The 461,373-nt window shown below is 45.7% G+C and carries 426 protein-coding genes and 4 pseudogenes (2 of these 430 only partly in view); 57 read left to right on the forward strand and 373 right to left on the reverse strand.

Translation table 11 applies throughout. The features are described 5' to 3' along the window. Positions 1 to 23, reverse strand: the start of a protein-coding gene (locus DC345_RS06430) for a LysR family transcriptional regulator (protein ID WP_113052398.1). Its footprint begins 874 nt before the window's first position; 23 of the gene's 897 nt are visible here — the first part of the coding sequence; its start codon is at positions 21 to 23; its stop codon lies off the left edge, out of view. A gap of 138 nt (positions 24 to 161) precedes the next feature. On the opposite strand from DC345_RS06430, the gene DC345_RS06435 reads away from it, so the two are divergent. The 3 genes from DC345_RS06435 (at position 162) to DC345_RS06445 (ending at position 3,551) form a co-directional block, all read left to right on the forward strand. Beyond that, positions 162 to 866: an O-methyltransferase gene (locus DC345_RS06435; RefSeq protein WP_113052399.1), complete on the forward strand. Its 705-nt coding sequence runs from the start codon at positions 162 to 164 to the stop codon at positions 864 to 866. 77 nt (positions 867 to 943) lie between these two features. Next, entirely contained in the window at positions 944 to 2,275 is a 1,332-nt protein-coding gene (locus tag DC345_RS06440; protein WP_113052400.1) for an MFS transporter, read from the forward strand. A 154-nt stretch (positions 2,276 to 2,429) separates the two neighbouring features. Beyond that, positions 2,430 to 3,551 (forward strand): AbrB family transcriptional regulator, encoded by a 1,122-nt coding sequence (locus DC345_RS06445; protein ID WP_258530576.1) that lies wholly within the window; start codon positions 2,430 to 2,432, stop codon positions 3,549 to 3,551. Between the two features lie 96 nt (positions 3,552 to 3,647). On the opposite strand, the gene DC345_RS06450 is transcribed toward DC345_RS06445, so the two are convergent. The 8 genes from DC345_RS06450 to DC345_RS06485 form a co-directional block, all read right to left on the reverse strand. Further along, on the reverse strand, positions 3,648 to 3,911 hold the full coding sequence (locus DC345_RS06450; protein ID WP_113052401.1) for a YkgJ family cysteine cluster protein: 264 nt from the start codon (positions 3,909 to 3,911) through the stop codon (positions 3,648 to 3,650). Between the two features lie 29 nt (positions 3,912 to 3,940). After that, positions 3,941 to 4,795 carry a chemotaxis protein gene (locus DC345_RS06455; RefSeq protein WP_113052402.1) on the reverse strand — a complete coding sequence of 285 codons (855 nt, stop codon included), beginning with the start codon at positions 4,793 to 4,795 and terminating at the stop codon, positions 3,941 to 3,943. A 270-nt stretch (positions 4,796 to 5,065) separates the two neighbouring features. Beyond that, on the reverse strand, positions 5,066 to 7,078 hold the full coding sequence (treP, locus tag DC345_RS06460; RefSeq protein WP_113052403.1) for a PTS system trehalose-specific EIIBC component: 2,013 nt from the start codon (positions 7,076 to 7,078) through the stop codon (positions 5,066 to 5,068). Positions 7,079 to 7,107: 29 nt separating this feature from the next. After that, positions 7,108 to 8,829, reverse strand: coding sequence for an alpha,alpha-phosphotrehalase (treC, locus tag DC345_RS06465; protein WP_113052404.1), 1,722 nt, complete (start codon positions 8,827 to 8,829; stop codon positions 7,108 to 7,110). A 310-nt stretch (positions 8,830 to 9,139) separates the two neighbouring features. After that, the gene (dctA, locus tag DC345_RS06470; RefSeq protein WP_113052405.1) at positions 9,140 to 10,492 is read right to left on the reverse strand and encodes a C4-dicarboxylate transporter DctA; all 1,353 of its coding nucleotides are present in this window, start codon (positions 10,490 to 10,492) and stop codon (positions 9,140 to 9,142) included. A 240-nt stretch (positions 10,493 to 10,732) separates the two neighbouring features. Beyond that, a complete protein-coding gene (locus DC345_RS06475) occupies positions 10,733 to 11,425 on the reverse strand; it encodes a metal-dependent hydrolase (RefSeq protein ID WP_113052406.1) in 693 nt (230 codons plus the stop codon). 88 nt (positions 11,426 to 11,513) lie between these two features. After that, on the reverse strand, positions 11,514 to 13,205 hold the full coding sequence (locus DC345_RS06480) for a glycoside hydrolase family 13 protein (protein WP_113052407.1): 1,692 nt from the start codon (positions 13,203 to 13,205) through the stop codon (positions 11,514 to 11,516). Between the two features lie 120 nt (positions 13,206 to 13,325). Further along, entirely contained in the window at positions 13,326 to 13,793 is a 468-nt protein-coding gene (locus DC345_RS06485; RefSeq protein WP_309304316.1) for a VanZ family protein, read from the reverse strand. A 538-nt stretch (positions 13,794 to 14,331) separates the two neighbouring features. Between DC345_RS06485 and DC345_RS06490 the strand changes: the two genes are divergently transcribed. Next, a complete protein-coding gene (locus DC345_RS06490) occupies positions 14,332 to 15,141 on the forward strand; it encodes a CPBP family intramembrane glutamic endopeptidase (protein ID WP_113052409.1) in 810 nt (269 codons plus the stop codon). A 110-nt stretch (positions 15,142 to 15,251) separates the two neighbouring features. On the opposite strand, the gene DC345_RS06495 is transcribed toward DC345_RS06490, so the two are convergent. The 15 genes from DC345_RS06495 to DC345_RS06560 all read right to left on the reverse strand — a co-directional run bounded on the left by DC345_RS06495 (position 15,252) and on the right by DC345_RS06560 (position 33,414). Further along, positions 15,252 to 17,684 carry a glycogen/starch/alpha-glucan phosphorylase gene (locus DC345_RS06495; protein WP_113052410.1) on the reverse strand — a complete coding sequence of 811 codons (2,433 nt, stop codon included), beginning with the start codon at positions 17,682 to 17,684 and terminating at the stop codon, positions 15,252 to 15,254. Positions 17,685 to 17,847: 163 nt separating this feature from the next. Then, positions 17,848 to 17,976, reverse strand: coding sequence for a hypothetical protein (locus DC345_RS32100; RefSeq protein WP_258530577.1), 129 nt, complete (start codon positions 17,974 to 17,976; stop codon positions 17,848 to 17,850). A 71-nt stretch (positions 17,977 to 18,047) separates the two neighbouring features. Then, a complete protein-coding gene (gene glgD, locus DC345_RS06500) occupies positions 18,048 to 19,151 on the reverse strand; it encodes a glucose-1-phosphate adenylyltransferase subunit GlgD (protein ID WP_024631848.1) in 1,104 nt (367 codons plus the stop codon). A 27-nt stretch (positions 19,152 to 19,178) separates the two neighbouring features. Beyond that, positions 19,179 to 20,348 (reverse strand): glucose-1-phosphate adenylyltransferase, encoded by a 1,170-nt coding sequence (locus DC345_RS06505; protein WP_113052411.1) that lies wholly within the window; start codon positions 20,346 to 20,348, stop codon positions 19,179 to 19,181. Positions 20,349 to 20,855: 507 nt separating this feature from the next. Beyond that, positions 20,856 to 21,998: an amidohydrolase family protein gene (locus DC345_RS06510; protein ID WP_113052412.1), complete on the reverse strand. Its 1,143-nt coding sequence runs from the start codon at positions 21,996 to 21,998 to the stop codon at positions 20,856 to 20,858. A 2-nt stretch (positions 21,999 to 22,000) separates the two neighbouring features. Further along, the gene (locus DC345_RS06515) at positions 22,001 to 23,059 is read right to left on the reverse strand and encodes a pyridoxal-phosphate-dependent aminotransferase family protein (protein ID WP_113052413.1); all 1,059 of its coding nucleotides are present in this window, start codon (positions 23,057 to 23,059) and stop codon (positions 22,001 to 22,003) included. A gap of 1 nt (position 23,060) precedes the next feature. Beyond that, complete coding sequence (locus DC345_RS06520) at positions 23,061 to 23,828, reverse strand: ABC transporter ATP-binding protein (protein WP_113052414.1); 768 nt, start codon at positions 23,826 to 23,828, stop codon at positions 23,061 to 23,063. Positions 23,829 to 23,830: 2 nt separating this feature from the next. Further along, positions 23,831 to 24,583 carry an ABC transporter ATP-binding protein gene (locus DC345_RS06525; protein ID WP_113052415.1) on the reverse strand — a complete coding sequence of 251 codons (753 nt, stop codon included), beginning with the start codon at positions 24,581 to 24,583 and terminating at the stop codon, positions 23,831 to 23,833. Continuing rightward, positions 24,583 to 25,449: an ABC transporter permease gene (locus DC345_RS06530; RefSeq protein ID WP_113052416.1), complete on the reverse strand. Its 867-nt coding sequence runs from the start codon at positions 25,447 to 25,449 to the stop codon at positions 24,583 to 24,585. Before DC345_RS06530 ends, DC345_RS06525 begins: the two co-directional genes overlap by 1 nt. Beyond that, positions 25,446 to 26,390, reverse strand: coding sequence for an ABC transporter permease (locus tag DC345_RS06535; RefSeq protein ID WP_220095235.1), 945 nt, complete (start codon positions 26,388 to 26,390; stop codon positions 25,446 to 25,448). The genes DC345_RS06530 and DC345_RS06535 overlap by 4 nt, the downstream gene beginning before the upstream one ends. Then, the gene (locus DC345_RS06540) at positions 26,387 to 28,006 is read right to left on the reverse strand and encodes an ABC transporter substrate-binding protein (protein ID WP_113052417.1); all 1,620 of its coding nucleotides are present in this window, start codon (positions 28,004 to 28,006) and stop codon (positions 26,387 to 26,389) included. Before DC345_RS06540 ends, DC345_RS06535 begins: the two co-directional genes overlap by 4 nt. Positions 28,007 to 28,238: 232 nt before the next feature. Further along, positions 28,239 to 29,390, reverse strand: coding sequence for an iron-containing alcohol dehydrogenase (locus tag DC345_RS06545; RefSeq protein WP_113052418.1), 1,152 nt, complete (start codon positions 29,388 to 29,390; stop codon positions 28,239 to 28,241). Positions 29,391 to 29,661: 271 nt separating this feature from the next. Then, entirely contained in the window at positions 29,662 to 30,519 is an 858-nt protein-coding gene (locus DC345_RS06550) for a GNAT family N-acetyltransferase (RefSeq protein WP_181586508.1), read from the reverse strand. A 132-nt stretch (positions 30,520 to 30,651) separates the two neighbouring features. Next, positions 30,652 to 32,346, reverse strand: a complete 1,695-nt coding sequence (locus DC345_RS06555) for a M3 family oligoendopeptidase (RefSeq protein WP_113052420.1) — start codon at positions 32,344 to 32,346, stop codon at positions 30,652 to 30,654. A gap of 261 nt (positions 32,347 to 32,607) precedes the next feature. Next, positions 32,608 to 33,414 carry a glycoside hydrolase family 12 protein gene (locus tag DC345_RS06560; RefSeq protein WP_254790073.1) on the reverse strand — a complete coding sequence of 269 codons (807 nt, stop codon included), beginning with the start codon at positions 33,412 to 33,414 and terminating at the stop codon, positions 32,608 to 32,610. Between the two features lie 745 nt (positions 33,415 to 34,159). On the opposite strand from DC345_RS06560, the gene DC345_RS06565 reads away from it, so the two are divergent. Further along, a complete protein-coding gene (locus DC345_RS06565; RefSeq protein ID WP_113052421.1) occupies positions 34,160 to 34,900 on the forward strand; it encodes a hypothetical protein in 741 nt (246 codons plus the stop codon). Between the two features lie 142 nt (positions 34,901 to 35,042). Next, on the forward strand, positions 35,043 to 35,255 hold the full coding sequence (locus DC345_RS06570; RefSeq protein ID WP_053779896.1) for a cation:proton antiporter regulatory subunit: 213 nt from the start codon (positions 35,043 to 35,045) through the stop codon (positions 35,253 to 35,255). Positions 35,256 to 35,351: 96 nt separating this feature from the next. Here the strand turns inward: DC345_RS06570 and DC345_RS06575 are convergent, their stop codons facing one another. Next, positions 35,352 to 38,099 carry a PAS domain-containing hybrid sensor histidine kinase/response regulator gene (locus DC345_RS06575; RefSeq protein ID WP_181586509.1) on the reverse strand — a complete coding sequence of 916 codons (2,748 nt, stop codon included), beginning with the start codon at positions 38,097 to 38,099 and terminating at the stop codon, positions 35,352 to 35,354. Between the two features lie 235 nt (positions 38,100 to 38,334). Here DC345_RS06575 and DC345_RS06580 point away from each other — a divergent pair, with 235 nt between their 5' ends. Further along, a complete protein-coding gene (locus DC345_RS06580; RefSeq protein WP_113052423.1) occupies positions 38,335 to 39,162 on the forward strand; it encodes a protein-glutamine gamma-glutamyltransferase in 828 nt (275 codons plus the stop codon). A gap of 187 nt (positions 39,163 to 39,349) precedes the next feature. Here DC345_RS06580 and infC read toward each other — a convergent pair whose 3' ends face one another. From infC to DC345_RS06610, 6 genes are all read right to left on the reverse strand, one after another. Then, on the reverse strand, positions 39,350 to 39,841 hold the full coding sequence (infC, locus tag DC345_RS06585; protein ID WP_113052424.1) for a translation initiation factor IF-3: 492 nt from the start codon (positions 39,839 to 39,841) through the stop codon (positions 39,350 to 39,352). 125 nt (positions 39,842 to 39,966) lie between these two features. Beyond that, a complete protein-coding gene (locus DC345_RS06590; protein ID WP_090896715.1) occupies positions 39,967 to 40,899 on the reverse strand; it encodes a manganese-dependent inorganic pyrophosphatase in 933 nt (310 codons plus the stop codon). 306 nt (positions 40,900 to 41,205) lie between these two features. After that, a complete protein-coding gene (locus DC345_RS06595; RefSeq protein WP_309304320.1) occupies positions 41,206 to 41,958 on the reverse strand; it encodes a metallophosphoesterase family protein in 753 nt (250 codons plus the stop codon). 93 nt (positions 41,959 to 42,051) lie between these two features. Further along, on the reverse strand, positions 42,052 to 43,059 hold the full coding sequence (locus DC345_RS06600; RefSeq protein WP_113052426.1) for an LLM class flavin-dependent oxidoreductase: 1,008 nt from the start codon (positions 43,057 to 43,059) through the stop codon (positions 42,052 to 42,054). Between the two features lie 193 nt (positions 43,060 to 43,252). Next, entirely contained in the window at positions 43,253 to 45,190 is a 1,938-nt protein-coding gene (locus DC345_RS06605; protein WP_113052427.1) for an LTA synthase family protein, read from the reverse strand. Positions 45,191 to 45,294: 104 nt separating this feature from the next. After that, a complete protein-coding gene (locus DC345_RS06610) occupies positions 45,295 to 47,565 on the reverse strand; it encodes a putative PEP-binding protein (protein ID WP_181586510.1) in 2,271 nt (756 codons plus the stop codon). A 251-nt stretch (positions 47,566 to 47,816) separates the two neighbouring features. Between DC345_RS06610 and DC345_RS06615 the strand changes: the two genes are divergently transcribed. Further along, positions 47,817 to 48,194, forward strand: coding sequence for a VOC family protein (locus DC345_RS06615; RefSeq protein ID WP_024631833.1), 378 nt, complete (start codon positions 47,817 to 47,819; stop codon positions 48,192 to 48,194). Positions 48,195 to 48,449: 255 nt separating this feature from the next. Then, positions 48,450 to 49,118 (forward strand): SOS response-associated peptidase, encoded by a 669-nt coding sequence (locus DC345_RS06620; protein ID WP_113052429.1) that lies wholly within the window; start codon positions 48,450 to 48,452, stop codon positions 49,116 to 49,118. 100 nt (positions 49,119 to 49,218) lie between these two features. Here the strand turns inward: DC345_RS06620 and DC345_RS06625 are convergent, their stop codons facing one another. From DC345_RS06625 to sbnA, 16 genes are all read right to left on the reverse strand, one after another. Next, positions 49,219 to 50,817, reverse strand: a complete 1,599-nt coding sequence (locus DC345_RS06625; RefSeq protein ID WP_258530578.1) for an AraC family transcriptional regulator — start codon at positions 50,815 to 50,817, stop codon at positions 49,219 to 49,221. 162 nt (positions 50,818 to 50,979) lie between these two features. Continuing rightward, positions 50,980 to 51,978: an ABC transporter substrate-binding protein gene (locus DC345_RS06630; RefSeq protein WP_113052430.1), complete on the reverse strand. Its 999-nt coding sequence runs from the start codon at positions 51,976 to 51,978 to the stop codon at positions 50,980 to 50,982. 180 nt (positions 51,979 to 52,158) lie between these two features. After that, positions 52,159 to 52,533, reverse strand: a complete 375-nt coding sequence (locus DC345_RS06635) for a hypothetical protein (protein WP_113052431.1) — start codon at positions 52,531 to 52,533, stop codon at positions 52,159 to 52,161. A 90-nt stretch (positions 52,534 to 52,623) separates the two neighbouring features. Next, positions 52,624 to 53,577, reverse strand: a complete 954-nt coding sequence (locus DC345_RS06640) for a class I SAM-dependent methyltransferase (protein WP_113052432.1) — start codon at positions 53,575 to 53,577, stop codon at positions 52,624 to 52,626. A gap of 38 nt (positions 53,578 to 53,615) precedes the next feature. Continuing rightward, positions 53,616 to 54,203, reverse strand: coding sequence for a histidine phosphatase family protein (locus tag DC345_RS06645; RefSeq protein WP_113052433.1), 588 nt, complete (start codon positions 54,201 to 54,203; stop codon positions 53,616 to 53,618). Continuing rightward, complete coding sequence (locus DC345_RS06650) at positions 54,200 to 56,509, reverse strand: class I SAM-dependent methyltransferase (protein ID WP_113052434.1); 2,310 nt, start codon at positions 56,507 to 56,509, stop codon at positions 54,200 to 54,202. Before DC345_RS06650 ends, DC345_RS06645 begins: the two co-directional genes overlap by 4 nt. A 43-nt stretch (positions 56,510 to 56,552) precedes the next feature. Further along, complete coding sequence (locus tag DC345_RS06655; RefSeq protein WP_113052435.1) at positions 56,553 to 57,365, reverse strand: phosphotransferase family protein; 813 nt, start codon at positions 57,363 to 57,365, stop codon at positions 56,553 to 56,555. Positions 57,366 to 57,441: 76 nt separating this feature from the next. Beyond that, a complete protein-coding gene (locus DC345_RS06660; RefSeq protein WP_181586511.1) occupies positions 57,442 to 59,040 on the reverse strand; it encodes a helix-turn-helix domain-containing protein in 1,599 nt (532 codons plus the stop codon). Positions 59,041 to 59,085: 45 nt separating this feature from the next. Further along, a complete protein-coding gene (locus DC345_RS06665) occupies positions 59,086 to 60,093 on the reverse strand; it encodes a FecCD family ABC transporter permease (protein WP_113052437.1) in 1,008 nt (335 codons plus the stop codon). Further along, positions 60,090 to 61,091, reverse strand: coding sequence for a FecCD family ABC transporter permease (locus DC345_RS06670; protein ID WP_113052438.1), 1,002 nt, complete (start codon positions 61,089 to 61,091; stop codon positions 60,090 to 60,092). The genes DC345_RS06665 and DC345_RS06670 overlap by 4 nt, the downstream gene beginning before the upstream one ends. A 288-nt stretch (positions 61,092 to 61,379) precedes the next feature. Beyond that, a complete protein-coding gene (locus DC345_RS06675) occupies positions 61,380 to 62,351 on the reverse strand; it encodes an ABC transporter substrate-binding protein (protein WP_181586512.1) in 972 nt (323 codons plus the stop codon). Between the two features lie 146 nt (positions 62,352 to 62,497). Then, positions 62,498 to 64,567, reverse strand: coding sequence for an IucA/IucC family protein (locus DC345_RS06680; RefSeq protein ID WP_258530579.1), 2,070 nt, complete (start codon positions 64,565 to 64,567; stop codon positions 62,498 to 62,500). Between the two features lie 24 nt (positions 64,568 to 64,591). Next, positions 64,592 to 66,484, reverse strand: a complete 1,893-nt coding sequence (locus DC345_RS06685; protein WP_113052440.1) for an IucA/IucC family protein — start codon at positions 66,482 to 66,484, stop codon at positions 64,592 to 64,594. A gap of 42 nt (positions 66,485 to 66,526) precedes the next feature. Then, positions 66,527 to 67,750, reverse strand: a complete 1,224-nt coding sequence (locus tag DC345_RS06690; RefSeq protein WP_181586513.1) for a type III PLP-dependent enzyme — start codon at positions 67,748 to 67,750, stop codon at positions 66,527 to 66,529. Further along, positions 67,741 to 68,760, reverse strand: coding sequence for a 2,3-diaminopropionate biosynthesis protein SbnB (gene sbnB / locus DC345_RS06695; protein WP_113052441.1), 1,020 nt, complete (start codon positions 68,758 to 68,760; stop codon positions 67,741 to 67,743). The genes DC345_RS06690 and sbnB overlap by 10 nt, the downstream gene beginning before the upstream one ends. 27 nt (positions 68,761 to 68,787) lie before the next feature. Beyond that, on the reverse strand, positions 68,788 to 69,795 hold the full coding sequence (gene sbnA / locus DC345_RS06700; RefSeq protein ID WP_113052442.1) for a 2,3-diaminopropionate biosynthesis protein SbnA: 1,008 nt from the start codon (positions 69,793 to 69,795) through the stop codon (positions 68,788 to 68,790). 244 nt (positions 69,796 to 70,039) lie between these two features. Here sbnA and DC345_RS06705 point away from each other — a divergent pair, with 244 nt between their 5' ends. Then, the gene (locus DC345_RS06705) at positions 70,040 to 71,326 is read left to right on the forward strand and encodes an MFS transporter (protein WP_181586514.1); all 1,287 of its coding nucleotides are present in this window, start codon (positions 70,040 to 70,042) and stop codon (positions 71,324 to 71,326) included. Positions 71,327 to 71,350: 24 nt separating this feature from the next. Then, the gene (locus DC345_RS06710; protein ID WP_113052444.1) at positions 71,351 to 73,195 is read left to right on the forward strand and encodes an IucA/IucC family protein; all 1,845 of its coding nucleotides are present in this window, start codon (positions 71,351 to 71,353) and stop codon (positions 73,193 to 73,195) included. Positions 73,196 to 73,373: 178 nt separating this feature from the next. Here DC345_RS06710 and DC345_RS06715 read toward each other — a convergent pair whose 3' ends face one another. After that, positions 73,374 to 73,964, reverse strand: coding sequence for a GNAT family N-acetyltransferase (locus tag DC345_RS06715; RefSeq protein ID WP_397333637.1), 591 nt, complete (start codon positions 73,962 to 73,964; stop codon positions 73,374 to 73,376). Between the two features lie 5 nt (positions 73,965 to 73,969). Further along, positions 73,970 to 74,416, reverse strand: a complete 447-nt coding sequence (locus DC345_RS06720; RefSeq protein WP_113052445.1) for a RidA family protein — start codon at positions 74,414 to 74,416, stop codon at positions 73,970 to 73,972. A gap of 400 nt (positions 74,417 to 74,816) precedes the next feature. On the opposite strand from DC345_RS06720, the gene DC345_RS06725 reads away from it, so the two are divergent. Both DC345_RS06725 and DC345_RS06730 read left to right on the forward strand, forming a co-directional pair. Continuing rightward, on the forward strand, positions 74,817 to 75,761 hold the full coding sequence (locus DC345_RS06725) for a glycoside hydrolase family protein (protein WP_113052446.1): 945 nt from the start codon (positions 74,817 to 74,819) through the stop codon (positions 75,759 to 75,761). Positions 75,762 to 76,003: 242 nt separating this feature from the next. Continuing rightward, the gene (locus tag DC345_RS06730; RefSeq protein ID WP_113052447.1) at positions 76,004 to 76,438 is read left to right on the forward strand and encodes a hypothetical protein; all 435 of its coding nucleotides are present in this window, start codon (positions 76,004 to 76,006) and stop codon (positions 76,436 to 76,438) included. Between the two features lie 7 nt (positions 76,439 to 76,445). Here the strand turns inward: DC345_RS06730 and DC345_RS06735 are convergent, their stop codons facing one another. After that, positions 76,446 to 77,330, reverse strand: a complete 885-nt coding sequence (locus DC345_RS06735) for an AraC family transcriptional regulator (protein ID WP_113052448.1) — start codon at positions 77,328 to 77,330, stop codon at positions 76,446 to 76,448. A 125-nt stretch (positions 77,331 to 77,455) separates the two neighbouring features. Between DC345_RS06735 and DC345_RS06740 the strand changes: the two genes are divergently transcribed. From DC345_RS06740 to DC345_RS06770, 7 genes are all read left to right on the forward strand, one after another. Beyond that, complete coding sequence (locus DC345_RS06740; protein WP_113052449.1) at positions 77,456 to 78,745, forward strand: Gfo/Idh/MocA family oxidoreductase; 1,290 nt, start codon at positions 77,456 to 77,458, stop codon at positions 78,743 to 78,745. A 108-nt stretch (positions 78,746 to 78,853) separates the two neighbouring features. After that, positions 78,854 to 80,671: a cache domain-containing sensor histidine kinase gene (locus tag DC345_RS06745; protein WP_113052450.1), complete on the forward strand. Its 1,818-nt coding sequence runs from the start codon at positions 78,854 to 78,856 to the stop codon at positions 80,669 to 80,671. Then, complete coding sequence (locus DC345_RS06750) at positions 80,646 to 82,208, forward strand: response regulator (protein ID WP_113052451.1); 1,563 nt, start codon at positions 80,646 to 80,648, stop codon at positions 82,206 to 82,208. The genes DC345_RS06745 and DC345_RS06750 overlap by 26 nt, the downstream gene beginning before the upstream one ends. Before the next feature lie 123 nt (positions 82,209 to 82,331). Continuing rightward, complete coding sequence (locus DC345_RS06755; RefSeq protein ID WP_113052452.1) at positions 82,332 to 83,246, forward strand: carbohydrate ABC transporter permease; 915 nt, start codon at positions 82,332 to 82,334, stop codon at positions 83,244 to 83,246. Between the two features lie 5 nt (positions 83,247 to 83,251). Further along, complete coding sequence (locus DC345_RS06760) at positions 83,252 to 84,091, forward strand: carbohydrate ABC transporter permease (protein ID WP_113052453.1); 840 nt, start codon at positions 83,252 to 83,254, stop codon at positions 84,089 to 84,091. An 80-nt stretch (positions 84,092 to 84,171) separates the two neighbouring features. After that, a complete protein-coding gene (locus tag DC345_RS06765; RefSeq protein ID WP_113052454.1) occupies positions 84,172 to 85,488 on the forward strand; it encodes an ABC transporter substrate-binding protein in 1,317 nt (438 codons plus the stop codon). Positions 85,489 to 85,515: 27 nt separating this feature from the next. Then, the gene (locus DC345_RS06770; protein ID WP_113052455.1) at positions 85,516 to 87,162 is read left to right on the forward strand and encodes an MGH1-like glycoside hydrolase domain-containing protein; all 1,647 of its coding nucleotides are present in this window, start codon (positions 85,516 to 85,518) and stop codon (positions 87,160 to 87,162) included. A 162-nt stretch (positions 87,163 to 87,324) separates the two neighbouring features. On the opposite strand, the gene DC345_RS06775 is transcribed toward DC345_RS06770, so the two are convergent. Beyond that, a complete protein-coding gene (locus tag DC345_RS06775; RefSeq protein WP_113052456.1) occupies positions 87,325 to 87,669 on the reverse strand; it encodes a hypothetical protein in 345 nt (114 codons plus the stop codon). Between the two features lie 120 nt (positions 87,670 to 87,789). On the opposite strand from DC345_RS06775, the gene DC345_RS06780 reads away from it, so the two are divergent. After that, positions 87,790 to 88,188 (forward strand): hypothetical protein, encoded by a 399-nt coding sequence (locus DC345_RS06780; protein ID WP_113052457.1) that lies wholly within the window; start codon positions 87,790 to 87,792, stop codon positions 88,186 to 88,188. A 239-nt stretch (positions 88,189 to 88,427) separates the two neighbouring features. Here DC345_RS06780 and DC345_RS06785 read toward each other — a convergent pair whose 3' ends face one another. The 13 genes from DC345_RS06785 to DC345_RS06845 all read right to left on the reverse strand — a co-directional run bounded on the left by DC345_RS06785 (position 88,428) and on the right by DC345_RS06845 (position 104,797). Further along, a complete protein-coding gene (locus DC345_RS06785) occupies positions 88,428 to 91,601 on the reverse strand; it encodes a bifunctional cytochrome P450/NADPH--P450 reductase (RefSeq protein WP_113052458.1) in 3,174 nt (1,057 codons plus the stop codon). 381 nt (positions 91,602 to 91,982) lie between these two features. Further along, positions 91,983 to 92,537, reverse strand: coding sequence for a glutathione peroxidase (locus tag DC345_RS06790; protein WP_113052459.1), 555 nt, complete (start codon positions 92,535 to 92,537; stop codon positions 91,983 to 91,985). 256 nt (positions 92,538 to 92,793) lie between these two features. Next, positions 92,794 to 93,519 carry a LutC/YkgG family protein gene (locus tag DC345_RS06795; RefSeq protein ID WP_113052460.1) on the reverse strand — a complete coding sequence of 242 codons (726 nt, stop codon included), beginning with the start codon at positions 93,517 to 93,519 and terminating at the stop codon, positions 92,794 to 92,796. Continuing rightward, positions 93,509 to 95,026 carry a LutB/LldF family L-lactate oxidation iron-sulfur protein gene (locus DC345_RS06800; RefSeq protein WP_113052461.1) on the reverse strand — a complete coding sequence of 506 codons (1,518 nt, stop codon included), beginning with the start codon at positions 95,024 to 95,026 and terminating at the stop codon, positions 93,509 to 93,511. Before DC345_RS06800 ends, DC345_RS06795 begins: the two co-directional genes overlap by 11 nt. Further along, positions 95,023 to 95,751: a (Fe-S)-binding protein gene (locus DC345_RS06805; protein WP_113052462.1), complete on the reverse strand. Its 729-nt coding sequence runs from the start codon at positions 95,749 to 95,751 to the stop codon at positions 95,023 to 95,025. Before DC345_RS06805 ends, DC345_RS06800 begins: the two co-directional genes overlap by 4 nt. A 67-nt stretch (positions 95,752 to 95,818) precedes the next feature. Beyond that, on the reverse strand, positions 95,819 to 96,580 hold the full coding sequence (locus tag DC345_RS06810; RefSeq protein ID WP_113052463.1) for a DeoR/GlpR family DNA-binding transcription regulator: 762 nt from the start codon (positions 96,578 to 96,580) through the stop codon (positions 95,819 to 95,821). 1 nt (position 96,581) lies between these two features. Continuing rightward, positions 96,582 to 98,075 carry a rhamnulokinase gene (locus DC345_RS06815; RefSeq protein ID WP_113052464.1) on the reverse strand — a complete coding sequence of 498 codons (1,494 nt, stop codon included), beginning with the start codon at positions 98,073 to 98,075 and terminating at the stop codon, positions 96,582 to 96,584. A gap of 240 nt (positions 98,076 to 98,315) precedes the next feature. Further along, positions 98,316 to 98,822 carry a DUF2500 domain-containing protein gene (locus tag DC345_RS06820; RefSeq protein ID WP_258530580.1) on the reverse strand — a complete coding sequence of 169 codons (507 nt, stop codon included), beginning with the start codon at positions 98,820 to 98,822 and terminating at the stop codon, positions 98,316 to 98,318. 117 nt (positions 98,823 to 98,939) lie between these two features. Then, positions 98,940 to 100,742: an oligoendopeptidase F gene (gene pepF / locus DC345_RS06825; protein ID WP_113052465.1), complete on the reverse strand. Its 1,803-nt coding sequence runs from the start codon at positions 100,740 to 100,742 to the stop codon at positions 98,940 to 98,942. Positions 100,743 to 101,238: 496 nt separating this feature from the next. Beyond that, the gene (locus tag DC345_RS06830) at positions 101,239 to 101,598 is read right to left on the reverse strand and encodes a winged helix-turn-helix transcriptional regulator (RefSeq protein WP_076289676.1); all 360 of its coding nucleotides are present in this window, start codon (positions 101,596 to 101,598) and stop codon (positions 101,239 to 101,241) included. A 513-nt stretch (positions 101,599 to 102,111) separates the two neighbouring features. Then, positions 102,112 to 102,675 (reverse strand): 6-phospho-3-hexuloisomerase, encoded by a 564-nt coding sequence (gene hxlB, locus DC345_RS06835; RefSeq protein ID WP_113052466.1) that lies wholly within the window; start codon positions 102,673 to 102,675, stop codon positions 102,112 to 102,114. Positions 102,676 to 102,680: 5 nt separating this feature from the next. Further along, positions 102,681 to 103,313 carry a 3-hexulose-6-phosphate synthase gene (hxlA, locus tag DC345_RS06840; RefSeq protein WP_063563327.1) on the reverse strand — a complete coding sequence of 211 codons (633 nt, stop codon included), beginning with the start codon at positions 103,311 to 103,313 and terminating at the stop codon, positions 102,681 to 102,683. A 401-nt stretch (positions 103,314 to 103,714) separates the two neighbouring features. Further along, positions 103,715 to 104,797: a lactonase family protein gene (locus DC345_RS06845; RefSeq protein ID WP_113052467.1), complete on the reverse strand. Its 1,083-nt coding sequence runs from the start codon at positions 104,795 to 104,797 to the stop codon at positions 103,715 to 103,717. 214 nt (positions 104,798 to 105,011) lie between these two features. On the opposite strand from DC345_RS06845, the gene DC345_RS06850 reads away from it, so the two are divergent. After that, the gene (locus DC345_RS06850; RefSeq protein WP_113052468.1) at positions 105,012 to 105,941 is read left to right on the forward strand and encodes an AEC family transporter; all 930 of its coding nucleotides are present in this window, start codon (positions 105,012 to 105,014) and stop codon (positions 105,939 to 105,941) included. Here the strand turns inward: DC345_RS06850 and DC345_RS06855 are convergent. The 6 genes from DC345_RS06855 to DC345_RS06880 all read right to left on the reverse strand — a co-directional run bounded on the left by DC345_RS06855 (position 105,919) and on the right by DC345_RS06880 (position 110,972). Beyond that, the gene (locus DC345_RS06855; RefSeq protein ID WP_113052469.1) at positions 105,919 to 106,509 is read right to left on the reverse strand and encodes a DUF2062 domain-containing protein; all 591 of its coding nucleotides are present in this window, start codon (positions 106,507 to 106,509) and stop codon (positions 105,919 to 105,921) included. The genes DC345_RS06850 and DC345_RS06855 overlap by 23 nt on opposite strands. Positions 106,510 to 106,567: 58 nt before the next feature. Next, on the reverse strand, positions 106,568 to 107,026 hold the full coding sequence (locus DC345_RS06860; RefSeq protein ID WP_113052470.1) for an OsmC family protein: 459 nt from the start codon (positions 107,024 to 107,026) through the stop codon (positions 106,568 to 106,570). Between the two features lie 19 nt (positions 107,027 to 107,045). Then, complete coding sequence (locus DC345_RS06865) at positions 107,046 to 107,813, reverse strand: DeoR/GlpR family DNA-binding transcription regulator (RefSeq protein ID WP_113052471.1); 768 nt, start codon at positions 107,811 to 107,813, stop codon at positions 107,046 to 107,048. A gap of 150 nt (positions 107,814 to 107,963) precedes the next feature. Continuing rightward, a complete protein-coding gene (locus DC345_RS06870) occupies positions 107,964 to 109,094 on the reverse strand; it encodes an NADH-dependent flavin oxidoreductase (protein ID WP_113052472.1) in 1,131 nt (376 codons plus the stop codon). A 251-nt stretch (positions 109,095 to 109,345) separates the two neighbouring features. Then, on the reverse strand, positions 109,346 to 110,023 hold the full coding sequence (locus tag DC345_RS06875; RefSeq protein WP_024632055.1) for an SOS response-associated peptidase: 678 nt from the start codon (positions 110,021 to 110,023) through the stop codon (positions 109,346 to 109,348). A 109-nt stretch (positions 110,024 to 110,132) separates the two neighbouring features. Next, complete coding sequence (locus DC345_RS06880; RefSeq protein WP_181586516.1) at positions 110,133 to 110,972, reverse strand: AraC family transcriptional regulator; 840 nt, start codon at positions 110,970 to 110,972, stop codon at positions 110,133 to 110,135. Between the two features lie 192 nt (positions 110,973 to 111,164). Here DC345_RS06880 and DC345_RS06885 point away from each other — a divergent pair, with 192 nt between their 5' ends. Then, positions 111,165 to 113,159, forward strand: coding sequence for a beta-galactosidase (locus tag DC345_RS06885; RefSeq protein ID WP_113052474.1), 1,995 nt, complete (start codon positions 111,165 to 111,167; stop codon positions 113,157 to 113,159). A 92-nt stretch (positions 113,160 to 113,251) separates the two neighbouring features. Here DC345_RS06885 and DC345_RS06890 read toward each other — a convergent pair whose 3' ends face one another. The 4 genes from DC345_RS06890 to DC345_RS06905 form a co-directional block, all read right to left on the reverse strand. Then, positions 113,252 to 115,162 (reverse strand): AraC family transcriptional regulator, encoded by a 1,911-nt coding sequence (locus DC345_RS06890; protein WP_113052475.1) that lies wholly within the window; start codon positions 115,160 to 115,162, stop codon positions 113,252 to 113,254. Positions 115,163 to 115,368: 206 nt separating this feature from the next. Next, complete coding sequence (locus DC345_RS06895) at positions 115,369 to 117,918, reverse strand: beta-mannosidase (protein ID WP_113052476.1); 2,550 nt, start codon at positions 117,916 to 117,918, stop codon at positions 115,369 to 115,371. 255 nt (positions 117,919 to 118,173) lie between these two features. Next, complete coding sequence (locus tag DC345_RS06900) at positions 118,174 to 119,199, reverse strand: LacI family DNA-binding transcriptional regulator (RefSeq protein WP_113052477.1); 1,026 nt, start codon at positions 119,197 to 119,199, stop codon at positions 118,174 to 118,176. 201 nt (positions 119,200 to 119,400) lie between these two features. Beyond that, positions 119,401 to 120,348 (reverse strand): DMT family transporter, encoded by a 948-nt coding sequence (locus DC345_RS06905; RefSeq protein ID WP_113052478.1) that lies wholly within the window; start codon positions 120,346 to 120,348, stop codon positions 119,401 to 119,403. A gap of 165 nt (positions 120,349 to 120,513) precedes the next feature. Here DC345_RS06905 and DC345_RS06910 point away from each other — a divergent pair, with 165 nt between their 5' ends. After that, a complete protein-coding gene (locus tag DC345_RS06910) occupies positions 120,514 to 121,389 on the forward strand; it encodes a LysR family transcriptional regulator (protein ID WP_113052479.1) in 876 nt (291 codons plus the stop codon). A gap of 21 nt (positions 121,390 to 121,410) precedes the next feature. Here DC345_RS06910 and DC345_RS06915 read toward each other — a convergent pair whose 3' ends face one another. The 6 genes from DC345_RS06915 to DC345_RS06940 all read right to left on the reverse strand — a co-directional run bounded on the left by DC345_RS06915 (position 121,411) and on the right by DC345_RS06940 (position 126,344). After that, positions 121,411 to 121,893, reverse strand: a complete 483-nt coding sequence (locus DC345_RS06915) for a tetratricopeptide repeat protein (RefSeq protein WP_113052480.1) — start codon at positions 121,891 to 121,893, stop codon at positions 121,411 to 121,413. 185 nt (positions 121,894 to 122,078) lie between these two features. Then, positions 122,079 to 122,936 (reverse strand): heme o synthase, encoded by an 858-nt coding sequence (gene cyoE, locus DC345_RS06920; RefSeq protein WP_113052481.1) that lies wholly within the window; start codon positions 122,934 to 122,936, stop codon positions 122,079 to 122,081. A 158-nt stretch (positions 122,937 to 123,094) separates the two neighbouring features. After that, positions 123,095 to 123,661: a hypothetical protein gene (locus DC345_RS06925; RefSeq protein WP_113052482.1), complete on the reverse strand. Its 567-nt coding sequence runs from the start codon at positions 123,659 to 123,661 to the stop codon at positions 123,095 to 123,097. A gap of 235 nt (positions 123,662 to 123,896) precedes the next feature. Then, positions 123,897 to 124,250 carry a DUF3243 domain-containing protein gene (locus tag DC345_RS06930; protein WP_113052483.1) on the reverse strand — a complete coding sequence of 118 codons (354 nt, stop codon included), beginning with the start codon at positions 124,248 to 124,250 and terminating at the stop codon, positions 123,897 to 123,899. A gap of 115 nt (positions 124,251 to 124,365) precedes the next feature. Continuing rightward, entirely contained in the window at positions 124,366 to 124,920 is a 555-nt protein-coding gene (locus DC345_RS06935; protein ID WP_113052484.1) for an MFS transporter, read from the reverse strand. Further along, entirely contained in the window at positions 124,917 to 126,344 is a 1,428-nt protein-coding gene (locus DC345_RS06940; RefSeq protein ID WP_113052485.1) for an FAD-binding oxidoreductase, read from the reverse strand. Before DC345_RS06940 ends, DC345_RS06935 begins: the two co-directional genes overlap by 4 nt. 147 nt (positions 126,345 to 126,491) lie before the next feature. Between DC345_RS06940 and DC345_RS06945 the strand changes: the two genes are divergently transcribed. Further along, entirely contained in the window at positions 126,492 to 126,680 is a 189-nt protein-coding gene (locus tag DC345_RS06945; RefSeq protein ID WP_099852957.1) for a hypothetical protein, read from the forward strand. A 160-nt stretch (positions 126,681 to 126,840) separates the two neighbouring features. Here the strand turns inward: DC345_RS06945 and DC345_RS06950 are convergent, their stop codons facing one another. The 21 genes from DC345_RS06950 to DC345_RS07050 form a co-directional block, all read right to left on the reverse strand. Next, entirely contained in the window at positions 126,841 to 127,770 is a 930-nt protein-coding gene (locus tag DC345_RS06950) for an NAD(P)/FAD-dependent oxidoreductase (protein ID WP_113052486.1), read from the reverse strand. A 197-nt stretch (positions 127,771 to 127,967) separates the two neighbouring features. Next, a complete protein-coding gene (locus tag DC345_RS06955) occupies positions 127,968 to 129,599 on the reverse strand; it encodes an S-layer homology domain-containing protein (protein WP_258530581.1) in 1,632 nt (543 codons plus the stop codon). 151 nt (positions 129,600 to 129,750) lie between these two features. Continuing rightward, positions 129,751 to 130,353 (reverse strand): nitroreductase family protein, encoded by a 603-nt coding sequence (locus DC345_RS06960; protein ID WP_113052487.1) that lies wholly within the window; start codon positions 130,351 to 130,353, stop codon positions 129,751 to 129,753. 140 nt (positions 130,354 to 130,493) lie between these two features. After that, on the reverse strand, positions 130,494 to 130,739 hold the full coding sequence (locus DC345_RS06965; RefSeq protein WP_113052488.1) for a hypothetical protein: 246 nt from the start codon (positions 130,737 to 130,739) through the stop codon (positions 130,494 to 130,496). A gap of 172 nt (positions 130,740 to 130,911) precedes the next feature. Next, positions 130,912 to 131,682: an acyl-[acyl-carrier-protein] thioesterase gene (locus tag DC345_RS06970; RefSeq protein ID WP_113052489.1), complete on the reverse strand. Its 771-nt coding sequence runs from the start codon at positions 131,680 to 131,682 to the stop codon at positions 130,912 to 130,914. Positions 131,683 to 131,736: 54 nt separating this feature from the next. Beyond that, the gene (locus DC345_RS06975) at positions 131,737 to 132,597 is read right to left on the reverse strand and encodes an AraC family transcriptional regulator (RefSeq protein ID WP_113052490.1); all 861 of its coding nucleotides are present in this window, start codon (positions 132,595 to 132,597) and stop codon (positions 131,737 to 131,739) included. Positions 132,598 to 132,757: 160 nt separating this feature from the next. Further along, positions 132,758 to 133,306 carry a glutathione peroxidase gene (locus DC345_RS06980; protein ID WP_109999975.1) on the reverse strand — a complete coding sequence of 183 codons (549 nt, stop codon included), beginning with the start codon at positions 133,304 to 133,306 and terminating at the stop codon, positions 132,758 to 132,760. 172 nt (positions 133,307 to 133,478) lie between these two features. Continuing rightward, complete coding sequence (locus DC345_RS06985) at positions 133,479 to 134,240, reverse strand: HAD family hydrolase (protein WP_181586517.1); 762 nt, start codon at positions 134,238 to 134,240, stop codon at positions 133,479 to 133,481. Positions 134,241 to 134,289: 49 nt separating this feature from the next. Continuing rightward, positions 134,290 to 134,802 carry a DUF6886 family protein gene (locus tag DC345_RS06990; protein WP_113052492.1) on the reverse strand — a complete coding sequence of 171 codons (513 nt, stop codon included), beginning with the start codon at positions 134,800 to 134,802 and terminating at the stop codon, positions 134,290 to 134,292. 50 nt (positions 134,803 to 134,852) lie between these two features. Next, entirely contained in the window at positions 134,853 to 135,353 is a 501-nt protein-coding gene (locus tag DC345_RS06995; RefSeq protein WP_113052493.1) for a GNAT family N-acetyltransferase, read from the reverse strand. A 38-nt stretch (positions 135,354 to 135,391) separates the two neighbouring features. After that, positions 135,392 to 136,027: a hypothetical protein gene (locus DC345_RS07000; RefSeq protein ID WP_113052494.1), complete on the reverse strand. Its 636-nt coding sequence runs from the start codon at positions 136,025 to 136,027 to the stop codon at positions 135,392 to 135,394. A 53-nt stretch (positions 136,028 to 136,080) separates the two neighbouring features. Next, positions 136,081 to 136,524 (reverse strand): GNAT family N-acetyltransferase, encoded by a 444-nt coding sequence (locus DC345_RS07005; RefSeq protein WP_113052495.1) that lies wholly within the window; start codon positions 136,522 to 136,524, stop codon positions 136,081 to 136,083. A 153-nt stretch (positions 136,525 to 136,677) separates the two neighbouring features. Beyond that, on the reverse strand, positions 136,678 to 137,319 hold the full coding sequence (locus tag DC345_RS07010) for a FusB/FusC family EF-G-binding protein (protein WP_113052496.1): 642 nt from the start codon (positions 137,317 to 137,319) through the stop codon (positions 136,678 to 136,680). A gap of 266 nt (positions 137,320 to 137,585) precedes the next feature. After that, entirely contained in the window at positions 137,586 to 138,443 is an 858-nt protein-coding gene (locus tag DC345_RS07015) for an MBL fold metallo-hydrolase (RefSeq protein ID WP_113052497.1), read from the reverse strand. 167 nt (positions 138,444 to 138,610) lie between these two features. Then, positions 138,611 to 140,077, reverse strand: coding sequence for an amidase family protein (locus DC345_RS07020; protein WP_113052498.1), 1,467 nt, complete (start codon positions 140,075 to 140,077; stop codon positions 138,611 to 138,613). A gap of 57 nt (positions 140,078 to 140,134) precedes the next feature. Next, positions 140,135 to 140,656 carry a DinB family protein gene (locus tag DC345_RS07025; protein WP_113052499.1) on the reverse strand — a complete coding sequence of 174 codons (522 nt, stop codon included), beginning with the start codon at positions 140,654 to 140,656 and terminating at the stop codon, positions 140,135 to 140,137. Positions 140,657 to 140,939: 283 nt separating this feature from the next. Then, entirely contained in the window at positions 140,940 to 141,878 is a 939-nt protein-coding gene (locus tag DC345_RS07030; RefSeq protein WP_113052500.1) for a GNAT family N-acetyltransferase, read from the reverse strand. Positions 141,879 to 141,957: 79 nt separating this feature from the next. Further along, on the reverse strand, positions 141,958 to 143,046 hold the full coding sequence (locus DC345_RS07035; RefSeq protein ID WP_113052501.1) for an alpha/beta hydrolase: 1,089 nt from the start codon (positions 143,044 to 143,046) through the stop codon (positions 141,958 to 141,960). Between the two features lie 34 nt (positions 143,047 to 143,080). Then, entirely contained in the window at positions 143,081 to 143,635 is a 555-nt protein-coding gene (locus DC345_RS07040; protein WP_113052502.1) for a GNAT family N-acetyltransferase, read from the reverse strand. 217 nt (positions 143,636 to 143,852) lie between these two features. Next, a complete protein-coding gene (locus DC345_RS07045; protein WP_113052503.1) occupies positions 143,853 to 144,389 on the reverse strand; it encodes a GNAT family N-acetyltransferase in 537 nt (178 codons plus the stop codon). A 257-nt stretch (positions 144,390 to 144,646) separates the two neighbouring features. Further along, positions 144,647 to 145,306: a DUF4367 domain-containing protein gene (locus DC345_RS07050; protein WP_181586518.1), complete on the reverse strand. Its 660-nt coding sequence runs from the start codon at positions 145,304 to 145,306 to the stop codon at positions 144,647 to 144,649. A gap of 209 nt (positions 145,307 to 145,515) precedes the next feature. Here DC345_RS07050 and DC345_RS07055 point away from each other — a divergent pair, with 209 nt between their 5' ends. Further along, positions 145,516 to 145,863 carry a hypothetical protein gene (locus DC345_RS07055; RefSeq protein WP_113052505.1) on the forward strand — a complete coding sequence of 116 codons (348 nt, stop codon included), beginning with the start codon at positions 145,516 to 145,518 and terminating at the stop codon, positions 145,861 to 145,863. A gap of 43 nt (positions 145,864 to 145,906) precedes the next feature. Here the strand turns inward: DC345_RS07055 and DC345_RS07060 are convergent, their stop codons facing one another. The 49 genes and pseudogenes from DC345_RS07060 to DC345_RS07305 form a co-directional block, all read right to left on the reverse strand. After that, complete coding sequence (locus DC345_RS07060) at positions 145,907 to 146,365, reverse strand: GNAT family N-acetyltransferase (RefSeq protein WP_309304317.1); 459 nt, start codon at positions 146,363 to 146,365, stop codon at positions 145,907 to 145,909. 38 nt (positions 146,366 to 146,403) lie between these two features. Next, on the reverse strand, positions 146,404 to 147,201 hold the full coding sequence (locus DC345_RS07065) for an aminoglycoside phosphotransferase family protein (RefSeq protein WP_113052507.1): 798 nt from the start codon (positions 147,199 to 147,201) through the stop codon (positions 146,404 to 146,406). Positions 147,202 to 147,213: 12 nt separating this feature from the next. Next, complete coding sequence (locus DC345_RS07070) at positions 147,214 to 147,492, reverse strand: hypothetical protein (protein ID WP_113052508.1); 279 nt, start codon at positions 147,490 to 147,492, stop codon at positions 147,214 to 147,216. Between the two features lie 27 nt (positions 147,493 to 147,519). Further along, entirely contained in the window at positions 147,520 to 148,326 is an 807-nt protein-coding gene (locus DC345_RS07075) for a GNAT family N-acetyltransferase (protein ID WP_113052509.1), read from the reverse strand. Positions 148,327 to 148,371: 45 nt separating this feature from the next. After that, positions 148,372 to 149,256, reverse strand: coding sequence for a hypothetical protein (locus DC345_RS07080; RefSeq protein WP_113052510.1), 885 nt, complete (start codon positions 149,254 to 149,256; stop codon positions 148,372 to 148,374). Between the two features lie 29 nt (positions 149,257 to 149,285). Further along, positions 149,286 to 149,840 carry a GNAT family N-acetyltransferase gene (locus DC345_RS07085; protein ID WP_113052511.1) on the reverse strand — a complete coding sequence of 185 codons (555 nt, stop codon included), beginning with the start codon at positions 149,838 to 149,840 and terminating at the stop codon, positions 149,286 to 149,288. 60 nt (positions 149,841 to 149,900) lie between these two features. Beyond that, positions 149,901 to 150,206 carry a GNAT family N-acetyltransferase gene (locus DC345_RS07090; RefSeq protein ID WP_113052512.1) on the reverse strand — a complete coding sequence of 102 codons (306 nt, stop codon included), beginning with the start codon at positions 150,204 to 150,206 and terminating at the stop codon, positions 149,901 to 149,903. A gap of 49 nt (positions 150,207 to 150,255) precedes the next feature. Next, the gene (locus tag DC345_RS07095) at positions 150,256 to 150,693 is read right to left on the reverse strand and encodes an NUDIX hydrolase (protein WP_113052513.1); all 438 of its coding nucleotides are present in this window, start codon (positions 150,691 to 150,693) and stop codon (positions 150,256 to 150,258) included. Then, positions 150,693 to 150,899 (reverse strand): annotated as a pseudogene (locus tag DC345_RS07100) (NUDIX hydrolase); the annotation flags it as partial. The pseudogene DC345_RS07100 and the gene DC345_RS07095, both read right to left, overlap by 1 nt. A 93-nt stretch (positions 150,900 to 150,992) precedes the next feature. Then, positions 150,993 to 151,424 (reverse strand): GNAT family N-acetyltransferase, encoded by a 432-nt coding sequence (locus DC345_RS07105; protein ID WP_113052515.1) that lies wholly within the window; start codon positions 151,422 to 151,424, stop codon positions 150,993 to 150,995. A gap of 33 nt (positions 151,425 to 151,457) precedes the next feature. Then, on the reverse strand, positions 151,458 to 151,880 hold the full coding sequence (locus DC345_RS07110; protein WP_113052516.1) for a DUF1801 domain-containing protein: 423 nt from the start codon (positions 151,878 to 151,880) through the stop codon (positions 151,458 to 151,460). 244 nt (positions 151,881 to 152,124) lie between these two features. Continuing rightward, positions 152,125 to 152,547 carry a GNAT family N-acetyltransferase gene (locus tag DC345_RS07120; RefSeq protein ID WP_113052518.1) on the reverse strand — a complete coding sequence of 141 codons (423 nt, stop codon included), beginning with the start codon at positions 152,545 to 152,547 and terminating at the stop codon, positions 152,125 to 152,127. Between the two features lie 14 nt (positions 152,548 to 152,561). Next, entirely contained in the window at positions 152,562 to 153,047 is a 486-nt protein-coding gene (locus DC345_RS07125) for an NUDIX hydrolase (RefSeq protein WP_113052519.1), read from the reverse strand. 109 nt (positions 153,048 to 153,156) lie between these two features. Next, the gene (locus DC345_RS07130; protein ID WP_113052520.1) at positions 153,157 to 153,630 is read right to left on the reverse strand and encodes a GNAT family N-acetyltransferase; all 474 of its coding nucleotides are present in this window, start codon (positions 153,628 to 153,630) and stop codon (positions 153,157 to 153,159) included. Positions 153,631 to 153,886: 256 nt separating this feature from the next. Further along, positions 153,887 to 154,294 carry an NUDIX hydrolase gene (locus DC345_RS07135; protein ID WP_113052521.1) on the reverse strand — a complete coding sequence of 136 codons (408 nt, stop codon included), beginning with the start codon at positions 154,292 to 154,294 and terminating at the stop codon, positions 153,887 to 153,889. A gap of 104 nt (positions 154,295 to 154,398) precedes the next feature. Further along, entirely contained in the window at positions 154,399 to 155,238 is an 840-nt protein-coding gene (locus DC345_RS07140; protein WP_113052522.1) for an aminoglycoside phosphotransferase family protein, read from the reverse strand. A 122-nt stretch (positions 155,239 to 155,360) separates the two neighbouring features. Then, positions 155,361 to 155,870: a P-loop nucleotide/nucleoside kinase family protein gene (locus DC345_RS07145; protein ID WP_113052523.1), complete on the reverse strand. Its 510-nt coding sequence runs from the start codon at positions 155,868 to 155,870 to the stop codon at positions 155,361 to 155,363. Further along, entirely contained in the window at positions 155,871 to 156,389 is a 519-nt protein-coding gene (locus DC345_RS07150) for a GNAT family N-acetyltransferase (RefSeq protein ID WP_113052524.1), read from the reverse strand. It lies immediately after the preceding gene. A 25-nt stretch (positions 156,390 to 156,414) separates the two neighbouring features. Continuing rightward, positions 156,415 to 156,963: a GNAT family N-acetyltransferase gene (locus DC345_RS07155; RefSeq protein ID WP_113052525.1), complete on the reverse strand. Its 549-nt coding sequence runs from the start codon at positions 156,961 to 156,963 to the stop codon at positions 156,415 to 156,417. 241 nt (positions 156,964 to 157,204) lie between these two features. Beyond that, a complete protein-coding gene (locus DC345_RS07160; RefSeq protein ID WP_113052526.1) occupies positions 157,205 to 157,729 on the reverse strand; it encodes a GNAT family N-acetyltransferase in 525 nt (174 codons plus the stop codon). A 132-nt stretch (positions 157,730 to 157,861) separates the two neighbouring features. Beyond that, positions 157,862 to 158,857, reverse strand: coding sequence for a serine hydrolase domain-containing protein (locus DC345_RS07165; protein ID WP_113052527.1), 996 nt, complete (start codon positions 158,855 to 158,857; stop codon positions 157,862 to 157,864). A gap of 160 nt (positions 158,858 to 159,017) precedes the next feature. Beyond that, entirely contained in the window at positions 159,018 to 159,545 is a 528-nt protein-coding gene (locus DC345_RS07170) for an AAA family ATPase (RefSeq protein ID WP_113052528.1), read from the reverse strand. A gap of 21 nt (positions 159,546 to 159,566) precedes the next feature. Further along, positions 159,567 to 160,139, reverse strand: coding sequence for a hypothetical protein (locus tag DC345_RS07175; RefSeq protein WP_146752112.1), 573 nt, complete (start codon positions 160,137 to 160,139; stop codon positions 159,567 to 159,569). 169 nt (positions 160,140 to 160,308) lie between these two features. Beyond that, positions 160,309 to 160,863, reverse strand: a complete 555-nt coding sequence (locus tag DC345_RS07180) for a GNAT family N-acetyltransferase (RefSeq protein ID WP_113052530.1) — start codon at positions 160,861 to 160,863, stop codon at positions 160,309 to 160,311. 14 nt (positions 160,864 to 160,877) lie between these two features. Next, positions 160,878 to 161,265, reverse strand: a pseudogene (locus DC345_RS07185) (GNAT family N-acetyltransferase). Between the two features lie 44 nt (positions 161,266 to 161,309). Next, positions 161,310 to 161,774, reverse strand: a pseudogene (locus DC345_RS07190) (methyltransferase domain-containing protein); the annotation flags it as partial. A 100-nt stretch (positions 161,775 to 161,874) separates the two neighbouring features. Continuing rightward, positions 161,875 to 162,672: a phosphotransferase family protein gene (locus DC345_RS07195; RefSeq protein WP_113052531.1), complete on the reverse strand. Its 798-nt coding sequence runs from the start codon at positions 162,670 to 162,672 to the stop codon at positions 161,875 to 161,877. Between the two features lie 54 nt (positions 162,673 to 162,726). Further along, positions 162,727 to 163,608: a GNAT family N-acetyltransferase gene (locus tag DC345_RS07200; protein ID WP_113052532.1), complete on the reverse strand. Its 882-nt coding sequence runs from the start codon at positions 163,606 to 163,608 to the stop codon at positions 162,727 to 162,729. A 138-nt stretch (positions 163,609 to 163,746) separates the two neighbouring features. Continuing rightward, entirely contained in the window at positions 163,747 to 164,226 is a 480-nt protein-coding gene (locus DC345_RS07205; protein WP_113052533.1) for a hypothetical protein, read from the reverse strand. Between the two features lie 312 nt (positions 164,227 to 164,538). Then, complete coding sequence (locus tag DC345_RS07210; RefSeq protein WP_113052534.1) at positions 164,539 to 165,180, reverse strand: DEAD/DEAH box helicase family protein; 642 nt, start codon at positions 165,178 to 165,180, stop codon at positions 164,539 to 164,541. Between the two features lie 304 nt (positions 165,181 to 165,484). After that, positions 165,485 to 166,105: a zinc dependent phospholipase C family protein gene (locus DC345_RS07215; RefSeq protein ID WP_113052535.1), complete on the reverse strand. Its 621-nt coding sequence runs from the start codon at positions 166,103 to 166,105 to the stop codon at positions 165,485 to 165,487. Between the two features lie 83 nt (positions 166,106 to 166,188). Then, positions 166,189 to 166,704 carry a phosphotransferase-like protein gene (locus tag DC345_RS07220; protein ID WP_113052536.1) on the reverse strand — a complete coding sequence of 172 codons (516 nt, stop codon included), beginning with the start codon at positions 166,702 to 166,704 and terminating at the stop codon, positions 166,189 to 166,191. A 65-nt stretch (positions 166,705 to 166,769) separates the two neighbouring features. After that, positions 166,770 to 167,252 (reverse strand): annotated as a pseudogene (locus tag DC345_RS07225) (DUF3626 domain-containing protein); the annotation flags it as partial. Between the two features lie 72 nt (positions 167,253 to 167,324). Next, positions 167,325 to 167,714 (reverse strand): hypothetical protein, encoded by a 390-nt coding sequence (locus DC345_RS07230; protein ID WP_113052538.1) that lies wholly within the window; start codon positions 167,712 to 167,714, stop codon positions 167,325 to 167,327. A 137-nt stretch (positions 167,715 to 167,851) separates the two neighbouring features. Next, positions 167,852 to 168,418 (reverse strand): histidine phosphatase family protein, encoded by a 567-nt coding sequence (locus DC345_RS07235; protein ID WP_113052539.1) that lies wholly within the window; start codon positions 168,416 to 168,418, stop codon positions 167,852 to 167,854. 182 nt (positions 168,419 to 168,600) lie between these two features. After that, the gene (locus DC345_RS07240; protein WP_113052540.1) at positions 168,601 to 169,536 is read right to left on the reverse strand and encodes an acetamidase/formamidase family protein; all 936 of its coding nucleotides are present in this window, start codon (positions 169,534 to 169,536) and stop codon (positions 168,601 to 168,603) included. Between the two features lie 133 nt (positions 169,537 to 169,669). After that, on the reverse strand, positions 169,670 to 170,473 hold the full coding sequence (locus DC345_RS07245) for a hypothetical protein (protein WP_113052541.1): 804 nt from the start codon (positions 170,471 to 170,473) through the stop codon (positions 169,670 to 169,672). Between the two features lie 246 nt (positions 170,474 to 170,719). Next, complete coding sequence (locus tag DC345_RS07250; RefSeq protein ID WP_113052542.1) at positions 170,720 to 171,373, reverse strand: lysozyme inhibitor LprI family protein; 654 nt, start codon at positions 171,371 to 171,373, stop codon at positions 170,720 to 170,722. A gap of 327 nt (positions 171,374 to 171,700) precedes the next feature. Then, complete coding sequence (locus DC345_RS07255; RefSeq protein ID WP_113052543.1) at positions 171,701 to 172,483, reverse strand: nucleoside phosphorylase; 783 nt, start codon at positions 172,481 to 172,483, stop codon at positions 171,701 to 171,703. Between the two features lie 91 nt (positions 172,484 to 172,574). Beyond that, a complete protein-coding gene (locus DC345_RS07260; protein WP_113052544.1) occupies positions 172,575 to 172,961 on the reverse strand; it encodes a hypothetical protein in 387 nt (128 codons plus the stop codon). A 224-nt stretch (positions 172,962 to 173,185) separates the two neighbouring features. Then, complete coding sequence (locus DC345_RS07265; RefSeq protein WP_113052545.1) at positions 173,186 to 173,677, reverse strand: NUDIX domain-containing protein; 492 nt, start codon at positions 173,675 to 173,677, stop codon at positions 173,186 to 173,188. A 131-nt stretch (positions 173,678 to 173,808) separates the two neighbouring features. Then, a complete protein-coding gene (locus DC345_RS07270; RefSeq protein WP_113052546.1) occupies positions 173,809 to 174,432 on the reverse strand; it encodes a DUF3885 domain-containing protein in 624 nt (207 codons plus the stop codon). A gap of 224 nt (positions 174,433 to 174,656) precedes the next feature. Then, positions 174,657 to 175,028 (reverse strand): hypothetical protein, encoded by a 372-nt coding sequence (locus DC345_RS07275; RefSeq protein ID WP_113052547.1) that lies wholly within the window; start codon positions 175,026 to 175,028, stop codon positions 174,657 to 174,659. Between the two features lie 218 nt (positions 175,029 to 175,246). After that, the gene (locus tag DC345_RS07280; RefSeq protein WP_113052548.1) at positions 175,247 to 176,344 is read right to left on the reverse strand and encodes a Gfo/Idh/MocA family protein; all 1,098 of its coding nucleotides are present in this window, start codon (positions 176,342 to 176,344) and stop codon (positions 175,247 to 175,249) included. 54 nt (positions 176,345 to 176,398) lie between these two features. Then, a complete protein-coding gene (locus DC345_RS07285) occupies positions 176,399 to 177,571 on the reverse strand; it encodes a Gfo/Idh/MocA family protein (protein WP_113052549.1) in 1,173 nt (390 codons plus the stop codon). Beyond that, positions 177,568 to 178,482: a sugar phosphate isomerase/epimerase family protein gene (locus DC345_RS07290; RefSeq protein WP_113052550.1), complete on the reverse strand. Its 915-nt coding sequence runs from the start codon at positions 178,480 to 178,482 to the stop codon at positions 177,568 to 177,570. Before DC345_RS07290 ends, DC345_RS07285 begins: the two co-directional genes overlap by 4 nt. Positions 178,483 to 178,712: 230 nt before the next feature. Continuing rightward, on the reverse strand, positions 178,713 to 179,210 hold the full coding sequence (locus tag DC345_RS07295; RefSeq protein WP_113052551.1) for a metallophosphoesterase family protein: 498 nt from the start codon (positions 179,208 to 179,210) through the stop codon (positions 178,713 to 178,715). A gap of 42 nt (positions 179,211 to 179,252) precedes the next feature. Continuing rightward, complete coding sequence (locus tag DC345_RS07300; protein ID WP_113052552.1) at positions 179,253 to 179,687, reverse strand: Rrf2 family transcriptional regulator; 435 nt, start codon at positions 179,685 to 179,687, stop codon at positions 179,253 to 179,255. A gap of 62 nt (positions 179,688 to 179,749) precedes the next feature. Further along, on the reverse strand, positions 179,750 to 180,127 hold the full coding sequence (locus DC345_RS07305; protein ID WP_024630343.1) for a DivIVA domain-containing protein: 378 nt from the start codon (positions 180,125 to 180,127) through the stop codon (positions 179,750 to 179,752). A 205-nt stretch (positions 180,128 to 180,332) separates the two neighbouring features. Between DC345_RS07305 and DC345_RS07310 the strand changes: the two genes are divergently transcribed. After that, positions 180,333 to 180,899 (forward strand): TraR/DksA C4-type zinc finger protein, encoded by a 567-nt coding sequence (locus DC345_RS07310; RefSeq protein ID WP_113052553.1) that lies wholly within the window; start codon positions 180,333 to 180,335, stop codon positions 180,897 to 180,899. Positions 180,900 to 181,057: 158 nt separating this feature from the next. Here the strand turns inward: DC345_RS07310 and DC345_RS07315 are convergent, their stop codons facing one another. From DC345_RS07315 to DC345_RS07345, 7 genes are all read right to left on the reverse strand, one after another. After that, entirely contained in the window at positions 181,058 to 181,780 is a 723-nt protein-coding gene (locus DC345_RS07315) for an ArsR/SmtB family transcription factor (protein ID WP_258530582.1), read from the reverse strand. A 71-nt stretch (positions 181,781 to 181,851) separates the two neighbouring features. After that, positions 181,852 to 183,138, reverse strand: a complete 1,287-nt coding sequence (locus DC345_RS07320) for an MFS transporter (protein ID WP_113052555.1) — start codon at positions 183,136 to 183,138, stop codon at positions 181,852 to 181,854. A 236-nt stretch (positions 183,139 to 183,374) separates the two neighbouring features. Continuing rightward, positions 183,375 to 183,650 (reverse strand): barstar family protein, encoded by a 276-nt coding sequence (locus DC345_RS07325; RefSeq protein WP_113052556.1) that lies wholly within the window; start codon positions 183,648 to 183,650, stop codon positions 183,375 to 183,377. Positions 183,651 to 183,667: 17 nt separating this feature from the next. Beyond that, positions 183,668 to 184,108 (reverse strand): ribonuclease, encoded by a 441-nt coding sequence (locus tag DC345_RS07330; protein WP_113052557.1) that lies wholly within the window; start codon positions 184,106 to 184,108, stop codon positions 183,668 to 183,670. Positions 184,109 to 184,383: 275 nt separating this feature from the next. Next, positions 184,384 to 185,403, reverse strand: a complete 1,020-nt coding sequence (locus tag DC345_RS07335; protein WP_113052558.1) for a Gfo/Idh/MocA family protein — start codon at positions 185,401 to 185,403, stop codon at positions 184,384 to 184,386. 2 nt (positions 185,404 to 185,405) lie between these two features. Beyond that, positions 185,406 to 185,780 (reverse strand): replication termination protein, encoded by a 375-nt coding sequence (locus tag DC345_RS07340; protein WP_063563231.1) that lies wholly within the window; start codon positions 185,778 to 185,780, stop codon positions 185,406 to 185,408. A 323-nt stretch (positions 185,781 to 186,103) separates the two neighbouring features. Then, positions 186,104 to 187,249 (reverse strand): acyltransferase, encoded by a 1,146-nt coding sequence (locus DC345_RS07345; RefSeq protein WP_113052559.1) that lies wholly within the window; start codon positions 187,247 to 187,249, stop codon positions 186,104 to 186,106. Between the two features lie 61 nt (positions 187,250 to 187,310). Between DC345_RS07345 and DC345_RS07350 the strand changes: the two genes are divergently transcribed. Beyond that, entirely contained in the window at positions 187,311 to 187,721 is a 411-nt protein-coding gene (locus tag DC345_RS07350) for a YidH family protein (protein ID WP_113052560.1), read from the forward strand. A 137-nt stretch (positions 187,722 to 187,858) separates the two neighbouring features. Here DC345_RS07350 and DC345_RS07355 read toward each other — a convergent pair whose 3' ends face one another. The 11 genes from DC345_RS07355 to DC345_RS07405 form a co-directional block, all read right to left on the reverse strand. Next, the gene (locus DC345_RS07355; RefSeq protein ID WP_063563227.1) at positions 187,859 to 188,461 is read right to left on the reverse strand and encodes a general stress protein; all 603 of its coding nucleotides are present in this window, start codon (positions 188,459 to 188,461) and stop codon (positions 187,859 to 187,861) included. 189 nt (positions 188,462 to 188,650) lie between these two features. Next, a complete protein-coding gene (gene hrpB / locus DC345_RS07360; RefSeq protein WP_113052561.1) occupies positions 188,651 to 191,167 on the reverse strand; it encodes an ATP-dependent helicase HrpB in 2,517 nt (838 codons plus the stop codon). A 178-nt stretch (positions 191,168 to 191,345) separates the two neighbouring features. Next, entirely contained in the window at positions 191,346 to 192,152 is an 807-nt protein-coding gene (locus DC345_RS07365; protein WP_113052562.1) for an SDR family oxidoreductase, read from the reverse strand. A 189-nt stretch (positions 192,153 to 192,341) separates the two neighbouring features. Beyond that, a complete protein-coding gene (locus DC345_RS07370) occupies positions 192,342 to 193,184 on the reverse strand; it encodes a protein phosphatase 2C domain-containing protein (protein WP_113052563.1) in 843 nt (280 codons plus the stop codon). A gap of 10 nt (positions 193,185 to 193,194) precedes the next feature. Continuing rightward, positions 193,195 to 193,947, reverse strand: coding sequence for a vWA domain-containing protein (locus DC345_RS07375; RefSeq protein WP_064639011.1), 753 nt, complete (start codon positions 193,945 to 193,947; stop codon positions 193,195 to 193,197). A gap of 33 nt (positions 193,948 to 193,980) precedes the next feature. Then, the gene (locus DC345_RS07380) at positions 193,981 to 196,074 is read right to left on the reverse strand and encodes a protein kinase family protein (protein ID WP_113052564.1); all 2,094 of its coding nucleotides are present in this window, start codon (positions 196,072 to 196,074) and stop codon (positions 193,981 to 193,983) included. 157 nt (positions 196,075 to 196,231) lie between these two features. Continuing rightward, entirely contained in the window at positions 196,232 to 196,507 is a 276-nt protein-coding gene (locus tag DC345_RS07385) for a WXG100 family type VII secretion target (protein WP_017689071.1), read from the reverse strand. 194 nt (positions 196,508 to 196,701) lie between these two features. After that, positions 196,702 to 197,250: a WXG100 family type VII secretion target gene (locus tag DC345_RS07390; RefSeq protein WP_113052565.1), complete on the reverse strand. Its 549-nt coding sequence runs from the start codon at positions 197,248 to 197,250 to the stop codon at positions 196,702 to 196,704. Between the two features lie 6 nt (positions 197,251 to 197,256). Beyond that, positions 197,257 to 198,087, reverse strand: a complete 831-nt coding sequence (locus DC345_RS07395; protein WP_113052566.1) for a hypothetical protein — start codon at positions 198,085 to 198,087, stop codon at positions 197,257 to 197,259. Positions 198,088 to 198,103: 16 nt separating this feature from the next. Further along, a complete protein-coding gene (gene essC, locus DC345_RS07400; protein ID WP_113052567.1) occupies positions 198,104 to 202,108 on the reverse strand; it encodes a type VII secretion protein EssC in 4,005 nt (1,334 codons plus the stop codon). Between the two features lie 56 nt (positions 202,109 to 202,164). Next, a complete protein-coding gene (locus DC345_RS07405; RefSeq protein WP_113052568.1) occupies positions 202,165 to 202,485 on the reverse strand; it encodes a hypothetical protein in 321 nt (106 codons plus the stop codon). A gap of 423 nt (positions 202,486 to 202,908) precedes the next feature. Here DC345_RS07405 and DC345_RS07410 point away from each other — a divergent pair, with 423 nt between their 5' ends. Beyond that, a complete protein-coding gene (locus tag DC345_RS07410) occupies positions 202,909 to 203,148 on the forward strand; it encodes a hypothetical protein (RefSeq protein ID WP_024630323.1) in 240 nt (79 codons plus the stop codon). A gap of 126 nt (positions 203,149 to 203,274) precedes the next feature. On the opposite strand, the gene DC345_RS31680 is transcribed toward DC345_RS07410, so the two are convergent. From DC345_RS31680 to DC345_RS07435, 6 genes are all read right to left on the reverse strand, one after another. Next, positions 203,275 to 203,427 carry a hypothetical protein gene (locus DC345_RS31680; protein ID WP_162842451.1) on the reverse strand — a complete coding sequence of 51 codons (153 nt, stop codon included), beginning with the start codon at positions 203,425 to 203,427 and terminating at the stop codon, positions 203,275 to 203,277. Positions 203,428 to 203,675: 248 nt separating this feature from the next. After that, positions 203,676 to 205,151 (reverse strand): aldehyde dehydrogenase family protein, encoded by a 1,476-nt coding sequence (locus tag DC345_RS07415; RefSeq protein ID WP_113052569.1) that lies wholly within the window; start codon positions 205,149 to 205,151, stop codon positions 203,676 to 203,678. A 167-nt stretch (positions 205,152 to 205,318) separates the two neighbouring features. Continuing rightward, positions 205,319 to 205,858, reverse strand: a complete 540-nt coding sequence (locus DC345_RS07420) for a GNAT family N-acetyltransferase (protein ID WP_113052570.1) — start codon at positions 205,856 to 205,858, stop codon at positions 205,319 to 205,321. 66 nt (positions 205,859 to 205,924) lie between these two features. Further along, positions 205,925 to 206,263 (reverse strand): L,D-transpeptidase, encoded by a 339-nt coding sequence (locus tag DC345_RS07425; protein ID WP_079346840.1) that lies wholly within the window; start codon positions 206,261 to 206,263, stop codon positions 205,925 to 205,927. A gap of 56 nt (positions 206,264 to 206,319) precedes the next feature. Then, a complete protein-coding gene (gene rsgA / locus DC345_RS07430) occupies positions 206,320 to 207,411 on the reverse strand; it encodes a ribosome small subunit-dependent GTPase A (protein WP_258530583.1) in 1,092 nt (363 codons plus the stop codon). Between the two features lie 483 nt (positions 207,412 to 207,894). Further along, positions 207,895 to 208,488: a DUF2087 domain-containing protein gene (locus tag DC345_RS07435; protein WP_113052571.1), complete on the reverse strand. Its 594-nt coding sequence runs from the start codon at positions 208,486 to 208,488 to the stop codon at positions 207,895 to 207,897. Positions 208,489 to 208,663: 175 nt separating this feature from the next. Between DC345_RS07435 and DC345_RS07440 the strand changes: the two genes are divergently transcribed. From DC345_RS07440 to DC345_RS07450, 3 genes are all read left to right on the forward strand, one after another. After that, positions 208,664 to 209,662: a YpdA family putative bacillithiol disulfide reductase gene (locus DC345_RS07440; protein ID WP_113052572.1), complete on the forward strand. Its 999-nt coding sequence runs from the start codon at positions 208,664 to 208,666 to the stop codon at positions 209,660 to 209,662. A gap of 5 nt (positions 209,663 to 209,667) precedes the next feature. Then, positions 209,668 to 210,111 carry a DUF441 domain-containing protein gene (locus DC345_RS07445; RefSeq protein WP_076289566.1) on the forward strand — a complete coding sequence of 148 codons (444 nt, stop codon included), beginning with the start codon at positions 209,668 to 209,670 and terminating at the stop codon, positions 210,109 to 210,111. Positions 210,112 to 210,296: 185 nt separating this feature from the next. Further along, on the forward strand, positions 210,297 to 210,812 hold the full coding sequence (locus DC345_RS07450; RefSeq protein WP_063566333.1) for a hypothetical protein: 516 nt from the start codon (positions 210,297 to 210,299) through the stop codon (positions 210,810 to 210,812). A 125-nt stretch (positions 210,813 to 210,937) separates the two neighbouring features. On the opposite strand, the gene DC345_RS07455 is transcribed toward DC345_RS07450, so the two are convergent. Then, positions 210,938 to 211,387 (reverse strand): NUDIX domain-containing protein, encoded by a 450-nt coding sequence (locus tag DC345_RS07455; protein ID WP_181586519.1) that lies wholly within the window; start codon positions 211,385 to 211,387, stop codon positions 210,938 to 210,940. Positions 211,388 to 211,458: 71 nt separating this feature from the next. Continuing rightward, a complete protein-coding gene (locus tag DC345_RS07460) occupies positions 211,459 to 211,755 on the reverse strand; it encodes a HesB/YadR/YfhF family protein (RefSeq protein ID WP_024630313.1) in 297 nt (98 codons plus the stop codon). 531 nt (positions 211,756 to 212,286) lie between these two features. Here DC345_RS07460 and DC345_RS07465 point away from each other — a divergent pair. The 5 genes from DC345_RS07465 (at position 212,287) to DC345_RS31685 (ending at position 218,006) form a co-directional block, all read left to right on the forward strand. Then, the gene (locus DC345_RS07465; protein ID WP_113052574.1) at positions 212,287 to 214,032 is read left to right on the forward strand and encodes an ABC transporter ATP-binding protein; all 1,746 of its coding nucleotides are present in this window, start codon (positions 212,287 to 212,289) and stop codon (positions 214,030 to 214,032) included. 12 nt (positions 214,033 to 214,044) lie between these two features. Further along, complete coding sequence (locus tag DC345_RS07470; RefSeq protein WP_113052575.1) at positions 214,045 to 216,135, forward strand: ABC transporter ATP-binding protein; 2,091 nt, start codon at positions 214,045 to 214,047, stop codon at positions 216,133 to 216,135. 200 nt (positions 216,136 to 216,335) lie between these two features. Further along, complete coding sequence (locus DC345_RS07475) at positions 216,336 to 217,019, forward strand: TetR/AcrR family transcriptional regulator (RefSeq protein ID WP_113052576.1); 684 nt, start codon at positions 216,336 to 216,338, stop codon at positions 217,017 to 217,019. A 23-nt stretch (positions 217,020 to 217,042) separates the two neighbouring features. Continuing rightward, complete coding sequence (locus tag DC345_RS07480; protein ID WP_146752113.1) at positions 217,043 to 217,807, forward strand: DUF4097 family beta strand repeat-containing protein; 765 nt, start codon at positions 217,043 to 217,045, stop codon at positions 217,805 to 217,807. Between the two features lie 25 nt (positions 217,808 to 217,832). Further along, positions 217,833 to 218,006 carry a hypothetical protein gene (locus tag DC345_RS31685; protein WP_181586520.1) on the forward strand — a complete coding sequence of 58 codons (174 nt, stop codon included), beginning with the start codon at positions 217,833 to 217,835 and terminating at the stop codon, positions 218,004 to 218,006. A gap of 74 nt (positions 218,007 to 218,080) precedes the next feature. Here DC345_RS31685 and DC345_RS07485 read toward each other — a convergent pair whose 3' ends face one another. From DC345_RS07485 to DC345_RS07515, 7 genes are all read right to left on the reverse strand, one after another. Beyond that, positions 218,081 to 218,710 carry a YdcF family protein gene (locus DC345_RS07485; RefSeq protein WP_113052578.1) on the reverse strand — a complete coding sequence of 210 codons (630 nt, stop codon included), beginning with the start codon at positions 218,708 to 218,710 and terminating at the stop codon, positions 218,081 to 218,083. Then, complete coding sequence (locus tag DC345_RS07490; RefSeq protein WP_063566340.1) at positions 218,710 to 219,261, reverse strand: hypothetical protein; 552 nt, start codon at positions 219,259 to 219,261, stop codon at positions 218,710 to 218,712. Before DC345_RS07490 ends, DC345_RS07485 begins: the two co-directional genes overlap by 1 nt. Positions 219,262 to 219,360: 99 nt before the next feature. Beyond that, positions 219,361 to 219,987 carry a hypothetical protein gene (locus tag DC345_RS07495; protein WP_113052579.1) on the reverse strand — a complete coding sequence of 209 codons (627 nt, stop codon included), beginning with the start codon at positions 219,985 to 219,987 and terminating at the stop codon, positions 219,361 to 219,363. A 79-nt stretch (positions 219,988 to 220,066) separates the two neighbouring features. Beyond that, positions 220,067 to 221,110, reverse strand: a complete 1,044-nt coding sequence (locus tag DC345_RS07500) for an ATP-binding cassette domain-containing protein (protein ID WP_113052580.1) — start codon at positions 221,108 to 221,110, stop codon at positions 220,067 to 220,069. A 4-nt stretch (positions 221,111 to 221,114) separates the two neighbouring features. Further along, positions 221,115 to 222,860: an arginine--tRNA ligase gene (gene argS, locus DC345_RS07505; RefSeq protein WP_113052581.1), complete on the reverse strand. Its 1,746-nt coding sequence runs from the start codon at positions 222,858 to 222,860 to the stop codon at positions 221,115 to 221,117. A gap of 636 nt (positions 222,861 to 223,496) precedes the next feature. After that, the gene (locus tag DC345_RS07510) at positions 223,497 to 223,832 is read right to left on the reverse strand and encodes a four-helix bundle copper-binding protein (RefSeq protein ID WP_090896129.1); all 336 of its coding nucleotides are present in this window, start codon (positions 223,830 to 223,832) and stop codon (positions 223,497 to 223,499) included. 66 nt (positions 223,833 to 223,898) lie between these two features. Further along, positions 223,899 to 225,038 (reverse strand): CobW family GTP-binding protein, encoded by a 1,140-nt coding sequence (locus tag DC345_RS07515; protein ID WP_113052582.1) that lies wholly within the window; start codon positions 225,036 to 225,038, stop codon positions 223,899 to 223,901. Positions 225,039 to 225,204: 166 nt separating this feature from the next. On the opposite strand from DC345_RS07515, the gene DC345_RS07520 reads away from it, so the two are divergent. Beyond that, the gene (locus DC345_RS07520; RefSeq protein ID WP_113052861.1) at positions 225,205 to 225,726 is read left to right on the forward strand and encodes a MogA/MoaB family molybdenum cofactor biosynthesis protein; all 522 of its coding nucleotides are present in this window, start codon (positions 225,205 to 225,207) and stop codon (positions 225,724 to 225,726) included. Positions 225,727 to 225,766: 40 nt separating this feature from the next. On the opposite strand, the gene DC345_RS07525 is transcribed toward DC345_RS07520, so the two are convergent. The 104 genes from DC345_RS07525 to DC345_RS08035 form a co-directional block, all read right to left on the reverse strand. Beyond that, on the reverse strand, positions 225,767 to 226,300 hold the full coding sequence (locus DC345_RS07525; RefSeq protein ID WP_146752115.1) for a hypothetical protein: 534 nt from the start codon (positions 226,298 to 226,300) through the stop codon (positions 225,767 to 225,769). Between the two features lie 95 nt (positions 226,301 to 226,395). Next, on the reverse strand, positions 226,396 to 227,415 hold the full coding sequence (locus DC345_RS07530; RefSeq protein ID WP_113052584.1) for an acrylyl-CoA reductase family protein: 1,020 nt from the start codon (positions 227,413 to 227,415) through the stop codon (positions 226,396 to 226,398). A gap of 101 nt (positions 227,416 to 227,516) precedes the next feature. Then, on the reverse strand, positions 227,517 to 228,164 hold the full coding sequence (locus DC345_RS07535; RefSeq protein WP_113052585.1) for a hypothetical protein: 648 nt from the start codon (positions 228,162 to 228,164) through the stop codon (positions 227,517 to 227,519). 309 nt (positions 228,165 to 228,473) lie between these two features. Beyond that, positions 228,474 to 229,928, reverse strand: a complete 1,455-nt coding sequence (locus DC345_RS07540) for a nicotinate phosphoribosyltransferase (protein ID WP_063566350.1) — start codon at positions 229,926 to 229,928, stop codon at positions 228,474 to 228,476. 201 nt (positions 229,929 to 230,129) lie between these two features. Continuing rightward, entirely contained in the window at positions 230,130 to 230,699 is a 570-nt protein-coding gene (locus DC345_RS07545) for a cysteine hydrolase family protein (RefSeq protein ID WP_113052586.1), read from the reverse strand. Between the two features lie 64 nt (positions 230,700 to 230,763). Then, positions 230,764 to 231,567: an NUDIX hydrolase gene (locus DC345_RS07550; protein ID WP_113052587.1), complete on the reverse strand. Its 804-nt coding sequence runs from the start codon at positions 231,565 to 231,567 to the stop codon at positions 230,764 to 230,766. A 67-nt stretch (positions 231,568 to 231,634) separates the two neighbouring features. Beyond that, complete coding sequence (locus DC345_RS07555) at positions 231,635 to 232,051, reverse strand: PaaI family thioesterase (protein ID WP_113052588.1); 417 nt, start codon at positions 232,049 to 232,051, stop codon at positions 231,635 to 231,637. Positions 232,052 to 232,300: 249 nt separating this feature from the next. After that, the gene (locus DC345_RS07560) at positions 232,301 to 232,765 is read right to left on the reverse strand and encodes a YlbF/YmcA family competence regulator (protein WP_397333639.1); all 465 of its coding nucleotides are present in this window, start codon (positions 232,763 to 232,765) and stop codon (positions 232,301 to 232,303) included. A 264-nt stretch (positions 232,766 to 233,029) separates the two neighbouring features. Beyond that, on the reverse strand, positions 233,030 to 234,586 hold the full coding sequence (gene miaB, locus DC345_RS07565) for a tRNA (N6-isopentenyl adenosine(37)-C2)-methylthiotransferase MiaB (RefSeq protein ID WP_099853235.1): 1,557 nt from the start codon (positions 234,584 to 234,586) through the stop codon (positions 233,030 to 233,032). A 307-nt stretch (positions 234,587 to 234,893) separates the two neighbouring features. Further along, positions 234,894 to 235,466 carry a phosphate propanoyltransferase gene (gene pduL / locus DC345_RS07570; protein ID WP_053783855.1) on the reverse strand — a complete coding sequence of 191 codons (573 nt, stop codon included), beginning with the start codon at positions 235,464 to 235,466 and terminating at the stop codon, positions 234,894 to 234,896. A 212-nt stretch (positions 235,467 to 235,678) separates the two neighbouring features. After that, the gene (locus tag DC345_RS07575) at positions 235,679 to 236,665 is read right to left on the reverse strand and encodes a dipeptidase (RefSeq protein WP_113052590.1); all 987 of its coding nucleotides are present in this window, start codon (positions 236,663 to 236,665) and stop codon (positions 235,679 to 235,681) included. 92 nt (positions 236,666 to 236,757) lie between these two features. Then, a complete protein-coding gene (locus tag DC345_RS07580) occupies positions 236,758 to 237,018 on the reverse strand; it encodes a stage V sporulation protein S (RefSeq protein ID WP_019005392.1) in 261 nt (86 codons plus the stop codon). Between the two features lie 117 nt (positions 237,019 to 237,135). Next, positions 237,136 to 237,930, reverse strand: a complete 795-nt coding sequence (locus DC345_RS07585) for a TIGR00282 family metallophosphoesterase (RefSeq protein ID WP_024630289.1) — start codon at positions 237,928 to 237,930, stop codon at positions 237,136 to 237,138. 162 nt (positions 237,931 to 238,092) lie between these two features. After that, on the reverse strand, positions 238,093 to 239,634 hold the full coding sequence (gene rny / locus DC345_RS07590; RefSeq protein WP_053783853.1) for a ribonuclease Y: 1,542 nt from the start codon (positions 239,632 to 239,634) through the stop codon (positions 238,093 to 238,095). A gap of 310 nt (positions 239,635 to 239,944) precedes the next feature. Then, the gene (locus DC345_RS07595) at positions 239,945 to 240,682 is read right to left on the reverse strand and encodes a regulatory protein RecX (protein ID WP_113052591.1); all 738 of its coding nucleotides are present in this window, start codon (positions 240,680 to 240,682) and stop codon (positions 239,945 to 239,947) included. A gap of 329 nt (positions 240,683 to 241,011) precedes the next feature. Then, positions 241,012 to 242,076, reverse strand: coding sequence for a recombinase RecA (recA, locus tag DC345_RS07600; protein WP_113052592.1), 1,065 nt, complete (start codon positions 242,074 to 242,076; stop codon positions 241,012 to 241,014). Between the two features lie 239 nt (positions 242,077 to 242,315). Then, a complete protein-coding gene (locus tag DC345_RS07605) occupies positions 242,316 to 243,572 on the reverse strand; it encodes a competence/damage-inducible protein A (RefSeq protein WP_113052593.1) in 1,257 nt (418 codons plus the stop codon). Positions 243,573 to 243,678: 106 nt separating this feature from the next. Continuing rightward, positions 243,679 to 244,266, reverse strand: coding sequence for a CDP-diacylglycerol--glycerol-3-phosphate 3-phosphatidyltransferase (pgsA, locus tag DC345_RS07610; protein ID WP_063566359.1), 588 nt, complete (start codon positions 244,264 to 244,266; stop codon positions 243,679 to 243,681). Between the two features lie 322 nt (positions 244,267 to 244,588). Further along, on the reverse strand, positions 244,589 to 245,080 hold the full coding sequence (locus DC345_RS07615) for a YajQ family cyclic di-GMP-binding protein (protein ID WP_113052594.1): 492 nt from the start codon (positions 245,078 to 245,080) through the stop codon (positions 244,589 to 244,591). 153 nt (positions 245,081 to 245,233) lie between these two features. Further along, on the reverse strand, positions 245,234 to 245,434 hold the full coding sequence (locus DC345_RS31465) for a hypothetical protein (RefSeq protein WP_143764708.1): 201 nt from the start codon (positions 245,432 to 245,434) through the stop codon (positions 245,234 to 245,236). A gap of 38 nt (positions 245,435 to 245,472) precedes the next feature. Continuing rightward, positions 245,473 to 246,510: a helix-turn-helix domain-containing protein gene (locus DC345_RS07620; RefSeq protein ID WP_113052595.1), complete on the reverse strand. Its 1,038-nt coding sequence runs from the start codon at positions 246,508 to 246,510 to the stop codon at positions 245,473 to 245,475. A 66-nt stretch (positions 246,511 to 246,576) separates the two neighbouring features. After that, positions 246,577 to 247,344, reverse strand: coding sequence for a DUF3388 domain-containing protein (locus DC345_RS07625; protein ID WP_024630282.1), 768 nt, complete (start codon positions 247,342 to 247,344; stop codon positions 246,577 to 246,579). Positions 247,345 to 247,541: 197 nt separating this feature from the next. Further along, complete coding sequence (locus DC345_RS07630) at positions 247,542 to 247,805, reverse strand: DUF3243 domain-containing protein (protein WP_062833846.1); 264 nt, start codon at positions 247,803 to 247,805, stop codon at positions 247,542 to 247,544. Between the two features lie 174 nt (positions 247,806 to 247,979). Then, the gene (gene ymfI, locus DC345_RS07635) at positions 247,980 to 248,750 is read right to left on the reverse strand and encodes an elongation factor P 5-aminopentanone reductase (RefSeq protein WP_113052596.1); all 771 of its coding nucleotides are present in this window, start codon (positions 248,748 to 248,750) and stop codon (positions 247,980 to 247,982) included. 1 nt (position 248,751) lies between these two features. Next, complete coding sequence (gene yfmH / locus DC345_RS07640; RefSeq protein WP_113052597.1) at positions 248,752 to 250,032, reverse strand: EF-P 5-aminopentanol modification-associated protein YfmH; 1,281 nt, start codon at positions 250,030 to 250,032, stop codon at positions 248,752 to 248,754. Positions 250,033 to 250,035: 3 nt separating this feature from the next. Next, entirely contained in the window at positions 250,036 to 251,316 is a 1,281-nt protein-coding gene (gene yfmF, locus DC345_RS07645) for an EF-P 5-aminopentanol modification-associated protein YfmF (RefSeq protein ID WP_063566364.1), read from the reverse strand. Between the two features lie 126 nt (positions 251,317 to 251,442). Continuing rightward, positions 251,443 to 252,273: a spore cortex-lytic enzyme gene (gene sleB / locus DC345_RS07650; RefSeq protein ID WP_113052598.1), complete on the reverse strand. Its 831-nt coding sequence runs from the start codon at positions 252,271 to 252,273 to the stop codon at positions 251,443 to 251,445. A gap of 187 nt (positions 252,274 to 252,460) precedes the next feature. Further along, positions 252,461 to 255,202, reverse strand: coding sequence for an FtsK/SpoIIIE family DNA translocase (locus tag DC345_RS07655; protein ID WP_113052599.1), 2,742 nt, complete (start codon positions 255,200 to 255,202; stop codon positions 252,461 to 252,463). Between the two features lie 90 nt (positions 255,203 to 255,292). Further along, entirely contained in the window at positions 255,293 to 255,523 is a 231-nt protein-coding gene (locus DC345_RS07660) for a YlzJ-like family protein (protein WP_063566367.1), read from the reverse strand. Continuing rightward, positions 255,520 to 256,281, reverse strand: a complete 762-nt coding sequence (locus tag DC345_RS07665; protein ID WP_113052862.1) for a ClpP family protease — start codon at positions 256,279 to 256,281, stop codon at positions 255,520 to 255,522. The genes DC345_RS07660 and DC345_RS07665 overlap by 4 nt, the downstream gene beginning before the upstream one ends. A gap of 227 nt (positions 256,282 to 256,508) precedes the next feature. After that, the gene (locus DC345_RS07670) at positions 256,509 to 258,188 is read right to left on the reverse strand and encodes a ribonuclease J (RefSeq protein ID WP_053783840.1); all 1,680 of its coding nucleotides are present in this window, start codon (positions 258,186 to 258,188) and stop codon (positions 256,509 to 256,511) included. Positions 258,189 to 258,664: 476 nt separating this feature from the next. Then, entirely contained in the window at positions 258,665 to 259,540 is an 876-nt protein-coding gene (dapA, locus tag DC345_RS07675; RefSeq protein WP_113052600.1) for a 4-hydroxy-tetrahydrodipicolinate synthase, read from the reverse strand. Between the two features lie 47 nt (positions 259,541 to 259,587). After that, positions 259,588 to 260,805 (reverse strand): aspartate kinase, encoded by a 1,218-nt coding sequence (gene dapG / locus DC345_RS07680; RefSeq protein ID WP_113052601.1) that lies wholly within the window; start codon positions 260,803 to 260,805, stop codon positions 259,588 to 259,590. A 422-nt stretch (positions 260,806 to 261,227) separates the two neighbouring features. After that, positions 261,228 to 261,824 (reverse strand): dipicolinate synthase subunit B, encoded by a 597-nt coding sequence (locus DC345_RS07685; protein WP_113052602.1) that lies wholly within the window; start codon positions 261,822 to 261,824, stop codon positions 261,228 to 261,230. Further along, positions 261,821 to 262,720 carry a dipicolinate synthase subunit DpsA gene (gene dpsA, locus DC345_RS07690; RefSeq protein ID WP_113052603.1) on the reverse strand — a complete coding sequence of 300 codons (900 nt, stop codon included), beginning with the start codon at positions 262,718 to 262,720 and terminating at the stop codon, positions 261,821 to 261,823. Before dpsA ends, DC345_RS07685 begins: the two co-directional genes overlap by 4 nt. A gap of 232 nt (positions 262,721 to 262,952) precedes the next feature. Further along, complete coding sequence (dut, locus tag DC345_RS07695) at positions 262,953 to 263,399, reverse strand: dUTP diphosphatase (protein ID WP_170867769.1); 447 nt, start codon at positions 263,397 to 263,399, stop codon at positions 262,953 to 262,955. Then, the gene (locus tag DC345_RS07700) at positions 263,359 to 264,642 is read right to left on the reverse strand and encodes a M16 family metallopeptidase (protein ID WP_113052604.1); all 1,284 of its coding nucleotides are present in this window, start codon (positions 264,640 to 264,642) and stop codon (positions 263,359 to 263,361) included. The genes dut and DC345_RS07700 overlap by 41 nt, the downstream gene beginning before the upstream one ends. Before the next feature lie 98 nt (positions 264,643 to 264,740). Continuing rightward, positions 264,741 to 265,694: a polysaccharide deacetylase family protein gene (locus tag DC345_RS07705; protein WP_113052863.1), complete on the reverse strand. Its 954-nt coding sequence runs from the start codon at positions 265,692 to 265,694 to the stop codon at positions 264,741 to 264,743. Positions 265,695 to 265,957: 263 nt separating this feature from the next. Beyond that, positions 265,958 to 268,060 (reverse strand): polyribonucleotide nucleotidyltransferase, encoded by a 2,103-nt coding sequence (pnp, locus tag DC345_RS07710; protein ID WP_113052605.1) that lies wholly within the window; start codon positions 268,058 to 268,060, stop codon positions 265,958 to 265,960. Between the two features lie 253 nt (positions 268,061 to 268,313). Further along, positions 268,314 to 268,583: a 30S ribosomal protein S15 gene (rpsO, locus tag DC345_RS07715; RefSeq protein WP_056700672.1), complete on the reverse strand. Its 270-nt coding sequence runs from the start codon at positions 268,581 to 268,583 to the stop codon at positions 268,314 to 268,316. Positions 268,584 to 268,742: 159 nt separating this feature from the next. Next, a complete protein-coding gene (locus DC345_RS07720; protein WP_063566432.1) occupies positions 268,743 to 269,681 on the reverse strand; it encodes a bifunctional riboflavin kinase/FAD synthetase in 939 nt (312 codons plus the stop codon). A gap of 66 nt (positions 269,682 to 269,747) precedes the next feature. Continuing rightward, positions 269,748 to 270,671, reverse strand: coding sequence for a tRNA pseudouridine(55) synthase TruB (gene truB, locus DC345_RS07725; protein WP_113052606.1), 924 nt, complete (start codon positions 270,669 to 270,671; stop codon positions 269,748 to 269,750). After that, positions 270,665 to 271,642, reverse strand: coding sequence for a DHH family phosphoesterase (locus DC345_RS07730; RefSeq protein WP_113052607.1), 978 nt, complete (start codon positions 271,640 to 271,642; stop codon positions 270,665 to 270,667). Before DC345_RS07730 ends, truB begins: the two co-directional genes overlap by 7 nt. Positions 271,643 to 271,661: 19 nt before the next feature. Continuing rightward, entirely contained in the window at positions 271,662 to 272,021 is a 360-nt protein-coding gene (gene rbfA, locus DC345_RS07735; RefSeq protein ID WP_062326091.1) for a 30S ribosome-binding factor RbfA, read from the reverse strand. A 25-nt stretch (positions 272,022 to 272,046) separates the two neighbouring features. Then, positions 272,047 to 274,629 (reverse strand): translation initiation factor IF-2, encoded by a 2,583-nt coding sequence (gene infB / locus DC345_RS07740; RefSeq protein WP_113052608.1) that lies wholly within the window; start codon positions 274,627 to 274,629, stop codon positions 272,047 to 272,049. Further along, a complete protein-coding gene (locus DC345_RS07745; RefSeq protein ID WP_029880929.1) occupies positions 274,622 to 274,951 on the reverse strand; it encodes a YlxQ family RNA-binding protein in 330 nt (109 codons plus the stop codon). The genes infB and DC345_RS07745 overlap by 8 nt, the downstream gene beginning before the upstream one ends. Further along, positions 274,941 to 275,249: an RNase P modulator RnpM gene (rnpM, locus tag DC345_RS07750; protein ID WP_053783828.1), complete on the reverse strand. Its 309-nt coding sequence runs from the start codon at positions 275,247 to 275,249 to the stop codon at positions 274,941 to 274,943. The genes DC345_RS07745 and rnpM overlap by 11 nt, the downstream gene beginning before the upstream one ends. Before the next feature lie 25 nt (positions 275,250 to 275,274). Further along, the gene (gene nusA, locus DC345_RS07755) at positions 275,275 to 276,372 is read right to left on the reverse strand and encodes a transcription termination factor NusA (protein ID WP_062326087.1); all 1,098 of its coding nucleotides are present in this window, start codon (positions 276,370 to 276,372) and stop codon (positions 275,275 to 275,277) included. Between the two features lie 123 nt (positions 276,373 to 276,495). Further along, positions 276,496 to 276,957, reverse strand: a complete 462-nt coding sequence (rimP, locus tag DC345_RS07760; RefSeq protein ID WP_062326086.1) for a ribosome maturation factor RimP — start codon at positions 276,955 to 276,957, stop codon at positions 276,496 to 276,498. A gap of 259 nt (positions 276,958 to 277,216) precedes the next feature. Further along, the gene (locus tag DC345_RS07765; RefSeq protein ID WP_113052609.1) at positions 277,217 to 281,536 is read right to left on the reverse strand and encodes a PolC-type DNA polymerase III; all 4,320 of its coding nucleotides are present in this window, start codon (positions 281,534 to 281,536) and stop codon (positions 277,217 to 277,219) included. A gap of 152 nt (positions 281,537 to 281,688) precedes the next feature. Continuing rightward, positions 281,689 to 283,143: a proline--tRNA ligase gene (proS, locus tag DC345_RS07770; RefSeq protein WP_113052610.1), complete on the reverse strand. Its 1,455-nt coding sequence runs from the start codon at positions 283,141 to 283,143 to the stop codon at positions 281,689 to 281,691. 62 nt (positions 283,144 to 283,205) lie between these two features. Continuing rightward, positions 283,206 to 284,477, reverse strand: a complete 1,272-nt coding sequence (gene rseP, locus DC345_RS07775) for an RIP metalloprotease RseP (RefSeq protein WP_076289526.1) — start codon at positions 284,475 to 284,477, stop codon at positions 283,206 to 283,208. 113 nt (positions 284,478 to 284,590) lie between these two features. Then, positions 284,591 to 285,730, reverse strand: coding sequence for a 1-deoxy-D-xylulose-5-phosphate reductoisomerase (locus DC345_RS07780; RefSeq protein ID WP_113052611.1), 1,140 nt, complete (start codon positions 285,728 to 285,730; stop codon positions 284,591 to 284,593). Positions 285,731 to 285,797: 67 nt separating this feature from the next. Beyond that, complete coding sequence (locus tag DC345_RS07785) at positions 285,798 to 286,592, reverse strand: phosphatidate cytidylyltransferase (protein ID WP_113052612.1); 795 nt, start codon at positions 286,590 to 286,592, stop codon at positions 285,798 to 285,800. A gap of 16 nt (positions 286,593 to 286,608) precedes the next feature. Beyond that, complete coding sequence (locus DC345_RS07790) at positions 286,609 to 287,376, reverse strand: isoprenyl transferase (RefSeq protein WP_063566384.1); 768 nt, start codon at positions 287,374 to 287,376, stop codon at positions 286,609 to 286,611. An 89-nt stretch (positions 287,377 to 287,465) separates the two neighbouring features. Further along, positions 287,466 to 288,020: a ribosome recycling factor gene (frr, locus tag DC345_RS07795; RefSeq protein WP_024630246.1), complete on the reverse strand. Its 555-nt coding sequence runs from the start codon at positions 288,018 to 288,020 to the stop codon at positions 287,466 to 287,468. Continuing rightward, entirely contained in the window at positions 288,020 to 288,748 is a 729-nt protein-coding gene (pyrH, locus tag DC345_RS07800; RefSeq protein ID WP_024630245.1) for a UMP kinase, read from the reverse strand. The genes frr and pyrH overlap by 1 nt, the downstream gene beginning before the upstream one ends. A 229-nt stretch (positions 288,749 to 288,977) precedes the next feature. Further along, the gene (gene tsf / locus DC345_RS07805) at positions 288,978 to 289,628 is read right to left on the reverse strand and encodes a translation elongation factor Ts (protein ID WP_062326078.1); all 651 of its coding nucleotides are present in this window, start codon (positions 289,626 to 289,628) and stop codon (positions 288,978 to 288,980) included. Between the two features lie 116 nt (positions 289,629 to 289,744). Then, the gene (gene rpsB / locus DC345_RS07810; protein WP_024630243.1) at positions 289,745 to 290,443 is read right to left on the reverse strand and encodes a 30S ribosomal protein S2; all 699 of its coding nucleotides are present in this window, start codon (positions 290,441 to 290,443) and stop codon (positions 289,745 to 289,747) included. 240 nt (positions 290,444 to 290,683) lie between these two features. After that, positions 290,684 to 291,316 (reverse strand): endolytic transglycosylase MltG, encoded by a 633-nt coding sequence (locus tag DC345_RS07815; RefSeq protein WP_113052613.1) that lies wholly within the window; start codon positions 291,314 to 291,316, stop codon positions 290,684 to 290,686. 3 nt (positions 291,317 to 291,319) lie between these two features. Then, complete coding sequence (locus tag DC345_RS07820) at positions 291,320 to 291,892, reverse strand: DUF6115 domain-containing protein (protein ID WP_113052614.1); 573 nt, start codon at positions 291,890 to 291,892, stop codon at positions 291,320 to 291,322. Between the two features lie 66 nt (positions 291,893 to 291,958). Beyond that, positions 291,959 to 292,273: a hypothetical protein gene (locus tag DC345_RS07825; RefSeq protein WP_113052615.1), complete on the reverse strand. Its 315-nt coding sequence runs from the start codon at positions 292,271 to 292,273 to the stop codon at positions 291,959 to 291,961. A 52-nt stretch (positions 292,274 to 292,325) separates the two neighbouring features. Next, positions 292,326 to 293,735, reverse strand: coding sequence for a DUF342 domain-containing protein (locus tag DC345_RS07830; RefSeq protein WP_113052616.1), 1,410 nt, complete (start codon positions 293,733 to 293,735; stop codon positions 292,326 to 292,328). Positions 293,736 to 293,810: 75 nt separating this feature from the next. Beyond that, on the reverse strand, positions 293,811 to 294,599 hold the full coding sequence (locus DC345_RS07835) for a FliA/WhiG family RNA polymerase sigma factor (RefSeq protein WP_072732409.1): 789 nt from the start codon (positions 294,597 to 294,599) through the stop codon (positions 293,811 to 293,813). Between the two features lie 15 nt (positions 294,600 to 294,614). Then, positions 294,615 to 295,058 (reverse strand): hypothetical protein, encoded by a 444-nt coding sequence (locus DC345_RS07840; RefSeq protein ID WP_113052617.1) that lies wholly within the window; start codon positions 295,056 to 295,058, stop codon positions 294,615 to 294,617. Between the two features lie 3 nt (positions 295,059 to 295,061). After that, on the reverse strand, positions 295,062 to 295,559 hold the full coding sequence (locus DC345_RS07845) for a chemotaxis protein CheD (RefSeq protein ID WP_063566391.1): 498 nt from the start codon (positions 295,557 to 295,559) through the stop codon (positions 295,062 to 295,064). Next, the gene (locus DC345_RS07850; RefSeq protein WP_113052864.1) at positions 295,552 to 296,145 is read right to left on the reverse strand and encodes a chemotaxis protein CheC; all 594 of its coding nucleotides are present in this window, start codon (positions 296,143 to 296,145) and stop codon (positions 295,552 to 295,554) included. The genes DC345_RS07845 and DC345_RS07850 overlap by 8 nt, the downstream gene beginning before the upstream one ends. A gap of 37 nt (positions 296,146 to 296,182) precedes the next feature. Further along, on the reverse strand, positions 296,183 to 296,644 hold the full coding sequence (locus tag DC345_RS07855) for a chemotaxis protein CheW (RefSeq protein WP_063566392.1): 462 nt from the start codon (positions 296,642 to 296,644) through the stop codon (positions 296,183 to 296,185). 42 nt (positions 296,645 to 296,686) lie between these two features. Continuing rightward, positions 296,687 to 298,762 carry a chemotaxis protein CheA gene (locus DC345_RS07860; protein ID WP_113052618.1) on the reverse strand — a complete coding sequence of 692 codons (2,076 nt, stop codon included), beginning with the start codon at positions 298,760 to 298,762 and terminating at the stop codon, positions 296,687 to 296,689. Positions 298,763 to 298,794: 32 nt separating this feature from the next. After that, complete coding sequence (locus tag DC345_RS07865) at positions 298,795 to 300,231, reverse strand: protein-glutamate methylesterase/protein-glutamine glutaminase (RefSeq protein ID WP_113052619.1); 1,437 nt, start codon at positions 300,229 to 300,231, stop codon at positions 298,795 to 298,797. A gap of 33 nt (positions 300,232 to 300,264) precedes the next feature. Beyond that, the gene (locus DC345_RS07870) at positions 300,265 to 301,152 is read right to left on the reverse strand and encodes a MinD/ParA family protein (RefSeq protein WP_113052620.1); all 888 of its coding nucleotides are present in this window, start codon (positions 301,150 to 301,152) and stop codon (positions 300,265 to 300,267) included. Then, complete coding sequence (gene flhF, locus DC345_RS07875; protein ID WP_113052621.1) at positions 301,149 to 302,504, reverse strand: flagellar biosynthesis GTPase FlhF; 1,356 nt, start codon at positions 302,502 to 302,504, stop codon at positions 301,149 to 301,151. The genes DC345_RS07870 and flhF overlap by 4 nt, the downstream gene beginning before the upstream one ends. Continuing rightward, a complete protein-coding gene (flhA, locus tag DC345_RS07880; RefSeq protein WP_076289514.1) occupies positions 302,501 to 304,534 on the reverse strand; it encodes a flagellar biosynthesis protein FlhA in 2,034 nt (677 codons plus the stop codon). The genes flhF and flhA overlap by 4 nt, the downstream gene beginning before the upstream one ends. A 25-nt stretch (positions 304,535 to 304,559) precedes the next feature. Then, positions 304,560 to 305,642 (reverse strand): flagellar biosynthesis protein FlhB, encoded by a 1,083-nt coding sequence (gene flhB / locus DC345_RS07885; protein ID WP_113052622.1) that lies wholly within the window; start codon positions 305,640 to 305,642, stop codon positions 304,560 to 304,562. Between the two features lie 23 nt (positions 305,643 to 305,665). Next, positions 305,666 to 306,454, reverse strand: a complete 789-nt coding sequence (gene fliR / locus DC345_RS07890) for a flagellar biosynthetic protein FliR (protein ID WP_113052623.1) — start codon at positions 306,452 to 306,454, stop codon at positions 305,666 to 305,668. Between the two features lie 10 nt (positions 306,455 to 306,464). Next, positions 306,465 to 306,734 (reverse strand): flagellar biosynthesis protein FliQ, encoded by a 270-nt coding sequence (gene fliQ, locus DC345_RS07895; RefSeq protein ID WP_024630226.1) that lies wholly within the window; start codon positions 306,732 to 306,734, stop codon positions 306,465 to 306,467. A 25-nt stretch (positions 306,735 to 306,759) separates the two neighbouring features. Continuing rightward, complete coding sequence (gene fliP, locus DC345_RS07900; RefSeq protein WP_113052624.1) at positions 306,760 to 307,515, reverse strand: flagellar type III secretion system pore protein FliP; 756 nt, start codon at positions 307,513 to 307,515, stop codon at positions 306,760 to 306,762. After that, on the reverse strand, positions 307,512 to 308,051 hold the full coding sequence (locus tag DC345_RS07905; protein WP_371121409.1) for a flagellar biosynthetic protein FliO: 540 nt from the start codon (positions 308,049 to 308,051) through the stop codon (positions 307,512 to 307,514). Before DC345_RS07905 ends, fliP begins: the two co-directional genes overlap by 4 nt. Before the next feature lie 8 nt (positions 308,052 to 308,059). Beyond that, on the reverse strand, positions 308,060 to 308,425 hold the full coding sequence (locus DC345_RS07910; RefSeq protein WP_017689175.1) for a response regulator: 366 nt from the start codon (positions 308,423 to 308,425) through the stop codon (positions 308,060 to 308,062). Positions 308,426 to 308,453: 28 nt separating this feature from the next. After that, complete coding sequence (gene fliY / locus DC345_RS07915; protein ID WP_113052625.1) at positions 308,454 to 309,716, reverse strand: flagellar motor switch phosphatase FliY; 1,263 nt, start codon at positions 309,714 to 309,716, stop codon at positions 308,454 to 308,456. Further along, positions 309,706 to 310,704 carry a flagellar motor switch protein FliM gene (fliM, locus tag DC345_RS07920; RefSeq protein WP_024630222.1) on the reverse strand — a complete coding sequence of 333 codons (999 nt, stop codon included), beginning with the start codon at positions 310,702 to 310,704 and terminating at the stop codon, positions 309,706 to 309,708. The genes fliY and fliM overlap by 11 nt, the downstream gene beginning before the upstream one ends. Positions 310,705 to 310,743: 39 nt before the next feature. Further along, entirely contained in the window at positions 310,744 to 311,202 is a 459-nt protein-coding gene (locus DC345_RS07925) for a flagellar basal body-associated FliL family protein (protein ID WP_113052626.1), read from the reverse strand. Further along, the gene (locus tag DC345_RS07930) at positions 311,202 to 311,423 is read right to left on the reverse strand and encodes a flagellar FlbD family protein (RefSeq protein ID WP_024630220.1); all 222 of its coding nucleotides are present in this window, start codon (positions 311,421 to 311,423) and stop codon (positions 311,202 to 311,204) included. The genes DC345_RS07925 and DC345_RS07930 overlap by 1 nt, the downstream gene beginning before the upstream one ends. A 65-nt stretch (positions 311,424 to 311,488) precedes the next feature. Then, positions 311,489 to 312,307, reverse strand: coding sequence for a flagellar basal body rod protein FlgG (gene flgG / locus DC345_RS07935; RefSeq protein WP_090895977.1), 819 nt, complete (start codon positions 312,305 to 312,307; stop codon positions 311,489 to 311,491). Positions 312,308 to 312,389: 82 nt separating this feature from the next. Beyond that, positions 312,390 to 312,773 (reverse strand): TIGR02530 family flagellar biosynthesis protein, encoded by a 384-nt coding sequence (locus DC345_RS07940; protein ID WP_113052627.1) that lies wholly within the window; start codon positions 312,771 to 312,773, stop codon positions 312,390 to 312,392. Next, the gene (locus tag DC345_RS07945; protein ID WP_113052628.1) at positions 312,770 to 313,315 is read right to left on the reverse strand and encodes a flagellar hook capping FlgD N-terminal domain-containing protein; all 546 of its coding nucleotides are present in this window, start codon (positions 313,313 to 313,315) and stop codon (positions 312,770 to 312,772) included. Before DC345_RS07945 ends, DC345_RS07940 begins: the two co-directional genes overlap by 4 nt. A gap of 19 nt (positions 313,316 to 313,334) precedes the next feature. Beyond that, on the reverse strand, positions 313,335 to 314,711 hold the full coding sequence (locus DC345_RS07950; RefSeq protein WP_113052629.1) for a flagellar hook-length control protein FliK: 1,377 nt from the start codon (positions 314,709 to 314,711) through the stop codon (positions 313,335 to 313,337). A gap of 42 nt (positions 314,712 to 314,753) precedes the next feature. Beyond that, complete coding sequence (locus DC345_RS07955; protein ID WP_113052630.1) at positions 314,754 to 315,689, reverse strand: MotE family protein; 936 nt, start codon at positions 315,687 to 315,689, stop codon at positions 314,754 to 314,756. Between the two features lie 42 nt (positions 315,690 to 315,731). Continuing rightward, on the reverse strand, positions 315,732 to 316,184 hold the full coding sequence (fliJ, locus tag DC345_RS07960; RefSeq protein WP_072732398.1) for a flagellar export protein FliJ: 453 nt from the start codon (positions 316,182 to 316,184) through the stop codon (positions 315,732 to 315,734). An 11-nt stretch (positions 316,185 to 316,195) separates the two neighbouring features. Beyond that, complete coding sequence (fliI, locus tag DC345_RS07965) at positions 316,196 to 317,515, reverse strand: flagellar protein export ATPase FliI (RefSeq protein ID WP_113052631.1); 1,320 nt, start codon at positions 317,513 to 317,515, stop codon at positions 316,196 to 316,198. Then, positions 317,502 to 318,362 carry a FliH/SctL family protein gene (locus tag DC345_RS07970; RefSeq protein ID WP_113052632.1) on the reverse strand — a complete coding sequence of 287 codons (861 nt, stop codon included), beginning with the start codon at positions 318,360 to 318,362 and terminating at the stop codon, positions 317,502 to 317,504. The genes fliI and DC345_RS07970 overlap by 14 nt, the downstream gene beginning before the upstream one ends. Beyond that, positions 318,355 to 319,371: a flagellar motor switch protein FliG gene (gene fliG, locus DC345_RS07975; RefSeq protein ID WP_113052633.1), complete on the reverse strand. Its 1,017-nt coding sequence runs from the start codon at positions 319,369 to 319,371 to the stop codon at positions 318,355 to 318,357. The genes DC345_RS07970 and fliG overlap by 8 nt, the downstream gene beginning before the upstream one ends. 11 nt (positions 319,372 to 319,382) lie before the next feature. After that, the gene (gene fliF, locus DC345_RS07980) at positions 319,383 to 320,966 is read right to left on the reverse strand and encodes a flagellar basal-body MS-ring/collar protein FliF (protein WP_113052634.1); all 1,584 of its coding nucleotides are present in this window, start codon (positions 320,964 to 320,966) and stop codon (positions 319,383 to 319,385) included. Between the two features lie 137 nt (positions 320,967 to 321,103). Next, on the reverse strand, positions 321,104 to 321,415 hold the full coding sequence (fliE, locus tag DC345_RS07985) for a flagellar hook-basal body complex protein FliE (RefSeq protein WP_113052635.1): 312 nt from the start codon (positions 321,413 to 321,415) through the stop codon (positions 321,104 to 321,106). Positions 321,416 to 321,479: 64 nt separating this feature from the next. After that, on the reverse strand, positions 321,480 to 321,932 hold the full coding sequence (gene flgC / locus DC345_RS07990; protein WP_113052636.1) for a flagellar basal body rod protein FlgC: 453 nt from the start codon (positions 321,930 to 321,932) through the stop codon (positions 321,480 to 321,482). Between the two features lie 5 nt (positions 321,933 to 321,937). After that, the gene (gene flgB, locus DC345_RS07995; RefSeq protein ID WP_113052637.1) at positions 321,938 to 322,345 is read right to left on the reverse strand and encodes a flagellar basal body rod protein FlgB; all 408 of its coding nucleotides are present in this window, start codon (positions 322,343 to 322,345) and stop codon (positions 321,938 to 321,940) included. Between the two features lie 990 nt (positions 322,346 to 323,335). Then, positions 323,336 to 324,736 (reverse strand): ATP-dependent protease ATPase subunit HslU, encoded by a 1,401-nt coding sequence (hslU, locus tag DC345_RS08000; RefSeq protein WP_113052638.1) that lies wholly within the window; start codon positions 324,734 to 324,736, stop codon positions 323,336 to 323,338. Positions 324,737 to 324,879: 143 nt separating this feature from the next. Continuing rightward, the gene (gene hslV, locus DC345_RS08005; protein WP_024630205.1) at positions 324,880 to 325,422 is read right to left on the reverse strand and encodes an ATP-dependent protease subunit HslV; all 543 of its coding nucleotides are present in this window, start codon (positions 325,420 to 325,422) and stop codon (positions 324,880 to 324,882) included. Positions 325,423 to 325,448: 26 nt separating this feature from the next. Further along, entirely contained in the window at positions 325,449 to 326,786 is a 1,338-nt protein-coding gene (gene trmFO / locus DC345_RS08010; protein WP_113052639.1) for an FADH(2)-oxidizing methylenetetrahydrofolate--tRNA-(uracil(54)-C(5))-methyltransferase TrmFO, read from the reverse strand. A gap of 29 nt (positions 326,787 to 326,815) precedes the next feature. Next, on the reverse strand, positions 326,816 to 328,906 hold the full coding sequence (gene topA, locus DC345_RS08015) for a type I DNA topoisomerase (protein ID WP_090895940.1): 2,091 nt from the start codon (positions 328,904 to 328,906) through the stop codon (positions 326,816 to 326,818). A gap of 120 nt (positions 328,907 to 329,026) precedes the next feature. Then, positions 329,027 to 330,157 (reverse strand): DNA-processing protein DprA, encoded by a 1,131-nt coding sequence (gene dprA, locus DC345_RS08020; protein ID WP_113052640.1) that lies wholly within the window; start codon positions 330,155 to 330,157, stop codon positions 329,027 to 329,029. Positions 330,158 to 330,405: 248 nt separating this feature from the next. Then, positions 330,406 to 331,335 (reverse strand): succinate--CoA ligase subunit alpha, encoded by a 930-nt coding sequence (gene sucD, locus DC345_RS08025; protein WP_113052641.1) that lies wholly within the window; start codon positions 331,333 to 331,335, stop codon positions 330,406 to 330,408. A 79-nt stretch (positions 331,336 to 331,414) separates the two neighbouring features. Then, on the reverse strand, positions 331,415 to 332,575 hold the full coding sequence (gene sucC, locus DC345_RS08030; RefSeq protein WP_024630201.1) for an ADP-forming succinate--CoA ligase subunit beta: 1,161 nt from the start codon (positions 332,573 to 332,575) through the stop codon (positions 331,415 to 331,417). A 250-nt stretch (positions 332,576 to 332,825) separates the two neighbouring features. Next, a complete protein-coding gene (locus DC345_RS08035; protein ID WP_076289496.1) occupies positions 332,826 to 333,281 on the reverse strand; it encodes a MarR family winged helix-turn-helix transcriptional regulator in 456 nt (151 codons plus the stop codon). Between the two features lie 522 nt (positions 333,282 to 333,803). Here DC345_RS08035 and DC345_RS08040 point away from each other — a divergent pair. Beyond that, the gene (locus DC345_RS08040; protein ID WP_113052642.1) at positions 333,804 to 335,408 is read left to right on the forward strand and encodes a YifB family Mg chelatase-like AAA ATPase; all 1,605 of its coding nucleotides are present in this window, start codon (positions 333,804 to 333,806) and stop codon (positions 335,406 to 335,408) included. A 234-nt stretch (positions 335,409 to 335,642) separates the two neighbouring features. On the opposite strand, the gene DC345_RS08045 is transcribed toward DC345_RS08040, so the two are convergent. From DC345_RS08045 to rplS, 10 genes are all read right to left on the reverse strand, one after another. Continuing rightward, complete coding sequence (locus tag DC345_RS08045) at positions 335,643 to 336,194, reverse strand: nitroreductase family protein (protein ID WP_113052643.1); 552 nt, start codon at positions 336,192 to 336,194, stop codon at positions 335,643 to 335,645. A gap of 266 nt (positions 336,195 to 336,460) precedes the next feature. Then, positions 336,461 to 337,681 carry a carboxypeptidase-like regulatory domain-containing protein gene (locus tag DC345_RS08050; protein ID WP_113052644.1) on the reverse strand — a complete coding sequence of 407 codons (1,221 nt, stop codon included), beginning with the start codon at positions 337,679 to 337,681 and terminating at the stop codon, positions 336,461 to 336,463. 67 nt (positions 337,682 to 337,748) lie between these two features. After that, the gene (locus tag DC345_RS32415; protein ID WP_397333641.1) at positions 337,749 to 337,868 is read right to left on the reverse strand and encodes a paeninodin family lasso peptide; all 120 of its coding nucleotides are present in this window, start codon (positions 337,866 to 337,868) and stop codon (positions 337,749 to 337,751) included. 479 nt (positions 337,869 to 338,347) lie between these two features. Beyond that, positions 338,348 to 338,746 carry a YraN family protein gene (locus DC345_RS08060; protein WP_113052646.1) on the reverse strand — a complete coding sequence of 133 codons (399 nt, stop codon included), beginning with the start codon at positions 338,744 to 338,746 and terminating at the stop codon, positions 338,348 to 338,350. Next, positions 338,740 to 339,048, reverse strand: a complete 309-nt coding sequence (locus DC345_RS08065) for an EscU/YscU/HrcU family type III secretion system export apparatus switch protein (protein ID WP_113052647.1) — start codon at positions 339,046 to 339,048, stop codon at positions 338,740 to 338,742. The genes DC345_RS08060 and DC345_RS08065 overlap by 7 nt, the downstream gene beginning before the upstream one ends. Further along, the gene (locus DC345_RS08070) at positions 339,045 to 341,093 is read right to left on the reverse strand and encodes a DNA ligase (RefSeq protein WP_113052648.1); all 2,049 of its coding nucleotides are present in this window, start codon (positions 341,091 to 341,093) and stop codon (positions 339,045 to 339,047) included. The genes DC345_RS08065 and DC345_RS08070 overlap by 4 nt, the downstream gene beginning before the upstream one ends. A gap of 31 nt (positions 341,094 to 341,124) precedes the next feature. Continuing rightward, positions 341,125 to 341,829 (reverse strand): ribonuclease HII, encoded by a 705-nt coding sequence (locus tag DC345_RS08075; protein ID WP_397333642.1) that lies wholly within the window; start codon positions 341,827 to 341,829, stop codon positions 341,125 to 341,127. A gap of 401 nt (positions 341,830 to 342,230) precedes the next feature. Beyond that, positions 342,231 to 343,094 carry a ribosome biogenesis GTPase YlqF gene (gene ylqF / locus DC345_RS08080; RefSeq protein WP_063564655.1) on the reverse strand — a complete coding sequence of 288 codons (864 nt, stop codon included), beginning with the start codon at positions 343,092 to 343,094 and terminating at the stop codon, positions 342,231 to 342,233. A gap of 167 nt (positions 343,095 to 343,261) precedes the next feature. After that, positions 343,262 to 343,882, reverse strand: coding sequence for a signal peptidase I (gene lepB / locus DC345_RS08085; protein WP_113052649.1), 621 nt, complete (start codon positions 343,880 to 343,882; stop codon positions 343,262 to 343,264). A 256-nt stretch (positions 343,883 to 344,138) separates the two neighbouring features. Continuing rightward, positions 344,139 to 344,480, reverse strand: a complete 342-nt coding sequence (gene rplS, locus DC345_RS08090; RefSeq protein ID WP_024630190.1) for a 50S ribosomal protein L19 — start codon at positions 344,478 to 344,480, stop codon at positions 344,139 to 344,141. Positions 344,481 to 344,988: 508 nt separating this feature from the next. On the opposite strand from rplS, the gene DC345_RS08095 reads away from it, so the two are divergent. Further along, positions 344,989 to 345,954, forward strand: a complete 966-nt coding sequence (locus tag DC345_RS08095; protein ID WP_113052650.1) for a polysaccharide deacetylase family protein — start codon at positions 344,989 to 344,991, stop codon at positions 345,952 to 345,954. Here DC345_RS08095 and DC345_RS08100 read toward each other — a convergent pair. The 21 genes from DC345_RS08100 to DC345_RS08200 form a co-directional block, all read right to left on the reverse strand. Continuing rightward, positions 345,951 to 347,213 (reverse strand): hypothetical protein, encoded by a 1,263-nt coding sequence (locus DC345_RS08100; RefSeq protein WP_113052651.1) that lies wholly within the window; start codon positions 347,211 to 347,213, stop codon positions 345,951 to 345,953. The two genes, DC345_RS08095 and DC345_RS08100, sit on opposite strands and share 4 nt — an antisense overlap. A 147-nt stretch (positions 347,214 to 347,360) precedes the next feature. Next, complete coding sequence (locus DC345_RS08105; protein WP_113052652.1) at positions 347,361 to 347,741, reverse strand: VOC family protein; 381 nt, start codon at positions 347,739 to 347,741, stop codon at positions 347,361 to 347,363. Between the two features lie 191 nt (positions 347,742 to 347,932). Continuing rightward, the gene (gene trmD, locus DC345_RS08110; protein ID WP_113052653.1) at positions 347,933 to 348,700 is read right to left on the reverse strand and encodes a tRNA (guanosine(37)-N1)-methyltransferase TrmD; all 768 of its coding nucleotides are present in this window, start codon (positions 348,698 to 348,700) and stop codon (positions 347,933 to 347,935) included. Between the two features lies 1 nt (position 348,701). Further along, positions 348,702 to 349,214, reverse strand: coding sequence for a ribosome maturation factor RimM (gene rimM, locus DC345_RS08115; RefSeq protein ID WP_113052654.1), 513 nt, complete (start codon positions 349,212 to 349,214; stop codon positions 348,702 to 348,704). Between the two features lie 221 nt (positions 349,215 to 349,435). Continuing rightward, positions 349,436 to 349,666 (reverse strand): KH domain-containing protein, encoded by a 231-nt coding sequence (locus tag DC345_RS08120; RefSeq protein WP_024630185.1) that lies wholly within the window; start codon positions 349,664 to 349,666, stop codon positions 349,436 to 349,438. Between the two features lie 23 nt (positions 349,667 to 349,689). After that, complete coding sequence (gene rpsP / locus DC345_RS08125; protein ID WP_024630184.1) at positions 349,690 to 349,962, reverse strand: 30S ribosomal protein S16; 273 nt, start codon at positions 349,960 to 349,962, stop codon at positions 349,690 to 349,692. A 54-nt stretch (positions 349,963 to 350,016) separates the two neighbouring features. After that, positions 350,017 to 351,393 carry a signal recognition particle protein gene (gene ffh / locus DC345_RS08130; protein ID WP_024630183.1) on the reverse strand — a complete coding sequence of 459 codons (1,377 nt, stop codon included), beginning with the start codon at positions 351,391 to 351,393 and terminating at the stop codon, positions 350,017 to 350,019. A 65-nt stretch (positions 351,394 to 351,458) separates the two neighbouring features. Further along, the gene (locus tag DC345_RS08135; RefSeq protein WP_113052655.1) at positions 351,459 to 351,809 is read right to left on the reverse strand and encodes a putative DNA-binding protein; all 351 of its coding nucleotides are present in this window, start codon (positions 351,807 to 351,809) and stop codon (positions 351,459 to 351,461) included. A gap of 260 nt (positions 351,810 to 352,069) precedes the next feature. Next, positions 352,070 to 352,717: a PAQR family membrane homeostasis protein TrhA gene (gene trhA, locus DC345_RS08140; RefSeq protein ID WP_113052656.1), complete on the reverse strand. Its 648-nt coding sequence runs from the start codon at positions 352,715 to 352,717 to the stop codon at positions 352,070 to 352,072. Between the two features lie 144 nt (positions 352,718 to 352,861). Beyond that, the gene (gene ftsY, locus DC345_RS08145) at positions 352,862 to 353,875 is read right to left on the reverse strand and encodes a signal recognition particle-docking protein FtsY (protein WP_063564665.1); all 1,014 of its coding nucleotides are present in this window, start codon (positions 353,873 to 353,875) and stop codon (positions 352,862 to 352,864) included. A gap of 75 nt (positions 353,876 to 353,950) precedes the next feature. Continuing rightward, complete coding sequence (gene smc, locus DC345_RS08150; protein WP_113052657.1) at positions 353,951 to 357,520, reverse strand: chromosome segregation protein SMC; 3,570 nt, start codon at positions 357,518 to 357,520, stop codon at positions 353,951 to 353,953. Between the two features lie 189 nt (positions 357,521 to 357,709). After that, positions 357,710 to 358,408, reverse strand: coding sequence for a ribonuclease III (gene rnc, locus DC345_RS08155; RefSeq protein WP_024630178.1), 699 nt, complete (start codon positions 358,406 to 358,408; stop codon positions 357,710 to 357,712). A gap of 13 nt (positions 358,409 to 358,421) precedes the next feature. After that, a complete protein-coding gene (gene fabF / locus DC345_RS08160; protein WP_024630177.1) occupies positions 358,422 to 359,660 on the reverse strand; it encodes a beta-ketoacyl-ACP synthase II in 1,239 nt (412 codons plus the stop codon). A gap of 180 nt (positions 359,661 to 359,840) precedes the next feature. Continuing rightward, positions 359,841 to 360,074 carry an acyl carrier protein gene (acpP, locus tag DC345_RS08165; RefSeq protein ID WP_024630176.1) on the reverse strand — a complete coding sequence of 78 codons (234 nt, stop codon included), beginning with the start codon at positions 360,072 to 360,074 and terminating at the stop codon, positions 359,841 to 359,843. Between the two features lie 151 nt (positions 360,075 to 360,225). Then, entirely contained in the window at positions 360,226 to 360,975 is a 750-nt protein-coding gene (fabG, locus tag DC345_RS08170; RefSeq protein ID WP_063564667.1) for a 3-oxoacyl-[acyl-carrier-protein] reductase, read from the reverse strand. A gap of 37 nt (positions 360,976 to 361,012) precedes the next feature. Further along, positions 361,013 to 361,945 (reverse strand): ACP S-malonyltransferase, encoded by a 933-nt coding sequence (fabD, locus tag DC345_RS08175; protein ID WP_113052658.1) that lies wholly within the window; start codon positions 361,943 to 361,945, stop codon positions 361,013 to 361,015. Positions 361,946 to 361,972: 27 nt separating this feature from the next. After that, positions 361,973 to 362,962, reverse strand: coding sequence for a beta-ketoacyl-ACP synthase III (locus DC345_RS08180; RefSeq protein ID WP_063564927.1), 990 nt, complete (start codon positions 362,960 to 362,962; stop codon positions 361,973 to 361,975). A gap of 8 nt (positions 362,963 to 362,970) precedes the next feature. After that, positions 362,971 to 363,966 (reverse strand): phosphate acyltransferase PlsX, encoded by a 996-nt coding sequence (gene plsX / locus DC345_RS08185; protein ID WP_064639094.1) that lies wholly within the window; start codon positions 363,964 to 363,966, stop codon positions 362,971 to 362,973. Further along, positions 363,963 to 364,511: a transcription factor FapR gene (fapR, locus tag DC345_RS08190; protein WP_205525006.1), complete on the reverse strand. Its 549-nt coding sequence runs from the start codon at positions 364,509 to 364,511 to the stop codon at positions 363,963 to 363,965. The genes plsX and fapR overlap by 4 nt, the downstream gene beginning before the upstream one ends. 449 nt (positions 364,512 to 364,960) lie before the next feature. Beyond that, positions 364,961 to 365,134 carry a 50S ribosomal protein L32 gene (gene rpmF, locus DC345_RS08195; protein ID WP_017689233.1) on the reverse strand — a complete coding sequence of 58 codons (174 nt, stop codon included), beginning with the start codon at positions 365,132 to 365,134 and terminating at the stop codon, positions 364,961 to 364,963. 68 nt (positions 365,135 to 365,202) lie between these two features. After that, positions 365,203 to 365,709, reverse strand: a complete 507-nt coding sequence (locus tag DC345_RS08200) for a YceD family protein (RefSeq protein WP_113052659.1) — start codon at positions 365,707 to 365,709, stop codon at positions 365,203 to 365,205. Positions 365,710 to 366,194: 485 nt separating this feature from the next. Here DC345_RS08200 and DC345_RS08205 point away from each other — a divergent pair, with 485 nt between their 5' ends. Beyond that, positions 366,195 to 367,427, forward strand: coding sequence for a nucleotidyltransferase (locus DC345_RS08205; RefSeq protein ID WP_113052866.1), 1,233 nt, complete (start codon positions 366,195 to 366,197; stop codon positions 367,425 to 367,427). 281 nt (positions 367,428 to 367,708) lie between these two features. Here DC345_RS08205 and DC345_RS08210 read toward each other — a convergent pair whose 3' ends face one another. Further along, entirely contained in the window at positions 367,709 to 368,749 is a 1,041-nt protein-coding gene (locus DC345_RS08210; RefSeq protein WP_113052660.1) for a SepM family pheromone-processing serine protease, read from the reverse strand. Positions 368,750 to 368,952: 203 nt separating this feature from the next. Here DC345_RS08210 and DC345_RS08215 point away from each other — a divergent pair, with 203 nt between their 5' ends. Next, positions 368,953 to 370,209 (forward strand): nucleoside recognition domain-containing protein, encoded by a 1,257-nt coding sequence (locus tag DC345_RS08215; RefSeq protein WP_113052661.1) that lies wholly within the window; start codon positions 368,953 to 368,955, stop codon positions 370,207 to 370,209. Here the strand turns inward: DC345_RS08215 and coaD are convergent. The 16 genes from coaD to DC345_RS08300 all read right to left on the reverse strand — a co-directional run bounded on the left by coaD (position 370,187) and on the right by DC345_RS08300 (position 390,370). After that, a complete protein-coding gene (coaD, locus tag DC345_RS08220; RefSeq protein WP_090807427.1) occupies positions 370,187 to 370,693 on the reverse strand; it encodes a pantetheine-phosphate adenylyltransferase in 507 nt (168 codons plus the stop codon). The genes DC345_RS08215 and coaD overlap by 23 nt on opposite strands. A 1-nt stretch (position 370,694) precedes the next feature. Next, positions 370,695 to 371,306, reverse strand: coding sequence for a 16S rRNA (guanine(966)-N(2))-methyltransferase RsmD (gene rsmD, locus DC345_RS08225; protein ID WP_113052662.1), 612 nt, complete (start codon positions 371,304 to 371,306; stop codon positions 370,695 to 370,697). A 348-nt stretch (positions 371,307 to 371,654) separates the two neighbouring features. Next, the gene (locus DC345_RS08235; RefSeq protein ID WP_113052664.1) at positions 371,655 to 372,074 is read right to left on the reverse strand and encodes a hypothetical protein; all 420 of its coding nucleotides are present in this window, start codon (positions 372,072 to 372,074) and stop codon (positions 371,655 to 371,657) included. 1 nt (position 372,075) lies between these two features. Continuing rightward, complete coding sequence (locus tag DC345_RS08240) at positions 372,076 to 372,375, reverse strand: hypothetical protein (protein WP_113052665.1); 300 nt, start codon at positions 372,373 to 372,375, stop codon at positions 372,076 to 372,078. A gap of 110 nt (positions 372,376 to 372,485) precedes the next feature. Further along, complete coding sequence (locus DC345_RS08245; protein WP_113052666.1) at positions 372,486 to 372,791, reverse strand: hypothetical protein; 306 nt, start codon at positions 372,789 to 372,791, stop codon at positions 372,486 to 372,488. Between the two features lie 148 nt (positions 372,792 to 372,939). Continuing rightward, entirely contained in the window at positions 372,940 to 375,990 is a 3,051-nt protein-coding gene (gene lacZ, locus DC345_RS08250) for a beta-galactosidase, LacZ type (protein WP_113052667.1), read from the reverse strand. A gap of 174 nt (positions 375,991 to 376,164) precedes the next feature. Next, positions 376,165 to 376,995 (reverse strand): carbohydrate ABC transporter permease, encoded by an 831-nt coding sequence (locus DC345_RS08255; protein WP_113052668.1) that lies wholly within the window; start codon positions 376,993 to 376,995, stop codon positions 376,165 to 376,167. Beyond that, a complete protein-coding gene (locus DC345_RS08260; protein WP_072733438.1) occupies positions 376,988 to 377,875 on the reverse strand; it encodes a carbohydrate ABC transporter permease in 888 nt (295 codons plus the stop codon). Before DC345_RS08260 ends, DC345_RS08255 begins: the two co-directional genes overlap by 8 nt. Positions 377,876 to 378,028: 153 nt before the next feature. Beyond that, positions 378,029 to 379,312 (reverse strand): ABC transporter substrate-binding protein, encoded by a 1,284-nt coding sequence (locus DC345_RS08265; RefSeq protein WP_397333652.1) that lies wholly within the window; start codon positions 379,310 to 379,312, stop codon positions 378,029 to 378,031. Positions 379,313 to 379,687: 375 nt separating this feature from the next. Then, complete coding sequence (locus DC345_RS08270) at positions 379,688 to 381,454, reverse strand: cache domain-containing sensor histidine kinase (RefSeq protein WP_113052669.1); 1,767 nt, start codon at positions 381,452 to 381,454, stop codon at positions 379,688 to 379,690. 19 nt (positions 381,455 to 381,473) lie between these two features. Continuing rightward, positions 381,474 to 383,021, reverse strand: coding sequence for a response regulator transcription factor (locus DC345_RS08275; RefSeq protein ID WP_113052670.1), 1,548 nt, complete (start codon positions 383,019 to 383,021; stop codon positions 381,474 to 381,476). A gap of 406 nt (positions 383,022 to 383,427) precedes the next feature. Then, entirely contained in the window at positions 383,428 to 386,511 is a 3,084-nt protein-coding gene (locus DC345_RS08280) for a X2-like carbohydrate binding domain-containing protein (RefSeq protein ID WP_113052671.1), read from the reverse strand. Positions 386,512 to 386,873: 362 nt separating this feature from the next. Next, positions 386,874 to 387,770: an SMP-30/gluconolactonase/LRE family protein gene (locus tag DC345_RS08285; protein WP_113052672.1), complete on the reverse strand. Its 897-nt coding sequence runs from the start codon at positions 387,768 to 387,770 to the stop codon at positions 386,874 to 386,876. A 15-nt stretch (positions 387,771 to 387,785) separates the two neighbouring features. Next, a complete protein-coding gene (locus DC345_RS08290) occupies positions 387,786 to 388,448 on the reverse strand; it encodes an SGNH/GDSL hydrolase family protein (RefSeq protein ID WP_113052673.1) in 663 nt (220 codons plus the stop codon). Between the two features lie 99 nt (positions 388,449 to 388,547). Further along, complete coding sequence (locus DC345_RS08295; protein ID WP_113052674.1) at positions 388,548 to 389,336, reverse strand: alpha/beta hydrolase; 789 nt, start codon at positions 389,334 to 389,336, stop codon at positions 388,548 to 388,550. Between the two features lie 200 nt (positions 389,337 to 389,536). Continuing rightward, the gene (locus DC345_RS08300; RefSeq protein WP_113052675.1) at positions 389,537 to 390,370 is read right to left on the reverse strand and encodes an AraC family transcriptional regulator; all 834 of its coding nucleotides are present in this window, start codon (positions 390,368 to 390,370) and stop codon (positions 389,537 to 389,539) included. Between the two features lie 132 nt (positions 390,371 to 390,502). Between DC345_RS08300 and DC345_RS08305 the strand changes: the two genes are divergently transcribed. The 3 genes from DC345_RS08305 (at position 390,503) to DC345_RS08315 (ending at position 394,621) form a co-directional block, all read left to right on the forward strand. Then, positions 390,503 to 392,533 carry a beta-galactosidase gene (locus tag DC345_RS08305; RefSeq protein WP_113052676.1) on the forward strand — a complete coding sequence of 677 codons (2,031 nt, stop codon included), beginning with the start codon at positions 390,503 to 390,505 and terminating at the stop codon, positions 392,531 to 392,533. A 410-nt stretch (positions 392,534 to 392,943) separates the two neighbouring features. Then, a complete protein-coding gene (locus DC345_RS08310) occupies positions 392,944 to 393,915 on the forward strand; it encodes a helix-turn-helix transcriptional regulator (RefSeq protein WP_113052677.1) in 972 nt (323 codons plus the stop codon). A gap of 19 nt (positions 393,916 to 393,934) precedes the next feature. Beyond that, positions 393,935 to 394,621, forward strand: a complete 687-nt coding sequence (locus tag DC345_RS08315; protein WP_258530586.1) for an AlkZ-related protein — start codon at positions 393,935 to 393,937, stop codon at positions 394,619 to 394,621. Between the two features lie 108 nt (positions 394,622 to 394,729). Here DC345_RS08315 and DC345_RS08320 read toward each other — a convergent pair whose 3' ends face one another. Then, positions 394,730 to 396,244 (reverse strand): UxaA family hydrolase, encoded by a 1,515-nt coding sequence (locus DC345_RS08320; protein ID WP_113052678.1) that lies wholly within the window; start codon positions 396,242 to 396,244, stop codon positions 394,730 to 394,732. Beyond that, positions 396,244 to 397,758, reverse strand: a complete 1,515-nt coding sequence (locus tag DC345_RS08325) for a tagaturonate reductase (protein WP_113052679.1) — start codon at positions 397,756 to 397,758, stop codon at positions 396,244 to 396,246. The genes DC345_RS08320 and DC345_RS08325 overlap by 1 nt, the downstream gene beginning before the upstream one ends. 203 nt (positions 397,759 to 397,961) lie before the next feature. Here DC345_RS08325 and DC345_RS08330 point away from each other — a divergent pair, with 203 nt between their 5' ends. The 3 genes from DC345_RS08330 (at position 397,962) to DC345_RS08340 (ending at position 401,663) form a co-directional block, all read left to right on the forward strand. Beyond that, positions 397,962 to 398,843: an AraC family transcriptional regulator gene (locus DC345_RS08330; RefSeq protein WP_113052680.1), complete on the forward strand. Its 882-nt coding sequence runs from the start codon at positions 397,962 to 397,964 to the stop codon at positions 398,841 to 398,843. 136 nt (positions 398,844 to 398,979) lie between these two features. Then, positions 398,980 to 400,968: a GTP-binding protein gene (locus DC345_RS08335; protein WP_113052681.1), complete on the forward strand. Its 1,989-nt coding sequence runs from the start codon at positions 398,980 to 398,982 to the stop codon at positions 400,966 to 400,968. A 17-nt stretch (positions 400,969 to 400,985) separates the two neighbouring features. Further along, positions 400,986 to 401,663 (forward strand): tetratricopeptide repeat protein, encoded by a 678-nt coding sequence (locus DC345_RS08340; RefSeq protein WP_064639115.1) that lies wholly within the window; start codon positions 400,986 to 400,988, stop codon positions 401,661 to 401,663. A 170-nt stretch (positions 401,664 to 401,833) separates the two neighbouring features. Here the strand turns inward: DC345_RS08340 and DC345_RS08345 are convergent, their stop codons facing one another. The 14 genes from DC345_RS08345 to rpiA all read right to left on the reverse strand — a co-directional run bounded on the left by DC345_RS08345 (position 401,834) and on the right by rpiA (position 416,406). Next, on the reverse strand, positions 401,834 to 402,889 hold the full coding sequence (locus DC345_RS08345) for a phosphotransferase (protein WP_113052682.1): 1,056 nt from the start codon (positions 402,887 to 402,889) through the stop codon (positions 401,834 to 401,836). A 121-nt stretch (positions 402,890 to 403,010) separates the two neighbouring features. After that, positions 403,011 to 403,637, reverse strand: coding sequence for a GDSL-type esterase/lipase family protein (locus DC345_RS08350; RefSeq protein ID WP_113052683.1), 627 nt, complete (start codon positions 403,635 to 403,637; stop codon positions 403,011 to 403,013). A gap of 193 nt (positions 403,638 to 403,830) precedes the next feature. Continuing rightward, positions 403,831 to 406,998, reverse strand: a complete 3,168-nt coding sequence (locus DC345_RS08355; protein WP_113052684.1) for an MMPL family transporter — start codon at positions 406,996 to 406,998, stop codon at positions 403,831 to 403,833. Beyond that, on the reverse strand, positions 406,995 to 407,453 hold the full coding sequence (locus tag DC345_RS08360) for a MarR family winged helix-turn-helix transcriptional regulator (RefSeq protein ID WP_113052685.1): 459 nt from the start codon (positions 407,451 to 407,453) through the stop codon (positions 406,995 to 406,997). Before DC345_RS08360 ends, DC345_RS08355 begins: the two co-directional genes overlap by 4 nt. Positions 407,454 to 407,668: 215 nt before the next feature. Beyond that, a complete protein-coding gene (locus tag DC345_RS08365; protein WP_113052686.1) occupies positions 407,669 to 408,106 on the reverse strand; it encodes a GNAT family N-acetyltransferase in 438 nt (145 codons plus the stop codon). 63 nt (positions 408,107 to 408,169) lie between these two features. Continuing rightward, positions 408,170 to 409,156 (reverse strand): N-acetylglucosamine kinase, encoded by a 987-nt coding sequence (locus tag DC345_RS08370; protein WP_113052687.1) that lies wholly within the window; start codon positions 409,154 to 409,156, stop codon positions 408,170 to 408,172. Positions 409,157 to 409,278: 122 nt separating this feature from the next. Continuing rightward, positions 409,279 to 409,992, reverse strand: a complete 714-nt coding sequence (locus DC345_RS08375; protein ID WP_113052688.1) for a class I SAM-dependent methyltransferase — start codon at positions 409,990 to 409,992, stop codon at positions 409,279 to 409,281. 17 nt (positions 409,993 to 410,009) lie between these two features. After that, positions 410,010 to 410,318, reverse strand: a complete 309-nt coding sequence (locus DC345_RS08380; RefSeq protein ID WP_146752117.1) for a hypothetical protein — start codon at positions 410,316 to 410,318, stop codon at positions 410,010 to 410,012. Between the two features lie 98 nt (positions 410,319 to 410,416). Then, a complete protein-coding gene (locus DC345_RS08385) occupies positions 410,417 to 411,388 on the reverse strand; it encodes an alpha/beta hydrolase (protein WP_113052690.1) in 972 nt (323 codons plus the stop codon). Positions 411,389 to 411,572: 184 nt separating this feature from the next. Next, a complete protein-coding gene (locus DC345_RS08390; RefSeq protein ID WP_113052691.1) occupies positions 411,573 to 413,279 on the reverse strand; it encodes an ATP-binding protein in 1,707 nt (568 codons plus the stop codon). Positions 413,280 to 413,294: 15 nt separating this feature from the next. Continuing rightward, entirely contained in the window at positions 413,295 to 414,383 is a 1,089-nt protein-coding gene (locus tag DC345_RS08395; protein ID WP_113052692.1) for a cobalamin B12-binding domain-containing protein, read from the reverse strand. Between the two features lie 254 nt (positions 414,384 to 414,637). Beyond that, positions 414,638 to 415,096 carry a MarR family winged helix-turn-helix transcriptional regulator gene (locus tag DC345_RS08400; protein ID WP_024630132.1) on the reverse strand — a complete coding sequence of 153 codons (459 nt, stop codon included), beginning with the start codon at positions 415,094 to 415,096 and terminating at the stop codon, positions 414,638 to 414,640. Between the two features lie 14 nt (positions 415,097 to 415,110). Then, on the reverse strand, positions 415,111 to 415,710 hold the full coding sequence (locus DC345_RS08405) for a GNAT family N-acetyltransferase (RefSeq protein ID WP_113052693.1): 600 nt from the start codon (positions 415,708 to 415,710) through the stop codon (positions 415,111 to 415,113). A 24-nt stretch (positions 415,711 to 415,734) separates the two neighbouring features. Beyond that, positions 415,735 to 416,406, reverse strand: coding sequence for a ribose-5-phosphate isomerase RpiA (gene rpiA / locus DC345_RS08410; RefSeq protein ID WP_113052694.1), 672 nt, complete (start codon positions 416,404 to 416,406; stop codon positions 415,735 to 415,737). Between the two features lie 607 nt (positions 416,407 to 417,013). Here rpiA and DC345_RS08415 point away from each other — a divergent pair. Together DC345_RS08415 and DC345_RS08420 are read left to right on the forward strand one after the other, a co-directional pair. Continuing rightward, positions 417,014 to 418,780, forward strand: coding sequence for a methyl-accepting chemotaxis protein (locus tag DC345_RS08415; RefSeq protein ID WP_113052868.1), 1,767 nt, complete (start codon positions 417,014 to 417,016; stop codon positions 418,778 to 418,780). A gap of 46 nt (positions 418,781 to 418,826) precedes the next feature. After that, positions 418,827 to 422,534 carry a non-ribosomal peptide synthetase family protein gene (locus DC345_RS08420; RefSeq protein ID WP_113052695.1) on the forward strand — a complete coding sequence of 1,236 codons (3,708 nt, stop codon included), beginning with the start codon at positions 418,827 to 418,829 and terminating at the stop codon, positions 422,532 to 422,534. 106 nt (positions 422,535 to 422,640) lie between these two features. Here DC345_RS08420 and DC345_RS08425 read toward each other — a convergent pair whose 3' ends face one another. After that, positions 422,641 to 423,261: a conjugal transfer protein TraX gene (locus DC345_RS08425; RefSeq protein WP_258530587.1), complete on the reverse strand. Its 621-nt coding sequence runs from the start codon at positions 423,259 to 423,261 to the stop codon at positions 422,641 to 422,643. Between the two features lie 53 nt (positions 423,262 to 423,314). Next, positions 423,315 to 423,812 carry a GNAT family N-acetyltransferase gene (locus tag DC345_RS08430; protein WP_113052696.1) on the reverse strand — a complete coding sequence of 166 codons (498 nt, stop codon included), beginning with the start codon at positions 423,810 to 423,812 and terminating at the stop codon, positions 423,315 to 423,317. Between the two features lie 210 nt (positions 423,813 to 424,022). Between DC345_RS08430 and DC345_RS08435 the strand changes: the two genes are divergently transcribed. From DC345_RS08435 to DC345_RS08450, 4 genes are read left to right on the forward strand one after another with little or no spacing between them, the layout of a single operon-like run. Beyond that, positions 424,023 to 425,468 carry a spore germination protein gene (locus DC345_RS08435; protein WP_113052697.1) on the forward strand — a complete coding sequence of 482 codons (1,446 nt, stop codon included), beginning with the start codon at positions 424,023 to 424,025 and terminating at the stop codon, positions 425,466 to 425,468. After that, positions 425,465 to 426,616, forward strand: a complete 1,152-nt coding sequence (locus DC345_RS08440) for a Ger(x)C family spore germination protein (protein WP_113052698.1) — start codon at positions 425,465 to 425,467, stop codon at positions 426,614 to 426,616. Before DC345_RS08435 ends, DC345_RS08440 begins: the two co-directional genes overlap by 4 nt. 43 nt (positions 426,617 to 426,659) lie before the next feature. After that, positions 426,660 to 426,866 carry a hypothetical protein gene (locus DC345_RS08445; protein ID WP_113052699.1) on the forward strand — a complete coding sequence of 69 codons (207 nt, stop codon included), beginning with the start codon at positions 426,660 to 426,662 and terminating at the stop codon, positions 426,864 to 426,866. A gap of 13 nt (positions 426,867 to 426,879) precedes the next feature. Continuing rightward, positions 426,880 to 427,998: a GerAB/ArcD/ProY family transporter gene (locus DC345_RS08450; RefSeq protein WP_113052700.1), complete on the forward strand. Its 1,119-nt coding sequence runs from the start codon at positions 426,880 to 426,882 to the stop codon at positions 427,996 to 427,998. A gap of 8 nt (positions 427,999 to 428,006) precedes the next feature. Here DC345_RS08450 and DC345_RS08455 read toward each other — a convergent pair whose 3' ends face one another. Continuing rightward, complete coding sequence (locus tag DC345_RS08455; protein ID WP_113052701.1) at positions 428,007 to 428,480, reverse strand: RbsD/FucU family protein; 474 nt, start codon at positions 428,478 to 428,480, stop codon at positions 428,007 to 428,009. Positions 428,481 to 428,777: 297 nt separating this feature from the next. On the opposite strand from DC345_RS08455, the gene DC345_RS08460 reads away from it, so the two are divergent. Beyond that, positions 428,778 to 429,206 carry a MarR family winged helix-turn-helix transcriptional regulator gene (locus tag DC345_RS08460; RefSeq protein WP_024630121.1) on the forward strand — a complete coding sequence of 143 codons (429 nt, stop codon included), beginning with the start codon at positions 428,778 to 428,780 and terminating at the stop codon, positions 429,204 to 429,206. Positions 429,207 to 429,237: 31 nt separating this feature from the next. Next, entirely contained in the window at positions 429,238 to 430,560 is a 1,323-nt protein-coding gene (locus DC345_RS08465; RefSeq protein WP_113052702.1) for an MFS transporter, read from the forward strand. A 103-nt stretch (positions 430,561 to 430,663) separates the two neighbouring features. On the opposite strand, the gene DC345_RS08470 is transcribed toward DC345_RS08465, so the two are convergent. The 4 genes from DC345_RS08470 to yicI all read right to left on the reverse strand — a co-directional run bounded on the left by DC345_RS08470 (position 430,664) and on the right by yicI (position 438,630). Continuing rightward, positions 430,664 to 431,965, reverse strand: a complete 1,302-nt coding sequence (locus DC345_RS08470) for a bacillibactin exporter BcbE (RefSeq protein WP_113052703.1) — start codon at positions 431,963 to 431,965, stop codon at positions 430,664 to 430,666. Positions 431,966 to 432,143: 178 nt separating this feature from the next. Continuing rightward, positions 432,144 to 435,056 carry a glycoside hydrolase family 3 protein gene (locus DC345_RS08475; protein WP_113052704.1) on the reverse strand — a complete coding sequence of 971 codons (2,913 nt, stop codon included), beginning with the start codon at positions 435,054 to 435,056 and terminating at the stop codon, positions 432,144 to 432,146. Between the two features lie 15 nt (positions 435,057 to 435,071). After that, positions 435,072 to 436,088, reverse strand: a complete 1,017-nt coding sequence (locus DC345_RS08480; RefSeq protein WP_113052705.1) for an aminoglycoside phosphotransferase family protein — start codon at positions 436,086 to 436,088, stop codon at positions 435,072 to 435,074. 223 nt (positions 436,089 to 436,311) lie between these two features. Next, positions 436,312 to 438,630: an alpha-xylosidase gene (yicI, locus tag DC345_RS08485; protein WP_113052706.1), complete on the reverse strand. Its 2,319-nt coding sequence runs from the start codon at positions 438,628 to 438,630 to the stop codon at positions 436,312 to 436,314. 172 nt (positions 438,631 to 438,802) lie between these two features. On the opposite strand from yicI, the gene DC345_RS08490 reads away from it, so the two are divergent. Further along, the gene (locus DC345_RS08490) at positions 438,803 to 439,717 is read left to right on the forward strand and encodes a helix-turn-helix transcriptional regulator (RefSeq protein ID WP_113052707.1); all 915 of its coding nucleotides are present in this window, start codon (positions 438,803 to 438,805) and stop codon (positions 439,715 to 439,717) included. Positions 439,718 to 439,876: 159 nt separating this feature from the next. Here DC345_RS08490 and DC345_RS08495 read toward each other — a convergent pair whose 3' ends face one another. The 15 genes from DC345_RS08495 to DC345_RS08565 form a co-directional block, all read right to left on the reverse strand. Then, positions 439,877 to 440,797: a hypothetical protein gene (locus DC345_RS08495; protein ID WP_113052708.1), complete on the reverse strand. Its 921-nt coding sequence runs from the start codon at positions 440,795 to 440,797 to the stop codon at positions 439,877 to 439,879. Positions 440,798 to 441,184: 387 nt separating this feature from the next. After that, positions 441,185 to 443,041: an adenine deaminase gene (gene ade, locus DC345_RS08500; protein ID WP_113052709.1), complete on the reverse strand. Its 1,857-nt coding sequence runs from the start codon at positions 443,039 to 443,041 to the stop codon at positions 441,185 to 441,187. Between the two features lie 329 nt (positions 443,042 to 443,370). Then, the gene (gene helD, locus DC345_RS08505) at positions 443,371 to 445,746 is read right to left on the reverse strand and encodes an RNA polymerase recycling motor HelD (RefSeq protein WP_113052710.1); all 2,376 of its coding nucleotides are present in this window, start codon (positions 445,744 to 445,746) and stop codon (positions 443,371 to 443,373) included. 240 nt (positions 445,747 to 445,986) lie between these two features. Then, positions 445,987 to 446,448, reverse strand: a complete 462-nt coding sequence (locus DC345_RS08510; RefSeq protein WP_113052711.1) for a pyridoxamine 5'-phosphate oxidase family protein — start codon at positions 446,446 to 446,448, stop codon at positions 445,987 to 445,989. A 140-nt stretch (positions 446,449 to 446,588) separates the two neighbouring features. Next, the gene (locus tag DC345_RS08515; RefSeq protein ID WP_113052712.1) at positions 446,589 to 447,656 is read right to left on the reverse strand and encodes an FUSC family protein; all 1,068 of its coding nucleotides are present in this window, start codon (positions 447,654 to 447,656) and stop codon (positions 446,589 to 446,591) included. A gap of 252 nt (positions 447,657 to 447,908) precedes the next feature. After that, the gene (locus DC345_RS08520; RefSeq protein WP_113052713.1) at positions 447,909 to 448,634 is read right to left on the reverse strand and encodes an HD domain-containing protein; all 726 of its coding nucleotides are present in this window, start codon (positions 448,632 to 448,634) and stop codon (positions 447,909 to 447,911) included. A 1-nt stretch (position 448,635) separates the two neighbouring features. Further along, positions 448,636 to 450,075 (reverse strand): NAD-dependent malic enzyme, encoded by a 1,440-nt coding sequence (locus DC345_RS08525; RefSeq protein WP_113052714.1) that lies wholly within the window; start codon positions 450,073 to 450,075, stop codon positions 448,636 to 448,638. A 196-nt stretch (positions 450,076 to 450,271) separates the two neighbouring features. Then, positions 450,272 to 452,344, reverse strand: a complete 2,073-nt coding sequence (locus DC345_RS08530; RefSeq protein WP_113052715.1) for a beta-galactosidase — start codon at positions 452,342 to 452,344, stop codon at positions 450,272 to 450,274. Positions 452,345 to 452,378: 34 nt separating this feature from the next. Next, positions 452,379 to 453,488, reverse strand: a complete 1,110-nt coding sequence (locus DC345_RS08535) for a glycoside hydrolase family 53 protein (RefSeq protein WP_113052716.1) — start codon at positions 453,486 to 453,488, stop codon at positions 452,379 to 452,381. Between the two features lie 32 nt (positions 453,489 to 453,520). Then, on the reverse strand, positions 453,521 to 454,399 hold the full coding sequence (locus DC345_RS08540; RefSeq protein ID WP_062321957.1) for a carbohydrate ABC transporter permease: 879 nt from the start codon (positions 454,397 to 454,399) through the stop codon (positions 453,521 to 453,523). A 29-nt stretch (positions 454,400 to 454,428) separates the two neighbouring features. Beyond that, positions 454,429 to 455,319, reverse strand: a complete 891-nt coding sequence (locus DC345_RS08545) for an ABC transporter permease (RefSeq protein WP_062321959.1) — start codon at positions 455,317 to 455,319, stop codon at positions 454,429 to 454,431. 249 nt (positions 455,320 to 455,568) lie between these two features. Next, the gene (locus tag DC345_RS08550; RefSeq protein WP_113052870.1) at positions 455,569 to 457,254 is read right to left on the reverse strand and encodes a type 2 periplasmic-binding domain-containing protein; all 1,686 of its coding nucleotides are present in this window, start codon (positions 457,252 to 457,254) and stop codon (positions 455,569 to 455,571) included. A gap of 124 nt (positions 457,255 to 457,378) precedes the next feature. Continuing rightward, positions 457,379 to 459,001 (reverse strand): response regulator, encoded by a 1,623-nt coding sequence (locus DC345_RS08555; RefSeq protein ID WP_113052717.1) that lies wholly within the window; start codon positions 458,999 to 459,001, stop codon positions 457,379 to 457,381. A gap of 85 nt (positions 459,002 to 459,086) precedes the next feature. After that, the gene (locus tag DC345_RS08560; RefSeq protein ID WP_113052718.1) at positions 459,087 to 460,832 is read right to left on the reverse strand and encodes a sensor histidine kinase; all 1,746 of its coding nucleotides are present in this window, start codon (positions 460,830 to 460,832) and stop codon (positions 459,087 to 459,089) included. A gap of 331 nt (positions 460,833 to 461,163) precedes the next feature. Beyond that, positions 461,164 to 461,373 carry the final stretch of a hypothetical protein gene (locus DC345_RS08565; protein ID WP_113052719.1) on the reverse strand. It continues 489 nt past the right edge of the window, so the window shows 210 of its 699 coding nt (coding positions 490–699); the start codon falls outside the window, past its right edge; its stop codon occupies positions 461,164 to 461,166.

Consider the following 461,373-nt stretch of genomic DNA (forward strand, 5'->3'; position numbering starts at 1 on the left):
AATCGTAATCCGTGCAAATTCAACCGCTACACCTTCTTCACTTGAAGTATATAATCTAAAGTTATATTAACATACATTATATATATTTTATTTATATATCTATTCGCTTTATAGTTGAAGTATGAAATCCAATACATGCAATCGGAAAGGAACGTATAACGATGAACAATGTAAATGGTTCTGTTCAACAGAAAACCTGGAGTCAAGTCGACGATTATTTAAACGCTTTATTAATCCCCTCGGATTCCCTGCTGGAGCAGGCTCTACGTACCAATGCGGAAGCCGGCATGCCCGCTCATGACGTAGCACCGAATCAAGGGAAGTTGCTTCAGCTCCTGCTTCAAATACAAGGCGCAACTCGTGTGTTGGAAATCGGGACGCTTGGCGGATACAGTACGATCTGGATGGCAAGAGCCCTTCCCGAATACGGACGTATCGTCACACTGGAAGCAGATCCACGCCATGCAGAGATGGCACGAACCAACATCGCGCGTGCAGGACTTATGCATAAGGTTGATCTTCGAGTAGGTCCTGCCCTTACTACTCTTCCCGACGTTCAGGAAGAGTACAGAGAACCTTTTGATTTCATCTTCATCGATGCTGACAAACCGAGTAATCCAGACTATTTGCGATGGGCGCTGCGTCTGGCTCGTCCGGGAAGTCTGATTATTGGTGACAACATCGTCAGGGACGGTGAAGTTATCAATGCAAACAGCACGGACAACAGAGTTCATGGCGTTCAGTCATTCCTGAAATTAATTGCAGATAATCCGCGTCTTGAAGCTACTGCACTGCAAACTGTAGGCCTTAAAGGCTACGATGGATTCGTGATTGCCCGGGTGCTGGGATTCCCTTCTGCAAAATAAACAGTGGTCAATTCTTCCGCAAATCCCCCTTTCCTGTTAAACTAAAATCACTGCACAGGCAGACTGGGGGAAACCACTTGAGACTTCTACAACAGATTCATGCTGAAATTCGGGGCTGGTCCCGCAATATTCAATTGTTTTTTCTGGCAAGCATCTTGTATCAGATCGGAAATGGCATGTTCTCTGTCTTGTACAATTTGTACATTCAGGGTCTGGGCTACAATGATACAATGAACGGCCAGATTGTAAGTATTCAATCACTTGCGACAGCGATAATGTTTGTTCCTATCGGACTATGCGGCGATTTCTTTAGCCGTAAGCGGCTGCTGATTACCGGCGCCTTGTTCAGCGGAATCTTTCTGATTGGCCGTTCCTTCGATTATTCTGCCAGCGGACTGATCTGGTTTGCTGTATTTTCCGGACTTTTCGCTGGTGTATTTCAGGTACTGGCCATTCCCTTCCTCGCTGAGAATGTGAAGAAAAGTCAACGACTGAAGATGTTCAGCTATTACTCCTCCCTCGTACTCGCTTCTCAGGTACTCGGCAGCTTGGGTGGTGGCGTTTTTGCAGACCTGCTTCATACGGCTGGCCTCGCCAAAGTCACGGGTTTGCAAACGGTATTGTTCGTGGGTGGGGCAGCTACATTGGTTGCGTTTATTCCGATGTTGTTTGTATCCGAGGATAAGAAGGCTCCGCAAACGGATACTCCGGCGCAACCTGTCATTGAATCTGCATCATCTGCAACGGATGGTAAACAGGATGTCGTTCATTCCGCAGAACAAGCCAGCAATAACGACACTCTTAGCCAAAAGAAAGATTCCCGTTTGATCGGTCAATTTGTCATAACCCAATTATTAATTGGGTTTGGCTCAGGACTGGTTGTGCCCTATTTAAATCTGTATTTCACCAACCGTTTTTCGGTGTCCTTAAGTGCCATGAGTCTGCTCATTTCGTTGGGTCAGATCATGACCATTGTATCCATGCTGATTGGACCTACACTGGCGGCCAAGGTGGGAAGTGTTCGAGCTGTCGTCATCTTCCAGGTCATGTCACTGCCTTTCCTGCTGCTGACCGGCTTTACGAATATGCTGCTGATCGCTTCGGTGAGTTTCTTATTCAGACAAGCGCTGATGAATGCAGCCAATCCGATTCAATCCGCCATTCTGGTGGACAGAGTATCGGACAAACGCCGAGGAATCGCCAATTCACTGATGCAGACCGCCTTTATGATTGGATGGGCCACCATGGGACCCGTGCAATCCTACCTCGTGACCACTTATGGCACGTATTGGGGATACGCGATCACGTTCAGCATTACAGGCAGTTTATACGTGATTTCATCGCTGATGTACTATATGATGTTCAAAGAACCGAAGCCTTCTGCCCGTGTCCTCGTGGCGAACAGATAAATGATAACCATTTAGCAGGACAGTGGATGAATTATCTTCCTGTCCTGCTTCGTAATGAGGCAATCACCGTCCAAGGATCAATCATTGTATCTTATCATCAGGAGTGATCTTACATGTACTACAATCTACCTCATGCAGCCGAAAGACGACGCGGATGGAACTGATGCACAAGCTCGGTTCCCACGTTGTCTTTCGGTTTTTTCTAAGTTTGACTGTCTCTGTTCTTGGCGGGTTAGTATTTACAGCAATCCACACTCCCATTCCTTGGCTTCTTGGCCCGATGATTTTTATGCTGGTTGGTTCACAGATTGTCAAGCTGCCGCTCATGTGGCCCGCTTCCGTTCGGGACTACGGTATTCTAATCGTGGGTTACTCCATCGGATTAACACTGACGGGAGAAGCACTGCAAGGCATTCTGCACCAGCTGCCTATGATGCTGCTCATGACCCTTCTCTTAATCGGATTATGTACATTGACCGCCTATGTTGCTTCAAAGCTGACAGACTTTGACTTTCCCTCCCTGCTGGTTGGCAGCATTCCTGGTGGACTGTCCCAGATGGTCTCCCTTGCCGATGAGATGAAATCCATCAATCTGACGCTCGTTACTTTTTTGCAGGTCACGCGGCTGATCATGATTGTTTTCTGTGTTCCGTTCCTGCTGTTCAGTCCATGGATCGGGGGAACAACAAGTGGCGGCACGGATCAGCCAGTGATCGAGACAGCAACTTGGGCAGCACTCTTTCCCGAAATTTTGCTCTATGCCCCGCTCTGTGTCGCTGGTGCATGGATTGCACGCAAGCTTCGGTTTCCGACAGCGTTTATGCTTGGACCCATGATCGTCATGTGTGTTATTCAATTAAGTACAACGATGCACACACCCAATCTGCCGTCCTCCCTGCTTAATATTTCGCAATTGATGATTGGCAGCCATGTGGGTCTGATGCTTCGTCCTCAGCAGCTGCAACGCAAAATACAGATCTTTACACTCGCAATCACGAGCAGTGTTCTCCTCATTGCAGGTTCGCTTGGCTTGAGCTACATATTAATAAAGATGTTCTCCCTCTCGGCGGCTACATCATTGCTGAGCATGGCACCTGGGGGAATGGATCAGATGAGCATCATGGCCCATGAAGTCAATGCCAACCTTTCCGTGGTATCCGGATACCAGTTGTTTCGCATCTTATTTATATTCTTTATCGTCTCTTCGCTCCTTAAGATAATTCTCATGCATATGTTGAGGAAAAAAGAAGCGAGCACCCGCCCTAACGTCACGTAAATAGTAAGTGGACATACCAAAGAGAGTATCCGACTGTTTCCAGCCTGAGGATACTCTCTTTATGCGTTTTGCTTTAGTTATGAATAAACCCGGTTGTCACGCTGAATTCGGTGCAGTTTCCTGCTCCAGCCAGCTCAAACGTTCAAACGCCTCCTGATCCGTGCTGCCACACATCTCTTCCGAAGCTTGTAATCCGCTGCATACCGCGGGGCGCTCTTTCTGGCCAAAGATTCCGCAACGATTGTCCTCCGTCAGCTGTACACAACGCACACCTGCGGGCTTGCCGTCAGCCATTCCGGGTATCGGCGATGAGATGGAAATTGCGATACAACATGCGGCACAGCCTGTCCTGCATTCCATAATTATTTTCCTCCCTCCATATCTGGCATTTAATCTGATCCACGATTCACCCACGTCCACGTTCGCGCCAAGCCTTGTGCAATTCTCCGATTCATGGCTCCATTCGAGAAATATCCACCATGACTGAGCGGATTCCAGCTCCCGATTAAACCGCCAGAGTTAATTTCCACGTCTTCGTTGACCGCTGCCTCATAGGCCGGATCAATAGGGCGCAGCGGGTAACCCAGAATATCATCCCGATCATAAAAGTTAATCCATTCCCCTTCCAGCCCAGTAAAGTACTGCCCCGCCAGTGGAGAAGGTACCTGAATCGGCCGGCTAAAATCATGATACCTTAAGCTCCATAATGGCAATGTCGTTCCAAAAGAATAAAAGTTCGTTAAGGTATCTCCCCGTTCCAATGCGGAAGTAACATCCACGATGGAAGGCGTGCGACTAGACGGGTATTGAAGATCATAGAAAAAATTACTGGCAATCACCGCGCCCAAACTATGTGCAATGATACAGAGTGGAGCTTCTGGCCCATTCCGCTGTGCAAGTGCGTGCATCGCCCGATTTAGCGTACAATGTACCGCATCATAGTTATGCCCTTGATTTTCCACAGGTTGATACGCGACGGCATCAGCCAGATAATGTATAACAAATCGACGCAGCACTTGATAGTTCAATCCTTGAGAGCTGACAAGCTGCTGAAACAGCGCCTCTTCCCGATCCTCAAATACGTCAGCCCAAAATACGGGCTCAATATCCAGCATCTGTTTGGCTGCTCCCGGCAACACCATAACCTGATCAAATTCCTTATGCAAACGCGAAATCAGTGTATCCGCATAATTTTCCTTTTGCATACCCAGACCATGAATGACCATTACCGCAACACGAGTCATGGCTCTCCTCCTCCGTCCATTGACTAGGCACTCTCTTTGAACCATATGAATTTCTCAACGTGAACATGCATCGTCCTGATGAACATGCTTTCCGATCGCTGTGAACATGAGATTTTTCCACATGTATCCTAGATACAGTTTACCACGTTACTAATAAAAAAAACGAACTGCATCAAGGTCACCTACACAAATTGGCATGCGTTCAGTTTTGTTTCTATCAGAATGAAAAAAGAAGCTGCGAATATCGCAGCTCCCCATTTGTTCGTATACTTAACCTTTCAAATGTACCTTAAGCACACCATTCTGATTGGATGTAACATCACCTGTAGTGACCTCCACCCGATCAACCATGTCCTGACCATCCGGAATAATAATTGGCGTAATGAGCGGGTATCCCGCAGCTTCAATCACTTTACGGTCGAATTCAAGCAACGTTTGCCCGGCTCTTACCTTCTCTCCAGTTTCAACATGCATGTTAAACCCTTCGCCTTTGAGCGATACCGTATTGATCCCGACATGAATCAGAATTTGCAAGCCACTCGCGTGCTCAAGAATGACAGCATGTTTGCTCTTGATGACATGGGCAACCTGAGCATCAAACGGGGCAACGACCTGATTGCCAGAAGGTTCAATCGCAACCCCTTCACCCATTTGTTTCTCTGCAAATGCCGGATCAGGTACTTGTTCAAGCGGAACGGCTGTACCTGTTAACGGTGCCATAATTTCCAGCGTATTCACAGGCTCATCCGCCACCTGAGCAGCACTGCGTGTGCGTTGTTCTGTACCTGTATTTGCCACAGCTGTGCGAGAAGAAGATTCAGCTGTTGACGTTTGACCGCTTGCTACAGTAGCACGATCTTCATTTCGGTCTTCTTTTCTCAACTTCGCTCTTCCAAAAAGAACTGTCAGTACGAACGGAACAACCAGTACAATTGCCATACCGATGAAGAATACTCCCCATTTATTCGGGAAAATGGACAGGAATCCAGGGACCCCACCTACACCGATAGAGGTGGCTTGAACATTATTCATCGTAAGCAGTACACCGCCGATCGCAGAACCGACCATACCGAAGATAAACGGATAACGATAGCGGATATTCACTCCGAAAATCGCCGGCTCGGTTACCCCGAGGAAGGCCGAGACGGATGAAGTTGCCGCAAGTCCTCTCATTTTCTTCTCACGAAGCACAAGCATCATGGCAAGTGCGGCAGAACCTTGCGCGATATTGGACAGCGCCAGCATTGGCCACAGGAACGTTCCGCCCTGGCTACCAATCAGCTGTACGTCGACCGCCAGGAACGTATGGTGCATTCCTGTAATAACAAGCAATGCGTACAATCCACCGTAGATCAGACCGCCGAGAGCCGCGTATGAATCGTAGATATAGATCAAACCGGATGTAATTCCATTCGCAATGGCAAATGTAACTGGACCAATAATTGTAAACGCCAGGAACCCGGTAATCAATAAAGTGACAGGTGCCACGACGAGCAGTTTGATCGAATCATGCACCCTTTTGTTCAGGAAAATCTCCAGCTTGGCAAGCAGATAAGCGGATACCAATACCGGGAGAACCTGCCCCTGATAACCGATCTTCTCAATATGCCAGCCGAACAGATTCCACGTAGGCACGGTGCCTTCGTTGACTGCATTGGCGTAACCATAAGCACTCAGCAGATCGGGATGAACCAGGATCAGACCCAGTACAATCCCGAGCAACGGACTGCCGCCGAACCTTGTTACAGCGGACCAACCAATTAATGCTGGCAGGAAGGTAAAGGCTGTGCTCGCGATGGTATTAATAATAGATGCGAGATCCTTCCATGCTGGATATACGTCCACCAGTGATTTTCCATCGAAGAATATGCCTGGTCCTGTCAGAATGTTATTAATACCGAGCAAGAGACCGGCCGTGATGATCGCTGGCAGGATCGGGATGAAGATGTCCGATAACGTTTTGATCGCACGCTGGATCGGGTTTTGCTTTTTACCCGCAACAGCCTTTACGTCATCCTTGGAAGCGCGTTCGCCCCCGGTAATCTGAATCATTTCGTCATACACTTTATCCACAAGGCCAGGACCAATGACTACCTGAAATTGTCCTTGAGAGGAGAACTGGCCTTTGACCAGATCGTTCTGTTCCAGACTTTCCGTATCTACTTTACTTTCGTCGTACAGGGCGAACCGGAGGCGTGTGACACAATGCGTTGCAGCTTCGATATTTTCTTTGCCGCCGACCGCGCGTACGATCTCCTCAACCTGTTTTTTATCAATTGCCATATTGTCACTTCCCATTTATATAATGTGAATTAGTCCTCTTGCGGTACAAGCCACATATAGGATGAATACGGGCTCAGGGAGATTTCTTGCTCGAGTGCAGGCGATACCTCCGTGTTTCCAATCAGCAGTTCTGCTGATTTACCCGCAATGTGGTCATTCCAGACGGCTTCAGAGAAAGCAAATTTTACGTCCCGCTTGCTGAAGTTCGATACCACTAGCAGCGTTTTGCTTCCATTCGTCCGCGCGTATGCGAATACATCCGGATGTGCATCGTCCAAACGTTCATACAGACCATCGGTCAGCACACCAACCTGTTTGCGAAGAGCAATCAGCTTGCGATAGTGATAATAGATTGAATTCGGGTCAGCCATCTGCTGCGCCACATGAATCGACGGATATCGTTCATCCACTTTGATCCACGGTGTACCCGTTGTAAATCCGGCATTGTCGCTTCCATCCCATTGCATCGGTGTTCGGGAATTGTCCCGGGAACGCTCTTTCACAATTAGGAATGCTTCCTCGGCGGATTTGCCCCGTTCTTCCTGAAGCAGTCGGTACATATTGGTTGATTCAATATCACGGAACTCGCTGACATCGTTCCAGACCGGATTCGGCATCCCAATCTCTTCGCCTTGGTATACGTAAGGTGTTCCCTGCATGCCATGAATGGTCGTAGCAAGCATTTTGGCACTCTCCGCACGATAATCGCCATCATCAGCAAAACGGGACAACGCCCGCGGTTGATCATGGTTGTTCAGGAACAAAGCATTCCATCCCCCACCTGCCTGCATACCTGTCTGCCACTCACTAAACAGTTGTTTCATCGCTTCAAAATCGTAAGGCATCAGTTCCCACTTCTGTCCATTCGGATAATCCACTTTCAGATGGTGAAAGTTAAACGTCATGGAGAATTCCCTGGAAGCAGGGTTTGAATATTTGATACAGTGCTCCAGCGTAGTCGAGGACATCTCCCCAACCGTTACCATATTGTGTGGTCCAAACACCTCTTCATACATCTCTGTAATGTACTCATGCACACGTGGTCCATCGGTGTAGAACTTACGTCCGTCGCCTGGGGAAACGCTACCATCATCGTCGGGGAAACGCTGGTCCTTGGAGATCAGATTGATGACGTCCATACGGAAACCATCTACGCCCTTCTCCGCCCAGAACTTGATCATGTCCCGTACTGCCTTACGTACTTTCTCGTTCTCCCAGTTCAAATCAGCCTGTGTTTTGTCAAACAGCGTCAGGAAATATTGTCCTGTCTGCTCATCAAACTGCCATGCAGGTCCGCCGAACTTGGATTGCCAGTTATTCGGCACACCACCATCTGGAGCAGGGTCTTTCCAAATATAATAATCGCGGTACGGGTTATCCTTGGAAGAACGCGATTGCCGGAACCACTCATGATCCGTAGAAGAGTGATTCACCACAATATCGATCATCAGCTTCATGTCACGTGCCTTCAGACCTTTAAGCAGTTCGTCAAAATCCTCCATCGTACCAAAATCAGGATTAATCCGATAATAGTCCGCTACGTCATAACCGTTATCATGCTGTGGAGAGACATATACGGGCTGCAGCCACACGATATCAATACCGAGATGCTGCAAGTAATCCAGCTTTTCGGTCAATCCCCGAATATCTCCGGTACCCGATCCAGTTGTATCGTTGAAACTCTTGGGATATACCTGATACACCGTGGAAGTTTTCCACCACGATGATGAAGTTGTGTTGGTTGAACTCATGTTAACGCCTCCAATAAATTGTATTGCTTATGTGAATCTCTTGGCCTAACTTCATTTATATATTACATAACTAAACATGTATATACAAGTTGAAACTTCAATATGCTATCTTTTTCCTCTTCTACACATTCCCCATTAATGATTCCTCTGTAACAATTATTTTGCTGCATGCGTTCGAGAACTCCATGATATCTGTATCTGAAACGAAAAAAACCGTCTGTTACCCCATGATTTCATGCGGGTAATAGTCGGTTCAAATTTAAAGAAGGATGAGTTAAAAATTCATACGAAGCCCATTCACTTCTGCTTCTTACAACATGTCCGTCGAAACCATACCCTTTCCCTGTTCCATTTTGTTCAACTTCACTGAGGATATCGACTCCAGTTCTTCTCTCTCGAGCTCTTCGGTGCTGATCTCCCCAGACAGCACAGCCCGCATGCGTTTTTGGTCCAACAGTCCTTCCCATTTCGCCACTACAAATGCCGCAACACAGTTGCCCATCAGATTCGTGAATACTCGCATGGTGTCCATGAAACGATCCGCACCGAGCAGTAAGGCAACAGCAGCTACCGGGAATGCATTCAGGGCTGCTGCTGTAGCAGATAAAGCGAGAAATGCGGAGCCGGGTACACCGGCCATACCTTTGGAGCTAAGCATTAACACTAGTAAAATCGTAATCTCTTGTCCCAGTGTCAGATCAATGCCAACCGCCTGGGCCAGAAAAACCGTCGCCAGCGACAGGTAGATCGAGGCTCCGTCCAGATTGAACGAGTACCCTGTTGGAACCACAAGGCCGACGACAGCACGATCACAGCCTGCTTTGGTCAGCTTGTCCATCATGCGAGGCATAACAACTTCCGAGGAACCTGTGCCAATCGCCAGCATCACTTCGGAACGTGTATATTTTACAAATTGCAGAAAGTTCAGTCCCGTAATCCACCAGGCAGACAGTGCAAGCATCACCAGGAACAATAACGCTGCTCCGTAACAGGCAATAATCAGCAAACCGAAGGAGGACAGCGTGGATGCTCCATATGCTCCAACAGTGTATGCCATGGCTCCGAATGCTCCAATCGGTGCCAGTTTCATAATGTATCCAATAATGCGGAACAAGATACCCAACACATTTTCAATCAGCGTCAGCACATTCTCCTTTGCCTTGCTTTCCGTTGCTGCCAGGGCTACCCCGAACAAACAGGCAACGAGCAGCACTTGCAGCAATGCATTTTGTGCAAAAGCATCTACAACACTTGTTGGAATAATATTCATGATAAAGTCGACGACATGCGGCAGTTCAGAGCCATTGGTTTTGGCTTCGATGCCACTTGCATCAAGCGTCGATGGGTCCACGTTCATACTTGCACCCGGACGAAGTAGATTAGCTGTGCCGAGTCCAAGGATCAGAGCGACAGTCGTAGCGATTTCGAACCACAGGATGGCTTTGAATCCAATCCGTCCAACTGATTTCAGATCACCGATTTTGGCAATGCCTGTCACGATCACCATAAAGATTAATGGAGCAATGATCATTTTGATCAACTTGATGAAACCTGTTCCGAGCGGCTGCAGCAGACTGCCCAGATCAGGCCACAGAATTCCTACACCAATTCCGATGATAACCGCTACAATAATTTGAAAAAACAATGATTTCACAAATGACATGAACGCTCCCCCAGTTTTTCGGTCAATTCGGATTTCCGTTTGGTTTCCGTGTAATTTTTTATAACATTACAGCTTGAACCTCAACAATGGGGTTTCGAGATTTTTGTCATTCAGACTAACTGCGGCGTGCTAAATTGAACTTAAAACCGAAAAAAGACGAATATCACGTCAGTTATCTTGACGTGATATTCGTCTTTAGCTTCGTATATCTTTTATGATTAAACAGTGATTAAAAGAGCATTACAGGGTAAGGGATTGTCCCGGAGCCAGCACACGGCCTTCAAGACCTTTGGAAGCAAGCTGCTCCACAAATTTCTCCGCATCCTGACGAATCACCGGGAACGTATCATAATGCACCGGAATCGTCAGTTTGGCATTAAACCATTCAGCGGCCTGCAAAGCATCCTCCGGTCCCATGGTGAAATGCCCACCAATAGGCAATAGTGCTACGTCGATATCATGGCGGTCACCAATCATTTTCATATCACCGAACAGACTGGTATCACCGGCATGCAAAATGGTTTTGCCACCAATATTAATAATGTATCCTGCAGGCACCCCTGCGTACATGATCCGTTGTTCCTCTTCCAGCACGATTCCGGATGTATGGAAAGCCTGAATCATTTTGGCTTGCGCAAAACCAAGATCCACCGTTCCGCCCATGTTCATGCCAAGGGTGTCCAGACCTTTCCATGACATATATGTAGCTAGTTCCACAATCGCAACCACCTTGGCATTATTAGCCTTGGCGATCGGTTCAGCATCCAAAATGTGATCCATATGTGCATGTGTCAGTAAAACGGCATCGGTCTTGATGTCTTCCGGCTTGGTGACAGCAAGTTCATTGCCTCGCAGGAAAGGATCAATGATTAACGACTTCTCTTCTGTGCCCAGCTGTACACTGGAGTGTCCGTGGTAAGTAATATTCAGCAACTTGGTATCCTCCTGACATATGCGTTCGTTAGTTTGATTTTCAACCTATATTATAATTCAAAACTCTTCGCCAAAGCAAAATGACGCCTCATCGCTGCATTCGATAAACCCGTGCTTCATAAGGCTGAAGAAGAATCTCGCCCTTATCGGTGGAATATCGTTTACTGACATTGCTGATGACAGTCTTGGCATTTTCATCGTTCCACCCCTCAGGCCATTGCATCTCAGGCTCATGTTCGCGGAAATTCAGAATAACCAGCATCTGCTCATCATCCAGCGTCCGGGTATAGGCATAAATATCGGGATCATCCGGCAAAAGCAGCTCATACTCACCATAGATGAGTACTTTATGTTGTTTGCGAAGAGCGATGAGTTTACGGTAATAATGCAAAATGGACTGGGGATCACGTTCAGCATCTGCCACATTAATCTCAGGATAATTAGCATTCACCTGAATCCATGGCTCACCAACGGTAAATCCCGCGTGTTTCGTATCATCCCACTGCATCGGTGTACGTGCATTATCACGACTCTTACGCCAGATTGCTTGCATGACTTCATGTTTCGCTCGCCCCTGACCAATATGCTGCCGATAATAATTCATCGTTTCAATATCTCGATAATCCTCGATATCAGGGAACGCAACATTGGTCATGCCAATCTCTTCCCCTTGATAAATGTATGGCGTACCTTCCAGGGTGAGCATCCATGTGGCCAGCATTTGGGCAGAGCGCACCCTGTACTTTCCATCATCACCGAAACGGGATACTGGACGCGGCTGGTCATGATTGCCCATGTAATTGGCATTCCAGCCTCTGTCATGCAGGACGGTTTGCCAGCGGCTCATAATTTCTTTCAACTCGGGCAGCTTCCACTTCCGATAGTTCCATTTGCCGATTCCGGATGATTGAGCGTCCACAAACATATGCTCAAACTGGAACACCATATTGAGCTCATTCCGATCTGTCCCAACATAGGCCAGCGCCTGTTCCGGTCCTAGCCCGGAAGTCTCCCCAACAGTCATTGGACCATAAGGCTTCAGGATCATGTCGTTAAGTTTATTCAGAATCGAATGTACCTGCTCGAGGTTGGAAAAAAGCTGATACGCAGGAACGACCGGCAGATTATCCGGATTATGCGCGCTGGGTAACCCCTCTGCCTTGGCGATATGCGCCACCGCATCGAAACGGAAACCATCCACACCCTTTTGCAACCACCAATGCACCATCTCATACATCTCTTCTGCCATCTTTGGATTATTCCAATTCAGATCAGGCTGATGTTCAGTATAGAGATGCAAATAATATTCATTCGTCTCCGGATCATGCTTCCACACAGAACCCCCAAAGTAGGACTCCCAGTTGTTTGGAACCTGACCATTTTTGCCTGAACGCCAAATATAATAATCCCGTTTCGGGTTCACTTTCGATGAACGTGACTCGGCAAACCACGCATGTTCATCCGACGTATGATTCAGCACCAGATCCATCATGATTTTGAGACCACGCTTGTGCGCCTCAGCCAGCAAACGGTCAAAATCCTCCATCGTGCCATACTTACGTAAAATGGAGTAATAATCACGGATATCGTATCCGTTATCATGACCAGGCGAATCGTAAATAGGACAGATCCAGATTACATCCACGCCCAGATCAGTCAAATAATCGAGCTTGTCATATATCCCCTGCAAGTCACCCTGGCCGTCCCCATCGGAATCCTTGAAGCTGTTGGGGTAGACTTGGTACACCACACTCTCTTTCCACCAAACGATATAGACCACCTCGCTTTCATTACTCTTTACTATATAACCCGTTAGTATGTTTTATCCGAAATGCTCCTCTTATAAACAGAAAAGCTCCATGAACACAAAAAGACCCGATCATTGACCGCTATTCGCAGTTCATTTTCGAGGCTTTCTCTGTGAGTATATGAATAAGGCAAACCCAATGTATCCAATCCAGGCACCCAATGTATTCAAAATAATGTCATCGACATCAAACGAACCAACGCGGGTAATCAATTGCGCAATCTCAACAGCAAACAAAAGTAAAACGACCCTACCTGTAAATGGTAAAATCTTTCGGCACCTGCGGAATAACCAGGGAATCCATATCCCAAGCGGGATGAACAAAACAATGTTCCCGAACAGATTCTTCACCCAGGTTTCCGTATGGTATCTGTTCTTTTCAAAAAGTAGGGGCTTAATTGTCTCTAATGGTACCAGATTATATTGATAGTTCACGCCAGGCGTTCTCCCGCTGACAAAGAGTAAGTTACCCATAATCAACACATATAACAATGCCATACATGCGACGATTGAGAGCATCCACCTGGTGTGAAGCCACGAACGTTCGTTCATCAATTTCATACCTCCGACCTTTCTGTAGAGCGCGTTAAGGTCTATTTTAAATGGATATAGCTCTTCATGTCCAGCTGCTCAGGCTTGGACTTCCATACCTCCGTCACCTCAAAATGCGGCCCTTCCCTTCGTTCATAGTAAGACTATGGCAGCCAGCGGCCATAATCATTTTGCGAATATCTTGTCCCGACCTTCAAGCTGTTGATGAGCAAGCTCTTCAAGTCTGCCTCATCCTTTCTAACCCATCGTTACCTAAACAGAACCTAAACTAAAGCAGTGAAAATTTAGCTGGTTTTTATCCATTTGGTTAGCTTCTATTTAACTTGGGCTACTAGAATTGTATATGAGGTAGCAACCCAAATATGTTCCTCTTCATCGTAGCTTCGGTTGGATTTCTGGACCATTCAAAGAATTAGCACAGAGAAAACAAAATTTGCGAGAAGGAGGATACGGATACAAGATCCTACTATATCTTGACTTAATCGAAGTTAAAATCATAAGAAAAATGAGCAAATAAAAATATTAATGGATAGTGGGAGTGTTTATCATGTCAATTAATAGGGACAAGCTGCAAGAAACTTTGGATCTTGCCTTTCGGGTTCGTCCCCGCGTAGGATGGGGTGTTCTCACATATTTCCTATACAGCGCAGTCTTCTATGCGATCTTCTTGCTTAACGGCATCGACTACACGCGAGTGGGTGAGAGTGAGCGGACCCTTCTTCTCTGGTACATAGCACCGCTGTCCGGCGGTGCCGTGCTGACCATCACAATGGTCACAATCTACGGATGGTGGCGTCCTAGCCTGGTTGAAAGGCGGCGTCTTTCTCGATGGACAATGACTCTTCCGATCATCATGATGGTCATCGCGATCGTGAACATGCTGACCGGCGATTTCACCCGTGTCACCCCCCTCATGTGGCTGTATCTCATTTTCGGCAGTATCATGGTGGGCTTCAATGAGGAGATGATCAATCGAGGTCAGTTAATGGTTGCTCTGCGCAGCCGATTTGGCGAAACCGGGGTCTGGCTGCTCTCAACAGCGATGTTCGCAGTCTTCCACCTACCGAACATGTTCTTGGGCATCGGAGCGGGTGCCTTGTTCCAGGTAATGATCGCTTTCGGCCTCGGTTCGATCTTCTACCTCGCCCGACGGTCTACCGGATCGCTCGTGGCCTCCATATTCCTGCACGGGTTCTGGGACATGAGCGTCTTCTCAGCGAATGGCGCAACGGCGTTACCCATCGCTGGCTTACTAGCTCCGTTGTTGGTGATCGCTGCAGTGATCACGGTTCCGATCATTCTTCGTCGTGAAAAGCGGCGCGATATCGCCCAAAGTGTGTCCCGACCAGTCGGCTGATTCATACAAAAATCCCCTTGTGCAACAAGGAGGATCTCTGATAAAGGTTTATGAACCCATCAGAGATCAACCTAGTGTACAAGGGGATTTTATTTTAAATCAATCCTTATTTAACCTTTCCAGTGTCCCGACACCGGATGAATGCCCCAGATATCAGTCGCATACTCACTGATGGTGCGATCACTAGAGAAAATGCCGGAATGAGCTGTATTCAGCACTGCCTTGCGTGTCCAGCCCGATACATCGCGGTATGCCGAATCAATGGAAGCATGTGCATCGGCATAGGCAGCAAAATCACGCAACACAAAGTACTCGTCACCATGGGCCAGCAATGAATCATAGATATCCCAGAATTCACCATCACGCTCACAGAACGCTCCCGGATGTACCAGCTGCTCCACGACCTCACGAATTCGCTCATCTTGCTGTACAATCTCATTCGGCCGATAACTGCCGGAGCGGTAATATTCAAGCACCTCGTCTGCACTCAGACCAAAGATAAACATATTGTCTTGACCAACCTGCTCTGCCATCTCGACATTAGCACCGTCCATGGTACCAATGGTTAACGCACCGTTCATCATAAATTTCATGTTCCCCGTACCGGAGGCTTCCTTGCCTGCGGTTGAAATTTGTTCGCTGACGTCCGCGGCAGGAATGATTTTCTCCGCAAGAGAGACCGAGTAGTTCTCCAGGAAAAATACCTGCAGACGATCTTTCACGGCCGCATCACGATTGACCGTATCTGCTACCGTGTTAATCAATTTGATAATTTTCTTGGCAAAATAATAACTCGGCGCTGCCTTTGCTCCAAAAATGAACGTGCGTGGCACGATATCAAACGAAGCATCGCTCTTGAGACGGTTATACAAATGCATAACATGCAGAATGTTCAGTAACTGCCGTTTGTACCCATGCAGTCTTTTCACCTGTACATCAAAGATGGAATCCGGATTGACAGTCTTTCCGGTATGATCCAGGATGTACGCGGCCAGTCGCTCCTTATTATCACGTTTAATGGAATGGAACTGCTGCTGGAATGAAGCATCATCAGAAACGCGTACCAGCTCATTCAGTCTGCCCGGCTCCCTGACCCACTCACTTCCAATCGTATCTGTAATCAGATTCGACAGCTTCGGATTGGCGTGCATCAGCCAGCGGCGATGGGTAATACCATTGGTTTTATTATTAAAGCGCTCGGGATAGAGTGCATAGAACGGAGCCATTTCCCGTTCCTTTAATATTTCGGTATGCAATGCCGCAACACCGTTAACGCTATGGCTGCCCACAATCGCCAGATGTGCCATCCGCACCTGATCATTGGCAACAATCGCCATATGCTGAATACGATCCTGGTCTCCGGGATAACGTTCGAGCAGCATGCCGCAGAAACGTTTGTTGATCTCTTCAATAATCATGTAAATGCGTGGCAGCAGCTTGCTGATCATGGCTACAGGCCACTTTTCAAGCGCCTCACTTAGCGTTGTATGGTTTGTATACGATACGGTGCGAGTCGTAATATCCCACGCTTCATCCCATCCATAACCTTTAACATCAATCAGAATCCGCATCAGTTCGGGAATTACGAGGGTTGGATGCGTATCGTTGATATGGAACGCCACTTTATCCGGCAATCGATCATACGAAAGCTCAAGCTTGTTAAATGTACGCAAAGCACTCTGTACGCCTGCCGAACACATGAAATATTGCTGTTTCAGACGGAGCAGCTTGCCCTCGTATTGGGAATCATCCGGATACAAAAACTCTGAAATTGATTCTACCGAACGGCTGTAATCCAGATATCCGTAATAGTTCGAAGGGGTATCGAGTGAAGTTTCCCGCTTGGGCTCCGCACTCCATAATCGCAAGGTGTTTACATGGGGCTGGCCATAACCGATTACAGGCACATCATATGGTACAGCTACAACTGATTCGGCATCTTTGGTGACAAATTGGTAATGCCCATCCTGTTCATAAGCCTCCACACGGCCCCAGAACTGCACTTCCACCTTTTTGTCCGGACGGCGCACTTCCCATTCATTGCCCTTCTCGAGCCAATTATCGGGTAGTTCCACCTGATTGCCGTTAATAATTTTTTGCTCAAACAAGCCATATTTATATCGGATTCCGCATCCATGTCCTGCATAGCCGAGGGAAGCCAGTGAATCCAGAAAACAGGCTGCGAGTCTTCCCAGACCTCCGTTGCCTAGCCCTGCATCCGCCTCCTGTTCTTCCACTTCTTCCAAAGAAAAACCCAGTTCAGCCAGGCTGTCACGAACGAGTTCCAATTCATTCACATTTAACAGGTTGTTGCCGAGCAGACGTCCAATCAGGAATTCCAGCGAGAAGTAATAGACCTGTTTATCCTGGCGCTGCTTAAACCCCTGATTCGACGCCGCCCAATCCTGACCCGCATATTCACGGATCATGCTTCCAAGTACGTGATAGACATCCTCCTTTGTTGCTTCTGCTAATGGTTTGCCCAATTTGCTGACCAGATTGCGTCTAAAAATACTCTTGAACGTTTCCTTGTTGTCAAACAAAAGAAGGTTCCTCCCGGTGAAATCCTGTAGGATGGTGGCGGTTCATACTTGTTTCTTACACATGAGTGCTACACCTTTCAAAGCTGCACTTCCGGCTAAGAGCCCGTTCCGGTTACGAATCGTTCTTCCGATCGCTGTTGTCTCTCAAATTTCTTGATGAACATTATAAAAGGTTGAAATTTGGAGACAAAGGCGAACGCTGACGCTTCTTCAGAATCGATTTCGTCACCTCCACTGCTTTAGCACGTATAACCGTAGCTTCAGCTGTGGCACCCGTGCTTTGAAGCAGCATGAACCTTAAATCCATCCTACAGGATTTTTATTTTATATATATTTATAGATGATATCGGTTACGTGTCGGTATTAAATAATAGTACTCTTCGCCAGAATATACGGGTTCGACGGGTCGCCGATCAGCGTCTGGCCGCCGCTTAACTTTACATCTTTGTCGAGAATGACGTTCTCCAGAACGGCACCTTCTCCGATGTAGCATTTTTGCATAATAATGGAGCCTTTAATTTTGGCACCTTTCGCCACATGCACCCCACGGAACAGGATGCTGTCTTCCACTTCCCCACCTACAATACAGCCGTTCGCGAGCAATGAATGTTTCACCTCAGCGGTGTCCAAGTACTTGGCCGGAGCCTCGTATTTAATCTTGGTTTGAACAGGCTGTTCCTTGAACAACTGCTCATACAGTCCGCTATTCAAGAGTTCCAGACTGTTGCGATAATAGCTGTCAATCGAATTGATCACGGCATGATATCCATCATAGGCATACGCCGCAATGTTCAAGCCATCCGGGTTTTTCTGAATCACATCACGGAAGAAATGGCTTTCGCCATGAGCGATGCAGCGCTGTACCTGTCGCAGGAACAGTTCTTTTTCCATAATGAAAATTTCTGTATATATATTCGGGTGATCGGCGCTTTGGTGAATGTCCACCACATTACCGTTCCCGTCATCTTCAACTTTGACACAAGCGTCATGCTCAGGAAGCAGTTGATCTACTTTTTTGCAGACCAGCGTTACATCCGCGCCCTTGCTTATATGGTACCTGTACACATCCTGCAGATCTGCTTTGGTCACGTGCCGACTACCTGCATGGACTACATATTGTCCTGAACCCCGCCGGAAGAAATCGAGATTATTGTGAAAATGCTGCAAATCCCCTTGTGACGTATCGGTTGGATCGTTCCAGTCCGGTGGCAGAATAAACATACCGCCATGCTTGCGATCCAGATCCCAAGGCTTACCGTCTCCCAAATGATCCATTAGTGAACGGTACTTGCGACGCACAAATACACCGATACTCTCAATGCCAGCATTCATCATATTGGATAATACAAAATCAATCAGACGGTAACGCCCGGCATAAGGCACCGCGGCTCCGCAGCGAAAGTACGTCAATTCCTTCAATTCCTCAAGCTCATGGTCAAGGTTAATAACTCCGATCAATGGTTTCATCGCATGCACCGTCCTTTGGGGTTTAGATTAGGCTTTGCTTGTCATTCCCTCGAGAAGCTGACGTTCCAGTTCTTCCTGATCGACCAGTAATATATCACTCTCATCTTCAGGGGCGGGTGACAGATGTACTCCATCCGGGATCACCAATCCTTCGGCAATAATAGCTTTGTGAATGCGTACATTTTGACCGATCTTCACTTTTGGCATGATCACTGAATCGGTTACGGAACTGTTCTCTCCCACCTCAATTCCGTAGAACAACACCGAGTGTTTAACCTCACCATATACCACACTGCCTTCACTGATGATGCAATTCCGCACCTTCGCCGATGGTGAAATATATTGAGCAGGCTGATTCGGATTACGAGTATAGATACGCCAGTCCGGGTCGTTCAGATTAAACGGCGTTTCCTCATCCAGCAGGTCCATATTGGATTCCCATAGACTGTGAATTGTACCGACGTCTTTCCAATACCCTTCAAATGGATAAGCGTATAGTGATTTTTCATTTTCAAGCAACAAGGGAATGATATCTTTGCCAAAATCATAGGAGGTGGATGCCTGCTGTTCGTCCTGGATCAGGAAGCGTTTCAGCACATCCCACTTGAAGAGATAGATACCCATGGAAGCAAGCGTGCTCTTGGGTTCAGGAGGTTTTTCTTCGAATTCATATATGCGATAATCATCGTGGGTGTTGAGCAACCCGAACCTGCTGGCTTCTTCCAACGGAACGTCAATGACCGATATGGTGCAATCTGCATCCTTTTCTTTATGGTATTGAAGCATTTTCTCGTAATCCATTTTATAGATATGATCCCCTGACAAGATGAGCACATGCTCAGGATCGAATTGTTCGATAAAATTCAGGTTACGGTAAATCGCATCCGCCGTACCGCGGTACCAGTTACTACCGTCTTCACGTTCATGAGGAGGTAGAACATATACCCCACCATTTTTGCGATCCAGATCCCAATCACTGCCAATGCCGATATAGGAGTGTAGAACTAGAGGTTCGTATTGGGTTAATACACCGACCGTGTCGATGCCAGAGTTGGAGCAATTACTTAGAGGAAAATCAATGATGCGGTAGGTTCCGCCAAAATAAACAGCAGGCTTGGCCAGTGATTTGGTCAGTCCCTTTAATCTTTTGCCTTGCCCTCCAGCGAGCAGCATCGCTACAACTTCTTTTTTTGCCATCATTACAGCCTCCTCCATGTGCATTCGTTCTAAATCATTTCAGAGCCCATAATCCGATATGCTGTTGTGTGGACACTTTTGTCATGATTAGGAGCATGCTGTACAGACTATGTTGCATTAGAATTGCAGCCAAACATTGTTCTTTGTGATGTCTGAAAGTAGATGATACATGCAGATTTGCCTGTACTTGCTGTGTAGAGGTGATAGGTGGATGTAAAAATTAAGGTGTACCCCGTGTAAAATGCAATACACTTCTCCTATATAACATTAAACACGAAACGGGCTGAGGAATCTTGCTGGAAAACTTCGACAAAAGTTTAAGTGGATATCACTCCTTCCTTTATGCCGCTGTTATTAAATATTGTATTCGCTGATGGGTCTGCAAAATCCTTTTGGAAAAGTTTTGGGGATTTAATTATCGCTTAATATTCGCCCGACAACCTGATCCTTCGAAGCAACATAGCCCTCACTGCACTCACGTGTAAAGAAAAAAACGCAGAAACCAAGTTATGGTTTCTGCGATCCAATAATTACGGACACGATGCTCTCTCGCAGCTGATCTGCATCTTTCGTTTGATACGGATCAGCATTGAAAATAATGGCGTCCGCAATATAACCTTCTGCAATCTGTCCCAATTCGTCGCCACGACCCAGAATCTCAGCAGCATGGGTCGTCGCAGATTGCCACGCCTCTGCCCGGGTCAAGCCATAATCAATCAGCGTATCCAACTCTTGCAGATTATAGCCATGCAGTGAAGGTGTGGCGTAATCCGTACCGAAGCCGAAACGGACTCCTGCTCTTTTTGCATATCCGATGGCTGTAGAATGAGCTTCAGCAGCGCGCGCTGCACGATCACTGATAATAGTAGGCAACGCAAGCACGCCTTTCGGATCTGCGGCAATCCGATATATTGATGTGGTTGGCACAAAGGCCGTTCGGGACTGCGCAAGTCTGCCGGCCTGATCCTCCGATAAGAACATGCCATGCTCCACGGATTCCACCCCGGCCTGGATAGACCAGTCTATCGTCACACCACCCCAGGTATGAACCAACACCTTTTTATGGTGAGCATGGGCATGGCGAACGATGAACGCGAACTCTTCCTCCGAAAATACAGGATCGAGCACTTGTTCCGTAGGGGCTCCCAGTCCACCTGTCGCCATGATTTTAACCCAGCCCGCGCCTGTATCAAAAATTCCGTTCAACCGTTTTTCCAGATACTCTACACCTCTGGCATCTGCCGCACCCAGCATTTCACTGCTGGTTTCAACCCTTAAGGGATGTTGATAGTGCTGAGCGAGATGCCGAGCGGTGCTTGGTAACAATCCGCCTGCATCGCGAGCAGTAGTTACTCCCGTCCGGAGGGTAGCTGCAAAAGCTTGCGCCTGCATCACTTCAACCTCGTGACTGTCACGTTTCAATTGATCCGCATGGTCAAAGTCCGTCCAGGCCAGATGTGTATGAAGATCAATAAGTCCGGGACTTATCCATAAATCTGTACCTGGAAGCGATGGGTTATCATTCTGCGGCACGGATTCTGTAACAGATGCAAACCGTCCATTCTGGATCGAGATATCGAACCGTTTTCCTACAATGCCTGCTATAAAGATATGTTTGAAACTTTGCTCCTCCGATTTTACCTGGGTCATATTCATTTCCCCCAAACGAGGCGAACAGCCTGGACTGCTTGCTCATGGTCCTCATTCAATAATGCCGCAATGGTCGCAACAGCTTCCTCCACACCTGCCAGGGACGCATTAACTCCAAAATGATTAATTCGCAAGAGTTGACCAAAAAGTTCTCCATCCCCAGGAGCAACGATGCCGATCGGCTGATCAATATACAACTTCTCCTCACCTGCAATTCGGACCGTCGTCGTGAGTGTCGAAAATGTTCTGTTATCTTTTTGCCAAGGCTCCAGACCCAAGGCCTGAATTCCTGCTATAGCAGATAACGCCGCCTGTTCATGACGCTTGATCACCTGCTCCAATCCTTCAGACTCAATGGCTGTCAAAGCCAAAATCAGTGCTCTGGCTTCCAGCGTTGGAATGTTGGGAGGAACCCTTACAGGTACAGCTCCTTCCTCGGATGGCTTCAAATCAAGCAAAGACAGGATGGAGTTGCGCGGTGCATGCGCATTGGATTCGAGAAATTCCCATCCACGTGGTGAAATGCTTACTGCGCTGATGCCGTTAGGGCCGGCCAAGGCTTTTTGTGCACCCACAGCTACAAAATCAACGCCCCATTCATCGACCAGCAGAGGCTCTCCCCCAATTGCTGAGACAGAGTCGCTCACCGTAATCAGGTTATGGGCACGCGCAATCTTTATAATTTCTTCTGCGGGATTCGACCCGCCTGTAACCACCTCTGCTTGAACAAAGGATAGTGCGGACGGTTGATACTTTTCAATCGCGGCAGCTACCTTCTCCACAGGTACAACTTCATCAAAAGGAACTTTGACTTCAATAACCGTTGCCCCTCCACGTTCAAGCCACTGACCAAACAAACTGCCATAAGGCCCTGTTACGACATTGACAATCGTACGACCCGGTGCAGATATTCCAGCTGCCACGGCCTCTATGCCCAAGATAGCCTCACCTGGGATGATCACCGGAGGATACTTTGTATTCAAAAGGTTGGAGAGCAATTGTGTAAGTGTATCGTATTCCGACAGGGTGAGGGGAATGTTTCCTTTATATTGTTGGCTCATATTAACCTCCTAAAGAACTTGATTTCGGCATCTTTGGAACTGCGGATAATAGCTCTCGGCTATATGCCGTTTCAGGTCGAGTGAAGAATTGATCTTTGGGGCTAATCTCCACAAGCTGACCCTGCCGCATGACTGCTACCGTATCACTAATCGCATGGATAACTCCAAGATCATGAGAAATGAACAGTAGCGTAAGATTAAGTTCCCTCTTAAGTGAATTGAACAGATCGAGCACACTCCGCTGCACGGAAACATCCAGTGCACTTGTCGGCTCATCCGCAATTAGCAGACTCGGCTCTACGCTTAATGCACGTGCAATGGCGATCCGTTGGCGCTGACCGCCGGAGAATTCATGGGGATACTTGTCCAGTGCCCTGCTTTCCAACTGAACACGGGCCAGGATCTCTCTCGATCTTTTCTCCACCTGTGCATGGTCTACAATGCGATGAAACAACAGCGCTTCAGCAAGAATCTGCCGAATGGAATGTTTGGGATTCAGTGAAGCATCCGGATTTTGGAAGATCATCTGTATGCTTTTATACTGCTCACGACTTCTCTTCTTCTTTAATTGCTGATCCCCCAGCGAAATCTGCCCTTCATCCGGCGTAATTAACCCGGCAATGACTCTTGCAAGGGTAGATTTGCCCGAACCGGACTCACCGACAAGACCAAGCGTGGTATGTTTCTGAAGATTCAGTGTGATGTTGTCCAGCGCAGTAAAATCACCATATTGAACCGTTACATTCTGGACTTGCAGAGAAAGTTCCATCATTATTCGCTCCCTTCAAGCTTTGGTAAAGGAAGTACCGAGTTAATAAGCATTTGGGTGTAAGGATCTTGCGGGTTTTGCAAAAGGTCAAGCGAATCCCCGTGCTCCACAATCCGCCCCTGCTTCATCACGCACAGCTTCGAGCACAGCGCCGCTGCAATCGCCAGATTATGTGTTACAAAGATCATGGCGAATCCCAGTTCACGCTGCAAACGTTGGATCGTCTCCATAATTTGACGCTGCACAGTAACGTCCAGCGCCGTTGTTGGCTCATCACAGAGCAGAATGCCCGGCTTGCACGCCAGGGCCAGTGCTATGACTACCCGCTGACACTGCCCACCTGACAGCTGGCTAGGATATCGATCCACACGCTTAAACGAGTCGGGAAGACCCAACAGTTCAAGCAATTCCAGCGCTGCTACCCTGGAGGCCTTCCTGCTTAACTTTTGCCTGTAATAGACAACTTCCGTCAGCTGTTTGACAACGGGGCAGAGTGGATCGAGCGCACCTCTCGGGTCTTGAAATACCATTGCGCTGTTCACGTCACTTCGAATGGTTCCGCCCGTCTGCTCTACACCGCTTGGCAACAGTCCCAGAATCGAACGAAGAGTTAGTGATTTACCAGAGCCGGATTCACCTACTAATCCCAGGCTCTCCCCTCTGCCAAGCGAGAAATGAACATCTTGAACTAATTTTTGATTTGACTTGGTTGACAGAGACAGTGCCTTGACTTCAAGAATCGGATCTGTGGACATTATTTTTTCCTCCATACATCGGCCAATCCATCACCGACAAGCGACAAAGCAATTCCCGTGTAAACGACTGCAAATCCCGGAACTGCCGAGAGCCACCAGGCTGTCGTGATAAAGGATTGTCCATCCGAGATCATCGTGCCCCAATCCGGGGTCGGTGGTGCGATGCCAATGCCCAGGTATCCAAGCGTAACAATCGCCACCAGCAGCCCCACCATATCCGTCATGAGGACAACGATCGCCTGAGGCAATACATTGGGCAGGAGATGACGAAGGATGATCCGTATTCCCGGTAAGCCTAACGTCTGTGCGGATGCGATCCATTCCTGCTTGCGGTACGATGCACTCAGCCCCCTGACGACACGGGCAAAGACAATCCAGCCAACGAGCATAAACGTAATATAAATCCCCCGCTCACCCGCTCCGCTGGCAAAAGCCACGATAATGACAATGAGATAAAAAGGGAAAGCGATAAGTGTATCGGTAACTAACGATATGACCTTATCAATCCATTTTCCGTAATACCCTGCGAGCATCCCCAGAAATACGCCCATGCAAAAGGGTACAATTTCCGCCAGCACCATAATGCTCAAATCGGTTCGCGCGGCATAAATCAGTCTAGTAAACAAATCACGTCCCAGTTGGTCTGTGCCCAACCAATGTTCAGCAGACGGAGGCTGCAAAAAGGCACTCAAATTTTGCTCCGAAGGGTCATAAGGACTAACCCACGGTATGATTACAGCCAAGATGATCAGCACAGCAAACATCACACTTCCCACAAGCAGGGTAGGAGTTTTCAATATGCGATTCAAGAGACTGGTGTTTTGGCTGTCTTCATATAACAGAGGTTCAATTCGTATCGTTTTCATGGTTTTCCTTTCGTTCTGGGATCAAGCCATCTGGACAGAAGTTCTATCAGGAGACTGATGATCACGACAGATACAGCACAGTAAAGGGCTATGCCTTGAATGACCGGGAAATCCCGTTTGGAAATGGAACTAAACAAAAGACTGCCAATTCCTTTAATACCAAATACCTGTTCCACGACCAATGTGCCGCCAATGAGATAAGAGATATTAACGCCAAGAAGGATCAGTGTCGGAAGCGCCGCATTACGCAGGACATGTTTGAATAGAATGACCCGGCTCGGTAATCTCGCAGCTTTCAATGTAACTACAAAATCAGATTCCAGTACTTCAAGCATCTGGGCTCTTAATGAACGAACCAAAGTTGGAATCTGTGAAAAAGCTACGGTAATGGCGGGAAGTGTCAAACTGTATAAGGTGCCCCACCACCCTTCACCGACTCCACCAACCGGAAACCAGTGAAGATGAACACTCAGCAGCAGAATCAAAAGGATGCCAACCCAGAAGATTGGCATACCTAGCGTTACCGTAGGAAAAATACGTATCAAATGATCCAGCAGCTTATCCTTGTGTGTAGCGGCCAGTGTAGCAAGCACAAGTGCTATGACAATTGCCAGTGCACACGCCATGCCAATAAGCAGCAAGGTAACGGGTGCCCGATCAGCAATCAATTCTCTAGTCGAGGTTCCGTTAATAATGGAGTTGCCGGTATCCCCCTGAGTGAAAAGTGTCTTCACAAACCGTATGAATTGTTCCCCCAGCGGCAGATTCAGCCCGAGAGCATGGTGTATGCTCTCAACGGCCTCGGGGGTGCTGTACTCGCCAAGAATCATTTTGGCAGGATCGCCTGGTACCATTCTGATGAGAAAAAAGACTGCTGTCATCACACAAAGGATCACTGCCAACGCTCTTCCCACAGTACTGATCAACCAGAACTTCTTCATTTCTGAATACGAACGTCTTCAAAACGCACACTGCCGTTAGGCAAAACAACAATGCCATCTACTGAAGAACGAACGCCAATCAGAATATCCGGATAATAAAGCGGAATGTAAGGCACTTCATCAGCAAGCGTTTGAAGCAATTTGGAGTATATTTCGGCACGGCCATCGCCGTCCGGTGTTTGTTGGCCTTTATAGAGAAGCTTGGTTACTTCATCATTGGTGTAATGCGTCCAGTAAGATTTGCTGAAACCATCAGGGTCGGTCTGGAACGCAATGATCGAGTTCGCTTCCGGAGAATCGGCTTGCCCGCTGTTCAGCATCGCGGCGAAATCATAAGCAAAGAATCGTTCACGGAAGGTAGCGAGTTCAATCGATTCAATCTCGATGTTAATGCCAATTTGTTTTCCCGCTGCCTGAATGATTTGCGCTTCTTGCGCTCTGGTGCTGTTGCCTGAAGCTACAAGCAGTTTTGTAGTAAATCCATCAGGGAAGGCCGATTTGGCCAGTTCCGCTTTGGCTGCATTTACATCAAAATTCAGTGCCTTGAGTGTATCATTCGAGTTGTAAGGAATCGTTGTCGGCAGCAATGAATTAGCGGTCTGTGCATAACCAAAGGTAAGCGCCTTGGTCAGACCATCACGATCAAGTGCCAGAGCCAATGCCCGACGAACATGCACATCCGAAAAATGCTTATCCAGCGTATTAAAGAACAATTGCTCTGTCACCCAGCTGCCGTTGGTTACAACCGTTGTATCCGCGCCATTCTTTATTTCATCGGCATTTTGCAGAGCAAGCGACTCAATTGCGTCCACTTCTCCTGCTTTCAATTGATTGATAGCTTGGCTGTCATCTTCTATCAGCTTGTAAACAAGCTTATCAACCGATGGCTTTCCTTCTTGCCAGTAGTGAGTGTTCTTCGTAAAGGTGACATCGCCTGCAGGGTCCCACTGTTCAACCACGAAAGGACCTGTACCCACTGGATTCTTAAAAAATTCTTCCTCGGTAACTCCGCCAAAATTATTCGGAATAATACCGTTCGAGAAGTTGGACAGCTCCGAAATAAACGGCGTATACGGCTCTTTAAGCGTGATCACCAGTGTATGGCTATCCGTTGCTTTGACAGTGTCTACCTTGGCCGATATTGCCAATGGGCCACCAACCTTCAAGTGCCGCTCCAGCGAGAATACGGCATCCTCAGCCGTAACATCTGTGCCGTTGGAGAACTTTAAGCCATCACGCAGCACAAAGGTATACGTCAGACCGTCATCACTGATGTTATGCGACTTGGCAAGCCAATCCACAATCTCGCCTTTGCTATCAAAAGCAACCAGAGATTCAAATACTTTATCAATGGCAAAAGCGTTGTTCGATGTGATCTGATTATGCAAATCAAACGAGGTTACAGAAGCCGGCCGACCATATACAAAGGTCCCTCCCGTTGCAGTCTCGTCCGTCTTTGAATTTTCATCCGTACCCTGGCTCGTGCCTGGCTGGGCTGCTGCATTGGGAGCGGGATCATTGTTCGATCCGGAGCAACCGCTAACGATTACCAATAACAGAACGGCTAACACTCCTACCCATAATGAGTTTCTCGTTGATGATTTAAACTGTGACATGACTGACTCTCCCCTTCCAATAAAACTTATGTGTTTAGTATGGATTGATTATGGATTAAAGCACACCCTCTGTCAAACAAAAAATAATGATCATTACGAGATAAAACTATTTTATCCAATGAAGGAAATGAATCCGTATTCACAAGGCTCAGAAGTTCGCACAACACAAAAAAGCCTGAATATAATCTGGCATATATTCAGGCCCTCTTTGTACTAACCATATTGTAATACTCTATATAATTTTGCGGAACAGCTCCATGACTTCATCCCTGGAAGGTTGATACGGATTACCAGGTGCACAAGCATCTTTCATCGCGTTATCTGCCAGCAACTCAACATCTGGGTCTTTCACACCCAATTCAGACAGTTTCTCAGGAATGCCAACATCCTTGGAAAGCTGACGAATGGCTTGGATTACATACTCCGAGCACTCCTCATCTCGTTTTCCTTTTACATCCATACCGATTGCTTTGGCTATATGACGGAATTTACCTGGCACATGCTTTGCATTCAATTCTTCTACATAAGGGAGCAACATCGCGTTACATACCCCATGCGGCAGATCATAGACTCCACCAAGTTGATGGGCCATCGCATGAACATAACCCAAGCCTGCATTGTTAAAAGCAATCCCGCCAAGAAAACACGCATACGTCATATGCTCTCTTGCTTCCAGATCACTGCCGTCCCTGACGGCTCTTGGTAAATATTCAAAGATTAGCTCAACGGCAGCCGCCGCTGTAGCACTCGTCACTGTAAACCCTCCAGGCGTCACCATGGCTTCCACCGCATGGGTCAATGCATCCATGCCCGTGGCGGCAGTAAGACTGGCCGGTTTGCTCAGCATCAGTTCCGGATCATTCACCGACAGGTCGACGAGACTGTTTCGATCCACCATCACCATTTTCACCTTGCGTTCCTCATCTGTAATCACGTAGTTCATGGTCACCTCACTGGACGTGCCAGCCGTTGTGTTAATGGCAACAAGCGGCACGGACTTGTGTTTCGATTGATGCAAACCTTCATAATCGCGGATATGCCCACCGTTGGTTGCGACAATGCCAATGGCTTTGGTTGCATCCTGAGGTGAACCTCCGCCTATCGATATAATGGCGTCACAGCCATGATCCTGAAATACGTGAAGTCCATCATGTACATTCTGACAGGTTGGATTGGGCTGAACCCCATCATATACAACATAGTCTAACCCTGATTTTCTTAGTATAGACAGCACTTGTTGAGCAACGCCGGAAGAAATTAATCGACGATCACTTACGACAAGCGCTTTGCGAATACCCATGTTCTCAATCATTTTTCCTGCTTCGTGTAAACATCCTCTACCCATCAAGTTCACGGGCGGAACATAATAAGCGTGTGTTGCCATCTGAACCAGCCTCCTGTTACCCCTGATTTACTGTCTTTATTGTAACTGAATCCGTTTTCAGATATAGTGAAATAAATCACAACCAAGTTGATAAATGTTTCATTTGCACGGAATTATCCAATAATTATGACTGTTCTTCAGTAACTGGCTTATGTGTGCGTGAATTGAAAAGGGCTAGTTGATCTTGGATTCACAGGCTTCACAAATCGAATCAAAAAACAGGGACTGTCCCTGGTCATTTTCATGACTTGGGTACAGTCCCTGCAGATGGTCAGCAATTTAGAAGCTCCTGAATCGGCATGTAATAGACGGGATAGGCTCTGCTTTGTTCAAAACCAAGCTTACCCGCTATTGCAATGGAATCATGACGAAAATCCTCTGTCGTCCAGTGTGGAACACACCCCTGTTCCAAAACGGATTGAACATAAGCGCTTGCCATGGCCGTAGCCAGACCCTTGCCACGGTGTATCGGATCGTAGGTGTTGATGCCTGTTTCATGGTGGATGCCACTGACAAACACTGAGATACATGTACCTACAACCTTCCCTTGATAAACCGTGCATGTTCCTGCTCCGTATTGGAAAAAGTCCTCCACCGAATGCCAGAATTTCAAAATTTCATGCTCGATGATACAGTTTTTGTCCTCTAGCATTACAGCTTGATCGATAACTTGAATCTCATATCGGGGAGAAACGAACTTGAAGTTGGAACTTCGTTCAAGCCACTTTTCATACTTCGCAAGATTGAATTGAAAAGGAACTCGTAATCCTTCTCGCAAACGTCCAATGAACATGTGATGCAGTACTGGAGACCAATCCGAGCCGGGCTCGGGGTACACTTCAAGATTCAGCATGTCTTCGCCAGCATCTAACGCTTCAGGCAGTAGCTCCTGAACGAGTACCTCTCTGACAAGACTATTGAACTGTTCATTATCCGATCTTCCGATCAAATAAAACATTTCGTTTTCGGCCCAAATCAGGGCACTTTTTGGAACATGAAGCTGATCTGCATAGACACGCCCGCGTTGAAGTCCTGCAAGTACTCCACCCATAACCACATGCCCGTTCGTTCCCGAGATGAAGGGCGCCAATTGATTCCTTTGGGACGGTTGATCCAGTATAACCAACATGGTATAACCTCGCATTCTTTGTATAGAGTAGGGAAATGAATTCATTCAAATCCGCCCTGCCTCAGAATGCTGTAACGTCAGGTTTATTCCTCGTTCCCTTTCACCTCTTCGACCTTTATTTTTATTTCTCGCTTACAGCGCTTTATCGTCTACTGCATCCAACCATGCTTCGATATCGCCGATAACGGAGGATACGCAGCCGTCTTCAAACGGAGAATTCAAACCTGCCAGTTCTACCAATCCTGTGAAGGACAGGCTTCCTCCGGCTTTACACAAAGTCAAATAGTCAGCCCATGCGGACTTCATATCCTGGTTACTGCGTTTCCAGAACTGGAATGCACAGATTTGTGCCAGGGTGTAGTCGATGTAATAGAACGGCGACGAGAAGATATGACCCTGCTTGTGCCAGAATCCGCCTTGTTCCAAATAAGCGTTATCCTTGTAATTGATGTGCGGCAGATAAGTCTTCTCAATATTGCGCCAAGCCTGCTTGCGCTCCGCTGGTGTTGCATCCGGATTTGCATAAACGTAATGCTGGAATTCATCGACTGCCACGCCGTAAGGAATGAAGAGTAGTCCAGAAGACAGGTGATCAAACTTGTATTTATCCGTATCTTCCTTGAAGAACAATTCCATCCACGGCCAAGTGAAGAATTCCATGCTCATGGAATGGATCTCTGCGGATTCATACGTTGGCCAGTTGTACTCAGGTACTTCGAAGTGACGGCTCTCATAGACCTGGAACGCGTGACCCGCTTCATGTGTCAATACGTCGATATCACCCGATGTACCGTTAAAGTTAGAGAAAATAAAAGGCACTTTGTAATCGTTCAGGAAGGTACAATAGCCCCCACCCTGCTTGCCTTTTTTGCTCACCAGATCCATCAATTCATTGTCCGTCATCATCTGGAAAAACGTATCCGTCTCCGGTGATAATTCAGCGTACATTTTCTTACCATTGTCAATGATCCAGTCGGCATCTCCTTTAGGTGTCGGGTTACCCGTCTTAAAGCTGAAGCCTTGATCGTAAAAATAGAGGGTATCCACATCAATCCGGCTGCGTTGACGCTCTCTGAGCTTCGTCGCTACAGGCACGATATAATCACGAACTTGTGCTCTGAAATTGGACACCATCTCCGCGTTGTAATCCGTACGGTTCATACGGTCATAGCCGAGTTCCACATAAGATGGATATCCCAGCTTCTTCGCGATCTGTGTACGCACTTTCACCAATTCGTCGTAAATGCGATCGAATTCAGCCTCATGCTCAGCCATGAACGTATATCTTGCTTCCGATGCGCGTTCCCGCATGGAGCGATCCGTGGACAACTCAAAAGGATGCAGCTGCGGCAATGTGCGCTCTTCACCTTCAAACGGAATTTTGGCCGAAGCAATCAGCTGGTTGTATTCCGTAGAGAGTTTGTTCTCTTTCTGAAGGTCCTCGATAATTTCCGGGCTGAACGTTTTCAGAGACTGATCCGCCAGCTGGAACAGCTGTGAACCCCATTTTTGTTCCAGTTCAGCACGGAATTTGGAATTTACCAATGCCCGATAATAATCGGTGATGTATTCTTGAATGATCGGAGAGCTTTCATCCAGAAACTCATTCTCTTCTTTGTAAAATGTATCATTGGTATCAATGGAATGACGGATGTAGACCAATTGTGCCTGAGTCTCAAAGTCACTGCGCAAAGCATTAATCTTGTCCATATATCCACTCTGCTCTTCAACCGTAGTCGCGGCTTCAAAACCACTCAGAAGCTCACGGAATGACGTTTTGATTTGTTCCAGATCGGGACGCGTATACGTATACTCACTAAATTTCATTTATGTACACCCTTTCCTGTTAGGCATATTTCGGGATTCCCCGAGTTGAACTAAACCCTATTATACAAAAGAGCAGCCTAAAAATCCCAACTTTACGAAAAATATTTGTCCATCGGTCAAATGGAGCTACATCACTCGTTACATATGTTACGCATGAATGTTAAGTACAATACAAAAGTAAAAGATGCTGCATCAGCAGGAAATGGGTTTTCCTTCGAGCAGCATCTCATTAAATCAGGAAAAGGCGTGATAAACAGACCGTTACTGAACGTTCACGTACCAATTGGAGTAATTGATCTGGCCGCTGCCTTTCGTAATTTCGGTTCCATATTCAACACTGCTGACATACTTGCTGTTGGTAAAATAACTTTTGGAGATCAGATAATCGGTGAAGTTTTTGACGTTGATGCTAAAGTTGTTGGGGGATTTCGACTTTTTCAGGAACGAGTATACCCACCATTGATGCACTCCATTATCGGTAATCTCACCGCGATACAGATCATAGGTTTGTCCACCAATGGACACATCCGAGAACACTTTGGAACCAATAGGTCCTACACCGGAAGTCCAATCGTTCCAGATCATAATCTCCTCGGTGGGTGTGCTTGACCAGGTCGCATTGCCGATGTCGTGCAGCCAGATATCATACGCATTGTTATACTCCCCAGTGGTGTTGGAAGCCTTAGAATAGCTTACGCCGGTATTAATACTTTTGTTCGCAGATAATCGCGTTGGCAGCCCACTGCCTGGTGTGTAGCCTTCTGTCCAGTGCCAGCCGCTGACAAGAGAAGGATAAGCTTTGACTCCACCCGCAGTCGTTGGCCAGTTCCAAACGTAACCCAGATCAGTATTGCTGTTCACATACACGGACTGGGACCAGCCACTGACACTTGAGCTTCCCCAGCTATTATTGAAAATATAATACTTGTTGTTGCTGAAATTAAGTTTGGCATACGCTGTGGAATCCGATGCTGCGCTTGCTGTAATTGGAACGGCCGCAATCAGTAAAGACATAACCAGCAGCATCCATGCTTTCTTGCCTGACCTTTTCTTCATCTTCAAACCCATAATTTTAGCCTCCCATAAATTTAAATGTAAACGCTTACAGTTTTAAGTGTAAAACATTTCCATTTGGAAGCATACCACTTAAATCCGACATGATTTCATGCTATATTTAGACTTTTGGGTATTATATACAAATAAGCCCGCCTCGCATCCATTGCGAAGCCAGCTTATAGGCTTGTCTTTTCAAGTTTTTTTTCAATATACCCTAGTGTTGATCGTTGTCCATAATCTTGTAGAACCAGCCCATTCCGACCATTCCCACAACCATAATGATTGCCATAATAATGATATATGTCATGAATGTAACCCCCCTGCTCCGTATTTCTTCACACTACTACCAGTTTACACGGTGAAACCCATTTTGAATTGACTGAACATTGACAAAAATACGAAATCTTCATTTTATCTCAACATATTATGTCCTTTTTCATTGTAATTTCAACCGGTATGTCATTCATTCGATTATTCCACATCTACCTTATCTGCATCCAAATGTTCAAAACACAGATTCACGGTTCAAACGTTCACCCTTAAGCACAATAAACAACTCGTCTGACTTGTTATCATTATCGAATCACTCCTTTATTGCTTCGCACCTCTTTTTTCATATTAATTCTATAGATATATCCTCTCAAAACATACATTCACCAGGCTCTAATAGTGAACAAAGTTTCATCCGCCATCCTTACGGTGTATACTATACTTCTATGAATTGGAATTGGATTATACGCAGAAAGGTTTGAACTGAATGTCGACTCGCACACCCTATTTTCGTCAGCTATTATTCGCTTCTCTACTAACTCTTATGCTGTTTATACTATCCGCTTGTGCTGATGGTGAAGCTCATGTCACGGTTAATATGGACGGTTCATCCGATCTGGATCTGAATCTCAGCGTAACCGACTCAGCTTTGGGAATGATGGGACAAGAAAATCTCATGACAATGCTCGCAAATACGTTGAAACAGAATAATTTCCAGGCCGAAGTTTCGGACCAGGGAGATCGGACACAGCTCAAAGCGACAACCCATTATGAGAAAAGTAATACCGTCTCTACCTTCAGCATGTCGGATCTGCCTGATGGAATCAAGGTGGAGCAATCCACTACACCCGGCTTTTTCACTTCCAAATTGCATATTGCTGCTGAAGCTGACCTGTTGCAGACAATACCTGATGGAGAAGTCAAAGACCAAATCACCAAGGTCCCCGGATTCCTCAAAAACTTGCTGTTGAAAGATGTCAATTTTGATTTCAAGCTGACACTGCCAATTAAGGCCCAGGATTCCAATGCAGATCTGGTCGAAGATCATGGAAAGACCCTTATTTGGCACGTCTCCCCACTGAATACGAATAAGCTGGATTTGACCGTAAAGGTCCCGAATATTCGGAATATTATTATTACGGGGGGCATTGCCTTGGTGCTGATCATTGCATTACTTATCTGGTTTATGGTCCGTCGTAGACGAACCAGACAGGCTCGAAAAGTATAACTAACCACAGTTCAGGAAACTTGGATGAGATCACCACTAATTCATTTCCGACTTGCCAAACGGTGTTATGGATAGTAGAATACATCCGTACTGTGTGAACGGTTAACTTAACTATGGAAAAGCTAAAGAGGTGACAGGTTTCATGAATATCCGGGAATGCCCATTGCCTGGTATCGGAGTGAAGTACCAGTTTGATACAAAAAGCGGTAATAAGTTGGTTATTATTGTCCATGAAGACGGACGCCGTGAATTGTTCTCGGTGGACCCCAATGACAACGAAGAACTTACCCTAATTGCAGAACTGGAAGATGACGAGTGTGTAACCCTTTCGGGGTTAATTGGAGGATGGTCCTGATATTTGTCAGGGCAATACCAACGATATGCAAAATAACCTGCTCCCTTATTAGGGCAGGTTATTTTCTTATCTCTGTATTCTTAGTGCTACTGACCATCAGCGCTCTTGCCGGGACCGAATATACGGAACCCATGTGTTTAGTACACGACTTATTTCCGTAGAGCTGAACGGTTTGCTGATAAAGTCCTGCATGCCGCATTGTAAACACGCTTCCCGGTCGTTCGCTCCTGCAAATGCCGTGATGGCTGCAATGACGGGAGTTTCAGGATGGCTTTGTCTAATTCGACAGGTCGCTTCAATTCCATCCATAACAGGCATTTGGATGTCCATAAAAATAAGGTCATACGTTTCCCTTTCTAATGCTTTCACCGCTTCAGCACCGTTCTCCACGATATCACATACACCGCCGAGCTTACGAAGCATTTCCTCCAGCAAATGACTGTTCAATGACTGATCCTCAGCTATAAGAATTTTGATCCCTGCTGCCAGACTTGTTCGATTCAGCTTCAGGTCGTTATCAGCCACCTCTTCAATCCGATCCGTGTACTCGTCTTGCCAACGTTCAAGTAACAGGGTGAATTGGAAATTGGCTCCCTCACCTGTCTCACTTTGTACACCAATGGCGCCGCCCATGAGTTCCACAAGCTTTTTACTGATAGCCAATCCCAGACCTGTACCTCCATATTTCCGATTAATAGCCGGATCGAGCTGCGAGAAGGACTGGAAAAGTTGATGCTGCTTATTGAACGGAATGCCAATCCCCGTATCTTTGACTGAAACTAACAAGATAAGGTGATTCTCATTGTAAAATTCCGCTGGCTTAACGTTCACATGAACCTGAATGCTTCCCTTCTCCGTGAATTTGACGGCATTGCCTACCAGATTTATTAGAATCTGACGAATTCGTGTTTCATCGCCTCGTACGCGTTCAGGAATCTGATCTGACATCTCACAGTATAGTTCAATATTCTTTTCGGAAGCTCTAAGCGCAAATAGTTCCATAACCCCGCCAAGAACGGCTTTGAGATCCACTGGCTGTCGTTCGAGATCCATTTTGCCTGCTTCAATCTTGCTGAAATCCAAGATTTCATTCAGAATATGCAGCAGTGATTCACCACTGTCGATGATGATATCAGCGAAGCCGTTCTGCTCCTCATCCAGCTCTGTTTCTTTTAGAAGGTGAGCCATGCCCATAATTCCATTCAGAGGTGTACGAAGCTCATGACTCATAATTGCCAGGAACTCGGATTTGGCTCGATCCGCATGTTCTGCCACTTCTTTGGCACGAATGATTTCCTTCACCGATGTCATATCGCGGAAAACCAGAACTGCCCCACGATTGTCCCCTTGCTCCATAATCGGTTTCAATTGGAATTCTGCCAAGAAGCTGGAGCCATCCTGCTTCCAAAATACAGACTCAGATCGCGGCAGACTTCGCCCTTCTCGTACAGCTTGAAGAATTGGAGTTCCATTGGACGGATAAGGGATACCCTCGCTTTGCATTTGTAACATAATCTCTTCAAGTGGCTTGCCATTCATCTCAGACGGACAGAAATCCATCATCTCTGTTGCAATCGGGTTGGCAAATATAAGGTTTCCATTCTGATCCAGGCCAATGACTCCCTCAGACATGGCATTAAGAATCAACGCCCTCTCATAACTGAGATTTTCAATTTCCTCTACATACCTTTTGGACTCCGTAATATCGCTGGTTATTCCATAGACGCCTACGACCCGATCCTCGAGCAAAATCGGAACATTAATCACACTCGTTTCAATACGCTGTCCGTCTTTGTGAATCAGCCCTACTTCATAGCTCTGTACGGTTCCTTTTGCGGTCTCTTCAAAGTGATGCCTTGCCTTATCCAGGTCCGCCGGGTCAATGAGATGATCAAAAGATGAACTAAGAAGTTCCTCCTTGGTATGGCCTGTCAATTGCTCCTGACCCGCGTTGGCCTTCAGCAAGTTTCCGTCCAAATCCAATGAAGCAACTCCAAGTGGATTACTGTCGAACAAAGATTGGTATTCTTGAAGACTTAACTGCTGCTGCTTGCTTGCTGTAATATCACGGGTCACCGCGATCATTTCCTGCAGATTCCCCTGTTTGTCATATAGATAATGAGTGATGGTATCTGCCCATACAACAGAACCATCTTTATGCAGGAGCCGATAGATCATTCGATCAGGAGCAAGGCCTTGAATTTGACCCGCTACGTAAGCTTCCACAAGAGGTACATCGCTGGGGTGGATGCAGAACAGGCCAGATTGACCAACCACTTCTTCTGGATCATATCCCAACATGTTTTGGCTGGCTGGAGATACGTACTTGAACGTCCGTTCCGGATCAGCATGATGAATGGCAATCAGGTCAAGCGAGGATTCAACCAGCAATCTTGAGATACGACTACTCTCTTCCAACTGCTTGCGCTGTATAATGAGTCGACTCTCCGCATCCTTTTGCTTCGAAATATCCGCTGCCTGCACAAGCAAATAAAGCGGCTCGCCACTCGTTTCATCCCTGACGATGCAGGCTCTTACCGTCGCCCACAGAAGAGAATCATCCTTGCGCTTAAGCCGCAACTCTGTTTCATACATCAGACTTGATCCATTGGTCATACCCCAGAAATGGGATCTAAACTCCTCCATCTCTATGTCTTCCTCATAGATCATATGTACAATCGGGGAGCCAATCAATTCATCTTCACTGCACCCCAGCATTTCACAAAATGCCGGATTGAGCTGAAGCCAACGTCCGTTCACATGCGAAGCAACAGCAATGCCGATCGGTGCATGTTTGTATAACTGCTCGAACAGAGAACGATTCTCTGCAATTGGATTCGACACCACATATCCTCCTTTATGGGGAATCTGAATATATTCCGTATGAACAGATCGACCTGAACATAACTTCATCTATAAGAGTAGTACCCCAAATGTCATGATTTATAAACGAGATCAACAAAATTCAAGCAATTATCGACATTCTTATCGTGTGTTCATGGTGTCATATACTACAGAATACGCGTGCATACCCGTTTGTACAAGGCTGAACATTCAAATGATACTGGAGGTAATGATTATGATCACTGTTGCGAATCAACCGGTTGAGCTGGTGCGTTCGGATTGGTCTGCTTTTGCATGGCATTGGTTGCAACAACTACAGAATAGTACATCCGTATACACATATCAATCCATGGATCATCTTCACTTTGAATGGACGTTGCGCGAGTCTCTGGTGGATGCAGCGGAAGCGCTCGATCGAAGCGGGGTCAGCTTTGCCTCATTCGAGAAATCGAGGTGTAACCCGGCATATTGGAATCGAAATGCTGAAGGTGGCTTTGAGCTAAGGTCTGAGGTAACGCCTGCTGAGGGAATCCGGGACATATGGAAGAATGGTCATCTGTATGCCTTTGAATGTGCAACAGCGACTGTAATTGTTCTATATGGCGGAGTATTAAACAGCATTCGGGAAGATGATTTCAATTCATTGTTTCGCGATCTGCTGCTCTATGATTGGCACTATGACAGCGATCTGCGATTAACAGAGAAGAACGGAAGCGATTCTGCGCTTCCTGGAGATGTATTGTACTTCAAAAATCCGGATGTTTCCCCTGAAACACCAGAATGGCAGGGAGAGAATACCATTATGCTGCGTGAAGACTTATATTATGGTCATGGAATCGGGATTGCAAGCGGGGAAGAAATCATCCGTTCATTGAATCAAAACCGCATTCCTGGAAGTACAGTATCAGCCTATTTAATGGATACGGTTATTTATCCTGACTTTCTATATCTGTCCCGCTATGCCAAGAACAATAACGTGAATTCACAGACAGCCTCATCTACCCCGGTCTTGCCAGGACAGTTGTACGTACGCATTGGCGGCAGCCGTTACTTGCGAGTCTAAACAGCTTGAGGCATGGTTGTTATTAGGAATGTAGAATAGCTTGACGATATTTTATGCTGAAAACCCCTTAGAGCAGCAGGTTAGCTGTTGCTCTAAGGGGTTTTTGAGATCAGTTGGGAGATCCGCGAAATACGACCGGATTGTCTCCCACAGCTCCTTTTTATTCAGCTGAATTCGTTCATTGTTATTATCCAATGGGGTCCAATTGTACAACGACCTGCTTGCCACTTACCTGGATACCCGTCGTTTTGCTGCCATACTCGGCCAAAGATTTGCACAGCTGTTCTGCCCATTCCTTGCCCGCAGTTCCTTCCTTGGCTCCATGCACCTGGATGACAAGCTTCACCGAGTCACCTTTCGTCAGGATACGCTCTGCCTGAGATTGCTTGGTCTCCCGATCGTGGTCTTCCATCTGCAGGTTCAGTCGGATCTCCTTCACTTTACGTTTATCCGGTGATTTTGCAGCCTCCTTCTTCTCTTGTTGTTTTTCCTGTTTCGCTGCTCCAGCACCCATTAATTTGCATGGCGGCGGGCTGGTCATTAGGGACATACAGATCAGATCCACCTTGTGCTGCTTCGCAAGTGCAAGTGCTTCACGCGTAGACATGATGCCGAGATCTTCACCGTTCAAGCCGGTCAGCTGCACTTCAGTCGCTTTAATCTTTTCATTTTTGATCATGGTACACCCTCCTCTACAACAAAAGCCTGTCCTGACCTATGACAGATCAAGAGCAGGCTTGGATGTTGTAACTGAATATTCATCGTATATCTGGACGTAATGGTTATACGTCGGTTTTGTACATATTACAACGAGTTGAACGCTTCGGTCAGAACTGGAACAATTTGCGATTTGCGGGATACTACGCCTTTGAGCAGCGCTCTGCTATCCGACAATGTTACATTGTACGCTTTTTCTACAGCTTTGGTGGAAGCACCATAAGCCAATGCAACCGAATCGTTGTTCAGGATGTCGGTTACGACAAATACGAACAGGTCAAGACCTTTGCTGGAAATAATCGCTTCAATCGCTGCTTCGAGCTCAGGTTGCTTCACAAGCACATCATTCACGTCAACCGCGTTCACTTGTGCAATCTCCACTTTTGCTTGACCCATTGCGAATTCTTTGGCATCCAGGGAGATCAGTTCAGCAATCGTTTTCTGGCTCAGATCCGCACCCGCTTTCAGCATATCCAGACCATAGCTGTCTGCATCCACACCAGCAATGGCAGCCAGCTCACGTGCTGCTGCTACATCCTGCTCTGTGCACGTTGGGGATTTGAACAACAGGGAGTCGGAAATAATCGCGGACAGCATCAGACCAGCAATCGGTGCGCTGATTTCCACGCCGTTTTCTTTGTACAATTTATTCAAAATGGTTGCTGTACAACCTACAGGTTCTGCACGGAAATACAAAGGCTGGCTTGTCTCAAAGTTCGCGATCCGGTGATGGTCGATAACTTCAACAACAGTCACTTCCTCAATATCGCTAACACTTTGTTGGCGCTCATTGTGGTCAACCAGGATGACCTTGTTCACTTCGTTAGCTGCCGTTTTGATCAGACGTGGCGCTGCCACTTTGAATTGATCCAGTGCAAATTGAGTTTCGCCGTTTACTTCGCCGAGACGAACAGCTTCAACGTCCTGACCCAATTTTGTTTTCAAGTCTGCATAGGCAATGGCCGAGCAGATCGTATCCGTATCGGGATTTTTGTGACCGAAGATTAATGCTTTTTCCATATTAATAGCCCTCCGTCAATTCTGATTTAGATGAATAAAATGTAATATTTCAATCATACCCTTACTGATTATAGCGTTAATAAGGCTTAATTCCAATCCCTTTACAGCGAATTAATTACAAAATCATGTCAGGCTCTTGCCTTTATACTCCGTAAACGAATGCACAACTCTGCCGTTCCACCAGCTTCAATCCATTGTCGATATGTATACCAATCCACATTCTCAAGAAAGGAAAAGGTTAGGGCTTCAACGGGATTTAATTTATACTTTTGTTTAAAGAGATTTATTTGAATTTCGCCGTGTGGATTAAACCTCGGGACCCTGACGGGTCTCTCCTCTTTTCACAAAAAGAGTCTCTAGACTTCCATCTTCGCCGATCTCCAGCAAGTTTAATTGAGCACCATAAGCACATCCGCCATCAATGCCAATCTTGTCCCCATTCGGATCAAACCATACACCTGGCTCCTTATGCAAGTTTTTGACTGGCGTATGACCGAATACCACCGTCTCCTCAAGCGAGGTTGGTCTTGAATAGAATGGCTCCCGAATCCAAATGAAGTCACGCTCTGACTGGGTCCGCCAATCCTCCACATCCGGATTAATCCCGGCATGTACAAAGATATAACCAGGAATTTCGTATACAAGGGGAAGCTGTTCCAAAAAACGAAGATGATGCTCATAGTGTGTACGGACCCACTGTTTGGCTTCAGTATACACATCCCAGTCCAACTGCTCATCATTCAAAGAAACCTCGACATAGCTGGCCAGCGTCTGTAGACCTCCATTGCGAATCCAGTGTTTGTCATATTCCTCGACATTATGGTTCAGCGCCTTGACCATCATCGCATCATGATTTCCTTTGATCGCAATAATGTTGTACTGCTCGTGCATCTGCATAATCTGCTCCACGACCTCTTTGCTCTTCGGTCCGCGATCGACATAATCACCTAGCAAAATCAGCTCGTCCTGCTCAGGATCGTATGCTGCCAGCTCAAGCAGAGCATTGAATTCGTCGTAACAGCCATGAATATCACTAATGACACATCTGCGAATGTGAATCTCTCCTCTCCCTGATCACGCAAGAGTATAACCGGAACCTTGCAAAGACAAGGCTCCAGCCATTTCAGAATACTAATTCCCTTTCAGTACCGATTAATCCTGCTTTATATTAAAGGCTTCCGCTATCAAGCTGAATGAACGTAAACGATCTTGGAATGAGTGAATCGCGGATGCAATAATAACTTCATCTGCTTCATAGCGTTCAGCCATTGCTGTAATTTTGTCCTTCACTTGATCCGGTGTACCGACGATAGAAAAAGAACGGCGTTGACGGATCTGTTCCATCTCCATGGCCGTAAATGGATAGTTGTTCACCGTTTCCAGGGATGGGAATGAGTTCTGCTCCAGCCCCCGGCCAAGCCGCAGGAAGAATAACTCATTACTTCGAGCCAGTTCAGCGGCTGCTTCTTCGGTCTCTGCACAGAATGCCGACACCGCAATCATGGAATGTGGTTTGTCATTCAGGATAGAAGGCTTGAAGTGTCTGCGATAATGCTTCATCGCTTCCTCTCCACCCGGCGTTCCGAAAAATTGGGCAAACGCGTAAGCGGTCCCTTGTGCTGCAGCAATTCGCGCACCTTCGGAACTGGAGCCGAGCAACCATACTTCCGGAACAGTTGGTACGGATGGCCCAGCAACTAGGGAAGCAAAACGATGATCCTCCGGCAGCTGTTCATGAAAGTATCCACCCAGATCGGCAATCTGCTGTGGGAAAAATTGCACATTCGATGACTTTCCTTCATTCAAAGCTCTGCTGGCAATCGGCATGCCACCCGGGGCTCTGCCAATGCCAAGATCGATTCGGCCAGGGTGTAGAGCTTCCAGTAAACGGAAGTTCTCAGCAACTTTATATGCACTGTAATGAGGCAGCATGACGCCGCCTGAACCTACACGAATTCGATCTGTATGTGCTGCGACATGTGCAATCATAACTTCCGGACTGGAAAATGACAGTGCTCCGCTGCCATGATGCTCCGACATCCAGAAGCGGGAGAAGCCCAGTTCATCTGCATGTTTGGCAAGAGTTACAGTCTCCTGAAGGGTATCCTGTACCGTCCGTCCCTCATTAATATGTCCATGTTCAAGTACACTAAGTTTCATCTATATTCATTCCTTTCGTCATCTGCGTTAGTGGCTCCATCTCCCATTGTAACATTATTGATTACAGTTTCAAAGGATATCTGCTTCTCAGTTACACGTTCATTACACGAAGAAATGTACGATGAATAAACAAATAACGCCACCAGCTCGTGAGCCAGTGACGTTATAGTATTTCATACATATAAGAATTCAATTACGGTGCACGTTTGGGCAACAGCTTCACATACTCGTCAGACAGCTTCATCAAATTGAGCACATGCTCATAATCGGAACGGTACGGCTCCAAATCCGTGACGGGTTCATACGTTTTTAACGAGTAGGCTGTTCCATCATCAAAGCCCGCACCCGGAATAAACATAATATCATTATTCACAAAAGAACCTGTCGGCAAATAATACCGGATACCGAACGCATTATGGTCCATGTTAAGTAGATCGTGTCCAAATGCTGTGAATTTCTCTTCCTTCAAAGAAACCCCCATGAGGTTCATCACCGTTGGCAGTATATCCAATTGACCGCCAGGCTGTTCTATGACTTGACCTTTCGCCTGTTTCGGCGTGTGGATCAAGAGCGGGATATTGAAGCGGCTAACTTTACCATCATAGGGCACACCAAGATTGGTCTGAATCTGCTGAGTTATCTCATCATTTGCCGGAAGACCGAAATGGTCGCCATATATAACGAGTGTTGTGTTATCCCATAGCCCGTTTGCCTTGAGTTCATTGATCAGCTGACCTACCGCATAATCCGTATAATTGATCGCTTGCAGGTAATCATGCAGCAACGTATTGGTGATTGTGGCCGGGATGGTAATTCTCGCTCGGTCCGCAGGAACCGTAAACGGTGAGTGGCTGGATGCTGTAATGAACTGAGCATAGAACGGCTGATTAGCAGCCTGATGCGCAGCCATTTTTTCCACACCTACACGATATAATTCCTCATCCGATGGTCCAAAATCATTAAATTTATCATTCTTGAAGCTAGGCTTGTCGAAGTAACGATTGAATCCAAGCGCCGGATACATTTTGTTCCGGTTCCAGAAAGTGACGTCATTGACATGGAACGTTTCTGACTCATATCCTTCTTTGCCTAGCAGTTTTGGAAGACTTGGCAGATCACGGTCACTATACCCTGCTGACATGGGTACAACTCCAGTTGGATAGATGGATGTGTTCGACATGAACTCAGCATCCGATGTATTTCCCTGTCCGATCTGTTGGAAAAAATGAGAGAAATAATAGCTTTCTTTTGCCAGATCATTCAGAACGGGGGTTAACACCTGACCGTCGAGAGAAGCATTAATCGGGAAGTTTTGAAATGACTCCAGTTGGAGGACAATCAGGTTGCTTCCTTTAGCCTGACCATAATATTTGGTTTTGATAGCCGTGCCTTGACTAAACTTATCCTGATACGGAAACTTGCTAACCAGTTGATTAATCTTGTCGATGGTTTCGTTAATGTTGCCATTCGCAATGGCTTCATTCTCTTTGCTCGTCAGAATCGCAGATGACACCTGATAATTCAGGAAACCGAGATTTTCGGCACGAACCAGCTCATTATCAATTGTTTCCCCTTTGACAATGAAGCTGCCTGACAGCACGATGCAAAAAGCAGCTGTAAGAGCTACACCCAACTTGCCCCAATACCGTCTCCGGCTTCTGCCGAAATGGAGTCCACTGTCGCGGTAGCTGCTGTTACGAGATGAAGCACGACGACTGCGCAAGATAAACCATACGGGCAGTGCCAGTACGATATCCACAAAAAATAGGAAGTGCTCTGGTCTTACCAAAGGCCCGATACTGCCCCTCACTTGGGCGACTTGGCCCAGTTCGCTGAGTGCCGTATATGTGGGAACCGAACTGAAATGTACGTTATAGAGTGTCGCCGCGAACAATACAAGCGAGAACAACACATTAAAACCTGCGTACACTGAACGCTTCCAGGTTTTTGGCACGATCAGATCGAGGATACATACCACGGTCAGGGCCCCCAATGCGTCAGTAACGAAACCGATGCCAGACAGACCCTGGAAAAAGAAATACCGCAAAAGCGACAGCTTCAGCAGCATAAGAATGAATAACACGGCAAACAAGGTCCGTGATGAGGTCCGCTCATTTTTGGAATTAAACATGGTCGCTTTCAACCCTTATCTGAAATTTTTACGTTCCTTTTACAAAACGCATATTTCAGTATAACAGTTTTAGGGTTGCTATTCCATGAGGGGATATGGAAATGTTATGCAATCGTCGATATATCGCCGTCCTGCCTGTTCTCATTTGGGTCCTGCTTCTGAGCAAGGAGTGCCGCCTGTGCAGCAGCAATACGAGCTAGCGGTACCTGTTCTGGCAGACAGCTTACATAGTCCAGACCAATACGGTGGCAAAAAGCAATGGAAGCCGGATCGGCTGCATTCTCGCCACAGATGCCTGCTTTTAAATAAGGTTTCCGAATTCGGCCCTGAACGAGAGCCATCTCCACCAACTGCCCCACTCCGTCGATATCCAGTACCTGAAATGGATTACTGGGCAATGAGTGTTGTTGCTCAACAAAATGAAGGAAGGGCTTCTCCATATTGTGACGGCTGTAACCAAATGTCATCTGTGTCAGCTCATCAGTGCCAAACGAGAAGAAGTCCGCATGACGCGCGACAGGAGCTGCAGTCAGTGCCGCTCGAGGAACTTCAATCCGTGCTCCCACTTTGTAAAGACAGTGACGTTTCTCCTCTCCAAGCACCTGGTCCGCTACATGATCCACCAGATCTCTCATGACCTGAAGTTCATTGGCATGAGCTATCAAAGGAATCATAATCTCCGGCCGTACCCATAAACCTTGGCGGATGCCCTTCACCGCTGCACGAAAAATGGCTTCAAGCTGCATATCGTAGATTTCCGGGAAAACGGTTCCCAGTCGACAGTCCTGCTGTCCTAGCAGTGGATATTGTCCCTGCAATTCCAGCACCCTGCGGATAACACGCTCAAGCTCCTGCAGTTCGGTATTGTCCTCCTCCAATGCCTTGAGAGCCAACTGCTCTTGTCGTTCTTTTAACGTTTCAATATCAGGCAGCAGCTCATGCAGCGGTGGATCAAGCAATCGAATGGTTACCGGATAACCATCCATCGCTTCGAAGAGTTGTTCAAAATCAGCCTGCTGCATCGGCAATAGACGTTCCAGTCCACGTTTGCGCTCAGCTTCACTGTCAGCCAGAATCATTTTCTGTACAAAAGGAAATCTCGAAGCAGACAACAACAGTTGTTCTGTTCGACACAATCCAATGCCCTCAGCGCCTAACGCGCGGGCCTTCATGGCGTCCTTGGGATGATCCACATTCGAAAGTATTGTAAGCCCCTTCATTTCATCTGCCCATTCCAGTAGAAGCTGCAGCTCTGGTGATAAAGTTGAAGATGCTTTAAGCAATTCCGTCACATGCCAAGGCTGGATACGTAATATTGCATTCTCTTTGGTGATTACCCCTTCATCCACAAAGTCTACAGTACTCCTCAGCGTCGCCTGTGAGGTTAACCTCGCCTCACTGATTTCCACCAGATACAGGCTCCCTGAATCCACGACAAATTGGATCTCCTGTACCTCTCTCGTGTGGGATTCCAGATAACTGCAAGCATCCTGCAAAAAATCATACACTCCCGGCTCTTCACTTCGTAGTTGTTCCAATCCTTCATTCGAACGCCAGGAAGCAGCAGATGAAACGTAATCACCTGTCATGCCCCGTTCCCCGGTACCCGGATGACGAGAATATACCGTTCCGTTTCCGCTTCGATCACCACACTCGCCATTGACCATCACCTGTATAAGAACAGCTGCTCCATGAGTTTCATCGGAGAAAGGAGAAGGATTACGAAGAAGTTCTTGTTGGGAGCTGGGCCTTATGACACGTTGTGAATCAGAAACTGCACGCATCACTTCTTTTAATTGTAACTGCACATCCTGAGGGAAAGGATGACGTCCTTTCTCTTCTATTAAGCGTTTATATTCTGCGATGGCGAATTCTAGCTTCGCTTCATCGAGTATCGAGATGTCTCCCCATTTTTCTTCAAATAGGGTATACGGAATGTCGTGCACCAGTTGACCATAATCCTGCAATAAAATCCGATAACAATTAAGGGCATACTGACGATCATTCGTTTGCCTCGCGAAACCCTCCACCGTCACATCATTCAGTCCTACATAAAGCAAAGCATGGGATGCCGTATTACGGGAACACGTTTCACTTGACCGGACGGCAAGCAGCAGCGGTGCTAAAGAATCACCGAAGAATTTGCCGGTTTGCTTCTCTAGATGCTGAATTGCGCTGCCAATCTCCTGGGCTCCTTCAGCTGAAAGATGTGCAAGACGGGTACAGAACGTGCGACAGCCTTCCCTTGTTACAATGAATCCGGCCGGAACGGGCCAACCTGCCTGGAGCAACGCCGCAAGTCCAGCCCCTTTACTACCCATCAGCCCTTTCATCTCTGCCGTACCTTCTTCCAATAGAACTACCCGTTTCGTCATTACAGCGCTCCCATCTGCCATTACATGGCTGTGCTTAAAAGGCAATTCGGTCGCTCGAATTGTCCTTTATCTAATGGTATGTCGCAATGCGGCAGTCAAGGACATTTGCTTCCTCTTTTTGTGCTTGAATTGAAGTTGTATGTTGGGCGCTCGTATATGGTAATATAAAGCTTGACTCAATCTAAATAGCTACATCCAAACGCATACATGCTTCAACCATGATCAACTACGTATATAAGGAGTGTAAATCAATGTTTACTCAAGTCGGACAAATTATGTTGTATGTAAACGATCAGGACAAGGCTCTTCAATTTTGGACAGAAAAAGCAGGTTTCCATGTCGTTAACGAAGTCAATGGGAATGGCATGCGCTGGATTGAGATTGCTCCTGTGAAGGATGCCCAAACCACCATTATCCTGCACGATAAAGAATTCGTTGCCAAAATGTCCCCTGAATTAAACCTTGGCACACCATCTCTTATGCTTTTCACAGATAACCTGGATCAACTTTACACTCACTTATCCAATAAACAAGTTACGGTTGGCGAGATTGTAACGATGCCTGGCGGAAGAGTATTCAACTTTGCAGATGACGAAAACAATTACTTTGCTGTTATGGAGAAAAACTAAATCTCCTGACTTAACTGAAGCAAGACGACACACTAAAAAGCCCGTTCATTAGTGAACAGGCTTTTTCTATATATTTTGCTCAAATCCAAACCTGCCTGCATACATCGCTGTTTTCCCATGTTGTTTCGCAGAAATTCCACGTGATTTATTGCATATTTTTTTTCAATTGGATACGCGACACCACATATTACCCGTTTCTAACGTTAAAGATTTGAGTTAAATTACATACTATAGCGTTTTAAAGGAGGCTTCGATATGTGCGGAAGATTCACGATTACAGATCCAATCGAAGAAATTATGGACAGGTACTATGCTTCTATTGCTGAGGGATTTGAGTACAAACCTAATTACAACGCTGCGCCTATGCAATTCATCCCTACAATTATCGGCAGTAAGGACGGTAATCGATTGGGGTCGCTCCGATGGGGTCTGGTTCCTAATTGGGCCAAGGATGAAAAAATAGGCAATAAGATGATAAACGCCCGTGCAGAGACACTCACAGAGAAACCAGCCTTTAAACGCCTGATCAGTTCCAAGCGTTGTATTATCCCATGCTCGGGATTTTATGAATGGAAAAAGGACGGATCCATAAAGCAACCAATGCGGATTTTAATGAAAGATGACTCCATCTTCTCACTTGCTGGCCTATACGATACTTGGATTGATCCAGAAGGCAACAAGCTTTCAACTTGCACCATCATTACTACTGAACCTAACCGTCTTATGACTGACATCCACGATCGTATGCCAGTCATTCTCCGGCCGCAAGATGAAGCGGATTGGCTAAACAAGGAATCGGACAAGGAAAGCGTTCTGAGGCTTCTCAGCCCGTATGAGGCCGATGAAATGATAGCATACAAGGTGGATTCTGCAGTAGGTAATGTGCGAAATAATCACGAGGAATTGATCAAAGAGGTCAGTTAAGAATAAAAAGGAGCAGCAAGCTTATCGCCGCTGTTCCTTTCAGGTGACCACGCCTTTAATTTGATTTTTGAGTTAATTTAGTCTTCACGTGTTGTCTAATTCAGCCCAAATACCGTAGTATATCATCGATCTTCTTCCCATGGGAGATGACACCGTAATTCATCCAGGTCATAAAATCCACCTCATATACGTGACCGCTTTTTACGGCAGGCAGCCGTTTCCACTCATCTCTTTCCAGGAGCTTCCGTTCCTCTCCGGGATAGGCAGAATTCATATTATCAAATGTGATAAAGAGGTGATCTGCTTCAAGCTGACATAGCTGCTCCAGCCCAATACCGACTCTTCGATTTTGGCTTGCCCATTGCTGTACACGGAAATGCGGAGTTAATCCTAAATCTTGATACAATACAGGACCTACGTAACCATAATGGTTCCCATAGAGTGTAATTTCCGATGTAGAAATACGCAAAAAAGCGACGGTTTTTCCACGCATATATCGTTTCAAAAGTTTCTTGGCTGCCTGCGCCTTTTCCTCATAATCACCTATGACATCCTGCACCCGGCTTACCTTTCCCAGCACATCCGCGGTGGATTTCAAAATGGAACGCCAATCCTCTCCCTGATGACCCACGTAAAATGTCGGGGCTACTTGATCAAACCGCTCCAGATTCCAGCGTTGGTATCCGTTGTTCAGCATTATAAATTCAGGTACATTCGTCTCAATAAACCCTATGTCCAGCTGAGAAACATCAAATTCAGGAACATCTTCCAACCCCAAATATTGCTGTCTTCCCCAAGAACGATGGGAAGTTTGCAGTATCGGTTTTATTCCAAGTGCCAGTACAAAATCCTCCAGATACGGTGCAAACACACGTACTTCTTGACGGTAATGACGCCGATATACCCCTGGAGAAACACCTGCATATTGCTTGAATCGGCGACCGAAATAATATTCGTTATTAAATCCGACATTCTGTGCAATTTCATGCAAGCGATCATCGGTCATCTGTAACAGCAGTTTGGAATGCTCCAATCGTACAGCATTTATATAATCAAGCGGAAGCTTGCCTGTGATCTCCTTGAATTGTCGGGTATAACTGGATCTGGTAAGCCGGATCTCTGCTGCCAGATCGTCAACCGTTATGGGCTGATCATAGTGTTCGCGAATATAACGAATCGAGCTTTGAAGCCGGGCACGGTCATCCGGCGATTCAATCTCGGGATCATTTTGCCGAAGCAGCACTCGAAACCACTCCTGAAAACGCAGTTGTATCTCCCATTGGTCCAACCAATTATGAGCAGTCTGCCCACGGGATATCTGTTCCAACGATTTCAGACAGGAACTCCATGGGCTATAATTCAGCTCAATAAGAGGCAACCGATCTAGATCTGATATAAAGGCCGGCGGCTCTTGTTGCACCACTTCATCTGTTATACTCAACTTACTGGCCTTATCTTCTTTCACCTCAGCTACCATCAGCTCAAGTCTATAATATTGCAACTCACTGGAGCCTTCAATCACAATGGTACGTCCAGCTGGAACAAACATAATCATCCCTTTTTCCAAACGAGTGTCCCTATTGTCCAAAGAATCTATTGAGCCATGCCCACCCGTCACTACGAAAAGAGCATGTGATGATGTCTTGTTATATGTCCGCCTGTTGGCGATATCGACTTGGCTATAATCTAAGTATTTCATATGTTGAAGCAAGCATAACCAGGGCTTGGGAATCCATTGCATTATTGTGGGGCACATGTTCATTTCATCTTCCTTAACTGAGAATTATTATCATTTAAAACAGTGTATACGAAAAAAGAAAGCTCTTCAACCCTACTGAAGAACTTTCTTATGGGAGTATGCTTATTGAATCATTTTTTGCAGAAGATCATCAATCTTCATTGAATTGGCTATGACTGCTCCTGATTGCCAGTGCGATCTTTCCATCATGTACACATGTTTGTTTTTAACGGCCGGAAGGGACTGCCACAACTTCCCGTCCAATACTTTGATGGCCGCCTGGTTCTCTTTGGAAGACCAATTCCCATTGGAAGGGAACACAATAATGTGGTCTGCATCCAGCTCCGGAATCGCCTCTTCTGACAGTAACTCCTGATATTCCTTCATGTTAGCTGCCAACGGATGCGGTGTTAATCCAACATCTGAATAGATAAATCCTGCAAGACGATTCTTTACGCCAAACAAAGCTAACGTCTTCTCAGTCACGTTAAGGCGTACAACGGCTACTGTCTCATTTCCAATCGCTTCTTGCAGCTTTGACTTGGCGTCTGCAATTTTGGCTTCAAATTCAGCCGCAACTTCTGCACCCTTTTCCGGTTTACCGACAACATCGGCAATGGTGGTCAAGATCTGATTGGAATCCTGCAAAATGTCCTCAGGCAAACGATACGTCGGTGCTACCTTGGAGTACATTTCATATGTTGCTGCATCCACTCCATCCACAATGATTAGATCCGGATCATATTGAAGTAACGCTTCAATACTCCCAGTCAAATCGAACCGTGGCACATCCAGATCCAGATATTCCTGCACACCCCACATCGGATTATACCACTGTACGACAGGTGTGATATCGAGAGCCTTGAGATAATCTTCCACATAGATACCAGCAATCCGCTGCGGATGCACCGGGATCGTCACATCACCAAATCCATCCTGTACGACACGCGTCTCTGCTTCTTTTTCTGTTGTTTCAGAAGTACTGCCATCCGAAACTGTGGTCTCAGATACAGGAGCCTGTTCTGCTTTTGACTCAGAATTTGCACTACAGCCCGATATAACTACAACCATAAGTAGCAGTATGATCGTCCAACCTTTAAACCCTTTATTGAACCTTACCATGATTCCCTTCACCCCTATGTAATCTGTTGTTGTATTGGTGAGAATATGTTTTATGAATAATGATTATCATTCTCACTCAATGCTTAGATGAATTGTACCTTATGCTGTGCAGAACTCACAATACACATTCGAAGCTATTTTTTTATACAAACGAAAAGAATATACAACCGTCACTCCCGCTTAACGCAGGGGCAATGTACTTTGTTGATAACGTTCAAGTAATTGCATAACAAATGAGTCCTGCATTTCGTCCTGTAACAGGGCCGCGCCAATCAATCCAATATCATCACTGACATATCCGGCTAATTCAGGATCGCCTACAAGAGCAATCGTTCGTTTGAAAGCCCGTTCCCTGCATGCACGCAGCACTTCTCCTTCCACGACGTCTGTCTTCTGAGCAAACCGTTCAAATGCTTGCATCCACTCATCGGCAAATTCGGAAGCATCCCGTTGATTCAGATAGGCTTCCACATTCAGTCCTTCGAATGTTTGCTGACTAAGAATTCGCCCTTCATTCAAATCGGCCAGCAATTTATCCGCATCCACTCTGCTCATCTGGCTTCCCTCCTCCAATCGGTGCTGTCAAATACATTTCGGGAATCACAAAACGCTTCATCTCATTTCACGCCGTGTCCCCTTTTTTATCTAGTCCAGTCGCGTAATTCGCGTCATTTGCTGTGTGGGTGTTATCCAGGTTCGACATACAAAGTACTGTGGCAGTTGATCTACGAATGACTCTATGAAAGGAACACTCGGCGCATAGAAGAAGGAACCTCCTGGTTTTAGCGCTCTTAAAAGTTCCATATATTTCTGAGCGTATACTTCTGGTTCGCCGTCTGCCTTGAGATGATGATGTGTGAAATGGTTGGAGAATGCCAAATGGGAAATTATTGTCCCCCACTGTTCTTGTTCAAATGAAGTTTCCATCCAGCCCATACGTCGCAAAAACGGCAGATCTTCCAATTCATCCACTTGTCTGTCCATCCCATAAGCTTCAATTTTTTTACTACGTAAATAATGGACCAAATTGGCCTGCGGACCGCAGCCAAGATCAAGCACCGGCGGATGCAGGTGCTCTATATCCAAGCCGAGCCAAGATACCTGCAGATCCGCCGAATACTCCTCACACGGCACCCAGAACAGATGTGGATCCATTGTGTATTTTTTAAACAAGTCCTCGCCGTTAGTCTGTATTAGAAATGTTTTTAACTGTTGATAATGCTTCTGGAAAAATTGCTGTAATACCTCTTCCTCTGCCCTCTCATTCTGCAAAAGAGACCAGATCCGCATAAATTGATCTTTATATAATTCTGCCAATTGCAACTTGTCTTTGCTCGTAAACTGCATAAACTGGTTCACATGGATAAAATGGCGGATTCCTTGATCTGCTAGTTTAATTGTAAAATGACTCAATAATCCATCTGCAAAAATACGTTCTAATGCTTTTGCCACTTCAGCGCGATATTCCAAAAGCCAGGACAACGTTCGTGGAGATGGCCCTAATGCAGACTTGCCTCCATTATAAAATAAACTTTTATTGTCATTAAAACGGATTTGTTGCTCCATAAAGGACTCTATCAACTTGAGGTTCAGTATCATCGCCTCCTAACGTCGTTAGAACGTGTTACCTAAAGAAACTAAATCTGATCATCCCACAATCGTGTTACCTGAACCAGTCTGCCATCACGATCGAACTCAAGCTTGTAGATGTCCGGCATCGTTGTATTTGCCCAGAAGTCATAACCGTAGGACGGATCATAATAATTGAAAATCAACGTCATGATATCCCCATGGGTGCCAATCACTATTTTTTGTCCCGGATGCCTATCCAGAATTCGCTGTATAACAGCAATTGCCCGCGCCCCAGCGACTTCGCCGGATTCTCCACCTGAATAAGCAAATGCAGGATTGTTATAGAGCCTTTGTTTGGCTTCACGAAAATGTTCATGCTTCACTTCAGGACCGGACAGCTCACGCTCACGCAAATCCTCTTCCGTGACCACAATGCCATCTGACACTTCGGCCAACCCCTGAATCGTATCCACGGCCCGTCTATACGGACTGGAATAAAACAACCGGATCTGCTCCCGATGGAGCAAACCCGCAACGCTAGCCGCGTCTCTCTTCCCTTGTTCCGTCAGACTTCGCTCGCGTTCCTGCCCTTCGATATATTCAGATTCCGCGTGCCTTACAAAATATAAAGCCGTGTTGGCTTCATTTGTCATCTGTCCGCCATTCCTTTCTTCTTTTCAATCACGATCAGGCAGGTGCTGTCAGGCAAAGGTGCAGGTTGACCCTGTTCATCCATAAATATAATTCGTTCTCCAAGCGCCTCCGTATATCCTTCCTGAAGAAAGTGCCGGAATGTAATAATCTCGGCTTGCTCCCCCAGTGCTTCATGAATACAGTGCTCATATGCCGATGGGGTAAATATGCCGAATTGTTCCTGAATCTCATGGACATATGCTTCTTCACCCCATGTATAGGTGTACAGAAATTCCATCGCATCGTTGATATCCAACAGCGCCTCGTCCTCAGAGATTCGCTCAAATTCAATGCTGCGTCCCTGGAAATCCTGTGCGTACCGCTCTAGCCATCGCATCCCATCCGGTTCGAGGAAACGAATTCGACGTTTCTGTGCTTCGGGTTCAGTCATGATGCCATCCCTGATCAGAATTCGGCCCCCAGGGGACAACACGTTAAACGAACTTCTTAACGCAGCAACGACCGTGTCCCTGTTGAATCTGCGTCCGTCACGCTCAATATACGAATACAGTTCATGCAGAATGGATGAAAAAATAACCGTATCCACCGTGCCTGACTGCACGTATTGATCCAGTTGAAGAGCATCCCCCTTCAATACTTGCCAGCGATGTGCCTCCCGCTGCTTTTTGCGCTCCAACGCCTCAATGACATTCGCTGAAATATCAATGCCGATTGGTTCCATCTCAGGTCTTTCCTGTTCTATCAGATCGAGCAATATTCCACCGCCGGGACCGATATCGAGCACACGTTTGCCAACCATGTAATCCAGCAGTACTTTCTTGTAATCACCTGAGCTGTTCATGTCGGCCAGATACGTCTCTTCATTATGGAACCGATCATACGCATCCCGACGCAATCCGAATAGGTCAAATAACAGCAGCACAGCCTTTTCGTATAACGGAGACTTTTCTGCCTCAATACAGAATGCAATCAGTTTCTCCGCCGCTGGAGAAAATTCAAATGTCACAAATACCGTATCCCGCAAATCCCTGTGCCGTTCAATCCGATGTGTCAGATGGGGGTAAGTGATCGTCTCACCGGCTTCAATTTGCTCCCACGAATATTGCTCCAAATACTTTTCAATCATTCGTTTCTTGTAAATATTCAGTTTCTTGACACCTTTATAATCATAATACATCGTGTTCATTAATGGTTCGAAGCTGATATGCCTCACTACATCCAATTGTTGCTCCTGCGAAGTCGAGTTCAAGCCCACTCCTTCTTCTTCGGTTACTCTGCCTATGCCTGTGCTGTTCATCGTCAAATCATCTACAGATAGCAACATAGCTTCACTGTGTAGCGTCAAAAGGAAGATCTTAACCATCTCCTGCAACGAAAAATCATGCATCGCTGACTCCACATACCATAAGGTCCGATGAGCCAGAGGAGCGAGAATTCTCTCTATCTCAAGCCGGGCTTGAAGTTTGGCATATGCTTCATCCATCGCTTCTCCCTGAAGTATAGACGAACTCCGTAAGCGTGAAAGCCGCTCCTTCACATTCCAGTCCGTATGATCCGGCTCTGTAATGATCCAACCTACGATACGCTGCACTTCAGCCTGCACTTGATTCCACAACGCTCTCTCAACGCCAGCAATGATGCATTCATTTAATGCGATCAGGATGGCCTGCAATTCATCTGCGGTCAGCCACCCTTGCGGTATGAACGAGTGAAGCGGGGCATTTTCGGCAAATGGGATTTCTCCCCTGATGTACTGACCAATAAGTCCGTGTGTGGCAATAAGAGTATGAATGATCTCATGCCGAGGTGTGGGTGAACCATATGCGGTTTGCACAATTTGTGCACTACCACTTGGATCATCATTTGATAAATCACGCGAGGATTCTGATCGAGATGAATGTTCCTTCTCACGATGGCCTTGCTTGTCATGCAAATTTCCAACACTTCCATACATGTCATATAGCTGTGCTGAACCGACATTGTGCACGAACAGGTTAACCCCCTGTTTCTGCCAATTTCGCCGCTGTTTCGGTGATCCTGCCTTTGCCGTTTCCGACCAGACCAGCACATCCTCCAGAATTTCTCGCATCCAAAAAGAAACTTGAAGCTGCTCCAGCACCTGGAGTGTGCGTTCTACATAATCCAGTACCGGATTCGTGCCTTCCAGGTCAGCTATGGAATGAATGCGTTCCAGGTTAATATTCGGCTGCTCTGCCGCTGCCAGCAGCTGCAACCACGTTGGCTGCTCTTCCTCCGGGAGATGGCCTGACTTGTAAGATTGTATGGCCTTTAATGCGTTCAGCATGGATTTCTTCACCTCGTTATCCTTGTTAGTTAAGCTATATATATCAATTCAGTAGACGAATACGATCCTGCACAAGCTTGATCAACTGATTCTCTTCCACTGCAGGTAATCTCTCGTCTAAACGTGCAGCCGCGACAGGCAGAATCCAGGCATCCAACTCCTGGCGGGATATCCCGGAGATCTGGATGTAATGTTGGATATAATGTTCCAGCATTACATTGCGAGCCAATTCAAAACCTTTTTGAACAGCCGGGTCCGTATCCTCCGGCAACGTTCCGCTCATTAATATTACCCAGCTTCGTGCCACATCACCCGCTGGATCACCCGACATGCCTGTCATCCAGTCTATAACCCAATATTGATCTCTCATTTCATTTAACATGACATTATCGGGATGAAAGTCGCCATGACAAATTTGCTTTCGCTCTGGAAGAGACGACAAATAAGCAATTACCTGCGTCTTATCCTCTTCCGACAATAGAGAGGTATTTTGAATGGCCCCAGTAAGAATCTGCTTTTGTGTAGGGAATACTCCTTCATCATCCTGTTGGGCGTGAAGGCTATGATGACAGGCTGCCATTTGACGCGATAGTTCTTTGATCAACACGGGCTCCTGGATCATAAGGGATAACATCGTGCTGCCTTCAATCCGTTCAAATATAATCCCTTTGCGCGCTACATCATCCATATACAACCTTGCTTGTGGAACAGGTATGCCCTTTTGGAATACTGCCTCGGTAATTCGAAACTCATTCTGGACAGCTTCGGTTGGAAAATCTGCATGATATAATTTCATAATCTGATTGGATGGGTACGAATAGATCTCAGCCGTTCTTCCTTGCCCAATTCGTCTCATTCTTCACTCTCCCTGATATGAGTAGATTGCCTATTGCAGTACGATCCCTGTTGAAACGCCACCAGTTCAGCACTGTTTATCGCTGTTGATGTTCACCCACGGCTGCCATTAATTCATTCATGATTCGTTGTCTACCCAACGGAGTCCAACTCATTACAAACCAATTGGGAATGCGCTTAACTTTTCCATCCTTCACCGCCAGAATCTGGGGCCATGCTTCCGTTCTGGTCAACTCGTCATACATTTTATCACTACCAGCGAGAATATGATGATGATGAATGAACAGATGCTCTGTCTCCAATACAGGCATAGCTTCCGGCTGCAGCTCCATTCGCCACAGTTCTGCCGGTGCCTGATTGCCCGGACGCAGACCTAGCTCACCGTATATCAATTCATTGAGCGGATGATTCACCCTGCCCTGAACGCCAATCGTCCGGTGACTCACTTGCATGATGGTGATCCGTTCAAGGCCCAGCATCCGGCGCAATGTCTGGCCCGTTGTCTCAATCTGCACATCCAGACGTGTCAGCATTTCCGATGCCTCGCGTTCCCGGTTCACCAACTCGGCAATTTTCTCAAAGTTTCCTTTCCAGTCCCACACAGAGAAATCCAGAAATACAGGCGCAGCCGTTTGTTTGAACTGCTCTCTGAACTCCGTATGATAATGATCGGCGATGATCATGTCCGGATTGGACTGCTTCAATTCCTGCAGTTGTCTGTGCAATTGTTCCGCATACTGCTCATTACTCTGACCTGGATACTGGAATAAATCCACCACACAGACCGGCTCGATTCCAACTGATTTTAGATGGTCGTCGAAACCGAGCGAGGATGCTACAGCCACCTTTAACTTGCCCCGCTTCATATATAATGTAGGCGATACGCCCACCATGCGCTGAAACATGCGACTAAAGTAAAATTCACTTCGAAAACCAACCGCAGCTGCGACTTCTTTAACTCGACTATTCTTCGTATTCAGCATCTGCTTGGCCCGGGTCATGCGTACATTGCTCAGGTACTCGACTGGCGGCAAACCTGTTTCACTTCGGAACAAACGTGAATAAGCAACCGGCGGCATGCCACCTGCTGCTTCAGCCAGCTGTTCAATGCTTACTTTGTCCGTGTAGTGCTGCTCCATATAAAGGATGCTCCGTTCAACCCGTTCATCCATTACGGTACTCTGCTGTTCCGGTTCATTTTTCATAATATTCTGGATCAATTGCTCTAACTGAATTCTCAGATTCAATGAATCCCGATTTCGTTTCTGCCCACTCTGGTGATACAACTGCACAATCTGTTGGAGGATTTGTTGAGGATGATGCACGGTAATATGGCCTGGCGAGAGTGCACCGGATAAGGACAAGGAAGGCAATGCTTCATATCTACCTCTGGTCTTGGTTAGCCTGATCGGTTCAAACCATACTCCATAATATTCGAACGTACTACCTTGTTCCGGGAACTCCACAATCATGCCAGGTACAAGCAAATATAACTGGAGAGGACGAACCTTCTGGAGCGCACCATCCAGTACAACAACCCCTTCGCCCTCTGTAATAAAGCATAATATGTATACAGGAACCCGAACATGTTTGGCTTGTCGGGTCATGGGAAACTTTCGTTTACGTACTGAAGATAAAAGATAGATTAGATTGGCTTCGTTCACATATGATGACATCAAAAAATGCACCAGCCTTTCTTGCATTCTGAATCCTTTTCTTCATTATATCCCTCTGCGTCGTAACAGCAAATACATCATATATGGAGCCCCGATAATCGCCGTAATTAATCCGGCTGGAATCTCATACGGAGTGAACCATATCCGTCCGGCGAGATCTGCGAGCATGACGATTAGTCCTCCAAGCAACGCCGCAATCGGCAAGCGAACCAGACTCCGACTGCCTGCCAAATGTTTTGCCATGTGAGGGGCCATTAAGCCAACAAAACCAATCGTTCCTGCCATAGACACCGCGGACCCGGCGAACCCCACGCTCATCAGAAGGAACAACACCCGCATGGTCTCTACCCGCAGACCCAACCCAGCGGCCGACAGGACATCCAGCAGAAACATATCCAGCCATCTGGACATCCATATTAATAGAAGAAACAGGGTCAGCATCCACGGCAATAAAGGCCAAAAGTGTTCCCACGTTCGTCCGTATAGACTGCCTGCCATCCACACGGAAGCCTGGGAGACCCGGAATATTTTGCCCACCGTCAGCAAATATGTGATTAAAGCACCTGCCATTGCAGATATGCCCACACCAATCAGCAGCATACGAACCGTGGAACTCGCCTCTCCTTTTCTCCATGACAATCCATAGATTACCGCGGCCGCGAGAAAGGCTCCAATGAATGCAATCCACGGCATATGCCGCATTGGAAAAGTAGGAACCAGCACCATAACGGCAACCACCGCCGCAGCCGCACCCGAATTCAGCCCAATCACACCAGGTGATGCCAGAGGATTCCTCGTAATGACCTGTAGGATTGTACCCGCTAATGCCAGACCGCACCCAACCAGAAAACCGGTCAGTACCCGGGGCAGCCTCAACTGATGAATGGTAAAGTAATATTCCTGATCTCCCCTGCCCATCAGACTGCACAATACTTCTCCCGGAGGGATGGAGCGATCTCCCAACATCACATTAAGCACAAGCGCCCCTACATTTAACAGTAAAAGAATCAAAATAATGGCGAATGCGCGTCTCTTTATAATAGAAGAAATCATATCGACCTCTCCTTTCTTTGAGCCAGATAGATGAGGAAAGGAGCACCGAAGAAGGCTGTAACTACCCCAACAGGAATTTCCTGCCCCGGCAATACAAATCTCGCCCCAATATCTGCTGTGAGCAGCAGTAGTGCCCCTAGAACAGCAGAGTATGGAACTACCCAGCGATAATCACTGCCTGTTATCGATCTTGCAATATGCGGAACGGCCAACCCGATAAACCCGATGGGTCCGGCAAGTGCCACGGCACTGCCAGCCAGCAGAACAATCGCTATAATACAGATGATCCTAATCCTCTTCATGCGCTGTCCTAATCCTTGAGCCACTTCATCTCCTAAGCCAAAAATGTTCAATTGACTACTTAATGCAAAAGCACAGATGGTGCCAATGATCAGATAGGGCAGAATTTGAATAAACAGATCGAGATCCCTGCCTGTTAATGAACCCGCCAACCAGAAGCGCATCGTATCCAGGGACTGCTCATTCAGAATGAGAATGCCTTGTGTCAATGAAGCAAATAATAAATTTAATGTAGAGCCTGCCAGAACTAGTTTGACTGAAGATAAGGGCTGTCTGTCCGTGGAACTGAGAAGGAACACGAGCATGCCTGCTACCGCCGCCCCCAACAGCGCAGACCATGCAAATAATTGTAGAGACGTCGTTCCCAACCAAAAGGAAGCAAGCACCGCGGTAAGTGCCGCGCCATAGTTAATACCGAACAGTTCAGGACCTGCTAGGGCATTGCGGCTAATCGCCTGCATCAGGCACCCGGCCACAGCCAGTGAGCTGCCAACCACTGCGGCAATAACCGCTCTTGGCAGCCTGACGGTTTGAATGATCAAGTGTTCACGCGATCCGTCAAAGGCATAGAACGTATCCACAACGGAACGCAATGGAATCTGTACGATGCCATACATGATGCTGAATAGAAACGCGAGAAGTGTCAACACAATAATGGTTGCTAAACCAGTGATTTTAAACCTGATGTTTGTGTTCATTTTTACGCCTCCGACCTGCATGCTGCTTGATTTATGTACTTCAATATGTTGTATAAATCAGTTGAAAAAACGGACTGTAAAAATTTTTCCTTCTATTATATAGGAACAAATATAGAGCACGAATATAACGTGCATTAGCCATGTGCAGAAAAATCAGAAAAATTGGATCGTCACATTCGACGACCCAATTTTACAGTTTAGCTATGACCACTTGGAAGCATAATTGCAAATGATAAAGTGCTGATTTCCCAATCCTTGTCTCTGGAAAAGGTACAGCATGTTTTGCATTTAGTTGGCTACATAGGTGTTCAAGTCATCCACGACCTTGTTTACAGCCTGAATGCCCAAGCCACTCATCCAGTACTCCCAGTCAACCGGGTGAACAGCTTGGTTTTGGACTCCTTTCAACGTCGCCCACAATTTACTTTTCTCCAGCTTGGCGAACGCATCCGGTTCACGATTAAACCAGAAGATTACGTCCCCATCGAGATCAGCAATCTGTTCTTCCGTAATGTCCTTGGAGAAGCCTGCATCCTGCTGTGCTGCGGGACGAACAATTCCGGCATCTTCCATAATCGTACCTGCAAAGGTTTCTTTCAGATAGACCTGAATTTTGTCTTCGCGGGGACGGAACAGCGATACTTCCTTGGCATCCTTGCCTGCAAGCGTGGATTTCAATTCCTCAATGCGCTGCTGATATGTATCCAACAGCTTCTTGCCTTCTTCCAGCTTGTTTACAGCATCGGCATGAAGCTGCAGATTTTCTTTCCAGGTTACCCCGAGTGTTTCTACAAACACCGTAGGCGCGATTTGTTTTAACTGATCATGGATGGCATCATGTGTATCTTTATTACCAATGATCAAATCCGGCTTCAGTGCATCGATGGCCTCCAGGCTTGGTTCATTCACCGAACCGATATTCTCAATGCCTTCTGTACCTTTCAGATAAGCCGGGTAAGGATCGCCTGCTGCCAGGATGGAAGGTGCACCTACAGGTGTAATGCCCATTTCCAACAGATTATCCAGTGCCCCAATGTCCAGCACTACAATTCGACTCGCATTTGCCGGAACCTGAACCTCACCATATGCATCTTTGACGGTACGTGTATCTCCAGTATTGGCTACGGTTTCTTCCTGTTTTGGTTCCGTTGGTGCTGTTTCCGCTGCTAAACCACTCGCGGCACCCGATCCCGAATTCCCACAACCCGCGAGCACCAACATCAGTACCGCCAGCATAACAAAATGTACCCATGGTTTCATTCCAATCCTCTTTCTCTCTACTTGCATTCCATCCAACCCCCTGATCCTATTTAATAACCTATTTAATAACCTAATCAATAATGATTATCATTATTAAAACAATATCCCACAATTCCAGTTTCTGTCCATGCAATATTCTTGTGATCTCATATACTATTTTTTAATTCATCTTCATTCGACCCATATTTATCCATAATCTGGTGCGCCAGTGGATTCGGAACCTGATGAATGCGCAATTCATCATCTGGAAACAAGCGACGCTTCGTCAATTGCTCTACTCCGATTTCAGAGTCAAACAAGGAATACTGTTCGTAACGTTCATGAAATTCAGGGAAACGCTGTTGATAGTCGGTAATGATTTTACGTACTTGGTTCCAGAAGGTCTGCTCTCTGATCTGGTAATACTCCTGCATGAACAAAGCCAGCTCCCCAAGATTGATAAAGAAAAAGGCATCATGGATGAAATCCCGCACTTCTGCGGGTGCGTCCGTCTCCAGAAATGAATTTCGGTTCACACGGCGATGATATTCCGGCACCTCAACAAGCGCTGGACAGAGCTTGGGATCGGCAAGTACCTCTCTTGTAAATCGAATTCCGTCGTGAAAATCCTTCAGGGCAATGCGCGAGGGCCGGCCTTCCCGGTGAATCAGCAGCATATTCTGTGCATGAGACTCCAGCGCTATCCCATGACAGAATAACCAGTGAATGAGTGGTCGTACCGAAGTCAGCAGCAGCTCGGACAACCATTCATCAGCACCCAGCTTTTTTACCCAAGGATCAATCACCGGCCGCCCTTCATAGTCCAGTGTAGCCAATGCATTAAACGGAATCGCTGATTCACCTGGTTCCAGCCGGGAATGTACACTTTCCCTCCAAATGCAGGAGAGCACACCATACGAGAGGGGCTTCAAAGCCTCCGGTATCTGAGGATTGTCGTATGTAACACCAGCAATCTCTCCCAAAAGAATGACTCGTAGCTCATCCCTCAAGTAGGGATCTTGCTTGCTAATTCCCTGCAGCCAGTCGGTAATGCGAGGTGCATTCTCCACCGTATGTGGGGCGATCACCCTGCCTGTAGACGTATTGATCATACTGAGCGACAGCTTCAAGTACGGTGAACTGGGACGTGATCGGTTAGCTAGCGTGCGGATCGACTGTTGAGCCGTATAGCGGTCTTCGCTGCTGCCAAGCGGTACGATGCTTCCGTTACGAATGTCTTCTGCAAGAACAGTACTGATCGTTGTTCGCCATTGCCACGGATGGACTGGCATCAGCACATATTCGGCCGGATCAGCACCCATTTCCTGTAGTGCCGTGAGGAAGCGTTCCAACACTTGTTCGCCAAGTTGATCCTTTAGCCACTCCCTTGTAGTTGGTCCATATTCATTCGCGCCATGACTTATCCGTGCCTTTTGCTTATGAATTCCGATCCATATCGGTTTAATGCATCTGCCGAACTCGGGTCCATATTCAAGCTGATCTTCGATTCGGAAGCCGATACGGGATTTATAACTTGGATGGTATGGATGACCCTCGATAATTCCACTTTCCCAGTCTTCATCGGGAAGAGCATGTAAATCGGTCTGCCGCTCAGCTCGTACATATCGCGCCAGTGTATCATTGATCAGCGTCTGCTCCAGTTCTTTAACAAAATGCAGCAGCTTCCCTTCATCCGCGCTTATAGCTGGTCCGACTTCCAGCAAAAATAAAGAAATCGACTCCGCTTCTTGACCAACTGTAGTTCCAGGCTGAATACGTTGTTGTCTTCGAACCCCACTGCTTTCTTCCAAAGCTGGAATCTCATCCACACAGACACGTCTTGTAATCGGTTCATGGTTCAGCCGTAAACGACCAAAGGTGAGATGCCTTGTTCCCTTGCATGCGTAGATAACCCGTTCGCCGTTCAAACCAAGACCTTCCATTTCCCAAACGTTGAACCCCTGCTCCTCCCGTGAGCTATATGCAATAACACCTTCGTACATCAAGGATTCAACCAACTGCCTGAATATGCGTCTGCGTGCATCGGTATAGTGCTGTGAATTAAGGGCTGCGGTGTAAAGCTCTCTTTGCTGCTCTTGCCAATGCTCCTTCTCCACTGCAAGTCTAGAACTTGCAGCACCATTTCCTGAGTGGCTAGATGATTCCTCCATGCAAAAAGGTTGCCAATACGGATCCTCGTCATGACTCTGATATTCAGTTATTCTCGTATTTTCCATGCGCGTGCACTCCTCCCCTCCTGATTAATTCTGTCGCACTGGCCTGTAGACATGCAGTGGATTACTTACCCGATGCACACAATCCCCCGGCCCTTCATGAATTCTCCGTCTGGTCAGTTGTTCCACTTCAATCTCGGGTGCAAAAACGTCAAACTGTTCAAATCGCGCCTGTAACTCAGGGAACCGCTCCTGGTAATCCAAAATGACTTCGGCAGCCATGCGCCACCATTGCTTTTCGCTCAGGCCAAAATGCTTCTCCAGGAAAAATGCGACTTCGGTCAGATTGATAAAAAGCAACGCGTCCAACATAAAGTCCTTCACCTCGGAAGGATCCTCCTTCTCCACAAATGAGTTACGATTCACCCGCTGATGATTGGCAGGCGGATATTCAATATCCGGGTATCCAAAAGGGTGAGGAATGGATGGACAGTAACGGACACCGTCATGGAAATCCTTAAGCGCAATCCGGCTGGGCCATCCCTGATTCAGCACGATGATCATATTCTGCGCATGTGATTCCAGCGCAGCTCCATGTGCGTACAGCAGATGTATCAGCGGTACTACCGCAACATTCACCAATTGCCGGGCCCAGCGATCTAGGCCATATTCGTCTGTCCACGGTTTAATGACGGGCGTGCCCTGCTGGTCGAGATGACACAAAGCATTGAATGGCAAAGCATCTTCTCCTGCCATCAAGCGTGGATGCAGACTTTCACGCCAGATCGCTCCAAGTGATCCGTATATTTTTTGCTCCAGCATATTAGGCAGCTTCTGGTGGCGGTACGATACCCCTGCAATCTCCTTCAGCACGATCAGCCCAAGCTCATCCCCAAAAAATGAATCTTCTGCCGCCACACGACCAAGCCAGTCCGAAATACGAGCCGCATTCATAATCGTATGCTGTGCCAGAATTCGTCCAGATGACGTATTCACCATATTCAGCGGCAGTTTGACATACGGTTTATCTCGATGACTCACATTCGTCAATGTGCGAATGGATTGTTGAGGACGGTAGGTGTCACCTGCTTGACCCAGATACACCATTTCCCCTGTTCGGAGCTGCTCCGCACACGCCACCGATATTATTCGCTCCCACTGCCAGGGGTGCACAGGCACAAACACATATTGATCGGCAATTGCTTCCCTATCCCCATCCGTATTCTCCTTCACCCCGGAAACGACATTGGCATTGGAACTGGAGACCAATTTCAACTTCTCACTCGATATAGCTTCCTGCAAAATCAACTTGAATGTCTGTAGTTCCTCTCCTAGCTCGTTATGAATAAACGCAGCATACGTGTCCAGTGAGGACGAAATGGATATTTGGGCTGCATCCTGTTTAATCGCAATCCAGACCAGCTTGAATTCGGGTCCGAACTCCGGTCCGTAGGCTTCATTGTCAGAGAGTGTGAAACCAACTCTGGATTTGTAACAAGGATGATACGGATGCCCTTCAATCAGGGCGGATTCCCACTCGTCATATTCAGATATCCGAGGTTCGGGCTGATTAGAACACCATCGCACGGACAGTGTGTCCTTCAGATGGGTTTGCTGAAGCTCATCCATGAATTGGGCCAGCTGAGCTTCGGATGTGGGAATATGCGCAGCCATTTCCAGCAGGAAACGGGGAATGGAATCAGCTTCCGCTCGTTCTTCCGTTGTTATTCGCATGATTGGTTTATCTGACAATCGAATGCGGCCAAAGCTCTCTTTTCGTACAGCCCAAAAGGTGTATTCCACCTGCTCTCCTGCCTCCGTCTCCCCTCGCAGTGTATACTCTGCCTCCACATGAGGCCCGATCACCGGTTCACTCCATATTTGCTCATACAGAAATGACTCCACCAATTGCCTGAAAATACGTCGCCGCACTCGTATCCACTCTTCGGACCTGACCAACGCTGCTGTTAGACCGTTCATATGACACCTCCCATGATTGTACTGCCTTCAACCGTTTATGTGTTACTGCAAATAAATATGCTGCGGGTGTGGGTGACTCAAAAAGTCATGATGCGAGATCGCCCAGCCATAAGCGCCCGCATATTGGAACAGCAAAATATCTCCTGCCCGAACCCTGTCTGACGTAATATCACTTGCCAAAATATCTTTCGGAGTACATAGCTGGCCTGCCACAGTAAAAGCGGCTTCCTTCACCTCAGGTCTGTCATACGGATGCGTCCAGTTCTCCACCTCAATCACCTCAAATGGATGACTGTGCTGCCAAGAAACGGGCAGGCGGAAATGATGCGTACCGCCGCGAACGATGACATAGGTTTTGCCGTGGTTGGCTTTAACGTCAAGCACCTCTGTTGCATAATAACCACTCGATGCCGTGAGGTAACGCCCACATTCGAACAACAAAGTCGTTTCCGAAGGCAGTTCCTGTTGCAGCACCGGTGCGATACCATTCACAAATGTGTTCCAGTCGAACTGTTGCTCCAGATCGGCATAGTTCACACCGATTCCACCCCCGGCATTCAAATACCGCAATGTGAATCCATATTGCCTCGCCCAATCCCGCGCGATCATGCAATAATACTCAACCAGTTTTACATGCTGCTCCGCATCCAGATTGTTGGAGAGGGAGTGAAAATGAAACCCTTCGACCTGAATATGTGGCAGATTCCTTAGCTGGTCCATGACTTGTGGCAGCACAACCTCGTCGATCCCGAACTGGGTCGGACGACCGCCCATTGCCAATGTCGCCTGCGGCAGTGGACCTTTCAGGTTAATCCGCAGCAATACGGATACCCGAACGTCATTTTGACTCGCAATCTCGTTCAGCTTGTTCAGCTCGTGTATACTCTCCACATGAATAAGCTGCACGTTATGCTCTATCGCTCCCCGCAGCTCGGCTTCCGTCTTGCCAGGTCCACCAAACAGAATCGGAATATCCGCAGAGACTTGTCTCACCTTCATGATCTCGCCCAAAGATGCCACTTCGAAACCATGCACTACAGGGGCCAGCGCTTGAAGCACCGCTTCTTCCGAATTGGCTTTGATGGCATAGAACAGCTGACTGGATTCCGGCATGGATTGTACACGTTGATGCACATGAGCGACGAGGGCTGTTACATCCCGGATGTAGGCACATACCGGTTCAGTCTGTTGTTCTTTCAGTGCCAATAAATGCTCACGGACTCTTGCAACCTGAGGCATACGCCCTGTATTCAGCTCTATAACCATAAACGTGTGCCCTTTCCTTGTTCAACCGCTCTTGCGTACATCTCTGCCGCACTGGAAATATCCTCAATCGCCATCCCCATCGGGTTCAGCACAATAATCTCATCCTCATGTTCGCGCCCTGGCTTTTCCCCAATCAGGATCTCACCTAGTTCAGCGTGAAGCTGCTCTCGGGAAAACTTACCTTCAAGCACCAGCTGATTAATAATCTTTTTCTCGCGGTTGGATTGATCCCAATCGTCCACGACCACTTTGTCTGCCTGCGTAAATACATCCTTGTGCAAATCCATAATCGAGATGTTGCTGACAAATGTACCTTTGGCAATCCATTCATACGGAATATGCGGCGATGAGGCCACCGTAGCTGTTACGAGTACTTCCGCTTGTCGTACCGCTTGTTCTGACGAATCTTCCACCAGCACTTCAACCTGATCAAAGCGCGAACCAATTTCATTGGCGAGCTGCCGTGCCGTATCGGCATTCAGATCATACAGATGGATAGTTCGAATGGAGTCAAATTGTTCAAGCAGCGAGGTGATCTGCATTCTGGCGATCACCCCGCAGCCGATCACGCTCACCGTACGAAATCCTTTTCTCGCTAAATACTTTGCCCCGATAGCTGTAACTGCAGCTGTGCGCATCCCGCTGATGACGCTACCTTCCATTACCGCCACCGGATAATTGCTTTCCGGATCATTGAGGATAATAAGAGCGCTTGCACGTTCCTTATGACGCTTGGCCGGGTTATCATGCTTGCTCCCGATCCACTTGAGACCACTGATTGCAACATCGCCACCCACATACGCAGGCATCGCAATAATGCGATCGGCAATATGGCCGCTCTCCTCGTTAACCCGCAGATAAGGCTTCAACGGCTGCACGATATCCCGCTTGGCATGAAGCTCCAGTGCACGGGTTACTGCTTTGACATATGGCTCTGAATACAGCCCTCCCAGGTCTATAATATCCTGTTTACTCATATACAAAAGGCTATGATCCTGAACGGTACTCATATCTGATCTCTCCTCCGAGATAAATTTTTATATACTCTTGATCGCTTGGCTTGGCGGTAATTGATTAACCCATTGCTCGTCATACACACTGTCCAGATAACGTTCTCCACGGTCTGCGAAAACAGTAACCACCTTGGCTGAAGGCCGCAAGGTTGGAACCAGTTTTTCCAGTGCAGCAACCAGTGATCCGGACGACCCCCCTGCAAAAATACCTTCCCGTTCCAGAAGCTTCTGGCAGCCCAGTACGGATTCCCGATCATCCACATGAATAACTTGGTCAATCTCGTTTGGGCTAAATAATTCAGGGACCCGGTTGGCGCCAATACCCGGCAATTCACGCTGACGGGAAGGTGTGCCAAAAATAATCGAACCGACTGCATCAACAGCTACGATTCGCGCATGCGGATTTGCCTCTTTCACGCGGCGGGATATGCCCAGAATGCTTCCAGTCGTACTCACTGCACACACCAGTACGTCGATCTGTCCATCCATTTGCTCCACAATCTCCTGACCTGCACCATGATAGTGAGCTTGCCAGTTCAACGGGTTGGCATACTGGTTGATCCAGTAACCTGCCGGGTCTTGACTGGCTAATTCCTTGACCCTGCGAATGCGGGATTGCAAATAACTTCCGTGTTCGTCCGGTTCAGTCACCATGTCAACCTGCGCCCCGAGGTAGGTTATCATTCTCAGGTTGGTCGATGTGATTTTCGGATCAACCACACAGGTGAATTTCAGTCCATATCGTTTGGCGGTTAATGCAAGACCAATTCCCAGATTTCCTGAAGTGCTCTCGATGAGATGCGTATCCGGTTTGATCGTTCCGTCCCGCAGACCCTGCTCGATAATGTACCGTGCAGGTCGGTCTTTCATACTTCCGCCGGGGTTCATCATTTCCAGCTTGGCATACACCGACGCTCCTGAAGATCCAAACAGGGAATTCAAGCGAACCAGTGGTGTTTGACCGATGCAATCGATAATGGAATCCGCAACTTTATGCGAGCGATCTTTGATTTGCAGCGTACTTTGTTCCATGTGTTTACACCAGCTTTCTGGGTATATTGTTGTCCAAAATCGCTTTATTGATAATGATTATCATTTTCAAAATTGGACACAGGGCCTATTATGCATATCCTTTTTTTTCCTGTCAACACTAAAATTTTTGGAAAGTTTTTGAAAAAATTAAGATTGACATTGAGAATCATTCTTGATAATCTGATCAGCAATTGGTTTCAAATTGCCAAAATCAAGGTGGTGAAGTGGACACATGATGTCTCAAATGGCATGGAAACAGAGCGTCCGCATTTTGTGGGGTGGACGCTTTCTTTCCAGTGCCGGGCTGACTGGAATCAGCCCTTTTATACCGTACTACATGGAGCATCTGAACGCGGGAACGCCGGAAGAAGTGCTGATGTGGACAGGTCTGTCCGTATCTGCGCCTGCTTTGTCCTACGCACTTCTAACCCCTTTTTGGGGTAAGATCGGAGATCGTTGGAGTCGAAAATGGATGGTTGTCAGAGCGCTGGTCGGACTGGCTCTTAGTATGTTTCTGATGGGCATTGCCCAGACGCCTTTTCAATTCTTTTTGTTCCGTCTCTGCCAGGGGGCTTTCGGTGGCATATCCGATGCGAGCAGTGCGTTTGTGGGAACCCATGCCCCTGACCAAAAGCAGGGTTCTGCGCTTGGACAGTTGGAGCGGGCATCAGCAGCAGGCCTGCTCGTTGGACCACTGCTAGGGAGCATATGTGTAAACACGTGGGGAAGTCGTCCGCTATTGTTCATTACGGCCTCGTTGACATTGAGCTTTGCTGTGCTTGCCGCAATCGTATTAACGGGGGCGACAACGCATCGGACTCGTACGGTCAAGAACAATACTCAAGTATCTCCCGTGGAACAGCACCCGCCTTCGGTCACTATGTTAAGCAACCACAAAAACAGGAACAAAAGTGGAATTATCCATGCCTTCGTTTCGCTGATTACACATCCTATTGCCCGAAGACTCGTTATCGCAGGCATCATCTTCAAGCTCGCAGATTTTGCAACGTTTACGATGTTTACTCCGTTTATTCGTGAAATCATCCCTTCCTCAGGTGCAGCTGCGCTTACCGTCGGGGTTCTGCTCGCGATGTCTTCGGTTGGTGAATTGGTTGGCGCATCGTGGTGGGGTAAGCGAAACGATCAGTACTTACCCGAACGCAATCTCCGGCTGGCTGGTTTGTTATGCGGCTTGTGCCTGCTTGCACATACACTTCCACTCGGGGTGGCCTGGCTGCTGGTTGTACGTTTTCTGCAAGGATTCTTCTACAGCGCCCTATTGCAGACGGTCATGCTCAACGTGCTGAAATCCTCCACCGATCAGGATCGGGGCGTGCGCATCGGAGCTACCAACAGCATGTTAATGGCTGGTCAGATTGCCGGTCCATCCATTGGGGTTCTAATCGGAGGTATCTGGGGAATTCCAGCTGTATTTCTCGTCATGGGGACAGTCATGCTCGTCGCTTCGCTTGCTGTACGCCGCCCAGCGGTTCATGAGCCAAAAGCTCCCGTACAACTGCCACTCCAATAATTTGTGAAAGGATGATACTGAATCATGACCAAGAATAACGTCACCATCGATCCATTCCAGCAGACTGTTCATCCCTCTTTAGTATCGCCGAGCGGAATTGCCCGTCAGGAGATGCTAAGCCGTATATTGAACACCTATCTTCGAGAAACCGAACAGCATGATCCTTATGTTCGAATTGCCACGCGGCCTGATATTTCGCTGGTTATTGAGCTTCCGCGTACAGATCAGAGGATATATGGACATCTGCTTCATCGTTCCGCCGCTGGACATCATGTTTATAGCAACAAGTTTCACATTGCAGAATCAGAAGAGGCACAGCCCGATGGTTGGAGAGAGGTATCTTTTGAACAAATAACGACACTGTTACTCGATGAAATATCATCCGTAGAACCCCATCCTGATGACCGAATGTTGAAACGAGCAGAGCTGGAGCAGATGGTTTACAACAGTTTGGAGCATATGACCTCCTATCTGGAGCATGCGAAGAATGCACCATTTCCTGTAACATTGGATTTTCGCTATCTGGAACAGGTACTGCTATGTGGTCATCCATTTCATCCAACGCCGAAAAGTCTGGAGGGCTTCAGTTCTTCGGATTCGCATGCCTATTCGCCAGAATATGGCGTTAGCTTTCCTCTCAGTTGTTTTGCCGCAGCACCTGAACTTGTGTTCGAGGATTGGCTGGATACCGCGGATTATGGCAGCGAAGCACCCTGGGTTCCTGCGGAAATGGCAGAGGCCGCTTGTAAGCACCTCCCTTTGAACAACAAAAATTATGTTCTCCTCCCTTGTCATCCTTGGCAGGCTGCCTATTTGCGGACACTTGAACCTGTAAAGTCCTTATTACAACAAGGCACTTTGATTGATCTGGGCTCTACCGGACCCTACGTATACCCAACCTCCTCGGTGCGCACGGTCTGGAATCCAAAGGAAAGTTGTTTCTATAAGCTGTCTCTTCATATTCGAATTACAAACTTTATTCGCGAGAACAATGAAGAGCAGTTGCTGCGCACGCTGGATGCATCCAGGATTGTACAGCAGATTCAGGATCGCTGGACATCAGAGAAATTTCAAATTTTGCTGGAAAAAGGTTACCGTAGCTTAAAGGTACCAGAGATTCCTTCGTCCACTCAAGATGCGCTGATCTCGGGATTCTCCATGATCCTGCGTGAAGCACCGGAATCTTGCAGCTCTGCTACAGGGGCGCCTTATGTCGTGGCCTCACTTATGGAGGTGCTTCCCGGAGAAACTGAACCATTGTTGTTCCAAGCTGTTCGGGAAAGTCTTCAATCATCTTCTTCGCCGGACTGTGTACTTGATGTAAGGGTGCAGACAGACTGGTATGAATGGCTTCGTCGATATCTGGAGTTGTCCATGGTTCCACTTGTGGAACTGTATGCCGAGACAGGCATTAGTCTGGAAGCTCATGTACAGAATTCCATGTTGCGTCTTGAAGATGGAATGCCTGTCGCTTTTGTGGTTAGGGATCTGGAGGGCATCAGTGTCAATCGAGGCTTAGCGGAACAGCAAGGTTGGATCGATCAGGTAGTCAATGCCAACAGTCCTGTCTTGTATACCGAAGAAGAATCACGTCATCGTTTGAAATATTATTTCTTCGTCAATCATCTAAGTCATTTGGTGCAGCGTCTGGCATACTATACGGGTCAACTGGAGCAGCCATACTGGAAGGTGGTGAGAAATACGTTGGAGGAGCTTCGAAAAAAGACAACCGAATCTTCGCACATCAACGACGTCATTCGTGATCTGTTGACCACCGAGACCTTGCCGGCCAAAGCCAATCTGCTCAGTCGGTTCCATCAGCGTGGTGAAACGCCGTTATACGTCAATATTCCCAATCCAATGAGGTAAGGAGATTCCTCTTATTTGCTCCCGTTCATTCAGGTGTTCATTCAGCATCAATACACCCAACCTCCAATATTGCATACTAAAAAACGGCCCTGGAGAACAACACAACGTGTTCTTCCAGGAGCCGTTTCTTTCTTTCAAATCATTTCCCGATTCATTTCTTATCTTATTTCAAACGATTCTATTCGAACTCATCGCCTCTTACCTTGGCGAACACCATCATATCCACGAGTGTACCTGTACTGTCACGCCGCATCTTGCGCAGTACACCTTCAAGCGTATAGCCAGCGCGCTCAGCCACTTTGGCACTTCGCACATTGCGGGCATCACATCGAATTTCCAGTCGATTGGCCTCCAGATAGGTTATTGCGAACTGCTCAATACCTCTGACCGCTTCTGTCACGAGACCCTCACCAGCACGCGAAGTTCTGATCCAATAACCGATCTCGAAACAGCGTGCATTCCAGTCGATTCGATGCAGTCCGCTGCTGCCTACGAAATCATCCGTAAATCTGTCACGTAAATGAAGCATCATGTCGGTACGCTCCAGAAATTGCAGCCTGGCTTTGCGGGCATTCGCTTCCGATTCCTCCAGTGAAGGTATGTTCTCGGCAAAAGGCAGCCACAAACGCAATTGCTCCGCACTTTCACGAATTGCCTCATTCACTGCCGCTCCATCTCCCCACCTCGGGGCACGAATAGTCAATCGTTGTGTATCGAAACTTTCGGGAAAAGACAGCATTAACGGATTCATTGAAGCGGAATTGGTCATGAACTCTACTCCTCCACCTGGAATATCGAGTCAATGATCAGCGGCAAATTATCCCTCACAGATACAGCACCAAATACGGAACGGGCATGCACACCCTGTTCTCCGAACACATCCAGCATCAGATCCGAGAACCCGTTTAGCACTTTATGATGTTCCTCGTACGAGGCGGTGGCATTGATGAAACCCTGCACTTTAACCACCCGCTTCACCCGATCCAGCGAACCAAGCACATCCTGAACAACAGCCAATACTTCAATAGCGGCATTTTGGGCAAATTCATATCCCTGCTCCGTCGTAAACTGCTCCCCGAGTTTGCCACGCTCTAGCGTATCTGGCCCTTTACCTGACACATACATGATTCCATTTACAATCACTGCATTGGTATACTTTGCTGCCGGCGTACTTGCTTGGGGCAATACAATGCCCAATTCGTCCAGTCTGGTCTGTATCATTCGGTTTCCCCCTTATGTAGAAAATATCCTTACTAGCCATCAATCTATCAAACTTTCAACTTTTCAAGCTATCAATCTTTCAATTTATTCCTAATTTAGTTAAATCTCAATATACGCCGGTTGCTCTTGAACTGCAAGATGTAAATAGGTTGAAGGGATATTTTTCTTCTATATAAGTCATTAATTACATTTCAAATGTCGATCAGCATTCAATGCTCCAAACTAGAATACAGGATGCAGTATACGATGATTGATTTAATGGATAGATAGATTAGATGAATTAATAAATATATAATTCCTTAAATATTGAAAACGTTATATTGTAATTTCAAATCATTTCTTTTACGATAGAAGCAATAACTCTCAAAATCAATGGAATTGAATGGAAGGAGGAATTATCATGAGTGCACCATTGTTTCGTGATCCCATCTTTGATGGAGCTGCTGATCCGGTTGTTGTGTGGAATCGTTCTGAGCAAACCTGGTGGATGATCTATACGAATCGCAGAGCCACAGCCGGAGGGCCAAAGTTCGCCTGGGTGCATGGCACGGATTTGGGCGTAGCTTCTTCATCTGACGGTGGACAGACATGGACATATCGCGGTACGTTAACCGGATTGGAGCATGAATGGGGACATAATACATTCTGGGCTCCCGAAATTTTCTGGCATGAGGGCACGTATCATATGTATCTCAGTTACATTCAAGGGGTCCCCCATGACTGGGCGGGCCATGATCGGCACATTTTGCATTACACCAGTACGGATCTGCTATCTTGGACATTCCACGGCAAACTGGAGCTTAGCTCGGACCGTGTGATTGATGCGTGTATTTACCCGCTGCCGAACGGAAAATTCCGGATGTGGTACAAGGATGAGGCTAATTCATCCCATACGTATGCAGCAGATAGCCCGGATCTCTATCAATGGGATGTGATCGGACCGGTTATTACAGGACGAGCGCATGAAGGACCTAACGTATTTCGTTTCCGTGATTCGTATTGGATGATTGTTGACGAATGGAGAGGACAGGCCGTTTACAAATCGGATGACCTGGAGAATTGGGAATGGAACAGTCTGATTCTCGATCAACCGGGAAATCGTGAGGATGATGGTGTAATCGGTTTGCATGCAGATGTCGTCGTACAGGATGATGAAGCCTATATCTTTTATTTCACCCACCCGGACCGGATCGAAGGTATCGATCATGCCAGTGAACCGGCACGTCGTTCCTCTATACAGGCCGCACGTCTCGATGTCATTGGTGGTGTGATGGTCTGTCCACGGGATGAAGAGTTACAGATGAAATTGCGACCGGAGAAGGATACAAGTCAAATTTCGGTTTGAGCAGCGTTGTCCATGATTTGAAATTCAAACTCAATTTTACAACGTCATAATAAAGGACCTGAACCAATGTCTGCGCACGCAGGATTGTTCAGGTTCTTTTTACATGTTCTCCTTCGGATCGCGAAATCGTCAAGAATTCCCTTCCTGTATTTACCTATAGGTTTAAGTGTCGTTACATGTTAATATGTAGAACTCCATTTTCAAAATGGGAAAATACTAAATACATAAACAAGGACGTATTTATGAGTACAAAAACACGACATATTATTTTGATTTTATTCACTATCATTCTGATTATTGCATCCATCTTTTTTCATAAGTATCGTGAACTCAAACATCGTATCGAGTCTTCTGCCGACTCAGCTTACCGCAGTGTTATTTTGGAAAGTATACATTATAAAAAAGAGCTGGATCGATACATCAAAAGCAACAAAACAACAGATGAAACAAACCTGAGCATCTATCCGAACAATATTAAGAACGCTTTCGAATATTATGGGCTCATTACTAATATGGTCGATGGAACAACCCAAAGGTTATATACTGAACGAAGTGATCTTTTCCATCAGTACTGGCACGTGATCCCTCCAGCCTATGCGAAGCTTTCATTGAAAGAACTACAAAAGGTAAGTGATAAAACAAACATCATTATTAAGGGACTCCAACGTTTGAAATAAACCCACCCTATTTCAGCACTCTCATCGAACCTGCTTCACTAAACTGCTGCCGATATGTCCTCGGTGACACCTGAACCGTCCGTTTGAACATCTTCCCGAAATGAGAAAAATTGCTGAATCCCGCTCGCAGAGCGATCTCCGTTATCGAATCCTCGCTTTCACGCAGCAAGCGCTGCGCCTCCTTCACGCGAAGCAGATTGAGATAATCGCTGAACGTGAAACCTGTGGTCTGTTTGAACAGGCGGCTGAGATAATGGGGACTAATTCGAAATAATGCAGCAACCTCAGGCAGCGCTAAATCCTGCTGATAGTTATCGTTGAGATAACGCACCACTGCCTGTGCCTTGGGATGTAGAACCGGCTCACTATCGGCCGAGTGCACGGTACCCAGATGTTTGTTACGGTATGCGAACAACAGCAGTTCAACGGAACGGTGACGCAGCAGCAGACTGCTTCCAGCTCTGGTATGGACCATCTCATCAATCATTTCACTGACCATTCGGTCCGCTGTTTCACTTACCTGTGAAGGAAGGCTCAGAATGGGAATATCCCAACTGAATGGCTCTTTTAGTCCCTCAGCCAACTCAGGTAAAATGGCCAATGCGGTGAACAGCTCTGGCTTGATATACAGAACAATCCGATCATGGTCCGGTCTTCCACTCTCCATCGTTTTATGTACGGTATTCCGGTTGATGAATACGAAGTCTCCGGCTTTAACCCGATAAGTTCGATCCTTGATGAAGTATATACGCTCACCCGATAGCAGATAGTACAGCTCATAATGGTCATGCAGATGGTCATCCGTCATGGAGAAATATCCAATGCGGCGATCATATTCGATATTCAAATATCCGGTAGGATCATTATATTCCGCTCGAAGTGTCCGTATCATGCAGCTGCCCCCTTTAGTTGAATTATAGCAAAATAAGCGGCATTTGAAAGCGATTACGCACAAAAAGCGGCGAAAGAAGTGCTTCCTTGTTATAGTCTAGAGCTATATTCAAGGAGGCGATAGACATGAGTAACAAAAAACGCTACGTATTGGTCGGAACAGGCGGCCGTGCTGAATTTTTCTATGGAGCATTAGCCCAACATTTCAGGGAAACATCCGAACTTGCAGCTTTTTGCGATATTAACCAGACACGCATGAATTACGCCAATCAGCTGCTGAGGGAAAAATATAAATACAATGAGGTGCCAACCTATACTGCCGATCAGTTCGATCAGATGATTGAGAATGAGAAGCCGGACTTCGTCATTGTAACCAGCATCGACCGCACCCACCACAAATACATCATTCGCGCAATGGAGCTTGGCTGTGATGTTGTGACCGAGAAGCCCATGACGGTCGATGAGCACAAATGTCAGGATATCCTTGATGCCGTCAAGCGGACTGGACAAAATATACGCGTAACCTTTAACTACCGTTATGCACCGCACCATACCAAGATACGAGAACTGATTCAGAATGACACGATCGGGAAAGTGACTTCGGTTCACTTCGAATGGCTGCTTAATACGCGCCATGGCGCAGATTACTTCCGCCGCTGGCACCGGGACAAGCGTAATAGTGGCGGACTGCTCGTGCACAAATCCACGCATCACTTCGACCTGGTCAATTTCTGGATCGGTTCGCAGCCTGAGACCGTTTTCGCATTTGGCGATCTCATGTTCTATGGTAGAGAGAACGCTGAGGAACGAGGTGTGACCCAGTTTTACACTCGTGCAACAGGCAACCCAATTGCGCAAGAAGATCCTTTTGCCCTGCACCTGGATTCGGATGCACATCTCAAAGCCATGTATCTGGATGCTGAGCCGGAAGACGGTTACCAGCGGGATCAAAGCGTATTCGGAGATGGCATCAACATTGAGGATACGATGGGCGTACTTGTCCAGTATCAAAATAAAGCCATTTTGACCTACTCACTGGTAGCATACCAGCCGTGGGAAGGCTATCGCATCGCCATTAACGGTACCAAAGGCCGGATCGAGATGAACATTGTGGAACAATCCTACGTTAACTCGCTGGGAGACAAAAATCTCGAAGGTGCATTGATTGGGAAAACGCTGCGGGTCCTTCCGATGTTCGATGCGCCGTACGAGGTTCAGGTCGAGGAGAAAGAAGGCGGCCATGGCGGAGGCGACCCAGTTCTTCTGAACGATCTGTTTGGAGAGCCGACGGAAGATCCATATCACCGCGCTGCCAACCAATTCGATGGCGCGAGATCTATCCTCACCGGAATTGCAGCCAATCGCGCCATCGCAACCGGTTTGCCTGTTCGCATCAACAATCTGGTTCGTTTCTAGGAACGCTAGGCCGCTCCAACCCCATTTCCTTCAAAGGCTGCGTATATTACGCAGTCTTTTTCCCCATTTTGACGACAAATTGATGTCTATTCGTTTAGGGAGGTATCCATGTTTTTCTCATTAAAAAGCCGCCTGATTGCCTTTATCGTTGTGCTCTTCGTTCTCTGTTTTGGCACACTATCCTTCCTGCTCTTTAAGGAGTCACGTACCGTGATCCGCTCTTACATTGAATCCTCTGCTCTTGAGAAGATGGAGGAATACGGCTCCTATGTCGATATGGTTCAAATGCAGATCTATGATGTAGCCTCTCTTGTCTTCAATAGCGACACCGCCAAGAACTGGGATAACGCGATAAGTGACCCCAACCTTCCTGAAGGGGAAAAGATGCTTGTCAATCTGGCGATGAGCCGTTTTCTGACCCAGGCTACGAACAGTTACACCAGTATCTCCGATGTATCCATCTATCGACGAAACGGGCTGAGGATTGGCAATGAAAATCAAGTAACGACCGACCCTCTCTTCTTGCAAGAATCATGGTACAAAAATTTCTTTATCTCAGGGAATCACTGGCTGCCTGCACATACCGATCAACATGAAAACATAATGGATCACGGCAACCAGGTAGTTAGTCTGCTGATGCCCATTGGGACCTTTCACCATGCTACAGCCCAAAATGTGATGAAAATTAATGTCAGCGAATCATACTTTCTGGAACCGCTTAATCGAATTCATCTGGCCGAGAGCAGCACTATTTTTCTGCTGGGTGAACAAGGAAGCCCTATTCTTTCCCAACAGGCCAATCAGCTTGGTGCCGAAGCTTTAGCAGAAATCGATCAGATTCGGAACAACTCGCTTAAATCGGGTGTGGTATACCTGAAAAATGATGAAGGACAGCGTGACATTCTGGTATACAAAAAGCTGGGGCGTACGGGCTGGATGCTGGCTGGTCTGGCACCGGAAAAAGAGCTGTATTCTTCTCTTCACAAACTTCAGAGTACCATTCTGGTGGTCACCATTGTTCTCATTCTCGTCTCTTTGTTTGCCGCTGCCTGGCTCTCTTATGGCGTCACCAAACCTTTAACGCGACTGGTACTGGCTATGAGACAGGTACAGCGCGGCGCATTCGATCAGGCAGAGTCCCTTCTGCCTCCGGACAAAAATGTTAAAAGCGAAGTCAGTTATGTCATCTCCACTTTCCGCTACATGATCAGCCGATTGCGACAGCACATTCAGAATGAATTCGAGCTGAAGCTGCTCCGCCAGCAAGCAGAGTATAAAGCACTGCTCATGCAGATTAACCCCCATTTTATGTTTAACACGCTGGAACTGGTGAGCAGTCTCGCCATGCAGCACCGAACAGATGATACCGTTCAGGTCATTGAGGATCTGGGCAAAATGATGCGATTCTCCATGAATACAAGTGACGACAGGGTACAGCTTGCAGAGGAATTGGCTTATATCCGCCATTATATCTCCATTCTGCAAACCCGTTTCGGTCATAAGCTGGACATTACTCTGACACAGGAAGGCAGGCTGGATTCCCTGGTCATCATCAAATTTATTCTTCAGCCGCTGATTGAGAATGCCGTCAAATACAGCTTCCAGCATCAGACGACGGCAGAAGTACACATCCGGATCTCCAGACGGAATAACCGCCTGCATTTCAACATTTCAGACAATGGGCCGGGGATTCCAGCTGAGATCATCCAGAAACTCCATGATCCTATTGAAACTTCTCAGCTGGAGCCCCTATTGCGAAGCCAAAGCTGGCACATTGGACTCGGTAATGTGGTTGCACGCTGTCGCTTGCATTACGGAAGTCTGTTTGCCATTCAGATCGAGAACGGAGAACGTAACGGCACGTCTATTGAACTGATTCTACCTGCACAGGAGGAATATGATGTACAACGTATTGATCGCAGATGACGAGATCGAGGTTCGCGAAGGACTAAAATTAAAAGTGAACTGGCAAGACATGGGCTTCGTCATTTCAGGTGAAGCTGCAAACGGCATCGAAGCGGAAGAGCTTCTGAAAGCTGAACATTTTGACTTGTTAATTACAGACATGAACATGCCTGTCATGGATGGCGTGCAATTGCTGGACATTTGCCGAAGCCTCAATCCTTCCATTCAGATTATGATCATCACTGGATATGAAGATTTCCACTATGCCAGAGCAGGTGTGCGCAGCCAGGCCATGGACTATTTACTGAAGCCTGTAACCCGGGACGAACTGAAAACCACTTTAAATAAAATCAAAGAGGAGTTGGATAAAAAGAAAAAGCTGCACGGTGATTCCGAAATGATGCAATGGCGTCTCTCCCAGTATTACAAGGAAATGAAGCAACGTTTCCTGCTTGATCTGGTTAGGGGACAACGCCTCCCACCTTCTTCACTGCCAGAGCGAATGCGGCTGTTTCATCTGGAATCCTGGCAGGATCACAGCGTCTGTTTCATCACGGCTGGTATGCGAGACTCCGTTATACAGACTGTTTCAGTGGGTCATGTTTCCGAAACGCTTCATCTTCCCTTTGAGCTGCTTTGTCACGAAATGGCCCAGTCTTATCCAGATAACGTGCAAGTGTTCCATGACGGAGCCCACCCTGGAATTATGCATTTCATAACTTTGGAAGGTATTCAGCACGAATTTGCTCAGCAGATCACAGCACAGACCCGCTCTATCTTAAAGATAGATGTACAAGTTGGATTGGGGTTGTCCGTATCTGGGCTTGAGCGCTGGAAAGAAGGTTATATTCACTCCCTATTGGCATGGAACTCTGCTGGACGCAAAGGTGCACAGGACCGTGTGCCCGTTGTAGATCATATTCCATTACTGCCAGAGGAAACCAACCGCATGCTGCATCGTTGCCTCATTCGTGGAGAGTTGGATTCCTTCCGCAGCGTGATTCGAAAGGAGCTTGCTGACTCATTTCAAATATCCACTTCCCATATGATTCGAAGCCTTTTTCAAATTTCATTATTGTTCGAACAGGAATCCTCGTGGATTTCCCCGGAATGGGTGCTCTGGCTAATGACTCCAGGCCAGGCAGAAAAGCTGCTGATACATTGGGCGGAAGATTTCGTGAAGCAACAGCAGCCATCCGAGGTTGGAGAAGATACGGTCATTGAATCAGCCAAACGATATATCGAGGAAAATTACATGCTGGAACTGACATTAACTTCGTTAGCTGAGCAATATAACTACAACCCTACCTATTTTTCAGAGATATTCAAAGAAGCTGCCGGCATCTCTTTTATTCAATATGTAACCGAGGTTCGCATGAAACATGCCATACGTTTACTGAAGGAAACCCAATTAACCGTCTGGGATGTAACCGAGCTGACAGGCTTCCGTTCTCCAAGCTATTTCAGTTCCAAATTCAAAAAAATGTTCAATCTGAGTCCTTCGGATTATCGTTTGCTGCATTCCGAAAAAATTGATAATCATGATCCGAAGAAATGAGATTCCGGCTTCTCCCCTTCCCCGGTATGATGACTTTACCAAGAGAATCGCCGCAAATATTGTAAGCGGATTCAATATTGCGGTGATCACGAATTCACATCCAATCCTGAAGGGAGGCCTATGATGAGAAAGCTGTCCAAGCCGTTATACGGCCAGCAGAATATGACAGCCTATTTGTTTCTGCTGCCCTGGCTCATCGGACTTTTCTGTCTGACACTCGGACCGATGGTTGCATCGCTCTACCTGTCCTTGACGAAATTCAATTTGTTATCATCACCAACGTGGACGGGGCTCAGCAACTATGTCCAGATTTTTACCGAAGACGATACCTTTCGCAGATCTTTGGGACTAACGTTTTATTATGTATTTCTATCCGTTCCGTTAAGGCTTGCCTTCGCCCTACTTATAGCGATGGCGCTGAACAAAGGGATTCGGGGCCTTGGCTTATACCGGACCGTGTATTACATCCCTTCCCTATTGGGAGGCAGCGTCGCTATTGCGATCGTCTGGCGTCAGATTTTCGAGGGAAGTGGTTTGGTCAACCAGTTTCTGAGCTGGTTCGGAATCACCGGACCCGCCTGGATTGCCCATCCCGATTATGTGGTCTACACGATCATCACGCTCTCTGTATGGCAATTTGGTTCGGCCATGGTTATCTTCCTGGCTGGCCTAAAGCAAATCCCAGCCGATTTATATGAAGCTTCGGACGTCGACGGTGCCGGAAAGGTGCGCCAATTCTTCGGCATTACACTCCCGATGCTCTCGCCTGTTATTTTTTTCAACCTGATCATGAGCATGATCAATTCGTTTCAAGCCTTTACACCCGCTTATGTGATCGGGGATGGACGCGGAGGCCCGCTCGACGCCACAATGTTCTATACCTTGTACCTGTACCTGAAAGGCTTCTCGTTCTTTGATATGGGTTATGCTTCCGCTCTGGCGTGGATCATGCTGGTCATTATCGGGGTATTCACCGCAATCGTCTTTCTCACCTCGAAATTCTGGGTGTTCTACGGCGACAATCAGGAAGGGAGATAGTGCACATGTCATTAAAGCGACGTTTGGTTCAAACCGGGAGGCATGCCGCCATTATCCTCTTCGGTCTGTTGATGTTGTATCCGGTACTATGGTTAATTCTCAGTTCATTTAAACCGAATCATCTCATCTTCACGAGTAGCAGCCTGATTCCAACCAGCTTCACCCTCGATCATTTTGTGAATGGCTGGAAAGGATTGCAAGGTGTATCGTTTGGCCGTTTCTTCGGCAACTCGACGCTGATCTCAGTCCTGAGTGTGTTGGGAAATGTGATTTCCTGCTCCCTTGCAGCCTACGCCTTTTCCAGGTTGAAGTTCAAGTTCAAAGGCCTATGGTTCAGCATAATGCTGGTCACCATCATGCTTCCTTACCATGTAACCCTGGTACCTCAGTACATTCTGTATAACGAGCTGCATTGGATTAATACGTATTTCCCGCTCATTCTGCCCAAGTGGCTGGCACAGGATTCCTTCTTCATTCTGCTCATGGTTCAATTCATCCGTGGTATCCCACGGGAGCTGGACGAGAGCGCAACCATTGACGGTTGCGGGCAATCGCAGATTTTTTTCAGAATCGTGGTGCCTCTTCTCGTTCCTGCCCTGATCACAACAGCGATCTTCACCTTTATCTGGAGCTGGGATGACTTCTTTAGCCAGATGATCTACTTGAGCAAAATTGATTTGTTTACCGTACAGCTTGGGATTCGGTCGTTGTTCGATCCATCGGGACAATCGGATTGGGGCGCACTGCTCGCCATGTCCACGCTGTCTCTGCTGCCTGTGACCATTATCTTTCTTGTATTTCAGCGTTATTTTCTAGAGGGAATTGCAACGACCGGGCTGAAGTGATTACGAAAACACCTGTCCAGACGCAATAAGTGTACAACAGATATTATGTTTTTCATTATCCATCGTCAGGGGGATTTCTCATGTTCAAACGATTAATGATTACTGTGATAGCTTCACTCCTGTTATTGGTAACTGCCTGCTCTGGAACGGATCATACCGGCGCTGATGAGCAGACAGGAACGAAGACCGCTGAAAGCGGGCAAGTCGAACTGCGCATGATGTGGTGGGGCGACCAAAAACGGGCAGATATTACGAATGAAGCCCTGAAGGTTTTTCAGGAGAAACATCCGAATATTAAAATTGTAGGTGAGTTTGCGCCTTCCTCCGGATATTTCGACAAGTTGAATACACAGTTGGCATCAGGCACAGCACCGGATATTTTCTTCCTTGGAGGTAATGTGGTTGACTATGCCAAGAAGGATGTGCTTTTGGACCTGGACCCTTATGTCGGTAGTGAACTGAATCTGGATGGCATGGATGCCACTATGGTTGAGTATGGGCGTCTTGATGGAAAGCTGCAGCATATTTCCGCGGGTGCGAATGCACGGGGCATTGTCGTTAATCAGGCGCTGTTCGATCAAGCGGGAATCCCTCTGCCAGCTTCGGATTGGACTTGGGAAGATTATGCTGCAATCAGCAAAGAACTGTCCGACAAGCTCGGCAAGGGCTATTATGGAACCTATAATTTCACGGTTGACGGTATGGACATCTTTTTGAAACAACGTGGCAAACAGCTATATGATATGAAGAACGGCACGCTCGGATTTGCAAAAGAAGACATTTTGGAATGGTTCACTTACTGGGAGCAGGCTTCCAATTCCGGAGGTGTGGTCACGCCTGAATTGCAGGTTTCCAATCCACCGGATGATACGAGTAAATCCTTGCTTATTACGGGCAAGGCCGCTATGAGCCTGCTTCCTTCGAATCAACTGGCTGCTTTCCAGAGTCTCACGGAAGATAAGTTCATTCTTTTGCCTGTACCAAGGGGTCCAAAGGGAACTGGGGTTGTATTTGAATCCAGTCAGGGGTTATCCGGTTATGCGAATACCAAACATGCAAAAGAAGTCGCGATCCTGATGGATTTCTGGATTAATGATCCGGACGCAGCCCAAATTCTCGGCAACGACCGCGGTGTGCCCGTTACGGAAGCCAACCGCAATCTGCTTCAGCAAGAAGCGGGACCTGTTGAAGAGATCGTATATAATTACACCAGCTTTGTATCTGAAGCTACGAAAACGGAGCCTTTTGACGTGAGCTATAATCCTCCGGGATTCGCTGAATTCTCCAAGCTGGCCCAGACAACCAACCAGGAAATCGGCTTTGGCCGAAAAAGTGTGGAGCAAGCTGTGACGGACTTCTATAATGGCACCGTACGAATCTTTGAATCCAACCAATAAATAACCGCTAGCTACAAGGAGGTCGACATGACAGAAGCCCTGCTGAACAAGCTGCGGCAGATCTCGATCCACGATCATGTGCAGCCAGGTAAACCGGAAGATCAAAAGTTAATACAGGAATGGCAGGCGTCGGGTGTTCGGTTCGCGGCATCCGGCGGACGATTGGAAGCGACTTATTATTCCGCATTGGAGAAGTTACTGACTTGCATTGTGCCCCTGAACGGCAGTGAACCCATTCTTCAGGAAGGTGGCATCTATCTGGGCTGCTGGCTGGAGAGTACGGGCACCATTAATGCGGAGCTGCTGTCACGTCTGATTCCTTCCGTATCGGAAACGACCTATCTTGCTTTTGCCCGACACCAAAGAGAAGATGGATTGCTGCCTTATAAGCTAACGGAGAACGGTCCATCCTTTCGCCAGATTCAGCTCGTTACACCCTTGGCACGAAGCGTATGGAACCACTACCAGCTTCATGGAAAGAACCGTTCCTTCCTGAAGTCCATGTACAAGGCCATGGTACAATACGACGAATGGATTGCAACGTATCGCAATACCCGAGGGACCGGCTGTGTGGAGGCATTCAGCACCTTTGATACCGGGCATGATCTGTCCCCCCGGTTCTGGCATGTCCCGGATACACCATATATGAATGATGCAGCGTCCTACCATCCGGACTCTCCAGTCCTGCCCTTGTTGGCACCAGACTTAACCGCCAATATATATTGCCAGCGCATGTATTTATCCCGAATGGCTGAGGAACTTGGGGAGTCAGGTAGTGAGTGGATAGCGAAAGCTGAAGCCAGTAACGAAAGTCTCTTACGCTACTGTTATGACGAAGAGGATATGTTCTTCTACGACCGGGATCGCAATGACGAATTGGTCAAAGTACAGTCCGATGTGCTGCTGCGCGTGATGGCCTGCGAGGTGGGCGACCGTGAATTGTTTGATAACATGCTGCGCCGGTATTTGCTGAACACAAGCAAGTTTTTTGCCAAATACCCGTTCACCTCCATGTCGATGGATGATCCACGATTCGATCCGTTCTCCTCTTATAACAGCTGGGGTGGAGCATCCAACTTCCTGAGTCTGATCCGTGCACCGCATGCTTTTGAATATCACCATCGCTATGTGGAATTGACCTGGGTGCTGCAACCCATCTTGTCGTCCCTCTCCAAAGCAAAGCGCTTTGCGCAGGCTTTAAGCCCATGGACCGGGGAGGAGGGTTTTACCGAAACCTATTCCCCCTCCATTCTTTGCCTGCTTGATTATGTGGAACGGTTATGCGGCATTATGCCGGTTGGATCGGACCAACTGTGGTTTACCGGCCTTCTCCCCATCGACATGGATCATGGCGAAGAAGTTGCTGGTCATACGGCGTACAGCCGCACGATGAATGGCCTGCATTTTGAATTGGTGAACACGCCAGAACGGGTAACGGTATATCAGGATGGTAAGGTTCTTATGGAAGGACCAGCAGGAATTCGATTCATTACGGATCGGAGTGGACAGTTGGAAGGTGTCATCGGAATGAGCGTGCGCACAATTGAGGGTGAACTGACCTATCGAGGAAAATCCATTCCGTTTCGAATCAAAGGAAATGAACTCCAGCGGTATATAGAGGGAAGCTTGAAAACAGAACGGGATATCGGCATCATCTATCCTTCCTATCGCTAGTGCGATGAAGTAAGTAGTGTGCTCTCTACAGGAACATTAACAAGGCCATTCCGAATGAATAGTGGCAGCATGAAAAGCGCAAGCGGCAGGGATAACTCCCCTGTACTTGCGCTTTTACGATTTACTATCCTAATGGACTATCCACGAATATGAGTTTTTCGCTTATGCTTTCCGCTCCCACGCAGGGTGGCGATAGAACTCAATCGTATCAATATAGTTCACCGTGTACTTCTGTTCAACTTCCGACAGCTCCAGCAGCTTTCTGTCCATTTGTTTCAAACCCATGACCACATCATGCCGGAGAAGGTCCATTGCGATTTTGCCTACAAAACCGCCTTCCATCTCTTTATGTTTATTCCGAAATTCTTCATTATAGATCAGTTCCGGTGTAAACGATGCTTCAACAAATGCGTTGACGAGCGTAAGTTCATTACCTTCCATCTGTACCGCGATATAATAGTTGCCACGTTCATCGCGAATGAGGTCTTTATACATTTCCACGTTCATTTGAATCACTCCCTATATCTTAAGTTGTACCTTATCATGAGTAACATGGGCGCCATTTCGCTCACCTCTTGCCCTCGCCCATTCATATAGTAGGTATAAATGGCGAACGGAGGATTGCTTATGAATTGGCACCAATTTCATACAGGAAAAACACTTCAGCAGCGTCTGGCCGAGTTCCAAGGACATCTGGCAGAACTGAATGCTCCATTGTCCGGTCTGGAACCTGGAATCATTAGAAAAGTATTTCCGCGCAATTTCATCAAAGTCAATCGGCAGTTATTTATTCCACTCAGCTTGTTTTCCATTCGTGTATTTGATGTACCACGAGCACGGCGAGGCATACGGGTAGGCATCCGTACGGTATTCCCATCCGGAAATGCATTTAACAATATTCGACTTGTTGGAGTTGGACTAGATTACATTGAACTGCAGGGAAAAGGTAAATTCTCCTCACGTATTCTCTTTCCGATAACCCAAGTCGAATCGATCTATCGTCCAACAACTAAAAAGAAGAAATAACGAGACCAGACATCGCTGAATTCATATCTGTCTGTGCCTGCAATCTTGATGATTAGAGGAACGATCCATACTTTGGATCTATCCCATGTCATAATATGCATAGTTCTCTTCCCTAGTATAACTCATAGGTGCATTGGTCTGCTCGGATATTGTGCCATAGCAAAAAGCGGTGAGCACAGAACCCTTCTGTGTCTCACCGCGCAGATGCCTATCAATTATTCAAATCAGGAACGTATCACTCAGATACCTGTCCACACATCCTTGGCATAACGACCTTCCTGCTGCAAACGTTCTAACCACGCATCGGCTTGCTCCGTGGAGTTGCCGCTGACATCAGCGTACGCTTTCTTGAGGGTAGCTTCAACATCAGGTGCCATCTTGCTGCCATCGCCGCAAACATACAGATGTCCACCCTGTTCAAGCAGAGGAATCAATTTTTGGGCATCATCTCTCATTAGATGCTGTACGTAACATTTCTCTTCCCCGTCCACACGGGAGAATGCGGTATGAAGCTGGACAAGACCCTCTTGCTCGGCCGTTTCGAGTTCATTTTTATACAAATAATCATGTTCAGGGTTGCGACATCCAAAATACAGATGGGCCTCGCCGACCTGCTGACCCTGTTCTTTCATTACATGTCTTGCCTGCAGGAAACCACGGAATGGAGCCACACCTGTTCCCGGACCAACCATAATGATCGGAGCCTCTGCATTTTCGGGCAGTTTGAACCCGGACTCAGGCGTCCGTATGAACATGACAACCTCTTCACCAGACTTCAGGTTTGCCAGATAGTTGGACGCTATACCTTTATATTCTCCCTGACCACTCCAAGCTGGAGCACGCACTACGCTGACGGTTATGCTGGCCTGCTCAGGCTGCACTCGTGGTGAGCTGGAGATCGAATAATATCGGGCTTTGAGGGAAGGAAGCAGTTCCAAAAACCGTTCGAAAGGTAGCTCACATGCTTCGTATTTCAACAAATAATCCAGCATGGATATACGTTTCTTGCGTACCTCTTCCATGTATACAGACTCATCAAGAAGCGCTTCGAGCTCCTTCTTATGCGGTGGGCATACCGTGTACGCCGCGAGTTCTCGCAGTTGGGCTCGAGTTGCCGCTTCCTGAAGTTCCACACTGTGACTGAGCAGATCGACCAGATTAACCGGTTGGTGCAATGGCAGATGAGCGGCGCTGCGACCTGATGCATCCAGAACCAAATGTTCCGTACCTGTGAATCCATATCGTTTCAATACTCGTTCTACGAGCTCAGACGGGTTCTGCGGTAAAATGCCCAGGTGATCGCCTTCCTTGTACGTTGCACCTTCAGATAGTTTGATCTCCAAATGACGTGTGCTTCGTTCACTGCCCGCATCATGAAGTTCCCGATTCTCAAGTACTTCAGCAACATGTGCATCATACGTATCCGCGAGCGGCGTTACCGCCAGTCCACTGACAAACTGTACTGACAAGGAACTGCGCTCACTACCTGAGCTTGTGTTCAACTTGAGGCCCAAAGTTCGTGCCAGATCCGGCCATAGTTGCTCGGTCCAGTCTCCAACCTGTTTCTCAAAGTCCCCGCTGGCATCACTTTCTCCGATGGGTGATAACCGTTCTGCTCCTTTGGAAGATAACTGCTCATCAATCAAACGCGGGATTCGCTGGTACGTGCTGGCCCAGTTGTGATCCCCACATCCGAGAACAGAGAATCGCACACCTTGGAATTCCCCTGCATCCGCATGTTCAATCCATTCGACGAAATCCTTGGCATTGCTTGGTGGCTGACCATTGTAGGATGCACTCACAATGATGACGACGCCTTCCTTCGGAAGTTTGCCTACACGATCATCCAGGGTAGCCACCTCGCTGCGGAAGCCCTGATATCTTGCGGTATCTGCGATTTCACGCGCAATGCCTTCCGCAGTCCCGAGATTGGATCCATACAGGACGAGCATCGGGGTGTGATGGGCATTTGCTGTATCCGGCTCTTGTCGTTTAGCAACCGGAGTCGGTTCCTCCACCGCAACACCCGGCACAGCCATCACCGGTTGACCCCCGCGTGCACGAACACGGATCGTGAAGTTATCGGGCTTGAGCGTCAACGTTTCTTTCACTTTTAACTGATAGTCCGCATGATCGATGAATTCAAAATGCTTCAGGACCATACCCAGCACAAGTGTTGCTTCCTGAAGGGCGAACTGCTGGCCAATGCAGGCCCGCTGACCATTACCAAACGGTTTATAGGCGTCATGTGGCACCTTGCTCGGATCTTCGAAACGTTCCGGACGGAATGCCTCGACGTCATCGCCCCATGCATCACGGTCCCGGTGCAGCTTGGGAATAAGCACACTGACACTATCCCCTTCTTGCAAAGGATATTTCCCATCCAGAACAAGGTCTTTCTTCGCGTATAAGGAGAACGCCGGAGCCGTAGGCCATAACCGCAACGCCTCGTTCAGAACCATGCGAACATATTTAAGATTACGGACCTGATTGTATGTTGGAACCGGATCTTTCAGAATCTGATCTGCTTCAGCTTGAGCCTTGGCGAGTGTCTCCGGATTTTTCATTAAATAATAGATGGCAAAGGACAATAAACCACTCGTCGTCTCATGTCCAGCAATCAGGAAGGTGATGATCTGGTAACGGATATTTTCATCGTCCAGCGTTTCCCCGGTTTCCGGATCCATGCCACTAAGCATGTGGGACAACAGATCGTCCGCCCCTTCCTGGGGCTGCTCCTTACGCTCCGCAATAATATGATCGACTAGTGAGTACATCGAACGGATATCCTGCTCAAACTGTTTCTTTTTGGTGATCATCAGCTTGTCTTGCAGACGCAAACGCTGTAACGAACTCATCGATTCGTCCAACGCCCGAACCATGCTGGTAATGAAGGGATGCGGTTCTTCCCGGTAAAAGCTGTTAAATCGGTAGTTAAATCCACACAATCCAATCGTATCCAGGGTGAGACGAGTCATATCATCAGGTACGTTAACTGTCTCATCCGGGTTTAATCTGGACCACTTCTGTACGAGCTGTACAGCGAGGTCAATCATTTTGTTGTGATATCCCTGCATCGCACGCTGGCTGAAGCTGGGCAGCAACACATTGTGAGCTTTTTTCCAATTCGGTTCTTGAGTCCAACTCGTAAACAGGCCATCTCCGGCAAATGCACGTACCTTCTCGAGCGGTGCCCATACACGTTTATCGAATTTGGATTCGTCGGTGACCTCAGCTACCAGTTTATGACCTGAAATATATAATTCACTTCGCCCAGGATAATCCATTCGAAAAATGGGGCCATACTCTTCAGCGAGTTTCACCAGGGATTGTACAGGCTCATCGGTATTTAACTGTGGTAAGTTTCCTAAAGGTCCAAAAGTTTTGGGTTGGGGAACTGAAATTTGCGCCATCATACTCACTCCTCTTCCAAGTAATACGTTCGACTAAAAAATAATACCTGCATTCAATTACGACTCAGATCAACAGACATGACTACATTTTCTGCAAATTTTCATATTTCATCCAGATAACCTGAAAATCACACCGGAACCAATTGACCAAAATGGTATATTGGTCAATTTAGAGTAAAAAAAATGGGCTCCTTCGTTATCTTTCTTTTACCCTAACATTTCCAGTCCTAATCTTCAACAGTCTCAAAGTCGTAGGACCAATGGGTATCCATCCGAATTGGCATGAGTAAAATTCCCCTTTGGTCCATCAATATAGAGAGAATATTTTGCTCTGAAACGAACACTAGAATTTTGAAGATACACAGTCCACTCAAACTCAAACTAGGCCTGTTTCAGCAAATCCCGAATCGTAGACTCTATCTCTATCGGTGCAACCGTAGTCTCATAGCGGCCACTCACTTCCCCGGTTCGATCAATCAGAAACTTGGTGAAATTCCATTTGATCCCGTCTCCCCGGTATAATTCGGGATGTTTCTCCTTGAGGAATTGATCCATCCACCGACCTTCTTCCGATTCCAGATCATAACCCTCAAATGGGACCGTTTCGACCAGATAGCGAAACAAAGGATGTATGAATGGTCCGGTCACCTCGATCTTCTCCAAAATCGGAAAGAATATATGAAAATGATTTCTGCAATACTGAGCTATCTCATCATTGCTGCCCGGCTCCTTGTGATTAAATTGATCACAGGGAAACGCCAGAATCTCCAGCCCGTGATCACGATACTGCTCATACAGGTGCTGAAGCTCCGTAAATTGTCGAGAGTAGCTGCACTTGCTGGCTGTATTCACAATAAGCAGTACCTTCCCCTCAAAAACAGATAAATCACCCGTGTGTCCATCCATGAACGGGACCTGATAAGAAAATATACTCATTCATAACGCCTCCTGGTCGGTTCTCACTTAAACCCTCTTGAAACGGATTATACGCTGCTTCTCTTGATAGGTTAAATATATAATAATTATGATATTAATAGTTTCCACCTATAAATTGTCTTGTCTGCTGCCGTATGATTATATGGCACATTATCCTTTCCATATTGGCCAAACTAAACATAGAAAAAACTGCCCTTCGCAGACAAAACTCTGCTTTTGGACAGTCATTCACGATGTTATGCATTTCGAAATGGTGTTACCCCATAATAAGACCATATACAATCCCCGGTCCATGTACCCCAATCGTCAAATCATTTTCAATATCAGAAGAACGACTAGGACCGGAAATAAAATGAATGCCTGCCGGAAGATTCTCTCTTCCCTCTTCATCGAAGCGATCAAGCGTTTCACCAAGTCTGGTGTAGAGCCGTTCAATGGGAATAATAATGATGAGTACGGTAGGTAATAGACTCACTGAGCGTCCCTTTTCTGGCGAAGAAAGCACCGTGACGGAACCCGTATATGCAGTGGCAAAATCCGCCATCACTACACCGATATCTGCCTCGGCTGCCCGTGCCTTCCAGTTCTCCTCTGCTTGGCTGTTCCATACAGAAATCTGCACATCGGGAAGTTGCTCTTCCAATCCAAGATCCGCCAGCGCCTGTTCATTCTGACGTATGATATACTTCGCGCTTAATTCATGAGATTTGTTAGCTATGAAGTCCGAGGCTTCACCAAGGTCTCTTACCCGCGCAATATGAGCACCTACACTCACAAAATTATCGGTGAATGCCTGTATGCGCTTATCTATGTCCCAATCCAAATCCGTCCAGAATGCGGGTGCACCGCGAAAAGGTTGAGTCGGAGCATGTGTCTGACGTGGTCTTCTCAACTTGGACGCAATGTCATTCATAAAGTGTTCCTGCTTCGCACGGGACTTCTTCTCCAACTGCTCCAGCCATTCCTGATGTTCAGTGTTCATGTTGACCACCGCCCCCCTCACGCTCACGAAGAATCTGTTCCATTCGGTTCCGAACGGAAGAATCCATCTCTTTCTTCTCCTGGTTCAGCTCCTGATCCAACTTGTTCCATTGCTGCCGAAAGGAACGCTTCGCGAGGCTTGGCGCAACCCGATAGCTGTTCCAGCCCTTAAGAGGCCCAAGTTTAAGTGAAATTCCGTTATTCCGTACTACGGCTTTCTGACCAATCTGTCCGAGACGTATAGCCGCTCCGAAGCGTTTAGAATTGGAGACAACCGCTGCAAAACCTCTCATGCCAGCGCTCTCAAGCTTATTGCCATGGCCCTCTTCCACCTTGCGTCTGCGTAAATATACGAGCATATCATGCAGCGGAATTTTGACCGGACAGGCTTCATAACAGGCTCCGCACAGGCTGGAAGCACCCGCAATGTCGTTCCATTCATCAATATTGCCATTCAATGCTGGTGTAAGTACCGCTCCGATCGGTCCGCTGTAGGTTCCACCATAAGCATGCCCGCCGATATGACGATACACTGGACAAGCGTTCAGACATGCGCCGCAGCGAATACAATTCAAAAGCTCCTGAAATTCGGGATCACCCAACTGAAGTGAACGTCCATTATCCACAATAATAATGTGCATTTCATCTGGCCCGTCCCCGTCTTCTGTTCGGCGTGGACCCGTTATGCCGGACATATACATCGTCAATTTTTGACCCGTCGCGGAGCGTGGCAGCAGGGTTGCCATCACCTCGAGATCTGTCCAGGATGGAATGATACGCTCCATGCCCATTAAGGTAATCTGTGTTTTTGGCACGGTGGATACCATACGGGCATTGCCTTCATTTTCAAATAGAACCATGGAACCGGTCTCCGCAATCGCAAAATTGCAACCAGTCATGCCAATATCGGCTTCAAGAAACTTCTCACGCAGCTTTTTGCGTACAAATCCGGCAAGTACGGTGGTGTCCGGTTCCAGAATTTCTCCCGCTTCCTTGGATAACAGGTCCGCAATCTGGTAACGGTTCTTGTGAATAGCCGGAATGACAATATGAGATGGAGCTTCACCCGCTAATTGAATGATGTATTCGCCCAGATCGGTCTCTATCGCTTCAATGCCTGCGGATTCCAATACATGGTTGAGATGTACTTCTTCGGACACCATCGACTTGGATTTCACCACGGTGGAAGCCTGCTTGTGAGCCGCAATATCAAGCGCAATCGCCGCTGCCTCTACCGAAGTATCGGCAAAATGAATATGAACCCCATTGGCACGTGCATTATTGACAAATTCATTCAGGTAATAATCCAGATGTGCGATCGTATGCAGACGAATCTGACGTCCACGTTCGCGCCATTCTTCCCAGTTGCCATGTTCTTCGGATGCGGACTTCTTGCCATTACGCAATCGCTCTGTTGTAAATTTGACGGCTTTCCGCAAGAAATCATCATTCAAAGCCAATTCTGCACGTTCTTTGACGGTAACATCCATCACACCGGGTTGACTCATCCTGTTTGCACCCCCTCATACAGCAGTTCAGCCAAATGCATCACACGCACTGGTTCGTTCCGATACCGCAGGTTACCTGCGATATTCATTAGACAGGCCATATCCAGTCCTACTAATACTTCAGCTTCCGTCTCTTTGATATGATCTACCTTTTCTGTGACCATGGCCCCAGATATATCCGGCATTTTGATGGCAAAGGTACCCCCAAATCCGCAGCAGTCCTCTCCGTAAGGAAGGGGAACAAATTCCAAACCTTTTACTGCCGAAAGTAATGCCATAGGCTCATCCTTTACGCCTAACAAACGGCTGCCATGACACGAGGGATGGTATGTAACCTTATGCGGAAAATGTGCACCCAGATCCGTGATGCCAAGCACCTGAACGAGAAACTGAGTGAATTCGTAGGCTTTGGCTTCCAAACGTTTAGCCTTCTCCAGCCATACAGGTTCATCGACAAACAGCTCGGGATAATGATGAATCATGTACGTACAGGAGCCCGAGGGACAGACGACAAAATCGCTGTCATCAAAGGCTTCCAGAATCGTTTTGGCTGCTACCCGTGTCTCATCCCAATACCCGCTGTTGTAGGAAGGCTGACCGCAGCAGGTCTGCACGGGCGGGAATTCCAACCGAACGCCATGAGCGGCGAGCAATCTCACCATCGCCTCCCCCACACGGGGATATATGGCATCGCTGAGGCAGGTAATGAATAAGGAGACTTTCATGATTACACGCTCCTATAACTGAAGAATTGTTGTTATAACGCATATAAGTGTCGAATACCGTAATGTTTTATACCCTTGTGATTGAGATATCATATCTGTTCAGACGTTCTATCAAATCATCATTAAGCGACTGATCCGTGATCACCGCATGAACGGCATTTAACCCGGTTACCCGGGCAAATGCACGAACCCCAAACTTGCTTCGATCTGCAAGCAAAATGACCTGGTCGGATATACCGACCATTTTCTGCTTCAACCGGGCCTGAAGCTCATTGGATTCACTTATTCCGCCACCTTCCAGATGCACACCTTTACAAGACAGGAACAATTTATCGACATGATATGTCTCCAGAGAACGTTCGGCGAGCGGTCCAACAAAAGACAGAGATCGTTGGGCCAGCTGCCCTCCAGTTGAGATGACCTCAATCTTATCCCTGCTGCTCAGTTCAGTAGCTACCTGTATCGAGTTGGTCAATACAGTCAGTGGCATATCCGGCATATTGGCCGCCATATACCCTGCTGTCGTGCTGGCATCCAGCAGAATTCGATCACCCGGCTGAATCATGGATAGAGCCGATAAGGCAATTCTTTTCTTTTCCTCCGCATGGGTTGTTTCCCTTACCCGGTAAGGGATCTCCGGCTGCTCTTCCTTCACGCTGACAGCGCCGCCATGGGAACGGCGCAGTCGCCCTGCTTGCTCCAGCCGGTCGAGATCACGACGAATGGTCTCCTCTGTTACCCGGCAGTGCTCACTAAGCTCGGATACACGCATGCTGCCCTTAACATTAACCATCTCCACAATCCGGTCATAGCGCTCTGCTGCCAGCATGTTACACCTCGCTTCCGGCTTGTGATTTGGGCGAAGCCGTCAACTTTAGGAATCTACCATAGGCCTCTTCCCAGATCGGTCTGTCCTTTGGTTCATAATCGGTAACTGGGAATGAATCACGAATGACCCTGCGCGCTTCCCATATATCCTTAAAGGCTCCACTTGCCATCCACTGTACAGCCATGTTCCCGATCGCACTACCTTCTGCCGGCCCTGCCCATACCGGTTTGCCAATGGAATTGGCAGTCCACTGACATAACAGACGATTCTGAATGCCACCACCGACCATGTGCAATCCACTAAAAGACTGTCTGGACAGTTGTTCTGTCCATTCCAGCACTCGCCGATACTTCAGTGCAAGACTCTCCAGAATGGAACGGGCAATGGCTCCCTGGTCTTGCGGCTCAGCCTGCCCTGTAGCACGGCAATATTGTTGTATGCGAGAGGTCATATCCCCTGCTGGCATAAACCGGTCATCATCGGGATCAAACAAGCTTGAAAATGCAGGAGCAAGTTCCGCCCTGCTTAGTAACTCCGCATAGCTGATTCCCTGTCCCTTCCGTTCCCATTCACGCATGCATTCCTGCAAAATCCACAGGCCCATGATGTTCTTAAGCAAACGGAACGTGCCTCCTGCCCCGCCCTCATTCGTAAAATTGAGCGCCAAACTCTCGGAACTGATGGCGGGGTGATCAATCTCCGTGCCCATTAGTGACCAGGTTCCACAGCTTAGGTAGGCAAATGAACGCTCTGTTGCAGGAACAGCTACGACTGCTGATCCTGTGTCATGCTCTGCAACCGCAATAACCGGAATGGCAGATAGGCCAAGATCACTGCAAATGCTGCTGCGCAATTGTCCCACTCGAGTACCTGGCATGACTGCTTCTCCAAACAGCGTCTCCGAAATGCCGATATGTGCAAGTAGTTCACCGTCCCAATGCCCTGTAGTCGGATTGTACAGCTGCGTTGTGGTGGCGTTGGTAAACTCATTCACCGCTTCACCGGTTAGAAAGTAACGAAGCAGATCGGGGATCATAAGGAATCGCTCCGCTTCGTTAAGCAGTGGGGAGCCACTTCGCTTAAGCGTTGCCAACTGATACAATGTGTTAAAGCTAAGAAACTGGATGCCTGTGCGTTCGAAAATTCGCTGAGAGGTCAATTCCTTGCGCACCTGATCCATCATGCCGTTAAACTGTGCATCACGATAATGATATGGATTGCCCAACAATTCACCATGACTCCCAAGCAGTCCAAAATCAACTGCCCAGGAATCAATCCCCAGACTTTCAGGCTGCTCTCCCTTTTGTTTAACAAGATTTAGCCCTTCCAGCAATTCATGGTGCAGCCTCAATATATCCCAGTGCAGCCGCTCCCCCGCTTTTACCGGCTCATTCTTGAACCGATGGATCTCCAACGTTTCCATTCCCCGATCATTCAGATGACCCAGCAGTGCTCTCCCGCTTCCAGCACCCAAATCATACGCCAGCACACTCACCGCTTTTCACCAGCCCTTCATCCCAAACTATATTTCGCCCTTGAACATTTCTTGATTTCATCCATGACTACTCTGTACTTTATTCTTTATTTTTTTGTTTGTTTATTTTTGTTTTATACTGTTTTGCTTTATTTTACGAGTATATCATCAATGTAAGCGTTTGAATACCCTGTGATTGGTTTCATTTACCCATACCAAAAACGACTCTCTCCACTGGGGAGGAGCCGCCTTCCTGTTAACTCACGTATAAAAGCTGTTTTTGCTAACACCGGACTGAGGCTGCACATCTCTTTCAAAATGCTTAAACCTTGTCCCCTGATACGTCAGCATGCCTCGGTCATTTTCCACAAACATTCCGTAATTACTGCCGCCAACATTTAATTCCACACGGTCTCCATTATCAAATTCAAACGTGGCATAATACCAGGTAGACGCACTGCTGTCCCCGCTCCCACCTGTGACTTCTGTTCGCTTTGCCACAATCGTTGAATGCAAGGTTAACAGCGCTGATGCATTATTCGATGACCATGTGCGTACCCCTGAAATAATGGCATAAACAATGACACCGGCAATGATGAGAAAGACGCCACCGATAAAAATGGATCCAAATGCACTCATTGCACCAAACTCATTGAATCCAGCAAAAAAACCACTCTGATTGCCCTCAAATCCCGGAACATCATTCATGTCATCAAAAATACCGAAGCCATCCATGCTTAACCAGCCCAGTGATGAAGATATGCTCAATGACGTCATTCATCATCGTTCCCTTCTTCCTGCAAATTAAGATGCACCGCCCCCTGCCAAGGAGACGGTGCACGCAGACAACCCTACAAGCCTTGTCCGTATACTATATGAATCTGATTACGAATACAGACGTTCAAGTTCATCGACCAGACTACCAACATAGGCAACAGCAGCACGAATCGGCTCAGGTCCAGACATGTCCACACCCGCAAGCTTCATCAGCTCTTGCGGATCAAGACTTCCTCCCGCTTTCAATGCGTCAAGCCAGCGATCCACGGCAGGCTGCCCTTCTTCCCGAATCAGCTGTGCAGCAGCGGTAGATGCCGTCAGACCTGCTGCATAGGTATATGGATACAATCCCATATAATAATGAGGCTGTCTCATCCAGGTCAGTTTGGCCCCCTCATCAATCACCAGATCAGGACCCCAGAACTCGGAGAGGATGTTGCCTTTCAGCTGACTTAACGTCTTCGCTGTGATAGGTTCATCCTTGGTTGCAAGTGCGTACACCTGACGCTGCAATTCACCTTCAAGCAGATGCGTAACAAAGTTATGGTAGTACGTATTGAGCAATTGCAAAATGACCCAACGACGCATTCTCGGATTATCAGAACGTTTCAACAAATGATCTGCCAGCAGCATTTCATTCATCGTTGAAGGTGCCTCTATGAAATAGAGCGATGGTCGTGTATTCGTAAGACGTTGGTAATGCCCGGCAAGCATGAAATGTCCGGCATGTCCGACTTCATGGGCAAGTGTAAACGCTCCGCGCATATTATTTGCCCATGAGATGAGGATATAGGAATGAGAACCATATATGGACGAACAAAAAGCCCCTGTCGATTTGCCCGCATTATCAGCGTAATCTACCCACCGCTCACTAAATGCACGTTCCACAATGTCGCCATATTCCGGTCCCATCACGGCAAGCGCTTCACGAATGAGCGTGCATGCTTCCTCATATGTAATGGCAGGGCTGAATTCAGGGTCCAGTGGTGCTTTCAGATCACAGAACATCAGCTTGTCCAGACCTAACTCACGTTTCTTGAGAGCTGCCAGTCTGCGCATATGAGGCGCAAGTTCCTTCTGGATGATATCCAGGACATTGTTGTACATGTCTTTGCTTACCTGCTGCGGACTGAGAAGCATATCCGTAACATCATCATATCCACGCAGCCTGGACATAACGACCTGTTTCTTCACTTCGGTGGCGTAACCTTCAGCGAACGTATTTTTGTAATCGTTCAGCTTGGAGCTGAACGCGGCATAAGCAGAGCGGCGCAGCTTCGTATCCGATGACATTTCATAATTGTTCTCATAAAATGACCAGGACAGCGGGCGATTATTGTCATCGCCGTCAAGTGCATCGTCAAACGTCATGTCTGCCAGTTTACCGCGCAGATAGATCCGGTATGGCGAGTCCAGCACTTCCCCAAGGGAAGCGAGTACCTTCTCCGTTTCGGGCGAGAGACGATGTGCTTTTTCCTGGATTAGACGATCCAGACTGCGAGCATACGGCTGCAAACCCGGAAGTTCTTCAATATAACGTTGAACCGTTCCATCGGGAAGATTCACGATCTCGGAATTCACAAAAGACAAGGACGACGACAAATTCGATAAAATATCTCCTGCCTTGGCTGAATTCTCAATATTTGCGGGATTGGTACTGTCCTCCGACTGTTTAAGTCGGGCATATGAAGCTGTTTTTCCAATCCGTTCATGAAGTGCTTCACGGGCATCCAGACAGGCCAGCAGCTGCTCAGCGCCGTCGCCCAGATGTCCTTTGAATGTTTCGATATGAGCAGCAGCTTCAGTCAATGATCTAAGCTCCTGCTCCCACTCTTCGTCAGTCCCAAACAAGTCTCGCAAGTCCCAGGTAGTCTCTTGGCTTACTTCATCGCGTGTACGTATTTTTTCCATCGTTATATGTCATCCTCCTTGCATTTCCAATATCTCTCATCGTATCATATTCAGAGCATTTATGCCTTACATATCCTAAAATGAGCCTTTTGGTTCAAGGGATTATAGATTGAACTAAACAATATTCACACTTACCACTCCGATGACAGAACAACCTTCCGATCGCTGTTATCCCCAGATTTTTTGATTCAATTCTACAAAGGTGAAAATCTGGTGATAAAGGCGAACGCTCTGCTTCTTCAGGTTCTTTCTGTCCTCTACGTTTCTCGTGTGAACGTTAGTTCAATAAAAGTAAACAGGGGGAATCTAGGGATAAATGCGATGCGCATGCTTCTGATGTAACTTCTTTCAGAAAGCTTCTAGATCTACTTCTTCAAGCTAATTCTGCCCACTGCGTTTGGAGTAAACTGTTGATCCACTGACCAAAATTTAAAAATATAAAAACCGCCGGGTGATGGAAGTATCCATTTACCCGGCGGTTCGTTCTGACTATAATTTATTCTGATTTCCAAATTACATTTTCACCATAGTTTTTACCCCAGTTATACATCGCATGCAGCACGGGCATCAGGCTCTGTCCGTGATCCGTCAACGTATATTCCACACGAGGAGGTACTTCTGCATACACCTTGCGCTCAATTAGCTTGTCTTCCTCCAGCTCACGCAACTGGTTGGTCAGCATCTTTTGAGTAATATGAGGAATCAATCGCTTCAATTCACTGAAACGTTTGGTGCCTTCAAGACCCAGATGCCATAAAATAATCAGTTTCCATTTGCCGCCAATCACAGCAAGGGTCAATTCTTTCTCACAGTTGATCTCTTTCAAATTGATGCGTTCCTTGACTTCGGCTGCCATGGCTCCGAGCCCCCTTTTCTTTCGCTTAATCTTATATCGCTAAAATGCATTTCGCATATCACAAGAACACTCCGCAACAGGAGAACTTGCCGCTCCCTTGTATCATATAACGGGTTCATTGGTTCGATACAGCTTGTATATATTCTACTACAGCACGACCCTGATGTTAAGCAAACCCAGAATTAGACTACAGGCAACGATCGCAGAAAAGACCGGAACTCCCACTTGTTTTAGGGAATTCCGGTCATCCAGCTATAAGTTGAACTAATGAATATTTACACTGGCCACTCCGATGACAGAACAATCTTCCGATCGCTGTTATGCCCAGATTTTTTATCCTCTTTATCAAAAGTGAAAATTTGGTCATAAAGGCGAACGCGTATGCTTCCGATGTAGCTTTCTTTCAGAAAGCTTTTAGCTCCGCTTCTCCAGCTTATTTCTGTCCTCTACGTTGTTGTGTAAATGTTTAGTTCAACTTATATATTCTACTTCTTCAAGTTAATGACATATGGTCTATTCCAGGTTGGCATGACGTCCAAACATGTCTGCTCCAGTCATACTTTTCATTTCCATCATGGTCAGCACCAGTGCATCCATGCTCAGCAGCAGCCCCTGTTCAAACAGGGAGCCCATCGGCTGAATGGTCACTTCGGCTCCGGAGGTCGCTGTATCCTCTTTGGCAGAGGCCGGAAGACGAACCACGGTATCTGCCAGCTGTCCAATGGTGGACTCTGGTTTAATTGTGATCAGACCCACAGGAGCTCCTGCTTTACTGGCCTTCTGAGCCATTGCTGCCAGACTGCCTGTCTCCCCTGAGCCTGAGCATAACAAGAGGAAGTCTTTCGGACTGATCCCTGGTGTAACGGTCTCCCCAACTACATATACCCGAAGACCCATCTGCATCAATCTCATGGCAAAAGCCTTGCCCATCAGACCGGACCGGCCTGCGCCTGCCACAAAAACCTGTTCGGCAGCCAGAATATGTTCCGCCATGGCCTGCATCTCCGAGTCGTCGATCTGGCTTAGGGTACGTTCCAGCTCCTTCAAGATGTCCACTGCGTATTGCACTGTGCTCATATGTCTTACCCTTGTTGAACCAGACGCTGCATCTCAGCTGCTACTTTGGCTTTGTCTGCTTGGCCCGTAATACCGCCACCCACAATCACCAGATCCGGTTGTGCTTTGATCACTTCAGGCAATGTTTCCAGCTTGATGCCACCAGCTACAGCTGTTTTTGCGTTTTTCACGGCTTGTTTGATCGTTTGCAGATCTTCGAACGGGCTTTGTCCTTCAGCTTGCAGGTCATAACCTGTGTGTACACAGATGTAATCTACGCCAAGCGAATCAACTTCACGAGCACGCTGTTCAAGGTTAGGCACGTTGATCATGTCCACAAGAACTTGTTTGTTTTGTTTCTTCGCTTCTGCTACTGCACCTTTGATCGTACTATCATTGGTTGCCCCAAGCACAGTGATCAGATCCGCACCAGCTTCAGCTGCTTTCATGATTTCATAACCACCAGCATCCATAATTTTAAGGTCTGCAAGAACTTGCAGATTAGGGAATGCTTCTTTCATCGCTTTTACCGCGTGCAAACCTTCATTAATAACGATTGGCGTACCAATCTCAACGATATCAATATATTGTTCAACCTCTTTAACCAGTGCGATACCTTCAGGGATGTTTACCAAGTCGAGTGCCAATTGCAATTTCATCATTTATGTCTCCTTTGTTGTTTGAGTATGAGTATATCCTGTAAAGGATGTTAAAATATTTAGCCTGCACCGTTCAGCCAGTTCAGATGCATGCAATGTTTGTCGTGGCTACTCATTCATTGTAGAACCTGACTATCCGTTCAGGAAGTACGCACTTTGAAGTCAGGTAGTTACCTGCACGATACTATTGATTTAATTACATTGTTATACGAACCGAAATCTTGGAAATAAGTTTTATTCACAATCCACACATGAGGATACCAGCCAATTCCTGTGCTCTTCTCATCAAAAAAGACCCCGCCACAAGGACAGGGTCTTTCCAAAGGTTCAGGTCAACAATATTATACATATTGATCCCGTAACTAATTCAAACCTCTCGGTTAATGCTTCAAATCCTGGATTTACAGATAAACAGGTTTCACACATACCGGCTTGGATACACCTGTGCTGTGACCTGTGTATTTCAGACGTCCGCTCTCCTGATCCACTGTAAAGGAAACGATATTGTTGGTATCGCGGTTAGCTGCAATCAGCATTTTGCCATTCGGCGTCAAAGCAAAGTGACGTGGGTGTTCACCTTCAGCAGATACATGCTCAACCAGTTTCAGATGTCCTGTTTCAGCGTCTACTGCAAATACCACGATGCTGTCATGCCCGCGGTTCGAACCGTATACGAAACGTCCATCGTTGGATACGGCGATTTCAGCTGTTGTGTTTTCACTGCCGTCATAGCCGTCAGGCAATGTGGATACGGTAGAAACCTCTGTCAATGTACCCGCTGCTGCATCATAACGGAAAGTTGTAATGGAAGAATCTACTTCGTTAATAACATAGGCAAATTGACCATTCGGGTGGAATGCCAGGTGGCGAGGTCCTGCACCCGGATGTGTTTTGGTTTCACTGTGCAGTACGAGTTCATTCTTGTCTGCATCAATGGAGTAGATTGCGATTTTGTCCGCACCCAGATCCTGTACCATCATGTATTTGCCATCCGGGCTGAAGAATGCAGAATGGACGTGTGGCTTGTCCTGACGCTCAGGATGCGCACCTTTGCCTTCATGTTTCTTCTCATCCAGAAGCACGCCAACTTCACCGTTATCCGTCAGGGCTTGCAGACCCACCAGACCACCGTGGTAGCTGGACAGAATCAAGTAACGTCCCGAAGGATCACGTTGGATATGACATGGTGGAGCCGAAATGGAGTCATGACGATTCAGCAATGATAATTTTCCTGTAGAAGGATCAATGCTCAGAGCTACAGCTTCAGACATTTTATTGCCTTCGGCAGACGCCGTCTCACCGATCGCATACAGTTTGTTACCTTCAGTATCCACGTTTACAAACGTTGGATTTTTCACGCCGGAGATGCCATCAAGCTTGGAGAGGTTACCTGTATCCTCATTCAATTCATATGCGTAAATGCCCTCATTTTCCGCTTCGGCATAAGAGCCGACCAATACGAGCAAGCGTTTTGATTCACTCATTACAGTTTCCTCCTCTATGTGTATGTAATCTGGTTGCACCTCTTCTATAATAAATCTGCCATATCAAAATAGCAATCCACCGCCCCTGCGCATCCATCAAAAGAAGTGGTAGTCACATCGCTCATGACGTAAGACAACACCAATATCCATTCCGACAAAGGTCAACTTCTGCTATGATAAAATAGGTTTTTCATCCAGAAAGGACTGAATTCGGTTGTTTAATTCATTTCTGCTTACGTTATATCATGTATTTCTGCCCATATCACTTCCCGTGATCGGAGGCATATTGTTAAAACGGTTCAAAAATTGGGATACTCGGCCGCTGTCGACCTTTTCCCTCTATATTTTGAGCCCTGCGCTTATCTTTGATACACTGCTGCATGCCGATATTACATGGACAGACGTAACCGGCACGTTCTGGTTCTCCATCATCAATCTAATTGCCCTGTGGGCACTGGCTGAACTGCTGAGCCGAGTATTCCATCTTGGGGCAAGCGAAAAAGCGGGACTCACCCTTGTCTCCACGTTTACGAACTGCGTGAATTATGGGCTCCCGCTTGTGTTGCTTGCCTTTGGACAGCTTGGATTGGATAAAGCTTCGGTATATGTCATCGGACAGATGATCATTGTAAACACAGTAGGAATCTTTTTCGCTGCCAGATCTGAATTCACGGTCAAAAATGCGATTCTGTCCGTCTTCCGTATGCCTTCCATCTATACTGCTGCGATAGCTATCATCCTGCGTGCATCCAATCTGAGCTTGCCAGTGGCACTGGATGGAGGTATCTCCATGCTCGCAGCCGGTTACTCCCCTGTCGTACTGGCCATTCTCGGTGCACAGATGCTCAGACCACGTGGTTCGGTCGAACCTTGGAAACCTAACGTTCGCAAAGCGTTCTGGACTGGACTTGTAGTACGGCTTGCCGCAGCACCAGTACTCTCGTATCTGATCCTAACCGCACTTCAGATAGAAGGAACGTTATTCAGTGTGCTGCTGATCTTGGCGTCCATGCCAACCGCAGTGAACGCAGTCATTTTAGCCGAGCAATTCAATGCCTCTCCGCAGTTTGTTTCCCGCTGTATTCTATGGACAACCGCTGCTTCCATGGTCATTCTGCCAATTATGATTGTGATGTCTTCCTGATCAGCACGGAAGCCGAAGTTGGAGACATCGCTGCCTGCTTGCGTTTCTCCAATCGGCGTTCAAAGCGACGGTTGAGTGCTCTGACATAGAAGAACTTGACGACAAAGTAAGAAATCACACCCAGGATGACTCCAAAGACGGACATGCCTGCCAAAATATCCAGACCACCCAGCAAAAGTTCACTTAGCGCGGACCAGTTGCCACGAAACAGCTCCATAAAGGCACTCTCATGAACAAGCCCTTGCCCCATGCTGTGCGCCGGCAATATCCAGGAACCAATTTGCTTGGCAAGTGGCATCAATATGATGGGCAGGAACGTTAGCTTGCCGACCACGTTGCCCACAATAGCCGCTGGCAGTGAGCCACCGGACAAACGTACAATCGGATAGAACACGAGATATACCAGTGATGCTGTGGAAATAACAATCAGTTCCAACCCAAAACCCAAAGCAAATCCGGTAGATACTTTATGTGCCCCGCCGGGAGCACGTAACAATTTGAGAAAATTTAGCTTCAAAGCACGTGTTAAACGTGCAAAACGTGAGTTTTTGCTTTTCCGTAGGTTCATACCGAACTTCCCCTTATCTTACACAAATGACGGCTCAAACCGCCTATTCTTCAGTATATCATACCGCGTTAACGTCTGCTGTTATAATCACTGGATGTGTCTCGATGGCGACGTTTCCTGCTACCGCTCTGGAGATCATGCAGGACTCTTCTGCTTTATGTGCCAGGCGCTCTGCCTTCGTAATATCAGCACCAGATGCATTCGCTTTGAGTACAATGCGAGGTCTGTGAATGATCCGTTCGTACGTAAATACGTTATTGGTAACATCCACCGTCGCTTCCGACTCCAGCGTCAGCGCATCAAGTGTAATATCCGATCGCTCCAGCATTGCTGCCAGCGTAATCAGATAACAGGTAGATGCTGCACCCAGCAGCATTTCATCCGGATTGGTTCCAGTACCCGGGCCACCCATCTCCTGCGGAATCGAAATGACTGTTTTTAACCCGCCTGCATCAATATGCCCTTCGCTGTTACGTCCACCATTCCAAGTAGCTTTCAGATGAAAAGGATGTTTCATTATATTCACTCCTTTCTAATTAGACACGGACACATGTTATGGACTGTTCATTCAGTACACTAACCTGTTCTTCAGCTAAGCCTAGATCAGTTATTACTTTTGCCACACTGCTGAGTTCCGCCACTCTTGTAAAAGCCTGCACACCAAACTTGCTCGAATCCGCCAGCAATATAACTTCATCCGCTATGCTGATCATCTTCTGTTTCACCAGCGCCTGCAATTCATTCGACTCACTGATGCCCTTGGTCAGATGTACTCCTTTGCAGGATAAGAAAACTTTATCCACATGATAAGCATCAAGCGACCGTTCAGCTAGCGGCCCTACAAACGATAGGGACTTCGAAGCAAGCTGCCCACCTGTCGCAATTACACGGATCTGTTCCTTGTTACTTAACTCCGCTGCGACCTTAATGGAGTTGGTCAACACGGTGAGTGGTATGTTTGGCAGTCCTGCCGCCATATACCACGCCGTTGTACTGGCATCCAGCGCTATCCGGTCACCAGGCTCTACCATTTTCACCGCTTCGTCCGCAATTCTGCGTTTCTCTTCCGCATGAGTTACAGCCCGCTCCGGATAAGGGATTTCCGACTGCCCCTCTTCTTTATATTTTACGCTGACAGCCCCGCCATGGGAACGTCTGAGCCTTCCCGCTTGCTCCAGCTTGTCCAGATCACGACGGATCGTCTCTTCCGTCACACCGCAGCGCTCACTAAGCTCGGTTACGCGCATGCTTCCCTGCGCATCTACCCATTCCACAATTTTCTCATAACGTTCAGCCACGAGCATCTTCATTCACTCCAAACTGTTGATTATCCAAGATGAATCCTGTTCATCCCATCATACCACAGTGCCTCCGGAAGGAGAATTTCATCGAGAGCGCAGAGGGTGCAAAAAAGAGGGAGCTTACGCTCCCTCCATTTCGAATGAAATTGTGTCTTATTTATCGTCAGCCATAGGGAACCAGCCCGGTGTGTGAATGATTGCATTCCACAGACCGTCAGGGATAACCAGACGTTCTTGATCCGATTTGGTGAGAATCGTCTCGATATCTTCCTCACGTCCACTTTCGATTTTCTCAACCCAATCAGGTTCGATAATCAGCTCACGGCCAAGCGCAAGCAGTGGCACACCACTTTGAAGAGCTTCGGCTGCCTCGTCTGCGGTATGGATGGCACCTACGCCAATCACAGGCAGTTTACCATTCACGCGGTCAAGGATGAATTCAATTCTGGAGCGAGTATCTGCTTCACCTCGTCTTGGTTTGGACCAGAAATCATTGAGGGATACATGCAGGTAATCCAGATTTTTATCTTTCAGCGCATCCACCAGTGCATATGTCTCTTCCATGGTCAATCCCGGTGTTTCCGGCTCTTCTGGTGAGAAACGGTATCCAACGATAAACGGCATTTTCGTATGTGTAGCTACAGCCTTCCGGACTTCATCCACTACAGCCAGTGGGAATGTGAGACGTTTCTCGATGCTTCCACCCCAACGATCCTCACGTCGGTTGGAATGCGGAGAGAAGAACTGTTGAATCAGATAACCGTTTGCACCATGAATCTCAACACCGTCGAAGCCAGCTTCAATGGCACGACGGGTTGCTTCCCCAAAGTCCTTGATGATGGACGTAATTTCGTCATCAGACAACTCTCTTGGTACAGGAGATCCCGGACGCTCACTGGCAACAGCGCTTGGCGCAGCGACTTGACCCGCTGGTACCGCTTGTTCTGGTGTCAGACGACCTGCATGGAAAATTTGCAGTACGGCTTTGGAACCTTGCTGCTTAATCGTATCGGCCAGACGTTTCAGACCGGGAATAAAGCTATCGTCATAACTGCCAAATTGAGCCGGAAAACCAATTCCATTCGGAGTTACATGAGTTACTGCTGTAACAGACATACCCGCACCGCCGGTACGACGTGCATAATAAGCAAGTTCAGCTTCTGAGACAGTACCATCTGGATTCGAGGACATATGAGTCATTGGAGCGAGCACGATCCGGTTTTTCAGCGTAATTCCGCTTGGCAATGAAACTTGTTCAAACATTGGGCTATACTTTGGATTCATTCGTGGTTCCCTCCTGTTTAAATATCTCTTTTAATAGATATATGAATATATGCGTTTACTTACTGTAATGATTATAGTTACGTTTCACTCACATTGCAACTTTTCATTTTTCACCCCTATCCATGCCATGCTTAAAGGCTCGATGCTCCATTCACTTTCCGCCTTTTGTCCATTACACTTGTTTTTTCGGTCTCAATCCAAAAAGGCGGAGTGTCCTACGACTCTCCGCCTCATAAAACTGGTTGCTTAGCTTAGAAACTGCGTACATATGCCAGCTTCTGGTCCATTTCTTCCACGCATTCATAGCAGTCATGCTCATCATTGGCTACCATCGGAGTAACTGGATACAGATTCATCTCTGTACTGTTGTAGGATTTCAACAACGGCAGCAGCTGTGTCACGCGTGTGTTCGCTGGATCCAGCCAGGTATTAATCTCTTCTTCCGACAAAATCGCCGGCATTTTGCTGCCAAACTCCCGTGTAACCATGTTCGCCCCCGCCATCAGCATCGTACAGGTACGCAGTGGCTGTTTGCGGGTATCTTTCCAGACCTCGTATAATCCGGCAATGCCAAATAATCCGCGATCCGGCATAACCACTCGCACTGCATAGCTTTTCTTGCCTTCCTGACGCCAGTAATACAAACCATTGCACGGGATAACACAACGCTTCGTCTCTACCAGCTTGTAATAGGCTGGATTCTCATGTACCGTCATAAGGTTGGCGTTGACTGCATCGCGTCCCCAGAACGGAATGAATCCCCATCGGAATTCGTCCAATACCCGCTCACCATCCTGATGCAAAATAATCGGTGTGTGCTGGGTTGGGCTGATATTGTAACGGTTTTTGTAATAATACATCACCCGTTCAATCTTAAAATGATCCCTGACCTCATCCAAATCGGCTGCCAATGAAAAACGGTTACACATGCTCAGGCACTTCCTTTCCCTGCTTGAAATGATTTGATTGTATTGTTTGTAATAGCAGGGAAATTATGCATGCTTGCATAGAAAGCATCAGTAACCGTGTGAAATCTTCCTATTTCCCACTGCCTGAGCTATAGAGAAGCCTGAATTGCTGCGGGGTCATCCCGATATTCGTTCGAAACATGCGAATAAAATAACTGCTGTGTGTAAATCCGCACTGGGAAGCAATTTGTTTTACGGATAGTTCCGAGTTTACGAGCATTCTCTTCGATACCAGAATGCGGCATTCCAGCAGATACCTGCCGGGCGGAACACCCATGATACTTTTGAACATGCGATTAAAATAATACACGCTGTACCCTGCTGTATCCGCCATTTCAGCAAGACTTAGCGGTTGTGTGCAGTGACGACGAATATAATCGGCTGTTGAGCGGATTGTATCCTGATGGTTCAGTAATGACGTCCCTTCAATTGACTCCGAATTCCGTGCCAGTTCAACTAGCAACTCATACAGTACCGCCGACAACTTCGGTTCATGTACACTCTCATAACCTTCACCGAGCTGGCATAATTGTTCATGCAGCTCCTCGAAACGGTCCTCTCCAGAGAATGAAAAGAGCCACACTTTATCCGGATTCCGCAAGCCCAGCAGCCGCTTCAGATCGTGGGCTTGCAGATGAATCCATCTGATATCCCATGGATCAGATGGGTCGGCATAATACTGCTGTGCTTGTCCTGGCGCATATAGAAAACCTTGTCCAGCCGTTAATCGGACGTTGCCCTGCTCGGTTCTCACTTCACCCTGTCCGTTAAAAACCAGATGCAAATTATACTCCCGTATTCCGTTTGGACGATATTCCCTGTGCTCTGGATCGAGATATCTTCCGTAGGCTACCGGATAACATGTATACCCTGCATACCCGGGCTCCGGCATAAACCAATGGTTTCGCATGTGTTCTTCCTCCAAAAATAGCAAGATCATGATACCCTATCGCAACATGTTATTATATTCCCCTATCATTATCCATTATAAAATGAAATAGACTCGATGCTCATCCACAAGATGATGATAGTGGAGTCATTAAGCACTGGCTTGAGCGTGCATGAAAATCATTTTGTTCCAGACCAAAGGAGAGTAACATACATGAACCAAAACCGACCTATTCAAATGGGTGTTGATTATTATCCTGAACATTGGGACCCTAATCTGTGGGAGCAGGATGCCCGATTAATGGCCGATAGTGGTGTACGTATTGTACGAGTGGGTGAATTTGCCTGGAGCCGAATGGAGCCTGCCGATGGACAATTCGATTGGACATGGCTTGATCAGGCGCTCGATATCCTTCATCGCAATGGGCTTCAGGTGGTGATCGGTACACCAACGATGACACCACCACGCTGGCTCACTGAAAAGTGTCCTGATATTCTGCCAGTCTTGGCAAGTGGACAGTTATACCATGAAGGAGTCCGCGGCCACCGGTGTTATAACAGTCCGAGCATGCGAACGTACAGTGCACGAATTGTTCAGAAGCTCAGCGAGCGATATGCAGGACATCCGGCTGTGATTGGATGGCAGACTGATAATGAATTCAGTTTCACGGATTGCCAGTGTAATGCTTGTTCAGAGGCTTTTCGCGAGTGGGTTCGTGCCCGTTACATTACACTAGGGCAGCTCAACCAGGCTTGGGGTACTGTTGTCTGGAGTGGAGAATACAGCGATTGGGAACAGGTGACGCCACCCTATGGCGGCTCTCCATTTCAGAATCCTTCGTTCCTGCTGGACTATTCCCGTTTTCAGTCGGATTCCATTGTGGCTTTTCAAAGCATCCAAATCGAGATCATTCGGCATAACTGTCCCGATCATTTTGTCACTCATAATTTTCACAGTTATCCGCAAAAGGCAGATCAATATAAAATCGGTCAGGATCTGGATTTCGCTTCTTTTGATTACTATCCCAACCCTTCACCTAACAAAACGGACACCGCACCTTATAGTGGCGCTTTGTCATTAGATCTGACACGAGGCATCAAACGCCGCAATTTCTGGATTATGGAGCAGCTTAGCGGACCTCCGGGTTGCTGGTTTCCAATGTGGCGTACACCCCAGCCCGGCTTCTTGCGTGCTTACTCATGGCAGACTATTGCCCGTGGAGCGGATGCTGTCGTGCATTTCCGCTGGCGCAGTGCCACTATAGGAGCAGAACAGTTCTGGCATGGACTGATTGATCACAGCAATGTTCCAGGGCGACGGTTCAAGGAGTTTCAGCAACTGTGTACCGAAGTGAACCGCCTGAGTGAACGCCTGCAAGGCTCTACATTGCAGAACGAAGTCGCCATCCTGCATTCACACGATCAGCTAAACGCTCTACGAATTCAGCCACAGGCGAAAGGACTGGAGTACTACGAAAATATAAAAGTATGGCATCGTGCCCTGACCAAATGGGGAATCAGTACTGATGTTATCCATTCCTCGGAAGCGCTCGATGGCTACAAAATCATCATCGCTCCGCACTTGTATCTGCTGGACGAGAACACCGCGGAACGCCTGCAAGCTTTTGCAGCGGATGGTGGCATATTGGTCTTAACGCATCGCACCGGTGTCAAAAACGATAACAACGTCTGTGTCATGGCGCCACTTCCAGGTATGTTATCTGCTTGCTCTGGCGTACGTGTAACCGAATATGATCCCGTCGGTGATGACCAAATTCAGATTCGGGATGAAAAGGGCAACACATATGCTGCCTCACTATGGGCTGATGTGTTGGAGCTGGACACGGCACAGCCGATTGCGGTTTATGCGGATCAATTTTATGCCGAAAGTGCGGCTGTCACCCAAAACAACTGGGGTAAAGGTACTGTCTATTATGTGGCGACCCAACCGGATGAAGCTTATCTGAGCCAGTTATTGCGAACCATCGCTGAACAATGCGGCCTGACCGGGATTCAATCCCTGCCAGACGGTGTCCAGGTGACAACCCGCTCAGGACCGAATGGAACGTTTCGTTTTATCCTGAACTTAAGTCCTGAATCTGTCTCCATTCCGTTACAATCCTCATATAAGAGTGCACTGGACGGAAATATTAAAGGCACTCATTTGGAACTTGGCCCCTATGATATCGAGATCTTGGAGATACAATAACAAGTAGCTTCTATGCAGCTAAAAAAATGAAAAGGCCCGGGTATGCACATTAAGTGCCCCGGGCTTTAGGTTAATTATCAGAAACAGCTAACTCATTGTGTTTGCTTATTCATTTTGATAATCCATTCAGCCAGATCCTGTGTCTGTTTCAGGAGAGCAATCGGGTCACGGAACCAGGACTGCTCTTCCGTCCATATGTATACTCTTCCATTTTTGACAGCAGGTAATGAACCCCAGACAGGGTCTGCTTGTAAATCTTTAAGCTTTGATTTACTGGTCAGTACAATATAATCCCCAGCGTATTTGGAAAGCAGCTCAATTGAGAATTCATGATACGCCCCTTGCATTAACTCGGCAGGTATGGCTGCAGGTGCTTGCAGACCAAGCAACTCGTAGATGTTACGCCCGCCACGACCCGATTGATTACCAAATATAAATACTTGGCGATCATACTCTTGCATCACGGAGAATGTAGTATCTGCCGGAACGACATCTTTCACTTCCTGTTTTATTTTAGCAATCTCTTGATCGAATTCCGCCAGCCATTGCTTCGCCTCAGCTTCTTTGTCAAGTACTTCACCAAAATAGTTGACCTCATCCTTCAACGTTGGGAATGTAATGGATGCGACAGAGACGGTAGGTGCAATCTTGCTGTATTTTTCAAAAGCCCCCTTGTCCGGATTCAATGTAATAATAAGATCTGGTTCCAGCTCCATCAGCTGTTCAATGGAATCACCGATCGTTTCAAGTCCATCCAGATGCCCTTCCAGATAAGGGCTATTCATGAGAAATTGTCCTCCAGCAATGGGTTTGACACCAAGGGCAAGGACTGTTCCCAAATAATCAATTGCAGCGACTCGCTCTGGATGTGCAGGAATCTCTACCTCTCCAAAGGTGGTATTTACGGTTTTCGTTTCCGCAATTGCAGGTTGTTCGGTTTCAGTTGATGGTTCCGGCGATCCTGTCCCTTGTCCGGTTGTTCCACAAGCACTTAATGTAAGTACAAACACAAGTGACATGATGGCTGATCTTAATTGGTTAAACATGTTGATTTCCTCATCTCCATTATATTGATAATGATTATCATCATCAATTAAAGGATAACGTTCTGTTTCTTCCGATACAATGGATTCATTTGTTGCATTTACTGTACTTTTTGAAACTCTATTCATGTCTTCTCGCTGCTTCAAACGATACTGTCCTGGTGTAATTCCCATCTCTTTCTTGAACATGCGATTAAAATAAAAGGGGTCCGGATAACCCACATACGTTGCAATCTCTTGTAATGAAGCCTCCGTAGCAGAGAGTAGAGCCCTTGCTTCTCCAATCCTTAACCGGATCAAATATTCGGTCGGCGTAGCACCAATCTGTTCTTTGAACTTGCGCGACACATATTGCGGGCTGTAATTCAAAGACTGAGCGAGTGAATCAAGCGAGATCGATTCACGAAAATGCGTTGTGATATAGCGTAAAACCTGATCCGTTAACGAGAGCTGCTCACCTTCATTTTGCATCCGAATCTGCTGATTCAATACAAGCTGTATCAGTTGAAAGAAGTACCCTTTCACCTGAATTTTGCCCAGTTGATCCTGTCCATTCCAGCAATCATGTATATTCTGAACAAGTTCATGCAACTGTAGTGTATTATCTGGCTCTATTCCCCACGATCGCTCGAAGGGATTGTTCTGTAACAGCATCATTCGGTAGTCCAGAAGAACGTTCGAGGGCAGTGTTGATTTATAGAAAATCAGATATGCCTCAATAACTCCGGTTGCTTCAAGCGCCATCCGCCTTCCTTTGCCTCCGTGCACTAACAGAAATCTGCCTGTAGACCATACTTCGTTATCTAACCAGATCTGTCCCCTGCCATTCACATACACAAACGCACTGGTTGGTAAGATATAATTTTGAAAATTTTCGTTTGTTGTTAATGATATAAGACGGACATCAAGCACGCGTACCTGAACCTGATCCCACAGCTTGATATCCTCCTGAATCCCCATATAGACTCCCTTTCCTAAGCGATGGAACACGCCCAATGGTCAACAATTGTGACAAAGAACCCACCTATAATTGATAATGATTATCAATTATAGCAATGTTGGTTATAACTTTGAAGTCCGTTTTCATTTTGGAGCTTATAAAAAAACAAAAAACCGTCGAAATCCCCCTATGGGAGATCTCAACGATTTTGCTGCTTCGTCTATAATTACAATTTGATAAAATCAGCCATGGAACGAACCTGGATGACCCCCGCCTTGGAGACAGCACCATCAGACACTTGCATATCCTCTCTAGATGTAAACTTGACCTTCACCGGAATGCCAGGAATGAGGTCGAAGAAATTGTCCGAGAACACCCCTTCTGCCTCAGTAGAAATCCATACTTGTTTTGCAAGCACATCACTTTCCAGAACCAGATGCACGCCATCATTCTCGGTAACTTCGGTTACTTTAATTTGTGCGGGTTGCAGTGCAATGTCCTTGGATGGTGCAAAATAATGCTCCTGTGCGATGTCGGCTGCTCCATCCTGCTTCAGATCAATACGCAGCAATGTTGTTGCAGCATCGCGGCCTTCCAGCCATTCCGCCTGGCTCAATGACAGCACCTGTTGACCAGAGTTGGATGCCAGAGCGACTTCATGCTCTTCCTCACGATATACTGTGCCATCAAAGCCAATCAGGCGTACCTTGAGTTTGCCTTTCACAGGTTCAAGCTGATCCGAGATTAGATAAATATCCGTCACATCTTCCTTGGTACCATCTACCGATACCAAGATATCGCTGAAGCTGCGTTTCGCGTAATATTGCAATGCTTTCCAGCGTCCAAAGTAATCCATCCCCGCCCATGAAGCCACCGGCCAGCAGTCGTTCATCTGCCAGTAGAGCGTTCCCATACAGAACGGTTTGCGACGACGGTGGGCCTCAATGGCTGTTTTCATCGCCTCAGCCTGAAGCACTTGGCTCATATAGAGGAAGGATGGGAAATCCTTCGGTTCATGCATGTACATATCCATGTATTGTTTGATCAGACGATTACCTGCTCCGTTCTTCTGATGCGCCAGCATGACTTCAGACTCCAATGCCAGATCCTTTTCCTCCGCATACTTGCGAACCGAATCATACTCAGGGAAGGACTGGAAGCCATACTCACTCATGAAGCGTCCAACATGAACGTTGTAGTTCTCAAAGGGCTCCACATTATGCCACACACCCCAATAGTGGATATCCCCTTCTGATGTGGATGGGTGAGCATGCTGTTTCTCGTCTCCCGACAGTGATACCAGTGGTGAAGAAGGCCAATAATCCACACCAGGAGCATAGGCTTCAACCACTTCCGGCAAAAGATCATGGAAAATAGCTTCGTAATCCGCCCAAATGCGTTCTTTTTGCTCCGCGTTGTAATCTTTTTTCCAGCCCCAGCCGCCATCCTCAATGTAATGTGCCCACGCTGAATCAATCTCGTTATTACCACACCACAGCACGATGCTTGGATGATTACGCAGACGTTTCACATTATCGATCGCCTCATGCTTCACACTGTTCAGGAAAGCCTCGTCTCCAGGATACATGCTGCAAGCAAACATAAAGTCCTGCCATACGAGCAAACCATATTCGTCACACAACTCGTAGAATACGTCTTCTTCATAGAAGCCACCACCCCATACACGGAGCATATTCATGTTCGACTCGGCAGCAGATACAATCTCATGCAGATAGCGCTCACGTGTCACTTCTGTTATGAAACTGTCGTTGGGAATGTGGTTGGCCCCTTTGGCAAAAACAGCAACTCCGTTTAACTCAAAATAAAAGGATGCTCCCGCTTCATCTTTGTCCCGAACCAGACGAATGGAACGAATACCCGTTTTGACTGTGGACTCGGCCACAGCCTGTTCGCCCTGAATCACATCCGTATGGAAAGAATACATATGCGGGTCACCCAATCCACGGCTCCACCATAGCTTCGGCTCAACAATAGAGATTGGAACTTCCACAGTCTGTACGCCTGGTTTCAGAGTTACTGCCTGCTCCCAGCTCTGTTCATCCGTTCCGATTCGAATGATTGCTTCTATGGATTGCGAAGTCTCTACTTCCACGATTGCTGTGAGGGAAGCGGAAGAAGCGGTTACTTCATTTTGTTGAATGAATACATCATTAATTCGTACGTCCGTCCAGCCTTCAAGGCGTGCTTCACGCCAGATTCCGCTGGTTACAAAACGTGGACCCCAGTCCCAACCATAGTGATACGGGGCTTTCCGTGCAAAAATACTCACTCTTTTGTCCCCTAGTCCCCCCACGTCAGATTGATCATTCGATGCAGGCAGAGCATATCCGAGCTTCTCCAACTTCGGCAGATCTTCATTGATCGGCGAACGAAAACGTATTCGGAGAACGTTGCCACTTGCCTTTACAACAGATTTCACATCGACTGTCCACACCCGGAACATATTGTCTGCCGACAACACATGTTGTTCATTCACGTAAACATCGGCATATGTATCCAGACCATCAAAGACCAGCTCCAGATGCTGCTGGGACAGCAATGCTTCATTCACATCAAATTCCGTGCGATACTCCCAGTCTTTCTTATCGACCCATTGAATTTCCTTTTCGTTAGTTCCATAGAAAGGGTCCGGTATTTTACCCAGTTTCAGCAAATCCGTATGCACACAGCCGGGTACGTGAGCCGGCATCCATTCCTGTTCCTCACAAGCCTTGAACGTCCAATTCTGAAAAGTCTGCGTTTGTATTTTGCTCATGACAGCCTCCGTTATCATTGAAGTAGTTTTAGAAAAACACTTTGTTAGGCTTTGTTATCATAAAAATAAATAACTTACAAAACAAAATTAACACGTTATACTCAATTCAGTCAATCTGTTTTGTGGATTATTTAAAAAAACATATCAGATAACAAAAAAAGACATGAAGCCCGATCTCTCCATGTCTTTTCACCCCAAGTTTATAGTGTAATGACGGGGTTATTATTAACATTTCTAAATTCACGTTCATTAGCTTCACGTTAAAATAGCGTTGAACTCATCACGAATAATTAATTCCGAATAGATCAGCTTTCTTTCAAAAGGCCCGTCCGGATGTTCCATACGCCACAATAACTGGTCCACCGCACGTCTGCCCATATTCTCCTTATCGATATGCACCGTAGCAAGAATAGGCTCTTCTGTACGGGTATTATCGAATCCGGTTACTGCACAGCGCTCCGGCACCTCAATGCCCCTGCTTTGGAGTGCACCAATCACAACAGCCGCCATGTGGTCGTTGGCACATACCATCACTTCTGGGATATCCTCCATCTTCATGGCGACAATCGATTCTCGAATGTGATCCAGATCAGGACCCAGCAATTCTGCCTGCTGCGAAACTTGCAGCTGCATCTCTTCCAATACCGAACGATAACCGAGCCATCGCTCTCTGAAACTGGCTGCATCAGGCAATTCACCAGCAAACTGTAGCCGTCTGTAGCCCTTTCCAACGAGCATCAGCACCAGTTCCTGCATGCATTTCATATTATCTGTAAATATCGTGTCTCCATGAATTGCCGGGTCTTCATGATCAACCATCACAAGTGGAATGTGCAGTCGATAAATCTCAAGCAATACGGATGTGGAGATGGAACCTACGGTAATAATTCCGCTGATGGCTTCGGGATTCAACACCGAAAACATACGATCCGAGGAAGGTTCCGTCAAGGTTAGGATATCCATGCCCTTCTCATTCAAGCGTGCAGATATTCCGTCAAAGATAGGACCCCAGTACAGGGAGGAACGATTCTGCGAACGAATGTTAGGAAACAAGATCAGAATAGTCCCCTGTCTATCTATCTTCATCTCCTGTTCAGCAGGGTTTTCCACCAGATATCGTTTCGGTTCAGCTTTGAAATATCCGAGCTGTCCTGCCGTCCTGACAATCATCTCCCGGGTATGTTCACTGACACCAGGTTTACCGGTCAACGCACGAGAGACTGCGAATTTGGATACCCCCGCAGCATCGGCAATTTGCTGCATGGTTACTCTTTTGGCCATCCTTCTCACCCGTTTTTCCTTTATTTTTCATTTAGTGTAGCATAAAAAGAGAGATTCAACAAAACAAGTTATGAAAATTTTCGTTTTGTTAGGTTGAGGATTTGTTATGGATTCTGAAACTTCCCCGGATAAATAATAAAAAAAGTTCCGCCACCAGCTTCACAATGAAGTTAATGGAAGAACTCTTGCTTTATTTCCAAATTATACGCCCGGTGCTCCCTGATCTCCCAGTTCGGTCTGTATTGCCGTCCGCTTTCTTCGCCAGAATACCGGATAAGGGATTCTGATCTCTGTAATCAGAACACCAATGAGCATCAGTGCTGCCCCCGCATACCCTTGCAATGTAAGGGACTCTCCTTGAAAGGTAAACGCAAATGCTGCTGCAAACAGTGGTTCAAGCGAAAAGATCAGACTTGTTCGCGTTGGTGAAGCATGCCGCTGGGCCAGAGTCTGCAAAATGTAACCAATGCCGCTGCACAGTACTCCCAGACCCAGAATGGCCGCCCAGGATTGAGGTGTGTCAGGTAAACGTGGCGTCTCCAGAAGAAATGTAGCAGCCAGCCCCCACAGGGCTGCAACGCCCAGTTGAACCGTCCCCAAGGTTAGCGGATCATGTTTCGGCGTATACTTGCCAGCAATCATAATGTAGATCGCGTACATTAATGCTGCGAGAATGCAAAGGATATCCCCCATATGCAGACTAAGCTCATGTTGAAGTGTCAACAACGCGAGCCCAATTACCGCCACAAGAATACTTATCGTTAACCGCAAGTCTGGCATTCGCCGATGCAGAATTGTCGTCAGGATGGGCACAAAGATCACTGCCAAACTGATCAAAAATCCTGCCTGGGAAGCCGTTGTGCGCTGTACTCCATAAGTGATAAATACAAAGGCTGCGAATAACGCCGTTCCCATAATAACCCCTGCTGCAAGCGTTCCTCGATCCATTCTGAACAGTCGCCGATGGAAAAGGACAGCTGCCGCGATAAAGGCAATTCCAAACCGGAAAGCGACCAGATTCAATTCCTGCATGGACTCCAGTCCTGATTTCATAAACAGATAGGATGATCCCCATATTACCGTTGCAAGCAGCATCTGCAAATCTGCTCTTCTTGATGCCTGACCTTGTGGTGCACGTACTCCGTTCATCTTGCTTCTACCTTCATTCTATGTATTTTAATCTATCCAAGGCTCTGTCGAACTAACTCGCCTTGGCAAGTATAAACGATCTCTTTGCATTATAAAAATGAATATTTATAATAGAACATATGAAATAAACTCATGTATTAAATGAAGAGAGGAACGAAATCTTTCATGTCATTGGTCAAATACGAAATTTTGAATGCCGTAGTGGAATACGGCAGCCTCACCAAAGCAGCAGAAGCATTGAATATTACCCAATCAGCGGTCAGTCATGCCATCGCCAGTCTGGAGACCGAGTGTGGTTTTTCGCTGCTGAATCGCGGCCGCTCCGGTGTACGACTTACTGCCGAAGGGGAACGGATTCTGGGCTATACTCGTGAAATTCTGCGTTGGACCGAACTGATGAACCAGGAGATTTCATTGATTCGCGGCGCCGAGATTGGAACCGTTCGTATTGGCACATTCGCCAGTGTATCCACGCAGTGGCTGCCTGGCATCCTGAAGCAATTTCGCCTCGGTCATCCCGGAATCGAAATTAAGCTGTGGGAAGGGGACTACGCAGAAATTGAAGGCTGGCTGGCTGGAGGTGCCATCGATCTTGGCTTTCTGTCCCTTGGCGACTCTTCGCCTTTTGAGACGATTCCATTACAAAAAGACAGGATGATGTGCATCCTGCCTCTGGAACATCCGCTCGCTACGGAGAAGTCTGTCTCATTTGATGTACTGCTGGAACAGCCCTTTATTTTGCCTAAATGGGGCGGTGATAACGAAATCGAACGGTTAATTCGGCAGCATGCAGCCAAATTGAATGTCGTCTATGAAGTCGCCGAAGATCAGGCCATCATGGCAATGGTTCGAAACGGTCTTGGTATCAGTCTTTTACCTGCAATGGTTCTTCAACACCATACGAATGAGCTCGCTCTTGTTCCACTCACAGGAGATCCTTATCGTACCATTGGCATCGCTTGCCCATCTCTCACCAATCTGTCCCCCGCTTCCCGTCGGTTCATTGAAGCGGTACAGGAATGGCTAACCCCATCGTTGTAATTGGTCCTCCGTTGACTCAAGCTATTCCCATACTCGATCCAGTTGATCTGCATAGAAACGGATGGCTCTGCTGTAGTCGTTTATTCCCTTATCCTTTGATGTATCGGCCAGTTGTACAAGCAGCCGTCTCATAGCCTCCGCATGCTCGCCCAGATTGTAGAGCACCATAGCAAGAAAAACTTCAAATTCCCGGTTCTCCGGGAATTCACTTAACCCCTTTTCAAACCAGGCCTTCGCCTGCTCGTACTGCCCCAGAGTCCGATACGTGCTGCCAAGTCCAAGTATGGCACCTGTCCTGTCCTCAACCGGAAGCCCAAGACCTAGAGCCTTCTCATAATGGGGTACCGCTTCAAGCTCCAGTCCAAGTGAATCATAAGCCCAAGCGAGCTGGTACCAAACCTGCGCATTGTCCGGTTCCTGTAATGCCAATTCCTGCAGCAGCTCTATCGCCTCCTGCATTTTCCCCTCCGTCCTCAAGAGGATAGCCTGCTGTAAATCATTCATCTACTCCACTTCCCATTCTTCCAAAATCATTTTCCATAGTATAATTATAGCAAAAAAGCACCCCTAGAAGTATGGCCGGAACAACCAGAGGTTGTCCAAGTCTATTCTACAGCGTGCTTTTTTCATAAGATGTCTGCTACTTTGGCATCTTCATGTTCGAACATTTCACAAAAATGATGAAACGCTTAGGACCAGGTTGTGTTTACCACCATTACAATGAATACAACCATGAGATAATTGACAGAGATCAGAAAGTTAACTTTTGCCCATTTCTCATTATCCTGAGTTTTCAATCCGCTTAGTGTATGAACCAACCAGATCAGACCACCAATGGCGGATACGAGCAGAAACACAAGTCCAACGTAGTTGTAGTAATACAACAGAAATACAGCAGGAAGCAACAGAAACACGTAAGGAATCATCTGCACCTTTGTACGCTTCACACCTTTGACTACCGGCAACAGTGGGAAACCGGCTGCACGATATTCTTCCACTCTGCGAATCCCGAGTGACCAGAAGTGAGGTGGCTGCCACAGGAATAACAGCGCAAACAGCAACCAGGCACCTGCATCAATCTGATTGGTTACCGCACAATAACCGATTACAGGCGGCATCGCCCCCGCAATTCCACCCAATGACGTACTCCAGGTCGAGCTGCGTTTCAGCCACATCGTGTAGATCACGATATAAGCAAACCATCCAAGGAGTGCCATCCAACCGGATAACGGATTGACCAGGAAGTACAGCAGCACAAAACCAACCACACCAAGAACAATTCCATACCCCAATACAAACTTGGGTTTAAGATGATTGATGTAATCAATCCGTTTTTTGGTACGCTCCATCTTCTGATCCAATTCACGATCCCAGTAGTTGTTAATGACACAAGCCGAAGCGATGACCAAGGTTGATCCAATCAACACCATGAGCAGAGATATCCACGAGATATCCCATTTTGAAGCGACCCAGAACCCTACCGCTACCGCAAACACATTCAGCCGCAAAAGTCCGGGTTTCGTTAACGCAATCATGTCTTTAAGCATGAGAAGCCTCCTGAACTATGTAAAAACACCATTCCTATAATGATACATGTACATACCATGAATTACAATCTCCTTCATGAATTTGTCATAACCAAAAAGCATCCCTGCCGGTTCAATGGAACCGGAGGAATGCTTAACCGTTGCATTCTGATCTAATTTTATGGAATGTACTGCTGTACAATTTTGGTCACTTTGCCGTCCTGCACAGTGAGGTGATACGGGAATACGGACAGATCGATAATATTGGTATTCTCATACAAGGATTCGAACTTGCTGAGCGCCACTGATTCATTCCATTGAATGTTGGTACCCGACACTGTACCATCACGATCATACAACTGCATCAACACTTCAGCATCAGCACTTACTTCTACCTTTTCCTGCTCTTTGCTATCATTAACAATATAATAACCATCAGGAGCACCATCTATACCGGAGTCCGGATTGCGTTGTTCAAAAACTTTATCAGCCTCAGCACCTTGGTACCAGCCAATCTTGTCTACAATCAAGTACAATTTACCATCCTCATGCTGTATGTCTTCCACATACGCTGTAAACATCTCAGAGTTTGCAGCCTGCGCTTCTTTGGCAGAAGCCTGTACAGAGTCCCTGCTCCCCTCAGCGTTCGCTGGTGTAAGCAAATATGTAGCAAGTACAATCATGCCAAGCAATGCAACAGCCGCACCCAGCATTCGTAATTTCCATTGTTTCGCCGCGTTCTTCATAGGCAGCATCTCTCCTTATTATGAACGTTACTATTCCTTAACCGGAAGGCTTTCTCTTCAAACGCTCATCTGAATATTTAATCTTTCTTTCTACTATCCCTATCATACTGGGTGTACACGCTGCAAAAGTATCAGCCAGATGAAAAATAGTTACAATAGGTGTCATCAAAAAGAGACCCCGAATGCAATGGCATCCAGAGTCTCTGTTGGCTTAGCTTTTAGTTTCAGCTCGATCTTAATGATTCGGGGTTGAACCTTGTGCCAGACGCACTAGCATATGAGCCAGCATATGGCGCTCTTCCTCTTTCCCGACATTCCACAGTTCTTGCAGCAACTTCTCCTCACGGTTACGCGGCTCTTCCCGGGCAGCCAAATAGTCCGCTACTTTCTCAGCAATTTTGGCCATCTGCTCCTCACCCAGTCCAATCGATTCTCCCATTGCAATTCGTTTGCCCAGATATTCTTTGAAGGCATCAAAATTCTGTAAAATCTGTTCCCGTTCCTCCGGTGCAATCTTATCAATCGCATTGTCTACTTTGTCCGTTGAAACTTGGCCATCTTTATGGATAACATGATTTTGTTCGTTCATCTGAAAAACCTCCTTGAGAATACTCGCTATGTGGAATGTAAGCAAAATGCTTAATCATACCAGGTTATCTATAATATAAACTTCTCACCGGAGATTAATCAGACATTTCTATCCTTTATCCATCTACTGCTTCCTCAGAAATGCTTCGTAATCGCCATACTGCCAGAGCTCCCCACATATACAGTATGGCACTCAGATAAAATAATACATCGATCGTCAGCCAATCAATCAGCACACCGCCAATAATAACCGCAAATCCTGACGCGGCGGATGTCCAGAAATGATAGTTGCCTACAGCTGATCCCCGTTGCCCAGCAACCGTATAATCGGCGAGCAGCACCCGTTCACTCATCCGCTGCATCGCATTGCATATGCCCATCATCATTTGCAGCAGCAGCACCCAGATGTAGGATATGACCCAAGGGAATGCAATCATGGCCGCGGCCATCCCTACCGAACTTACAATGAGCCACTTCTTGGCGTGTCGATCCATCCGGGAAGCGAGCCATTGTGAAGCAGCAGCCGAGCTGATTGTAAATACGGCAAAGGCAAGCCCATATTTGGAGAAGCTGTTACCCAGATTTTTGAGAAACAAAAGATAATACGGATAAATCATGCCCGAAGCGAGCGTAACAATACTTTGAGATCGAACAAGCCACTTGATATTCATGGATGATTTCCTCCATACTGCTCCATAAAATAGTTCATAAAAAGATGATTGGGGTCAACCTTTTCTTTGGCTGCAAAAAACTCACTCTTTCGTGGATAAGCCTGTTCGAATTGCTCTGAAGTTGCATAACCTGCATAGGGCAGATAATATGTTCCGTTATATCGAAGGACGGCATCTATCAGCTGCTGCATACTGTCTTTGAACTTCCCTTGTTCTTCCTCGGACAATGAAGCGTGAAATAAACAGACAAGACCGAACATATCCTGTGTTGCATAGGAAAGTACAGCTTCTTCATCATGCTTCACATACCTGACTGTAATGTTAAGCAGATCCAATTGCTCCTGGGATACAATCTCACCCATCTCCTGAACAAATGCGGGAAAGGCATCAACCGGAATAAAATATTCCTGCAGCAAATCATTTTCACCGGGCTGATGATACTCCATGAAGGCAGACGCAGAAGCCATCGCATTGTTGCGGCTAATCATCTTGCCATCCTGTGACTCGAAGTACCGCTGTTGAAGCGGCCAAAACCAGGCCCGCCCCCATTCGAATTCACGGTTCAGATTGAACAGGAGTTTGCTGGGAAGCACGCCACTTTCACGTTCATCCAGATGATTATAATCTTCCAGTGAAGCCGTTGGATCAGAGGCATAATTCAATGCGTACATCTCGTGAAAGTAGCCTTCACCGGGCTGAATTGAAATTCGGGCCAGATGCATTCGCATCATCGGGTCTCCCAGGATATTCTTTTGAAAATAAGACGGGTAGTCCTCAACCTGCACCTGCTCAGTTGTGAGACGATAGACTTCGTCATCCGTTAACTTCAACGTAACGTCCAGAATCACGCCAAACAGTCCGTAACCCCCGAGTACAAGCGGGAAAAGCTCTGTATTCTCGCTGCGACTTACTTGCCTAATCTGACCATCTGCCGTCAAGAGATGAAAGGAATCGACACTTTCAATTAAGGAACCTTGATGAAGCTCTCGACCGTGCGCATTCACACTGATAGATCCGCCTACAGTGAAAATATTTTGGGACTGCATATTTTTGACCGCCAGTCCATATGGGTTAATGGCTCGCTGTACGTCAGACCAGGTCGCCCCAGCCTGCACACGTACCTTTTTGGCATCGGTATTAACTTCCAGCACTTTGTTATACGAAGTCATGTCTATGACAATGCCATCTTTATAGTAGGTGTGCCCTCCCTGACTATGACGCTGCCCGGCAATCGAGATCGTTAGATTTCGCTCTCGAGCGTCCTGAAGCAATTCAACGAGCTGCTGTTCTTCATGACCTTCGACCACACGTTCAACCTTTACCGGATGAAGGCGGCTGTAGTCGGTAATCAGATATGGATTCTGATCATCGCTATCCGTTCTCCAATATGTCCACACACATAAAGCAAGAAGTAACAGGAGCATGCTCGTTTTTTTGAACAGATGAACTCCTCCTCCCCTAACACATAGCGTTTCAATTTGATTCAATTGGTTAATCGTTTACATATAGATTACAAGGATTGGATATGTTAAGGAACACCTTAAACATACCTGAATAAGGAGGGATTTTCCATGAATGAATATAAAAAAGAGCGAAAAAACAAAGATCTTGAGCCAGGTGTTAATACAATTCTACACCCAGATCCGGACAATCCCGGCCCAACCGACATGATTGAAGAAGCCGTAGGAGAAATCGTAGACAATATTACCCATCCTCACAAAGGCAAAACGGCCGAGACCCGCGATACAAACAGCAAATAAATTAATTCAGTCCATCCTTATAGAAGCGGTTTACATGTAACGCAAAAAGTCCTCCAACCTTAGTCATAACGGTCGGGGGACTTTAAATTTTTTTCTATCGAGAGGAGCTTTTCACCATCTGCATTTGAATATGCATCTTAATCTGCTTATTAATTTGTGTTTAAATCTGATTCACCTTGTTTTCCTTTTTCATCTGTTGCAATGCCTTGTGAATCCAGATCGCAGCAATCGAACCTTCGCCCATGGCAACCGTAGCTTGTTCCGCATGCAGACCCAGATCCCCGGCAATCCATACATTAGGCGCGGCCAGCATACTACGCGGGTTGGCTTCCACGTGTTTATTATCCGCAATGACGGCTCCAAGCTGCTCTGCCAGTTCATAATGTACACGATTGCCTCCAAACGCAATGAATCCACGCTCTGACTCATAAATCTGTCCATCTTCCGTCAGTACACCCGTAATATGACCATCTTCCATCTGTTGCACTTCTTGGACGGCGGCCTCAAGGTAACGAACTCCTGCCTCTTTCATGCTTCGATGAAGTTCAGCGGAGATTGGCGACTGCTCATGGTTGATATACAATAACTCATTGGTACGTTGAATCAAAACCATAGCCATGTTTGCACCGGCTTCGCCTGCACCCAGCAATATCGTGCGATGATCCTGAATCTCATATCCATCGCAATCCGGGCACACATATACTGTTCGTCCCAACGTAGGCCTCAATCCCGGAATGGCCGGTATCCTGTCCGTTAGTCCAGTTGCCAGTAAGACTGTTTTTGCCATATATTCAGAGCCGGAAGAGCCGAACAATTGAATCTGTTCTCCCCGGCGTCCTGCCTTAATGATACGGTCTTTCTCAAAAGACACTCCAGTCCGTTCTGCCTGCATTCTGCCTTTGGAGCGCAGCTCTTCACCAGATACTCCTTCAGGAAAACCAAGAATATTATGATAGGTTCGGCATAACGTTGACCTGCCTTCTCCTGCGTCCACTACCAATACCCGATGGGAAGAATAACGACCCATCTGAATAGCTGCCTGAAGTCCTGCGAGTCCTCCACCTACTATGATGCAATCATACTCTCGCATGCTCCATCTCCCTCCTATGCTTCTATCTCTTCTATGTTATTGGACAGTTCACTATCCTTCTATCCATTTACACCGTTCAACCAAAATCAAACGTGATCCATTACAACTTAGCTTTTACCAAAATAAAACAACCCAAACCATCCGTCTGAATAACGGTACGTTTGGGTCGGTTTTAGGAAGGATTATAATACCGGAATTTAGAAAATGTATGATTCAAATCGTGAAGCATTCGAAATGGCATTCCATACATCTGCCGTCTCTCCGCCCATATACCAGTATGCCAATCCCGCAATGTTACGTTCTCCGCTCATCATTACTTTCGCGGATAATGAACGACTGTCCTCTGCCCATATATATCTCGGTGTCCCATTACTGTTGTAGCCGATGATATATTGGACCAGATCTGCATCCCATCGTCTCACGGAACCTGAAGCTCGCGCACGAGTTCCCTGTTCTGCCAAAGTGATGTCCCATGAACTGGCTGCCGGATTAACAGAAGACCAATCCCGTGTATATAAAGGCAGGGCGAGAATTGTTTTGGCGCGAACTACCTCAGCGAGCATCGTATCCAGAGCCCTTTCAACCCAAGGAAGAGATGCCACAGACCCTGCTTGCGGATCGCCGTTCCAGTGCTCTTCATATCCCATCAGTACCATGTAATCCGATACGGCGCCCAATTGCGCATAATCAAATGCATCGGTCCAGTCTGTCCCCAGGTCGGGTGATACATCCACGGATACAACAGCGCCCAGTGCGTGCAAAGCCGTTGTCAGGGAAGTAATAAATGCAGTCATTCCTTCACGATCAGCTGGCAGTACGTTTTCGAAATCCACGTTAATGCCATCCAGTTTATATGTTTTCACAAAAGAGGTGACCTGTGAGATCACTGAAGCCCGGTTGGCTGAGCTCGATAACATCTGGTGAGTAAGGTCCGGGTTCGAACGATTGCCTAGCAATGGCCATATCTGTCGGTCTGTAGCAGCTGCCCAGGATAATAGCGACGTGTCCGTAAGATCTGTGACTTTCATGCTGCTATTCAGGAAAAACCAACGGGGAACTAGTGTATTTGCTTCCGATTGTTCAATCTGTTTCTTGAACTCAGCTGTAGAGGCGTTATATTGCCATCCTAGCTGAATACCAAGCTGATCCTCGCTTTTCAGCTGATCTGACCAGGTTTTCTTTTGCAAAATGGCATCCAGCATCACTGCTGCCTCTTCTCTGGTCACTTGGTCATGCGGGCGAAACTTGCCATCACTGCCACGCATCAAACCAAGCTGATATACAGTCTGCACATAAGGACGCGCCCATTCGGATATCTTAGCTGCATCGTCATACGTGGATGACAGGAGATTCGTTGATTTGGAGGATTGTTTCAGCATCCTCACCAGCAGTGCAGCCGCTTCTTCCCGCGTAATGGAGGCGTTTGGCTGGAACACGCCCTGACTCTTGCCCTCAAGTATGGAAAGATTGGTCATGGCTGCAACGTTACCGTAGTACCAAGCGCTCATGCTAACATCGTTATAAGGATTAATATTGTTTTTAACAGGTTTCAAACCTAGCAGTCTCACAGCAAATGTTGCAAATTCAGCACGAGTGACTGCCTTTTTGGGTTCAAACGTATTCTCGGAGGTTCCAGCAGCAATTCCTGCCTTGACGAGATGTGCAATCGCATCCTTGGCATAACTGGAGGTTGTATCCTTGAACCCCTGCTGTGTCGCTGCTGCCTGAGCTGTGGATTCACCGATGGAGATTGATCCTATCACTAGTACACCGCACAAAATAGCATTCCATAGCTTTCGCCGGGTACGTTTGTTTATTCTATTATTCACATCAAAAAGCCTCGCTTCATTGGAGTACGATCTACATCATCGTATCAAATTGAAGCGAGGCCGTATGTGGTTAAATATTGGGAAATTCGATGAACCAGTGCTCCTCAATTTTTTTATGAATCGAGGTCACATTTGGCTTCAAGCGAAAGTCTTACTTGTGTACTTTTACACGTTGTTCAATCGGTTGGAATTCTTTCTCGCCTGGAGTTGATGTTGGTTTGCCGAATGGCATTTGAGCGATCAGTCTCCAGTTCTCTGGAATGTTCCATTCTTGTTTGACCTTCTCATCAATCAACGGGTTATAGTGCTGCAGGGAAGCGCCCAGACCTTCTTGTTCCAAAGCAGTCCAGATCACCAGTTGCAACATACCGTTAGATTGGTTCGCCCAGATCGGGAAGTTATCCGCATAAGCTGCAAAATTTTGTTGAAGCTGTGCAATGACATTGTTGTCTTCGAAGAAGAGTACTGTACCGTATCCACTACGGAATCCGGCCATTTTTTCAGCTGTGGATTTGAAGGCTTCTTCATTTCCTACCACTTCACGCAAAATTTCTTCCGTGTGATTCCACAGTTTGTCGTGTTGTTCACCGAGCAATACTACGGCACGAGATGTTTGTGAGTTGAATGAAGTCGGAGTGTATTTTACCGCTTCTTCCACGATTTCCTGAATTTTAGCATCCGAGATTGTGGATTCCTTACTGATTCCATAATAAGATCTTCTGTTTTTCAACGCTTCAAAGAAAGATTTAGACACAAATATTCGCCTCCCAAAATGGTATTTCCTAAGTTGCCAACATAGTAACTATAATATAGTAACATACATTAGTCAACAAACTATTTTATACTCACTTAGTGTACATTTATTCGTTTCACATAGCTATTGCATGATTCTGATCACTTGGACTCGCGGTAATCTGCTCGATATTTCTCTTCCGATGACGAATTGCTCTTGGTTTGATCCTTATTCTTCTCTTCCTGCTTTTCCATATTCAGATCTTCCATCGGAATGGGGTCCACCGTCTGCTCTTCTTCATGCCGGTCAAGCAAACTTTCCTGCTCTGTTGGATACTGCTCTGGATTATCATGGGAACGATCCTTATGTGTTTCCTTGTTATTTTGATCCGGTGTGCGCTCTTTCATTCGTGATTCCTCCTCCGTTTTCATTTACCCTTCTTTTACCTTTTCTGTCTGACTTCTAAACACGGAGCAAATATGAGATGAACGTGACAGGGGCATCTATGTCTGAGTCAAATAGAAAAAAAGCCAACCAGAACGGACGGGTTGACTTCATCTACTTGTATTCAGTTCCATTTTATTGATCACCGGGCGAAGCAATGAAATCTCCGAGAGTCAATTTGGCTTCAAAAATGATACTCTCATTCTCTTCATCCAATCTTCCTCGGACCCACACAGCCCCCTCAGTAACCTCTGAACGCTCAACAATCATTTGCTCCTGCATACGAATCTCACGATGATATGAAATTTGCAGACGGATCATACCTGAAGCCAGTTCATCCAGTGTTAATGCATCACAACATATGTCTGCATACCGGGCGTTGTTCATATGACCATTACTATCTGTGCTGCTGTATTGTACAGTTAGACGATATTTTTCCTGCAAGCTGAGTTCAGAGGGGACCGTCACTTTAGCAGGGGCTTCACCTAAGGATAAATCGGGATGCGATTTCACTTCAAAAGGCAAAGCTGATGGTCTGACGACTCTGCGTCTCTTTAGATCGACCAACGCCCAAGCTGTGCGAGCCTCAGACAGATGTGTCCCCTCTCGATCTGTGAGGATATAATCCCTTAACCATGTCACACCTTTATTTTCTTTATGCCATGTCTGCAAGGATACCTCTTCTTCCAATCGGGCTGGGCGTATGATCGTGACATCTGTCGTTAATAGCATCCAGCCCAATCCCTGATCCAGCATCTGCGATACGGTAACTCCCATGCCTGCTAAATCGCGGTCTGCTGCCAGCTGCATATGTTCCAGTAAAGCAGATGCACGACATTGTGATCTGTAATCGGCATCGGCTGATCCAATTTGGTAATCAAGCTTGAATGGTTGTTCAGATTGCATTCAGTAACCTCCTCAGGCTGTGTAGCATGTAAAATCTTGATCCGCAACACTACATTAATCAAACGATCGATGTAATCGACTGCGGTACAAATCAGGTGCACACCCTACACTTTGTTTGAACATTCGACTGAAATGGGATAAACGTTTGAACCCGGCCAGTCGGCTGGCCTCTGTCACACTGATATCCGGCTGGAACTGAAATAGCAGTTTAGCCTGATTAATGCGGCGGTCATACACATATTTAAATATGGTACTGCCCGTCATTTCTTTAAACAATCCTGCCAAGTAAGGCTTGGACAGATGAAGCTCACTTGCCAGATCATCCAGACCAATGTCCTCCATATAATGGGTTTCGACATAACCAATGATATGCTGTACATGCCGCTCCTTCTCGGAAGAGGGAAGGTGGTCCTCGACCCTCCCTCGGCAGATTCCAGCTATAACATACAGCAGGTCACATAAACGAACGTTCATGCGTTCCTCTTTGAAATCCCCCGGATTCACCGTAAGCTGATGCAGACTCAACAGCAAAGCTTCGAATTCGGAGCGAATACTGCCTGTCAGATTGATCCGGCAGTTTCTTAGTTCTTCGAACGGCTTTAGGACTTCGCTCACCCGATCCGGGTGCAGACTGCTGCGGATGGCCGAGGGATCGAAGTGCAGCGTCGTTCGCACATACGGTCTGCCTGGCATGGGATGTGGCCGATGAAGGGTCATGCCATGCATCAGGACCAGATCACCCGGTTCAAGGTTATAGACTCGATCCCCAATCAGATAGGTGCATTCGCCATCATGAAAATAGTACACCTCATATTGCGGATGCGAATGAAATCCGTCCGATGCTCCAGGGTCGTACGTGCTGGTGGAGCGATAGCTATATTCCAGTGGGCCACTAAATTGCATTACACTTGGCACGTTCAAGTACCTCCTGTTCTGGAGAGGGTTTCTTACCATTTTACCCGTTTCACATCATGTCGGATAGTATTGGACGGACTTTTGAAATATAGAAGGCCATGCACATATCCGTTTGTTTGCACGGTAAGTGTCATGGCCTTTTGGGATTGTGAAAGATAACTTACAGTAGCTGTTCAATACTCGCCTGGATCTCGTCAATCGAGTCAACAGGTTCAAAACGTTTAACCACATGCCCTTCGGCATCAATCAGAAACTTCGTGAAGTTCCATTTAATTGCATCCCCATGCAACCATTCCGGTGCTTTGTCCGCAACCATCAGCTTCAGCAGTTTCGCTTGCACATCTGACTCATCAAAACCTGCAAACGGTCCCGATTTTTTCAAAAAGTCATACAGTGGATGCGCTGCTTCTCCATTGACATCCATCTTGGAGAACATGGGGAATTTCACGCCATAGTTAATCTGACAAAAGGACTCCGCTTCTTCACTGCTTCCCGGCTCTTGCTCTGCAAACTGATTACAAGGAAAACCAATGATCTGAAGTCCTTGCTCTTTATATCGGTCATAAAGCTTCTGCATGTCGTCGAACTGATGCGTGTACTTACACTTGCTCGCTGTATTCACGATCAGTACAGGTTTTCCTTCGTATTGATAGAGCGGGAAACGTTCTCCACTCGTTTTGGTTACGCTAAAATCATAGATGGTTGGCATGATATGGGTGCACCTCGCGATGTTATGTAGTTATACAGACTCATATGAATTTCTATTATATACGAAATAGAAGATTCTGTATCGTAAAAAAGAGCCTATAACTACCATAGCGTTACAAGTACATCCATCTCGTTATCGAATTGATATCGTTCATCCCAAATTTTAAAATTAATCAACTCAACATCCGTTCCAACACTTTCGCAACTCCGTCAGAATCATTCGTATCAGTGATCTCTTTCGAGAGAATCTTCAACTCTTCAATTGCATTACCCATGGCTACCGACCAGCCACATATTTCAAATAGCCCGATATCATTAAAATCATCACCAAAAACCATTACATCTTCAACTTTTATTTTCATTGCCTTACATAAAATTCTCAATGCATTTTCTTTGGAGGCTTTGATTGATGAGATTTGAACAAGATTACCATCGTCTGTAACCAAAACATTTAATCTGGATGCAAACTTCTCTTTGAGAAAATCTATATCCTTGAATCCCGTAAAAAGTACTTTTGTTGCAGCAATACCTTTGAGCTCTTCTAATGATTTTATCGTTGGGTTTTCTTTAACTCTCATAAGCGTTTTATAATCATATTCTTTTAAACTAATCCATTGATCCTCCACTTCAAGGCTTAAACCCAGTTCATTGTTAATTTCCATGCCATAATTTATTAATTCAGCAGTGATTGCAGGATTTATGTGTTCATATTGTTGAATACCAGTGTAATTGCAGTGGATATAGGCTCCATTGTAATATATAAAAGAACCGCTATGAAGCAGCTCCTCAGGTAAAAGCAACCTTACTGCTCTTGGTGGACGTGCTGTAGCATAGATAAATCTGATCCCTTGTTTAGAGCATGTCACCATTGCCTCATAATTCCGTTTCGAAATTTGTTTATCTGTGTTGAGTAATGTTCCATCCAAATCTAACACTACTATTGGATATTGTATAGAAATCCCCCCTATGCTACTCAAGTTCACTCTAAACTTTCGTTGCATTATTGAATCGATGTATTCCAAATTCTTTGAAATCCGATGTAAGTATCGCCTCTCTCAGTGGGTACAGATTTGGAGTAAATCTGAGTTCAATTCCTTTCTTAAATAATCTCTCCATTAAACCATCCATGCGGTCTATATGTAGAGGCTTATTAACCTGATAAGAAATGTAGTATCCCGCCGTTGGATCAAAAAGTTCAAAAGTCGTGTCATCGAATTGGTACCTGTACAGGGTCTGATTCATAATACTCGGATACCATGAACTTTCAACCGTAACGATGATATCAGCATCAGAATGCTTGAAAAACTTCTCCCTATTCTCATCACTTAAAGTGTCAGTCTTTTTACAGATGATTCTAGGGCAATCTCTTGGAAAGTAATATGAATATTCATGCTCTTCATCAATAGCCCACACCACTGCTGGAAATTCAGCTCTGTTTTGTTGCTCTCTTGGAATAAAAACATGGATATCTGAAACCTCGCTAAAATGATAAAGCATTCAAGCACCTCACATCATTTAGTGATTCTTAAGCCTCGGAAAAAATGCTTTTACATTCCAACAGCGCTCCACTTCCCGTCACATAAAACGACAGAGGTTTCAATTTGTCTTTCAGGAACGTTCCAGTATCGAGTTAATAACTGCTTCTTCTCATCCGAAGAAACTAGTGTAAAACCATTTTTTAAATAGAATTTTATAGCCCATTCTGCTGAATCCCAGGTTCCTATTAATATCGGTTTGTCGGTTGATGCCACCAGATGAGCCAACAGTTTTGTGCCTATCCCGCTCCCTCGTTGGTGAGTTCTTACATATGCGTGCCTGATTAAAGCAACATCACCTTTATCCTGAATTCCCATAACGCCCCATAATCTATTATTTTCTTCAAAGCCCCAGAATACGACGCCATCACGGATTTCCTGATTCAATTCTTGCAATGGCATATAGGGTTCATGATAGCGATCCTCTGGAATTACACCCTGGTATGCCTTTGCTGCATCATTAATGATCTCAACCATTGCATCTGCGTCCACGCTGTTGCACAATCTGATCATGGCATAAGCCTCCTGAAGGTTATAGTCTATTCATTGAACTATCTTAATGGATATACCAATTCAATAGGTTCATTGATCAATTCCTCTTTGAAAATATAATTATGATCTGCTCCCACAACACATAGAATTTTCTTTCCCGGATTCGAATGATACGTGTTCTTCACACGTTGAATCATGATCTGATTTCGTACAATCCATCTAAAGTTATTTGCTTTTGGATTAATCTGATCCAACCATTCATATTTTTGTTTGGTCATGTTATCAAACGCATCCGAGTTAAAGGGAATCGATCCAACGTCATGTGTATTCATTTGTTTAGCAAACCATTCATCATCGATCTTCTCGAATGCTTTACGCTGTTCTTCTGAGAAGCCATTAAATGGATCAAAATCATTCCAGACATCTAACTCAAACCAGTCAATAGGCACAAACTCTATATTCCGTTCTTCACATAATGGAAAGATAAGCTCCCAATACTCACTAGCTGGCTCCCCCCAATATCCCTTATCCTGTTTATCCTTGATATACTTCTTCCAACTTAGGGGATGCACTTCACCGCAGATGATATCCGGGTTGAATTCTGTAATCAAATCCTCATACAGGGTAAGTGAACTATTATATTTGTCTCTTAATTCTTGGTTATGAATTGTCCCCAAGATTCCAACGACCGTCATTTCATTTCTCCTTTGTAGATGTTATATAATGATTTTGAAATTCCTATGTAAGTCTATAATCTTTTCTTCAAGAAATACTGAATAATTCCTTCCGGGTATTCATCTATCATTCCAAACACTTCATAACCCATCTTCTTGTAAAAATCAGGAGACTGATAAGAAAATGTACTTGTATGTGAAAGTTTGCAGCCCTCACTAACAGCAATACGCTCTGCTTGCATGATTAATGATTTCCCATACCCATTTTCTCTGTATTCTTCATCAATCCAAAAGTTATCAATATATAAAGTATAGCAATACGTAGCACAGAAGATCCCACCAACTGCTTTGCCTGTCTTATCCCTTAGAAACAAATTGATGCTTTTGCCAGGTTTCTTTAACAGACCATTTGTTTCTCTTAGATTGTATTGATAAAGATTACTACAGACAGCATGGTAATCCTCCTCATGATCTTCAAATACAATTTTCAATTCATCGTTAACAGTAGGGTTATTCATTTTATAGATCCTCACGATTTCATAGTATTTGTCTATGATTACATGTTAACAATGTTCAACCTCTTTTTCCAATGATTTCTGAATACCCTTGAGGAATGAAAGCTCAAGCAAAAAAAGGCCGCCTTTGCAGGCAGCCCTTTACTTAATATAAGCTTATTTACGAACGGAGAGAATGAACTTCTCCAGCGATTCTGTATTGGTAATGCTATGATTACATCCTTGGTTCTCCATGCATACGTATTGACCAATGGCAGAATAATTATCCGGCAAAGCGTTCTTGGTCTTGACCGTGAAGAATGCAAGCTCTTGATGCCGATTACAGAATAGGCAGTATCCCTTCTTGTGTGTCGGCGTTATTCTTCCCTCAATACCGATAAACTGTCCTTCGAACGGATACACAACGAATAATTTGTTCGTTGCAATATCTACCCAGCTCAGATACGTTACATATCGAAAATCAATGGATTGTAGATCAGGCATTTTCATCTTTTTGTTTTTCGGAAATAACTTCTGAATTTGTTTCAACGTAATCGGTGGATACAACTCCAGGTATGGTTCTAGTGCTTTCATATACCGTTGAAAATCGTCTGTTGTCTCCAGCGACGAGATTTGCTCCAGCATTTGCTGCTGATCCTCTGTCAGATCCGTAAATGCATCAATGATGTTTGTTGCAGCACTGTATCTAACAGTCTCCAAGACCCTGCGATCCGCGGCGGATTGCACGGTTTTGCGAACAAATTCCGCTTGTCTTTTAATCAAATTATATTGGTGGTTTCTAATAAATGGTGTACTCATAGCTTTCAGCTCCTTATTTTTCGTAGAAAAAAATCAATAAGGGCAAAGCCTGTTATTAGAAACGATAATATTAAGTATGGGCGAAAGAATCTAAGCTATCGCGCCCCACGCAAAGTATCGCCCCCGATCAGGCTTTGCATGAGTTATTTCTAGCTAACGAGCAATTCAGCATTGCCATCTGAGTAACCCCCAATCAAATATCATGCAAAAAGTATATCAGAGAACTTCACATGTATCAATTGAAAAGGGTTTACATGGATGTTCTTTTAATCCGTTGCTTTTGATTGTAATATCTGATCATTCACGAATCCTTGTAAGAAGAAAAGTTCATTGTCATTTGCTGTTCGATCGTTGGCTGCTTCAAATCGCTTGATTGCTTCCTCTAAGGATGTGGATTTCACAGCATAATTGGCCGAGATGAGCTCTCTCCAATACGTATCCATCTCCTCCAAGTCACAGATCGACTCATGGCCAAGCAAAAAATGAACGGCATCATATTGCTGAATGTCCTTAATCATAGGCAATAACTTGTCTTGCTTAATATGATATAGCGAATTTGTAGTTGTATTGTAAGCACTGTCGCCCAGAAAAATGACCTTTTCATCCGGAATATATACAATGGTTGAATCATCTGTATGCGTACTTCGAATGGTTCCAAGTACACAAACTTTATTGCCCAAGTCCAGATGGAGTGACTTTTCAAAAATGATATCCGGGGGACATAACTGAAATGTGTCTCTCTCTGGTATTTCATTTTGTATCGTTTCCATGCAATGTGAAGTCATCTTTTTGGAATCCACATACTCCTGAAGAGAGCGGTCATCATAAGAATAGTTCCGCCAATCATTCATCTTTTGGCTAGTTAGACTATTCATAATAATCGTAGCACCATATTCATTCATTCCTAAAAAATGATCCCAATGGGCATGAGTGATGACCACATATTTAACGGGCGGAACGTTTAACTTCTCTATCTCATGTAAGAAATCCCTGGCATGTTGAACCGAATTTCCAGCGTCAACGACAAGGCTGTAATTATCACCGCAAACTAACCCCAATGTCGGTCTTTCTTTATCATTTTGGTTAGATAGATAATAGATGGTTTCGCTTAATTGATTTAGCATGTTCATTCTCCTCTATAATAAATTCTTGATCCATAAGAGAGAAAATCTGCATGCTTATTTAAATCAACATTTAGATTTTCTCATTTTAATTGTTTACCAATGGAATCACCTCCTTTGTTTTTCATATGAACTAAATGTTCCTCATCTCACCAGGTGCTCTTTTGATTTTATAAGTTCGGCTTTTTTCTATGAGCTGTTAGCTGTTCAAAGGCAAATGCAATACGAATCAACACTGATTCACTAAAGGCTTTACCTGCAAATGTGATTCCAAATGGCCTACCACTTTCCTTATATCCCGCAGGTACAGCGATCGATGGATACCCGGCTCTTGCACAAAGATCAGCACCAACATAAGAGGGAAAAACAATGGCGTCCAGTCCAAATTTATGTAAAGCATAATCTATGCCATTATTTTGCGAATGATATAAATCTGTTATTAACTCTAAGATGTAATTCGAATTATTCAATGGATTACTCAACTGTTCTCTATATTCAAGATGGTTTTGCCCATATTTTAATGCCCTTTCTGCATTTTGCTTGTTCCATTCGATTAATTCACTGAGGGTATGCACAGGTAAATGCGATGGAAGACTCTGCAGATAATGTTCAACGTTATACTTAAATTCATTATTCAACTTGTTCCACTCCCACTTCCGGTCAAACGATGGGATGTCTATATCTTCAATAATATTAGCCCCAGCTTCTTTGATCTGAATTACAGCGTTCTCAAATAGAACTTCATCATATTCTTCGTTATCACGATATCGTGTAAGGGGGGCTTTTCTGAAGATGCCTATGTTTGCATTTTTCAACCCATTAAGGTCTAAACATGTTATATAGTCTATTGTAGAATAGGGATTTTTCCAGGTAGCCGGGTCATCCTCGTCTTTTCCTGAAAGTATCCCTAGCAGAATTGCTGCATCTGTTACAGTCCTCGCCATTGGACCAGCAGTATCTTGCGAGTGTGAGAACGGTATTATTCCACCACGACTTGTTAAACCCACAGTTGGCTTGATACCAACAATAGAGTTCTGAATGGATGGACTTAATATGGAACCAGATGTTTCCGTTCCTACGGAAACCATCGTAAAGTTAGCTGCAACTGCAGCAGCGGAACCCGTGCTTGAACCCCCTGGGAAAAAATCGCCATAAGGATTCAAAACTTGTCCACCTCTAGCGCTGTATCCTGCCCACATATCCGAAGACATGCCATTTGCCCATTCTGTCATATTAGTTTTCCCAAGTATAATTGCCCCAGCTTCCCTCAGTTTGCTAACAAGAAAAGAATCCTTAGAACTAATATGGGTTTCCAAAGCCAGTGCTCCAGCAGTTGTATGCATTCTGTCGTTGGTTTCTATGTTATCTTTCAACAGAACCGGAATCCCGTGTAGAAGTCCTCTGGGTCCCACTGATTTCCTTTCAGCATCCAAGGCCTCTGCAATAAAAATCGCATCCGGGTTGATTTCCAGCACGGAATTGATCTTTGGCCCATTTTGGTCATATTGTGCAATACGATATAAGTAATACAGAACCAGGTCTCTTGAGCAAAGCTCTCCCTTTTCCAGGGCAGCCTGTATTTCAAAAATCGTGTTTTCTTCAACATTAACATGGCTCAGTTCAGATAAATTCCCCATACCCTCACCTCTTCTTTGTGCCTCAACTTATCATCACAACCGCTTTTTCATCGCTATTCAGTAGGCTTCACGATACCATTTTCGCAGTTGATTAATGTGGGCTTGATGATAACGACTATGGTCAGCGATATGCCATATGCCCCAGCGTATGGTCGCTTGCTTCTCATTCTCATGTCCAAAAGTGACAATCCTCGTTAGATCATCATCCGTTAATTGTGTACACGCGTCCTTCAACATGGTTAGGACACCTTCATATGTCGACATAAGTGTATTCAAAGATATTCCTTGAACCATCGGAAGTCTGCCATTTTCATCAATCATAGGGCCATGTTGCTCTCTTAAAATTTGAGGAAGTGGTAGTCCCTTTATTCGATAAGCCCAATTCAGATCGACGTAGGTGATATGTTTTATTAATTGAGCGGCACTATTGAAGTTGTTATTAGGTCCTTTATAATCTATTTCTTCCTGCGACATACCGTCTGTAATTCGTTGGAGTCGTTGGCTGTTTTCTGTAACCGCAGAATATAACAACCCAACAACAGGAGACATATTGGCTTCGCCTTTTAAATCATAAAGCACCCTAAAACCTCCTCGATGTTGTCTTCATTGTTCTTCCCTTAGAATCTCCTTGATTTCTCTTAATTCTTGCAATATTTCTTTGGTGTACTGATTACTCTTGGAATTATCCATTCCAATTTTCACAACAAAGATTCCAAGAAACAAAGACACTACCAACATTAATATAGTCTCCAATAATAAACTTCCTTTCTTCAAGAAACAAAAACCCGAGAGATTAAGAACCAGCGATGCTGCCCGATTCAAAAGATCCACTCGGGTTGGTAGTTGATTAATTTAACCGTGACTACTCATGTTCAGGTACATACATCGTTTGTATCTCTTGAACGCCAGGAACAAATCCAAGATTAAAATAAACTGATTCGGCATCATTGCCTTCCATAACATATAACCTTAGAACTGTATACTTGTCTTTAAGTTCAGTCAGGGCTCTTTGCAGCATGAGTGTAGCAAGTCCTTTTCCTCTGTAAGCGGGGTTGACTCCGATGCTATATACTGCTGCTTGATTATCCTGCAAACATAGGCGACAGTTGGCTACGAGCTGTCCAGTAACCTTATCATATACAAGTGTAGAAGCTTGAGTTAGGTTCTCATTGGTAAAATAGATTTCTTCGTTCGGGATAAAGTCTTCAAGGGATGTTTTCTTTCTGCGTAAGGCTTCAAAACCTCCTACAAAGCTGTCAAAGTCACACTGAGCGATTTCATCTTCATTAATGTATTGCTTAGCACCAATTTCATTCTCGATAATTTCGGGGCTCTTAACTATAAAATCATGATCCCAACGCACATTGAAATGATCTGTCGGTCGCTGCATCCAGCGACATCTGAACTCATCTGGCCAGAATCCAGCCCTCGTAAATAACTGTACTTGATCGGGGAGAATTTCATATATCTTGATACGTTGAGTTGGATCTGACCATTTTATAAGTATTCTTTTAAGAAGCTTTAGTACCTCAAATGAATCATTGAATGGGGGAATAAAGAATAGATGATATAACGAATTGGGTGCCATCCTTACCCCACCGATTTTTGATTCTCCTTTATAAATCCAAAAAGAGTTATTCCGTGAAACATTGAAACCTTCTTCTCTGAAAAATCCAATATAGGCCATATTATAATAGACAGAACAATACAGTCCCCATTCTTCGGGCTCAGCCTTTTGAATGGAATATTCATTTGATAAATTATAAGAATGAAGTTCCTCAGACCAATTATTTAATTCCATGCGTCATTCCTCCTCATCAATGCTTACTACCTCTAAAATATTTAAGGTGTGTGTTATCTAAACATTTCTAGTCCTCTCCTTAAATAACATGTCCTTTACTATTTACTTGATCAATTCCATCATTAATCTTATTTTTCAGCAGCTTATGAAATTTATTTTTTTCCTTCTTTAAATGCTCCTCTAGGAAAGCAGAGATGTACTTATTTATTGTGGAATGCTTGTGTTGTATCCCATCTTCGTTGTAATGTATCGGGATATCGCTAAAAGTCATATGATGAGTACCGTTTAATTTAATAAATGAACTATTCAGATCACTCGAGTTAAATAAAGACTCATACCCACTCAGTAACAAAGGTAATAAGTCTGGAGAGATTTCATTTTCCAGTTCTTCAAACGAGCATTTCTCTTGCCGAGCTACCAATAACGGAACAGATACCTCCTCTTCCATACTCGTCGTCATTAAATGGAAACTAGGATCTAATAGAATACTAGCCTTAATTCTCTTTTCTCTTTTTAGCAATTCATAAGCAGCAGCCCCACCTAGTGAATGACCAATGATCCCCATTTCATTCACATCGACTATGCCCCTAAGATCCTTATCTGAATCCAAGACCTCAGCTACATTTTCCAAAACCCAACTGATATCTTCAACTCTAAGCTTCAATAATTGTTTCCAAGAATGAATATCTAAACTTTCTATTTCGGATACCTCATTAGATTGCTTGACAAAACGACCGTCAGGAAAAATTGAAAATATAGATTCATGAGTGGCTCCTATAGTAATAACAACAAATCCGCACTCCACTAAATGTTCTACACAAAAGGAATACATATCTCTAACTACACCAAAAGCCGGAGCTACAAAAATAATGGGACAGGTTTTAGCAGTAATATCAACACTCTCATCATTATGTATTTTTGAGTCCAGATTACATATATAATCCTTATCCACTCCCATACTAGAGAGCATTTCAACAGCGGAAGAGATATTAGGTTCAAATAACGAAATATACTTCGACTCATGCTCCACTGGATTGGAAGGATAGTATATACTAATGAGCACTTCTCTGAGTTCTTTACTTATGGGATCAATACGAGATTCATCCTTTAAAACACAAACTTTTCTTCCAACAGTCATTGCATTCACCCTTATATATTTTTTTCTCATTACAACGGGGCTTGTTGAGAAATTCCGATTACTCTTATTGGATCTTCTTTCTCATATACAAAGCTATTTCTTCGTTTTGGCTATGATTATTTGAATATAGTGATACATCAATTCCTTCAATTTGATAACCACATTGCTTGTAAAAATGAATGGCTGGAACGTTCGTATTCTGGGTTTCTAACGTGATCGCTCTGAAGCCTTGTTCGTGGGCAATCTCATTCACTTTATTGATCAACAGTTTTCCATATCCTTTTCTTTTGTATTTTTCATTCACCTGAAGATGCCATATCATCAACGTATTATTCCAAGTTTGTGGTTCAGAAATTGCGAGCGCTATGATTTCCCCACCTATATATATTCCATATGAAAATCCCAGTCGTGTGATTTCTTCATATCGTTCCAAATCATCTGTACTGTTCATTTCTTCTTTTTCGTAGATGTCATCCAAATTTATTAACGTTAAATGCATACTAAAGGAACCTTGTGTCTCCTTTTTGGTAAGCTCATATTTTTGAGTGGATTTATAACCAAAGTTTCCAAGTTGAAGCCAATCTTCATTGGATAGATTCTCTATTTTTTTGATCTCCATTACATCACCCCAGCATTAAAATACTTTGCGACTTACTTATAACGTAGTTTCATTCTTGCTATTATCTCTTCTTTCGACCTTAATTTCCATATTCCTGCATCCTTACTTATTGTTTCCTATCTACTACATCATGCACTGTCAAAGAAATAATAATAATCCCGACAGGATAACCTGGCGGGATTTCGTTTGAGTAGATATCGAAAGACATTTTTAGTTGTTACGTGGCAACCACTTGGTTCATCTCTTCACTTGCCATAAAATCAGAACGACTCACGTAATACAAATCATAGATTTGTTCCGTATTGTTTATCAACTTATACACTTCGTGGTGAATATCAATGGCTAATTTGACATAAGGCAATTTTCCAACCGCTTTCTTGGATCGAATGTTTTGTTTTCGAATTTTAAGAAAGACTGTTTCAATTTCATGTTGAAGAAACAACTCAGCGAAAAAGGCTTCCTTTGCTCGTTGATTGTAACCTTTTCCGAAAAAAGGGGCTCCAATCCATGTTGCAAGAAAACCTGTCTTATGTTCCATGTGATATAAATCAATGGTTCCGATAGGATGTCCCAGCTCATTAAGGATCGTTCTGGAAATACATGTGTTTTGCTCTTCTTCATCGATCACCTGTTTGGTTGCAAATAAGTATTCTTCATAAGATCGGCACTTATGACGAACGTATGGAAAAACAGCGGGGTCCATCATCAAATCATGCAGTGAGTGGCATTCGTGTAAGTCTCGTTTTTTCAACATTTAAACAACCACCTAGTCCTTTTAGTTCGCTGAGTCAAACAAACTAAGTATATAAAAGGACGTGTGGAATTTAATGAATTCTGCATCGCTTTTATGTAAAATTCGTCATAGAAATGTTTTCCAGATTACATGCATAAACATATCTTTTTTTTTGCCATATAGCTTAAAGAAATTAACATGCCAACTAAGGACAGAATCCGCTTGCTGCTTGATCGTTTCAGGTTTTACATTCAAATCCATCTACCCAACTGAATTTGTCATTCGATCATGGATTCAGCGATATTCAGTACCCATTCTTGCGACATATCGCTTCCTACGATCTCATATTGCAATGCCTTACCACCCGCATCTTCTTCGATCCAGATCAATTGTCTGTTCTCAGCATTCGAAATATAATACGCCTCATGGCCACACACATCCAGTTTCTCGATTTTGAATGATTCCGTATCCGGTACATTAATTCGGCTCTTGGTAGTGCCAAAAACGTGAAGCATAAACACTCCCCGATCCGATTGATATGTGATATTGATGCCTGTAATAACATGATTAGGCTTTAAATCTCTTATCACGACATTGCTTCCGGTCCTTTCGCTTTCTTCAATCATTTCATTTATTTCTTGGTCGGACAGGTTATCGAAGCCGTGAAATACTTTAATATCTTGCACAACCGAGCACGTTGGAAAACGGGGTTGCCAAGGGTGTAGCTTTTCTCTCAAGGCGCCAAAATCCCCCTCCCAATCTCTGGCTGCATAACTCGTTTGTTGAGAAAATTTGTTGTCCTCGGCGTTAGAGATATAAATGCCTTTTCCATCACCTGGCTTCAGATCCATAATAATTTGATGTACCATGCCCTCATCTTCACTAGTCTGAAACTGAATTTTCCCAATTACATCTCCACTCTTGTTTTTAATATCCATGCCTTCAACTCCTCTTTTCAAAGTGTTTTTTGCAAGGAACTTGGTCATACCACTCAGTACGATGCTTGTTTCATTCATTTATTCTCGATTACCAGGCCAACTCCTTTCGTTGATCAAAAACAAATTCGCTAACAGCATTTCATGCCCATGGATAAAATTCTTGGTTCGAGGAAACATTAATCATACTACTTATCCTTGGGAGTGATGTTATGCTGTATTTTATCAGCTTTGTGCTCATGTTTGCTGGCTTAGCCTGTATCAACGTTATTTTTTCATATCAAAGCAAGCATATCGACCCTCAATTCTGGTCTACGTTTAAATTCCATCTTTGGATGCTGCCTTTATTTCTCGCTGCTAATCTGAGTGTGGGATACGGGATCAAGTTTGGTATGAAAGCAGTCAGCCAACTGGGCTATGTTCTGGTCATTGCCAAATGCATAGAAGTGCTCATCTCAATATGGATGGGATATTGGTTTATGAAGGAAGTACCTTCTTGGAAAACGTGGATTGGTCTTGTGGTCATCATCATCGGTGTTGTAATGGTTAAGCAGAAGTAGGAGTCTTCCTCCGATATATCATCACTGCACCTCTCTCGTTAAATTAAAAAACGAACCGATATACAATTTCATCATCATATACGTCTCCGGTCTCTGAAAAACCCATTTTTTGATAAAGTTTTCTGGCAACTTCATTCTCTGCACATACAGTTAAATTCAAACACTTGCTATGGACATAGTTCTCTTTTATATATCTAATTACCGAATCTATCGTTGCTTTCCCATATCCCCTACCTTGATAAATTGCATCGATCATAAAACCATTCAACCAATAGGACCAAGCTGTTGTTTCATCGACTGTGATCATGACAAAACCCACTAAGCTATCCTCTGCATTATATATGCAAAACGGCAGATACTTGTACTCATCCCCATCTGGACGAATGTGAACCTTCGCTAGGGACACAGCTACTGATGGAACATAATGATTCTGATTGGCTTGAACTTGTAAGTTTAATGCATCTTTCCAGTTCTCTCTTGTAGTAGGTATTAATCTGATCACAATAATATCACTCGTTCCGTTTCACTTTTTTATTTTAATTAACTCCAGTCACCGAAATGTTTCTCAAGGAACCTTACTTCTTTCTCATAATGAGCCAAATGACCCTCTTCAACCATTTTGATAAAAGCTGTTTCTCCAGACGCTGCCCGATCAGATAGTGTGGTACACATGAAATGAATTCGAGAAATCACCCATTCCTTCAGATCTGTCGGCACATCCATACCATAAGCGTTAAAAAATAACGCTATACGTCTTTTTCGCTCAGATGCATGATCCTGTTTATTATATGGAACGACTTCTCTTTCATCTTTCCCCGGTGAAAAACCTGCTAATGGGACAGAGGTATACAAGCTGTAAACGATATCCCATAGACGCGGACCAGGCCCTGCCATATCAAAATCAATGATTCCTACAGGAAACCGATCTTTAAAAACAACGTTATACAATGCAAAATCGTTATGGCAGACTACTTCTTCCTTTGTAGATACCTTTGGGCAGTTATTTAAAGAAACCGTAGTTGTAACAAATTCCACTGTAGCATCATGATAGCTCTTTAAAAGTTTCGCTACTTTGTGTAAGGTCTCATCAGACCACATATAACTTTCAATCTCAGGATAGTCATTTCCCGGGACCACACCATCCAGGTAAGAAAGGATTTCTCTGCCCTGCTCATCTACTCCTAAATATCTAGGGGAATGTGCATAGCCCACCTTTTCAAGGTGCTTAAGCAACTCATATATATATGGATTCGGTATAGCGTCACGCCGAACTGTGCTACCTACTTTTACAACCTTATTCACATTGCCTCCGTTTAGGGCTTCTTCGTACTCAGGCAAAAGGAACCCCTCCTAAGATCGGTTTTGTGTGTACCTATTTGTTTTATCCTTTCTGGAATTCCCCGGGAAACCAGCAACCAATAACACAAATCCGACGAAAAATAAGAAATATACGAGAAAACCCGTGAAACCATTATCACTTGCTGGGATTATCTCGCGTGTTTTCCCACCTGAAGCGTATCCCGCTTCCACTATGGCTATGGATATTCTCACGGAAATTCTATCTAAGGTTGAAATAAAAATACTGCTTATCATGAGAACCGCACCAAGGATTTTATTTGTATTGTTCATGAGCCACCTCCTATTTCAATCTGGTTCTTATCTTTCAGTCCATGCTGTTCGGATATATCCCAATTTCATGCCAACATGCTCCATATTTCGATGGCTTTGAGATAAAAATGAACATTGCCCTACCACCACATTACATTCCTTATTCATGGCTTCCGTTATTCTTTTATTCAAAAGCTGCTGATGTACACCCTGATTTCTAAACTCAGGTAACGTTGCTGCAAAGGTTAAGGATGCCTTTTGATTTTTAAAAAACAGAACACTTACCGCAGCAGGGATGGCATTGACATATGCGATGTAAAATTTCCAACCTGGACGATGATAAAGAACCTGATTATTCCGGGCGACATAAGGGATACCGTCATCCGACAAACCGGTTCCCCTGCAATGAATGGTCGCGTATAGCTCGAATTGATCCTCTTCAAGTTCTTGAATTTGGATATGATCTGAGTGATTCTTTTTTTCTTCCGGTTTGATGATAAGCGATGAATGAAATCCCGATGCATACATGCCTATGTCTGTTAAACGTTTCAAGAAGTTCTGATCCACCACAGATGGTATGACTTCGAACTGAATCTTCCGATCTCGCTGTCTATAAAAATCAATGATAGCATCCAGGTGTTCCAGATCATTATTCGTTAAACCCTTCACCGTATTAAACGTGGGCCATGGCATGGTCTTACTGTAGAAACAGATGGCATTTCCAAATTGTTGAATCTCAATTCCTTCCGGATTAGAGTCCCGACCCTGTATAGCAAGCATCCGATCTGTCATATAATCGATTTCCGAGATTTCAATTTCTTTAATCAAATCTAAGGATGGAATCAGTGTATTCATATTATCCCCTCCAATAAAAGTACGGGAACTTCGTTTTAATTCCCATCAAAATACTTCATTACATGGCCTATACTTTACAATGGTTAGATGCTCCCACTCGTTATACAGCTGCTCTTTAGTGAGTATCTTCCACGGGTTGAACATCGTTTGCCCATCTTTATTGAAATATAGTTCTTCTCCCAGATGATATGCTGCATGTTGAATGATCCCATTCTCATCTGTCCATATAACAATGTCCTCTTGATGTAGTTCGTCAGTTAATAACTCCTCATAATGATACTGTTTTAATTTCTCAAGAAACGTTTTTTGATGTACCCATTCATAGATAAACCATTTCTGTTTCCCTTTGGAGATTGCAAACAAAACTGCTGCGAGGCAATTTGCTCCTTGGGAAGTAGCAAACGAATTGGCATATGGTTTTAGAAAACCAGGTAGCGACTCCGGTTGCTTCTCACATTCCCCTTTATCCCACCATTCATAAACCAATGTCGTAAGTATCTGTTCTTTACATGATTTGTTCAGCTTTTCCCACATGAAGCGCTGAAGGATAACGTGCCCATCCATCAAATAGCTTGCAGGTATTTCTGCCAAATCATCTACAAATGAAACAGGGAAAACAAGCCCTCTTCCACTTTGCACTTGTGCTTTTAATAAAAATCGTTTCTGTTCCTCAGGAATGGTTTCTATCCATTCTTTTTCAGCAATGATTACATAATCAACGTTCTTTATATTCCAATACTCATAACCATTCACATAATTCACTTGCCTATAAGTGCTGTGGTTATAGAACTCCTCTTTTGGCATTAAGAGTACATCGGTAAAGTCAAATTCATAATCAAGATGTTCTTTTGATAGGAAAAACAAATCTTTTTCCGGTACATAACAATCCATCCACGAAAGTAAAACTTTTTTACCCGGTTTAATTTTCAATATGTATTCCTCCACGTCGGGTTTGAAATTTATTCTTTCACCTTATTTCTCACTACTCCGTAGTAAATCAGATCTTCATACCGGTCTTCTTTCTTGACATGATCCATCAGTACTCCTTCTTGTATCATGCCAATTTTCTGTATAACTTGTCCGGACGCCGGGTTAGAAGCAAAGTGTCGCGCGTATACCTTATGATACTTTTTTACATCAAAAGCGAAGTCTAACATGGCTTTAGCTGCTTCCGTTGCATAACCTTTTCCCCAAAACGGCTGACCTATCCAATAAGATAACTCACCGTTATCGTAACGTTGTTGATTAGATAATGCTATTGCCCCGTATAAATCACCTGTTTCCCTATCACAAATAGCAAATTCATATAATTTATCTGCATTGAAATTTTCCTTATGGTGCTCTATCCAAGACACTGCACATTCTAATGTATATGGGTAAGGTAATGTGAGTGTGCTCTTATAAATGTAGTAGTCATTACATAGTCTGGTAACGGTTTCAGCATCTGCTTCCGTAAATAATCTTAACAGCAACCTCTCTGTGGTCATCGTTTTATTGCGATCGTCGTACACCATGCTATCCCCACCTTTTTTATTAAAATGGATCATTGCACCTTCAAAATGACAGATTTCTACTTATTTCAATTTCATTTTATATATTACTTCACCATCCTGATTTCCCATTTTCTGATTAATAAATCCGATCTTCTCATATAATATTCTTGCAAGAGCATTATTTTTTTCTACGGTTAGTGAGATGATTTGGCATTGTGGATGTTTGTTCTGGATACAATCAAGTATCGTATAAAGTGACTGACTCCCTAATCCTTTTCCTTGATAGTCCTTATCTATTTGAAATCCTCCAATCCAATAATTATCCGTACTTGCTGGTGTGTAGGATAAATAGAAAAAATTGGTTCTATAGTAATTGGGTTCATTCAAATATCCCTTTCGTTTGCCGAATTATATTTCGTTGGAGTAGATTAATGAGTTACTTGAGATCATATTGTTCAGCTATGATTTCAACGGTATCGATTACGTTATATTTTTTAAAATCATTTAAAATAGTCTGTGGTAAATAGTCATATAACTCTGATCGGGTTGCCCACATATATTCGCTATGTTCTTCTGAAAGTATCACTTGATCATCTATTGCTCTGCACAAATATGTCAGTAATACGATCTGTCTATGCGGATCCGTAAAAAAAGTAGTAGCAAATAGTAACTTCTCAACACTCACATTAATTCCTGCTTCTTCTTTCACTTCACGAGCCAAAGCTTCCTCTAATTCTTCTCCAAAATCGATCTTTCCACCAACGGTTTCCCAGCTTCCCGCCGAAACTTCATCTGCACCAGAACGTTTTAATATCAGTACCCTACCTTTATTTTCAATGACTCCCTTAACCACAACAACAATGTTGTTTTTCAAGATACTTTCACCCATATGCCACAAAACTTAATAAGTTCAATATCAATGCCAGTTTCTTCCCTCACCTCTCGAATAGCAGCTTGTGTGATGGTCTCGCCTTCTTCCACACAGCCTTGAGGCATTTCCCAGCCTCTTCGTCCCTTCATAAGTAAGATTTCATCGTTCTCATTAAGGACAATCACACTTGCAGACACAATAAATTTCATTTTAAGTCCTCCTTCTCAAGATTTAGATTTCATCGCCCCATATCTAATCCATATTTAAATTCCCTCTAGATCATCATCCAATATCTTTGTGTTTTATAGTTTCTTTTGTAGCAACACTTCTTCCGTTCTTGTATAGTTTGATTTTTCGTATGTCTTTATAGCCATTTCATTTCTTTGGCCTGTCAGGATCTTTATACTGGTAACACTTCTTTCTCTAAGTTCCTCCTCTATAAAAGCAATTAGCAACGTAGCTAATCCTCTTCTCCGGGCAACTTCGGTAATGTACATTTCTGAGATTTCTCCCTGGAGTCCACGATAACAAAAAGATTTAAAATATTGAGCACAAGCAAATCCAACTGCCTGATCCTCAATCACAGCTAGAGCAATCAACTCATTAGATAACGCAAGGCTCTCTTTTACGTCTTCCATGGTTGTACCTACTCCATTAAAAGCATCATTGAGCTTTAGTAGCTCCTCTGCATCATTTTCGTTCGCCCATCGTACATAAATGTTTTCTTCTTTCATCACGTGACCTCCAATAATAACAGTGAACAGGAATTAATGATTCGGATAGGTTTCTTTCAAAAACCTGATAGATTGGTTGATCAACGCTTGTAAAACATCTAAATTGATATCTGCAACTTTATTGACGTATACACATGCTTTTCCTGTCGTATGTTTTCCAAAGTCTTTTAATAGATTCTCTCGCTCGGCATCACCTGTCGCAAAATACAAACTGATTTTTGCTTTTCGAGGAGAAAAGCCCACCAGGGGTGCATCACCTTCATGACCAGATTCATATTTATAATGATAGGAGCCGAATCCAATAATACTGGGTCCCCACATCTTTGCTTTATACCCTGTTGTTTCAGTGAAAATATCCAATAGTTGGTACGCGTCTTCACGTTTTTTTGGACTATCAACACTTTCAATAAATTCAATGACGCTGTTGTCTGTTTCTTTTGTTTTAAGTTTGTACATTGATGAATCCTCCTTCATATCTTTCGTAGTTGTAACACGTTAAACAGACTTAATATCAGACCAACTATCAGAAACAATATCCATTGTTCGTAACTAGTGATTAGAATCAGTTCCCAAAAGCTTGCAGGCCCGGAGTTTGGTTCATCACTGTAGGGATAGTCAAAAATAGCTGGTATTACTCCAAGGGCTATAAAAATTATTCCGATGATCAAAGAAAGAAAATTAACAGCTCTCTTCAAAGTCATCACGCCCTCAAATAATCAGGAAGTCTTATCATGAAGCGTTCACTATTTCTATTAAATTGATATTGTTCATATAATTCATGTGCATCTAATGTTCCGAGTAACCCCATTAAATCTTTAAAGCGCTCCGATTGTGTAATCACTTCAATCAGTTTCTTACCAAGTCCCTGGCCCCTATATTCCTCATGAATAAAAACATCACAAAGCCAATACATTGTCGCATCATCTGTGACAATCCTTGCAAAACCAACTTGAATTTCTTCTTTATAAATCCCAAAACATATTGAAGAATGGATAGACTTTTCAATTTTTTCATCGGATCTCTTATTGGCCCAATAGCTTCTATATAAAAAACCCTTTACCGCATGGATGTCCATAAGTTCTTTGTTATCACTGATAAGGTATTCTCCATATATAAAATCCATCAATCCAGCTCCTCTCAAAATCCTTGATGATTCAGGTAATACTTAATTCCAGCACGATCAACATCGGAAAAATCTAATGGGCTCTCCATAAATAATTTATTTAATTTCTTAATATTAATCCATTGAATATCTACTGTTTCGTCACCTGCTTCTAACAAATCTCCAGTTGCCATACATCTAAAATAATATCCAACAGAATCAATTGGTCCCTTAATAGTTTGATAAGCAGCGAATGGTTTAAGACACTCCACTTCAAATTCAGGATTTATTCCAGTTGTATCAACTCTTGTTTCAGTTCCTTCAATTTCATAAACATCTAACCCAGTTTCTTCTTTAACCTCTCGTACCAGAGCTTGGAGCAACGATTCAAAGGGTTCAATTCTACCTCCAGGAAGTTCAAACTGAAAAGAAGAGTCCATCTTTGTTCTTTTTTGTATGACAATCTCCGTTGCTTCGTTACCAGATCTTTCAATGATAGCTCTTGAATTAACATAGAACATGCGACCAGTCCTTTATTAGTTTCAAATTTTCTTTATAACTCAAGGGACGTCCTCAGCTGTTCATCGGTTTTAATTTTTTAACCTAGAGTGTTTGAACTTTTTTAATTACCTAAATCATGCGTTTTTCATAAATCACAATTGTCATTTTGTCGTTAATTTGTTTCGTATCCCCCTTCTGCCTATATCCTAATTTTTCATAAAGGTAACAATTCCGCTGCTCTTCTGAGATTGTAGCCAACTCCCATATTGTTGCATCGCTATATCTAGCTTCAATCATTGAAAATACTTTTTGTGCAATCCCTCTCCCTTGGTAATCGGGTAAAATAAATACGGGGCTTACTCGATAGATTTTATTCTCCTTTTTTACTATTCGAATGGCTCCCACAGGAATATTTGTTTCTCTTATTAGGTAATAATCTGTATAGCTTTGATTTATTCGATCTTCTATTTGTTCTACCGTTTGATTTGCTGGGCTTGTTTCATAGTCTTTATATTTATTTAATAGAGGCATGAATGCTTTTATTTGCATTTCGTGAATGATTGAAGCTTCTTTAAGACCTGCTTTGGATAATGAGATTTCCATTTCATATCATCCTCCGTTATTAAAGCTAATTTAATGTTTTGCTTCTATGTTAGTTCCCAACATTACACGTATAATATGCGATTTCGTTCTTCTTGAATGCATTCTAAATCTCTAACTTCATTTGTATAGTTATTATTTTTTGTTCATCTAAATTCGTTCTTTGACTGAGGAAAAGAACTTATACTTTTTAAGTCTTCATTCATTAGAGATCTATAAGAATAGATAGGTGCCATCTCCTTTTTTTGGGTTAGACGGTTTAGAATTCAATATAAAATGGTTGCAAATCTGGCCTTAAACAATATTCAATTCGCTGTTTAAAATTCTTCCAAGTCACCTTATTTAATGCTTCTTCTATTGGAAAATACCCTGTTTCTAGGCTTTCACTAGTTACTAGGGGTTCTCCCCCAATCGGTCTTGCTAAAAATAATGTATTCACGATTGAACCCTTCACATTCTGGAATATTCCACAAAATCGAATAATCTCTATATCAATCCCCGATTCTTCTTTTGTCTCCCTGACTGCCGCATCTTGTATGGATTCTCCTTCTTCCACTTGCCCTCCAGGCATTTCCCATCCTCTTCTAGGTCCCCGAATTAGCAAAATTTCATTGTTTTCATTCATCACAATCGCTGCCGCTGAAACGATATGCTTAGGTGGATTCATAGATATATCTAGTCCTCTCTTGGGATATTAGTTTTAAAATAATTTTAAATCGTCCTGCACAAGTGTAAAAACGATGTTATGTAAAGGGGTGCCTCATCCACGAATCATCCTACAAAGTTGGTTTCCAATGTCCATTCCAATCTTTTTAGCCATTCATTTTTCACTTCTTCATTTGTGTACTTTATCCGATCTAAAACATTAATTACTCTTGAAACTGAGTATACCTTCACTAATTCATTTGTAATCTTAAGATCTGAAAATTTACTATACGCATTAATAAAAATCTCAGACAACTCACGAGAGAAGTTTGGATAATGTAAATGTACAAACCATATTACCCATGCGACATCTTGCATTGGATTCCCCCAGCCTGCCCACTCCCAATCAATAATAGATATTAATTTATTAGATAAAATTGCATTATGCGGTCCATAATCTCCATGGATTAAGGTTTTTTCCCCTATAACTGATCCATTAAGTATCTGTTTTACTTGTTCCTTTTGATTATTCGGTACATAGTTAAGATCATCAATATCAATATTTATTAGTTCTATGATTGGCAGGTCAGGGTCACCATCTCTCCATTTTAATGAGTGAATATCTTTTGCAAGATGAATTCCAAGCAACTCGTAGATTTCCTTAGCTCTATGAATGTCTCCATCATCAAGAAATCTCTGGCTGTTAATTCCGTGCACATAGTCCATAATAATGTACTGTGAACCGTTATCTTCAAAAAAATCATGAATCTTTGGAGACACACCTGAATTATTCAATAGGGTTAAACAGTTAATTTCTGTTATCGCATCACGATTACGAGCATTGAAAATCTTTGCTACGACCAGGGGATCTGATCCCTCAAGTAAAATACTGCTGTTGGTGTAACCTCCGGTAAGCTCAGTCAGTGTACTATATTGAAATTTATGTAATAAGATGTCATGCACCATCAAATTCAGCCTACTTTCTTTATTCTTAGAATAACGACTGTCGGGAAATGTTTTAAAGCGTTTGCATTTTTCTCATTGGATCTTCGATTTCACAACACTTTACTTATTCTTCATCAATATAATTAATTTAAAACATTATTTAAATATTTCTCTATAGGTTGTGACGAATCAATACGCAAACATTGAATATCATTAGGTCTCTTACTTTCATTAACATTATTTTCAAACTCTTCTTCAGATGTGCCCGAAATCTGACTTATCATCCGTTCTCGATTTTGTAATCTTTTACTTATTTCCTGATAGTCATTTAGGTAACATTCAACGTACTTATATTTAGCATTATACTTCTTACTTAATGATGAACCTCTTTCAATCATCTCGGAATAAAAGCATGGACTGTCGAATATTACGTCATAACTTTGGGAGAGATAAAACTCTATCAGCGCCCAATCAATATTATATGAAGTCATACCTAGAACTTTTAATTCTAAATTACTATCCCCAATAGATTTTAATATGGAAGACTTGGAGATATCATGATCAATAATTATGGCACTCGTTATTTTAGCTATCCGTCTTGAAAGAGTCGACTTACCGGAACCAGGAAATCCCGACATTTGAAGAAAAAACATTTATGAAACCACCTTTCCCTTGGAGATTTCCAATTCATATTTAACTTGCGTTTTGCTGTGCCCTTCTATGGTTTCGATCATCTCTTCTATTTCTTTAAAACCACTTTTCTCATAAAATGCCCTTCCTATATGATTCTCTTTTCCTACCCAGGCAAACAGTTTATTTATTGGCTTTAAAATTTGAGTGAATCTCTGAATAAACTCTTTACCTATTCCCATTTTGTGATATTCTGGCCGTATATAGATTCTTAGTAATTCATATTCTTCTTCTTTGACTTGTCTTGTTTGAGCATAGCCAACGATTCTGCCATTAAATTCTGCTATTAAAAAACTCCGTTTGGCACTTTGAAGATCTCTAGCGACAGATCGACTTAAATTCTCATCTGAATATGCTCTACTTAGAAAATTTTGTATGTAGCCTTCGGAGTATATGTCTTTATAAGTATAATTCCATGTTTCTTGAGCTATAGATTGAATATGTGGGATATCCTCATTTGAAACAAATCTGATTGTAATCATCTGGTTATCCTTCTTTCGTTAGCTATTAATGAACTTTATAATCACTCTTGAGAAATGCATAAATGGCATTATCAACAAATCGATTCTTCCAATAATAATTCCCCTTCAATATGCCTTCTTCTCTGAAGCCGATTTTCTCAAGAACCTTTCTTGATCCCACATTTTCCGGTTCTACAAATGCTTCAATTCGGTTTAAGCCAAGCGTATTAAAGCCATATTCAATTACCTTTTCAACAACCTCGGTCATAAAACCTTGATGCCAATATTCTGGTGTTAGTTCATATCCAAAGACAGCTTTATAATGATTTTTCATCCAGCCATGAAAGCCACATGTTCCGATTACTTTGTTTTCAGACTTCAAAGTGATTCCCCAACGAATGGCTTGACCTGTTTCAAATCTTTCACTCCATCTTTGAATTAATTCCTCTGCTTGTTTAATGGTTGTAAAACTCTCCACATCATAATACTTCGTAACGTCATCCAATGAAAAAAATTGAAATAGTTCTGTGGAATCATTCTCTGTTAATTCTCTTAATACAAGTCTTTTTGTTTCTAACTTGGGAAACTGAAACATTTTAGTTCTCCTTAATGGTTTAAGTAGTTTCACTCAGCGTCTCTTGGATTCAAATAAAAATAAATCCATAGAAACCAGGCACCTATCCTGTCCTTATCAGGAAATTATATTCACTATGTGCTAACCATATTATTACATATATGAAGTAAATCAAGCAAAAAAAAGCAGATGTTCTCTCATCTGCCCTGAAATATGGAGAAAGCCGTGCAAATGATATAAAATTTCCTCCATGCACTTGATCTTAATTTTCCTCGACTGCCAATCTCCAGTCGTTACATCGTATGGTAGTTCCAATAGGGTATTCAAAATCACACTCACCAATATACGAAAAGCCCAGTTTGCGACAAATGGCATTCGAAGCGGGATTCTTGGTTTTAGGAAAAGCGTGAATGAATTTAGGTGTCTTCTTTTCAGAACGGATAGAAGCTATGGCCTTCGCTGTTGCTTCTGTCGCTATTCCTCTACCTTGATATTCCGATAAAACACTCCAACCTATCTCGTAAATAGATTCTTCTTTCCACGTCTGATCCCAATATCCTACACTACCCACGACTTCAAGATGCGGAAGCAAGAGAATCTTAAACATTTTCCCTGTTCCATTTTGTGCGATTTCATAATAGCGCTTATGGCGAGCTAGGATTTTCTCCTCAGTCTCTGGTCCTCCGAAGTGTACTGTCATCTCAGGCGAATTTAATCGGCGAAGCAAATCTAGATCTCCTTCATCCCATAGTTCAATTCTTAGCTCTGGCGCATTCCTTTGTTCCATCTCACTCACCTCACTGTTTTTATTTGTAACCAAAATTAGAGGAAGAGATTTACTATTCTCAATTCAATTATATCAGAACATACATTCTTATCCAGTAAAATTTATCAATATCATTTAAGCCAAGTTCACGGTTTATATATCTTCTATGTACTTACAGACCAAATCCCCAAATGTTTTGATATCCTCAAGATAGTCGTACCCTAATGGGTTTTGTCCAATCTGATTATACATTCTTACCGCTACAGTTTTACACTTAGGAATGACAAGACAGGCACATCCAGTGGCGCCAAGAGACTGAAAAGAACCGTGTGGAAGTTTATCACCTAATTCTGTATTAGAGCGCGGTTCATCTTGCACAAACCAAAAAAAACCGTTTCTCGGCAATTGTTGTTCCAGATCAGGAGGACTAATAATAGTGGTTGTTTGCTCAAATATTTCTTTAGGAAGTATCTGCTTCCCGTTTATAGCTCCCTTATTCAAATGCAGATAACCCCAATATGCCAATTCCTTTGTGCTCATAAATAAGTTGGCTTGGTTACCTTGATCATCCTTATATAGTTCATTAATCCACACTAATTTTTCATTATTTTCCTTCCTCCATCCTGTTTGACTAAAGCCACTAGGTGAGAATAAACGCTCTTCGAGTAATTGTGATAAAGGCATTTTATAAACTTTCCGAATAATCTCAATTAGCAGATTAACACCAATATTATTGTACTTCCAGTCAGTTCCTTGAAGAAATAATCTATTATGCAGATTACCTAAACCATGAGTGTGGGTTAACAAATGTCGTATGGTTATATGGCTTAATGCTTCCCTATCTAACTCATTCAAGTAGTCCACAACAAGATCATCTATACTTCTGACTTTACCTTCATATAATGCAAGACTAATAGCAAATCCTAAGAATGTTTTTCGAACTGAAGCAACATTAAATTGTGATTCCTCATCAACGAATCGACTATGTTTAGAATTGCCATGTACTCCTGAGTACCATTCATTCACGATACGATCATTATGAATAATATATGTGGCAGCAGCAGTAGCAGATATTTTATTCTTTACCTGTGAGACATAATCATTTAGTTCAAAGAATGCTTTATTATTTGATATTTTTAGGTTAAGCAATGAAAGGTGCACCTTCTTCACTATGGTTTATTTAGAATACGTTCTCGTATAAATGAAGTCCATCACCAATTGAAGATTCGAAAGAAAGAGCTCGTTGCGGTTATCAGGTGCGAATGTATCCTAAGCTGCCTCGTCTAATTCACTTCTTAACTTCTTCAAATTAGCTTATCAAAAATCTAGTATTGTTTAATATCTCTTCAATTACTTCGTCTACCTGATCAACAGAATATTCTTGGGTATTTAATATATGTCTCTCTTCTTTTAATACTTCTCTAAATTCATTCAATAGGATCACGCTTCGTTCTCCCATTTGTATCGATGGTTCTCTTAACTGATCTCTTCTTATAATTGTTTCTTGATCGACCATAAATACAACATAAATGATCCTTACATTCATACTCTCCAGTTCACTAGCTAACCAGTAAGCTTCCGACGGAAACGTCACATAATCTATAACAACATCGTAATTAAATTCTAGTAGATTCTTCACTAAACTTAATATATTTATCCAAGTCAGCTTATGAGTTTCTCGACAGATCCAAGGCTTTTCCCTCCCGTTTACAGGTAGATGACTAATATCATCACCAGATATATATGAACTGCGATCCAAATGTTCAACAAGTTTCTTTGATGTAGTAGATTTCCCTACACCGGCGGGACCCGAAATGATATAAACCGATCTTGACATACTGTACCCTCCTCGAATTACTCAATAATAGTCTTTAAATCTCTCTATCCACCAATCTTTCTTCCATAAATACTCAAGTTTAATTGGCATGACTATAAATTGTTCATTTACTTCAATAGGTGCTTTTAAACCTGTATATACTAAATCAACATCTAACCTAAATGGATTTATTTTTCTTCCGACTTGACTTTCGAATTCTTGTACAAAAGCTAAAAGATCGGGTTGAGCTTCCCAATAATGCATTGCAATTTGACCGCCAGCAGGCATATTCCACCATTTAATGAATGACGGCCACATATTAATCAGGACGGCCTTTAAGTCTCCCTCTCTAATCATTGAAAAATCAGGAGGATCGATAATTAAATTTTGGTGTTTTCCTTTTCTCCGCTCCCCCTTTTTATAGATGCTCTCATTCCATAGCTCCTTCCATTGCTCTTTAAATTTTTCATTACTTTGCTCAACATTTAAAGATTTACTATTAGGCCAGGCTGCGTCATCGAATCCATCTGTTAATAATCCATGTGCACTAGCCACATACATTATAAAATTCAAGTCATATTCTCCTGAAATACAAATAGTCCAAGAATTGTTCATTTTAATTCAATCCTTTCAAGCAGAATTAAAACTCACTATTTAAACACATCCGTACTGGCTTAAGGCAGTTCTGAGTCGTCAGAGTCAACTTCCCTTATTGTTAATTGAATGACAAGGGGCATAAGCACCGCTGTAAAAAGTTTAATCTCAGATATGTCATATGCCTTCTCTAAAAAGTACTTAACGTTCTCCATTCATTGGCTTTCAATCCATAGATTATTCTATCTAGAAACCTTCCATTGATATACTCGTAATCTCTGAGTTCACCTTCACGTTTAAACCCTAATTTCTCAGGAATTGCACGGCTCTTTATATTGATTGTAGCTGCTCCTATTTCAATTTTATTTAATTTCAGTTCGTCAAAAGCATGATTTATTAGTACTTTAATAGATTTAGTAATTAATCCCTTACCCTCATATTCTTTACCTAGCCAATATCCGATTTCAGTTTTTTTGTTCTCTTGATCTAGATATAAGTAACCTATAGAACCCACAAGTTTGTCCTCACTCCATATTCCTAACCAGTAACCCTCTTCCTTGGCATATCTTATCCGTGTTCTTTCTATAAAGGTTTTTGAATCATCCGCTTCTACAGTAATACTAGGAAACTTCAGCCACTCACCTATATGATCCCTATTACTGTTAATCAAATTATATAATTGTTCTGCATCTTTAATTTCCAATAGCGATAAATAAGAAGAATCATCCATTTCGTATTTAAACATTGTCGCATTCTCCTTTAATTCTTATAATGCATTACAATTTGCTTTGTCCGTTTAAATCCTGACAATTCGTAAAAACCATCCAAATCCTCTGTACAAAACAAACTAATAACATCAATATCTTTCAGTTCATCTAAAAGTCTTTTGACCATTAGTTCTCCTATTCCTTTATTTCTGTACGTACTTAATACAACAACATCTTCTACATAAGCCCGATATATTCCGTCTGAAATAGACCTACAGAATTAATATATCATCTTTCCAAGCTCCTACTGCAACACCGCTAACAAGTAGCTGTAATATTCCATTCTCATCTCGGTTAGGCCACCAACCAGCATCTTGATAAAGACCCATTAGTTCAGATTGTAGAATCGGTTTCTCTGTATGTAATTTTAACGTTACCATGAATACCTCCATAGATAATATTTTTTTTGGATCTATTAGTAATTTCAAAGTTTTCTTGCTTTGATAACGAAGGTTACAGGAAACATTTTCGCTCTTTCTACAAGATCATTATGTTCATCATGCAGTTGGATTATTTCCTGATCGGTTTCTTCAATCATTTGTTCAATAACAAACCCTGCTTTAGCTAACGCATTTATATAGGTTGATAGTTTACGATCAGACAAAGTTAGCTCGCCTTGAACAAAATCAGGAGCGACCGAATACCAAGATTCATCAAAATAAGACTTGTTAAAAACCAATCTATTATTTTCATCAACAACACATTTGTGAATTGGATGAGACCAACTGAAAATAAATATGCCATCTTTTTTTAAATATGAAGCGATCCGACAAAAGGTACCTTCAAGATCGGTTGTCCAGCCTATGGCGTAAACCGAATAAACAAAATCAAAATAATCTACGGGGAGGTCACATTCTTCTTCCATGGGAGAACAGATCAATCTTGCTGATCCCAATCATTCACTGTATTTTATGAACCTTCACCGACTTAAAGGCCAAATGGCTCGATGCCTCAACATGGTATTATCTGATAAGACGTTGCGAAGGGAACTAAAAGAAGCTATATAATCCATCTTCAAAGTAGTTATACTCTTCATCCGTTATTTTTAACTTGCCATATGCGTTAAAAAATATTTCTTTATCTCTATCATTATCGAAAGCATTATATTTTGGTCTAATTGCCAATGCTACATCATATCTTGGATCCCCGTATGTAGCTCCTGACCAATCGATAACTCCAACTATATTGCCTTCATTAACTAATACATTATCTATTGTAAAATCTCCATGAATCAAACTGTTATCTATTGGTTTAGGTCTTACTTCTTTCAATCGTTTAAGTAATTCTTCTGTTCCGTCTACTGCAAAGTGAGTCAGATTAAATTCTGCTTTATTTAGCATTGTATCTAACCAAGGTTTATCATTCGTCAATAATTCAACAGGGCAAGAACATTCATGTATTTTCTTTAAACAAAGTCCAAAGTTAAAAATAGCTTTTTCTTTATTTTTGTGATTGGGCTCTTTAGATAGAAATTCTCTCAAACTTATTCCATCAATATAATCCATTAAAAGCCATCTCGCTTTATTCTCTACATGATATGAATATGCTCGCGGAACTGGTAGTCCCGTATGATAAAGATATTGAAGCACCTTGTATTCTTCTGACAACCATTCATTATAGAGATCGTTTTCTGTCTTTTTAATCACGTACTTTTTATCGGGCGTATCCAAAATAGCCACGATAGAAGTATGACCTTGCCTGGGAAAAGTAATTTTCTGAACTTTTCCGATTTGTTCTATTATTTCAATTGGGAGGTCCTGAATATTCATACGTTCATCCTTTCTCACAATTCTGTCTCTTTAGATAACGTTCCCTACGAACCCGAGAGGCTCAAGAAAGTATCAAATGTTATGCCAATAGAAAGTATAATGAGAGTGCTGTTGAAAACCTAATGACTTGTAGAAAGAACTATCCGAAATAACATATGCTTTTTCAGCACCTAAGGAGCGACCTCTTTTCAAGGCTTCTAATACCACTGCTTTTCCAAGCCCCTTCTGCCGATACTCCGGAATTGTACATACAGGTTCAACATAAACATAATCCGTTTTTTGACTGTACCATAAGCCACAATAAGCAACATATTCCCCGTCTTCATTTTCAGCAACAATATGTAGGAATGAATTCATATTTCTTGCTGACAACATTCTTTTTTGCTTACTTATAGCAGCTTCATCCCTAGGTACAGATCCTTCATTTTCAAATGCCTTCCATAACAAATGATGAAGCTTATATAAGTCATTTTCTATATCTATATTTTTTAGTATTACACCTTCAGAAATTACATAATCAAGCCTAACATTCTCTAGTGTAAGTTCAAGTATGTTTTCAGACAGATCATTCTCCACAAACTTCTTACTGCGCAATAAATCTAGAGTATGAGTATCTTTGTCATTCACCGCAATCCCAAGGCCATTTTCATTACTGAAAGTAGTAGTGGTATATTCTAATATATCTTCTTCTATTTCTTCAAACCCTTGTTTAGTAGCAAAAAATGCTTCACCAAAATAGTGGTCATACGTTGCTATCCCTACTAACTCGTCATTACAGTACCATAAGCCAATCTTATCCATTAAGTCTCGATTGAAATCAGGATGATAAAACATCCACTCCCACCTTGCCCAGTTCCAATTGATATGCCTACGGTCATCTTTTGATAATTCAATCAAAAAATCGCACACTTGTTCATAATAAGAATCATCGAAATTCTTGAAAATAATCTTCACTATAATCACCCATATAAAATAATTTTTTTACGTCTTCTTAATAAAACACTATGCGCCTTAATACTTTAAATAAACAATATTTCTTACTCCCAAAGTTCGGTGTTAAAGATCAATTCGTAACTGAAGGGGCTATTCCGTTTACTTTTTGTAAAGTTCTTTACCCTCATTGTCGAATATTACTAAGTTCTCTACTTCACTAATTTGAGTATTAGGAATCAAATAACCCTTCTTTTCCGTAATCCCTCTTGAATAGGACTTACCATCAGTATAGGTAATTAAAATACGATCAGCTCCAGAGCTTAGCATTTTGTTATTAACTATGACTGCTATATATGGGTTTCCGTTTCCTACAAACACAGGATTTGAATAATTTATTCCCCACGATAATTTTTGGTCGTATACCTTCCCATGTTGATCTGTATAAAGGGTTATTAATGAATTTTCGAGCAAAATGATTGCTGACTCCTTAATCCATATACTATCTTGTAAATCTAAACGATGACTATTTACATAATCAGTGATTTGTTCATTGGTTGGGGCGTTATATATTAGCTCGTTCTTGTTACACCCCATTAATAAGGTTGAAATGAATAATAAAAACACTATACTTTTTTTCATTTTTCGCTCCTTGTATATTTTGGGTATTTCACATAACGCTCCTGCATTAAAGATGTTCGACGAAATCGAATCTTTTTCTGTGCAAGCTTCCCTGAAATTCATTCCGCAGACCAAGGTTCCGTAAGAAGCCGCTGCGTAAACATATTGTTATCTGCTTTCGGCTCATATCCATGACTAAAGACAGGACGTCAGGAGGTGCATGATTTTTATAATTCACTATGACCAAACTATCATGTCCCGTTATTTAAACAGGCTACCTTATATCGGTAGCCTGACCCGTATTACATATAAAATTAACAAAAGATGCTCATATCATAATTCAAAATGCTCACAAACTAATCTGAATTGTTCTTCTATACCTAAGTCAGGTGTTCTTTCAAGTGTTTTGATATTGTTATTAACGCAGGCATTTCTAATTTCATGGGAGAATTTCACCATAGTTTTGTTGCTATGTTTAATCGTTTCCGCTGGATTTGATGTAAGGTTAATAACGTCCAAAATCATCTTGTGATCTTCTCTAAAGTAATATAGCCTTTCTATTTCTTCATCAGATGTATAAAGACACATCATTCTTTCTTTAGGAATAAAGGGTAGGATATGTTCAGGCAATATTCCTAAATCGATAATGATTGGTTTATCCGTCGGCATCTTCAATAAATCAATAACGAAAAATCCCATCATCTCTACAACGATTTCACAAAGCCACCGAAATACCACATCAGTTGGCCTATTAAACCACTCCTCCCAGTTTAAACCGGGATGGGGATATTGAAGAGCAGGATATTCAGTCGGATTAGTGAATGGTCTATACTTCAAGACATCATCGCTCAATGTTTGAAATCCTAACTCTGCAACAAATTTCTGTGTCATCGTTGTCTTTCCCGCGCAACAACCACCATTTAACCAATACACATGCTTTAATTGTTCTTTTAAATAATTGTTATTTATTCTCATTTTAATCCTCCTCAATTTTTAATATTGAGGGAGATTACGGATTCTTATCGGTTTTTTATACACACAACAAAACCACATAATATAATCCTCCTTTACTTATTTATACCTAAATAGTATTCGGCGAATTATAGTTTACTCCTTCATTTACTATTAATCTGTCCGTTAGATTAATTATTATATTTACAACTTCGAGCCACATGACATTTCGGTGTACTTTCTCTCATGACTATAGACCGAGCAGCTATCAGGCGGTTACGATACGTGGATGTATTGTTATGGGATGCTTCAGAATTCATGAAATTACTTACAAATTATACTTTATCTTTAAATACTTCATATTCAATAATCCCATATCGACTGATGTCTCTAAGTATCCAATGATCTGCTCAAAAGTAAAAACATTAAGGGCTTCTATCAAAATTTCTTTGTCATAATCCAAATCATTAAATACATATGGCACAAACTTCTCGACATCTGTAGATTTAACTTCTTCTAAATCCGGTATTGTTGGAATGTAATTGAGCCTGTTTCTTAATTCCTCTTCATATCCATAATGTTCAAGCAACTTCCCATTCAATAATTTAAAGTCGTTATGATACTGTTTATATAACCCCTCATTAGCTTCCATTCTGTTTTTTAACCAAGGTAAATTAAAACCTTTCAACCATATATCATCGGCAATTAAATGTGTGAAATAACCCAGAACATAAAGGTCCTCTGCCTGTGATCGATACTTATGTAAAAATCCTTTATAGTCTACGTTTCTTGAATAATCCTGAATTTCACCAGCAAAAAAATGTGATGAATCTTTTGTTGTAACAGCATCCGGTGCAATATTTCCAAGTAAAAAAGGTGTTTTATCTACTATAGATAAGGAATCTGCAATTCTATTCGCCACAATCAGATGCATTATTCTTGAACCCATGCTTCTTCCTCCCCCTCAACTGAAAGTTTGAAGTGTGTTTTCCTGATTCTGCTTCCTTGAACTGATATTTTCAATCAATTAAATTATTTTTTGAATACTGATTTGATAATTATTTCTGCACATTCTTCCGGCGTATTCAAACTCGTATCGACTGAAAAGCTATAGTGAATGTGTTGCGACATTATTTTAGTTTGCTCATCGGATTGATCTTCTCTTCTGTCACCACGTTCTATATTTCGCTTACGACAAAGATCTAATGGGCAGTACACCTCAACGATATCCAAAGGATATCCATCAAATATATCTTGAACTTTATCATAGTGCGGCTTTAATTCCGGTCTTTCAACAAGTATCCCATCGATTAAAACATTCTTTCCATGATCGGAAAATAACTTTGCTGTATGATACATTAGAATGATGGCTTCACTTAAATACTTCCAGTAGTCTTTTTGCAAATGTTTATCACCAATCGTATTTTCAAAAAGATCATTGGCCACAACATAAAAAAAAGGTTCAGAGTAATTTTGCATCGCTTCTACGATTGAAGTTTTACCTGAACTGGTTACGCCATTCAGAAATATAATTTTCCCTTTATCCATTTTCTCATCTTCCTTTGCATGGGTTATGTTTGAGTGTCTATGATTCTTATGATCTCCAGTAAAAATCAATTACTCTGATCAGCAATCGATTTGCCATATCGAACGAGTATATGCCACATGGATTTTAATTCCTGAAGCACTTCTTCGTAATTACCTCTGTCAGACCAGAGACCAGGATTGCATTTCAAATCGTTGACAGCACTCCCGATTACACTTGCGTCAATGTTACCGTTGCTTGCGATTCGCTTCGCTAATGAGGGCATGCTTGGACCTCTAAAATCAGAGGGCACTTCCTCTGCACGCATCTCAAATCCCATATGCCAAAATAGTTCAATGGAATAGTTGATGCAGATTTGCTCTAAGTAATTTCCTATTTCTGTTCCTTTGAACGATGGGTCAGCTACTAAAATTTCCACATCATCATCAAGAACTATATCTCCATGAACTTGGGTTTCTAATTCCTCATATGTCCCCATTTCCTTCGGAGCATCTTGAGAGCCACCATAAGTGAACGTACAGCGATGTAAAGCATTCGGTTTTAAAAGAAAACTGATACGTTGAATTCGACAATATTTGATGTCACTCACTTCTTCGAGTTACATCAAAATAATTATTATTCTTTATTCTTGTTTCCATATATGTGCTTCGAGTATTTTTCCAGTTTCATAAAAATACTTTATTACTTCAAGCATGGGAATTAATTCTATACAAATGTTGTCGCAATAATTGCCTAACTGACCACCAGCAACCAGAGAAATTTCACTGTTGCCCAGTTTATCGTTCATAAGAGTATATATAGTATCATCAATTGTAATAGACACAATGAAATATTCAGGTCCGCCCCCAACTAATGCTGAATCTGTGTCTGATACCTCAAAAAATACTAATGTAAATTTATCTCCATCGAGTTTTCTTAAAAAACTTAAAGTGTCCGTCCATGTAGGATTCACAACGATTTCTTCCTTAAATGTGGCCCCAATCGATTCATCAATACTAATAGATTTTATCATTTTATCTTTTCATCCTTCTAAGATGTTTTAATTATTTGGATGTTTTCATATAACGTTTCTGTATTCACGACGCCGAGCTCGCAGCGTGAATACTCTGTCATGTAATGTCACAGTTTTCTTTATATTCCTTAGGAAATCTAATCATTCCACATTCTTGTTACTTCTTCTAATTCTAAGTCCTCGAATTGCATTTTATAAATATCTGGTTTCTTTAATTGATTCAAAAACTCCAAACCAAAAGCTGAATCAAAATGATTCATCATCAAAGTCATCACAAGACCATGAGTCCCGATGGCTATTTTCTTCCCTCTGTTCTCTTTTAGGAGGGGATTTATAACTGAGAGTGCTCTTTTCTGACAATCAGCATTGGACTCTCCACCCGGCAAGGTATAATCAAAATCATTAAAACTCTCTCTGATACTAGACATTAACTCTGCATTTTCAATATTATAAGATGCAAAATGTCGTTCTCTAAGATCTTCAAATACTTTAATATCTAACTTTAAGTGCTCGGCCAATCCCTCAACACTCAGAATTGCTCGAGTATAAGGACTTGATATAATCATATCTATTCCTTCACCTATAAGTAATTTCGTTACTTTTTCAATATCGACCTTTCCTTTTGGGGTAAGCCCTCTTGTTCTTTCATTTCCTTCGTTGTATGGTGATTCTCCATGCCTAACCATATAGATAATTGTCTTCATACAAGCCTCCTTTAGATGCTTTCATTAAATGTCGCACTATGATTTCACATAAAGTTGATATATTCGCAACGTCCATTCCCTTATGTTTTACTACCCAGCGTATGCTCCGACTCCTGTCGGATCCAGAGCGAATACCCGCAGCGTGAATACGATATTGGCGTCCTCTTCGACTTACGTTCGAATCACTTCAAAATTCCATGTGGTAGACAGGCATGTACCCCTTTAACCCCATTCACAATTTGCGTTATACGTAGATCAACAACAGAACTCCCTAAAGCAATAGCTTCAACACGATTTAAAGCATACAACTCACCCATCAAGTTAAGCATTCCATCTAAAGCTTGAACGGTTGCTTCATTAAGATCTTCATGAAACCCAAAAGTAATCCAACCTGCAGGAGTATTAGCTCGGGGGTTTAACAAATCTATGCCTTCAATCAAATTTACAGTTATATCTACAACTTCCATCGGACATTCAATAGCTTGGCAACTGATTTCTCCATCCCCTTGCAAAGTATGACCATCACCAATAGCAAGGTAACCCCCATCGACAGAAATAGGAAGATACAATTTGCTTCCTTTCACAAGCTCTTTACAATCAATATTCCCACCACAATAACGTGGTGGCCAAGTAGAGTGAATTCCTATGTCATCTGGAGGCATTCCAATAACGCCCATGAAAGGTCGTAATGAAATTGAGAAGGAATTGCCATTGATTTCACATACTCCCATCATAGATTTATTATCGAGTTTCCAATCAAGGCTAATTTCCTCATATTCGGTCAAATGTAACTTCTGATTTTGCCAATTAGGATATTGACCTGCAGCAGTAAAACCATATTGCCCAGGTATAATATCATTAAACTCAATCTCTAAAGTCATCCCTTTCTTAGCACCTTCAATATAAATAGGTCCCACCAAGGCGTGACCGCCATCACCTTTTTCTTTTCTTGAAAATGGTTTCTTTCTTTCACTATTACTTTTCCCAGTCCCCCAACCAGCATCTAATGTTTCAAAACGTATGGAATCACCAGATGACACCGAAAGGATAGGAGCCACTTCTTTAGTAAATGAACCAATTAGTGTTTCTTGGGATAATTCAATTTTGTGTTCTACCATGGTATCGCCTCCAATGGGCTTATTATCTTTATGCCAATTTCGGATAACGAGGCCCTACGCGTGAATATAATGTTATGTGATGCTTCGGACATTGAATAACTCTCGAAATCCTATTCCTATATCTGTACAGTCATTACCAATCTTCAAGTTCAGAAAGTAGTACACCTTTTTTGGTAAATTTAAGACTCTTATTGCATGTAAAACCTTCAATACTCTGAATTTGCTTATTGATAAATGAGAATTCAAATATCTTTGTAAAATCTCCATTCAAAGTAAAATGAACTTTACTTTCTTCTGGAACAAATATAATTGAAAATTGGGTTGGATAATCCCCACTTTGCTGAGCAGTATCCTTGAGTAAGTTAAGGCCTGTTGCAATATTAAATGTTTCTTTGTTATTTGTAATGACTTCATAGGCCTTTATATATCTATCCTTTCCTGATCCTTCAACCTTCTTATATTCATTATCGAAATTATCCGATACAGGAAAATTAGTCAGTACCATGAAGTCCCTATCAGAAGAATTAATATCGATGTTCTTTCTTCCAGGCTCAACAATATATGTCTTCCTATTTCTCCCTGCTATCAAACTGTGGACACTATGACTCGGGACATTAACAATTATGTTATTGGTTAAATATTCACTTAATTGAGATAACTCGATACGTCCAGAAAGAATTTCATCAAACAATTTCATAATATGTACGCAATTCTTTCCACGTCTATATTTGCCTTCTTCAATTGGATCGACCATTAGTAAATTCATAAATGTACCACTACTATTCAAACCGAATGCTGGATAAAATTGTCCATCATCCTTCTGAAGAACTAAAAGTTGATCTTCACCAATCAAAACAATTTTGATGGCTCTTCGAGAAATATCGAAGTTCATACCAATAAATGTCTTGTCTAAATGAACAGCAAAACTAGTACACATTGAGTTAATCTCCTTTATTTGTTTTTTTGTCGTCGTTCCAAAGTTTCATGTAACGTTCTTGTATTCACGAAACGAGCCAGCCTTAGATAGATCTTATCTTAAGCTGGCTCGTTTGTTGTCTGAGTGTTCTTCCATGATTATACATCTGACAACCAAGGTGTGATAGCCCCACAACATGAATACATTGTTATGCGACGTTACTGTCTTCGAAGCATCACCTAGAAACCTGTGATCAAGATTCCAACTCTATTTTTTACTTTGGTATAAAAACTCAACTTTGCCATCTAGCAAATATCGATATTCAAATAATTGCATTGTTCTTTCCCTAATTCTCTCCCGTATAACCGTGCCTAGGCTTACCGATCCTTTTGATCCAAGGTAACCATTGTTAATAAATGTCTCCTCTACAAATTTTGTTTCCCTTAAGTGATACTTTAACCATTCTTTCTGAGATTCGATTAGTGCATCTCTTGGTTCTCTATCCAACTTAGAAAGAAGCTTTTTATATATTTGATTCAACTCTTTATCCCAAATCTCTGTATATTTGCCTTCCAGCGCCCCCCATCCCATTGTTGTAATAATCTCTTTGGAATTTTGTAATTCATTAAATTCTACTTCATAATCATGATCTATAGGATTTCGAAGCATTTCATCATAAAATTCTCCTTTCAAATCGTAGTTCCCTATTCTCATGGATAACACTTCATTGTTAGAAGGCTCTGATCGACCTTCAGTTACTTCTTTCGATTCGGTTCCATTACCTGTACTCTCTACATCAGGAGGCAGTTCAGAATTCATTATTGATTTAGTTTCGCTATTCAAAATAGTCGATTGACTAATATTTTGACAAGATGAAAACATTATCGTAATAAAAAATAAGAAGAGTACCTTACCTTTCATAAATTATCTCCTTAAATATTATCTTTAATATTTATCGGTATTGGCGTATAACGATGTTGTATTCACGAACCCCAGAGGCTTAAGGTCCGCTAAGACCGGGTGGCTTCGCAGGGTTGACTGCTGAATCCACTTTTCCGAAATGCCCCTTGCAGACCAAGGCCCCATCAGGGGACGCAGCGTGAATACGGTGTTATATATGTTGTAACTGCCTTCTTCGATTTCGCATATTTTATTTATGTTGTCATATTTACATTTAACTTCTGCTTGTCTATTTAGCATTTCCCTTTTAATAAATACACTAATAAATGGATACTATAGCTATTCCTTTTATAAAGAACTGCATATCCGCAATGATATTTCAACAAGGTTTATTCTTATTTCTGATCTGCTATTCCAACTTCGACTATCCCATTCGACACCACTTAAATCATCACCGCCATACAAGATAATACCTAATTTTACATTTCTAAATTGCGAAACAGCCATAAATGCTGCTGCTTCCATTTCTACGGTTACACACCCTTCTGCTTTCCGCAACTCAACCTTTTCTTTAGTCTCTCTATAAAATGAATCTGTCGTCCAGGTTTTGGCCTTTATATAACTGACATTATGTATATTAAAATCGTCCTCTATGATTTTTAATACCTCTAGATTACATTCAATTTCTCTTGATGGCTTAATGTAATGGTATGATACTCCTTCATCTCTCACTGCCGAAACTGGTACTATTACATGTCCAACAGCAATGTCTTTTTTTAATACACCTGCACCACCACAAACTATAAATTTCTGAAAACCATAGGCTATCAGTTCTTCTAAGAATCCAGCTGAACCCGCAGCACCTAAATACCCCAAAGTAATATGTACTTTTTTTCCTTCATAATATGTTTCATATATTGGCAAATCTACAGTCTCACAATGTAGAGATGCAACTTCTTTCAACTTTCCCTCCGTTTTCATTTTTTCAATTACATCTCGAAAGAATGTTATTACACAATATTCAAATTCTTCTTTTGGCTTGATAAAATTAGACGCCTCTATTATTGCAACTCGAGATTCATCAAATTCCAATATCGGGAATTCATTACTATCGATTTTTTTGCTCTCCATCTCGACATACCTCCAAAGTAATTTAAAATTTTTTATTATTTCTTTGCTGTTATTACATATAACGTGATATCACCTTTTTGAGCTACATTCACTATCTTTCACTTATCAACCAAGTCTTTGCTTCCTCCGGATCTGAGAAATATGAAACAGGATATTCTAGTTTTAAATTCTTTATTTTGCGCTTTAACTTCCATTTACTTGTACTTGAAAGTCCAACAAATGAGATTTTCTTTACATAGCCATTCAAGTTATTTAGATTGTTCACAAGTTCTTGAAGAACCATTTCTGTTATAGATGTTTCGTACAGATCAATCCATATCTTCAGTTTTTTATTCGCTTTAAAAATAAATTCTTCTTCCATTCTCATTAATTCAAAAAGTTCATCATATTTTCTATACTTACTTCCATATTTAAGACAATGGATTTCTCCACCCTTATAATAATATGGAAAAATTGAACCTCCAGGCGACTTTATCATTCAGGTCACTCCTTTAGTTAGTTTTGAATGTTGTTCCGATGATTTCGTATAACGTTCCTGTATTCACGAACCTAACCGGCTCAAGCGCGGGTCCGACGGACATAGCCAGTGCAGGGTTGTCGCCTGATTCAGCTTCCCCGAAATCCCTCCTTGGCGACCGAAGGCGAATGCCCGATGGGTGAATATGTTGTTATGGGAGATGATGATGTTTTCTATGGATTACTTTAAAATATTACGCTAGAATATGGTTTTATTACTTGATCCGAAAAATATTCTTTGAAGAATTCATTAGTTGTTCCAGGAAATTTACAATGTTCTAAAGATTCTTCTAGCCTATACACTGTCCTCTTAATTTCATTAATGGGTAACCATTCAATCCCAACCTGTCCAACATCTGCTTGTAGGCTTCTTAATTCATTATTTAGGAAATGAGTGCTGCACTCATAAATAAAATCAATAGAATGAACTTTCTTCATTATGAAAGAGTATTCATGATTGCGCGATATGTATTCTCTTACACAAACTAACCTACTACTCAATATTTCGATACCCAGTTCTTCCATACACTCGCGACTTAAAGCCTGTTCCAATGTTTCATTCTCTTCTTGAGCTCCTCCAGGTAGTACATAATAAATACCTATATTTGCTCTCTTTTTCTTTATTAATAAAAGATTGTCTTTCTGAATAATCAATGCTCTTACTGTATTTCGAATCATCTAGAATAATCCCCCTCTACATCACTTTCTCATAACGTTCCTGTATCCACGACCTAGCGAATGCTAGGTGTCCGGTGTATGCCGTACCAAGGGCGTATGCCCGCAGCATGAATATTATGTTAGACGATTGATCACTCTTCCTTGAACAATCCGTCAAAATACTCTCTCCAATAATCCACTATCCAATCATTATATTTTACATACAGGGGTCTTAATTTTCCTTTCGATTTTGCATGAATGATACAGCCTCTATCATCATACATGTGAAATATAATGTCCTTATTCTTACTGATGAAAAAGACATCTTGACCTATCGCTGGCTTTCTTCCCTGTTCGTAATGACTAATCCCTTCAAGGATTTTGCTATACGGAAATGAAGAAACAAGTCCATTTAAGATTTTAATTTGATATTCATTCTTTATTTCAATGGTATTTCCTTCTTTGTCATCATCTTCATCTAATTCAAATCCGACTTCATCTTCTATGACTTTTCCATGGAGTAGCTCGTAGAGATATTTGGGCGTTGTATTCCCAAACATAAGATCTTCCCTATTCTCCCAGTCTTTGATATATACAAATATAAAATCATCTTGGTCAAAAATCTCTTCGAATATAGTTACCACTCTTTTATTCACTTGTTTGATTCTTCGGTTTGATCCATTTCGAAAAGGTTCTCCAAGTTCAAATCTAATATGTATTTCACCACTCAAGTTCGGAAAATTACTATTCAGATACTCTATAATCTCTTTTTTCATTTGATCTCGATCTCCTATGACTTATATTTTTTTAGTGATCTTTCGTCTGACGTTTAACCGGCTTAAGTGACCGAAGGGGACGGGTCGTCAGACTTAGCCGGTTGAATGTGTCGCCTGAATTCACTGCTTCGAAATCCCTCTTGGCGACCGAGGAGCGAACGCGACGATGTAGGAATGTTTTGTTAGACGATGCCGCCATGAATTACTCATAATATGCTTTATTATTACTTCCCTCCGTATTTTCCTTTGTCTTCAGCTTTTAGATATATTCCTTCTTCAATTTGTATAGCGATATATTCAGAGGTTTTCACTTTTTTTATCTTGAATAACTTTGTTCCTACAGGATATTTATTTGAAAAACCATCTCCATAAGTCCCTTCAAAGTCAGAATTTTTCCTGACTTCACCTATTTCTTTATCAATTTCTTCCGATTTAATTTCTTCATTTAATATTTCATAAATGTCATCATTCCAAACGACAAAGTTATAAGCCCAATCAGTACTTGAATTTGATCCTGGACTGCTTACTTTAGTGCCACAACCAGAGATTAATATTATTGAGAGTACTGTGCATAAGAAAATTGAAAATCCCTTCAATTCGTCATCTTCTTTCCTATGGTTTTACATCTTTGGCGGTTTCGTCTAACATCTAAATTTATGTACTTCGTAAATACCACACATTCAACTCGATTTCTGAACTATATACATATTAAACCATATTGTTCCATTTGCGAAGGTACTACAACAAACAAAAGAGCAGCCTTCACCAGCTGCTCTCCCATTACATAATCTATTACTTTTCCAAATGAAACCATTTACTTCTCACCACTACTCCATACCACTCTCTCACTCATTGCCTTATGCTGTGCAATCAAGCAAAGTTCTGCCGCTTTGAACGCATGCTCCTGTGACATCGCGATTTCTGTTCGATCCAGACAGTCTCGGATTAGTTCACCGAAGAACGGATAACCGACCTGTCCTTTGACGCTATAACGGTATTCCCCTTCATGGTTAACCAGGTATACCTGATCGCCTTCAGGCTCTCTCGCCACATCGATATACTTACGCAGTTCAATGTATCCGTCCGTTCCCAAAATAACCGTTCGCCCATCGCCCCATGTACCCAGGCCATCCGGTGTAAACCAGTCTACGCGGAAGTAACCGGAAGCACCGTTGTTACCGATCAGTGATGCTTCGCCAAAGTCCTCCAGTTCCGGGAATTGTGGATGATTGAAATTGTTCACCCGACTGAACGCCACTTCTGCATCCGTACATGAAGCAAAGGTCAGAAACTGCTCGATCTGATGACTTCCAATATCACAGAGGATGCCGCCATACTTTTCATGCTGGAAGAACCATTCAGGCCGACCTCCCGCGTTTAATCGATGTGGCCCCGTCCCCATAACCTGTACAACCTTGCCGATGGCTCCCTGTTCGATCAGTTGTCCGGCGTAGATCGCACTTTCCACGTGCAGACGCTCACTATAATAGACCATATACTTCTTCCCAGTGCGTTTAACCTCTTCACGCGCAAGGGACAGTTGATCCAGTGTGGTAAAGGGGGCTTTGTCCGTAAAATAATCTTTGCCTGCGGCCATAACTCTCATGCCGAGTGGCGCACGTTCCGATGTAATGGCTGCTCCAGCTACGAGCTGCACTTCATCGTCAGCAAGTACATCCGCTTCAGATGCGGCGACCTGTGCCTGTGGGAACTGTTTCCGAAAAGCCTCGACCTTGGCCGGATCAGGATCATATACCCATTTGAGCGTTGCCCCAGCTTCCACCAGCCCGCCAACCATGCCGTAGATATGTCCATGGTCCAACGCTACAGCAGCAATGGTAAACTCACCTGGACCACATACGACCTCTTTTTTCAGACTCTTTGGAGCATAGAACATTCCGTCTTTTGCCATGTCTTCTCCGTCCTTCCGTCTGGGATTCGTGAATAAACCAGCTACACAATTACCTTACTTAAACGTCTGTGACAGATCGGCAGGCTGACTGCCGCTCCCTGCCTTGTCTTTCTTTGTATTTGAACTGGCAATCCGCTGCTGCAAATGTTCATAGAACAAATCTTCATCGATCGGCAGATCCACCCAGTTATCCGTCCAGGTTGACAAAAGCATGGCATTGGACAATGTTAAACCATGGATCCCCTCTTCTCCCGGAGCAATGAGCGGAGTCCCTTTCAGGATGGCATCGATCCAATTACGAATCAGCCCAGGATGTCCGGTTTCCACACCGGTAATCGGCACCTCGCATTTCCAGCATTCAGGCTGTCCAAATCCTCCGGTAAATCTCTGATTGAATTCGGGCTCGGGTTCACGAAGACGCCAGAAGGTCAACTGACCATCTTCAATGACAATTTTTCCACGATCCCCGTTGACCTCGAATCGGTTGGTACCTGGTGCTTCTCCCGTCGTAGTCACGAATACACCTGTTGCTCCATTTTCATACTCGACATATGCCGTTACATCATCTTCCACTTCAATGTTCCGGTATTTGCCGAATGAACAGAAGGCACGCATACGAACAGGCATCATGCCGATGGTCCATTGCCATAGGTCCAGTTGATGAGGGTCCTGGTTGATCAGGACACCGCCCCCTTCACCAGCCCACGTAGCGCGCCAGCCGCCTGAATCATAATAACTCTGGGAGCGATACCAGTTCGTTATAATCCAGTTGGTGCGACGTACCTCGCCCAGTTCTCCCGATGCAATCAGATCTTTTAGTTTGATATATAAAGGGTTGGTTCGCTGGTTATACATCATGGAAAACACTTTGCCGCTGGCAGCAGCCGCTTCATTCATCTTGCGTACCTGTTTGGTGTATACTCCGGCAGGTTTCTCGATCATGACATGCAGGCCATACTGAAAAGCCTGAATGGCTTTTTCGGGATGGTCATAATGCGGGGTTGCTATAATGACCGCATCAATTGTCCCTGATGACATCATCTGCTCCGCATCCTGCCAATAGGTGACTGAAGCCGGAAGGTTGCTGGATACCCAGCTCTCCATTTCTTGTCTCACATCACACACAGCCACCAGTTCTGCACCCGGTACTTCTCCTGCTACCAACGTTCTGGCATGTGCTGCACCCATATTTCCAATGCCAATGACGGCTACTCGAACCAAACTCATACCTGTACCTCCTCGTCCACACGACGTTCAATTTCGGCAAAAACATCTGCAAAATGCTGTAACATCGCCTTCGATTCCAAGACTCCGCTAAAATCCTCAATCCCGTAATATCCATCATATCCAACCGATTTGAGGTCACGGAATACTTGCAACCAATTCACCACGCCTTCGGTCAAGGGGGCCCACTGACAATGCCAGTTTGATGTTAGCGATATTTCTGTATTTTGTTCATTCACACTGGAATTCGAATTCATGTTTGATGCATCCTTGAACCAAGCCGCATTCTTCACATGCACATGTGCCAGATAAGGCCCCAGTAATTCCAATCCCATACGATGGTTCTCATATCCTTCATGGACCATGTTACCTGGATCGTACAATACCCCTACATGCTGGGAATCCAGCGATTGCACGAGCCGATAAGCCAGCGATGCAGTGGGAGCAATCGTTTGATGATGGATTTCTACTACAGCTTTTACCTTATACTGTTGGGCCATCTCTTGAACCTCATTCAGATAATGCACAGCTTGTTTGTATAACTCAGGATAGCTGGTTTTCCGATCATAACCGGGAACTCCAACACGCATCATGGATGCCCCTAAGGCTTGTGCAGTTTGAAATGCTTGCTCCGTGGCAAGCAGATCTCCACAGCTCAGATATGGCACCAATGCAATCGACTGTCTGCCATGCTTTTTTGCCGCATCACGAAATAGAGGTACCTGTCCCTCCCACTGGTCCGGATCTATCGAGCAACGATTATGTCTCCAATAAGAAGGTTCTTCGGATAAAGCATCCGCCGGGATTCCGCGATATCTCCATTCGATCCCTTCAATGCCGGCTGCAGCTGCAGCAGAAGCCAACTCATCTGCCGTCAAGTCTGGAGTGGCAACAGTGAATACAGACAATTTCATGACATTCATCTCCTTATGTAAACGTATTCAATTTATTGTTGTAAACGCATTGTATCATTCATACAAATGCCTCCATAGGGGGTAACGAGAAGAGATGAATGACAGATAAACAGCAGACCATATTCCCCATTCAGAGATAACTTGCAAGTTCCCTTTTGAATGCATACATAGCAAAAAGCACCCCGATTAACAGAAGAGCCTTCTGATTCGAGATGCCTGATTTTCAACTTTTATTTTTCATCGAAAAAAACATGTTCCGCCTGCAATTCCCCTAAATGTGTCGTCATGATACCAAAAGAATACTGGGGCTGACGCCGCCGATCCGTAGGAGAACCCGGATTAAATATCAGCACATCATTGACCGTATGCATCACCGGAATGTGCGAGTGTCCAAAAATCACAGCATCCACCTGCTGTCCTGCAAAGGTGTGGATCGCATTCTGCTCTGTAGACTTCGATCCCAGATGACCATGTACAAGACCAAGACGCAAACCGTCCGCCTCAACGATGCGGGAGAACCCGAGTTTTTGACCTATTTCAGGCGGGTCCGTATTACCTGCAACACCTTCAACGGGTGCATAAGCGCTAAGCAGCTTGTATACACTCCAGTCCGACCAGTCCCCCGCGTGGAGAATCAGATCAGCATCTGTAAGCGCCTCAACCAAGGGATCGGGCAACTTCCGTGCTCTTCGAGGTAAATGAGTGTCCGAAATGACAATAATTTTCATAGTACAGCACACCTTCCCTTTCCCTTTCCCTTATATGACGCTTTATTCGGCATGTGATGGAAGAACTTCAAGCTGGGAACAGGAGCGCTCCATATCTTCAAGGGTAATGGATGCAAAGAATTGTTCCACCTTTGCTTCGGCAACCTGATACAGATTGGTCAGCAGGCTATCAATACGAAGGCCAACATCACAATTTGGATTACAGTTACCATGAATCGGAAACAATGGTCCTTCATCCTTGGCAGCCTGATAGATCATGGCTAATGTGATTTCACTTGAGGGCTTGGCGAGGTAAAATCCTCTTGTTCCCGGTGAGGAGTCCACAAGCCCTGCCTTTTTCAACCCGCCCAGAATACGTCTGACCACGACAGGGTTGGTATTCACACTACCTGCAATCAGTGCCGAAGTGATTCGTTCAGGCGCGCTGAAAGACAACAACAACAAACAATGCACACTGACCGAAAAATGAGTACTCATGATTAACCACCTTTTATTTGAGCATTATTATGCTGATTTTATATCATCCCAGATGTGTAGGCTTACTCAGAAAACAGGTCCTGTTCAGGGCGCGCCCGGATTTTTAACTGCCGAACGCTGTATTCCAGTTGTTTCACAATATCGTCCAGTTGTTTGCGATCAATCTTCGTTGGATCTTCCACTGGTTTCGCCGATGACTTCAGATCCCGAATCGTTAACTGCTGTTCTTGCCACTTGTCCATCAGATCCGCTATATTGGCGTAGAAACGTTCGTAATCTTTAATAACCAAATCAAGATAGGCATCCACCTCATCCGGATCATAACCACGAAGTTTATAGTTGAATTGTTTTTCATGAATTGATAAAGCGTCGAGCTGTACGCCCAATTGCTTGAACAATTGTCTTTGTTTGTCCAATCTTCGTTTCATATGCTCATCCATATTGACAACCCTCCATTATCAAACGCGCCGCGGTAAGCACAAGAAGATCTTCGATACCGCCGCATTTTCTCTCTATATTTTTTATAACACATTATCCGTCAGATATAAAATCGAACGCCCCTCTTTACACACGAAACTGATTGCTTCTTATGAAATTCGGGTAAGGACTGACTACAACCCCAATGCGGGAAAGGAGCATGTCCTTATGAGTACATTAACCAAAGATCAACTTCAAGAGCTCAAAAACGCTCTTTTGGAGCAACGTGAAAACCTACAGCGTCATTTTGAATCCAGCATGGAAGACGGTGCTCCAGCCGAGTCCCTGAAAGATTCAACTGGTGAGCTGTCATCATACGATAATCACCCTGCAGATGCCGGTACGGAGACGTTTGAGCGAAGCCGTGACCTGGCGATAGATGATACGTTAACCGACGAGTTCAACCAAGTGAATGAAGCGCTGGGGCGAATCGAACAAGGAACGTATGGCTCCTGTGTGACCTGTGGTAAGGATATTCCCTTTGAACGACTCGAAGTGATCCCTTACACGGCCTACTGTATCGATGATACGCCTAACCGCGAGTTAAGCAACGAACGGCCCGTTGAAGAGGAAGTCATGACGATGCCGCCTAGCGGTGCCGGTGAAGTAAGACAGCGCAATGCTGGCAAGTTCGATAACGCTGACGCCTGGGAAACCGTCGAGGAATATGGCACATCGAACTCCCCCGCAACCGCAGCCAAACGTGACGTGAAAGATTATGATGAAAACATGTAGTTTATGAACGAATTAAGGTCGTTTACGCTTAAATAGGTACATTTCTCCCATCATGCCAAATTACGCATGAAAAAGCCGCCAACGGCGGCTTTTTTCTTGGTCCAGCATATCATCTTTACACAGACGGAACTTCAATCAATCCGATGAATATGCTTCGGTTACTCCTCCGCCTGACCACCAGACGAGGATTCCTTCTGCTTTTTAGCAGGTCTTGACGTTTTGGCAGCGGGCTTGCCCTTATCGGGTGAAGCCTTCTTTTTCAATTTCCCAGCGGTTTCCATAGCGGGCTTATTCACTGTATCTTTGGATAGGGAACTGAATAAATGAAAGACCTCTTGGTCCGCATCATGCCTGTCTTTCGTTAAGTAGGGTTCACACATCTTCGTAATGTTGTTGTACAACTGCTCTACTTCTTCCCGGCTAGCATACAACGTCATATCCGAGATAAACATGCGGTCTCCGTTTTCCGCCTGATTCATGAATCGCCGACGGCTCTGCTCAAACATTTCATTTAACAATTTGAAGGTTTCGGAACGAAATACCTCCTTCAAAGGTGAATTCTCTTCATCTTCGTTACGGAGCTGGATTTCCCCCTTGAAGGGATCGTAATATTTGGCAATAATTCCATTAATTTCACGAGTGGATACGATGGTCAGCAGACCGATTTTCTCCAGTTTTTTCACATGATAATGTACCTTGGCTGGCACTTCGCCCATCTGGTCTGCGATCTCTTTAACCGTAGAAGGTCTGCCCTGTTTATTAAACATATTCATAATCTGTATCCGATACGGATCGGAGTAGACCTTGATTTCTTCAATCGTTGAAAGTACTTTGCGCTGCATACCTGTATCCTCATTTCCGGGGTACCTGTTGCCCATCATGTGTATATTATACCGTCCGAACAGGGTTTCGGTCAAAACAGGCTGAAGATAACAGGCTTTAGGAAGTTCTATTATAGAACAGTGCGGAAAGTCTTGCTCAGAAGCACTAGAGCAGCTGACATGGCAAGCAAAACACCAAACACGATAAATAGAATCGGCAATGCCACCCAATCGGCAAGGGCTCCAGAAAGCAAGCTTCCTAATGGAGCAACACTCACGACGAGCATACTTTGAAGGGCGTACACTCTGCCAAGCATCTCGGAAGGTGTAACTTCCATGAGATAGGATGCAAGGGGTGTTGTAGCGAGTGGAATCCCCATGCCCATCATCAGACAAAAGACAGCAGCAACAGGCAGCTGGTAGGACGTCATGTAAGACGGGAGAGCGGTCATGGCATAACTGAGCCCCAACATGACAATGCCTACGATGACCAGCACACTTTTACGGTAATTCGATCCTTGGTGGGACAGCCACAAGCCGCTCAGTACCATGCCTGCCACAATCAGCCCACTGAGTAGGCTTAATCCTCCTGCTCCGGCATGCAACGTTTCAATGACATATGGCGTGCGAAGGACATTGAATGGCATCAGACAAAAGTTAACAAAGGCAAACAGAATCGAAACGATCAGTAACAACACATGTTTACGCATAAAATGAAAGGCTTCTGTCATTTCAGAGAATATACTTTTTCTTGCTGAAGGAGAATTAGATGAATACAATGGTGTATTATCACTGTTAGATGATGTTGAGGTTTTCGGGTACCCCACACGGCTCATCAGAAGTGCACTTAAAGCAAACAAGCCCGCATCGATCAATATCGTCCACGTGATCCCTGCTGTTGCAATTAACGTTCCCGCCACTGCAAGTCCTGCGAGTTCTGCAACCCGGGTTGCAGATGAGGCCATGGCATTACCAGACAGCAGCATCGATTTGGGAAGTAATCGCGGTACAGTGGACACCTCTGCAGGTGACGCAAAACATTCCAGAAGAGAATTCAGAATGGTGATAACGAACAGATGCCAGACTTGCAGCTCACCCAGACCAAACAAAAGTGCTGTAATGCCCACAAATAAACCTCGGCCGGTATTTGTGAGCACAATCACCTTTTTGGGCGACATGCGATCCACCAAAGCTCCGACAAACAGCCCCAGAAAGATACTCGGCAAAAAGTTAACAGCCAGCAGTGTTCCCATCAGCAGCTTTGAACCTGTCAAAATGTACACCATCCAGCTATAAGCAATGGAATCAATCGAATCGCCAAATCTGGATACAACCTTGCTCACCATAAACTGCACATAAGGTTTAACCCGAATTAATTCTCCGATCCCTTGTTTGTGTGCGACTGCACCTTCGCTCATTTTTATTCCGCCTCTCAACGTGAAAATATTTTTAATGTTAATTTTATTTTAACGTATGATATGCGAAAATCAACCCTTTCGTGAAAATATTTTTAACGTTGTATTTATTCCATTCTTTTCTTGATGATTTTTAATGGGCCCTCTCCATAAAAACACAAAAAAACAGACCGAAGGGTCTGTTCGTCTGTTCTCCAAACACTAATATTTATTTGCTGCTATGATTCGTAGTTCATGTACTAATGCTCAGTCTTGAATTGAAATCCAATACTCTCTTCTCTCGCCTCCAGCATCAACTGGTATACCTTCTCTGCCTCGCTACCCAGCCGCTCCTTGCTGATCTGGTAGTTCGTCCAGGTTAATTCAAGTGGCAGCTCGATCATGCCTGTAAAGCAGTCCCACAAGGCGTCCAGATTTGCACCGTAAAAGTCTGGCAGCTCAAGCTTTTGCTTCAATAGCTCATGTAGCTCTGTCGTGCTGGAAAAGTCCTCACCGTTAAGTACTATCCTCTTCATGTCTGTCCTGTCCTTCCTTATTTCAAGCGAGTAAAGGATGCATAGTGATCTGTCGTTTTGTAAATCAAGCCGTCATTGGAGTACAGGATTCGGTCAGAATTACGGAAACCGGAAGTGTAGTTGATATCCGCTTCACGCCAAGTACGGCCACTCGCTGCTGGAAGCAAGCCTTCCCGGTTGCTAAACACGTCTCCACCGATACTTTTGCCCGGAGCAACCGTAGCAAGGTTGCCTTGGGAAGATACCCAGCCAAGTGCCGTTGCCTGTGCTTTGGTAATGTAGTTACATGGCAGATTCCCGTTGGCGCTGAGATAGTTGGCCACACCAGTAAACGTATTGATGATGGTACACGTTGCAGCTGAAGCCTTCTGCTGTCCAACCGGAGCGATCTGAGAACCTGTGAAGAAAACAATCGTTAACATAACCGCTAGCAGAGCTGTAGACAAGAACTTTTTCATAAATCCAGCCTCCCAATGACTTAAAATGGATGAACGTTGCCACTATGTAAGTGATATGAGATGTGAATTCTGCCTGGATGTACGTTCTGCTAGATTATAGTGAACAAGCCATCTATTTACTATTTATATCACATCATTTTGGAGGAAATATCAAATTTAACTGTTATTATTGTAAAAATATATAAATATAACATTTAAATATAACAAAAGACTCACATCCCGGCGGATGGAGTCTACCATTTCGAACATTTCTTTTCATCTATCATGTTAGCATGTTAGCTCCTGTTTTGATCCACTAATTGCACCCGTTGACGGGTTCGCGCCGATTCCAAACATGCATCAATAACACGCATATTCTGAATGGTATTTTGCGGACTGAACGGTAGCGCTTCTCCTTCAAGCACTGCGGCTGCAAAAGTCTCTACCTGCAAAACATAGGAGTTCGATACCGATACACGTTCCTCACGGCTGACGGAATCGGTGTGCACGATAATCTGTGGTGGAATATCACTGTTCTCCCAACCGAACACCTTGGGCAGTTCAATCCGACCATCGGTACCGAGAATCTCCATCTCGGCTCGTCCAGAAGCCCACATGCCGCAGTCAAACGTTAACGCTACTGAATTGGGAAACTCCACAAGTCCTGAAGCCATCATATCGACGCCATCATGCTCTTCTGAAAATAGAGCATGTACCGTAACGGCTTCCGGTTCCTGCCCCAGATACATGCGTGCTGCCGAGATAGGATATACGCCAAGATCAAATAATGATCCTCCGCCCATCTCCTTTTTGAACCTTACATTGTCCTTATCGTCAGCGGTATTGCAAGTGAAATTGCCGTGGAGGGCTCTGACCGTACCAATCTCCCCACTGGCTATGATCTCTTGTACACGTCTATGCTTGGGATGGTATCGATACATGATGGCTTCTGCAAACAATACGCCGTGCTGTTGACATACCTCAATCATTTCCGCCGCTTCATCTGAATTCAGAGCAGCCGGCTTCTCACATAATACATGTTTTCCAGCCTGAGCAGTCTTAATTGTCCACTCCTTATGCATGTGGTTCGGCAGAGGAATATACACAGCTTCAATATCCGGGTCCGCAATGAGTTCATCATAACTGCCATACGCTCTGGCAATGTCGAGTTCATTTGCAAGAGCTTCCGCCTTCTCCTTGCTGCGGCTGGCTATTGCCAAGACTTCACCACGTTCGGATTGTTGAATCGCAGGAATGACTGCATTTTTCGCAATTGTAGATGTACCAAGTACACCCCACTGTAAGTGTCTGTCCATGCTTATCTTCCTTTCACTCCGTAATTGTCCTCTTCTGCCTTGTGTAACATGCCGAGACAACGATCAAGATCAGCCTTAACCTGTTTTTTATATAATTCGGCTTTCTCCGCACCATCATCCGTGAAGTGATATAAAACGATTTCCTGAAAATCGACTTTGGGATCACTGCCCTTCAGCTTCTTTGTACGATAAAAGACACCCTGTTGAACCAATTCATGCAGCGCCCGGTATATCTCGCTCTGGGGTGGTACATAACCGTAGGCTTTGAATTCCTGCTTCATGGCCTCCAGCATCTCATAACCATATCCCCTATGCTGTTCAACCATCGTAATCAGATACAGCTTAATAAATGCCCGCTGCGCAATCATAAAAGCCACGTTCATTCCCCTCCTGTCAGCTCTATATATCTAGTATTATAAAACTTATGTTCCCCTTCTGCCATCTTTATCCGTCTTTCTCCCTTTAATCGATGGGCGTTGGAATGCAAGAAGGAGAACTGATAAAGAGGCAGGAACGTAAGGTAGAGCGAGAATTTGGGCTTTCTATTATGAATTTTTCATGTAATGAAATTTTAAAAAAATTATTTCAAAAAAGGTTCGTCATAGTAATGGCATCACTTTTTTCAGGTTGTTGCTTCCATTTTCATCGGACTTCTACTCACTGTTATTCTGAATTTTTCATATAATGATGTATTCACCCGTTAATCAGGTTTGGACTTCGGTACAGTTCCCACAACCCACTTGCCCCAGCTTGCGCGAGAGATGAGCCACGTAAGTACGCAGGATAACGTAAGCGCCAGCAGCCAAGTGATGATCATGCGAATTACGGGGTTTAAACCCAGTGCCACAAAAAACTGCTCATCCGGAATGTAGCTGTAGCGCAACATCAGCATGTGCATCAGGTAACCCCCGTATGAAACCCCGCCAATCCACGCCAGCACTCGCGTTACTCTGATATTGTGGAGCTTGCCAGCCAGCTGGTACATCACCATGATGGAAGCAATGAGAAATAAGATCATATCCGGTCGAATAAGACTGACGGTATAGAATGTAATCTGTATACCCTCCGGCTTCTGGAACTCCAGCATTAACTTATATATAAACCGAAGACCAAGGACAATAAACACGGTCCAATATCCCCAGCGCAAACGTTGAATCCACTCATTCCAATGTTGAACCGATAGCCCGGCTGCCGCACCAAGCACAAAATAAAAAAAGAAATACAGGAAATTTCGATCCGCATAGGTTGTAAAGGCATCGGTCAGCACCGGGACACTCAACCATTCCATAAACCTGGCGATATTTCGCAATTGATCCGCGAGCACGAGGTACACCACACCGGAGATCAGAAGAGCTATTGTGCGCCCTTTCGCCTCATATCGGTTATAGACGTAACGGATGGCTCGCAAAAACAGGGGAAACAACAGATAAAACTGAATAAGCATAATAATGTACCAAAAATGCGAGGTCGTTTTGCCTGTGATTAATTTTAAACCAAGGTCAGGGATATCCTGCCAACCAAATCCGTTCCATCCGCGAGGTGCGAGTGTGAAATAGATCAGTGACCAAATCATATAGGGGACGATTACATCGGTTAATCGCTTTTGCATAAAACGTCCATAATGCAACTTGTCTCCTGTATTATAGAAAAGCACCATACCTGTAATAAAAATAAACAGGGGTACAGCAAATTTGGACAGCATTAATAAGATTGCGAGCAATACACCGTCTTCCAGCCCCGCTTCCGGGACCAGGGAATAATGTGCAATGGAGTGCTGAAGGACGACTGCTGCAAAAGCAATCCCCCTCAGACTTTCAATTTCTGTAATTCGTTCTTTACGAGGCATAACAGAAAGCCTCCTTTCTTGGTTTTGCCATGAAAACGACGTACAATAAAGCCATATATTGATGAACGGGGTGATTTACATCTCAGGTATAGACCAAGACATAACCACCATTGACTCCAAATATGTACAACAGCATCTCGCTAACGAACGAACCTTTCTGGCCTGGGTACGTACCGGCATTGCCATGGTCGGGATTGGTTTTCTTGCAGCAGGCTTCGGATTCAGTTCAACGGCATATGATCGGATGGCCCATATCGCGGCAATCATCATTGGTATTACTTCCTTGGTCAGTGGTATTCTGATCATCCTGTGCTCTGCTTCCGCTTATCACCGAAAACGCAATCAGATTAATTCACAAACATTCCAGGCATCCACGAAATTGATTCGGTTCCTGACGCTGATGCTACTGGTAATTGGACTGGCCCTGGCCGTATTGCTGTATGTATTGTTATTCCCTGCCTGGCAGGTTTAACACCTGTACCTTGCAACAGCAGGAAGTTAAAACAGGGACAAAAGCCGGCTTCCTCTAAAGGAAACCGGCTGATGACCACCTGGTGGCTCACTTATGTCATTCCAGTTGAAGATTCCTGTCTTTACTGAACCGATTTATTATAGAAAAGTATTGTTGCCAAGTCGAGCGGCCTTATCCCGAGCTTCCAATCTTTGATTTTCCATATCGAGATCCGTGCGCTCAACCGTAACATCATCCCGATTGACATCAATTCTGTCCCGGTTCACATAACTGTTACTGCTAAACACGTCATAAACATCCGTGTCCCGATCCGTAGAGTCCACGAGTAGCAGGATTTTACCACTTTGCACGTATTCCTCATACTGTCTTGCGTCCTCTTCCGGAATGCCCAGACCCACAAGTCCACCTACAAGTCCGCCTGCTCCTGCACCTACAGCTGCACCCGTAAATGCTGCAGCAATCGGGCCAGCGGCCAGAATAGGACCTATGCCCGGAATCGCCAATGCGCCAATGCCAGCGAGCAATCCAGCGACTCCGCCGAGCACCCCGCCTGTTGCTGCACCTGCAGCTACACCTTCGGGTGCTTTTGTACCCGTCTCTTCGCGAATAGCTTTCAGTTCATCCCGATCTTGTGTAACGACCGAGATTTCATCTGAAGTGAACCCTTGCGCTTTCAGTCCCTCGATTGCGGATGATGCCTCACGCTCTGTATTAAACACACCTACGATTTTCTTCTGCATAGTGAATCCCTCCTCATCTAATTGAGTGGTTCGCTATGTTATTACCCGCCTTGTTTTCTTTCAAACGCTTCCACCTCAACATCATATCCTTGAAGGCCTAGGAGAATGACCAACCATTGATATGCAAAGAGCCACCGCCTTAGGGTCTGCACGTGGTGAGATACGAAGTTGAACTCATGCAAGCAACCGCTAAACTCTCGGTTTAGCTCGGTTAGTGGCTATCGCTTCGAGCGGATCATCCGGCCAATAATGTTTGGGATAACGGCCTTTCAAGTCTTTCTTTACCTCAAAATAAGTCTCCCGCCAAAAGTTCTCCAAGTCTCGTGTGACCTGTACAGGCCGCTGCGCCGGGGAAAGCAAATGTATGGTCAGTGGTACTCGACCACCACCAATACGCGGGGTCTCCTGCTGGCCAAACATCTCCTGCAGTCTCACCGCGAGCGTTGGATCTTCAGGTCGGCTATAATCCACAGAAATACGCGAACCACTAGGCACCTGAATATGTGTAGGCGCTTCACGATCCAATTGCTGTCGCTGTTCCCAGCTTAGTCCGCCGAGCAGCACATCCTGCATCGACAATCTCTTGAGATCCGCAGCAGATCGCATGCCTGTCAGAAAAGGGTTAAGATGTTCTGCCAGTTCTTCGGTCAGATGATCTTCGATGAGATCAGGCCATTCCGGCAAATGATGATGCAAAAAGCGCAGCCTGTCCGCCAGCTGCCGTGATGATTTTGTCCAGGGCAGACAATCCAGCCCCTCGATACGTATTCCTGAGAGTAATGCTTCGAGCACCTGATCTTCGGGTGGCTGTGCAATGCTGCTCTCTTTCAACGTAATGGCTCCAATTTGCAGCCTTTTATGCGCCCGCACACTGCGGGTGTTTCGGTCCCAGGCCACCTGTACTTCTTCATGCAGCAGATGTGGACCAAGCTCCAGCAGTCTCTTCTCCTGCAATGGCGCAGCCAGCAGGATGCGCGCATCCGCGCCCTGGTCGTCGGCTTCGGCTGCGACCAGATAGGCTGAACGGCTCAGCGATTCTGTCGCTGTGAGCCGTACCCCACGGCCGCTGCTCAGCAGATAGCGGCCGTCCTCCCGGCGCTGCCCGATCCGGTCCGGATAAGCGAAGGACAGCAGCCATCCGCAGCTGTCCTCATCCGGCCGTACCGGATCGGCCGCCGGGCCGAGCGCCGAGCGCAGCTGGCGGCTCTCCTGGAGCATGCGCCGCAAGGCAGCGACGTCTGCGACAGACGCTGCCGCTTGCGGCATGCCGCTGCTGTCCGCAGTCAGCAGCGCTTCCACGCGCGGGCGCAGATCGGTGCCCGCGCCTGCACTGCCACTGCTGCGGAGGCCGGCAGGCTCCTGCAGCAGTGCCGCCAGCATGCTGGCGTAGCTGGCCAGCCCAAGCTCCGCCGCGCGGAGCAGCATGCTGGCCAGTCGCGGATGCACGCCAAGCGTGTTCATCCGCCGCCCGAAGGGCGTGATGCGGCCTGCGTCATCCAGGCCGCCCAGCTGGCGCAGCAGCGCCTGTGCCTGGCCGTAGGCTGCGGCAGGCGGGGTGTCCAGCCACTGCAGCTCTGCAGGGGACTGGACACCCCAGACGGCAAGCTCCAGCGCCAGCGGCGCAAGGTCCGCGGAGGCAATCTCCGGCTTTGCTGCCTCAGGCAGCACGCCATGGGCCTCTTCGCTCCATAGCCGGTAACACACGCCCGGTGCAATCCGCCCCGCGCGACCCCGCCGCTGATCGGCTGACGCCTTGGACACCGGCAGGGTGACTAGCCGACTCATGCCGGTCCGTGCCGAGAATACGGAGGCACGACTCAGCCCCGCATCCACCACGACTTTGACTCCAGCTAAGGTAAGACTGGATTCGGCAATGGACGTGGACAACACAACCTTCCGTTGACCTTCATCTGCGGGTCGCACGGCTTCATCCTGCCGTTCTACAGACATGCTGCCATATAAAGTATGTACCTGAACGTGGGCAGGAAGCATACGGTCGGACAGCTCTCGCTCTGTGCGATGGATTTCTTTTGCACCCGGTAGGAAAACCAGAACATCCCCTTCCTGTTCTGCCAGCGCCTTAACGACGGCCTGAGCTGTAAAAGTCTCGATCTGTTCGGATGCCGGTTTGGATACATATCGGGTTTCCACCGGAAACGTTCGTCCAGGACAGTTAATCCATTTGGTCCCCTCACCAAGCAGTGCACAGACAGGAACAGGGTCCAGCGTGGCGGACATCACCAACAGTTTCAGATCCGGACGCAGCATGGCCCTGGATTCAAGCGCAAGCGCTAAACCAAGGTCACCATGCAAATGCCGCTCATGAAATTCATCAAAAATAATCATCGCCGTATCTTCCAGCCCCTGGTCCTGTTGAAGCATCCGGGTCAATACACCCTCCGTCACCACTTCAATGCGAGTGGATTGACTAACACGCGTATCCATACGCACCCGATATCCTACGGTCTGTCCCACTTTTTCACCAAGTGAAGCCGCCATTCGTGCAGCTGCTGAGCGAGCGGCGAGTCTGCGAGGCTCCAGCATCATGATTTTCCGTCCAGCAACCCATGGCTCCTCCAGCAGTGCCAGCGGTACTACGGTCGTTTTACCCGCACCCGGCTCGGCAATTAACACACCTGTATCCTTCTCTTGAAATAACTGCCTCAGCTCAGGAATAATCTGTTGTATCGGTAAATCCGTCTTCATTTCATCTCTCCTAATTGATGTTCCACGTGTCTATTCGAATGTTAGCATTATAACAAAAAAAGCCGTTCCAGAGGAACGACTTCATAGATACATTCATTACAACATTTTACATCCTTCCATTTAACTCGCTCACGACGCTGATTGAAAGTCGCTCTATGGATGGATACAAAATGATCATTTAGCTCAGCAGCGACTCTGCACCGTCAATGACAATTTCCGCACCTGTAATGTGTCTGGACTCCGCAGAAGCCAGGAAAGCTACCAGATCAGCGACATGCTCTGGCTGACCCGGACCATCCGCAAGCGGTTGCTGGCCTTCCGGGAATTCCATCGGGATGACGATTTGATCCAACTCATCCGTTTTGACCGTACTTTGGTCAATATTCGTTGCAATCGCTCCGGGACAGATGACATTGACACGAATCTTGAACTTCGCCAATTCTAGCGCAGCCATCTTGGCAAAAGCAACCTGCCCCGCCTTAGATGTACTGTACGCCGACATGCCGAAGCTAGAGAAGCGCTGATTACCATTAATAGAGCTTGTGATAATGATACTGCCGCCACCACGTTTCTTCATATGAGGCAGTGCATACTTGATCGTAAAAAAAGTCCCGTTCAGATTCGTCGTAATAATCTGCTGCCAATCCTCAACCTGAATTTCTTCAATCGGTGCCGATACACCATTAATACCTGCATTGGCAAAAACGATATCCAGACCGCCGAATAATTCGATGGTCTCCAGAACTGCTTTTTCCACCCGGGCAGGATCGGAAATATCTACATCGAATGCTCTTGCCGCACCTTCACGCAGCTTATTAATTTCGGCTTCCGTCTCCGAAATCCGATCATTAACCAGATCGAGCAGTGCAACATGTGCTCCCTCACTCGCCAGTTTGAGTGCTGCCGCTTTGCCAATCCCCGAACCAGCACCTGTAATGATGGCGACTTTACCTTCGAACCTTGGCTTGCCGTTATGTTGTGTCATAATCCATTCCACTCCTTCTCGCTCAGTAATTATGTAAGAATGTACGTTCATGCAATTTCTGTAAGTAGATTCTTCACAAGATTACCCAAAAAGAGTGTCTTTTAAATCAACATGGACAAGTTTTTTCGTAGTTAAGGCTCACCACTTTTAGCAGCATGATCAGAGTTGTCATAGAATCCTCACTTGACCTCACCATTCCAGCTCAATGAAAGCGGCATCATCTTCAAGCCCGCCCGTATGTCTGGCATCCAGCAGTACCTGGATGTGCTCATCCGGAATATAAGCCTGAATAGCATCCAGATCATTCAGGCCATCCGTGTACATTTGCAGACGAATTGCTTCATTCGCAGACATTTTCGCCTCATAGATATGCGGTTGGCCACCCACTGGACCTTCCAATGTAGACCAACGTTCATTCGTACGGCAGTTCATCTGAAATGCTGCCGATTGCTCCTGACCGTTACGCCAGAGACGGATACGGGAATCCCCTTGCCAGGCTAGCCACACTTTGCTTTTTCGATTGCCTGCCGAGAGCTCGATGCGTCCACATACGTACATGGCCTGACTTCCCTTGCTCCGCTTCTCCATCAGCACTTCCCGCAGCAGTACAGGCGAGTTTTCCAAAGGCTGCAACTTCTCCAGCTGTTCGGATGCCGAACTGGTCAAATCATGAAGCAGACGTTCCATAACATCCAAAGAAGGATGCGGAGTCGTTTCCAGCCACTCCAGCAAGGCGTTCCCCAGAAAGCGTGCGGCAAAATCCCCAAGGTAACTCATGCCTACCCCATCACATAATACGAAAGTACACACATTACCATTCATGCGAACAGCAGCAAAATCCTGTCCGGTGTCTCCCTGATTAACGGTCTCCGCCGCTCTTCCATAGCCATACCTGCATTTGAATGTACCTTGATAACGGGTCAACGGCTGTTCCCCTGTCTGGACACTCACATAGCGAAAGTTACCCTGATAGTGGTCCGCACGGCTCCCCTTATCTCCAGCAGACAATGTTGCCAAACGCATCGCTCTCATGATTCCCCTCCTATCTCACAGGCGTAGCAGCGGACATCTGAAATCCGATGGATACCAGTTCTGCACAAGTACCGGGAAGCATCATCAGTGCACCAGGTGAAAGCAAATAATCCGCCTCAACCAGCATTTCACGATAACTTTCCGGCAGAACCGAGGACATATTGCGCAGCTTCTCCCCATGTTCATCCTGAAGGACCGTCTCCTGGGATATTCCCTTCCATCTTCGCGGCTCTGGAATAGGGCCCTCCAGCAGATGATCGGATATAAAAATATTCTCGACGAGTACATTGCCATCAGGCACGCTCATACCCATTATTCTTTTGGCAATGGGCTCCGGATCTTCGCCTGTAGCTACCCCATCGGTCATATGACATACAAGCGGTGCAGGGCAATCCTGCATATTTGGAATTTCAGCCTGCAGAATTTTCTCGGCCTGCAGGAAAGCTTTCGCTGAATCCGAGAATCTTTTCGGCGTTAAGTCGGGTAAGGAACCTACAGCAGCGATTTCGTCGATTCCTTTTATCCCGTTCAACAGGTCGTACACATCGTCGCTGTATGCCAGAATCGCGATCCTGTAACGGGGTGTCAGTCGGTTGCCCTTGGTCGAACGAAACACCATTTGGCGAATAGCCAGAGATAAGGCATCATAGACGACATCAATCCGCCGACGGTTGTCCAGAACCATATTCATAGAGGCGCTAATATCAATTAAATAGATAATCAGTGCGGGTGTGCGCTGGGATGCTTGAATTGTGTAGTTCATCTGGGATGTGTCACCTCCGTCGTTCACGTTATTTTACAAGTTGGGTAATGTATAATCCGTATTGCTCAGGAATTTATTGATCGCACTCATTCGTGCTGCCACTTTACCGACACCTTTGAAATAGGTCGCATCAGTGTTGTACAGATTTTTGAAATCACGCGCGTATGATTCGGCATTCTCAATTTTTCTGCCTTTTTGCGCATTATACGTTTTATTGTAATGCGCTATCAGCGTGACAACATTCTGGGCACGCTTTTTCTTGAGCGCAGCTTTCTGGGCTGCCTCCTGTATGCGCTGAGCCTCAGCTGCTGCCTTACGTTCGGCTTCCTGCTTCGCAATCTTAGCGTCATTTTCTTTTTTCCAGACTAGGTAAGCTTCATATTTCGCCTGTTTGTCGTACTTTTCCTGTTCAGCCTTCTTGGCTGCTTCCAGCTTCTGTTGTTTCTGCTTGGCAAGATACGCCTCATATTTCGCTTGCTTATCGTACTTAGCCTGGAGCGCTTTGCGCTCTTCTTCTTTCTTCTTGGCCTCTGCCTGCTTTTTCTCCGCTTCAGCCAGCTTTTTCTTTTCCTCTGCATCCAGTTTCGCTGCATCTGCTTCTTTTTGTTTCTTTTCTTCTTCCTGCTGCTTCAGAGCAGTCAGCCTCGCAGCTTCGGCCTCTTCCGCAGCCTTTTGTTCGGCCTGTTGGGCAGCCGCCTCCTGCTCCTTCTGTTTTACCTCCGCCTGATCGGCCAGTATTTTTACCGTCGGCACGCTTCCAGCCAGCAGAACAATCAACACCGCCGAAGAAATCATAAACTTTTTGGATCGGTAAAAAGGAACCTTGAATGGCTGAGCTGTATCATCAGGCTTGGGATTTAGCTTCGCGTCCAGCTCTTGAATCGCAGCCTCAACTTCCATCTGCATCGCACTGTTATCCGGAATGAAATGATGTAGTGAACGGTACACTTCGAGCGCCGCAGCCGGTTTGCCTTCATCCTCCAGTGCTCTCGCCTGAAGGAAGAGACGGTTTACTACCGCTTCCTGACCAGGAGAGGGTTCCACGGCTGGCACATTCTGACCCGTATTTCCCAGCTTATCCGATATACCGCTTGTTGCTTCTGTCCCTTTAATCTGCTTAGTCTCCACTGCATTTGACTGGTCTGAAGTCTTGACTTCAGACTCTTCTTCAACAGATGCTGCACTTGCCAGACGGATGTCCACAGCAGCCAGTGCCACAAACCATTCGCCAAACGTAGGGCAGCTGCTGAGATCATGACTCTCCCAGGCACGAATAAACAGATCGGACACCTTGGAGCCCCAGCGCTTCTGGAGCGATTCTCTCATGGCATAATAACGTTCATTTACCGTCTGCATTTCGTGCTGGTCAAAATAACTTTCTCCCCATGCTTTCTCCACAATCGCTGCATCAGACCAACTTAACATCTCCGCAATGATAACTGCTCCCGCAAAACGATCGGCATACGCACTCCACAAACCGCTATGCACTGTCCGATGGGCCGCATACCCCGGTGAACCGGCAAGCAAAGCATCTGGACGATCCATTCTGGAACCGTACATCTGCTCAACGTCTACCAGTTCAACTGCTGAAATCCCACTCAGGTTCTCCACTTCGGAAAAAAACGGAATCATCACATTGGGTGCGGACAAATCACAATGAGCCAGTCCACGCTGTTCCATAGCCGAACCGGTCCCAGCCAGAGCTCTCGCCAGCTTCAGACTTTCCTCTGCTGTCAGCTGCTTTTGATCGCTGATTACATCGAACCAGGTCAGACCATGCACCCACGGCATCAATACCGCATACAACAGATCAGGATGTTCTCCAATGAGCGCTCCGTTTCTTTCCGGAGTGAGCACATCACGCTTGCATACCTGCAAACCTGGCAGTTCACTATAAGACTCCATATGCTCAGACTGATACACCATAGCCGGGATACGGAATTTAGGAAAAAATACTTTTAGTGCTTTGGCCCCACTTATGGAACCGTTACGGGGTAACAACTGATAGACGATACCCTGCCTTCCAGCTTGGGCGTAAGCCAGACCGGGCGCAGCCGGATGCTGCCCAATGATATAGGCAATGTCGTTAATCACCACTTCATCCCCGGGATTTGGTTGAAAAGACATGCTCATCCCTCTCTCTGTCATTCTGTCATAGTGCAGCAAAAACCGGGTGTTGTGAAAACGCCCGGTTTTTGCTGTAGTTATACATCCTCAGCTTGCTTCCCGCATATGATTCTGGGCAACCTCGGTAATGAAACCTGCCCGAACTATGTATCGCAGATTAGCGAGCTTGGTCAGCCGTACGGAATTTGTTGGCAATAGCCGTCAGTTCCGCGCTGATGCTATTCAGCGTCTGAACGAAAGATTGCATTTGTTTGCTGGCTTCCTGGAATTCCTGGAAGAAGCGTTGTTTCGTCATACCTTCCCATTGCCCCTCCATGCTTGTGATGGATTGAGTCAATGTAGAAACGATTTGCTGACTTTGCTCACCGCTTTGTTTAAATTGGTTGGAAACCTGATCAAGCTGTTCTGGGGTAACTAAAATCCGTCCTGCCATTTGTAAATTCCTCCTTGGTTTGTGCAATTAAGTTCACTTGTTCAAATTGTACTATACAAGGATCGATCGGACAAAAGCCGAAGGACCTAATCCTATTTACCCCATTTTTGGCATTCGAAACTTCACCTAACAGACTATTTATAAAAAAATTCACTTTCTGCTGTCTTGCTTATTCAGCCTTGTCCTCCGTGAGCTCAGGAAACCACAGGTTCGGTTTCTCTTCTCCCACGAAAGGAGGGATCTGTGAATCTCCACGCCACAGGTTCAGGCTGCATGGCCTGAATCAGGGTCGCCGGCGAGCCATCAGGCGGTGCGGCATCCTGTACACGGTACACTGCCGCTACCGCGGAAAATGGATCGGATACAACAGCAGCAGTTGCCGAATGCGCAGGCATAATCTCTCCTGCACGCTCCGTCTGAAGAACATTCAACATATTGACCGCATTGCCATAGGCTGTGTTCACATGACTCAACACTGTACGATACTCCATGTCCACCTGCTGGAATAACAAGGCCTTGCGTCCCAGCTGTACGCTCAAGTCCATAAAACGACGTACTGCTGCTTCGCAGAGTCGCTTGCTGTGATTCCATTCATTCATGATCGCGGCGCGGGCTTCAAGATCCCACTCCAACGAATGAATGGCCTGATCCAATACTGTCATCTTTTGCTGTATTTGCTCCGCCGCATACTGAATCTGCCTGCTCAGTGCCCGAAGCACATCCGGTTCCACACGAATGCGCATTTACCATCACCTTTCCTCTTCCCCTGCAGGCTGTTTAAGCCAGTCCAGCAGCATCTCGTGAAACTGTTCTCTCGTCGTCAGTGCTGCAACAAGCCAATCATCCGAAGCCGCAGTACTCATGCGAAACAGCCAGTTGGATACCGTACTTGCAGCGAAAGCCGCAGACTGTGATTTCCATCCTTCTCCGTTCCATACAAGCAACCGCAGTTCCCCTTCTGATTCCTTGTTCACCAGACAGCGCGCAAGCGCAAGTGACCCCTCGGGATCGCTTGTCTCTTGTACCAACTCATCAGCCACTGCCTGTAATTCTTTGTTCTTCAGATCATTCATCACATCATAGAATTTATTCTTGGAGCACATCAGTGCCGGCTTTTCCGCCGGAGAATGACCACTCCAATTCATTCTTTGAATCAGAAAATCAATCGCTTCACGAACATTTCCCAGGTCACTCAGCCGGAACGAATCCGGTTCGTCTGCAACACGGGATACTTCAACGACACGTTCATCCGTGCAGTGCACATAACTTTCATACGACTTGCCGCTGTGCGTGTAGCGAATCCAGCAAGCCCTGTCGGACAGTCCCGCAATGGCTACCCTGGAGAAAACGGTCGGTGTCATGATCAGCTCACTGCTGTCCTGATCCTGAATCAGATATCCTTTGTCGAGCAGGGATGTTTTTACACGCTCCCACTCCAAAGCAATGTCTTCCGCCATATACCCGCGGAACGGATCTTCCACGCCAAGCAATCGGTCTGAACCGAGAATCCCGGCCAGGAAAAAAAGCTCTTTTATTTGCAAAGTGACTACCTTTTGCTTGGAATCATGAACCGTCAACATTATGAGCCACCTCCCCTCAAACTACAACATGCCATCGGTCACGAATTTCAGATATCCAATCGGTCATTTTCCAGGTGCCATCACATGGAATTGCACCTTTAACCCTGGAATATTTACGTTTTACATAATAACCCTGACCCGGAGGCAGTACCTTCAGCCCATTTGAATTCCCTCCGGACTCCGAATAAGGTATACGGAAGAACGAGAGATCATTAGGGTCTAAAGTCCCGAACAACAATCCGCTCTGGGAAGCCTTCACATCGTTCACCCAGTCAGAACCAAAGGTTGGAAAGTCTGCAGGAACTCCTGACAGAATCACATGTATTCCTCGGTCCCTGCCTTGACGAACGATCGCTCCCAATTGATCCTTCACATTAAAATCATTTAATTGCTTGGATAACGTATCCGCATCGTCGATAACGAGAACGATCTCTGGTCCACCGGTTAACTCGCCTCTTTTTAGAACTTCATCGTACAACTGTTGGATCACAGGTGCAAGCTGTTCTTCACGGGATACGTGTCCACGGACATGGGGCAAACTATTGATTTCCCCCAGTCCTCCGGAACCATACCGCATATCTACCGTGTATATTTGCACGTCTTCAGGAGACGCATGATAGGCAAGGGATAACATCCAGGTCAGCAAAAATGTCGTTTTGCCACCTTCCATCGGACTCGTAACCATGAAATGCGGTCCTTCACGCAAATTCAGCAGGAAGGGTTCCAAATCATCGGTCAGCAGACCTACGGGTACTGTTAAGGAAGAACCGTCTAAGACTTGCCCGAAGGTTCCTGTACGGATAAGTACATCTTTGAGCTTAACCTCTTCCGGGAGCGGCGCAATCTGCGGCGCATCTTCTCCGTTCCAGTTTTCTCTGATCTCTGCAATCATGCTGCGCAGAGCGGAAGAACGCTTGCCTTCATCTGCTCCGGATGATGGCAAAGCCGCCTGGAACATCAATGGAGGTACCTGTCCTTTGACCAGTCCTCTTCCAGGTGGAAGCTGGCTAGGCGCCTTGGACGGCCGTCCCACTGCGTAATAATAGTCGCTTGGATCAGACAATTCAAACGAAACCGCATTGGGAATATTGCTTCTGAATTTCTCAAATACATCCGTAACACGGTTGGCCGTAAGGATAAATGTGATTCCCAAACTGCCACCTTCACGAAGGATCGTTTCCAGAAGTTCATTCTCCTCGGGATAAGCATTTCGGAAAGAAAGATAACCATCGATAACAACTACAATCTGTGGCACGGCTGCATGAGCTGCGCGACGGTAGGCTGATATTGTCTTAACCCCGGCTTCCGAGATCATGTCCTTGCGTTGTGCCGACAGTTTCAGGATGTATCGGAATAAGCGCTTGATCCGATCTTCCTCTTCAGACATCATTACCGCACCGATCTGAGGCAAGCCTGCGAAATCCTTCATCATCCGGCCCATATCAATAATGTAGCCATGCCAAGGTTCAGTCCGCTTAGAACGGGCCAGTGACATCAGCAAGGTTTGCACAAACGTCGTTTTTCCCAGACCAGGCATACCGTATACAACCAGATGTCCCTGATCCACCGGAAGTGCGAGCGGCTGCTGTCGTTGATTAGGCAGATCATCCAGCAGGCCAACTACAGGTTTCAGGCCAGCGGCTCCGCCGTCAAGCAATACTTCACGATTCCCTTCTTCCCGCCAGTCGTTGAGGCTTTCCCATTCCAGTGTCTCAGGCAAGGGTGGCAACCAAGGCCCTGGTAATCGGGTGATCCCCGCCTCTGCTGCCGCTTCTGCCACATAATCAATAAATACCTGAAGTTGCTTGGGCACATCCTCACCTTTGAGCACAGCTCTGCGCTCTCCAGTCAAGAGTGGTTCCCGTTTGCCATTCAAGCGAACTTCCATAACAGGCAATACTGTCGTTGTATCTTCCTGCTGATTATACGGCGCACCACTCCAGGCGAATTGCATTTCCTCAAACACTTCATCACTGCCTACCTGGAAGTATCCACGGCCTGGCTTGGTGATCCAGGCCGCATTCGGAATTTTGATCATATCCCGACTATCCCCTTCACTTTGAACGCGAAGACAGATACGGAAACGCGAATTGCTCCAGATTTTATCATCGACCACACCTGCAGGCTTCTGAGTTGCCAGTATAAGATGTACACCTAGTGTCCGGCCGATGGCCGCTATGCTGATTAATTCATCCATGAACTCCGGCTGATCCCGCTTTAATTGCGCGAACTCATCAATGATGATAACCAAATGCGGCAACGGTTGTTCATGTCTGGAACGCAGAATTTTGTAATACTCATCAATGTGCTGGAGATTTCCTGCATCATTTAATATTTTCTGCCTTCTGACCAGTTCGGCCCGCAGTGAGATATTGGCTCGTTCAATCAAATTTCCATCCAGATTGGTGATCGTGCCGACGACGTGAGGCAAGCCCACAAATGTATTCGACATCCCGCCGCCCTTATAGTCAATCAACATAAAGGCCAGATCATGTGGATGGAACTCGGCAGCCAGAGAGGCCACAATTGACTGGATAACCTCACTCTTGCCTGAGCCCGTTGTCCCTGCGATCAGACCATGCGGGCCATGACCCTGACGTTCGATTTTATCATGTAAGTTAATTGCAATTTTCTTGCCGCCGGCTCGCACGCCCATAGGCACGGGAAGTGTGTCCGGGTATCGTGTCTGGCTCCAGCGTGTGACCACATCCAGATCTTCTACTCGAGATGTACTTAACATGTCGAACAACGGAAGCACCTGGGGTATATCTGAAGCGGATGAGCGTTTCAGACGAATCGGTGACATATACCGCGAGAGTGCATCTGCGGACTCTCTGGTGATCACATCTGGCGTGTACATTTGCCTGATCACGTCGGCATCCTCAGTTTTTTTGATATAAAGCCCTTTTCCTTTGGAAGCCTCCATAATTAACTGACAATGCATAGGTAGGGATTCCTTGCGGTTTGCCAGAATGATGGTACATACATCGATCTCCTGCGCCGATTCCAACAGCAAGGGAAGCAGCGGCTCTTCTTCTATTAATTGAGTATCCGAGAGAACCACCACATAACATGGCGTTTGCACGGTTTTCTTATATCGATCTTCCTTATTATTGCGCCGTCGGTTCAACACGGAAAACAAGCTGTCCGCCAATTGATGCGCACCGCTGTGCCTGTCGGCCATATAGCGTTGTCCCTGATCTTCATCCCAAATGTGGGGCAACCAGCGCAGCCAATCCCATTCCTTTGATTCCTTTTCTTCATAAAAGGCAGCAATCTTTAATTCATCCGGTGAATGACGGACGGTCAGTTGTGAAATAATTACACGCAATGAAGCGAGTACTTCCTCACGATTGCCGACCAACCCCATCACTTTCGACTGAAATAAAGGCAGTGTAATCGATGCTTCGGGTACTGTCTCGAACTCAGCTGCCAATTCATGAGCCGCTTCAATTAACTCATCCTTTTCATAACCGTCCACACGAGGAACCTGGAGTTTGATCCGGAACGGAATTTCGCCTGTGCCGATTCGTACCTGCAGGAAGTCATCATCTTCCGGGGACCGTTCCCATAACGAACTGTTGCGATTCTTCACCAACTGAAGACATACATTGGGATCCCCATGAATTTCATACAGACTCTTCACTTGCTCCGCTTGAGCTGCCTTCAACTCTTCACGATGCTTCTCCAATTGTGCACGATACATGGTAGTACGCTCTTCCAGCTTTTTACGATAGGACTTCTTGTTGCTCAGATATACAAAAAACGGAATCGTGTATGAAGTAAGCATCATCATAACCGTCATCATCTGAAACATCATATAATTGGGATTGCCCATTTTGCCCGTCATGTTGATATATACGTAGAATCCGATACTGACCATCGTCATCATGATCGGTATTATAATAGAAATCATTGAAAATGTAGGTTTGTTTGGTTCTGCCGGAGGCCTCAGAATCTCCAGCCTTTCTTCCTTAAGAACCGGTGTCATTCTTGGAGAACGTTGATATAACACATTCACGAAGAGAAGACCTCCTTATATTTCATTGCCGTAATCAATATATACGCCCAGATCGTTCATTCGTTGCTGTCCTGCTGAAACAATGAACGTCTTCCATACACTGGAGCTTCTTCAGAAGTAGTGGAGAACGCCCGTTGGACCCGTACACAGCTTCCTTGACGCAGCCCTGTTTCCATTAACTGTTGTGTGTTCTGTGGCGAGAACCACAATCCTTCCGGAAATTTGGCTTCAAGGATGTACTGAATCCCTTCTCCCGGTGCCTGCCCGAAAATGCGGACTCCCAGCAATGTCTTCAGATGTTCGATAGTACATTCATCCGGGATCTCGATGTCGAACCACTCGCCTTCCTCCCGGCCGGAATACACGGTAAGAATCAAAATAATCCCTCCCATGGTCTCATATGTAAATTGTCCTAGTGTCAAATTAAATCAAAATAATGCAGATGAAACGCTATTCCATCCCTATTTTCTTACATAAACACCCTGTTTGCAATGTGCAACCTGTAATTTCGTTACATATGACCCACGTATATATTAAAATATCGTCCATTCGACTCAGAACTTTCGAGGCAGTAGTCACGTTAATTATTGCAAGGATGCGAAACTACACATCTTTCTTCCATATAAATGGTAGCTGGCAATTGATTTTTCGGGACTTTTTAATGCTTCGCCCACAATTGAATTGTGAACACTTTTCAAACATTGCCCACCTTTATGTTTTCATAAGCTGATTTTAAGGTAATTTTAAGCATTGGAATTTAATATAACCAGTAAGAAATAACTCTCGTGAGGTGATTTCTAGTGAGAACACTAATAACTTTTCAAAACAAATCAATCCCTGTATATTTTAATCAAGAAAACAAACAACCTGTGCAAAAGACACTACGATTGCTCAGCAGTGCCCTTGAGCATAAGATTAGCAATGGTAAACGTGCTTTACAGAAATGTCTGCAATCATTGATTAGTATTGAGATTGTCGGTGGTGAAGCCATTCTTCACAGCCGTAGCGAAAATGACTCCCTCGCCTTATCGCTTTATTAAGATGAGTCAGTTGTTTAATTCAACATGGAAACTGCGAATTCATTCATTCGCGAACATAAGGAAAAGGAAGCTTGCCGCTAAGGACAAGCTTCCTTTTTTTGTGTACCAAATCTCTTATATCTATTTCTAATGCACTCGGCTGACGACATAGGCATTTTCGTGTTCTTCTTCCATCTCGGCCTTTTGGATTCGAATGACAAACAACCGAACCAGATTATCACGCGTATTTTCTTCCTGACAAGTATTCAGCTTTCTCAGAATGAAACGGTCAATGGACATGAAGTTCAGGCCCCTTTACCTATTGGATTTACGGATCTGTTCTGCCCGTGTATCCATAAATAACCAGATTACAGGTATACCAAACAGCTTGTTCACACTATTTCCTCGCCTGTTTTTCAAACGTGTAAAAACATGCAAAAGACCGCCACATCAAGCTTGAGGCGGACTCTGCGCAATTTTTGTCACTCTTTCTCGAACCCTAGCTGATTATAAAACAAAGTATTATCCAATCCATGTTCTCTGTCGAATTATTGAACTCCAGGATATTCCCGATATTGATGCTGAATACTGATCCAGCGAGTCCGTGTGAACTTCTCAATCGCCCAATCGCCGCCGAAACGGCCAATTCCCGATGATTTCTCACCACCAAACATCACATGCGCCTCATCGTTCACAGATTGATCATTTACATGCACCATGCCTGATTCAATCTGTTGGGCAACTTGATACCCTCTCTCGAGATTTCCGGTGAATACGGAGCCGCTCAATCCATAAGGCGTATCGTTCGCCAAACGCACGGCCTCCTGCTCATCCTGTGCTTTCATTAACATCGCGACAGGTCCAAACAGTTCCTGTTGCACAATATGCTGCTCCGGTTTCACGTCTGCGAGTACGGTGGGCTCCAGCACACTGCCTTTGCTCGTTCCACCCAGCAGCAATCTTGCTCCTTCCGCCTTGGCTCCCTTAATCAAGTCCATCAGGCGCTCCACTTCCTTCTCACGAATGAGCGGACCTACCAGCGTTTGGGAATCCGAAGGATCACCAGCTTGAATTTTTTTCGTTTTGGCGACAAAGGACTCCACAAACTTATCGTAAATATCAGCATGCACAATAATACGATTAAGTGCCATACAGATCTGCCCCTGATGCAGAAATTTACCGAACACCGCAGATTCTGCAGCACGTTCAATATCCGCATCTTCCAGGACAACCATCGCATTGTTGCCACCAAGTTCAAGCGCAGTTTCTTTCAGATGCTCACCCGCCAGTTTGCCGATGCCCCGCCCCACCTCTGTGGAGCCTGTAAAGGAAATGATTTTGGGAACCGGATGCGCTACAAAATAATCCCCAATCTCACTCCCGCTCCCAGCTACCACATTCAGTACACCTTCAGGCAATCCAGCCTGCTCGAACAAATCCGCAATAAGCCAGCCTGCTGTAATCGGTGTGTCAGAAGCAGGCTTAATAACGACTCCATTACCCAAAGCAATAGCCGGAGCTACGGAACGCAGACACAGGTGTAACGGAAAATTCCAAGGGCCAATAACGCCGATAACTCCTTTGGGCTCCCGCACAACACGATTTTCTTTCCCTTGTGTATTTGAAGGCAGAATCTCCCCCTTCATCCGATAAGGGAACGAAGCAGCTTCATCCACAATCCGTTTCGCAGAAGCAAACTCTGCCTCGGCCTTGATGCGAGTGCTCCCGGATTCTGTAATCAGCAGTTTTACAATTTCCTCTTTGCGCTCTACCATTAGAACCGAAACTTTGCGGAGTACACCTTCTTTTACCCCTGGCAAGGATTGTTTCCATTCCATTGAACTCTTTTGAGCCGCCTCATATGCTCGATCTATATCTTCCTTGTTCGAGGATCGCCAGGTTGCGATGACCTCTCCCGTGTACGGATTTTTATTTTCGACTATCTTCTCGCCGGAGCCTTCTACCCATTCGCCATTAATAAATTGTTTCGTCCATGTTGTAAGTTCTGTCTCCATTAAAGTCATCTGAATAACGCCTCCCAAACAAGATTGAATATCTCACCTCAATACAGTGTAGTAGTTCATTAACCTTGTTAAGAATTGCGCAAACGTGAAGAACAGCTGAATCCTTTCATCCTCAGATGAGAAAATGCTCCTCGATGCCTAACACATTCAGCCAAATTTGCATTTATTCAACTATCGGGAACTGTCTTTTCTCCAAAAAGAGTCAAGTCCTCCCAACCATAAGCAACCTCTAATAGATCTTGACCGCCTATACGGATATACTGTGTTTGGACAGGGATCCCGCCCATTTTTTCATAGAAACGACAGGCTGAATTTTGCTCCAGTGCCCAGATCAACAAGTTCCTCATGTCCAGGGATTGGAGATAACGAACGACGTGTTTCACCAGCTGCTGGCCAATACCCGTTTGTTGCACTTCTTTCAGTAAATAAATAGCATACAACTCAGCATCGTAAGGCAACTTGCCTTCACGTTCCTTTCCACCGCAGGCAAATCCGACAATTTCCCCATCTTCCTGCTCAGCCACCACCAGAATCTGATCCTTTTCGCCAGAACGGATATTTCGTTCCCATTGGGACAATCTTGATTCCGTAGTCAGATTGTCCAAAAAATCATCCGGCACGATCCCTCGATATGTTGTCTTCCAACTCTCTGTATGTACATGAGCTACGGCTTCCGCATCCCCTTCACGCGCTGGTCTGATTTGCATGTTATTACTCCCTTTCTCTCGGCCACGCCGTGACTTTACAATCCCCTTCTTCAGATAAATCCGGCCCTAGGGCCGGATCGTTACTTGTGTGCCCACTGACACTTTGGATGACAGGTCCAGCACATCCGAGTTATACATGCGTATGCATCCATGAGAAACGGACTTGCCAATGGATGAAGGATCATTGGTTCCATGGATCCCATAATGCGGCGCCGATAACCCCATCCAAAGAACACCAAATGGCCCTCCAGGATTCTCTTGTTTGTTAATAATCGTAAACACGCCGTTAGGCGTCTGCGTGAGCATCTTGCCTATAGCGACAGGATAGCCTTTAACCACTTGTGAGCCATCCAAAAGATATAACATATGATCGGACAGGTCTACGATGATGCTGTAATCTGGCATGATGACATCCCTCCTGACCTATCCTATGCATGATATAGAGGGATGCCCACCTGGTCTCAGGCTTCATCCCAGTCTTTTGTACTGCGGACATGTTTCGGTTTGCGGGAACTGACGGGTTTACTTGAAGCGGTCCGTCGTTTGGATGCGGTCTCTTCCTTGCGCTGCTGAAATTTCAGTTCCTTTTGCATTTTCAAGTAGTTGCCCAGCCTTTTTTCATCCAACGAACCTTCCTGAATAGCCTCCTTCACGGCGCAACCGGCTTCCCGGGTATGCGTGCAATCCTGAAACCTGCATTCCATTGCAAGCTGCTCAATTTCACCAAAGGCATGTGACAAACCATCCTGACCTTCATCCCACAGATTGAGTTCACGCATTCCGGGCGTGTCAATTAATACCGCTCCCTGCGGCAGTACAAATATTTCCCGATGAGTGGTCGTATGTCGTCCACGGCTGTCGTCCTCCCGAACGGCCTGCGTGAGCTGTACACTCTCGCCCATCATCCAGTTGACGAGGGTAGACTTGCCACTACCAGAAGAACCCGTCAAGGCAACCGTTGTGCCTGGAGACAGAAATTTTTCAAGTAAAGATTTGCCCTGATCCTGAACAGCCGAAATTGCCAACACTTCAATCCCAGGGGCGATACCTTCCACCAGCGAAATTTGTTCTTCCACATTCTCGCTCAGATCACTTTTGCTTAGAATGATGACAGGTCTGACTCCACCATTCCAGGCCATCATAATGTATCTTTCAAGCCGTCTCAGATTAAAATCATGATTAAGAGCGGCAACAATCAGCAATGTATCCACATTCGCCGCAATCAATTGCTCTTTGGTCACTGGACCAGCGGCTTGTCTGGATACCCTGCTCTGACGTGGCACAATGCTGTGAATGATGGCTTCTTCTCCAGCTTGCCCAGTAACGGCCACCCAATCCCCAACGGCTGGTACAATGCCCGTCTCCTCATTATCATGACGCATCCGTCCGGATACCCGCCCCCAGCATTCTCCCTCAGCCGTAATCAGGCGAAGCAATTGCCCGTGATCTGCAATAATTCTTGCTGGTTTTCTTAATTGTTCTTCCATACCCATCTGCTGCCACAACTCCTGCCATTTTGCAGACCAGCCGTACTTCTCCATCGTGTTATTCAAAATAAAAATTCCTCCCGATAAATGGTTTGTTATCCTTCATTGACATTGACAACAATCAACAACGAACGCTCCGTTCCGGCATCAAAACCAAATAAACCACGAGCAGCACTGCACCCGCGGCAATAAGAAGTTAGCCGAATGGACAATTGTTTTTATGGCATTCATATCAGACGCATCATTACGACAATCCGATACTCGTTATCCAGAAACAACCCATTTTCGACATACAAAAAGCCACGGGTACGTCACCCGTGGCTTCATCTGTGCATGTTATTCGATGTTACGTACATATGGACATTATTGCGAACAATACTGCCCAACTGCCGTAAAATTACATGCCTTGATCCGTTCCGGAGACGCTGTTCATATTCAAATTAACGTATACTGCCATTAGATTTGTCATTTAACATCGCCTCCCTTGTAGAATTATCCATCATGTTACACAGCTTCAACCGCTTTTGTCAAGTCTAATTATTTTTTCACTTACTTTACTTGATCCCAGCGTGTCCACATCTCCTTCGGATTCAGTTCATAGATCCCATCTTCCCGGTACATGAACTGGTGCATAATAAACTCCCGACGAATGGTGGCAAAATCCTCATGATAGTTTTGAATAAATGTATTGATCTCTTTCTCCGTATATTTCCGTCCAAATTCAAGCTGCTCTACCAAATAACCCAGTACAATCAGCTTTTTCTTATATTGAGCCGGGATCTGACGCAATCGTCCATCCTTTGAGAAGAAATTCCGCATTACGGATGCCTTCAGCGTTTCATTCACATCACTCATATCGGCAACCTCCTCTTGTCTAAAAATAAAATCAACTGAAGCTTGCGCGTGCTCCCTGATAAAATAGGGATTGAGCGAGAAAAACACTGTATTTTTCTCTCTGCGTTCCTTGATTAGCGCCGCTTCTCTTAGTTTGGATGCATGATGTGTAACGGTTGGCTGAGACAAGTTAAGTTTCTCGGCAAGCGCTTGACCATGAAGTTCTCCCTGAGATAACAGCAACAGCATCCGAAGCCGGGTTGGATCAGCCAGGGCTTTATGGTAAGCCACGATCTTCTCCAGTTGCATTTCGCTCAACTCACTTTCGTTTAGATAATCATCTAATTTGATATTAGTCTTTTCCCTCTTCTAAGTCAATTCCCCAGTTCAGGATCATTTCTTTACGTTCTTCTCCTTCCTGAACTGGCATTAAACCCATATTTACGGTAGGATTATAGTGTTTGAAATAAGGAGGATTAAGAACATGGAAGATGTCATTATTATCGGCGGAGGCCCATGCGGTCTATCTGCTGCCATTGAATGTGAGCGGCTGGGACTGTCCGCTGTAATTGTTGAGAAGTACAATATCGTCCAATCTATTTATCTGTATCCAACCCATATGCAGTTTTTTAGTACAGCGGAATTACTTGAAATTGGGAATGTTCCGTTCAGCACTCCGAACGACAAACCTTTTCGTTACGAGGCACTCGCCTATTATCGCAAGGTAGCCGAACATTTCGGCCTGCGTGTTCATAACTATGAGGAAGCCCAAGAAATCAAACGCAAAGACGATGGCACGTTCGAGGTACATACGGTCAATCGGCGTGGGCAGGAAATCGTTCATGAAGGACGAAATGTCGTTGTTGCTACAGGTTATTTTGACCACCCTAACTATCTTGGCATTCCCGGAGAAGACAAAGATAAAGTCACTCATTATTTCCGTGAAGCTCATCCTTACACACGCACACGTGTGGCCATTATTGGAGGCAGTAATTCAGCTGTCGATGCTGCGATGGAACTGGTTCGTGTCGGTGCTCATATTGACATGGTTTATCGTGGGAGTGGTGTTTCGGAACATATTAAACCATGGGTTCGGCCATTGTTCGAAAGCATGGTGCAAAAAGGCAAAATTTCACTTCACCTTGGCTCATGTGTAAATGAAATTTTGGACGATTCCATTCGTTTGCTGCATTCTGATGGATCCACAAGTGAACTCGACAATGACTTTGTGCTGGCCTTGACTGGTTTCCGTCCTGACCGCAAACTGCTTTCTTCCGTAGGTGTGGAGATGTCTGAGGATATGGATAAACCGGTATATGACCCACAGACAATGGAGAGCAGCGTACCAGGCATCTACGTTGGTGGAGTAATCGCTTCAGGCCGCAATGCCAATGAAGTGTTTATTGAATCCGGGCGCTGGCATGGAAGATATATTGCAGAACATATCGTTGGTCGGCATAGCGGGCAGACCGAAGGGGAATGAAATCGATGGATATGACCTCACTGCTGTTGCTCGTGTTTGCCGCGCTAGGTATTATCAGCAGTAATACACCCGTAACCGTAGCCATGGTATTTCTGTTGTTGCTGCGGGTGCTGAACCTTAATCAGGCTTTTCCGTGGCTGGAAAAGTACGGACTTACGATCGGTATCATCGTCCTTACCATTGGTGTTATGGCACCTCTCGCCAGCGGCAAGATCAGTTTGCAGACGATTGGAGAGTCTTTTCTGCACTGGAAATCGCTGCTCGCCATTGGTGTGGGATTACTTGTCGCCCACCTGGGAGGCCGAGGAGCTACGCTGATGAGTACACAGCCTACCGTCGTTGCCGGGCTGCTTATTGGAACTGTGCTTGGGGTTGCCTTGTTCAAGGGTGTTCCGGTTGGTCCCCTGATTGCAGCAGGAATTTTATCCTTACTGCTTGGAAAATCATGATCAAAGTTGGGACTTGACATCCTTCAGCGGACTGGCTGTTTTTCCCACCGTTGTATGATATACTTCTATTCATGCAACTCAAGCACCCAAGTCCATAGCAGAGAAATCAATTTGATGATCCATCATACAAAAGAAAATTGATTCACCTCGCAACTATTAATGGCCGCAGGAGGATTCAGGAACCCATGTCACGTCAGTTTGTTACAGAAGCCGTGATGGTGGCAATTTACGGTCAATTACTCGCGCCGCCGGCGCCTGTTGAATATATTGTTCCTTACACCACCATCCTGGAATTATATGAATTTCAGACCAGCCCTGACCCTTTGATGGATAATCCGGCGGATGACCAGCATGTGAAATCCAAGATTAATGAAATGATTTCTTATTTTGAAGAACCGTTGAATAAGAAAAAAATAGAGCGCGCCCTAGCTGTTCCCTGGGCCAAAAGTCCATCCATTTTGTTTGGTGACCAGGTCTCCATCGCCATTATTAATGCAGTTGATACCGCACAATATGGTGAATATTTTGATCCCATTGAGACCGAACTGCTTCTAACTTCACAGCGCCTGGATACCCCCATACTTACCGATCAGGTCGAATTGATCGCTCGCATTATTGAATCGGCATCACCTGTGCAGGTCTTCGATATTGACGATTTTGATTTTGCGATGGATGATGAAGAACCGCTTGATCAAGTCTAGGTATGTCGGGAGCCAGCTGATACACAAGAATGATCATCGTACTCATGGATATTAGTCCATAGATTACGGATTGCCACAACAAAGAAGAAGCCTTCCCAGCGGGAAAGGCTTCTTCTTTGTTCCGTTTATTCTATTTCGGAAGACCTCAACAGCAAGCGGCTCAAATCATTGAGCCTGGGCAATGATTTGAGATCAAAAAACTTCAGCCCGGCTTCGCTATTTACTCGTGATTCTACGAGCGTATCCTGAACAATTTGTGTCCTGAACATGGCAATGACAAAATATTCTTCATCCCCACTGGCATGCAAATGTCTCAGATTCGGACCGGAATGCAAACCTTCAAGTATCATATGATTGGTGGTCCACCCCGTCTCTTCCCACAGTTCCCTGTGCGCGGTGTCCTCAATGGCTTCTCCCGGGCGCATCTGTCCCGCAGGAATACGCCAATGTCCGTGTTCAGCATGCTGGATCAGCAATAATTCACCTTGTTCATTCTCGGCCCGAACCGCCGCCTTAACAACAATATGAGAGCGATTCGCGATATACTGGGCCAAATCTCGGGCTGGCGGATTCATGCCGTATCTCCTCCTGTTCGAAAATCGGTGCGACCGGTGATGAGCCATTCTATATGCGCAGAGATATTACGTTAAATCTCGGTGTAGCGATATTCGATATCCTGTCCTTCTTCAACAACATCTACATGAAGTTGATGACCTTTCAGATACCAGTAATCATGATCTTCCATAAAAAATTGAATACCCGATACCTTCGTTTGATCAGCAGGATGTCTCGGTTCCTCCACGGCGATTCCGAGGGAGAAGCCAGGATGAAGACCTCCGCCGGAGCTATAACGGGCGAAGAATCGAATGCTGTCTCCTTCGTTCAAATTCAGTTCTTCCTTATACCAGCGAGCAGCGCGGTCAGATACATGTATGGTACTCATTTGGTGTCAGCTCCTTCTCTATATATATGTTCCATCATATCGCTACAATGGCCTGATTACAAACCTCAACCACCCCAAATGCGCAAAAAAAGTTCATTCTCTTGTCATAATTCCATCACACTGCGCTGCATCTTCTGTTTTGGAAAAACGTTTGACAGATTATAAAAGTCGGTGTTAAGATGCAAACATACGAGATCCACATGCAATTTATTACCAAAAAAGAAAGGGTGGTTACGGTGTTTAACAATGACGATCTACATCAATTCAGCATACAACTAAATACCGGAGCACCCATGAAATCGTTATTCCGTTCATAAGACCGCATCACAGAAGCCTCTAAACAGGTTTGCTGTTTTGTACTCTCACAATTGAACTTTATCTACGGTGGTGGCTCTGCTCTCGGAGCCATGCTGCCGTATGAATGATACCCAAGACATACCGCCTGCGTGCGGTATGTCTTTTTTTGTGGGCTCAAATGGCAAAACATGAACGGAACATGTATTTCACGAACTTGAAAGGAAGGGATACCACTTGTTCTCTGTACTTAAAAATCTGGCCTGGTTTTTCCGGCTGGAACGCAAACGATACCTCATTGGTGTCACCTTGCTTATTATGGTAGGCATCATTGAACTGCTGCCACCTCGTCTTCTGGGCAATGCCATTGACGAGATTGTACGCGGTTCCATCACCGGCGCCTCACTTACACGTTACATTTTACTTATTCTAGGATCGGTCATCATTATCTACCTGACAACGTACATATGGATGCACAAACTGTTTGGCGGTGCCAATCTGGTTGAACGCTTGCTGCGGTCACGCTTTATGGACCATTTGCTGCGGATGACCCCGCCCTTTTTTGAGAAAAACAGAACCGGCGATCTGATGGCACGGGCCACGAATGATCTTCGTTCCATTGCCACCACAGCAGGCTTCGGCATGCTTACGTTAACCGACTCCACTGCTTTTTTGGCAACCGTATTATTCGCCATGGGTTTTCTGGTTAGCTGGAAACTGACCCTGGCCGCAATTCTGCCACTGCCTTTTATCGCCATCGCCATGATGATCTATGGTAAAGCCGTCCATCAACGATACACATTGGCACAGGATGCATTCGGGGATATGAACGACCAGGTGCTTGAGTCTATTGCCGGCATTCGAGTCGTGCGTGCCTATGTTCAGGAACGTCTGGACGAGAAAAGGTTCGCCGATGTCACCGAAGATGTGTACCGCAAAAATCTGGCCGTTGCCAAGATGGATGCACTGTTCGAACCTACCATCCGGTTATGTGTCGGACTCAGTTATGTGATTGCACTTGCCTACGGCATTTATCTTGTTTTTCATAATGAAATTACCCTAGGTGATCTCGTATCGTTCAATATGTACCTGGGGATGATGATCTGGCCAATGTTCGCGATTGGTGAATTGATTAACCTGATGCAGCGTGGTAGTGCCTCACTCGATCGTGTTAACGAGACGCTATCTGTAGAACCTGCCGTGAAAGATGTTGAACAGCCTGCTCATATTACTAATCCGGAAGAGATCGCCATGCAGGATGTTACCTTCCGTTATCCTAGTTCTACTATAGACAATCTTAGTCATGTCAGCTTTTCACTTCGACGCGGGCAGACACTGGGTATCGTGGGACGTACAGGTAGCGGCAAGTCCACCCTGCTCAAACAATTGCTTCATGAATACCCGGCTGGATCGGGTAAGTTAAGCATCTCGGGTCATCCGATTCAGGATATCGCCAAAGATGACCTGCACAGCTGGATTGGATATGTTCCACAGGAACAGGTGCTGTTCTCCAAATCAGTCCGTCAGAACATTCAATTCGGTAAGCCGGGTGCTGATGATAATGTAATTATGGAAGCGATTCGCACCGCAGCCTTTGACGGAGATCTGGGCACTTTATCCGATGGTCTGGACACACTCGTTGGTGAAAAAGGAATTGCGCTGTCCGGTGGACAGAAACAGCGTGTATCGCTGGCGCGTGCCTTTATCGCCGATCCGGACATTTTGATTTTGGATGATGCTTTATCCGCCGTCGATGCAAGAACCGAAGCCAAAATTATCGAAAATATACGCAACAAGCGCTCAGGGAAAACAACGCTGATCTCGACTCACCGTCTGTCCGCTATTGAACACGCTGACCGAATCATCGTACTGGAGCACGGGAAAATAACGGAAGAAGGAACCCATCAGGAACTGCTTGCTATGAACGGCTGGTACCGTGAACAGTATGAACGGCAGCAGGTGGAGTCTAATTTGTCCACGTAGGAGGTCAACGCTTTGAAGTCTAATACAGGCAAACGGCTGCTTCAATACGCCCTAAAAGCCAAAGGTACGTTTATTGCCGCTTTAATTATGCTTACGATTGGAGTTGCGGCCGAGCTTGCCGGCCCTTTCATCGCTAAGTCCATGATCGACAATCATTTGCTCGCCATTGAGCAGCCTTTCTATGAGACTACTGCTTCTAGCGAAGCGGCGGTCTATAATGGAAAGAACTACAAACGTGACGGCCGGTTTGAACCGGATGAAACGAAAGGTACCGAGGTACGCATACTGCAAGCCGGGAAAAGTTTTTATTTTGTGAATGAACCTGTTAGTGCCCCCGATGGGGATCGAACCTATGCGGACGGAACACTGACGGTTACACGCGCTGGTGAAGTAACGGGTCAATATGCGGCGGTGCCTTTATCCGCTGGTGAACTCTTTGCCTTCTACAAACCGGAAATGCCAAGCATCTATCAACTGATTGTGTATTACATGATCTTCCTTGTCATCTCAGTCATTATGGAGTTTGGCAAAACATACTGGCTGCAATCATCTGCCAACAAAGTCATCCAAAAACTTCGTAACGATGTGTATGCACACATCCAGCGATTGCCCGTACACTTTTTCGACAACCTGCCCGCAGGGAAAGTGGTCTCTCGGGTCACCAACGATACCGAAGCCGTCAAGGATCTGTTCGTTGCGGTTCTGTCGAACTTTTTCTCAGGCATCATTACGATCACGGGAGTGTACGTTGCGCTCTTCCTGCTGGATTTCCGCCTCGGATTGATCTCGCTGTTCGTTGTACCGATGCTGGTTCTGTGGATTGTGCTTTATCGTAAAATCGCTACTCGTTACAATACAATTATACGTTCACGCCTGAGCGAGATTAATGCGATAATTAACGAGTCCATTCAGGGGATGTCCATTATCCGGGTATTCCGTCATCAGAAGCAGACCAAGCAGGAATTCGAGGATCTGAATGATGATTATATGAAACACCAGAACAAAATGCTCAATCTGAACGCTTTCACCTCACACAATCTGGTTAACGTCCTGCGGAATATGGCTTTTGCGGTCGTCCTGTGGTACTTCGGCTCTAGTGTGCTGGACGGCACGAGTATCATCTCGCTGGGTGTACTGTATGCATTCGTTGACGTTCTCGGACGTTTGTTCCAGCCAATTACAGGTATGGTGAATCAACTCGCGAACCTGGACTCCTCTATGGTATCTGCGGGACGTGTCTTTGAACTGATGGATGAAAAAGGTGAACCGGTAACCGATGGCTCGATGCCGAGGTACAAAGGAAATGTCGTGTTTGACGATGTATCTTTTGCCTATAAAAAAGATTATGTGCTAAACAACATCTCGTTCAAAGCCTCGCAAGGTCAAACGGTTGCCTTGGTGGGCCATACCGGTTCCGGTAAAAGCTCGATCATCAACCTGCTGTTCCGGTTCTATGATCCACAGAAAGGCAAGATCACGATTGACGGTCAGAACGTGAAGGATCTGCCTAAACAGTGGATTCGCGAACATATGGGCATTGTACTGCAAGATCCGTACCTATTCACGGGTACCGTTGCTTCCAATGTGAGTCTCGGGGATGAGCAGATTACTCGTGCACAGATTGAACAGGCGCTGCGCGATGTAGGTGCTGAGCGAATTCTCGCGCATCTACCGCAAGGATTCGACGAGCCGGTTATCGAAAAAGGAAGCACATTATCTGCCGGACAACGGCAATTGATCTCCTTTGCTCGTGCACTGGCATTCGATCCAGCCATTCTGATTCTCGATGAAGCTACGGCGAATATTGATACCGAAACGGAAGCATTAATTCAAAATGCTCTCGAAGTCCTCAAAAAAGGACGGACCACTTTCATCATCGCCCACCGTCTGTCCACCATTCGTTCAGCCGACCAGATTCTGGTCCTGCATCGCGGACGGATCGTTGAACAAGGTGCACATGATGAATTGATGGAACTTAAAGGTCGCTATTATCAGATGTATCAGCTACAGCAAGGTGCTCAAACAGCACCGGATACGAATGGAAACAACCCACTGGGCGAGGCGATTCGAACCACTTCCTCCTTTGCTGGAGGCGGTGTGTAAGTAGAACGGGAATAAATGCAAATATACTTCAACAACCAACCGATATGCCGGCTGACCTCTTGGTCTGTGGCATATCGGTTTTATTATTTTTAGACTTCTTTCGTGTATTCACTCCTTTTGATCCTCTCTTATTGACAATGGAAACATCTTCCTGTATTATACATACCAACGGTCGGTATCTAAGGAATAAGGAGGTTATTATGGCTAGAAATAAGCATCCTGAACAGACGTTACAGCAGATTCTGAACGTCGCTGCGCAGTTATTCACAGAAAAAGGATTTGAAAAAACGAGTATCCAGGACATCATTGTTGCCCTCGGCATGTCCAAGGGAGCTGTGTATCATCACTTTAGATCCAAAGAGGAAATACTGGACGCAGTCATGGAACAACAGTTCAACTATTCCGCTCAGATGATGGATCAATTAGTTACAAATACAACGACCACACCAGCACGAGAGAAATTAGTTCGGATTTTGGAGTATGTCGTTTCTGATCAACAGGCCCATTCCCTGGATCACGTACTTCGAACCCAGATCAAAAATCCAGTGTTCATTGTACGAGGGATTCAACAGGCTGTGCGGATTGATGCCCCGGTGATTTCAGCGATTTTGCGTGAAGGCATTACAGATGGATCTATTCATACCGAAGATCCCGAAGCTTGTGCAGAAGTATTCATGATGCTGGTCAATATATGGATTAATCCAACACTATTCGGCCGCAATTCGAGCCAAACAAAGCAACGTCTTTATTTTTTACAGCGGTTGATGAACATGCTTGGTGCCAATATTGTGAGTGAATCACTAATTGAACGTATTCTAGACCAACATGCTGCGATGGATGCTTATCCTATTCTGGATGAAGACGATGACAGAAATGAGGGATAACCATTTTGAAGCCTAATGGACATATGATTTGCAAAGAATGGTTGTCCGAAGAACCCCTTCTCGCCCTTTCTCTGGAATGGATGCAAGGCGAAGTGCATATTAGCCAGGGCACAGAAGCGGTTATCCGTGTTATTCAATGGGGCTCCGCTCGTTTTCCAACAACTAGATGTTTTGAAGCTAACGTCAGCCAAGGTTTATTACGTCTGATCGATGGACGAAAACAAGCTTTTCCGCTGGGCATTAACTTCCATCGCACATCGCTCCACATTATACTGCCGCCTGCGGTCTTGAAAAGGCTGTCGATCAACGGAGTTGGTTCCCACTTTCTTGTAGATAACGTTTCTTCGGAACAATGGGATTGTGACTGTACATCCGGCAAGCTCACCTTAACTGGCCATGCCCAGCATATCCGTCTACGATCAGTGGGCAGTCGGGTTACAGCAACAGACCTCCATGCAGAACATATGCAACTGCAAGCCACTTCTTCACCTGTTCAGTTATCCGGTCAGTTCACCCATATTCAATCTAAAGTGACAGGCAGCCCACTCACCGTTCACTCCTCAACGATGCTTCAATCTCTGGATAGTCGCTCCACAGGTTGTAACGTTGAAGTGCGAATCCCAGCAGATAACGATGGATTTAAGTTAGACTTCAAACAGGCCGGAGGCCGATTCAACAGTGATTTCCCGCTTCAATCCAATCATAATCAACATACGTATCGTAACGGTACTTATCCATTTCAAGCAGAGGTCAGAGGTGGGAAGCTCTCCATAGGGAGCTTTTCTTAACATTCCATATAGAGGAGGTAAACATATGAGCATTGGCTGGATCGTTGGCAGCAGCTTGGCTACCGTGGTATTACTTGCGGGGATCATCAGTTTGTTCATCGGTATACGCAAAAGCAATAATCGGCGCTGCCCTTGGTGGTTCATCGGTTTTGGAGTGGCCGCACTAGTTAGTGCAGCGATTAATTATCCCGGAACATAAGAAACGCCGCATCAACATGCGTAAAAAAAAGACAACCGCGCAGACCAGTCACTTTCCGTGCTGCTGCGGATTGTCTATCCATCTATCCATCCTTTGACCATATATCCCATATATAATATCGTTTCTCTTGCCAGAAAAGGAATTTGGCTGCGCCAGGTCTGGTAAGCCGTCGTTCGTGTTGGGGACGGAACAGCATCCATGCCGAGTCCGCTAGCGAGCTTCATCGCCCGTTTCATGTGCAGCGGGTCACTTACAATGGTGTAGGTGTGAAACCCTGCCTGTTTCCCAACGGTACGCGAGTTCACCAGATTCTCCTCCGTTATTCTCGACTCCGTCTCCATTTGAATATCTGCCGGATCTACACCGTGTGCAACAGCATAATCTCGTCCTACTTCAGCTTCGGCTCGCTCACCTGCACTGCCAGACCCACCAGTAAAGAGCAAATGGCTGATCGTCCCCTGGCGATATAATAAAATGGCGTGCTCAATACGTTCGCGAAATACGGGTGAAGGGTTGTCCCCTTCTACGGCTGCACCGAGGATAATCGCCGCATCACTCTGTCTGGATGATTCCTCATCGGTGTAGGCCCAGATTAGCAAGGCTGTAGTTATCGTCCATATAACTCCAATCAGTACTAGCGATGCAATGGAGATTACAAGCCAGTGTTTGCTTTTTATTTTACGTTTCGTGAACTTGCCTTCCATCACAATGATTCATCCTCTTCCAGTGCCCGGGCGTGCATGCTCTCTGCATGCATACGTTCGAGTGTCTGCAGCGCCGCCGCGGACTCAGCATCCAGCCCAAGCTCTGCAATCCAGGCACCTGTGTACTGCTGAAGACTAATCTCCAGTTCCTGTGCACGGTCTTTGAAATCTTCCAGCTCCTTGATCATGCGTGATCGTCCTTCAGGACTGAATGTCTCATGAATACGTTCCTTAAAATAGTGATGTACAATGCTATTACGCTGCTTCCATAGTTCATTCAACTGACGAGTCTCTTCCTCTGAAAAAGTAAAATGATGACGTACCTCATGAATGAGTTGTCCGAGTGAACTGCTCATCTTCCGCTCATACAGATCTTCCAGATCTTCTTCGGAAACAACTTTTCCCTGAGACATTTTCATTAATAAAATCAGATTGACCAGTTGCTGTTCAAGCGCCTGTCCATAATATACAGCCAATCCGTAATATGCAAACAATTCTCTGGAGTGTTCGCTGTCCAGCATGTCACCATGCTGCATGTCTGTCTTTTGCATAAGCGAGCCTCCTTTATCTCCGTACAATACTTTCCATCCAACGTCCCTCTATGGTAACGAAACATAGACCAACATTCAAGTTAAGCGGAATAATAGCATCTAACTCCGTAAATCCCTTCTTCCCGATAACCATATATGGATGATGAGTAGAACTATGGCATAAAGTATAGCCCACACTGTCATCAGCACAACAGCCCCCAATTTCAAATCTTCAAATAACATCATCTCACGAACCAGATAAAATGCCGGAGGCAGGATCTTGACAACCCACTGTATGGATTCAGGCAAACGTCCGCTTAACGAACCTTGGACAAACGATAACAATATCACCACTATGAAAGGCGGCATGCTGCGGCTCAACATGGGAATGTACGATTTTTGGAAGAAAACACTGAGCCCCAGACCCAGGAGCGACAACGCCAAATGTCCGGACCAAACCATGATCCACTCCCCAGCACTTGGTAGCCTTCCAAACATGCCCGTAACAACCGGATATAACACGGTAATAGCAGTCAGGCCAAACTGCATGATCAACGCACAGATTATTTGAGCAAGGACAACCTTGCGTTTGCTTCCTGCATGCAGCACAAGTAATTGATACTGCCCCGCAGGTTCCGTATTCATTACCGTCAAGCCCAGCCAAGCGGCACCAAAAAAGAGCAGCATGGCCGTAACACTGTAACTGTCCGCAACCGGATTAGGTTTGTAGGAATAGATAAGCAGCATCGTATGATATAAAAGATCACCGGCGCAACATATTTCTGTGAACGTATGTAATGTTTTAACAAATAACGAGTCAAGTAGATCATTGGAGGTCGCCTCCTGCCCTAGATATGGAGGAAAGGTTTTCCGCTGCTCCCCTGCCCATAACCTCATTTGGGTGCCGCCCCTCCATCAATCCTTCCATATTTAATCGGCTCTCTTCCGGCTGCACAGACACGATGGAACCACCAGCAGCCAGTATCATTCCTATAATCCGATCTGCCGAACTGCGTGACACTTTCCAATCCCATACTTCTCGACCATAATCCTGACGAGCCATGCTGCGATGACATGTAATGATTTCCGGTTGTTCAACCAGCAGCGCATCGATAACGGATTGTTTCTGCCCTTCCATCACACTTTGAATACTCACAGCGGGCTCACCAGCTTGCTGCAAGTCTTCCCGGCTCCAGCGACGCAGCACCGTTCCCTTCTGTAACACGATGACCTGATCTGCGAGACGATCAATCAGCAATGGCTCATGGCAAGCTGTTACGATCTGGCTTCCTTCCTGTTTCCACTGTCTGAGCAGAGTTACAATTGCTTCCTGCGCCGGAACGTCCAGACCGGACAATGGTTCATCAAGCAGCAATAACCCATCAGGGCCAGGTAGCATAGCCTGAATCAAGTTCACTTTCTGCAAAGTACCTTTGGACAACTGTGGCAGATTCTGATCCAGCGCCGTGCCCACGAATAAAAGTTCACTTAATTCGCCTATCCGTTGACGCAATATTTCAGGGCGCATGCCACGAATACGTCCCATTTCCCACAAGTACTCTCTTGAGGTGAAGGGCAGGCGTGCCAATCCATCCAGTGCATACATAATCCGCCCATGGCTTGGCTTGCGCAGGGAGCCTGAGTCAGGCAGTAACATGCTCGCCAGCACACGCAGCAACGTGCTTTTGCCTGAGCCATTCCTGCCCACCAGGACGATGCACTCCCCCTGGCCTACTTCCAGATTGATATCATTCAATACCTGAACATCCCCAAGTCGTTTGCTCACCTGTTGTAGCGATATGATTCGTCCGTTTGAGCCTGCTGCTGCTTTTACTGCTTTATCGAAAAATCTACTCGTCCTCCATCCCATAGAATCACATCCGTTCAGGAGCTTGGACGCCAAGTAAATATAGGCTGTAGGCAAGACGCTCCGCCGTACGCTCTGTTAACGCCACCCGGAAGGGTTTGATATCAGCCGGCGCATCCGCAATCCGTTCCGCATGGTAGAAGCGGTTGAACGCTTGGGCAACATCTATCGCATACTTGGCAATGACCGAGGGCTCGTTGCGATGAATTGCTTTTTCCAGATACTGCGGATAATCCACCAGCAGTTTCAACAATCCCCATGAAGTGTCACCGACCATGACCGGCTTGTTCTCTGAGTTTGCCGTAGCATTGTTACTACTACTGCTACTACTACTAACATAGTCCAACTGATTTTCATTTTCCACACGCCCCGCCTCTGTTGCCTTCGCAAGCACACTGTTAATCCGGGCATGTGTGTATTGCACATAAGGTCCTGTCTCCCCTTCAAAGCTCACCGCATCTTCGAGCGAGAAATCGACATCGTTCAACCGATTATTGCGCAGATCACCGAATACAATCGCACCTACACCAACCGCTTCCGCAACCTCCTGCGGATTCGGCAGATTTGGATTTTTCTCCTGAATAATCTGTAATGCCCGAGCAACTGCCTCGTCGAGTACTTCCTGTAAAAAGACAACTTTTCCCCGGCGGGTAGACATCTTCCGTCCTTCGAAACGCATCAAACCAAACGGAATATGTTCGCAAATCTCAGACCATGCATACCCCATCCGTGATAATACCGCAAATACCTGACGGAAATGAAGCTTCTGCTCACCCCCGACTACATACAGCATTTTATCCGCCTTCATCACATCATGACGATAAACGGCTGTTGCCAAATCCCGCGTTGGATAGATGGTTGTTCCATCGGTTTTGATAATCAGGCAAGGTGGCATATTCTCATCCTCCAAACGTACCACCAATGCGCCTTCGCTCTCTTCAAGCAATCCTTTGGATTTCAGTTCTTCAACAACCGCACCCATCTTGTCATTGTAAAAGCTCTCACCCAGCGTATGGTCAAACTGTACATTCAGACGCTCATACATCCGGTTGAATTCTTTCATGCTCACTTCTACGAAAAAGGTCCATAACCGCTGTGCTTCTTCATCCCCTTGCTCCAGCTTGCGGAACCAATCTCGTGCCTCGATCTCCAGTGAGGGATCATTCTCCGCCTCATCGTGAAACCTCACATACAGCTCCAATGATGTACGAATCGGCTCAGCTTGTAAGGCTTCATCATTGCCCCAACGTTTGTAGGCTGCAATCTGTTTGCCGAACTGCGTTCCCCAATCCCCCAGGTGATTCACACTGACCGAAGTATAGCCTGCCTCGTTATATAACCGATACAACGCTGCCCCAATCACGGTGGAGCGCAGATGACCGATTCCGAATGGCTTGGCAATGTTAGGCGACGACATGTCGATCACAACGCGTGCACCTGCCCCCAGTTGCAGCTTGCCAAATGTTTTATGTCCCAGTTCTTGCAGCAGCTTCGGCGCCAGATCTTCCCGATTGAAACGTATGTTTACATAGGGTCCTGCTGGAGAAGCATCCAGCCCAACTGTCTGTAATTGAGCTGCGATATCCGTAGCAATAACAGCGGGTGCTTTTTTCAACGACTTGGCCAGAATAAAGCAAGGAAACGCGGCATCTCCCATCTCCGGCTGTGGCGGAACCTCCAGTAATCTCAACACCTCGTCTTGCTTCATTCCCGTTAAGGGAGCAATATGTGCTGCTGCCTGATTCATCAACATGTTGAACACTCCTAGTCATTATCGTATTTAGCCATGCAATAGAAAACAAAAAAGCCCTCGTCTCTATATCAGAGACGAGAGCTGATCTTCACAGTTCCCGCGGTACCACTCTTGGTGAGCAGGTTGTAAATGCACATCATAGTACATTCACAGCCTGCTCCGCTCGGTGCGATTAACGGCCGCCTGCCGGATTGCCCTCTAGCCCATGCTCTACACCCTCTCACGGGTGTAAACATTACTTCGGACAACCATCTCACGGGTGCGCTTCACTCAGGTCATGTCATACCGGCTTCCACCTGCCCCGGCTCGCTGTCATGCATGGATTCTGGCTACTCTCCCGATCACGGATATTCATCGTTTCAATTCATTGCCATCATTATACAGATCAAGCTCTGCTTTGGCAACCTGTTACATGCATTTCCCAATGTAGTACCAGCTGTGGATAGAAATTTTCACCTTCGGATGGTGAGGAACAGGAACGTTACTATGTTGAATCCATAAAAAATCCCCTCCAGTAGACAACGTTGTAATCCATCTTATCGGATGTCTTATCATTGTCTTCTGTGAGGGGATTAGCCTGGCATCGTGAATATTGCCAGGGCTTTTTATTTTCAATTCAGTTCAATGGAGTTATATTTACGCTACTGCGGCCATCAGGCGGCAAGCCTCTGCACATTTACGGCAAGCTTCTGCGCAAGCCTGGCAGTGATCATGTTGATGTTTGCCACACTCAGCAGCACAAGCTTCACATGCTTTCACACACAGTTCGCAAATTTCGGCGATGAAATCACTTCCGCGTGTCATGGCTTGAGCAGCAAAACTGCAGATTTCTGCACATTCACGATCCAAACGAATGCAATCACGCAGCATCGCCAGATCATATTCTTTCAGACTCGATATGTAACATACGTTGCAAGCATTCATACACTCCAGGCAAGCATCGATACATTGTTGATATTGTTGTTGTGTCATTAAAGTTACCTCCCAGACTAAGTTTGCTATGCTACTTAATACCCCGTCTGGAGGAACCTTGAATCATTAAACCTGATTTGCCGCCTCTAATTCCAGCAATTGGTTGCGAATAATCGACTGATCGAAATGCTCACCTATAAACACAGCGACGTTAGGCACATCTCCCTGAGGCGTAATCTTCATATAATCAGATTCCCGATAAGCATATTGGAACCAGAACCGGCTGGACGTATCGCTAAAGGATAAAATCCCTTTTGCCCGGTACACATCGCGTGGTAACTCAGCTATCAAACGCTCAAAAGCCTCACTGTTCACCGGCTGGGTGAAATAGTGCGTATATACCATGACATGTTCATGCGAAGCATGGGGGTTGGCATGATTATGACTATGGTTGTGGTCATGAGGATGTTCATGCCCATTCCCCTGAGAATTTTGATGTACTTCGTGATCATGATCCACTTGTTCATGATGTTCATGATTGTGGCTGCATCCATGCACTGCGCAAGCCTCGGAATGCACGTGATGTTCCTTCTCCACGTTTTTACTCGTTTCCTCAATAGATTGATAGGCATGCACATTCTCTCCGCTACGAAGCAACACATCCATATCGACTTCACACTTCACCGTAGGCAGTACCGGAGCGAAACCGTTCCAGCGTGCCAACAGGTCCCGCAGATCTGCCAACTGCTGCTCGTTTACCCGGTCCGTTTTGTTCAGGAGAAGTACAGACGCACAGCGAATCTGCTCCTGCATCAGCTTGAAGGTTTGTCCCTTCTGCTCCTGGTACAGCCCTGACAGATGCGCGGCATCTACTACAGTAATCAGGCTTTTCAGTTCCAGTCGCATATAGAGGGATGTTTCCGTTACTGCATCCAGAATCTCCATCGGGTTTGCTGCTCCCGTTGCTTCAATGATAATGACATCAGGTGACTCCTCCTGCACAAGATCCGCAAGTTGCAGCCCTAAGTCACCGCGTACAGTACAGCAGATGCATCCTCCCAACATTTCCGTCATGGGCACGGAAGCATCCACAATTTGACCATCCAGATTCACTTCACCCAATTCATTCATCACAACGGCGGGCCGGAGACCTTGCTGCTGCCAATGTTCAATCAGTTGAACAAGAAGCGTCGTTTTGCCACTGCCCAAGAAGCCTGACAATATATATACAGGTATGGATGATTCATTTGTTTTTAATTCACTCATCGTTGTTCACCTCTCTATTTGTCCAATGGAACTAATCTATCTCTATCCTAGCGAGTGTACACTATCCTGCAATCTTTGCGCAATCCTGGCCTTCTATTGGCATGTCCATTGCCTCATTCTACTGAATGGTCTATGCTATGAGAACATGTTGATTGGAGGAGGATGTATTATGACCAGTTCAGTGGAAGAACATCGTCAGGAAGCCCCTGACACGGTATCCTGTATGATTATAACCGTATCAGATACCCGCACCAAGGACACCGATACAAGCGGACAACTTATGCATAAACTGCTGACTGATTCGGGCTACCAGATCATTGAATATATCATTACACCGGATGAAACTGAAACCATTCGAAGCATCCTGCAGGATGCCGCCGTGCGTGACGATATCGAAGCCGTGCTGCTCAGCGGTGGGACCGGAATTGCCCCCCGAGATACAACATACGAGGCAGTGTCTTCGCTACTCGATAAGGAGCTGCCAGGGTTTGGAGAAATCTTCCGCTTCCTCAGTTATACCGAGGATATTGGTTCTGCCGCCATTCTTAGCCGGGCAGTAGCCGGAACGATTGGGCGTACAGCCGTGTTCTCCATGCCAGGCTCAAAGGGAGCTGTCAAGCTGGCAATGGAAAAACTCATTTTGCCTGAACTGAGGCATGTCATGCGTGAAATATATAAACCCGTCTGAATAATCAGACGGGTTTTCCGATTTATTTTAGTGGAGTCGATTACTTCAGTTGCTCAAGCAAATGCTGGAATATCTGCATGACGTCTTCTTCATAATCGTCCTTCTCTCCACCTGAAGCCGTATAGACCAGTGACACGTAGTCTTTGCTGCGAATTGATGTTTTGCCAAGCGCATTTTCCATCACAGCCTCATCGCCGCCATTACCGTACATTTCGTTCATCCGGGCTACTCTTGTAAGAGCATCGCTGAAAATGTGGACCTTTATAATATGTCTGCCACTTCCATTCAGCAGGTACATATAAGAGATTCCGTCCTCACCATCATCCGCAGACATATTATTCATCAACTTTATGCCTTTTGCAACAAAAGCTTCATCCAGCTCCTGAATTAATGGACCATTTAACCCGTGACCTTGACTCTTTGCTCTAACATTTCCTTCATCCGTCGCTTGTCGGGTATATATTTTCCGTTCCTGCTCAACATTCGATGCTGAACACGCTACTACTGATATTGTACACAGCACCACGACAATACTGACCAAGACAGACCTCACACGTCCAGATCTATGTTGCAATCCTTTTCCGTTAACACGCATACTCATCCTTCCTTTCCCACCACATGCACGGTGACGCTCTCAGGTAGAGTTAGCATGTCTAGGAGAAAAGAATCTTATTCGGCAGGTGTATCCGACATCGTATTAACTACAGTACGACCTACAGCACCGCCCTTGAGAATCGTTTCCAGTGTCTGAGGCAGTTGTGCCCATGAGATTTCCTGAATCCCCAGCTCCAGTGCCCGATCCGGCTTCCATTCTCCGCCAAGCAGCTTCCATATCCGTTCCCGCCGTTCCATCGGGCAATAGACTGAATCAATCCCAATCAATTGAATCCCCCTCAAAATAAACGGAAATACGGTAGACTCGAACGCAGCTCCTCCGGTTAAGCCTGATACGGCGACAGCGCCTCCGTATTGAATTTGTTTCAGACGCTCGGCTAGTGCCGGACCTGCTGCCGGATCAATAACACCTGCCCAGAGCTGTTTGCCCATTGCCCCTTTGGCTGGCGCATCCGCTTCTTCGCGTGAAATGACATGTGCGGCACCCAGATTCCGAAGCAGCTGTTCCTGTTCATCTTTTTTGCCTGTACTTGCTGTCACTTCAAATCCCAGCTTCGCCAGAATAGCCACCGCCATACTGCCTACTCCTCCGGTAGCTCCTGTCACCAGAATATTACCCATCTCCGGGGTCACTCCAGCTCGCAACAAAGCATCCACCGAAAGTGCAGCAGTGAACCCTGCCGTTCCAATCGCCATCGCTTCCTTCTCACTGAGTCCATGCGGCAGGGGAACAAGCCATTCGCTGCGCAAACGCGCATATTGACTATATCCTCCAAAATGAGACACGCCTGGCTCGAAACCTGTGCTGATCACCCGATCCCCCGGTGCAAACCGGCCGCTCACGGATTCCTCTACAATGCCTGCAAGATCTATACCAGGTACGATCGGATATTCGCGAACCACACCACCCTTTTCTGTTGTGGCGAGTCCATCTTTAAAATTGACGCTTGAGTATTGAACCTGTAAGGTTACATCACCATTAGGCAAGTCCTCTTTCGTCAGCTGCTCCATAGCAGCCTTCACGCCGCCCTGTTCTTCTTTACGTACGACATAAGCAGGAAAAGTATTTTTCATTCGTTATCCTCTCCTCGATAATAAATTTACATATTTTTCTATTCACATCATAAATTATTCGCTTTTGGATTAAACAAGTATAAGGGTAGCATCCGGCGAACTCAATCTCTCCGGCTTGTCATTAAATAAACGAGCGGACCTATCAATGGGATTGCCCCTGCAATGGCCCATATGTGAGAACGACGATTGTCAGAAGCATCTCTGAACAATGCGATCACGGAAAGCAACGTCAGGATGACAAAATCAATTGTCATAATATGTACAAAGGAAGAAGCCCTGAACGCTTCCATGTATACATCAGAATTGCCTTGAGTCACTGCATAGAAGCCTGTGCCCAATGTAAGCAGCAAAAGAATTACATGGGTCAGCTTATGCGCTGCTACACGTCCTATACCCGATTCACGCTGATTGCCAAAAGAGAGTTGTTCGTACCCCGAACCTCTGTGTGTTTGTGAGGACCACGCAAAATAAGGCAACAGCGCAAAGGCTCCCAATCCAAAAGACAGCAACACAAAAGGCCAAGCTGGTACACGAATTCCTCTCTTTTCCACTGATTTCCTTAACAGTAGGCAAGCAAAGATGGCCGGGTAAATCCCAAGCCACGAAAATACGGTTAGTAGCCAGGGTTCCTTGCTTTGCAGTGTAACCAGTTCTTTAAACACAGGGTCACTCTCAAGAGGCTGCCCAGGTGCCCAAACACAGGCATACGCAATGAAGGCCAGCCAGGTCAGTGACAAAACCCATCTCATGGTTGCACCTCCTCTTTCATTCATCCCCGGCTAATGCTCAGTTGAAACAGCCACAGAAATGGATCATGTCGAAAGGCAGGCTCGGAAAGATGCAGCATTTGACGTCTCCTGCGCTTTCCCGAGAAATAATTGCTTCATTTTCCTTGTGAACCTGCTTCCTTTGAAGGTACAGTATACCGCAGTTCATGGACTGTCCGTCCATGATGTTTCACACACAGTCTTTCGTCATGCGGGATAATTAGCAGCAAAATGGAAACCAAAAAGGCATACCCCGGCCTACTTGCTTCCGGTTATGCCCCTTTATTTGATTTATTCTTCAGTGGATTGCACGTGTTCAGCAATGAGCTTCTGCTTCATATTCCAGGCAGCAGGGCTGATATTTACGCGGTAAATCTCAGGGTTGAGTTTACGCAGATATTCTGGCCAGAAGAGATCCATCTGCTCGCGGTGATAACTGCGAATCTCATCCAGGGTAGGCAGTTCATACACTTTGCGCCCATTCACAAAGATCGGTTCCAGCATGTTCACTGCTTCGTAGCGGGTTACCGTCTTTTTCAGATAGGGGTGTAGCGGGTTGAACAGCTTGAGCGGCCCGCCCTGTAGCGGTTGCTCTTCTCCTGGATAGCAGATATAATCTGCAATCGCCTTGCCATGTTTGGGATCAATGATCCGGAAAACTTCTTTTTTACCTGGCGTGGAGACTTTTTCGGGATTGGCTGAAATTTTGATCGTAGGCAGCATGGCACCATCCACTTCGCGCTCCACCAATTTGTACACGCCACCCAAAGAAGGTTGGTCGGAAGCGGTAATCAACTGTGTACCTACTCCCCATGTATCGATGCGAGCTCCTTGCGCCTTAAGGTTGAAAATCGTATTTTCATCCAGGTCGTTGGAAGCTACAATCTTCACATAATCCAGTCCGGCGTCGTCCAGCATCTGCCGAGCTTGAATGGATAGATACGCAAGGTCCCCGCTATCCAAACGAATGGCGTTCATCTTTTTGCCTTGGCTCTCTAGCTTCTTGGCGGTCTTGATTGCATGAGGAACACCACTGTTCAATGTATCAAACGTATCCACCAGAAGTGTCACTTGATCTGGCAGCACCTTGGCATAGACGTCAAACGCCTCCTGCTCACTCATAAAACTCTGCACCCATGAATGGGCATGTGTCCCTGCTGTCGGAATTCCGAAGCGCTCGCCAGCCAGCATATTGGAAGTTGCATGGAATCCTGCAACATACGAGGCACGCGCCCCCCAAATGGCCGCATCGGCTTCCTGTGCACGCCGTGTTCCGAATTCGAGCAGAGTGTCCTGACTTGCCACCTGTTTGATCCGGGAAGCCTTGGTTGCAATTAACGTCTGATAATTCATGAAGTTAAGTATCGCCGTCTCCACCAGTTGTGTCTCCATAATGGAGCCTTCTACCCGAATGAGCGGTTCATCAGGGAAAACGAGCGCGCCTTCCTTCATGGAATGAATTGTCCCCTGAAATGAAAACTGGAGCAATTCTTCCAGAAAGACCGGATCGTAATTTTCCTCTTGTTTGGATAAATATTTGATGTCCTCCATCGTAAACCGAAGCTGGCTGATATAATTCACAATGCGTTCCAAGCCGGCAAAAACAGCATATCCGTTGCCAAAAGGAAGCTTGCGGAAATAGGCTTCAAACACCGCTTTCCGTTTGTGAGTTCCATTCACCCAGTGGGCGTACATCATATTGATTTGATATTTATCCGTATGTAAAGCCAGGCTAGTTGTCTGCATTTGTCTCATCCTCTCTGACTTCCGCTTGTGCCAGCAGGCTCTGCCTGCTTACACGGGTCAACATGTGGAGACTTATTGCACATGATTCATGATTATAATTACGTACCATTGCATAAGTCTCCGATTTATTCCTATTCACCATATTCCCCTGCATCGTAACACTTGTTCAACAGGGTATAATGGATATAATCACAGGTTCGTTTATAGGTTCAAGCCTGCAAGAACGGTATCGCTCGCTTTGACCACCTGAGCCCCAAGGCTTGCACGAAAATGTCCAAGCGCCCAATCATGTCCTGCTTGATTGAAGCTCGCCACGGCATCTTCAAATACCGTTATGTGAAAACCTTTATTATAAGCATCCACTGCCGTGTGCAGTACGCAAATATCTGTACATACACCGATCAGTGCAATGTCTGTTATTCCACGTTCACGCAGCCGCAGCTCCAGATCTGTACCGCAGAATGCGCTGTATCTTGTTTTATCCATCCAGCGAATCTGGGATTCCCGTTCTTCCATTACCTGAGCCAGACTTCCGTAAAGTTGTCTTCCCTCCGTACCCCTGATGTTATGGGGCGGAAAAAGAGCCGTTTCCGGATGGTAAGAATCATTCTCTTCATGCAAATCGACAGCCATAACAACCTCATGCTTGTTATTGCAATAAGCCTCCGTTATCGCTGCAATCGTCTCCTCAATCTCTACAGCAGGCTTGCCTACAGGCAACGAACCTGTCACAAAATCACATGTATAATCGATTACAATCAGTGCTTTCATCGTCCACACTCCCTTTTTGAGAATAGGTTGATCCTGATTCAATCCATCATGATTCGCTTGCGAATTAAGTATAGATGGAAAGACGAGGTACAAGCTCGGTAAAACGGTATAGCTGCGCTGGACGCTGTGAATATTGATTGGAGCTTAGCAGGTTGCCCTCTTCATCCCGAACCTCTTCCACAATGCCTTTGCGGCTGCGAGTTGAAGTGATCTTCCGAATGAAATTCGGTTCTTCAAAGTCAGGTACAACACTCTGAATCACTTGGTATAACTCGCTTAGTGTAAAATCACGAGGCAGGAACTGTCGTGCAATCGTCGTTTCCAGCATTTGCTGTTGAATACGCCGGTATGCATCTTCTATAATCGTCCGATGATCAAAGGCAAGCTCAAGCTCTTGCAATGCTTCCTGAATCGTAAATAATCCAACATCCTGAGCATCATCTGCCGCCTGACGGTGTTCCAGCATCCATTCCTCTACCAGTGCAAAAAACGCATGTGAGATAATCCATCCTCTGGGGTCACGCCCAGGCTGACTATATACATTCAAATACTCCAGATGTCCGCCGTCCACACCTGTCTCTTCCATCAACTCGCGCTTTGCAGCACCATAGATGGATTCATTTTCCTGACAAAATCCACCTGGCAACGCCCATCTTCCCGCAAAAGGCCATCCTTTGCGTTTGATCAGCATGACCTTCAACTCCCGGATGGGGAGTGTCTTGGTTACCGTCTTACGCTCCCGCTTGGTCAAGGTGAACATGACGATATCCGCGGGAACGCCATCAGGTGTACGATATTTCTTGGAACTATAGGCACGTGCTGCCTGTTCATCGCTTTCAGTATTGAATTGTTCGTAGTTTTCGCTCATGGGCACCACCGACTATTCTCATTTTGATATTTTCATTATGACATAATAATATCTTTTGTCAACCTTACTATTCCGTGTCTTGCGATTTTACTCGCGCTATACGAAATGTAGCTGTTGCCATACACCCCAACGTGCCAGATGCATCCCGGACCTCAGATTGTGCCGTCACACTACGCCCCGCTTGATGCAGGATCGTTGAAGTCACGATTAATTCCCCTTGTTTCATGGGTGCCAAGAAATGAACATTCAGATTGGTTGTCACACAACTGTCTACTGCCATTGCGGCTGTAGCTACCATGCCCATCGCCTGATCCATCAGGGACGTCAGCACACCACCATGAATAATCCCCATGGAGTTAGTGTGGTGTTCGCCCGCTGTCAGCGCGATCTGTACTTTTTCTCCGTCACCTTTAATAAACCGACAACCGAGAAAACCCCAAAATCTTCCGTTTCCTTCTGCAACCATTTTGTCCAAAATACCCATATTGATTTCCCCTTTAGTGCACTTTAAGTATAAAGCCCATGATGTATGTTGTTGTTGATGATTTTACCAGCATTGGTTCTTTTCGTAGTTGATCTAAAGTGCTTCGTTATTATATTAAGCCTGCTCTTACGGAACAGGTCTTATCCAGTGAAGTTGTCTTGATCAAGCCACCACACAAAATAACCCCACCACGTGGAGTCTGAGATGATCAAAAAAGGCGCGGACTGCGTCCGCACCCTTCCGTTTCACTTAACCGCAGCTGGTCGGAGGTGAATCCGTACCTGCCTCCACGTTCACTTTCTCGGAGACAGTATCCCGGATTACTGAAATAACAAGCTGAAGCAAATAATTGATATCGCTTTGACTTTGCTGGAATTCCGTAACGAGTGGAATGCCGTCCAACTCTGCCTGCAGATCCTCAATTTCCTGTTCAATTTTGCTGACCATGTCTGCATTTTTGAAGCTTTCAAAAGCAACGATTTCCTTTTGTTTCTTCTTAATCGTTGCAATCAATTGCTGGATGCGTTCATGATCACGAATTTTGGACTCAGCCTGTTGGAACTGTTTAACTTCTTCGCTCGTTCCAAGCATATCAGCCAATTCTTTGGCTTTTCCCATAATGTCGTCGCGTATGACCAGATTGCGCGTATCGTAGGTAGGCATTCCATAATGGTTGTACTGCATTTCTTCCTGCGCCACTCGAAATCGCTCCATTCTATGAGATGATATAAGATGAAACGGAAAATTAATATTAGAGATGGAAGAATGACTGCTGCACGGCCGCTACGGCTACGGATCGTTCTTTCGATCGCTGTTGTCCCCAAATTTTTTCCTAATTAAATGATTAAAGGTTAAAATTTGGGGACAAAGGCGAACGCTACGCTTCTACAGAATCGATTCCGTTTCCTTCGCTACTTTCGCTGTAATTCCAAAATTCTAATATCTAAAAATCCGATTCCATCTTATTAGGTTTGTGTATTACTGATTGGCGGCTACTGGCTCTGAGAGCAGGTTGCCCCGAATATAGAAAGTCATTGGATCGGTGATTTCCACATGTACAAAAGTACCGATCAATTCTTTAGGTCCTTCAAAATGCACCAACTTGTTGCTGCGTGTACGTCCTGCCAGAACATTGGAATTCCGTTTGCTCTCACCTTCGACCAACACCTCAACAACCTTGCCGCGCTGCTTCTCATTGCTGCTATGGCTGTATGCGTTGATCGTCTCGTTCAAGCGTTTCAAACGTTCCTTCTTCACGTCCATCGGCACGTTATCCTCCATCACCGCAGCAGGTGTACCTTCGCGCGGAGAGTAGATGAATGTGTAAGCAAAGTCGTAGCCAACTTCCTTGACTAGTGACAGCGTATCTTCAAACTGCTCTTCCGTCTCCCCCGGGAAACCAACGATAATATCAGTGGTTAACACGACATCTGGAATTGCAGTTTTAATTTTGTCAGCAAGCTTCAGGTAGTGTTCCCGACTGTACTTGCGGCTCATACGTTTCAGGACTTCCGTGCTGCCAGACTGCACAGGCAGATGGATATGTTCCACCAGGTTTCCGCCCTTCGCAAGCACCTCAATCAGATGATCATCGAAGTCACGTGGATGACTGGTTGTAAACCGAACCCGTGGAATATCGATTTTGCGGATATCATCCATCAGGTCACCGAAGCTGTACTTCAGATCCGTAAAGTCCTTGCCATAAGCATTGACGTTCTGGCCGAGCAGCGTGATTTCCTTAAAACCTTGTCTTGCCAGTTCGCGAACTTCGGCAATGACATCTTCCGGACGTCGGCTGCGCTCTTTCCCCCGCGTAAACGGGACGATGCAATATGTACAGAACTTGTCGCAACCATACATAATGTTCACCCAGCCGCGCATGCCCTCACGTTTTTTCGGTAGGTTCTCAATAATGTCGCCTTCCTTGGACCATACCTCAACAACCATTTCTTTACTGAACAGCGCTTCTTGAATCAGATGTGGCAGCCGATGCACATTGTGTGTACCAAAAATCATATCCACAAAGCCATGCTTCTGCATGATTCGGTTCACGACGCCTTCTTCCTGCGACATACAACCACACACACCCAGCAATAAGCCAGGACGTTCGGTTTTCAGGGTTTTCAGATGGCCCAGCTCACCAAACACTTTATCTTCCGCATTTTCCCGAATCGCACATGTATTTAACAGAATGATATCTGCCTCTTTACGATCCTCGGTAGCCTGATACCCCATTGATTCAAGCAACCCTTTGATGGTCTCCGAATCATGCTCGTTCATCTGGCATCCATACGTATATACGATATAGTGTTTGCCTTTCCCCACGTTTTTCAGTTCATCGGGTACGGCCGTTTCGTAAAGCACCTGGACGTCTTCCTTGCCCCGTTGTTTCTCCTGACGATGATTAGGTTCCGACTTGATGTTAATCTCCCGGCCCCGGATTCTTATCTTTTTGCTGAATTCATCTTGCGAAATTACTTTGGCATCGGAGAAATCAAAATATTGGGAGTAATCCTTTTTTGAGTCTTTAGCCATTTCCTTCGGTCACTCCTTACAGCCTCTATTAATAAAAAATCGTTATTTCATCTTGTTTCACGTGATTTGCACGTCTTATACATCAAAAGAGCATTACAGCAAATTATAACATGAATTGGGCTGTAGTTCCACATCCAAAGCCGCTGCCCTTTCGCCTATCCCAAAATCTGTGCAGGTCTGCTGAAGAGCCCGAAAACACATAAAAACCTGAGCTATCCTCAGGTCGAATGTAGCGACGCTGCGGTTATGCTCAGGTTTATACGTTCATTCAAACCGCCAGAACACGGTTGAAGATGGTTTCATGTGATTAGTCGATGATTTCAGCAGTATCGCCGTTACGAGCGCCCGCTGCATTAGCTTCATCCGTATCAATATGCATGTCCAGTGCAAAGGAATCCGATACACGAGCCAGTACATTTTCCAGTACCAGACCACGATCTCCGCCCAGACGAACTTTCAGCAATTGTTTGTCCTCAATACCCCATTTAGCAGCATCAGAAGTATGGAAGTGGATGTGACGAGCAGCAACGATAACACCTTTATCGATTGTAACTTCGCCAGCAGGTCCTTTAATTGTGATACCTGGAGTACCTTCAATGCTTCCGGATTCACGTACAGGTGCCTTAACACCAATAGCGAAAGAGTCTGTCATCGAGATTTCCAGTTGCGTTTCCGGACGAACAGGTCCAAGGATACGCACTTTATCAAACTGTCCTTTTGAACCAATAACCGCTACGGTTTCGTTCGCAGCATATTGTCCTGGTTGGGACAGAGGTTTAAACTCAGTCAATTCATAACCTTTACCAAACAAAATTTCAACGTGCTCTTGAGATACATGAATATGACGGGCAGATACGCCCACAGGTACTGTTTTGCTCATTGTGAATTTCACTCCTTGTTTATCTATGGCCTGTAGCCAGGCTCTTAACAATCCTATGGTATTATACCCCTTTTTGAAGTGAAATGAAAACGAACTGCTGAAAATTCATGAAATACACTTATTTTGCAATCATAATCCCCCTGCATTTGGTAAATCCGTCTGAACATGTACCACTTTAGCTTTCATTCGTTTACTTCAGTGGACCTACGGCGTCATGATTTACCATATTCGATCTTCGAATTTTTCTTCGGCAAATTTTCTTCTAAATAACTCATCGCATTGCCCCACATCCAACCGCGTACAAGTGATTCATCGTAGTGCTTGAGCAACGTATTTATCAGCTTCGGATAATGCCCGGTATGTTCAAGGTCATGAATATACGTAGCAATTCCGTCAAAATCAGACCCCATCATCAGGTGATGCTCCCCACCCAGAGAACATATCCGCTCAATATGAGGCAAAAGATCTTCAATACATACTTCGCCTTCCTGCTTCACAAACCACGGCACAAACGTCAGTCCGATACGTCCTTCTCGAGCAATAATGGCCCGAATCTGATCATCCTTCAAATTACGCACATGCGGGCAGATGGCATAACTGTTGGAATGCGAAGCTATAAAAGGACGTTCACTAAGGTCAGCAAGTTCCCAGAAGCCTTTCTCAGTGAGATGCGAAACATCCAGCAACATGCCGATTTGGTTACACAGTTGAACCAGCTCCCTGCCCTTCTCCGTTAGTCCAGCCCCACGTTTCTCCAATACACCATCAGCTGCCCAATTGGCATAGTTCCAGGTAAGCCCAACGATCCGCACACCCATTTGATAACATAACTCCAGATAAAAGAGATTGCCCTCCATTCCATCGACACCCTCAAGTGTAAGCAGTCCCCATGGTTTGTCCGTCTGCCCGATCTGCGTAAGCTGTTCTCGCCATAATAATGTATGTGTGCCTTCAGATCGTTCTTTGGTTATCTCCACTCGCTTGCGGTAAATGTCCAATTGGCCCATCACATGTTCAAACTTGCCTCTGCCAAGCACTTCGGGCAAATAGATTGCAAAGGCTTGTAAACCAATGTTGCCTTCTCTCATACGTTCCAGATTCACATCCAGCTGTGAAGCATTTTCAAATGAATGGGTAGGGTTCATCAGCATTTTACTCAATGCATCACAATGAAAATCGGCTACTCGCCAGTTGTGCATGACAATCTCTCCTTCTACACGGTTATGGTATGGAATAAAACGCAAAAAAACCTGTCTACTTCGTAAACAGGTTCAATGCATAAACGCATGTATTATCTGGGCTCCACAATCAGCTTAATGGCCGTTCGGTCCTCGCCGTCAATCACAATGTCTGTAAAAGCTGGAATACAAATCAAGTCAACTCCGCTTGGTGCTACAAATCCCCGGGCTATCGCTACCGCTTTAATGGCTTGGTTCAGTGCTCCCGCTCCAATTGCCTGCAGTTCAGCATTTCCACGTTCACGAAGAACACCTGCAAGAGCGCCGGCTACGGAATTGGGATTGGACTTTGCTGAAACTTTTAATACTTCCATGGTAAGTACCTCCCTGGGAATGTTGAATGTTTGTTTCCACTTACTAGATGTTATTCGCGGGAGGCAAAAAAATTCCTTCTTTTTAGACGGGTTTCCCTGCAAAATGGGACAATACCCCTATTCCATGCGCCACTCGTCCTCCATCAGACGAATTTTCTCAATACGTGTTGCAGCGCCTGTGGCTTCATCAATCTCCACAAATACACCGTGGAAATGCCATTTGCCATCATCAACAACAAACCGTACCGGAAGCTGAGTGTAGAATTTGCGAAGCACCGCCTCACGCTCCATGCCCAAAATGCCGTCACGCGGCCCTACCATACCCGCATCGGTTAAATAAGCTGTTCCTCCAGGCAAAATTCGATCATCGTTGCTCTGCACATGTGTATGTGTACCTACGACCAGCGACGCACGTCCATCCAAATGCCAGCCCATAGCAATTTTCTCTGACGTTGCTTCAGCATGCATATCGACCAGAATGCATTTATGGTCTTGACGCAGTTCATCCACAATCTCATCGGCAACCCGGAATGGGCAATCCAGAGCAGGCAGGAACGTCCGCCCTTGCAGGTTGACAATCGCCAGCTCCTTACCTTCTCCTTTGACTACCGTGTATCCACGCCCTGGTGTTCCTGGAGGAAAGTTCGCAGGACGAATCATACGTGGTTCATCATCTATAAAATCAAATATATCCTTATTGTCCCAGGTATGGTTACCAAGGGTGATGCCATGCACACCCCAGTTAAAAAATTCATTCGCAATTGCCCCGGTGATTCCCCGGCCTGCCGCTGCATTTTCCCCATTTACAATGACCACATGTGGCTTATACTTCGTTTTGAGGTAGGGGAGGTTTTCCTTCAGTGCCTTACGCCCCACATTGCCCACAATATCACCAATAAACAAAACTTTCATTTTACTGCCTCCTTAATCCCTACCAAGCGCAGCCTTCTTCAAAGCATCCGAAACTTCGCAGGACCTCTATCTCTTGCTCATTATTTTTATTAAAAAAATGCCTTTTAACAGGCTATCAACAGGAAAAGTGGCCCACTACTGCGGCCACTTTTCCGTAATGCTCTATTTTGCGTATTCAACCGCACGGGTTTCCCGGATAACGGTGACCTTGATGTGACCCGGATAATCGAGTTCGTTCTCGATCATCTTCGTGATGTCACGCGCGAGGCGGAAGGCTTCAGCATCGTCGATTTTCTCAGGCTGTACCATAACGCGAACTTCGCGTCCGGCCTGAATGGCATACGATTTCTCGACACCTTCGAACGATTCCGAAATCTCTTCCAGCTTCTCCAGTCGTTTGATATACGTTTCCAGCGTTTCGCGGCGTGCGCCTGGTCTTGCTGCGGAGAGCGCATCTGCTGCACCAACCAACATGGCAATAACCGAAGTCGCTTCGCAATCCCCGTGATGGGACGCGATACTGTTGATTACAACCGGATGTTCCTTGTATTTCTTCGCTAGTTCCACGCCGATTTCGACGTGTGATCCTTCCACTTCGTGATCCAGCGCTTTACCAATGTCATGCAATAGACCTGCACGTCTTGCTAGGGTTACGTCTTCTCCGAGTTCGCCAGCCATCAACCCAGCCAGATAAGCGACTTCCATCGAATGTTTCAAGACGTTTTGACCGTAGCTTGTACGGAACTTCAACCGGCCCAGAATTTTAATCAAGTCCGGATGCAGACCATGCACGCCCACTTCAAAGGTAGCTTGCTCACCGTATTCACGGATACGCTCATCCACTTCTTTGCGGGATTTCTCCACCATCTCTTCAATCCGTGCCGGGTGAATACGTCCATCAGCCACCAGTTTTTCGAGGGCAGTACGGGCGATTTCACGGCGAATCGGGTCAAAGCCCGACAGAATAACAGCTTCTGGCGTATCATCGATAATGAGGTCAATCCCTGTAAGGGTTTCAAGCGCACGGATGTTACGTCCTTCACGACCGATAATCCGGCCTTTCATTTCTTCATTTGGCAAAGTAACAACGGATACCGTTGTTTCCGCCACGTGATCAGCCGCACAGCGTTGGATGGCGAGTGTAATAATCTCGCGGGACTTTTTGTCCGCTTCTTCCTTCGCTTGCTGTTCAATGTCCTTGATCATTTGAGCCGTCTCATGACGAACTTCCTGTTCTACGTTGGACAGTATGATACTGCGTGCGTCTTCCATGGTGAGGTTGGATATGCGCTCCAGCTCCGTCACCTGGTTTTTGTAGATCATCTCGATCTGCTGCTGTGTCTCATCAATTCGTTTCTCTTTGTTAGCCACTTGCTCTTCTTTACGTTCGAGTGATTCCAATTTTTTATCCAGCGACTCTTCTTTTTGCAACAATCGTCTTTCTTGTCGTTGAATTTCGTTCCGACGTTCACGAGTGTCTTTTTCAGCTTCGGCGCGAATGCGATGAATTTCATCTTTCGCTTCCAGCACCGTTTCTTTCTTCAGTGCTTCTGCCTCTTTCTTCGCGTTCTCCACGATTTGTACGGCAGCTTCTTCCGCACTGGAGATCTTAGCTTCTGCAAGAGATTTGCGAATAAAATATCCTACTCCGAACCCAATGAATAGCGCGGCTGCAACGAGAGCGATCGTGATTGCAGGATTCATACTGTTCACCTCCTCGTTGGTTCCTCCAAGGCATTCCTTGGGTCAATTTGCAGTTTTCAAACCTAACATATTTTTGGGAATAACGAATACTCACGGCGATCCCCCGCCGATTTTCATTTCAAGTGTACATGTTGCCACGTACTATTCACCGTTTCTGGCGAACCCATAATCATGAATGGTATAAATCTAAAAAAACAGAAACCGCTTTTTTGGAAGGAAAAAGGGTTGTCCATTTCTTACAGACTCATGTCCATTTTAGTATTTGACGAAAGAAATTGTCAAGAGAATGCAGTATAGTGAGTCCAGTCTGCTAATCCCATAACAACGCTTCGTCTTCTTCGGAGTCTTTAGCCCCGTCTTCTTCAATTAAACAATTCACGACCCGACGCACCATATCCATGGAAAAACCTCGTCGCATCAAGAAGGGAAGCGTTTTACGTTTCTTCTCCTGGATGTCTCCTTTAACCTGATTCCATTTTTTGCGTCCGGCAATTAGAGCCGTCTCATATTCCGCATCTGTACTTACACCTTCCAGTGCTTCAGCAATTAGCTCATTGGCAATGCCCTTCTGACGAAGCTCTTGCCTTATCCACAGTTTTCCCTTCCGCTGGCCCTCCATACGCTGACGAGTCCATTCCTTCGCAAACAGTTCGTCATCGACCAAATTCTCCCGCTCAAGCCGATCCAGGGCCTCTTCAATCAACGGTGCTGCAAACTCTTTCTGACGAAGCTTCTGACTTAATTCGTGGCGTGTGCGGGGTTTATGCTCCAGATATCGCAAAGATTGCACATATGTTCGCTGTCGCTCGTCAGCTACGATGATATCTTCCAAGTCTTTTTTCAGAAACGTATTTCCCCGGGTCATCCGATATTTAATCATTACATCTTCAAGAACCGTAATTGAATATAAACCAAAGGTAATTCGGTAACGAGCTTCCCTGCTCTTCGTTCGTTCAACTCGTGTAATGATAAGTTCTTCATTATCCGGGAATTGGGAGATTCCCTCCAGCTCGGTTTCTTCATATAAATCATCTTCATGTTGATCCATTTCGGTCTCCCCTTCCACTCATTTGGTACCTGTGTCACATGCTGTCTAACTGAAAGCACTCAACAAAACAAAAGACTTTCTCGATTAGCTGATCTCCGACGGAGATAACGCAGCTAAACTGCATACGTTTAGAGCGTAACTTCACAAAGACACCAGATGCTAATATAAAAGGCCGGAAACAATGTCCGGCCTCTCCCTAACAGAAAACGTACCAACAGCCCCTGCCCATTCGGACAGAGGCTGTTGGACAGCGCGAGCGCACACCTTACCCCATTACTAGATCTAGATCGAGCCAAGCTCAATCAGACAAGTTACGGGGATTCAGAGCATTACTCGTTAATTTCAAACAATTCTTGTTCTTCTGCCGCTTCTTTTTGTTGATCTTCAGTTGTAGGGGCAGGAACTGCAGTAGTCAGATTGCTGGCTTCGCGAATTTTTTGTTCAATCACTTGAGCAATCTGTGCATGCTCTTTCATGAACTGCTTCGCGTTCTCACGTCCTTGACCTAAACGCTCGCCTTCGTAAGAGTACCACGCACCACTTTTGTTAACGATGTCCAGCTCTGTACCAATATCAATGATACTGCCTTCTCTCGAAATACCTTCTCCGTACATAATGTCCACTTCCGCTTGTTTAAACGGTGGTGCCACTTTGTTTTTTACAACTTTGATACGAGTACGGTTACCGATGATGTCATTGCCTGATTTAATACTCTCAATACGACGTACATCCAGACGCACTGTAGAGTAAAATTTCAGGGCACGACCACCAGGTGTTGTCTCCGGGTTACCAAACATAACACCGACTTTTTCACGAAGCTGGTTGATGAAGATTGCGATGGTTTTGGATTTGCTGATTGCACCAGACAGTTTACGCAACGCCTGAGACATCAGACGCGCTTGCAAACCGACATGGGAATCACCCATTTCGCCTTCGATTTCCGCTTTTGGTACCAATGCAGCAACGGAGTCAATAACGACAATATCCACAGCGCCACTACGTACAAGTGCTTCTGCAATTTCAAGCCCTTGCTCACCCGTATCTGGCTGAGACAGAAGCAACTCATCAATGTTAACACCCAGTTTGCTTGCGTATTGCGGGTCAAGAGCATGCTCTGCATCGATAAATGCAGCTTGTCCACCCACCCGTTGTACTTCAGCAATCGCATGCAATGCTACAGTTGTTTTACCGGAAGATTCTGGTCCATATATTTCAACAATACGGCCTTTAGGCAAGCCGCCTGTTCCTAATGCAATATCCAGAGCCAAGGAACCGCTGGGTATGATTTCCACTTGCATGTGAGTCGACTCACCCAGTTTCATGATGGATCCTTTACCAAATTGCTTCTCTATTTGACGGAGCGCCATATCAAGCGCGGCACGACGGTCTGACAATAAGCTCACACCCTTTACTGTTTATAAGATAATGATACCTTGTTTTAACACGTTTGCCAAGCTTTTTTTCGAACATACATTCGTTTTTTTTGTGAAGGCCGAGGCGCCTCTTCCTCAAGCAAACTTTCCATTAAACAGAAAAAAGAACCGTAAACAAGGCTTTAAAGCCTAATTCTACGGTTCTTCCGTCTTCCTTTATTATACTTGCTTGCTTAGGCAAATGCAATCTGAGCCGTGAACTAGTCCATCTCCACAAGCTTGCGCCACAAACGATAAAGAATCGCCTTCGCGGAACGGATCCGAACCGTCTCCCGATTGCCATTAATGCGCAGTTCATGAATTTCTGTCTCTTTGCCACGCTCTGCCAAAGCGATGAAAACAAGTCCTGGGGGTTTGCGTTCAGAATAACCAGGCCCCGCTACACCTGTAACCGACAGACCGAAGTCGGCATCCCCAATCATGCGAATCTGTTCTGCCAGCACTTTGGCGACTTCCGGACTCACTGCGCCCGGTGCATCTTCACCTTCCAGGTAGGCATGTGGCACATGGAGCAGCTTCTCCTTAATTTCATTGGAGTAACATACTATTCCGCCCTTAAGCATCGAAGCACTGCCAGGGACTGACGTCAGACTTTGCATGACGAGCCCTCCTGTGCAGCTCTCAGCCGCGCTAAGGGTCAGACCCATATCAGACATCATTGTTACGATTGTATACTCTATAGGCACATCCTCGTTCGCGTAGAGATGCTCTGGCAATCGTTCCCGGATCTGAACTTCCATTGCATCAAGCTTCAGCTTCGCCTCACTCTCACTTGGAGCCTTTGTAGATACACGTACCGTAACTTCTCCCTCACTGGCATAAGGAGCAATCGTTGGATCTGTCTGCGTATCAATCAAATCCAGGAGTCGGTCTTCCAATGCCGATTCTCCAATTCCTGCAAACTTCAGCATTTTCGAGTAGATCGGCATTTCTTCTGTCAGTACATGCTGGAATAACCAAGGCTTAACTTCCTGTTCAAACATAGGAATCAGCTCTTTCGGTGGTCCAGGCATCACTACATAATGCTTGCCATTGTCGGAAATCGCATTTCCTGCGGCAAGGCCTGTTTCGTTCGCCAGCGGTGTCCCGCCTTCTATAACGATCGCCTGACGGCGATTATTTTCAGTCATGTCCACATTACGATCTCGGAAGAAGCTCTCGATTTTGTCCATAGCCATTCGATCTATATGCAGCTTGCGGTTCAAGACCGCCGCGATCGCATCCTTGGTGAGATCATCCTGTGTAGGACCGATGCCCCCGGAAAATAAAATGACGTCTGCACGACCCTGAGCGATGCGAATAGCGTCACTAAGTCGATTAAGATTATCACCAACCACCGTTTGGAAATATACATCAATCCCGATCGCAGCCAATTCACGGGATAGATATCGGGCATTGGTATTCACAATTTGTCCAAGCAACAATTCTGTGCCAACTGCAATGATTTCTGCCTTCATTCAGCATCCTCCTGTACATGTGGTGAGTGATCAAAGGGCAATAGGATAATTTCCTATTGCCCTTCGTACAAATGATTTCTTCATGCTTACCCATTTAACCTAAACGTTACGCTTTCGATAAATGAAGCAAATTTTTGTTTTTGATAAAGTAATCAATACCTGACCAAATCGTAATGATCGCTGCAGCCCAAACGGCAATAACGTCCATGTGAATACCCGTAAATGAGAACGGGAAATTATTCAACAACAGCAGCACAATCGCCACAATTTGCACGACGGTTTTCAGTTTGCCCCAGGCACTTGCCGCAACAACCGAACCATCCAATAATGCAATCTGACGCAAGCCGGTAACCGCAAACTCACGACTAATAATGACCACAGCAATCCAGGAATCCAACTTACCCATTTCCACAAGTGAAATCAGCACCGCAGTAACCAACAACTTGTCAGCCAGCGGATCAAGCAATTTCCCTAGGTTGGTGACCATATTATTTTTCCGCGCCAGATAGCCATCAATTCCATCCGTGCTTGCTGCAATGATAAAAATGACAGCAGCAATCAACTGATTATACGGAAGTGATAAGCTTCCCAATTGCAACGGCTCTGGATAAAACGGAAAATCTACGAGCAGGAACACCATTAAAAAAGGGATTAAGCAAATTCGTGCAAGCGTAATCCGGTTGGGTAAATTCACAAGACGCCCTCCCTCTTATCCTCCATTACTCCAAACATTCATCTTAATCCCGTATTCATCATCCGGAACATGAAATGTACAGTTTCACTGTCAATCAGCACTAAAGTGCTCTCACTATGTAAAAACGCAAAAAATAAAGTCAACCGTTCAAACGCAAAACCGTTTTAAACGTTCCGGTGACTTTCAGAAGATGTACTGCTTTTCACAAAGTCAGCAAACGATGATGACCGGGCTTTGATGCTTATCTGCCAGCAATGCACACTTAGTATAATATACGCCAATTGCAGTGTCAAAAAACATACCTAGCTGCAATGAGGAGATATTACTTAAAGTTTGTATATTGCAGATCCAAAGGTAGATTGGCACCGTTCAACAACTGCATAACTGCCTGCAAATCATTCTTACTTTTACCTGTTACCCGGAGCTGATCTCCCTGAATCTGACTCTTCACCTTCATCTTGGAGTCACGAATCAGAATATTAATTTTTTTAGCGATATCCTGATCAATCCCCTGTTTGAAATTCAAACGCTGGCGGACTGTACCTGAAGAAGCTGGTTCTACTTTTGCATAATCAATGTTTTTTAAAGGTAAACCCCGCTTAGCCATCTTGGATTGCAGTACATCGATAACAGCCTTGAGTTTGGTCTCATCATCAGATACGATCGTTAACGAATCCTTATCCAGTTTCAGACTGCTCTTGCTGCCCTTGAAGTCATAACGCGTGCCAATTTCCTTTTCCGTTTGTGTAACGGCATTTGTCAATTCCTGCAAGTCCATTTTGGACACGATATCAAATGAATTTTCTGAACTCAAACCAGTCACCCTTTCAGTTAATCATATGTTCTGTAACATTATAGAGGATACGCCAAGCAAAAGTCTAATTTTATGAGGTTTTTCAAAATAAAAAAGCATCTTTGGCTACCACTTAAGATGGTTGCCAAAAATGCTTTTCGTGCGGTTGTCCTTCTAATAACGGCTGCGATTAGGCTGTCTGAACATGTCAAGCACACCCAGAAGCACATGTGCAAGTCCAAAACCCAAAATTCCGTAACCCCAGGCAGTTGGGGTCAAGTAATAACCCAGGAGGCTGACAATGATCCCCAAACCTGTTACGATCCAGCTGACTGTCACAGCCATCCACCTCACTTCACCAAAAGTTGACTGCAAGTTAAAGACAAGGTTAGTCTCTCCCGCAGAAACTTTGGTTATTCGCCGCTAGTGCCGGTGCTTCCTGTTTCATTTGTCGTCGTGCCTTCAGTACCAGTGGAGGACGTATCCTCACCAAGTCTTAACCGAATGCGGTTTGTCGCTTTCCCGTCTGTCACAACCTGCCCTGCAACTTCAATTGTGGTCGCTGCAGCGTAACCCGACTTAATGTACATTCCTGCACTGTCCAATTCAAAAGTATAACTGTCTCCCTCAGCGGTGTTACCGTATTCCAACTTCTCGCCACTGGAGTTCTCGCCCTTGTATACTTCCAGCCAACTATGCCCCGTTGCTTTAATTGTAACCGTCACAGGCTGCCCTGCACTGCCGTTCACTTTGAAGTTCGTAATATTGCCTGATTTTCCGTCTTCAGCAACAGTTACAGAAGCTGGCGGATTATCCGTTGGGTTCTCTTCATTTTCACCCGTCGTTTGCCCATCCGTCTGTCCGTCAGTTTGTCCGTCAATCTGCCCTTCTGCTGTTCCGCCACCGTTACCGCCTGCTTCGCCTTCATTCGTTTCTCCGCTACCTGATTCATTAGCTGGAGGATTAGAAGCTTGGCCATTATCTGTAGGCTCATCCGGTTTATCTTGAGGTTGCTGCTGGCTATCTGTGATCTTCGTTTGATCCAGCCCTTGTGTATCCGAATCATCCTTGTTCATCACTACATACACATACAACAGCACAAGAATTAATACCGGAAAAGTCCACATCAGCGCAACAGACATCCAGCGGTTACTGCGCTCAACCGGGCGGCTTGAACGTTTTTGAATCACTGGCTCCATTGTTGCTTCCGTTTCTTCTGCAGGTACATCTTTCTTATGTCCCTCCAGCAGCTCATCAGGATTTAGTCCCACCGTTTCCGCATAGGTTTTGATAAATGCACGCACATAGAAGCTACCAGGCAGCACTTTGTAGTCTCCTGCCTCTATCGCCTCCAAATACCTCTTGCGAATTTTAGTCATTTCCTGTACATCGTCGAGACTCATCCCTTTTTGCAGCCGGGCCTCTCTTAACTGCTGACCCAGTTCAGACATGCCATCTCCTCCTTATGTTTATCTCTATGGTTGTTGCTTATCTATTTCATGATCCCGTACGGAGCGTTACAGTTCGTCGGTGTAGCTGGCCGTAAACGTATCATAAATAATTTCTTCATTCGGATTGTTGCGCAGTTCAATAATAATGTCAAAATCATTAAAATCATATTCAGACTCCTGCACAAAAATATCCGGATGTTCAATAACCTTGGTGCTTGGCATCGTCATGATGTCCTGTAACAAATTATAATGCCGTTCGCTTGAACGAATCGTACTGACAATTCCGTCAATGATAAACACATTGTTTGGATTCAATTCGTCCTCGGACATCTGGCTTCTTATGGTCTGACGAAGAAGTGTGGAGGAAACAAACGTCCAGCGCTTCATCGCACATACGCTACCTGCAATAATGGATTCCGTTTTACCTACACGCGGCATTCCACGCAAACCAATGACTTGATTGCCTTCCCTCTTAAATACTTCACCCAAAAAGTCCACAAGTAACCCAAGTTCGTCCCGCGTAAAACGAAATGTTTTGCGATCGTCCGAATCACGATCAATATAACGACCATGACGCACAGCCAGAATATCGACCAGTTTCGGTTGACGCAAAGCAGACACCGTTATGCTGTTTACTTTGCCAAGCATTTCACCCAGCAGACGAATCTTCTCATCATCGTCCGATTCCAGCAGCATCCCCCGGGTTTTGCCTTCAACACCGTTGATGGTCAATATATTTACTTCAAGCATCCCCAGCATAGAGGCAATATCCCCTAACAGACCGGGTCTGTTCTTATGTATTTTATACTCCATATACCATTGTTTAGATTCCATTTAAACACCCCGTAAAGCATTATTCCACATTATTCGACAGTAACAGAACGCGTCCATTGGACGACAATCTGAGATATCTTCTAAAAATGGGTCACGTTAATGATATATAAAATGAAAATGAATTACAAGAACAGGTCTGTAATCAATGTGTAATCATTAGAGAAAAGCCCCCTTGCGGGAGCTTTCCATCTGTAATCTTATGCGTTTTGTTTGGCCAATTTGACCATCAGGCACGCGATCGTACGACGCTCATCTGCATCGCCGACATCCCATAATTCTTTCAATGCCCGGTTGGAATGGTTCGCCGGATCGACTTTCTCATCCAGGAAGTCACCGATTTCGTATGCAAGTTTGTTGATGGTATCTTCACTCATCCCCATCTTCTCTGCTTGCAGCACGCGGTCACCCAAAAACTTCTTCCATGTGTCAAAACTTGAGAGCACTGTTTTTTCTGTTGACATGATAAATCCTCCTTAGCTGACGCATGAGATTTAAAATCAACAGTTGTAATATGTGCTTCCCGGACATTTTATATACGAGCATTTTTGAATTAATCGAAGATCATCAATGAACCATTAATTCCCATCAAGAAACTACCCCGAATTTAAAACAAAATTGAATGCACGCCCTATATATTACGTGAGCCAGCCACCATTTGGACTTATAATCTGCCCATTAATGTATCCAGACTCGGGAAGTGCAAGGAAGTAGACCAGCGATGAGATTTCATCTGGCTGGGCAAGTCTTCCTGCCGGAATTTCCTCTTCCAGCATTTTTAGTTCATCCTGGTCCAGATGGTTCAACATGGATGTTTGAACTGCACCAGGCGCTACAGCATTCACCGTTACGCCGGATGGAGCCAACTCTTTGGCAAGAGCTTTGGTGAATGCATTTACACCGCCTTTGGTTGTAGAATACAACACCTCACAAGAGGCACCCGACAGTCCCCAAATAGACGACACGTTAATAATTCGACCATATCTTTGGGAGATCATGTGAGGCATCATTTCCTGTGTACACAAGAACGTACCTTTCAGATTGATCGCCATCACTTCATCCCAGATTTCTTCCGTAACATCGGACAGCATTCCATAATGAGATATCCCTGCATTATTCACCAGAATATCCGGCATCAGCCAATGGGATTCCAGCTTCTCACGCATACGTTCAATTTGCTCCCGACTGCGTAGATCAGCAGACACCGTCATGACTTTACCACTGCCTTGTTCCATGCATCTTCTCGCCGCTTCATTAGCTGCTTCATGCGATTTCATATAGTGAATCACTACATTCATGCCCACCTTGGCAAAACGCTCTGCGATAGCTGCTCCAATGCCTCCGCTCGCGCCTGTTACAAGTACCGTCATTTCTCCAATTGGCTTCAATTGTCCTGTTCCCCTCTCCATATTAAGGACTCACGACAAGCGATATCGCCAGTTGATCCCAACGAATATGCTCTTTCAATCTGCGGTTTACCTCTTCCAGTGTAAGCGATTCATACAACGGGAGCATGTTGAAAAAATCACCACCACGGAATTGCTGACGCGTGAATTCATTTGCAATGTTTTCTGGTGAATTGAGCATACGCAAATATCCACCTATTTTCTTTTTGCGTGCGCGCTCAAAGTCGGTTGCATCAAATCCCTTTTCCACTATAGCATCCACTTCTTCACGGATACGCGCAAGCAGTTGATCCGGGTCTTTGGTATCCCCGCCAATAGCAGAAAAAGCATATTGCGGCGAACTGTTATATTCATGCCCAAAGCTGTCCGAAATCAGGTCTTCATCATATAATTTTTGAAATAGCGGGGTACTGGAACCAAATAACAGATCCATCATTAGTTTTGTTGTCATATCCCGGCGGAGCAGCTCTTCTCCAGTAAGTCCCACTTCGGTTTCCTTAAAACCAAACAAACATTTAGGCAGGGAAACGGCCAATTTGGATTCACGTCTGGCTTCACCCACTTGCTTAGGTTCCGGTTCAAAAATCCGCTCGATTTTACCTTGAGGTTTGTAATTTTTCTTCGCCTGGTTCGAACGAACCATATCGATCACTTCCTGCGGGTCTACTCCACCCACGACAAACAGAAGCATATTGCTTGGATGATAAAAAGAGTTGTAACATGTGTACAACGTTTCTTTGGTTATGGTACCAATGGATTCAACGGTTCCGGCGATATCAATATGCACAGGATGTTTCTGATACATTGCCTCGATCAGGCCAAAATAAACGCGCCAATCCGGATTATCGGCATACATATTAATTTCCTGTGCGATGATCCCTTTTTCCTTTTCCACATTCTGATCGGTGAAGTAAGGATTTTGCACAAAATCAACTAATGTTTGTATATTTTCATTGACATATTCCGTTGCCGAAAACAAATAAACCGTCTGATCGAAACTGGTAAAAGCATTGGCAGAAGCTCCATGAGAAGCAAATGTAGCAAAAATATCCCCTGTTGGTTCTTCAAACATTTTGTGTTCCAGAAAGTGAGCAATTCCGTCCGGGACCTTCACTTCCTCTTGTCCTTCGACCTTAAAATGATTGTCCACCGAACCGTATTTGGTTGCAAATGTGGCATATGTTTTCTGGAAACCCGGTTTAGGCAAAATATAAACATGCAGCCCGTTATCCATCACTTCGTAATACAGCGTTTCCTGCAAACGATCGTATGTTATGCTTTCCACCGACTATTCCCCCTTCTCATCACGCAAGAAATAAATCGTATCCAGACGGAATTTCTCTGCCGCCTCACGAACATTTTCTTTGCTGATTTGTTCTACCTGGGCCAGCAGTTCCTCGGCGGTCCGCTCTTTGCCGGATAACTGTCGATTGAAATCATAAGCAATCAGCTCAAATGCAGAATCCTGCATTTCCTTGAGCAAATTACGGATCATCGCCTTGGTCTGAGACATCTCCAGGTCAGTGATATTCCCGTTCTTCATTTCATCCAGCTGCTGCTTGATAATCATGACGGCTTTTTCGTAATTAGGGATTTCAATCCCGGATTGAATCGTTGCAATCCCTTTATGTCCGTCATAACGCGAAGAGGCATAGTACGCCAGACTTTCTTTTTCGCGAACATTAACAAACAGCTTGGAATGAGGATATCCTCCGAGAATGCCGTTATACATCAAAGCAGCTGCATACTGAGGGTCACCATAAGTGATAGACGTGCGAAGCCCCATATTGAGCTTACCCTGATTAACATTAAGCCGTTCTACAACGGTTTCCACTTCTTTATCTCCACGAATAGCTTCCTGTGTATGATAGTCGGAAGAAGTCGCTCGTTCTACATTGAAATAACGCTGAACCAGATTCTCTACCTCTTCCAGCGTGGTGTCGCCCACCACATACAAGTCCATGCTTGCCTGCTGTAACCATTCCTGATACGAAGCTGTCAATGTATCTGGATCAATGCCTGGCAAATCCTTGCGCTCACCAAGCGGGTGCAGACGATAAGGTTCATTTTTACACATTTCCTCAATACTACGTTCCGCAGCATAACGCATTTTGTCATTCACGATGGACTCCAGCATTTTGCGAACAGTCTCCCGCTCAGCTTGTACATAAGAAGTTCGGAAATGTCCATCCTCCTGTGCAGGGCGTGTGAGCACTTCACCCAGAAAAGCAAATGAACGATCCAACAGCTGCTCGTCTCCGCCAACAAAAGAATCATTAATAGTGTCCATACGGAACTGTACGATCTGGTAATCGCCACGTTTATAGACATCAAAGCCAAAACCCGCTCCATACAAATGTTCCAATTGTTCACGAAATTGCGTTGTTTCCGGATAGGATTCGGTGCCGCGCCGAAGTACGAAAGGTGTTAAGGCTACTTTGGTAACCGTATCTTCCTGCAAGGGAACCCCTGCGTATAGCGAGATCGCAAATGTCTTAAAACGTTTCGTAGGAAGAACATGTATACGGAATTCTTTCCGGTTTCCTCGTTCAAATCCTGATGTATTCAAATGTCAAAACCCCTTTACGGCGTCATTTATCGTGCAATAAGTGAAGCTTAAACGTAACAACCATTTTAACCCATTCAAAAGGCAAGAAGCAACCGAAGTCACGCCTTCTGGTTGCTTCCAAAATCCTCACATACAGAATATATGCTGCCCGATTGTTTTTACCTGAGGACGTGTCCAGATCCATTTGGATGTAGCTGTCTTCGGATTAAAATAATAGAGGCATCCACCGGATGGGTCCCAACCATTCATCGCCTGTTCAACTGCTTTTTTAGCTTGTGCATTCGGTTCCAGATAAATCTGGCCGTCTGCAACGGCAGTAAATGCACCCGGCTGGAAAATCACTCCTGACGGTGTGTTCGGGAAACTCGGCGATTTCACGCGATTCAGGATAACTGCCGCTACTGCCACTTGACCCTCAAATGGCTCTCCGCGAGATTCACCATACACCGCGTTAGCCATAATTTTGATTTCGTTCTCTGACAATCCCATGGAATTGGCAGAGCCCATATTGTCCTGCTCTTTATCAGCAGTATTGTTATTGTTGCCACTACCTCCTGAAGTTTGATCCTTGTGCAATGGTGTTTCTGTTGGCGACCATTGTTTTGAAGCATTGTAAAGTTTCAGCTTGGTTTTGGCTCCAACCACACCATCCGCCTTCATGCCGAATTCCGATTGAAACCACTTTACCGATTTCAATGTGGTGCTGCCGAAATTACTGTCAATTTTACCATTGTAAAATCCCAAATACTTCAGTCGGCCTTGAAGCTCGTATACATCCTGACCGTAACTTCCATATTTCACAGCATTGGTGCTAAAGGTGGGTAGGGACTTCTCTTCGACCTGCGGGATACTTGGGTTTGGACTATCGGTTGCTGTATTCCCAGGAAGCAAATAACGAATTCCCAATGCGGACATCAGCAAAATAGCAGTGAAAAGCCATATGTTCATTTTTCGCATCGACTGTGCTCTACCTTTCTCTTGTGGGATTAACAGAATCGCTAAGGTTATTATGACAAGCATACTTCGTTCCTATGCACCAAATCCTCCGATCATTGGACATCATGGCAAATCTTCAGTCAAATGGCATGCAAAAAGCCCTCAACCAGTAAGGTTAAGGGCTTGGATCGTATACACATGCTGTGTATTACGAGCTTATTTTGTTCTGTTGATACTGTTCCAGTGAGATTAATACTTCCCTTGGTTTACTGCCCTCGTAAGGACCAATCACACCTCGGGCCTCCATGGAGTCAATCAAACGTGCTGCGCGGGTATAACCCACTCGCATTCGGCGTTGCAATAGAGAAACGGAAGCTTGCTTCGCCTCCAAAATAATCTGCACTGCTTGTTCATATAACTCATCCTGCACTTCATCTGCTGCCTGAACGGAATCATCCACCTCAGGAACAATGGATTCGTCATACTGCGCTTCACCTTGACCACGCACGTAATTCACGATATTTTCAACTTCCTCATCACTCATGAAAGCACCTTGTACACGAACCGGCTTCGAAGCTCCCATAGGCATGAACAGCATATCTCCTCGGCCCAGCAACTTCTCGGCCCCACCCATATCCAGAATGGTTCGAGAATCCACTTGAGAGGACACACCAAAGGCAATCCGGGACGGAATGTTGGCTTTAATTACACCAGTGATAACATCCACAGATGGACGCTGTGTGGCAATGATCAGATGGATACCCGCTGCACGCGCCATCTGAGCCAATCGAGCAATCGCGTCTTCCACGTCACCTGCGGCAACCATCATGAGGTCAGCCAGCTCGTCCACGATAACAACGATATAAGGCAAAACCGCCGCTGGGTTGTCTTTCATCAGATTGTTATAACCTTCAACGTTACGTGTACCGGATTTGGAGAATAACTCATACCTTTTCTCCATCTCAACAACGATCTTTTTGAGAGCAAGTGATGCCCTTTTAGGATCCGTTACGACCGGTGCCATCAGATGCGGAATACCATTATATACGTTCAGCTCGACCATTTTGGGATCGACCATCAAAAACTTCACTTCATCCGGCTTCGCTTTGTACAGGATGCTCGTAATAATACCATTGATACATACTGATTTACCTGAACCCGTCGCACCAGCCACCAGCAAATGGGGCATACGAGCCAAATTACCGATGATCGTCTGTCCAGAGATATCTCGTCCAAATGCAATGGTCACTTTGGATTCCGCTTCCTGGAATGTAGCTGTCTCCATGACCTCCCTCATCGTTACAACGGAAACCTCTCCATTAGGTACCTCAATACCGATAGCGGATTTGCCGGGAATTGGTGCTTCCATTCGGATATCCTTTGCCGCCAAGGCTAATGCAATATCGTCTGTCAGACTTACAATTCTGCTGACCTTCACACCAATATCCGGTTGGATCTCATACCGTGTAACAGCAGGTCCTCTGACTACTTCAAGTACTTTGGCACGAACACCGAAGCTTTCCAGCGTTGCTTCCAGCTTGCGTGCAGTCTGCATATAATCCTTCTGGTCGCCACCCTTGCCTCCATTGTTCGGCTTGGAAAGAAGTCTGAAAGACGGAAGTTTATAAGGTTTCGGAGGTGGTGGAGGCGGCTTAACAGGCTGCACTTCCTGCCCCTCCGTATCTGAAACAACCGAACCTTGAACCGCATTGCTCAACGTTGACCCAACGTCGGAACTACCCTCAACAGAATCCAACGTAGCTGTTCCGGCATCCGCCGCTTCAGGCCACTCATTGTTATCCACAAGTTCATCTGAGATCTTGATTGGAAGCTCTTCTCCCTGCATGTTATCCGTTAGATCATCCGGGAAAGGATACGCATCATCCAGATCATCCTCTTTACTCGCATCCTCTGATCTGACATGTTCAAAGAAGTCACGAATGATTGGAGCCGAATTAGGTCTTGATTGCGCAGGAACTGCTGCGGGAGCCATTATGTCGGATGCGATGATTGGCTCATCATGCCATGAATCTGCAGGCGTTTCCTGCTCGGCTCGGTAGACGACCTGTTCCGAATCTAAAGAATCATCCTCGTCCACTCCACGCTCAGTCTTCGTCCGTTCCCGATCAGAACCCCATTTTCCAAAGAGTTGGAAAAAAATCGGTGCTTTTCGTTTCGGTAGCTGCTGATTCTGCAGATCATCGTAATCGTCATCATCATCTTCGTCGTCTACTGGAACAGGTACCACTTTGCGAACATTCCCGTTTTTCTTGCCCGCAGAGCTTGAAGTAGCACGTGCTGCTGGTCTAGCCTCCAGCTTTTTGTACATCGCACTACCTGCATCCCATATCTTCGTTCTGAAAATGCGAATCAGATCGACATAAGAAAGATTGGTAACCAGCATGAAACTGATAACGAACATCACGATCATAATCAATCGGGCTCCCAAGCTGCCAAACAACCACAAGAACAAGGCAAACTGAGCCGCTCCTATATAACCGCCGCTAATGTCCTTATTGAGCATCGAATCCCGTTCGCCTGGCGCAGCAGGTGTGAGCAACTCGGTTTGCATATCATTATGTATCTGTGTAAGTACAGCACCTGGCTCAAGGGCTCCAACTGGTATAAGCTTCTGGTGCATGGCAGAGACGGTACTCATCAGGGTTAAAGCAAACACCAGCAATACAAGCCCTGTCTTGCGCGTTGTCCAGCCGCTCGGCCATTTCCGATGAATCATCACCATTAAGCCATAATAGATCCCTATAAGCGGAATCGCAAAATAGAACTTGCCAAGCATCAATCCAAACATCTTGGAAAGCGAGCGCCCCACGGTTGCTTCACCCGACAAAGCAATGACAGCAAGGGTTATAAGCACAATGCCGTAAATTTCATATTTTAAAACGCCGCTAAAAGCTGCGGCCTTTTTTTTCCTCTTTTTTCTTCTGGCCAAAATCAGGTCACCCCCAGAAGAATATTATACCATACAAATATAATCCGTACATATGTTCTTTTTCTGCTCAATTTGTCTTATTTGGTCGCGTTATGTTGGTCCCGGGTTACCCGAAAGCGGAACGATAGATCCGGGCATATTAGCGGGATTCAGATAAGCTTCCAAGGGGCATTCAAGTAAACGTACAATGACAGCCTCATTTTCATTAACAGGTCTGACCTGCATCAATAATCCGTTCATCTTGATCTCACGGGTATCTTCTCCTTCATTCCACATCCCCGACCACAGCAATTCAGGTGGCATCACTGTGTAAAGTGTCATTGGGTATAGCCTCCAGCCTGCAGCGTCTGTCTTTTGTCTCCTATGAGCTGATTCAACTGAGCGATGGCTTGGCCGATCCCGCCTACGGCATCCATCAATCCATATTTAACCGCATCAGCGCTACCCACAGCTGTTCCGATATCGCGGTTGAGTTCACCTGTCTTAAACATCAGTTCCTTGAACATTTCTTCAGAGATATTGGAGTGTGACGTAACAAATCTTACGACACGTTCCTGCATCTTCTCCATGTACTCAAACGTCTGAGGCACGCCTATCACAAGTCCGTTCATACGGATCGGATGAATGGTCATTGTTGCACTACCTGCGATAAGGGAATAGGTTGAGGCAACCGCGATCGGAACCCCGATGCTGTGCCCTCCTCCAATGACGACAGTAACCGTAGGTTTGCTAAGAGAAGCAATCATTTCGGCAATAGCGAGGCCCGCCTCCACATCGCCTCCTACCGTATTTAAAATGATCAAGATACCTTCGATTCGCTGATTCTGCTCTGCAGCAACCAGCTGAGGAATGAGATGTTCATACTTTGTTGTTTTGTTTTGCGGAGGTAAAATTAAATGCCCTTCCACCTGACCGATAATGGTCATACAGAAAATGTTCGATTCAGCTGCAGGTGACTGCGTCTGCCCAAATTGCTGAATAGACTCCATTACAGGTGACATCGCCTTCTCCTCTTGTGCAGGCACTTCCGGTATCTCGGTACCCGGTTGTTCCGATTTCGGTGTTTGCTTGTTTTTCATGTATTCGCTCATTCGATTACTCCCCTTCTCCAGAAACATGTAATGTATTTCCTTAGTATGGGGAATGTTCCAGCTGACTTATACCCGATCACTCATCAATTTCTCCATAATCTGGTGCAGGGCCAGAAAACAACAAAAAAAGCCCCTTCTCTACGAGGAACCGTCCAATATTACTCGTAGAGATGGGGCGACTGTGTGCCTGAATTTATGTTTTTGTTTGATTTATTTTAAACTTCCATAATGATTGGCAAAATCATCGGTCTACGACGAGTTTGCTCATACAAGAAGCGTCCGAGTGCATCTTTAACATTCGTTTTGAGTGAAGCCCATTCGTTAACGTTCTCACTCATCAACTTTTGCAGTGTGCTGCTGACGATGCGATTGGCTTCATCAAGCAGTCCTTCCGATTCGCGTACATAGACAAATCCACGGGAGATGATGTCCGGACCGGAAACAATTTTGCCATCCTGTTTGCTCAGTGTTACCACGACAACCAGAATGCCATCCTGTGACAGCAATTTACGGTCACGCAATACGATGTTACCTACATCGCCTACACCCAAGCCGTCGATCAACACGTTACCTGCAGTAACTTTACCTGCCTTGCGTGCTGCTCCGCCTTGAATTTCAACCACTTCACCGATATCCGTAATGAAGATGTTGTCTGGATCAATACCTACAGATTCAGCCAATACTGCGTGGCGGCGCTGCATACGGAATTCACCGTGAATCGGCAAGAAATATTTCGGTTTCATCAGGTTAAGCATCAGTTTCAGCTCTTCCTGGCTACCGTGACCGGATACGTGTACGCCACTGTTTGCACCGCTGTAATGCACGTTGGCACCCAGACGGAACAGTTCGTCAATCGTACGGCCTACATATTTCTCATTACCTGGAACTGGAGTTGCAGCAATAATTACTGTATCACCAGGCAAAATATCTACTTTACGATGAGTAGAACGAGCCATACGTGTCAATGCTGACATCGGCTCGCCTTGGCTACCTGTGCAGAGAATTACTACACGGTCAGCAGCCATTTTGCCTACTTCTTCCGGCTCAATGATCATGCCATCTGGAATCTCAAGGTAACCCAATTCAGAAGCAATACCCACCACATTTACCATACTGCGTCCAATAACTGCGACTTTACGTCCAGTTACTTCAGCTGCATTGATAACCTGTTGAATCCGGTGTACGTTGGAAGCAAATGTTGCTACAACGACACGTTGGCTTGCTTTGCGGAAGATATCTTCCAGAACGATACCCACATTTTTCTCCGAAGGTGTAAATCCAGGTTTCTCTGCGTTGGTACTATCGGACAAGAGGGCAAGTACACCATTGGTTCCGATCTGTGCCATACGCTGGAGATCTGCATATTGACCATTGACTGGAGTGTGATCAAATTTGAAGTCACCTGTATGAACAACAGCGCCTTCCGGTGTTTCGACACATACGCCGACGGAATCCGGAATACTATGGTTAGTAGCAAAGAACGTTGCTTTCAATACAGAGCCGAGTTGAATCTCGGAATCCGCATCAATCAGAATGCGTTTTGTTTCACCCAGCAAATTGGCTTCTTTCAGCTTGTTCTCAACAAGTCCGAGAGTGAGCTTTGTTCCGTATACAGGAACATTCAAGTGTTTCAGAACATATGGCAGACCACCAATATGATCTTCATGTCCGTGAGTCAAAATAATCCCTCTTACTTTGTCACGGTTTTCAGTCAGATAAGAGATGTCAGGAATGACAATGTCGATTCCAAGCATATCTTCTTCCGGGAATTTAAGACCAGCATCTACGACTACAATGTCGTTAGCGTATTGGATGACGTACATATTTTTACCAATCTCGCCTACGCCGCCCAAAGCAAAAATCATCAGTTTATCGTTGTTATTTTTCTTAGACAAATGAATCTAAACCTCCTATGGTAGTTGGACGTCGTACCTTATTATTTTATTGTAAGTTAAGAAAAGCAGTCCATCACACCCATTCCCGTAAATAGGGATGAATGCAAAAGAGCACCTTTATTCACGATATTTGGAAGAAGTTCTTCGAAGTTATTCCCCTTCACCAACAAGATGGATTTTGAAATGATCCTTCTTAGCCGTTCCTTCCTTTTTCACCACAAAGCTACACCAAGAAACGATGTCGCTTTCAATTTCAAAAAAATACCGCACCCAGTCACTTGACATCATTATACATGATTAAAAACAAAAAAAACAAGTCACTCTCTCGTTAACCTCTAGGTTTGTCTTCAGTTGTGAAAAGAAACCTAACAATCATCGTCAAAAAAAAGAACCGCCTCCTCATCATTGAGGAACGGTTCTTCTGCAATTTTTATAGGTTATAAAAGTTTAAAAATCCGTTTAATAACGTATTATTGCTAATTAAACAAGCCACGAATAAAGCCTTGCTCATCCTCTGTTGCGGCTATAAGCGGAAGGCGTACAGATCCTACGTTCAGACCCCGCAATGTCAGAGCGTATTTCACCGCTACAGGGTTCGGTAAAGGCTGCGGGCACTCGAATAGACCTTTGAATACCGGAAACAGCTTCTGATGTATCTGAGCCGCCTGTACAGGGGCGCCACCGAAGTAGGAATCAACCATTTGTTTCATCTCAGCGCCTACCACATGGCTGGCAACACTTACGATCCCGTAAGCACCTACAGCAATGGCCGGCAAGCCAGAAGCATCGTCACCGGAATACACCCTGAAATGCTCGGGTGCACCCGCAGCAATCTGCGTGACTTGCTCCAACGATACACATTCCTTCGTAGCTACTATGTTAGGAATCTGTGCCAAACGAAGCGTTGTCGCAGCCGAAAGGCTGGCTGCTGTACGTCCAGGAACGTTATACAACATAATCGGCAGTTTCGTCGCGTTCGCGATCGCTTCAAAGTGTCTGAACATTCCCTCTTGACTTGGTTTGTTGTAATAAGGAACAACCAGCAAAACACCATCTACCCCAACACGTTCAGCGTCCTGAGTCAGATGGATTGAATGAGCGGTGTTATTGCTACCCGTTCCAGCAATGATTTTGCACCGTCCAGCCGCATGTTTTACCGCGAATTCGAATAGTTCTACTTTTTCTTTGTCGCTAAGCGTGGGAGATTCTCCAGTTGTTCCTGAAATAACGAGCGTCTCTGACTTTTGATCATCAATCAAATAGTCAATCAGACGTGCAGTTTCCTCCCAATGGATCTCCCCTTGTTCATTGAACGGAGTGACCATTGCTGTAATCAATCTTCCAAAGTCCAATTCGATTCCTCCTTCAAAACAGGTCCGGCTCCGCTGACTTCAAAGTACTACAAGTGAAGTTCGAATGAGGCGTGAAGTGCCCTCAGAGCTTGAACCATATCTTCTTTTTTCACAAGTACCCAAATCGTTGTATTGGAATCTGCAGATTGCAGGATCTGGATGTCCGCAAGTGTCAAGGATTCCACGATCCGTGCCATAATGCCTGGCACTCCGTTGATACCTCCGCCGATGACGGAAACTTTGGCACATCCGGAGAGACTTTGCGGTTTAAGACCAATTTCCTGCAGTACCTGTATGGCTTTCTCGGAATCACTATCGAAAACGGTATAGACAACCCCCAGAGGGGTAACATTAATAAAATCTACGCTGATCGAATTTTCAGCCATCGTTTTGAACACTTTCAGCTGCAAACGATCTGCACCGCCCGGTACTTCCACGGTTATTTGCGTAACATTACTTACATAGGCAATCCCTGTTACATATCGGTCAACAATGCCTGTCTGCACATCCTGGAATCCTTCTGGATGTGTTACCAGCGTCCCTTCACTATCTGCAAAGGTAGACCGTACACGCACTGGAATCTGGGATTGCATTGCAATCTCGACTGCACGTGGATGAATTACCTTAGCTCCTTGATGGGCCATATTACATATCTCGGCATAACTTACAACAGTCAACGGACGAGCGTCCTCCACGATACGTGGATCTGCTGTCAGTATCCCATTTACATCCGTATATATATCCACCATCTCTGCATGTAATGCTGCACCAAGTGCTGTGGCTGACGTATCACTTCCTCCACGCCCCAGGGTAGTAAAGTCACCATTCTCGGTCTGCCCCTGGAACCCTGTAACAATGACAACACGCCCAATCTGTAGCTGCTCCAGCACACGAACAGGACGGACATCCAAAATTCGGGCATTCCCGAAATTGTCGTCCGTCACAAAACCTGCTTGTGCACCGGTCAGCACTGTAGTTGGAATGCCTTCATGTTCGAGCAGACTACTCAAAGTCGTCGCAGATATAATTTCACCACAGCACAGCAGTAAATCCTTTTCGCGTGCGGAGAGTGCATTTCCGTTCTGTGCAGCCCAGTCCAGTAACGTATCCGTAGCGTAAGGCTCACCACGGCGACCCATCGCTGATACAACAATGACCAGACTCAATCCTGCTTCAAGTTCACGTTTAACATGACGGAGCACATGCTCTCTCGCCTGAACGGTAGAGAGAGACGTACCTCCGAATTTCTGTACCATGATGCGCATCTTTATTCCTCCATTTGTGTACGCAAGAAGACTGGACACGGGTCAAATCAACAAATGGATCACCCTAGGGAGCGTTCCGATGCGATAATTTCAGCATTTTATACGGCAATTCATGCCGCTCCTCATCAAAGATTATTTTACCAATCCAGGATGAAGGCCGCGGTTGTTATCGAGATCATGACGCACACGTTCCCCGTGCACTGATCCCGCTTGCCTGACTAATCATTGCAAGCAGGAATTCCCTTTTTATGAAAGGAACGTGGACACAGGTAGCTGTTTATCCCAGCATAACGTCCCTCATGATTTTCTTTGTCTTTCGAACCATCATCACTTCTTCAAGCGAATAACCGTTATCCCCGAAACTAAGTCTGTTCAGAACCCTGTCTATTAACAAACTGATGTTACGGCGGACCCAAGAACTATCAAGCCTGTGCAGCACGCTGCACAATCATTGGCTGCAACTGTTTGCCTTCAAGCGCACTCCAGCATGCCTCCGGTATCAGCTCCATTTTGGCCACTAGCGAGTTCGGTTTTTTTACCGGATCATCCTGCCCAAATGGCACAAAATACAAATATTTGGCCACGAGCAGTTTGGCGATGTTCGCAGCATTCAACCCAAGTCCATCATTGGTTGAAATGGCGAGTACCAGAGGACGCTGATTTCTCATCTGCGCTTTGGCTGCCATTAAAACCGGACTGTCCGTCATCGCGTTAGCCAGCTTGCTCGTCGTGTTGCCTGTGCATGGAGCAATTACGAGCACATCGAGCAGCTTGGAAGGGCCTAACGGCTCTGCCTCAACAATTGTAGAAATGATATCATTCCCCGTTATATCTTTCAACTGTTTTTGCCAATTTTGCGCGGTCCCAAAGCGTGTATCCGTAGTCAGAACCGAATTGGAAATAATCGGGACAACATTGGCACCTTCGGCCACAAAGCGGCTAATCACCGGCATAACCTCTTCAAACGTACAATGAGAACCTGTAATTGCGTAACCTACCGTTTTTCCCTGCCAGTTCATTGTTCAACCTCCCGTGCGTTTTGTTCTTCCAAAAGCAAACGGATTAACACGTTGGCAATAATGCCGCCAGCCGTTTTGGGAGCAACAATGCCGGGGAGGCCAGGCGCAAGTAGCGCTTTGATACCGCGTTTTTCGGCATACCTGAAATCACAGCCGCCAGGAGCGGATGCGAGGTCGATAATGACTGCTTTTTGCGGCATTTTGGACAGGATTTGTGCTGTGATTATCATAGTCGGTATCGTATTAAAAAGCAAGTCAACTTCCCCGGTCTGAGCGGCCAAATCCGTTGTCATGAAAGGCTTCCATCCCATTATGGATGCTCGAGCAGCATCCTCTTCGCGCCTGATTCCCACCCGTACATTTGCCCCAAGTCCCTGGAGCGTTTTGGCCATTGTGAAACCTGTTCGACCCAAGCCAAGTACAATGCATTCCGAGCCGTGGATCGTGAAGTCCGTCTCCCGAATCGCCATGGCAATGGCACCTTCAGCTGTCGGAATGGAGTTGTAGAGCGCGATGTCATCACGATCGAGTACTTCAACAAGCCGTAGACCATTTTCCCGGCACAAATCACGTAAAAAAGGCTTCGCCATACCCGTGAACACAATACAATGCTCCGGCAATGCCGCAACATGTTCCTTTTTCAGAAAAATCGGTGTATCACTGAACGAAGTGCTCACTTTCCCCTGATCATCACACCCGACCACAGGAAGCACCAGCACATCTGCCGAAGCGAGTACATCGTCTTCCAATTCCTGGTGTTCGATACCAGGAATGGAGCGCTCCAGCTTGTCGAAACCCACCACACTTACCGTAGCATCCAGCTCTGCGCATTTTTGAATGACTTCAAGCTGCCGCGCATCTCCGCCCAGGACTATAATCCGGACACCGGTCAGCATCGGGACGTCACTCCTTTCACCACATGTATGCCTTATCGTATGCAGTGGCCCACAGGGGGGTGAAACATTAAAATCGAAGCATGCAAAGAAAAGATTGTCCCTATCGTTCAAAAAAAAGAAAAAAGAGCCGCCCCCTCGGGGACGACTCTTGGAGAACATGCTCAGTAAGTAAACCAAACCGTGAAGCTCTAATTACAGAAGAAACTCCTTTTACAGCTTGGTTGAGGAGCATTTATTTTCCGGTATGACCGAATCCGCCTTCTCCACGTACAGTTTCCGACAGTTCAGCTACCTCGGTTAATTCAACAGCTGGAACGGTTTGAAAGACAATTTGGGCAATCCGCTCCCCACGTACAATGGTGAATGGCTCCTGACCCAGATTAATCAAAAGAACCTTAACCTCACCGCGATAATCGGCATCAATGGTTCCCGGTGTGTTCAGACAAGTAATTCCGTGTTTGAAAGCCAGACCGCTGCGAGGACGAACTTGTGCCTCCAATCCAGCTGGCATAGCCATCGCGAGTCCCGTAGGAATCAACGTACGCTGTCCCGGCTGCAATACAACCTCTTCCTGTAATGCCGCAACTACATCAAAGCCGGAGGCCAACTCTGACATTTTTTGAGGCAACTTAATATCTTCATTGCCCGGTAACTTTTGAATTTGAACGTAATGCAACAAAATCATCCCTTCTTAATCCAGCGATCGTACGATCCGAAGTACCGACCATAGCGAGCGCAAATGGCTCCGCAAACATCAGGTCCAGCACAGCATCAACATCGTCCATCGTTACTTCTTCTATTTTGGCAATCATTTCGTCCAGCGTGTGGTGTCTACCCAGCATCAGCTCGTTTTTGCCCAGTCGGTTCATCCGGCTGCCCGTGCTTTCCAAACTGAGGATCAGACTTCCTTTCAGCTGTTCTTTTCCTTTGCGCAGCTCATCTTCAGACAATCCATTTACAGCCAGATCGTGCAGGACCTCTTTGGTCAGATCCAGAACTTCTTTCGTCTGCTTCGGCGCTGTACCTGCATAGATGGTGAAGAGTCCACTATCCGCATGGGAACTATGATAAGAATAAACGGAATAAGCAAGGCCGCGTTTCTCCCGAATTTCCTGGAACAGTCTAGAGCTCATGCCTCCACCAATCGCATTATTCAACACGACCATGGCGAACTGAAGCGGATCTCCGATCTTACATCCCGGGAACGAGATACAGATATGATTCTGTTCCGTTTTCTTTTTGTGAAAGAGTTGTCCGCTCTGGAATGCAGGCAGCGTGACTTGTTCAGCTACACCGTTGACATCAAAAGCACCAAAATGCTTTTCCATCAAATCAATCACACTGTCATCAATGTTACCTGCAATACTAATAACGGTATTCTCAATCGTGTAGTGCTCCTTCATATATGCACGCAAATGGCTGGAGTCCATCGCCTTGAGGCGCTCTTCTGTACCCAAAATCGGATAAGCGAGGGGATGCTCACCATAGGCTGCCAAAGCCATAAGATCATGGACCATGTCATCCGGCGTATCCTCATACATCGATATTTCTTCCAGAATAACGTTTTTCTCCTTGAGCAGTTCACCATCATCCATTTTAGAGCGGAAGAACATATCGGACAACACATCAACAGCTATTGGCAGATGTTCATCCAATACTTTGGCGTAATAACAAGTGTATTCTTTTGAAGTGAACGCATTCACGTTACCACCAATGGCATCAAATTGCTCTGCAATCGCTTTGGCATCATAACGATCCGTTCCTTTGAACAGCATGTGCTCAATAAAATGGGACACTCCGTTGCTTGCAGGCTGCTCATTGCGAGAACCTGTCTTGACCCATATTCCAAATGACACGGAACGACAGGTCGGAATTTGTTCCATGACAACTCTGAGGCCATTGCCCAGCTGAATTTTTTTCACGGTTGGCCCTCCTACATCTCTATAATTGCCTGGATTTCAACGCAAAATTGAAATCGACATTTGGTTCCAACTGTTTGATAGTAACAAAAAAACATCATTCACTCAACCGCTGATCCCTTCACGCGCTCGGATGACAACGTTTCGCTAACGGTTCCAAGCGTCAAACCCTTGGCCCGTATGGAATCAATCATTCCTTTTAAAGCTCCTGAAGAAGCAGCTGTAGGGTGCATCAGAATTAATGTGCCGGCTTCTACTTTACTGGAGATCTTGGCTACAACAGATTCAGAAGTTGGTTTACGCCAATCCACCGTATCCAGTGTCCAAAGTACCGTTTGAAGTCCCATGCCGGAAGCAATGTCGACCGTCTGTTGATTAAAATCACCGGAAGGTGGAGCAAACCAATGGTTCTCCACACCCAATTTTTCTTTGAGCAGATCCTGTGTTTTACTGATTTCCAGCTTCGCCCGCTCCGTACTCAACCGACTCATATTCGGATGTGAGTATGCATGGTTTGATAACTCATGTCCACGCTTTTGAATTTCTTTAGCCAGTTCCTCATTTTTGCTCAACCAGCTTCCATCCAGAAAAAAAGTAGCTTTGACTTTTTCGGCATCAAGCGTATCTAGCATCGGAATAATGAATTCATTGCCCCACGCAACATTAATCATGAAAGACACCATTGGTTTTTCGGCATTCCCACGGTAAATCGGGTGTGCACCCAAATCTTTAAGCTGGATTTCAGGTACAGTCTGCCGATAGACATACGCTATCTTGGTGTTCAGCGTGCCACCGAGTGCTTTGCGATACGTGGCTTCCACATTAATCTCTAGTCCGTTATACCCGGGTATTGCTTTCCAGACCCGATCCACTCTGGCATTTACCGGAGCGATTTTCGTTTCGGCCGCTTTATCCCGGATCGCCGATAACAGCTGCTCTTCTCCGGTTGCCTCTTTGAACATATCAAATGCATTTTGCGTGCCTGGCCCATCACGGATTTCCGTAATGTATGTACGTACACTGCCCACTTGTCCGACCAGTATGACAGCTGCCATACCTACCAGAACAGCCGCCAGCTTTTTGGATTGGTTTCCCACAGCTCCATCCTCCCGCCGTCTTTGTCCCCATCATATGAGGACAAGTGCAAGAATATGAATAAAACAAGCTGTTCATGTAAAGTATCTTCAAAGCTGGATTCAGAGGCCTTATGGGTAAACAATGTATTTCAAATAGGTATTTAAACGTTAAAAAAAGAGCCAGAAATTCACATTCTGTCTCTTCATTCAATCTATCTTTTCAAAAAACGATGGCACGTAGCCTATGATTGAGCTGGAGCTTCAGCAGTCAATACGGCTTTGCGGGACAAGTTGATACGGCCTTGTGGGTCAATTTCCGTTACTTTTACCGTAATGGAATCACCAATGGCAACAACATCTTCCACTTTAGCAACACGCTCTGTGGACAATTGTGAGATGTGGACCAGACCTTCTTTGTTCGGCAGCACTTCAACGAATGCACCAAACTTTTCAACACGTTTTACTTTACCTACATAAATTTCGCCGACCAGTACTTCACGTACAATGCCTTCGATGATCGATTTGGCTTTATCATTCATCTCTTGGTTAGAAGAGGCAATAAAGACACGTCCATCCTGTTCAATATCAATTTTAACACCGGTTTCCTCGATGATTTTATTGATAATTTTACCACCTGCACCGATAACATCACGGATTTTGTCCGGATTGATATGCATGGTTGTAATTTTAGGGGCATATTGTGACAACTGCTCACGTGGCGTTTTCATCACTTCGGTCATTTTGCTCAAGATGTGCATACGACCTTCTTTGGCTTGAGCCAATGCTTCGGACAAAATTTGACGATCAATACCATCAATTTTGATATCCATTTGAATTGCTGTTACACCATCAGGTGTTCCTGCTACTTTGAAGTCCATGTCACCGAGGTGATCTTCCATACCTTGAATATCACTAAGGATGGATACGTGATCTCCGTCTTTAATCAGACCCATAGCTACACCCGCAACTGGAGCTTTGATTGGTACACCTGCATCCATCATAGCCAATGTGCTGGCACAGATACTTGCCTGGGAAGTTGAACCGTTGGATTCCAATACTTCGGATACGAGACGAATCGTGTATGGGAAGTCCGTTTCGGAAGGAATTACTTTGGAAAGAGCACGCTCACCCAGAGCACCATGTCCGATTTCGCGACGGCCCGGAGCACGCAATGGACGAGCTTCACCTACGCTGAACGGCGGGAAGTTGTAGTGATGCATGAAACGTTTCGTTTCTTCAAGACTGATTCCGTCCAAAATCTGAACATCACCCAGTGCCCCAAGTGTACAAATGCTGAGCGCTTGTGTTTGACCACGAGTGAACAGACCTGAACCGTGAGTACGTGGCAGCAGGGAAGTATCACATTCAATTGGACGAATCTCAGCAAGTCCACGTCCATCCGGACGAACTTTATCATGTGTAATCAGGCGGCGCACTTCTTCTTTGACGATATCGTGCAGCACTTCTTTCACATCTTTAAGCAGTTCAGGAGACTCAATATACTTCTCTTCGAAGTGAGCAACAGTTTCGTCATTCACGACATCAATTGCATCCTGACGCGCATGTTTCTCAGCAATTTTAACAGCCTCAACCAGACGCGCACTGGCAAACTCACGTACACTGCTGTTAACTTCAGCATTAACGGCATGCAATTTCACAGCCATTTTTTCTTTACCAGCCACTTGTACGAGTTGTTCGATGACTGCAACAATGTTCTTGATCTCGTCATGTCCGAACATGATTGCTTCCAACATTACTTCTTCCGGAACTTCGTTCGCTTCCGCTTCAACCATCATGATGGCATCTTTGGTTCCTGCAACAACGAGTTCAATCTCACTTACCTCTAGCTGTGCAATCGTTGGGTTGATGATGAATTCACCATTAATACGTCCAACTTTTACGCCACCAATTGGTCCGCTAAATGGAACATCCGAAATGCTCAGTGCAGCCGAAGTACCGATCATGGCAGCAATTTGCGGTTCGCAGTCCTGGTCCACACTCATAACGATATTCAGAACTTGTACATCATTCCGGAAACCTTCCGGGAACAAAGGACGAATCGGACGGTCTGTCAAACGGCTCGAAAGAATTGCTTTCTCACTTGGTCTGCCTTCACGTTTAATAAATCCACCTGGGATTTTACCTACGGCATACAATCTTTCTTCATAGTTTACCGTCAATGGGAAAAAGTCCAGATCTTTAGGCTCACTTGATGCTGTCACGGTACACAATACAACGGTATCCCCGTACGTTACCTTAACGGCAGCATTAGCCTGCTTGGCCAAACGCCCTGTTTCAAGCGTAAGCGTTCTTCCACCAAGCTGCATTTCAACACGCTGTTCCATGAAATCCCTCCTTTTATTCGTTCCTAACACAATGGATTCTGCATTTTCACAGTATTTCCTGCTTGTCCTGCATTCATTAACTCCACAGCAACATGCTCACTTGCAAAACAAAAGCTCCTTGCGGAGCCATTCAGCTACAAATATATGGCAACATGTTCATCTACAAAACAACCCGGCTGTAAGCTCCGCTTGTCCTTTTAGACAAAGGAATGACGGATAACAGCCAGGTTGATTTTGAAAACATGTACGATAATTAACGACGCAATCCGAGTTTTTCGATCAGTGCGCTGTAACGTTTAACATCTTTGTTTTTCACGTAAGCCAAAAGCTTACGACGTTGACCTACCATTTTCAAAAGTCCACGACGTGAGTGGTGGTCTTTCTTGTGCGTACGCAAGTGGTCTGTCAAACTTCTGATGTTTTCCGTAAGGATAGCAACTTGCACCTCAGGTGATCCAGTATCGGACTCATGAGTTTTGTGCTCGTCGATCAGTTGTTGTTTACGTTCTTGAGTCAATGCCATCCTATTCACCTCCTTCATTATAATCGCCATTAGCCTCGTCACCGCCGGTGAGAGCAAGTAACCAAGCCAAGGTTATGTGTTGTCTCAAATGACAACGTAGTACATTATATCATAGTTGCCCAGACAAAGTAAATGTAAACATGTATTTTGTCCTGAACCTTAGGATAACAGGCGGGCGGCGGTTAATGCATCTTCACGAATCTGACTGATCAAGGCATCAATCGAGTCAAATTTCCGCTCTGCACGAATGTAGTGAACGAGATCAACCTTTAATTCCTGGTCATATATCTGCCCATCAAAATCAAGCAAGTGCACCTCAAACGTAGGTTTCATCCCGTTTTCGTGAAAGGTAGGTTTCACACCAAGGTTCATGACGCCGCGCAGCTCCTGCTCCCCATACTGCACACGTACAGCGTATACGCCTTTCGCCGGCGTAACATAATGATCCGTAAGTTCAAGGTTAGCGGTAGGAAAACCAATGGTCCGCCCACGTTTCTCTCCATGAATTACAATTCCCCTGATGCTATATGGTCGTCCGAGCCATTGGCTGGCTTCGTCCATTTCTCCACGTTTCAACAGGCCACGAATGAGAGAACTGCTTACCTTCTCACCATTTAACAGGAATGGAGGTACAGTTTCCACCGTCATTTCGCCTTCTCCCAGTGTGCGAAGAAGCTGCTCATCCCCTGCTCCCTTGTGACCGAAGCGGAAGTCAAAACCAACTACCGCTGTTCGAGTCTGAAGCGGAAGCAGCAGATCATGTGCAAATTGCTGCGGCGTCAACCTTGAGAACTCCTCATTGAATTCGACCACATAGAGTACATCTACACCCATCCCTGCCAGGATGTCTTCTTTATCTCTCAAGGGAGTTAGATAACCCTCGTAATCCCCTTTGCGCATAACTTCCTTCGGATGAGGATGAAAGGTCATCACCGCTGCCTGCATGCCCGTTTCGCGTGCAATGCGGACAGCTGACAAAATGACACTTGCATGTCCGAGATGCAGCCCGTCAAATTGACCGATCGCAAGCACTTGGGGATGTGTGCCCTGAACAGCCGATTGTAACGTCTGCGGATAGGTTAGCATTACGGTTTTCACAATCATTCACCTGCATTTCACTAGATAGGCCAGGCTTGAGTACCACCACTCAAACCAGGAACCTCTTTATTCCGGTAAAAAGACTTTAACAGCTCTCACCGTTGCTTTCAACTCATCCCGCTCAAATATCCCCAGAAACGTCCCATCCTGATCATATAACCGCAGTAGACCAGGTTGCTCTGCAGGCGGTTCGAGCAAACGCGCCGATAATTTCTGGCCCTGAAGGGCCCCCTTGGCCTGATCCGCACCCACCGTATGTGCCGGAATGGAAGAGATGGCTTCATCAACCGGAATCAACACCTCGGCTAACGTTCCATCGATCATACGTTGTTCCACTTCTTCAAAATGAAGGCAATGATCAGCGGAAATCCCAGCCGATATCGTGCGCTCCAGGTGTAGCATGGTGGACGGATATCCCAATTTTTTACCGATATCCACGCATAACGTTCGAATATATGTCCCTTTGGAACATAAAGCGCGGAACGATATATCCGTTGTCTCGCCTTGATTCTCAATTCCTGTCAATTCCAGCTCATAGATCGTAACTTCACGACTCTTACGCTCTACCGTTTTGCCTTCACGAGCAAGTTCGTAGAGACGTTTCCCGTCCACTTTGACCGCAGAATACATAGGAGGAACCTGTGAGATGGTGCCTACGAATTGCTCCAGCACCTGCTGAACCTGCTCCTGTGTCACCTCAACAGCCGTCTCCGACCGCTCAATGACTTCACCTGTCATATCCTCCGTGTCAGTAGACAGACCCAGTCGAAGCGTTGCCAGGTATTCCTTGGGAAGCTCCTGCATGTACTCCACCACACGGGTTGCCCGTCCAAGACAGAGCGGAAGTACACCAGTAACTTGCGGGTCCAATGTACCTGTATGACCAATACGTTTCATTTTGAGAATGCGACGCATTTTGGCCACAACATCATGAGAAGTAAAACCCGCTGGTTTGTACACCGGAAGTATACCTTCGAATGGTTTTACCATTGAGTATTCACCTGCTTTAGCACTAGCGCGACGATATCTTCCAACTTTCCTTCTACGCGACATCCAGCTGCGAGTACATGTCCGCCTCCACCAAAGTTCTGTGCAAGAGCGGCAACATCAACTTTGCCAGCTGACCGGAGAGACACTTTCACCGCATTTTCATTGATTACTTTAAAAAATATGCCCACTTCCACACCTTGAATGTTACGGGGGTAATTGACTACCCCTTCAAGATCTTCATTAGCCGCACCACAAGCAATCATGTCTTCGGGTGTAATGACCACCCAGGCAATCTTGCCATCGTCAGTCATTTGCAGGCTTGAGAGTGCCTGATTCAATATACGGACTTGTGGGAGCGTAACCTGCTCAAGCAGAATTTGTGCAAGATAAGGTCCATCCACACCATGTTCAAGCAATTTGGATGCAGTGGTCATCACATTAGGACTCGTATTCGCATAGCGGAATCCACCTGTATCTGTTAGCAATCCTGTATAGACTGCTGTAGCCACATCTTTATCCCACTTCACTGGGAAAAGATTGAGGAAATCAAACAGAATTTCAGCCGTGGCTGCTGCGTCTGGCTTAATGATATTTACTGTTCCATACCCGTCATTGGTCGGATGATGATCAATATTTAAAATGACAGCATCTTCTTCGAAATAATGACGAGTCAAGCCTACTCTGGAAAAGTCTGCACAATCCACACAGATAATCGCTTTATATTTCCGCACCGGTGGTTGTTCGGTCATGTTCACGATCTTGCCAGCTTCCCACAAAAAATTCATGCGTTGTGGAATTTCACCTTCATTAATCATCGTGAATGTCTTGCCCAGACATGACAGCAGCCAGCCCACCGTTACCGTAGAGCTGACTGCGTCACCGTCCGGCTGTACATGCGACACGACCAGGTAATCATCATGCTCCAGCAGAAATTGCTTTCCGTCCTGAAGCGCCTGTTCATAAGTGTGCATTGCCGTCTCCTTTATTCTGTTACTCGGATTCGTTCTTGTCGGTACCGATATCACCAAGCAGCTTCTCAATTCGGCTGCCATATGCAATAGATTCGTCAATCTTGAATATCAACTCGGGAACATGTCGAAAACGGATACGCTTGCCCAGTTCTGAACGCAAAAATCCATTTGCTTTTGCCAGCGCTTTAAGCGAGTTATCCTTTTGTTCCTGTTCACCGAAGACACTCAGATAAACTTTGGCTTGCGACAAGTCGCCTGTAACTTCGACTCCCGTTACGGTAATAAAGCCGATACGAGGATCTTTCAGTTCAGACTGGATGAGCAGACTTAATTCTTTCTTGATCTGCTCGCCCACTCTACCTGTACGAATCTTAGCCATTGTTGTTCACCTCATGCTTCCTTGCTTATCGTTGTACTGTCTCCATAATGAAGGCTTCGATAACGTCGCCTTCTTTCAGATCATTGTATTTATCCAGCGTGATACCGCACTCGTAACCTTGGGCTACTTCTTTGGCATCATCTTTGTAACGTTTGAGGGAATCCAGCTTGCCTTCGTAAAGGACGATGCCATCACGAATCAAGCGTGCTTCCGCGGAACGCGTAATTTTACCCGAGGTAACCATACATCCAGCAATGGTGCCGACTTTACTGATGGAGAACGTGCTCCGAACTTCAGCATGACCGATTACTTTTTCTTTGTAAATCGGATCAAGCATACCTTTCATTGCTTGTTCAATTTCCTCGATAACGCTGTAGATAACGCGATGCAGACGAATGTCTACTTGCTCTTGATCTGCAGTCGCTTTCGCCTGATTATCAGGACGAACGTTGAAACCAATCACGATGGCATTGGATGCTGCAGCCAAAATGATGTCAGACTCTGTGATTGCACCAGCGCCGCTATGAATAATTTTCACGCGTACACCTTCAACTTCGATCTTCGCAAGGGAACCTTTCAATGCTTCAACCGAACCTTGTACGTCACCTTTGATGATTACGTTCAGGTCTTTGATTTCACCGTCTTTGATATGTTGGAACAGATCATCCAATGTCACACGTGTGTTTGTACCCAGATCGGATTCACGTTGTGTAATGGCACGTTTGTCGGCGATAGAACGTGCTTTACGCTCATCTTCAAACACCATGAACGGATCTCCCGCACCTGGAACTTCAGTCAGACCAGTAATTTCTACAGGTGTTGAAGGTCCAGCTTCTTTTAAGCGGCGACCTTTGTCATTCACCATCGCACGTACACGACCGAAGCAGTTACCTGCAACAAAAGCATCTCCGACTTTCAATGTACCGTGCTGTACGAGAATACGGGCAACTGGGCCACGTCCTTTATCCAGCTCGGCTTCGATCACTGTACCACGGGCCCGTTTGTCCGGGTTTGCTTTGTACTCGTTCACTTCTGCAACGAGCAGAATCATTTCAAGCAGACCTTCTAAGCCAATTCTTTGTTTCGCTGAAACGTTAACAAAGATGGTGTCGCCGCCCCACTCTTCCGGAACGAGTTCATAGTTGGTCAATTCTTGTTTTACTTTATCTGCATCTGCACCCGGCTTGTCAATTTTGTTGACAGCTACGATAATTGGCAGCCCAGCAGCTTTGGCATGATTAATCGCCTCAACCGTTTGTGGCATAACACCGTCATCTGCTGCTACAACAATAATTGTAATATCCGTAACCTGTGCTCCACGTGCACGCATAGCAGTAAATGCTTCGTGACCTGGTGTATCTAGGAACGTGATTTTTTTGTTGTTAATTTCAACTTGATAAGCACCGATATGCTGCGTGATACCGCCTGCTTCTCCACCCGTTACATTCGTTGAACGAATTGCATCAAGCAATGTTGTTTTACCATGGTCAACGTGACCCATGATCGTAACTACTGGTGGACGAGACTGCAAGTCAGCAGGATCATCATTCTCTTCCAGTGTTTCGAAGCGATCATCTTCAAGGACAATTTTCACTTCTACCTCAACACCGAACTCTCCAGCAAGCAGCAGGATTGTTTCGATATCAAGCTCTTGGTTAATCGTTGCCATTACACCCATTGCGATGAGTTTTTTGATAACTTCAGAAGCATCTTTATGGAGCAATTTCGCTGTTTCACCAACAGTCATGTCACCACGTACGATGATTTTCTTAGGTGTGTTATCAATTTTCTCACGTTGTTGGTACTGTTGTTGATTTCTGTTGCGATTGTTCTTGCCGCCACGATTACCGCGGTAGTTGCCGCCACGGTTGTCGTCATAACGACGTCCACCGCCACCGCTGTTTGAACGGTTGCCGCTATTGTTGTTATTACCGGAATTACCTTGGCCGCCTCTGCGTTGGCCTTGGCCTGAGCTCTGTCCTTGGCCACCAGTACGGTTGCCGCCAGTGCCAGTGTTGCCACCGCTGTTCGGTCCTGCGCTTCTTGTTTGACCTCCACCGCTATTCGATGGACGTTGACCCGTACTTTGCGGACGGGATGCTGTACTGCTTTGTCCACCTTGAGCTGGTCTTGGACGATTACTTGATTGTCCTCCTTGGCTTGAGCCTTGGGAAGAGTTCGTTCTGTTGCGGCTGTCTTGGCCGCTAGGTCTTTGGGAGCCATTGTTATTGTTGGAATTTGGTCTATTGTTCATACCTACCTGCTTTTCCTGTTGTATTTTTGTTTGTACGGGACTACCGGATGGGTTGCTGCTATTCGGCGTGTTCACTCCGCCGGCCGGCTTGTTGCTGTCCACTGTTTTGTCACTGCGCACTGACGAAGTAGCAACGGATTTTGCTTCATTGCTCTGTTTGGAAGCGGCAGTGGATTTTATATCTTTAAAAAATTGTTCCACCTTACCGACTGAACCATTCTCCATGACACTCATATGATTGTTTACGGGAATATCCAGCTTTTTAAGAATGGTTATAATTTCTTTACTACTCATATTAAGGGACTTCGCATATTCATAAACTCGCAATTTATCCTTGTTTTCTTGTTTACTCAATATACTCCACCTCCGACATTATACCGACTTGCTTGGAGATCATTTTTGCAAACCCTCGATCCGTTACTGCAAGAACAACCCGCGTTTCTTTACCGATACTTGAACCCAGACTATCCCGGTCAAATCCGATCACCAGTGGAACTTTATATGTCCCGCATTTGTCGCGAAATTTCTTTTGTGTATTGGCCGAGGCGTCACCCGCAACAATAACCATTTTAGCTTCGGAAGAACGGATCGCTTTAAGTACAATTTCTTCACCTGTTACAAGTTTGCCTGCACGCATGGAGAGTCCCAGATAAGACAATGTTTTATTATTCATCATGTTCACGCTCCTGTGCTGCTATGAATTCGTCCTCTACCGCAACGAAATCAGCTGCCAATTGCTCATAAATTTCCGGTGAGACTTTGCCCTTTAGCGCCCGATCCAAAGACCGGTTTTTGAGTGCAAGCTTAAAACAGGACTCTTTGCCGCATAAATAAGCACCACGTCCGGACTTTTTGCCAGTCAAATCGATCAGCACTTCATCCTCTGGCGTTTTAACGATACGGATCAGCTGCTTTTTGGGCATCATTTCCTGACACGCCACACATTTGCGTAACGGTACTTTTTTAGTTTTCATACGTTAGCGCCCCCCGTGCTTTACTTTAGTCGACGGAGACGGAATCTTGGTGCATTTCCGAAGAAGAATCTTTCTCTCTGCCGAATTCCTGTTCCGCCTGGCTCTCGCTCTTAATGTCGATTTTCCAGCCGGTCAGTTTGGCTGCCAATCGGGCATTTTGACCTTTGATCCCAATGGCGAGGGACAGCTGATAGTCAGGAACAATAACCCGAGCCATCTTTTCTTCCTCGAATACTTGAACTTCCAATACTTTGGAAGGACTAAGTGCATTAGCCACATATTCGTCTACCTGGTCGGAGAAACGAACGATGTCAATTTTTTCACCGCGCAGCTCACCCACAATGGTCTGCACGCGCATTCCCTTAGGACCTACGCATGATCCAACTGGATCAACTTCCTCATTGCGGGAATGAACAGCAATCTTGGAGCGGAAGCCCGCTTCACGTGCGACGGAGCGGATCTCGACTACACCGTCAAAAATTTCAGGTACTTCCAGTTCAAAGAGACGTTTCAACAAGCCCGGATGTGTACGGGACAAAATGATTTGCGGCCCTTTGGTCGTATTCTCGACCTTGGTGATGTACGCTTTAATACGGTCACCATGAACAAACTTCTCGTTCGGCATCAATTCGGTCAGCGGCAATGCCGCTTCGATTTTGCCCAGATCGATGTAGATATTGCGCAAATCCTGACGCTGCACCACTCCCGTAACGATATCTTCTTCCTTATCAACGAAAGCGTTGTAGATCAGGCCGCGTTCGGCTTCACGAATCCGCTGGGTCACTACCTGTTTGGCAGTTTGTGCGGCGATACGTCCGAAATCACGCGGCGTAACTTCAATCTCCGCAATATCTTCCAGCTGGAAGTGTGGGTTGATCTCTCGTGCAGCAGGCAATGAAATTTCGGTACGTGAATCCAGGACTTCTTCCACGATCAATTTACGGGCATACACCCGGATAACACCCGTATTGCGGTTCATGTCAACACGCACATTCTGGGCGGTGTTGAAATTACGCTTGTAGCTGGAGATGAGTGCTGCCTCGATCGCTTCAAACAGCACATCCTTGCTGATCCCTTTTTCCCGCTCCAATTCATTCATTGCTTCAATAAAATCCATACTCATGAATGTTGATCCCCCTTTCAAACATGGCATCTCATACGTAAAACGGCGAAAGGCTCTAAACTCATGAGCACCTTGCCGTTATCGTGAGATGTGTCTTTTTTCATTAATAAGTGAACAAGGCACTTAAAACAGAATGGCCAGGCGCGCACTCGCAACCTTGTCATAAAGAATGGCATGCTGTTTCTTGCCTGCTTCGATCACAAGTTCCCCGTCATCAAAGGAAAGCAGCTTGCCTTCAAATTCCTTTATACCATTTACCGGCTCGTAGGTTGTAACAAATACGTTTTTACCTACGGATTTGGCAACGTCCTCCGGTTTTTTCAGTGGACGCTCCGCACCGGGAGAAGACACTTCAAGGAAATAGATGGTCGGAATCGGATCGTTCTCATCCAGCTTGGCGCTTAGCTTTTCACTGATCAAGACACAATCATCGATGTCGATGCCACCCTCTTTGTCGACATACACCCGTAAAAACCAGTTGCTGCCTTCTTTGACGTATTCGATGTCAACCAGCTCGAAGCCTTGTTCGTTCAAGTAGGGTTGGATCATTTCTTCCACGGTAGATTTAATGTTCGTTGTGCTCAAAACCGATAACCTCCAACTTAGGTTACACCAGCAAATATTGGCTGGCAATTTCTTCATTACCCAAGATTCTTGTATACCAAAGACTAAAGAGTGGGTTTCCCCACTCTTTAGAAATTCGTACTATCTCGTTCACTTCAAAAATTATAACATAGTCTGGTAATAGTGACAAGTAAGCGATCACTCAGCCATTTTAACTACTAATGAAGAAAAATTTACGTAATCACATTACAGACCATAAATAGATACTCAAAATGTCATTTTAGAACAAGGATAATTGATTGCTTTCCGGCAAACCACGGAAGCATCCCATGCCCGTCAGCAATTCAACAATTGTTTTACTTGCTTTGGACTTCTGCTGGAAATCTTCAATCGATAGGAATTCTCCATGTTCTCTTGCCGCAGCGATATTGCGTGCAGCATTATCCCCGATTCCTCCCAGTGCCGAAAACGGAGGAATAAGTGAATTTCCGTCAACGATAAACTTCGTCGCTTCCGAACGATACAGATCAATCGGCTTGAGCGAGAATCCGCGTGCTGCCATTTCCAATGCCATCTCAAGGACAGGCAGCATATTTTTTTCTTTTGGCGGTGCCTGGAAACCTAATTGTTCAATCTCTACGATCTTCCGATAGATGGGCTCATAGCCCTGACATACCAGTTCAATGTCAAACTCATCCGCACGAACTGTGAAGTATGTCGCGTAGTATTCAATTGGGTGATACAGCTTAAAGAAGGCTGTGCGCACTGCCGAGATAACATAGGCGGCCGCGTGGGCCTTTGGAAACATGTACTGGATTTTAAGACAGGAATCAATGTACCATTGCGGCACCTTGCAATTTTTCATCTCATCAATCCATTCTTGCGGCAAACCACGTCCCTTACGCACACTCTCCGTGATTTTAAAGGCAAGACTGGCGTCCATGCCCGCTTTATAGATCAGGAACAACATGATATCATCCCGGCAACCAATCACCGTTTTGATATTACAAGTTCCATTTTTAATTAAATCTTGTGCATTACCAAGCCATACCCCCGTACCATGAGACAATCCGGAAATCTGGAGTAGATCGGCAAAAGACGAAGGCTGAGATTCGATAAGCATCTGACGTACAAACTTCGTCCCCATCTCTGGTACACCAAAAGTGGCAACTGGTGAACGAATCTGCTCTGGCGTAACGCCGAGTGCCTCTGTAGAGTTGAACATGCTCATGACCTTAGGATCATTCATCGGAATGGTCGTTGGATCAATACCCGTCAAATCCTGCAGCATCCGCATCATAGTTGGATCATCGTGCCCCAGAATATCGAGTTTTAGCAAGTTCTCTTCGAAGGCGTGATAGTCAAAGTGTGTTGTTTTCCACTCCGCATTAACGTCATCCGCCGGGAATTGTACAGGCGTTACATCTTCCACTTCAATATAATCCGGTACAACAACAATACCACCGGGATGCTGCCCTGTACTACGTTTAACCCCGGTACAACCTGAGGCCAAACGGTTCAATTCTGCTCCGCGCCATTTCTTATGATGTTCTTCCTCATATTTCTTGGCAAAACCAAATGCTGTTTTCTCAGCTACTGTACCAATTGTGCCCGCACGGAACACACTCTTTTCGCTGAAAAGCACCTTCGTATAGTTATGGGCATGCGGCTGATAATCACCCGAGAAGTTCAAGTCAATATCGGGAACTTTGTCCCCTTTAAAACCTAGGAAAGTCTCAAACGGAATATCCTGCCCTTCGCCTTTTAATCGGCCTCCACAATCAGGGCATTCTTTCTCAGGAAGGTCAAATCCACTCGGCACGCTTCCGTCGAGGAACCACTCACTGTGCTTACACTCCGGATTCACACAAATATAGTGTGCTGGCAACGGATTAACCTCGGAAATCCCCAAGAAAGTAGCAACTACAGACGAACCAACTGATCCCCTCGAGCCAACAAGATAACCGTCCTGATTCGATTTTTTAACCAAACGTTCCGAGATCAGATAGTTGGCAGAAAAACCATATTTGATGATGGGATTCAGTTCTTTCTCCAGTCGTGCCACAATGACTTCCGGTAGTTCCTCACCATAAATCGACTTGGCGGTATTATAGCAGGTATTACGGATTTCATCGTCTGCACCTTCCAGAATCGGAGTGAACAGCTTATCCGGGAACAGCTTGATTTCCTCGAACCGATCCGCCAATTCAACCGTATTCGTAACAACGACTTCGTAGGCTTTATCTTGGCCCAGGTACTGGAACTCTTCCAGCATTTCATCTGTCGTTCTTAAGTGAGCGTCCGGTTTGCGTTGATCTTTAAGCGGGCTGAAGCCTGTAATTCCATGAATGGTGATATCCCGATATAGTTTGTCGCGCGGCTCCAGGTAATGAACGTTACCTGTGGCTATGACCGGTTTCCCCAATTTTTGACCGATGTCAACAACTTTACGAACCGCGAGCTTTAGTTCCTCAGGTGTAGCTACCAGCCCTTTATCCACCAAATGCATGTACATCGTCAAAGGCTGGATCTCCAGAATGTCATAGAAATGCGCTATCTCTTCCGCTTCTTCAAGAGATTTGTTCAGCACAGCCTCGAAAAATTCGCCTTTTTCACAACCAGATAAAATAATGAGACCTTCACGCAAATTGATCAGCTTCGATTTTGGAATACAAGGCACCCGTTTGAAATGCTCCGTATGGGAAAGTGATACCAGTTTATAAAGATTCTTTTTACCGACATCGTTCAAAGCATAGATTCCGCAATGGAATGGACGCGTATTTGAAAGGTCAACTCCGACATAATCATTAAGACGATCAAGCATGGTCAGACCTTTCATCTGGGCGGCATCATTAACCAATCCATTCAGTATACCTGCAAGCGCAATCGTATCATCAATCGCCCGGTGATGACTTTCCAGTGCTACTTTATATTTATCCGCCAGCGTATTCAGACGGTGGTTCTTCATTTTTGGATATAACAACCGTGCCAGTTCCAACGTATCGAGTACAGGGTTCTGAAGCTCAGGCATGCCAAGCTGTTTCAGCGAAGCCTGAATAAAGCCCATATCGAATCGCGCATTATGCGCAACCAATACTCCATCTCCGGCAAACTTCACAAAATCATGGATAACCGGTTCTAGCTCAGGTGCATCCTTTACCATTTCATCGTTAATGTTAGTCAACTGCTGAATGTTATATGGGATGCGCTCATGCGGATTTACAAACGTAGCAAAGCGGTCAATTTCTTTACCATCCTCTACCTTCACTGCCGCAATCTCGATGATCTTGTTCTGGGTTACAGACAGACCTGTGGTCTCAATATCAAAAACGATATATGTTGCTGATTTGAGTTCCAAAGGCTGCGGTGCCATAACAACAGCAACCGAATCGTTCACCACATTGGCCTCGAGGCCGTAGATCATTTTGATTCCGTTTTTCTTGGCCGCTTTGGACGCCTCCGGATACACCTGCACACCGCCATGATCACTTACCGCGATTGCCTTGTGTCCCCATTCCGCTGCAGTCTTTACGTATTTGTCGATTGAAGTTACGGCATCCATTGTACTCATTGTGGAGTGCAGGTGGAACTCAACCCGTTTCTCAGCTGCATTATCCTTACGGGATGGCGGTGCCTTTACTTCCATCAAATCTGAAGGAATCATGGCCAGTTCCGGAATTTGCATAAACCGGTCGTATTCAACGCGCCCACGGACTTTTACCCATTTTCCATTAGCCAGCAAGCTGAGGATTTTGACATCCTCTTTTGTTTTGGCAAACATCTTCATTTGCATGGAATCCGTGAAATCCGTCAGATAAAAAGTAAACAAGGTATTCCCGTTCCGCAATTCCTTGCGATCCAGACCGAAGACCGTCCCCTGCAACGTAACCTTTTTCTCTTCATCTTGAATTTCCTGCATAGGTACAGCTGGTTCCTTGATTTCATATCCCATTTGTAAGCGAACATCGCCTTGTTCTTCCTCTTCAGGCATTTCCGAGTCCACTTCACTCATCATCTGCTCAATGACTTGAAGCTCTTCTTCCCGCTTCTTGAGCTGGAATTGTTCCATCGCCTCTTTATTGCTTTCAACCTCACCAACCAGCAATTTGACCCGCAAAGGCAATTGAAAATACTTATCATAAAAAGTGGTTATAGCCTGATCGATCTGCTTCTTCTTCGCAAGCTCCATCGACATGGCATCACTCATGGTCAATTGCAGCAGATCTGCTTCACATTCAAACTTGGTACGATTCATCCAACCATTAACCGATGGGATCTCTCGTGTAACCCATTCAAGAAACAGATTCCAATACTCACTGACAATATCACCAATTGCGACCTGCTCACTATATTTGAAGCCAAACGTAATCTTGGAAATATGATTCATTTTCTCTTGGATATGCAGGCAAAATGTACGATAGATTGGAGCAGGAACCAAGGTATCCTTTGCAATCACAATAGTCCAATCGCGATTGCTACGGCTTGTCTCCACCCGTTCAATCCATCCATCCAAAAAGTAGGGCTCTATAAGGCCTGCTGGAAGCTCCGTCTGTTTCATCAACAACTCAAACCGTTTTCTCTTCTCCTCGAATCCACTCATCGTGTTCCTCCTTGTACCCCCTTAAAACAGGAAAAGCCTCTGCATTCAAAAATGTCCCCGATCCGAACCCGCACCGACTCATTTTATCCGACAGAAGCTCTCCATTCCTTACTCTTACGGTGAATAAGTGCTGTTAGTCAAGTCTTCCTGACTTAGTACGCTCTTGCAAACACTACCGTGTGTTTCGCTTGTTCACCACAAGCCAGGCACGTATGCTTTTCTTCCGCAGGCTGGAACGGAATATTCCGGCTTGTTGCACCTGTTACTTCTCTTACTTTATCTTCGCAAGCTTCTGAACCGCACCATCCAGCCAGTGTGAACCCGCGTTTGTTTTCCATCAATTCCTTCATCTCATCAAGCGTATCTACAGAGTAGAAGTTGTCCGACATAAACGTGCGGGCACGTTGCAGCATATCGGCTTGCACCTGAGTCAGCATCGTCTGGATTTCTTCTACCAGATTGGCTTGTTCAACAACTTTCTTCTCTCCAGTAATCCGAGAAACGAGAACACACACACCGTTCTCCATATCACGCGGACCAATTTCGAGACGAATAGGAACACCACGCATCTCGTATTCATTGAATTTCCAGCCTGGACGAACATCACTGCGATCATCCATTTTCACACGAATCCCCGCCTGTTTCAGCTCAGCAAACAACTCGTCCGCACGGCCTACAACAGCATCCCGTGTTTTTGGCGGTCCAATTGGAATCATGACGACTTGTGTTGGTGCAACTTTAGGAGGAAGAACCAGACCACGGTCATCTCCATGAACCATGATTAACGCACCGATCAAACGTGTACTTGTTCCCCATGAAGTGGTGTGAGCCAGTTCCAGCACGTTGTTACGGCTAAGATACTGAATCTCAAATGCTTTTGCAAAATTTGTACCCATATAATGAGAAGTTCCGGCTTGTACCGCACGCCCATCCTTCATCATCGCTTCGATGGAGAAGGTGTCTACAGCACCTGCAAATTTCTCGGATTTTGTTTTCTGACCCGTAATAACGGGGATCGCCAGATATTCTTCCACAACTTCACGGTAAATTTCAAGCATTTTCATCGTCTCTTCACGTGCTTCTTCTTCCGTCTCATGAGCCGTATGGCCCTCTTGCCATAAGAATTCACTTGTGCGAAGGAAAGGCAGTGTTCTCTTCTCCCAGCGAACCACGTTAGCCCATTGGTTGATCAGTACTGGCAAGTCACGATACGACTGAATCCACTTGGAGTACATGTGACCAATAATGGTTTCCGAAGTTGGGCGAATCGCCAGACGTTCTTCCAGCTTTTCTCCGCCTGCTTCCGTTACCCATGGCAATTCGGGATTGAAGCCTTCAACATGTTCTTTTTCTTTTTGGAAAAAGCTCTCCGGAATGAACATCGGGAAGTAAGCATTACGATGGCCGGTTTCACGGAAACGGCGGTCCATCTCATCCTTAATGTGCTCCCAGATTTCGAACCCGTCTGGTTTGAAAACAATACAACCGCGTACGGGCGAATAGTCCATGAGATCAGCTTTTTTAATAACATCAATGTACCAGCGTGAGAAATCCTCGCCCTGAGGTGTAATTTCAGTCACGAACTGTTTATCATTTTCCTTTGACATAAGACTCCAGCGTCCTCCCATAACGACTCTCTCTGAAAAGTCAGAGCGTAGTCAAACCATAATTATCCGTTAATTAATCGTAATATATCATTGTATGTTACTGCCAGCATCAGTACAAACAACATGGCGAAGCCGACAAAATGAACCATACCTTCCCGGTTCGGGTCAACGGGTCTGCCACGAAGCGCCTCAATCCCCAGGAAAACCAAACGGCTTCCGTCAAGCGCAGGAATAGGCAACAGGTTGAAGATACCAAGATAAAGGCTCAAAATGGCAGCCCATCTGGTTAATTGCTCAATACCCTGTTTTGCAATTTGGCCCGTAACCTCAAATGTACGCACCGGACCACCGATATCGTCCATGTTAAATTGATTAATGAGATGTCTGAATCCTTCAAAAATCACTCTGGTTGTATCCACCATGGCTACGCCGGACACTTTAAATGTTTCTACAAATCCAACAGAACGGGTTGGTAGCGTAGGTACAATACCAACTTTACCGCCTTCCTGGCCTTCTACCGCTCGAGGAGTAATCGTGATATTAAACGTTTCATTCCCCCGGCGCAGCGTCCACTCCATCGGCTTGTCTTTGGAATCAGCAATCATGCTGACCATTTTTTGCGAATCCGTGCCGATGGCCGTACCATTGATTGTCTCAATGATATCCCCCTTTTGCAGGTTCGCTTGGTAGGCAGCTCCACCTTCAAGCACTTCACCAATTTCCAGATTTTTCGGATTCTCAACTGGAACCCCAGCCATCTGTGCGTAGACTGCAAATAAAACAAATGCCAGGATGAAATTCATGAGGGGTCCGGCAAAAATCGCCATTGCCCGCTGACCCACCGTTTTACTGCCGAATTGGCGATCTTTCGGTGCAATCTGCGTTTGTTTTCCACGACTCACGAGCATCGCTTGCGGATGTATCCGGTACTGCTGAATTTCGCCATCCACATCGAGTTGCAATTTCAATGCATTCTCCATATCAATGGAGATCACTTCACCACGAATTACATTTTTTCGATTATCCAATTGATCGAGGTAGATCATTTTGACTTGGTCATCAGCCGACCTTACTGCAATTGTCTGACCTTCTTGAATTTCTACCAGTTCCGGGTCTTCCCCAGCCATACGTGCATACCCGCCAAAAGGCAGCAGACGCAATGTGAACTGGGTCTCGTTTCTTTTATATGAGAACAATTTGGGACCAAAACCGATCGCAAATTCCCGTACAAGAATACCGGCGCGTTTGGCAAAATAATAATGTCCCCATTCATGAACCGTCACGATGACAAAGAACATGAGCACCGTTAGAAATACCACTTGTATGGTTTCCAATCCCTATCCATCCTCCTTCACGGCACGAACCGCAGTCTGTCCCTTTAGATTATCATTATTCTCTGATGCTGCACAAGAGAATCACTTCTTCCATTTTATCTTGAAAAAAGAGATTACAGACTGAACGCAAGTTGACGGCTCTCCTGATCACATCTTGCGATTTCCTCCAGATCAGGCTCGTCCACATTGCGGTGTGCTTCCAGCACAGAAGCAATAATATCCTCTATTTTAAGGAACGAAATCTCTTTACGCAAGAAACGTGCTACAGCAACCTCGTTGGCTGCATTAAACGCCGTTGCTGCGGTTCCTCCCATTTTACCACATTCGTATGCCATTCTTAAACAAGGGAACCGTTCCATATCCATCTCACGGAAATGCAGTTTGCCCACTTGCGTTAGGGATAAACGTTGTGAAGGTGATGGTAAGCGGTCAGGATAGGTCAGTGCATACTGAATGGGAACACGCATGTCCGGATTACCAAGCTGGGCAATAATGCTTGTATCATTAAACTCCACGTAGGAATGAATGATGCTCTCTGGGTGAAACAATACATCAATCTGATCATAACTTAGTCCAAACAGCCAATGCGCTTCAATAACTTCCAGACCTTTATTCACCATCGTCGCCGAGTCTATCGTAATCTTCGACCCCATCGACCAGTTAGGATGTTTTAGTGCATCTTCTACGGTAACTTCCTTGAGTTGTTCACGAGACAAATCACGGAACGATCCTCCAGAGGCCGTAAGTGTAATTCCCATCACGCGTTCACGAGGTTCTCCATTCAAGCATTGGAAGATAGCCGAGTGCTCACTATCCACAGGCAGAATCGGTACCCCTTTCGCAGTCGCTCTTGCAGTAACAATGTGACCCGCTGTAATTAGCGTCTCTTTGTTAGCCAGCCCGATCTTTTTGCCTGCATCAATAGCAGCCAGGGTTGACTCAAGCCCTACACTCCCCATTACAGCAGTAACAACCGTATCTGCATCCGTTCCGGCAGCAACTTCTACCAATCCTTCTTTGCCATAAAAAAGCTGTGTTTCGACAGGTAGGTGCGGTGCCACGGCCTCTGCCAGCTCTTTTGAGCCAACTGATACCTTTTTGGGTCGATAACGCTTCGCTTGCTCAATCAGCAGCTCTATATTGCTCCCAGCAGCCAGTCCCTCTACTTGAAAGCGTTCGGGATGCATATCGACTACATCCAGTGTCTGAGTTCCAATGGAACCGGTTGACCCGAGAATCGCAATTTTTTTCATGCTGCACCTCATCTTTATTTATCCAATGCCTATGACGAATAGTTCGTCATATGGCTTGTGCTCATTTTTAATAGGGCAGAAGCATTAGTATATGTACGAATGGAAAAACGACAATCCAGCTGTCGCACCGATCCAGAATACCGCCATGCCCCGGGAGCAAAGTGCCGGAATCTTTGATGTTATACACACGTTTGTAAGCAGATTGAATCAGATCTCCCATTTGTCCTACAACCGCGCATGCAATCCCAATCCATACCGCTCTTTGCCAAGACAACAAGCCGTCTGACACCAATGCAAATACAACAGAAGTGACTACCGCGATCACAATACCACCCAGTGCACCTTCCACCGTTTTATTAGGACTGATCGACGGCCAAAGTTTGTTCTTCCCGATAAGTTTCCCTACAAAGTAGGCACCTGCATCACTTGCCCATATGGAGCCCAGAAGCAGAAACGTCCAGAACAACCCATGATGCAAATGTCTGGATTCCGCGATGTAATAAAAACCGATTCCAATATACATTACTCCCAGAAAGAGCATGGCAACAGTGTTTACAGGAATTTTGTTTTTAGTTACCACAGAGGCCGTCATTAATACAAGCATCACAAGCCATCCGATCTGGAATAACGTTAGTGGTCTGGTTTCCCAAACCATTTCCCAAGGAAACACAATCGCAAAGATACCTGCATAACCGATTAGGGCTACACCTGAAAAAGGCTGTACCCCGGTCATTTTCACAAATTCATAATAACCGATGAGAGCCATAAGCAGTACCAAGCCATGGTACCAGGGTCCGCCCAGCATGCAAAAACCCAAAAATAACACACCTGCTATGATTCCTGTCGTTAGTCGCTGTTTCAACGGCTTCATCCTCCATCTATTTCAAACCGCCGTAACGCCTTGTTCTGCGCTGATATTCGGCTACTGCTTCAAGCAAATGCTTTTTGCCAAATTCGGGCCAGTATATATCCGTAAACCATAATTCGCTATATGCGAGCTGCCAAAGCATGAAATTGCTTAATCTCAACTCTCCGCTCGTCCGGATTAGCAAATCCGGATCAGGCATATCCCCAGTGAGCATATGTCTGTCAATGAGTTCAGGCGTAATATCGTCTGCCGATAGTTCCCCCGACTTTACCTGCAGAGCGATCTGTTTGACACAGTCCGTCATTTCGCGACGACTTCCGTAGTTCATTGCAAAATTCAAAACAAGCCCTGTGTTATGTTCCGTAAGACGAATAGCTTCACGCAAAGCATTAATGGTATGGGAAGGTAAGTGCTCCTCCTGGCCCATCATACGGATGCGTACATTTTTTTCTATAAGCTCATCCAGCTCTATCGCCAAAAATTCTTGCGGAAGCCGCATCAGAAAATCCACTTCTTCTTTTGGACGCGTCCAGTTTTCTGTCGAAAAAGCGTACATCGTCAGATATTTGATGCCCAGTTCATCCGCCGCGATGGTCGCACGTTTGACCGCCTTCATCCCATTCTGGTGGCCAGCTATTCGTGGGAGACCCAAACGTTTCGCCCATCGTCCATTGCCGTCCATAATGATGGCGACGTGCTGCGGGATATTATCCTCGGATATAGTCAGCGTTTCCTGCTTGTCAGCCCCATTCCACCACGACCGAACCCGTTTGATCATTCCTGTTCCTCCAAAATCCCTGAAGTTTCTTCACCTGAAGCTTGGAAAAAGAGACAAAACCCCACCGTATTGGAGGGGCTGCGCTTGTCTTACACTTCCATGATTTCTTTTTCTTTGGCAGCGAGTACCTTATCGACTTCAGCAATAAACTTGTCGGTCGATTTTTGGATGTCGTCTTGATGTCTCCGGGACTCATCCTCGGAAATGTCTGACTTCTCCATTTTTTTAATATCATCATTCGCATCACGGCGAATATTACGAATGGCTACTTTGCCTTCTTCACCGAACTTTTTCGTCAACTTCACAAGTTCTTGTCTGCGTTCTTCCGTAAGAGCCGGAATGGACAGACGAATCATCGTTCCGTCGTTCGCTGGCGTAAGGCCAAGATCGGATTTCATAATTGCACGCTCAATATCCCCCATGGAGGATTTATCCCACGGCTGGATCATCAGTGTGCGGGAATCCGGTGTACTGATATTAGCCAATTGGTTGAGCGGAGTCATTGCACCGTAATACTCTACTTGAATCCGGTCTAGAAGAGCCGGAGTTGCACGACCTGCACGCAAAGTGGCAAGATCACGTCGTAACGCTTGAATCGCTTTATCCATACGTTCTTCGGCATGTTTTTTAACCGCTTGTGGCATTAATCTACACTCCCTTTAACGATTGTCCCGATGCGTTCACCAAGAACAACACGTTTGATGTTACCTTGTTCCGTAATGGCAAATACGATCAACGGAATGTTGTTGTCCTTACACAGCGAGGACGCCGTTGAATCCATTACACCAAGATCTTTGTTAAGTATATCCATGTAAGTCAACTGATCAAACTTGACAGCTGTGCTGTCTTTAAACGGATCTGCTGAGTATACACCATCAACTTTATTTTTGGCCATCAAGATGACTTCTGCTTCGATCTCTGCTGCGCGCAGTGCTGCTGTTGTATCGGTGGAGAAGAACGGGTTACCTGTACCTGCTGCAAAAATAACGACCCGGCCTTTCTCCAGATGACGAATAGCTCTACGACGAATATAAGGCTCCGCAATTTGTTGCATGGCAATCGATGTCTGTACGCGAGTAGGCACTTCAATCTGTTCCAGTGCATCTTGCAGGGCGAGCGAGTTCATAACCGTCGCCAGCATCCCCATATAATCGGCAGTTGCTCTGTCGATGCCGTTCTCGCTACCGGCAATTCCGCGCCAGATGTTTCCGCCGCCGCACACGATAGCAACCTGTACACCTAGTTCAACTACTTCTTTTACTTGCTGGGCAATCGACGAGATCGTCTCTGCATCAATACCGTAGCCATTTTGACCGGAAAGAGACTCTCCGCTGACCTTTAAGACAACACGTTTAAATACTGGCTGTTCCAATTATTCACCCTCCACTTTGAATTGAACACCCTCGGTGTTCAACCAACAAAACTTCTCGCGCATGGCCTCCTGCTTAAAAAGAAAGGAACACAGTTGTGTTCCGCTCTTTTAGGAAAAACGTTCAACCGGTAAGGCATTGTTTTCCTGGGATATAAGGGAGTAGCGCTTCGAAGTTTCATCATTCTTATATCTTCGAAAATCATTCCTGCTTGCCGGTTAGAAAACCGTCTTATTTGTTTACTTGGGACATAACTTCTTCTACGAAGTTGTCTACTTTTTTCTCAAGACCTTCACCCAATTCGTAACGAACGAAACGACGGATGGAGATGTTTTCACCGATTTGGCTGATTTTTTCATTCAACAGTTGGGAGATTGTTTTGTCAGGATCTTTAACAAAGGTTTGCTCCAACAGGCAGAATTCTTCGTAATATTTACCGATGCGGCCTTCAACCATTTTTTCAACGATTTTTTCTGGTTTGCCTTCGTTCAGAGCTTGAGCTTTCAAGATTTCTTTCTCTTTTTCCAGCTCTTCTGTAGGAACTTCTTCACGAGTAACAAATTTCGGGCTCGCTGCTGCGATTTGCATAGCGATGTCCTTAACGAAATCTTTGAATTGATCTGTTTTACCTACGAAGTCAGTTTCGCAGTTCACTTCTACCAGTACACCAATACGACCACCAGCGTGGATATAAGATTCTACAACGCCTTCAGTTGCTGCACGGCCAGCTTTGCTTGCTGCTGCTGACAGACCTTTTTCACGAAGCAATTCAGCTGCTTTCGTGATGTCACCGTTTGCTTCTTCCAGTGCTTTTTTGCAATCGAGCATACCTGCGCCCGTTTTTTCACGGAGTTCTTTTACTGCACTCGCATTAACTGCCATTATTAATTCCCTCCAAAAATAAGTAATTGTACGTACACTCTAAAAAAAGGGCAGTGAGAGGTTATCCACCTACCAACCACCCTTTTCATTTAATTCATTAGATATGTTCGAATCTATTAAGCGGAAGTTTCTTCGCCTTGGTTAGCTTCGATAACGGCATCAGCCATTTTACCTGTCAACAGCTTAACGGCGCGGATTGCGTCGTCGTTACCCGGGATAACATAATCGATCTCATCCGGATCGCAGTTAGTATCAACGATACCTACAATTGGGATACCCAATTTGCGAGCTTCCGCAACAGCGATACGCTCTTTGCGTGGATCGATGATGAACAGGGCGCTTGGCAGGCCTTTCATATTTTTAATACCGCCGAGGAATTTCTCCAGGCGATCTTTCTCTTTGCGAAGCAAGATTACTTCTTTTTTAGGCAATACAGCGAAAGTACCGTCTTCTTCCCAAGCTTCCAACTGTTTCAAACGATCAATACGTTTTTGAATAGTTGAGAAGTTAGTCAGGGTACCGCCGAGCCAACGTTGGTTAATGTAGAATTGACCAGCGCGTTCAGCTTCTTCTTTAACGGAATCTTGAGCTTGTTTCTTAGTACCCACGAAAAGAATTGTACCATTCTCTCCTGCGATTCCTTTAACGAAGTTGTAAGCCTCTTCGACTTTTTTCACTGTCTTTTGCAAGTCAATGATATAAATTCCGTTTCTTTCAGTGAAGATATAACGATCCATTTTTGGGTTCCAACGACGAGTTTGGTGACCGAAGTGTACCCCAGCTTCGAGAAGCTGCTTCATGGAGATTACTGCCATCTTCACACACCTCCTAATATGGTTTTATTGTGTCCTCCGCCGGCATCATTTTTCGCCAAGACTCTCCATCAGGAAAGCACCCTCAACAAAATTAGCACATGCGTGTGTTTTAACACCGTTATTTAATATAGCATAACTGATTGCCTGATGCAACAGTCTTTCAAAGCAAATTTCCGAACCTTCATAGCGATACAGAACTTGTCATTATTTATACATAAAAACCGTCCTGCCTGAGCGCACTCAGTTTGACGGTTCTTTTGTAATCTTGGCAATAATGGATTTGAAGCTTTCGCCTTTTTCCAAGTCATAGGTACCGACTTGTATTTTGGTATTAATTCGCTCTGCTCTGCCCGCCTTTATGAAAGCTTCTGCACTCTCGACAATCCCGGCTTTCTCCAGATTCCCGGCCACGATGGCTAGACTGTTGCCTGAACGCACTTTGAACGTTACGGTAGCCGCAGCTTCGGGACTGTTAGGAGTTGACGGTTCGGTCGTCTTTGGCTGATCGACTTCGTCCTGTTTGTCGCTTTCATTAGTGGCAGGTTGCTTTGGATCATCAGGTTGCTCCGGTTTCACAGCTGATTCTGCAACTTCAGGTGCCGTTGCAGTTTTCCCCTGTAGTTCACTGCTTTCTTGTTTCTTCTTCGCTACCCACTCAGCTTCTGTAAACAGCTCATCATCAGAAGCTACAAGCTTCATGTCCATGCTCTTTGCAGCTGCTTCAAGCTGTTCCATTGTCAGATTGGCTGTAGCCAACTCAGGGTCGAGATTACTCTCAGACAGTGCATTTTGTCCAACCGTTGCAAGCTGCAGCAATACTGCACCAACAATCATGCCACTTCCAAGTCCAATCCATAAGGAGCGCTTGTCCATCTGTTAGCTCTCCTCCCGTTCTGCCAGCTGTAAAATCAGCTGTACTTCTCCACGTTGTATGCCTGTCTGCTTGGCAATGGCATCCACTGACTTTCCTTCAGCATATAGATTAAACAGCTCTGCATATCGGTCCTTAATGGATTCACGTACAGGCTTAGGTTCTTGTACAGCGGCCTGCTGTTCTGCTTCTGACACCTGTTGGGCCGAATCTGCTCGCACACTGTCTACAAGCGCCTGTGCTTGCAATCCGCTTGTGCTATGTACTGGAATTATATTGGAGGATATGCCTGTTTCTGTCATTTTACTTTCTTCCAGTTGATCCAGCCTCCGCTGTAATTCCTGAAGCTGTGATTGCATACGCTGATCTGCCGCCGTCGCCTCACCCTTCATTTCAGCAACACGCTGAATGAGAGCATCATTATCGTTCTCTATCTCAGTCATATAATGTTCAAGCGTAGATTCCATCTCTTGCACCAGGTGATGCCCAGGCTCCTGCACTTTGTTTTTCTTGGGCATGACAAGCGCATATGCAATTGCGCAGGCTCCTAATATGACAATAATGATCCATGGTGACAAATTGGGTTCTCTCCTTTTAATGCAGCCATCGATGTTTAAGACTACATGTGAGTCACATGTCATCCATTACAACGACAGGTCAATATGTTTTCCTTTGTAGGGATGCTCAGCAGGTTTGACAGTTTCCAGCGCTGAAGTAACTTCAGATTCATTGGAGCCGCTCTGCTGCTCTTTGTTTCTAGATTGACCATCGCGTACATCTGTGTGCGCTGTTTCATCCAGCGCCTCGCTTCGTTGCCTTGCTTCATTTGCTTCTTTGGCCGTTTGTTCCGCTAGCAGGTTCTGGTCAATGATCGGTCTCTGCTGGGCTTCATTCTGATAACGCCCCGCCTCACTTGTTCTAGGTACGGCAATCTGCAATTCAACCGCTTTGAAACTCATACGCTCACCTCACGGTATCGAATGGATTTCTTCATGTGCTTGAATGCTGTACTTAAACGAATGGAACCATCGTTATATCCCCATCATGATAATAAAAAGATATTCGACTTACCGGATCTTTAATAAATTTGGTGTATCTGCCGATAACTATTCTAGAGCCTCCATAAATCATCTTATGAATATCGACGCGAGCCCGACTTGTATCTTCAAGAACCTTCTCAATTTCAAAGATACGTGTTTTCGTCTCCTCGCTAAGACGAAGGGCAGATTTTTGAGTAGCACTTAGTTTGATTCGCATGGACATTCTATCCGGGGTCAGTTGGCCTGCAGCAGCTAACTGATCCAATAAAGTCAAAGCTTTTTTCGTTTTATCCAAAGCATCCATTTGCTCTTTGACTTCCTTACGCAAGTCACTTAACTCATTACGGAGCTTAGGCAATACCCCTACTTCAATGGAAGTCACAGTAGACATACTGTTGCCGACGACGCGTGCTGACACCTTTTCTCCAGCCTGGATCGACCCGCCAACGATAAGTCCTTTGGTACCTTCACAGATTACCGCATGACCTGCACGAATCGTGGAATGCATAATACTTTGGGATACCAGGACATTTTCAGCCGCATCGACGTTGCCTTCTTGAATAAAGGTACATTTCACGTTATGTCCTGCTTGTATAAGCCCTTTGTTATAACCAATAATACCGCCAGTAATTTCGACAGAGCCACCTGCTTCCAACTCCGCTCCTTCGACACCTCCGACGACACGTATATCCCCCGCCGCTTTTACTTTAAATCCGGTAAGCACATTGCCGCGGATGACAACTGTACCCACAAAATCGATGTTACCGATGTTATAATCCACATCGCCATTGATCTCGTACACCGGAAACACATTCAATTTGTTGCCTTCTGTTTTGGTAACTAATCCATCTAGAGCGGCATACATCGCGGATCCATCAGGGTTAACCACAACATTTTTCCCCACTTTGAAGCGTGCTTCTTTCCCTGGACGAAACGGTATTTCTTCACCTGTTACAGCCCTTCCCATCATGCCATCCACAGGAGGAATTCGTTCGGCAATGATTTGACCTGTTCGAACATTGTTTAAGCGAGTCACTTCTTTGTAATCGACTGTTCCATTCTCTGCTTCCAAAGGTCGCCGTTCATTGGAATCGTCCATGCCCACCAGCACTTTAATAAAGCCATTCGTTCCAGGTACTGGTTTAATACCTTCGGCAATCTTGTATCGATCCTTCACGTACATCTCAGGATGACTCGCAAAAACAAGCAACGCTTCGCTCAGCACACCATACTTAATACCCTGACTCGCTATAAATTTTTCGAGCTCATCCGGTGTACAGGCAAAACCTTCTTCCTGTTTGGAAAATTCAAGGTAGGCCGTACTTTTATCATCTGATAAAACAATGCTCAAACACTGTTCCAAAACAGTCTGCTGTGTCAATGCATTTCTTCCCCCTTTTAGGCTTTCCACTCCCCAATATCCAATGTTAATGCTCTCTATTCATATATTACTATATTAATCTTTACGCATAAGCAAGTCTTTCTGTTTATCCAGTGTTCCACGTAACCGTAAAATGGCCTTTGAGTGCAGTTGTGAGATACGTGACGGAGAAAGAGACATTACTTCAGCAATCTCACTAAGAGAGAGATCTTCATAGTATAAAAGTGAAACAACCGTTCTCTCTTTGACCGTCAATTTTTCAAGCCCTTGCACTAAAGCTTCTTTTAAGTAGAATTCATTTACTTTGTAATCCGGGTTTTTTGCTTTTTCATCGACCATTAATGAAAGTCGAGTCTCGGACTCTTCTTCCCGTATTGGGTCTTCCAGAGAGCAAAGCGACATAACTGCAACTTCTTGAAGCATATGTTGAAAGTCTTTCGTAGACACGTCGAGATACTGGCTCATTTCTTCGTCACTAACAGAACGCAAGTATGTCTGCTCTAGCTGCTGGTAAGCATCTTCAATCCGCTTTGCTTTCTCCCGCACGGAACGAGGAACCCAATCTCCTTGACGCAAACCATCAAGAATTGCACCGCGCACTCGCCAGGATGCGTACGTCTCAAATTGAAGACCACGTTCATAGTCAAATTTCTCCAACGCATCAATCAATCCCATAACTCCATTGCTCTCTAGATCATCTTTCGGGACATTTTTGGGCAGACCAACAGCCAAACGCCCGGATACATAGTTTACAATATGAAGATACTTTTCGATCAAACTTTTCTTGGCTTCAAGATCGCCTTGTTCTTTCCACTTTTCCCACAAGTCAGCGTGGTTCAAATGTGAAGCTTTACGCTCGTTCAATTGCTTTCACCCTCCTTATTTGTCTGTCAGGTGACGAACGGCCTGCGCCAACTCCTCCGGATCTTTGGTCCGGACAAGTTTAGGCGGATCCAAAGGGGCAAATCCCGTTGGAGCTTTCGTCTCAGATGGTGGAAGGTTTTCCCCAGAGGAGGCGTTCTGTCCATGTTTGAGCAAGTCGTTCAGCTCTTGTCCATCGTCTTCGAGTTTAATGTCCACCTGTGAACCTCTTAGTTCTTGAGCGCCCGGTGAATCATAACCATACCCATTCCCCTCTACTGAAGGGTTCAGCAGCAATCCCAGTCCCCAGCGTAAACCATAAGCAAGGACAAACCAGGCTACAAAGCCGATCAACCCGCGTATTAAGCTGGTCATCAACACATTGCTGCTGTATGCTACAAAAAAAGTCAGAATAAATCCGACTATGCCTGCTCCAAGATTAATACGGTAGTTTCCTATCATGTCTTATAGTTCCTTTACACCCATTTGGACACTTCGAATAGTCAAAAGTCCAGTTTCACAGTCCATTTCAATCGTTCGTCCGTAATTCCCACCGGTATCTTCGGCAAGAAGTGGAATCCCAAGCTTTTCTAACCATTCCCGACAAGAATCCGCATTCCTCGGTCCGATACGCATCGTATCCCCAGCCCCCGCGAAGGCAAACATCTGAGACCCACCAGCCATTTTGGACACAATACGTGAACGAGATGCACCGAGTTGTATCATTCTTTGTAACAATTCCGGCAATGCCGTATCCGCATATTTGGCTTTGTTCAAAGTTCCTTCACGAGCAATCTCTGAAGTGGGGAGCATGACATGCGCCATTCCGGCAAGCTTCAAATGCGGATCATACATTGTTAATCCAACACAAGAGCCCAAGCCAGTCGTACGGATTACGCCGGGAAGATGAGCAATGTTCAAATCCGCCATACCGACTTTAACGACGCTTTTGTCCTCAATCATGATTCAGTGGCACCCCTAGAGATTCAAATATCTTAGCAAATGATGGCGGATCTGGAATCAGGAAAAATTGACCCTCGACCTGATCTTCGCCTTCAAAGAAAGAAGTGTCAATCAATAATGCATCGTCGCCCATTTCACCAAATTGCAACAAACCATAACTCAAAATGGCTCCTGCCATATCAATAGCAAGTCCAGGAACGGTCGGATACATAGATAATTTCGTGAAATCTGCCAAAGAAGAAAGGTATGACCCCGCCAAAATATTCCCGATTTCGGATAGAGCCGATTGTTCCATTTCTGTGAATGCAAGACCTTCCTTCAGATCAAAACCAGCAAGCCGGTTCAGCAGCATTTTAGCAGCCTCAGGTGCCATCATAAAGAACAGATTCCCTGGTGCTTCACCTTCAACACGAAGAAATACGGTAACAACAATACGTTCATCTCCGCCCACTTTTTCAGCAACTTCTTCAAAAGGAAGCATCTGTACTGTAGGTACACCCATGTCAATCGGTCTATTAAGAAGCTGAGACAACGCCGTTGCGGCGTTGCCTGCTCCAATGTTACCGACCTCTTTGAGCACATCCATCTGGAAACCCTCAAATCGGTTGAACAGTTCCACGGTGTTAGCCCTCAATACTTTCCAGCTGTACAACCTCGCTTTTATTTAATACTTCGTTAAGATTAAGCATAATCAACAATCGAGCATCCTCCAGCTTGGCTACACCACGCAGGTATCTTGCTTTAACTCCACCAACCACTTCAGGCGGACTATCAATAGCATCACGCTTGATGTCAATAACATCATTGGCAGAGTCAACGATAAAGCCAACTTGCATGTCGTCTACACCTACAATGACAATACGTGTTTGATCAGTATATTCTGTTTCTGGCAAAGAAAAGCGACCACGTAGATCAATGACGGGAATAACGACACCGCGTAAGTTAATAACTCCTTTTACAAAAGAGAAAGTTTTCGGAACACGGGTAATAGGCATCATGCGCTCTATCGTCTGAACCTTGTCTACCTCAATACCATACTCTTCGGATCCTAATTTAAAGACAATGACTTTCAACTCTTCTTCCATGGAAAAAACCTCCCTATTAAATGTAAGACTTATCTTGTGTGCTTATTTAATAAATGCATTAGGGTCAAGAATCAGAGCTACTTGTCCATCTCCCAGAATCGTTGCACCAGAGATCCCTTCAATGGCAGGAAGATAAGTACCCATCGATTTAAGAACAATCTCACTCTGTCCAATAAATTCTTCAACGGCTACGGCTGCAAGACGCTCTCCTTTGCGAATGACCACGATTTCAGTTTCTTGTTCGTCCGCATCATTGAAATCAGGCACTCCAAAAACTTCGCTCAACGACAGGTACGGAATTAGAGACTCACGGAATGTGATCATTTTATTACCATGAATGTTGCGAACCTGTTCACGCTGTACAATGGCTGTCTCCACAATGGAAGACAAAGGAACGGCATATTTCTCGGATCCCAGTCGAACAAGCATCGCAGCGATAATGGACAGGGTCAATGGTAACTGAACAGAGAAGTTGGTCCCTTTACCCGGTGTCGAATGAATGGTTACATTACCACCAAGAGAAGTGATTTTGGATTTTACAACATCCAAACCTACTCCACGGCCGGAAATATCCGAAATTTTATCAGCGGTACTGAAGCCTGGTGCAAACAACAGCTGGTTCACTTCATCATCGCTCATCTTGGCACCTTGTTCTTCGGTAACAACTCCACGCTTGACTGCTGTTCTCAAAAGATTATCCCGGTAAATGCCTTTACCATCATCTTCAATCTCAATAAATACATGATTCCCGCTATGGAAGGCCCGAAGGTTAACTGTTCCCAATTCGGGTTTACCTGCTGCTACACGTTCTGCGATCGATTCAACACCATGGTCAACTGCGTTACGCAGCAAATGCACCAGCGGATCGCCGATCTCATCGATTACCGTCCGATCAAGTTCCGTTTCGGCACCCGTAATGACCAGATCGATTTTTTTGTCGAGTGTTTTGGCAAGGTCACGAATCATACGCGGGAAACGGTTGAATACCGTGTCTACAGGAACCATCCGCAATTTCAGTACAATATTTTGCAAATCTGTACTGACTCTGCTCAGATGAGCTACCGTATCCGATAAGTCATTATTACCCGTCTCACTGGCCAACTGCTCGAGGCGTGAACGGTCAATCAATAACTCACTGAACAAGTTCATCAGTACATCCAGACGTTCTATATCCACACGGATGGTACGTGAAGGTGCAGCAGCTTGTTTAGGTGCAGCTGTTTTGGTAACTACCGGCTTCTTTGGTTCTTCTTTCGATGAAGAACTCGGTTCCGGGGGGGCATCTACTGGAGCAGGAACAGGTGCAGCTTCCACTTCAGCTGTTGCCGCTGCCTGATTGGTCATTTGCTGAAGAGTCTCTTGATCCAGCTGAATGACCTTGGCACTCTCAATTTCAGAGATGCTCATAATGCCTTTTTCAAGTTCCTGCGCCTCTTTGGTCGTTATGTAATACAACGAAAAACTGCGCTCAAACTTCTCTTGCTCAATATCCTGAACGGTTGGGAACGATTTAACAATTTCACCCGAGCGTTCTAACATATCGAAGACCATATATGCACGTACGCCCTTCAGCTGGCTCTGCTCGCTGACAAGAACTTCAATATAGAGCACACGGTGGCCTTCAGCTATGGACTGATCCAATACAGAGTACTGGAATTCGTCCAGTTCAACCGCACTTGGTGTTACTGTACTTGATGATTGATTTACTTCGGTTACTGGAGCAGTACCTCCTGTCCATTCACCACTCTCAATTGCTTGGAGAGCAGCTACGATTGAGGAGACATCTGCTTTCCCCTCTCCACCACCGGTAATATCCTGAACCATATTCTCCAAAGCATCCAAACTCTTGAACAGGGTATCAAAAATGAAATCCTGCATTTTCAACTTTTCGTTACGCACCAGATCCAGCACATTTTCCATTTTGTGCGTCAATGATGCCAAATCCTCAAAACCCATTGTAGCAGCCATACCCTTCAACGTATGAGCAGAGCGGAATATGACTTGAACAATTCCCAGATCCTCCGGACTGCCTTCGAGTTGAAGCATATTTTCGTTAAGGGACTGCAGATGATCATTAGACTCATCAATAAACATAGATAAATATTGATTCATGTCCATTGTGAGGCACCTCCTCCATGAGTTAACTCCGTTTATTTCACAGCTTGAACAAGTTTAGGCGCAATCTCCTGCAATGGTAGAAGATGACGCACGCATTTCAGCTCTACAGCAGAACGCGGCATACCATAAACAACACAAGTTTCTTCATTCTCTGCAAAGGTTGATGTGACACCCGCCTCATACAATTTTTTCATCATACGAGCACCATCACTGCCCATCCCTGTCAGCAAAACCAAATGTCGTTGCAATGACGTGTACGGCAGCAGCGACTCAAACATCGTATCTACTGAAGGACGGTGTCCATTGACTGGTTCTTCCTCTGTCAGCTTTACGGTGAACCTTCCATCAGCAGTTTTGTTGACTTTGACATGAAAGCCGCCAGGAGCAATATAGGCCGTCCCTTTTCGTAGAACCATGCCTTCCTCAGCTTCAACCACATGCAGTTCACTGAACGTATTCAATCGCTGGGCAAGGGATCGAGTAAAGTTAGGGGGCATATGCTGTACAATAATGACTGGAGCAGGTAAATCACCTGGCAGTTGCTCCAGCAAAGTCTTGAGGGCTCTCGGTCCACCAGTTGAACAACCAATTGCCACAAGTTTGTTAAATGATCCTTCCGGTCCTGCTCCCTTATAAGAAGGAATTACCTTCGCACTATCTTTGGATGGTTCAGCTGAAGCTGCAGCAGTTTCCTGTTCTGCCAATCGAGATACATTGGACAAACGGTTTTCCTTGGGAGATTGCGTTGGCTTATTTGGCTTTGCTAATTTGTCATTGCTGGCATTCGAAGCTCGATTTGAATCTCGCAAAGGCTCCAGCTTTTTGTCCAGGCGTCCTGTATTCTGCTTCGTCAGTGGAATAGTGGGATGCTTCGGTTTTGCTCGTAAGGATTCAGTTTGTCCACTGCCAATTCGTGTTCCTGGCTGGGCAGGTTCTATCGTTTTCTTCAAAAGACCTTTACGATCTGGTAAAGAAGGATCAACTTGAACTCGCTGTGACTGTTGCAGCAGTTTGCTCTGTGCTTCATCCTGTTTCTTCATGGATGCTTCACGATCGGCTTTTCGCTTGATTTCATCCATAGCTGCTCGCATCCGCTCAACCAGTGCTTTACCTACTTGGGCAATATCCTGATCATGCACAATGGATGGCTTACGAATGAAGTCAAACGCACCGGCCTCGAGCGCCATGATGGTCTCTTTCATGCCTTGTTCATTGATACCCGAAAGCATAATCACCGGGACGAAAGATTGCTTCATGATCGATTTTAATGCATCCAACCCATTCATTTCAGGCATCTCAACGTCCATTGTGATAACATCGGGCTTCAAATCTTTTGCTTTTTGAATAGCTTCCTTACCATTTGATGCTGTTGCCGTAACCTTAAACTCCGAATCTGCTTCAATTAAATCTGAAACAATTTTACGCATAAAAGCGGAATCATCGACAACCAATACTTGATACACCGCCATGTTGTTTCCACCCCTGTTTCCTTTATTCAGAAATCATGTTGTTCTCTTTAGCCACTTTTTCATAAATCCTCTGATTCCTGTCAAGGTTTCGGATCCCGGAGCAGCAGGTGCAGCCAAATAGTGATGTGCGAGTTTCAATATATCCCTGGAAGCTTTTGCATTTGGATATGCTAAACTGTACGGCACTTGCCTTTTAACAGCCTTTACAACCTGGGCATCTTCAGAAATATATCCAAGCAACGGGATATCGATCTGTAAAAATCTCTTTGCCACTCCAGCTATTTTATCCGCCACCCGTTCCGCCTCTTGCTGGTCTTCAACCCGGTTAACGATCATCCGAAAGGGTGTGGCATTTTCCTGCCCATGCATCACTTTAACTAATGCGTAAGCATCGGTTATTGAAGTCGGTTCAGGTGTGGTGATGATCAGGCATTCATCGGCTGCACCGATAAATTTCATGTTTTCTCTGGAAAGTCCTGCCCCGGTATCAAAAATGACATAGTCCATCTCCTGTGCAATCTCTTCAACTTGTCCAGCAAAAAACTCCAGATCTCGATCTGACAATGAGAACAATTCTTTCATCCCCGAACCTCCGGCGATATAAGGCAACCCGCTTGCACCAAGCTGTATGATTTCCTGTATGGATTTCTGTCGGTATAATAGATGGTACAAATTATAGGGAGATGAAGTTCCCATTAGGACATCGATATTAGCCATCCCTATATCTGCATCAAACACCAATACCTTTTGCCCCATTGCCTGTAAGCTCAGTGCAAAATTAAGTGTGAAGTTGGATTTACCAACCCCTCCTTTTCCACTGGCGACGGTTATGATTTTGGAGGAGCGTGAATCACGACCTCTTCCCTCCACTCCGTAAGGCATGGAGACCATACTTCTGAGTGAGGCTGCCTGGTCCTTCATCGTACAAGCTCTCCTATCAATTGTTTGGTCAGAGAATCCGCATCAGGTTTGAGTAGATCATCAGGCACATTTTGTCCGTTCGCCACATAAGCGAGTTTAAGTGGAAAACGATGCAGCAGGTTAAACATCGGTCCGCAGCTACCGGTCTCATCCATCTTCGTAAAAATGACCTTATCCAGCCCATATTTGCTGAAATGCTCCGTTATTTGAACCATATCAGCACTTTTGGAAGTCATGCTCAACACCAAAAAAGTTTCACTATTTTCCACAGGCGCCAGTAAGCTTTGCAGTTCTGAAACAAGCAGCTCATTTCTGTAGTTTCTTCCGGCTGTATCCATGAAGATCAGATCACATCCCTCAAGACGGGAGATCGCGCGTTGTGTATCACCCGGGGATTGTACGACCTCAAGCGGGACATTTAAAATAGATGCGTATGTTCTAAGTTGTTCTACCGCTGAGATACGATAGGTATCGGAAGTAATGAACCCTACCTTTCGCTGTTTGTTGAACATCTGTTCAGCCGCCAGCTTGGCAATGGTCGTTGTTTTACCAACACCAGTTGGCCCAGCTACATATACAATGCGTGTGGTTGGCAAAATGCCCACGTCGATACGCTTCTCCAAAAAATGTGATATTTCCAATTGAACCGCTTGTACTGCTTCTACTTCATTTAAAGTTTTTTCGGAGAGCTTCGTCTGAACAGTCCCAAACCAAGATTCCCATACTTCTGGCCAAATGTCTTGCTCCATCAACCTTTCTCGAAGAGCATGAAACTCCTCTGGTAACGGATCTGCCGAAGCTCCTTGCTTTGACAACTTGGTCATCATCAGTTTGAGCTCCTGTAATTCAGACATTAGTTGGCCCTGCTGCGGATTGTTCGCCTGCTCCTGCTGCCCACTGGCGGATGTTAAACCCGAAAAATCCGCCCCTTGCGGTCGCGGTTTATGCTCGATACTCAAAGAAGATCTGCCGTTGCTCATGTCTGAACCGAGTTTGCTCGATTCAGACACAGCTGTGGCATCCGTCGTTTTCTCTTGCACATTTTTTTCAGCAATACTCGCGGCTGATTCGTCAGAAGCAACGACAAACGAACGAGCCGTTTGTCGATATGCTTCAGGTACAAATGCGCGAGGTACGGGTGGAAATTGATTTTGCACTTGATTTGTAGCCTGTTTTTTTTCTTCCTTATCTACAGCTGCTACAACTTCGATCCTTTTCTTACGGAACATCCCCAGCACCCCTCCCACCTTTATTTCCTTGGTGGACAGAATGACGGCATCACTTCCCAGGTCTTTGCGAATTTGAAGCATAGCTTCGGGCATGGTTTCAACGACGTATTGTTTTACTCTCATAAGTTCACCACCCCGACACTTTGGATTTCAACATTCGGCTCCAACTCACTATAGGAAAGCACTGGTATATCCTGCATCGTACGTTCAATCACCTGGCGCAGATACATACGAATGGTTGGAGAAGTTAATACAACTGGCTGCTGGCCTGACTGGATCAATCGATTGACTTGTTCAGTCAACTTTTGATATACACTTTGTGTTGAAGCCGGATCCAATGCAAGATAACTGCCTTGATCGGATTGCTGCACACTCTCGGCAATCTTCTTCTCCAGACCAGGTCCAACCGTGATAACTCTAAGCGTCTCTCCTTTTTGGGAGAATTGCTGGGTAATCTGACGAGAAAGGGACTGTCTCACATATTCTGTAAGTACATCCGGGTCTTTGGTGTACGTTCCATAGTCCGCCAGTGTCTCGAAAATTGTAACCATATCACGAATGGAAACTTTCTCACGCAACAACTTGGCGAGCACTTTCTGTACATCTCCGATGGACAGTACGGATGGGATAAGTTCATCCACCAGCGCAGCATAATTCTCTCTGAGATTATCCACGAGTGCTTTCGTTTCTTGTCTGCCAAGTAACTCATGCGCATGTTTCTTAATCAATTCAGTCAGATGTGTAGCTACAACTGAAGGAGGATCTACAACCGTATATCCTGCAAGTTCAGCTCTGTCTTTGGTTACTTCATCAATCCATAACGCTGGAAGACCAAAAGCTGGTTCTGTCGTTTCGATTCCTGTAACAGATTCTTCTTCATAACCCGGGCTCATGGCCAGATAATGATTCAACAACAGTTCTCCGCCGCCAACAACATTACCCTTAATTTTGATGACATATTCATTCGGTCTTAATTGGATATTATCCCGAATCCTAATAACCGGAACGACTAACCCCAGTTCAAGAGCACATTGCCTACGAATCATAATGATCCGATCCAATAAGTCTCCACCCTGCTGATTGTCAGCCAGAGGAATCAAACCGTAACCAAATTCAAACTCAATTGGGTCAACCTGAAGAAGGTTGATTACACTCTCCGGACTTCTAACTTCTTCAATCTGCTGCTCCTCTTCCATTTGCTCCTCTGCCTCTTGCTTCTGATTCAGATTATTCTGCATCCTCCATCCGGCAAAAGCCAGCAAACCTGCAAGCGGCAACGTTGTAATAACATGAATCGGTGTGAAAAAACCGAGCATTGCTATTACAAAAGCTACAATATAAAGGAGCGTCGGGTATGTAAACAATTGTCCCGTAATGTCATCGGCCAAATTCCCTTCGGATGATGCTCTTGTTACGATAAGACCTGCTGCTGTAGATATCAGGAGTGCAGGAATCTGGCTTACCAGTCCATCCCCGATCGTTAACACAGAATAGGTAGACAGCGATTCTGCAAAATCGAGACCATGAACCGTCATTCCGATGATAAATCCACCAATGAGATTAATCAGGAGAATAATGATACTCGCTATAGCGTCTCCTTTTACAAATTTACTCGCTCCATCCATGGCCCCATAGAAGTCAGCTTCGCGTTCAATTTTGGAACGACGTTCACGTGCTTGCTGCTCGTTGATCAGACCAGCATTCAAATCTGCGTCGATACTCATCTGTTTACCAGGCATCGCATCGAGGGTAAATCGTGCTGCGACTTCAGCTACACGCTCCGATCCCTTCGTAATAACGATAAATTGAACAACGACGAGAATCAGAAACACAATGAATCCAATTGCAATCTGTCCACCAGCTATCCAGCTACCAAAGGTAGCAACTACCGAACCTGCGTCTCCTTCTCCCAGAATCAGTTTCGTTGTCGATATATTGAGTGCTAATCGAAACAACGTCGTGATTAGCAACAATGCAGGAAAGATAGAAAATTGCAGTGCCTCTTTGCTGTTCATTGCAACAAGCAGTATCATCAGTGCAATTGAGATATTGATGACAAGCAACATGTCCAACAACCAGGTTGGGATCGGGAGAATCATCATCAACACGATGCCGATGATACCCGCAAGGACAGCTATATCTTTTGTTTTCAATGAATGTACGGCCTCCGATCCCTTGTTATTTCGTTCTGCCCTTTAATTTATATACATAAGCCAGCACTTCGGCTACCGCTTGAAACAAATCAGCCGGTATGGCGTCACCAATCTCGGCTCTCTGGAACAATGCCCGTGCCAGCGGCTTGTTTTCCATAGTAATGACACCGTGCTCCTTGGCAATTTCCTTAATACGCAAGGCGACGTAATCCTGACCTTTGGCTATTATCTGCGGCGCTTCCATCTCCGAGCCTTCATACTTAAGCGCAACGGCAAAGTGAGTCGGGTTGGTGATAATTACATCCGCTTTGGGAACTTCCTGCATCATGCGCTGAACAGCCATACGACGCTGACGCTCCCTGATTTTCCCCTTGATCAGTGGGTCACCTTCCATTTTTTTGTATTCGTCCTTGATATCTTGCTTGGACATACGTATGTTCTTCTCATAATCGTACTTCTGATACATGTAATCGAATACTGCAAGTACCAGAAGCGCTACGGCAATTTTAATTCCTAAGCTTAAGGTAATCGAAGCAGCAAAATGAAGAATCGCATCCAGTGAAAAATGTGACAGTGAAGCAATGTCTGATTGGTAACTTGTGATTGTACTGTAAACAAGAAAACCGATAATTGACATTTTCAGAATCGATTTAGCGAATTCCACCAAAGAACGTAGAGAAAAAATATTTTTGAACCCTTTTATCGGATCCAACTTCTCAAGTTTTGGCTTCAAACCTTCCCCTACAAGAAGAAAACCAACCTGCATGTAATTAACGATTAACGCAACAAGTACCGCACCTAGCAAAGCAGGAGCAAGCAACAGCATTACCTCGATACCATATCTCATCATCAGAGCGACAACATTCTCCCCAGTGATCTCCATATTCAGTCGATTTATGAAGATGTCCGTAAACAGGCGAACTATTCGTTCTTTATAAAAGTTACTGAACATCATCATAATCAAAAACGTGAATAAGAGAATGGATGCGCCGGACAGCTCCATACTTTTGACAACCTGTCCTTTTTTTCGCGTATCCTGTCTTTTTTTCGGGGTAGCCTTCTCTGTTTTTTCCCCCGCAAACATCTGGAGGTCGAGTTGATATTTCATTCGAATCTTGTCCTCCGTTTCACTCAGCCCGGCCTCTGTCCAATGGTCCCAAGCAAGTTTTCCATGGATCTGAACATTACTTCGAACAATTGACTAAACACAAAGGCAAAACTGGGAACCAGCAAAAGCAAAATAGCAAGTCCTACGAGTACCTTAAGTGGCATTCCGACAGCAAATACGTTGAATTGAGGAGCCGTCTTCGCCAAGAATCCCAATCCTACATCTGTCAAAAACAGAGCAACTACAATCGGCGCAGACATCTGAAAAGCCAACATAAATGATTGACCTAATGCACGCACCAAAAATTCAGCAATACTTCCATCTGCCAATCGTAGAAAGAATACATTCGATAACGGAATCCAGCGATAACTGTAAACAATGGCATCAAGCAGATAATGATGTCCGTTCATTGTCAGAAAGAGCAATACCGCAAAAGCATATTTGAAGTTACCTGTAAGCGGAGCAGATGCCCCTGTCATTGGATCGTATACGTTGGCCATACCAAAACCGATCTGAAGATCGATAAAGGTTCCTGCTGTCTGTACAGCCGTCATTAACAGGTATGCAACAAAGCCTAAGAGCAAGCCAATCAGTATCTCTCGGATAACCAACAGGATATAACTCAGATCTGTAGGAACAACCTGATCTATGCCGTATACCATATACACAGTAAAGGTTACAAATGCCGACAAACCAATTTTAAGAGAATTCGGCACATTCCGAGCCGAGAAGACCGGCGCAGTTACAAAAAATGATGCTATTCGACAAAACATAAGCAGAGCGACAGGAAAACTTTGCAACAATGTCTCCATCTGCAACAGCCTACCCTATGTATCTGTATAAATTATCGAGAATGTTATACGTGAAATCGACCAGTATATTCAATATCCAAGGACCAAACAAAAGTACTGCCAGAAGTACAGCAATGATTTTAGGCACAAAGGCAAGGGTTTGCTCCTGAATTTGAGTGGTTGCCTGAAACACACTGATAATGAGTCCTACAACCAGAGCTAGAATAAGCATAGGTGCGCTAGCCAGCAGTGAAGTATAAACTGCTTTCCCGGCCAGACCGATAATAAACTCCGAAGTCATGACCGTCCTCCTTTAATATGCCGGCTCAAGTGTTAAAACTCAGCAACAGTGACTTCACGACCAGATACCAGCCATCGACAAGTACAAATAGCAATATTTTGAAAGGTAATGAGATCATGACAGGTGGAAGCATCATCATCCCCATAGCCATGAGTGTACTCGCAACTACAATGTCTATAACCAAGAATGGAATAAATATCATGAATCCCATCTGGAATGCTGTCTTCAACTCACTGATTGCATATGCCGGTACCATCACAGTAATCGGTATATCCTGGTATGTGCTTGGCTTTTCGGTTTGATTGTACTTCATAAACAGCAGCAGGTCTTTCTCCCTAGTGTGGGAGAACATAAACTTCTTCATGGGATCCGCAGCTTTTTCCAACGCTTCGGTTTGTGTTATGTCACCCTTGAGATAGGGCTGAAGCGCTACCTGATTGATGGATGACAACGTCGGTGACATGATAAACAGTGTTAGAAAAAGTGCCAAACCGACCAGCACCTGATTGGGTGGCATTTGCTGCGTACCCAAGGATGTCCGCACAAAACCGAGAACGATAACAATCCGGGTAAAGCTAGTCATTAGTACTAGCAAAGCTGGTGCTATACTAAGTACCGTGATCAGCAGGATAATGGACAGTGAACTCGTGCTTGGAGCGCCCCCATCCCCGTTTCCAATTTGAATATCAATATTCGGAATCGGTTCGGCAAAGGCAACAGTGACGGATGCCAGACTGATGAGTCCTATGAAAAAACACGCTAACCAAATCTTTTTCTTCATGAATCCCTCGACCGATCTGTAGTATTGTCTTCTTCCAGAACCTTCTCCATCTTCTCTTTACGGTTAGGCATCTGCCGAAGTTTAGATTCAAACAGTTCGTGAAAAGAGGTTGTATCCTCGAGTTCCATTTCCCGCGGCGGTTCATCTTTGCGTAATCGGGCTGCCAGCTTTGCAATGAGAGGCGAAAGGCTTCCCTGTTGTGCTGAAGCATCCCGTTCAAATGAATCAATGATTCGCTGTGCCTCTTCAAGATCCGAAACCTTATCCACCAGCTGTATGTCATCACCCACACCGAGTAGATAAACGCTACCGCCAATTTCTATAATTTGCAGCGACTTGTTTGGTCCCAGCCCGACTCCACCCAAAATACGAATTGTGCCGTTCCGGAACCATCGCTGATTCCGTTTGTTTAGAAAACGAATCAGATAGACTATAAGAACCAGAATGACGGCCAGGACAACAATCACCCATACAAGCTGAAAATAATAATTGACTCCCGTGCCAACATCATCTGGAATCTTATCCTGAGCCATCATCATGTCTCTTAAACGCCCAGCGTTTTGCTGATTGCTTCGATAACCCGGTCAGATTGGAACGGCTTCACAATGAAATCTTTAGCTCCAGCTTGGATTGCATCAATAACCATCGCTTGTTGACCCATAGCAGAGCACATAATCACTTTTGCGTTCGCATCAATTTTTTTAATTTCTTTCAAAGCTGCAATACCATCCATCTCAGGCATGGTAATATCCATTGTGATCAGATCAGGACGAAGCTCCTTAAACTTCTCAATTGCTTGTGATCCATCCTGTGCTTCGCCAACGACCTCGTATCCGTTTTTGGACAAAATGTCCCGGATCATCATTCTCATAAATGCAGCGTCGTCCACGACTAAAATTCGGTTTGCCATCTTGATTCAAGTCCTCCCTAAATTGTGCTTATTGTAATTTCTGAATTCGGTCCCATTGGCTTACGATATCTATAACACGAACACCAAAGTTTTCGTCGATTACGACAACCTCACCTTTGGCAATCAACTTGTTATTTACCAAAATGTCGACAGGTTCACCGGCCAGTTTGTCCAGCTCGACAATTGAACCTTGTGACAGTTCTAAAATATCCTTAATTTGCTTCTGGGTCCTTCCTAATTCTACGGTGACTTTAAGGGGAATGTCCATCAATAAATTCAAATTGTTTTCGTCTACCTGGCCGAACGCCCCATTTTGCAAATTGGCGAATTGAACCGGTTGTACGTTTACATTCCTATTCGGCACACCGCCGTAATGCTGCGGTACACCATAAGGTTGCTGCGGAGGCATGCCATATGGCTGCTGTGGCGGCATTCCTTGCGGTATCCCCATCGGAGCCTGTCCATACCCATTATAATCTTGAACAGGCGGTTGCTGCGCCTGTGGCGGTATCTGTTGCTGAACCGGAGGTTGCTCAGGGACAACCGGTACTGCTGCCTGTACTGGCTCTGGTGTAGACGCAACTGGTGCACTAGCAGTAGACTCTTGAGCTCCTCCAATCAACATCTCTACCATTTCTTTGGCAAAATGTACTGGAAGCAGCTGCATGAGATTGGAATCAATCAGATCGCCAATCAACAGACGGAACGATACTTGAATCAATGTCTCATCTTCTGGAAGATTGCTGACTCCCTCACCACTTTCCATATTGAGAATATCAATTCCCGGAGGAGAAATATTCACGAAACGGTTAAAGATTGTGGACATGGAAGTAGCAGAGGAACCCATCATCTGATTCATCGCTTCCTGTACTGCACTGATATGGATTTCATTCAGTTCTTCATCAATCGGATTCCCTTCGCCACCAAGCATCAAATCGGCAATGACTTGAGCATCCCGTTTTTTGATAACTAGCGAGTTGATCCCTTCAAATCCATCCACATAATTCACATGAACTGCAACGTGAGGCTTAGGAAAGGCTTCATCAAACTGTGTCCGACTGATGATGGACACCTTAGGTGTTGTAATATCTACTTTTAGGCCCAATAGCGTGGACAAAGCTGTCGCGGCACTACCAAATGTAATGTTACCAATCTCCCCCAAGGCATCCTGTTCCAGCTCGGTCAAAAAATCATCAACTGTTTTCTCAGCCGGTTCCGAACTGTTCATCGATTCCGATTGTCTGAGCAAAGCATCGATTTCTTCTTGGGATAAATAATCCTTACTCGTCAAATTCTTCAACTCCTTCGGTGACAATCTTGTCTATTTGCACAGCCACACGATCCTTGATCGTTCCCGGGCTACCCATATACTTCAGCCTATCTCCAACTTTAATGGACAGTCCCTCATCAACGGGTTTGTTCAACGTAATGACATCGCCAACAGACAGACCCAAAAATTCAGCAATCGAAATCCTGGATTCTCCCAACTCCGCAACGACGGGCAATTTGGCTTTGTTCACACGCTCTTTGAGAGCATCATATTCTTCCGGAGCTCTGGTTTTCTTCTCCGAAACAAACCACTGATGGGTCGACAACCGGGACATAATAGGTTCAAGAACGACATGCGGGATACACAAATTGATCATGCCTGTGGTGTCACCGATTTTGGTACTCAGTGAGATCAAAGCGATAGTCTCATTGGGGGAAACAATCTGCATAAATTGCGGATTGGTCTCCAGCGCTTCCATCCTTGGAGAAATATCCAACACAGTCTTCCATGCTTCCTGCAAACTTTCAAACGCACGGCTGAAAATCCGCTCCATAATCGTCGTCTCAATTTCCGTCATCGATGCGATCTTTGTCGGTGCATTTCCTGTTCCGCCAAGCAGACGATCCAGCATTGCATAACCCACGTTGGGATGAACCTCCATTACCATCCGTCCCTGTAATGGCTCCGCCTCAAATATGTTCAATATCGTCATCTTCGGAATAGAACGGATAAACTCGTCATAAGGCAACTGTTCAACTTGAACGACATTGATCTGAACGAACGTCCGCAGTTGGGCTGAAAAATAAGTGGTGAGAAAGCGTGCAAAATTTTCGTGAATACGGGTCAAGCTTCGAATATGATCTTTGGAAAAACGAACCGCCCGCTTAAAATCGTACGATCTAATTTTCTTTTGAGTTTCTTCCTTTTTCAATTCCTCGGCATCCATTTCACCAGAGGAAAGGGCAGCTAATAGGGCGTCAATCTCATTTTGTGATAATACATCCACCATGTTCTCACCCCCTTACAGATTTACAGCGTGTCCTGTTCATTACATTGGCGCCATCACAAAAGAAGAAAAACTAGTGGTGGCCAGCTTACCTTCTGGTAAAGCTTCATTAATAAGCTCAGTCAATTTTTTGTTAAATTGAATGCGACCTTTCGCTGTAGCCAGTTCATTAGACTTGGTATCCGCAAAAGTCTGGATGATAATAGGTTTCACCGTGATTTCCTTGATTTTCTCAAAATCTTCTTTAGCCTTTTTGTCGGATAATTTGAAAGAAAAACTTACAACTACAATATGGTCTATATCAGCCAAATTAGTTTTAATTTCTCCAAGCTCTGAGGAAACTGCAACAATCTCATCCGCTGTCATCTTCTTTTCTGCAGCGGCTGCCGTATGTGTATCAATCTTATTCCCGTTCTGTCCTTGCATAAATACAAACACAACCACCACAATGAGTGTTATAGCTAGCAAGCTTGTTGCAAGCCAAGGCAACATCTTTTTCATCAGGACTCCTCCGTTTGCTGCACTTTAATAGTGGCTGCCTGAACCCCGATTTCACGGTTGTAATCTTTAATTTTGGAAATAACCTCATCGGCTTTCTCAAGCACAATAAGTCTCTTTCCGGTTACCAGAGTAATATACGTGTCTGGTGTCTCTTCCACAATTTCAACCATCAGCGCATTTAACCACATGGGAGAACCATTTAACCGCGTAACCGAAATCATGCTAAGCCCCCTTGATCAGAGTGGAGGAGCAAGCTCCCCCCGCATTTAAAATCACTAATCAGTTATTAACGTTTCAGGTTAACAACTTCCTGAAGCACTTCATCGGACGTTGTAATAATACGTGAGTTCGCCTGGAATCCACGCTGAGCAACGATCATCTCTGTGAATTCACCTGTAAGATCCACGTTGGACATTTCAAGTTGTCCTGCAATAATTGAACCAGTACCATTCTCGGCATCATTTGCTGTTAAAGGATCAAGTGTGCCATCAGGATTAGCATTGGCTGTCATCCGGTAAAGGTTCCCCCCTATTTTTTCTAGACCTTCAGGGTTGACAACTTTCCCAATACCCAGTTGAGTTTCACTTTCGATTGTTCCGTCAGCCATCGTCTGGTTAATCATACCGTTTTGGCCGATTGTAAAGGAAACGACATCATCAGCAATTGTGATTGGTCCACCTCCACTGTCTAAAACAAAGAGGCCGTCAGATGTAACCAGATTACGATCCGCATCTACGTGAAAATCCCCAGCACGAGTTAGGAATGGAACTTCCTGATCTTCCGACATCGCAACTAGAAAGAAGCCATCTCCATTAATGCGCAAATCTGTTGGATTGTTTGTTGTCATAGGACTTCCTGCAAGATGCAATGTGTCAATAGACCCTACAGATACACCCAAACCGATTTGCTTTGCATTCACACCACCTGTTGGAGTATCCGTCGGTGCAGTCACCCCTGCTGTAGTCTGACTCATAATATCTTTGAACATGACACGGCTACCTTTAAAACCAACCGTATTCACGTTCGCAATATTATTACCGATTACATCAAGTTTCGTTTGAAAACCCCGCATCCCGGAAACGCCTGAGTACATTGATTTCAACATTTTTTAAAAATCCTCCCAGCCTTAGTTTGGTTACCGCGTCAGTCGGTCAGCGGCATTCCGGCTCCCGAGAAGGGCCAGCCGGTCAAGAAATGATTACAGCACTATCAATCTGGGTGAATACATTATCCTTCATGCTTTCACTATCCATGGCTGTAACGACAGTACGATTTTTGACATTAACGATAAAAGCCATATCTTTCATCAAAATCAAGGATTCCTTGGCTCCTTTGGCAGCAGCCTTATCCAGAGCAGTTCCAATCTGCTGCATCTGCTCCGTCTTGAGTTCAATACCGCGCTGTTCCAACCTTTTTGCAGCATGATTACTCAATTTCAGCAGGTTATCTTCCAATACCTGTGCAAAAGGGCGCTCAGGTACAGTGGATGCTTCTCCCGCTTTGGAGCGATTATGCAAATTGGGGGTAATTGGACCTGTGTACAGTTGGCCTACTGTTATGCGGTCACTCATAACGTGTTTCCGTTGTCTTCAGGCTGTGCTGATGCTTCTGGTTGCTGGTTTTCATTCGTTACAGCTGAATCTGCAGCGTCCTTAACTGGAGTTTCATTTTCCTCAGCCTGTGTTGGATTAGTTACTTGAATAATTTCATCCAGCTTGATTTCGTCATTGCCTACTTTTGCGTATTGAACACCATCTCGTACGATGATGGAATCAACAATACCCTGACGGAGGGTTCCGTTATCCTCTTTATTAGAAGAAAGCCAACTGATCTCGCGGCCAATCATGCCCGAAACTGTCCCAAGAGACTGATTTAAAGTCTTTAGCTGAGAAGAGATATTCACCAGTTGTTCTACCGAACTGAACTGAGCCATCTGAGCGATAAATTCCTTATCTTCCATTGGCTGCATCGGATCCTGATTTTGCAACTGAGTGATCAATATTTTAAGAAACTGATCCTTGCCCAGCTCTTTTGTTGCAGCGCTTGTTGTGGCTTTATTCGCTGCCGAATAGTTAGGCCAGGTATTATTGGTAGAAATCGCTTCATTAGCCATATTTTCACCTCATTTCTGTTTAAGCTTCTGCTGTAAACGTGTCTCTGCGCAGGTCGTTACCTTCCTCATGTTCACTGCGCCAGTTGCGCAATTCTTCCTGGAGTGTTGCTGTGCTTACAGCATCATCAGATTGTTCTTCACGTTCACGTGAGCGACGTTGCTGCTGAGAATTGCTTCCTGGCTGGCGTCCCCCATCCTGGTACATTTGTGAACCAAGTGAGCTGTTCTGAGTAACTTCAAGTCGTTCAACTTGAATGCCTTGAGCTTGAAGCGAGCTACGCAATTGCATCATTTGCTGTTCCAACATGTCTTTCGCCATCGTATGCTCGGTCATAAAACGAGCAACCAATTGCCCGTTTTGCAAAGTAATCTGCACATCCAGCTTACCCAGATGTTCTGGACGTAGTGAGATAGTCGCTTCCGAAAACCCCTTTTGTTGCACAATGTCCAACTTATTCACAACAAACTGTGTCATCTCTTTTGCAAACTGGGAAGCTTGCATGACAGGTTCAGCCGGTTTACCTGCTGATGTACCTGTTGAACGTAAGGACAACTCTCCTGCCGTAATGATACTTGAATGGTCCACTTCTCCTACTTCATTCGTTGTAGGTGCTGAATCCGTTTCAACTGAAACTTTAGGTCCAGTATTTGAAGCGGCCGAAACAAGAACTTGTGATGCCACTGAGTCTTGCTTGGACGTCTGATTTGTTGGAGCCATTTGCACAGCCTGAACCTTAGCCACTGCTAATGTTTCCAGAATGGATTTAAGTTCATCCCACCCTTTGTTAAGACTGGTGTCAACGCCAGCATCCTGCAGCTGACTTTGGAGAGATTGAAGCAGGTGCTTGAATTCTGGAGCATTCTTGACAACTGTACTATCCGGCTCATTCATACCCGCAATTAACTGTGTGAGCACATCCTGAATTACAAAGCGCATTGCTGCTGGGTGTTCCGCCAGATCAATTGCTGATGCTGCATTAGAAGTCTCTGAGCCAATTGCGGGCTCATCAGAACCTTCAGCTTGAATACCCGAATTAGCATCTAATTGAGCGTACATCTGCTGAATCAGACTTTGTAAATCCCCTAGCAGTGACGGATCATTTTCCAAAGCTTCATCTAGCGAATCCAAATCTGCGAATAACGAACTTAAGATATCGGTGATTGATGTTTGTTCCCCATCTTCACTAGATGCAAAGGTAAACACTAGTGGATTCGCTGCTAAGCTCCCTGCTGCAGCCGAGCTATTGTCCGTCGTTGCACCACCATTTAATGATTGGGCAAGAGTTTGCAAAAAATCACCACTTCCAGCAATTGCACCTTTGGATCCTGTTCCAGCTGTCTGCGCTGCTGTTGTCTTAGCGGATGATGTGGATGTCATTTGATATACAATCGACATTTGTTTTCACCTCCTCTCCGTACTAAACAGATGCTACTAATCTTACTTGTTACCCATTAATTTATTTAATATTTTTGCAGTTTCAACTGAATTTTCAGTTGACATATTTTCAAGCAATTGAGACCGTGTAGCATCGTCGACAGAATTTAAAATGGTCAAGGTTTTATCCGGGCTCAGCTTATATGTTTCGAGCAATAGTTTAGCCCCACTAGAGGCCGACATGGAAGCAAACGTTTGACTAAGCTGATTTTTATCCAAGTTTTTGGAGTTAGTTGTAGTCGCCGTAGATGTCGTTGCAGTCTCTTTCTTTAAGCGGGATTGCAGTGCATCCAGGGCCAGATCACCGGATGGTTTCGCATCCTTCATCATCATCGTGACATCAGCCGCTGTTTTCGGGTCCATCTTCTCCAATACCTTGGTTCGTGCAGCAGATTGCATCACACTAAGAAGCTGCACCATCTCTTCATTCGTCATATTTTGCAAAATCGGTGCGGCCTTACTGGGACTCATGTCCGCATACATCTTCGCCAAATCTTTAATTTGTTTCTGATAATCAGACTCGGTCTCTGGATTCTGCGCAGCGGTTTCAGCCGCTTTTTCCGCATCATCTAATTTCTTTTGCAAATCGCTTGATTTCTTTGCCTCTGCGGTCGTGGCATCCTTCGCTGCTTTGAGCTCTGTTTCTTTCTCATTTACTTGTGCCTTCAGCTTATCTATTGTCGCTTCTGCACTCTCGACCTGCTGCTCACTCTTCTCCAGTTTCTTTTTCTCTGGATCTAGCACTGGATCAGGTACCCATTCCTTTACGATAGGAATTTTATTAGCTACTTCAAGCAGGTTGTTGCGAATATCTACATTAAATAGAGTCAGCAAAACACCCAACAAAACCACAGTGAACACAATTGGTATTGAAATCATCAGAAACTTTTCCCAACCACCGCTCGACTCTTTTTCCATATCTGTGTCTTTAACAGCCATTGTTCTTTCCTCCTTCACGAGACAACTTCGCGTCCGGCCACATCAATTCGCGCGTCCGGCTTTGGCAGCGAAGCGTACAGTAGCCATCTCGTCCAGATCGTTCTGTTCCCGGAGGAGCATCTCCTGCTGAAATTTGATTTTGGCCTTGTCTCTCGCCCCAAGCCATACTTTTTCGTCCATCATTTTGCCGTTCAGAAACGTCTGATTCCGTTGCACATTGACCTCAGCATGTCTGACATCACTACTTTTGCGTGAAATGCACTCGTCAAGGTGATGTACATACCGCTGCATCTCTTGCAAGCTGGATACGGAAGCCGTGCTTTCCGTAGCGGATTGAATGACATCTATCAGTTCCTTTTTATCATTCAATAGTTGTAAAAGATGCTCTTCCTCAGTCTGAAGTTTCCCGATGGCTGTGGATAACATCCACTCCGCTTGCGTTTTTTCATTGCTTTTCAGGTCAACAACCTTCTGGAAATGATATCGAAATTTCATCGTCTACCCATTCATCTCCTTGCAAATTCAAGAATCAAACGTTCCTGCACTTCACTTAGCGTTACTTTTTCATCGACTTTCTGCCTGGTAAAGTCCCAGATACTATCAATCTGGTCTATCGATTCATCAATGGCAGCATTTGAACCTCTTTGATAAGCCCCAATGTTGATTAAATCCTCTGATTCCTTGTACACAGCCATCAGTCTCTTCATATTATTAACGGCTTCCAACTGCTCTTCAGGAGCAATATCCTTCATAACCCGACTAATGCTCGCAAGCACATCAATCGCAGGGAAGTGACCTTTGTTTGCTATGGAACGATTCAGTACAATATGACCATCGAGTATACCTCTCACCGCATCCGCAATCGGCTCGTTCATATCATCCCCGTCGACAAGGACGGTGTAAAAAGCAGTAATTGAACCTGTGGGTCCAGTCCCCGCTCGCTCAAGCAACTTGGGTAAACTCGCAAAAACAGAAGGAGTGTATCCTCTCATTGCAGGTGGTTCTCCTACCGCAAGTCCCACTTCCCTCTGTGCCATGGCATAACGTGTAACAGAGTCCATCATCAACATGACATTCATGCCTCTGTCTCTGAAATACTCCGCGATCGTAGTTGCGATAACCGCGCCTTTGATTCGAATCAGAGCAGGTTGATCAGAGGTAGCAACAATAACGACGGATCGTTCCAATCCTTCCGGACCCAGATCCCTTTCAATAAAGTCACGAACCTCACGGCCCCGCTCCCCTACCAAAGCAATTACATTAACGTCTGCTGCTGTATTGCGGGCGATCATGCCCATCAGTGTACTTTTACCAACACCCGATCCGGCAAATATACCGACCCTCTGTCCTTTGCCAACCGTCAACAGACCGTCAATGGCTCTTACACCTACACTCATCGTTTCGAGTACCCTTGGACGGTCCATCGGATTCACTGGCGTATTAGATGTGGAGTACATCGGCATTCTGGAAGGTAACAAGGAACCGTCCAAAGGTTGCCCCAATCCATCTAACACCTTACCAAGCAATTCAGATCCAACCTGAACCCCAAGTGGTTTACCCGTTCCGACCACATCGCATCCAGGGCCAATGGATTGAAGTTCACCGAGTGGCATGAGCAATACTTTGTTATCCCGGAACCCGACAACCTCTGCCTGAAGTGGCTTGACAGATTTCCCGGGGTAGATGTAACATACATCACCAATGCTAGCATCCGGGCCTTCAGACTCAACCATAAGACCAATGACCTGTGTGACCTTACCGTTAATTCGAACGGGGTCAAATTGCTTAAGATGTTCCATGTATCGCTGTGAGCTAAGAATCTTCATGTTGATTTTTTCGCCCCTCATCCTCAAGTGCTATGCGGATCAGTTCTTTTTTAATTTCAGCGAGTTGGGTATCAATTCTGGCATCTACACTTCCAAACGACGACCGTATAACACATCCCTTGTCTTTCACCGTAGCATCAGGCAAAATCTGCAATTCTGCCTGAGAGTCAATTGACATAGCCAACTCTTCACGTGCGGCCTGCACAAATGCAAATTGATCAGGTGCCACACATAAGGTGATCATCCCCTGTTCACGTTTGCGAGACAAACTCTGACGAATCAGTTCGAGTGTGTGTTCTGGTTCAACAGAGAGTTGTTTGTCAATTACCTTCTCAGCGATACCACAGGCGAGATCCACAAGAAAAGGCTCTGCTTCCTGAATAATCTGATCTTTGGCAACGTAAGCTTCTTCAAGGACCCCGCGTGCTTCCTTCATCATCTCTTCGATCTTCACCTGGAGATCCAGTTCAGCCTGTACTTTGCCTTCTTCAAAACCCTGCTGGAAACCTTGTGAACGAAGCGCTTCAGTAAGATGTTCATCCTGCTGACGCTGTTCCTGCCACCAGCTATCAATCTGTTCACGGGCTTCTTGAAGCAATCGCTCCGCTTCCTCTGAAGCATCACGTACCTGCTTTTCTGCAAACTCCTTGGCATCCTCCAGCATCTCCGCGGTAAGACGTTGTGTTTCTTCGTCTACGCGTGCCTGAAGCATCTCAGCTTCAGAGCCTTCAGCACGTTCACCATCTAACTCCACATCAGACTCCGGTCCACCATAATGATGATGATTTTCGAGTCGTTTGCGGTCATCGACCGGTACATACTGGAAAGATTTAATCAAATTAGACAATGATATCATCTCCTCCACCGCGAGCGATAATGATCTCACCAGCTTCTTCCAATCTGCGGATCGTTCCTACGATACGAGTCTGAGCTTCCTCAACATCACGCAACCGAACGGGTCCCATGAATTCCATTTCTTCCTTGAATGTCTCGGCCATCCGTTTCGACATGTTCCGGAATATAGCATCCCGTACTTCTTCGCTTGCCACTTTGAGTGCCAACTGCAAATCTGCGTTGTCGATATCCCGGATAATACGCTGGATCGAACGATCGTCCACATTGACGATATCTTCGAATACAAACATGCGTTTTTTGATTTCTTCTGCAAGTTCCGGATCTTGAATTTCCAGTGAGTCGAGGATAGTACGTTCCGTACCACGGTCGACGCCATTCAAGATCTGAACGATGGATTCGATACCACCCGCATTTGTATAATCTTGCGTAACAGTAGAAGACAGTTTCTGTTCGAGCACCCGCTCCACTTGAGAAATGACTTCTGGAGAAGTACTGTCCATCACAGCAACTCGGCGTGCTACATCGGCCTGTTTCTCTTGTGGTAACGAGGACAAGATCGCCGCTGCCTGCTCAAATTGCAGATATGATAATACCAGAGCAATCGTTTGCGGGCTTTCGTTCTGAATAAAGTTCAATATTTGATTTGGATCTGCCTTACGCGCAAAGTCAAATGGTCTAACTTGTAGCGTAGCCGTCAAACGGTTAATAACTTCAAGTGCTTTTTGCGACCCAAGTGCTTTCTCCAGAATTTCTCTCGCGTACGTAATACCACCTTGAGAAATGTATTCCTGTGCAAGACAAATCTGATGAAACTCAGACATAATCATATCTTTTTCGGAAGCATCTACTTTGCGAACATTGGCAATTTCCAACGTCAGTTGTTCGATCTCCTCATCCCGCAAATGTTTGAAGATTTGCGCGGACACTTCTGGACCTAATGTAATCAACAAAATTGCTGCTTTTTGTCTTCCAGTCAGACCTTGACTGCTTGCCTTCGCCAATGCGTTCACCTCTATTCGTCAGCCAGCCACGTACGCAGCAGATTGACGAATTCGTCTGGCTTTTTCTTGGCCAAACTCTCCAATTGTTTGCGCACTTGACTTTCGTTCGTTACACTGTCCAACGTAATGGACGGAAACTCTGTTGCTACCGGAAGAGGAATATCCTCTTCTTCTATTTCGTTCTGTTTGCGACGACGGCGCACTAACAAAATAACAACCGTTGCAATCAATGCTGCCACCAATGCTCCGATGCCCCACATCATTCCGGTGGAAAGCTGGAACCCTGTATTGGTTGCCGCAGCAGTCTGGAAACCTTGAGACATTACCGAAACTTTTTTGGCCAAATCTGCGTCACTTATTACAGTGCCCGAGTCCGCCAATGATGCACGAACAATGTTAACCAAAATATTTTCAATCGCATCCTGAACCGGTGCTTGTAATTCTGTTTGTCCTGCCGGTGGTTCAACCGCGACGTTAATGGTTAAATCTTTTACAGTATATGGACTGGAAACGATATCTTTAACAATTCGGTTGACATCGTAGTTTTTGGTACTGGATGTTTCCTCCGAGCTTGAGTTTCCCGATGCATCCGATGATGGATAACCCGGAACTTCCTCTTGACCTGTGCCAGCAACACCACCTGTCGGATTGCTTGCCCCCGTATAGCTCTTTTGAATCTCTTGAACACTGATCTCGATGCCTTTCATATTATCTACATCGACCGGTGTGACTAGGTTTTCTTTACGAGTTTCCTTGTCAAAATTAAGCTTGGAAGCAACCAGAACGTTGACATTCTCGTCACCCACAATCTGGGAAAGAAATTGTTTCACATTATTGCGAACATCATTTTCGAATTTCTTCTGTAACGCCATATTTTCTTGGACTTCAGAAGATAATCCCCCGCTACCACCTCGGGCGGTCGGAATCAGTTCCGCTTCATCTGTGTTCGTAATCGTTATGTTTTCAATGGGTAGATTGGGAATGGCTGTTTTGACCAAATTAAAATATCCATCTACCGCAGCTTGATTGGGGTGATAACCCGGTTTAAACTGCAGGGCCACTGATGCTGATGCTTTATCCTGCTCTTCTAGGCCAGCAAAGATATTATCTTTTGGCATATTGACCAATACTTTAGCATCCTGTATGCCTTGCATTCGTTGAAGCAACTGCTCCACTTCTCCGTTCAATGCGTTGTTATACTTCACATCGAACTCTTTATCCGTCATCCCGATTGGAGATGATGACTCCTCAAATGACTTATACCCTAATGAACCATTCTGAATAATTCCTTGTGATCCGATATTTACTTTTGCAATAGCTACATCCGTGCTCGGTACAGATATGGTCTTACCGTCTGCACTTAATTTGTATGGAATACTCGATGAATCAAGATAACTAATGACGCCTGCAGAGTCACTTGCATTCAAATCCGTGAAAGCAACTTCATATTCCGTCTTTGACAATTGCATGGTTAGTACAACTGCAGCCAAAATTAAAAACAGGAAGGTGGAAATAAATAATACTTTTTGCTTTTTGCTAAAACTATTCCAATACTGGGATGCCTTATCCCTGTACTGGGCAATTCTCTCATTCACTCTGTCACCCCATCCGAAACTTTGCTTGGTCTGTCCTTCCGCAATCTCTATAGGTTCTAAAGTTTAACGGTCAGGAGCAGCATCGCAGCTGCTTGTTGTAATAATCAGCGCTGTTGTCGAAGCGCATTTAAGCCATTTTATAATTGCGTACGCATAATCTCCTGATATGCTTCGACTACTTTGTTTCGGACTTGAGTCGTAAGTTGCAGACTCAACAGGGCCTGTTCAGATGCGATCATCACCTGATCAACGTTCACTTTTCCAACCAGGAATTGGTTTGACATTTCATGTGCTTGGGTCTCCTGTGCAGCTACAGACCCTAGCGCATCCTGTAGGTATGTACCGAAGCTCTGAATGGTTTCGGCTGGTGTAGATGGTTTAGCTTGTGCCGTACTTTGCATCTGAAGCGGTTGAACCCCCTGTGTGCTAAACATGTTGTTCTGAATCATTAATGTCCCTCCCATTCATTTCAGTTCTTTGCGTTTTTGGATATTTCCACCTTTAAGCCATTACCTAGGCTCTTCCAATCTCCAATGCCTTGGATATCATTGCTTTGGTTGAGTTCAAAGCTGTGACGTTTGCTTCATATGAGCGTGAAGCCGAGATCATGTCCACCATTTCTTTCGCGATATCCACATTAGGCATGTACACATACCCCTCAGCGTTTGCATCTGGATGTGTAGGGTCGTAGACTGGCTTCAGAGGCGACTGATCTTCACGAATCTCCGATACTCTAACTCCCTCTCCAGACCCACTGCTTTTCATCTGATTTTGAAGCAAGCTGTCGAAGGAATTTTTATTGGGTTCAAGCACAACCATCTTGCGTTTGTAAGGAACCGCCTCGCCGTTGGTCACACTCGCGCGCGTCGTCTCCGCGTTGGCAATGTTGGATGATATAACATCCATCCGCAAACGCTGAGCTGTTAGAGCCGATGCACTGATACTGAAACTGTTACTGATGTTCACCTAAGTTATCTCCCTTCGACTCCAACACGCATCATTTTGATCTGTTCATTTACTTGCTGAATATAAGCGTTGTAACGCAGCTGGTTCTCCGCCAGAAGACTCATTTCTTTGTCTACATCGACGTTGTTCTGGTTGTTATTCATGGATGTTGACTGGTCCATATTAACTACTGGTGTAGGTATGGAAGAGGAAGGACCTATGACAAAATGCCTTGAATCCGTTACTTTTCCTTTAAGAACAGGCATATCTCCATTCATTTGGTCCTGTAGCATTTCTTCAAATGCCACGTCCGAACGCTTGAAATACGGGGTGTCCGCATTCGCAATGTTGTCAGCGATTGTTCGTTGTCTAATGTTGGAGGCATCGAGTGCACCTTGCAGCCTTTGAAAACTAATATCATTCAAAAGATTCATAATCGCCCTCCTCTCTTTAGAAATTATGGAAATAGATTCAATCTTTTTCCGTCAGGATGTTTATGTTTTTTCGACAAAAAACATTCACTTTTACACGGTTTTCTAGGACTTAAGTAGAATTAACTCTGATGTTGTCGTATAACATAAGTTTCTTCGAGATTGGGATATATTACAATAAGAAAAAAGCCCTATCTTTTCTGAAAGAGAGAGCTTTTTGTGTATTTTCTGCAAATTATGAATTTTTTCGTAAATGTTGGGGCCCAAAACAAAAATAAGCTTAAGTGCTCGATATGAGCTCTTAAACATTCTTAAAATTTATACTATGCTTCAACTCGTTTGAGCACATCATAATATTACAAACAAGGGATTCATTGAAATGCTTTAAACGATTTCCCGTTAGAAATATTTACCGATATAATAAGCTTTCTTATAATTTTCGGGAGGATCTTCTCTCTTCTATGAAATTGCTAATTGACAAAATATCCATTTCGGATTACTTGTTTCAGCTTAATATCTAAAACACTTTTTTAACATTTAAACAGAGCAAGCTCATTTATATTACACAAGAATAATTTGTCACATCCGCAATACCATCTCATTCACTTTTTTTGCGCATTTATGCAAATCTTTCTCGAGCTTCTGATTAAACCGATAACCAGACTTGGAAAAACAAAATCCTATTATTGGAATTTATAGAAGTATCAAATATGAGTTGTAAACACATCTTTAGGGTCTAAATACATTATTTCTGCGGCACAAGTCCTAGATAATCTTTCGTCTTATACAACTCCATCTCTTTTATCGGTTACAATACGACATTATATTAGGCTAAAACAAAAATAAACGGCATACAGATGGATTAAATAAAGTCTACTACAGTCAGAACCAGGACCGTATATCCCATTTCCGTGTAGTCGTCTGATCTTTATTCATCCATTGTATACCGTCATCCATTCTTCAAACATGCTCTGACAGAGCTTTGCACCTATGTTACAAGATATATTGACTTAAATCACGATCAAGTGCTATATCATTCAATTTCTCACGTACATATTCCGGAGTGATTACCATACGCTCTAGTGTAAGCTCTGGCGCTTCAAAAGACAGATCTTCAAGAAGTTTCTCCAGAATGGTATGCAGGCGCCGTGCACCGATATTTTCTGTATTCTGATTCACGGACTCAGCCAACTTGGCAATCTCACGGATGGCATCATCCGAGAACTCAATCTCAATATTCTCCGTATGCAGCAAATCCACATATTGCTTGGTTAACGCATTTTTAGGTTCAGTGAGGATCGATACAAATTCATCAAGCGTCAGGCTGTTCAGTTCTACACGGATTGGGAAACGCCCCTGGAGCTCGGGAATGAGATCTGAGGGTTTAGCTACGTGAAATGCGCCAGCTGCCATAAACAGGATGTAATCCGTTTTGACAGGGCCGTACTTGGTCATTACCGTAGATCCTTCCACGATTGGGAGAATATCACGCTGTACCCCTTCACGGGATACGTCTGGGCCGCTACCGCGTCCTTGACTGGCCACTTTATCAATTTCGTCAATGAATATGATACCTGTTTGTTCCGCCCGGCGAATGGACTCCTGAGTAACATCATCCATATCAATCAACTTGCCCGCTTCTTCCTGAATTAGCACTTTGCGAGCTTCCTTAATTGCCAGTTTACGTTTTTTGGTACGACGAGGTAATAAACTGCCAAACATCTCCTGCATATTCATACCCATCTGATCATTTCCTTGACCAGCAAACATGTCCATCATGTTAGGTGTGGTATCTTCCACATCAATCTCGATAACGTCATTTTCCAGTTTACCAGATAACAAATCAAATTTGATTTTACGTCGCCGTTCAGCTACTCCCGTATCTGGTTCTTGCTCATCGGTTTCTGGCGCGTTGTTGCCATTATTACCAAAAATCATTTCAAACGGATTCCGCTGATTTTTGGATTTGGATTGTGAAGGGACCAAAATATGTACAATCCGCTCATTAGCAGCCTCTTCCGCTTTGTCCTTGACCTTTTCTGTACGTTCCAGTTTGACCATCCGCAGTGATGTTTCAATCAGATCACGAATCATAGATTCCACGTCACGGCCAACATAACCCACTTCCGTGAACTTCGTAGCCTCCACCTTTACAAATGGGGCTCCTACCAACTTAGCCAGTCGACGCGCAATCTCTGTTTTACCAACACCAGTAGGTCCAATCATCAGAATATTTTTAGGTACAATATCATCTTGGGTATGTTCGGGCAAAAGGCTACGGCGATAGCGATTGCGAAGGGCGACCGCTACCGATTTTTTAGCCTGTTTTTGACCTACAATGTACTTATCAAGCTCTGCAACGATTTGTCTTGGCGTTAACGCTTGAGTATCCATATAGCTTCCCTCCTACCAATATGCGAACCTTGTTTATCAGATAGATAAAAACATTATAGATCTTACTTACAAGGACAAAGAATCTCCACGAAGTAACTGGAGCCGATTTAATCATCATGCCCCATCACGGGAGATTGCTTTCCTTACAACTCTTCAACAATAATATTATTGTTGGTATATACACATAACTCTGAAGCAATCTGGAGTGATTCACGAGCAATGTCTTTTGCTTCCAGATCCACCGCATGACGTTTTAACGCACGCGCAGCAGATAAAGCGAAGTTGCCTCCCGAGCCAATGGCAATCACGTCATCATCTGGTTCAATTATTTCGCCACCACCGGAAATGAGTAACATCCCGGTTTTATCCATAACAATAAGGAGCGCCTCCAGCTTGCGCAAAATTCGATCCTGGCGCCAATCCTTGGCAAGCTCTACCGCTGCGCGCTGCAGATTACCATGGTGCTCCTCCAGTTTGCCTTCGAATTTCTCAAACAAGGTAATGGCATCCGCCACGGAACCGGCAAAACCAGCCACAACCTGCCCACGATATAAACGTCTTACCTTTTTGGCTGTATTTTTCATCACAACGCTTTGTCCCATGGTCACCTGACCATCACCGGCAATGGCTGCTTTACCATTATGACGAACTGCACAGATCGTTGTAGCATGAAATGACATATCCATGATATCAGCCTCCTCCCACGATTAATTTACACGCGTTCTGGAACGGTTAGACCTTCTGCTGCTGCAAAACGGGCAATGCCATCCAGTGCACGCTGCGCAAGTGCTTCATTTTTTTCCTTTTTATTGCGTATTTTAGTTTCCAGCTTCGGCAGCAACCCGAAGTTTGCGTTCATTGGCTGGAAGTGTTTGAAATCAGCTGTTGTAATATATTGTGCCATACTGCCCAATGTGGTCTCCACCGGCAAAACCACCAGTTCCTGTCCAAGCGCTGCTTTGGCTGCATTCATACCCGCGATTAAACCGGATGCCGCAGATTCTACATAACCTTCTACTCCCGTCATTTGACCTGCAAAGAACAGGTTTGGACGCTCTTTGAACTGATACGTTGGACGAAGCAGTTTGGGAGAATTAATAAATGTATTACGGTGCATTACGCCATAACGAACGAATTCCGCATTTTCAAGTCCAGGGATCAAAGAAAAGACCCGCTTTTGTTCGCCCCATTTCAGATGCGTCTGGAATCCGACCAGATTGTACAGCGTTCCTGCTGCATTGTCCTGTCTAAGCTGAACAACAGCATGAGGCAGTTCTCCAGTATGCGGATTAACGAGTCCTACAGGTTTCATCGGACCAAACAACGCCGTTTGTTTGCCGCGTTTCATCATGACTTCAATCGGCATACAGCCTTCGAAGTAAATTTCTTTCTCAAATTCTTTCAGTTGAGCAACTTCCGCTGTGATTAACGCTTCATAGAATACATCGAATTCCTCTTCTGTCATTGGGCAGTTCAAGTAAGCTGCTTCGCCTTTATCATAACGTGAAGCCAAATAAACTTTATTCATATCAATAGAATCTTTTTCGATAATTGGCGCAGCCGCATCATAGAAGTAGAAGTATTCTTCACCCATAAGGGCTTTGATTTGCTCGGACAATGCTGGTGAAGTCAAAGGCCCCGTTGCAACGACAATGATTCCGTCTTCCGGCAAAGAAGTCAGTTCTTCATTGACAACTTCGATGAGTGGATGCTGATGAAGTGTAGACGTGATTTCGCCTGAGAATCCGTCCCGGTCCACTGCAAGTGCCCCACCTGCCGGAACGGCATGGCGGTCTGCTGCACCCAAAACCAGAGAATTAAGCATTCTCATTTCTTCCTTCAATACACCTACTGCGTTGGTCAAGCCATTAGCACGAAGCGAGTTGCTGCACACCAGTTCTGCAAATTTATCAGTATGGTGAGCCGGTGTTTTCACAACCGGTCTCATCTCGTATAGTTTTACGCGCACACCGCGACTTGCGATCTGCCAAGCTGCTTCTGTTCCTGCGAGCCCGGCGCCAATAACAGTTACTTGTTGTTCATTATTCAAAATCATTTACCCCCATTATGCTAATCCGCTCATTCTTCTTCCGGTTCCTCTACCGGTTCTTGATGATCACACGAAGTACACTGTAATCGTGTGCCCTGTTTGTTCCGTTTCTCAATCATAAGTGATCCGCAACTTGGACATGGTTTCGCTGATGGTTTATCCCATGATACAAAATCACATTCAGGATACTTGTCGCAACCATAGAAAATACGTCCCTTTTTACTACGGCGTTCAACAACATGCCCTTCCTTACATTTCGGACAAGTCACGCCGATATCCTTGATGATCGGTTTGGTATTCCGGCAATCCGGAAATCCGGAACATGCAAGAAACTTGCCGAAACGACCCAGCTTATAAACGAGCGGTTTGCCGCACTTCTCACATATTTCATCCGATACTTCATCTTCAATCTCGATTTCTTTCATTTCTTCTTCTGCAAACTCAAGCCGTTTCTCAAAAGACTCGTAGAATTCTGCGAGTACTTTGACCCAATCTTCCGACCCTTCCTCCACATGGTCAAGATCACCTTCCATGTTCGCGGTGAACTCCACATTCAGGATTTCCGGGAAAAACTCCTCCATCTGTTCGATGACCAGTTCGCCCAGTTCTGTAGGCATGAATTTTTTCTCTTCAATGGCAACATATCCGCGCTTCTGAATGGTCTCCAGCGTTGGCGCATATGTACTCGGACGCCCTATGCCCAGTTCCTCAAGCGTTTTAACCAACCTTGCTTCTGTATAACGTGGCGGTGGTTGTGTAAAGTGCTGTTTCGGCTCGATTTCCCGGTTCTCCAGCACATCTCCATTTTTCAGCGGAGGCAGCAGACGATCTTCTTCCGTTGTACCGTCATCATTACCTTCTACATATACCTTCATGAATCCTTGGAAACGAACCTTCGAACCCGCTGCCCGGAAAATCGTATCTCCTGCAGCAATGTCCACGGAGAGTGTATCCAGAACGGCAGATGACATCTGGCTCGCTATAAAACGTTCCCAAACCAGTTTGTACAACCGGAATTGATCACGACTCATAAACGATTTAATGGAATCCGGATCACGCAAAATCGACGTTGGACGGATCGCTTCATGCGCGTCTTGAGCATTGGCTGCTTTTTTGGAATAGTTTCTAGGCGTCTCTGGAGCAAATGGCTCACCGTACTTACCAATAATATATTCCTTGGCTTCTTCCTGAGCCGATGCTGCAATTCGGGTAGAGTCTGTACGCATATACGTAATGAGACCGACTGTGCCTTCTTTTCCGAGGTCTACCCCTTCATATAGCTGTTGGGCGACAGACATCGTCTTGGAAGCTCTGAAATTCAATTTTCGTGCGGCTTCCTGCTGTAAGGAACTCGTTGTAAACGGAGCAGAAGGGTTACGGCTGCGTTCCTTCTCTTTAACTTCCTTGACTGTAAAAGAGGCACCCTCGATTTGTTTTAAAATAGCCTGTACTTCTGCCTCACTGCCAAGTTCGGTTTTGGTACCGTTTAACTGATGGAACTTGGCTTCAAACGGATTGCCGTCTGCTGTTAGTTTGGCAGTAATGCTCCAGTACTCTTCCGGTTCAAAATCATTTATTTCATTTTCACGATCCAAAATGATTTTGACAGCCACGGACTGAACGCGGCCAGCGGACAATCCTTTTTTGACTTTCTTCCATAATAACGGACTAATTTTATATCCTACAAGCCTATCCAAAATACGTCTGGCCTGCTGCGCGTTAACCAGATCCATATTGATCTTACGCGGCGTTTTGAACGCATCTTTGACAGCCTGTTTCGTAATTTCATTAAATACTACTCGGCAATCCGCAGTTTCATCCAGCTCAAGTGCATGGGCCAAATGCCAAGCAATAGCCTCACCTTCGCGATCCGGGTCAGCTGCGAGATACACTTTTTTCACTTTCTTTCGTGCATCCTTCAGTTCTTTCAAAATTGAACCTTTGCCGCGGATCGTTATATATTTCGGATTAAAATCGTTTTCTACCTCAACGCCGATCTGACTCTTTGGCAAATCGCGTACATGTCCCATCGAAGCTTTTACGATGAACTTGCTGCCTAAATATTTGCCGATCGTCTTCGCCTTTGAGGGCGACTCCACGATTACGAGTGCATCCGCCATAGGTTCATCCTCCTCTCAGTCATGAAACTGCTGCTTGTTTATATGTTTCATACTTCATCAGCAGCAGGACTAACTTCCGCTAATAATCTATTTTCACATGCTGCCTTGATCGCAGCATCGTCATACCCTCGCGTATTTTGTTCCAGGTAATTGGCTAATCTGCTTTTTTATGATTAAAGATAACAGAACTGAATGCAAATGTCCAAAATCCCAGTTGAGCTGTTCCACAAGTTGATCTAGTGATTGCTCCTCCAGCTCTAACAGATATATAACACGTTTTTCATCTGAAGATAGTTTTACAACAGGGAATAATCCTTCATTGGAAGTCTCACTGCTTTCAGCCGAACGTCCTCTATTGTAAGGAAGTTGATCCGCATTTGGCAAGTCCAATCGAAACTCTTCCAATAAATCAGTGGCGGAGGTCACTAACTTTGCCCCCTGACGAATCAGATTGTGCGAGCCTCGGCTTTTGGGAGAGGTAATTGGACCCGGGACAGCAAACACGTCTCTTCCCGCTTCGAGTGCGGCATCTGCTGTAATGAGTGATCCACTTCGGATATCAGCTTCAACGACTAGTGTACCGAGGGTCAACCCTGCAATGATCCGATTTCGTTCCGGGAACAATCCCTGACGCGCACGTGTACCTGGAGGATACTCTGACAAAAGCAGCCCTGTTTCGGCAATTCGTTCAGCAAGACCTGTATTTTCGGGAGGATAAATGTTGTCAATTCCTGTCCCGAATACCGCAATAGTTTTGCCGTTTGCACGCAGAGCCGCATCATGACATACACTATCTATTCCTCTCGCAAGCCCGCTAACAATGGTCAGCCCAGCCTTGCATAATTGCTCCGCCAACTTCTCGCCTATTTTACGTCCATATACAGTGGGCATGCGTGTTCCTACCATTGCAATGGATTGAGTGTGCAGCAGATTCAGATCTCCGCGACCGTACATTACCCAGGGTGGCTGAACGGTTTCCTTCATTAATGTAGGGTAATCTTGATCCAGATAGGTAACGACCTCAATTCCCGCTTTATAAACACTTTCTTGTCTCTGTTCGATCCAGTCGGCATTGAATTGCTTAGTTAAACGCGCAGCCTGATCTCTGCGTAAACCCGCGGCAACCCAATCTCCTTCTTTATAATCCAGAAGATCCGTCAATTGATGTTGTCCTGTCAGCAGTTTCGAGATTGTTTTCTTACCAATACCATCCGTTTCATGCAGTCCAAACAAAATCCATCTCTCTTCCATAATCAGAAACCTCCCTTAATGGGAAGAAAATCTTCCCTCATATTGTGTGATAAGTGACAACGGAATGCAAGCGTTTACTCATAAAGGCAGACAACAGCTCCCTTTGAAACCCCGAAAAAAAAACGCAAAAAAGCAACCCTTCGCCCTGTTCAGGACAAAAGGTTGCTTACCTTTTCCGCATTATCAATAGTCGGTTCAGCAGTAAAATAATTTTCCTGCACCGTTTCTTCTATTATAATGGAAAAGAATTAATGTGTCGTGCACAAATTCAGAATTCCGCGTTCTTCAAGTACACTCACAAGAGTCGAGCCCATTTCAGCCGGCGTTGGAGCAACTTTGATTCCGCAAGATTCCAGTTTCGCAATTTTTTCTTTGGCTGTACCTTTACCACCAGAGATAATGGCACCCGCATGACCCATACGTTTGCCTGGAGGCGCCGTAACCCCACCAATAAATCCAACTACCGGTTTGGTCATGTTATCGCGTACCCACTCTGCAGCATCTTCTTCAGCCGTACCACCGATTTCACCGATCATGATGACCGCATGTGTCTGCGGATCTTCATTAAACCGTTTCAGGATATCAATGAACTCGGAGCCTTTAACCGGATCGCCACCAATTCCCACAGCAGAAGATTGTCCAATTCCACGTGCAGACAATTGATGAACAGCTTCATACGTAAGTGTTCCACTACGGGAAACCACGCCAACGTGACCAGGCATATGAATATAACCCGGCATGATGCCGATTTTGCATTCACCAGGTGTAATAACGCCTGGACAGTTTGGTCCGATCAGAACGGTATCTTTGCCTTCCATGAAGCGGTCAACCTTGACCATATCAAGTACCGGGATACCTTCGGTAATACAGATCACGAGATCCAGCTCTGCGTCAACAGCTTCCATGATGGAATCCGCTGCAAATGCCGGAGGAACGTAGATGACGCTCGCTGTTGCGCCAGTAGCTTCCTTCGCTTCCTGTACTGTATTAAACACCGGCAGACTGACTACTGTGCCATCTTCCAGCGTAATATCAACATTGGTTCCGCCTTTACCCGGTGTAACGCCGCCTACCATCTGGGTTCCGTAGTCCAATGCGCCCTTCGTGTGGAACATTCCCGTTGAACCCGTAATGCCTTGCGTAATGACTTTTGTATTTTTATCAATCAAAATACTCACGTTGCTTCACATCCTTACGGTTATTTTTCAAGTGCCGGACAGCTCCGGAACTAAGGCAGCAATTTGCCCAGGAATGAACTTATTTTACGAGGGCAACAATTTTCTGTGCACCATCGGCCATGGAATCAGCAGGAACGATATTCAGGCCGGATTCACCCAAAATGCGTTTACCAAGTTCCACGTTAGTTCCTTCAAGACGAACAACCAGCGGTTTAGTCAGGCCAAGCTGCTTCGCGGCTTCAACAACACCATTGGCAATGACATCACAACGCATAATGCCGCCAAAAATGTTAACGAAGATACCCGCCACTTTGGCGTCAGACAAAATGATTTTGAAAGCTTCGGTCACTTTCTCTGTTGTCGCACCGCCCCCAACATCGAGGAAGTTGGCCGGGTCGCCGCCATAGTATTTGATGATATCCATCGTCGCCATCGCAAGTCCTGCACCATTAACCATACAGCCGATGTTGCCATCGAGTGCTATGTAGCTCAGGTCGTATTTGGAAGCTTCGATTTCTTTTTCGTCTTCTTCATCCAGATCACGCAGTTCCAAAATGTCTTTGTGACGGAACAAGGCGTTGGAATCAAAATTCAATTTTGCATCCAGCGCGATAACGTTTCCATCTCCGGTAACAACGAGTGGATTGATCTCGGCAATGGAGCAATCTTTTTCAACAAACGCTGTGTACAACGCAAGCATAAACTTAACCGCTTTGTTCACCAACTCATTCGGAATACGAATGCTGTACGCCAGTTTACGTGCCTGGAACACTTGCAATCCAATTGCAGGGTCAATGATTTCTTTGAAAATTTTCTCAGGTGTAGCTTCAGCTACTTCTTCGATCTCTGTACCGCCTTCTTCGGAAGCCATCATTACGACGCGGCCTGTGGCACGGTCCACAACAACACCCACATAATACTCTTTGCGGATATCGCATCCTTCTTCAATCAGAAGACGCTTCACTTCTTTACCTTCAGGTCCAGTCTGGTGTGTTACCAATACTTTTCCCAAAATTTCGGATGCGTAAGCACGAACTTCGTCGATACTTTTCGCTACTTTCACGCCGCCGGCTTTCCCCCGGCCACCTGCATGAATTTGCGCTTTGACTACAGTCACCGGACTGCCCAGTGCCTCTGCGGCCGCAACCGCTTCATCGACTGTATAAGCAACCTTTCCGTTTGGAACGGTGACTCCATACTGTTTCAGTACTTCTTTTCCTTGATATTCATGGATATTCATTCTCGAATCCTCCTATCAACATGACTGCAACAAGGCGGGTTGGTAGACTAACAAAAGACAAATGTTGACTATTTTCACTTAAACCCAATTCATTGTAACATGTTTTTAAAACGCTTTCCTTAAAAAAGTAATGGTTAATAGACAGTATTTTGATATGGGTATGATCCCATATTGTGAATGCTTGGATATTAATGGAAAAAAACCTTAGCTAATAAGCCAAGGTTTCTTAATAGTAATACGATGTTGCATTTTATTTTTTGGCTTCTTTGGTGTTGGTTTGATGTACTTTCTCCAGCAGTCCCTTGAACTGTCCCAGTAAAGATTCGAACTCAGTACTGTTCAGACATGCATCTTCCTGGATCGCTTCAGGTATAGACAAGGCTTTATGGCGAAGTTCCCGCCCAGCGTCTGTAAGTGTAATCAATACTTTCCGTTCGTCCTGAGCTGAACGTTCGCGATGAATAAGTCCTGCTGACTGCAAACGTTTAAGAAGAGGCGTCAATGTCCCTGAATCGAGGTAAAGTGCCTCTCCGATTTCCTTAACCGTACATTCTTCACGTTCCCACAATACCATCAAGACCAGGTATTGAGAGTAGGTTACCCCAAGCACCTCAAGATAGGGTTGGTACATCTTCGTAATTTCACGTGAACAAGCGTATATGGCAAAGCATAATTGGTTATCCAGCTTCAAACTTTCATTCTGCATAGATCTGTCCCACCTACCTATTGTGCATTCTATATTCCTTTTTCATAGAGGTTACCCCCTGATATAACCGCTAGAATTTGCGAATTATTAGGAGCCCTTCATCTATCTTATCATAAATTAGTAAAAAAACAGAATAATTGAGCACAAATGATTTTACTTTTCTATTTAATAGCGATAAATTAAATTGCATAAAACATAATTTGAAGCATAGATAAATGAAATCTATGACAACGTAACAAAAAACTCTTGATATGTTGAAACAGCTTCGCCGCGCGTTTACATACTCTTCCATGACAACTCGACATTGATCGGAACTGAATATCCTTTAATTCTGAGAGAAACTTTATGTGGAAACTGTAAACAATTCAGGAGGCAGGGAGATACACAACAGCTATGACGATGATGGGTTGACGCCCTGATTTCTTTTATATAAAATGCTTGTTAGAAGCTGAGGAAGCACCTTAATTCGTAGACTGGCCTGTATTATGCGCGCCAAAGACGAAGTGAGGTGTTTCTTTTATTATGTACGGAAAACTGCATAGTGCCTGTTTATATGGAATTGACGGGGTTTTAATTGAAGTGGAAACAGACTTGTCGAACGGGCTACCCCAGACGTCTATTATCGGATTGCCGGATTCGGCTATTCGTGAAGCGGTTGAACGTGTTCGTGCAGCTATAAAAAACTGTGGTTACCAGTATCCGTTGCAACGGATTACGATTAATCTGGCCCCCGCTGATCTGCGCAAGGAAGGCTCTTCTTTCGATCTTGCCATCGCTATTGGTTTACTTACAACAAGTGGTCAGCTGGTACTTCCAGTAGAGGAAAGGACATTGGTAGTGGGTGAGCTGGCATTGGACGGTTCAGTGAGATCTGTACCTGGCATTTTGTCCATGGTAGATTTGGCCAAACGGCAAGGCTTTACCTCCATTCTTCTGCCCGCCGATAATCTGGAAGAGGCTTCATTAATTCGGGGTATTCAGGTATATGGTATTCGTCATTTGCAAGATATCGCACCTGAACAAGCAACGAATTCAAAGAACAAGAAAGGAATAATGCAGAATACGGGGCCTGTTGTTTTAAAAGATTACGCCCATCTCTCTGCTCTGAATCCCAATTTCGGTGATATGGAGCGCCATGAGGGCCCAATGCGATCTCCATCGTTGGACGATGATTATAGTGATGTTCTGGGGCAGCATCATGTGAAGCGGGCACTCATGATTGCCGCAGCAGGCATGCACAATATTTTGCTGGTCGGACCTCCGGGCACAGGGAAAACCATGTTAATTAAACGGCTGCCTACGATTCTCCCACCATTGTCCGAAGACGAAGCGCTGGAAGTAACCAAAGTGCTAAGTGCCGCAGGCAAGCTTAAAGATACTTCAAATGGTCTCATCGCAGACAGACCCTTTCGCTCTCCACACCATACGATATCCACATCAGGTCTCATTGGAGGCGGCGGCATCCCCAAACCGGGTGAAGTAAGTCTTGCCCACCGGGGTATATTGTTTCTGGATGAGCTGCCTGAGTTTCAGCGGCAAGTCCTAGAAGTGTTAAGACAACCATTGGAGGATCGTAAAGTCACCATTAGTCGAGCGAGAGCCGCGTTCACATTTCCAGCACAATTTATGCTCGCCTGTTCTATGAATCCCTGTCCTTGCGGATATCTCTCTGCCCAATCGGAGGATCAACGCTGTATATGCAGTCCTGCCCGTGTTGCTGCCTACCGTGCCAAAATCTCGGGACCGCTGCTAGATCGCATCGACCTTCAGGTCGAAGTTCCTCCCCCGAGCGAGTGGCGCAAGGCTGGCGCTTCTCCTTCGTCTGCGGAAATGCAGGCCAAAGTCATTCATGCTCATCATATTCAGGCCGCACGATATGCTAATAGTTCAGTTCGCTGGAATAGCCAGTTATCAGGAACCCTTCTTCGTCGAACAATCCGCCTGCCTGAAGAAGCAGACCTACTGCTCCAGCAGACACTGCAAGCACTGAACCTGAGCATGCGTGCACATGATCGAATTATCAAGATGGCCCAGACGATCTCAGACTTGGATCATGATGGCGTCATTTTGACAGCCCACGTGGCTGAGGCGATTCAGTATCGTCAACTGGATTTGAATTTATTTTGAGCGAGGATCATCAAGGCAGTAAAGGCTATAAGGGATATAAGGTGAAATACGTGCCTTCGCCATTCAGCTTCATGAAAGGTTCAAGCGAGATATCTGTAGATTTCAAATTCATGGCTAAATAGTTTTACAAATCAAACACCCCTGCATATATATCCTCTTTATAAGAGAGGAGACATACGTGCAGGGGCTTTGCATAGAGCATTACGTACGAATGAATAGCGAACAAGATATCAATTATTCAAATATAGTCAGCTTGTCTTTGGCTGGTGTACGTTCTTTGGCAGAAGGAATAACCTCTGGATACCCCATGTAAACCATGCCTATAATTTTTTCCCCAGCCTGAATGCCAAGGGACTTACGGAATTTGGGTCCATACAGGAAAGGCTTGGTTACCCAGAACGTACCAATGTCTTCACTCCATGCCGCGAGTAGGAAGTTCTGTACCAATGCGCTTACTGCTGCAAAATCTTCATCCCAGATATTCTGGCGCGGATCTTCTTCCATAACGACAAGCATGACGGCAGGGATCTGCTTGATATTGGCAGAGAACTTGTTATCCTCTCCCATCTCTGCATCAATAGCGTCTGCCAGCTTGTTCAGTCCATTTCCGCTAAACAATAAAAACCGCCACGGCTCACGCAATTTGTGATTGGGTGCCCATACGGCTGTGTCCAACAAATCAATAATCTGCTGTGTGGGAACAGCTTCTTTTTTAAACTTTTTGACTGTACGGCGATTTTGAATGGCTTCTCTTACGGCGTTACCCGTTTGGGTAGATTTACTCATGACCATGCCTCCCAGATTATAAAAAATTATCCGTGACCGCAGTTCAAGCCTGCGATATGAATCGACTCATTTATGAAAAACAAACGGTGCATTAAAACTGGATTACCCTCTTGATTATACACTGATCTGTTCATTGGATTCAAAGGAATGCGGATAACATTATTTCGTTCTGGTTATTTCCAATGCAAAATGGCGACTTCGACTCTTCACCTCGGAGGGATTCTTAGAGTCAACGTCGCCTTTCTTCATTATAAATAGCTATTTGATTAATACGGGTATGATCCTGCTCCTTCAAACTTCCCATTCACAAAATCCATTTTGTTTATTTTCTCCTGATTGCCTGCCACGTCCGTACTGAAATATTCCACAATTTTGACATCAGGAGCATAGATTTTTACTGGCACCGTAAACGTGATCCACTCACCGCCATTAATTCTATACTGGGTGATCTTCAAACCTGATCCGTTAACTTCGTCCGTTGCCTTTAACTTAAAATTAAAACCATTAATATATTGTTTTCCGTTGGATACCTCTGTCAAAGGAACTAAAGCATATTTGGTTACAGGCGGGGTTTTGTCTACATTACGCTTGAGAATAAAATCAAAAGTATTGTTAGGTCCTTTGACCAAAGTTACCCTAATCGTTTGCTTGATATAACCATCCGCTTCAACAGAGATTGTGCTTGATCCCGGAGACAGTCGATTTATGGAATACTTCCCTTGTTTGTCTGTTATCATCTTAAGATTATAAATAGATACCGTGGCCCCTACCACTGGCCTCCCCTGTTCATCTTGTACCAAGCCACTCACCTTGGCGGCCTCTTGAAGTGTTATGTTCAACTTCTCTGTAACACCGGTGTATAGAAAAAGATATTTTGTGTAAGGAACATATCCATCTGCATCAACCGAAACCACAATATCAGGGGCGGAATAAGGATTAATACCTGTAATTGCGTAGTTGCCATCCTTGTCCGTCTTTACAGACTGGCTGACTGTTGTTGCTTTAATGACAGCACCTACAACTGGTTTTCCTGATTGATCAGTAACTTTGCCTACGACGGTGGCTGGCTCATAGAGGGAAAAATTAAATTGCCTTGTTTCTCCCGGAGACAAATAATTGCTAATATAATTGTTGTGGGTGTCCAAGTACCCCTTGGCAACCAGACTAATCCTGATGGTTATTCCTTCACTTGACGTGATTTCAAAATTGTACTCTCCCTTGGAATTGGTTTTAACTGTTTTGTTTCCTATTTCTCTGTTTTCTAATGTGTACATCTTGATAGTTACATCTACATCTTTCACCGGAAAACCATCCATATCAGTAATTTTCCCATAAATTTTTGAAGTTTGAACAATATTATCAACTTGCCCCTCCGCAGAAGCATTTTTGGATGCAGCATATGTCGTTCCAGAATGCAGCAGTCCACACACCCCGAAAAATAGTAAAAACACACTTAAACGAACCATCCATTTCCATTGACTACTCATGACAATCGTTCACCTCATCCAAATATAGTAGTATATATGATTGATAATATGAAATTCTTATATCTATCTAACTGACTAGCATTTCGAGCTTCCAAAATTCTCCGCCCCATACATATTGCCAAATCCCCTCGCCACCGTTCATGGTTTCACTAATATCTAGCACTTCCATTCGAGGGGTCTCCCACACCTCTTTTTAATATTTTCTTTTCTCATTTTATTATAAATGATACATTTTGTATCTGTTTATTTTAAGTACTCCAATCTTTTTAGTCGTTTAGCAACAAGTTAGAAAACACAGCGAACCACAGTGTTTATGGAATTAGAACGATACATATACTTGTTGATGGGATAGAGAGTGCTTTATAACAGATAACTCAGTAGAGTAGACTGAATTAAAAACACATCTTTTGAAATCTTATTTAGCAAATTATTAATTAGATGTAGTCCATTAACGACCGGAAAATAGAATAATAACAACGGAGATAGGTCCGATTGCTTATGAATAGATACGATTTGTATCCAATTTGCGACTTGTACAGTAGTAATGTTCTTAATTCCTTTTTACCGTTTCCTGCTCAAAATAAAAATAACCCACAAGAGAGTCACTTTTTCAAGTGTCTTTCTCATGGGTTAACACAGCTGAAGAATCGTGTATATAGTAGGGACTCAAAATGCATTAATAATATGATCAATCGAAACGGTTCCGCCTGCTTTATCCAGCATGACTGCGATCACATCAAAACGAATTTGATCATTTGTCTCTCCCGTCATTTGCAAATATACAGATGCGGTTGCACGTACCTGCTGCATTTTACGGATATCTACCGACTCCTGGGGTGTTCCATACAGTCCAGTTCCGCTTCTACTGCGGACTTCGATAAAAACAATCATACCTTCATGGGAAGCAACGATATCAATCTCTCCGCTACGACAACGCCAATTGCGCTTCAAAATGCGATAATCATGCTCCTGAAGCCAATCGCAAGCAGCTTCTTCACCCAATCGTCCTTTTTGCTGACGTGTAAGTTTGGAAGCTGGCTCCTGTTCTGATCTGCGCTCTACCACGATTCTTCTTCCTCTCGTCCAGAAGCCATACGGTCAGCTCGATAAATGTAGGTCAACACTTCGGCCACCAGTTGATACAGTTCCGACGGGATCTGTTCATCCAAGTCCAGTTTGGAAAGCACTTCAACAAGTGCAGCATCCTCCTGAACAGGTACACCATTTTCCTTGGCTTTATCCAGAATGGCTTCTGCCACTTTGCCACGGCCTTTGGCTACAACCACTGGTGCCTCGCTCTCACCAGGTACATATTTTAAAGCAACGGCCTTTTTGGACATCAGGTCCGGCTGCGAATCCTCTTTCATACCCGCATGTCCACCCCTTTGTATCGTTCAGGACTGTAGTCCGAGGCAGTCATTTTCCGTTCGGCACCCGGTTCCTGGCCAACAGGCCAGGGTTCCGCCTTGAAAGTCAGCAACTGATAGCCCAGCTTGTCCAGCGCCTTATGGATTTCTTCACGCCCACTTTCTAGAAGCGGTCCCATTCCTTCGCCGTCATTCAATACACGCAGACTGACGATATTATTGACAACATGCACATCGACCAGTGTTGGACCGAGACTTTTCATATCCAGATCGAACCACAGGCGACAGTTGGATGCATCCAACTCACCACGTTGTCCGCGTCGTGATTGAATCTGAACGGAAGCCGTCTCTTCTCCGTCAGGTCCGGTAATGGGGATAAACCAGTGCATCTGGGCAAAGGTAGCACTGCGATCTGTTGTTAGCAATAACTGCTGACCTGTCAGAAATTGCACAGCTTGTCCGGCGGCATCCTTGAGCGCCGCCGGTGCACCATCGCTGCTGGCAAGCTGCAGCAGTAAGCCCTTCAGCGAGTCCGCGGTTCCCGGACTCGCCACATCCCCCACGCGCGCCTGCGCAGCCGCGCCGTGCACTGCCTGCTGCTCGTGCTCCGCACCGAGCAGCTTCAACACGCGCCCCACCCACGGATCTCCCTCGTGGGTGACGGGCGCCGCCGCAGCTCCCGCAGGTGCTGCGGCACTACCGCCAGCCGGCAGCGCATCCGCGCCGGCTGGCAAAGGCTGCGGCACGCCTCCGGCAGCCGCAGCCGCCGAGCCGCCCTGCGATGCAGGGGCGGCCTGTGTCGCCGCACCCGGCTGTGCCGGTGCGGCTGTGGACGCGCTGCGCAGCGCGTCCAGCAGCGCCAGCAGCTTGGGCGCCAGCTGCGCTGCCGATGGAGCTGCTGGCGCTGCCTGCCCTGCTGCGGAAGCGGTAGGCCCCGCAGCAGCAGGCGTTTCACCGCGCCCGTCGGTTCGTCCGGGCGCGCCCCCCTCAGGCTGGCCAGCAATCACTCGACCAGCCGCAACATCCACAGCCGCCCCCGTCGTGCCTGGGCGGCTCCCAGCAACGCCCGCATCAGCTGCACGCGGGCTCTCACCAGGTATTCCGGTTCCTGCCGGAATACCTGTACCCACCTTGCCAGCAGTTTCAACATGGCTGGCCCCAGTCTTAACCGCAGCAGTCTCGGCAGTCCCTGCTCCAGTCTGCCCATTGCCTTTCACCGCACCACTACCAGCAGCATCCTCCGGTCCATCAGCCATTGTAGCATCACCAGCGGCTGCTACAGGCGCAGGTTGCCCGGACAATCCGGTGGTTCCTCCTACCTGACGGTTACCGCCTGACGCAGCAACCGTTTCTCCCTCCTGCTCTCCGTTTAACGGTACAGGCGCTCCAGCCATAATGTTATTCTTCACCGTAGCTGTCTGTTCACCAGTCGGCAGCGTTTTACCTGCCGTTTGGGTCAACATGGACTCCAACTGGTCAGCCAAACCCTTCAACAACTGATGTAGGGGAGGACCAAATACAGCCTGATGCAGACCCTTTACTGTTTCCGCCGTAACCGGAAGACCACGCTGAAAAGCAATACCTGTCGCCTGTACCCACTCTTCAACAGGCACCTGTGCAGGTTTGACTGTCATCATATTTTGAACCATGGCTACATTATCCTTGGTCAAAGGTAATCCGCTTCGCTGCATGGCTAACAGCAGTTCCCGATTCCCCTTGGTATCCGGCAAACCTACCTCCTGAAGCAAATTGTTCAGAGATGCCTGTGGCAGTTCTGCCAATGTACCCGTCAGTGGTTTCATTACCGTTACGCCATTTTCACCTGGAGGCTGTACCTGAAGCAGTGTTGTTTCACCTGGGCGAAGCGGGGTTTCCAGTTTTGCACGCACCTGTACACCCTGAATCTGAAGAACCGCATCTGCTCCATCATCGGATACACTAACCACAGAACCCCGAACAACCTGACCTTCCTTTAACTCCAGTGGTTTGGCATTTCCCGGTTTACTATCTCCCAGCAACCCACGAATCACGGAACTTATATTCATGCCCTTCACCCTCCTTCCGCGTATGATCTGATTAAAATAAAGTGTGCTGTTCTCCAAGTAGATTGCCGAGAAAACTGCGACGATGCATGGGTGTAGCACCAAGAGCCATAATTTGTTCACGATGAAATTTCGTTGCATATCCCTTATGTATCGATAACCCATATTCCGGATATAACGTATCCCAATCTTCCTTGCATAGCCTATCCCGGGTAACCTTCGCAATAATGGATGCTGCCGCAATGGATTGACTGTTGGCATCGCCTTTAATAATGGACAACTGTGGTATATTCACATCTATTTTTTCTGCATCCACCAACAGGTAGTCCGGCACGCCCTCAAGGGCTTCTACCGCACGTTTCATGGCAAGCCTTGCAGCCTGTTTAATATTCAGTTGATCAATCGTTTCCGCATCCGCATAACCGATCCCCACTGACAACGCCTTTTCCATAATGATGTCGTATAATGCGTCGCGCTTTTTCTCCGTTAATTTCTTGGAATCATTAACCCCTTCCAGAATCAAATCACGAGGTAAAATAACGGCTGCCGCTACTACATCTCCAAATAAACAACCACGTCCCACTTCATCAATACCGGCAATACGTTCAAATCCACTTTCCCAATATTCACGCTCATAGATCAGCAGATCTTTGGGCTCCACCATTTCTTTTTTCTTCTTTTTCGGTTCAACCAGGGCATCCAGTTGCGTCAATTCAGTTAACTCATTCATTTCATTCATTACGGTGTCATCTCCTCTGACCACTCTTGCTTCAACGCATCACTTTTATATCATTTTATTATATAGACGTAGATTTCCGATTTTTGTTCTACCAGATCCAATTCAACAAGAAATAAACTTCTGTGAAGCATATATGATCATACGATGGTGAGTTATTATTTTATCGGTATCTGATCGCTTAAATTGAAGATATTCAGCATTGAGCAGGCTAAATCTTCATCACTCATCATAGCATGATTTAAGAGACCCAGATATACGTACAATACAATCCCATAAAGTTCAATTTTCTAGAATCACCTTCCAGATCAATCAAGGTTCCTCTGTATTAATTCCAGTAACACAAAAAGCGACCGCTCCCGGTAATCCGGTAACGGCCGCTTCTTTCGGCAGTTGTCTCTTATTTAATAAGGAGCTTCCATAGAGAAACGTCCCATTTTGCCCGCACGCAGTTCACGCAGAAATGCTCGCGATGCCTTTTCCAAATCGATACGCCCACCGCTTACCACACAACCACGTATACGACCAACCTGCTCCATGATCGCAACAACGCTGTCAGAATCATCTGCATCTTTGGAGAACTCCTGAAGTCCGTATCGTTCTTCAAGTGAATCCCAGTAATAACGCATTAGATAACTGATGCCAAAAAAGGCGATGTCTTCTGCATTCAGAATCTCTTCCTTAATTGCACCTGTTACTGCAAGACGATAACCCACGTTTTGATCTTCGAATTTCGGCCAAAGAATACCCGGGGTATCCAGCAGTTCCATTTCTTTACCCACTTTGATCCACTGTTGTCCCTTCGTCACACCAGGACGATCTCCCGTTGCCGCAATGTTCCGTCCAGCCAGTCGGTTAATTAGCGTGGATTTACCCACGTTTGGGATACCAACAATCAGTCCACGAACCGCTCGAGGGTTAATCCCTTTGGCTATTTGACGGTCAATCTTTTCTTTTAGGAGAAGCTTCGCTTGTGTTGGGATGTCTTTCACGTTGGTACCTGTTGAAGCATCTACAGGGAAAGCAGTGATTCCCTCTTTTTTGAAATATTCAATCCATTCTTGCGTCACTTTCGCATCAGCCAAGTCGGACTTATTCAACAAAATCATCCGGGGTTTGCCCTGTAAAATCTCGTCAATCATCGGGTTGCGGCTGGAGACAGGCAGACGGGCATCCAGCAGTTCGATGACCACGTCAATCAGCTTTAACTTATCCTGAATCTGGCGTCTGGCTCGGGTCATATGACCTGGAAACCATTGAATCGTCACCTTGTCTTCACCTCATTATTTGTTAATATATAGGCTTTATCTATAACATGCACACCGCATCATTTCGTTGGCAAAACAATCTTCAGATCTCTATTATCCCCAAATTAGTTCTGCCTTCTACGTTTTGGTGTACACATTATATTTTGCTTATATATCCTGCATTCATATTAATGGTTAATCCACTTGATATCGCCGATCGGCCAGAAAATCACATCTGCACGACCTACAATATCCTTCAGTGATACATAGCCGATCATTCGGCTATCCGTACTATTCGGACGGTTATCCCCCATTACAAAAACATGACCTTCCGGTACTTTCCCATCCGGGAATTGTTCATTAGGGAAGTCCTTCACGTTATAGGTTCCACCGTTCGCTTCAGCAGCATCGATTGCTCCCTGAATGTAAGTCTCATCGACTTTTTTACCATTGACGAGAACCGTATCGTCCTGAACCTCAACGGTATCACCAGCGACAGCAATGACACGTTTAATGAAATCACGGCCTTCGGTTGGAACGTGGAATACAATTACTTCTCCGCGCTGTGGTTCCCTAATATCATATAAAATTTCATTGACGATTACACGTTCACCTGTATGAAAATTCGGCTGCATGGAAGGCCCGTCCACAACAAACGGTTTAAACAGCAACCACCGAATTAAAATGACAAGTACTAGTGCGATCACGATGGCTTTGAGCCATTCGAAAATTTCATTTTTGGCTTTTTTGGATCGACTGCTTTTCTCTTCAGCAGTATTGCCCTGGTCCTGTTGAACTTCCTGTTCCATTAATGATCTTCCTCTCTTCACAGTACATGTTATAGCAGTTTTTACACATCATCAGTTATGTAATCTTACACGCAAGCATTACCAGTACATTTAATCCACAATTCAAATGTCCTTCAATAACTGATTCCACAAGCCTCCCGGACTATTCGCGCATGTGCCGCCATACCATTTTACTCGGAAGTGCACCTCCGGTTCAACTTTTCCCGGACAAAAACGAAAAGGGCTTGTCTCCAAGCCCTCCCCGGTATCCGTTATATTAACGAATTTCTTTAATTCTCGCTGCTTTACCGCGTAGTTCACGAAGATAATAAAGCTTCGCACGACGCACTTTACCACGGCGAGCCACTTCGATTCTATCGATTTTAGGGGAATGAAGCGGGAAAGCTCTTTCCACACCTACACCGTAAGAAATTTTACGAACTGTAAAAGTCTCACTGATTCCACCACCACGGCGTTTAATCACAACACCTTCGAACAATTGGATACGCTCACGAGTTCCCTCGATTACCTTAACGTGCACTTTCAAAGTGTCACCAGGACGAAAACTCGGAATATCTTTACGAAGTTGTTCTTGTGTAATCGCTTGAACGATATTCATCTATGACTCCCTCCTTCCGTACAGGCGTTCATACTTCTTCCAGAGAACACCTTGTCTCCTTCATTATCCATAGAGGACCGCCGTATTCCACATAACAGACTTATTGTATCACGCAGCATAATAAAACACAAGGAAAAATAAACAAATTGCTGATGGAACTGCTTAGTTCTTCAATCCCCTGAATTTTCTTTACTCCAATTAATCGTTATCAGCTAAAATGATCATCTTGAGCACGTCCCTGAATTCTATTATAGTCATATTGTAAATTGCATTAAAATACACCTGTTGAACCCGCTTTTCAGCTCAATTCTTTATATACATCGAAGCTCCACTCCTATGAAGTGTCCTAAAAAGTATTCTTGAATAAGTCAAGCATTAGAAGGAAAAAATACTGTAACTTTCTGTTAAGATAGATCGTCTATGATATAGCTTGTTGGATTACGTGCTGATGCATCTACAATGTAATTCCACGAAGAAATGAAATGGCAAAAGGAGAACCAATCGACTTATGAAACACTTCAAAAAAATCGCTCTTGCTGCACTCGCATTACTCACTTGTACTATTACAATGTATGCGTATGCGGTAACTCATCCTACCAATGCAATGTCTCACAAAGCATGCACGTCCTGGGATATGGTCAAACGTAAGGCATTTCTAATGTCTCACTCCGATTATTCCAGCAAACCTGCACTTGATCTGGCTACTTTTCACATCGCACAAGATTCGGCTACTGAAGTACCTGTACTGATGTATCATTACATACTGCCCAAAATCAACAATCACGAACCAAACAACAAATCGATCATTAATCTGGAAGACTTTGAAGAGAACATGAAATATTTGCATGAAGAAGGCTATAACACAATTACACTGGAGCAACTTGAGCAATACGTGAATGGACAGATCTCTTTACCCAAAAAATCCATTGTCATTACCTTTGATGATGGATATCAGAACAATTATACCCTAGCCTACCCTGTGCTCAAAAAATATAATTTCCACGCTTCCCTATTTGTAATCGGCAGCAAAATTCAGGACCAGACTTCAGCTTTTGATCCAACCAAAAATACGTTTATCTCCAAACAGGAGATGCAGGACGCTAAAGACGTCTTTGAGTTCAACAGCCATACCTATAATTTGCACCACAAGGGATACATGCGTTGCGGCGATAACGTGCCCGTAGGACTCGACACAAGCCTGCTGAGTGATGACATCAAGTTAATGAAAGAAACCGGTATAGATACGCCGTATCTGGCCTACCCTTTCGGTTATACCAGCACGCAGATGATCTATCAGCTGCAGCAAAATGGGTATCGCATGGCCTTTTCCGTACGTTCAGGATTTGTTCGACCTGGGGATAATCCTATGAAGCTCCCACGATTAACGGTTACGACAGGAACTGATTTGGCTGCATTGCTCCACCCTGAATCAGACCAACAGGAAATCCTTCCTGTCGTAGAAATCAGTCATTAATCTAGGATTGAAACTTCCCCGCCGGGATAAAGAGTCGAGCTATACAGCCTTTTTGGCTGAAGCTGGGCTCTTTTTATGTCCAAAGAGGCTGGAGTGGTTACATCCATCACTGAGCTGGAATAGATTACCGCCTCATGTGCATCATAGATGATGACCTGTTCCCTTCCACTCTGACACAAGTCTGCATGTACGGCATAGCCCTCTTTTCCAAATGCTGCAACCGTTTGCATATTACCATTGACCAAAGCTGGCAGGACACCTGCACCTCGGCGATAAGCCAGGATATAGTCAAGCACGCTGTCATCCCAGCTGCGTACAGGCTCAATAATGGTTAACCAGCCACGAGTTTTACGATCTTCTTTCCACAGTTCTTTTCCATCCCTATCCAGCATAAACATTCCATCCTTGCCATTCTCATCTCCACGAATAATCCGATCCAGGCCTGCAATCTGTAATCCTTGTCTTTCTCCATAAAATTTCCCCAATGCGATATGCTGTGATTCAATCGAATCCTCATAACGCCATTTTTCATGACCGTACCGATCCATCATCACAGTGACACTGCCACCAATAACAATTTCAACTTCCCCGTCCTCGTCCACGTCGCCAAACCATATACAGTCTGCGTGATCATCAAGATTCTGACAGGACCATAATAATGTTCCATCATGATCCAGCATGTCATACCCGGCCATCACTTCATCTTTGCCATCTCCATCGATATCGTATACCCACGGAAAATGACCTATATTGCCTTCATGCTTCCACAACAAATTAAAATCGTTATCTAATGCCCATAACGTCTTATACCGATCCTTCAGCAGAATATCCATCGTGTGTTGGTCACCACTTAGGTTTGCAAGAATAATACAATCATGCGCTTGCTCTTCAGGCAATTCATGACGTTTCTTTATCACTCCTGTTCTTCCATCCAGAATAAGCAATTGTTTGTTCATTACACACAGCACTTCATTATTTCCGTCTCCGTCCCAATCTACAATCTGAGCAGGATAGTCTGATCCTGGACCGCCTGCATCCGGGTCCGGTGTTCCGACCTGCCACATTAATGTTCCATCCAGATCATATGCCGACAAACAACATACCTGATGCGGAACGTAACGATCATCTATGCCCCCATCAGCCTGCACCAACAGCATCTCAAGCCTGCCATCTCCATTCAGATCCCCCAGAAGCATCTTACAGCGCTCTCCAGCTTCGCTAATATTCACTCTGCCAACTTCATAAGGCTGATGATTCATACTATTCCTCCTCAGCTTGTCGTCTTCATACCTTGCTAGCTGAAATCACCATAAAGAAATTTTTCAGTTTATACAACCCTAATTCGGAACATGCAAAAATGTTCAAAGGGGCAAAATTGTTTCAATATTAGGATTAAGCTTGTTGGCCTATGGCTTAATCCATTCTAGAAATTCAAGTCGATTTCCAAAGGGATCATTGATATAGAACCTTTTTACACCTTCATCAGTCCGCGCTTCATCATCAATGACTTGAATATGGTTACGATTCAGATTGTCACGCAACGCATCTAAATTCTGTACGTGAAATGCCGGATGTGCTTTTATAGCGGGAACAAAATCTCTTTGCACTCCAATATGTACTTGATGCATGCCACATTGAAACCAAACACCACCACGTTTTCTTAAAATCTCAGGTTTGGGAATCTCGCTCCAACCTAACACTTTATTAAAAAAATTACGTGCATCCGTTTCACACTCTTCTGGTGCAGCAAGTTGTACATGGTCAAGACCATAAAAGTGATAAGACATATATACGCCACCCTTCGTTTCATTTAATGAAACTAAGTTTCATAATACGCTTATATTTTATAGTAATTGCCAATGGAAATCCAGTTTTTCACATTCTTCAATACAGAAAAAGACCAACCTTTATATCACAAGGTTGGTCTTACAAGCTTTGAAATGAGTTATTTTACGTGCTCAAACGAGATACTATCCAACTACTCTGCATTCTTTTCACGTTCGGAACGAAGCTTATTTAGCCAAATCCGTTCTTTGTCCGTCAAGTCCGCCGTCTCCAACATATCCGGTCTACGTTCCAGCGTGCGAAGCAAGGACTGCTCCCTGCGCCATGCCTCAATATTCAGATGATGTCCCGATAACAGCATATCGGGCACCTTCATACCTCTGAATTCCGGAGGACGCGTATAATGCGGGTATTCGAGCAATCCGGTACTGAATGAATCCGTTACAGCACTTGTCTCATTACCAAGTACACCCGGAATAAGGCGCACAATACTGTCAATCGCCACCATCGCAGGTAGTTCGCCACCCGTCAGCACGTAATCACCAATTGACAATTCGTCTGTCACGAGAAACTCTCGGATACGCTCATCATAACCTTCATAATGTCCGCAAATAAAAATCAGATGATCTTCTTGTACAAGTTCCTCTGCTTTTTTCTGTGTGAACGTCTCACCTTGCGGGCACATCAGAATGATACGTGGGGGTTTCATCGTTGCCGCAGCTTCGCCTCGCTGCTCTAATACATCCTCGACAGCAGCAAAGATGGGATCTGGCTTTAATACCATGCCTCCACCTCCGCCGTAAGGTGCATCGTCAACTGTATTATGTTTATTGGTTGCAAAATTCCGAAAGTTTGTTGCTCCCAGAGATACAAGCCCTTTGGTTTGGGCTTTGCCCAGAATGCTGGTTCCGAACACACCGTCAAACATTTCCGGGAAGAGAGTTAATACATCTACTTTCATGTTACAGCAGCCCTTCCATCAGGTGAACCTTGACTTGCTTTTTTGTAACGTCCACATCAAGAACAACATCATCAATAACCGGAAGCAAAATTTCTTTACCTGCAGGCGTTTTGACAACCCATACATCATTCGCTCCAGGAGTCAATATCTCAGAGATGGTTCCAAGTGTTTCACCCTCTTCGGTGATGACAGAACACCCAACAATTTGATGGAAGTAGTATTCACCTTCCTCCAACTCTGCCAGATTCTCTTTTAACACTTTGGCCATACCGCCTTTAAACTTCTCTACTTCATTAATGTTGTCATACTCTTTTAGACGAAGAATATACATATTCTTATGCAAACGTGCAGATTCCACGTTAACCATCACTGGATGATTATCTGGTGTAAAGAAAAACAACTCTGCATTTTTCGCAAAACGCACTTCCGGAAAATCAGTTAAAGGCATGATTCTCACCTCGCCGCGAATTCCATGCGTATTGACGATCTTACCTACATTCATAAACTCTGCCATACTTTCCTCCTACAATCCATTCATATTAGTACTCCTATGTGATGATCTCCCTGCGACCGTTCCGATTATGGATCGTTCTTCGGATCGCTTTTATCCTAACGCTTCTTCAGAATCGATTCGCAGATAATCATACTTGACGAGCTATTTCAATCCTATGATTTAAGTTTCAGCATGCACGAAAAGGGGCTAGGACATGCATCCTAACCCCCTTTCGTATATCTTTAAGATATGATATCGACGGTTACCCGTTTATCCATCTTAACTGCTGCTGATGTGACGACCGTACGAAGAGACTTTGCGATTCGCCCCTGTTTACCAATCACTTTCCCAACATCGTCAGGATGAACGGTTAACTCATAAACGACAAGCCGGTCTTTCTCAACCGTCCGAACCGCCACATCTTCCGGATGATCGACCAAAGCCTTAGCAATTATGCTTACTAATTCTTCCATAGATGACCCTCCGAATCAGCACCTTATTTAGTCAATTTAGACTCGTGGAACTTCTTCATCACGCCCGCTTTGCTCAGCAAGTTGCGGACAGTGTCGGATGCTTGCGCACCGTTTTGAAGCCATTGCAATGCTTTATCTTCATCGATCTTAACAACAGCCGGTTGTTCAACCGGGTTGTAGTAACCGATCTCCTCGATAAAACGACCGTCACGTGGGGAACGGGAATCCGATACCACTACGCGGTAGAAAGGAGCTTTGTGAGCACCCATACGTTTCAGACGAATACGAACTGCCATTTGAAAATTCACCTCCTTCAATGAAATCTGTATATCGTTCAGCTGCTCCGAGAATCAACGGAAAGGAAACTTCATTCCTTTGCCCAAACCTTTGAGCTGCTTCATCGCTTTGTTCTTGCCGCCTTTAGGTCCCATCATATCCGAGAACTGTTTCATCATGCGGCGCATCTCATCAAACTGCTTGATCAGACGGTTCACTTCGGCCAGGGATGTTCCACTACCTGTAGCAATCCGCTTCCGGCGGCTATGGTTGATCATATCCGGGTTACGTTTCTCTTCGGTCGTCATGGAGTACACGATCGCTTCGATCCGGCCCATTTGTTTATCATCAACTTTCAGGTCCTTGGCTTGTTTCATCTTGCCCATACCAGGAATCATATCCATGATCTGATCGATTGGCCCCAGCTTTTTCACTTGATCCATTTGCTCAAGGAAATCTTCAAACGTGAATTCTGCATTACGCATCTTCCGTTCCATTTCCTTGGCTTTTTCGGTATCAATGTTGGACTGTGCCTTCTCAATCAGAGAGAGCATATCACCCATACCAAGAATACGTGAAGCCATACGTTCTGGATGGAAAGGCTCAAGTGCGTCCAGTTTCTCCCCAAGTGAAGCAAACTTGATTGGACAGCCAGTGACTGCTTTAACAGAAAGCGCGGCACCACCACGAGTATCTCCGTCAAGCTTAGTCAGAACCACCCCGGTCAGATCAAGCTGCTGATTAAAGTGTTCTGCCACATTAACTGCATCCTGACCAGTCATGCTGTCTACGACAAGCAATACTTCATCCGGGTTCACTACGCTGTGAATCTGACGAAGTTCTTCCATCAGTTCTTCATCGACATGCAGACGTCCAGCCGTATCGATAATGACGTAGTCATTACCGTTATCCTTGGCATGCTGCAGACCCTGACGTGCGATCTCAACAGGGCTTGTCTGATCTCCCAGTGTAAATACTGGCGCTTTGATCTGCTCACCAAGCACTTGCAACTGCTTAATCGCTGCTGGACGATAAATATCTCCTGCAACAAGTAACGGTCTGCTATTTTGCTTTTGCAGCATCTTAGCCAGTTTACCGGATGTGGTTGTTTTACCCGCACCTTGCAAACCAACCATCATCAGTACCGTAGGCGGTTTGTTGGCCTTGGCCAGTTTCGACTGGCTTCCACCCATCAAATCCGTCAGTTCCTTGTTTACGATGTCGATAATGACCATTCCCGGCGTGAAGCTCTCCATCACTTCTTTGCCAACAGCCTTCTCTTTCACCTTGGCGATGAATTCCTTGACCACTTTGAAGTTTACATCCGCTTCGAGCAATGCCAGACGTACCTCGCGCATAGCCTCGGCAACATCTTCATCAGACACCTTGCCTTTGCCGCGCAGCTTGCTGAACACATTCTGCAATCGGGTCGTTAATCCTTCAAATGCCATGATCCCACCTCCTTAAGCTGTAATACTGTTTTCAGGACCGATACGTTTCGTTCAACTCTTACGAACTACTCTCTGAGCTGTTGAATAATATCGTTTATTTGTTGGTTGTTATCAATGGAAACGCCTGTGCGTTCCAATGCATTTTGTAAATCTTCAAGATTACGGTTGCGCCGCTCGTGCTTCTCCAGCAAGCCAAGCTTGCTTTCGTAATTTTCCAGCACTTGTTCGGCACGCTTGATGTGCTCGTATACCGCCTGGCGGCTGATCTCGAACTCGGCTGCAATCTCGCCCAGCGAGAAATCATCATGAAAGTAATACTTTAGAAAAGTCTGCTGTTTCTCGGTAAGCAACCGTTCATAGAAAGCAAACAGCAAGTTAATCCGGTTTGTCTTCTCAAGCCGGTTTTCTTGACTCATAACGGGGCACTCCCTTCGTCAAGGAAAAACACTTTACACTCTTGCAACGTTCCTAATAATACCTAAAACAAATCAGGTTGTCAAGCAAAAATACTTGTCACAATAAAAACGTCCATTTTGCACTCATTTTTCGTGCCTGCATGGTTGATCCTTGCCATTCCTCTACAGTAGAATACTTGCCTGCTTTGTCCTTTATATAGAACAAAAAACGAATGGGTCTCCACAGATGGAGCCGATTCGTTTTACGCTATCTACCGGTTCTAGCGAAGTGGTGTCAGGTACAGCAGTACCATAAAGAAATGAAGAATACTGCCTGCCAACACAAAGAGATGCCAAATCGCATGGTGATACGGAAATCCACGCCACACATAAAAAAGCGTACCCAGTGTATACATCAGGCCTCCAGCAACCAGCAGCACGATTCCACCTGTAGGAATGGCAGCCATAAGCGGTTGCCAGGCAATAACGATGAGCCAGCCCATCGCAATATAGAAAATCGTGGACATGAATAGAAACCTTTTCGTAAAAAATGCCTTGAAGATCACGCCGAATAATGCGATTCCCCAGATTACACCGAACAGGGTCCAACCAAGTGTACCACGAACAGCAATAAACAAAAGCGGAGTGTAAGTTCCCGCAATAAACAAATAAATGGAAGAATGGTCGAAAATCTCAAATAAATCTTTCATTTTCCCATCTTTCCATGCATGCACGAGTGTAGAGCTCGTATAGAGCAGTAGCATGGTGATCCCGTAGATCGTGAAACTGACCACATGCCAGGCCGTGCCTTTCATACTCGAAAATACAATCAATAGCACCAGTGCAGCTACACTGAGTGCAGCGCCGATTCCATGAGTTACCGCATTGGCGACTTCCTCACGGCGGGAATAGGTATAGGTATTGGCCATATCAACCGTCCTTTCTAGCCCTTTAGCCTTGCCTTCTTTATTCCTATTATACACGTATTGCCAGTGACATTACACGTGACACTTATCACGTATATCACTGGCAATACAGTTAGCGCTATTCATTCATCCTATTTATTAAGGGTTCTAGGAATTAGCTTCCTCTTCTTCAGCACTTTCAGCTGGCTGTTCCTGGATCAGTCCGGCAAACAACGCATGCACGAATTGCTCCGAGTCGAAAGGCTGCAGATCATCAATTTTCTCACCAAGTCCAACCAGCTTCACAGGCAGATCCAACTCCTGACGAATCGCAACAACAATACCACCTTTGGCGGTACCATCCAGCTTCGTCAACACAAGTCCAGTTACCCCGCTCTTCTCACCGAAGAGTTTGGCCTGATTCAGTGCATTCTGACCTGTAGTTGCATCCAGCACCATTAATACTTCATGAGGAGCTTCCGGAATTTCACGTTGAATGACACGATAGATTTTGTTGAGTTCGTCCATCAGATTGGATTTATTCTGTAGACGGCCAGCTGTATCACAGAGCAATACATCAGCACCCCGTTGCTTCGCAGCTTGCACCGCATCATACATAACAGCGGCAGGGTCAGAACCTGACTGTTGCTTGATGACTTCCACACCGGCACGTTGTCCCCATACTTCGAGTTGTTCAATCGCTCCGGCACGGAACGTATCGCCTGCTGCCATGATAACCTTTTTGCCCTGCTGTTTGAAGCGATGGGCCAGCTTACCAATCGTTGTTGTTTTACCCACACCATTAACACCAACAAACAAAATAACCGTGATGCCATCCGGATTCATTTTCAGTTCATTATTCTGCTCGCCACGAAGCAAACCCGTCAGTTTTTCAGACAGTACAGGCTGTAGTTCAGCCGCATCCTCAATTTTACGTTTTTTGACCTCATCACGCAGATCTTCAATCAGTTTCATGACCGTATTGACACCTACGTCGGCTCCAATCAGAATCTCTTCCAATTCTTCATAGAATTCCTCGTCGATTTTTTTGCGACGGATAACGAGATCCGATACTTTCTCTACAAGGCCTTTACGTGTCTTTTCCAACCCGTCCTTAAACTGTTTGGTAACCGACTCCGTTTTGCTTGCAATGCTGTCTCTCAGCTTTTTAAAAAAACTCATAAAGCCCCTCCATCGTGTACATTTCTTAGTTTAAATGATATTAGATGAGTTCATGCGTGACAACCAACTCAAAGATTAGGCAATGACAGCTTCCTCATCTTCCAGTTTAACCGAAACGAGCTTGGATACTCCGCCCTCTTCCATCGTAACGCCATACAGCACATCCGCTTCTTCCATTGTGCCTTTGCGATGTGTAACAACGATGAATTGGGTTTGTTCCGAGAATTCACGCAAATACTGGGCAAAACGCACCACGTTGGCTTCATCCAGCGCCGCTTCCACTTCATCCAGTACGCAAAACGGTACAGGCTTAACATGCAGTATAGCGAATAAAAGCGCCATTGCGGTCAACGCTCGTTCCCCACCGGATAATAGCTGCAGGTTTTGCAACTTTTTGCCTGGTGGCTGGGCGACGATATCAATGCCAGTGTCGAGCAAACGCTCAGGGTCCATCAATACAAGATCCGCGCGTCCTCCACCAAACAGCTTGGTGAAGACAGTGCCAAACTCCCGGCGAATGGCATCAAACGTTGCCTTGAATCGTTTGGCCATCTCGTCTTCCATTTCTCGAATAACCTGATACAACGTTGTTTTAGCTTCGACCAGGTCATTCTTCTGCGTGCTAAGGAACTCATACCGCTCGTTAACCCGCTGGAATTCCTCGATGGCTCCCAGATTGACGTCGCCGAGAGCTGCAATGCTGCGCTTCAGTTTCTGAACCTCAGCTTGTGTACTCTCCACATCTTCCGGTACTGGATAACGCTCTTTGGCAAGTTCATAGCCGAGCTCATACTCATCCATCAGTTTGCGCAGAATGTTTTCCAATTCAACGTCAAGTCTGTTCACGGAAATTTCCGTTTGTCGCATCTGTTCCTCCACAGCTTTCAGCTGTGTGCGCTGTTCCTTCGTTTCACTCTCGGCCAGCTCAAGCTTCTTCGACAGCTCGCTTCGGGCAGCACGCTTGAAGTCCAGCTCCTGCGCAGATTCCGCTTTTTTCAGCTTGTACTGGTTAAGATCTTCAATCTGTTTAACACTTTCCGTTTCTGTTTTCTTCAGATCAGCTTCCATGGAGGCCAACAACGTACGATTTTGACGAAGATCCTTCACCAGTGAATCCACTTCACGCTCCAGACGCCGTAATTGCTCCTCGTTGGAGAATCGTTCCTGATCCAGTTTCCCCTCTCGGACTTTCAAATCGGTGAGTTGGGTCTGCAATTCCTCCTTCGCCGATTCATTCGCTTTACGCGCAAATTCTGCGGCATGAATGGCACGATGGGTCGCCTTCTCTTCTTCCTCAAGCTGCTCCAGCTTCTTCACGGCGACATCGCGAGCTGTATCCATTTCTTTGATTTCTTCGGTAAAGCCACTCTTCTCCTGCCCGGCTACGGCAACCTGTTCCAGCACGTGACGCAGCTCATGCTCAACCTGCTTCATTTCCATTGAAGCCTGCTGTTCTGCATTACGGGTGTCGTCTCCAGACTGACGCAGCTCGTCCAGCTTGTCTTGGCACTGCTCCAGTTGAGTTTTTACATCATCCACACTGCGATGCAGTTTTACGATCTGACTTTCGGTATCCAAAATGTCCTGGTCTAGCTGGTCCAGCTGCCGTTTGCGGCTGAGTAGACTACCATTTTTCTTGTGTTGGCTACCACCAGTCATCGAACCACCCGCGTTAACCACATCGCCTTCCAAGGTTACGACCCGGAAACGATATTGGCAGCGAGCCGCGATCTTATTGGCATCCTCCAGTTTCTCCGCAATAATGACATTTCCGAGCAGGCTTCCAATGATCGCAGCATAACGGGAGTCGTATTGTACGAGATCCGCACCAATTCCCACAAAACCATCCATGCCTTCGATCATCGAACGTTCACCCGCACCGATGGTACGTGCACGAATAACATCCAGCGGGAGGAACGTAGCTCTGCCCAATTGACGTTGTTTCAAAAAAGCGATCGCCTGTCTGGAAACCGATTCATTCTCCATGACGACATGCTGCAGGGAAGCGCCCATCGCTGTCTCTACCGCAAGTTCGATCTTCTCAGGCACTTTAACGAGTTCTGCAACGGCTCCATGAACCCCGTTTAGTGTACCTTTACGTGATGCCTTAAGAACTTCTTTGACACCCAACATGAAACCGTCAAAATCATCTTGCATTTCTTTCATTGTATCGCGACGGGAGACCTGGGCTTCACGCTTCTGTTCCCATTTACGGACAGTTCCCCGGCTTTCTTCGAGCAGCTTCTGCAGCGATTGGAGACGTTCACTTTCCGTAATATAACCACCGCGCAGATCACTGATTTCCTTGCCTAGACGAACAACTTTTTTCTCAATCTCCGTTTTGCGGGCTTCCAGCGTTTCCTTCTGGCCTTCCCACTTGCCGGATTCCTCAGTCGCGCGATTCATTCGCCGTTCAAGCGTTTCTTTCTGTTGGTCCGCATAACGAATTTCATTTCGTGTCTGGGCCATCTGATTCATCAGTTCCAGCAAGTTGCCCTTAAGGCTCTCCTCCTGCTGTTGGCTAATGCCGCCAGTGACACCGATGAGTTTGGCCTCTTCCTCGGACAGGCGGTTTCTCACGTCGCTCAATTCCAGTTCAAGCTTGGCAAACTTCTCACGTAATGCAAGTAACTCGGCTTCACGCTCCCGATGCCTCTCCTCACTCGCTGCAAGCGTCACTTTAAGCTGTTCCTGGTTCGTCTGCAGATGACGAGAGCGCTCCTTGAGCAGTTCCCCGAGCCCTTCGCTTTTCTCCGTAGCTTCACTGAATTGCAATAAGGCCGATTGCAGCTGTTCCGTCTCCGTTTCCAGCGTACGCAGTGCAATTCGGTCACTTTCCAGCTTGGCATCATGAGTGGAGACGATAGCAGCCAATCCGACTTCTTCCTGTTTCAACGATTCAAGTCGCTGATTTGCTTTGCTCCAGGAAGCGTGAATTTGTTCGATTTGATACACATACATGGAGATTTCCTGTGACTTCAGCTGTCCACGCAATTCCTTGTAGTGGATTGCTTTCTCCGATTGTTCCTTTAACGGACCAATCTGGTCTTCCAGTTCGGTGACCAGGTCATGAATACGCAATAAATTCTGTTCCGTCTCATCCAGTTTGCGCGTAGCATCCCGTTTGCGTGATTTGTATTTAACAATACCTGATGCCTCTTCAAAGATCCCCCTGCGATCCTCTGAACGGGTACTCAGAATCTCTTCAATTCGTCCCTGTCCAATAATCGAGTAAGCTTCCTTGCCGATCCCGGTATCCATAAACAATTCCGTAATATCCTTTAACCGACACGACTGCTTGTTGATAAAATATTCACTGTCTCCGCTGCGATGTACACGACGCGTTACCGTTACTTCACCAAAATCCAAAGCAAGCGCATGATCTTCGTTATCCAGCGTCAACGAAACTTCACCATAATTAACAGCCTTCCGTGCATCACTGCCGGCAAAAATGATATCTTCCATTTTGCCACCACGCAGTGATTTGGCGCTTTGTTCCCCAAGAACCCAGCGTATGCCGTCTGAAATGTTACTTTTGCCACTTCCGTTCGGGCCCACAACCGCGGTTATGCCACGAACGAATTCCATTTCCGTTTTGTCGGCGAATGACTTGAATCCACCCAGTTCAATCCGTTTCAAAAACATAGGGTTTCCCGTCACCTCCTCTTGCAAATTTCAAATGTTGCATTCAGCGCCTAGTTATCGAACAGGAAATGAATATCCTGATCCTCCTTACAAAAAAAAGAGCAAAAAGCAGTCCGGCCGATAAATTCCGCCAGGCGGACCCGCGGGCTGCTCTTTGCTCTTCGTTTGTCTATGCGCTTACGGTAAAGCTCAGGCTTCCGGAAGCTTCAGTCGATCCAGAGCTGCAGATGCAGCCTGTTGTTCGGCTTCCTTTTTGGAACGTCCTGTACCTCTGCCAAGCCGTTCTTGACCCATATGGACCTCGGAGACAAACTCCCGTTCATGGGCAGGGCCCCGTTCCTCAACAATACGGTATTCAAGAGCTCCCATATTGTGATGCTGAGTGAGTTCCTGCAATTCCGTTTTGTAATCGCTCATTTGCAATTTGCTTCCCAGAACGATTAACGGAAATACATGCTGATCCAGAAATGTCCGGACAGGCGCCAATCCCTGATCCAGATATAATGCACCGATGAAAGATTCGAACACATCCGCTAATAAAGCCGGTCTAGTTCGTCCTCCAGTCAGTTCCTCACCTTTACCAAGAAGTACATACTGCCCAAAACCCAACGCTTCAGCAAATTTGACGAGGGAAGGCTCACAGACAATGGATGCCCGCAGCTTAGTTAATTCACCTTCCGGCCGGTTAGGAAACAAATGATACAAGTATTCCGACACAGTCAGTTCCAGTACCGCATCGCCTAGAAACTCCAGACGTTCGTTATCCTGATGCTGACTGAACCGGTGTTCGTTTACATAAGAAGCATGGGTAAACGCTTGTTTTAAAAGCTGCCTGTTGTCAAATTTGATTTGAAGTTTGTGTTGTAACTGCTTCAGATCTTCACTCAAACGAACTAGCCCCTTATGCTTCAAATTTTTTGAGAATAATGGTGGCATTGTGACCGCCGAACCCAAATGAATTGGACATGGCAATATTGACTTTAGTTTGACGTGGAACGTTTGGAACATAATCCAGATCACATTCCGGGTCCTGATTTTCGAGGTTAATCGTTGGAGCAAGCGTCTGATGTGTCAGCGACAATCCGCAGATTACGGCTTCCACGCCACCAGCAGCACCAAGCATATGACCTGTCATCGATTTGGTAGAACTCACCGCAAGCTTGTACGCATGATCGCCAAACGCTTTTTTGATCGCAAGCGTTTCGGATCTGTCACCTACAGGTGTTGATGTACCATGTGCATTGATATAGTCCACTTCTTCTGGTTCGATACCCGCATTACGCAGAGCCATCTTCATGCAACGAGCTGCTCCGTCCGGATCAGGCTCCGTCATGTGATGTGCATCGCCAGTGAGACCGTAACCAATCACTTCGCCATAGATTCGTGCACCACGTTTTTGAGCATGTTCAAGGGATTCAAGGATCAGAACTCCCGCGCCCTCGCCCATAACAAACCCGTCACGTTCCGTATCAAAAGGACGGCTCGACTTCGCCGGATCATCGTTACGTGTAGACATGGCACGCATTGCACAGAACCCAGCCAGACCGGTTGGTCTAATGGTTGCTTCCGCACCGCCACAAATCATTGCATCCGCATCACCGTTTGCAATCAGCTTGAAGGAATCTCCAATGGAGTGTGTTCCTGTAGCACAGGCCGTTACCACGTTGATGTTTGGACCTTTCGCCCCGAGAGAAATCGACATCTGGCCAGAAGCCATGTTGGAGATCATCATCGGAATGAAAAATGGGCTTACACGTTTAGGACCTTTTTGCAGCAATGCATTATGTTGGTCCTCCCAAGTACCCAATCCACCGATACCCGATCCGATCGACACACCGAAACGCTCTGCATCAATATTCTCGTCAATTTTCAGACCACTGTCTTCAACGGCTTTGAAGCCAGCTGCTACAGCGAACTGAACAAAACGGTCCATCTTACGTGCATCTTTGCGATCCATGTACTCTTCCGGGTTGAAATCCTTGATCTCGGCTGCAATTTGAGTGGTGTATTCACTTACATCAAACGCCTCAATCTGAGAGATTCCGGACTTGCCTGCCATTAAACTGCCCCAGAACGTTTCCAAATCTTTTCCGAGCGATGTCATTACGCCCATTCCGGTAATTACAACTCTTTGTTTCAAACCGACTCACCTCTATATCGACTGCATTACGCAAGTATTTTGTGGGAATATCCGCAAACAGACGTCTAGCCAAACAGGACCCGAAGATCCGTTTGACCTGCGCCGCTTGCGGAATGAGAAAAACCAATGAATGATGAGAAGTCCCGCCTGTTCGAAAACAGGTGCGGGACTGAATTGACTTTAGGTATGAGATTGTATGTAGTTTACAACTTCACCTACGGTCGTGATTTTTTCTGCATCTTCATCAGAGATTTCCAAATCGAATTCATCTTCCAATTCCATGACCAATTCCACTACATCCAAAGAATCAGCACCCAAATCTTCTTTGAAAGATGCTTCAAGTGTAACTTCAGCTTCGTCTGCGCCCAAGCGGTCGACGACGATGCGTTTTACACGCTCCAATACATCGGACATCCGGTTCACCTCCTCCTTGGTATTATACGAGAATCGCAGGCAAAATGCCATAGAAGACATATGCGGCTCCCGGCCGGGGAACCCGGCCTTTTTCCGGCATTTCGGATCGTCCAGCGCCTGTTCCCCGACTATTGTTCAAGTCCGGGAAGAATTACATGTACATGCCACCATCAACATGCAGTGTCTGCCCTGTCATATAAGATGAAGCTTCTGAAGCCAGGAACGTGACAACACCGGCGATTTCATCCGGCTGGCCCAGACGGGACAACGGAATACCGTTCAACATGTTGTCCACGATCTCCTGGGACAATTCCTTCGTCATATCGGTCTCAATAAATCCTGGTGCAACGCAGTTAACTGTGATGCCGCGGGAGGCAAGCTCACGTGCAGATGCCTTCGTCAAACCGATGACCCCTGCCTTGGCAGCAACATAGTTTGCTTGTCCAGCATTTCCGAGCACACCCACAACAGAGGAGATATTGATAATTCTACCAGACCGTTGTTTCATCATTGGACGCGTAACCGCCTTAAGACAGTTAAACACCCCTTTGAGATTGGTTTCGATTACCTGATCAAATTCCTCTTCTTTCATTCGCATGATCAGATTATCACGGGTAATTCCAGCATTGTTGACGAGAATATCAACATTGCCCCACGCTTCAATCGTTGCTTTGACCATTTGTTCGGCTTCATCCATCTGGCCAACATTTGCTTGAATCGTAATTGCCTGGACACCTTTGGCGCGAATCGCTTCCGCTACTTCCTCAGCTGCCGCTTGACTACCCGCATAATTCACGGCCACGTTGGCGCCTGCCTCAGCCAAAGCGAGTGCAATACTGCGCCCGATACCTCGGGATGCACCGGTAACGAGCGCATTTTTGCCTTGTAATGGTTTAGACATAATCATTCCTCCTTTCCCCAAATCTAATCATTGTTAATCAAATTAGTGCAGCTGCCGTTGCTTCGAGCGTCTCAAGACTGTTTACATTGTACAGTTTAACGGTTTTATCTGTTTTTTTAATCAAACCTGTTAACACACTGCCAGAGCCAATCTCGATAAAGGTATCTACACCTTGCTCAATAAGCCATGTCACACTGTCTTCCCATAAAACCGGAGAATAGACCTGAGCTGTCAATAAATCCTGAACCTTACCGTCCTCAACAGGTCTCGCAGTCACATTCGCGACTACAGGGACCGCCCCTGGTGAGAACGAAACAGTTTTTAGTTTTTCAGCCAGCTTCTCTGCTGCACCCTTCATTAAGGAAGAATGGAACGGACCGCTTACTTCAAGTGTGATGGCACGTTTGCCGCCTGCTTCTTTAACCCGTTCAGCGACAGCAGCTACCCCTTCCTTCACACCTGAAATTACGATTTGTCCCGGACAGTTGATGTTCGCAAGTTCAACTGCATGACCACTTTCGGATACGTCCCGGCAAAGCACCCCCAGCGCTTCCCGATCCGCACCCAATACCGCAGCCATCGCACCCTGTCCACCAGGAACAGCCTGTTCCATATATTGACCGCGTGCCCGCACAATGCTTACTGCGTCCGCAAACGAAAGAACGCCCGCCGCGACCAGTGCACTGTATTCACCCAGGCTGTGTCCGGCCATATAATCAGGCTGAATCCCTTTTTCTTTAAAAGCCTCAAGCAATGCAATACTTGCTGTCAGCAGAGCCGGTTGCGTATTTGATGTCTGTTTCAACTCGGTCTCTGGTCCCTCAAAAACAAGATTGCTCAGCGAGAAACCCAGCGTTTCATCGGCTGTACGAAAAATCTCTGTTGCCGCAGGCACAGACTCATGTGCGTCCTTGGCCATGCCCACAGTCTGCGATCCCTGTCCGGGAAATACAAATGCTATTTTACCCATCCAATTTATCTCTCCCAGCTGTCTAGTTTACCAAACGAGTACCGATGCGCCCCACGTCAATCCGCCACCAAAACCAACCATAAGCACGGTATCTCCGGCTTTCATGCGGCCTTCTTCAGCAGCTTCTACCAAAGCAAGCGGAATGGAGGCTGCAGATGTGTTGGCGTATTTATCCACATTGACTACAACTTTCTCTTCAGGAAGCTCAAGTCGCTGCATTGCGGATTGGATAATCCGGATATTGGCTTGGTGAGGAACAAACAGATCCACGTCCGTACGCTCCAGGCCAGCCTTGCGCAGTACTTCGATTGTCGCTGTACCCATCACCCGTACTGCAAATTTAAACACTTCACGGCCATTCATGTAAATGTAATGTTTTTTGTTCTCAACTGTTTCTACGGATGCCGGCAGACGTGAACCTCCGCCCTCCATTTGAAGCAGGCTTCCGCCCGCACCTTCAGCTCCGAGATCGAATGATTTGAATCCACGGCCTTCTGGCACTTCACCAACGATTACCGCGCCCGCTCCGTCGCCAAACAGCACACAGGTATTACGGTCGGTATAGTCAGTAATACGAGACAAACAATCTGCACCAATAACAAGTGCATTATTGTACATGCCGCTTTGGATAAAGCTCGTTGCTGTTGCCAGACCGTATACAAATCCGGAGCAGGCAGCAGACAAGTCAAATGCCGCAGCGCCCTTGGCACCAAGCTTATCTTGCAAAATACAAGCAGTAGAAGGGAAAGAAGAATCCGGTGTAATAGTTGCCACAATAATCAGATCAAGATCACTGCCAGTCATGCCAGCAGATTCAAGCGCTTTAATAGCTGCCTCGTATGCCAGATCCGAAGTCGCCTGATCCGGTGCAGCAATGTGACGTTCCTTGATTCCTGTACGACTGACAATCCACTCATCATTCGTATCGACCATTTTCTCCAAATCGCTGTTTGTCAAAATTTTCTCAGGCACATATTTACCTGTACCGATAACCCCTACCGGGCGCAAATTATTCATGTCGTCACTCACTTCCCGCTAATTTCCTTAGATATGCTCTCCACCAGCTGGTTCTGTACTGCAATCCGTGCTTGGCGCACAGCATTTTTGATGGCATTGCCATCAGCCGATCCATGACTTTTCACCACAAGTCTGCTCAAACCGAGGAGTGGTGCACCGCCATGCTCGGTATAATCCAGTTTCCGTTTCAAACCGCGCAGCTCAGGCATAAGCACAGCAGCAGCCAGTTTGCTTTTGAGCGACGATGAGAATTGTTCCTTAAGCAAAGCGAAAATGGCACCCGCTGTGCCTTCAAGAGATTTGAGCAATATATTCCCGGCAAATCCATCACATACAAGCACATCACATGCGCCTGTAAGCACATCGCGGGCCTCTACGTTACCAACAAAACGAATTGGAAGTTGCTCGAGCAACGGATAGGCATGTTTAGTCAACTCATTCCCCTTACCCGGCTCCGTTCCCACATTGAGCAGGCCCACTCTTGGTGACGCGATTCCCTGCACTTTTTGTCGATACAAGCTTCCCATCAGACCATACTGTGCGAGGTGTTCCGGTTTGGCATCCATATTCGCACCGAGATCAAGTGCAAGTACACCCACATCATCGATCGTTGGAATCATGGGCGCAAGCGCCGGGCGTTCAATACCTTCCATACGACCAACCACAAGCAAACCGGCTGTCATCAGCGCTCCGGTATTTCCCGCAGAGATCATGGCGTCTGCTTCGCCTTCCTTAAGCATACGACCTGCAACCACCATGGAGGCATCCTTCTTGCGACGGACTGCCTTCACCGGTTCATCATCCGAACCAATCACTTCGGAAGCATGCCGAATGGTCAGATTAGCAGGTTTGGCACCTGACTGACTCAGAAGAGGTTCCAGCTTGGCTTCATCGCCGACCAGGACGATCTGTGTATCCGCCCATTCCGTAGCCGCGGCGATCGCACCTTCTACTGTTGCAGCAGGTGCGTTATCGCCTCCCATGGCATCAATGACGATTTTCATCCCAAATGACCTCCTTCTACGCTGTCTTCTCCACCTGAACGGTAGATTACAAAGTTGCCTTGAAACACCATTTCTTCACCCACATAAGTAAACACTTCCACTTTAGCTTTGCCCTTTTGACCCGAGATTGATCGCACATAGGCCTTCGCAATACATTTTTCAGACAAATGGACTGAACGGACAAAACGAATGTCTGCGGAAGCTGTCAAAGCAATCTCGTCATTAATAACGGCTACTGCCAACGAGTTGGCCTGTGCAAAAACATAGTGCCCCCGAGCAATGCCCGTTCTTGAAAATACATGTTCTTCCTTAATCTCAAACAAGGATATCCCGCTCTTGTCCAGCTGCAAGTCCACAATATCACCGATAATCTCATGCAGGGGCAAGGAGCGCACCTGGTCATAGGAACGCTCCGCCATCAGTTTCATCCGTTCCCGAAGCTCGGGAATCCCAAGCTCCAGTCTGTCGAGACGAATCGTCTGAATACTCACCTTCAATTGGCGTGTAAGTTCCTGATCCGTCACAAACGGGTTGTCTTCGATCATTTTGGTTAACTGCTGCTGCCTCTGTCTCTTCGGTACACGTTCGATGCCTGACACCCCCCGCTGTATCGTTTAAGGAACCGCCTAATCCGGTCAGTTCAATATATTTTTTTCACGTTGCTTCTATAGTTACACCCCTGTTCAGCAGGGTCGTTCACACGAATCATGGTACATGTTTATGTAACGTCAAATCTTAGAACCTGGTACTAAACTATAGTATATCTCATCCCGCTTCAAAAAGAAAGGCTGGCTGTACAAAAACAATCCTGCCTTGCGGAGCCTGGCTTCACAGCCCTGAACACAATCAATAGCGAGCCTTACTAAAATATCAAAACGTATATTGAACTTAGTTCAAGAAGATAGAATACAGGTAGAAGTGGTCATTCTTACGACGTTATAGTCTAAAAAAAGTAGCACCTCATCGAAATGAAGTGCTACTTAATGTCTAGCTATTATTGAGAGATGATCTCTCTTGCTTTGTACGTTCCGCACACTTTGCACACGTGGTGACTAAGTTTAAGTTCGCCACATTGTTCACATTTCACCATGCCCGGTACAGCCAATTTAAAGTGAGTGCGACGTTTGTCGCGACGCGTCTTGGACGTTCTCCGTTGAGGTACTGCCATTATTCCCACCTCCTTATCAAAATCAACCTTTGCAGGTAGTTGTTACAATGTTCGATTTTCACTCATGCTCATTTAAAAAAATCCTTGAGCCCTGCAAGCCGCGGATCGATAACTTGGTTATCACAACCGCAGTCACCTTCGTTCAGCTCATGGCCACACTTGGGGCATAACCCTTTGCATGTATCGCTGCATAGCGGTATAAACGGAAGATCCAGCAGAAAAGCTTCCTCGGCATAACCTTTCAGATCAACGCTCTCTCCATCCACGTAGAAAGTATCATCGTCTTCGGGCAATTCCTCTGGCTGTTTCCCCTGCTTGAATTGCTCATGAAAATCAATATGAAAATGTTCATTAATCGGCTTAAGACACCGGGAGCATAACATGTCCACTCCTACTGTCAGTTTGCCATGAACATCCACAACGTCGCCCTCTCTCTGTTCTGCAGATAAATCCGCAGTCAGCGGGGTAACGGCTGTGATATCCTGTCGGTTAGAAACCAGTTCCTTAATATCCCACTGTTCATTGAACTGCAGGGGGCGGTCACTGGTAGCCACTTTGCGAAATGGCATTAACATTTCCCATCACTCCAAACGAAACCAATCTCATAATATAAGTTAAACGCCTTACGACAGTTATACAGGTCAAGCCTGACTCTTGCAACACATCATATTCCTGACTGTATGTATTCTGACGAATCATCGTTAAAAGTATTATGAAATTGACTTAACAAACAAAAATCATTATACCGATTTTTCAAGACGTTTGTCAACACTTTTAACTTTACACCCTTATTTGAAAATGACGAGCCTAATCCGCATTCAATCTCTGATACATTATAGGCTTACTGTAAGTTAAACTACAAGTCATGCATTTTGAGGGTGGGTTCCGGCTATATCGACCAGCAGGATTCTTCTCTTTCCCGGTGTATGTACTGCGATATGATTTGAACAAAGGTATCTCCATGTCCTATTATGGAACAAGATGAGCTCGTATATTATCGGGCTAGGAGTGAAGGATTGAACCGCAAATGAATATTGACCGAAAGGAGCGCGTTCTCATTATGAAAGCCGTTGGCGTCATTGTTGAATATAACCCTTTACATAACGGACATGTCTATCATCTTAGTGAAGCCAGACGGCTCAGTGGAGCAGACGCTGTTGTGGCTGTGATGAGCGGCCCTTTCCTCCAGCGCGGCGAACCCGCCATCGTGGGCAAAAGGGCACGCACTGAGATGGCGCTGCATGCTGGCGCCGATCTGGTGCTTGAACTGCCGGTTGCCTATGCTGTACAACCGGCCGAGTGGTTCGCCTTTGGTGCGGTGTCCCTGCTGCACCGCACAGGCGTGGTGGACTCGCTCTGCTTCGGCAGCGAGTCCGGCGACCTGGACAGCCTGCAGCGCATTGCGCGCGTGCTGGCTGTGGAGCCCGCAGGGCTGCGCGAGCATATCGCGCGCCGCCTGCGGGAAGGCGCCAGCTACCCCGCCGCATACGCAGGTGCGGCGGCAGCGCTGGCGCCTGGCGGCGTCGATGCGGACGACGCCGCTGCACTGCTGGGGCAGCCCAACAATTCGCTTGGGCTGCACTACCTGATCGCGCTGCAACGGCTAGGCAGCGCGATCAGGCCCTTTACGGCGGCGCGTACCGGTGCCGCGTATCATCAGGCGACGCCCGGACCGGGTGCGATCGCCAGTGCAACTGCCGTCCGCCGCCTGCTGATGGCGGACGGGCCCGAAGCCGCCGCGCCGTACGTGCCGGCGGCAACCCTTGCCATTCTGCGGCGCGAATGGCAGGAAGGGAGCGCTCCCGTGCACTGGGAGTGCTTGGCGCAGCCGCTGCTGCACATTGCGGCCACACGCCGTACCTCCGAGCTGGAACAGATCGCCGAGGTCACGGAAGGACTCGAACACAGGCTGAGCCGTACACTTGCTCAACTTTCGGAGCCTTCAGTCGAGGCGTTGCTGAACGCACTCAAGACGAAACGCTACACACGCACAAAGCTACAGCGTATGCTGACCCATTTGCTGCTGAATCATACCAAGGCCGAATGTTCGCCCGAGAAGCTGGCTGAAGGGCCAGCATACCTTCGTGTGCTGGGCTTTAATGCACAAGGACAGAGCCTCTTGAAACAGATGAAAAAGACGGCTACTCTGCCTGTACTGCTGAAACCATCAACCTTTGTTCATAACCAGTTGGAACTGGATATACAAGCTCAGGCAGCATATGCACTTGCCTGCGAACACACCGATACACGTATGATGTACAGCGACTACTATGACCCGCCTGTAAGGCTCTAACTCTACGTTCAGACCTATACATAGCTGGTTCAACATTAACGATTCGAAGCACCAACGACTCACAAGCTTTTGCCGGAGCCAGCGCTTAACCATCATTTGATGCAATTCTGATTTATTATTATAAAATCGATTGATCAGACTCGCGTTGATCATGCGTTATTTTATATCGATCACTCACACAAAATCCCCCTACTGCACACCGATTCAGCATCGTTGCAATAGGGGGATTTCGCATCATCCTGATATTCTTTTAGTCTTGCTGTTCACTGATAATGATCCTTTTAGGATTTGACAGACAAGGTTTTCAGATAAGCCAGCGCATCATCCAGCGTGCTGACAGGAATGAGTTTCATTTTGGTGCCGATCTGTTCAGCCTTGGCTTCAGCTTCTTTATAATTGTCCTTCGGCACAAAGAAAAACTCTGCATCTTTCCGGTCTGCCGCAACAATTTTGTGCACAACGCCACCAATTGCGCCAACCACTCCTTCTTTGTTAATGGTGCCTGTGCCAGCAATCCGGTGACCTTTCGTCAGATCTCCAGGGGTCAACTGATTGTAAATCTCCAGGGTGAACATCAGTCCAGCAGATGGACCACCTACCTGAGTATCCGTGAAGGATATCTGTTTATCCGGATCTTCTGCTTTCACTTTCTGAACCGCTCCGATCATGACACCCAGTGCCGGGCGAACTTCACCGGTTTTACTATCTTTCACTTCAATTAGTTGAACGTCGCGGCTGATCGTCTCTCCGCCTCGCTCCAATTGCATCTCAACCGTATCTCCGACCCTTTTGTTCTTTAACTGCTCAGACAACACTGTATTGTCCGGAGTTGCCGTTCCGTCTACACCCAAAATAATATCTCCGGGCTCAATATCTCCCTTAGGTTTTGGATCTTCGGACAGCCCAAATACAAAAATATGCTCAGGAACAATGGAGTATTTCACTCCCGCCTGCTCATAAGCCGCCTCCATGGCCGAGGATTGTGAATCACTCATGAACCAGACCTGTTCGGCAGAATATTCCGCTTCGCTTTTGCCGCGCAGCCGATCTTCTTTTTTATCCACTTGTGCATTTCGATTAAACAAGGAGGTTCCTAGCAAAAACACATTGGCGTATGATGCCGACACTGTCGTCATCATAAAAACTCCGCGTTCTTCCTTATCCCCCTCTTTCACGGTAACCATGGGTTTTACTTCGTCGGCACTACCAGGCATATAAATAATATATGGCGTTGGCATATACACCGCAACATAGACGACCAGAGCCACCACGATCACAAAGATCGAAGCTCTGAATCCGCCAGATTTCCGAATCCGATTCATTGCATGAGCCCCCGTTCTTTGCGTATCTTTCAATAATTATAAGTCTAACACTCTCATGCTTTTGCATACAATGGTACAGGCCGGATAGGCCGCTGTTTACAGCAGCTTATCCGGTCAAGGCCGAAGCGTCCACGGACGTCATTCGGCCGTCCACAACTAATCCTGGCCGAGTGTATGCGGCACGATCCATATGAGGTGAAACAATGACAATGCAGAGCGAAGTTACGGGCTCTGGACCGTTACGAACGGTACTTATGAGTACAGGCGCTTTATTGCTGGTAATTGCAGTAGTTGTATCTCCGAAAGATTCATTCGATGCCTCTATTCAAGGTTTGGATATCTGGTGGAAAATCATCTTTCCAGCCATGCTTCCATTCCTGATGTTATCCCAAATGCTGACTGCATTCGGCTTTACCCACGCACTTGGCGTCTTATTAGGGCCATTAATGCAGCGGTGGTTCCGTCTGCCAGGCAAAGCCGGACTGGCTGTTGTTGTCGGCATGTGCGGCGGCTTTCCGGCAGGAGCAGATACCGCCTCGCGCCTAGTGCAGGATCAACAAATTACCGCCAAACAGGCGGGCATTGTCGCAGCAGCATCTCATTTCGCCAATCCATTGATGATTATACTTGTCATCGGTGCAGCTTTTCTTCACCAGCCTGCTGCCGGATATTTCCTTCTGATCGTTCACTGGGTTAGTGGCTGGATTGCCACTATGATCGGAGTACGACTCGTACCCAAGGAATCAAAAGGGGAAAAACCCTCAACTTCAACCCCTTCTTCGTATAAACGACGGAGCCTATGGTCACAAATGATGCTTGCAGCGCGTGAAGCCCAGGAACGTGACGGACGCGGGTTCGGCAAATTGCTTGGTGACACGGTCTCCCAAGCTGTGCAAACCTTAATGATGACCGGAGGATATATGATTGTGTTTGCCGTGTTTGTTCGGCTTCTCACCCTCTATATCACCCCCGGTACTTCAGTTGCTTTTTGGCCCTCACTTCTGGAACTCCATCTCGGAACTTATCATCTGAGTCAGAGCCCACTGACACCCGTTCTGCTAATGTCTTTGCTTGCAGCTGTTCTCGGCTGGGGAGGTCTATGCTCTCATCTGCAAGTCTCCGCCGTGCTGAAAGCTGCTGGACTTGCCGCAACATCCATGTTGTATTTTGCCGGAATCCGCCTGCTTCATGCATTGGTTGCATTTTTCATCAGCTTGCTGCTGTGGCTGCCTTTCAGCCGTTACAGCTCCGAAGTCTGGGCCACGTTTCAGAACAATTCGGGCAATGGTTTGGCACCATTCCTAACCAAGCAGTCCCTGGTAGGCATGAACACCTCTGACATCATCGATGCCGTCTGGATTGGCTTCCCTGCTGCCTGTATCGGTCTGGCAATGCTGCTCACCGTCATGATCTGCCTATCCGGGCTGACCTTCTGGTTTAACCGCCGGTTTTCTCGCTAATTTTCTGACGCAGTGCGGCTTCCACTTCAGGTGAGACCAGATCGGTGACATCTCCGTGGTAGTGGGCAATTTCCTTGACGATGCTGGAGCTCAGATAAGAATATTTCGGATTGGTCATCATAAAAATGGTTTCCGCATCCGGATTTAACTTGCTGTTCGTCGAAGCCAGCTGGAGCTCATATTCAAAATCCGTCACCGAGCGGATACCACGGACAATGACCTGAGCATCTTTTTGCCGTACATAATTTGCCGTCAGATCACGGAAGCTATCCACCTCCACATTAGGCAGATGACTCGTGACTTCCGTAATAAGACTCTTGCGTTCTTCCACCGTAAATAATGGATTTTTGCTCATATTGTTCAATACAGCCACGATGACGCGATCGAACTGCTTCGACGCCCGAGCAATAATGTCCAGATGGCCCATGGTTACCGGATCAAAACTGCCTGGATATACGGCAATTCGTTCCTGACGATGTATCATTTCACTCATGAGGAGCCTCCTCTTCTGCTGTGCTGGGTTCTCCATCTTCTGTTTTTGCAGCAGTTGCGTAATGATAGATGGATACAGCTGTCTCCCCATACAATGCCTTGCGCGTTTGTTCAAACGGGCCGAATTGCTCAGGGTAATGATATTTGGATTCATATTCAAGCACGATGGTCGCTTCCGGTTCAAGCAGATCCAGTTCGTGCATCATAAGCATTAACTCGTCCCCATTTTTCATACGGTAGGGCGGATCAAGAAATACGAGATCAAATTGTGTGCTTCGCTTGGCGAGCGCCTTCAATGCACGACTGGCATCATTCCGGTATATGGCCGCCTGATCTTCCAGCTTGGTGGCCTTCAGATTTGCACGGATCACTTCAATACTCTTCGATTCCAAGTCAACAAAAACAGCCTTGTCCATGCCGCGGCTCAGCGCCTCAATACCGAGACCTCCACTGCCCGCAAACAGATCCAATGCTGTACCGCCCTCAAAATACGGGCCAATCATACTAAACAACGCTTCCTTCACCTTGTCGGTGGTCGGCCGCGTCCCTGTGCCAGGAACAGCCTTCAGCGGTCTGCCTTTCGCACTCCCAGATACCACTCTCACTGATGAGTCACCTTTTCTCTCTATGTAAGTTTATTGATAAAGCTATCGTACCACAATCGGGTTCAGTTTGAAAAATAGTCCGTCTGCTTTGTCGCCGAAATTTTGTTGACGAATTGTTGACGCAAATGTATAAAAAGGAAACTTTCCGGCCATCCTGTAATTATCGACATCACAAGTGTCGTAGACAACCGCGGAGAAGACTTACGTTTCCCCATAAGCTCTTCGTCCGGTTTCTCCTCTCCCATGAAAAAGAAGCTCTCGAAAGAGGGCTTCTTTTTGTTATCATTATTATGTACCAGTACCGCATTGACCAATTATAAATCCGTTGCCCTCAGACAACACTATTCCTCAAACTTCATCCATACTGGCCTCAAATTCAGATGGTAACCATCCAATATCTTCAAGCCATTCTTTCATATCGTTCATAAATTCCACATGATTCAAGTGTTCGATCTTATATTTCTTTAGTTTGTCGCTCAGAAAAGCATAGAAATAATGACTCAGCTCATATCGCTGTCTGCTTTTACTGAACGTTTTATACTGATCCTCACTGACCGTCATATCAAAATAAATCGTATTGTCCTTCTTCGCATATCTGACCGTCGATTTTCTCTCATATTCTTCAGGCAGACATCTGAAAACAAAAAACAGCTCAATGTCACACGCTTGATACTTACTTTCAGCTTTATGAAACACAGGCTGCAATTCATCGGAAAGTACAGCGACTTGTGTTAAGCCTGAGGTGTCTGTCGACTTATCCAGTATCATATTAAAGTCCCTCTTTGTTCATCTCTTTGCTCATCTCTCTGTATTTCCGATTTGAACGGCGCAGGTTAATCATTGAAACCATAAGGAAAACTACAGGCAACAACATATTCCATGACTGATTCTTAATCATCACAATAGCAAAGAACACCATTGCTGCCCATACCACTATTTCAATTGCTTCATGCTTGGTTAACGTACGCTTGAATGCTTTTCTGGAAATGAGACGAATTAGGAAATAAGCGATTAAGCAATAGAATGCACCCATTCCCAGTATGGCAATCAGGACCAACAACATCTCCATGAACATGCCTCTCCTTCACTCCACTCCACTTAATTTCCTTAAATTTTACCATATGAGAAAAAGAGTGTCATCGTAATGAACCCGTCTACACTCTCCACATCACCCCTCATTTACTTCTCTTCACTAATCACTGTCGCGTTATAGATCACAATCCGTTTACCATCTAGATCAAAAAGTACTTTGTTCCCGTATTCCGTATCTTGCAAATCAATCTTACCTTCATATGTCTGAATCAACTCTCCCGAGTCACTGTAGACTTTAACCACACGCTCCAGACCCCCGGCGTTGTTGGACCGCATCGTTTTCAGCGCACGTTCACCTGAAGCCGTGTTGAAATACCAGATTAAGCATCCTACGATGATGCCTAGTATGACGAGAATCGTTACCCATACACCTGTCTTTGCTTTTCTGCTCAAAATTAGCGCCTCCTTTATCCGTGTCCAGTACAGTACGTGACAGGTACGGTAGCGGTTTCATAGCTCACCATCTGAAAACAGCAAACAGAGGCCCCCAACTTGCGGAGACCCCTGTCCTCTAGCTACTTCTTATACAGCTCATACTGCGTTATTGCAGCGCACGAATGACAAATTCAAATTGCAGTTCGCCGTCCGAGGCGATGCGGTACTCCGGATGAACCGGTGCGCCCCAGCTATCGTCGCCACCTACGCCCATTTGTTTGCCGGCTATCGTTACAACCGTATAATGCACCGGAGGCAGCTCATACGCATGTTGTGCATTCTCCAGCTCAAATGCCGTATATAGGGATACATTCAGCTCGACTGGAGCTGCAGCTGATTCAATTTTGAAGCCACGTCCTGCGTTGTCGGTCAATTTGGCCCAACGTACACCCGTACGGTTGCCCGACTCCTGCGGTACAAGATATGGAGCAACGGTATCCGCCACCTTACTGTCATGGATACCCAGACGAGCGCCAAATGCGCGGTCCACATAGTTTTCTTCCGGCCCCATCGCCAGCCATTCCACATTTTCAAACTCCGGTGATGTCTTGAAGGAAAGCGCATGAATCGGGAGATCTGGCAGACCAGCCGTTCCTTTATACGTATTATGCACATGCACACTACCATCTGCACGCACAGTATAAGCGACTTTCACTTGTACATCTGCCGAAATATTAAGTTTGTACGTGAATTCGATCCGATATTGATCCGGGTTTTGTTCTGCTTTCCAGTTCACACATCTAGGCAGCAGACTTGCAGCATACCAAGCCCCAAGCTCGAAGCCCATGGCAGTACCCTTGTCATTATCGGTGGTCGCACGCCAGAACAACGGCATTGGAGGCTGTGCAACCGTCTCTTGACCTGACAGTTTAAGAGATACCAAAGTTCCGAAAGCCTTGGAGAACAGGACATGGGTCTGGCCTGCCCTTACCCCGATATTAACGTCCCCTTCAACGACCTGAATTTCATTTATCAGGTTTAGATCCGACGCAACAGTTTCCGACTTGTCCTGAACAAATACAAACTGTCCAAAGGCAACTTCTTCGCCTTTTTCTGCCCACAATGTTGCTGCTTTTAATACAAACGCGGTATTTACTGCATATTCCCCACCAGCAAGAGACTCCACATCAAGTGGAAGTTTCACAACGGTCTCGCTTTGTGGGCCCACGTTTACCTCCAGCGTTCCACGCAGCACTTCGTGACCTTCACGATCCAGACTGTATACCAGTTCCAATTCAGATGTGTCAGCAAACAAATTATCGTTAACGATTTTCACACCTTCCCGATTCGGGAACAGCTTGATGTTTTGATACAGGAATTTGACTTCCTGCATCTTGGCAGACACTTTGCGGTCTGCATGCACAATGCCGTCTCCACAGAACGAATAGTCCGAAGGACGATCACCGAAATCTCCACCATAAGCAAGGAACTCTTTACCGTAACGATCTTTTTTGAAAATGGCTTGATCAATGTAATCCCAAATGAATCCGCCTTGATACATCGGATATTTATCTTCCAGTTCCGTATACTTATGCATACCGCCAATGGAGTTACCCATGGCATGCATGTACTCACAGCTAATGTATGGCTTTTCCGGATTCGCGTTCAAAAATTCTTCAATGTCCGCCGGTTTGGCATACATCCGTGATTCCATATCACTCGTATCGTTGAAGCGACGATCGTGGAAAACCCCTTCATAGTGGACGAGACGAGTCGGATCTGTTGTTTTAAAATACTGAGACACTTTATAGATCACTTCACCACCATGAGACTCGTTACCACAAGACCAGATCAGAATGGATGGATGGTTTTTATCTCGCTCCACCATCGACACCGCACGATCCATAACGATATCATGCCACTCTGGACGGTCGCCAGGAATAACCCATGAGGGCTCAACTGCACCCAGTTTTTGCCATGATCCGTGCGTCTCCAGGTTCATTTCATCAATCACATACAATCCATATTCATCACACAGTTCATACCATAGGCTTTGGTTTGGATAGTGAGATGTACGAACAGCGTTCATATTGTTTTGTTTAATCGTCTGAACATCCCACAGCATGTCTTCCTTGGTTACAGCACGTCCGCGGCGCGGATTGAATTCGTGACGGTTTACCCCTTTGAAAACAATACGTTTACCGTTGATATGCATTACTTTATCGATCATTTCAAATGTACGGAAGCCAACGGCCTGAGGTACAACCTCCAAGAGCTCGCCCGCTGCATCATATACTTGAATGAACAGACGATACAAGTAAGGAATCTCCGCACTCCACAGGTTTACTTGGCCAACCTCCTCACGAAGACTCACCAGACCATTGGTAACTTCAATACCACCAAATGTTTTCACCGTGTTGCCTTCAGCATCACGCAGTTCAGCCTCCACTTTGGCTCCGACAGCGGCTTTTCCTTCAAGCTTTAGATCCACGTTTAACGTGCCATTGGTATAAGACTTGTCCAGATCCGTCACAATCCGAACATCACGAATATGCGCAGCCGGCACTGTATACAGATACACATCTCTGAAAATGCCGGAGAACCGCCAGAAATCCTGATCTTCCAACCAACTGCCTGTGCTGCGTTGATACACTTCCACAGCCAATTTATTCTCTCCGTCCTGAAGGAATGGTGTCAGGTCAAAATCGGATGGTGTAAAGCTGTCTTCCCCATATCCAACAAACTGTCCGTTAAGCCACACATAGAATGCAGATTCTACACCCTGAAACGAAATATATACCGGACTGTTCTGCCAGCCTGTTGGTAAATGGAATGTGCGCATATAACTACCTACCGGGTTTTGGTCCTGAGGCAATGCAGGTGGACGCAGATCGTTTAAGCCATCCCAAGGATATTGCGTATTTACGTATTGGATCTGACCGTACCCTTGGAGCTGGATATGGCCCGGCACTTCAATATCATCCCAGCCATCACTGGAAAAGTCCTGCTTGTAAAAAGTTTCAGGACGGCTATCCGGACGGATGGCATAATTAAATTTCCATGTTCCGTTAAGATTGTAGCGCATAGCCATCGCACCGGATGCTTTCGCTTCTTCCATAGTGCGGTAATAGCGATGATCTGAGTAAGCGTTAAGGCGGTTTACTTCAAAAATGCTTACATCGCCCAGCCAGTTAATATCTGCATGTGTTGCTTTCATTCGGCTCTCTCTCCCTCTTGAAACAAATATATTTATTACTTATTCAGTACAGATTCTTATTTTCCTTTTAGGAAACAAACATAAACAAACAGAAAGACAGAGGAACACCATGTCAGGCGCCCTCTTCTTTCTCTTCTACATTAACGTCCATTCAGACGATTTGTTGATGATGCATTATTTGACGGAACCAACCATACCTGCGACAAAGTGTTTTTGCATAATGAAGAATACAAGGGCTGTCGGTAATGTCGCGATGACGATGGCGGTCATGATGACACCATAATCCGGTGAATAACTGGAACCGAGGTTCGAGATTAACAGCGGAATCGTCTGTTGGTCTGGCGTTTGCAGCACCACGAGCGGCCACAGGTAGTTATTCCAGCTGCTCATGAATGTGATGATCGCAGCTGCTGCATATGTTGTTTTCATCGTTGGCATGTAGATCTTCAGGAAGATGCCAATTTCGCTCAGACCATCAATTCGGCCAGCTTCAAGCATCTCTTTCGGGAACATTTTGGTGTTCTGACGGAAGAAGAAGATCAGGAATGCTGTCGTAATCGTTGGCAAAATAACGGCAGCCATGGTGTTGATTCCAATAAACGGTGCAAAGCCAGAGATCGTAGCAAACATTCGGTATAAAGGAACCATGAGCGCTGCGAACGGAATCATCATGGACAGCAACAGAATGTTAAATACGATATCACGTGATTTCGTCCGGTATACTTCGAATCCATAACCTGCCAGGGAACCAATCAGCAGAGCAAGAATCGTGGAAATAACGGAAACAATCGCAGAATTTCCAAGAGCCTGTACCAGATTGGTCGAATCCAGCAATTTGCTGAAGTTATCAAGGAAAGCCGATCCAGGAAGCAGTCTGCCTTTGGTGACATCTACAGAAGCATTGGTTGAACTGACAAGCATCCAGAAGAACGGGAAGATGGACACAAATGCAACGATGGACAGAAAGACATATGTGAATATACGTTTTGCTTTTGCTTTAGCCATTTCTCTCACCTGCCACTTTGAACTGGATAATGGACAATACGATAATCATCAGCACGATGGAATACGAAACGGTTGCCGCATATCCGAAGTCCGGTGAATATTTGAACGAAAGGTTATAGATGTACTGGGAGATGGACATCGTCGCATTACCCGGACCACCTTTGGTGATGTTCATAATCTCATCGAAAATTTGCAAAGTACCGATCGTCGATGTAATGGAGGTGAACAGGATAATCGGTTTAAGCAATGGAACGGTAATTTTGAAAAATTGCGTGAATGCATTCGCGCCATCAATCCGTGCAGCTTCATAGATTGACTGATCAATGTTCTGAAGAGATGACAGATAGAAAATCATGTTATATCCGGTCCAACGCCAAGTAACGGCGATTATAATCGTAATTTTAGCCCAGAACGGGTCAGTGATCCATTGAATCGGTTCAGCAATCACGTGTAGATTCATCAGGAATTGGTTAACCATTCCGTCAGAAGAGAACAGATATTTGAATACGACAGAGTACGCAACCAATGAGGTTACACAAGGCAGGAAGATGGCAGTACGGAAGAAGCTGCGGAAGCGCAACGTACTGTCATTCAATAAAACGGAAATAAACAAACCGAGAATAATCATGACAGGCACTTGAATAATCAAGTACAGAAATGTATTGGATACAGCAGTACGGAACGTTGTATCAATAAATAATCTTTTATAGTTAGCTAGGCCCGTAAATTCAAGATTGGCTCCTACACCAGACTTGAACGACAAGAGCAGCGCTTGCAGCATCGGATAGAAGTAAAATGCAACGATCCCGATAACAGCGAGCGATATAAAAGCCCATCCAGTCAAATTATTTTTCTTTTGGAGACTGTCTCCTGTATTCATGGCTTTGGCTTTCACAGTATGGCTCCTCTCTCTCCGTGTAACATGGATAGAACCCAGGGAGCCTTCCACCATGTCCGGGTCGGCTGTTGCTTATGCCAGACAGTGGAACGGCTCCGATGCTTCCTTGGGTTCTATAAGTTACCGTGGATCATCTTAGTTTAATTGTGCTTCAGCTTGTTTCTGTGCATCAGCCAGAACGTCATCAATCGCTTTCCCGTTCAGGAAGTTTTGCATTTCAACAACCAGAATGTCCTCGATGGCATATGTGTTGATACCGTAGTTTACGCTAGGGATTTCTTGTGTCCATTTTGCAAAATCAGCAAATACTTTTTGTCCGCCGAAGAACTCGTCGGCTTTGTCAAACGCTTCGCCTTCTGCCGCCGGTTTGTACGTGCCGATCGCACCAATGTTGTTCAGCAAATCCTGATACAATTGTTTGTCAGAACCGAATGTTTTACCCATGAAATCAGCAGCTTGGTCTGCACCAGCAACGTTATTCATGACGTACCAGGAGCTACCACCCAAGTTGGATGCATGTACGGAATTCGATTGTCCAGCCATTTTAGGAAGCGGAGCTACCGCCCATTTGCCGGATTGGGAAGCTTCTTGACGAACAGATGGTGTAATCCAGTTTCCTGTAGGAATGGTAGCTACATCACCATTGTTGAATGCTGCCACGAATTGGCTCCAGTCGGAGTTCAGCTTAACGACATTTGCGTCCATCATTGCTTTGTAGGTTACAAATGCTTCTTTCAGTGCTGCATTGCCAGCCAGATCAGGTGTTTTGCCATCTTCTTTGGAATACCATGAACCTGCGGATTGAATCATCATACGGATCAGACCCAAGTCATTAGGATCAAGTGTAATCAGATCTTTGCCCGTTTTGGCTTTTACATCTTTACCGATTTTGATGTAATCATCCCATGTGATGTCCTGAAGATCAGCTGCTTTGTAGCCTGCTTGCTCCAGCAAATCTGTTCTGTAGTAGAGACCTGTTACACCAGAGTCAAACGGAACACCAAACTGTTTGCCGTCAAAAGCGGTTGGTCCCAGTTTGTACTCTGCGAAATCGGAAGCTTTAATTGTAGAAGACATATCTTTAAACGCATCAGGGTAAGCGTTCAGGAAACTTTGCGCACGGTAATCTTCAATCAGAACGATGTTCGGTAGGCCGCTGCTTGTTCCCGAGTTCAAACCTGTATTCAGCTTTTGGATAATATCCGCTTGTGCATATTCAATGATGTTGATTTTCAGATCAGGATTTTGTTTTTGATAAGCTTCTTTTGCTGTTTCTAATGCAGCGACGTTAAAAGCTTTATCCCAAGCCCAGATCGTAATTTCATTAGAGGTTTTTTCACCCTCACTTGCCGTGTTCCCTCCACCACCGGAAGAACATGCAGACAACAGCAGGACAGTAACGAGCATCAACACCCACATTTTTTTCAAACGATTCAACTCCCCTTCGACCTCTTTGTGTGTAATTTGTTTGCGTTTTCTGAAAGCGGTTGCTTTCGATATAGTCATCTTATCATTCCCAAATCTTCATTCGTTAGTAATAATTTTGTGTGGATTTGTCATCTTATTGCCACAATGAAAACCTTTACAGAAACCGCTTGCATTAAATTTGTTTTTTTGTAATTTCTTTTGATTTTGTGCTTTTTTGATCTGAATATTTTACAAGTCAGTCTACATTCTTAGACGCTAAGCACCAAAAAGGCCCTCCCGTGTTGTCTTTGACAAAACAGAAAGACCTTCTATTAAAATCCACTACCACTTAAAATAACCCCATTGCATTCAATCCAATCCTATTGCTTAGCTCGTAATCAAGGGGAGTGTAACAGTAACCCTTGTACCCTCTCCCGGTTTGCTCATTATGGTTACACCATAAGGTGCCCCGTACAATAGCTCTATGCGATCATGTACATTCCGGATACCTATACCACTAAACAATTGCCGATTATTCTTCGGATTGGGAAGCGATTCCCCCATGGAGAATCCTTCGATTCCGTCCCCGTTATCCATAATCTCGCATATCAATGACTCTCCGGCTCTGGAGACCATTACATGAATGGTGCCTGTTTCTTTGGAAATAAACCCATGGAAAAAGGCATTCTCGATAAAGGGCTGAATTACCAGTTTGGGCACATGATAATGCGTACAATCGGGAGCTACGTAGAAGGCTGCTTTGATGCGTCCTCCGTAACGGACATGATTAATGAATACATAGTTTTTCAGGTTTTCGACTTCCTGCTCCACCGTGATCGTCTCACTCACATTACTAATTGTATTCTGCAATAAGGAGATCAACGCATTAATGGTTTCGGCAGCCCTATCCTTGTTGCCTTGCTGAACCAGGACTTTGACAGATGCCAGTGTATTGTAAAGGAAATGAGGATTAATCTGGCTCTGCAGCGCCGCCAGCTCGGCATTTCGTTGTTCCCGCTGTGTAAGCACCAACTGGTCCACATAGTCATGAAGTTCGTCCAACATATAGTTATAGGCATGACCTAACTGTCGACTCTCATAACTTCCACTGACTGGTATATAGTTGTCCAGATCACTTTTGGTTATATTGGACATTTGCTTCACAAGTCTGCGCAGCGACTTGGTGATCTGATTCGTAATAAGAAACACGAGTATGAGCGCTGCTGCTACAATGGCTGCACAGATCAGAGCAATCGTCTTCATGTCAACCAGCTGTCCCATCGCGAGATCCTTATCGACGACGTTTACGATATAAAATCGATAAAATGGCAAATACTCGGACAGCACCACGCTATCCTGATCCATGACCCGTGCATTTACACCTTTTACACTTTCGTTATTCATTTCTCTGGCATAGGTCAGCAATTCGAGTTGAGTGGTACCAATCCATTCTTCACGATTGGACGATACAATCTCACCAGCATCATTCAGAATAACCACATCGTTGCCTCTGCTTGTGAAGCTGCTGTAGAACTGACGAAACGCGTTTTCTCTCATAGTGACATACAACGTACCGTAGAGTCGGTTTTGGGCACGATCGGTCAATGCCTTGGTCGCTGAGATCATCTGCTGGGCAGTGTCATCATTCGTCTGATAGTCGTCAAAAATGATTCGATTTGGACTGGCCGCTGCTTCCAGCGTAATCGGCTGCTCTTTCAATTCATCCGCTGATAAACGAAGATGCGACCGATCTGTGGAATACGTACGCCCATTTATACCGCTAATCGTAATACCGACTTCATAGGACTCTGTAATCGATTGAATCCGGTCCATCGTTTCCCTCATGTTGTAGTAGGATTTTGCCATCGTGAGGGAGTCCCCCTCCCCCTCAGACAGATAACCCCGGATTGCCCCGCTTTGGCTAACATTGTTGGATACAGCAGCAATCGCATCGTTAAAAGATTCAAAGTTCGTTTTGATCTGGCTAAGTACCTTGGAGTTCGTAATACTGAACGTCTCGGTAAACAGCTTGGTCGACATATGAATTGATGTCCATAGAATGAGCACGGAGACAAGAATGATACTAACGAACATAACGAGGAACAGCTTTGGGAAAAGTCCAAGCCTTGAAAATGCATTCATCCATTTCTTCATTTATTTCTTCCTTCTGACGTTATGCCCAGAATTTTCGCCGGTATCGGCTCGGTGACAGTCCGGTAAATTTTTTGAACACCTTGCAAAAGTAACTGTGATCGGAATACCCGACCATACTGCTGATTTCGGAAATGGTGACATCGTCTGAGCGGAGAAGTTCCTCTGCCTTTTCAATCCGAATTTTGTTCAAATATTCGTTAAAGCCTTCTTTTTTGTGTGAAGAGAAATAACTGGACAAGTACGATGGATTAAAATGAAAATGCTTGGCTACCTCGGCAAGGCCGAGTGGCTGATCAAAGTGCTGATGCATATATTCCAGAAGCATTTTCATATTTGGATCACTTCGTCGTCCACCTTCTCCTGTCGTGCACTTCTGTACCTCAGCCATGAACTGATCCAGCACGTTCATTGCTTCTGTCAGACTGGAAGCACCATCGACATGTTTGAAATAGGCATACTTGCTCTCTTCCAACGCTGCCGACTGCACATCCATATCTGCCAACGTAATGGTTACGTTAAAGATCAGATTGCCCAGAAAGGACTTAATTTCAAACACATCTGCAATATAATCCCGTCCCAACGTAAGGGCGTGCTCTTGCAAATATTCTCTTGCCGCTTCAGTTCGATTTCGCTTCACATGCTGCAAAAACATGTTCACATTAAACTGATACCCGGCAGGGTGAAGAGGCGGAAGTTCGCCATACACCAGAATCGATCGGTCCTCATAATAAAAGCGATACTCCATTAGCTTGATGAGACGTGTTCGATATACGTCCCCCATTTCTTCAAATGAAGAGAAGCTGTCGCTCAGCACCCAGCAAGGTCCGTCCTGCCCATCCTTATTCTCGCTCGCCAACTCCTTAATTCGCTGCACCATCCATTCATCCTTCGAAGGTTCAACATTAAGAAGCACTACTGGCGACGTGCCTTCGGCCGGCACGATTGCGCACTCCACATCAGGGAGCTGATCCCGTAACCGTGACTCCAACTGCTCGTTATCCAGCTTGCGCACATGTACTTGTGTATCCTGCGGCTTATATACGAGTAAACGGAAACATCGGTGAGGAAACGTCTCCCTTATCATATGCATCTCGTTTTCCTCATCCAACGTAAAACCGGACAGCATCTTCTCCATCAGTTGTCCGAGTCTCCACCCATCATGTGAAGGCTCAAACTGCAATTCGGAAATTTTGCCAGCCGTACGCTGTAGTACTTGTAATAATTCATTGGTATCCAGTTTCGGTTTCAATATATAGTCTGCTGCTCCATTCTGGAGCGTTGAACGTACGTATTCGAATTCACTGAAGCTGCTAAGTACGATAACCTCAATCTGGGGATAGCTGGCTTTTAACGTCCGGACAAATGTTTCCCCATCCATCACAGGCATCACGATGTCCGTGATTACAATATCCGGCTGTAATGACTGTACCTGTTCAAGCCCTTCTTCCCCGTTGGAAGCTTCACCTACAATCTGAAAACCTTCAGCTTCCCAGTTCATATGGTGCTTAATGCCTTGCCTTACAAGAAACTCATCGTCAACAATCAGCACCTTACACAACCGGTTCATGACCCTTGACCCCCTTGTCTAATCTTTCTTCTATGTCTGCGCAAGAACACCATCATATATCAGATAAAATGGCCTCTCCGTGTTAGCGGTTACATTATTTTTAAAGTTTTGTACTTCTTTTTATATCTCAAAACGAACGTTTAAGCAATGGTAAGCATTTTGCATAAATCCAAAGAGCGTCTTTCAATCAGCAAGATATAGATCGAAATGCTTCTATTCGTCTAGATCCTGTACCCAGGAGCAAGTTCAATCGACTGATGCAAAATGCGTATAGAAACTCTCTTTAGTGTACACTAAATTTCGACAAAATAAGAAGTCTCGGCCCGCCATGAATCCTTTTCGGCGAGCCGGGACTTCTTATCGATGTAGGTTTAGATTAATTCCAACTTTCATTTCAAGTTCAGATCTAAGGTTCGATCCCCCATTGAAGACTTCCGGCGATATATCCAGTTACCTTGGTCCAGTCGGCGTAGGCTGTGTGACTTGGAGCAAACGAATAATCATCCGTCTGAGTGTAGTTGGTCCAGTCTGTTTTGGAGAAACGTGCCTGAATTTCAGTACTTTGCCCCGCTGCCAATGAAGCCGCAGAAGATTTGAACCCAATCTCCAGTACGGAATCCGCTCCGGTCACTGGGGTCGGCAGCGCACTAAACGTCCCTGTAACATTGTTATTTCCGGCTGTTGCCCAGTCACAGAAAAAGTTCTGGGTCTGAGCGCCATTGATCGTATAATAGTAGCGAATTTTGACATCGGAAAGATTGATGGCCGAAGTGCCAGTATTCGTTAATTTGATCTTGGGATTAATGGAGTTACCCGTTGCTGAAGTTGTTCCATTAAACATCTCAATTCGAATGGCTCCCGCGGGTACAGCCGTCGTGTCCTTGATAGTCAGATTCAGGATCGCATCATTACCTGCACTGAAATGGAACGTTAACGCTGCGCTTCCCTTGGACAACGAAGCCAGATATGTTTTACTCAACACAACCTGATTGCCCGATAATGTATAATCCGTACCTGAAACCAGCGTTGTACTCCCATTACGAATTGCACTAAGGGTGTTTCCGTTCAGTGTCAATGTGACAGGAATATCTGCCTGATTGCCTGTGTTCTTGTCAAATTCCGCATTCACAGGTGTGATGGCCGAACTGGTTATCGGAGTCTCGCCTCCACCTTCTTCACCGCCATTGTTCCCACCAATACGGTCAGCATATAAAATGCCCCGTCCATTCGTACCCAGATACACTCTTCCATACAAACGTGGATCACCTGTAATCGTGGTCACACGTGCATATTGATGCTGATTATCGTTAATCCGTACCCAATTCGCCCCGCCGTCATCGGAACGGAAAAATCCACGTGTTCCATCTATCTTAGCAATCGTGTACAGCGCGACCACGTTCTGTCCAGGTGCCGCTTTACCAAAACCGATGCTGTCTGCTTCCTCCACATTCGCAAGCTTGGTAAAGCTCGCTCCCGAATCAGTGGAATGCCACAGACCATACGGCCCTTCCTCCTCACTCCCGCCTGCAAACCAAAGTTCGCCTTCCGTACCTGGAACAGCGTCCAGATCGGCATTTCCTTCTACCGGAAGCCCGGTAGCCGCAGATGCAGTAAAGGAGGCACCACCATTGGTGCTCACATAGACTTTACCGGCAGCAAATCCATAGAATTTGTTCGGATTTACCCGGTCAGAGATCACCTTTGCCTGTGCGGGTATACCTGAACTCGCGGTCCATGAGTTGCCGCCAGTGGAATAATGCACACCCTTGTCTGACGTGCTCCATACAAGTCGGTTACCATTTGCAGAGATAGCTACGGTTCCTCCTCCGGTTGTACCGGCAGGCTCTGCGTTCGCCTTATACCAGGTGGTCCCGCCGTCGCTGGATAAACCAATGGATTTTGCGTTCGGATCAGCAGTGTAGTCTGCTTTTCCTACGCGAACCATGGTATTCGGACTTAATTCTGCAAAGTCCAGACTTTCCGTAGAAGAGTAGTTGGGGCTGGTAAACATCGTAGCTGGTGCCTGATCCAAATTGTTATGACGGAATCCCGAGACATCCCCTACTCCACTTAACAAATGTGCCCCACTTGGCGGGCTGATCAGATCCAGAACCGCGATCTCCTCGACTCCTTTGGCCATCACTGAAATATTGATTTTGTTACCGTCATCCCAGTCTGTCAAATTTTTCGTGCCGTAGATGGTCGCCCCTGTCCCATACATCATGCGGTCAGAGTCAAACGGATCAATCTCCAGATCGCCAATCATCCAGCCCAGCTTTGGAGAAACTTCAGGCGGTGCAGGATTCGTCCCAAAGGTCAACCAGGGAGCGGCCGAAATATCCTGTGTATAGCGCATTTTGCGGTTTGGATATCCTTCAAATTCCCAGATGCGGGTCCAGGTAGCTCCACTGTCCGTACTGCGGAACAGATTTGCGTCAGGCCACCAGGAGTTAAGGGTTGCCACCATCAGTGTACCAGGATGCTGAGTATCTACAGCCAGTCCGCCGTATCCAAAATAATTGTCTGAGCTGCTGCTCGGCACTGGACTAATGTTCGTCCATACCCCTGTAGTCGTATTTAATTTCCAGAGGTCTCCCTTTTCCCCGTCATAAGGGCCTGCACCATCGCTGTATGAAATATAGAGATTTCCATTGGCATCCAGTTCCCCGTGATGAGGTAAATAACCTGTAGGCTGTCCAGCAACAGCGCTCCACGTTGTGCCTCCATTCGTACTGCGGTACACGCTTTGATTTTTGTCGGCTACCCCGACATAGATGGTCTGTGTTGCCTGTCCAGCAGAGCCTGTTGATTTGTCAAACGTGATCCAAGAAAGACCCACGATGTCACTGGTATACTCATAAGTCGGGTCCTCCACATACGTGCCCGGATTCGGAAAGCTCGTTACTTTGTTCCAGGTCACGCCGTAGTCCGTACTTTTCCAGAGTCCGTTGCCACTACGTGCACCAAAATACAAAATGCTATTTTTATTAGGATCAACAGTCAGGCGTTCCCCCATGGAGCGTCCCGGCATGTTACCGCCGACTTTGAACGGAAGAGTGGTGGTCTGCCAAGTATCACCGCGGTCCGTAGAACGCAGGATGGAGCCATTGTTTTTGTCCCATGAATTGGTGTACGTGCCGACAGCCATATACACTCGATTCGGATCCACCGGGTCTGTTGCCAGCGCGTCGACACCGTTTTTGTTCCAGTCATCCCAGCCGACAAAATCGGTGAGGGGAATCCAACTTTCATTCGCAGGATTCCAGCGATAGGCTCCCCCGATATCTGTCCGGGCATAGATCAAATCCTTCTCTGACTCATTGAAAATAATCCCCGGTACAAAACCGCCTCCTGCCCCGGTCACGACATTTTTCCACTGGTATGAATCACTCGGTGCCGCATCTATTGTTCCAGCGAGCACGCCCAATGAAACTGCTGCAACAGCAACCGTCAAACTCATCAACCGCAGCTTTCCCAAAAACGTTTTCATAATTACTTAGCCTCCTCTTCAATATGTTCATCGCATCCGGTAAACCCCGCTGTGTCATCATGTTGATGAGTGCAGTGTCAGACATTTAATGCATTGAATCAGGCAACCAGCCCCACCTCCTCTCCATTTTTATAAAACGCTTTCATAAATCATTCAAGATTACCATTCATTGGATTATACTTTCAATAAATAACATTCGATGGCAATTAAAAAACACCTTCTGCCCAAATTTTATTTTGTGTATTTTTTTCTTCACATCGCTTTTGAAAACATAAAAAAAGATGCTGTTTAGAACAGCACCCTTCTTCATTGAAAAATATTTTATAAACGAAGCACACCGTTCCAGTAACACGGTCTTTCATTTATTTTTTATCCGACTGTGCTCCCCCGCCAAAAGCGTAGGTTTTCTGCCCTTTCACACCCGGTCTAATTACAAATAGAGATCCGGCATTCGGCGTCTCCGTCAGCCGCTCTTCTCGAATACCAATTCGGGCAGTTGTAATATATAAGTCTTCCAAATCAGGTCCCCCGAAACAGCAGGATGTCACCTGATCTGCAGGTATCTCAACTTGTTGCAGCAGTTCTCCTGTATGCGGATTCCAGCGAGTGACTCTTCCTCCGCCCCAGTGGGCAACCCACAGCATGCCCTCACTGTCTACAGTCATTCCATCCGGATAGCCAAATTCCTCCGGTATAGCAATTACACTCGTCCGGTTCGTTATCTCTCCAGCAGCCAGATCAAAATCAAAACGGTCAATGGAGCGTGTCGGCGTATCAATGTAATACATCTTTCGTTGATCTGGACTCCAGCCCAAGCCATTGGATGTGGATACATCCCTGAATAACGTTCGAACAGGCTGTCCCTCCTCCAGGCAATAAAATGCCCCTGCCTTGCTTTCATTGTTCATGCTCATCGTCCCTGCCCAGAAGCGTCCAAGGGCGTCACACTTCCCGTCATTGAAACGGTTGTTGTCTTTGCCTTTCTCTGGATCTTCAATTGGCTGCAAATCTCCTGTGAGCAAGTTGTAGGTGTGAAAACCACTGCGCAAAGCAACGACAACCTCATCACCGTGGTATGGCACAACTGCCCCTACATGCTCGCCAACATCATAAGTCCGATCCTCTCCTGTAGCCGGAATATACACATGGACCTTGTAGCTTTCAATATCCACCCATAATAGTCGATTGTGTTCAGCATCCCAGCTTGGACCTTCGCCCAGCAGCGCGGGGGTATGTACTGCAATGTTCAAATCGCTCATGCCATCACGTCCTTTTTAAGATTTGACGCCGCCTGACCATTGAAAACCAATGGCATCCAGGAATGCTTTGGAAAGCACCATATGGCCTGTTGCATCGGGATGAACCCGATCATAAGTCAGTACAGACGTATAGAAATGATCCCAGAATGGAGTAAATGCAGCCTGTGTGTCCACGAAAATGGCGTCATGTTCAGCGGCTACTCTGCGAACAGCATCACCGTATATATCCATCGTAGCCCGCATCGGATCTTCCGGATTGGCTTCCAAATAATAAGGAGACATCAGAATAAGTCCTTTCAACCCAGGACGAACAGAAGCAACCAGATCACGCAGTGTGGTTTCATACTCCTCCAGGAAAACTTGCGAGTCCGTAGATAACGGATTGTCAAATTGGCGCCATACATCGTTAATCCCGATCATGATAGATAACCAGTCCGGTTTGAGATCAAGCACATCTCGGTCCCAGCGCTGCTTCAAATCACGGATCGTATTCCCACTATTACCCACATTTTGAATCCGCAGCATCAATTCCGGATAGATGGAACGCAGCAAGGCATACACTTGCGCCACATAACCATGCCCCAGTCCAGAACTCCCTTCACCAACAGGATGCTCACGTCCACAATCTGTGATTGAATCTCCGATAAAAAGCAGCTTATCATTCTTTTGCAATTTCATTATTGTTTTCTCCTTCGCTCTCATAAGCGTTAAAATATGTGAGATCACTCGTATTCATATTTCATATTCAGGAAAGACATAGATCAGCCAGGTGTCGGGTTACCACCCTTGATTCTTAAGCCAGGTCAGGCACAGATCAGACCAAGCCCGAACCGCATGGTCATCCTCTGCCAATCCCAGACCATGTGAACCTTTTTCAAATACATGCAAGTCATAAGGAATGCCGTGTGCACCCAGGGCAAGCGCGTAACGCAAACTGTTCTCTACAGGGACCGCCTGATCATCACTGGTATGCCAGATGAATGCTTCAGGAGCGTCAGCTTTCACCTGCTGCTCTGCACTGAAAGCCTTGATCTGTTCAGCAGACACATCTGACCCAAGCAGATTTTCACGAGATCCGGCATGTCCATAGGACTCCATCGTAATTACCGGATAACAAAGAATAACACGATCCGGACGCGAACTCTCCCGTTCAATAGGGTCTTCATGATCTGGTTGACCCTCGTCATACAAGGTTCCCAACGTGGCTGTAAGATGACCGCCTGCCGAGAAACCAAGCACGGCAATTTTGGAAGGGTTAAAGCCATATTGCTCGGCATGAGCACGTACATATCGGATCGCACGCTGACCATCAGTCATAGGTGCCGGATGCTGGTGAGGCGCCACACGGTACTTCAGCACAAATGCGCTAATTCCCGCACGGTTCAGCAATTCAGCGATTGGAGCTCCTTCGTGATCGGCCAAAAATCCATAGCCTCCACCCGGACAGATAATGACAGCGCTCTCGGAACCAGGCTGAATAAATGGAATCAGATGGGGCATTTCATCCTCATGGCCCTTGGCCGCATAAGGCGCTGCATGGTCCCATAATGCTATAGTTGATGTCACTTCTATCATCCTCTCTAATTTGAACGGATACGTTGATCCGTATAGTCATTTTCCAATCTAAGGAATCGATATCATCATAACGGGTAGCACCCTTGCGCATCAATACCTTCCTGGCATCACTTTTTATTCAATTTGTAACAGGTTACACGGAATCCGCATGCTTGAACAGTGTTTTATAGCACATTTATACCTCAGAATGATTAATATAACGTTCGATACTGCTCCGGAGTTACACCCTCAATCCGCCGAAATGTAGCCACAAAATGACTCGCATCCCGAAAACCAACCTTCGCTGCCGTTTCCTTGACGGTTAGTTTGCTGTCCCCTGTCATCCATTCTTTTGATTTGCGAATACGGAGGAGAATGAAATAACTATAGGCGGTCATGCCAAAGGATTGTTTGAAAAGAGTATTGAGATGCCTAGGCGTAATACCTGGTATAGCAGCCATCTGTTCAAGGCCGATTTCGGGGTCGGCATAGTGTTCATTCATAAATGAAATTAACGGAGCCAGCCGTTCCACGGCGTGGGAGATTGAAGATCGACTGCCTGTCATGCCATGTTTTTTGAGCAAAATCAGAAATCGATACATGTCCGCTGACGCTTCCAAACCGGATAAATCCTGGTCACTGCTGATGGAACCCAGCACTTCCCTGCCGTAATATTCAAGCGGGCTCTCTAAGTCCCACTGGTGTAGAGCTGCCTCCCCCAAACCAAGCGATTCTGTAATAGCCGGGCACTGGGAGCCTCCAAAGGTAATGTAAAGGGTCTCCCATTCTCCTTGCGAGCGTACATACTCGTGTGGCTCATTCGGCGGCAGCAAAATGCCGGATGTCTCCCCCAGCTGTACAGTTGAACCTGCAAATCTGAACTCTCCAGCTCCCTTCACCGTCTGAAGCCAGTGATAACAAGGATATCCGGCAGGTCTGTACACATTCTCCTGATTCCCGTTATATCCTATACTCTCGATGTAGAGCGGAAGCGGCTGATCCCTAGGGGTCATAAAGTAGCGCCGATGATCGGGTGTGATGAGCATAGGGAATCTCTCCTTTGAACAAAAACAAGATTACAGTTCCATATTCTTATATGTTTCATTACTTTTCTTATATTTTAAAAGTCATATCCATCATATAGTATAGATTTATTCTTATACAAGAGGTGAACACATTTGATTAGCAGCAAGTTACCCAAAATGTTCTACGGCGGCGACTATAACCCTGAACAATGGGATCATGAGACTCATCTTGAAGATCTGCGCATGTTCCAATTGGCAGGTATTGATATTGCGACCATCAACGTATTTTCATGGGCACTGATTCAGCCTGATGAAATCACTTATAATTTTGAAGGACTGGACCAGTTAATTAACAGTCTCTATGAAAGCGGCGTTTACATTTGCCTCGCGACAAGCACTGCTGCCCATCCAGCGTGGATGGCGAAGAAATACCCGGATGTACTGCGTGTGGATGCTGATGGACGTAAACGTAAATTTGGTGGACGGCATAACTCCTGTCCGAATAGCCCAACCTATCGCAAATACTCCGAGAAAATTGCAGACAAGCTGGCAGAACGTTACAAGGATCACCCGGCTGTGCTTGTATGGCATATCTCCAACGAATATGGTGGCGATTGTTATTGTGATAACTGCGAGAAAGCGTTCCGCGTGTATCTCAAAGAACGTTATCAGACCCTAGAGCAGCTCAACAAAGCTTGGAACACCAATTTCTGGGGGCATACTTTCTATGATTGGGATGAGATTGTTCTGCCGAGCAACCTGAGCGAGCACTGGGGAAACAACAATTCCACGTTCCAGGGCATCTCGCTTGATTATTCCCGCTTCAACTCCGACAGTATGCTCGATTGTTACCGTCTGGAATATGATGCGATCAAAAAACATATCCCGGATTCAGTCGTTACGACCAACCTGATGGGATTCTTCAAACAGCTGGACTATTTCAAATGGGCCAAATATATGGATATCGTCTCCTGGGACAGCTATCCGGGTCTTGCGACCCCGGTAAGTTTCACAGCTATGGCTCATGATCTGATGCGTGGATTGAAGGACGGACAGCCGTTCATGCTCATGGAGCAGACACCAAGCCAGCAGAACTGGCAGCCTTATAACTCATTGAAACGCCCCGGCGTTATGCGTCTGTGGAGCTACCAGTCCGTTGCTCATGGCGCAGATACGATCATGTTCTTCCAGCTCCGCCGTTCTGTCGGGGCCTGTGAGAAATACCACGGTGCTGTCATTGAACATGTCGGTCATGAACATACCCGTGTCTTCCGCGAAGTCTCGGAGCTAGGCAAAGAGTTACAGCTGCTGGGCGACAAAACGCTGGATGCTACCGTGAATGCCAAAGTGGCGATTGTGTTTGACTGGGATAACTGGTGGGCGATCGAAAAATCAAGCGGGCCTACGGTTGCACTGAACTATGTAGATCAAATTCACAAATACTACGCTGCCTTCTTCCGCCGCAACATTCAGGTGGACATCGTTAGTGTGGATACCGATATCAGCAAATATGACATCGTGCTCGCTCCAGTACTCTATATGGTTAAACCAGGCTTTGCGGCCAAACTGGAGAAGTACGTTGAAGCAGGCGGTACATTCCTGACAACCTTCTTCAGTGGTATCGTCAATGAGAGTGACATCGTAACAACCGGAGGCTATCCTGGCGAACTTCGCAAACTGCTCGGTATCTGGGTTGAAGAAATTGATGCACTGCTGCCCGAACAAAAAAATCGTATTGTCATGAAAGAGGCTTATGGCGATCTTCAGGGAGACTATGGTTGCGGCATGTTGTGTGACTTGCTGCATAGTGAAGGTGCAGAAATCATTGCCGAATATGGAGACGATTTCTACAAAGGCATGCCTGTGGTAACCCGTAACACGTTTGGTCAAGGTGAAGCCTGGTATGTGGCTTCCGATCCGGAAGATCGATTCCTGGATGGCTTGTTGGGACAACTGGCTACCACCAAAAATATTGCTTCTCTTCTGGATACTCCGGAAGGTGTTGAAGTGACTGCTCGTACCAAGGATGGACAACAGTACCTGTTTGTCATGAATCACAATGCTACCACTCAATCCTATGATTTGGGCCAAACTGAGGCTCGTGATTTGCTCACAGATCGGTCCCTTTCAGGTACGATCGAGATTGAAGGACGCGGTGTGCAACTGCTTGAAATGAAAAAATAATTCGAAAATTGATGATACAACATGTTACATGGAAATCGCATTGATCTATATTTGCAGCTTAAAAGAGTGTCAATTGTTAAAATTTAAAGTATTATATGATTGATCTTGTTTCAATCTGCTACTTCCCGTATCCGTTTAGACTGGATACGGGTTTTTGTCATTATTTGTGAGGCTATCGGTTAGAAGGAAATACCGAGAAGCGAAGCGAATTGGACGAGACACACAATTTAACGACGCCCGCCGGGAAAAGGAAGCGACCCTCCGTAAGTAGGCGCTGCACTGTAGAGAATAAATAATATAATGCTGCGAAATATTGGTGACAATCATGATGTCACTTATACACTGCTACAATGGGAGATACACTCCAGCATCCTTTCCGGCGGCGCAACCCTCGAAACGGAGTGGCTGACATGAATAGAACAAATCGGCTTGCCGCCATCGTTATGGCATTGCAGCACGGTCACGAAACGGCACATTCACTTGCAGAAAAGTTTGAAGTTTCCCGCCGTACCATCCTGCGGGATATCCAATCTCTCTCAGAGATGAATGTCCCGATCATTGCTATCTCCGGTCCTGGAGGCGGCTTCAGACTTATGGAGGGGTATGTACTGCCCCCACTGCAATTAGACCCGGTTGAAGCAGCTACTCTCATCTTTGCTCTCGAAGGCCTAAGCCATTATGCAGATACCCCTTTTCAAGAGAAACGCTGGACATTAATGGACAAAATCAAAAGCATTATTCCAGATGATGTCAAAGCAAGGATGGATCCCATGCTCAAACAACTACAGCATGATGTCCCCGAGCGAAACTACATCCTTCATCATCTGGAACCGCTTCTGGCTTGTATCCCGGAACAAGGGTGGCTGCGTATGTTGTACCGCTCTGCTTCCCGTCAACGCTGGCTAACAATCTGCCCCATTCGAATCTATGCCTCAGCCGGTTTCTGGTATTGTGAAGCGTATTCGGAAGAGCACGGGGAACAGCGCCTGTTCAGGGCAGACCGCATTCTGGACGTTTCGCCGGTTGAGCTGCTTGAATCACAACAGCTGGCAGAACAGGCAGAGCGACAGCGCAGCAAACCGAAATCTCCCGAACCTACTCCGACACGTGTTACCGCACGTCTGAGTTACAGCGGAATGATAGAGGCGGAACAGGACAAGCATATTGGAGAACGGATGACTGAGATTGCTCCGGATGTCTGGGAACTGTCCTTTCTCTGCCCTCCCAGTGAGTGGGCCTGGGCCGTACGATTCTTTTATCGACTTGGACGTGAAGCAGAAGTACTTGAACCTGAGAACCTTCGCTGCGAGATTCGCAAACATGCCGAGGAAGTATGCCAGATATATCTTACTTCCAACAATAATCGATGTAGCACACGCTAAAAAGGAGCTTGCCAAAATCATGATGAATGAGCATGAATCGATCGTAACTTACGAAGAAGCTGTGCAGCGTATAGAGGCTGTGGGACTGCTCCCACTCGCCCCTTTATTTCCTGAATACCCTTCACTGTCCTCCATAACGCCTCAAGAAAACTGGCACAAGGATAACGCGCTTGATCCCTGGTTGTGGCGTTCACGTCTGGCTGAGGAAGGGATCGCTGCCTACGGCAAATTTGTCAAAAAGAAAGCCCTTCTTGTCTCACGCGAATATTTCCCATGGGTGCACCGTCTGCTAGCGGACTCCAGAGTCATGGAAGAACAATATGACGTGGGTCTCCTCTCTCGAGAAGCATTGAAACTGTATGAGATAATCGAGAAGCATGAGGGGATTGATGGACGGAAATTACGTTCACTGGCAGGTTTTGGGGCCAAAGAGGACAAAAAGGCATTTGACCAGGGGCTGCTAGACCTTCAAAGCATGGGTGCCATTGTCATCTGCGGCACAAAAGAAAAAGAAGGCCTCGCTGAAGGTAAAGTTGCTTGGAATAGCTCTGCTTATGAGACCTCAGACTACTGGATGAAACGTCAAGGTATTGAACCTTTTGAGGGCAGCGTTGAAGATGCGGGCGAACTCCTGTTACAGCAATTGGAGAAATACACTACTGCTGCCGCACTGACCAAAATCAAAAAAGCCTTTGCGATAAAATGATTGTAATACCTGTAACCACAAATCCCGGAGGCCGAAGAGGGCCACCGGGATTTGCTGTATATACCTTTACCATACATGCAACAGATATAAAGCAACGAACAAATACAATTACAGGATGACTCCGTCCTTGAATATCGCAATTTCCCGAAATCCATGCTGCTCGCTGAGCGTATGCGCCCGTCCTGAAGCAATATCGATCAGTTGGCTGAACAGCTGCACTTTCACGTCTTCCATCGTCTTACCTTCCAGCAGTTGACCTGCGTTAAAATCGATCCAGTGCTTTTTCCGATTGGCCAGGTCAGATTGGGTTGCAATCTTGACGGTAGGTACCGGGCCTCCAAACGGCGTTCCGCGACCTGTCGTGAAAAGAACAATGTGCGCACCCGCAGCTGACAGTGCTGTAACAGACACAAGATCATTCCCCGGAGCTTCCACAATGTTCAGGCCGGTTTGAGTGACACGTTTGCCATAACGAAGTACATCAACTACGGGAGAACGGCCTCCCTTTTGCGTACATCCCAAAGACTTTTCTTCCAGTGTGGTAATCCCGCCTGCTTTGTTTCCTGGTGAAGGATTTTCATAAATATTTTGACCGTGGTTCACAAAGTATTGCTTGAAACCGTTCACCAAGTCTACCAAATCATCAAATACTTGCTCATTGGCCGCCCGATTCATCAGAATGGTCTCTGCACCAAACATCTCGGGAACTTCAGTCAATATGGCCGTACCTCCGGCAGCAACCAGCATATCCGCAACGGAGCCAACGAGCGGGTTCGCCGTAATACCGGAGAGACCGTCCGAACCACCGCACTTCAATCCAATTTTGAGCTTGCTCAGAGGCAGCGGCTGACGCTGTTCATGTTCGACGAGCTCCACAAGCTCTTCCATCAGACGCAGTCCTTCCTCAAGCTCGTCATCTGTTTCCTGCGCTTTGAGAAAACGGACTTTCCCCTGATATTCCGGTGCGATACATTCGCGGAACTGGTCTACCTGATTATTTTCGCAACCCAGACCAATGACCAGCACGCCGCCGGCATTCGGGTGTTCCACCAGGGAAGCCAGTACCTGCTGCGTATATTTCAGGTCATCTCCCAGCTGCGAGCAACCGAACGGGTGTGGGAAATGATATACACCATCCACCCTGCTGCCGAACTGTGACTGGCCCATCCGAGCCAAAGCCTCACATACTTTATTAATGCAGCCGACCGTATTAACAATCCAGATTTCATTACGAATGCCTGCTTCACCGTTAGGGCGCAGATATCCATCAAATGAACGCAGATGTTCAGGAGGCATGTCCGTCTGAACAGATGGTCCCGGATGATACTGGTATTCAAGTAAACCGTGAAGTCCTGTTTTCAGATTGTGACTGTGAATCCAGCTCCCCTGTTCAATCTGTTCTTTGGCAATCCCAATGGAAAAACCATATTTCTTCACATCCTCGCCCGGTGCGAGGGTATGCACAGCAATTTTATGGCCTTTGGGCACATCATCCCTTAGTGTAAAAGCAGTGCTGTCTGGCAGTGTAATACTTTCCCCTTTTACATAATCCCGAAGGGCTATAATGACATCATCCTGCGGTTGAATCGCAATCCAGTCATTGACTGTATGTGTTGTGTTCATCAACTCTCACCTTCCAGCAAACCAATTTCGTGAACGAGTGCTTCGCGAAGCCCCTCTCGTTCATCCAGATTCTTTCCCCAGATCGATACATCAGACAATACAGCAGCTACTCTCTGCTCCAATTGCTGCTTATCCCTCTTCAGAGGATCATAACGATCCCAATGCTTGGCGAGTGAAGCCAGTACATCCGCATCATCCCGAAGCAGGACAGGCTCACCGTTCAGACGCTGTGCCATATAACCGTCTGGCGTAGCCATTGGACGATACAGGCACAATAATCCCGCAAATCCTTTCACGAGCCCAGCCGGCCAGGTTCCCTGATTCTGCTCATAGGCCAAAAGTGAAGGGAGCACACGTACTTTGAACTTTCCTACTGTATTTAATGCAATATCCTGCAGCTTGTGATTAATATACGGATTGAGGAAACGTTCAAACACTTCCCCTGCGTACTGATCCAGATTATGATCCGGCATATCCAGTGCAGGCACGATCTCCTGATGTACTGCTTCTCTGACCCATGAGCCAAACTCCGGGTCTTCCATCGTCTCTCTGACATGTTCCTTACCTTGCAAAATGCCGAGCGAAGACATGAGAGTATGCGCACCATTCAGTATACGAACCTTGCGCAGCTGAAAAGGTTTCAAATCCTTCACCCAATGTACGTTGAGTCCCGCCTGTTTTAGGGGGAGTTTCTTGTCCAGTGCTTCATCTGCCTGAATGGCCCAGAAATGATATGGCTCAGCCGTATTGACCAGTTGATCCTCGTATCCCCAGCGATGGGTCAGGGAATCGGCTTCTTCCGTAGTCGGTGCACCCGTGACAATCCTGTCAACCAGATTGTTCAGGAACAAGTTATGGTTCTCAATCCATGAACGAAAGCCTTCAGAATAACCAAAATCTTCACTATGCCGCAGCACACAACTGCGCAGTACATCCCCGTTGCCCTCAAGCAACTCACACGGCAGGTGAATCAATCCTCGGGATGGGTCCCCATCAAAGCGCAGATAACGTTGATGCAAAAAGACCGTCAGTTTACCCGGAAATGATTGTACCGGTTCCCCCTGCGTGTATTCTGAATACGTATATTTCAATCCCGACTCAGTTGTATTGGAGATGACAAACTCCAGGGAGGGCAATTCCGCAAGCCCCAAAAAATCCTGCCATTCTTCGTACGGATTAATGCACTGTGAAAAAATCGAGATCATTTCCGTACGTTCCACTGCTTTTCCCTGTGACAGCCCCCGGGTAATCATCGTATACAATCCGTCCTGATCACGAATTTGTTCGAGCTTCGCCTTTCCCCCAGGCCGAGGTTGGGTCACCACAACACTGCCATGGAATTTGCCTTGTCTGGCACTTTCATGAAGCATCCAGTCTGCAAACCCACGCAAAAAGTTGCCTTCTCCAATCTGTAATACCTTTACGGGACGTTCCATCACTTCTTTGCACTTGCGCTGGTTGTCACTTCCGAGCAGATTCAGCTTTAGCCTTGGTCTTTTCGTGCTCGCCGACATGAACACTCACCTCATCGTTTTATTTGTCAATATCAGATGTCCCGCTGCACGGTACACAGCCGCTTACACTTCCATTGAAAACGCTTTAAATTCATTGTATCATCAATAAAAGGAAATTTAATTGCTTATATTGCGGTAAATGTACTCTTTCATGATCAGGCATATTCTCTTTTTTTGTAGCCACTGTTTCGAAAGGAGATCGAATGGAACGTTCACCCGTTCGTACAACCATTCAGGCGGAATCGGGGATTCCCTTTCGTCTGGTGTATGCAGATACCAAGTCCCCCCAGAACGAGTTGCCGGATCATCTTCATGACTGGCATGAAATTATTTATGTATATCGGGGTCAGGGCACCATTTTCATTGATACTGGTCTTGAAGATATGCAGGAGGGTGATTTGTTTATCATTCCTGGCAGCACGGTACACCGCGCATTACCGGATGCCGGGAATCTGGTGACTTCGTCGGCCGTGTTCTTCAGTCCAGGATTACTGGCCTCCACAGCGGGAAGCAGTGCGTCAGCCATGCTCTCGCTATTTGAACGCTGCCGCAAACGCAGGGTGTACAAGAGGCATCTGGAGTCCAAGGAGCAGGCCCAGGTTGCTTCGTTAATTGATGACATCCATGCAGAATTCCAGTTAGAACATCACCTGAGTGCCCACGCCGCTCTGCTGCGGTTGCAACTCTTACTTATTTATCTGGAGCGATTGGAGGCAGTTGGTCCTGCAAGTCCTGCCAGAAGTGTTCCTGGACCAGGCTGGCTCTCCTATACCCTGACTCATATGGATGAAGAGCTGCGCAGTGGCCTTTCCTTGCCGGAACTGGCACGGCAGGCAGCCGTGTCCCCGGCGCACTTCAGCCGTGCGTTCAAAAGGTATACCGGCATGACGCTAACTGACTATGCACTGGCCCGCCGGGTCATTATGGCGAAAGAGCATCTGCTTCGAAGTGATGAGACGATGGCTGTTGTTGCCGATGCCTGCGGCTTTGAGAGCCTGCCCCATTTTTATCGACAATTCAAGAAACTCACGGGTACCACACCCGCTGTCTACCGTAAAACCATGAAGAATCAGGATCAAACCTGATTGTCACGACATCCTGAAATGTAGAGATTTGTCTGTGTGTAACATATTCTTCCATACTATTCGTATGGTATGTTATAATACTGAATTACAATGTCGGAAACGATGCGTTTCTGCTGCCAGAGGAGCCTTACATCCCATGTTAAACGAATTGAATCGCAGAAATATCGGCATCTTCGCACACGTCGATGCAGGGAAAACAACAACGACAGAACATATGTTATTTCAAAGCGGTGTCGTGCGTAGTCCAGGTCGCGTGGATGATGGAACAACAGCCACAGATTCTCTGGATATTGAAAAAGAACGAGGCATCTCTGTACAGGCGGCTATGACCTCTTTGATCTGGAAAGATACGATTATTGATCTGATTGATACGCCGGGACATATCGATTTCAGCTCTGAGGTAGAGCGAGCCCTACGTGTTATGGACGGAGCCGTAATGATTGTATCCGCCGTGGAAGGGGTCCAATCCCAAAGCGAGACCATCTGGCATGCTCTCCGCTCGCTTGGAATTCCTACCCTGATTTATATTAACAAAATGGATCGGGTTGGCGCCTCTGCAGAGACAGTTATTGATCAGATCCGCTCCAGCCTCTCCCCCTTCGTATGCGAGATCCAATCCTTTTGTATGAATGAAGAGGTGTTTGAGGGCATCGACTCCCTATGGAATGAAAGCCAAACGCAAGCGAAGGGTTCTTCTGCATCTATCCCTGGCCTTTTTGAACTATTGGCCGAACTGGATGAAGATCTGATGGAAGCCTACATTAATGGTGAAACGCTGCCTGCTGACCAGCTAGATGAAGCATTTCGCAAACAGGTGCATCAGGGCGAAGTATTCCCCATTTGTTATGGTGCTTCTGGCAAAGGGATCGGTGTAACGGAACTACTGGATGCCATCATCGAATTTCTTCCTGCACCTGCTCAGCCTCAAGAACCTTCAGTATCTGGGGTTGTATTCAAAATTGAACGGGATAAAACGATGGGCCGTACAGCCTATGTTCGCATGTATGGTGGCAGCGTGCATAATCGGGATACGATCTATAACTCCACTCGGAAGCTGGAAGAGAAAGTGACACAGATTCGCCGAATGGATGGTCGGAAATGGGCGGATACCGGTGCTGTTCATGCCGGACAGATCGCCGCACTGTACGGACTAAGCGAAACCCATGTTGGTGATATTATTGGCAACCCTGAAGGTGTGCCTCCTGTACCACAGCTGGCTGTTCCCTTGTTGACCGTGCAGGTCCATGGTAAAGACACGGCTCGTTATCCTGACCTTGTAGCGGCATTGCAAGAATTGACGGATGAAGATCCCCTGCTCGATTTGCAATGGTTACCTGAAGAACGGGAACTGCATCTTAAAGTCATGGGAACCATTCAGCTTGAGATTCTGTCCAGCCTGCTGATGAGTCGTTTCGGACTGGATGTCGTGTTTGACCCGCCGTCCGTCATCTATAAGGAAACTCCTCGTTCTTCTGGGGAAGGTTTCATCGCGTATACGATGCCCAAGCCCTGCTGGGCCATTCTTCGATTCAGCATTGAGCCTTTGCCACGTGGCAGCGGTCTGATCTACTCATCCACCGTCCGGACGGATCATCTCCTGCTTCGTTATCAGAATGAAGTGGAGCGCCGCATTCCCGAGGCGCTATCTCAGGGGTTGTTGGGGTGGGAAGTTACCGACCTGCGCATTACGCTAATCGAAGGAGAGCACCATGTCTGGCATACCCATCCACTGGATTTTGTAGTAGCCACACCGATGGGGATTATGGATGGGTTGGCAAACACAGGTACAACCCTGTTGGAACCCATTCTGAATTTCCGGTTAACGGTTCCGGAGGAGTACGGTGGCAAAGCGCTTAGTGATCTGGTACATATGCGGGCAATCTTTGAAGCGCCGATCATCGGAGGCGGACGATGCATCGTTGAAGGACGTATGCCTCTGGCAAGCTCCATGGATTATCCGGTGAAGTTGCGTTCAGAGACGAGCGGACGTGGGGTGCTCACGACTTCTTTTGCCGGGTACCAGGATTGTCCCTCGGATCAGACCCATACGCGGAAGCGCAGAGGAGTTAACCCGCTGGACCAATCCAAATATATTTTAAGTGTTCGAAATGCGATTACATCATAATTGGAGTTGACTTTGTCGTGCTGATTAAATTTCTAATCTTTGGCCTGCTGTGGCGGATTGTAGGCAATCCATTTTTGGCAGTTCTTATTTTCCTCATCATTCTGTATTTCCTAGATCGTCGGTATGTTGGGGTGATGCCAAGCTTCATGAAGCCACTTAAGCGTATGCGTAACATCTCAAGGCTCCGGCAGCAGCTTGCCATGAGTCCGAATGAAGTCTCTTCCAAGCTGGATCTGGCCCGTCTGTTAATTGAACGCAAACGTTATAGCGAAGCTCATGCCTTGCTGCTGGAACTGGAACGTCCTTACGAGCAATCGGCTGAATATTGGGAGGCGCTGGGCACAACTGAACTTCATCTGGGCCAAACGGAAGAAGGGGAGCGTCATATTTTGCAGGCACTGGATATTAATCCAAGAGTGAAATATGGCCGCCCTTATCTGACACTCGCAGGTGCATTCAAGGATACTCATCGGGACAAAGCGCTGGCATACGTACAGCAATTCCAGGAGATTCATTCCTCATCCAGTGAAGCGTATTATCTGCTCGGCTCAGTGTACCGCTCCCTTGGACGTACTGCTGATGCAAAACAAGCCTACGAGCAATCACTGAACGTATATCGCTCCCTGCCAAAATATAAGAAGCGCCAGGAGCGTCGCTGGGCTGTACGCAGCTGGTTCCGCAAGCGTGGACTGTAAAGCTGTTTCGTTACGTTCAGATTGAGCATTGGATTCGACGTTGTGGCTTTGAAATGTACGCAACTCCATCCATTCATTCGTGATAAACGATTTCACAAATAAAAAGTGCACTGCTTCTTGCCTCAAGGCAGAAATCAGTGCACTTTTGTTATATATCCCATGTTGCAGAGCTAGATCAGCAGCTCACGCAGTCGTTCCTCATTACCATTCATCCAGTCTACCCGTTCTCTCAGCTTCCTGATTTGCTGCACAGCCACTTCAGGCTCATCTGTACCCTCGAACAACCGACTGATAAAATGCATCACCACATCCAGACTTCGAAGCAAAATAAGCGCTGGAATTACGCTCAGCTCCTCTGGTTCCAGGTTGACATGTTGTCTGAATCCCTGAATCAATCCCGCCAAAGCCTCCCACATCCATGCCTGCTCCTTGTCCATCGTCAGAAGGTCAGACATGGGCACAGCAAGCTCCATTACCCGCAGATCCCATGTGGCAAATTCAAAATCCAAAATGGCACATATGATATCCTGAGAATCTGCCAATACATTGGATGCATTCAAATCCCCATGGACCAGTTGATGTGGCAAATCCTCCATACCTCGCAGCATATTGAATAAGTCAGGCAATGCAACCTTCAGCTTCTGTAGGTCATCCGCACATGCCATCAGCGTGTCCGGGGGTGAGGTGCATAGTTGTAACAGTTTCTCCGGCGAACAGAGCGGGTAAGCCTCCTGAATCTGATAATAGGGCGGGTAAACTGGATCCAGGGATAGGGGAAGGCGCGCCATAACGGAAGATAACATGCCCGCCGCCCTGCCTAGTCCACTCAGCTGCTCTGGTGTATTCCACACGGGATTATGGCCCTCACGATAATGGAATAACGTCACAATTTTACTCCGGCCCGAGTAACGATCCTGCACAGCTAAAAATGTTGCATCCTTATCATCAGGAAGGCTAACAGGCTCAGGCACATCAAGCTCAAACTCTGAACGTGACAAGGCAGACAGCACCTCGTGTTCAAAAGCAATTTTCATTTCATCATTATGCGTTTCATACTGCCTCAGCACGTAACATTCTTGGCCCGTCTCTACCATGAAGGTAGAGTTGTTCATTCCTCCCTTTCCACGCTGGGCTTTCCAGTTGGACGTGACACCATATGAGGATAAAACGTTGGATATGAGCTGCTGTTCTGAATCATTTAGGGAACCTGAGTCGATGATGTGCACCAAAAATAACTCCTTTATCTCACATAATACAACCTCTATATGTCCTCATCTTAACGGAAGTATTTCTTTCGGTCTAGTCAGCTCCGAGATAATAGTCATTCTAAGCTTCACTGCCTGCTGATCAGGCAAATGGATAGTATCCTGTTCGATTCAGCTGTTCTGCAATCACGCGATAGCCTTTGGCATTTGGATGAACCCTGTCCCAAAATAACAGTTCACGTTCTCGCCCTTCAAACCGGTCATAAACCTGAGCACAGGCATAGTTCCCCGATCCTGCACCATTCAGAAACGAATTATATTGCCGCACCCAATACGCAGCTTCCGCCGCTTGCGGATATGGGTTGTACAACCCAATCGTACGGACCATATATACACTGTTTCCTTTCAACTGTCGGATATGTCTCATAATCTGGGACACATTACTGCGGGTATCCCCAAGCACCTGTGTCATCTTACTTGCGTTCGGGATGCCGCCACTTGCTTTGAATGTACGGATCAGATCGTTCCCACCAATCGACAACGTAATAATATCCGCCTCACGCAGTGATTGGCGTACTCTAGGATTGTTGGATATCATCTGCAGCATTTCCCCTGACGTAAGTCCATTCACGCCCAAATTATCCATGGATACAAACGTACGCACATTCATTTCTGCCATTCTCCGATATAAAGGAACAAAGCCGGTGCCCAGCAGCGCTCCTGTACCTACCGTTAATGAATCTCCTATAGCCACATATCGATATACCATCCCGCCGCCCCTCTCTGCTGTGTTATAAACTACTCCATACACAATTCCTATATATCGTATGAGAGGAACGGAGACAAGGCGCGGGATGGTGTCCGTAGGCATACACATTTATTTGTCCGTTTTACAAATGATTGCACTAAACCATACAGAAAGCCCCGCTGGGAATCCAGTGGGGCTTTCCAATATCATTACATTACATGCCTATATTACGATCCGAATCAACGGAATCTGACTGTTCTTTGTTCGGGAATGGCCACCAATTGGCACGACCAAACATTTTCACCATTACAGGAACGAAGAAAGGCAGGAACAACAGAGAATACAAGATCAATCCGCTGAGTACAACCGTCGCAATCTGCATCATCGAAAGAACTCCCGATGGATACATTGCTGCAAAGGTACCACTCAGAATGACGGCTGCAGACAGGATGACCGTACCCATGTTTTTCATGGCATACAGTATGGCATCCTGGACTCTCATACCTTTGTTCTCATTGAAACGATCCATCAGGAAGATGCTGTAATCCACTCCCAGTGCAATCAGCATGACAAAGCCGAAGAACGGTGTAACCCAACTGATACCCGAGAACCCAAGTATATTCACAAAGATCGCTTCAGTCAGGGCCATGGATGTGAAATAAGCCAGCAGCAACGAGACAATCAGATACAGCGGCATAATAACCGAACGGAGCAGCAGGACCAGAATGATAAACGTACCTGCAAGCATCAGCATAACTGTGCGTGTGTAGTCGTTGTTGGAAACTTCCTGCAGATCTGCGAACGTACTAGTTACCCCGCCAATTGCGATATCCGCTTTTTCAAGCGCACTTCCCTGTACAGCACGATGTACTGCAGCTTCGATATCCGGAACACGATCAATCGCTTCTGTTCCATATGGATTCTCGGCAAAAATAACGTCAATCGTCATGGTTTTCCGATCTTTGGACAGATACGTATCGAATACCTGTGTGAAGTCTTTACTATTCAGTGCTTCTTCAGGAACATACCAGCCGGCCAGATCGGAATCAGGAGAGTTTTGCAATTGTGTCAGGTAGTCCTGTGCTGAATCAAGTCCACCTGAAACCTGTTCGATTCCATCTACACTCTGATTAAGACCATCTGTCAATTGCGTCAGTTGACCACTCAGATCCGAGAAGCCTTGCTGAATTTTCTCCTGACCACCCTGAAGCTGACCAAGTCCGTTCTGAATGGAAGGAATTTCACTAATCACTTTACCTTGACCGTCAGCGGCCTGTTTGAGACCGGATTGCAACTGACTAATTCCCGTTACAATCTGACCCAGACCTTCGGCAAGTGCCTTCTGTCCGGATGCTGCGGAGGCAAAGCCTTCGTTCGCCTGATTGATTCCAGCAGCGGCTTCGCCCAGCTTGGTTTGAATTTGACCCAAACCTTGAGCAAGCTGTGCCGTGCCGGTACCTGTTTCACCAAGTGTGCCTTTGACCCGCTGATAATCCGCGTCTTGCAGCAAATCAGGATAGCGCTCCTCAAGCGCTGTGAACGATTCATTCAAGCTGGTCAACGCTGTAGATACACCTTTGAGCTGTTGTTGCAGTTCACCTACACCATCACCCAGCGCAGCGACACCTGCTCCTGCCTGACGATAGGCTTGAAGCAGCTGATTGTTGGCTTGTGCAAGTTGATCTGCACTCGTTTTGGCTTTCTGCAGACCTGCTTTTAGATCACCGGCGCCCGAGGAGCCGTCACGAATTCCTTTTTCAATCTGCTGAAGTCCTTCCGACAACTGTGTAATACCAGACTGCAGTTGGGAAGTACCTTTGGTCAATTCTCCTGCCCCATCCGCAGCTTCTTTAAGTTGTGGTTCATTTTTGCTTAACTGACTGCTGGCTTCGCTCAGACCATCACGGATTTTATCCAGACCCGTTTTACCTTCGCCCAAACCATCAGACAATGTCCCTACTTGTTGTGTCACTTCAAAATCTTTGATCTCATCACCGGTTGGACGTGTCATACTGCGGACACCAGCGATCCCTGGCACCTTCTCCACTTCCCGGCTGATCTTTTCGGAGAGCGCCATATACTTGGCATTATCCATGGCTTCATCATTCTGGATAACGACCTGACCTGGCAGGGATTCACCCGGACCGAAGCTGTCCGAAATGATATTGAATGCTTTGACCGAATCATATTTCTCACCAATCTCATCGAGACTGTTAAACGACAGTTTGCCGTCGTAAGTTGCCAGTAATGGCACACATACCGCTGCAACGATGAGCAGCGCTGCCCATGGACGTTTTAGGGAGAAACGACCGGCTGCTCCGTAAATCTTGCTCTCGGCATGCTCCAGTGAACCCTTGGAAGGCCAGAATAGCCTTTTACCCAGCACTGCCATGAAGAATGGAACAATCGTGACTAATGCCAGCATCATCACAGCAATACCGACAGCAACCGCTACCGCGGAACGATACAACATAAACTGTGCAAAACCAATGGCAATGAATCCAACCAGCACGGCGAGTGCTGAGAAGAATACCGTTTTACCTGCGGTGCGGTACGTAGCAATGATGGCATCCCACGTATTTTCATGATGAGCCAATTCTTCCTTAAACCGGCTAATCAACAGTATGCAATAATCCGTACCGATCCCGAACATGACTGCCACCATAAAGATCTGCGTAAATGTCGAAATAGGAAAGTCTAGACCGTCCACAAGGAACGCGACAATCTGTTGTGAAACAATGTAGCTGATCCCCACCGTAAGCAGTGGAACAAATGGAGCAACAAAAGAGCGGAATACAAGAAACAGGATGAGCAAAATAAATACTACCGTAATGTACTCCGATTTTTTGAGTCCTTCTTGGGAACTTTCCACCGTATCCTCATCAATCAAACCTTTACCGGTTATGTAATGCTCCACATTGACCGATGACAAAGCTTCATTGAGGTCTTCGCGCATTTCCTTGACTGTACGGTCTCCCTGATCAATGGAAAGCGACGTTAAGATCGTCTTGCCATCCGCAGAGATCATTTTGTCAGATAATTCAGGCTGAGAGAATGGTTCCAGTATGGACAGAATGCCCAGTTTCTCTTTTTCGGCCTCCAGTTTCTTAACAGCCTGTTCTGCCTCTGCTTTACCCTCGGCACCCAAACCATCCGGGTTATAAAATACAAGAGCCAACTGGCTGCCCTGCTGCTCACCCTTTTGTGCTGCGGCTTCATCCAGAATCGCCGCTGCCTGGGTGGAAGAGTGCCCTTCAGGAACCGAAAATTGTCCTTTTTCCCGAATCAATTCGCTCATGTTAGGAGCGGTGAACATTAATACGGCAGCCACAACAACCCATAGCCCCATCAACCACCATCGTGCTTTCAAAATCGTTCTCATTCGTTCTCCTGTCCTCCTTCATGCGTTAGCAGAGCTGCTAGCTTCTCAAAAGATTCAATGAAATTCTGAACCTCTTCCGGTTTGAAATGGACCAAATACGGCTCCAGAAGCTGCTGTATTTCCTGTTCCGTTTCCTTGTATACTTCCCGTCCATTGTCCGTCAGGGTCAAATAAACAACTCTGCGGTCGCGCTCATCCCCGGCTCGATGGACCAGATCCCGATCCACCAGCTTGTTGACCAGCGCAGTGATACTGCTCTTGCCCACACACAAAAGCTCTGCCAGATCAGAGGGCGTACATAACGGTTTCTCCTCAATCAAACGAAGTGCACAGAACTGATCAGTGGTAATCGTTTGGCCCAGGCGTTCGCGTATCTGGGTATCAAAACGTTTGGTTACCAGGAAAGAAGCATCCAAATAGCGGTTAACCAAACTTCTAGCATCCGGTGTCTTCATTTTTTCATTCTCCTTTCTCCAGAAATATAGTTCACTTATAGAACTATTCTTCAATGAAACTATTCTATAATGAAACTATATTGTAAAGCAATACGTTTCTCCTATTTTTTTTATACAAACGACAAAAAAACAGGACGTCCGACTCAGCTGACTCGCCAAATCCAACATCCTGTTATGATTATGCTCTCTATACGTTACTCAGTAGTAGACAGCTACTAGTCTTCGTCTTGCTCCTCGTCCTTCTCCAATACACAGCGGAAGCGCTCCACACCCGGATACAGCTCACCCAGGCTGTACACTACGAATCCCGTATTTCGATAAAATTCCACGGCTTCCACATCGGTCTCTGCGATCAGTCTATCCGGGTTATATTGGGCCAGCACTTGTGAAATCATGCCACGACCATAATTTTTAAAACGATTCTCAGGCAGGACTGCAATATGATGAATGGTGATCTCACTCGTTCCTGTAGATTCATATCCAATCAGACCGATAAGCTGGCCTTCGTCTTCATAACCGTCCAAATGCAGCTCTTCCTTATTAACATACTGTTGTAACGCACGATTCAGGTGATCCGGGTCGGGAAAGACCGAGTAGGACAACAGCTCCTGTACTTCCGGCTCCTGTATGCGTGATTTCAATTGAATTAACACCCTGATTCCTCCTATAACTTGCTTGATTCCGTTATCGTATTGTAGTCGTTAGCCTTTAAAAATTCAAGTCGTATGCCGTTTCAGCTCCGATTGGAGTTCAGACGTGATTCTTTCAGACACCTGAATTCCTGCCAAATGATATGCATCCAGCAGCGCACCTCCGACTGCCGGCACATGGCTGGTAATGTAATGAATCTGTTGTCCTCCCGGTTTATAGGCTGCATCCAGCCCTTTTCGAACGGCCTCCACCATATAAGGTGTACTCAGACAACTTCCTGTAAGTGTCATGGGCACCTGCTGATCTTTAAAACACGATGCAAGCATAAGAATACCCACAACGGCCGTATCCGCTGCTGAATCACATACTCTGACCGCAAGGGGAATATTTTCGACTGCTGCTTCGGTAACCAAAGGAGCCATTTGACCAAATATCCGATTAATAGCCTGTCTGCTATCAGCAAAACCAGATGCGCCCAGTGCAGCAAGCTCGGGAATCGAATTTACTTTCCAATAGGCTAATATCCGCTCAATCCAGGGTTGGTCCTGCGGACCATATCGTCCCGCAAGGATGGAATGCACCGCGTCGTAAGCCAAAAAGCGAGCTGCTGTTGGCGCATAGTGGCCGAACTGGTCATTGCGAATCCAGGTCCCTTGTTCCGTTTTGCCCAGAATAAGAGAACCTGTACCTCCAATAGCTACAATGCCCGGTTCACCGCCAAAGGCTGCCGTATGTGCAATATGCGTGTCATTTACTGCACTGATTCTGCCTAATATACCGGTTTGGGCGAGTAGCGCTTCAGCCCAGACCGTATCTTCAGGCCGATCCAGGCCTGCCATCCCCGCCTGAATGGAAGCAATTTGATCCACTTCTAACCCAGCTCCGCGAATGGCTTCAGCAATACCCTCCAATACATGCTGCTCTGCGTTCGCATCATGATAGCGGTTGCAACCACCTTTTTGTACATAAGACAAAACCTTTCCGTTCTCATCGGCCACTGCCACACGTGTATGGCTTCCCCCGCCATCCATCCCAATCACATATGTACTCATTCTGATCCCCCATGTTCTGGTGTGATGATGTCCCCTATCCCATGATGCTTCTCGTGATGTTCCTATTAAGTTACCTAGTAATACGAACTGCCGGGACCTTACTACTCAATCCCGGCAGGCTACTACTGCTTCTGTGCAGCGAAACGAAGCAGTTCACAACGGAACTGTGTCGGTTCATCATATTTTTCCTCTTCGATCGTCTGTGTAACATGTTCCTGAAGCAGAATATTCCAATCCATATAAGCCTCCTCCAGTAATGCGATAGCCTCCGCTGTGGACAGGTTCAATTCAATCAACGGCTCAATCTCCCGTCCTGTGTTGATTTCCTTTTCCTCTACACTTGTACTCATCGTGATACAATGAATGCCGCCTGTACGTGTTCCCGCTTGCAAACGTTCAATAGCTTCCACTAAGGCTTGTTTATTTGAAACATGTTCCAGACAGGAGCAAGCCGCAATATAATCAAAATGATCCGGCTCGATAGCGTAATGTTCAACATCTGCTTTCTCTGCTTGCACGATCTGATCTACCTGATATTCTTTCGCATATTTACGAAGTCCATCTACAGCCTCATCCAGCAAATCCACGCCGATAACTTCACTGTTTGTTTGCCCAAGACGCTGTGCAATGGGTATTGTATGTCTGCCTACACCGCATCCCAAATCGAGAACTCGCAGCTTTGTCTTATGGGTAAGCAAGCGCTCAAGCATATCCATAACCATAGGCATTGGCCTCGCCATCCAGGTACCGGACTCGAATAATTCATTATTCTGATAAAAGTTGGAATGGTACCCTGCCTCTGCTTTCCGTGCAGCCTCAAATTGTTCATTTGCCATAAAAGCACCTCCATAGCTTAGAAATTAAACGTCAATGTCCCCGAACCTGCAAACAAAATAATGGTGAAAATGACCATCACTACAAATGCCCCGGTTACGAGCAATTTACCTGTGTCCTGCTTATACGTATTATCATTAAATAACATCACGCCACCAATGGTCATGGCTACCGGAGGAAGAAACAATGTCAACAGAACAAGCAACACAATTGAATAGCGATCCAATATTAATTCATCATTTTCAATCATATAGGGTTGTTCAGGCTGAACCGTTTTGGTATTAACCAGATTGCCGCAGGATTTGCATTTGAACTCATCCTCTGCCATGTTTTTATGACAATATGAACAAACTCTGGGTGTATATGGCATCTCGCACCTCCCCTTAAGTACATCTTCTACTTAATACCCTTGATGCTTAATTGGAATCAGATGAATGCTGATCCTACAGAAGAATGCGATAGGTTCTTTTTCAAAAAGGATTCAAGCATCTCCTCGTATCGGGTACGATCCACTTGAAACGCAGTTCCATGACCCGCACGGGGAATAGTCAACAGTTCTTTGTCTGTTGGACACGCTTCATATAGTCTGTAAACCATTTCCGTCGGTACAAATGTATCTGCCTCACCGTGAATAAAAAGTACCGGAACTTGAACTTTGGCGAGTTGATTTAGTGCCGATGCCTCCCCAAAGAAGTAGCCTGCCTTCCATTTGGAAATGAAACTTGTAACGGGAATAAACGGAAATGCGGGCAACTTGTATAATTGCTTGAGCTGGAAGGTCAGCTCCTCCTTCACGGAGGTATAAGCACAATCCGATACGATGGCCTTCACCTGATCAGGCAGTGCTTCACCGCCTGTCATCAATACTGTAGCGCCTCCCATCGAAATTCCATGCAAAATGATCTCCGTCCCCGAACCGACCTTGCCCAGAACCCAGTGTACCCATTGAACATAATCTTTACGGTCCAGCCAGCCGAATCCTATAATATTGCCCTCACTTTGGCCATGTCCCCGATCATCCGGCATCAGCACGTTATAGCCTCGTTTTTCAGCATAAAAACGCGCAAAACCTGCCATCTCCCTGCCTTTTCCCGAATAACCGTGTGCCAAAATAACCGTCGGTTGCTGCGACCCACTTTGGGAAGGAAGCCATGTTCCATGCAGCTTTAATCCATCATGTGATTCAACATATATGTCTTCGGTTGGCTGCGTATCAAGCCACGTCAAGTCAGACGAACTGCTGATTATTTCGTTATCCGGTTCAGGCATAAGGTTCGGATTATCGACCAAAAATGATTTTGGAGCACGCCGAATAGCGGTTTTGAAGAAGTAAAGTCCTCCTATCCATAACAAAATAAGTACGATAAGCATCAACAACGCAAATCCGTAAATGAACATAAACAAGTTCCTCACTTTCAGTAAATCTTCCACGTAAAATATATGTATGTCATCCCCATGTATGAATACAAAGCAGGGCAGCAATCTTAATTGAAATGTCAGATTGCATACCCTGATATGCTGTATTCCTATTTGTTGCAAGATCCCCAGTCCATCTGGTTCTTTTCAGTAATCATCCGTTTCATTAGCTGTTACTCACCCTCTCCAACGCGGAGCAAGCTTCCTTGTACGCGGGTAACAAGGTATTCAGTAAAGGTTCCGCCTTCCTGGATTGGCCCGCCTTGGCAAACTGTTCGATTTCGGCGAACAGCGTGGATAAATAATAAATTCCGAGGCTGAGACTGCCAGATTTCAGATCATGAGCAATCTCCACAGCAGCGACATGATTCCCAGATACGATATGTCTCCGCAACACTTCAATTTTTCCTGGTGTTTCTTCCCGGTACATATTCAGTAACATGCCAAGCAGGTTTTGGTCCCCCTCACTGCTTAAATCTACGATTTCACTCACAATGCTCATATTCAGTATTTCTCTGGAAAGGGATGATTGCTGCCACTTCTGAACGACGTTGTTCAGTTCTTCCAGTGTGAAGGGTTTACCAATAAAGTCATTCATTCCAGCTTCAATACATTTATCCTTTTCTCCTTCCATTACATTTCCTGTCATGGCGATTACCGGAGTAGGATGACGCATTTCGTCCTCTTCCATGGTTCTGATTTTACGTGTCGCCTCAAGCCCGTCCATTATAGGCATCATGTTATCCATGAGGATCAGGCTATATGCTTTACTGAGAAAAGCGGAAACAGCCTCTTCCCCATTTGGGACAGTGTCCACCTGGGTAATACCGAGTTTTTTGAGCTGCATCATCACAACTTGTCGATTAATAACATTGTCATCAGCCAGCAGAATCGATACAGTATCCGTGGTGTCATTCTGATCTTGATTTTTCTGAGAGGAGATCTGGTCAGCCTCAGAAGAAGATCTTTCATGATTTGCCTTTCCAAGTGGAAGCTCGAACCAGAATGTGGAGCCTTGTCCTTCCTGACTCTGTACGCCAATTTGACCATTCATCAAGGTAACCAGAGAATGGCAAATCGACAAGCCGAGACCCGTGCCTTCGTACTCACTAGATCGTCCTCGCTCCGTTTGTGTATAAGGTTGAAATAGTGTCTTCTGATCCTCATCTGCAATCCCGATCCCCGTATCCTCAACCTCAAATCTTATATATTGTGAAGCCTCACAGTCTTTGGCCAGAGTAACCCGAATCTGAACAGATCCTTGGGCAGTAAACTTATTGGCATTCTGGATCAGATTAATCAAAACCTGAGTAATTCGTGTGACATCCCCTTTAAGTACAGTAGATATCCGCGAATCATAATCTAATAACAGTTGATTTCCGTTGTGCTGTACCTTTGGCTCAAGCAAACGAAAAATGGTCTCGAATATTGATTTCAGCTCCAATTCGGCGATCTCAAGTCGCATCTGTCCTGCCTCCAATTTGGATAGATCCAAAAGATCTTCAATCAGGTTAAGAAGCAGTTTGGCAGCCTCCTGAATGACAGCTACTGAGTTTTGCTGCTCATCCGTCAGGGCAGAAAGTTGCAGTAGCTCCGCCATACCCAAAATACCGTTTAATGGTGTACGAAAATCGTGACTGATCACGGCGATGAACGAACTTTTGGATTCACCTGCAGCTACGGCTTCGTTTCTTGCCGCTTCGAGGCTGGCATTATTTTTGGCAAGCTGTCGCTGCAAGGTAACCAGTTCATTATTCATCTCTGAAAATTCATTCAGAATCCGCTCTTCCTGCTCCTTGCCACGAATGATCTGATCGGATAATTGCTCAATCGTTCTTCGCAACGATTCTATCTCTCCGTATTCTTTAGACATCAATTCACCCCTCTTTTAATCGCGAATCATGCCCATATTGGGTACGGATGATGGCTGTGTCAACAGATGCTCTGCAACTTCAACGGCTTCCTCCGCTCCTGGCGCATAACCGTCTGCCCCAATCGTTCTCCATAATTCTCGATCAATATTGAAAGGGTAACCCCCTACCATAATTTTCACGTGTGCTGTTGTGGGATGCAGACGAACTAATTGAATAAGCTCTTTTGCGAGATGAAGATGATACGTCATTGTAACCGAGAGCGCAATCACATCCCCCTGATGCCGCTCAATCGCTTCAATGATGCTTCCATTAGGAACATTGGCTCCTAGATAGTATGTATCCCATCCTTCCATCTCGAACACATCCGTGAGCAGGCGTAGCCCAATTTCGTGCTGCTCGCTGCCTACACATGCTGCCACCAACTTTTTCTCTTGAACGTTATGAATCATCCAGCGGGAATACAACCGGGATATGATCGCCTGAGTAGCTGCAGTGCAGAAATGCTCCTGTCCAACACTGATATAATTACGCTGCCACAATCGTCCAATCTCGTACTGAACAGGCTGAAAAATAAATCGATACATATCACGAATGGTGGCTCCGCCTTCCAGTTGTGCTTCAATAATACGTGCAGCCTCTTTCCGGTCACTGTCCAGCAACGCGCAAAGATAAGATTTAGCAGCTATTCCATAAGGCATCGAGTCATTAATATAGCCCGACAATGTCTCAGCTTGTTCCATTCTGAAGATTCCCTTGTTCAAATATTCAATCACAAGTGCTTTGGATGGATTGTCAAATTCTTCTTCCAAAGTTTGTTTGATCAAATTCAGATTGATTGCCAGATCTTCGGTCGACACGTTATAACCCGCCAAAAGAACCTTGAGCCAGGAAATATAGTGGGTAAACAGGCTTGGACTCTTCACAAGCACGCTCTCGGCCAGGTAGTTCAAACTATATAAAGAATCCTGTTTGGTACGCATTCGTCCATTTTCGCCAAAACGCTGTATCAAGTCCGGCTGTAAAACATACTGCTTCTCTGTTATTTTATCTGCCAAGGCATCTGCCCTTTTCAATAGATGCTCTCCAGCTTCTTGATGAGTCATATTATATCATCCCTCCTTCCATCACCCTTTTCTCAATTTGTACATCCCTTGTGCCCAAGAAGGATGATTGAGGTCGGCTAACTGTTTTTGGGATATTATTTGTAAACATTATCTCTTTCGTATTCCTGAATCCTGAATCGAATTAACATTCAGTTCATTTATTACTCACAACAATTTTCCTATATTATGAATAGTCCTGCAAGTGATTTAGCAAGGATAATGCCTTTCTTTGACAAAAAAACTGACCTGCGTTATTAACGCAAGTCAGTTTTCCCCTCTGCAGCGAGTCCAAGTTTTTTTAACAAACGAATAGCATCTGCCTTTTCCGAAGGTTCCAGTCCATCCACCGCATCAATGATCACCTGGTGGTGCTGAGGAAAGATTTGGGTGAACAGATGTCTTCCTTCCTCCGTCAATTCAGCGTATATGACACGCCGATCTTCCTTGGATGCTCGACGAATCAGCAGGTTTTTGTTCTGAAGCTTGTCCACAACATACGTGATATTGCCGCTGGACATTAACACTTTTTCACCGATCTTTTGCAATGCCTGCGGCCCTTTATGGTATAACAAATCAAGCACGCCAAATTCTGTTGTATTCAGTCCATGACTCTGAATATCCCGGTTGGACCTGGATGTAACGGAATTATATGCGCGAGCGAGAACCACAAATAATTGTAGAGACAGTTCCCGATTGTCCTCGTTGTTCGGCATTTCTTAATCCTCCATCAGTTGTTTACATTTCGACCTGCGCCTGAAGATCGTATCTGCTCCCACTCTTCGCGCAGCATTCCCATACGAATCGAATCATAATGCTTGCCATCCACGATGCGGCATTTGCGCATACGTCCTTCCAACTGCAGCCCCGCCTTCGAAGCTGAACGCATCATCCGTTCATTGCCTGACCAGGTTGTCAACCCAACCCGGGCCAGGAGCAATTGTTCGAATAAGTAGCTGGACCACATCTGAAGTACTCGCGTGCCAATCCCTTGCCCCCATTGGGCTGAACGATATAGCACTATTCCCATTTCCAGCCACATGGATGGACGATGTTCCCAATAGTAGCTGATTGTACCGACGATTCGGCCATTCAGCTCAATAATTCGAATGGAGTCCGGATCAGCATTGCTCTGAGTTGCTTCAAGTCTTCTTAACATGCTCCGTTCGAAGTCTTCGAAGCTCTCATGTTCAAGGGCATAATATGGCGCATCCCATTGCTTCCATTCCGGTACGTCTTCACTGTAGATCAATTCATAGAGTTCAGTCAGATCCTCTTTCTCCACACATCGGAGAACAATTTCACCATCCACTAACGGGTTTTTCCCCATCTATGCAATGACCTCACTTTCCGTTCATGAACGATGACGCTCATCGATGCTGCCATCATCCTTCGCAAGAATGACGGTGTCCGCCATTTTAATAAACAGTCCATTATCGACAACACCTGGGAGCATATTTAACTGAACGTTAAGCTCTGCAGCATGTTCTATGGCTTCCATGCGGCAATCTGCAATGAGGTTCCCATTATCCGTAAGATAACGTTGATCCCCATCCATGCGCCATTCTGGGTGACACCCGAGTTTCTCCAGCGCCTGGAAGGTCCATTCTGAAGCAAACGGAACCACTTCAACTGGCAACGGGAATTTCCCCAGTTTTTGTACGTCTTTGCTGCCATCGGCCACAATAATCAGTTTGTCGCTGTTCGCGGCTACAATTTTCTCACGCAAGAGTGCACCGCCGCCACCTTTGATCAGGTTAAACTCAGGATCAACCTCATCTGCACCATCAATAGTAAGATCCAGACGTCCAATTTGATCAAATGGAATGATCGGAATTCCCCACTCTTTGGCAAGCTTGTCCGATGCTTCCGAAGTTGCTACAGCCTGAATGTTCAACCCTTCACGTACTCGCTCACCAATTCGACAAATAGCGTAATACGCCGTTGACCCTGTACCCAATCCAACCTTCATTCCATCTTGAACATATTCTGCCGCGCGCTCAGCTGCTATCTGTTTAAGATTCATCTATAAACCCCCGCCTGCTCATGATTTGAGAAATGCATACTGTAGTTATTATAGATAAAACCGCTTCCGATGTATATCTGTGCATGACGTGTTCAACTGGAAACCTTGGCCTGTTTCTCTGCTTCACATGTGTCATTGATGCTGCTTATGTACATTCTTGGTTAGCTTCTCCTCCCTGATATTTGATTTGTGTGGCAGAAGAAAGTCCGTTTTCTGTCGTTTTCACTATTTTTTCAATGTTTTAGGATGTTTTTTAACCCACCATGTTATAGAATACAGAATGAAACTAAAAAATGGGAATTATTTTAAATAAACAGTTCTAAATACCTAAATTCTACTTTCATATGTCCATAAATACGTAAAATATTAAAAAAGTTTTAACAAAACTATTCAATTTGACGACATTTTATACGACATATTAAGTATAGATGTGTTTTAATAATTAGACACCCATGGGTATCTAGGTAAAAATATCTCTACATAGCGACCAGAAACCCAAGACCATGGTCGCATATCACGCCTTTGGAGGGGATACCGAAATGACTTAATTTGCATCATGAAGACACAAACATATTATCAATTCAAAGAAGATCAGGAGTGGACTTTAGTGAAATCATTAAGTTGGAAAAGCATTTCTTTTTTCTCCAAAAATCTGTTGCTTTCATTTACTAACATCATTATTATCGGCGTGGCACTTATTGCCAGCAGTTATTACTTTCAAAAGACGATCCTCGTAGACCAGCTACATGGTCAAGTGGAACAAATCACCAAAAAATGGGCAGAGGGCATTGATTCCACCGAAGTGCAGGCTGCTATTGCAGAAGCCAATTATGATGGAAAAGCCCAAACCAAATTGCGTGCCTATTTCGATGAAATGCAGCAATATTATCCCAACATTGCACAAGCTTATATCTTTGGCGTAGAACTGGGTGGGGATAACAAGCGGTTAACTTCCCTTGTTGCCATGCCAACCAATCTAAAGGAAGCCTTCCAGAGTGAAAATGTGAATATCGGCGACATGTATGAACAACCTGTCGTTGTAGCAAATGCACTGAAAGAAATGGTGAATACGGATCGCCCAACGTTCACCACATTTTATTCCGACGATTTCGGAACCTGGACAACCATTGCTTATCCGATCAAGGATAGTAACGGCAAGATTTACTCTTACTTTGCAGTCGATGCAGACGCATCAGCAGTACCTGCCGGACTGAATAAATTGCTTAAGAACGGAATAATCATCCTGGTAGCGTTCCTGCTGTTGTTCCTGATTATCCAATATCTTGTTGTCAAAAACACGCTCTCCCCTATTCGTCACCTGATCAAAGGGATTGATGACGTAAGCCGGGGTAATTTGAATGTCAAAATTCCGACAGGCAAAGACGATCTGGGCATTGTGAACGAAAAGTTCAATACCATGGTTCGCAAAATCAATGATACCATCGTCAAAGTGCAAATCACTTCGCAAGAAGTTAACGAGTCTGCCAAGGAGCTGTATGAAGTCTCCGAGAGAAACAGCGAGAATGCTGATTCTATTAATAGTAATGTTGCTCAGATTACATCCAACATTCGTGCGCAGGAACAGGCAACCCGCGATAGTGCTCGTGCAATGTCCGAGATGGCTATCGTCATTCAGACTATTGCCAGCAGCTCAGCGAGCGTAGCTGACGAGGCCTATGAGATGGAACGTAGATCGCAACAAGGAAACAGTGTGGTTCGTCAAGTATCCGAACAGATGAATTTGATTACGGAATCTGTTAAAAACACCGCATCGGCCATTCAGGTTCTGGAGAGCCGCTCTCAGGAAATTGGCGATATTCTGAATATTATCTCTGGCATTTCCAGCCAAACGAACTTGCTTGCGCTGAACGCATCCATTGAAGCAGCACGTGTTGGTGAAGAAGGTCGAGGATTCGCGGTTGTAGCAGGTGAAGTACGTAAGCTTGCTGAGCAGTCTGAACAATCCACGAGCCAGGTTGCCGTACTGATTCAGGAGATTCAGGCTGAAATTAGACAAGCCGTTCGTGCGATGGAACAAGGAACGTCTGAAGTGGATACCGGGCTCAGCGTAGCTGATCAAACCGGTCAATTGTTCGAAGAGATTTTGGAAGCAGCCAAGAAAGTATCGAATCAGATTCAGGAAGTATCCAGTGCTACAGAAGAAATTTCTGCAGGTACAGAAGAAATGACCGCTACTGCGGATGATTTGTCTGCGAGTGTGAGTAAGACAGCTGACAATAGTGAGAGGATCTCTTCATCCGTTGATGAACAAAAAGCGTCACTGATTACACTTGTTGATTCCTCTACCCGTTTGAACAGCATGTCTGAGGAACTGCAAGAACTGATCTCGCATTTTAATGTAAGCAAACAATAATTCAACCCACAACTTGAACGGTTTGAACCAAGGAGGAACAACTGAAGTGGTCGAAAATCAATCATCATCTCCCCAAACAGTGGAATCTAGCCTGCCGGTTCTTCAGATTCCACTGGATTTTGGGCGCCGTCAACAATCATTCACTTTTGAGTCTGCTCATCTTTCACTGGAATCGTCCCTGGGTCGGGAACTGAAACAAAAATTCGGGTCAGAGGGTGTATATCCAGCATTATTGTCTGCCTACGCAGCCCTGTTGTTCCGTTTATCAGCTGAACAGGAACTTGCCATCGGCACGCTGGCTCCCGATCAGCCAGCTTCCCATGTGTTATTGCAGATTCAAGGCAAGTTAACCTTTAAGGAACTGATTCATCAAATTTCAGATCAACTCCAGCTTCATTACTCGCTCCAAACGGGAGGTAATCCCGAAACGCTGTTCATGTATAACAGTGTACAGCTACCTAAAGCTCCTCAATTATTAAATTGGAATATTCGTGATGATCAAGATATGCTCACACTAGATCTGTTCTATGACAGATCACTTCTTAATGAATCTACGGTCACGAGATATGCAGAGTATTATCAGACTCTTCTTCTGGCTATGTTGCGTGACCAAGACAAGGCCATCGGCACAGTGGACATTTTATCCGCTTCAGACCGATTGCTATACCGAGAAATGAATGATACTGCCGTTCTCGAACCAGAACATCAGACAATTCATGGCTGGTTTGAAGCAACAGCAGCAGAATATCCTGAATCTCCAGCAATTACTTCACCAACTGGCCGGTACACGTATAGAGAATTGAACGAACGCGCCAATCAGGTTGCCCGTGTGCTGTTATCCAACGGATTGCAAAAAGGAGAATTCGTCAGCATCTTTATGGAGCGGAGTCTGGAAACGATTATTTCTTTGCTTGGTATTCTCAAAGCAGGTGGAGTATACGTTCCGGTCGATCCTGAGCATCCACAAGAACGCAACAGTTATATTGTCGAAGATACAGCCTCATCCTTTGTCCTAACCAAAGAGTCCTCTTTACCTGAAGCTTCACGTTTATTCTCAGGAATTACTACCGTTCGCCAAATTCTGGCCGTGGATGGACGCCTTGCCGGATTTGCAGCAAGCAACCCCAATCTGGACATTCAACCAGACGACCTGGCGTATATCATCTATACCTCGGGATCTACCGGCAAGCCCAAAGGTGCGCTTATCGCCCATCGGGGTGTTGCCAATCTTGGTAGTGTGGTGCAACGGGATTGCGATATTCAGCCAGGTGACGTATTAACCCAGTTTGCTACATACAGCTTCGATGCATCAGTATGGGATACGATTGGCGCTTTGTTCTACGGAGCAGAACTGTACCTGTTGTCGGCGGAAGAACGTGTATCCGTTGAAGAATTTGCAAGTGCCATTGAGCGCACAGGCACAACGATCATTACGATACTGCCAACCATCTTTTTCAACCAGCTTGCTTCCTTCCTGTCTGATGAAGGCTTCCACAAGCTGGCCAAAGTCAAAATCATTACTGTGGCTGGAGAAGCTTTGTATGGTGAGCAGGTTCGCGCTTTCCAGCGCAAATTCGGCAACCAAATTGATATCGTCAATGTATACGGACCTACGGAGTGTACAGTAGCAACAGCGACTCACCGAATTAGCGAGCAAGTTCCGGAAAGTGTTGTTAACATTCCAATCGGCAGACCGATTCATAACTATAAAGTGTATATCGTCAATGAGGAACAGCAGTTATGCCCGGTAGGCGTTCCTGGCGAGGTATATATAGCAACACCAGCTCTGGCCAAAGGTTATCTGAACCAGCCCGAGCGTACAGAACAGGCATTCGTTGATAATCCATTTGCAATCGATGAGAAAATCTATAAGTCTGGCGATATTGCCAAAATGCTCGATAGCGGACTGCTGGAATATGTGGGACGCAGCGACTCTCAGTTGAAAATCCGGGGTCACCGGATTGAGATTGGAGAGATTGAGGATCATTTTGCCCGTCTGGATCAGGTTCAGGATGTGGCCGTGATTCCCAAGAAGGAATCTGATGGTCAAAACATGCTCGTAGGATACTTTACTTCCAAAGATGGTAGTACACTTTCCGTTGCGGACATTAAAGCGGAGCTAACGGTTAAGCTTCCTTCCTATTTTGTACCCAAATGGATCTGTCAGCTTGATGAAATGCCGATTGCACCGACAGGCAAAATCAATCGCAAAGCGATGGTAGCTCTTCCTCACGTAGAACGTCATGAAGATCGACCTGATCGGGTACTGGCAGAGACGGAAACCGAAGCAATTATTCTGGAAGCATGGAAAGAAATTCTTCAGCACGATGACTTTGGTGTGGAGGATAGCTTCTTCGCCATTGGCGGTGACTCACTTCGGGTCATCCATGTGCTGGTCATTCTTAAGCCGCATTATCCGCAGCTGAAAATTGCCGACTTTTTTGCCGAGAAGACGATTCGTGCTTTGGCGAAACGCGTGGAGATCCTGGCTCAAGCTACAGAAGAAACTGCCCATTCCTCAGGGAATAACGGCGTAATTACTCAATTGTCAGAACATCCTGTAGAGCTTAGATCCCAGATTGGATATCCTGAAATTCTGAATCCCGAGCACGTGCTGCTGACCGGGGCTACCGGATATCTTGGATCTCATGTGCTGCAACAATTGATTATAACTTCGAATACACGTATCTATACTCTTGTTCGCCGTCCCGCAGACGGAAGCTCTGCGATGGAACGACTTAGCAGCGTCATGAAAGGTTACTTTGGACCGGAACTTCTACCTCTCCTCGCATCCCGCGTCGAGATTATCGAAGGCGATCTGGAGCAACCGAATCTTGGTCTTTCAGTTGAGCAGACAACTTACGTGCAAGAAAGAATCGACCGTGTAATACACTGTGCTGCAGATGTACGACATTTCGGGGATGCAGCCCAATTCGCCAAAACCAATGTCGATGGAACCACCGCATTGCTTAAACTCATTCGCAGTAAACCAGGTGCCTCCTTCCACCATGTATCCACGATGGGTATACCGGAAGATCTTGCACTAAGTGGACAATGGGAGTCATCCTTGCAATATGATCGCTTCCCTGCAGACCTACATGTGGACAACTTGTACTCGGACAGCAAACTTGAAGCTGAGAAAGTGCTTATGCTTGCTGCTGAAGAAGGTGTACCTGTGAGCATCTATCGTGCAGGTAACCTGACATGTCATTCCGAGACGGGACGTTTCCAGTCTAATATCGATAGCAATGCCTTTTATCGTATGATCAAAGCAATGTTATTGCTTGGCAAAGCACCAGCAGCCGACTGGATGGTTGATTTTACACCTATTGATTATGCAAGTCAGGCAATTGTACATCTGGCATTACGCCAGGACACAGCAGGACGTGTATTCCACATCTGTAATCCGGAGCCTATCAGCTACGATGATCTGATTCGTATTGTGAATCGGGCCGGTTATGAAGTGGAGACTCTGCCTTTTGCAGAGTATACCAACTGGTTGTTCGATGGCAGTGTCAGCAAGGACCCTGAGGCGCTTCAACTGGCTATCGCCCAGCTTGAAGGAGACGGTGCCAAGGATTCTGCATACGTATATGCCTCTCCTGTAACAACTGCTTATGTGGAACCAGCCGGAATTATATGTGCCAAAACAGATGATCGTTTCATCTCAAAAATGATGGAACATGCCATCGAGATTGGTTATTTCCCTAAGGCCGTCCGGCCGCAGTTTGGTACTTCTCCAACGATGGAATAAATTCAATAAAGTAAATGCATATATTGCATCCATTAATGAAAATAAAGAAGCCACCTCAACGTCAGTGATGACGGATAAGGTGGCTTCTTTATTTTGTACAGAGTTCTCAAATCAAGCGGATCAACGCAATGACAGCCAAATGTGCAGGATAGAAATAACGCCAAATCCAACGCGGACCTTTCAGACGGAACCCTGCGTTATAATACTGGGCAATGGCAATTCCTAGGGTAGCTATAACGCTATACATCTGAATAGAGCTACTGTGAAGATAAATATACAGCACATTTAAGAGCAGATGAGCCATTACCAGTACTGGGCCCTGGAAGTATCGGAATAGCAATACAAGCAGTAAGCCATACATACCATAATCCATATGGGTCATCTCCATGACCAAACCAGCCACGACCACAATCGGAATTCCCAACAAACGGACCGGAAGTTTATCGAGCACAAGCAATACAAGCAGGGCAGACCATAATGTCCATACCACATTGAGTGAAAAATGATTAAAAGCCGCCATAAAAGGGAATTGAGAGATCACTGCTATCCAGAATAATCGCCATATGTATTTTTGTACGTTGCGAGTATGTTTATAACCGATATACACGGCAAAAGCATAGATTGGAAAAGCAATGCGACCAATCATTCGCAGCTCCCCTACATGTGGAAAAAAGACGGCTCCGATATGATCGATCAACATCGTGATCATGGCTATCCATTGCATCATTTTATACTAATCCCTCCTGCTTATCCTGAACTTCAGGGTTCTCCAAGTCTTTCTTATATCTGAAGTTCATAATACATGAACTTGGTGTCCAGCGTATAGCCTTCCGACTCATATAATGCCTGAGCTTTCTTGTTGCTGTTCGCCGTAGAGAGCACTATTCGCACAGCTCCACTCTCATTTCCCCATCGTCTTGCAGCTTGCAGCAACTTACGCGCAATCCCACGCTGTCGATGATCCGCATGTACGTACAGATCATTAAGTACCCAGATTGACCTCATGGACACTGAACTAAAGCTGGGATACAACTGTACAAATCCACCAAAATCCCCCGTTAAAAGTTCATCCGTCAAGCTGCACTCCTCTTCCTTCCCCGTCTCCACTTCCGATTCTGCAATCAAAATAACGGATTCATTGCGCTCCATACGTTCTCTAATATATTCATTCGCTCCGTTCAGATCAGTAAGCTGATCATAAAACATCCTATACTCATTGAATAAATTCGCCACTCTGTTAACATCGCCAAGCTCGGCACGTCTAATCCGATACGTCATCTTTACTCAACTCCTTATATATAAACGTCTACCCGCTTTATTCCACCCTCTTATTTTAAAGCAGATTTCATGATCTCCCCATTCATCTTCTGCATCAAAGTTTGTAATATATTTCGATAATCCAAACTTAAAAGTATATTTCATTGGAAGCGTCGCACACTATAGTCAGATTACAGACTCGGCGTTACAGCATAGGGAGGCGAAACTGAAATGGAAAAAGACAATATCTATGAACAGGTTAGAGCTAATTTGTTGGGCGTTGCCGATATAATCTATCAGCCTTTTCAAATCGGACCTTTCCATTGTGAACTTATCTATATTCAGTCCATCGTGGACACACCTACCATGCGGGAAGCCATCGTCAAACCACTGCTTGAGGAAGCCTCACGTCATGAAATAGATCATCAATTCATTACCCGTGTCGTGACCGGATCATTTTTCACCCTTAACAGCCACCACTCGAATTCAGCAGAAGCCATAGTGGATGATATCGTGTCAGGTAATGCGGCCTTATATATCGAGGGTATTTCGGGCATGATCCATTTCGCTCTCCAAAATTATCAAAGGCGTTCCGTAGCGGAATCCACTAATGAAGTTGTCATTGTCGGGCCACAAGAGGCCTTCATTGAAGATGTTCATGTAAATATGTCACTGCTTCGGCACAAGATTAAGCATCCTGATTTTAAAATGATCAAATTCACCGTTGGAAAATATACCAAAACCGAGGTGTTCGTGGTCTATATTCAAGGGTTATGCAAGCCAGACATTTTGGAAAATGTATTAACAAGCCTGGGCGAGATAGATATGGACAGCAGTCTGGGGGTAAGTTATCTATCTGAATTTCTGGAGGACCATCCCCTTTCTCCTTTTCCACAGTATCAATATACAGAACGTCCCGATACGGTGGCTGCTGCACTGGTTGAAGGGCGAATCGGGGTCATGCAGGACGGAACACCGTTTTCCCTACTCATTCCCGTAACCTTTTTCTCTTTAATGCAGTCTTCGGAAGACTATTATCAACGCTTTTATTCCGCCTCCTTTATCAGGATTATTCGTCTGTTGTTTGCTTTTATAGCCTTCCTGCTGCCATCCTTTTATGTGGCTGTTACTACATTTCACCCGGAAATCATTCCGACCAATTTACTGATTACGATCGCTTCTGCTAGAGAGAATATTCCCTTCCCTGCCCTGATTGAAGCGCTCATTATGGAAGTGACGTTTGAAGGTTTGCGCGAAGCAGGGATTCGTATTCCGAAGCCGTTGGGGCAAACGGTGTCCATTATTGGCGGGATTGTTATTGGTCAGGCGGCCGTTCAGGCTGGGATTGTCTCCGCACCATTGGTTATTGTCGTATCCATCACAGGTATTGCCGCCTTTATCATCCCGCACTTCGAGCTCGGACTGGCTTTCCGGCTGCTTCGTTTTCCGGTGCTGTTTATGGGTGGAACGCTGGGGCTGTTCGGCATCGTGATTTCAATCTATCTGATCTATTGGTATATGGTTAGTCTCCGTTCATTTGGCGTGCCATACATGCAGCCATTTGCCCCCCTCGTGCTGCGTGATATCAAAGATACTATCGTTCGTGTGCCCTGGTTCCTAATGAAGAAGAGACCTGCAGCTTACGAAGACGCTAATAAGAAAAGGCAAAAGACATGAAGAGATTAATGATTACACCCAAACTCATTGTCGCTTTGATGTGCGTTTTACTGTGCAGTGGCTGCTGGTCAAAAGTGGAGATAAATGAACGTACGTTTATTACGACCATGTATGTGGATAAAGGAGAAAAGCCGGGTGAAATTGATATTTCACTAAGTATGCCATTGCCCAACCGTCTGTCCCCTGAAGGAACGGGAGGACCCGGAAAAAACCCATATGCTCTCGTTTCGGCTACTGCCTCCACCATCGCTGATGCGATGGAGAAAATCCAAACAGACCTTACACGAAAAATTTCCTGGGGGCACACACGGGTTGTGGTTTTCGGTGAAGCTTACGCCAGAGAAGGAATTCAAGATGCGATGGAATGGATCTCACGTGAACCTTTATTCCACCTTAGCAGTTACGTCATGGTTGCAAAGGGCAGAGCCAGAGACGTGGCTGATCTGACTCCCGTTTTCGAAGAAACACCCAGTGATGTATTAAGAGAATTTGCAACCGAAGAAAACATGTTAAAAACGCAAATGCTCAGTGTACTTATGGCTGACAAAATGAATCAGGGCTTTGCCACCCCCTTGTTGGAATCAAAATCAACTCCGATGGCAAGTGAGAATAATAAAAGGAAGCAATGGACCAGTCAGGTAGGCGGTGCTCTTTTCAAACAGATGAAGATGGTCGATTCCATCTCTCCCGATGAAACAAGGAGCATCGCCTGGGCCAATCGCAAATTGGATACCTTGGCCGTCTCCGTGGAAACCAAAGATGAAAAAGCGAGCATGACGGTCTACAATACGAGTTCCAAAATTAAGGTAAAGCTTGTAAACGGTCAACCTCTCTTTGATATCACTTTACGGGGGCAAGCAGAACTGAATTCCGTAATTCCCATTCTCAAGGTAAAAGATATTGTAGGCGTGAAACAGATCGAGCAAAAGGCCAATGAAAAAGTGAGTGCCTATCTTACCAACGCAATAAGGACCGGCCAACGTAAAAAAGCCGATATTTTGATGCTTGGTTATCGCCTGGAATGGGCATATCCTCGGATCTGGGAACAGTTACGTCCCGTTTGGAATGATTATGTCAAAAATGATTTGCAGTTTAATGTACATGCCAAAATCAATATCCAGTTCGTAGGTTCGGAATCCAGCTACTGACAGGGACAAAGAAAAGCATCAGGCCACTTTAGGAGGTAAACCAATGATCGCTGTTGTTTTGTTTGGCGTACTTTACATACTGGAGTGGCCCATGATCAAATCCAGTAAAAAGGGAATGAAAAGGACATATTTCATTCTGCTGGGCCTATTTCTTCTGTGGAATACGTTGGCTGTCTCTGTACCGGGCTGGCCTAATCCCAATGATGTCATCAGGCTGCTCTTTGGCTGGGCAGACCGCTTGTTTGGCTAAGAAAGGAGTAAGCATGATCAAATTATCTTCCGGACAAGCGTACCGTTTTATGTTTGTATACCTGTATTCCGAACCCATTGCTTTCCTTTTGCAACGTTTATTCAAAATGAGCGGTTATCAAGGGTGGATATCCATTCTTGGCGGGTTTGCCATCAGCCTGATCCTTCTCTTTTCCACATACCGATTGGGCGCGATTCATCCAGATCGACCCTGGATTGATTTTGGTGAGGAAATTGTGGGCAAGGGTGTTCATAAGCTATTCCTCGGTCTCATTGTATTGCTGTGCCTGTATTTGATCTCCGTTGACGTAGAGAATTTTATCGTTTTTCTGCAATCGATGTACTTACCCGAGACGCCCATATGGCTGACAGCAACCGTTACTATTTTAAGTATCAGTCTTTCAGCTCGCTCAGGTTTGATTACCATTGTTTATTTATCAGAAGGGATATTCCTGGTGCAAATATTCACCTCTACTTTTCTCATGCCTGCTGTCATGGGTGGGGGGAATCCTGATGTACTTCTTGCCATGGTAACTCATCATGATCTGACAGAAATATTGACAGGCTCGCTTTCAACTATGCCATGGTTTTCCGAATGGATGATGTTCCTGTTCCTCGCACCTGCCATTGCTTTCAGGCGGCCTCTTCTTCGAAGTATGTTATTTGCAGGCTCTACACTTGCACTATTCATTATCGTGTTCTGGATGTTTACCTTAATGAACTTTGGACCTTACGAAGCTAGCAGTCTTCGCTATCCTTTGCTGGAGATGATACGTTTTGCCCGTTACGGGGATTTTTTGGATAACCTGGACCCATTCCTGATTGCCATCTGGTCTACGACCATGTTTACTCGCAGCTCCTTTCTGTTATATGTAGCCGCGGTTTGTCTTACCAAACTTACTGGAGTCCGACAGGAAAAAACGGTGGTTTACTTGCTGGCAGGGACTGCTGCCTCCTATGTGCTTCAATATGCAAAAGACGCAGCTTCATATGAATTAGCCATTCGTTCTTACGCCATTGCTATCTATGCCGTACTTATCGAGTGTATGCCTATTTTATATGTTGTTGTTTACTGGTTGCGTTTCGGGAAAAGCAAAAAGACGAGCGAGGCTTCTCCCGCCCCGTCGCCTTGACTTTAGTTTCAGTTCAGTTCAACTTTTTTCTCTTGTGGGTAAGGATCTGGATCTGGGAAAATGACCCCTTTTTTCAAAATCAAATTGGCATACTGCGCACGTTCACCGGTTGCAACAATGACATAGGCGCGAGAAGCTCTCTCATAAAACGCGAAACGCTCTTCATGATCAAAGGCATCCGTGATGCCCTCATGATCATGAATCAACCTGCGATAGTCTTCCCAGATGATGGGCACCACCTGATCCCCCTTGACGACCTGCATAACGGCTGCCGGCCGCTCAGCGTAGGTATCTAGTGGATACAAACTTAAAATGGCATCCAGTAACTCCACTGTACCCAGCGCATCACAGCGAATCAGCCGCTGGGCATGACTAGCTGCTGGGAAGTTGCCATCAGCCAGTACCAGCTCGTCTCCATGGCCCATTTCAGACATGATCTTCAGCAGTTCCGGAGGTATTATTGCGGGAATGTTCTTCAGCATACTCAGCTCTCCTCAGTCAGCTCCAGAATTGCTGGAGCAGATTCGTCTTCGTAACCTCACCATCATGTAGCCCAATTACCGCGATAGAGCGGCACTTCTATTTTATCAGTAATTTCCAACGTTTGCATATTTCAATGTTCGCATAATGATTAGTCCATTGTAAATTCATATATGAAAAGATCTTATCATGGCGATGATATTCATAAATACGCTTTGACAAAATTAATTGTTTAGCATATAGTTGTTATAACAAGTAAATGAATTGAGGCTATTTTACTTAAAGAAAGAGAGGATTATATGGGGAACGACTATTCGCTCGATCAATCCATTGGATTCATGCTGGGCATGACACATCGCAAAGCGTCAGCTTTACTAGCCATACGTTTCAAACCCTATGATATTACAACAGAGCAATTCTCAGTTCTGTTCAACATCGGTAGAGGTGAAGGCGTGAATCAGAAAGAAGTCGCCACTCGCGTCTACAAGGATCAGCCCACAACTGCCCGCATTATTGATCTGTTGGAAAAGAAAGGCTGGGTCGATCGACGGACCAGCGAACAGGATCGCAGAGCCTACTTGCTCTACTTGACCGAAGAAGGAAAAAAATTGCTTGATCAGCTTGTTCCGCTCGAAAGAGAAATGAATAAAAATCTGATTGAAGGTATCCCCGAAGACCAGATGGAAGCATTTAGACATACTCTTTCCCTCATGAACAGCAACTTGTAACGAACTTTACACCAGGGGGAATGAACAAAAAATGAAATCACAATCAGCACAAGTCAAACTATGGACTACCGATTTTATCCTGCTCATGTTATGTAACTTTCTACTCTTTCTGCAACTCCACATGATTGTATCCCCACTTCCTTCTTATGTGCAGGACCGTTTTCACGCCAATGCCTTTGAAGTCAGCCTCTTTACCTGTCTTTTTGCCCTTAGCGCCATTGCTGCTCGGCTCTATTCAGCCAAAGCATTGGAGAAGGGTCTTCGTAATGCCATGATCTATATTGGCCTGACGGTTGCCTTACTCGCAACACTCGGATATTACTTTGCTGCTGGGATTGCTGTTCTTTTATTGCTGCGCATGGTGTTCGGTATCGGATTCGGTATGAGTAGCACGGCTTTCCCAACAATGGCATCGGATATTGTGCCCGTGAAACGAATGGGTGAAGGCATGGGCTATTTCGGCCTTTCCACAAGTCTCGCCATGTCCATGGGTCCCATTATTGGGGTCACCGTGCTTCAGGGTGCCGGTTTCGTGACACTCATGTTGTGTACGGCAGGTGTTATTGCAGTCATCTATCCGCTCAGCTATTCACTAACACGCAAGAAAGCTCGCAGGGTCAATGATGAGGTGGTACCCACTCCATCAGTTGGAACAGCTGCGATATCAGGCACCAAAGTAAAGACGCCTTTCAATCGAAAACTGATTCTGCCAAGTATACTGAATTGTTTGCTATCCATCACGTATGGCGGACTGGTGGGATTCATCGTTTTGTACGGAAAAGAAGCCAACCTGGCTAATCCTGCACTGTTCTTCTTGTTTAATGCTCTCGCTGTACTGCTGGTCAGACCGTTTGCAGGACGGATTTATGACAGTAAAGGTCCCAAAGCATTACTGATTCCCGGAGCGATATTCATCGCTGCTGGACTGATCACGCTCTCATACGCCTCGTCGATGTCCATCTTGTTTGTGGCTGCATTTTTATATGGAATCGGATATGGTTCGATACAGTCTTCCATGCAGACCTGGATGATTCAGATTGTCTCCCCTTCACAGCGCGGTATGGCTAACGGCATGTTTCTGAATACGCTGGATCTGGGGATCGCTCTGGGAGCACTTTTGCTGGGCGCTATTGCTTCCATAACCAGTTATACCGATATGTACCGTTATTCCATTGTGTTCATGATTCTATTTCTCCTGATATACCTGATTCAAGGGAAACGAAATGGTGGTTTTGCGGTACCTGTGCATCCGTTATTGACTCATACACATATCGCTGCGCAGGATTCCGATAGACATGATCATTCTGAGACTGCGACCGAAGAGAACACAACTGCTCAGCAAAAAGATCGTTGATGCAACTACGCTGCTGTACTTCAATTCAATAAAAACGCGTTTACTCTGTCAGGGAAAATATATCCCTCAGAGTAAACGCGTTTTTTTATAATCTTAAAATAAATCAGAATGGACTTTTCTTCCGTCTCCCTGGCAGATAACCACTAGGCTGTTTTACTTCATCATACTCACGTTCACGATGATTTTGACCACTACCTGATGTGGGCTGGTCCCCCTTGTCTGGCTTGACTGCCAATAACGTGAGCAATCCTCCCACCGCTCCGGAAGCGGCGAGAATGCCAAATAAAAGGAAATGGTGGGAAGAGATTAACAATGACACGACAGGAGGGCCAAGAGACACGCCGATAAAACGCATGCTGCTGAATAACGCCGTGATGGTGCCCCGTTGTTCCTTGTCCACCCCTTCAGTAACCATAGCATCCAGACATGGCAGTGTAGCCCCTATTCCTGCCCCGCCAAGGGTGAACAAACCGACGACTACATAGATGTTGTCAAAAAGTCCGATTATACCGAGAGATACCGTAAGAACAGCAAGTCCGATAAACCCCAGCCATTTCATGCGTGTCTTGTTCTTTCCTATCCATTTTCCAGCAAAAAAAGACGCCAGACATAAAGCAGCCAGTGGTATGGCAAGCACAAGTCCTTTAAGTACCCCTTTTAATTTGAACTCTGATTCCAATGTCTCCGACAGATAAAAGAGCACGCCAAAGAGAACAAACATACAAATACCACCGATCGCAAAAATCGCATATAACCAGCGGCCCTTTTCTTTTAGCACACTGCGGATGGAAGCCACAAATTCGGGAAAGCTCTTTGGTTCTTCCTTCCTCTTTGGTGTTTTCACCAAGAAAATAACCAGAACCAATGAAAGCACACAGAGTACCGGAATAGCCATAAAAGGTAAATACCAAATCCACACAGCCAGAGCTGCACCCATTATCGGACTTAGTACCTTGCCAAAGGTGTTCGAGGTTTCAATAATGCCAAGGCTTTTACTCACCTCGTTCTCATCATCAAACATGTCACCAACCAATGGTATGACAATTGGGAAAGCCCCAGCTGCTCCTATCCCTTGCAAAAGTCTGCCACCAAGAATGGCCCAGTATGCCGCATTTCCATTCAGCATCCAGGCTGCTCCACCTGCTACCGCGCCTCCTACAGCTGCAATGATGAGACTGGGAATAATGACGGCTTTTCTGCCGAAACGATCCGACAGATATCCCGCAAGTGGAATGAGCAGGATTGCGACGACCGCATAAACCGTAATTAACATGCTGACTTTAAATGAGGACACTTTCAATTCACGCTCAATTTGCGGTAGGATGGGAATCAGCATGGAGTTGCCCAGCGTCATTATTACCGGAATGGAAGCAAGTGCGACGAGGTCCCACTTTTTATCGTTCATGCCTCAACCACCTTTACAGAATCAGAAAACAACAACGTTATTGTGGGTTGTTCTGCAGTTGAATATACGGCTTATGTAAAAAAGGTCACTTGGGATGACAGCGCAAAAAGACTGTCGCACTAAATTCAGTGTCGGGACAGCCTTTTCACTATCATTATGAAGATCAACTAATCAACATTTATTTCAGTACAAATTGCTGAAGAGCTGCACCGCCCTTGAAAACGATACAGAGCTGTTCGATCTCACGCTCTGCCTTCAGGGAACAGCGAACTGTGCTCCACTGAAGATTTTTTCCGTTGACTGTTCCAGCGGAACCGGGAATGACACAAGTGCCGAGCAGCGGACCTTCTGGACCTTCAGCTCGAATCTCCAATTCGCCACTTACTCCGAAGGCTGACACCCGACCCTCAAACCCACTAACTTGCCGGAAAGCATTGTCGTGGAATGAAATCCAGGAAGAACGACCTTCACGATACAGCGGTTCACCTGGAACAATGGCACGGACAGCTGAACGACCTTCCCGACACTCATCCAACAGAACGCCTGCATACGCATCGTAATTTTCCGCAAACGTAGGCAAGTTCAGCGCGCGTGCAGGAATGGTTTCACCCTCGATGTGAATTTCTTCGGTCTGGCGAATATCTGCTGAGGAACGTCCAGCCATGATCGACCAGGTGGCGGTTTCAAGACAATATTTGTTTCGAGTGACATCCCAGAAGGTAAGATTCTGAACAGGAATTTCGAAAGAAAGATTTTCCACGGCGCCTGAAGCAAGATGAATCCGCCGGAAGCCGATCAATTGACGTTGTGGTCGCTTCACCCGTGAAGTTTGAGCGTGCCCATACAGCTGCACCACTTCATCACTGGCACGTTTCCCTTTGTTCTCGACCTGTACATTAATGTTCAGCACATCATCACCAGAAGATCCCAGTGCCCGCTCTACTCGAATCGACTTATACTCAAATTCGGAATAGGTCAATCCATGACCAAAGGGATACAGGACTGGACCTTCATGATACATATAGGTAGTACCGTTATGAATAACGTCATAATCCATAATGTCAGGAAGCTGCGATTCATCCTCATACCATGTCATGTTCAGTCTACCAGCAGGAGCATAATTTCCGAGCAGAACATCTGCAACTGCATTCCCCAATTCCTGGCCTGCATGTGTGAGGTATACGATTGCTGGAGCCACGTCTTTTAACTCTTGCAGTGCAAATGGATAACTTCCCACAATGACAACGACCGTATTGGGATTCACTTGGCAGACTTCTCTTACCAATCGGGCCTGCTCAGGCGGAAGCTGCAGGCTTGGGCGATCAATTTCCTCTTTACCGTTAATATAGGGACTGTTACCGACAACAACGACAGAAACGTCACTATTCTGTGCAGCTTTTTTTGCCTGTTCTATTCCGTCAGCAACAATGTCCAGCTTGAACACAGCAGGTTGCTGTTTCCCTTCTACGACATCCGGATTACCAGATGAGTTCAACTCTTCTTGTGTTTGTTCCGTCGATGGGGACAGCACCAGTTGCCCCTGATGTTCATTCAGGCTGAGGGGCAAACCGTTCCATGTACGCAACGCGCTGCTTCCATCCGCTTGTGAATCAATCTGTACCACTTCCTTGACGAACCAGCCACCAATCTCCGGCGCAATTGCCTGATAGATGCCCTGTTCAGTTAACGAAACATAGCGATTGTTTTTCACACTGCGAAGCGTGTGACTTCCCCAGCCCCAGTCCTGATGGATGAACTCAGCAGCCTCTGCACTGCCTTCCGGCACGGCAACAAGCTTTCCCTCCGCACCAAGCGTGATTACCTTGCCATCGACTGTCTTTAGACTGATGCGATCATTCCCATCTGTAAAAGATACTTCCGCACCGCCAAGCTGCTTACGCAGTCCTTCCAAAGCGGTAACACGATAAGGCAGTGTGCCACTGTACCAATCGGTATAGACTACATCCGCAAGGGGACCGATTACGCTAACCTTCTGCAATCTTTCCGATTGGAGAGGAAGCAGTCCGTCATTTTTGAGTAATACGATAGACTCCGCTGCTGCTCTGTAACTTAATTTGGCATGTTCAGGCGCACACAATACAGATTCCGATATCGAAGCATACGGGTTAAGTCCCGTCTGATCCAGTTGTCCAAGCCGCATCCGCACGCCAAATATATTTCGAATGGCCCGGTCAAGATCCTCGACCTCCAGCAATTTTCGCTCAAGCGCCTCTTCCAAGGCAGACACGACTAAGTCAACCTCGTCTGTCAGGCAGTCCACACCTGCTTTTAATGCTCCTGCTGCCGATTCCGCATGCGTGGCATGGTAACCGTGATAATTGACCGTCTGGGACAAATCTCCCCCGTCACACACAATAAATCCAGGCATGGCCCACTCACCCTTGACCACATCATTCACATAAGGGCTTTCAATGGCGGGTGTACCGTTGATCGAATTGTAGGCTGTCATCATGGACAAGGCCCCACCATCTACGAAAGACGTCTCGAATGCTTTTAAATAATATTCACGCAAGTTACGCGGATCAATGCTGGAGGAACAATTCAACCGATCCTTCTCATTATTATTGGCAAAAAAGTGCTTCAGCGTCGCTACCATTTTAAGATAGAAAGAGTGGTTTCCCTGCATCCCCTTCACAAGAGCTGCTGACATTTCACCTGTCAGTACAGGGTCCTCACCATAGCCCTCTTCCGTTCTGCCCCAACGCGGATCCCGTTCCAGATCGACAGTTGGCGCCCATAAGGTCAAGCCGTGACGCTCGGGAGCACGATGGTGGTATGCTCTGGCCTCATCTCCAATGACGGAACCGATTTCACGCATGAGCTTGATATTCCAGGTGCTCGACAGACCAAGCGGCTGCGGGAAAACGGTAGCCTCACCTATCCATGCAACCCCGTGAGCTGCTTCGCCTCCCACATTATAGCCAGGTATTCCCAATCGGGGTACTGCTGCTTCGCGTGTAGGAATTAAGCGGATCTTCTCCTCCGTTGTCAGACGCGCAATCAAGTCATCTAATCGTTCTTCCAATGGCAATGTTGCGTCCCACATCGGATATTGAATATACTCTTTCATACTAAACCCTCCTACTTATTCGTTAAGTTTGAGTCCCTTCCATTCTTCCAATAGATCCAGCGTACGCTCGCGATACTTCTGTCCTGCCTCCGGCCGATCAACCTGATGTTCATGCACATATGCGTTAAAATAAGAGGAAAGTATGCGATAGGCCAAAAGACGTGCCTGTCCCCCATCGGTCATATCTTGAGGACGGCCATAGCCTTCATGAAAACCAGCTGATGATTCTGTCGATAAAATAGCCTCAAACTGCCTGTCCGCAAACATGGAGCGATCCCCATCAATGATGGCGGCAATGTTTAGCTGCCCGTTCTCCTCATGGACAAGCACGTTGGCTTCCCAAAGATCGTTATGAACAAGAACCGGAATAGTCACCTGATCAAATAAATCCTTATTTGTTACGAACAAATCTGCGATTTCTTCCCCCACACCTGGCATATACCCGGCTTGTGAAGCTTTGAGTGCCGTCTCTTCTGCAAAAGCTTGCAGCACCTCGGACCAATGATCCGAGCCTTCAATCGTCCCATCGCCTTGCGGCCAGCCAAACGATTCACCCTCAATCTGATGCATGACAGCCGTATAAGCGCCGAGCTGATGATATAATCGTTCTTTATCTACTTCCGAAATCGATGAATGATCCAGCTGCTTACTGGCGATAAACTCCATAAACATATACGTTCTCGGAATGATCAATCCGCTGTCATCACAGACAATAATATTTGGAGCGGGAATGCCTGCTTTACGGTAATATTCATAAACAACAGGTTCCGCAGACATCATCGTACGTTCAAATGAAAATAACGGATCGCCAGCAGAGCCGAGCGCCATCTCTACCCGTTCTGGAGCCAAACGTAATATCACATCCGCGTACGACGCATGTTCAAGCTGAATTCGATACGTTGTATTAAAAAGTCCACCCTGCAACAGTTCAAAACTATTCACAATGGTAGCGGTTCCAAAAGTGTTTTCTACCACCTTATGCAGCATCTCTGCTGTAATGGTTTGGTGTAAGCCTGAATTCGTTGTACCCATTTGATAAAATCCCCTAACTTTATCTGTCGCTTTATAAATTGAACTAAAGAATAATTACATTTGCCACTTCGATGACAGAACAACCTACGTTCTCATATAAAAGTTTAGTTCGATGTATAAATGATACTACCATTTCTTTTCTATAACCATATCTTCCAATGGCACGACAGTAGACAAACAGACGGCACCTTGCGGTACCGTCCTTCTGTTTATCCAATAAACATTACAGTTGAATTGTAAGCGAGCTAGCATCTTCCGCTGCCGTAACGACAACACCATTTGCACCAGACGCTTGGGAACCGCCCTCTACGCCGGATACACTTTCGATGCCACGCAGCACGATATTCCATGGTTTGCCTGCACCTTCCGCACGAACTTCCAGGACAGAGCCGTTACGAGATACGTTGACAACCAGCTCCTGCTCAGCATTTTGGTTTACAACCACCGCTTGAGCGGAGTTGCCGTCAGCCAGTTCGAACAAGTGAAGGGATACATTATCCGCAAAGTCATAATCCGGTTTGCTATCCACAGCACCAACAGCAATCAGGCTGTTTGGCTTAACCATCATTGGCAATGTTTTGAAGTCATGATTCTCACTGATCCAACGTCCACCTTCAACTTTAGCACCTGTCAGATAGTTGGTCCATGTACCTTCAGGCAGGTAATAACGAACATCACCCTCCTTGTTGAAGATTGGAGCCACCAGGATCGAATCACCAAACATGTATTGTGTATCCAGGCTGTACGTTGTTGGATCGTCAGGGAAATCCAGCAGCATAGCGCGCATCATCGGAATACCTTTTACAGTCGACTCCACCGCAGAATTGTAGAGATACGGCATCAGGCTGATTTTGAGTTTGGTAAAGTCACGAACAACGTCCACGGATTCCTCGTCGAACAGCCAAGGCACACGATACGAAGTGCTTCCGTGTAGGCGGCTGTGAGAAGATAAAAGTCCGAATTGTACCCAGCGTTTGTATACGTCAGGGGTTGCTGTACTCTCAAAGCCACTGATATCATGGCTCCAGAATCCGAAACCGGAAAGTCCAAGCGAGAGACCACCGCGAAGTGATTCAGCCATGGATTCATAAGTAGAAGAGCAGTCTCCACCCCAGTGAACCGGGAACTGTTGACCACCTGCTGTTGCAGAGCGTGCAAACAGAGCAGCTTCGTTTTTGCCAATTTTTTCTTCGAGCAATTCAAATACAGCTTTGTTATAGAGCTGTGTATAATAGTTGTGCATTTTAACCGGATCAGAGCCATCGAAGTACACGACATCTGTCGGAATTCTTTCACCAAAGTCAGTTTTGAATGAATCTACACCTTGATCAAGCAGAACTTCCAACTTACTCTTATACCAATTAACAGCATCCGGATTTGTGAAATCAACCAGAGCCATACCTGCTTGCCACATATCCCATTGCCATACGCTGCCATCCGCGGTTTTTACCAGATAACCGTTCTCCATACCTTCATCGAACAAGTAGGATTTTTCTGCAATATATGGATTGATCCACGCACAGATTTTGAGGCCTTTCTCTTTCAGACGTGCAAGCATGCCTTCCGGATCTGGGAACATCGCTTCATCCCATACAAAATCAGACCATTGGTATTCCTTCATCCAGAAGCAGTCAAAATGGAATACAGACAGCGGAAGATCACGTTCAGCCATGCCATCTACGAAATGGTTAACCGTTGCTTCATCATAATCCGTTGTGAATGATGTTGTCAGCCACAGACCAAACGTCCATGCTGGTGGAAGCGCTGGTTTACCTGTTAATTTCGTATAATTATCAAGTACATCCTTGGGATTGTCACCGCCGATAATGAAATATTCCAACGTCTCGCCTTCTACGCTGAACTGCACTTTGGATACATTCTCAGATGCAATCTCATACGATACGCGTTCAGGATGGTTTACAAATACACCATATCCTTTGTTGGACAAGTAGAAAGGAATGTTCTTATAGGACTGCTCACTGCTTGTACCGCCGTCCTCATTCCACGTGTCAACCACCTGGCCATTCTTAACAAATGGTGTGAAGCGCTCACCAAGTCCGTAAACGTATTCACCAATGCCTAGATCAAGCTGCTCGCGGAAATACGCTTCCTTACTTGGACCAGTAATATAACCAGCCGCTCTTTGACCGCTACCCGTAATGCGTTTACCTCCATACAGGAAGCTGACGTCCCAACCGTTCGTTTTGTCGATTTGAACTTCCAGATTGCCGCTTTTCAAAACAGCACCTTGTTCATTTTTCGAGATGTCAACGTTCACATCTTGATTGTTAAGCTCAAATACAGGCCCTTTTTTCACTCCGCCTTTATGATGATTCAAAGTTACACGAATAACGTTAGGCATAGGTGAGCTGTAAGTTGCTTTAAGCAATGTACCATTCAACGTGTCGCCTTTGGTGCGAATATATTTAGTTGCCGCATATACGGTCACAGAATTCTCTTTTTGCACAATATCACGAATGTCAGTCGGGTTTTGAATGTGGTACCCTTCACGAGTCATCCAGAATCCATCAGTAAATTTCATGTTTTCTTTCCCCCTTCGGTTATACTATAATAATATTGATATTAATAACTAATTTCTTCTCATATTTTGACCAAATATATCACGATTCTGATATTTCTTATCCGATTCTTTATAAACACCACCAATCTATGGGAACGTTTACATTAATAATGATGCAAAAGGAGAATCACATATGGAACGTGAACGATTACGCGAAGACCGGATTCACGGCAATGCCATGTACCCAGTCAGTGTGTATCCGGATATTCAACAATTGAATGGCGACAGTATTCTCGATTGCCACTGGCATGATGAAATGGAATTCACCATGGTCACTCAGGGCAGTGCAGTTTTTCAAATCGATATGAATACGGTAGAGGTTCAGGCGGGAGAAGCCATCTTTATCAATCGGGGGGAAATTCACGCAGGCTATCTGAAAGGCGATGTCCCTTGTGTTTTTTCATCCATCGTATTTAACCCGGAGCTGTTAGGCAGTCGTACGTTCGATGCTGTACAGGAGAAATTCGTTGGCCCACTAGTGCACAAAACGGTTCTCCCCCCTTACCATATCCAAACCGATGAAGCGTGGGGACAAGAAATTATTTTCCATTTGAAACGTATTTTCGCCGATCATGCCGCTGGGACACCAACCTGCGAGATGACAACCAAAGCTTACCTCTATCTAATATTTGCACAAATGTTTGAACATATGAGACCTGCTTCACTCAAAAGGACCATTCCGTCAGGCAGTCATGATAAAGTGGAGCGTCTGAAATCAGTGTTAAGCTATATTCACAAGCGTTACCCCGAACCACTCAAGTTAAAAGAACTGGCAGATGAAGCCAATATGAGCGAAGGACACTTTTGTCGCTTTTTCAAACAGATGGTGCAGAAAAGTCCGGTCGACTATATCAACTATTATCGCATCCAGCAGGCCTGTGTGCAGCTTGAGAATACCGATCACAAAATTGTCGATATTGCCATGGACGTTGGGTTCGAGCATTTGAGCTATTTCATTACAACATTCAAGAAACACAAGAACATTACCCCGTCCCAATATCGCAAAATGTTTTATGAGAAAGTGGCGATGGAACCTGCATTGGTCTAAGCTTAAACATCTTTCAGGACCAGCATTCGCACTCGGCACTCTGAACTAACGACACTTCACTGTTCTCCACTTTTATTTGAGTTAACAGATGCAAAAAAGGTGCTTCAGCCCGTTCGGCCGTAAGCACCTTCTTTATCATATTGATGTATGAATTTCATTTTACTTTTTCAATGTCTCCCATGAGCTGTACTCATGCACCGAGAATCCGTTAAAAGACGAATGCACACTTGCCATTTTCTCTACCAACTTGAGCTGTGCTTCCATATATGCTGTACCCTCTTCATAAAAGGTAATAAAATCACCTTCCTTGCTTTGCTTGGTCTCCACGGCGATCGATACTGTTTTACCCAAAAGGGACGCTTCCTCAAGCTCATCTTTCGCTACATTATAGATGGCCGCAGCCGTATCCCGGTAAGCCATAATGGTGATAGAGTCAAACTTGCGGATCATCCAGCTGCTTACATTCATCGTGGAACCCGGAATTTTATAACCATCCAGCCAGAAAGGCAGGTCAGCGGCTACAGGCATCTTCATCCGTGCAGCGCGATCAACGATATATTGAACATTTCCCTGCCACTGCGTAATCACACTGGCCTGATTGGTTTTCCACTCTGGATGCACATGAGGTTCAATATCCAGATGAATGCCTGCAAATTTCTCATTGGGCTCAACTTGATTTTGATACGCTTCAACCCAGTCCAGAAAGTCTGCAATTTGCCCCCGGCTCTCTGTCAGTCCCCAGGCAGGTCTTCCATCCATCACGTCCACGGCAATATTTTTCTCTCTGGCTTGACGAATGAAAGATGTATAGTACGGAAGCTTTACATCCCGATTCATTTGTAGGTAGATTGTATTGATTTTGTTCGTTGTGGCAAACTTCAGCACTAGCTGAGGGTTATTTTGAATCTGTGTGGTATCCCATACCCAGGTTGCTCTTACCGATCCCTGAACCGTTCCATGGATGGTTTCATAACTGTCAACTGAGCCAAGTGCAGTGGCCTTGCAAACATAAGCATTCCCCGTAAACAGCATGAAACAACTAATTAACAAAATGAATTGGTATCTCTTTTTGCTTTTCATATTTGTACACTCCCTTTGATGTTATGCAGCTCTATCGTGCAAATCTCGATGAAATTCTGTCGTTTTATATTCATTCATTGGATACAGTTTCGATGTACGACTATTTACATTGCTTTTATATGCAACATCATCTCTTAGACTTACGACGAAAGAATCATATAACATTATTTCGGGTATTCACACTTCTGTATTTATAGTTCTAAAGTCTTATTTATGAAAAACTTTTTAATTTTATCCTAATTTCACCCCAACATGGGTCATTTTTTGCATATGTACAACAGACGACTCAAGACCTAGTAAGCGTTTTCCTGTAAAAATAAAAAAAGGCCGCCCAAAGGCGACCTATACTTCTCCCCGTTTCAAAGAAGACTGACACGCTATTATTCGTTAATTACCAGCTGGAGCAGCCGGTGTATTCTCCACCATTTCATCGAACAGGGATACCAGCTCAATGCCTTCTGCCGAAATGCGCACCAAGCCTTTATCAGACAAGCGCAATTCAGGAATAACAACAAGTGCCAGCAGAGACAGCGTCATAAACGCGTTATTTAACGTACAGCCAGCAGACTGTAACGCTTCACTTATAGCAGCAGATTGAGCTGCTACCACTTCAAAAGATTCCGTGGACATCAGCCCTGCAATACGCAGCGGGAATTCGGTCACACCAGAGGCTGTCACGACGGCTACGCCGCCCTGCATGCCAATGACCCGGTTGCCCGCCTCAGCCATCAATGCGTCATTATTACCGATAATGAGCAGATTGTGACTGTCATGGGCTACGGTCATCGCAATGGCCGCAGGGCCTGTGAAGCCAATGCCCCCAACAAGGGCAACGGCACGATTGCCCGTTTGTTTGTGACGCTCGATCACCGCAATTTTGCAGATCTCATCTGAAGTTGAAACGACGACATTGCCATGTTCTACCGTGACATTAACATGCTGCTCTTTGGTATCCACATGATTCTCTGTCACATGAATCACTTTTGCGCCAATTGTTCCTTCGGTAATTGGCGCAGATAGCTCCATATCCTTCGGCTGAATGTTCGCTTCCAGTTTCACGGTGTTCAGCGCCTCTTTCGGATACGTGAAGCTGTCCCAGACTGCAGTCATTTTGCCGCTCTCTGCCACGACATGCCCTGCGGCAATCGTCATGCCTACACGGACATCTGCCAAGCGTCCATCCAGCAAAATAATGTCGGCGATATTCCCCGGAATAACCGCACCAATGTCGCGCGCTACACCGAAACGTTCAGCCGTATTAATCGTCGCCATCTGGAAAGCGGTAACCGGCTTCACCCCTTGAGAAATGGCCAAACGTACAACAAAGTCCATATGGCCTTCTTTGAGCAGTGATTCTGAACTCCGGTCATCCGTCACCAGCATCATGCGGCGTGTATCCAGGCCAAGCTCAGTACAGGCTTTGATCGTTTCTGCAACGTCATGCCATGCAGAGCCCTGACGCATTTTGGCGTACATGCCAAGCCGCAGGCGCTCCACCACATCTTCCTTCGTAACACATTCATGATCCCCTGTAACGCCGCTTGCTGCGTAGGCTGGCAGACGCCAGTCATCCGCCGCCCAAGTGAAGTGACCATCTGCCACCTTCCCTGCCCGAAGCGTCGCCTGGATCTCACCGATCATCGTCTCGTCCCCGTACACAACCCCAGGGAAGTTCATCACTTCACCGAGACCAATCATATCGGGCCCCCAGGAGAGAGCTTCCGCCACTTCTTCCGGTCCAATATAAGCGCCTGTTGTCTCCAGTCCAGGATGTGTGGAAGGAACACAGGAAGCCACCTGCATATATGCAGCCATTGGCGTCGTCCGAGCTTCATCCAGCATCAATCGCAAACCTTTAAGTCCAAGCACGTTGGAGATTTCATGCGGGTCAAAGAACCCTCCCGTTGTTCCGGAAGGCAGAACAGCTCTTGCAAACTCGGTTACTTTCATTTGTGTACTTTCAATGTGACAGTGCCCATCCAGCAATCCGGGAGCAATGTACTTGCCTTCTGCCTCAATAATACGTGTATTTTCTCCGATCGTATGACTTACATCTTTGCCAACATATGCAATCCGGGCTCCCTGTACCGCTACAGACATGCCTGGCAAAATTTCACCCGAAACCACATTAACCAGCGTTCCGCCCCGAATGACCAAGGTAGCAGGCAAATCCCCCCGTGCTGTTGCCACCAGATCCGGTACGCAATCCGCCATTAATGGGCGTTCAAAAGATGGTGTGTTCATATTGCTGCCTCCTTCATAAATAAACGATCCAAAAAAAATAGATTGTTACGATTATATGAGTCTCGCCGTCATGTGTAAAGAAAATTCACACCTATTGTGCATGAACACAAAGGATGAATCATTTTTTATCCATAGAACCTAATCCATCCAATCTGATGTCAGAGGAGATATCTATGAAGAGATATCTATTACCAATGATCCTCTCCCTGCCTCTCACAGCAAAGGCCAAACCTCATGGAGCTTCTTATTCCCCACATCGTATTCCCCAATACACAGAAAAACTTCCGTCCTTTCGAACGGAAGCCACCTTCAAGAACCTGACAACAAATTCAGTCGGCCTGAGCCGCAGACACCTTGCCCATATCATACAATTCCTCGGACTGGGACGTAATGAATGGACTCGGTTTCCCCATGCAATAGATATGCAGTAAATGCATCGCACGAGTACATGCCGTATAGAACAGCTTACGTTCGTGCTCCTGCGCATATTGCGATGCAGATCCGTCATAGATCAGAACCGCATCAAACTCCACACCTTTGGCAAGATACGCCGGGATAACATGCACACCCCGTTCAAAGGCCAGCGTTGTTTTCTTAATCAGCTTCGGTGTGGCAGGAAGTACTTTGCTTAATGCTTCATGGATGTCCTTGCTCTCTTCCGCAGTCTTACAGATGACCGCGACTGATTCATACCCTTCCTGTATCAGATGTTTGAGATCAGCTGTAATGACATCCAGATGCTCCTGTTCATTGGAGGAAACGATCACTTTTGGCTTCTCCCCACCCCGGTTAAATGGAACAATCTCTTCTCCACCCGGAACCATGCCGCGTGTAAACTCCACGATTTCCTGTGTTGAACGATAACTTCTCGTCAGCTCGATCACTTCCGTATTTTCCGGTCCATACAGATTGGTCAGCGGCCCCGTACCACTCAATACCGAAGAGTGTGCATAGATCGCTTGATTAAAATCTCCAAGTGCGGTGATTTTTGATCTCGGGAACAATCTTTTCATAAAGGCCAGTTGGAAGGCCGAGTAATCCTGTGCCTCGTCAATAATCACATGGCGGATATTGGAGTTAATATGGAATCCGAGCAGTAACTCACGCAGATACAAATATGGTGTGATATCCTCATAGGCCAGCTCCTGTACTCTCAGTCTGCGAAGTGTCATCTCACCAATCTCTTCCCAGTGTGAAGGCAGTGCTTCCTCTCCCAAGAGGCGAACCATCTGCGCCCGATCGTTGAACAAGTGCGCATACAGTTGACGGACATCGACAAAACGTAACGATTTGATCCATTTGCGCAGAGGCTTGAGCCGATCACTGACCACCATCCGAGCAAGGATCTCCCGTTCCTGCTGGAAATCATCGAACGTGTCCGCCTTCCCTTTTTGCTTTCGCTTGAGGCGCTGATAGGCCCGCTGCAGATCTTCCGGCTCCATCAGATCCATTTGTTGATCTACCCAAGGTGCTTCCAATTCACCTTTGCCAAAGGCCGATAACTCTTTCAGCATCCAGTCCCGCAGGATTTCCAATCGATTCACCAATTTGACGGATGGCTCGAAGCTATAGAATTTCTCGGCCATGGCCTCAGCTGTAACTACAGCCCGCCCCTGGAAACGAACCGGCTTAAACTTCATACCTTCAGACATCATGCTGTCCTTATAACGCGTTATCACCTTCAGGAAAGATTCGGATGACTTGAATCGAATACCGGACATACGCGCTTCATACTCAAGATCTTCTGTTCCGGTCAATACGTATTCAAGCTGAATGAATGGGTCTTCCAGCTGATACTCACGGCCCAAACGGCGTTCCAGATACTCCTGGAAGGTCGTTTGCAGCATATTTTCTTCCCCAAGCTCAGGCAGTACGGTGGAAACATAACTGTTGAACATCGGATTTGGCGAAAAAAGGACCATCTGATCTGCTTGCAGATGCTCACGGTATTTATAGAGAAGATACGCCACTCGTTGGAGTGCAGCCGATGTTTTACCACTGCCAGCAGCTCCCTGCACGATCAGCATGCGAGTCCGGTCATTACGGATAATCCGGTTCTGTTCCTTCTGGATCGTCGCTACAATGCTTTTCATCTGTGCATCCGAGGTTCGACTGAGAACAGCCTGTAACAGTTCATCCCCAATCGTAACCCCGGTGTCGAACATAAACCGGATACGTCCATCCCGAATGACAAACTGCCGCTTCATCTCAATATCGCCACTTATCTCACCGCTCGGGGTATGATACGTGACCGGACCTGGCGCACCATCGTAATACAGGTTCGATATGGGTGCTCGCCAGTCATAGACAAGGAAGGATTCCTCCTTCTCATCCAGTAATGATGCGATACCCAGATAGATCCGCTCTGCATTGGGGTAGCCATTTTCCTTAAAATCAATGCGGCCAAAATACGGTGAATGATGCAGCCGTTTCATTTTGTCCAGCGCTGCTGCCGTATTCAGATGACTGCGCTCCCGATCCGATAGAACCTGTGATTGCTGCCTCATACTGGTGGAGGTCTCACCCACGTCATCTGCTTCGCTGAAGTTCATGGTGACTTCGTCCCAGAAGTCTTTTCTCATTCCCACAACTTCGTCCCTGAAGGAACCTACCTCTTTTTCCAGGATGTCGATTTTCCGATCAATCTGTTCCGTTACAACATTGACCCGCTGTTGCTCCTCGCTCCATTGCTGGTCTGTACTCATATGTTAATACGCCCCTCTTTCCCCGGATTGTGTCCTCAAAAGCCCATTTGACAAGCCCGAAAAGGCTATGGTATAATTAATTAGAAAGTAAACATTTTTATTTTATGTTAATTAGTTCTAATTTTCTGAAAACCATTTTTTATTGTACCAGTGACAACGTCCCGATGCAAGCGGAGGCGTTTTTTGTTGTTTTCATTCTATTATTACCCTCGGATAGGATGAATATAGAACGCTCCCATACTATTGTCGTAATTCTTCTATGGTCTCTCTCCAGCGTGTGATGGCCCCAGCTTCGTCTTTTAATTGAAATGTTACCCCAGAAGTAATCTCCGCATAGGGTGCATGATCTACACGAACGTTTAACACCTGAGCTTCAAAACGATCTCTCGGATGCACAGCTTCCATGAGTTGCGGCAGTGAAGTCACATTCAGACGAATAGCTGACAAACTTTGCTGATGAACAGCAATCAAGGTAGCCTTGCCTGTTCGGCTCATATTCATACTTGTCTGTGTTCCCGGCCATAAAGCCAGTCTCAGCAAGTTGGGCGCGATAGCAATAACTTCCCCCATACTAATCATCGCCTGATGCGGCCAGCCATCTTCGGACACAGTCAGCAATTGCATCGCTTCGTGCTGCTTCTGCTCCAGATCCTGTCCATTGAACCACTCCATCCATTCAGTACTAAGCTGTGTTAAATTCATACGTATCTACCTCGGTTCGGTTGAGTTGGTTGCACAAGGTTTGTGCTATGTATGCAAAACAACCCGGACACACTGTCCGGGCTGGTTGTGATTCCATTGTATATGATGAAACCACATCACCGCAAACCGTATTACCATGTTTACGGCCATTTAAGCCAATTCAGAATTTTATCCTGTGACTCCTTGTCTTCACTGGCACTATGCACATGTTCCGCAAGCCGGTTTAAACGTTCCAGCTGGTAGCCATAATCATAGATTGCAGCGGCTACGATGGACAATCTCAGCATCCCTTCCTGATCAATATCAAACTGGGAAATGGCCTGCTCCATGAAACGATCATTATCCAAAATGAACTGTGCCGCTTCTTCCCCGTTTGGTTTCAGCTTATCCTCGAATTTGAGCAGCGCATGTTCATGGAATTTGATCACAAGCTCCAGATGTGTATCAAAGAACTGATCCATTTCAGGTGTGCGCTGTGCCTGGAAATAATGGCGTTCTACCGAATCCAGCACATCGAATCCTTTTTGCAGACTCAGCAGCATCTGTTTGTATACGACCATCTGCCGGGTCTCGCTGAATTTGGAACGTTTCATCTTCTTCTGTTCTTCTTCAAACAAATTATACTTATCTGACAAAGATTTAATGGAACCGCCCAGATTGTTTTTCTCATCCCGGAACACCACTTCCTTGATCTCATCTGAGATTGACGTCCGCAGCAGTAGTGACATGCCACTGAACACACTCTGAATCTGCTTCACGAACTGAACCTTTGGCTTGGGTGGAAATACCGTTATATTAATAAGAAAAGCAGATACTATGCCGACAAGTGTCAGCAGGAAACGATTCAATGCAAAATGCCAGTCACCCGACGCTTCCATAATTGAAACAACGGTTACCAGCGTCAGGCCGACCGTTTCGCCCATATTTAATTTAAGACAAATCATAATAACCAGCACAATAATTAACCCGACGGCGATGGGCTCATTGGATAGCACCATGCCTCCCAGCAAGGCCACAATTGCCCCTAGTGTGGTGGTCTGCAGCTGATCCAGGAAATACTTCCAGGAACGATATATGGATGGCTGCATCGCAAAGATGGCCGCAATCGCTGCGGGGACGGGAGATTGCGGGTTCAGGAACATGCTGCTAAGGTACAGGGCCAGCGTGACCGCAATCCCTGTCTTAAGTACACGTGCACCAAATGACATGGTGACCCCTCCTCTTTTTCAAAACTGATTTCATTCGTTGGATGATCATTATCATTATTACCCCATATTTCTTTTTTTGCCCGAATCATTTCAGGAGAACGATTTATTGTATCATGGAAGCCTTTGGGTTACCATGCCCTGTATCCTGATGCTGAGTTAAATTCCCTATTACTTCTATGTATACACAACAATACCCCACACTCCACTCTCGGAAGTAAGGGGTATTGTAGGTTTAAGTCTAAACGGAGAAAGTTATGAGAACCTTCCTTCCCATTCACGCTTAAATTGCTCCACGAACTGCACCATAAAGTCATGACGCTGCTCTGCCAGTTCCTTGCCATAGGACGTGTTCATCAGATCTTTAAGCTTAAACAGCTTTTCGTAAAAGTGATTGATCGTTGTACTGCGTCCATTCCGATATTCCTCCCGCGACATCTGCTCTCGTGGCGATAGAGCAGGATCATACATCTCACGACCTCTCGCGCCAGCAAAAGCAAACGTACGCGCAATACCAATAGCGCCCAGCGCATCCAGGCGATCTGCATCCTGCACCACCTGAGCTTCCAGGGATGAGACGGCAGGGCGTTGTCCTCCTGCATAGGAAATGGAACTAATGATGTGTACCACAGCTTCCCGTGTGCCCGCTTCAAGCGGCTGGGTGTCCAGCCATGCATTCAGCTTCGCCATTCCGGATTCGAGACTTTCGTTAAGCTTCTCATCCGGCACATCATGAAGCAATGCAGCGAGTTCACAGATAAAGGGATCAGCACCCATACGGTGTGCAAGCTCGACCGCAAGTGCGGTCACCCGCTCGATATGGGGCCAGTCATGACCATCTGTATGTGCGGCCGCATCTCCTTTAACAAAAGCGCGAGCCGCCCGAAGAATAGCCTCTCCTGTTAACGTACCATCAACCTGATCCCCATGCCCTGATTGTTGCGTGCTTTGGTTCAGATGTTGAGGGGAATTCTCTTGCATCTTACACGTCCCCGCCTTCGCGAGTTTGTTCACGCGGTATACGTCTTGCAACACCGGTCTTGACCGCTGCTTCAATCACGCGATTGCGCATCGATTTGACGATTTTATCATTGAACACACTCGGAATAATATAATAACGGGTGCGCTCTTCATCCGAAATGGCTGAAGCAATCGCCTGAGCTGCTGCGAGCTTCATCTCCTCATTAATCTCACTGGCACGGCAATCCAGCACGGCTCTGAACATACCTGGGAAACACAATACGTTATTGATCTGATTCGGATAATCTGATCGCCCTGTAGCCATGACAGCAACGATATCTTCCACCACAGACGGCATAATCTCCGGTACCGGATTCGCCATGGCGAAGACAATTGGGTCGGCGGCCATGGTTTGCACATCTTCCCGGGTTAACAGATTACCTCGTGACAGACCGATGAAGACATCTGCCCCGCGAATCACATCACGAAGTGAGCCTGTCTCCAGTTCTGGATTGGTACGAGCCGCATAATCGCTCCATACTTCATTTTCATAGGTATTCGTCCGTACCAGCGCACCTTCACGATCAACTCCGACAACCCGACTCGCACCCGCGGACAGCAGAATATTACTGCACGCCACACCTGCTGCACCAATACCACAGACGACAATTTTTACATCTGTGATGGACTTGCCAACCAGCTTGAGAGCATTGATCAGACCTGCGTACAACACAACTGCTGTACCATGCTGATCATCATGAAATACCGGAATGTCCAGTTCCTCATTCAGACGACGCTCAATTTCAAAGCAACGCGGTGAAGAAATATCCTCCAGATTAATCCCGCCAAATGCTGGTGAGATCGCTTTCACAGTTCGAATGATTTCCTCAGTATCCTGTGTATCCAGGCAGATCGGGAAAGCGTCCACTCCTGCAAACTGTTTGAACAACATTGCTTTACCTTCCATGACTGGCATCGCGGCACGTGGTCCAATGTTGCCGAGTCCAAGCACGGCACTACCATCCGATACTACGGCAACCGTATTCCGCTTGATTGTCAGCGAAAATGCTTTTCCAGGCTCTTCTGATATAGCCGAACATACCCGGGCCACATCCGGTGTATATACGCGTGACAGATCTTCCCGGTTATGAATCGGGACCTTCGGAGTAACCTCAATCTTGCCGCCCAAGTGCAGCAGGAACGTCCGGTCCGATACGTTTATGATGGATGCCCCTTTAAGCTGGCGCACCCCTTCTATAATTTTGCTGTTATCTTGTGCATCCGTTACAGCGACAGTTAAGTCGCGCACACTTACATCCTGATTGGTCGAAATTACGTCAATGGCGATAATGTCTCCACCAGCTTCCGAGATGGCCGAGGCCACTTCGCCAAACTTGATGTCTTTTGTTGTCATTTCCAGCCGAATAATAAAGCTGTTACCGTCTAAATTCCTTTGATTCATTCCAATTCCTCCCAGACTGAAAGTCATGAGTTGCAATGTTACCTGTTTGTCTTCGCTGCGCGGACACGTTTATCCTTTATCTTGCCCAGAAAAAGTACTCAGCGTGATCTAAATACGACAAAAAGGACCACCCTCTCCGTCTGAACGAGACATTAAGGGTGACCCTTCCTGCATGCTATATAAGTTGAACTAAAGATTATTTACGCTCAGCCGCTCTGCGCAGTACTCTGATATCATATGGCTGCAAATCCAGGCCGGCCTCCACAGCATCACCACTCAGCAGATCACTATAGGACTGGTTATCCAGTTGTACTTGCTTCGGCTCCGGTGTATAGTTCTGCACAAATACATAATCTGCTGTGCCATCAGTACGAATGTGTGCTGTAACTCCAGCAGGAAGCTGGGTTTCAAGAGCACGCTCAATACCCAGATCAGCGATTAGACTGCCATAGAAATCATCGTAAAATGGAGCCTTGAAACGTGTCGCCATATAATAAGCTTTACCTGAACCAAGACGGTTAACGGTCAAAGCAGGCCGTCCAGCATAGAAGTCGGAGCGATATGTCGCCAGCGCTTCTGCACCTTCCAGATGAATCAGGTCGCATAATTCGAAAGCATCATACTCGGCATTCAGTTGAAGCTCGTTGCCTTGCACAGGCACAACCCCATTCAGATCACGGTCATGCAAGCCGTCAATCTCTTCTGACCAGATCCCCAGTGTCTTGCGAAGCGGTCCAGGGAATCCTCCCAGGAAGCAAAGATCATTCTCATTTACGATACCTGACCAATACGTGGCTACAAATGTACCGCCATTTTCCACGAATCGCTCAATGCGTTCGCCGACGCCTTCACGTACCAGATAGAGCATAGGTGCGATGAGCAGTTTGTACTTGGAGAGATCAGCATCCATGTCGATAACGTCCACAGGAACACCTTTTTTCCAAAAGGCATCATAATGCCATTCTACCGTCTGCTCGTACTTCACTCCGATGTTACGCGGTCCTTGGGAATCCTTTACTGCCCACCGGTTTTCCCAGTCGAAGATGATGGCAACTTCGGCCGGAACGGACGTTCCAACCACCGCCTGCATTCCTTCAAGTGCCGTTCCCACATCAGTAACATCTTGGAACACACGGGTATGTTCATGCCCAACATGGTCCACAACCGCTCCATGAAGCTTTTCACTCGAACCCCGGCTCTTTCTCCACTGGAAGTATTGTACACTGTCCGAGCCGTGCGCTACCGCTTGTAAAGACGCCAGCAAATGCATGCCCGGACGTTTCAATTTGCTGGTCTCTTGCCAGTTAGTTGAGCTTGGTGTGCTCTCCATCAATAGAAATGGCTGCCCACCCTTAATGGAACGAACGATATCGTGCATCATTGCTACTCTGGATGCGAGTGTATCCTCTTCGTCCGCATCATGCCATGTCGGATAACTGTCCCATGACAGGAAATCCAGAATGTCAGCGAACTTCCAGTAGTTCAATCCTTCATAAAATTCCATCAGGTTGGTCGTTACTGGCAAATCGGGGTTTTTGGCCTTCAGCGGTTTCGTTTCATGTACAATAAAATCAGCGGTCTGGTCGGTGACAAACCTGCGCCAGTCCAAATTCATCGCATGGACCTGTGTCTCTCCGTGCGGGGCAGGAGACTCCACTTGACTCCAGTCTGTCACGGTATGGCTCCAGAAAGTTGTCCACCATGAATGATTCAACTCATCCAGAGTGCCGTATTTGTTTTTCACCCAGCCGCGAAAAGCTTCCTGACAATGATCACAGTGGCAATCCCCGCCGAATTCATTGGAAATGTGCCAGCCTATTACTGCGGGATGATCCGAATAACGTTCTGCAAGTTTGGTATTGATTGCAGTAACCTTCTCCCGGTATATCGGAGATGTATAACAATGGTTGTGACGGAAGCCATGCAGGTTGCGAACGCGATTGGCTCCAACACGCAACACTTCGGGATACTTGGCCGACATCCAGGCAGGTCTTGCACCGCTTGGGGTAGCCAAAAATGCGTAAATTCCATTTGCAGCAAACGTATCCAATACATGATCAAGCCAGTTAAACGTGTATACACCTTCTTCTGGTTCAAGGGATACCCATGAGAAGATACCAATGGACATTACATTACATTTGGCAAGCTTCATCAGGCGGATATCTTCTTCAAGGACTTCAGGATAGCGGAGCCATTGCTCCGGATTATAATCTGCACCATGCAACATCTGAGGTGCTTTGGAACTTACGGGTGGATATTTGTATGTCATGCTGACAACTCCTTGTTCATTTCATTTTAATTATCTATTTGATTAATGCAGCACTCTGCTGCTCATCCAATGCAGTGTCAGTTTCCTCTCCAGCCTTCAGTGCTGAAAACGATTGCAACTTCTGACCCTTGAAGTCAAACATCGTCAGGTTGCCCCAGTTATTCGGATGTCCAACAGACCACTCTTCCTTGCTAGGAATCCAGGCAGGCTCCCAGTAATAGAACCCTGCTCCGAGACCGCCGGGAACCTCACGAATAATTTGCAGCAGATCCTTCAGATAACGCGTCTGTCCTTCCACACTTGCCGGATACCCGGGCAGCAGCAGTTCTTCCTGATTCAGAATCCACTCATGGCCTTCAGGCTGCTGCAATGTCCAAGGATAAGCGGTTTCAACCACATTGATAGGTTTGCCATAGCGTTTAGCCAGGTCATGCAGATTATCACGCAGTGCATCCAGTGTTCCATGCCACCAAGGGTAATAGGAGAGCCCAATGATATCGAACTCTACACCAAGCGCTTCAAATCGATCATAAAACTTGCGACTCTCCGCATTATCACCACCGCGGTCTATATGAATCATAATTTTGATTTCTGAATCAATCGATTTAACAGCAGCGATGCCATACTTCACAAGTCCAGCAAAACGCTCCCACTGTTCGTCGGTATCATGCTCTTCCCCACCAACACGTCCTTCATCCCATAACATGCCCGGTGTAATTTCATTCCCCACTTGGACCATGTCCGGCAATGCATCATGCTCCTTGAGTGTTCTCAGCACATCTGCCGTATAAGTACATACCTCACGCTGCAGTTCCTCATAGGACAGCTTCTCCCACGCCTTTGGCTTCCATTGATTGGCTGGATCAGCCCAACGATCGGAATAATGAAAATCCAGCAAAAATTGCAAGCCTTGTTCCTTGATCCGTTTGGCAACTGCTACCGTCCGCTCCAGATTACAGAATCCGCCTACAGGATCATTCCAGATCCGCAACCGAATTGCATTGGCATCACCCAGCTTGAGAAGGGTCAGCAAGTCCGCCTGCTGTCCATGCTCATCACGATAGCTCCCACCATGCTGCTCAATTTCATCCATAAATGACACATCCATTCCGAGAATGAATGCCTCTTCCTTTAAATGACTCACTTCATCAACCTCCGTTTAATTTAGATGCAGGCTCAGCCTTTAACCGAGCCCAAGGTCATACCTTTGACAAAGAAGCGCTGCAGGAATGGATACACAATGAGGATTGGCGCACTTCCGATAAAAATTTGTGCCGCTCTTACTGTGGTTTGAGAAATGGTTTCCATCTCTTTCGGGTTCATGGCCATCGTACTCATATCACGTTTGATAATTACGGTCTGCATGAAAGTGGCCAGCGGATAATCCTTGGCATTGTTCATGTAGAGCAATCCGTCAAACCATGAGTTCCAATGAAATACCATGCTGAACAACGCAATCGTGGCGATCGATGGCATGGAAATCGGCAGGAAGATACTGAACAACGTTCTGAAGTGATTGGCACCATCCATCAGCGCCGCTTCCTCAAGCTCTTTCGGAATGCCTCGGAAAAAGTTTAGCATCAGAATAACGAGGAAGGTATTAACAGCTCCAGGAAGCACCAGCACCCAGAAAGAATCCATCAGACCGATCTTCTGGATGACCATATAGAAGGGAACGAGACCCCCATTGAAGATCATACTAAAAACAAAAATCCATGAATAGACGGTTCTTCCTTTAAATTCATTATTTTCTTTCGACAACGGGTACGCCGCCAAAAAGGTAATCAGCAACGTAATTCCCGTACCAATGACTGTCCGCAGCAAGGAAATCCAGAGAGAATTTAGGAAAATCGGATTATTCATCGTTTTTTTGTATGCTTCAAGTGAGAACCCTACCGGCCAGAGGCTGACGAGGTTGGCATCTGCGGCAGCCTTGTTACTGAAGGATACAGCCAGAACGTGAATCATCGGTACAATACACATAATGGCAACCAAAATGAGAAAACAAATATTGATGACATTGAACACGCGATAAGGCGTTGATTTATGATACATCGTGGTCCCTTCTTTCTCTGTTCATTCGATTAGAATATGCGATATCCGGCGTATTTCTTGGCTAAGCTGTATGACACAAGGATCAAGACCATGCTGATAACCGATTTAAATAATCCAATGGCAGTCGCGAAGCCCATCTCTCCATTTTCCAGCGCCGAGCGATAAACGAATGTATCAATAATGTCACCCGTTTGATATACAAGCGGGTTGTACAGATTGAAAATCTGATCGAACCCGGCGTTAAGTACGTTACCCAGTGCCAGTGTCCCAACCACCATCAGCATCGGTACAAGAGACGGGATGGTAATATGCAGCGTCTGCTTCCAACGACCCGCTCCGTCAATCTCTGCTGCTTCATACAGCGCCGGGTTAATGCCGGCAAGAGCAGCCAAGAAAACAATCATGTTATAGCCGAATTCCTTCCACACATCCGTCAGAATGATCGTCGGTCGAAACCAGCTGTTATCTCCAAGGAAGAAATATGGCCCAAGTCCGAATGTCCCCAGTACCCGGTTCACCAGTCCCCCGGTGGATAACAGATCAATCAGAATCCCGCCCAGGATAACCCAAGACAAGAAGTGAGGCAGATATACCAAGGTTTGGATCGTTCGCTGGATCGCCATCTTGCGAACCTCATTGAGCAGAATCGCGAACACAAACGGGACAAACAAGTTAAAGATGAGTTTGAGCACAGCAATAATCAGTGTATTCCAAATGACTTGCAGGCTGTCCTCGCGTTCAAACAAATATCTAAAATTATCTAGCCCGACCCACTCCGAGCCGCTGATGCCGAGCCATGGTTTGTAGTTCTGAAATGCCATAACAATTCCGCCCATAGGCACATAACTGAATATGATCAAAAAGATGATGGCTGGCAGCAGCATTACGTGAAATGGCCAAGTTCGTTTTAAAGTTCTCATGATTGCTCCCCCTGTAATTCTTCCTACTCAAGTACTCCCTGAGTGGCTTATACAGCGATTATATCAACCGTTTGCATAGGTCAAACAGCACATAAAAGCAATATAAATGGCACAAAAGCAACCAGTTTGGACTCGCTGTTATTCCAGTCATTCATCCAGTGCTGACCCGCAACTCCCCAATGTAAAATCAAGCTCTAATAACGACAAAAAAAGCGCGCAGACTTGGTTCGTCTGCACGCCCTTGTATCCTTATTTTTTCACACTGTCATACCATTCGTTGACCTCTTGTGTAATTTGGTCGCCGCCACCCGATTTCCACGTTTGTACAAATGTATCGAACGCATCAACCGGATTTTTGCCATAAATAATTTCGTTGAATGCTTGATTCTCAATTTTGTTCAGGTAGTCGAGCTTAGATTTCATCGTTGCAGTCGTTGGACCGGTAAACATGTTTTTGAACGAGATTTCTTCCTGACTGAGCAATACTTTTGCAGCAGCAGGGGTTTCTGGCCCATAGTTTACGGCTACATCCTTCTCAAGCTTCGTCTCAGGCTCTTTGCCATCCGCCAGATTCATTAAGGCTTTCATCTGAGCATCCGGAATACGAGCGCCGTCACGAACGAGCAAATAACGTACAACGTTCACATAGCCGCCTTCGATTTGGTCAATCGGCATTTGTTTGCCATTGGCATCCAATTGATAGTCATACTTAGCAAACAGGCCATTATCATACGGGCTACCCGGTGCCGGATCTGCATAATTGTCAAAAAGGTAGTTCTCATACGTGAAGAATGCTTCAGGGTGCTCCATGTCTTTCTTGATCAGAATGACACCGTTAACAAACTGTGTACCGTGGCGCATCGCTTTGCCTTCTGGGCCAGTCGGGATTTCAATCGGTTTCCAAACGGCACTCGGCACATTTTTCACCGTATCCAGAAGCGGCCATCCGCTCATCCAGTATGGACCTGGGATAATACCGGCTGTACCTGCGACTGCTGGCTCTGCTGTTTTGTTCTCATCCCACAATGCTGCTTCCTGCGGGATATATCCTTTTTTGAGCCATTCGCTTAATTTGGTCAGACCTTGCTTCATGCCAGGGTTAATGGAACCATACTCCAGCTTGCCATCTTCAGCTACATTCCATTGGAATGGCAGTGTTCCGTATGCACCAAAGATCCAGGATGGATCACCCATCCATGTGTTCATGGATGTTTTGAAACCGATGCTCAGTGGAGTAACCTTGTCTGGAGCTAATCCATCAGGATTTTGATTTTTGAACGCATCCATGACTTTTTCCAGTTCATCGATTGTTTTTGGCGCCTCCAGATTCAGCTTGTCCAGCCAGTCCTGGCGAATCCACAGCAGATAATCATTGTTGTACGCATAGTCAAGTACGGGAATACCCATTCTTTTGCCGTCACGGCTATACTGGTTCCATACATTGGGATCCTGCTCCATCGCTTTTTTCCAAGTGTCGGAAGCATATTTGTCGAAAAGTGGACCCGCTTCCTGATACATGCCGGAATCAATCAGATCCTGTGCGAGCAGGTTGTCCCCTACCGTTACCACATCAGGCATCTCCTGACCGGAAGACATCGCAAGACGAAGTTTTGTCGCGAATGCGTTGTTCGTATCCGTAACAGACCATAAGGATTTGATTTCAATTCCAAATTTGTCTTTGGCCCATTTGGTTGCCACGTTATTTTCCATAGATTCGCCATTTTTGAATTTTAGTTCAGGATCAATTCCCCATGCCGTTGTAATGGTTACTGCAGGATCATATTTTTCTTTGTATTCGTTTTCAACAGCTGGCGCACTTGATGCCTCGCTATCTCCTCCGCTATTTCCTCCTGTACAGCCTGCAAGGACGCCGGTCAGACACACCGCCGTTGCGAGAAGCGACAGTAATCTCTTTTTCGTGGATTTCGCTCTCAATGTTGTTCCCCCTTCAATCATTTTGGTTACCCTTTCATTATAGGCCTGCCGGGTCTTTCAGCCTATGTCACGAAAACAAGATTTCTGCACCTTTGGCAACCTATATATTGGAATGATGTTGAAATTATGCCTGATCCCGATATTCATTCGGTGTCATCCCGTAATGCTTTTTGAACATTTTGCTGAAATATTGCGGATTTTGGTACCCTAGCTCACTCGTAATCTCGTATATCTTTTTGTTGGTGTTTTTGAGCAAATACAATGCACGCTCCATCCGCATGCGAATCATATAATCGCCCAGCCCCTCACCTGTCTCGGCTTTGTAGATCTTGGACAAGTAAACGGGATGCAAATACACCTTGTCTGCGATCATCTTCACGGACAGATCCTGTCCTGCGTCTCTCGTTACCATCTCCTGAACCTGCTTGATGACGTGTCTGCGGCTCTGTACTCCTTCGTGATCCGATAACTCCTCCTGCAGCTTGGCAAGCATCTCAGTTGCCCAGCGGCGAAGCTTGTCAGGTGATTGAATCAACTGATGAGCAAGCAGCAGGTCGAATCCCGCATGATCAATTTCATGTACGAGATGTCCTTGCTTGTGCGCGATATACATAAAGGCATTCGTTACAGATAAATACATCTCATATACATGCTCTCTTGAGAGACATACACGTTCTGCTGCATCAAATACGGCATTCAGTTTACGTGCCGCTGCCTCCCACTGTTTGGTTTCAAGCAATTGAGGCAGTACGGGTGGCTTATAGAGCTCTTCAAGCGCTTGAGCCGCATCATTCTCCGGTCGTTTCGACAGTTCTGTATCCATGTAAATAATCGTATTTTCCTCTGGACCCGATAGAACGAGTGATCCTAAACCTTTACGATAAGCGGTCGTCAGATCGGCAAATTGAAACGGTGCTGTCACCACCATGGACAGATCGCCTTGCAGATATCGAATAACATGCTCGCGGAAAGTCCCAACTGGTTGCTTCAATTCATCCACATTTGTCTGAGCTGGCTCCGTCCAGCCCTGATTCTGTATAATCATGACTAGACTCTCATGGGGACCTCTCCCAAACCATACGTTGAAATGCGGACCAAACACCTCTTCGGCAATATTACCAACCGCAAACTCCATCAAATCCAGTGATTGCTGATCCATTGCCGAGAACCGGCCTGTAAGGCGAATTAGCATCATAACTGCCGGTTGATCCGGCTGAAGCACAATCTCATACTTCTCAAGCTGTTCACCCAGTGCTCGTGCTGTAATCTCGCGGCCCAATAACAAATCATGCATCAGATTCTCCCGCAAAATTTTATAATCTGACTTCCGGCTGTATAACAAGCGATGGTATTTATCAAATTCATCCCAATCATCCCGAAGGGACGTGATGGCAGCAGAGACCGAAGCCATGAATTCCTCATCGTTCACCGGCTTGAGAATATAATCTGCAGCCTGCAGTTGGATAGCTTTTTTGGCATATTGAAAATCACTGTGTCCGGTCAGCAGGATACAGCGTATATGCGCCCATCGACAGCATACCTCCTCGACCAGCTCCAGCCCGGACATGCCCGGCATTCGAATATCGGTCACCACGAGATCCACTGCATTCTCTTCTAAGATCCGCAACGCTTCCTTGCCAGATGCCGCACGCAAAACTGTCGTCACCCCGAGCTCGCCCCAGGGAATGGTCAATTCCAGACTTTCCGTTACATACGTTTCATCATCCACCAATAAGATATCAATCAAGACAGTCACTCCCTATCCGCTTCGTTATGCAATGAAATCTATCGTTCTTATGCTGTAGTCATTTAAACACTCTAGTTCTATCCTACTATTCAAGAAGAGATTTCTCGGCAGCAGGCCAAGACAAGGTAACACGCAACCCACCAAGCGGTGATTCCGTAATGCTAATTCCCGCCTGTTCCCCATACCTGAGTTGAAGACGCTGATTGACGTTCCACAACCCACACCCCATCTCTTGATCCATACCTCCTGTGAGTTTGTGAAGCAGCATATGCCTGTCCAGCTCACCCATACCTTGCCCGTCATCATCGACGGTAAGAATCATCATGCCATTTCTCTGTTCTCCCGACACCCGTATTTCCCCAGCTTCGGCATCGGTTTCAATTCCGTGAATAACCGCATTCTCTACAAGTGGTTGTACGATGAGAGGTGGTACCTCTTGCCTCAGGATGTCTTCCGATAATTCAATTTTGAAACGTATTCGGTCCATGCGCATCTGCTGAATCTCCAGATAACAGGTGACGAACTCAATTTCCTCTGTGAGCGGCACCACGTCACGTTCCTGCCTCGTTGTATAGCGATAATATCGGGACAAATTATGCGACATAGCAACGACAGCATCGACACGCTTCAGTTTGGCCATGCTCGTAATGAATGAGAAACAATTATAGAAAAAGTGTGGATTAATCTGCGATTGCAGCTGTTTCAGGCGGGCTTCACGCACATGAATCTGTTCCAGATACACGTGTTCGAACAACTGCTGAATCTGCGCCACCATGGAGTTGAATCGTTCGGACAAAAAGCTGAATTCATTGCGTCCTTTGGGTGTAATTCGGACTGAATAATCCTCCTGCTTCAATCGTTGGAATCCACGAATCAACTGTTTGACAGGGACCTGGACCTGGACATATAACAGATAGGCAACAGCAAAGCTCATTAATAGCAGACAAATCATGGCCGAATAAAATAATATGTTGGACTGATGAATCGGCTTCAGAATAGCTGATAATGGCATGTAATCAACTAGATACCAGCCAGTCGTGCTGGACTTTACCGTATTAACCATGTAAGGTTCACCGTCAATGACTACCGTCCTGTTATCGACATCTTTAAGCTCATCAATAGCCAGATTATCCATCAGCTCACCTGTCAGGGCACGATCCGAGGTTCGGTTATAGATTACCCCCGTCTCTTCCCGGTAATAGAAGGGGTCGTGGCGACCATCGTCCTTAAATTTGTCCAGCATATCTCGAATGTTGTCACTGTCGAATTCAAGCTTGATCACAGTCTGCGCATTGGCTGCGGGATCGCTAATGCCGTATGGAGATACGGTGATCCAGCTGAAGATGAATTTATCATCTTCCCCCTCCTGAGTCTTTCGAACATTCCATCCGGATGAAATGTTGCCTCGCAGCGTTTGCTGATCGTAATAACCGGCATCTCGTTCAGAGATGACCCTGCCCAGCGTCGGCGAATAAAGGTACAGTTTCGTGGTCCAGTTGGATGAACTTTCCTGAATACTCAGCTTGTTCTGAATACGTTTAACCAGATTGATCGTGTCCAGATCGAAATATTTACTGTCGGCGTAGATCCGACGGAAGCTCGCAATATCGGGATCATGAATGAGCAGATTCGGCCATGAGGATAACAACTCGATGTGTGTATTCACTTGATTTTGAAAAAACTCCAGTTGGTTGCTGTTTGAGCGATTGAGCTCATCCCGCAGAACTGCTGTCGTTTTATGGTTGGAATACCAGTACAGCAGGACGACTGGAACAAGCATAATTAGAATTAAAATGACCATTTTGGAAAATAGATTCGTCCGGTATGACATCTTCTTACCTCACCTTGCCTTCATTAGTCAGTGAATCTAATTTTAACGATGAAAGCGTTAAACATAAACTTTTTTTTCTGGGCGAATCCGTTTTACAACTCAACTATTACTCCTGACTTAATCTCATTAAAGAGATTCTATATATATCGTAAGCGTTATCATATAGATGCATAAAGGTGACAAAACCAACTTTTCTGCACTAATTGCAACTTCCACGCAAAAAAGAGCCGATAACCGTCAGCTCTTTTCTAAACACAATATATTGGATATTTTCTTTTAATTCAAAATACACTTCTTATGTATTCATTCTATCTTGCTAACAAAGTATCAATTATGGAATATCGTAATCAAACACCGTATTCTCTCCATCCACGGCGACATCCAAAACAATATCGGTTAGCTTTCCATTCACTTGCAACGGGGAGTCAGCTAATCCGGAAAACGCCAGTTGACCCTTAAATGTTCCATACGGCTCAATTTCTATATGTACAGGCTTGAGCTCGACAGACTGCAGGGATTCATAGAGCGGATCATCATGATG

The organism is Paenibacillus taichungensis (genome assembly GCF_003287275.1).
Taxonomy (GTDB): domain Bacteria; phylum Bacillota; class Bacilli; order Paenibacillales; family Paenibacillaceae; genus Paenibacillus; species Paenibacillus taichungensis_A.

Bases quoted from the DNA above. Each gene is read 5' to 3' on its own strand.
- DC345_RS06435 (WP_113052399.1), top strand. From the start codon at position 162: ATGAACAATGTAAATGGTTCTGTTCAACAGAAAACCTGGAGTCAAGTC.
- DC345_RS06445 (WP_258530576.1), top strand. From the start codon at position 2,430: ATGGAACTGATGCACAAGCTCGGTTCCCACGTTGTCTTTCGGTTTTTT.
- DC345_RS06450 (WP_113052401.1), bottom strand. From the start codon at position 3,911: ATGGAATGCAGGACAGGCTGTGCCGCATGTTGTATCGCAATTTCCATC.
- DC345_RS06455 (WP_113052402.1), bottom strand. From the start codon at position 4,795: ATGACTCGTGTTGCGGTAATGGTCATTCATGGTCTGGGTATGCAAAAG.
- treP (WP_113052403.1), bottom strand. From the start codon at position 7,078: ATGGCAATTGATAAAAAACAGGTTGAGGAGATCGTACGCGCGGTCGGC.
- treC (WP_113052404.1), bottom strand. From the start codon at position 8,829: ATGAGTTCAACCAACACAACTTCATCATCGTGGTGGAAAACTTCCACG.
- dctA (WP_113052405.1), bottom strand. From the start codon at position 10,492: ATGTCATTTGTGAAATCATTGTTTTTTCAAATTATTGTAGCGGTTATC.
- DC345_RS06485 (WP_309304316.1), bottom strand. From the start codon at position 13,793: ATGAAATTGATGAACGAACGTTCGTGGCTTCACACCAGGTGGATGCTC.
- DC345_RS06490 (WP_113052409.1), top strand. From the start codon at position 14,332: ATGTCAATTAATAGGGACAAGCTGCAAGAAACTTTGGATCTTGCCTTT.
- DC345_RS32100 (WP_258530577.1), bottom strand. From the start codon at position 17,976: ATGCTGCTTCAAAGCACGGGTGCCACAGCTGAAGCTACGGTTATACGT.
- glgD (WP_024631848.1), bottom strand. From the start codon at position 19,151: ATGAAACCATTGATCGGAGTTATTAACCTTGACCATGAGCTTGAGGAA.
- DC345_RS06505 (WP_113052411.1), bottom strand. From the start codon at position 20,348: ATGGCAAAAAAAGAAGTTGTAGCGATGCTGCTCGCTGGAGGGCAAGGC.
- DC345_RS06510 (WP_113052412.1), bottom strand. From the start codon at position 21,998: ATGACCCAGGTAAAATCGGAGGAGCAAAGTTTCAAACATATCTTTATA.
- DC345_RS06515 (WP_113052413.1), bottom strand. From the start codon at position 23,059: ATGAGCCAACAATATAAAGGAAACATTCCCCTCACCCTGTCGGAATAC.
- DC345_RS06520 (WP_113052414.1), bottom strand. From the start codon at position 23,828: ATGGAACTTTCTCTGCAAGTCCAGAATGTAACGGTTCAATATGGTGAT.
- DC345_RS06525 (WP_113052415.1), bottom strand. From the start codon at position 24,583: ATGTCCACAGATCCGATTCTTGAAGTCAAGGCACTGTCTCTGTCAACC.
- DC345_RS06530 (WP_113052416.1), bottom strand. From the start codon at position 25,449: ATGAAAACGATACGAATTGAACCTCTGTTATATGAAGACAGCCAAAAC.
- DC345_RS06535 (WP_220095235.1), bottom strand. From the start codon at position 26,390: ATGAAGAAGTTCTGGTTGATCAGTACTGTGGGAAGAGCGTTGGCAGTG.
- DC345_RS06540 (WP_113052417.1), bottom strand. From the start codon at position 28,006: ATGTCACAGTTTAAATCATCAACGAGAAACTCATTATGGGTAGGAGTG.
- DC345_RS06545 (WP_113052418.1), bottom strand. From the start codon at position 29,390: ATGGCAACACACGCTTATTATGTTCCGCCCGTGAACTTGATGGGTAGA.
- DC345_RS06550 (WP_181586508.1), bottom strand. From the start codon at position 30,519: ATGTTGGTTATACTGGATCAACCGTCCCAAAGGAATCAATTGGCGCCC.
- DC345_RS06555 (WP_113052420.1), bottom strand. From the start codon at position 32,346: ATGAAATTTAGTGAGTATACGTATACGCGTCCCGATCTGGAACAAATC.
- DC345_RS06560 (WP_254790073.1), bottom strand. From the start codon at position 33,414: ATGGGTTTGAAGATGAAGAAAAGGTCAGGCAAGAAAGCATGGATGCTG.
- DC345_RS06565 (WP_113052421.1), top strand. From the start codon at position 34,160: ATGTCGACTCGCACACCCTATTTTCGTCAGCTATTATTCGCTTCTCTA.
- DC345_RS06570 (WP_053779896.1), top strand. From the start codon at position 35,043: ATGAATATCCGGGAATGCCCATTGCCTGGTATCGGAGTGAAGTACCAG.
- DC345_RS06580 (WP_113052423.1), top strand. From the start codon at position 38,335: ATGATCACTGTTGCGAATCAACCGGTTGAGCTGGTGCGTTCGGATTGG.
- infC (WP_113052424.1), bottom strand. From the start codon at position 39,841: ATGATCAAAAATGAAAAGATTAAAGCGACTGAAGTGCAGCTGACCGGC.
- DC345_RS06590 (WP_090896715.1), bottom strand. From the start codon at position 40,899: ATGGAAAAAGCATTAATCTTCGGTCACAAAAATCCCGATACGGATACG.
- DC345_RS06600 (WP_113052426.1), bottom strand. From the start codon at position 43,059: ATGAAACTTAGTGTACTTGAACATGGACATATTAATGAGGGACGGACG.
- DC345_RS06605 (WP_113052427.1), bottom strand. From the start codon at position 45,190: ATGTTTAATTCCAAAAATGAGCGGACCTCATCACGGACCTTGTTTGCC.
- DC345_RS06610 (WP_181586510.1), bottom strand. From the start codon at position 47,565: ATGACGAAACGGGTAGTTCTATTGGAAGAAGGTACGGCAGAGATGAAA.
- DC345_RS06615 (WP_024631833.1), top strand. From the start codon at position 47,817: ATGTTTACTCAAGTCGGACAAATTATGTTGTATGTAAACGATCAGGAC.
- DC345_RS06620 (WP_113052429.1), top strand. From the start codon at position 48,450: ATGTGCGGAAGATTCACGATTACAGATCCAATCGAAGAAATTATGGAC.
- DC345_RS06625 (WP_258530578.1), bottom strand. From the start codon at position 50,817: ATGAAATACTTAGATTATAGCCAAGTCGATATCGCCAACAGGCGGACA.
- DC345_RS06630 (WP_113052430.1), bottom strand. From the start codon at position 51,978: ATGGTAAGGTTCAATAAAGGGTTTAAAGGTTGGACGATCATACTGCTA.
- DC345_RS06635 (WP_113052431.1), bottom strand. From the start codon at position 52,533: ATGAGCAGAGTGGATGCGGATAAATTGCTGGCCGATTTGAATGAAGGG.
- DC345_RS06640 (WP_113052432.1), bottom strand. From the start codon at position 53,577: ATGATACTGAACCTCAAGTTGATAGAGTCCTTTATGGAGCAACAAATC.
- DC345_RS06645 (WP_113052433.1), bottom strand. From the start codon at position 54,203: ATGACAAATGAAGCCAACACGGCTTTATATTTTGTAAGGCACGCGGAA.
- DC345_RS06650 (WP_113052434.1), bottom strand. From the start codon at position 56,509: ATGCTGAACGCATTAAAGGCCATACAATCTTACAAGTCAGGCCATCTC.
- DC345_RS06655 (WP_113052435.1), bottom strand. From the start codon at position 57,365: ATGAGACGAATTGGGCAAGGAAGAACGGCTGAGATCTATTCGTACCCA.
- DC345_RS06660 (WP_181586511.1), bottom strand. From the start codon at position 59,040: ATGTCATCATATGTGAACGAAGCCAATCTAATCTATCTTTTATCTTCA.
- DC345_RS06665 (WP_113052437.1), bottom strand. From the start codon at position 60,093: ATGATTTCTTCTATTATAAAGAGACGCGCATTCGCCATTATTTTGATT.
- DC345_RS06670 (WP_113052438.1), bottom strand. From the start codon at position 61,091: ATGAACACAAACATCAGGTTTAAAATCACTGGTTTAGCAACCATTATT.
- DC345_RS06675 (WP_181586512.1), bottom strand. From the start codon at position 62,351: ATGAAACCATGGGTACATTTTGTTATGCTGGCGGTACTGATGTTGGTG.
- DC345_RS06680 (WP_258530579.1), bottom strand. From the start codon at position 64,567: ATGGAAAATACGAGAATAACTGAATATCAGAGTCATGACGAGGATCCG.
- DC345_RS06685 (WP_113052440.1), bottom strand. From the start codon at position 66,484: ATGAACGGTCTAACAGCAGCGTTGGTCAGGTCCGAAGAGTGGATACGA.
- DC345_RS06690 (WP_181586513.1), bottom strand. From the start codon at position 67,750: ATGGTTATAGAGCTGAATACAGGGCGTATGCCTCAGGTTGCAAGAGTC.
- sbnB (WP_113052441.1), bottom strand. From the start codon at position 68,760: ATGAGTACCGTTCAGGATCATAGCCTTTTGTATATGAGTAAACAGGAT.
- sbnA (WP_113052442.1), bottom strand. From the start codon at position 69,795: ATGGAACAAAGTACGCTGCAAATCAAAGATCGCTCGCATAAAGTTGCG.
- DC345_RS06705 (WP_181586514.1), top strand. From the start codon at position 70,040: ATGGCATGGAAACAGAGCGTCCGCATTTTGTGGGGTGGACGCTTTCTT.
- DC345_RS06710 (WP_113052444.1), top strand. From the start codon at position 71,351: ATGACCAAGAATAACGTCACCATCGATCCATTCCAGCAGACTGTTCAT.
- DC345_RS06715 (WP_397333637.1), bottom strand. From the start codon at position 73,964: ATGACCAATTCCGCTTCAATGAATCCGTTAATGCTGTCTTTTCCCGAA.
- DC345_RS06720 (WP_113052445.1), bottom strand. From the start codon at position 74,416: ATGATACAGACCAGACTGGACGAATTGGGCATTGTATTGCCCCAAGCA.
- DC345_RS06725 (WP_113052446.1), top strand. From the start codon at position 74,817: ATGAGTGCACCATTGTTTCGTGATCCCATCTTTGATGGAGCTGCTGAT.
- DC345_RS06730 (WP_113052447.1), top strand. From the start codon at position 76,004: ATGAGTACAAAAACACGACATATTATTTTGATTTTATTCACTATCATT.
- DC345_RS06735 (WP_113052448.1), bottom strand. From the start codon at position 77,330: ATGATACGGACACTTCGAGCGGAATATAATGATCCTACCGGATATTTG.
- DC345_RS06740 (WP_113052449.1), top strand. From the start codon at position 77,456: ATGAGTAACAAAAAACGCTACGTATTGGTCGGAACAGGCGGCCGTGCT.
- DC345_RS06745 (WP_113052450.1), top strand. From the start codon at position 78,854: ATGTTTTTCTCATTAAAAAGCCGCCTGATTGCCTTTATCGTTGTGCTC.
- DC345_RS06750 (WP_113052451.1), top strand. From the start codon at position 80,646: ATGTACAACGTATTGATCGCAGATGACGAGATCGAGGTTCGCGAAGGA.
- DC345_RS06755 (WP_113052452.1), top strand. From the start codon at position 82,332: ATGAGAAAGCTGTCCAAGCCGTTATACGGCCAGCAGAATATGACAGCC.
- DC345_RS06760 (WP_113052453.1), top strand. From the start codon at position 83,252: ATGTCATTAAAGCGACGTTTGGTTCAAACCGGGAGGCATGCCGCCATT.
- DC345_RS06765 (WP_113052454.1), top strand. From the start codon at position 84,172: ATGTTCAAACGATTAATGATTACTGTGATAGCTTCACTCCTGTTATTG.
- DC345_RS06770 (WP_113052455.1), top strand. From the start codon at position 85,516: ATGACAGAAGCCCTGCTGAACAAGCTGCGGCAGATCTCGATCCACGAT.
- DC345_RS06775 (WP_113052456.1), bottom strand. From the start codon at position 87,669: ATGAACGTGGAAATGTATAAAGACCTCATTCGCGATGAACGTGGCAAC.
- DC345_RS06780 (WP_113052457.1), top strand. From the start codon at position 87,790: ATGAATTGGCACCAATTTCATACAGGAAAAACACTTCAGCAGCGTCTG.
- DC345_RS06785 (WP_113052458.1), bottom strand. From the start codon at position 91,601: ATGGCGCAAATTTCAGTTCCCCAACCCAAAACTTTTGGACCTTTAGGA.
- DC345_RS06790 (WP_113052459.1), bottom strand. From the start codon at position 92,537: ATGAGTATATTTTCTTATCAGGTCCCGTTCATGGATGGACACACGGGT.
- DC345_RS06795 (WP_113052460.1), bottom strand. From the start codon at position 93,519: ATGAACACTGAACATCAGGAATGGCTGGAGCAGTTGGAGAAGAAGTCC.
- DC345_RS06800 (WP_113052461.1), bottom strand. From the start codon at position 95,026: ATGAGTCAACCCGGTGTGATGGATGTTACCGTCAAAGAACGTGCAGAA.
- DC345_RS06805 (WP_113052462.1), bottom strand. From the start codon at position 95,751: ATGAAAGTCTCCTTATTCATTACCTGCCTCAGCGATGCCATATATCCC.
- DC345_RS06810 (WP_113052463.1), bottom strand. From the start codon at position 96,580: ATGCTGGCAGCAGAGCGCTATGACCGGATTGTGGAGATGGTTAATGTT.
- pepF (WP_113052465.1), bottom strand. From the start codon at position 100,742: ATGGAAAAAATACGTACACGCGATGAAGTAAGCCAAGAGACTACCTGG.
- DC345_RS06830 (WP_076289676.1), bottom strand. From the start codon at position 101,598: ATGGCAGCCGAAGTCAAGGAACGCATCAATTTGAAAGAGATCAACTGT.
- hxlB (WP_113052466.1), bottom strand. From the start codon at position 102,675: ATGAGCACAGTGCAATACGCAGTGGACATCTTGAAGGAGCTGGAACGT.
- hxlA (WP_063563327.1), bottom strand. From the start codon at position 103,313: ATGAAATTGCAATTGGCACTCGACTTGGTAAACATCCCTGAAGGTATC.
- DC345_RS06845 (WP_113052467.1), bottom strand. From the start codon at position 104,797: ATGAGTGAATCAAAACGCTTGCTCGTATTGGTCGGCTCTTATGCCGAA.
- DC345_RS06855 (WP_113052469.1), bottom strand. From the start codon at position 106,509: ATGAACCTACGGAAAAGCAAAAACTCACGTTTTGCACGTTTAACACGT.
- DC345_RS06860 (WP_113052470.1), bottom strand. From the start codon at position 107,026: ATGAAACATCCTTTTCATCTGAAAGCTACTTGGAATGGTGGACGTAAC.
- DC345_RS06865 (WP_113052471.1), bottom strand. From the start codon at position 107,813: ATGCTCGTGGCTGAACGTTATGAGAAAATTGTGGAATGGGTAGATGCG.
- DC345_RS06870 (WP_113052472.1), bottom strand. From the start codon at position 109,094: ATGAATCCAAAGTATAGCCCAATGTTTGAACAAGTTTCATTGCCAAGC.
- DC345_RS06875 (WP_024632055.1), bottom strand. From the start codon at position 110,023: ATGTGTAACCGTTTTTCATTGGCAGCCGATTTGGATGAGGTCAGGGAT.
- DC345_RS06880 (WP_181586516.1), bottom strand. From the start codon at position 110,972: ATGCGAAACCATTGGTTTATGCCGGAGCCCGGGTATGCAGGGTATACA.
- DC345_RS06885 (WP_113052474.1), top strand. From the start codon at position 111,165: ATGAACCAAAACCGACCTATTCAAATGGGTGTTGATTATTATCCTGAA.
- DC345_RS06890 (WP_113052475.1), bottom strand. From the start codon at position 115,162: ATGGGGATTCAGGAGGATATCAAGCTGTGGGATCAGGTTCAGGTACGC.
- DC345_RS06895 (WP_113052476.1), bottom strand. From the start codon at position 117,918: ATGAGCAAAATACAAACGCAGACTTTTCAGAATTGGACGTTCAAGGCT.
- DC345_RS06900 (WP_113052477.1), bottom strand. From the start codon at position 119,199: ATGGCCAAAAGAGTAACCATGCAGCAAATTGCCGATGCTGCGGGGGTA.
- DC345_RS06905 (WP_113052478.1), bottom strand. From the start codon at position 120,348: ATGAACGGAGTACGTGCACCACAAGGTCAGGCATCAAGAAGAGCAGAT.
- DC345_RS06910 (WP_113052479.1), top strand. From the start codon at position 120,514: ATGTCATTGGTCAAATACGAAATTTTGAATGCCGTAGTGGAATACGGC.
- DC345_RS06915 (WP_113052480.1), bottom strand. From the start codon at position 121,893: ATGAATGATTTACAGCAGGCTATCCTCTTGAGGACGGAGGGGAAAATG.
- cyoE (WP_113052481.1), bottom strand. From the start codon at position 122,936: ATGCTTAAAGACATGATTGCGTTAACGAAACCCGGACTTTTGCGGCTG.
- DC345_RS06925 (WP_113052482.1), bottom strand. From the start codon at position 123,661: ATGAAGAACGCGGCGAAACAATGGAAATTACGAATGCTGGGTGCGGCT.
- DC345_RS06930 (WP_113052483.1), bottom strand. From the start codon at position 124,250: ATGAACGAACAAAATCATGTTATCCATAAAGATGGCCAAGTTTCAACG.
- DC345_RS06935 (WP_113052484.1), bottom strand. From the start codon at position 124,920: ATGAATATCAAGTGGCTTGTTCGATCTCAAAGTATTGTTACGCTCGCT.
- DC345_RS06940 (WP_113052485.1), bottom strand. From the start codon at position 126,344: ATGCTCCTGTTACTTCTTGCTTTATGTGTGTGGACATATTGGAGAACG.
- DC345_RS06945 (WP_099852957.1), top strand. From the start codon at position 126,492: ATGAATGAATATAAAAAAGAGCGAAAAAACAAAGATCTTGAGCCAGGT.
- DC345_RS06950 (WP_113052486.1), bottom strand. From the start codon at position 127,770: ATGCGAGAGTATGATTGCATCATAGTAGGTGGAGGACTCGCAGGACTT.
- DC345_RS06965 (WP_113052488.1), bottom strand. From the start codon at position 130,739: ATGAAAGAGCGCACACCGGATCAAAATAACAAGGAAACACATAAGGAT.
- DC345_RS06970 (WP_113052489.1), bottom strand. From the start codon at position 131,682: ATGCAATCTGAACAACCATTCAAGCTTGATTACCAAATTGGATCAGCC.
- DC345_RS06980 (WP_109999975.1), bottom strand. From the start codon at position 133,306: ATGCCAACCATCTATGATTTTAGCGTAACCAAAACGAGTGGAGAACGT.
- DC345_RS06990 (WP_113052492.1), bottom strand. From the start codon at position 134,802: ATGCTTTATCATTTTAGCGAGGTTTCAGATATCCATGTTTTTATTCCA.
- DC345_RS06995 (WP_113052493.1), bottom strand. From the start codon at position 135,353: ATGATCAGATTGTGCAACAGCGTGGACGCAGATGCAATGGTTGAGATC.
- DC345_RS07000 (WP_113052494.1), bottom strand. From the start codon at position 136,027: ATGACGGTCGTTGGAATCTTGGGGACAATTCATAACCAAGAATTAAGA.
- DC345_RS07005 (WP_113052495.1), bottom strand. From the start codon at position 136,524: ATGAATAACCCTACTGTTAACGATGAATTGAAAATTGTATTTGAAGAT.
- DC345_RS07010 (WP_113052496.1), bottom strand. From the start codon at position 137,319: ATGAGTACACCATTTATTAGAAACCACCAATATAATTTGATTAAAAGA.
- DC345_RS07015 (WP_113052497.1), bottom strand. From the start codon at position 138,443: ATGCTAAATCAATTAAGCGAAACCATCTATTATCTATCTAACCAAAAT.
- DC345_RS07020 (WP_113052498.1), bottom strand. From the start codon at position 140,077: ATGGGGAATTTATCTGAACTGAGCCATGTTAATGTTGAAGAAAACACG.
- DC345_RS07030 (WP_113052500.1), bottom strand. From the start codon at position 141,878: ATGGAATTAAATAATTGGTCTGAGGAACTTCATTCTTATAATTTATCA.
- DC345_RS07035 (WP_113052501.1), bottom strand. From the start codon at position 143,046: ATGAGAAAAAAATATATAAGGGTGAATGCAATGACTGTTGGAAGAAAA.
- DC345_RS07040 (WP_113052502.1), bottom strand. From the start codon at position 143,635: ATGGAGATCAAAAAAATAGAGAATCTATCCAATGAAGATTGGCTTCAA.
- DC345_RS07045 (WP_113052503.1), bottom strand. From the start codon at position 144,389: ATGTTGAAAAAACGAGACTTACACGAATGCCACTCACTGCATGATTTG.
- DC345_RS07050 (WP_181586518.1), bottom strand. From the start codon at position 145,306: ATGGATATTAAAAACAAGAGTGGAGATGTAATTGGGAAAATTCAGTTT.
- DC345_RS07055 (WP_113052505.1), top strand. From the start codon at position 145,516: ATGCTGTATTTTATCAGCTTTGTGCTCATGTTTGCTGGCTTAGCCTGT.
- DC345_RS07070 (WP_113052508.1), bottom strand. From the start codon at position 147,492: ATGAACAATACAAATAAAATCCTTGGTGCGGTTCTCATGATAAGCAGT.
- DC345_RS07075 (WP_113052509.1), bottom strand. From the start codon at position 148,326: ATGAATACACTGATTCCATCCTTAGATTTGATTAAAGAAATTGAAATC.
- DC345_RS07085 (WP_113052511.1), bottom strand. From the start codon at position 149,840: ATGGTGTACGACGATCGCAATAAAACGATGACCACAGAGAGGTTGCTG.
- DC345_RS07105 (WP_113052515.1), bottom strand. From the start codon at position 151,424: ATGAAAGAAGAAAACATTTATGTACGATGGGCGAACGAAAATGATGCA.
- DC345_RS07110 (WP_113052516.1), bottom strand. From the start codon at position 151,880: ATGTACAAACTTAAAACAAAAGAAACAGACAACAGCGTCATTGAATTT.
- DC345_RS07120 (WP_113052518.1), bottom strand. From the start codon at position 152,547: ATGGATTTTATATATGGAGAATACCTTATCAGTGATAACAAAGAACTT.
- DC345_RS07125 (WP_113052519.1), bottom strand. From the start codon at position 153,047: ATGTTCTATGTTAATTCAAGAGCTATCATTGAAAGATCTGGTAACGAA.
- DC345_RS07130 (WP_113052520.1), bottom strand. From the start codon at position 153,630: ATGGAAATCTCATTATCCAAAGCAGGTCTTAAAGAAGCTTCAATCATT.
- DC345_RS07135 (WP_113052521.1), bottom strand. From the start codon at position 154,294: ATGAATCCACCTAAGCATATCGTTTCAGCGGCAGCGATTGTGATGAAT.
- DC345_RS07140 (WP_113052522.1), bottom strand. From the start codon at position 155,238: ATGGTGCATGACATCTTATTACATAAATTTCAATATAGTACACTGACT.
- DC345_RS07145 (WP_113052523.1), bottom strand. From the start codon at position 155,870: ATGTTTTTTCTTCAAATGTCGGGATTTCCTGGTTCCGGTAAGTCGACT.
- DC345_RS07150 (WP_113052524.1), bottom strand. From the start codon at position 156,389: ATGATTACAATCAGATTTGTTTCAAATGAGGATATCCCACATATTCAA.
- DC345_RS07155 (WP_113052525.1), bottom strand. From the start codon at position 156,963: ATGTTTCAGTTTCCCAAGTTAGAAACAAAAAGACTTGTATTAAGAGAA.
- DC345_RS07160 (WP_113052526.1), bottom strand. From the start codon at position 157,729: ATGGAACAAAGGAATGCGCCAGAGCTAAGAATTGAACTATGGGATGAA.
- DC345_RS07170 (WP_113052528.1), bottom strand. From the start codon at position 159,545: ATGTCAAGATCGGTTTATATCATTTCGGGTCCCGCCGGTGTAGGGAAA.
- DC345_RS07175 (WP_146752112.1), bottom strand. From the start codon at position 160,139: ATGAACAATTCTTGGACTATTTGTATTTCAGGAGAATATGACTTGAAT.
- DC345_RS07180 (WP_113052530.1), bottom strand. From the start codon at position 160,863: ATGTTTAAATACGAAATGGATGATTCTTCTTATTTATCGCTATTGGAA.
- DC345_RS07205 (WP_113052533.1), bottom strand. From the start codon at position 164,226: ATGAAAAAAAGTATAGTGTTTTTATTATTCATTTCAACCTTATTAATG.
- DC345_RS07210 (WP_113052534.1), bottom strand. From the start codon at position 165,180: ATGAGAATAAATAACAATTATTTAAAAGAACAATTAAAGCATGTGTAT.
- DC345_RS07215 (WP_113052535.1), bottom strand. From the start codon at position 166,105: ATGGGTTCAAGAATAATGCATCTGATTGTGGCGAATAGAATTGCAGAT.
- DC345_RS07220 (WP_113052536.1), bottom strand. From the start codon at position 166,704: ATGGATAAAGGGAAAATTATATTTCTGAATGGCGTAACCAGTTCAGGT.
- DC345_RS07230 (WP_113052538.1), bottom strand. From the start codon at position 167,714: ATGATAAAATCTATTAGTATTGATGAATCGATTGGGGCCACATTTAAG.
- DC345_RS07235 (WP_113052539.1), bottom strand. From the start codon at position 168,418: ATGAAGACAATTATCTATATGGTTAGGCATGGAGAATCACCATACAAC.
- DC345_RS07240 (WP_113052540.1), bottom strand. From the start codon at position 169,536: ATGGTAGAACACAAAATTGAATTATCCCAAGAAACACTAATTGGTTCA.
- DC345_RS07245 (WP_113052541.1), bottom strand. From the start codon at position 170,473: ATGTGTACTAGTTTTGCTGTTCATTTAGACAAGACATTTATTGGTATG.
- DC345_RS07250 (WP_113052542.1), bottom strand. From the start codon at position 171,373: ATGAAAGGTAAGGTACTCTTCTTATTTTTTATTACGATAATGTTTTCA.
- DC345_RS07255 (WP_113052543.1), bottom strand. From the start codon at position 172,483: ATGGAGAGCAAAAAAATCGATAGTAATGAATTCCCGATATTGGAATTT.
- DC345_RS07260 (WP_113052544.1), bottom strand. From the start codon at position 172,961: ATGATAAAGTCGCCTGGAGGTTCAATTTTTCCATATTATTATAAGGGT.
- DC345_RS07265 (WP_113052545.1), bottom strand. From the start codon at position 173,677: ATGATTCGAAATACAGTAAGAGCATTGATTATTCAGAAAGACAATCTT.
- DC345_RS07270 (WP_113052546.1), bottom strand. From the start codon at position 174,432: ATGAAAAAAGAGATTATAGAGTATCTGAATAGTAATTTTCCGAACTTG.
- DC345_RS07280 (WP_113052548.1), bottom strand. From the start codon at position 176,344: ATGGCAAAAGACGGAATGTTCTATGCTCCAAAGAGTCTGAAAAAAGAG.
- DC345_RS07285 (WP_113052549.1), bottom strand. From the start codon at position 177,571: ATGAGTTTGGTTCGAGTAGCCGTCATTGGCATTGGAAATATGGGTGCA.
- DC345_RS07290 (WP_113052550.1), bottom strand. From the start codon at position 178,482: ATGAAATTGTCTGTATTCACTGTTGCCACTCCAGACTTGACGGCAGAT.
- DC345_RS07295 (WP_113052551.1), bottom strand. From the start codon at position 179,210: ATGAAAATTATTGTCATTTCGGACACTCATTTACCTCGAAGAGCACGG.
- DC345_RS07300 (WP_113052552.1), bottom strand. From the start codon at position 179,687: ATGAGTACTCATTTTTCGGTCAGTGTGCATTGTTTGTTGTTGTTGTCT.
- DC345_RS07305 (WP_024630343.1), bottom strand. From the start codon at position 180,127: ATGGATGAGCATATGAAACGAAGATTGGACAAACAAAGACAATTGTTC.
- DC345_RS07310 (WP_113052553.1), top strand. From the start codon at position 180,333: ATGAGTACATTAACCAAAGATCAACTTCAAGAGCTCAAAAACGCTCTT.
- DC345_RS07315 (WP_258530582.1), bottom strand. From the start codon at position 181,780: ATGATGGGCAACAGGTACCCCGGAAATGAGGATACAGGTATGCAGCGC.
- DC345_RS07320 (WP_113052555.1), bottom strand. From the start codon at position 183,138: ATGAGCGAAGGTGCAGTCGCACACAAACAAGGGATCGGAGAATTAATT.
- DC345_RS07325 (WP_113052556.1), bottom strand. From the start codon at position 183,650: ATGAAGAGGATAGTACTTAACGGTGAGGACTTTTCCAGCACGACAGAG.
- DC345_RS07330 (WP_113052557.1), bottom strand. From the start codon at position 184,108: ATGAAAAAGTTCTTGTCTACAGCTCTGCTAGCGGTTATGTTAACGATT.
- DC345_RS07335 (WP_113052558.1), bottom strand. From the start codon at position 185,403: ATGGACAGACACTTACAGTGGGGTGTACTTGGTACATCTACAATTGCG.
- DC345_RS07345 (WP_113052559.1), bottom strand. From the start codon at position 187,249: ATGCCTCGTAAAGAACGAATTACAGAAATTGAAAGTCTGAGGGGGATT.
- DC345_RS07350 (WP_113052560.1), top strand. From the start codon at position 187,311: ATGAACGGGGTGATTTACATCTCAGGTATAGACCAAGACATAACCACC.
- DC345_RS07355 (WP_063563227.1), bottom strand. From the start codon at position 188,461: ATGCAGAAGAAAATCGTAGGTGTGTTTAATACAGAGCGTGAGGCATCA.
- hrpB (WP_113052561.1), bottom strand. From the start codon at position 191,167: ATGAAGACGGATTTACCGATACAACAGATTATTCCTGAGCTGAGGCAG.
- DC345_RS07365 (WP_113052562.1), bottom strand. From the start codon at position 192,152: ATGACACAACATAACGGCAAGCCAAGGTTCGAAGGTAAAGTCGCCATC.
- DC345_RS07370 (WP_113052563.1), bottom strand. From the start codon at position 193,184: ATGAGAGCGATGCGTTTGGCAACATTGTCTGCTGGAGATAAGGGGAGC.
- DC345_RS07375 (WP_064639011.1), bottom strand. From the start codon at position 193,947: ATGAACTACACAATTCAAGCATCCCAGCGCACACCCGCACTGATTATC.
- DC345_RS07380 (WP_113052564.1), bottom strand. From the start codon at position 196,074: ATGTCTTTTCAACCAAATCCCGGGGATGAAGTGGTGATTAACGACATT.
- DC345_RS07385 (WP_017689071.1), bottom strand. From the start codon at position 196,507: ATGGCAGGACGGATTTTAGTTACCCCAGAACAGCTTGATCAGGTTTCC.
- DC345_RS07390 (WP_113052565.1), bottom strand. From the start codon at position 197,250: ATGCGCATTCGTGTGGAACCGGATGTGCTTCGGGCACTGAGCAGGCAG.
- DC345_RS07395 (WP_113052566.1), bottom strand. From the start codon at position 198,087: ATGTTGACGGTTCATGATTCCAAGCAAAAGGTAGTCACTTTGCAAATA.
- DC345_RS31680 (WP_162842451.1), bottom strand. From the start codon at position 203,427: ATGTCCATTGACCGTTTCATTCTGAGAAAGCTGAATACTTGTCAGGAA.
- DC345_RS07415 (WP_113052569.1), bottom strand. From the start codon at position 205,151: ATGACTTTAATGGAGACAGAACTTACAACATGGACGAAACAATTTATT.
- DC345_RS07420 (WP_113052570.1), bottom strand. From the start codon at position 205,858: ATGCAAATCAGACCAGCGCGTGAAGGGGATGCGGAAGCCGTAGCTCAT.
- DC345_RS07425 (WP_079346840.1), bottom strand. From the start codon at position 206,263: ATGCCAGATTACAGCATCATCGTAGACCTGTCCGATCATATGTTATAT.
- DC345_RS07435 (WP_113052571.1), bottom strand. From the start codon at position 208,488: ATGCAACTGGAGAAGATCGTGGCTTACCATAAAGCCCTGGCTGATCCA.
- DC345_RS07440 (WP_113052572.1), top strand. From the start codon at position 208,664: ATGGAAGATGTCATTATTATCGGCGGAGGCCCATGCGGTCTATCTGCT.
- DC345_RS07445 (WP_076289566.1), top strand. From the start codon at position 209,668: ATGGATATGACCTCACTGCTGTTGCTCGTGTTTGCCGCGCTAGGTATT.
- DC345_RS07450 (WP_063566333.1), top strand. From the start codon at position 210,297: ATGTCACGTCAGTTTGTTACAGAAGCCGTGATGGTGGCAATTTACGGT.
- DC345_RS07455 (WP_181586519.1), bottom strand. From the start codon at position 211,387: ATGAATCCGCCAGCCCGAGATTTGGCCCAGTATATCGCGAATCGCTCT.
- DC345_RS07460 (WP_024630313.1), bottom strand. From the start codon at position 211,755: ATGAGTACCATACATGTATCTGACCGCGCTGCTCGCTGGTATAAGGAA.
- DC345_RS07475 (WP_113052576.1), top strand. From the start codon at position 216,336: ATGGCTAGAAATAAGCATCCTGAACAGACGTTACAGCAGATTCTGAAC.
- DC345_RS07480 (WP_146752113.1), top strand. From the start codon at position 217,043: ATGATTTGCAAAGAATGGTTGTCCGAAGAACCCCTTCTCGCCCTTTCT.
- DC345_RS31685 (WP_181586520.1), top strand. From the start codon at position 217,833: ATGAGCATTGGCTGGATCGTTGGCAGCAGCTTGGCTACCGTGGTATTA.
- DC345_RS07485 (WP_113052578.1), bottom strand. From the start codon at position 218,710: ATGGAAGGCAAGTTCACGAAACGTAAAATAAAAAGCAAACACTGGCTT.
- DC345_RS07490 (WP_063566340.1), bottom strand. From the start codon at position 219,261: ATGCAAAAGACAGACATGCAGCATGGTGACATGCTGGACAGCGAACAC.
- DC345_RS07495 (WP_113052579.1), bottom strand. From the start codon at position 219,987: ATGCTGCTTATCTATTCCTACAAACCTAATCCGGTTGCGGACAGTTAC.
- DC345_RS07500 (WP_113052580.1), bottom strand. From the start codon at position 221,110: ATGGGATGGAGGACGAGTAGATTTTTCGATAAAGCAGTAAAAGCAGCA.
- argS (WP_113052581.1), bottom strand. From the start codon at position 222,860: ATGTTGATGAATCAGGCAGCAGCACATATTGCTCCCTTAACGGGAATG.
- DC345_RS07510 (WP_090896129.1), bottom strand. From the start codon at position 223,832: ATGACACAACAACAATATCAACAATGTATCGATGCTTGCCTGGAGTGT.
- DC345_RS07515 (WP_113052582.1), bottom strand. From the start codon at position 225,038: ATGAGTGAATTAAAAACAAATGAATCATCCATACCTGTATATATATTG.
- DC345_RS07530 (WP_113052584.1), bottom strand. From the start codon at position 227,415: ATGAAAAATACTTTTCCTGCTTATGTCGTACGTAAAGAAGAACAGGGC.
- DC345_RS07535 (WP_113052585.1), bottom strand. From the start codon at position 228,164: ATGAGATGGGTTTTGTCACTGACCTGGCTGGCCTTCATTGCGTATGCC.
- DC345_RS07540 (WP_063566350.1), bottom strand. From the start codon at position 229,928: ATGCAGACAACTAGCCTGGCTTTACATACGGATAAATATCAAATCAAT.
- DC345_RS07545 (WP_113052586.1), bottom strand. From the start codon at position 230,699: ATGAAAGCACTGATTGTAATCGATTATACATGTGATTTTGTGACAGGT.
- DC345_RS07550 (WP_113052587.1), bottom strand. From the start codon at position 231,567: ATGAGCGAAAACTACGAACAATTCAATACTGAAAGCGATGAACAGGCA.
- DC345_RS07555 (WP_113052588.1), bottom strand. From the start codon at position 232,051: ATGGGTATTTTGGACAAAATGGTTGCAGAAGGAAACGGAAGATTTTGG.
- DC345_RS07560 (WP_397333639.1), bottom strand. From the start codon at position 232,765: ATGGAGCGATTTCGAGTGGCGCAGGAAGAAATGCAGTACAACCATTAT.
- miaB (WP_099853235.1), bottom strand. From the start codon at position 234,586: ATGGCTAAAGACTCAAAAAAGGATTACTCCCAATATTTTGATTTCTCC.
- pduL (WP_053783855.1), bottom strand. From the start codon at position 235,466: ATGAGCAAAACAGTACCTGTGGGCGTATCTGCCCGTCATATTCATGTA.
- DC345_RS07575 (WP_113052590.1), bottom strand. From the start codon at position 236,665: ATGCACAACTGGCGAGTAGCCGATTTTCATTGTGATGCATTGAGTAAA.
- DC345_RS07580 (WP_019005392.1), bottom strand. From the start codon at position 237,018: ATGGAAGTATTAAAAGTTTCAGCAAAGTCCAATCCCAATTCCGTAGCC.
- DC345_RS07585 (WP_024630289.1), bottom strand. From the start codon at position 237,930: ATGAAAGTTTTGTTTATTGGTGATATTGTGGGCAATGTGGGGCGTAAG.
- rny (WP_053783853.1), bottom strand. From the start codon at position 239,634: ATGAATCCTGCAATCACGATCGCTCTCGTTGCAGCCGCGCTATTCATT.
- DC345_RS07595 (WP_113052591.1), bottom strand. From the start codon at position 240,682: ATGGATCAACATGAAGATGATTTATATGAAGAAACCGAGCTGGAGGGA.
- DC345_RS07605 (WP_113052593.1), bottom strand. From the start codon at position 243,572: ATGAAGGCAGAAATCATTGCAGTTGGCACAGAATTGTTGCTTGGACAA.
- DC345_RS07620 (WP_113052595.1), bottom strand. From the start codon at position 246,510: ATGTCTGAACTGGGTCAGCAGTTAAGAGAGGCCCGGCTGCAAAAAGGG.
- DC345_RS07625 (WP_024630282.1), bottom strand. From the start codon at position 247,344: ATGGAATCTAAACAATGGTATATGGAGTATAAAATACATAAGAACAGA.
- DC345_RS07630 (WP_062833846.1), bottom strand. From the start codon at position 247,805: ATGTCAACAGAAAAAACAGTGCTCTCAAGTTTTGACACATGGAAGAAG.
- ymfI (WP_113052596.1), bottom strand. From the start codon at position 248,750: ATGGAGAGGGGAACAGGACAATTGAAGCCAATTGGAGAAATGACGGTA.
- sleB (WP_113052598.1), bottom strand. From the start codon at position 252,273: ATGCGAAAAATGAACATATGGCTTTTCACTGCTATTTTGCTGATGTCC.
- DC345_RS07660 (WP_063566367.1), bottom strand. From the start codon at position 255,523: ATGACACTTTACACAGTGATGCCACCTGAATTGCTGTGGTCGGGGATG.
- DC345_RS07665 (WP_113052862.1), bottom strand. From the start codon at position 256,281: ATGAAAAACAAGCAAACACCGAAATCGGAACAACCGGGTACCGAGATA.
- dapG (WP_113052601.1), bottom strand. From the start codon at position 260,805: ATGCGCATCATGGTACAGAAATTCGGAGGTACGTCTCTCTCTACCGTT.
- DC345_RS07685 (WP_113052602.1), bottom strand. From the start codon at position 261,824: ATGAACTGGCAGGGAAAAACGGTAGGTTACGCAATTACAGGTTCTCAT.
- dpsA (WP_113052603.1), bottom strand. From the start codon at position 262,720: ATGCTGACCGGTGTCCGGATTATAGTCCTGGGCGGAGATGCGCGGCAG.
- DC345_RS07705 (WP_113052863.1), bottom strand. From the start codon at position 265,694: ATGGCAGCTGTCATACTGGTCGGACAAGTGGGCAGTGTACGTACATAC.
- pnp (WP_113052605.1), bottom strand. From the start codon at position 268,060: ATGGAACAGCGTGTTGAAATGCAGCTTGGTGGAAGAACGCTTACGCTT.
- rpsO (WP_056700672.1), bottom strand. From the start codon at position 268,583: ATGGCATTGACTCAAGAACGTAAACAACAACTGATCGACGAGCACAAA.
- truB (WP_113052606.1), bottom strand. From the start codon at position 270,671: ATGGTAAAACCATTCGAAGGTATACTTCCGGTGTACAAACCAGCGGGT.
- DC345_RS07730 (WP_113052607.1), bottom strand. From the start codon at position 271,642: ATGCACACTTATGAACAGGCGCTTCAGGACGGAAAGCAATTTCTGCTG.
- rbfA (WP_062326091.1), bottom strand. From the start codon at position 272,021: ATGGCTAAGATTCGTACAGGTAGAGTGGGCGAGCAGATCAAGAAAGAA.
- DC345_RS07745 (WP_029880929.1), bottom strand. From the start codon at position 274,951: ATGATGAATAATAAAACATTGTCTTATCTGGGACTCTCCATGCGTGCA.
- rnpM (WP_053783828.1), bottom strand. From the start codon at position 275,249: ATGAAAACTAAAAAAGTACCGTTACGCAAATGTGTGGCGTGTCAGGAA.
- nusA (WP_062326087.1), bottom strand. From the start codon at position 276,372: ATGAGTATGGATTTTATTGAAGCAATGAATGAATTGGAGCGGGAAAAA.
- DC345_RS07765 (WP_113052609.1), bottom strand. From the start codon at position 281,536: ATGAGTGGATTCGAGGAGAAGAGAAAACGGTTTGAGTTGTTGATGAAA.
- proS (WP_113052610.1), bottom strand. From the start codon at position 283,143: ATGTCAAAGGAAAATGATAAACAGTTCGTGACTGAAATTACACCTCAG.
- DC345_RS07780 (WP_113052611.1), bottom strand. From the start codon at position 285,730: ATGAAAAAAATTGCGATTCTCGGGTCAACCGGTTCCATTGGAACTCAG.
- DC345_RS07790 (WP_063566384.1), bottom strand. From the start codon at position 287,376: ATGATCAAACGGGTTCGGTCGTGGTGGAATGGGGCTGACAAGCAGGAA.
- frr (WP_024630246.1), bottom strand. From the start codon at position 288,020: ATGCCACAAGCGGTTAAAAAACATGCCGAAGAACGTATGGATAAAGCG.
- tsf (WP_062326078.1), bottom strand. From the start codon at position 289,628: ATGGCAGTTAATGCGAGTGCAGTAAAAGAACTCCGTGAAAAAACGGGC.
- rpsB (WP_024630243.1), bottom strand. From the start codon at position 290,443: ATGGCAGTAATCTCCATGAAGCAGCTTCTCGAAGCTGGGGTACACTTC.
- DC345_RS07815 (WP_113052613.1), bottom strand. From the start codon at position 291,316: ATGGACAAGCGCTCCTTATGGATTGGACTTGGAAGTGGCATGATTGTT.
- DC345_RS07825 (WP_113052615.1), bottom strand. From the start codon at position 292,273: ATGAGTTTCAAAGCGGTTGAATTGCAGATTGCCGTACCTAGAACAAGT.
- DC345_RS07840 (WP_113052617.1), bottom strand. From the start codon at position 295,058: ATGATAGGAAACTACCGTATTAATCTTGGAGCAGGCATAGTCGGATTT.
- DC345_RS07845 (WP_063566391.1), bottom strand. From the start codon at position 295,559: ATGATTGAGGACAAAAGCGTCGTTAAAGTCGGTATGGCGGATTTGAAC.
- DC345_RS07850 (WP_113052864.1), bottom strand. From the start codon at position 296,145: ATGGATGTGCTCAAAGAGGTCGGTAACATTGGAGCAGGCAACGCCGCA.
- DC345_RS07855 (WP_063566392.1), bottom strand. From the start codon at position 296,644: ATGGAAGAAGAGTTGAAAGTCATTGTCTTTAAATTAGGATCCGAAGAG.
- DC345_RS07860 (WP_113052618.1), bottom strand. From the start codon at position 298,762: ATGGACATGAATCAATATTTATCTATGTTTATTGATGAGTCTAATGAT.
- DC345_RS07865 (WP_113052619.1), bottom strand. From the start codon at position 300,231: ATGGCGGTGTATCAAGTATTGGTTGTCGATGATTCCGCTTTTATGCGT.
- DC345_RS07870 (WP_113052620.1), bottom strand. From the start codon at position 301,152: ATGAAGGACCAGGCAGCCTCACTCAGAAGTATGGTCTCCATGCCTTAC.
- flhF (WP_113052621.1), bottom strand. From the start codon at position 302,504: ATGAGAGTAAAACAATACGTCGTTGAAACCATGCCCGAAGCTATGCTT.
- flhB (WP_113052622.1), bottom strand. From the start codon at position 305,642: ATGAAATATCAACTCGACCTCCAGATGTTTGCGGGGGAAAAAACAGAG.
- fliR (WP_113052623.1), bottom strand. From the start codon at position 306,454: ATGGAGACATTGTTGCAAAGTTTTCCTGTCGCTCTGCTTATGTTTTGT.
- fliQ (WP_024630226.1), bottom strand. From the start codon at position 306,734: ATGACTTCGGAGTTTATTATCGGTCTGGCCGGGAAAGCAGTTTATACT.
- fliP (WP_113052624.1), bottom strand. From the start codon at position 307,515: ATGAAGAAAAAGATTTGGTTAGCGTGTTTTTTCATAGGACTCATCAGT.
- DC345_RS07905 (WP_371121409.1), bottom strand. From the start codon at position 308,051: ATGATGGCTCAGGATAAGATTCCAGATGATGTTGGCACGGGAGTCAAT.
- DC345_RS07910 (WP_017689175.1), bottom strand. From the start codon at position 308,425: ATGGCAAACCGAATTTTAGTCGTGGACGACGCTGCATTTATGAGAATG.
- fliM (WP_024630222.1), bottom strand. From the start codon at position 310,704: ATGGTGGATGTATTATCACAAAATGAGATTGACGCCCTATTAGCTGCC.
- DC345_RS07925 (WP_113052626.1), bottom strand. From the start codon at position 311,202: ATGAAAAAGATGTTGCCTTGGCTTGCAACAAGCTTGCTAGCTATAACA.
- DC345_RS07930 (WP_024630220.1), bottom strand. From the start codon at position 311,423: ATGATTTCGGTTACGCGGTTAAATGGTTCTCCCATGTGGTTAAATGCG.
- flgG (WP_090895977.1), bottom strand. From the start codon at position 312,307: ATGTTGAAATCAATGTACTCAGGCGTTTCCGGGATGCGGGGTTTTCAA.
- DC345_RS07940 (WP_113052627.1), bottom strand. From the start codon at position 312,773: ATGAGTGACCGCATAACAGTAGGCCAACTGTACACAGGTCCAATTACC.
- DC345_RS07945 (WP_113052628.1), bottom strand. From the start codon at position 313,315: ATGGCTAATGAAGCGATTTCTACCAATAATACCTGGCCTAACTATTCG.
- DC345_RS07950 (WP_113052629.1), bottom strand. From the start codon at position 314,711: ATGTCGATTGTATATCAAATGACATCCACATCATCCGCTAAGACAACA.
- DC345_RS07955 (WP_113052630.1), bottom strand. From the start codon at position 315,689: ATGGCTGTTAAAGACACAGATATGGAAAAAGAGTCGAGCGGTGGTTGG.
- fliJ (WP_072732398.1), bottom strand. From the start codon at position 316,184: ATGAAATTTCGATATCATTTCCAGAAGGTTGTTGACCTGAAAAGCAAT.
- fliI (WP_113052631.1), bottom strand. From the start codon at position 317,515: ATGAAGATTCTTAGCTCACAGCGATACATGGAACATCTTAAGCAATTT.
- fliE (WP_113052635.1), bottom strand. From the start codon at position 321,415: ATGATTCAGAACAACATGTTTAGCACACAGGGGGTTCAACCGCTTCAG.
- flgB (WP_113052637.1), bottom strand. From the start codon at position 322,345: ATGAATCTTTTGAATGATATTAGTTTTCAAAGGCTGCAAGGTGCACTC.
- hslU (WP_113052638.1), bottom strand. From the start codon at position 324,736: ATGGATACTCAAGCGTTAACGCCAAGACAAATCGTTGCAGAGCTTGAT.
- hslV (WP_024630205.1), bottom strand. From the start codon at position 325,422: ATGGATATGTCATTTCATGCTACAACGATCTGTGCAGTTCGTCATAAT.
- topA (WP_090895940.1), bottom strand. From the start codon at position 328,906: ATGGCGGATGCACTCGTAATCGTGGAGTCGCCCTCAAAGGCGAAGACG.
- dprA (WP_113052640.1), bottom strand. From the start codon at position 330,157: ATGGAAGAGAGATGGATTTTGTTTGGACTGCATGAAACGGATGGTATT.
- sucC (WP_024630201.1), bottom strand. From the start codon at position 332,575: ATGAATATCCATGAATATCAAGGAAAAGAAGTACTGAAACAGTATGGA.
- DC345_RS08035 (WP_076289496.1), bottom strand. From the start codon at position 333,281: ATGCAGAATGAAAGTTTGAAGCTGGATAACCAATTATGCTTTGCCATA.
- DC345_RS08040 (WP_113052642.1), top strand. From the start codon at position 333,804: ATGTACGGAAAACTGCATAGTGCCTGTTTATATGGAATTGACGGGGTT.
- DC345_RS08045 (WP_113052643.1), bottom strand. From the start codon at position 336,194: ATGAGTAAATCTACCCAAACGGGTAACGCCGTAAGAGAAGCCATTCAA.
- DC345_RS08050 (WP_113052644.1), bottom strand. From the start codon at position 337,681: ATGAGTAGTCAATGGAAATGGATGGTTCGTTTAAGTGTGTTTTTACTA.
- DC345_RS08065 (WP_113052647.1), bottom strand. From the start codon at position 339,048: ATGAAAGAGGATTCGCAGCCGGACCTGATGTCCAAAAAGGCCGTTGCT.
- DC345_RS08070 (WP_113052648.1), bottom strand. From the start codon at position 341,093: ATGAATATAAGTTCCGTGATTCGTGGGTTGCTGGGAGATAGTAAACCG.
- DC345_RS08075 (WP_397333642.1), bottom strand. From the start codon at position 341,829: ATGAATGAAATGAATGAGTTAACTGAATTGACGCAACTGGATGCCCTG.
- lepB (WP_113052649.1), bottom strand. From the start codon at position 343,882: ATGGAACAGGAAGTTCAACAGGACCAGGGCAATACTGCTGAAGAGAAA.
- rplS (WP_024630190.1), bottom strand. From the start codon at position 344,480: ATGAATATCGTTCAAGCGATTACACAAGAACAACTTCGTAAAGATATT.
- DC345_RS08095 (WP_113052650.1), top strand. From the start codon at position 344,989: ATGAAACACTTCAAAAAAATCGCTCTTGCTGCACTCGCATTACTCACT.
- DC345_RS08100 (WP_113052651.1), bottom strand. From the start codon at position 347,213: ATGAATCATCAGCCTTATGAAGTTGGCAGAGTGAATATTAGCGAAGCT.
- DC345_RS08105 (WP_113052652.1), bottom strand. From the start codon at position 347,741: ATGTCTTATCACTTTTATGGTCTTGACCATGTACAACTTGCTGCACCA.
- trmD (WP_113052653.1), bottom strand. From the start codon at position 348,700: ATGAAAGTAGATGTATTAACTCTCTTCCCGGAAATGTTTGACGGTGTG.
- rimM (WP_113052654.1), bottom strand. From the start codon at position 349,214: ATGGCAGAGTTTATGAATGTAGGTAAGATCGTCAATACGCATGGAATT.
- DC345_RS08120 (WP_024630185.1), bottom strand. From the start codon at position 349,666: ATGGAAGAATTAGTAAGCATAATTGCTAAGGCTTTGGTCGATCATCCG.
- rpsP (WP_024630184.1), bottom strand. From the start codon at position 349,962: ATGGCAGTTCGTATTCGTCTGAAACGTATGGGTGCTCACAAAGCTCCT.
- ffh (WP_024630183.1), bottom strand. From the start codon at position 351,393: ATGGCATTTGAAGGATTAACGACCCGATTGCAGAATGTGTTCAGCAAG.
- DC345_RS08135 (WP_113052655.1), bottom strand. From the start codon at position 351,809: ATGAGTCAAGAAAACCGGCTTGAGAAGACAAACCGGATTAACTTGCTG.
- trhA (WP_113052656.1), bottom strand. From the start codon at position 352,717: ATGGCCAATACCTATACCTATTCCCGCCGTGAGGAAGTCGCCAATGCG.
- ftsY (WP_063564665.1), bottom strand. From the start codon at position 353,875: ATGAGTTTTTTTAAAAAGCTGAGAGACAGCATTGCAAGCAAAACGGAG.
- smc (WP_113052657.1), bottom strand. From the start codon at position 357,520: ATGTTTTTGAAACGGATTGAACTGGGTGGATTCAAGTCATTCGCCGAC.
- acpP (WP_024630176.1), bottom strand. From the start codon at position 360,074: ATGTCCGATGTATTGGAGCGTGTAAAACGCATCGTCGTCGACCGCTTG.
- fabG (WP_063564667.1), bottom strand. From the start codon at position 360,975: ATGTCTAAACCATTACAAGGCAAAAATGCGCTCGTTACCGGTGCATCC.
- fabD (WP_113052658.1), bottom strand. From the start codon at position 361,945: ATGGGTAAAATAGCATTTGTATTTCCCGGACAGGGATCGCAGACTGTG.
- DC345_RS08180 (WP_063564927.1), bottom strand. From the start codon at position 362,962: ATGAATAATTTGCGCCCGGTAGGGGTTATCGGTACAGGTAAATATGTG.
- plsX (WP_064639094.1), bottom strand. From the start codon at position 363,966: ATGAAAATCGTCATTGATGCCATGGGAGGCGATAACGCACCTGCTGCA.
- fapR (WP_205525006.1), bottom strand. From the start codon at position 364,511: ATGATCGAAGACAACCCGTTTGTGACGGATCAGGAACTTACACGCCAA.
- rpmF (WP_017689233.1), bottom strand. From the start codon at position 365,134: ATGGCAGTACCTCAACGGAGAACGTCCAAGACGCGTCGCGACAAACGT.
- DC345_RS08200 (WP_113052659.1), bottom strand. From the start codon at position 365,709: ATGTTAATGCCATTTCGCAAAGTGGCTACCAGTGACCGCCCCCTGCAG.
- DC345_RS08205 (WP_113052866.1), top strand. From the start codon at position 366,195: ATGAAAGCCGTTGGCGTCATTGTTGAATATAACCCTTTACATAACGGA.
- DC345_RS08210 (WP_113052660.1), bottom strand. From the start codon at position 368,749: ATGAATCGGATTCGGAAATCTGGCGGATTCAGAGCTTCGATCTTTGTG.
- DC345_RS08215 (WP_113052661.1), top strand. From the start codon at position 368,953: ATGACAATGCAGAGCGAAGTTACGGGCTCTGGACCGTTACGAACGGTA.
- coaD (WP_090807427.1), bottom strand. From the start codon at position 370,693: ATGATACATCGTCAGGAACGAATTGCCGTATATCCAGGCAGTTTTGAT.
- DC345_RS08235 (WP_113052664.1), bottom strand. From the start codon at position 372,074: ATGATACTGGATAAGTCGACAGACACCTCAGGCTTAACACAAGTCGCT.
- DC345_RS08240 (WP_113052665.1), bottom strand. From the start codon at position 372,375: ATGGAGATGTTGTTGGTCCTGATTGCCATACTGGGAATGGGTGCATTC.
- lacZ (WP_113052667.1), bottom strand. From the start codon at position 375,990: ATGAAAGCAACACATGCAGATATTAACTGGCTGGGCGATGTAAGCATT.
- DC345_RS08255 (WP_113052668.1), bottom strand. From the start codon at position 376,995: ATGGCTAAAGCAAAAGCAAAACGTATATTCACATATGTCTTTCTGTCC.
- DC345_RS08260 (WP_072733438.1), bottom strand. From the start codon at position 377,875: ATGAATACAGGAGACAGTCTCCAAAAGAAAAATAATTTGACTGGATGG.
- DC345_RS08265 (WP_397333652.1), bottom strand. From the start codon at position 379,312: ATGTGGGTGTTGATGCTCGTTACTGTCCTGCTGTTGTCTGCATGTTCT.
- DC345_RS08270 (WP_113052669.1), bottom strand. From the start codon at position 381,454: ATGAAGAAATGGATGAATGCATTTTCAAGGCTTGGACTTTTCCCAAAG.
- DC345_RS08275 (WP_113052670.1), bottom strand. From the start codon at position 383,021: ATGAACCGGTTGTGTAAGGTGCTGATTGTTGACGATGAGTTTCTTGTA.
- DC345_RS08280 (WP_113052671.1), bottom strand. From the start codon at position 386,511: ATGAAAACGTTTTTGGGAAAGCTGCGGTTGATGAGTTTGACGGTTGCT.
- DC345_RS08285 (WP_113052672.1), bottom strand. From the start codon at position 387,770: ATGAGCGATTTGAACATTGCAGTACATACCCCCGCGCTGCTGGGCGAA.
- DC345_RS08290 (WP_113052673.1), bottom strand. From the start codon at position 388,448: ATGAAATTGCAAAAGAATGATAAGCTGCTTTTTATCGGAGATTCAATC.
- DC345_RS08300 (WP_113052675.1), bottom strand. From the start codon at position 390,370: ATGCTCATCACACCCGATCATCGGCGCTACTTTATGACCCCTAGGGAT.
- DC345_RS08310 (WP_113052677.1), top strand. From the start codon at position 392,944: ATGAATAGAACAAATCGGCTTGCCGCCATCGTTATGGCATTGCAGCAC.
- DC345_RS08315 (WP_258530586.1), top strand. From the start codon at position 393,935: ATGATGAATGAGCATGAATCGATCGTAACTTACGAAGAAGCTGTGCAG.
- DC345_RS08320 (WP_113052678.1), bottom strand. From the start codon at position 396,244: ATGAACACAACACATACAGTCAATGACTGGATTGCGATTCAACCGCAG.
- DC345_RS08325 (WP_113052679.1), bottom strand. From the start codon at position 397,758: ATGTCGGCGAGCACGAAAAGACCAAGGCTAAAGCTGAATCTGCTCGGA.
- DC345_RS08330 (WP_113052680.1), top strand. From the start codon at position 397,962: ATGGAACGTTCACCCGTTCGTACAACCATTCAGGCGGAATCGGGGATT.
- DC345_RS08335 (WP_113052681.1), top strand. From the start codon at position 398,980: ATGTTAAACGAATTGAATCGCAGAAATATCGGCATCTTCGCACACGTC.
- DC345_RS08350 (WP_113052683.1), bottom strand. From the start codon at position 403,637: ATGGTATATCGATATGTGGCTATAGGAGATTCATTAACGGTAGGTACA.
- DC345_RS08355 (WP_113052684.1), bottom strand. From the start codon at position 406,998: ATGAGAACGATTTTGAAAGCACGATGGTGGTTGATGGGGCTATGGGTT.
- DC345_RS08360 (WP_113052685.1), bottom strand. From the start codon at position 407,453: ATGAAGACACCGGATGCTAGAAGTTTGGTTAACCGCTATTTGGATGCT.
- DC345_RS08370 (WP_113052687.1), bottom strand. From the start codon at position 409,156: ATGAGTACATATGTGATTGGGATGGATGGCGGGGGAAGCCATACACGT.
- DC345_RS08375 (WP_113052688.1), bottom strand. From the start codon at position 409,992: ATGGCAAATGAACAATTTGAGGCTGCACGGAAAGCAGAGGCAGGGTAC.
- DC345_RS08380 (WP_146752117.1), bottom strand. From the start codon at position 410,318: ATGGCAGAGGATGAGTTCAAATGCAAATCCTGCGGCAATCTGGTTAAT.
- DC345_RS08385 (WP_113052690.1), bottom strand. From the start codon at position 411,388: ATGTTCATTTACGGATTTGCGTTGTTGATGCTTATCGTACTTATTTTG.
- DC345_RS08390 (WP_113052691.1), bottom strand. From the start codon at position 413,279: ATGTCTAAAGAATACGGAGAGATAGAATCGTTGCGAAGAACGATTGAG.
- DC345_RS08395 (WP_113052692.1), bottom strand. From the start codon at position 414,383: ATGACTCATCAAGAAGCTGGAGAGCATCTATTGAAAAGGGCAGATGCC.
- DC345_RS08400 (WP_024630132.1), bottom strand. From the start codon at position 415,096: ATGCCGAACAACGAGGACAATCGGGAACTGTCTCTACAATTATTTGTG.
- DC345_RS08405 (WP_113052693.1), bottom strand. From the start codon at position 415,710: ATGGGGAAAAACCCGTTAGTGGATGGTGAAATTGTTCTCCGATGTGTG.
- rpiA (WP_113052694.1), bottom strand. From the start codon at position 416,406: ATGAATCTTAAACAGATAGCAGCTGAGCGCGCGGCAGAATATGTTCAA.
- DC345_RS08425 (WP_258530587.1), bottom strand. From the start codon at position 423,261: ATGATGCAATGGATAGCCATGATCACGATGTTGATCGATCATATCGGA.
- DC345_RS08430 (WP_113052696.1), bottom strand. From the start codon at position 423,812: ATGACGTATCGGATTAGACGTGCCGAGCTTGGCGATGTTAACAGAGTG.
- DC345_RS08435 (WP_113052697.1), top strand. From the start codon at position 424,023: ATGGAAAAAGACAATATCTATGAACAGGTTAGAGCTAATTTGTTGGGC.
- DC345_RS08440 (WP_113052698.1), top strand. From the start codon at position 425,465: ATGAAGAGATTAATGATTACACCCAAACTCATTGTCGCTTTGATGTGC.
- DC345_RS08445 (WP_113052699.1), top strand. From the start codon at position 426,660: ATGATCGCTGTTGTTTTGTTTGGCGTACTTTACATACTGGAGTGGCCC.
- DC345_RS08450 (WP_113052700.1), top strand. From the start codon at position 426,880: ATGATCAAATTATCTTCCGGACAAGCGTACCGTTTTATGTTTGTATAC.
- DC345_RS08455 (WP_113052701.1), bottom strand. From the start codon at position 428,480: ATGCTGAAGAACATTCCCGCAATAATACCTCCGGAACTGCTGAAGATC.
- DC345_RS08460 (WP_024630121.1), top strand. From the start codon at position 428,778: ATGGGGAACGACTATTCGCTCGATCAATCCATTGGATTCATGCTGGGC.
- DC345_RS08465 (WP_113052702.1), top strand. From the start codon at position 429,238: ATGAAATCACAATCAGCACAAGTCAAACTATGGACTACCGATTTTATC.
- DC345_RS08470 (WP_113052703.1), bottom strand. From the start codon at position 431,965: ATGAACGATAAAAAGTGGGACCTCGTCGCACTTGCTTCCATTCCGGTA.
- DC345_RS08475 (WP_113052704.1), bottom strand. From the start codon at position 435,056: ATGAAAGAGTATATTCAATATCCGATGTGGGACGCAACATTGCCATTG.
- DC345_RS08480 (WP_113052705.1), bottom strand. From the start codon at position 436,088: ATGGGTACAACGAATTCAGGCTTACACCAAACCATTACAGCAGAGATG.
- yicI (WP_113052706.1), bottom strand. From the start codon at position 438,630: ATGAAATTTACTGATGGATTCTGGATGACTCGTGAAGGGTACCACATT.
- DC345_RS08490 (WP_113052707.1), top strand. From the start codon at position 438,803: ATGGAACGTGAACGATTACGCGAAGACCGGATTCACGGCAATGCCATG.
- DC345_RS08495 (WP_113052708.1), bottom strand. From the start codon at position 440,797: ATGAAAAGCAAAAAGAGATACCAATTCATTTTGTTAATTAGTTGTTTC.
- ade (WP_113052709.1), bottom strand. From the start codon at position 443,041: ATGAACACACCATCTTTTGAACGCCCATTAATGGCGGATTGCGTACCG.
- helD (WP_113052710.1), bottom strand. From the start codon at position 445,746: ATGAGTACAGACCAGCAATGGAGCGAGGAGCAACAGCGGGTCAATGTT.
- DC345_RS08510 (WP_113052711.1), bottom strand. From the start codon at position 446,448: ATGAATTTAACACAGCTTAGTACTGAATGGATGGAGTGGTTCAATGGA.
- DC345_RS08515 (WP_113052712.1), bottom strand. From the start codon at position 447,656: ATGTCATTTGGTGCACGTGTACTTAAGACAGGGATTGCGGTCACGCTG.
- DC345_RS08520 (WP_113052713.1), bottom strand. From the start codon at position 448,634: ATGCAAGAGAATTCCCCTCAACATCTGAACCAAAGCACGCAACAATCA.
- DC345_RS08525 (WP_113052714.1), bottom strand. From the start codon at position 450,075: ATGAATCAAAGGAATTTAGACGGTAACAGCTTTATTATTCGGCTGGAA.
- DC345_RS08530 (WP_113052715.1), bottom strand. From the start codon at position 452,344: ATGACATACAAATATCCACCCGTAAGTTCCAAAGCACCTCAGATGTTG.
- DC345_RS08540 (WP_062321957.1), bottom strand. From the start codon at position 454,399: ATGTATCATAAATCAACGCCTTATCGCGTGTTCAATGTCATCAATATT.
- DC345_RS08545 (WP_062321959.1), bottom strand. From the start codon at position 455,319: ATGAGAACTTTAAAACGAACTTGGCCATTTCACGTAATGCTGCTGCCA.
- DC345_RS08560 (WP_113052718.1), bottom strand. From the start codon at position 460,832: ATGTCATACCGGACGAATCTATTTTCCAAAATGGTCATTTTAATTCTA.